General features: G+C 73.2%; 433 protein-coding genes and 16 pseudogenes (1 of these 449 only partly in view). 185 read left to right on the forward strand and 264 right to left on the reverse strand.

Annotation, left to right across the window (positions count from 1 at the left end):
* The 7 genes and pseudogenes from ACIA79_RS02570 to pssA all read left to right on the forward strand — a co-directional run.
* Window positions 1–252, forward strand: a pseudogene (locus ACIA79_RS02570) (crotonyl-CoA carboxylase/reductase); the annotation flags it as partial.
* A gap of 9 nt (window positions 253–261) precedes the next feature.
* Window positions 262–2,274: a protein meaA gene (locus ACIA79_RS02575; protein WP_399426280.1), complete on the forward strand. Its 2,013-nt coding sequence runs from the start codon at window positions 262–264 to the stop codon at window positions 2,272–2,274.
* Complete coding sequence (locus ACIA79_RS02580; protein ID WP_399426282.1) at window positions 2,271–3,236, forward strand: HpcH/HpaI aldolase/citrate lyase family protein; 966 nt, start codon at window positions 2,271–2,273, stop codon at window positions 3,234–3,236. Before ACIA79_RS02575 ends, ACIA79_RS02580 begins: the two co-directional genes overlap by 4 nt.
* A 5-nt stretch (window positions 3,237–3,241) precedes the next feature.
* The gene (locus ACIA79_RS02585; RefSeq protein WP_399426283.1) at window positions 3,242–3,766 is read left to right on the forward strand and encodes a MaoC family dehydratase; all 525 of its coding nucleotides are present in this window, start codon (window positions 3,242–3,244) and stop codon (window positions 3,764–3,766) included.
* Window positions 3,767–3,768: 2 nt separating this feature from the next.
* Window positions 3,769–4,974: an acyl-CoA dehydrogenase family protein gene (locus tag ACIA79_RS02590; RefSeq protein WP_031073920.1), complete on the forward strand. Its 1,206-nt coding sequence runs from the start codon at window positions 3,769–3,771 to the stop codon at window positions 4,972–4,974.
* Between the two features lie 168 nt (window positions 4,975–5,142).
* Window positions 5,143–5,799 carry a phosphatidylserine decarboxylase gene (locus ACIA79_RS02595; protein ID WP_031073919.1) on the forward strand — a complete coding sequence of 219 codons (657 nt, stop codon included), beginning with the start codon at window positions 5,143–5,145 and terminating at the stop codon, window positions 5,797–5,799.
* A complete protein-coding gene (pssA, locus tag ACIA79_RS02600; protein WP_399426285.1) occupies window positions 5,792–6,649 on the forward strand; it encodes a CDP-diacylglycerol--serine O-phosphatidyltransferase in 858 nt (285 codons plus the stop codon). The genes ACIA79_RS02595 and pssA overlap by 8 nt, the downstream gene beginning before the upstream one ends.
* An 83-nt stretch (window positions 6,650–6,732) precedes the next feature.
* Here pssA and ACIA79_RS02605 read toward each other — a convergent pair whose 3' ends face one another.
* The 6 genes from ACIA79_RS02605 to ACIA79_RS02630 are packed head-to-tail and all read right to left on the reverse strand — an operon-like array spanning window position 6,733 to window position 12,196.
* Entirely contained in the window at window positions 6,733–7,338 is a 606-nt protein-coding gene (locus tag ACIA79_RS02605; RefSeq protein ID WP_399426287.1) for a GNAT family N-acetyltransferase, read from the reverse strand.
* A gap of 54 nt (window positions 7,339–7,392) precedes the next feature.
* Window positions 7,393–8,661: an ABC transporter substrate-binding protein gene (locus ACIA79_RS02610; protein WP_399426288.1), complete on the reverse strand. Its 1,269-nt coding sequence runs from the start codon at window positions 8,659–8,661 to the stop codon at window positions 7,393–7,395.
* Window positions 8,658–9,743, reverse strand: a complete 1,086-nt coding sequence (locus ACIA79_RS02615; RefSeq protein ID WP_399426290.1) for a branched-chain amino acid ABC transporter permease — start codon at window positions 9,741–9,743, stop codon at window positions 8,658–8,660. The genes ACIA79_RS02610 and ACIA79_RS02615 overlap by 4 nt, the downstream gene beginning before the upstream one ends.
* On the reverse strand, window positions 9,736–10,626 hold the full coding sequence (locus ACIA79_RS02620; RefSeq protein WP_399426291.1) for a branched-chain amino acid ABC transporter permease: 891 nt from the start codon (window positions 10,624–10,626) through the stop codon (window positions 9,736–9,738). The genes ACIA79_RS02615 and ACIA79_RS02620 overlap by 8 nt, the downstream gene beginning before the upstream one ends.
* Window positions 10,623–11,390 (reverse strand): ABC transporter ATP-binding protein, encoded by a 768-nt coding sequence (locus ACIA79_RS02625; RefSeq protein ID WP_399426293.1) that lies wholly within the window; start codon window positions 11,388–11,390, stop codon window positions 10,623–10,625. The genes ACIA79_RS02620 and ACIA79_RS02625 overlap by 4 nt, the downstream gene beginning before the upstream one ends.
* Window positions 11,387–12,196, reverse strand: coding sequence for an ABC transporter ATP-binding protein (locus tag ACIA79_RS02630; protein WP_399426295.1), 810 nt, complete (start codon window positions 12,194–12,196; stop codon window positions 11,387–11,389). Before ACIA79_RS02630 ends, ACIA79_RS02625 begins: the two co-directional genes overlap by 4 nt.
* Window positions 12,197–12,378: 182 nt before the next feature.
* Between ACIA79_RS02630 and ACIA79_RS02635 the strand changes: the two genes are divergently transcribed.
* Window positions 12,379–13,566 (forward strand): helix-turn-helix domain-containing protein, encoded by a 1,188-nt coding sequence (locus tag ACIA79_RS02635; RefSeq protein ID WP_399426297.1) that lies wholly within the window; start codon window positions 12,379–12,381, stop codon window positions 13,564–13,566.
* A 342-nt stretch (window positions 13,567–13,908) separates the two neighbouring features.
* On the opposite strand, the gene ACIA79_RS02640 is transcribed toward ACIA79_RS02635, so the two are convergent.
* On the reverse strand, window positions 13,909–15,063 hold the full coding sequence (locus ACIA79_RS02640) for a glycerate kinase (protein ID WP_399426299.1): 1,155 nt from the start codon (window positions 15,061–15,063) through the stop codon (window positions 13,909–13,911).
* A 151-nt stretch (window positions 15,064–15,214) separates the two neighbouring features.
* Here ACIA79_RS02640 and ACIA79_RS02645 point away from each other — a divergent pair, with 151 nt between their 5' ends.
* Together ACIA79_RS02645 and ACIA79_RS02650 are read left to right on the forward strand one after the other, a co-directional pair.
* A complete protein-coding gene (locus tag ACIA79_RS02645; protein ID WP_399426301.1) occupies window positions 15,215–16,291 on the forward strand; it encodes an ADP-ribosylglycohydrolase family protein in 1,077 nt (358 codons plus the stop codon).
* Window positions 16,292–16,300: 9 nt separating this feature from the next.
* Window positions 16,301–16,789 carry an NUDIX domain-containing protein gene (locus ACIA79_RS02650; RefSeq protein ID WP_399426302.1) on the forward strand — a complete coding sequence of 163 codons (489 nt, stop codon included), beginning with the start codon at window positions 16,301–16,303 and terminating at the stop codon, window positions 16,787–16,789.
* Between the two features lie 33 nt (window positions 16,790–16,822).
* On the opposite strand, the gene ACIA79_RS02655 is transcribed toward ACIA79_RS02650, so the two are convergent.
* A complete protein-coding gene (locus ACIA79_RS02655) occupies window positions 16,823–17,023 on the reverse strand; it encodes a type II toxin-antitoxin system VapB family antitoxin (RefSeq protein ID WP_399426303.1) in 201 nt (66 codons plus the stop codon).
* A 90-nt stretch (window positions 17,024–17,113) separates the two neighbouring features.
* Between ACIA79_RS02655 and ACIA79_RS02660 the strand changes: the two genes are divergently transcribed.
* Window positions 17,114–17,833 carry an SIR2 family NAD-dependent protein deacylase gene (locus ACIA79_RS02660; RefSeq protein ID WP_399426304.1) on the forward strand — a complete coding sequence of 240 codons (720 nt, stop codon included), beginning with the start codon at window positions 17,114–17,116 and terminating at the stop codon, window positions 17,831–17,833.
* A gap of 182 nt (window positions 17,834–18,015) precedes the next feature.
* Here the strand turns inward: ACIA79_RS02660 and ACIA79_RS02665 are convergent.
* From ACIA79_RS02665 to ACIA79_RS02675, 3 genes and pseudogenes are all read right to left on the reverse strand, one after another.
* Window positions 18,016–18,498: pseudogene (locus ACIA79_RS02665) on the reverse strand (methylated-DNA--[protein]-cysteine S-methyltransferase); the annotation flags it as partial.
* A gap of 11 nt (window positions 18,499–18,509) precedes the next feature.
* Entirely contained in the window at window positions 18,510–19,985 is a 1,476-nt protein-coding gene (locus ACIA79_RS02670) for an AlkA N-terminal domain-containing protein (RefSeq protein ID WP_399426306.1), read from the reverse strand.
* A 103-nt stretch (window positions 19,986–20,088) separates the two neighbouring features.
* Window positions 20,089–20,601, reverse strand: coding sequence for a hypothetical protein (locus tag ACIA79_RS02675; protein ID WP_399426307.1), 513 nt, complete (start codon window positions 20,599–20,601; stop codon window positions 20,089–20,091).
* A gap of 308 nt (window positions 20,602–20,909) precedes the next feature.
* Between ACIA79_RS02675 and ACIA79_RS02680 the strand changes: the two genes are divergently transcribed.
* Complete coding sequence (locus ACIA79_RS02680; RefSeq protein ID WP_399426309.1) at window positions 20,910–22,061, forward strand: hypothetical protein; 1,152 nt, start codon at window positions 20,910–20,912, stop codon at window positions 22,059–22,061.
* Window positions 22,062–22,131: 70 nt separating this feature from the next.
* On the opposite strand, the gene ACIA79_RS02685 is transcribed toward ACIA79_RS02680, so the two are convergent.
* Window positions 22,132–22,590, reverse strand: a complete 459-nt coding sequence (locus ACIA79_RS02685) for a hypothetical protein (protein ID WP_399426310.1) — start codon at window positions 22,588–22,590, stop codon at window positions 22,132–22,134.
* 160 nt (window positions 22,591–22,750) lie between these two features.
* The gene (locus tag ACIA79_RS02690) at window positions 22,751–23,482 is read right to left on the reverse strand and encodes a DUF2470 domain-containing protein (RefSeq protein WP_399426311.1); all 732 of its coding nucleotides are present in this window, start codon (window positions 23,480–23,482) and stop codon (window positions 22,751–22,753) included.
* 377 nt (window positions 23,483–23,859) lie between these two features.
* Here ACIA79_RS02690 and ACIA79_RS02695 point away from each other — a divergent pair, with 377 nt between their 5' ends.
* The 3 genes from ACIA79_RS02695 to ACIA79_RS02705 all read left to right on the forward strand — a co-directional run bounded on the left by ACIA79_RS02695 (window position 23,860) and on the right by ACIA79_RS02705 (window position 27,807).
* The gene (locus ACIA79_RS02695; protein WP_399426313.1) at window positions 23,860–24,669 is read left to right on the forward strand and encodes an ABC transporter ATP-binding protein; all 810 of its coding nucleotides are present in this window, start codon (window positions 23,860–23,862) and stop codon (window positions 24,667–24,669) included.
* Between the two features lie 61 nt (window positions 24,670–24,730).
* Window positions 24,731–25,729, forward strand: a complete 999-nt coding sequence (locus ACIA79_RS02700) for an ABC transporter substrate-binding protein (RefSeq protein WP_399426314.1) — start codon at window positions 24,731–24,733, stop codon at window positions 25,727–25,729.
* Window positions 25,729–27,807 carry an iron ABC transporter permease gene (locus tag ACIA79_RS02705; RefSeq protein ID WP_399426315.1) on the forward strand — a complete coding sequence of 693 codons (2,079 nt, stop codon included), beginning with the start codon at window positions 25,729–25,731 and terminating at the stop codon, window positions 27,805–27,807. The genes ACIA79_RS02700 and ACIA79_RS02705 overlap by 1 nt, the downstream gene beginning before the upstream one ends.
* A 138-nt stretch (window positions 27,808–27,945) precedes the next feature.
* Here the strand turns inward: ACIA79_RS02705 and ACIA79_RS02710 are convergent, their stop codons facing one another.
* Window positions 27,946–29,415, reverse strand: coding sequence for an MFS transporter (locus tag ACIA79_RS02710; RefSeq protein ID WP_399426316.1), 1,470 nt, complete (start codon window positions 29,413–29,415; stop codon window positions 27,946–27,948).
* A 257-nt stretch (window positions 29,416–29,672) separates the two neighbouring features.
* Between ACIA79_RS02710 and ACIA79_RS02715 the strand changes: the two genes are divergently transcribed.
* The 5 genes from ACIA79_RS02715 to ACIA79_RS02735 are packed head-to-tail and all read left to right on the forward strand — an operon-like array spanning window position 29,673 to window position 36,748.
* The gene (locus ACIA79_RS02715) at window positions 29,673–31,511 is read left to right on the forward strand and encodes an IucA/IucC family protein (protein ID WP_399426317.1); all 1,839 of its coding nucleotides are present in this window, start codon (window positions 29,673–29,675) and stop codon (window positions 31,509–31,511) included.
* Complete coding sequence (locus tag ACIA79_RS02720; protein WP_399426318.1) at window positions 31,508–33,064, forward strand: pyridoxal phosphate-dependent decarboxylase family protein; 1,557 nt, start codon at window positions 31,508–31,510, stop codon at window positions 33,062–33,064. Before ACIA79_RS02715 ends, ACIA79_RS02720 begins: the two co-directional genes overlap by 4 nt.
* Window positions 33,061–34,854, forward strand: a complete 1,794-nt coding sequence (locus tag ACIA79_RS02725; protein ID WP_399426319.1) for an IucA/IucC family protein — start codon at window positions 33,061–33,063, stop codon at window positions 34,852–34,854. Before ACIA79_RS02720 ends, ACIA79_RS02725 begins: the two co-directional genes overlap by 4 nt.
* Window positions 34,851–35,432, forward strand: coding sequence for a GNAT family N-acetyltransferase (locus tag ACIA79_RS02730; RefSeq protein WP_399426320.1), 582 nt, complete (start codon window positions 34,851–34,853; stop codon window positions 35,430–35,432). Before ACIA79_RS02725 ends, ACIA79_RS02730 begins: the two co-directional genes overlap by 4 nt.
* The gene (locus ACIA79_RS02735) at window positions 35,429–36,748 is read left to right on the forward strand and encodes a lysine N(6)-hydroxylase/L-ornithine N(5)-oxygenase family protein (protein WP_399426321.1); all 1,320 of its coding nucleotides are present in this window, start codon (window positions 35,429–35,431) and stop codon (window positions 36,746–36,748) included. Before ACIA79_RS02730 ends, ACIA79_RS02735 begins: the two co-directional genes overlap by 4 nt.
* A 193-nt stretch (window positions 36,749–36,941) precedes the next feature.
* Here ACIA79_RS02735 and ACIA79_RS02740 read toward each other — a convergent pair whose 3' ends face one another.
* Entirely contained in the window at window positions 36,942–38,363 is a 1,422-nt protein-coding gene (locus ACIA79_RS02740; protein ID WP_399426322.1) for a phytoene desaturase family protein, read from the reverse strand.
* 82 nt (window positions 38,364–38,445) lie between these two features.
* Window positions 38,446–39,282, reverse strand: coding sequence for an inositol monophosphatase family protein (locus ACIA79_RS02745; RefSeq protein ID WP_399426323.1), 837 nt, complete (start codon window positions 39,280–39,282; stop codon window positions 38,446–38,448).
* A gap of 212 nt (window positions 39,283–39,494) precedes the next feature.
* Here ACIA79_RS02745 and ACIA79_RS02750 point away from each other — a divergent pair, with 212 nt between their 5' ends.
* The 11 genes and pseudogenes from ACIA79_RS02750 (at window position 39,495) to ACIA79_RS02800 (ending at window position 45,248) form a co-directional block, all read left to right on the forward strand.
* Window positions 39,495–40,550, forward strand: a complete 1,056-nt coding sequence (locus ACIA79_RS02750) for a lipoyl protein ligase domain-containing protein (RefSeq protein WP_399426324.1) — start codon at window positions 39,495–39,497, stop codon at window positions 40,548–40,550.
* A gap of 103 nt (window positions 40,551–40,653) precedes the next feature.
* Window positions 40,654–41,088 (forward strand): DUF317 domain-containing protein, encoded by a 435-nt coding sequence (locus tag ACIA79_RS02755; protein WP_399426325.1) that lies wholly within the window; start codon window positions 40,654–40,656, stop codon window positions 41,086–41,088.
* A gap of 315 nt (window positions 41,089–41,403) precedes the next feature.
* Window positions 41,404–41,952: pseudogene (locus tag ACIA79_RS02760) on the forward strand (hypothetical protein); the annotation flags it as partial.
* Window positions 41,953–42,215: 263 nt separating this feature from the next.
* Complete coding sequence (locus tag ACIA79_RS02765) at window positions 42,216–42,485, forward strand: hypothetical protein (RefSeq protein ID WP_399426326.1); 270 nt, start codon at window positions 42,216–42,218, stop codon at window positions 42,483–42,485.
* A 271-nt stretch (window positions 42,486–42,756) separates the two neighbouring features.
* On the forward strand, window positions 42,757–43,134 hold the full coding sequence (locus ACIA79_RS02770; RefSeq protein WP_399426327.1) for an STAS domain-containing protein: 378 nt from the start codon (window positions 42,757–42,759) through the stop codon (window positions 43,132–43,134).
* A 202-nt stretch (window positions 43,135–43,336) separates the two neighbouring features.
* On the forward strand, window positions 43,337–43,741 hold the full coding sequence (locus ACIA79_RS02775; protein ID WP_399426328.1) for an ATP-binding protein: 405 nt from the start codon (window positions 43,337–43,339) through the stop codon (window positions 43,739–43,741).
* Window positions 43,742–44,032: 291 nt separating this feature from the next.
* Window positions 44,033–44,269: a helix-turn-helix domain-containing protein gene (locus tag ACIA79_RS02780; RefSeq protein ID WP_399426329.1), complete on the forward strand. Its 237-nt coding sequence runs from the start codon at window positions 44,033–44,035 to the stop codon at window positions 44,267–44,269.
* A 57-nt stretch (window positions 44,270–44,326) separates the two neighbouring features.
* Complete coding sequence (locus tag ACIA79_RS02785; protein WP_399426737.1) at window positions 44,327–44,461, forward strand: hypothetical protein; 135 nt, start codon at window positions 44,327–44,329, stop codon at window positions 44,459–44,461.
* Window positions 44,418–44,558, forward strand: a pseudogene (locus tag ACIA79_RS02790) (phage holin family protein); the annotation flags it as partial. The gene ACIA79_RS02785 and the pseudogene ACIA79_RS02790, both read left to right, overlap by 44 nt.
* Complete coding sequence (locus ACIA79_RS02795; RefSeq protein WP_399426330.1) at window positions 44,555–44,950, forward strand: DUF3618 domain-containing protein; 396 nt, start codon at window positions 44,555–44,557, stop codon at window positions 44,948–44,950. The pseudogene ACIA79_RS02790 and the gene ACIA79_RS02795, both read left to right, overlap by 4 nt.
* Window positions 44,926–45,248: pseudogene (locus ACIA79_RS02800) on the forward strand (DUF4235 domain-containing protein). The gene ACIA79_RS02795 and the pseudogene ACIA79_RS02800 overlap by 25 nt, the downstream one beginning before the upstream one ends.
* A 376-nt stretch (window positions 45,249–45,624) precedes the next feature.
* On the opposite strand, the gene ACIA79_RS02805 reads toward ACIA79_RS02800, so the two are convergent.
* Entirely contained in the window at window positions 45,625–46,005 is a 381-nt protein-coding gene (locus ACIA79_RS02805) for a hypothetical protein (RefSeq protein WP_399426331.1), read from the reverse strand.
* 31 nt (window positions 46,006–46,036) lie between these two features.
* On the opposite strand from ACIA79_RS02805, the pseudogene ACIA79_RS02810 reads away from it, so the two are divergent.
* Window positions 46,037–46,180: pseudogene (locus tag ACIA79_RS02810) on the forward strand (DUF2382 domain-containing protein); the annotation flags it as partial.
* A gap of 191 nt (window positions 46,181–46,371) precedes the next feature.
* Window positions 46,372–47,349, forward strand: a complete 978-nt coding sequence (locus ACIA79_RS02815; protein WP_399426332.1) for a magnesium and cobalt transport protein CorA — start codon at window positions 46,372–46,374, stop codon at window positions 47,347–47,349.
* A gap of 40 nt (window positions 47,350–47,389) precedes the next feature.
* Here the strand turns inward: ACIA79_RS02815 and ACIA79_RS02820 are convergent, their stop codons facing one another.
* The 4 genes and pseudogenes from ACIA79_RS02820 to ACIA79_RS02835 all read right to left on the reverse strand — a co-directional run.
* Complete coding sequence (locus ACIA79_RS02820) at window positions 47,390–47,788, reverse strand: MscL family protein (protein ID WP_399426333.1); 399 nt, start codon at window positions 47,786–47,788, stop codon at window positions 47,390–47,392.
* 1,597 nt (window positions 47,789–49,385) lie between these two features.
* Entirely contained in the window at window positions 49,386–50,096 is a 711-nt protein-coding gene (locus tag ACIA79_RS02825; protein ID WP_399426334.1) for an alpha/beta fold hydrolase, read from the reverse strand.
* Window positions 50,093–50,518: a DUF1295 domain-containing protein gene (locus tag ACIA79_RS02830; protein ID WP_399426335.1), complete on the reverse strand. Its 426-nt coding sequence runs from the start codon at window positions 50,516–50,518 to the stop codon at window positions 50,093–50,095. Before ACIA79_RS02830 ends, ACIA79_RS02825 begins: the two co-directional genes overlap by 4 nt.
* Window positions 50,519–50,568: 50 nt before the next feature.
* Window positions 50,569–50,670 (reverse strand): annotated as a pseudogene (locus tag ACIA79_RS02835) (fasciclin domain-containing protein); the annotation flags it as partial.
* A 182-nt stretch (window positions 50,671–50,852) separates the two neighbouring features.
* On the opposite strand from ACIA79_RS02835, the gene ACIA79_RS02840 reads away from it, so the two are divergent.
* Window positions 50,853–51,494, forward strand: coding sequence for a carbonic anhydrase (locus tag ACIA79_RS02840; protein WP_399426336.1), 642 nt, complete (start codon window positions 50,853–50,855; stop codon window positions 51,492–51,494).
* A gap of 111 nt (window positions 51,495–51,605) precedes the next feature.
* Here the strand turns inward: ACIA79_RS02840 and ACIA79_RS02845 are convergent.
* The 6 genes and pseudogenes from ACIA79_RS02845 to ACIA79_RS02870 form a co-directional block, all read right to left on the reverse strand.
* Window positions 51,606–51,758, reverse strand: a pseudogene (locus ACIA79_RS02845) (molybdopterin-binding oxidoreductase); the annotation flags it as partial.
* A gap of 236 nt (window positions 51,759–51,994) precedes the next feature.
* A complete protein-coding gene (locus ACIA79_RS02850) occupies window positions 51,995–52,996 on the reverse strand; it encodes a TIGR03842 family LLM class F420-dependent oxidoreductase (protein ID WP_399426337.1) in 1,002 nt (333 codons plus the stop codon).
* 208 nt (window positions 52,997–53,204) lie between these two features.
* The gene (gene hydA, locus ACIA79_RS02855; RefSeq protein WP_399426338.1) at window positions 53,205–54,617 is read right to left on the reverse strand and encodes a dihydropyrimidinase; all 1,413 of its coding nucleotides are present in this window, start codon (window positions 54,615–54,617) and stop codon (window positions 53,205–53,207) included.
* 70 nt (window positions 54,618–54,687) lie between these two features.
* The gene (locus tag ACIA79_RS02860; protein ID WP_399426339.1) at window positions 54,688–55,968 is read right to left on the reverse strand and encodes an aspartate aminotransferase family protein; all 1,281 of its coding nucleotides are present in this window, start codon (window positions 55,966–55,968) and stop codon (window positions 54,688–54,690) included.
* Complete coding sequence (locus ACIA79_RS02865; protein WP_399426340.1) at window positions 55,968–56,810, reverse strand: nitrilase-related carbon-nitrogen hydrolase; 843 nt, start codon at window positions 56,808–56,810, stop codon at window positions 55,968–55,970. The genes ACIA79_RS02860 and ACIA79_RS02865 overlap by 1 nt, the downstream gene beginning before the upstream one ends.
* 181 nt (window positions 56,811–56,991) lie before the next feature.
* Window positions 56,992–58,461, reverse strand: coding sequence for a hypothetical protein (locus tag ACIA79_RS02870; protein ID WP_399426341.1), 1,470 nt, complete (start codon window positions 58,459–58,461; stop codon window positions 56,992–56,994).
* Between the two features lie 232 nt (window positions 58,462–58,693).
* Between ACIA79_RS02870 and ACIA79_RS02875 the strand changes: the two genes are divergently transcribed.
* Window positions 58,694–59,251, forward strand: coding sequence for a hypothetical protein (locus ACIA79_RS02875; protein WP_399426342.1), 558 nt, complete (start codon window positions 58,694–58,696; stop codon window positions 59,249–59,251).
* A gap of 239 nt (window positions 59,252–59,490) precedes the next feature.
* Here the strand turns inward: ACIA79_RS02875 and ACIA79_RS02880 are convergent, their stop codons facing one another.
* Window positions 59,491–60,297: a hypothetical protein gene (locus ACIA79_RS02880; RefSeq protein ID WP_399426343.1), complete on the reverse strand. Its 807-nt coding sequence runs from the start codon at window positions 60,295–60,297 to the stop codon at window positions 59,491–59,493.
* A gap of 222 nt (window positions 60,298–60,519) precedes the next feature.
* Here ACIA79_RS02880 and ACIA79_RS02885 point away from each other — a divergent pair, with 222 nt between their 5' ends.
* Window positions 60,520–61,740, forward strand: a complete 1,221-nt coding sequence (locus ACIA79_RS02885) for a cytochrome P450 (RefSeq protein ID WP_399426344.1) — start codon at window positions 60,520–60,522, stop codon at window positions 61,738–61,740.
* A gap of 22 nt (window positions 61,741–61,762) precedes the next feature.
* On the opposite strand, the gene ggt is transcribed toward ACIA79_RS02885, so the two are convergent.
* Window positions 61,763–63,583 carry a gamma-glutamyltransferase gene (gene ggt, locus ACIA79_RS02890; protein WP_399426345.1) on the reverse strand — a complete coding sequence of 607 codons (1,821 nt, stop codon included), beginning with the start codon at window positions 63,581–63,583 and terminating at the stop codon, window positions 61,763–61,765.
* Window positions 63,584–63,679: 96 nt separating this feature from the next.
* Between ggt and ACIA79_RS02895 the strand changes: the two are divergent.
* Window positions 63,680–64,033 (forward strand): annotated as a pseudogene (locus ACIA79_RS02895) (hypothetical protein); the annotation flags it as partial.
* Window positions 64,034–64,139: 106 nt separating this feature from the next.
* Here ACIA79_RS02895 and ACIA79_RS02900 read toward each other — a convergent pair.
* Together ACIA79_RS02900 and ACIA79_RS02905 are read right to left on the reverse strand one after the other, a co-directional pair.
* A pseudogene (locus tag ACIA79_RS02900) lies at window positions 64,140–65,942 on the reverse strand (recombinase family protein); the annotation flags it as partial.
* A gap of 296 nt (window positions 65,943–66,238) precedes the next feature.
* On the reverse strand, window positions 66,239–66,532 hold the full coding sequence (locus ACIA79_RS02905; protein WP_399426346.1) for a hypothetical protein: 294 nt from the start codon (window positions 66,530–66,532) through the stop codon (window positions 66,239–66,241).
* A gap of 598 nt (window positions 66,533–67,130) precedes the next feature.
* Here ACIA79_RS02905 and ACIA79_RS02910 point away from each other — a divergent pair.
* Together ACIA79_RS02910 and ACIA79_RS02915 are read left to right on the forward strand one after the other, a co-directional pair.
* Window positions 67,131–68,333, forward strand: a complete 1,203-nt coding sequence (locus ACIA79_RS02910) for an Ig-like domain-containing protein (RefSeq protein ID WP_399426347.1) — start codon at window positions 67,131–67,133, stop codon at window positions 68,331–68,333.
* A gap of 148 nt (window positions 68,334–68,481) precedes the next feature.
* On the forward strand, window positions 68,482–70,083 hold the full coding sequence (locus tag ACIA79_RS02915; protein WP_399426348.1) for an alpha/beta fold hydrolase: 1,602 nt from the start codon (window positions 68,482–68,484) through the stop codon (window positions 70,081–70,083).
* A gap of 45 nt (window positions 70,084–70,128) precedes the next feature.
* Here ACIA79_RS02915 and ACIA79_RS02920 read toward each other — a convergent pair whose 3' ends face one another.
* From ACIA79_RS02920 to ACIA79_RS02990, 15 genes are all read right to left on the reverse strand, one after another.
* A complete protein-coding gene (locus ACIA79_RS02920; protein ID WP_399426349.1) occupies window positions 70,129–71,004 on the reverse strand; it encodes an amino acid ABC transporter permease in 876 nt (291 codons plus the stop codon).
* Window positions 71,001–71,645, reverse strand: a complete 645-nt coding sequence (locus ACIA79_RS02925) for an amino acid ABC transporter permease (RefSeq protein WP_399426350.1) — start codon at window positions 71,643–71,645, stop codon at window positions 71,001–71,003. The genes ACIA79_RS02920 and ACIA79_RS02925 overlap by 4 nt, the downstream gene beginning before the upstream one ends.
* 11 nt (window positions 71,646–71,656) lie before the next feature.
* A complete protein-coding gene (locus ACIA79_RS02930; protein WP_399426738.1) occupies window positions 71,657–72,568 on the reverse strand; it encodes a glutamate ABC transporter substrate-binding protein in 912 nt (303 codons plus the stop codon).
* Window positions 72,569–72,588: 20 nt separating this feature from the next.
* Window positions 72,589–73,332, reverse strand: a complete 744-nt coding sequence (locus ACIA79_RS02935) for an amino acid ABC transporter ATP-binding protein (protein WP_399426351.1) — start codon at window positions 73,330–73,332, stop codon at window positions 72,589–72,591.
* Window positions 73,333–73,467: 135 nt separating this feature from the next.
* On the reverse strand, window positions 73,468–73,911 hold the full coding sequence (locus ACIA79_RS02940; protein WP_399426352.1) for a DUF6278 family protein: 444 nt from the start codon (window positions 73,909–73,911) through the stop codon (window positions 73,468–73,470).
* Window positions 73,912–73,980: 69 nt separating this feature from the next.
* Window positions 73,981–74,760 carry an exodeoxyribonuclease III gene (locus ACIA79_RS02945; protein ID WP_399426354.1) on the reverse strand — a complete coding sequence of 260 codons (780 nt, stop codon included), beginning with the start codon at window positions 74,758–74,760 and terminating at the stop codon, window positions 73,981–73,983.
* A 42-nt stretch (window positions 74,761–74,802) separates the two neighbouring features.
* Window positions 74,803–75,435, reverse strand: a complete 633-nt coding sequence (locus ACIA79_RS02950) for an MBL fold metallo-hydrolase (RefSeq protein WP_399426355.1) — start codon at window positions 75,433–75,435, stop codon at window positions 74,803–74,805.
* A 53-nt stretch (window positions 75,436–75,488) separates the two neighbouring features.
* Window positions 75,489–76,976, reverse strand: a complete 1,488-nt coding sequence (pcaC, locus tag ACIA79_RS02955; RefSeq protein WP_399426739.1) for a 4-carboxymuconolactone decarboxylase — start codon at window positions 76,974–76,976, stop codon at window positions 75,489–75,491.
* Between the two features lie 90 nt (window positions 76,977–77,066).
* A complete protein-coding gene (locus ACIA79_RS02960) occupies window positions 77,067–77,669 on the reverse strand; it encodes a hypothetical protein (protein WP_399426356.1) in 603 nt (200 codons plus the stop codon).
* Window positions 77,666–78,877 (reverse strand): ROK family glucokinase, encoded by a 1,212-nt coding sequence (locus ACIA79_RS02965; RefSeq protein ID WP_399426357.1) that lies wholly within the window; start codon window positions 78,875–78,877, stop codon window positions 77,666–77,668. The genes ACIA79_RS02960 and ACIA79_RS02965 overlap by 4 nt, the downstream gene beginning before the upstream one ends.
* A 159-nt stretch (window positions 78,878–79,036) precedes the next feature.
* On the reverse strand, window positions 79,037–79,861 hold the full coding sequence (locus ACIA79_RS02970; protein ID WP_399426358.1) for an ATP-binding cassette domain-containing protein: 825 nt from the start codon (window positions 79,859–79,861) through the stop codon (window positions 79,037–79,039).
* Window positions 79,858–80,919, reverse strand: coding sequence for an ABC transporter permease (locus ACIA79_RS02975; RefSeq protein ID WP_399426359.1), 1,062 nt, complete (start codon window positions 80,917–80,919; stop codon window positions 79,858–79,860). The genes ACIA79_RS02970 and ACIA79_RS02975 overlap by 4 nt, the downstream gene beginning before the upstream one ends.
* A complete protein-coding gene (locus ACIA79_RS02980; RefSeq protein WP_399426360.1) occupies window positions 80,916–81,941 on the reverse strand; it encodes a sugar ABC transporter substrate-binding protein in 1,026 nt (341 codons plus the stop codon). Before ACIA79_RS02980 ends, ACIA79_RS02975 begins: the two co-directional genes overlap by 4 nt.
* A gap of 104 nt (window positions 81,942–82,045) precedes the next feature.
* A complete protein-coding gene (locus ACIA79_RS02985) occupies window positions 82,046–82,216 on the reverse strand; it encodes a hypothetical protein (protein ID WP_399426361.1) in 171 nt (56 codons plus the stop codon).
* A 136-nt stretch (window positions 82,217–82,352) separates the two neighbouring features.
* Window positions 82,353–83,072, reverse strand: a complete 720-nt coding sequence (locus ACIA79_RS02990) for a GntR family transcriptional regulator (protein ID WP_399426740.1) — start codon at window positions 83,070–83,072, stop codon at window positions 82,353–82,355.
* Between the two features lie 185 nt (window positions 83,073–83,257).
* Between ACIA79_RS02990 and ACIA79_RS02995 the strand changes: the two genes are divergently transcribed.
* The gene (locus ACIA79_RS02995; protein WP_399426362.1) at window positions 83,258–84,265 is read left to right on the forward strand and encodes a Gfo/Idh/MocA family oxidoreductase; all 1,008 of its coding nucleotides are present in this window, start codon (window positions 83,258–83,260) and stop codon (window positions 84,263–84,265) included.
* 39 nt (window positions 84,266–84,304) lie between these two features.
* Here ACIA79_RS02995 and ACIA79_RS03000 read toward each other — a convergent pair whose 3' ends face one another.
* Entirely contained in the window at window positions 84,305–85,771 is a 1,467-nt protein-coding gene (locus ACIA79_RS03000) for a membrane-associated oxidoreductase (RefSeq protein WP_399426363.1), read from the reverse strand.
* Window positions 85,772–85,825: 54 nt separating this feature from the next.
* On the opposite strand from ACIA79_RS03000, the gene ACIA79_RS03005 reads away from it, so the two are divergent.
* Window positions 85,826–86,206 carry a hypothetical protein gene (locus ACIA79_RS03005; protein WP_399426364.1) on the forward strand — a complete coding sequence of 127 codons (381 nt, stop codon included), beginning with the start codon at window positions 85,826–85,828 and terminating at the stop codon, window positions 86,204–86,206.
* Window positions 86,207–86,385: 179 nt separating this feature from the next.
* On the opposite strand, the gene ACIA79_RS03010 is transcribed toward ACIA79_RS03005, so the two are convergent.
* From ACIA79_RS03010 to ACIA79_RS03020, 3 genes and pseudogenes are all read right to left on the reverse strand, one after another.
* On the reverse strand, window positions 86,386–87,567 hold the full coding sequence (locus tag ACIA79_RS03010; RefSeq protein WP_399426366.1) for a cytochrome P450: 1,182 nt from the start codon (window positions 87,565–87,567) through the stop codon (window positions 86,386–86,388).
* A 203-nt stretch (window positions 87,568–87,770) separates the two neighbouring features.
* Window positions 87,771–88,368: pseudogene (locus ACIA79_RS03015) on the reverse strand (response regulator); the annotation flags it as partial.
* Window positions 88,296–88,619: a hypothetical protein gene (locus ACIA79_RS03020; protein WP_399426367.1), complete on the reverse strand. Its 324-nt coding sequence runs from the start codon at window positions 88,617–88,619 to the stop codon at window positions 88,296–88,298. The pseudogene ACIA79_RS03015 and the gene ACIA79_RS03020, both read right to left, overlap by 73 nt.
* Before the next feature lie 146 nt (window positions 88,620–88,765).
* On the opposite strand from ACIA79_RS03020, the gene ACIA79_RS03025 reads away from it, so the two are divergent.
* A complete protein-coding gene (locus ACIA79_RS03025) occupies window positions 88,766–88,993 on the forward strand; it encodes a hypothetical protein (protein WP_399426368.1) in 228 nt (75 codons plus the stop codon).
* Between the two features lie 4 nt (window positions 88,994–88,997).
* Here ACIA79_RS03025 and ACIA79_RS03030 read toward each other — a convergent pair whose 3' ends face one another.
* Together ACIA79_RS03030 and ACIA79_RS03035 are read right to left on the reverse strand one after the other, a co-directional pair.
* Complete coding sequence (locus tag ACIA79_RS03030) at window positions 88,998–89,915, reverse strand: DMT family transporter (RefSeq protein WP_399426369.1); 918 nt, start codon at window positions 89,913–89,915, stop codon at window positions 88,998–89,000.
* Window positions 89,916–89,999: 84 nt separating this feature from the next.
* Window positions 90,000–90,620 (reverse strand): dihydrofolate reductase family protein, encoded by a 621-nt coding sequence (locus ACIA79_RS03035; RefSeq protein WP_399426370.1) that lies wholly within the window; start codon window positions 90,618–90,620, stop codon window positions 90,000–90,002.
* A gap of 186 nt (window positions 90,621–90,806) precedes the next feature.
* Between ACIA79_RS03035 and ACIA79_RS03040 the strand changes: the two genes are divergently transcribed.
* The gene (locus tag ACIA79_RS03040; RefSeq protein WP_399426371.1) at window positions 90,807–91,541 is read left to right on the forward strand and encodes an SDR family oxidoreductase; all 735 of its coding nucleotides are present in this window, start codon (window positions 90,807–90,809) and stop codon (window positions 91,539–91,541) included.
* A gap of 217 nt (window positions 91,542–91,758) precedes the next feature.
* Here ACIA79_RS03040 and alc read toward each other — a convergent pair whose 3' ends face one another.
* Both alc and allB read right to left on the reverse strand, forming a co-directional pair.
* Window positions 91,759–92,871, reverse strand: a complete 1,113-nt coding sequence (gene alc, locus ACIA79_RS03045) for an allantoicase (protein ID WP_399426741.1) — start codon at window positions 92,869–92,871, stop codon at window positions 91,759–91,761.
* Window positions 92,872–92,876: 5 nt separating this feature from the next.
* Window positions 92,877–94,229, reverse strand: a complete 1,353-nt coding sequence (gene allB / locus ACIA79_RS03050) for an allantoinase AllB (protein ID WP_399426372.1) — start codon at window positions 94,227–94,229, stop codon at window positions 92,877–92,879.
* 357 nt (window positions 94,230–94,586) lie between these two features.
* On the opposite strand from allB, the gene ACIA79_RS03055 reads away from it, so the two are divergent.
* The gene (locus ACIA79_RS03055) at window positions 94,587–95,396 is read left to right on the forward strand and encodes an IclR family transcriptional regulator (RefSeq protein ID WP_399426373.1); all 810 of its coding nucleotides are present in this window, start codon (window positions 94,587–94,589) and stop codon (window positions 95,394–95,396) included.
* Between the two features lie 138 nt (window positions 95,397–95,534).
* Here ACIA79_RS03055 and ACIA79_RS03060 read toward each other — a convergent pair whose 3' ends face one another.
* Window positions 95,535–96,218 (reverse strand): ABC transporter ATP-binding protein, encoded by a 684-nt coding sequence (locus ACIA79_RS03060; RefSeq protein WP_399426374.1) that lies wholly within the window; start codon window positions 96,216–96,218, stop codon window positions 95,535–95,537.
* Window positions 96,215–97,291, reverse strand: a complete 1,077-nt coding sequence (locus tag ACIA79_RS03065) for an ABC transporter permease (RefSeq protein ID WP_399426375.1) — start codon at window positions 97,289–97,291, stop codon at window positions 96,215–96,217. The genes ACIA79_RS03060 and ACIA79_RS03065 overlap by 4 nt, the downstream gene beginning before the upstream one ends.
* 112 nt (window positions 97,292–97,403) lie before the next feature.
* On the opposite strand from ACIA79_RS03065, the gene ACIA79_RS03070 reads away from it, so the two are divergent.
* Window positions 97,404–98,582 (forward strand): sensor histidine kinase, encoded by a 1,179-nt coding sequence (locus tag ACIA79_RS03070; protein WP_399426376.1) that lies wholly within the window; start codon window positions 97,404–97,406, stop codon window positions 98,580–98,582.
* Entirely contained in the window at window positions 98,579–99,199 is a 621-nt protein-coding gene (locus ACIA79_RS03075; protein ID WP_399426377.1) for a response regulator, read from the forward strand. The genes ACIA79_RS03070 and ACIA79_RS03075 overlap by 4 nt, the downstream gene beginning before the upstream one ends.
* A gap of 67 nt (window positions 99,200–99,266) precedes the next feature.
* On the opposite strand, the gene ACIA79_RS03080 is transcribed toward ACIA79_RS03075, so the two are convergent.
* Entirely contained in the window at window positions 99,267–99,596 is a 330-nt protein-coding gene (locus ACIA79_RS03080; protein ID WP_399426378.1) for a DUF5955 family protein, read from the reverse strand.
* Between the two features lie 127 nt (window positions 99,597–99,723).
* Window positions 99,724–101,586 carry a serine/threonine-protein kinase gene (locus ACIA79_RS03085; protein ID WP_399426379.1) on the reverse strand — a complete coding sequence of 621 codons (1,863 nt, stop codon included), beginning with the start codon at window positions 101,584–101,586 and terminating at the stop codon, window positions 99,724–99,726.
* Window positions 101,587–101,680: 94 nt separating this feature from the next.
* Between ACIA79_RS03085 and ACIA79_RS03090 the strand changes: the two genes are divergently transcribed.
* Both ACIA79_RS03090 and aceB read left to right on the forward strand, forming a co-directional pair.
* Window positions 101,681–102,298, forward strand: coding sequence for an NTP transferase domain-containing protein (locus ACIA79_RS03090; RefSeq protein WP_399426380.1), 618 nt, complete (start codon window positions 101,681–101,683; stop codon window positions 102,296–102,298).
* A gap of 242 nt (window positions 102,299–102,540) precedes the next feature.
* Window positions 102,541–104,172 carry a malate synthase A gene (gene aceB, locus ACIA79_RS03095; RefSeq protein WP_399426381.1) on the forward strand — a complete coding sequence of 544 codons (1,632 nt, stop codon included), beginning with the start codon at window positions 102,541–102,543 and terminating at the stop codon, window positions 104,170–104,172.
* A gap of 58 nt (window positions 104,173–104,230) precedes the next feature.
* Here the strand turns inward: aceB and ACIA79_RS03100 are convergent, their stop codons facing one another.
* Both ACIA79_RS03100 and ACIA79_RS03105 read right to left on the reverse strand, forming a co-directional pair.
* A complete protein-coding gene (locus ACIA79_RS03100; RefSeq protein WP_399426382.1) occupies window positions 104,231–105,199 on the reverse strand; it encodes a fibronectin type III domain-containing protein in 969 nt (322 codons plus the stop codon).
* Between the two features lie 65 nt (window positions 105,200–105,264).
* The gene (locus ACIA79_RS03105) at window positions 105,265–106,053 is read right to left on the reverse strand and encodes a hypothetical protein (protein ID WP_399426383.1); all 789 of its coding nucleotides are present in this window, start codon (window positions 106,051–106,053) and stop codon (window positions 105,265–105,267) included.
* A gap of 237 nt (window positions 106,054–106,290) precedes the next feature.
* Between ACIA79_RS03105 and ACIA79_RS03110 the strand changes: the two genes are divergently transcribed.
* Together ACIA79_RS03110 and ACIA79_RS03115 are read left to right on the forward strand one after the other, a co-directional pair.
* Window positions 106,291–107,589, forward strand: a complete 1,299-nt coding sequence (locus ACIA79_RS03110; protein ID WP_399426384.1) for a flavin-dependent oxidoreductase — start codon at window positions 106,291–106,293, stop codon at window positions 107,587–107,589.
* Entirely contained in the window at window positions 107,562–108,533 is a 972-nt protein-coding gene (locus ACIA79_RS03115) for a hypothetical protein (protein WP_399426385.1), read from the forward strand. Before ACIA79_RS03110 ends, ACIA79_RS03115 begins: the two co-directional genes overlap by 28 nt.
* 115 nt (window positions 108,534–108,648) lie before the next feature.
* Here ACIA79_RS03115 and ACIA79_RS03120 read toward each other — a convergent pair whose 3' ends face one another.
* Entirely contained in the window at window positions 108,649–110,874 is a 2,226-nt protein-coding gene (locus ACIA79_RS03120; RefSeq protein ID WP_399426386.1) for a hypothetical protein, read from the reverse strand.
* 192 nt (window positions 110,875–111,066) lie between these two features.
* On the opposite strand from ACIA79_RS03120, the gene ACIA79_RS03125 reads away from it, so the two are divergent.
* The 3 genes from ACIA79_RS03125 to ACIA79_RS03135 all read left to right on the forward strand — a co-directional run bounded on the left by ACIA79_RS03125 (window position 111,067) and on the right by ACIA79_RS03135 (window position 113,397).
* Window positions 111,067–111,711 carry a hypothetical protein gene (locus ACIA79_RS03125; protein WP_399426387.1) on the forward strand — a complete coding sequence of 215 codons (645 nt, stop codon included), beginning with the start codon at window positions 111,067–111,069 and terminating at the stop codon, window positions 111,709–111,711.
* 480 nt (window positions 111,712–112,191) lie between these two features.
* A complete protein-coding gene (locus ACIA79_RS03130; RefSeq protein ID WP_399426388.1) occupies window positions 112,192–112,770 on the forward strand; it encodes a TIGR03086 family metal-binding protein in 579 nt (192 codons plus the stop codon).
* A gap of 39 nt (window positions 112,771–112,809) precedes the next feature.
* Window positions 112,810–113,397 (forward strand): 3'-5' exoribonuclease domain-containing protein, encoded by a 588-nt coding sequence (locus tag ACIA79_RS03135; RefSeq protein WP_399426389.1) that lies wholly within the window; start codon window positions 112,810–112,812, stop codon window positions 113,395–113,397.
* Window positions 113,398–113,535: 138 nt separating this feature from the next.
* On the opposite strand, the gene ACIA79_RS03140 is transcribed toward ACIA79_RS03135, so the two are convergent.
* From ACIA79_RS03140 to uraD, 6 genes are all read right to left on the reverse strand, one after another.
* Window positions 113,536–115,005, reverse strand: coding sequence for a nucleobase:cation symporter-2 family protein (locus ACIA79_RS03140; protein ID WP_399426390.1), 1,470 nt, complete (start codon window positions 115,003–115,005; stop codon window positions 113,536–113,538).
* 313 nt (window positions 115,006–115,318) lie between these two features.
* A complete protein-coding gene (locus ACIA79_RS03145; protein WP_399426391.1) occupies window positions 115,319–116,707 on the reverse strand; it encodes an 8-oxoguanine deaminase in 1,389 nt (462 codons plus the stop codon).
* 72 nt (window positions 116,708–116,779) lie between these two features.
* Complete coding sequence (locus ACIA79_RS03150; protein ID WP_399426392.1) at window positions 116,780–118,180, reverse strand: nucleobase:cation symporter-2 family protein; 1,401 nt, start codon at window positions 118,178–118,180, stop codon at window positions 116,780–116,782.
* Between the two features lie 72 nt (window positions 118,181–118,252).
* Window positions 118,253–119,176, reverse strand: a complete 924-nt coding sequence (gene pucL / locus ACIA79_RS03155; RefSeq protein ID WP_399426393.1) for a factor-independent urate hydroxylase — start codon at window positions 119,174–119,176, stop codon at window positions 118,253–118,255.
* A 7-nt stretch (window positions 119,177–119,183) separates the two neighbouring features.
* Window positions 119,184–119,582: a hydroxyisourate hydrolase gene (gene uraH / locus ACIA79_RS03160; protein ID WP_399426394.1), complete on the reverse strand. Its 399-nt coding sequence runs from the start codon at window positions 119,580–119,582 to the stop codon at window positions 119,184–119,186.
* Window positions 119,579–120,127, reverse strand: a complete 549-nt coding sequence (gene uraD, locus ACIA79_RS03165) for a 2-oxo-4-hydroxy-4-carboxy-5-ureidoimidazoline decarboxylase (protein WP_399426395.1) — start codon at window positions 120,125–120,127, stop codon at window positions 119,579–119,581. The genes uraH and uraD overlap by 4 nt, the downstream gene beginning before the upstream one ends.
* Window positions 120,128–120,897: 770 nt before the next feature.
* On the opposite strand from uraD, the gene ACIA79_RS03170 reads away from it, so the two are divergent.
* A complete protein-coding gene (locus tag ACIA79_RS03170) occupies window positions 120,898–121,140 on the forward strand; it encodes a helix-turn-helix domain-containing protein (RefSeq protein ID WP_399426396.1) in 243 nt (80 codons plus the stop codon).
* A gap of 36 nt (window positions 121,141–121,176) precedes the next feature.
* On the opposite strand, the gene ACIA79_RS03175 is transcribed toward ACIA79_RS03170, so the two are convergent.
* On the reverse strand, window positions 121,177–121,392 hold the full coding sequence (locus tag ACIA79_RS03175; RefSeq protein ID WP_399426397.1) for a hypothetical protein: 216 nt from the start codon (window positions 121,390–121,392) through the stop codon (window positions 121,177–121,179).
* 152 nt (window positions 121,393–121,544) lie between these two features.
* Between ACIA79_RS03175 and ACIA79_RS03180 the strand changes: the two genes are divergently transcribed.
* From ACIA79_RS03180 to ACIA79_RS03195, 4 genes are all read left to right on the forward strand, one after another.
* On the forward strand, window positions 121,545–121,781 hold the full coding sequence (locus tag ACIA79_RS03180; protein WP_399426398.1) for a GntR family transcriptional regulator: 237 nt from the start codon (window positions 121,545–121,547) through the stop codon (window positions 121,779–121,781).
* A gap of 36 nt (window positions 121,782–121,817) precedes the next feature.
* Window positions 121,818–121,979: a hypothetical protein gene (locus ACIA79_RS03185; protein ID WP_399426399.1), complete on the forward strand. Its 162-nt coding sequence runs from the start codon at window positions 121,818–121,820 to the stop codon at window positions 121,977–121,979.
* Window positions 121,980–121,988: 9 nt separating this feature from the next.
* A complete protein-coding gene (locus tag ACIA79_RS03190) occupies window positions 121,989–122,189 on the forward strand; it encodes a hypothetical protein (protein ID WP_399426400.1) in 201 nt (66 codons plus the stop codon).
* A gap of 133 nt (window positions 122,190–122,322) precedes the next feature.
* On the forward strand, window positions 122,323–122,640 hold the full coding sequence (locus tag ACIA79_RS03195; RefSeq protein WP_399426401.1) for a hypothetical protein: 318 nt from the start codon (window positions 122,323–122,325) through the stop codon (window positions 122,638–122,640).
* A 24-nt stretch (window positions 122,641–122,664) separates the two neighbouring features.
* On the opposite strand, the gene ACIA79_RS03200 is transcribed toward ACIA79_RS03195, so the two are convergent.
* The 3 genes from ACIA79_RS03200 to ACIA79_RS03210 all read right to left on the reverse strand — a co-directional run bounded on the left by ACIA79_RS03200 (window position 122,665) and on the right by ACIA79_RS03210 (window position 124,622).
* Window positions 122,665–123,573: a Ku protein gene (locus ACIA79_RS03200; protein WP_399426402.1), complete on the reverse strand. Its 909-nt coding sequence runs from the start codon at window positions 123,571–123,573 to the stop codon at window positions 122,665–122,667.
* Between the two features lie 185 nt (window positions 123,574–123,758).
* Window positions 123,759–124,274 (reverse strand): hypothetical protein, encoded by a 516-nt coding sequence (locus tag ACIA79_RS03205; RefSeq protein ID WP_399426403.1) that lies wholly within the window; start codon window positions 124,272–124,274, stop codon window positions 123,759–123,761.
* Window positions 124,275–124,448: 174 nt separating this feature from the next.
* The gene (locus tag ACIA79_RS03210) at window positions 124,449–124,622 is read right to left on the reverse strand and encodes a hypothetical protein (protein WP_399426404.1); all 174 of its coding nucleotides are present in this window, start codon (window positions 124,620–124,622) and stop codon (window positions 124,449–124,451) included.
* Between the two features lie 457 nt (window positions 124,623–125,079).
* Between ACIA79_RS03210 and ACIA79_RS03215 the strand changes: the two genes are divergently transcribed.
* Genes ACIA79_RS03215 through ACIA79_RS03225 form a run of 3 tightly spaced genes read left to right on the forward strand, consistent with a single transcriptional unit; the run spans window position 125,080 to window position 126,822 of the window.
* On the forward strand, window positions 125,080–125,247 hold the full coding sequence (locus ACIA79_RS03215; protein ID WP_399426405.1) for a hypothetical protein: 168 nt from the start codon (window positions 125,080–125,082) through the stop codon (window positions 125,245–125,247).
* Window positions 125,248–125,281: 34 nt separating this feature from the next.
* Window positions 125,282–125,731, forward strand: coding sequence for a hypothetical protein (locus ACIA79_RS03220; protein ID WP_399426406.1), 450 nt, complete (start codon window positions 125,282–125,284; stop codon window positions 125,729–125,731).
* Window positions 125,728–126,822 (forward strand): tyrosine-type recombinase/integrase, encoded by a 1,095-nt coding sequence (locus ACIA79_RS03225; RefSeq protein ID WP_399426407.1) that lies wholly within the window; start codon window positions 125,728–125,730, stop codon window positions 126,820–126,822. Before ACIA79_RS03220 ends, ACIA79_RS03225 begins: the two co-directional genes overlap by 4 nt.
* A gap of 86 nt (window positions 126,823–126,908) precedes the next feature.
* Here the strand turns inward: ACIA79_RS03225 and ACIA79_RS03230 are convergent, their stop codons facing one another.
* The 30 genes from ACIA79_RS03230 to ACIA79_RS03375 form a co-directional block, all read right to left on the reverse strand.
* Window positions 126,909–127,253: a hypothetical protein gene (locus ACIA79_RS03230; RefSeq protein ID WP_399426408.1), complete on the reverse strand. Its 345-nt coding sequence runs from the start codon at window positions 127,251–127,253 to the stop codon at window positions 126,909–126,911.
* Window position 127,254: 1 nt separating this feature from the next.
* A complete protein-coding gene (locus tag ACIA79_RS03235) occupies window positions 127,255–127,422 on the reverse strand; it encodes a hypothetical protein (RefSeq protein WP_399426409.1) in 168 nt (55 codons plus the stop codon).
* Window positions 127,423–127,634: 212 nt separating this feature from the next.
* On the reverse strand, window positions 127,635–128,078 hold the full coding sequence (locus ACIA79_RS03240) for a hypothetical protein (RefSeq protein WP_399426410.1): 444 nt from the start codon (window positions 128,076–128,078) through the stop codon (window positions 127,635–127,637).
* Window positions 128,078–128,428 carry a hypothetical protein gene (locus tag ACIA79_RS03245; RefSeq protein WP_399426411.1) on the reverse strand — a complete coding sequence of 117 codons (351 nt, stop codon included), beginning with the start codon at window positions 128,426–128,428 and terminating at the stop codon, window positions 128,078–128,080. Before ACIA79_RS03245 ends, ACIA79_RS03240 begins: the two co-directional genes overlap by 1 nt.
* 22 nt (window positions 128,429–128,450) lie before the next feature.
* Complete coding sequence (locus ACIA79_RS03250; RefSeq protein ID WP_399426412.1) at window positions 128,451–129,422, reverse strand: N-acetylmuramoyl-L-alanine amidase; 972 nt, start codon at window positions 129,420–129,422, stop codon at window positions 128,451–128,453.
* 65 nt (window positions 129,423–129,487) lie between these two features.
* On the reverse strand, window positions 129,488–129,979 hold the full coding sequence (locus tag ACIA79_RS03255) for a hypothetical protein (RefSeq protein WP_399426413.1): 492 nt from the start codon (window positions 129,977–129,979) through the stop codon (window positions 129,488–129,490).
* Window positions 129,976–130,389 carry a hypothetical protein gene (locus tag ACIA79_RS03260; protein ID WP_399426414.1) on the reverse strand — a complete coding sequence of 138 codons (414 nt, stop codon included), beginning with the start codon at window positions 130,387–130,389 and terminating at the stop codon, window positions 129,976–129,978. Before ACIA79_RS03260 ends, ACIA79_RS03255 begins: the two co-directional genes overlap by 4 nt.
* Before the next feature lie 9 nt (window positions 130,390–130,398).
* On the reverse strand, window positions 130,399–132,711 hold the full coding sequence (locus tag ACIA79_RS03265; RefSeq protein WP_399426415.1) for a carbohydrate binding domain-containing protein: 2,313 nt from the start codon (window positions 132,709–132,711) through the stop codon (window positions 130,399–130,401).
* Complete coding sequence (locus ACIA79_RS03270; protein WP_399426416.1) at window positions 132,711–136,298, reverse strand: hypothetical protein; 3,588 nt, start codon at window positions 136,296–136,298, stop codon at window positions 132,711–132,713. The genes ACIA79_RS03265 and ACIA79_RS03270 overlap by 1 nt, the downstream gene beginning before the upstream one ends.
* A gap of 76 nt (window positions 136,299–136,374) precedes the next feature.
* Window positions 136,375–136,929 carry a hypothetical protein gene (locus ACIA79_RS03275; RefSeq protein WP_399426418.1) on the reverse strand — a complete coding sequence of 185 codons (555 nt, stop codon included), beginning with the start codon at window positions 136,927–136,929 and terminating at the stop codon, window positions 136,375–136,377.
* 9 nt (window positions 136,930–136,938) lie between these two features.
* On the reverse strand, window positions 136,939–137,451 hold the full coding sequence (locus tag ACIA79_RS03280) for a hypothetical protein (RefSeq protein ID WP_399426419.1): 513 nt from the start codon (window positions 137,449–137,451) through the stop codon (window positions 136,939–136,941).
* Between the two features lie 9 nt (window positions 137,452–137,460).
* Window positions 137,461–138,447 carry a phage tail tube protein gene (locus tag ACIA79_RS03285; RefSeq protein ID WP_399426420.1) on the reverse strand — a complete coding sequence of 329 codons (987 nt, stop codon included), beginning with the start codon at window positions 138,445–138,447 and terminating at the stop codon, window positions 137,461–137,463.
* A 3-nt stretch (window positions 138,448–138,450) separates the two neighbouring features.
* Window positions 138,451–138,807, reverse strand: coding sequence for a hypothetical protein (locus tag ACIA79_RS03290; protein ID WP_399426421.1), 357 nt, complete (start codon window positions 138,805–138,807; stop codon window positions 138,451–138,453).
* A 27-nt stretch (window positions 138,808–138,834) separates the two neighbouring features.
* Window positions 138,835–139,302, reverse strand: coding sequence for a hypothetical protein (locus ACIA79_RS03295; protein ID WP_399426422.1), 468 nt, complete (start codon window positions 139,300–139,302; stop codon window positions 138,835–138,837).
* Entirely contained in the window at window positions 139,302–140,120 is an 819-nt protein-coding gene (locus tag ACIA79_RS03300) for a hypothetical protein (RefSeq protein ID WP_399426423.1), read from the reverse strand. The genes ACIA79_RS03295 and ACIA79_RS03300 overlap by 1 nt, the downstream gene beginning before the upstream one ends.
* Window position 140,121: 1 nt before the next feature.
* On the reverse strand, window positions 140,122–140,769 hold the full coding sequence (locus ACIA79_RS03305; RefSeq protein ID WP_399426424.1) for a hypothetical protein: 648 nt from the start codon (window positions 140,767–140,769) through the stop codon (window positions 140,122–140,124).
* A gap of 2 nt (window positions 140,770–140,771) precedes the next feature.
* Entirely contained in the window at window positions 140,772–140,987 is a 216-nt protein-coding gene (locus ACIA79_RS03310; protein ID WP_399426425.1) for a hypothetical protein, read from the reverse strand.
* On the reverse strand, window positions 140,987–141,385 hold the full coding sequence (locus tag ACIA79_RS03315) for a hypothetical protein (RefSeq protein ID WP_399426426.1): 399 nt from the start codon (window positions 141,383–141,385) through the stop codon (window positions 140,987–140,989). The genes ACIA79_RS03310 and ACIA79_RS03315 overlap by 1 nt, the downstream gene beginning before the upstream one ends.
* 25 nt (window positions 141,386–141,410) lie before the next feature.
* The gene (locus ACIA79_RS03320) at window positions 141,411–142,679 is read right to left on the reverse strand and encodes a phage major capsid protein (RefSeq protein ID WP_399426427.1); all 1,269 of its coding nucleotides are present in this window, start codon (window positions 142,677–142,679) and stop codon (window positions 141,411–141,413) included.
* A gap of 68 nt (window positions 142,680–142,747) precedes the next feature.
* On the reverse strand, window positions 142,748–143,500 hold the full coding sequence (locus ACIA79_RS03325) for an HK97 family phage prohead protease (RefSeq protein ID WP_399426428.1): 753 nt from the start codon (window positions 143,498–143,500) through the stop codon (window positions 142,748–142,750).
* Complete coding sequence (locus ACIA79_RS03330) at window positions 143,490–144,737, reverse strand: phage portal protein (RefSeq protein WP_399426429.1); 1,248 nt, start codon at window positions 144,735–144,737, stop codon at window positions 143,490–143,492. The genes ACIA79_RS03325 and ACIA79_RS03330 overlap by 11 nt, the downstream gene beginning before the upstream one ends.
* Window positions 144,734–144,901, reverse strand: coding sequence for a hypothetical protein (locus ACIA79_RS03335; RefSeq protein ID WP_399426430.1), 168 nt, complete (start codon window positions 144,899–144,901; stop codon window positions 144,734–144,736). Before ACIA79_RS03335 ends, ACIA79_RS03330 begins: the two co-directional genes overlap by 4 nt.
* Window positions 144,892–146,478, reverse strand: a complete 1,587-nt coding sequence (locus ACIA79_RS03340) for a terminase (protein ID WP_399426431.1) — start codon at window positions 146,476–146,478, stop codon at window positions 144,892–144,894. Before ACIA79_RS03340 ends, ACIA79_RS03335 begins: the two co-directional genes overlap by 10 nt.
* Window positions 146,414–146,695 (reverse strand): hypothetical protein, encoded by a 282-nt coding sequence (locus tag ACIA79_RS03345; protein ID WP_399426432.1) that lies wholly within the window; start codon window positions 146,693–146,695, stop codon window positions 146,414–146,416. Before ACIA79_RS03345 ends, ACIA79_RS03340 begins: the two co-directional genes overlap by 65 nt.
* Window positions 146,696–146,931: 236 nt before the next feature.
* On the reverse strand, window positions 146,932–147,372 hold the full coding sequence (locus ACIA79_RS03350) for an AAA family ATPase (RefSeq protein WP_399426433.1): 441 nt from the start codon (window positions 147,370–147,372) through the stop codon (window positions 146,932–146,934).
* 6 nt (window positions 147,373–147,378) lie between these two features.
* Entirely contained in the window at window positions 147,379–147,582 is a 204-nt protein-coding gene (locus ACIA79_RS03355) for a hypothetical protein (RefSeq protein WP_399426434.1), read from the reverse strand.
* A gap of 2 nt (window positions 147,583–147,584) precedes the next feature.
* Window positions 147,585–147,884: an HNH endonuclease gene (locus ACIA79_RS03360; protein ID WP_399426435.1), complete on the reverse strand. Its 300-nt coding sequence runs from the start codon at window positions 147,882–147,884 to the stop codon at window positions 147,585–147,587.
* 10 nt (window positions 147,885–147,894) lie between these two features.
* Window positions 147,895–148,308 (reverse strand): hypothetical protein, encoded by a 414-nt coding sequence (locus ACIA79_RS03365; RefSeq protein ID WP_399426436.1) that lies wholly within the window; start codon window positions 148,306–148,308, stop codon window positions 147,895–147,897.
* A gap of 172 nt (window positions 148,309–148,480) precedes the next feature.
* Complete coding sequence (locus ACIA79_RS03370) at window positions 148,481–148,900, reverse strand: hypothetical protein (protein ID WP_399426437.1); 420 nt, start codon at window positions 148,898–148,900, stop codon at window positions 148,481–148,483.
* A 110-nt stretch (window positions 148,901–149,010) separates the two neighbouring features.
* Window positions 149,011–149,655, reverse strand: coding sequence for a GIY-YIG nuclease family protein (locus ACIA79_RS03375; protein ID WP_399426438.1), 645 nt, complete (start codon window positions 149,653–149,655; stop codon window positions 149,011–149,013).
* Between the two features lie 75 nt (window positions 149,656–149,730).
* Here ACIA79_RS03375 and ACIA79_RS03380 point away from each other — a divergent pair, with 75 nt between their 5' ends.
* The gene (locus ACIA79_RS03380) at window positions 149,731–149,907 is read left to right on the forward strand and encodes a hypothetical protein (RefSeq protein WP_399426439.1); all 177 of its coding nucleotides are present in this window, start codon (window positions 149,731–149,733) and stop codon (window positions 149,905–149,907) included.
* A gap of 54 nt (window positions 149,908–149,961) precedes the next feature.
* On the opposite strand, the gene ACIA79_RS03385 is transcribed toward ACIA79_RS03380, so the two are convergent.
* The 12 genes from ACIA79_RS03385 to ACIA79_RS03440 all read right to left on the reverse strand — a co-directional run bounded on the left by ACIA79_RS03385 (window position 149,962) and on the right by ACIA79_RS03440 (window position 157,257).
* Window positions 149,962–150,213: a hypothetical protein gene (locus ACIA79_RS03385; protein ID WP_399426440.1), complete on the reverse strand. Its 252-nt coding sequence runs from the start codon at window positions 150,211–150,213 to the stop codon at window positions 149,962–149,964.
* Between the two features lie 10 nt (window positions 150,214–150,223).
* Window positions 150,224–150,682, reverse strand: a complete 459-nt coding sequence (locus tag ACIA79_RS03390; RefSeq protein WP_399426441.1) for a hypothetical protein — start codon at window positions 150,680–150,682, stop codon at window positions 150,224–150,226.
* 13 nt (window positions 150,683–150,695) lie between these two features.
* A complete protein-coding gene (locus ACIA79_RS03395; RefSeq protein ID WP_399426442.1) occupies window positions 150,696–152,696 on the reverse strand; it encodes a hypothetical protein in 2,001 nt (666 codons plus the stop codon).
* Between the two features lie 79 nt (window positions 152,697–152,775).
* On the reverse strand, window positions 152,776–153,582 hold the full coding sequence (locus tag ACIA79_RS03400; RefSeq protein ID WP_399426443.1) for a hypothetical protein: 807 nt from the start codon (window positions 153,580–153,582) through the stop codon (window positions 152,776–152,778).
* Window position 153,583: 1 nt separating this feature from the next.
* Window positions 153,584–154,051, reverse strand: coding sequence for a hypothetical protein (locus ACIA79_RS03405; RefSeq protein ID WP_399426444.1), 468 nt, complete (start codon window positions 154,049–154,051; stop codon window positions 153,584–153,586).
* 131 nt (window positions 154,052–154,182) lie between these two features.
* Window positions 154,183–154,416: a hypothetical protein gene (locus ACIA79_RS03410; RefSeq protein WP_399426445.1), complete on the reverse strand. Its 234-nt coding sequence runs from the start codon at window positions 154,414–154,416 to the stop codon at window positions 154,183–154,185.
* Between the two features lie 189 nt (window positions 154,417–154,605).
* Window positions 154,606–155,700, reverse strand: a complete 1,095-nt coding sequence (locus ACIA79_RS03415; RefSeq protein ID WP_399426446.1) for a hypothetical protein — start codon at window positions 155,698–155,700, stop codon at window positions 154,606–154,608.
* A gap of 29 nt (window positions 155,701–155,729) precedes the next feature.
* Window positions 155,730–155,969: a hypothetical protein gene (locus tag ACIA79_RS03420; protein WP_399426447.1), complete on the reverse strand. Its 240-nt coding sequence runs from the start codon at window positions 155,967–155,969 to the stop codon at window positions 155,730–155,732.
* A 41-nt stretch (window positions 155,970–156,010) separates the two neighbouring features.
* On the reverse strand, window positions 156,011–156,259 hold the full coding sequence (locus tag ACIA79_RS03425; protein ID WP_399426448.1) for a hypothetical protein: 249 nt from the start codon (window positions 156,257–156,259) through the stop codon (window positions 156,011–156,013).
* Window positions 156,260–156,354: 95 nt separating this feature from the next.
* Window positions 156,355–156,477 (reverse strand): hypothetical protein, encoded by a 123-nt coding sequence (locus tag ACIA79_RS03430; protein WP_399426449.1) that lies wholly within the window; start codon window positions 156,475–156,477, stop codon window positions 156,355–156,357.
* 157 nt (window positions 156,478–156,634) lie between these two features.
* A complete protein-coding gene (locus tag ACIA79_RS03435) occupies window positions 156,635–156,976 on the reverse strand; it encodes a DUF6907 domain-containing protein (protein ID WP_399426450.1) in 342 nt (113 codons plus the stop codon).
* Between the two features lie 38 nt (window positions 156,977–157,014).
* Complete coding sequence (locus ACIA79_RS03440) at window positions 157,015–157,257, reverse strand: helix-turn-helix domain-containing protein (RefSeq protein ID WP_399426451.1); 243 nt, start codon at window positions 157,255–157,257, stop codon at window positions 157,015–157,017.
* A gap of 252 nt (window positions 157,258–157,509) precedes the next feature.
* Between ACIA79_RS03440 and ACIA79_RS03445 the strand changes: the two genes are divergently transcribed.
* A complete protein-coding gene (locus ACIA79_RS03445) occupies window positions 157,510–158,289 on the forward strand; it encodes a GntR family transcriptional regulator (RefSeq protein WP_399426452.1) in 780 nt (259 codons plus the stop codon).
* A gap of 87 nt (window positions 158,290–158,376) precedes the next feature.
* Here the strand turns inward: ACIA79_RS03445 and ACIA79_RS03450 are convergent, their stop codons facing one another.
* The 30 genes from ACIA79_RS03450 to ACIA79_RS03595 all read right to left on the reverse strand — a co-directional run bounded on the left by ACIA79_RS03450 (window position 158,377) and on the right by ACIA79_RS03595 (window position 172,555).
* Window positions 158,377–159,012: an HNH endonuclease signature motif containing protein gene (locus ACIA79_RS03450; RefSeq protein ID WP_399426453.1), complete on the reverse strand. Its 636-nt coding sequence runs from the start codon at window positions 159,010–159,012 to the stop codon at window positions 158,377–158,379.
* Window positions 159,013–159,017: 5 nt separating this feature from the next.
* Window positions 159,018–159,701: a hypothetical protein gene (locus ACIA79_RS03455; protein WP_399426454.1), complete on the reverse strand. Its 684-nt coding sequence runs from the start codon at window positions 159,699–159,701 to the stop codon at window positions 159,018–159,020.
* Window positions 159,702–159,820: 119 nt separating this feature from the next.
* Window positions 159,821–160,048 (reverse strand): helix-turn-helix domain-containing protein, encoded by a 228-nt coding sequence (locus tag ACIA79_RS03460; RefSeq protein ID WP_399426455.1) that lies wholly within the window; start codon window positions 160,046–160,048, stop codon window positions 159,821–159,823.
* Complete coding sequence (locus ACIA79_RS03465; RefSeq protein WP_399426456.1) at window positions 160,045–160,698, reverse strand: hypothetical protein; 654 nt, start codon at window positions 160,696–160,698, stop codon at window positions 160,045–160,047. Before ACIA79_RS03465 ends, ACIA79_RS03460 begins: the two co-directional genes overlap by 4 nt.
* Window positions 160,695–160,910 carry a hypothetical protein gene (locus ACIA79_RS03470; RefSeq protein WP_399426457.1) on the reverse strand — a complete coding sequence of 72 codons (216 nt, stop codon included), beginning with the start codon at window positions 160,908–160,910 and terminating at the stop codon, window positions 160,695–160,697. Before ACIA79_RS03470 ends, ACIA79_RS03465 begins: the two co-directional genes overlap by 4 nt.
* Window positions 160,907–161,200 (reverse strand): hypothetical protein, encoded by a 294-nt coding sequence (locus ACIA79_RS03475; RefSeq protein WP_399426458.1) that lies wholly within the window; start codon window positions 161,198–161,200, stop codon window positions 160,907–160,909. The genes ACIA79_RS03470 and ACIA79_RS03475 overlap by 4 nt, the downstream gene beginning before the upstream one ends.
* On the reverse strand, window positions 161,197–161,412 hold the full coding sequence (locus ACIA79_RS03480) for a hypothetical protein (protein WP_399426459.1): 216 nt from the start codon (window positions 161,410–161,412) through the stop codon (window positions 161,197–161,199). The genes ACIA79_RS03475 and ACIA79_RS03480 overlap by 4 nt, the downstream gene beginning before the upstream one ends.
* Window positions 161,409–161,630 (reverse strand): hypothetical protein, encoded by a 222-nt coding sequence (locus ACIA79_RS03485; protein WP_399426460.1) that lies wholly within the window; start codon window positions 161,628–161,630, stop codon window positions 161,409–161,411. The genes ACIA79_RS03480 and ACIA79_RS03485 overlap by 4 nt, the downstream gene beginning before the upstream one ends.
* 84 nt (window positions 161,631–161,714) lie before the next feature.
* A complete protein-coding gene (locus ACIA79_RS03490) occupies window positions 161,715–162,284 on the reverse strand; it encodes a hypothetical protein (RefSeq protein WP_399426461.1) in 570 nt (189 codons plus the stop codon).
* A gap of 108 nt (window positions 162,285–162,392) precedes the next feature.
* Window positions 162,393–162,848 carry a hypothetical protein gene (locus tag ACIA79_RS03495; protein ID WP_399426462.1) on the reverse strand — a complete coding sequence of 152 codons (456 nt, stop codon included), beginning with the start codon at window positions 162,846–162,848 and terminating at the stop codon, window positions 162,393–162,395.
* Window positions 162,845–163,132 carry a hypothetical protein gene (locus tag ACIA79_RS03500; RefSeq protein ID WP_399426463.1) on the reverse strand — a complete coding sequence of 96 codons (288 nt, stop codon included), beginning with the start codon at window positions 163,130–163,132 and terminating at the stop codon, window positions 162,845–162,847. The genes ACIA79_RS03495 and ACIA79_RS03500 overlap by 4 nt, the downstream gene beginning before the upstream one ends.
* Window positions 163,129–164,466: an AAA family ATPase gene (locus ACIA79_RS03505; RefSeq protein WP_399426464.1), complete on the reverse strand. Its 1,338-nt coding sequence runs from the start codon at window positions 164,464–164,466 to the stop codon at window positions 163,129–163,131. The genes ACIA79_RS03500 and ACIA79_RS03505 overlap by 4 nt, the downstream gene beginning before the upstream one ends.
* Complete coding sequence (locus ACIA79_RS03510) at window positions 164,467–165,285, reverse strand: hypothetical protein (protein ID WP_399426465.1); 819 nt, start codon at window positions 165,283–165,285, stop codon at window positions 164,467–164,469.
* A 79-nt stretch (window positions 165,286–165,364) separates the two neighbouring features.
* A complete protein-coding gene (locus tag ACIA79_RS03515; RefSeq protein ID WP_399426466.1) occupies window positions 165,365–166,186 on the reverse strand; it encodes a multiprotein-bridging factor 1 family protein in 822 nt (273 codons plus the stop codon).
* Complete coding sequence (locus tag ACIA79_RS03520; RefSeq protein WP_399426467.1) at window positions 166,183–166,392, reverse strand: hypothetical protein; 210 nt, start codon at window positions 166,390–166,392, stop codon at window positions 166,183–166,185. Before ACIA79_RS03520 ends, ACIA79_RS03515 begins: the two co-directional genes overlap by 4 nt.
* Complete coding sequence (locus ACIA79_RS03525) at window positions 166,389–166,757, reverse strand: hypothetical protein (RefSeq protein ID WP_399426468.1); 369 nt, start codon at window positions 166,755–166,757, stop codon at window positions 166,389–166,391. Before ACIA79_RS03525 ends, ACIA79_RS03520 begins: the two co-directional genes overlap by 4 nt.
* A 73-nt stretch (window positions 166,758–166,830) precedes the next feature.
* Window positions 166,831–167,640, reverse strand: coding sequence for a recombinase RecT (locus ACIA79_RS03530; protein WP_399426469.1), 810 nt, complete (start codon window positions 167,638–167,640; stop codon window positions 166,831–166,833).
* The gene (locus tag ACIA79_RS03535; protein ID WP_399426470.1) at window positions 167,637–167,915 is read right to left on the reverse strand and encodes a hypothetical protein; all 279 of its coding nucleotides are present in this window, start codon (window positions 167,913–167,915) and stop codon (window positions 167,637–167,639) included. The genes ACIA79_RS03530 and ACIA79_RS03535 overlap by 4 nt, the downstream gene beginning before the upstream one ends.
* On the reverse strand, window positions 167,915–168,817 hold the full coding sequence (locus ACIA79_RS03540) for a YqaJ viral recombinase family protein (protein WP_399426471.1): 903 nt from the start codon (window positions 168,815–168,817) through the stop codon (window positions 167,915–167,917). Before ACIA79_RS03540 ends, ACIA79_RS03535 begins: the two co-directional genes overlap by 1 nt.
* The gene (locus tag ACIA79_RS03545) at window positions 168,814–169,068 is read right to left on the reverse strand and encodes a hypothetical protein (RefSeq protein WP_399426472.1); all 255 of its coding nucleotides are present in this window, start codon (window positions 169,066–169,068) and stop codon (window positions 168,814–168,816) included. The genes ACIA79_RS03540 and ACIA79_RS03545 overlap by 4 nt, the downstream gene beginning before the upstream one ends.
* A gap of 75 nt (window positions 169,069–169,143) precedes the next feature.
* Entirely contained in the window at window positions 169,144–169,503 is a 360-nt protein-coding gene (locus tag ACIA79_RS03550) for a hypothetical protein (RefSeq protein WP_399426473.1), read from the reverse strand.
* Between the two features lie 64 nt (window positions 169,504–169,567).
* A complete protein-coding gene (locus ACIA79_RS03555; RefSeq protein WP_399426474.1) occupies window positions 169,568–169,723 on the reverse strand; it encodes a hypothetical protein in 156 nt (51 codons plus the stop codon).
* Window positions 169,716–169,973: a hypothetical protein gene (locus ACIA79_RS03560; RefSeq protein WP_399426475.1), complete on the reverse strand. Its 258-nt coding sequence runs from the start codon at window positions 169,971–169,973 to the stop codon at window positions 169,716–169,718. Before ACIA79_RS03560 ends, ACIA79_RS03555 begins: the two co-directional genes overlap by 8 nt.
* A 94-nt stretch (window positions 169,974–170,067) precedes the next feature.
* Complete coding sequence (locus ACIA79_RS03565; protein WP_399426476.1) at window positions 170,068–170,271, reverse strand: hypothetical protein; 204 nt, start codon at window positions 170,269–170,271, stop codon at window positions 170,068–170,070.
* Window positions 170,268–171,050 carry a hypothetical protein gene (locus ACIA79_RS03570; protein WP_399426477.1) on the reverse strand — a complete coding sequence of 261 codons (783 nt, stop codon included), beginning with the start codon at window positions 171,048–171,050 and terminating at the stop codon, window positions 170,268–170,270. The genes ACIA79_RS03565 and ACIA79_RS03570 overlap by 4 nt, the downstream gene beginning before the upstream one ends.
* Window positions 171,047–171,313 (reverse strand): hypothetical protein, encoded by a 267-nt coding sequence (locus ACIA79_RS03575; RefSeq protein ID WP_399426478.1) that lies wholly within the window; start codon window positions 171,311–171,313, stop codon window positions 171,047–171,049. The genes ACIA79_RS03570 and ACIA79_RS03575 overlap by 4 nt, the downstream gene beginning before the upstream one ends.
* A complete protein-coding gene (locus tag ACIA79_RS03580; protein WP_399426479.1) occupies window positions 171,310–171,615 on the reverse strand; it encodes a hypothetical protein in 306 nt (101 codons plus the stop codon). Before ACIA79_RS03580 ends, ACIA79_RS03575 begins: the two co-directional genes overlap by 4 nt.
* Window positions 171,612–171,821: a hypothetical protein gene (locus tag ACIA79_RS03585; protein WP_399426742.1), complete on the reverse strand. Its 210-nt coding sequence runs from the start codon at window positions 171,819–171,821 to the stop codon at window positions 171,612–171,614. Before ACIA79_RS03585 ends, ACIA79_RS03580 begins: the two co-directional genes overlap by 4 nt.
* Before the next feature lie 179 nt (window positions 171,822–172,000).
* Window positions 172,001–172,243 carry a hypothetical protein gene (locus tag ACIA79_RS03590; protein ID WP_399426480.1) on the reverse strand — a complete coding sequence of 81 codons (243 nt, stop codon included), beginning with the start codon at window positions 172,241–172,243 and terminating at the stop codon, window positions 172,001–172,003.
* Between the two features lie 63 nt (window positions 172,244–172,306).
* The gene (locus tag ACIA79_RS03595; RefSeq protein WP_399426481.1) at window positions 172,307–172,555 is read right to left on the reverse strand and encodes a helix-turn-helix domain-containing protein; all 249 of its coding nucleotides are present in this window, start codon (window positions 172,553–172,555) and stop codon (window positions 172,307–172,309) included.
* A 240-nt stretch (window positions 172,556–172,795) separates the two neighbouring features.
* On the opposite strand from ACIA79_RS03595, the gene ACIA79_RS03600 reads away from it, so the two are divergent.
* Together ACIA79_RS03600 and ACIA79_RS03605 are read left to right on the forward strand one after the other, a co-directional pair.
* Window positions 172,796–173,143 (forward strand): helix-turn-helix domain-containing protein, encoded by a 348-nt coding sequence (locus ACIA79_RS03600; RefSeq protein WP_399426482.1) that lies wholly within the window; start codon window positions 172,796–172,798, stop codon window positions 173,141–173,143.
* A gap of 644 nt (window positions 173,144–173,787) precedes the next feature.
* The gene (locus ACIA79_RS03605) at window positions 173,788–174,810 is read left to right on the forward strand and encodes a tyrosine-type recombinase/integrase (RefSeq protein WP_399426483.1); all 1,023 of its coding nucleotides are present in this window, start codon (window positions 173,788–173,790) and stop codon (window positions 174,808–174,810) included.
* A 147-nt stretch (window positions 174,811–174,957) separates the two neighbouring features.
* Here ACIA79_RS03605 and ACIA79_RS03610 read toward each other — a convergent pair whose 3' ends face one another.
* Window positions 174,958–175,326, reverse strand: coding sequence for a helix-turn-helix domain-containing protein (locus tag ACIA79_RS03610; protein ID WP_399426484.1), 369 nt, complete (start codon window positions 175,324–175,326; stop codon window positions 174,958–174,960).
* Window positions 175,323–175,610, reverse strand: coding sequence for a hypothetical protein (locus ACIA79_RS03615; RefSeq protein ID WP_399426485.1), 288 nt, complete (start codon window positions 175,608–175,610; stop codon window positions 175,323–175,325). Before ACIA79_RS03615 ends, ACIA79_RS03610 begins: the two co-directional genes overlap by 4 nt.
* A 120-nt stretch (window positions 175,611–175,730) precedes the next feature.
* Between ACIA79_RS03615 and ACIA79_RS03620 the strand changes: the two genes are divergently transcribed.
* From ACIA79_RS03620 to ACIA79_RS03695, 16 genes are all read left to right on the forward strand, one after another.
* Window positions 175,731–176,846, forward strand: a complete 1,116-nt coding sequence (locus tag ACIA79_RS03620) for a lytic transglycosylase domain-containing protein (RefSeq protein WP_399426486.1) — start codon at window positions 175,731–175,733, stop codon at window positions 176,844–176,846.
* Between the two features lie 54 nt (window positions 176,847–176,900).
* Window positions 176,901–177,971: a sigma-70 family RNA polymerase sigma factor gene (locus ACIA79_RS03625; RefSeq protein ID WP_399426487.1), complete on the forward strand. Its 1,071-nt coding sequence runs from the start codon at window positions 176,901–176,903 to the stop codon at window positions 177,969–177,971.
* Between the two features lie 170 nt (window positions 177,972–178,141).
* Window positions 178,142–179,140, forward strand: coding sequence for an ABC transporter ATP-binding protein (locus ACIA79_RS03630; RefSeq protein ID WP_399426488.1), 999 nt, complete (start codon window positions 178,142–178,144; stop codon window positions 179,138–179,140).
* On the forward strand, window positions 179,137–179,907 hold the full coding sequence (locus ACIA79_RS03635; protein WP_399426489.1) for an MlaE family ABC transporter permease: 771 nt from the start codon (window positions 179,137–179,139) through the stop codon (window positions 179,905–179,907). Before ACIA79_RS03630 ends, ACIA79_RS03635 begins: the two co-directional genes overlap by 4 nt.
* A 6-nt stretch (window positions 179,908–179,913) precedes the next feature.
* On the forward strand, window positions 179,914–180,717 hold the full coding sequence (locus ACIA79_RS03640; protein ID WP_399426490.1) for an MlaE family ABC transporter permease: 804 nt from the start codon (window positions 179,914–179,916) through the stop codon (window positions 180,715–180,717).
* Between the two features lie 6 nt (window positions 180,718–180,723).
* Entirely contained in the window at window positions 180,724–181,968 is a 1,245-nt protein-coding gene (locus ACIA79_RS03645; RefSeq protein WP_399426491.1) for an MCE family protein, read from the forward strand.
* A complete protein-coding gene (locus ACIA79_RS03650) occupies window positions 181,965–183,002 on the forward strand; it encodes an MCE family protein (protein WP_399426492.1) in 1,038 nt (345 codons plus the stop codon). The genes ACIA79_RS03645 and ACIA79_RS03650 overlap by 4 nt, the downstream gene beginning before the upstream one ends.
* 26 nt (window positions 183,003–183,028) lie before the next feature.
* Window positions 183,029–184,009, forward strand: coding sequence for an MCE family protein (locus ACIA79_RS03655; RefSeq protein WP_399426493.1), 981 nt, complete (start codon window positions 183,029–183,031; stop codon window positions 184,007–184,009).
* Complete coding sequence (locus tag ACIA79_RS03660) at window positions 184,006–185,160, forward strand: MCE family protein (RefSeq protein WP_399426494.1); 1,155 nt, start codon at window positions 184,006–184,008, stop codon at window positions 185,158–185,160. Before ACIA79_RS03655 ends, ACIA79_RS03660 begins: the two co-directional genes overlap by 4 nt.
* Window positions 185,157–186,452 (forward strand): MCE family protein, encoded by a 1,296-nt coding sequence (locus ACIA79_RS03665; protein ID WP_399426495.1) that lies wholly within the window; start codon window positions 185,157–185,159, stop codon window positions 186,450–186,452. Before ACIA79_RS03660 ends, ACIA79_RS03665 begins: the two co-directional genes overlap by 4 nt.
* Complete coding sequence (locus tag ACIA79_RS03670) at window positions 186,449–187,732, forward strand: MCE family protein (protein ID WP_399426496.1); 1,284 nt, start codon at window positions 186,449–186,451, stop codon at window positions 187,730–187,732. The genes ACIA79_RS03665 and ACIA79_RS03670 overlap by 4 nt, the downstream gene beginning before the upstream one ends.
* On the forward strand, window positions 187,729–188,259 hold the full coding sequence (locus tag ACIA79_RS03675; RefSeq protein ID WP_399426497.1) for a hypothetical protein: 531 nt from the start codon (window positions 187,729–187,731) through the stop codon (window positions 188,257–188,259). Before ACIA79_RS03670 ends, ACIA79_RS03675 begins: the two co-directional genes overlap by 4 nt.
* 13 nt (window positions 188,260–188,272) lie before the next feature.
* The gene (locus tag ACIA79_RS03680; protein WP_399426498.1) at window positions 188,273–189,094 is read left to right on the forward strand and encodes a hypothetical protein; all 822 of its coding nucleotides are present in this window, start codon (window positions 188,273–188,275) and stop codon (window positions 189,092–189,094) included.
* A gap of 171 nt (window positions 189,095–189,265) precedes the next feature.
* Complete coding sequence (locus tag ACIA79_RS03685; protein WP_399426499.1) at window positions 189,266–190,105, forward strand: TIM barrel protein; 840 nt, start codon at window positions 189,266–189,268, stop codon at window positions 190,103–190,105.
* Between the two features lie 37 nt (window positions 190,106–190,142).
* Window positions 190,143–191,060 (forward strand): 2-hydroxy-3-oxopropionate reductase, encoded by a 918-nt coding sequence (locus ACIA79_RS03690; RefSeq protein WP_399426500.1) that lies wholly within the window; start codon window positions 190,143–190,145, stop codon window positions 191,058–191,060.
* Window positions 191,061–191,303: 243 nt separating this feature from the next.
* Window positions 191,304–192,761 carry a catalase gene (locus tag ACIA79_RS03695; protein ID WP_399426501.1) on the forward strand — a complete coding sequence of 486 codons (1,458 nt, stop codon included), beginning with the start codon at window positions 191,304–191,306 and terminating at the stop codon, window positions 192,759–192,761.
* Window positions 192,762–193,138: 377 nt separating this feature from the next.
* On the opposite strand, the gene ACIA79_RS03700 is transcribed toward ACIA79_RS03695, so the two are convergent.
* The 3 genes from ACIA79_RS03700 to bla all read right to left on the reverse strand — a co-directional run bounded on the left by ACIA79_RS03700 (window position 193,139) and on the right by bla (window position 195,199).
* Entirely contained in the window at window positions 193,139–193,786 is a 648-nt protein-coding gene (locus ACIA79_RS03700) for a class I SAM-dependent DNA methyltransferase (protein WP_399426502.1), read from the reverse strand.
* A 231-nt stretch (window positions 193,787–194,017) separates the two neighbouring features.
* Window positions 194,018–194,182: a hypothetical protein gene (locus ACIA79_RS03705; RefSeq protein ID WP_399426503.1), complete on the reverse strand. Its 165-nt coding sequence runs from the start codon at window positions 194,180–194,182 to the stop codon at window positions 194,018–194,020.
* A 75-nt stretch (window positions 194,183–194,257) separates the two neighbouring features.
* Window positions 194,258–195,199 carry a class A beta-lactamase gene (bla, locus tag ACIA79_RS03710; protein WP_399426504.1) on the reverse strand — a complete coding sequence of 314 codons (942 nt, stop codon included), beginning with the start codon at window positions 195,197–195,199 and terminating at the stop codon, window positions 194,258–194,260.
* A gap of 144 nt (window positions 195,200–195,343) precedes the next feature.
* On the opposite strand from bla, the gene ACIA79_RS03715 reads away from it, so the two are divergent.
* The 3 genes from ACIA79_RS03715 (at window position 195,344) to ACIA79_RS03725 (ending at window position 198,250) form a co-directional block, all read left to right on the forward strand.
* A complete protein-coding gene (locus ACIA79_RS03715) occupies window positions 195,344–196,318 on the forward strand; it encodes a LysR family transcriptional regulator (RefSeq protein ID WP_399426505.1) in 975 nt (324 codons plus the stop codon).
* Window positions 196,315–197,217 (forward strand): serine hydrolase, encoded by a 903-nt coding sequence (locus ACIA79_RS03720; protein WP_399426506.1) that lies wholly within the window; start codon window positions 196,315–196,317, stop codon window positions 197,215–197,217. Before ACIA79_RS03715 ends, ACIA79_RS03720 begins: the two co-directional genes overlap by 4 nt.
* Window positions 197,218–197,314: 97 nt before the next feature.
* Window positions 197,315–198,250, forward strand: coding sequence for an N-acetylmuramoyl-L-alanine amidase (locus ACIA79_RS03725; protein ID WP_399426507.1), 936 nt, complete (start codon window positions 197,315–197,317; stop codon window positions 198,248–198,250).
* Window positions 198,251–198,444: 194 nt separating this feature from the next.
* On the opposite strand, the gene gcl is transcribed toward ACIA79_RS03725, so the two are convergent.
* Window positions 198,445–200,229: a glyoxylate carboligase gene (gene gcl / locus ACIA79_RS03730; protein ID WP_399426508.1), complete on the reverse strand. Its 1,785-nt coding sequence runs from the start codon at window positions 200,227–200,229 to the stop codon at window positions 198,445–198,447.
* 247 nt (window positions 200,230–200,476) lie between these two features.
* Here gcl and ACIA79_RS03735 point away from each other — a divergent pair, with 247 nt between their 5' ends.
* Window positions 200,477–201,256: a hypothetical protein gene (locus ACIA79_RS03735; RefSeq protein ID WP_399426509.1), complete on the forward strand. Its 780-nt coding sequence runs from the start codon at window positions 200,477–200,479 to the stop codon at window positions 201,254–201,256.
* A gap of 83 nt (window positions 201,257–201,339) precedes the next feature.
* Here ACIA79_RS03735 and ACIA79_RS03740 read toward each other — a convergent pair whose 3' ends face one another.
* The 3 genes from ACIA79_RS03740 to ACIA79_RS03750 all read right to left on the reverse strand — a co-directional run bounded on the left by ACIA79_RS03740 (window position 201,340) and on the right by ACIA79_RS03750 (window position 206,040).
* Window positions 201,340–202,941: an AMP-binding protein gene (locus ACIA79_RS03740; RefSeq protein ID WP_399426510.1), complete on the reverse strand. Its 1,602-nt coding sequence runs from the start codon at window positions 202,939–202,941 to the stop codon at window positions 201,340–201,342.
* Window positions 202,938–204,623 (reverse strand): AMP-binding protein, encoded by a 1,686-nt coding sequence (locus tag ACIA79_RS03745; protein ID WP_399426511.1) that lies wholly within the window; start codon window positions 204,621–204,623, stop codon window positions 202,938–202,940. The genes ACIA79_RS03740 and ACIA79_RS03745 overlap by 4 nt, the downstream gene beginning before the upstream one ends.
* A 304-nt stretch (window positions 204,624–204,927) precedes the next feature.
* Window positions 204,928–206,040, reverse strand: coding sequence for a winged helix DNA-binding domain-containing protein (locus ACIA79_RS03750; protein WP_399426512.1), 1,113 nt, complete (start codon window positions 206,038–206,040; stop codon window positions 204,928–204,930).
* A gap of 131 nt (window positions 206,041–206,171) precedes the next feature.
* Here ACIA79_RS03750 and ACIA79_RS03755 point away from each other — a divergent pair, with 131 nt between their 5' ends.
* Window positions 206,172–207,290 carry a magnesium and cobalt transport protein CorA gene (locus tag ACIA79_RS03755; protein ID WP_399426743.1) on the forward strand — a complete coding sequence of 373 codons (1,119 nt, stop codon included), beginning with the start codon at window positions 206,172–206,174 and terminating at the stop codon, window positions 207,288–207,290.
* 75 nt (window positions 207,291–207,365) lie between these two features.
* On the opposite strand, the gene ACIA79_RS03760 is transcribed toward ACIA79_RS03755, so the two are convergent.
* The 5 genes from ACIA79_RS03760 to ACIA79_RS03780 form a co-directional block, all read right to left on the reverse strand.
* Window positions 207,366–209,264 (reverse strand): ABC transporter ATP-binding protein, encoded by a 1,899-nt coding sequence (locus ACIA79_RS03760; RefSeq protein WP_399426513.1) that lies wholly within the window; start codon window positions 209,262–209,264, stop codon window positions 207,366–207,368.
* 6 nt (window positions 209,265–209,270) lie between these two features.
* Window positions 209,271–209,687 carry a lasso peptide biosynthesis B2 protein gene (locus tag ACIA79_RS03765; protein ID WP_399426514.1) on the reverse strand — a complete coding sequence of 139 codons (417 nt, stop codon included), beginning with the start codon at window positions 209,685–209,687 and terminating at the stop codon, window positions 209,271–209,273.
* Window positions 209,688–209,827: 140 nt separating this feature from the next.
* Entirely contained in the window at window positions 209,828–210,085 is a 258-nt protein-coding gene (locus ACIA79_RS03770; RefSeq protein WP_399426515.1) for a lasso peptide biosynthesis PqqD family chaperone, read from the reverse strand.
* A complete protein-coding gene (locus tag ACIA79_RS03775; RefSeq protein ID WP_399426516.1) occupies window positions 210,082–211,953 on the reverse strand; it encodes an asparagine synthase-related protein in 1,872 nt (623 codons plus the stop codon). Before ACIA79_RS03775 ends, ACIA79_RS03770 begins: the two co-directional genes overlap by 4 nt.
* A 148-nt stretch (window positions 211,954–212,101) precedes the next feature.
* The gene (locus ACIA79_RS03780; RefSeq protein WP_165995458.1) at window positions 212,102–212,209 is read right to left on the reverse strand and encodes a keywimysin-related RiPP; all 108 of its coding nucleotides are present in this window, start codon (window positions 212,207–212,209) and stop codon (window positions 212,102–212,104) included.
* 1,148 nt (window positions 212,210–213,357) lie between these two features.
* On the opposite strand from ACIA79_RS03780, the gene ACIA79_RS03785 reads away from it, so the two are divergent.
* Both ACIA79_RS03785 and ACIA79_RS03790 read left to right on the forward strand, forming a co-directional pair.
* Entirely contained in the window at window positions 213,358–215,358 is a 2,001-nt protein-coding gene (locus ACIA79_RS03785; RefSeq protein WP_399426517.1) for an ABC transporter ATP-binding protein, read from the forward strand.
* Complete coding sequence (locus ACIA79_RS03790) at window positions 215,355–215,684, forward strand: hypothetical protein (RefSeq protein ID WP_399426518.1); 330 nt, start codon at window positions 215,355–215,357, stop codon at window positions 215,682–215,684. Before ACIA79_RS03785 ends, ACIA79_RS03790 begins: the two co-directional genes overlap by 4 nt.
* 389 nt (window positions 215,685–216,073) lie before the next feature.
* Here ACIA79_RS03790 and ACIA79_RS03795 read toward each other — a convergent pair whose 3' ends face one another.
* From ACIA79_RS03795 to ACIA79_RS03810, 4 genes are all read right to left on the reverse strand, one after another.
* Window positions 216,074–216,919: an RNA polymerase sigma factor SigF gene (locus tag ACIA79_RS03795; protein WP_399426519.1), complete on the reverse strand. Its 846-nt coding sequence runs from the start codon at window positions 216,917–216,919 to the stop codon at window positions 216,074–216,076.
* A gap of 229 nt (window positions 216,920–217,148) precedes the next feature.
* Window positions 217,149–218,366 (reverse strand): cation:proton antiporter, encoded by a 1,218-nt coding sequence (locus ACIA79_RS03800; protein ID WP_399426520.1) that lies wholly within the window; start codon window positions 218,364–218,366, stop codon window positions 217,149–217,151.
* Window positions 218,367–218,372: 6 nt separating this feature from the next.
* The gene (locus ACIA79_RS03805; RefSeq protein WP_399426521.1) at window positions 218,373–218,858 is read right to left on the reverse strand and encodes a cation:proton antiporter regulatory subunit; all 486 of its coding nucleotides are present in this window, start codon (window positions 218,856–218,858) and stop codon (window positions 218,373–218,375) included.
* A gap of 192 nt (window positions 218,859–219,050) precedes the next feature.
* Complete coding sequence (locus tag ACIA79_RS03810) at window positions 219,051–219,197, reverse strand: hypothetical protein (protein ID WP_399426522.1); 147 nt, start codon at window positions 219,195–219,197, stop codon at window positions 219,051–219,053.
* A gap of 285 nt (window positions 219,198–219,482) precedes the next feature.
* Between ACIA79_RS03810 and ACIA79_RS03815 the strand changes: the two genes are divergently transcribed.
* The 4 genes from ACIA79_RS03815 to ACIA79_RS03830 all read left to right on the forward strand — a co-directional run bounded on the left by ACIA79_RS03815 (window position 219,483) and on the right by ACIA79_RS03830 (window position 223,828).
* Window positions 219,483–220,010: a DUF1648 domain-containing protein gene (locus tag ACIA79_RS03815; RefSeq protein ID WP_399426523.1), complete on the forward strand. Its 528-nt coding sequence runs from the start codon at window positions 219,483–219,485 to the stop codon at window positions 220,008–220,010.
* A 260-nt stretch (window positions 220,011–220,270) separates the two neighbouring features.
* Window positions 220,271–220,663, forward strand: a complete 393-nt coding sequence (locus ACIA79_RS03820) for a molybdopterin-binding protein (RefSeq protein WP_399426524.1) — start codon at window positions 220,271–220,273, stop codon at window positions 220,661–220,663.
* Between the two features lie 103 nt (window positions 220,664–220,766).
* Window positions 220,767–221,573, forward strand: coding sequence for a molybdate ABC transporter substrate-binding protein (gene modA / locus ACIA79_RS03825; RefSeq protein WP_399426525.1), 807 nt, complete (start codon window positions 220,767–220,769; stop codon window positions 221,571–221,573).
* A 314-nt stretch (window positions 221,574–221,887) separates the two neighbouring features.
* Window positions 221,888–223,828, forward strand: coding sequence for an ABC transporter permease (locus ACIA79_RS03830; protein WP_399426526.1), 1,941 nt, complete (start codon window positions 221,888–221,890; stop codon window positions 223,826–223,828).
* 113 nt (window positions 223,829–223,941) lie between these two features.
* On the opposite strand, the gene ACIA79_RS03835 is transcribed toward ACIA79_RS03830, so the two are convergent.
* Together ACIA79_RS03835 and ctaD (ACIA79_RS03840) are read right to left on the reverse strand one after the other, a co-directional pair.
* The gene (locus tag ACIA79_RS03835; RefSeq protein ID WP_399426527.1) at window positions 223,942–224,307 is read right to left on the reverse strand and encodes a hypothetical protein; all 366 of its coding nucleotides are present in this window, start codon (window positions 224,305–224,307) and stop codon (window positions 223,942–223,944) included.
* Window positions 224,304–226,028 carry a cytochrome c oxidase subunit I gene (ctaD, locus tag ACIA79_RS03840; protein WP_399426528.1) on the reverse strand — a complete coding sequence of 575 codons (1,725 nt, stop codon included), beginning with the start codon at window positions 226,026–226,028 and terminating at the stop codon, window positions 224,304–224,306. Before ctaD (ACIA79_RS03840) ends, ACIA79_RS03835 begins: the two co-directional genes overlap by 4 nt.
* A gap of 267 nt (window positions 226,029–226,295) precedes the next feature.
* On the opposite strand from ctaD (ACIA79_RS03840), the gene ACIA79_RS03845 reads away from it, so the two are divergent.
* Together ACIA79_RS03845 and ACIA79_RS03850 are read left to right on the forward strand one after the other, a co-directional pair.
* Complete coding sequence (locus ACIA79_RS03845; RefSeq protein ID WP_399426529.1) at window positions 226,296–227,495, forward strand: hypothetical protein; 1,200 nt, start codon at window positions 226,296–226,298, stop codon at window positions 227,493–227,495.
* A 10-nt stretch (window positions 227,496–227,505) separates the two neighbouring features.
* The gene (locus tag ACIA79_RS03850) at window positions 227,506–228,099 is read left to right on the forward strand and encodes a hemerythrin domain-containing protein (protein WP_399426530.1); all 594 of its coding nucleotides are present in this window, start codon (window positions 227,506–227,508) and stop codon (window positions 228,097–228,099) included.
* A gap of 87 nt (window positions 228,100–228,186) precedes the next feature.
* On the opposite strand, the gene ACIA79_RS03855 is transcribed toward ACIA79_RS03850, so the two are convergent.
* From ACIA79_RS03855 to ACIA79_RS03870, 4 genes are all read right to left on the reverse strand, one after another.
* Window positions 228,187–228,705, reverse strand: coding sequence for a hypothetical protein (locus tag ACIA79_RS03855; RefSeq protein WP_399426531.1), 519 nt, complete (start codon window positions 228,703–228,705; stop codon window positions 228,187–228,189).
* Window positions 228,706–228,744: 39 nt separating this feature from the next.
* Window positions 228,745–229,698 (reverse strand): Rieske 2Fe-2S domain-containing protein, encoded by a 954-nt coding sequence (locus ACIA79_RS03860; protein ID WP_399426532.1) that lies wholly within the window; start codon window positions 229,696–229,698, stop codon window positions 228,745–228,747.
* 55 nt (window positions 229,699–229,753) lie between these two features.
* On the reverse strand, window positions 229,754–230,434 hold the full coding sequence (locus ACIA79_RS03865) for a hemerythrin domain-containing protein (RefSeq protein ID WP_399426533.1): 681 nt from the start codon (window positions 230,432–230,434) through the stop codon (window positions 229,754–229,756).
* A 304-nt stretch (window positions 230,435–230,738) separates the two neighbouring features.
* Entirely contained in the window at window positions 230,739–231,155 is a 417-nt protein-coding gene (locus ACIA79_RS03870) for a CBS domain-containing protein (RefSeq protein ID WP_399426534.1), read from the reverse strand.
* Window positions 231,156–231,605: 450 nt separating this feature from the next.
* Between ACIA79_RS03870 and ACIA79_RS03875 the strand changes: the two genes are divergently transcribed.
* Entirely contained in the window at window positions 231,606–232,859 is a 1,254-nt protein-coding gene (locus ACIA79_RS03875) for a serine hydrolase domain-containing protein (protein WP_399426535.1), read from the forward strand.
* 193 nt (window positions 232,860–233,052) lie between these two features.
* Window positions 233,053–233,601: a phosphatase PAP2 family protein gene (locus ACIA79_RS03880; protein ID WP_399426536.1), complete on the forward strand. Its 549-nt coding sequence runs from the start codon at window positions 233,053–233,055 to the stop codon at window positions 233,599–233,601.
* 205 nt (window positions 233,602–233,806) lie between these two features.
* On the opposite strand, the gene ACIA79_RS03885 is transcribed toward ACIA79_RS03880, so the two are convergent.
* From ACIA79_RS03885 to ACIA79_RS03895, 3 genes are read right to left on the reverse strand one after another with little or no spacing between them, the layout of a single operon-like run.
* The gene (locus tag ACIA79_RS03885; RefSeq protein WP_399426537.1) at window positions 233,807–234,145 is read right to left on the reverse strand and encodes a nuclear transport factor 2 family protein; all 339 of its coding nucleotides are present in this window, start codon (window positions 234,143–234,145) and stop codon (window positions 233,807–233,809) included.
* 16 nt (window positions 234,146–234,161) lie between these two features.
* Complete coding sequence (locus tag ACIA79_RS03890) at window positions 234,162–234,491, reverse strand: hypothetical protein (RefSeq protein ID WP_399426538.1); 330 nt, start codon at window positions 234,489–234,491, stop codon at window positions 234,162–234,164.
* A complete protein-coding gene (locus ACIA79_RS03895; protein WP_399426539.1) occupies window positions 234,488–234,886 on the reverse strand; it encodes a hypothetical protein in 399 nt (132 codons plus the stop codon). Before ACIA79_RS03895 ends, ACIA79_RS03890 begins: the two co-directional genes overlap by 4 nt.
* A 620-nt stretch (window positions 234,887–235,506) precedes the next feature.
* Here ACIA79_RS03895 and ACIA79_RS03900 point away from each other — a divergent pair.
* The 13 genes from ACIA79_RS03900 (at window position 235,507) to ACIA79_RS03960 (ending at window position 249,822) form a co-directional block, all read left to right on the forward strand.
* Complete coding sequence (locus tag ACIA79_RS03900) at window positions 235,507–235,767, forward strand: GlsB/YeaQ/YmgE family stress response membrane protein (protein WP_399426540.1); 261 nt, start codon at window positions 235,507–235,509, stop codon at window positions 235,765–235,767.
* A gap of 188 nt (window positions 235,768–235,955) precedes the next feature.
* A complete protein-coding gene (locus ACIA79_RS03905) occupies window positions 235,956–236,855 on the forward strand; it encodes a TauD/TfdA family dioxygenase (RefSeq protein ID WP_399426541.1) in 900 nt (299 codons plus the stop codon).
* Window positions 236,852–238,003, forward strand: a complete 1,152-nt coding sequence (locus ACIA79_RS03910) for a glycerate kinase (RefSeq protein ID WP_399426542.1) — start codon at window positions 236,852–236,854, stop codon at window positions 238,001–238,003. Before ACIA79_RS03905 ends, ACIA79_RS03910 begins: the two co-directional genes overlap by 4 nt.
* 91 nt (window positions 238,004–238,094) lie before the next feature.
* Window positions 238,095–239,210, forward strand: coding sequence for an Ldh family oxidoreductase (locus ACIA79_RS03915; RefSeq protein ID WP_399426543.1), 1,116 nt, complete (start codon window positions 238,095–238,097; stop codon window positions 239,208–239,210).
* On the forward strand, window positions 239,207–240,400 hold the full coding sequence (locus ACIA79_RS03920) for a pyridoxal phosphate-dependent aminotransferase (protein WP_399426544.1): 1,194 nt from the start codon (window positions 239,207–239,209) through the stop codon (window positions 240,398–240,400). Before ACIA79_RS03915 ends, ACIA79_RS03920 begins: the two co-directional genes overlap by 4 nt.
* Window positions 240,401–240,410: 10 nt before the next feature.
* Window positions 240,411–241,301, forward strand: a complete 891-nt coding sequence (locus tag ACIA79_RS03925; protein ID WP_399426545.1) for an isocitrate lyase/phosphoenolpyruvate mutase family protein — start codon at window positions 240,411–240,413, stop codon at window positions 241,299–241,301.
* A complete protein-coding gene (locus ACIA79_RS03930; protein ID WP_399426546.1) occupies window positions 241,298–242,446 on the forward strand; it encodes a thiamine pyrophosphate-dependent enzyme in 1,149 nt (382 codons plus the stop codon). Before ACIA79_RS03925 ends, ACIA79_RS03930 begins: the two co-directional genes overlap by 4 nt.
* On the forward strand, window positions 242,443–243,633 hold the full coding sequence (locus tag ACIA79_RS03935; RefSeq protein WP_399426547.1) for a phosphonoacetaldehyde reductase: 1,191 nt from the start codon (window positions 242,443–242,445) through the stop codon (window positions 243,631–243,633). Before ACIA79_RS03930 ends, ACIA79_RS03935 begins: the two co-directional genes overlap by 4 nt.
* Window positions 243,615–245,711: an aminotransferase class V-fold PLP-dependent enzyme gene (locus tag ACIA79_RS03940; RefSeq protein WP_399426548.1), complete on the forward strand. Its 2,097-nt coding sequence runs from the start codon at window positions 243,615–243,617 to the stop codon at window positions 245,709–245,711. The genes ACIA79_RS03935 and ACIA79_RS03940 overlap by 19 nt, the downstream gene beginning before the upstream one ends.
* A gap of 40 nt (window positions 245,712–245,751) precedes the next feature.
* Complete coding sequence (dhpI, locus tag ACIA79_RS03945; protein ID WP_399426549.1) at window positions 245,752–246,408, forward strand: phosphonate O-methyltransferase DhpI; 657 nt, start codon at window positions 245,752–245,754, stop codon at window positions 246,406–246,408.
* Between the two features lie 55 nt (window positions 246,409–246,463).
* A complete protein-coding gene (locus tag ACIA79_RS03950) occupies window positions 246,464–247,156 on the forward strand; it encodes an aspartyl/asparaginyl beta-hydroxylase domain-containing protein (protein ID WP_399426550.1) in 693 nt (230 codons plus the stop codon).
* Between the two features lie 73 nt (window positions 247,157–247,229).
* Window positions 247,230–248,498 (forward strand): GNAT family N-acetyltransferase, encoded by a 1,269-nt coding sequence (locus ACIA79_RS03955; protein WP_399426551.1) that lies wholly within the window; start codon window positions 247,230–247,232, stop codon window positions 248,496–248,498.
* Between the two features lie 55 nt (window positions 248,499–248,553).
* Entirely contained in the window at window positions 248,554–249,822 is a 1,269-nt protein-coding gene (locus ACIA79_RS03960; protein ID WP_399426552.1) for an MFS transporter, read from the forward strand.
* Here ACIA79_RS03960 and ACIA79_RS03965 read toward each other — a convergent pair.
* Window positions 249,758–251,269 carry a sodium:solute symporter gene (locus tag ACIA79_RS03965; protein WP_399426553.1) on the reverse strand — a complete coding sequence of 504 codons (1,512 nt, stop codon included), beginning with the start codon at window positions 251,267–251,269 and terminating at the stop codon, window positions 249,758–249,760. The genes ACIA79_RS03960 and ACIA79_RS03965 overlap by 65 nt on opposite strands.
* Window positions 251,270–251,431: 162 nt before the next feature.
* Here ACIA79_RS03965 and ACIA79_RS03970 point away from each other — a divergent pair, with 162 nt between their 5' ends.
* The 5 genes from ACIA79_RS03970 to ACIA79_RS03990 all read left to right on the forward strand — a co-directional run bounded on the left by ACIA79_RS03970 (window position 251,432) and on the right by ACIA79_RS03990 (window position 255,503).
* Window positions 251,432–251,671 (forward strand): DUF3311 domain-containing protein, encoded by a 240-nt coding sequence (locus ACIA79_RS03970; protein ID WP_399426554.1) that lies wholly within the window; start codon window positions 251,432–251,434, stop codon window positions 251,669–251,671.
* Between the two features lie 112 nt (window positions 251,672–251,783).
* Window positions 251,784–253,346 (forward strand): sodium:solute symporter, encoded by a 1,563-nt coding sequence (locus tag ACIA79_RS03975; protein WP_399426555.1) that lies wholly within the window; start codon window positions 251,784–251,786, stop codon window positions 253,344–253,346.
* A complete protein-coding gene (locus ACIA79_RS03980) occupies window positions 253,343–253,966 on the forward strand; it encodes an RNA polymerase sigma factor (RefSeq protein WP_399426556.1) in 624 nt (207 codons plus the stop codon). The genes ACIA79_RS03975 and ACIA79_RS03980 overlap by 4 nt, the downstream gene beginning before the upstream one ends.
* On the forward strand, window positions 253,963–254,268 hold the full coding sequence (locus tag ACIA79_RS03985; RefSeq protein ID WP_399426557.1) for a hypothetical protein: 306 nt from the start codon (window positions 253,963–253,965) through the stop codon (window positions 254,266–254,268). Before ACIA79_RS03980 ends, ACIA79_RS03985 begins: the two co-directional genes overlap by 4 nt.
* Window positions 254,269–254,483: 215 nt before the next feature.
* Window positions 254,484–255,503, forward strand: a complete 1,020-nt coding sequence (locus ACIA79_RS03990; protein ID WP_399426558.1) for a LacI family DNA-binding transcriptional regulator — start codon at window positions 254,484–254,486, stop codon at window positions 255,501–255,503.
* A gap of 46 nt (window positions 255,504–255,549) precedes the next feature.
* On the opposite strand, the gene ACIA79_RS03995 is transcribed toward ACIA79_RS03990, so the two are convergent.
* Both ACIA79_RS03995 and ACIA79_RS04000 read right to left on the reverse strand, forming a co-directional pair.
* The gene (locus ACIA79_RS03995; protein ID WP_399426559.1) at window positions 255,550–256,539 is read right to left on the reverse strand and encodes an acetylxylan esterase; all 990 of its coding nucleotides are present in this window, start codon (window positions 256,537–256,539) and stop codon (window positions 255,550–255,552) included.
* Between the two features lie 154 nt (window positions 256,540–256,693).
* Complete coding sequence (locus tag ACIA79_RS04000) at window positions 256,694–258,322, reverse strand: cellulase family glycosylhydrolase (RefSeq protein ID WP_399426560.1); 1,629 nt, start codon at window positions 258,320–258,322, stop codon at window positions 256,694–256,696.
* A gap of 957 nt (window positions 258,323–259,279) precedes the next feature.
* On the opposite strand from ACIA79_RS04000, the gene ACIA79_RS04005 reads away from it, so the two are divergent.
* Both ACIA79_RS04005 and ACIA79_RS04010 read left to right on the forward strand, forming a co-directional pair.
* Window positions 259,280–259,975 (forward strand): phosphodiesterase, encoded by a 696-nt coding sequence (locus ACIA79_RS04005; protein ID WP_399426561.1) that lies wholly within the window; start codon window positions 259,280–259,282, stop codon window positions 259,973–259,975.
* Window positions 259,976–260,082: 107 nt separating this feature from the next.
* On the forward strand, window positions 260,083–260,598 hold the full coding sequence (locus tag ACIA79_RS04010; RefSeq protein WP_399426562.1) for a DUF1360 domain-containing protein: 516 nt from the start codon (window positions 260,083–260,085) through the stop codon (window positions 260,596–260,598).
* Window positions 260,599–260,794: 196 nt separating this feature from the next.
* On the opposite strand, the pseudogene ACIA79_RS04015 reads toward ACIA79_RS04010, so the two are convergent.
* The 4 genes and pseudogenes from ACIA79_RS04015 to ACIA79_RS04030 form a co-directional block, all read right to left on the reverse strand.
* Window positions 260,795–262,383, reverse strand: a pseudogene (locus tag ACIA79_RS04015) (MFS transporter).
* 376 nt (window positions 262,384–262,759) lie between these two features.
* Window positions 262,760–263,239, reverse strand: a complete 480-nt coding sequence (locus tag ACIA79_RS04020) for a MarR family winged helix-turn-helix transcriptional regulator (RefSeq protein ID WP_399426563.1) — start codon at window positions 263,237–263,239, stop codon at window positions 262,760–262,762.
* Between the two features lie 120 nt (window positions 263,240–263,359).
* A complete protein-coding gene (locus ACIA79_RS04025) occupies window positions 263,360–264,538 on the reverse strand; it encodes an aromatic amino acid transaminase (protein ID WP_399426564.1) in 1,179 nt (392 codons plus the stop codon).
* Window positions 264,531–265,583 (reverse strand): DMT family transporter, encoded by a 1,053-nt coding sequence (locus ACIA79_RS04030; protein WP_399426565.1) that lies wholly within the window; start codon window positions 265,581–265,583, stop codon window positions 264,531–264,533. Before ACIA79_RS04030 ends, ACIA79_RS04025 begins: the two co-directional genes overlap by 8 nt.
* Window positions 265,584–265,724: 141 nt before the next feature.
* Here ACIA79_RS04030 and ACIA79_RS04035 point away from each other — a divergent pair, with 141 nt between their 5' ends.
* On the forward strand, window positions 265,725–266,186 hold the full coding sequence (locus tag ACIA79_RS04035) for an Lrp/AsnC family transcriptional regulator (RefSeq protein ID WP_399426566.1): 462 nt from the start codon (window positions 265,725–265,727) through the stop codon (window positions 266,184–266,186).
* Window positions 266,187–266,281: 95 nt separating this feature from the next.
* Complete coding sequence (locus tag ACIA79_RS04040) at window positions 266,282–267,388, forward strand: hypothetical protein (protein ID WP_399426567.1); 1,107 nt, start codon at window positions 266,282–266,284, stop codon at window positions 267,386–267,388.
* Between the two features lie 219 nt (window positions 267,389–267,607).
* Here the strand turns inward: ACIA79_RS04040 and ACIA79_RS04045 are convergent, their stop codons facing one another.
* Window positions 267,608–268,060, reverse strand: coding sequence for a YbhB/YbcL family Raf kinase inhibitor-like protein (locus ACIA79_RS04045; protein WP_399426568.1), 453 nt, complete (start codon window positions 268,058–268,060; stop codon window positions 267,608–267,610).
* A gap of 60 nt (window positions 268,061–268,120) precedes the next feature.
* Window positions 268,121–269,578, reverse strand: a complete 1,458-nt coding sequence (locus tag ACIA79_RS04050) for a cytochrome P450 (protein WP_399426569.1) — start codon at window positions 269,576–269,578, stop codon at window positions 268,121–268,123.
* A gap of 166 nt (window positions 269,579–269,744) precedes the next feature.
* Here ACIA79_RS04050 and ACIA79_RS04055 point away from each other — a divergent pair, with 166 nt between their 5' ends.
* Entirely contained in the window at window positions 269,745–270,764 is a 1,020-nt protein-coding gene (locus tag ACIA79_RS04055) for a LysR family transcriptional regulator (protein WP_399426570.1), read from the forward strand.
* A gap of 76 nt (window positions 270,765–270,840) precedes the next feature.
* Window positions 270,841–272,205 (forward strand): carbohydrate-binding protein, encoded by a 1,365-nt coding sequence (locus ACIA79_RS04060; RefSeq protein WP_399426571.1) that lies wholly within the window; start codon window positions 270,841–270,843, stop codon window positions 272,203–272,205.
* A gap of 37 nt (window positions 272,206–272,242) precedes the next feature.
* On the opposite strand, the gene ACIA79_RS04065 is transcribed toward ACIA79_RS04060, so the two are convergent.
* Window positions 272,243–273,124, reverse strand: coding sequence for a glutathione S-transferase C-terminal domain-containing protein (locus tag ACIA79_RS04065; protein WP_399426572.1), 882 nt, complete (start codon window positions 273,122–273,124; stop codon window positions 272,243–272,245).
* A gap of 125 nt (window positions 273,125–273,249) precedes the next feature.
* Here ACIA79_RS04065 and ACIA79_RS04070 point away from each other — a divergent pair, with 125 nt between their 5' ends.
* From ACIA79_RS04070 to ACIA79_RS04080, 3 genes are all read left to right on the forward strand, one after another.
* Window positions 273,250–273,450, forward strand: coding sequence for a hypothetical protein (locus ACIA79_RS04070; protein ID WP_399426573.1), 201 nt, complete (start codon window positions 273,250–273,252; stop codon window positions 273,448–273,450).
* 381 nt (window positions 273,451–273,831) lie between these two features.
* Entirely contained in the window at window positions 273,832–274,425 is a 594-nt protein-coding gene (locus tag ACIA79_RS04075; RefSeq protein WP_399426574.1) for a hypothetical protein, read from the forward strand.
* Entirely contained in the window at window positions 274,422–275,444 is a 1,023-nt protein-coding gene (locus tag ACIA79_RS04080; protein WP_399426575.1) for a nucleotidyl transferase AbiEii/AbiGii toxin family protein, read from the forward strand. Before ACIA79_RS04075 ends, ACIA79_RS04080 begins: the two co-directional genes overlap by 4 nt.
* A 65-nt stretch (window positions 275,445–275,509) precedes the next feature.
* Here the strand turns inward: ACIA79_RS04080 and ACIA79_RS04085 are convergent, their stop codons facing one another.
* Complete coding sequence (locus tag ACIA79_RS04085) at window positions 275,510–276,874, reverse strand: tannase/feruloyl esterase family alpha/beta hydrolase (protein WP_399426576.1); 1,365 nt, start codon at window positions 276,872–276,874, stop codon at window positions 275,510–275,512.
* A gap of 184 nt (window positions 276,875–277,058) precedes the next feature.
* Between ACIA79_RS04085 and ACIA79_RS04090 the strand changes: the two genes are divergently transcribed.
* Both ACIA79_RS04090 and ACIA79_RS04095 read left to right on the forward strand, forming a co-directional pair.
* Entirely contained in the window at window positions 277,059–277,835 is a 777-nt protein-coding gene (locus ACIA79_RS04090; RefSeq protein WP_399426577.1) for an HAD family hydrolase, read from the forward strand.
* Window positions 277,832–280,228, forward strand: coding sequence for a glycoside hydrolase family 65 protein (locus ACIA79_RS04095; protein ID WP_399426578.1), 2,397 nt, complete (start codon window positions 277,832–277,834; stop codon window positions 280,226–280,228). Before ACIA79_RS04090 ends, ACIA79_RS04095 begins: the two co-directional genes overlap by 4 nt.
* Before the next feature lie 112 nt (window positions 280,229–280,340).
* Here the strand turns inward: ACIA79_RS04095 and ACIA79_RS04100 are convergent, their stop codons facing one another.
* Entirely contained in the window at window positions 280,341–280,829 is a 489-nt protein-coding gene (locus ACIA79_RS04100) for an anthrone oxygenase family protein (protein ID WP_399426579.1), read from the reverse strand.
* 5 nt (window positions 280,830–280,834) lie between these two features.
* Window positions 280,835–281,248 carry a nuclear transport factor 2 family protein gene (locus ACIA79_RS04105; RefSeq protein WP_399426580.1) on the reverse strand — a complete coding sequence of 138 codons (414 nt, stop codon included), beginning with the start codon at window positions 281,246–281,248 and terminating at the stop codon, window positions 280,835–280,837.
* Between the two features lie 104 nt (window positions 281,249–281,352).
* Here ACIA79_RS04105 and ACIA79_RS04110 point away from each other — a divergent pair, with 104 nt between their 5' ends.
* Window positions 281,353–281,949, forward strand: a complete 597-nt coding sequence (locus ACIA79_RS04110) for a TetR/AcrR family transcriptional regulator (RefSeq protein WP_399426744.1) — start codon at window positions 281,353–281,355, stop codon at window positions 281,947–281,949.
* 90 nt (window positions 281,950–282,039) lie between these two features.
* Here the strand turns inward: ACIA79_RS04110 and ACIA79_RS04115 are convergent, their stop codons facing one another.
* The 3 genes from ACIA79_RS04115 to ACIA79_RS04125 all read right to left on the reverse strand — a co-directional run bounded on the left by ACIA79_RS04115 (window position 282,040) and on the right by ACIA79_RS04125 (window position 285,201).
* Window positions 282,040–282,765 (reverse strand): helix-turn-helix domain-containing protein, encoded by a 726-nt coding sequence (locus ACIA79_RS04115; RefSeq protein WP_399426581.1) that lies wholly within the window; start codon window positions 282,763–282,765, stop codon window positions 282,040–282,042.
* Between the two features lie 72 nt (window positions 282,766–282,837).
* A complete protein-coding gene (gene ctaD, locus ACIA79_RS04120; RefSeq protein ID WP_399426582.1) occupies window positions 282,838–284,541 on the reverse strand; it encodes a cytochrome c oxidase subunit I in 1,704 nt (567 codons plus the stop codon).
* A gap of 63 nt (window positions 284,542–284,604) precedes the next feature.
* Entirely contained in the window at window positions 284,605–285,201 is a 597-nt protein-coding gene (locus ACIA79_RS04125; RefSeq protein WP_399426583.1) for a sigma-70 family RNA polymerase sigma factor, read from the reverse strand.
* A gap of 294 nt (window positions 285,202–285,495) precedes the next feature.
* Between ACIA79_RS04125 and ACIA79_RS04130 the strand changes: the two genes are divergently transcribed.
* Complete coding sequence (locus ACIA79_RS04130; protein ID WP_399426584.1) at window positions 285,496–286,095, forward strand: hypothetical protein; 600 nt, start codon at window positions 285,496–285,498, stop codon at window positions 286,093–286,095.
* Here ACIA79_RS04130 and ACIA79_RS04135 read toward each other — a convergent pair.
* Together ACIA79_RS04135 and ACIA79_RS04140 are read right to left on the reverse strand one after the other, a co-directional pair.
* Window positions 286,070–287,443 (reverse strand): cryptochrome/photolyase family protein, encoded by a 1,374-nt coding sequence (locus ACIA79_RS04135; protein WP_399426585.1) that lies wholly within the window; start codon window positions 287,441–287,443, stop codon window positions 286,070–286,072. The genes ACIA79_RS04130 and ACIA79_RS04135 overlap by 26 nt on opposite strands.
* Complete coding sequence (locus tag ACIA79_RS04140) at window positions 287,440–288,993, reverse strand: SDR family oxidoreductase (RefSeq protein WP_399426586.1); 1,554 nt, start codon at window positions 288,991–288,993, stop codon at window positions 287,440–287,442. The genes ACIA79_RS04135 and ACIA79_RS04140 overlap by 4 nt, the downstream gene beginning before the upstream one ends.
* Before the next feature lie 167 nt (window positions 288,994–289,160).
* Between ACIA79_RS04140 and ACIA79_RS04145 the strand changes: the two genes are divergently transcribed.
* The 4 genes from ACIA79_RS04145 (at window position 289,161) to ACIA79_RS04160 (ending at window position 294,871) form a co-directional block, all read left to right on the forward strand.
* Complete coding sequence (locus ACIA79_RS04145; protein ID WP_399426587.1) at window positions 289,161–291,233, forward strand: MMPL family transporter; 2,073 nt, start codon at window positions 289,161–289,163, stop codon at window positions 291,231–291,233.
* 191 nt (window positions 291,234–291,424) lie between these two features.
* Window positions 291,425–292,933, forward strand: coding sequence for a phytoene desaturase family protein (gene crtI / locus ACIA79_RS04150; protein ID WP_399426588.1), 1,509 nt, complete (start codon window positions 291,425–291,427; stop codon window positions 292,931–292,933).
* Window positions 292,920–293,876, forward strand: coding sequence for a phytoene/squalene synthase family protein (locus ACIA79_RS04155; RefSeq protein ID WP_399426589.1), 957 nt, complete (start codon window positions 292,920–292,922; stop codon window positions 293,874–293,876). The genes crtI and ACIA79_RS04155 overlap by 14 nt, the downstream gene beginning before the upstream one ends.
* Window positions 293,873–294,871, forward strand: a complete 999-nt coding sequence (locus tag ACIA79_RS04160) for a DUF5914 domain-containing protein (RefSeq protein ID WP_399426590.1) — start codon at window positions 293,873–293,875, stop codon at window positions 294,869–294,871. The genes ACIA79_RS04155 and ACIA79_RS04160 overlap by 4 nt, the downstream gene beginning before the upstream one ends.
* Before the next feature lie 39 nt (window positions 294,872–294,910).
* Here ACIA79_RS04160 and ACIA79_RS04165 read toward each other — a convergent pair whose 3' ends face one another.
* The 7 genes from ACIA79_RS04165 to ACIA79_RS04195 all read right to left on the reverse strand — a co-directional run bounded on the left by ACIA79_RS04165 (window position 294,911) and on the right by ACIA79_RS04195 (window position 301,844).
* A complete protein-coding gene (locus ACIA79_RS04165; RefSeq protein WP_399426591.1) occupies window positions 294,911–296,542 on the reverse strand; it encodes an FAD-dependent oxidoreductase in 1,632 nt (543 codons plus the stop codon).
* Window positions 296,539–297,753, reverse strand: coding sequence for a lycopene cyclase family protein (locus ACIA79_RS04170; RefSeq protein ID WP_399426745.1), 1,215 nt, complete (start codon window positions 297,751–297,753; stop codon window positions 296,539–296,541). The genes ACIA79_RS04165 and ACIA79_RS04170 overlap by 4 nt, the downstream gene beginning before the upstream one ends.
* Window positions 297,754–298,000: 247 nt before the next feature.
* A complete protein-coding gene (locus ACIA79_RS04175; RefSeq protein ID WP_399426592.1) occupies window positions 298,001–298,918 on the reverse strand; it encodes a glutaminase in 918 nt (305 codons plus the stop codon).
* Window positions 298,919–299,016: 98 nt separating this feature from the next.
* Window positions 299,017–299,472, reverse strand: a complete 456-nt coding sequence (locus tag ACIA79_RS04180; protein ID WP_399426593.1) for a hypothetical protein — start codon at window positions 299,470–299,472, stop codon at window positions 299,017–299,019.
* 91 nt (window positions 299,473–299,563) lie between these two features.
* Window positions 299,564–300,574, reverse strand: a complete 1,011-nt coding sequence (locus ACIA79_RS04185; RefSeq protein ID WP_399426594.1) for a helix-turn-helix domain-containing protein — start codon at window positions 300,572–300,574, stop codon at window positions 299,564–299,566.
* A gap of 170 nt (window positions 300,575–300,744) precedes the next feature.
* The gene (locus ACIA79_RS04190; protein ID WP_399426595.1) at window positions 300,745–301,149 is read right to left on the reverse strand and encodes a hypothetical protein; all 405 of its coding nucleotides are present in this window, start codon (window positions 301,147–301,149) and stop codon (window positions 300,745–300,747) included.
* Between the two features lie 233 nt (window positions 301,150–301,382).
* Window positions 301,383–301,844 (reverse strand): hypothetical protein, encoded by a 462-nt coding sequence (locus ACIA79_RS04195; protein WP_399426596.1) that lies wholly within the window; start codon window positions 301,842–301,844, stop codon window positions 301,383–301,385.
* Window positions 301,845–302,127: 283 nt separating this feature from the next.
* On the opposite strand from ACIA79_RS04195, the gene ACIA79_RS04200 reads away from it, so the two are divergent.
* From ACIA79_RS04200 to ACIA79_RS04210, 3 genes and pseudogenes are all read left to right on the forward strand, one after another.
* Complete coding sequence (locus ACIA79_RS04200; protein WP_399426597.1) at window positions 302,128–303,093, forward strand: LysR family transcriptional regulator; 966 nt, start codon at window positions 302,128–302,130, stop codon at window positions 303,091–303,093.
* 38 nt (window positions 303,094–303,131) lie between these two features.
* Window positions 303,132–303,682 (forward strand): annotated as a pseudogene (locus tag ACIA79_RS04205) (DinB family protein); the annotation flags it as partial.
* A 217-nt stretch (window positions 303,683–303,899) separates the two neighbouring features.
* Entirely contained in the window at window positions 303,900–306,131 is a 2,232-nt protein-coding gene (locus ACIA79_RS04210) for a helix-turn-helix domain-containing protein (RefSeq protein WP_399426598.1), read from the forward strand.
* A 747-nt stretch (window positions 306,132–306,878) separates the two neighbouring features.
* Here ACIA79_RS04210 and ACIA79_RS04215 read toward each other — a convergent pair.
* The 11 genes from ACIA79_RS04215 to ACIA79_RS04265 all read right to left on the reverse strand — a co-directional run bounded on the left by ACIA79_RS04215 (window position 306,879) and on the right by ACIA79_RS04265 (window position 319,664).
* Window positions 306,879–309,032, reverse strand: coding sequence for a xanthine dehydrogenase family protein molybdopterin-binding subunit (locus ACIA79_RS04215; protein ID WP_399426599.1), 2,154 nt, complete (start codon window positions 309,030–309,032; stop codon window positions 306,879–306,881).
* A complete protein-coding gene (locus tag ACIA79_RS04220) occupies window positions 309,032–310,063 on the reverse strand; it encodes an FAD binding domain-containing protein (RefSeq protein ID WP_399426600.1) in 1,032 nt (343 codons plus the stop codon). Before ACIA79_RS04220 ends, ACIA79_RS04215 begins: the two co-directional genes overlap by 1 nt.
* Before the next feature lie 34 nt (window positions 310,064–310,097).
* Window positions 310,098–310,679, reverse strand: a complete 582-nt coding sequence (locus ACIA79_RS04225; protein ID WP_399426601.1) for a 2Fe-2S iron-sulfur cluster-binding protein — start codon at window positions 310,677–310,679, stop codon at window positions 310,098–310,100.
* Window positions 310,679–311,164 carry a DUF5709 domain-containing protein gene (locus tag ACIA79_RS04230; RefSeq protein WP_399426602.1) on the reverse strand — a complete coding sequence of 162 codons (486 nt, stop codon included), beginning with the start codon at window positions 311,162–311,164 and terminating at the stop codon, window positions 310,679–310,681. The genes ACIA79_RS04225 and ACIA79_RS04230 overlap by 1 nt, the downstream gene beginning before the upstream one ends.
* Window positions 311,165–311,293: 129 nt before the next feature.
* A complete protein-coding gene (locus ACIA79_RS04235) occupies window positions 311,294–311,464 on the reverse strand; it encodes a hypothetical protein (protein ID WP_399426603.1) in 171 nt (56 codons plus the stop codon).
* A gap of 104 nt (window positions 311,465–311,568) precedes the next feature.
* The gene (locus ACIA79_RS04240; protein WP_399426604.1) at window positions 311,569–312,669 is read right to left on the reverse strand and encodes a glutamate--cysteine ligase; all 1,101 of its coding nucleotides are present in this window, start codon (window positions 312,667–312,669) and stop codon (window positions 311,569–311,571) included.
* A 195-nt stretch (window positions 312,670–312,864) separates the two neighbouring features.
* Window positions 312,865–314,001, reverse strand: coding sequence for an XdhC family protein (locus tag ACIA79_RS04245; RefSeq protein ID WP_399426605.1), 1,137 nt, complete (start codon window positions 313,999–314,001; stop codon window positions 312,865–312,867).
* A gap of 42 nt (window positions 314,002–314,043) precedes the next feature.
* Window positions 314,044–315,486: an NCS2 family permease gene (locus ACIA79_RS04250; protein WP_399426606.1), complete on the reverse strand. Its 1,443-nt coding sequence runs from the start codon at window positions 315,484–315,486 to the stop codon at window positions 314,044–314,046.
* A gap of 256 nt (window positions 315,487–315,742) precedes the next feature.
* Complete coding sequence (gene pucD, locus ACIA79_RS04255; RefSeq protein WP_399426607.1) at window positions 315,743–318,151, reverse strand: xanthine dehydrogenase subunit D; 2,409 nt, start codon at window positions 318,149–318,151, stop codon at window positions 315,743–315,745.
* Window positions 318,151–318,771 carry a (2Fe-2S)-binding protein gene (locus tag ACIA79_RS04260; protein ID WP_399426608.1) on the reverse strand — a complete coding sequence of 207 codons (621 nt, stop codon included), beginning with the start codon at window positions 318,769–318,771 and terminating at the stop codon, window positions 318,151–318,153. The genes pucD and ACIA79_RS04260 overlap by 1 nt, the downstream gene beginning before the upstream one ends.
* 2 nt (window positions 318,772–318,773) lie before the next feature.
* Entirely contained in the window at window positions 318,774–319,664 is an 891-nt protein-coding gene (locus tag ACIA79_RS04265; protein WP_399426609.1) for an FAD binding domain-containing protein, read from the reverse strand.
* A gap of 341 nt (window positions 319,665–320,005) precedes the next feature.
* Between ACIA79_RS04265 and ACIA79_RS04270 the strand changes: the two genes are divergently transcribed.
* Both ACIA79_RS04270 and ACIA79_RS04275 read left to right on the forward strand, forming a co-directional pair.
* Complete coding sequence (locus ACIA79_RS04270) at window positions 320,006–321,727, forward strand: PucR family transcriptional regulator (protein WP_399426610.1); 1,722 nt, start codon at window positions 320,006–320,008, stop codon at window positions 321,725–321,727.
* A 43-nt stretch (window positions 321,728–321,770) separates the two neighbouring features.
* Window positions 321,771–322,601 (forward strand): pentapeptide repeat-containing protein, encoded by an 831-nt coding sequence (locus tag ACIA79_RS04275; protein ID WP_399426611.1) that lies wholly within the window; start codon window positions 321,771–321,773, stop codon window positions 322,599–322,601.
* On the opposite strand, the gene ACIA79_RS04280 is transcribed toward ACIA79_RS04275, so the two are convergent.
* The 16 genes and pseudogenes from ACIA79_RS04280 to ACIA79_RS04355 form a co-directional block, all read right to left on the reverse strand.
* Window positions 322,573–324,450, reverse strand: coding sequence for an ABC transporter ATP-binding protein (locus ACIA79_RS04280; protein WP_399426612.1), 1,878 nt, complete (start codon window positions 324,448–324,450; stop codon window positions 322,573–322,575). The two genes, ACIA79_RS04275 and ACIA79_RS04280, sit on opposite strands and share 29 nt — an antisense overlap.
* Window positions 324,451–324,578: 128 nt before the next feature.
* Window positions 324,579–325,022, reverse strand: a complete 444-nt coding sequence (locus ACIA79_RS04285) for a lasso peptide biosynthesis B2 protein (RefSeq protein WP_399426613.1) — start codon at window positions 325,020–325,022, stop codon at window positions 324,579–324,581.
* A complete protein-coding gene (locus ACIA79_RS04290; RefSeq protein ID WP_399426614.1) occupies window positions 325,019–325,273 on the reverse strand; it encodes a lasso peptide biosynthesis PqqD family chaperone in 255 nt (84 codons plus the stop codon). The genes ACIA79_RS04285 and ACIA79_RS04290 overlap by 4 nt, the downstream gene beginning before the upstream one ends.
* Before the next feature lie 35 nt (window positions 325,274–325,308).
* Window positions 325,309–327,129 (reverse strand): annotated as a pseudogene (locus ACIA79_RS04295) (lasso peptide isopeptide bond-forming cyclase); the annotation flags it as partial.
* A 25-nt stretch (window positions 327,130–327,154) separates the two neighbouring features.
* Window positions 327,155–327,265: a keywimysin-related RiPP gene (locus ACIA79_RS04300; protein ID WP_399426615.1), complete on the reverse strand. Its 111-nt coding sequence runs from the start codon at window positions 327,263–327,265 to the stop codon at window positions 327,155–327,157.
* 328 nt (window positions 327,266–327,593) lie between these two features.
* Window positions 327,594–329,360, reverse strand: a complete 1,767-nt coding sequence (locus ACIA79_RS04305; RefSeq protein ID WP_399426616.1) for an ABC transporter ATP-binding protein — start codon at window positions 329,358–329,360, stop codon at window positions 327,594–327,596.
* Window positions 329,357–331,087, reverse strand: coding sequence for an ABC transporter ATP-binding protein/permease (locus tag ACIA79_RS04310; RefSeq protein WP_399426617.1), 1,731 nt, complete (start codon window positions 331,085–331,087; stop codon window positions 329,357–329,359). Before ACIA79_RS04310 ends, ACIA79_RS04305 begins: the two co-directional genes overlap by 4 nt.
* Entirely contained in the window at window positions 331,084–332,235 is a 1,152-nt protein-coding gene (locus tag ACIA79_RS04315) for a hypothetical protein (RefSeq protein ID WP_399426618.1), read from the reverse strand. The genes ACIA79_RS04310 and ACIA79_RS04315 overlap by 4 nt, the downstream gene beginning before the upstream one ends.
* Window positions 332,236–332,239: 4 nt before the next feature.
* A complete protein-coding gene (locus ACIA79_RS04320) occupies window positions 332,240–333,595 on the reverse strand; it encodes a YcaO-like family protein (protein ID WP_399426619.1) in 1,356 nt (451 codons plus the stop codon).
* Entirely contained in the window at window positions 333,592–334,983 is a 1,392-nt protein-coding gene (locus tag ACIA79_RS04325) for a CocE/NonD family hydrolase (RefSeq protein ID WP_399426620.1), read from the reverse strand. The genes ACIA79_RS04320 and ACIA79_RS04325 overlap by 4 nt, the downstream gene beginning before the upstream one ends.
* Complete coding sequence (locus ACIA79_RS04330; protein ID WP_399426621.1) at window positions 334,980–335,768, reverse strand: hypothetical protein; 789 nt, start codon at window positions 335,766–335,768, stop codon at window positions 334,980–334,982. The genes ACIA79_RS04325 and ACIA79_RS04330 overlap by 4 nt, the downstream gene beginning before the upstream one ends.
* A gap of 95 nt (window positions 335,769–335,863) precedes the next feature.
* Window positions 335,864–335,992, reverse strand: coding sequence for a streptamidine family RiPP (amiA, locus tag ACIA79_RS04335; RefSeq protein WP_267882580.1), 129 nt, complete (start codon window positions 335,990–335,992; stop codon window positions 335,864–335,866).
* 61 nt (window positions 335,993–336,053) lie between these two features.
* Window positions 336,054–336,909 (reverse strand): annotated as a pseudogene (locus ACIA79_RS04340) (ABC transporter ATP-binding protein).
* Window positions 336,906–337,925: a FecCD family ABC transporter permease gene (locus ACIA79_RS04345; protein ID WP_399426622.1), complete on the reverse strand. Its 1,020-nt coding sequence runs from the start codon at window positions 337,923–337,925 to the stop codon at window positions 336,906–336,908. Before ACIA79_RS04345 ends, ACIA79_RS04340 begins: the two are co-directional and overlap by 4 nt.
* On the reverse strand, window positions 337,922–338,857 hold the full coding sequence (locus ACIA79_RS04350; RefSeq protein WP_399426746.1) for a FecCD family ABC transporter permease: 936 nt from the start codon (window positions 338,855–338,857) through the stop codon (window positions 337,922–337,924). The genes ACIA79_RS04345 and ACIA79_RS04350 overlap by 4 nt, the downstream gene beginning before the upstream one ends.
* Window positions 338,858–338,928: 71 nt before the next feature.
* Window positions 338,929–339,906, reverse strand: coding sequence for an ABC transporter substrate-binding protein (locus tag ACIA79_RS04355; protein ID WP_399426623.1), 978 nt, complete (start codon window positions 339,904–339,906; stop codon window positions 338,929–338,931).
* Between the two features lie 143 nt (window positions 339,907–340,049).
* Here ACIA79_RS04355 and ACIA79_RS04360 point away from each other — a divergent pair, with 143 nt between their 5' ends.
* From ACIA79_RS04360 to ACIA79_RS04370, 3 genes are all read left to right on the forward strand, one after another.
* The gene (locus tag ACIA79_RS04360; RefSeq protein WP_399426624.1) at window positions 340,050–341,372 is read left to right on the forward strand and encodes a hypothetical protein; all 1,323 of its coding nucleotides are present in this window, start codon (window positions 340,050–340,052) and stop codon (window positions 341,370–341,372) included.
* Window positions 341,373–341,496: 124 nt separating this feature from the next.
* The gene (locus tag ACIA79_RS04365) at window positions 341,497–342,258 is read left to right on the forward strand and encodes a hypothetical protein (RefSeq protein ID WP_399426625.1); all 762 of its coding nucleotides are present in this window, start codon (window positions 341,497–341,499) and stop codon (window positions 342,256–342,258) included.
* Window positions 342,259–342,528: 270 nt separating this feature from the next.
* Window positions 342,529–342,930: an antibiotic biosynthesis monooxygenase family protein gene (locus tag ACIA79_RS04370; protein ID WP_399426626.1), complete on the forward strand. Its 402-nt coding sequence runs from the start codon at window positions 342,529–342,531 to the stop codon at window positions 342,928–342,930.
* Here ACIA79_RS04370 and ACIA79_RS04375 read toward each other — a convergent pair.
* On the reverse strand, window positions 342,875–345,340 hold the full coding sequence (locus ACIA79_RS04375; RefSeq protein WP_399426627.1) for a tetratricopeptide repeat protein: 2,466 nt from the start codon (window positions 345,338–345,340) through the stop codon (window positions 342,875–342,877). The genes ACIA79_RS04370 and ACIA79_RS04375 overlap by 56 nt on opposite strands.
* A gap of 21 nt (window positions 345,341–345,361) precedes the next feature.
* Here ACIA79_RS04375 and ACIA79_RS04380 point away from each other — a divergent pair, with 21 nt between their 5' ends.
* Window positions 345,362–345,541, forward strand: coding sequence for a hypothetical protein (locus tag ACIA79_RS04380; protein ID WP_399426628.1), 180 nt, complete (start codon window positions 345,362–345,364; stop codon window positions 345,539–345,541).
* A gap of 90 nt (window positions 345,542–345,631) precedes the next feature.
* Here ACIA79_RS04380 and ACIA79_RS04385 read toward each other — a convergent pair whose 3' ends face one another.
* The 3 genes from ACIA79_RS04385 to ACIA79_RS04395 form a co-directional block, all read right to left on the reverse strand.
* The gene (locus tag ACIA79_RS04385; RefSeq protein WP_399426629.1) at window positions 345,632–346,846 is read right to left on the reverse strand and encodes a hypothetical protein; all 1,215 of its coding nucleotides are present in this window, start codon (window positions 346,844–346,846) and stop codon (window positions 345,632–345,634) included.
* Window positions 346,847–346,930: 84 nt separating this feature from the next.
* Window positions 346,931–348,061 (reverse strand): WD40 repeat domain-containing protein, encoded by a 1,131-nt coding sequence (locus tag ACIA79_RS04390; protein ID WP_399426630.1) that lies wholly within the window; start codon window positions 348,059–348,061, stop codon window positions 346,931–346,933.
* Complete coding sequence (locus ACIA79_RS04395) at window positions 348,058–348,801, reverse strand: GntR family transcriptional regulator (protein WP_399426631.1); 744 nt, start codon at window positions 348,799–348,801, stop codon at window positions 348,058–348,060. The genes ACIA79_RS04390 and ACIA79_RS04395 overlap by 4 nt, the downstream gene beginning before the upstream one ends.
* A gap of 150 nt (window positions 348,802–348,951) precedes the next feature.
* Between ACIA79_RS04395 and ACIA79_RS04400 the strand changes: the two genes are divergently transcribed.
* The gene (locus tag ACIA79_RS04400; RefSeq protein WP_399426632.1) at window positions 348,952–349,803 is read left to right on the forward strand and encodes a (2Fe-2S)-binding protein; all 852 of its coding nucleotides are present in this window, start codon (window positions 348,952–348,954) and stop codon (window positions 349,801–349,803) included.
* A gap of 202 nt (window positions 349,804–350,005) precedes the next feature.
* Window positions 350,006–351,115 carry a DUF2637 domain-containing protein gene (locus tag ACIA79_RS04405; RefSeq protein WP_399426633.1) on the forward strand — a complete coding sequence of 370 codons (1,110 nt, stop codon included), beginning with the start codon at window positions 350,006–350,008 and terminating at the stop codon, window positions 351,113–351,115.
* Window positions 351,116–351,250: 135 nt separating this feature from the next.
* Here the strand turns inward: ACIA79_RS04405 and ACIA79_RS04410 are convergent, their stop codons facing one another.
* The 3 genes from ACIA79_RS04410 to ACIA79_RS04420 form a co-directional block, all read right to left on the reverse strand.
* Complete coding sequence (locus tag ACIA79_RS04410; RefSeq protein WP_399426634.1) at window positions 351,251–351,658, reverse strand: ATP-binding protein; 408 nt, start codon at window positions 351,656–351,658, stop codon at window positions 351,251–351,253.
* Between the two features lie 332 nt (window positions 351,659–351,990).
* Complete coding sequence (locus ACIA79_RS04415) at window positions 351,991–353,739, reverse strand: pyruvate dehydrogenase (protein ID WP_399426635.1); 1,749 nt, start codon at window positions 353,737–353,739, stop codon at window positions 351,991–351,993.
* A gap of 37 nt (window positions 353,740–353,776) precedes the next feature.
* Window positions 353,777–355,192 (reverse strand): protein phosphatase 2C domain-containing protein, encoded by a 1,416-nt coding sequence (locus ACIA79_RS04420; RefSeq protein WP_399426636.1) that lies wholly within the window; start codon window positions 355,190–355,192, stop codon window positions 353,777–353,779.
* 397 nt (window positions 355,193–355,589) lie between these two features.
* Here ACIA79_RS04420 and ACIA79_RS04425 point away from each other — a divergent pair, with 397 nt between their 5' ends.
* Both ACIA79_RS04425 and ACIA79_RS04430 read left to right on the forward strand, forming a co-directional pair.
* Window positions 355,590–356,576 (forward strand): helix-turn-helix domain-containing protein, encoded by a 987-nt coding sequence (locus ACIA79_RS04425; protein WP_399426747.1) that lies wholly within the window; start codon window positions 355,590–355,592, stop codon window positions 356,574–356,576.
* A 65-nt stretch (window positions 356,577–356,641) separates the two neighbouring features.
* The gene (locus tag ACIA79_RS04430) at window positions 356,642–357,124 is read left to right on the forward strand and encodes a DUF456 domain-containing protein (RefSeq protein WP_399426637.1); all 483 of its coding nucleotides are present in this window, start codon (window positions 356,642–356,644) and stop codon (window positions 357,122–357,124) included.
* Window positions 357,125–357,259: 135 nt separating this feature from the next.
* Here the strand turns inward: ACIA79_RS04430 and ACIA79_RS04435 are convergent, their stop codons facing one another.
* Window positions 357,260–358,591 (reverse strand): DNA-3-methyladenine glycosylase 2 family protein, encoded by a 1,332-nt coding sequence (locus tag ACIA79_RS04435; RefSeq protein ID WP_399426638.1) that lies wholly within the window; start codon window positions 358,589–358,591, stop codon window positions 357,260–357,262.
* Between the two features lie 86 nt (window positions 358,592–358,677).
* Window positions 358,678–359,808, reverse strand: a complete 1,131-nt coding sequence (rsgA, locus tag ACIA79_RS04440) for a ribosome small subunit-dependent GTPase A (RefSeq protein WP_399426639.1) — start codon at window positions 359,806–359,808, stop codon at window positions 358,678–358,680.
* A gap of 326 nt (window positions 359,809–360,134) precedes the next feature.
* Here rsgA and ACIA79_RS04445 point away from each other — a divergent pair, with 326 nt between their 5' ends.
* Genes ACIA79_RS04445 through ACIA79_RS04460 form a run of 4 tightly spaced genes read left to right on the forward strand, consistent with a single transcriptional unit; the run spans window position 360,135 to window position 367,979 of the window.
* Window positions 360,135–360,542 (forward strand): CU044_2847 family protein, encoded by a 408-nt coding sequence (locus tag ACIA79_RS04445; protein WP_399426640.1) that lies wholly within the window; start codon window positions 360,135–360,137, stop codon window positions 360,540–360,542.
* 25 nt (window positions 360,543–360,567) lie between these two features.
* Window positions 360,568–362,580: a trypsin-like peptidase domain-containing protein gene (locus ACIA79_RS04450; protein WP_399426641.1), complete on the forward strand. Its 2,013-nt coding sequence runs from the start codon at window positions 360,568–360,570 to the stop codon at window positions 362,578–362,580.
* Window positions 362,580–363,611 carry an AAA family ATPase gene (locus tag ACIA79_RS04455; RefSeq protein WP_399426748.1) on the forward strand — a complete coding sequence of 344 codons (1,032 nt, stop codon included), beginning with the start codon at window positions 362,580–362,582 and terminating at the stop codon, window positions 363,609–363,611. Before ACIA79_RS04450 ends, ACIA79_RS04455 begins: the two co-directional genes overlap by 1 nt.
* 6 nt (window positions 363,612–363,617) lie before the next feature.
* Complete coding sequence (locus tag ACIA79_RS04460; RefSeq protein ID WP_399426642.1) at window positions 363,618–367,979, forward strand: SAV_2336 N-terminal domain-related protein; 4,362 nt, start codon at window positions 363,618–363,620, stop codon at window positions 367,977–367,979.
* On the opposite strand, the gene ACIA79_RS04465 is transcribed toward ACIA79_RS04460, so the two are convergent.
* The 6 genes from ACIA79_RS04465 to ACIA79_RS04490 all read right to left on the reverse strand — a co-directional run bounded on the left by ACIA79_RS04465 (window position 367,954) and on the right by ACIA79_RS04490 (window position 373,468).
* The gene (locus ACIA79_RS04465) at window positions 367,954–369,201 is read right to left on the reverse strand and encodes a cation:proton antiporter (RefSeq protein WP_399426643.1); all 1,248 of its coding nucleotides are present in this window, start codon (window positions 369,199–369,201) and stop codon (window positions 367,954–367,956) included. The two genes, ACIA79_RS04460 and ACIA79_RS04465, sit on opposite strands and share 26 nt — an antisense overlap.
* 1 nt (window position 369,202) lies before the next feature.
* Window positions 369,203–369,403, reverse strand: coding sequence for a cation:proton antiporter regulatory subunit (locus ACIA79_RS04470; protein WP_399426644.1), 201 nt, complete (start codon window positions 369,401–369,403; stop codon window positions 369,203–369,205).
* 55 nt (window positions 369,404–369,458) lie between these two features.
* Window positions 369,459–370,022 (reverse strand): DM13 domain-containing protein, encoded by a 564-nt coding sequence (locus ACIA79_RS04475; protein WP_399426645.1) that lies wholly within the window; start codon window positions 370,020–370,022, stop codon window positions 369,459–369,461.
* A 102-nt stretch (window positions 370,023–370,124) separates the two neighbouring features.
* A complete protein-coding gene (locus tag ACIA79_RS04480; protein ID WP_399426646.1) occupies window positions 370,125–371,246 on the reverse strand; it encodes a sensor histidine kinase in 1,122 nt (373 codons plus the stop codon).
* A complete protein-coding gene (locus ACIA79_RS04485) occupies window positions 371,239–371,925 on the reverse strand; it encodes a response regulator transcription factor (RefSeq protein WP_399426647.1) in 687 nt (228 codons plus the stop codon). The genes ACIA79_RS04480 and ACIA79_RS04485 overlap by 8 nt, the downstream gene beginning before the upstream one ends.
* A gap of 382 nt (window positions 371,926–372,307) precedes the next feature.
* A complete protein-coding gene (locus ACIA79_RS04490; RefSeq protein ID WP_399426648.1) occupies window positions 372,308–373,468 on the reverse strand; it encodes a YihY/virulence factor BrkB family protein in 1,161 nt (386 codons plus the stop codon).
* A 17-nt stretch (window positions 373,469–373,485) separates the two neighbouring features.
* On the opposite strand from ACIA79_RS04490, the gene ACIA79_RS04495 reads away from it, so the two are divergent.
* Window positions 373,486–375,123 carry an acyl-CoA dehydrogenase family protein gene (locus ACIA79_RS04495; RefSeq protein ID WP_399426649.1) on the forward strand — a complete coding sequence of 546 codons (1,638 nt, stop codon included), beginning with the start codon at window positions 373,486–373,488 and terminating at the stop codon, window positions 375,121–375,123.
* 319 nt (window positions 375,124–375,442) lie between these two features.
* Window positions 375,443–376,738 (forward strand): GAF domain-containing protein, encoded by a 1,296-nt coding sequence (locus ACIA79_RS04500; protein ID WP_399426749.1) that lies wholly within the window; start codon window positions 375,443–375,445, stop codon window positions 376,736–376,738.
* A 31-nt stretch (window positions 376,739–376,769) separates the two neighbouring features.
* On the opposite strand, the gene ACIA79_RS04505 is transcribed toward ACIA79_RS04500, so the two are convergent.
* Complete coding sequence (locus tag ACIA79_RS04505; protein WP_399426650.1) at window positions 376,770–377,816, reverse strand: M4 family metallopeptidase; 1,047 nt, start codon at window positions 377,814–377,816, stop codon at window positions 376,770–376,772.
* 346 nt (window positions 377,817–378,162) lie between these two features.
* On the opposite strand from ACIA79_RS04505, the gene ACIA79_RS04510 reads away from it, so the two are divergent.
* From ACIA79_RS04510 to ACIA79_RS04575, 14 genes are all read left to right on the forward strand, one after another.
* Window positions 378,163–382,116 (forward strand): ATP-binding protein, encoded by a 3,954-nt coding sequence (locus ACIA79_RS04510; RefSeq protein WP_399426651.1) that lies wholly within the window; start codon window positions 378,163–378,165, stop codon window positions 382,114–382,116.
* A gap of 43 nt (window positions 382,117–382,159) precedes the next feature.
* The gene (locus ACIA79_RS04515) at window positions 382,160–382,726 is read left to right on the forward strand and encodes a GNAT family N-acetyltransferase (protein WP_399426652.1); all 567 of its coding nucleotides are present in this window, start codon (window positions 382,160–382,162) and stop codon (window positions 382,724–382,726) included.
* A 120-nt stretch (window positions 382,727–382,846) separates the two neighbouring features.
* Entirely contained in the window at window positions 382,847–382,930 is an 84-nt protein-coding gene (locus tag ACIA79_RS04520; protein ID WP_355954497.1) for a putative leader peptide, read from the forward strand.
* 126 nt (window positions 382,931–383,056) lie between these two features.
* Window positions 383,057–384,754 carry a nitrite/sulfite reductase gene (locus tag ACIA79_RS04525; protein WP_399426653.1) on the forward strand — a complete coding sequence of 566 codons (1,698 nt, stop codon included), beginning with the start codon at window positions 383,057–383,059 and terminating at the stop codon, window positions 384,752–384,754.
* Window positions 384,751–384,930 (forward strand): hypothetical protein, encoded by a 180-nt coding sequence (locus tag ACIA79_RS04530; RefSeq protein ID WP_399426654.1) that lies wholly within the window; start codon window positions 384,751–384,753, stop codon window positions 384,928–384,930. Before ACIA79_RS04525 ends, ACIA79_RS04530 begins: the two co-directional genes overlap by 4 nt.
* Window positions 384,927–385,628, forward strand: a complete 702-nt coding sequence (locus ACIA79_RS04535; RefSeq protein ID WP_399426655.1) for a phosphoadenylyl-sulfate reductase — start codon at window positions 384,927–384,929, stop codon at window positions 385,626–385,628. Before ACIA79_RS04530 ends, ACIA79_RS04535 begins: the two co-directional genes overlap by 4 nt.
* Window positions 385,610–386,194 carry an adenylyl-sulfate kinase gene (gene cysC, locus ACIA79_RS04540; RefSeq protein WP_399426656.1) on the forward strand — a complete coding sequence of 195 codons (585 nt, stop codon included), beginning with the start codon at window positions 385,610–385,612 and terminating at the stop codon, window positions 386,192–386,194. The genes ACIA79_RS04535 and cysC overlap by 19 nt, the downstream gene beginning before the upstream one ends.
* Window positions 386,191–387,129: a sulfate adenylyltransferase subunit CysD gene (cysD, locus tag ACIA79_RS04545; RefSeq protein WP_399426657.1), complete on the forward strand. Its 939-nt coding sequence runs from the start codon at window positions 386,191–386,193 to the stop codon at window positions 387,127–387,129. The genes cysC and cysD overlap by 4 nt, the downstream gene beginning before the upstream one ends.
* 2 nt (window positions 387,130–387,131) lie before the next feature.
* Entirely contained in the window at window positions 387,132–388,463 is a 1,332-nt protein-coding gene (locus ACIA79_RS04550) for a sulfate adenylyltransferase subunit 1 (RefSeq protein WP_399426658.1), read from the forward strand.
* Window positions 388,464–388,692: 229 nt separating this feature from the next.
* Complete coding sequence (locus ACIA79_RS04555; protein ID WP_399426659.1) at window positions 388,693–389,802, forward strand: aliphatic sulfonate ABC transporter substrate-binding protein; 1,110 nt, start codon at window positions 388,693–388,695, stop codon at window positions 389,800–389,802.
* Between the two features lie 47 nt (window positions 389,803–389,849).
* Entirely contained in the window at window positions 389,850–390,641 is a 792-nt protein-coding gene (locus tag ACIA79_RS04560) for an ABC transporter ATP-binding protein (RefSeq protein WP_399426660.1), read from the forward strand.
* The gene (locus ACIA79_RS04565; RefSeq protein WP_399426661.1) at window positions 390,628–391,518 is read left to right on the forward strand and encodes an ABC transporter permease; all 891 of its coding nucleotides are present in this window, start codon (window positions 390,628–390,630) and stop codon (window positions 391,516–391,518) included. The genes ACIA79_RS04560 and ACIA79_RS04565 overlap by 14 nt, the downstream gene beginning before the upstream one ends.
* Window positions 391,519–391,526: 8 nt before the next feature.
* Window positions 391,527–392,357, forward strand: coding sequence for a sirohydrochlorin chelatase (locus tag ACIA79_RS04570; RefSeq protein WP_399426662.1), 831 nt, complete (start codon window positions 391,527–391,529; stop codon window positions 392,355–392,357).
* Between the two features lie 86 nt (window positions 392,358–392,443).
* Window positions 392,444–393,298, forward strand: coding sequence for an aldo/keto reductase (locus ACIA79_RS04575; protein ID WP_399426663.1), 855 nt, complete (start codon window positions 392,444–392,446; stop codon window positions 393,296–393,298).
* Window positions 393,299–393,372: 74 nt separating this feature from the next.
* On the opposite strand, the gene ACIA79_RS04580 is transcribed toward ACIA79_RS04575, so the two are convergent.
* The 3 genes from ACIA79_RS04580 to ACIA79_RS04590 form a co-directional block, all read right to left on the reverse strand.
* Window positions 393,373–393,933, reverse strand: coding sequence for a DUF1697 domain-containing protein (locus ACIA79_RS04580; RefSeq protein ID WP_399426664.1), 561 nt, complete (start codon window positions 393,931–393,933; stop codon window positions 393,373–393,375).
* A gap of 73 nt (window positions 393,934–394,006) precedes the next feature.
* Complete coding sequence (locus ACIA79_RS04585; RefSeq protein ID WP_399426665.1) at window positions 394,007–395,200, reverse strand: S8 family peptidase; 1,194 nt, start codon at window positions 395,198–395,200, stop codon at window positions 394,007–394,009.
* A gap of 187 nt (window positions 395,201–395,387) precedes the next feature.
* Entirely contained in the window at window positions 395,388–396,287 is a 900-nt protein-coding gene (locus ACIA79_RS04590) for a LysR family transcriptional regulator (RefSeq protein WP_399426666.1), read from the reverse strand.
* Between the two features lie 205 nt (window positions 396,288–396,492).
* Here ACIA79_RS04590 and ACIA79_RS04595 point away from each other — a divergent pair, with 205 nt between their 5' ends.
* Entirely contained in the window at window positions 396,493–397,197 is a 705-nt protein-coding gene (locus tag ACIA79_RS04595; RefSeq protein WP_399426667.1) for a type 1 glutamine amidotransferase domain-containing protein, read from the forward strand.
* Here ACIA79_RS04595 and mgt read toward each other — a convergent pair.
* The 4 genes and pseudogenes from mgt to ACIA79_RS04615 all read right to left on the reverse strand — a co-directional run bounded on the left by mgt (window position 397,181) and on the right by ACIA79_RS04615 (window position 401,566).
* Window positions 397,181–398,427: pseudogene (gene mgt / locus ACIA79_RS04600) on the reverse strand (macrolide-inactivating glycosyltransferase). The gene ACIA79_RS04595 and the pseudogene mgt sit on opposite strands and share 17 nt — an antisense overlap.
* Before the next feature lie 18 nt (window positions 398,428–398,445).
* A complete protein-coding gene (locus ACIA79_RS04605; protein WP_399426668.1) occupies window positions 398,446–399,762 on the reverse strand; it encodes an ABC transporter substrate-binding protein in 1,317 nt (438 codons plus the stop codon).
* On the reverse strand, window positions 399,762–400,616 hold the full coding sequence (locus ACIA79_RS04610; RefSeq protein WP_399426669.1) for a carbohydrate ABC transporter permease: 855 nt from the start codon (window positions 400,614–400,616) through the stop codon (window positions 399,762–399,764). The genes ACIA79_RS04605 and ACIA79_RS04610 overlap by 1 nt, the downstream gene beginning before the upstream one ends.
* Window positions 400,613–401,566: a carbohydrate ABC transporter permease gene (locus ACIA79_RS04615; protein WP_399426670.1), complete on the reverse strand. Its 954-nt coding sequence runs from the start codon at window positions 401,564–401,566 to the stop codon at window positions 400,613–400,615. Before ACIA79_RS04615 ends, ACIA79_RS04610 begins: the two co-directional genes overlap by 4 nt.
* Before the next feature lie 134 nt (window positions 401,567–401,700).
* Here ACIA79_RS04615 and ACIA79_RS04620 point away from each other — a divergent pair, with 134 nt between their 5' ends.
* Both ACIA79_RS04620 and ACIA79_RS04625 read left to right on the forward strand, forming a co-directional pair.
* Window positions 401,701–402,561, forward strand: a complete 861-nt coding sequence (locus ACIA79_RS04620) for a phosphotransferase enzyme family protein (protein WP_399426671.1) — start codon at window positions 401,701–401,703, stop codon at window positions 402,559–402,561.
* Between the two features lie 41 nt (window positions 402,562–402,602).
* Window positions 402,603–403,436, forward strand: a complete 834-nt coding sequence (locus ACIA79_RS04625) for an alpha/beta fold hydrolase (protein WP_399426672.1) — start codon at window positions 402,603–402,605, stop codon at window positions 403,434–403,436.
* 162 nt (window positions 403,437–403,598) lie between these two features.
* On the opposite strand, the gene ACIA79_RS04630 is transcribed toward ACIA79_RS04625, so the two are convergent.
* Both ACIA79_RS04630 and ACIA79_RS04635 read right to left on the reverse strand, forming a co-directional pair.
* The gene (locus ACIA79_RS04630; protein ID WP_399426673.1) at window positions 403,599–404,333 is read right to left on the reverse strand and encodes a 3'-5' exonuclease; all 735 of its coding nucleotides are present in this window, start codon (window positions 404,331–404,333) and stop codon (window positions 403,599–403,601) included.
* Between the two features lie 110 nt (window positions 404,334–404,443).
* Complete coding sequence (locus tag ACIA79_RS04635) at window positions 404,444–405,685, reverse strand: SAV2148 family HEPN domain-containing protein (protein WP_399426674.1); 1,242 nt, start codon at window positions 405,683–405,685, stop codon at window positions 404,444–404,446.
* A gap of 411 nt (window positions 405,686–406,096) precedes the next feature.
* On the opposite strand from ACIA79_RS04635, the gene glgX reads away from it, so the two are divergent.
* Both glgX and treY read left to right on the forward strand, forming a co-directional pair.
* Window positions 406,097–408,217 carry a glycogen debranching protein GlgX gene (gene glgX, locus ACIA79_RS04640; protein WP_399426675.1) on the forward strand — a complete coding sequence of 707 codons (2,121 nt, stop codon included), beginning with the start codon at window positions 406,097–406,099 and terminating at the stop codon, window positions 408,215–408,217.
* A gap of 181 nt (window positions 408,218–408,398) precedes the next feature.
* The gene (treY, locus tag ACIA79_RS04645; protein ID WP_399426676.1) at window positions 408,399–410,744 is read left to right on the forward strand and encodes a malto-oligosyltrehalose synthase; all 2,346 of its coding nucleotides are present in this window, start codon (window positions 408,399–408,401) and stop codon (window positions 410,742–410,744) included.
* Here treY and ACIA79_RS04650 read toward each other — a convergent pair.
* Window positions 410,733–411,290 (reverse strand): DUF1707 and FHA domain-containing protein, encoded by a 558-nt coding sequence (locus tag ACIA79_RS04650; protein ID WP_399426677.1) that lies wholly within the window; start codon window positions 411,288–411,290, stop codon window positions 410,733–410,735. The two genes, treY and ACIA79_RS04650, sit on opposite strands and share 12 nt — an antisense overlap.
* Before the next feature lie 224 nt (window positions 411,291–411,514).
* Between ACIA79_RS04650 and treZ the strand changes: the two genes are divergently transcribed.
* The gene (gene treZ / locus ACIA79_RS04655; protein ID WP_399426678.1) at window positions 411,515–413,269 is read left to right on the forward strand and encodes a malto-oligosyltrehalose trehalohydrolase; all 1,755 of its coding nucleotides are present in this window, start codon (window positions 411,515–411,517) and stop codon (window positions 413,267–413,269) included.
* A 193-nt stretch (window positions 413,270–413,462) separates the two neighbouring features.
* Here treZ and ACIA79_RS04660 read toward each other — a convergent pair whose 3' ends face one another.
* From ACIA79_RS04660 to ACIA79_RS04675, 4 genes are all read right to left on the reverse strand, one after another.
* The gene (locus tag ACIA79_RS04660; protein WP_399426679.1) at window positions 413,463–413,951 is read right to left on the reverse strand and encodes a DUF4265 domain-containing protein; all 489 of its coding nucleotides are present in this window, start codon (window positions 413,949–413,951) and stop codon (window positions 413,463–413,465) included.
* 57 nt (window positions 413,952–414,008) lie between these two features.
* On the reverse strand, window positions 414,009–415,097 hold the full coding sequence (locus ACIA79_RS04665) for a hypothetical protein (protein WP_399426680.1): 1,089 nt from the start codon (window positions 415,095–415,097) through the stop codon (window positions 414,009–414,011).
* A 279-nt stretch (window positions 415,098–415,376) separates the two neighbouring features.
* Window positions 415,377–416,537, reverse strand: a complete 1,161-nt coding sequence (locus tag ACIA79_RS04670; RefSeq protein ID WP_399426681.1) for a M24 family metallopeptidase — start codon at window positions 416,535–416,537, stop codon at window positions 415,377–415,379.
* A 155-nt stretch (window positions 416,538–416,692) separates the two neighbouring features.
* Complete coding sequence (locus ACIA79_RS04675; protein WP_399426682.1) at window positions 416,693–417,325, reverse strand: nucleoside/nucleotide kinase family protein; 633 nt, start codon at window positions 417,323–417,325, stop codon at window positions 416,693–416,695.
* Window positions 417,326–417,382: 57 nt separating this feature from the next.
* Here ACIA79_RS04675 and ACIA79_RS04680 point away from each other — a divergent pair, with 57 nt between their 5' ends.
* Window positions 417,383–417,772, forward strand: a complete 390-nt coding sequence (locus tag ACIA79_RS04680; protein ID WP_399426683.1) for a VOC family protein — start codon at window positions 417,383–417,385, stop codon at window positions 417,770–417,772.
* A gap of 163 nt (window positions 417,773–417,935) precedes the next feature.
* On the opposite strand, the gene msrB is transcribed toward ACIA79_RS04680, so the two are convergent.
* The 4 genes from msrB to ACIA79_RS04700 form a co-directional block, all read right to left on the reverse strand.
* Complete coding sequence (gene msrB / locus ACIA79_RS04685; protein WP_399426684.1) at window positions 417,936–418,349, reverse strand: peptide-methionine (R)-S-oxide reductase MsrB; 414 nt, start codon at window positions 418,347–418,349, stop codon at window positions 417,936–417,938.
* Window positions 418,350–418,358: 9 nt separating this feature from the next.
* Window positions 418,359–419,750, reverse strand: a complete 1,392-nt coding sequence (gene murC, locus ACIA79_RS04690) for a UDP-N-acetylmuramate--L-alanine ligase (RefSeq protein WP_399426685.1) — start codon at window positions 419,748–419,750, stop codon at window positions 418,359–418,361.
* 44 nt (window positions 419,751–419,794) lie between these two features.
* Window positions 419,795–420,280, reverse strand: a complete 486-nt coding sequence (locus tag ACIA79_RS04695) for an indole-3-glycerol phosphate synthase (RefSeq protein WP_399426686.1) — start codon at window positions 420,278–420,280, stop codon at window positions 419,795–419,797.
* A gap of 130 nt (window positions 420,281–420,410) precedes the next feature.
* Entirely contained in the window at window positions 420,411–421,214 is an 804-nt protein-coding gene (locus tag ACIA79_RS04700; protein WP_399426687.1) for a pyrimidine reductase family protein, read from the reverse strand.
* 60 nt (window positions 421,215–421,274) lie between these two features.
* On the opposite strand from ACIA79_RS04700, the gene zapE reads away from it, so the two are divergent.
* The 4 genes from zapE (at window position 421,275) to ACIA79_RS04720 (ending at window position 425,464) form a co-directional block, all read left to right on the forward strand.
* Complete coding sequence (zapE, locus tag ACIA79_RS04705; protein WP_399426750.1) at window positions 421,275–422,333, forward strand: cell division protein ZapE; 1,059 nt, start codon at window positions 421,275–421,277, stop codon at window positions 422,331–422,333.
* 51 nt (window positions 422,334–422,384) lie between these two features.
* On the forward strand, window positions 422,385–422,810 hold the full coding sequence (locus tag ACIA79_RS04710) for an OsmC family protein (protein WP_399426688.1): 426 nt from the start codon (window positions 422,385–422,387) through the stop codon (window positions 422,808–422,810).
* A 176-nt stretch (window positions 422,811–422,986) separates the two neighbouring features.
* Complete coding sequence (locus ACIA79_RS04715) at window positions 422,987–424,345, forward strand: alkaline phosphatase PhoX (protein ID WP_399426689.1); 1,359 nt, start codon at window positions 422,987–422,989, stop codon at window positions 424,343–424,345.
* A gap of 240 nt (window positions 424,346–424,585) precedes the next feature.
* Window positions 424,586–425,464 carry a polysaccharide deacetylase family protein gene (locus ACIA79_RS04720; RefSeq protein WP_399426751.1) on the forward strand — a complete coding sequence of 293 codons (879 nt, stop codon included), beginning with the start codon at window positions 424,586–424,588 and terminating at the stop codon, window positions 425,462–425,464.
* Here ACIA79_RS04720 and ACIA79_RS04725 read toward each other — a convergent pair.
* The 4 genes from ACIA79_RS04725 to ACIA79_RS04740 are packed head-to-tail and all read right to left on the reverse strand — an operon-like array spanning window position 425,461 to window position 427,926.
* Window positions 425,461–425,652, reverse strand: a complete 192-nt coding sequence (locus ACIA79_RS04725) for a hypothetical protein (RefSeq protein WP_399426690.1) — start codon at window positions 425,650–425,652, stop codon at window positions 425,461–425,463. The genes ACIA79_RS04720 and ACIA79_RS04725 overlap by 4 nt on opposite strands.
* Window positions 425,653–425,666: 14 nt before the next feature.
* Entirely contained in the window at window positions 425,667–426,335 is a 669-nt protein-coding gene (locus ACIA79_RS04730) for an ABC transporter (RefSeq protein WP_399426691.1), read from the reverse strand.
* Window positions 426,332–427,237 (reverse strand): ATP-binding cassette domain-containing protein, encoded by a 906-nt coding sequence (locus tag ACIA79_RS04735; RefSeq protein ID WP_399426692.1) that lies wholly within the window; start codon window positions 427,235–427,237, stop codon window positions 426,332–426,334. The genes ACIA79_RS04730 and ACIA79_RS04735 overlap by 4 nt, the downstream gene beginning before the upstream one ends.
* A gap of 11 nt (window positions 427,238–427,248) precedes the next feature.
* A complete protein-coding gene (locus ACIA79_RS04740) occupies window positions 427,249–427,926 on the reverse strand; it encodes an AIM24 family protein (protein ID WP_399426693.1) in 678 nt (225 codons plus the stop codon).
* Between ACIA79_RS04740 and ACIA79_RS04745 the strand changes: the two genes are divergently transcribed.
* The 4 genes from ACIA79_RS04745 to ACIA79_RS04760 all read left to right on the forward strand — a co-directional run bounded on the left by ACIA79_RS04745 (window position 427,895) and on the right by ACIA79_RS04760 (window position 432,003).
* The gene (locus tag ACIA79_RS04745) at window positions 427,895–428,665 is read left to right on the forward strand and encodes a peptidyl-tRNA hydrolase (RefSeq protein ID WP_399426694.1); all 771 of its coding nucleotides are present in this window, start codon (window positions 427,895–427,897) and stop codon (window positions 428,663–428,665) included. The two genes, ACIA79_RS04740 and ACIA79_RS04745, sit on opposite strands and share 32 nt — an antisense overlap.
* Before the next feature lie 65 nt (window positions 428,666–428,730).
* Complete coding sequence (locus ACIA79_RS04750; RefSeq protein ID WP_199819778.1) at window positions 428,731–429,492, forward strand: DUF4142 domain-containing protein; 762 nt, start codon at window positions 428,731–428,733, stop codon at window positions 429,490–429,492.
* Between the two features lie 107 nt (window positions 429,493–429,599).
* A complete protein-coding gene (locus tag ACIA79_RS04755; RefSeq protein WP_399426695.1) occupies window positions 429,600–430,997 on the forward strand; it encodes a DUF692 domain-containing protein in 1,398 nt (465 codons plus the stop codon).
* Window positions 430,998–431,001: 4 nt separating this feature from the next.
* Window positions 431,002–432,003 carry a TIGR04222 domain-containing membrane protein gene (locus ACIA79_RS04760; protein ID WP_399426696.1) on the forward strand — a complete coding sequence of 334 codons (1,002 nt, stop codon included), beginning with the start codon at window positions 431,002–431,004 and terminating at the stop codon, window positions 432,001–432,003.
* A 110-nt stretch (window positions 432,004–432,113) separates the two neighbouring features.
* Here the strand turns inward: ACIA79_RS04760 and ACIA79_RS04765 are convergent, their stop codons facing one another.
* Window positions 432,114–432,581 carry an ATP-binding protein gene (locus ACIA79_RS04765; protein ID WP_399426697.1) on the reverse strand — a complete coding sequence of 156 codons (468 nt, stop codon included), beginning with the start codon at window positions 432,579–432,581 and terminating at the stop codon, window positions 432,114–432,116.
* A gap of 172 nt (window positions 432,582–432,753) precedes the next feature.
* Between ACIA79_RS04765 and ACIA79_RS04770 the strand changes: the two genes are divergently transcribed.
* From ACIA79_RS04770 to ACIA79_RS04780, 3 genes are all read left to right on the forward strand, one after another.
* Window positions 432,754–433,521, forward strand: coding sequence for an IclR family transcriptional regulator (locus ACIA79_RS04770; protein WP_399426698.1), 768 nt, complete (start codon window positions 432,754–432,756; stop codon window positions 433,519–433,521).
* 46 nt (window positions 433,522–433,567) lie between these two features.
* On the forward strand, window positions 433,568–435,088 hold the full coding sequence (glpK, locus tag ACIA79_RS04775; protein WP_399426699.1) for a glycerol kinase GlpK: 1,521 nt from the start codon (window positions 433,568–433,570) through the stop codon (window positions 435,086–435,088).
* 206 nt (window positions 435,089–435,294) lie between these two features.
* Complete coding sequence (locus ACIA79_RS04780; RefSeq protein WP_399426700.1) at window positions 435,295–436,884, forward strand: alpha/beta hydrolase; 1,590 nt, start codon at window positions 435,295–435,297, stop codon at window positions 436,882–436,884.
* A 27-nt stretch (window positions 436,885–436,911) separates the two neighbouring features.
* Here ACIA79_RS04780 and hemQ read toward each other — a convergent pair whose 3' ends face one another.
* Together hemQ and hemG are read right to left on the reverse strand one after the other, a co-directional pair.
* A complete protein-coding gene (gene hemQ / locus ACIA79_RS04785; protein ID WP_399426701.1) occupies window positions 436,912–437,625 on the reverse strand; it encodes a hydrogen peroxide-dependent heme synthase in 714 nt (237 codons plus the stop codon).
* 4 nt (window positions 437,626–437,629) lie between these two features.
* On the reverse strand, window positions 437,630–439,072 hold the full coding sequence (gene hemG, locus ACIA79_RS04790) for a protoporphyrinogen oxidase (protein ID WP_399426702.1): 1,443 nt from the start codon (window positions 439,070–439,072) through the stop codon (window positions 437,630–437,632).
* A gap of 125 nt (window positions 439,073–439,197) precedes the next feature.
* Between hemG and ACIA79_RS04795 the strand changes: the two genes are divergently transcribed.
* Both ACIA79_RS04795 and ACIA79_RS04800 read left to right on the forward strand, forming a co-directional pair.
* Window positions 439,198–440,103, forward strand: coding sequence for a DUF4349 domain-containing protein (locus ACIA79_RS04795; protein WP_399426703.1), 906 nt, complete (start codon window positions 439,198–439,200; stop codon window positions 440,101–440,103).
* 9 nt (window positions 440,104–440,112) lie between these two features.
* Window positions 440,113–441,498: an FAD-dependent oxidoreductase gene (locus ACIA79_RS04800; RefSeq protein WP_399426704.1), complete on the forward strand. Its 1,386-nt coding sequence runs from the start codon at window positions 440,113–440,115 to the stop codon at window positions 441,496–441,498.
* A 193-nt stretch (window positions 441,499–441,691) separates the two neighbouring features.
* On the opposite strand, the gene hemE is transcribed toward ACIA79_RS04800, so the two are convergent.
* A complete protein-coding gene (gene hemE / locus ACIA79_RS04805) occupies window positions 441,692–442,765 on the reverse strand; it encodes a uroporphyrinogen decarboxylase (RefSeq protein WP_399426705.1) in 1,074 nt (357 codons plus the stop codon).
* Between the two features lie 91 nt (window positions 442,766–442,856).
* Between hemE and ACIA79_RS04810 the strand changes: the two genes are divergently transcribed.
* Window positions 442,857–443,448 carry the 5' portion of a DUF3000 domain-containing protein gene (locus ACIA79_RS04810; protein ID WP_399426706.1) on the forward strand. It continues 65 nt past the right edge of the window, so the window shows 592 of its 657 coding nt (coding positions 1–592); it begins with the start codon at window positions 442,857–442,859; the stop codon falls past the right edge of the window.

A 443,448-nucleotide genomic window follows, 5' to 3' on the forward strand; every position in this document is an offset into this window, starting at 1 on the left:
GGCTCCCACTTCGCCAACTACCGCGAGGCATGGGAAGCCAACCGCCTCATCGCCAAGGGCAAGATCCACCCCACCCTGTCGAAGGTGTACTCCCTTAAGGACACCGGCCAGGCCGCCTACGACGTGCACCGCAACCTCCACCAGGGCAAGGTCGGCGTCCTGTGCCTCGCCCCCGAAGAGGGCCTCGGCGTCCGCGACCAGGAGAAGCGCGCGCAGCACATCGACGCCATCAACCGCTTCCGGAACATCTGAGGTCCCCAGATGACAGAGCGTCGCAAGGACCGGCCGTGGCTGATGCGGACGTACGCCGGCCACTCCACGGCCGAGGCGTCCAACGAGCTGTACCGGCGCAACCTCGCCAAGGGCCAGACCGGCCTGTCGGTCGCGTTCGACCTGCCGACGCAGACCGGATACGACCCCGACCACATCCTCGCCCGCGGCGAGGTGGGCCGGGTCGGGGTCCCCGTCTCGCACCTCGGTGACATGCGCAGGCTGTTCCAGGACATCCCCCTGGAGCAGATGAACACCTCCATGACCATCAACGCCACCGCCATGTGGCTGCTGGCGCTCTACCAGGTGGTCGCCGAGGAGCAGGGCGCGGACATCACCAGGCTCCAGGGGACGACGCAGAACGACATCGTCAAGGAGTACCTGTCGCGCGGGACGCACGTCTTCCCGCCGGGTCCCTCCCTGCGCCTGACCACCGACATGATCACCTACACGGTGAACCACATCCCGAAGTGGAACCCGATCAACATCTGCAGCTACCACCTGCAGGAGGCGGGGGCCACGCCGGTCCAGGAGATCTCGTACGCCATGTCGACGGCGATCGCCGTCCTCGACGCGGTGTTCGCCTCCGGACAGGTGCCCGAGGAGCGCAAGGGCGAGGTCGTCGCCCGTATCTCCTTCTTCGTGAACGCGGGTGTCCGCTTCGTCGAGGAGATGTGCAAGATGCGCGCCTTCGGCCGCATCTGGGACAGGATCACGCGTGAGCGGTACGGGATCGAGGACCCCAAGCAGCGCCGCTTCCGCTACGGCGTGCAGGTCAACTCGCTCGGCCTGACCGAGGCGCAGCCGGAGAACAACGTCCAGCGGATCGTCCTCGAGATGCTGGCCGTGACGCTGTCGAAGGACGCCCGCGCGCGTGCCGTCCAGCTGCCGGCCTGGAACGAGGCGCTGGGCCTCCCCCGGCCGTGGGACCAGCAGTGGTCCCTGCGCATCCAGCAGGTGCTCGCGCACGAGAGCGACCTGCTGGAGTACGACGACATCTTCGCCGGCTCGCACGTCATCGAGGCCAAGGTCGAGGACCTCGTCGAGCAGTGCCTCGCCGAGATCCGGCGGATCGAGGAGATGGGCGGCGCGATGGCCGCCGTCGAATCCGGCTACCTCAAGTCGCAGCTGGTCTCCTCGCACGCCGAGCGGCGCGCCCGGATCGAGGCGGGCGAGGAGAAGATCGTCGGCGTCAACTGCTTCGAGTCGACCGAGCCCAACCCGCTCACCGCGGACCTGGACACCGCGATCATGACGGTGGACCCGGCGAACGAGGCGCGGGTGGTCGCGAAGCTCCACGAATGGCGGGACAACCGCGACGAGGGCCGCGCCCAGGAGGCGCTGGCCCGGCTGAAGGCGACCGCGGCCGGGGACGAGAACCTCTTCCCGGCGACCCTGGAGTGCGCCCGCGCGGGCGTCACCACCGGCGAGTGGGCCTGGGCGCTGCGGGACGTCTTCGGCGAGTTCCGCGCGCCGACGGGCGTGTCGTCCGCCCCGGTGGCGATCACCGCCGAGGAGGGCACTCCGCTCGCCGCGGTCCGCGAGAAGGTGGCGCGCACGGCGTCCGAGCTGGGCGCGGGGCGGCTGCGGCTGCTGGTGGGCAAGCCGGGTCTGGACGGGCACTCCAACGGCGCCGAGCAGATCGCGGTCCGCGCGCGTGACGCCGGCTTCGAGGTGGTCTACCAGGGCATCCGGCTCACGCCCGAGCAGATCGTGGACGCCGCGCTCGCCGAGGACGTGCACTGCGTGGGCCTGTCCATCCTGTCCGGCTCGCACGCCGAGCTGGTCCCCGACGTGCTGTCCCGGCTCCGCGAGGCCGGTGCGTCGGACATTCCGGTCATCGTCGGAGGGATCATCCCGAACGCCGATGCCACCGAACTGAAGCGGGCGGGCGTCGCCGCCGTCTTCACTCCGAAGGACTTCGGTATTACGGAGATCATCGGCCGTATCGTCGACGAGATCCGGAAAGCGAACAAGCTCGACCCCCTGGAGGTCCCCGCATGACCACCCCCGTGAACCGTCTCCGCCCGCGCCGCTCGTGCCTGGCGGTCCCCGGCTCGAACCCGCGCTTCCTGGAGAAGGCCCAGGGCCTGCCGGCCGACCAGGTCTTCCTGGACCTGGAGGACGCGTGCGCGCCGCTCGCGAAGCCGGAGGCGCGGCACACCATCGTCAAGTTCCTCAACGAGGGCGACTGGACGGGCAAGACCAGGGTCGTGCGGGTCAACGACTGGACCACCAAGTGGACGTACCGCGACGTGGTCACGGTCGTCGAGGGCGCGGGCCCGAACCTCGACTGCATCATGCTGCCGAAGGTGCAGAACGCCGAGCAGGTCGTGGCGCTGGACCTGCTGCTGACCCAGATCGAGAAGACGATGGGCTTCGAGGTCGGCCGGATCGGCATCGAGGCCCAGATCGAGAACGCCCAGGGCCTCAACAACGTCAACGCGATCGCGCAGGCCTCACCGCGCATCGAGACGATCATCTTCGGCCCGGCGGACTTCATGGCGTCCATCAACATGAAGTCGCTGGTCGTCGGCGAGCAGCCGCCCGGCTACCCGGCCGACGCGTACCACTACATCCTGATGAAGATCCTCATGGCGGCCCGCGCCAACGACCTGCAGGCCATCGACGGTCCGTACCTGCAGATCAAGAACGTGGACGGCTTCCGCGAGGTGGCCGGCCGCGCCGCGGCGCTCGGCTTCGACGGCAAGTGGGTGCTGCACCCGGGTCAGGTCGACGCGGCCAACGAGGTGTTCTCGCCCTCGCAGGAGGACTTCGACCACGCCGAGCTGATCCTGGACGCGTACGAGTACTACACGTCCGAGGCGGGCGGCAAGAAGGGCTCCGCGATGCTCGGCGACGAGATGATCGACGAGGCCAGCCGCAAGATGGCGCTCGTCATCTCCGGCAAGGGACGCGCCGCCGGCATGACCCGCACCTCGACGTTCGAAGCCCCGGAGGCCTGAGCACCATGCAGTTCGGTCGCACCTACGAAGATTTCGAAGTCGGCGCCGTGTACAAGCACTGGCCCGGCAAGACGGTCACCGAGTACGACGACCACCTCTTCTGCCTGCTGACGATGAACCACCACCCGCTCCACATGGACACCAACTATGCGGAGAAGACGACGGACTTCGGGAAGAACGTCGTCGTCGGCAACTACATCTACTCCCTCCTGCTGGGCATGTCCGTGCCGGACGTCTCCGGCAAGGCCATCGCCAACCTGGAGATCGAGTCGCTGCGGCACGTGGCGCCGACCTTCCACGGCGACACCATCTACGGCGAGACGACCGTCCTCGACAAGTTCCCGTCCAGGTCCAAGAGCGACCGCGGGATCGTCTACGTCGAGACCAAGGGCTACAAGCAGGACGGCACCCTCGTGTGCGTGTTCCGCCGCAAGGTGATGGTCCCCACGGAGACGTACATCAAGGAGCGCGGCGGCGAGCAGCCCGGCCGCCCGGAGCTGAACGCCCCTTCGGAAAAGACGGAGAAGTAGTCATGGCCCGACTCGCGCAGACCCACGGTCTGACCGACGTCCAGCAGGAGATCCTCTCCACCGTCCGCGACTTCGTGGACAAGGAGATCATCCCGGTCGCGACCCAGCTGGAGCACCGCGACGAGTACCCGCAGGACATCGTCGACGGGCTGAAGGAGCTGGGTGTCTTCGGGCTGATGATCCCGGAGGAGTACGGGGGTCTGGGCGAGTCCCTGCTCACGTACGCGCTGTGCGTGGAGGAGATCGCGCGCGGCTGGATGTCCGTCTCGGGCATCATCAACACCCACTTCATCGTCGCGTACATGCTCAAGCAGCACGGCACGCAGGAGCAGAAGGACACCTTCCTCCCCCGGATGGCGGCCGGCGAGGTGCGGGGTGCGTTCTCGATGTCCGAGCCGGCGCTCGGCTCGGATGTGTCGGCGATCACGTCGAAGGCGGTCAAGGACGGCGACGAGTACGTCCTGAACGGCCAGAAGATGTGGCTCACGAACGGCGGCACGTCAACGCTCGTCGCCGTTCTCGTCCGAAGTGACGAAGGACACCCGGAGGGCACCGCCCCCCACAAGTCGATGACGACCTTCCTGGTGGAGAAGGAGCCCGGCTTCGGAGAGGTCCGGCCCGGCCTGACCATCCCCGGGAAGATCGACAAGATGGGCTACAAGGGGGTCGACACCACCGAGCTCATCATGGACGGACTGCGCATTCCGGCCAATCGGGTGCTCGGCGGGGTCACCGGCCGAGGGTTTTACCAAATGATGGACGGTGTAGAGGTCGGCCGGGTGAATGTGGCGGCCCGTGGCTGCGGCGTCGCACAGCGTGCATTCGAGCTCGGTGTCTCGTATGCCCAGCAGCGTCACACTTTCGGCAAGCCGATCGCGCAGCACCAGGCGATCCAGTTCAAGCTGGCCGAGATGGCTACCAAGGTCGAGGCCGCTCATGCCATGATGGTCAACGCAGCTCGCAAAAAGGACTCCGGGGAGCGAAACGACCTGGAAGCAGGGATGGCGAAGTACCTCGCCTCCGAATACTGCAAAGAGGTCGTGGAGGATGCCTTCCGTATCCATGGTGGCTACGGGTTCTCGAAGGAGTACGAAATCGAGCGTCTCTACCGAGAGGCTCCGATGCTGCTCATCGGTGAAGGTACCGCCGAGATCCAGAAAATGATCATTGGGCGTCGGTTGCTGGAGGAGTACCGGTTCCAGGGGTGATTGTCGCTTTTCGGTCGGTTCGGCCGCGAAGAAGATCACACCCTGTCATCGTCTTCCGGCCGCCGACTCGGCTTCTGGCTTGCCCAGTTGCGGCCCGCAACCGATAGCATCGCCGAAAAGCCGCCGTCCCCCGCATCCGCGCGGCATCATCCGCTACGAAGGTCATCCATGCCCCACAGCCAAACCTCTGCACCTCGCGACAGCCTCCTCGGCGTACGCATCGCTCGCGGAGCGTCGCCGTGGCTTCTGCCGACCGTCGCCACCGCCGCACTCAGTCTTGCCCGTGCGCGCCGTTCCAAGCGCGCCGCGGCCATCGCTGTGCCCACCACCGCCCTGGCGGCGGGCATGCTGTGGTTCTTCCGCGACCCCGAGCGCGAGATCGCTCAGGGCAGGGTCATCTCGCCCGCCGACGGGGTGGTGCAGAGCATCATGCCGTGGAAGGACGGGCGGACGCGGGTCGCCATCTTCATGAGCCCGCTGAACGTCCACGTCAACCGCGCCCCCCTCGCGGGCACGGTGACGTCGGTGGAGCACGTGCCGGGCGGGTTCGTGCCGGCGTTCAACAAGGAGAGCGAGAACAACGAGCGCGTTGTCTGGCACTTCGACACCGAGCTCGGCGACATCGAGATGGTGCAGATCGCGGGGGCGGTCGCCCGGCGCATCGTGCCGTACATCCCCCAGGGGACCAAGGTCGAGCAGGGCGAGCGCATCGGTCTGATCCGCTTCGGATCGCGCGTTGACATCTACCTTCCGGAAGGTGTCGACGTCGCTGTCGAGGTCGGTCAGACCACGACCGCGGGGGTGACTCGAATTGACCGTGATTGATCCTGACACACGGGCCGACTGGGCAGCGGAGGCGGACGGCGCCGACGAGGCCGAGGAGATGCCGCTCTCGCTGCGGCTCTCGATAGCGGACACGCTCACGCTGGGCAACGCCACGTGCGGCTTCATGGCGGTGTACTTCACCACCACCGGCATCCTGATCCCGCACCTGACGGGCAGCGACGAGACCGGCATGGCGCGGCACTCCGCCGCGACCGCCGTGATCCTGATGCTGTGCGCGGCGGTCTTCGACCTCTTCGACGGGCTCGTCGCGCGCAAGCTGCGCAGCTCGCCGATGGGCGCCGAGCTCGACAACCTGTCGGACCTGATCAGCTTCGGTCTGGCCCCGGCGTACTTCGTCCTGGTGTACGGGATGGTGACGCACGACGCGCACCAGCGGGTGTCCGCGGTGGCGGCCATCGTGGTGCTGCTGGCGGTGGTGCTGCGGCTTGCGAGATTCAGCTGCGTGACCATGAAGGACGGCATGTTCCAGGGCATGCCGTCCCCGTTCGGAGCGCTGACGGTCGTCTCGATCGTGCTGCTGGAGCTGCCGTTCATCCCGACCCTGCTCGCGATCATCGGGACGGCGTGGCTGATGGTCAGCCGGGTGGAGTACCCCAAGCCGCGAGGTGTCCTCGCGGTGGCGATGCTCAGCTGGATCGTCGGCGCGATGGGCCTGCTGGCGGCGTGGGCGTTCGAAGCCCCTGGCGGCCAGTTGCTGCTCCAGACCGGCTGCGCGCTGCAGGTGGTGCTGGGCGCCGTGATCCCCCTCTTCGCGACGGCCCGGCGCGTGAACACCTTCCGCGACAACCGGCGGGTCAGCCGCGAGGCGCGGGCGGCGCAGCTGCCGTAGCCTCGCAGGGACGACAAGAAGGGCCCGGGTGCTTCCCCAGCACCCGGGCCCTTCCGCTGTGCCCGCACCCGGCCGGGCGCGCCTCAGACCCGGTCGAGGGCCTCGCGGTCCAGGGCCTCGCCGTCCAGGGCCTTGTAGTAGTACGTCGTGGGGTGGGGAGCGCCGTCCGGGGTGAGCGCGTAGCCCGGGATGGAGCCGGCGCGGGTCCAGCCCGCCCTGCGGTAGAGGGTCTCCGCCCCGCTGCCGGACTCCGTGTCCAGCACCAGCAGCGTGCGGCCCTCCCCGGCCGCGGCCCGCTCGGCCGCCGCGAGCAGCCGCCGGCCGAGCCCGCGGCCGCGGGCGTCGCGGTGCACCAGCAGCTTGGAGATCTCCCCCCGGTGGGGCTGGTTCGGCATGCCCGCCCGGACGAGGCTGATCACGCCCGTGACGGCGCCGTCGGGCCCGTACGAGGCCCATACCGTGCGGACGCCCCGCTCGGCCTCCTCGGCGGCCTCCTGCCACCAGGAGGCCGCTTCGGCGTGGCCGAGCGGGGCGAGGAATCCGACGGAGGCGCCGCTGTCGACGGCGTCCACGAGCAGGGCGGCGAGTCCGCCGGCGGCCTGGGCCCGGATCCGTGCCGGGGTCAGGCACTCGATCCGGTGGGCCGTCACCGTGTCGTCCCGGATGTCGTCCTTGGTGTCTTCGCTCATGACCCGAGCTTGGCACGGGGGTGTTTCGGCGCGGTGACACGGCCGGCCGCGGCGTCAGGAGCCCGGCGTGAAGCCCTCCGCCGCTTCCGAGACCTGCGGTGCGCGGACGACCCGGGCGCCGCCGGGGACGGACTTGTCGGGCTGGATCACGACGCTGCGGCGCGACGAGGGCGCCTGCGGGTCGGAGAAGTCGTGCGTCACGCCGAAGCCCGCGTCGTGGGCCTTCAGCGTCAGCAGGGCCTTGCCGACGCCTGCCCGGGTCAGGTCCTCCGCCTCGCACGCCTTCTTCAGGGCCTCGCCGAAGACCTGGGCGGCCGACCAGCCCGCGACGATGCCGTTGTCCAGGCTGTCCCCGGGATAGGCGGCGCGGTAGTCCGCGGCGAGCTTCCGGGCGGCCGGGGCGTCCGCGCCGATCGGGAGGGTCGGCGTGGCCACGTAGTACATCTTCTCCAGCGCCGGCCCGGCCTGGGTGGCCAGCAGCTGCGGGGCGTAGGCCGAGTTGTTGCCGATGACCGGCACGGTCAGCCTCACCGCGGCCGCGACCCCGACGAGCGAGGCCGCCTGGCGCGGGCCGGCGCTGAGCACGACGGCCTTGACGCCGGCCTGCTTCAGGGCGGCCACCTGGGCCGACATGTCGTTGTCGGTCGGCTTGATCTTCTGCTCGACGACCGTGAGCCCGGCCCTGCCTGCCGCGTACTTCGAGCCTGCCAGCGCGTTCTCGCCGTAGTCGCCCTCGAAGTAGACGTGGCCGATCCTGTCGCCCTTCTTCAGGCCCTTCTCCTTCAGGAGGAAGTCGACCGCGTTGATCGTCTCGATGTCGTACGTGGAGCCGATCACCCGGATGGACGGGCTGCCGAGCAGCGACGCCGACCACGCCTGCGGCAGGACCAGCCCCTTGTCCCGGCCGTCGACCCGCTGCTTGACCGCGGCGACGAAGGGCGAGCCGATGAACTGCGGGAAGCCCAGCACCTTCGGCTCCAGCTCGGTGTATCCGGCGAGCGCCTTCTGCGGGTCGTAGCCGTGGTCGCGGACCGTGAGCTCGACGGTGCGCCCGCAGACCCCTCCGGCCGCGTTGAGCTGCTCGACGTACAGCTGCTGGGCCTGGGTGACGCTCTTGCCGAGCGTGGCGTACACCCCGGTCATGTCGGTCAGGACGCCCAGCCGGATCACCTTGTCGTCGACGCCCCGGCCGGTCTTCACGCCGTCGGCGCCCCGGCCGGCGCCGTCGCCGTCCTTGGCCTTGGAGCTGCAGCCCGCGGCCGCCGTCAGGGCGACGAGCGCGGTGAGGGCCGCGGCGAGCCGCCGGTGTCTGCGTGTGGTCATCGTTCCTCCGCTGGGGTGCGTACGGGGCGCCGGGCGGCCAGGCGGACCAGGCCTCCGGGCAGGAAGAGCACCACCGCGACGACGGCGGCGCCGTAGAGGTAGCGCGACGCCTCGCCCGGGGCGATCCCGCCCCCGCCGGGGGCGGAGACGAGGGGCAGCGCGTCGCTGTACCGGTTGAGGATCTGCGGCAGGAGGGAGACGAAGACGCCGCCCACCACCGCGCCCGCCACCGAGCCCAGCCCGCCGATGACGATCATGGCGAGGTACTCGAGGGAGAGCAGCATGCCGAAGTACTCCGGCACGGTCCGCTGGAACACCAGCGCGAGCAGGACGCCGGCGAGCCCGGCGTACATCGAGGAGAGCACGAACGCGGCGGCGCGGTAGCGGGCCACCGGGATGCCCAGCACCCCGGCCGCGATGCGGTGGTCCCGGACGGCGTTCAGGGCGCGGCCCGGCCGGCCGCGCAGCACGCCCCGGGCGAAGAGCGCGGAGGCGACGAGCAGGACCAGGCCCAGGTACCAGAGCTTCTCGGCCGCGCCGAAGGGCACCTGGGCGACCAGCAGCTCGCGGTCGTCGAAGGTGAGCCCGAAGAGGCTGAGCGGCGGGACGGCGCGGCCGTTGAAGCCGCCCGTCAGGTCGTGGGCGTTGAAGAGCACGTGCTGGCCGATGAAGATCAGCGCGAGCGTGGCGATGCCGAGGTACGCGCCGTTCAGCCGCCCGGCGATGGGGCTGAACAGACCGCCCGCCGCGCCCGCGAGCGCCACCGCGCCCACGGCGGCGAGCCAGCCGGGCATGCCGAGGCCGGTCAGCCCGTCGCTGCCGTCCCCGGCGAAGGCGCAGTAGCCGTACGCGCCGACGGCGAGGAAGAAGGCGTGGCCCATGGAGAGCTGGCCGGCGGCGCCGGTGAGCAGGTTGATGCCGATGGCGCCGATGGCGGCGGCCATCGCGAACAGCCCCGCCTGGAGCCAGAACCGCTCCAGGTAGAAGGGCAGCGCGAGGAGCAGGACCGCGGCGGCGGCGACCGCGTACGTACGGGGACGGGCCAGGGCCGCGGGGAGGGCCCGGGACGCGGTGTCAGACACGGGCGAGCTCCTTCGTGCCGAGGAGTCCCGCGGGGCGGATCAGCAGGACCGCGACCATGAGCAGGTAGGGCGCGAGGTCGCCGATGCCGCGGCCGAGGAAGGTGAGGTCGCTCTGGTAGCCGGTGGCGAGGGACTCGGTGATGCCGACGAGCAGCCCGCCGACGAGCGCGCCGGTGGTGGAGTCGAGGCCGCCGAGGATGGCGGCGGGGAAGGCCTTGAGCGCGGCGAGGGAGGTGGAGCGTTCCAGGCCGGGGGTCGGGAAGACGGTCAGGAAGAGGGCGGCGACCGCGGCGAGGCCGCCGGCGACGGCCCAGGCTCCGAGGGAGACCCGCCCGAGCCGTACGCCCATCAGCGCCGCGGTGGAGGGGCTCTCGGCGGCGGCCCGCATGGCGACGCCCCAGGCGGTGAACCGGAAGGCGAGCAGGAACGCCGTGATGAGCAGGGCGGCGGCGGCCAGCGCGGCGATCCGGGTCTGCGCGACGGTCACCGGGCCGAGGCTCACCACCGCGTCGCCCCACGGGTCGCCGAGGGCGAGCACGTCCGTGCCGATGCGGCGCGTCAGCTCGGTGGTCAGCAGGATGTCCACGCCGATCGTGACGATGGCCAGGACGCTGTGGTCCGCGCCGCGGTGGCGGCGCATCACCAGGAACTCGACGGCGGCGCCCACGAGCGCGGCTCCCGCGATGCCCGCCGCCAGGGCGGGCCAGAAGCCGATGTCGTCGTGGAGGACGGCGGTGACGTACCCGCCGGCGAGCAGCAGCGACGCGTGGGCGAAGTTGACGACCTCGGTGGCGCGGAAGATCACGACGAAGCCGAGGGCGATGAGGGCGTAGACGGAGCCGAGGGACACTCCGTTGAGGAGCAGTTCGGCGAAGGTGGTCACTCGGCGGTCTCCTGTCCGAGGTAGGCGCGGACGACGGCCGGGTCGTTCTGTACGTCGGCGGGTGCGCCGCCGGCGATACGGCGGCCGAAGTCGAGGACGGTCACGGAGTCGGCGAGCCGCATCACCATGCTCATGTCGTGCTCGACGAGGACGATGGAGATGCCGAGGCTGTCGCGGACGCCCGCGATGACGGCGGCGGTGCGGCGGCGTTCGCCGGCGGTCATGCCGGCGACGGGTTCGTCCAGCAGCAGCAGGCGCGGCTCCATGCACAGGGCACGGGCCAGTTCGGCGAGCTTCTGCTGGCCGTACGGGAGGGAGGCGGCCGGCTGGTCCAGCTTGCCGGCGAGGCCCACGAAGTCGGCGATCTCGCGGACGCGGGCCCGGTGGCGGGCCTCCTCGCGGGCGGCGGAGGGCAGCCGCAGCCCGGTGGCGAGGAAACCGGCGCGGGTCAGGCGGTGGCGGCCCAGCATCAGCGCGTCGGCCACGGTGGCGTGGGGCGGCAGCGCCAGGTTCTGGAAGATGCGGGCGATGCCCAGGGCCGCGATGCGGTGCGGGGGCAGCCCGGTCAGTTCGTGGTCGCCGAAGCGGACGCTGCCGGAGGTGGCGCGGTAGACGCCGGACAGCACGTTGAAGGTCGTGGACTTGCCGGCGCCGTTCGGGCCGATCACCGCGTGGACGGTGCCGGGCTGCACGGTGAAGCCGACGCCGTCGAGGGCGGTGAGCCCGGCGAAGCGGACGGTCAGGTCGCTGACGTCGAGGATCATGCCTCTGCCTCCCAGCGGGCCAGCACCGGTCCGCCGGCGGGAACCGCGTCCCCGGCGGCCTGCTCGTCCACGACGCCCAGGTAGCGCCGGCGCACCTCGTCGGACGCGGCCAGCTCGGCGGCGGGGCCCTCGATGGTGACCTCGCCGACCTCGAGCACGTACGCGTGGGTCGCCAGGCGCAGCGCCAGGGCGGCGTTCTGCTCCACCAGGAGGACGGAGGTGCCCTGGGCGTGGATCTCCTTCACGGTGTCGGCGATCCGGGCGGCCATCAGCGGGGCGAGCCCGAGGGACGGTTCGTCCAGCAGGAGCAGGCGCGGGGAGGCCATCAGGGCGCGGGCGACGGCGAGCATCTGCTGCTCGCCGCCCGACAGCAGGCCGGCGCGCTGGCGGGCGCGTTCGGCCAGGACCGGGAACAGCTCGTGCACCCGGCGCAGCGCGGCGGCCCTGCCGGCCCTGCCCCCGGCACGGGCCCCGAGGGCTCCGGCGCGGAGGTTGTCCTCGACGGTCATGCGGGCGAAGACCTGGCGGCCTTCCGGTACGTGGCAGAGCCCGGCCGCGACGACCCGGTCGGGCGGCAGGGTGTCCAGCGGGCGGCCGCCGAAGGCGACGGTGCCGGCGGTGGCGGCGCCGCCGTGGAAGGCGAGCGTGCGCGACAGGGCGCGCAGCAGTGTGGACTTGCCTGCGCCGTTGCCGCCGAGGACCGCGACGACCGCGCCGTCCGGTACGTCGAGCGAGACGTCGCGCAGGGCCCGTACCTTGCCGTACCCGGCTGTCAGACCCCGCACCCGCAGGGCGGCAGCGCTCATCGGTTCTCCCTCGTCGGTGTGTTCGATGGCGCACACCCCAGCACCGCGGCGGGACCTCCGTCCACGTTCCCGGCGCGAATCGCTGCGCGTGCCCAGCGGGCGCCGCGGCCGGTTGTGCACGCGCACAACCCTGCGTGTCAGGGGCATGCCGTACCTGTCGGCGGGGTGGCATCCTCCGGTCCATGGGAGCCCGCAGACCGCGAACAGGGGACGACTGGAAACTGCTCGCCGAGGCGTGCCTGGCACTGCTGGAGCGGCTGCCGGAGCTGGTGGACGAGCACGTGCGGGAGCTGCACGAGCACTCCCCCGCCTACGGGCGTGTCATCGGCTACGACCAGCACTGGCAGGAGGCGCGCGAGGCCATGCGGATCGGCATCGAGATGATCTCGGCGCCGCGCGCCTCACCGCGCCGGGACCTGGAGCACGCCGAGTGGCTCGGCCGCCGGCGCGCCGAGCAGGGCCTGCCGCTGGAGCTCGTCGTGCACGCGTACCGGCTGGCCGGGCACCTCGTGTGGGACGCGCTGCTGGAGGACGCCGGTGCCGACGCGCGGCGGCTGGCCGTGCTGATGCAGGCCGCGACGATGGTGTGGTCCGCGGTGGACGCCCAGGCCGACACGGCCTCGGAGGCGTACCGGGTGACGGAGCTGGAGCTGCGGCGCCGCACCGACGAGCAGCTGCAGGCGCTGCTCGACGCGCTGCTCGACGGCGGCCGGTCGCCCGAGGTCGCGGCACGCGCGGCGGCGGGCCTGGATCTGCCGGAACGGGGACGGTACGCGGTGGTGATGCTGCGCGGCGAGCGGCGCGACGTGGCCCACCGCCGGCTGGCGGGCGCCGGCCTGCGGTTCATCTGGCGGATGCGCACCGACTGCGAGATCGGTGTGGTCTGCCTGGACGAGGACGCGGGCCTCGACGCGCTGGCGGAGCTCATGGAGGGGCGCTGCCCCGGCCCCGGCGGCATCAGCCCCGTGGTCGTCGGGCTGACGGAGCTGGGCCGGGCGCGGCGCCTGGCGGCGCTGGCCCTGCGCACCTGCCCGGCCGACACGCCCGGGATCGTCCGGCTCGACCGCCGGATGCCGGGCGCCCTGGTCGCGGGACAGCCCGACCTCGCCTCCCTCCTGGTCTCCGAGGTCCTGGGCGCCCTGCTGGACCTCGATCCGGCCGACCGCGCGGTGCTCCTGGAGACGCTGGACGTCTGGCTCGACTGCGAGGGCTCGGCGGGCCGCGCAGCGAGCAGGCTCTACTGCCACCGGAACACGGTCTTCAACCGCCTGCGCCGCCTGGAGCAGCTCACGTCCCGGTCGCTGTCCCGGCCTCGGGACCTGACGGAGATGACCCTGGCGCTGGACGCGTTCCGCCTGACGACGGGCTGAGGGGGGTGGGAGCGGTGGGGGGCTTGCGCCCCGGGGGCGGCGGGGCTTGCGCCCGGTGGGGCGGGGCGGGGGCCGGGAGCTTGGGTGGGGGTGCCCGGACTCTCGTTCACCGCGCTTCGCGCGAGTTCAGTCGTCTTACGTCCGGGCACCCCCACGCTCCCGCCCCCGTCCCCCTCGCGTGCAGGGGCGCATCCACCGCGAGTGCTCCGTCGGCATGCGGGCGGGCGGCGGAAGGCATGGGGCCCAGGGCCGCCGCACGCGCGCACCGGTCGGCCCGCGGAGAGGCGCAGAAACCGGGGGCGCCGCCCCGGGCCGGGGGCGGCACCTGCCCTGCGCGGGCGGCTACGTCAGGAAGTCGCGTGCGATGTTCGCCGCCTGGCGTTCCAGCAGCGGGCCCGCCTCGGCGATGCACTTCGCCGTGTCCGGCTCCAGGTCCGTCAGCGGGTAGGCGCGGCGGATGCCGGCCCTGCCCAGGGCCTCGGGCCGCAGGGCGAGGCGGCCGCAGACGGCCACGACCTCGATGCCGGCCGCGCGGGCGGCCGCCGCGACACCCGCGGGGGCCTTGCCGTGCAGGGTCTGCTCGTCCAGGGAGCCCTCGCCGGTGATGACGAGGGTCGCGCGGTCCAGCGCCGGGCCGAAGCCGAGCACGTCCAGCATCACCTCGATACCGGGGCGGAAGCCCGCGCCCAGGGCGACCAGCGCCCCGTACCCGATGCCTCCTGCCGCGCCCGCGCCCGGCGAGGCGGCGAGCTCGGTGGCGCGGGGACCGATCGCGTCGGCGAGGACGGACGCGAAGTGCCCGAGGGCTGCGTCCAGCTCGGCCACGTCGTCGGGCGAGGCGCCTTTCTGCGGCCCGTACACCGCCGGCGCGCCCTTCGGGCCGGTCAGCGGGTTGTCGACGTCGCTGGCGAGGACCAGGTCGACGTCCGAGAAGCGGGCGTCGAGGCCCGACAGGTCGGCGGTCGCCAGGTCCCGCAGACCGCCGCCGCCCGGGCCGACGGGCTTGCCGTCCGCGTCGAGGAAGCGCGCGCCGAGCGCGGCGAGCATCCCGGCGCCGCCGTCGGTGGTGGCGCTGCCGCCCACGCCGAAGACGATGCTGCGCGCCCCCGCGTCCAGCGCGGCGCGCAGCAGCTCGCCGGAGCCGTAGGTGGTGGACGTCAGCGGGGCGAAGACGCCCTCGGGCAGCAGCTGGAGGCCGGACGCCTCCGCCATCTCCACGACCGCCGTGCCGTCGCGCAGCGCGTACGCCGCGGTCACCGGCTCGCCGAGCGGCCCGGTCACCCGTACCTCACGCCGTTCGAACCCGGCAGCCACCGCGGCCGCCACCGTGCCGTCGCCGCCGTCGGCCACCGGCAGGGTCTCGACCTGGAGACCGGGGACGACGTGCCGGAGCCCGGCCGTCACCCGCTCCGCGACCTGCACGGCCGTGAGCGAACCCTTGAACTTGTCAGCCGCGACGAGCACGCGCGCGGCCTCAGTTACTGCTCCGTCCGTCACCCTTGCATCCCTTGCTATCGAACAGGCAGTCGCGCCGCCGCCGACCCTATCCGCACGGTCGGACGGTGTGCCACCCCTGTCCGGCGTACGGACCCGCTGGTCAGGCCGGTTCCGGGTCGCGGGCGCGGGCCCCCCGTGTGACGCTGCCCCCATGACGTGGGCCTCCGGCCCCGCGGAGCCGACCCTGGCCGACCGGGTCCTGGGCGGCTGGTCGGGGCGCATCGCCGGCAACATGCTGGGCAAACCCGTCGAGCGTGGCGACTACTGGACACGCGACCGGATCGACCGGTACCTGCGTGCCACGGGGGCCCTGCCCCTGGCCGACTACCTGCCGGAGCCGCCGCCCGGCGCGCCCGGTTTCGAGCTGCGCCCGGAGTGGCCGCAGTGCGTGCGCGGCCGGATCAGCGGGAGCTGCCGCGACGACGACGTCGACTACGCGATCCTCGGCCTGCACCTGCTGGAGACGCACGGATTCGGCTTCACCACCGAGCAGGTGGGCACGCTGTGGCTGCTGCGCCTGCCCTACCTGCAGACTTTCACGGCCGAGCGGGCCGCCTACCGCAATCTCGCGGCGGGTCTGAAACCGCCGCTGACGGCCACGTACGACAATCCGCACCAGGAGTGGATCGGCGCTCTCATCCGCGCGGACGTCTTCGGCTGGACCTCCCCCGGCGATCCGCGCCGGGCCGCGGCGCTGGCCCGCAGGGACGCGGTGCTGTCGCACACGGGCAACGGCGTGTACGGCGCGATGTGGGCGGCCGCGCTGATCGCCGCCGCGTTCACCGCGCACGGGGTCCGCGACGCGATCGAGGCGGCGCTGGTCCGCATCCCGGCGAGCAGCCGCCTGGCCCGTACGGTGCGTCACGCCGTCGCGCTGCACGAGGCGGGCGTGAGCTGGTCCGGCGCGCTCGCCGAGCTGGAGCGGGAGACGTCCGGGCTGCACTGGATCCACGTCGTGCCGAACGCCGCCGTGATCACGGCGGGCCTGCTGTACGGGGAGGGCGACTTCACCCGCACGATCACCTTGACCGTGCGGGGCGGCCTGGACACGGACTCCAACGGCGCCACGGCGGGTTCGGTCGCGGGCGTGCTCTGCGGCGCCTCCCGCATCCCCCGCCGGTGGACCGACCCGCTGGAGGACCGGGTGCGCAGCGCGGTGTTCGGCTTCGACGGCGTGCGCATCGGGGAGCTGGCGGAGCGCACGGTGCGGCTGGCGGGCGTTGGCTAGGGTGATCGCGTGAGCACCGACTACGTGACGTACATCGCCGGACTCCCCCGCGTACTGGCCGGAGCCGCCGCGATCTTCCGGGACGGTGAGGGGCGCGTGCTGCTGGTCGAGCCGAACTACCGGGACGGCTGGGCGCTGCCCGGCGGGACCGTCGAGTCGGACGAGGGCGAGACCCCGCGGCAGGCCGCCCGGCGGGAGACGCTGGAGGAGATCGGGCTCGATGTGGAGGTGGGCCGGCTCCTCGCGGTGGACTGGGTGCCGGGTCCCGGGCGGCCGCCGATCGTGGCGTACGTGTACGACGGCGGAGTCCTGACCGGTGAGCAGTTCCGGGCGATCCGGCTCCAGGAGGAGGAGCTGATCTCCTGGAAGCTCGTGGAGCCCGAGGAGCTCCCCGCCCACCTGCTGGGCTCGCTCGGGGCGCGGGTGCGGGCGGCGCTGGACGTGCTGACGAGCGGCGGCGGCGCGGTGGAGCTGGAGAACGGGCACCCGCCGCGCTGATCCCCGGCCCCGCCCCCGGGCGCCGGGCGCCGGTCAGCCCTGGTTGTCCTGCGGTCCGCTTTCGACGGTCCGGGGCTGCTCGTCGCGCGAGGTGACCCGCGCCTCGGTGCGGTGGCCGCGCGCGATGTAGTCGCGCACGACCAGCTCGACGGCGTCCTGGGGGCTGCCGACGCCCGCCAACACCATGACTTCCACGACGAGTTCGGCATCGAGCGTGACGGTGACCCTGGCCATGGGGTGACCGTACCGCACGTCCCCCGCGCGGGCGCCGCCGGCCGCGAAACCTGTTCGCGGGGGCGGACCGGTGCTGCCTAGGCTCGGCATATGACTCTCGTCGCGATCCTCAGCGGTGCCGGTATCTCCACGGACTCCGGCATCAGTGACTACCGGGGGCCCAACGGGCTGTGGCGGCGCGATCCGGAGGCCGAGAAGCTCGTCACGTACGCGTACTACATGGCGGACCCGGAGATCCGGCGCCGCTCGTGGCTGATGCGGCGCGACAGCGAGGCACTGCGCGCCGAGCCGAACACCGCGCACCGGGCCGTCGCCGAGCTGGAGCGCACGCCCGGGTTCGCCGTGCGGGTGATCACGCAGAACGTCGACGGGCTGCACCAGCTCGCCGGGATGCCGGCCCGCAAGGTGCTCGAACTGCACGGCACCGCACGGGCGGTGGTGTGCACCGGGTGTCACGCGCGGTCCTCGATGGCGGAGGCGCTGGCCCGGGTGGAGGCGGGTGAGGAGGATCCGGCGTGCACGGCGTGCGGCGGGATCCTGAAGGCGGCGACGGTGATGTTCGGGGAACGGCTGGACCCGGTGGTGCTCGGGGAGGCGATGGGGATCGCCAAGGCCGCGGAGGTCTTCATCGCGGTGGGCTCGACGCTCCAGGTCCAGCCGGCCGCCTCGCTGGCCGGGATCGCGGCGGAGCACGGGGCGCGGCTGATCATCGTGAACGCCGAGCCGACGCCGTACGACGAGCTGGCCGACGAGGTGGTGCGCGAGCCGATCGGGACGGCTCTGCCGGCCCTGCTCAAGCGGCTCGCGTAGCGACGTCAGAAGAGAGCGCCGCTCTCGAAAGCACTGCTCACCGGCGGGCTGCTCGTGGTGTGAGCGGTGCTCGCGGAAGCGCCGCTCATGGTGTGAGCGGTGCTCGCGGGAGCGCCGCTCACGGGAGCGCCGCTCGCGGAGAAAGCACCGCTCACGGAAGCACCGCTCGCGGAGAAAGCACCGCTCACGGAAGCACCGCTCTCGAAGGTGAGCAGCCGCTGCTTACGGTCGAGGCCGCCGCCGTAGCCGGTGAGACTGCCGCTCGCGCCGATGACGCGGTGGCAGGGGACGATGATGCCGATGGGGTTCTTCCCGTTGGCGAGGCCGACGGCGCGGGAGGCCCCGGGTCTGCCCAGCGCCTCGGCCAGTTCGCCGTAGGTGCGGGTCTCGCCGTACGGGATCGTCCGCAGCAACTGCCAGACGCCGCGCTGGAAGGGCGTGCCGGCGAGGTGCAGCGGGAGGTCGAACTCGGTGAGCTCACCCGCGAAGTAGGCGTCGAGCTGGCGGACGACCTCGCCGAAGGGCCGCGGGTCCGGATGGCCGAAGGTCTCCTCGGCGGGACGGTGGCGCTGTTCGGTCATGTACAACCCGCTGAGCACCCCGTCGGTGGCGACGAGCGTGAGCGGGCCGTAGGGGCTGTCCGTGACGGTGTGCTGTCGGCGCATCGGTCGCTTCCTCACGAGGGCAGGTGATTGATGGGGTGGGTGTCGGTCGCCCAGAGGTACTGGACGGCGTACGCGCGCCAGGGCCGCCAGGCGGCGGCGCGGGCGGTCAGCGCGGCGGGCGTCGACGGCAGTCCCAGCCCCTGCGCGGCGCGGCGGATGCCGAGGTCGGTGGGGAGGAAGGCGTCGGGGTCCCCGAGGGCACGCATGGCGATCACCTCGACCGTCCAGGGGCCGAAGCCGGGCAGCCGCGCGAGCCCTGCGCGGGCCTCGTCCCAGTCGCTGTCCAGGCCGAGCCGCAGCGAGCCGTCGGCGAGGGCGGCGACCAGCGTGGTCAGGGTGGTGCGGCGGCTGCGGGGCAGCGCGAGGGCCTCCGGGTCGAGGGCGGCGAGCGCGTCGGGTGCCGGGAAGAGGTGGGTCAGACCGCCCTCGGGGTCGTCGACCGGCGTGCCGTGCGCGGCGACGAGACGCCCGGCGTGGGTGCGGGCGGCCGCGGTGGACACCTGCTGCCCGAGTACCGCGCGCACGGCGAACTCCGCCGCGTCCACGGTGCGCGGCACCCGGCGGCCCGGCGCCTTGTCCACGAGGGGCGCGAGGAGCTCGTCGCCGCGCAGCCGGTCGTCGATGGCGACGGGGTCGGCGTCCAGGTCGAGCAGCCGGCGGCAGCGGCTGATGGCGAGGGTGAGGTCGCGCGGGTCGGTCAGGGACAGGCGGCAGGCGATGTGGTCGGAGCGGGGCGCGAGCGCGGCGATGCCGTGACCGTGCGGGAGGGAGAGGGTGCGCCGGTAGGCGCCGTCACGCCACTCCTCGACGCCGGGGACGGCGGTGGCGGCCAGGTGCCCGAAGAGGTTGTCGGGGTTGAGCGGCGCCCGGTACGGCAGCCGCAGGGCGATGACGCCGGGGGTCTGCGGGAGCCGTGCCGTGCTGCGGGCGGCGCGGGCGCGCAGCTCGCCCGGGGCGAGGGCGAAGACCTCGCGGACGGTGTCGTTGAAGGTGCGGACCGAGGCGAAACCGGCGGCGAACGCGACGTCCGCCATGGGCAGTCCGGTCGTCTCGATGAGCAGGCGCGCGGTCTGGGCCCGCTGGGCGCGGGCCAGCGCGAGCGGGCCCGCGCCCAGCTCGGCGAGCAGCTGGCGCTCCACCTGCCGGGTGGAGTAGCCGAGGCGGGCCGCGAGGCCGGGCACGCCCTCGCGGTCCACGACCCCGTCCTGGATGAGGCGCATGGCCCGGGCGACCGTGTCGGCGCGGGCGTTCCACTCGGGCGAGCCGGGGCTGGTGTCCGGGCGGCACCGCTTGCAGGCGCGGAAGCCGGCCTGCTGGCAGGCGGCCGCGCTCGGGTAGAAGGTCATGTTCTCGGCCTTCGGCGGCACCACCGGGCAGCTGGGACGGCAGTAGATCCGGGTGGTGAGGACGGCGGTGAAGAACCAGCCGTCGAACCGGGCGTCCTTGGACTGGACGGCCCGTACGCAGCGCTCGGTGTCGGTGTGCATGGTCTCCAGCATTCCGGACCGGCACCACGCCGGGCTGGCGAGAATACGACATCATCCTCGCGCTGCCTGCGGACTGTGTCGGCTCAGGCGGTCCGAGCGCCGTTCAGGCCCGGCGGAGGGCGTCTGCCATGCGGCGAAGCCGCCGGTGGTTCCGCACGCCGTACCACGTGAGCCAGACCAGGAAGGTGCCGAAGAGGAGACCGTAGCCGATCATCGCCCGCGGGCCGGACGTGGCGGCGATGAGGGCGTAGAGGGTTCCCAGCATCATGCAGAGGAAGGCGAGGGCCGCCCACCGGTGGCGGGTGTTGTGCAGTCGGCGGGCCACCAGCTTCGCCATCGCCTCCCGCTCCCCCGGGTCCGCGGGCACGTCACCCCGGCGCAGTCGGTGGTCCAGGCTCGCCACCGTCGCGTCCGATCCGCCGACCGCCCGCCGTTCCCCGCGCCGGCGTGCCGCGAGGACGGCCGCCCCGCCGAGCGACATGACGGTGATGCGCACCAGCACCTCGCCCCATGACCTCGCCGGGTCGATCAGCAGGATCACGGCGGTGGCGGCGAGCACCGCGAGCGCGACCTGGAGCCATAAGTGCCGGGTGAGCCACCTGTTGACGCTGTGCATGCTGCAACTCCTCCTGTCGGGGCGGTAGGTGGACAGAGGTCCGTCTTCCCGCCGCTGCGGCCGGCATGACGCGGTCACCGCGGGCGTGCGGACCGCCACGCCCCCCTGCGGCGGTCACAGCGGGCGTTCGGACCGGCACGCACCGTGCGGCGGCACGGTGCGCGACCGGGTGTGCACGCGGGTGGACGAGGCGCAGGTGGGGCGGGGCGCCCGGCCGACGAGGGGGCCCGTGGGCGCCGTACGGCCGTACGAAACGCCTCGTATCGGCATAACCTGGTGGTACTCGTACTCCCGCGCCTGGGGGAATCATGGAACTCGGCTTCTTGAAACCGCTCTTCGACCGGCCAGGCCCATGGGCTTCTCTGTACATCGACACCTCGCGCTCGACGGAGGACGCGGCGAAGGTCCAGGAGCTGCGCGACCGCTCCGCCGCGTCGCAGCTCATCGAGGCGGGCGCCGACGCCTACACCGTCAGGGCGGTGATGGAGCGGCTCGCCCGCGAGCCCGTCTCCGGTTCGCCGCCGGGCCGGGCCCTTTTCGCCACGGGCGCCGAGGTGGTCCTCGACGTCCCCCTCGCCGAGGCCCCGCCCGCGATCGAGGCGACCTGGTCGATCCTGCCGCACGTCGCGCCGCTGGCCGATCTGCGGGGGGACCGGCCGCGCTGTCTGGTGGCCTACGTCGACCGGACGGGCGCCGACTTCGAGCTGCGCGACGGGCACCGCCGCGAGTCCCTCGGCCAGGCGCGCGGCAGGGAGTGGCAGGGGCGCGGGCACCGCAGCCTCCCCGAGGACCGCTACGAGTGGCACTACCGGAACAAGGTCGAGAACAGCGTGAACGAGACGGCCGACGCCATCGTCGGCGAGCTCGCCCGGGCGTGGCCCGGGAGCGGCGCCGAGCTGCTGGTGCTGGCCGGCGACGCCCGTGAGCGCAGGGCCGTGCACCACCGGCTGCCCGAGCGCATCCGGGCCGTCACCGTCGAGGCGGAGAACGGCAGCAGGTCCCCCGGCGCCTCGAAGCGGCTGTTGGACCAGCAGATCGCGCGGGCCTGCGAGCAGTTCGCGCGCGACCGCCTCCACAGCGCCCTCGACCGCTTCCGCGTCGGACGCGGCAGGCCCGGCGAGCACCGTGAGGCCGCCGCGCTCGACACCGGCCCCGGGCAGGCTGCCGAGGGGATGCCGGCGGTCGTGGACGCCGTGCGCAAGCACCAGGTGGCCACCCTGCTGCTGTGCCTGGACGCGTCGGACGCGCGGCGCGAGGTGTGGATCGGTCCGGGCGTCGACGAGGTCGGCGTGCAGCGCGGCCATGTACAGGCCATGGGGGTCGCCAAGCCGCAGCTGGCGCGCGCCGACGACGCCCTGCTGCGGTCCGCCGCCGCGGCCGACTGCGAGGTGCTCCTGGTCCCGGACGGTACGCCGGGTCCGGCGGGCGGGCTGGGTGCGGTGCTGCGCTGGAGCGTGTGAACCGGGACGGGCCGCCCTGCGGAGGGGCGGGCGCACGGCAGGACGTGCCGGGCTGACGGAGGAACGGGCGCTACGGGACCGGCCGGTCCTGGCCCGCGGCGCCGCCGGCCGTACCCGTGCGCCGGACCAGCCGGTAGCTCATCGCCCGGAACGGCGCGCGTCTGCGTTCCCTGAGGCGGGCGCGGGCGCGCAGGCCGACCCCCTGCGCCTCGACCATCAGGTCGGCGAACGCGCGGTCCCGCCTTCTGCGTTTGTAGACGGTCTCCTTCGAGACGCCGGCCCGGCCGGCCGCGTCGGCGACGGTGTCGCCCCGGCGCAGCGCCGCGAGGAACGCCTCGGTGCGGGCGGGTGTCCAGCCGGTGCGGGCCTGCGGCGTCCGGGTGGCGGGGGACTCGGGCGCCGGCGGGCGTGCGGCGGGCCCGGGTCCTGACCTTGCTCCGATTCCTGGGCCGGGTCCGGGTCCGGGGCCGGGTCCGGGTCCGGGTAAGCCGGGGCCGGTGCGGGCGTCCGGGGTGTACGTCGGTGGCATACGGCGGTTCCTTCTCAGGCGAGGCGGGGCGGGGCGCCACTCCCCGCCGGGCGGCGGGGCGGTGGGGGCGGCGTGTACAGGGCCGCGGCCCGCGGCGCCGCCCGGATGATCGCGGCGACCAGGTCCCGTGCGGGCGGCGGTCCGGACGGCGGCTGCCGGGTCATGAGCGGCCGAGGAGCCGGCGGCGGTGCCCGCAGGTGCGCGTCGCGGCGAGCAACTCCTGGATGCGGTCGCCGGCTTGGGCGGCGTCGTGTGCCGGGGCGCGGAAGGCCAGCCGGACGTCGCGGTGGCCGCGGGCCTGTTCGAGCCGCAGGACGAGCCCGTGGCGGTCCAGGGCGAGCGGCCGCACGCGGAGGACGCCCTGGAGGTGCCGCGGGTCGACGAGGCGGGTCAGCCGCGCCATTTCCTGGGGGTGGGCGTCCGCCAGATGGGTGAGCAGCGCGGCTTCCTGCTCGGCCAGGGGGTCCGCCGCGGCCAGCACCATCTCGTCGAGGCCGGCGGCCACGGTGCCGGACGCCGTGGTCAGGGTGGCGCGTGCGGTGTCCAGGCGGAGCGCCACGCGGTCGGCGGCGCCCGGGGGGTGAAGGGGCGTCAGCCATCCCGAGAGCGTGACCCGGGCGCGGACCCGGTCGCGTACGGCGGTGGGCGCGACGTCGGTGAACTCCAGCAGGGCGGCCAGGGCGCCGCGTGGCGCGTACGCGGCCTGCGCCGCCGGCGGGCTGTCGGCCGGCAGGTCGAGCCCGACGTGCCCCCGCTCGTCGACGGTATGCAGGCCGACGAGGTCGTAACGGCGTCCGTCCGTGGTCATGGTCAGCGAATCCGCGCGGGCCAGCACCGAGCGGACCTGTTCGGCGGTGGTCGGTTCGGCCGCGGGAACGGCGGTGGCGCCCATCGAGGACCTCCCTTAGGTTAGGCATACCTAACCTAGAGCAGAGGGGGCCTGGATGACCAGCCCGCCACCCGGACGGTGGACGCGGAGGCCGGACCCGCCGACGGCGCCGCCCGGGTTCGCGTCCCGCACCCGTGCGGACCCGGGTCCGCACGGACACCGACAGACAGGAAAGCACTCGGCCACCCCCTGGACCGTACGAATCCAGCCACAGCCCTCAGGTTTACCCGCAAGGGCAGTTGGGGGTACGCAGGGGGCGCACAGGCGCACACAAGATCTCGACCTGGTCACAAGTCACATCTATCCCGGTCGAACCATTAGGTGTGCCTTACCTAAGTTGTATGGTGGCGCGGTCAGTTCGGCGGCAGGAGGAGTACGTGGTGTCCGAAGGTGATGTCCGTCTGGTGGCGAAGGATCTGGACGTCGGGCACGCGGGACGCCCGGTGCTGAAGCAGGTGGACCTGACCCTCCGGGCGGGCGGCATCACCGTCCTGGTCGGCCCCAACGGCTGTGGCAAGTCGACCCTGTTGCGCACGGTGGCCGGACTTCTGGAGCCGCTCGCCGGCGAGGTGCGCATCGACGACGTGCCCCTGCGCTCGCTCGGGCGGCGCGCGCTGTCCCAGCGTCTGGCCTTCCTCCCCCAGTCGTCGCAGGCGCCGGCCGGGGTGACCGTGCGGGAACTCGTGCGGCACGGCCGGTACGCCCATCGCGGCGCCCTCTCCCGGCACACCGCCGAGGACACGGAGGCCATCGACTGGGCGCTGGAGGTCACCGACGCGGCGCCGCTGGTCGACCGCCGGCTCGACGAGCTGTCGGGCGGGGAGCGCCAACGCGCCTGGCTGGCCATGGTGCTGGCGCAGCGCGCGGGTGTGCTGCTGCTCGACGAGCCCACCACCTACCTCGACATGCGCCACCAGTTCGAGGTGCTCGACGTGGTGCGGCGGCTGGCCCGTGAGCACGGCATCGCCTGCGGCGTGGTGCTGCACGACCTGATGCAGGCGGCGGCGTACGCCGACCACGTCGTGGTGGTGGCCGACGGCGGGATCGCCGCCTCCGGCACACCCGACGACGTCATCGCCCCCGAGGTCATCGACCGGGCGTTCGGCCTGCGCGTCCACGTCGTGCGCGATCCGGCGACGGGATACCTCGCCTGCTTCCCCCAGCGGTCGGAAGCCCCCAGCGCGTCCTGACCCCGAACCCGCCCCCCACGACGGTTCGCCCGCATCACCAGTACACAAGGAGAGATTCACCATGCAGAGAATGCTGCGCGCCCTCGCGACGGGCGGTACCGCTGTGGCCCTCATGCTCACCGCCGCCGGCTGCGGGTCCGGAACCGTCGGGGACAGCACCACGGACGGCAAGACCGGCGGGGGCAAGGCCGCGAGCGGAAAGATCACCGTCGACACGGCGCAGGGCAAGGTCACCCTGGACAAGCCGGCGACCAAGGTCGTGACGCTGGAGTGGACGTACGCCGAGGAGCTCGTCGCGCTCGGCGTCACCCCCACGGGCAACGCCGACAACAAGGGCTACGGCACGTGGATCACGGCCGAGGGCGCGGACCTGCCCGCCAAGGTCACCGACGTCGGTGACCGCAACGAGCCGAGCCTGGAGAAGATCCGGGCGCTGCAGCCGGACCTCATCGTGATCGACAACGACCGGTCGAAGGCCAACCTCAAGCAGCTCCAGGCCATCGCGCCCGTGCTGTCCTTCACGTACACCACCAAGCCCCAGCTCGCGACGATGAAGAAGAACTTCACCGAGCTGGCGAAGGCGGTGGGCAAGGAGGACAAGGCCGGTGAGGTGACGCAGCAGATCGACGCCAAGGCCGCCGACCTCAAGGCCCGGCTGGACAAGGCCGGCAAGGGCGGTCTGAAGTACGCGCTGGCGCAGGGCTTCACCGCGAACGGCGCCGCGTCGATCCGGATGCTCACCGACGACGCCATCGCGCCCCAGGTGCTCGGCCTGGCCGGGCTGAAGAACGGCTGGAAGGGCCAGTCCGACACGTGGGGCATGACCACGGTCGGCGTCGAGGGCCTGACCAAGGTGGAGAAGGACGCCACCTTCCTGTACGTCGCCGCCGACAACGACAACCCGTTCACCGGGGACCTCGCGGGCAACGCGGTGTGGAAGGGCCTGGACTTCGTGAAGAACGACAAGGCGCTGGCGCTCGACCCCGGCACCTGGCTGTTCGGCGGCCCGCTGTCGGCGATGCACCTCCTCGACGAGACCGGCAAGGCCCTGAAGGTCTGATGGCCTCGGAAGGACTGACGGCCCCCACGGCCCGTCCGCTCGGCCGCCGCCCACGAGCTGTGCTCGTGGGCGGCGCCCTGTCCGCCGTCCTGTGCGTGGTCGCCGTGGTGCACCTCGGTCTCGGAGCGTCCGGGGTGGGGATCGGCGACATCGTGGACCTGCTCCTCGGCCACGGTGATCCGCGCACCGGGGACGTCCTGGTCGGCAGCCGGCTGCCGCGCACCCTCACCGGCCTGGTGGTCGGCGTCGCGCTCGGCGTCTCCGGTGTGCTCGTGCAGGGAGCCACCCGCAACCCGCTGGCGGCGCCCGACACCCTCGGCGTGAATGCCGGGGCGTACTTCGCCGTCGTGCTGGTGGCCTTCACCGGCATCAGCCTCGGCCCGGTCCCCGCCGGTGGCGCGGCGTTCCTCGGCGGACTCCTCGCGGTCGCCGTGGTGTACGTGCTCAGCAGCGGCGGGGTGATGACGCCCGGGCGGGTGCTGCTCGCCGGGGCGACCGTCGCCCTGGCCGCCACCGCAGCGGCCGAGTTCCTGCAGATGCTCGACGTGCAGGCGACCCGCGGGCTGTTCTTCTGGGGCAACGGCACCCTGATGCAGTCCGGTCTGGAACGGCCGCTCGTCCTCGGCGCGGTCGTCGCCGCCGGTGCGCTGCTCGCCCCGTTCCTGTCCCGGCCGCTGGACCTGCTGGCGCTCGGGGACGAGACGGCCGAGGCGATGGGCGTACGCGTCGAACGAGTCCGGCCCGCGGCCTTCCTCCTCGCGGTGCTGCTCTCCGCGTCCGCCGTCTCCCTCGCCGGGCCGATCGGCTTCGTCGGCCTGATCGCCCCCGTGGTCGTACGGCAGCTGGGCCTGCGCAAGCACGCGGTGCTCATCCCCATGGCCGCGCTGCTGGCCGCGGCGCTGGTCCTCGGCGCGGACGCGGCCGCCCAGCTGATCGTCAAGCCGTCCGCCACCCAGCCCGCGGAGATCCCGGTGGGTGTGGTCACGGCGCTGATCGGCGGGCCGGTGTTCATGGCGCTGGCGCGCCGGGTCAGCACCGGCGACGCCGACACCGGCGCGGCCGTCGTGGTCTCCGACCGGCGCCGGGCCCCGGGTTACGCGGTCGCGCTCGGCGGCGGACTGCTGGCCCTGGCCGTCGCGATCGTGGTCTCGCTGCGCGTGGGCGACGTGGAGGTCACCTGGGGCCAGCTGGGTGCGGCGGTGTTCGGCTCCGCGGAGCAGATCACCGAAGCGGTGGTGTCCTACCGGCTGCCGCGCATCCTGGTGGCCGCCCTGGCCGGGGCATGCCTGGCGGTCGCGGGGGTGGCGGTGCAGGCGGTGGTGCGCAACCCGCTGGCCGAACCGGGGCTCGTCGGCGTGACCGGCGGGGCGTCCCTCGGCGCGATGACGGTCATCCTCGTCGTCCCTTCGGCGCCGCTGGTGGCCCTGCCGGCCGCGGCGGGCGTCGGGGGCGTGCTGATGCTCGCGCTCGTGGTGCTCGTGGCCCGGGGGACGCGCGGCGGCGGCCGCAGCGGCCTGGATCCGACCCGGGTGGTGCTGGTCGGCCTGGGCGCGGCCGCCACGTCGATGGCCCTGGTGAACATCATGGTGGTCGGCGCGCAGATGAACATCTCGGCCGCGCTCAGCTGGCTCGCCGGCAGTACGTACGCCCGGGACTTCTCCGCGCTCGGGTGGCTCGCGCTGCCGGCGGTCGTCGCGGTGCTGCTGGTCATCGCGGCGCGCCCCGTGAACCTGCTCGCCCTCGGCGAGGAGCTGCCGCGCTCCCTGGGCCTGGAGCTGGGCCGTGCCCGGCTGCTGGTCCTCGGTGCGGGCGCGGTGCTCGCGGCGGGCACCGCCGCGGCGGTCGGCGCGGTGGGCTTCGTCGGGCTGGTCGCTCCGCACCTGGCGCGCCGTGTCGTCGGCAACAGCACGGCCCGGATGGTGCCCATGGCCGCGGTGCTGGGGGCGGTGCTGGTGGTGTCCTCGGACGCCCTGGGCCGGTGGCTGCTGGCGCCGACCGAGATCCCGGTGGGCATCGTCACCGCCCTGGTCGGCGCGCCCTACCTGGTGTGGCTGCTGCGCCGGACGCGGGAGCTCTGACCCGGTCGGCACCCCGGCCCACCACCCGGAGCACCACGCGAAACCGCCCGGGGCCCGTACGACCGGGCCCCGGGCGGTTTCGCGTCCGGGCCGTGCGACGAGGCGGTGTCGGCGCGCTGCGGGAAGCCGGACGTACGGTCAGGAGGTCGCCATACGGGAGGACCGGGGGCGCTCCGGGGTGTCCCCGAGGCCCCGCGGCCCGGCCCTGAGGGTGCGGGCGGCCACCACGCCGAGCAGGCAGACGAGGGCGGAGGCCAGGCAGACCGCGGTGAAGGCCCCGGCGAAGGCGGAGCGGGCGAGCGGCTGGAGCGCGGGGTCGAGCAGCTCGAAGCGCCCGGTCTCGACGGCCTCCCGCAGCGACGTTGCGCCGTCCGGGCCGGTGCCGGCGGGGCCGCCGGCCAGGCCGTCGCCGAGGCGGGCGGAGAACACCGCTCCGAAGGCGGCGACCCCGGTCGCCGTGCCGAGCGGGTAGCAGGCGTTGGTCAGTCCGGACGCCATGCCGGCCCGGTCCGCGGGCGCGGCGCCCACCGCGACGCCCATGAGAGGCGGGAAGATGACGGCCCCTCCGATGCCGAGGAGGACCAGTCCGGTGACCGTGGCGGCCTGGCCGCCGCCCGCCCCGGCGACGGCCAGGCCGATCAGGCCCGCCCCCTGGGCCGCGAAACCGCCGGCGACCAGGACGTCCGGGGAGAACACCTTCTGCAGCCGGGCGACGAAGAGCCCCGCCACCAGCAGACTGCCCGTCAGCGGTAGGAGGTGCAACCCCACCTCCAGCGGTGAGTACGCATGGGCGGTCTGCAGCCACAGCGTGACGAAGGCGAGCACCCCGAGGCTGGAGAGCCGGGCGAGGAAGCCCAGCACCGCGGCACCGGAGAACGCCCTGATGCGCAGCAGCGTCATGTCGATCAGGCCGTCGCCGCGGCGCTGGCTGGCCACCAGGGCCAGGGCCAGGACGACCGCGACGGCCGCGGAGAGCAGCACGTCCGGGGCCGTCCAGCCCGCTTCGGGACCGGTGACCAGCGGATAGTGCAGCGCCAGGAGGGTGCCGACGCCCAGGACGGCTCCCAGGGGATCGAGGGCACGCCGCGGCTCGGCGGGGGTGTCCGATTCCGGCATGCGGGCGAGCGCGCCGGCCACGACCAGGATCCCGATGGGCACGTTGACCAGGAAGATCCACCGCCAGCCGAGCGCCTGGACGAACAGGCCGCCGACGACGGGGCCGAGCGCCCCGGCGGCGGAGGCGATGGCCGCGAACGCGGCTATGGCGGCCTGGCGCCGGGCGCCCTGGTAGGCGGCCGCGAGCAGGGCGAGCGTCGGTGCGAACACCATGGCGCCGCCGAGCCCCTGGGCGGCGCGGGCGGCGATGAGCGTGCCGATGTCGGGTGCGAGGCCGCATCCGGCCGAGGCGACGGTGAACAGTGCCATTCCGGCCATGAAGACCGCCCTGCGGCCCACGCGGTCGGAGAGCGCGCCCGCGGTCAGCAGCAGCGCCCCGAAGGCCAGCGAGTAGGCGGAAACGGTCCACTGGACCTTGCCGAGGCCGCTCTCCAGATCCCGGGCGATACCGGAGAGCGCGACGTTCACCACGGTCACGTCGAGCGTCATCATCACTCCGCCGGCGCTGACGAGGGCGAAGGTCCATCGGGGCGTACGACGGCACGAAGGCACCGCTGAGCACCTCCACATCGGGGGTCCGGGACGAAAAGCGCACACCCGGCAGTGCAACTGGTGGTTCATCAATTGCCTTGTGCGGCTGGGTGGCTGAAAGTTGACCTTGTCTCTAAGGTAAGCCTAACCTAATCTAACTCCGCCCGAACGTCCAGGCGTTCGAGCGCACTGATCCGGACAGACATCGGAGCTGCCTGATGCCCCATCCCGCCGACCATCCCGTGCCCGCTCTGCCCGACGTGGCCCCAGCCGCCTGGCGCGAGGCCAACCGCCGGCTCCTCGCCAAAGCCATCGGTGAATGGTGCTTCGAGGACATGCTGAAAGCGGTCGAGACCGGCGACGGCGGCTACCGCGTCGACCTCGACAGCGGCACCACCTACGCGTTCGACGCCACCCCGGGCGCGTTCGGCTGGCTGCGCGTCGACCCCGACTCCCTCACCCGCACCGCCACGAGCATGCTCGGCAACTCGATCGCCCAACCCGCCTGGGACGCACAGCAGTTCCTCATGGAGGCGGCCTCGACGATCGGCAGCGACCCGTCCACCGTCGCCACTTACTTCACCGAGCTCTCCGCGACCCTGGCCGTCGACGCCGCGCGCATCACGCACGGCGGGGAGACCGTGGCCGAACTGCGGGGCCTCGGCCACACGGACCTCGAGTGCCGCATGACCGGGCACAACCTCCTGGTCGCCAACAAGGGCCGGATCGGCTTCTCGGCCACCGACGTACGCCGGTACGCCCCCGAGTCGGCGCAGCCGCTGAGACTGCGCTGGGTCGCCGTCCACCGCGGCCTCGCCGAGTTCCGCGGCACCTCGGACCTCTCCGAGGACGGCATCCTCGCCGCCGAGCTGGACGAGGTGACCCGCGCCCGCTTCACCGCCGTCCTGGAGGAGGCCGGGGTCGACCCGGCCGGGTACGTGTGGATGCCCGTCCACCCCTGGCAGTGGGACCACGCCGTCCAGATCCTGCACGCCGCCGACGTGGCGCAGCGGCGCATCATCCCGCTCGGCGAGAGCCCCGACGCGTACCTGCCGGGCCAGTCCATCCGCACCATGGCCAACGTCACCACCCCCGAGCGCCATGACGTCAAGCTGCCGCTGAAGATCCTCAACACCCTCGTCTGGCGCGGCATACCGCCGCACTGCACCATGGGCGCCCCCGTGGTGACGCAGTGGCTGCGGGGGCTGGTGGAGCGCGACCCGTTCCTGACCGGGGAGTGCCGGACCGTGTTCCTCGGGGAGGTCGCCTCGGTGACCGTGCGCCACCCCTACCTGTCCACCCTGGACGAAGCGCCGTACCAGCACCTGGAGACGCTGGGCTGCATCTGGCGCGAGTCGGTGACGGCACGCAAGGACCCCGACGAGCGGGTGCGCACCTTCGCGTCGCTCCTGCACGTCGACAACGCCGGTGACGCGTTCGTCGCCGAGCTCGTCCGCGCCTCGGGACTCGATCCGCAGGAATGGCTGCGGCGCCTGTTCGGCACGCTGCTCGTGCCGATCCTGCACGTGCTCTACCGGTACGGCGTCACCTTCAACCCGCACGGGCAGAACACGCTGATCGGGTACGACGGGAACGACGTACCGGTCCGCCTGTACCTGAAGGACTTCGTCGACGACGTGTGCGTCTCCTTCACCGACGTGCCGGAGCGCGGCCCCGAGCCGGACGGGCACGACCACGTGCTGCCCCGCAAGCACCCCTCGATCATCAAGCAGCACGTCATGGACCAGGTCTTCGTCGGGCACTTCCGCTATCTCGCGCCTCTGTGCGCCGAGCAGCTCGGCGTACCGGAGACGACGTTCTGGCGCCTGGTCCGGCAGACGATCCTCGACTTCCAGCAGGACTTCCGGAAGCGGTTCCCCGAGCTGGCCGGACGGTTCGCCGAGTACGACCTGCTGACCCCCGAGATCCCCCGGTACGGCCTGAACCGCGACCGGATCGTGGTCACGCGGTACACCGACCGCGCCCTGCGCCACGCGCTGTACCCGAACGGCACGCACCCCAACCCGCTGGCCGAGGACCGAGGAGACAGGGCGTGACACCGCTGACCGAGACGCGACCCCTGCTGTCCCCCTTCCCGCCGTCGCTCCTCGCCGGTTCCCGCGACGGGCTCGCCGAGGTCCTCGCCTCGCTCACCGAGGCCATCGGCGCCGCGTCGGCCGCGCGCCGCCCGGACGGCCCGCTGCCGGCGGGCACCCCGGCCGAGGTGCTCGCCGCCGCCACCCGCGCACTGGGCCCGGCCGAGCTGCCGGCCGAGGGGATCGGCGCCGAGGCGGCGCTCCAGCTCCTGGCCACCGTGCTGGTGGAGCACGGCATCGACCTGTCCCACCCCCGGGCCGCCGCCCACCTGCAGCCTCCGTCGCTGGCCGTCGCGGTCGCCGCGGACACCCTGGCGAGCGCCGGCAACGCCTCGCTGGACACCTACGACTCCGGCCCCTCGGCCATCGCCGTCGAGCGCTGGCTCATCGGCGTACTGATCCGGCTGGCCGGGCTCGGGGAGCGCGCCGACGGCGTCCTCACGCCCGGCGGTTCGCTGTCGAACCTGATGGGCCTGCTGCTCGCGAGGGACGCCGCCGCGCTGCGGCGCGGCATCGACGCCCGTGAACAGGGCGTGGGGGCCCTGCCCGGACCGGTCGTGTTCTGCTCGGAACTCGCCCACTTCTCCACCCACCGGGCGTGCGCCGCCCTCGGGCTCGGCGAGGCCGCCGTGCACCCCGTCCCGGTCGACGCGCGCCGGCGCATGCGGCCGGACGCCCTGGCCGCCGCCCTCGACGCGCTCGGTCCCGACCGGACGCCGGTCGCGGTGGTCGCGACCGCCGGCACGACGGACTTCGGCTCCATCGACCCGCTCCCGGAGATCGCCGAGATCGCCGCCGGGCACGGCATGTGGCTCCACGTCGACGCGGCGTACGGCTTCGGCGCCCTGTTCTCGCGGCGGCTGGCCGGCCGGCTGGCGGGCCTGGAGCTCGCCGACTCCATCACGCTCGACCTGCACAAGACCGGCTGGCAGCCCGCCGCCACCAGTGTGCTGCTGGTCTCCGACACCACCGCGTTCACCGCGCTCGACCGCGAGGTGGCGTACCTCAACCCGACCGACGACTCCGAGGCCGGTTACGACGGCCTGCTCGGCCGCAGCCTCCAGACCACGCGCCGCCCCGACGCGGTCAAGGCCGCCGCGACCCTCCTGACGTACGGCAGGACCGGCATGGGCCGCATGATCGACGTCTGCCACGACCTGGCCCGCCACGCGGAACGGCGGATCAGTGACGAACCCGAGCTGGAGCTGGTCTCCCCGGCCGAGCTCACCACCGTCGTGTTCCGCTACCGCGGCGCCGGCGCGTACCGCACGGCCGACCCGGCCGCGGCCGACGAGCTCAACGGCGCCCTGCGCCGGCGCCTGCTGGAATCCGGCAGCGCGCTCATCGGGCGCACGGAGGCGGCGACGGACGGCCCGGGCTCGCCCAAGCGCGTGTGCCTGAAGTTCACCCTGCTCAACCCCACCGCCACCACCGACGACATCGACGGTCTCGTGGACACGGTCCTCGACGCCGGCCGCACCTGCGCACGACTGATCGAGGAGGGCGCCGCATGACCGTCACCACCACGGCGGCAACCACCACGTCCACGACCGAGGACCCGCTGCACACGCTCGACGCGCGCGGCGCCGCCGAACACGCCCACATCGAGGCCCTGCTGCGGTGCTGGCTGCGCGAGACGGGCACGCCCGTCGCCCCCGGCCCGCTGCGCGTCGACCTGCCGACCGCGGGGCTGGCCCTCGTCACCGAGGTCACGCACTGCTCCCCCACCGGCTGGCACCGCTTCGCGCCGGCCCGCCTGGAAGGCCCCGGAGGTCCGCTCGGCCCGGTCGCCGACCCGGTGACCGCGGTGGCGCTGCTGTCCACCGAGGCGGCGGTCCGCGGCGGCAGCCGCCCCGGCGGCGTCCCGGCCGGGGAGGTCGCCGACCTGGTGGAGCGCACCGCCGAGTCCGTACGCCGGGTCGCCGCGTTCATCTCCGACCGGCGCGCCCATCCGCAGCCGCCGCCCGGCGTGGACGGGTTCCTCGACGCCGAACAGGCGCTGCTGCTGGGGCACTTGAACCACCCGGCCCCCAAGAGCCGCGACGGCCTGTCGGACCACGAGACGGCCGCGTACTCCCCCGAGCTGCGCGGCTCCTTCCGGCTGCACTGGTTCGCCGCCGACGAGTCGGTCGTCTCCCACGACGCCGTCGCGTCCGCCCCCTCCCTCGCGGGCCGCGACACCGTGGCCCTCCTCGCCGACCTGGCCGAGCGCCGCCTGCACGACGGCCGGGTGCTGGTCCCCGCCCACCCCTGGCAGGCCCGGGACCTGCTGCACCGGCCCCGCGTCAAGGCGCTCGTCGCCTCCGGCGCGCTGGAGCCGCTCGGCGAGCTGGGCCCCGAGTGGTGGCCCACCTCCAGCGTGCGCACCGTGTACCGGCCGGACGCCGAGGTGATGCTGAAGCTGTCCCTCGGACTGCGGCTGACCAACTCCCGCCGCGAGTCCACCCGTACGGAACTGCGGCGCGGCCTGGAGATCAACCGGCTCCTCGACGCCGGGTACGCCGACAGCACCTTCCGGGCCCACCCCGGCTTCGCCATCACCCGCGACCCCGCCTGGCTCGCCGTCGACGAGCCGGGCCGCCCGCAGGGCCCGGACGTCACCGGCCTCGACGTGGCCGTGCGCGAGGTGCCGGACGGCATCGCCGACCTGCGCTGCCTGGTGGGGCTGGTGGCCCCGCGCCCCGGCCTCGGCCGCAGCGCGCTCGGCGACACCGTGGCCGCCCTCGGCCCGGGCGCGGCCGAGGAGTGGACGGCCGACTACGCCGACAAGGTGCTGGTGCCCATGCTGCACCTGTACGCCGCGACCGGGATCGGTCTGGAGGCGCACCAGCAGAACACCCTGGTGCGGCTGGACGCGCGGGGCCGCGTCACCGGCTCCACCTTCCGCGACAACCAGGGCTACTACCTGGCCGCGTCGTACCTGCCCGGTCTGCTGGAGCGCCTCGGTGCCGACTCCTCCACCCTCGCGGTGGTCGACGACGCCCTCGTCGACGACCGGCTGTCCTACTACCTGCTGCGCAACCAGGCGCTGTCGGTGATCGGCTGCCTGGCCGTCGACGGCCTGGCCGACGAGCGGGACCTGCTCGCCGTCCTCGCCGAACGGCTGCGGGCGGCGCTGCCCGCGCTCGCCGGGGCGGGTCCGCACGGCGACCGGCTGGCGCGCCGCTGGCTGGAGGCGGACACCCTGCCGTGCAAGGGCAACCTGCTGACCCGGCTGCACGGCATCGACGAGGTCCTCGCGCCCCTCGACGCCCAGTCCGTCTACCTCGACGCCCCCAACCCCTTCCAGGAGGCCTCCGTATGATCTCGGCACAGCCGGCCGCCACCGTCCCTGGCCCGCCGCTGCCCTTACTGCACGCCCCCTGGTCGGCCCGGGTCGCGCGGGCCGAAGGCGCCGACCTGGACCTGGTGCACGGCTGGATGCAGTCGCCGCACATCGACGCCTTCTGGCACCAGGCGTGGCCGCGGGAGCGCTGGTACGAGGAGATCGCCGGACACCTCGCGGGCGACGCGATCCTGCCCGTCCTGATCGACCTGGACGGGACGCCGCTGGCGTACATCGAGGTGTACCGGGTGATCCGGGACCGGCTCGCCGGGCACTACGCGGAGCTCCCCCACGACCTGGGCGTGCACATCGCCATCGGGGACGCCGGCCGCACCGGACGGGGACTGGGCCGGACGCTGCTGCGCGCCCTCGCCGAGGGCCTGCTGGCGGCCGACCCGGCGTGCACCCGGGTCGTCGCCGAGCCCGACGTGACCAACGCGCCCTCGCTCAGGGCGTTCGAGGCGGCGGGCTTCCGGCCCGCCGGCAAGGTGGCTTTCCCCGACAAGACCGCTGCCCTGCTCGTCCACCCGCGTACGGAGGAGGACATGCCCCGATGACCGGGAACGGCACCACCGAACACGACGTGGTGGCCATCGGCTGCGGCCCGTTCAACCTGGGCCTGGCCGCCCTGGCCTCGACCGTCGACGACATCGACCTCGTCGTCCTGGAGGAGCAGCCGGAGCTGACCTGGCATCGCGGGATGATGTTCGGTGACGCGTCGATGCAGGTGAACTTCCTCGCCGACCTCGTCACGCTCGTCGCGCCGAGCCACCCCCTGTCGTTCCTCGCCTACCTGCACGACATGGACCGGCTCTACACGTTCACCGTGCGCGAGAACTTCTTCCCGTCGCGGCGCGAGTACGAGGACTACCTGCGCTGGGCGGCGGCGAGGCTGCCGTCGGTGCGCTTCTCGCACCGGGTCGAGGAGGTCCACTGGGACGCGGAGGCCGAGCGCTTCACCGTGCACGCCGTACGGGGCGACGGCACCGCGCTGCGGCTGCGGGCCCGGAACGTCGTCCTGGGCATCGGCACCGCGCCGTACGTGCCGGACGCACTGGCGGACCTGCCGCCCTCGATGCTGCTGCACACCTCGGACTACCTGTACCGGGCGGACGACGTGGCGGCCGCGGGCAAGGTCACGGTCGTCGGCTCGGGCCAGTCCGGGGCCGAGGTGACGGTGGACCTGCTGCAGCGCAACCTGGAGGGCGGCCCGGCGGTGAGCTGGCTGACGCGCACCGCGTCGTTCGCGCCGCTCGACTACACCAAGATGAACCTGGAGCTGACGACCCCGGCGTACATGCGGTACTTCCACTCGCTGCCGCAGGAGGCGCGCGACCGGCTCGTCGGCGAGCAGTGGCAGTTCTACAAGGGCATCTCCACCGACACCCTGGAAGCGGTGCACGAGCTGCTCTACCGGCGCCAGCTGGAGGACGGACTGGCCGATGTGGAGCTGCGTTTCGGGATCACCGTCGAGGCGGCCGCGGCCGATCCGGCGGGGCGGGCCGTGCTGACCTGCCGGCACCGCGACACCGGCCAGGTCTTCGAGCACACCACCGATCTGGTCGTGGCCGCCACCGGGTACCGCAACCGCACGCCCGCGTTCCTGAAACCGGTCGACGACCTGCTCCTGCGGGACGGCCGGGGCCGGCCGCGGGTGCGGCTGGACCACTCGGTGGAGCTCACCGAGGGGGTCACCGGCCGGGTGTTCGTGGCCAATGCCGAGGTCCACTCGCACGGCGTCTCCGCGCCGAACCTGGACATCGGCGCCGTACGCAACGCCACGATCCTCAACACGATCACGGGCCGCGAGACGTACCGCCTGCCGAAGCGCTCCGCGTTCACGAGCTTCGACGCCCCGGGACGCACCGCGTAGCACCGCCATGCGCCGGACGCGCTGCCCGCACCGCCCCGCCGGCGGTACGGGCGGCGCGTCCGGTGCGTTCATCCCCGCTCGGGCGGATCGCCGGGGAGTTCCCGCACGGCGGCAAGCACCGGCCGCAGGGAGCCGGTGGGGTGGGACGCCCCGCACGGCCCGCGGGTCATGCCGCCGCGGCCCCGGGCGCCCCTCAGCGCCCCGCCCCGCGCAGGTGGCGCCAGACCGCCTTGGCCGCGTTGTGGCCGGACATGCCGTGCACGCCGGGGCCGGGCGGCGTGGCCGACGAGCAGAGGAACACCGCAGGGTGCGGGGTGCTGTAGGGGAAGAGGGACAGGCGCGGGCGCAGCAGGAGCTGGAGCCCGCTGGCGGCGCCGCAGGCGATGTCGCCGCCGACGTAGTTGGCGTTGCGGGCGGCCATCTCGGGCGGGCCGGCGGTGGCGCGGGCGATGACGAGGTCGCGGAAGCCGGGGGCGAAGCGCTCGATCTGGCGCTCGATCGCCTCGGTGAGGTCGCCCTGCCAGGCGTGCGGGACGTGGCCGTAGGCCCAGAAGACGTGTTTGCCCTCGGGCGCGCGGGAGGGGTCGACGAGGCTCGGCTGGGCCGTGATGAGGAACGGGGTGCGGGGCGCCGTACCGCTCGACGCCTGGCGCAGGGCGGTGCCGATCTCGCGGGTGCTCGGGCCGACCTGTACGGTGCCGGCGCGGCGGGCCGCCGGCGCGGTCCAGGGCACGGGGCCGTCGAGCGCGTAATCGATCTTGAAGACGGCGGCGCCGTAACGGTAGCCGTCGTAGAACCGGCCGAAGCCGGCGATCCGGGCCAGCGCCGTCGGGGAGGTGTCGAAGACGTAGGCGCGCGCCGGGGGCAGGTCGTCGAGGCGCTTGACCTCGTACCCGGTGTGGACCGTGCCGCCGAGGTCGCGTACGTACGCGGCGAGGGCGTCCGGGATGGCCTGGGAGCCGCCGCGCGGCAGCGGCCAGCCGCCGGCGTGCGCGGCGAGCGCGAAGACCAGCCCGATCGCGCCGGTGGCCAGGCCGCCGAGGGGCGCGATGACGTGCGCCACCAGCCCGGCGAACAGCGCCCGGGCCCGGTCGTCGCGGAAGCGGCGCATGAGCCAGGTGGAGGGCGGCAGGCCGTCGATGCCGAAGCGCGCGAGGGTCAGGGGGTCGCGCGGGAGGGCGGTCAGCGGCAGCGACATGAAGTCCCGGGCGAGGCTGTCCCACTTGCCGAGGTACGGCTCGACGAGCCGCCGGTACGCGCCCGCGTCCCGGGGCCCGAAGGAGGCGGCGGTCTCGGAGACGGAGCGGGAGAGCACCGCGGCCGTTCCGTCGTCGAAGGGGTGGGCCATGGGCAGCTCGGCGTGCAGCCACTCCAGGCCGTACCGCTCGAGCGGCATGGCCTTGAAGGCCGGTGAGCCGACGCCCAGGGGGTGCACGGCGGAGCAGGGGTCGTGCCGGAAACCGGGCAGCGTGAGCTCCTCGGTCCTGGCGCCCCCGCCAATCGTGTCGAGGGCTTCGAACACGGCGACGGAGAAACCGCGCCGGGCGAGCTCGGCGGCGGCGGTCAGTCCGTTCGGCCCCGCACCCACGACGACGGCATCGAGCATCGACGGCACCTTCGGACTCCTTCGTCAGCCGATGGCAGGGGGATCAAGGATATGCGGCACGGGTGCTCCCCCGGGCCCGGGGGCCGGAGCGCTACTGGGCGGTGAGCAGGGCGCGGACCCGGGCGGCCGTGGTGTCGTCGCGGGCCGCCGTGAAGGGCAGCGTGTTGCCCCCGGTGACGCGGAACGGCTCGCCGGACAGCGTTAGATGGGTGCCGCCTGCCTCCTCGACCAGGACCAGGCCCGCCGCGTGGTCCCAGGCGTACTCCCAGGTGAAGACGAGCGCGTCGGTGGCGCCCCGGGCCACGTCCAGGTAGGCCAGTCCCGCCGACCCGCACGGCGTGGCGCGCACGCCGCCGTCGGTGGCCAGGCCGGCCAGGGCGGCCTTCTGACCGGCGGTGGTGTAGTCGGGGTGGGACGTGGCGACCTCCAGGACCGTGCCGGGGGCGGGCGAGCCGGCCCGCAGGGGCGTGCCGTTCAGCCGGGCGCCGTGGCCGCGCACCGCGACGGCCATCTCCTCCGGCACCGGGGCGTAGGTCCACCCCGCCAGCACCTCGCCCCGCCGGGCGAGCGCGACGAGGGAGCAGAAGCCGGCCTCCCCGCGCACGAACTGCCGTGTCCCGTCCACGGGATCGACGATCCACACCGGCGCGTCGCCGTGCAGCGCCTCGTACACCGCCGGGTCGGCGTGAACCGCCTCCTCGCCGACCACCACGGAACCGGGCAGCAGCCGGGTCAGCGCAGCGGTGAGGTGGGCCTCGGCGGCCCGGTCGGCGACGGTCACCAGATCGTGCGGGCCGTTCTTCTCGACGATCTCGTGCGCGGCGAGCCGGCGGTGGCGCGGCACGATCTCGACGGCGGCCGCTGCGCGCACCGCCGCCTCGACCTCGCTGGACAGGGACCCGGAACCGTCGAGGAGTTCATCGATCATGGGTCCATCCCATCACGGACCTCTGACATCGAGGCGCCGGGGCGGCGTCCCGTCCGTCACCCTCCCGTCATGCCGGCGCCACCCGGGCGGGTTCCCGGAGGGTTGCCGGGAGCGTCGGGCGGGCGGGGGCGCAGGGACCGGCCGTACGCTGGTCGGCGGCCCTCCGGGGCCGGGACGGCGGAGCGGTACGGCGGACACGGGAGTCGCGGAACGTGCACGGTGAATACAAGGTCCCCGGCGGCAAGCTGATCGTGGTCGACCTCGACGCGGAGGACGGCGTCCTGCGCCGGGTGCGGGTCGCCGGGGACTTCTTCCTGGAGCCGGACGACGCGCTCGAAGCCATCGACCGGGCCCTGGAGGGCGCGCCCGCCGACACCGACGCGTCGGGGCTCGCCGCGCGGATCGACGCCGCCCTGCCGCCCGGCACGCAGTTGTTCGGGCTGACCACCGAGGGCATCGGGGTGGCCGTGCGGCGCGCCCTGGCGCACGCGACGGACTGGACGGACTACGCCTGGCAGCTCGTCCACGACGGGCCGCAGCCGCCGGAGCTGCACATGGCCCTGGACGAGGTGCTGACCGCGGAGGTCGCGGCCGGCCGGCGCCCGCCGACGCTGCGGGTGTGGGAGTGGGGCGCGCCCGCTGTGGTGATCGGCAGCTTCCAGTCGCTGCGCAACGAGGTGGACGCGGGGGCGGCCGAACGGCACGGCATCACGGTGGTGCGCCGGATCAGCGGCGGGGGCGCGATGTTCATCGAGCCGGGAAACACCATCACGTACTCGCTGTCCGTCCCCGAAGCGCTAGTCAAGGGCCTGTCGTTCACGGACAGTTACGCGTACCTGGACGACTGGGTGCTCGGCGCGCTCGGGGACATGGGGATCAAGGCCTGGTACCAGCCGCTGAACGACATCGCCACGGAGGCGGGCAAGATCGCCGGTGCTGCGCAGAAGCGCGTCGTCGGCGGGGACGGCGCGGTGCTGCACCACGTGACGATGGCGTACGACATCGATGCGGAGAAGATGACGGAGGTGCTGCGCATCGGCCGGGAGAAGCTCTCGGACAAGGGCACGACGAGCGCCAAGAAGCGGGTGGATCCGCTGCGGCGGCAGACGGGCCTGCCGCGCGCCACGGTCATCGAGAGGATGATCGGCTCCTTCCGCGAGCGGTACGGGCTGGCCGAGGGCGGCGTCACGGACGACGAGATGGCCCGTGCGCGGGAACTGGCCCGGACGAAGTTCTCCTCGGCGCAGTGGACGGCCCGGGTGCCGTGACCACGGAGCGCCTGCCGGGGCACGGAGTGCCGCGTGTCAGGCGGCGGACGGCCGGCTGCCGCGCCGTGCCGCGCCGTGCCGCGCCGTGCCGCGCCCGCAGAATATGACCGGCGAGCGGGGCGGGGTCCGGTTCGACGCTTTCGCCGCCCAGCATCCGAACCAGTCCCTCGCCACCTGGACCGTCTGGGCCGGCCCGGGTTCGGACCGTCCCGCATGGGCCCTCACCGCGTCCCCGCACGTTCCGAGTTCGCTGCTGGCCGACCTCTCCGGGACCCTCGCCACGGGATCGGCACCCGCCAGGCCACCGCCGCGCCGGCCGCACGCAACGCGCACCCAGGGACCACACCACCACCCATCTCACCGGCAGCGGCCAGCCGCGCGAGCAGCCACACTCTCTGACGTCCGGCTGGCCGGCGGCCATCGACCGAGAGTCCACGGTGCACGCCCGCTCCAGTTGGACGGTCGGCTTCAGCATGCTGCCTCGATGGACGATGAGGAGGAGCCACTGGCGGACCGGGCGCGGCGAAGGGCAAGCTGAGAGCTGTCCCGCTCGGCTCCGGGCGCGCCCCCGTCGTCCATAGACCACGTACAGCGGCTGACCGTGCTGGAGAGGATCCGGCGGTGTGCTGGTGATTTTCAACATGACGCCGGCGATGGCACGCACCGGCACCTTGCCGCTTGGCGCGCACGCTGACATGTGTGGCTTCCGCTCGTGGCGCAGGGGGGCTCAGCGCTGGCGGCTCTCCGGCTGTCGCCCGTGTGCGCGTCCTGCCTGGCCGGTGCCGTGAATCGCACCGACGCTGGTCCGAGTGGCCCCTGAAATCGCGGGGCTTTGAGTCGTGGAAGGGTTCAGATGTCGCAACGCAACACGGTCCTGCGCAGTCTGCACGATATCGGTCTGGCCGCTTGGTTCGGTGGTTCCCTGATGGGAGCCATCGGTGTGAACGGGGCCGCGAGGAAAACGGCCGGCGATGAGATGTTCGCCTCGCGTATCGCCAGCGCCGGCTGGGCGGCCTGGACCCCCGTCAACGCAGCAGCGATCGGTGTCCACCTCATCGGCGGAGCCGGACTGCTGGGGGCGAACAGCGCACGGGTGGCCCACCAGCGCGGGGTGGGTGCCTCCACCGTGGCCAAGGCGGTGCTCACCGCTGCGGCGCTGGGTGTCACCGCCTACAGCCGTGTGGTGGGCAAGAAAGTGGACCTCGCCTCCTCCCTGGACCCCGAGGACGCCGAAACAGCGGCCGATCATCCGATCACGCTGGAACAGGCGCAGCGCCAGCTCTCCCTGCTGCAGTGGGCGGTGCCCGCGCTGACCGCCGGCGTGCTGGTTCTCAACGCCCTGCACGGAGAGCAGCAGCGCCCCGAGCAGCAGCGGCTCGGGGCGCTGCGCAGGGCAGCCTCGCCTCTCGTCGTGGCCGGCGGCACCGGTCTCGCCGCGGTCCGCCGGGCCCGTGAGCAGGGCATGCCGGGACGGCACCGCGAAACCCATGCTCGAGGCAGGGTTACCGGGGCAAGCATGCACCGGCCAGCCACCCGAGTCGGCGCCGTTCACGCCCGGTCGAGCAGTTAGCCGTGCTCGCCCGGCGTCGGCGCAAGAGCAGCCTCTCTCCAAGGCCCGCGGAACTGAGATCAGCCCCAGCCCCCTCACCCGACAAGGAAAGCCTCATGGCCAAGGTCACGCAGCCGGTCACGGACGACAGCATCAAGGTGCGCCAGCTCAGCCACTATCAGTTCACCTGGGTCGCCGGCGGGCCCGGAGCCCCGGGCACGATCACCTTGCAACTGGTACTCGACCAGGGCGCGTGGGAAGAAGTGCTCACGGTCAACGCCGACGACGCGGACGTTCTCCAGGATCTGCTCACCAACACGGAAACGGTCCACTACGACATCAGTCGTCGCACCCTGATGTTCGGTGTCACCCCTGTAGGCAGCTGAAACCCCGGCCACCGCCGCAACCGCCAGCCCCGCCCTCTCCAGAAAAAGGGGGCGGGGCTGGCGACGTCATGCAGGCCCCCTCCGATCCCGGCGCGGCCATGACCGAGGGCGAGCCGGAGCGCGTGGTCGAGGAAGCCGTCCATGTCGATGACACTGCTCACCCCGCTGTGCTGACATGACAGGAACCGAGCTGGGGAAGATCTGGGCGGCGGTCTCGTATGGTGGCTGCCGCCAGGGTCGGTACCGAAGGCCAAGGAAGTGGAGGGTGCCGGTGAACAGGCTGGTCATCACACCGGCGGTGGTCGAGCGGGACGCGGTACTGGCATTGGCCGGTGAACTCGACATGGGCACCGAGGAGCTGCTGGCTGAGGCGGTCGAGGAGCTGATCGACGCGGGTTACCGGCGAGTCGTGCTGGACTGCGCGGATGTGGCGTTCTGCGATTCGCGCGGATTCAACGCACTGCTGGCAGCCCTGCAGGCCACACAGGACGCCGGGGGCGCGCTGGCGCTCGCCGCGGTCTCGGAACGGCTGCAGTCCCTGCTGGGCCTGGTCGGCGGAGAGATGATCTTCAATATCGCCCCTACCGTGGAACAGGCACGGCTCCTGCTTGCCGAATCCGCCATCAACAGCGATGCCGAGTCCGCCTAGCCTGCCCCACCCAGCGGTTTCACCCAGCCACACGCAGGCGGCGGCTGGACCTGTCGGCGGGCCCCGGGGACGGCCAAACGGGCCGCACTGACCATCTCCATCCCTGATCCGGCTCGGCCTCTGATATCGGGGCCTTTTTCCTGGGCAGGCGTATCAGAAGCACCACGAACCACCGGTCGCCTGCCTCGGGGGGATGACGTTGATGACCGTAAGCGTGCAGCGCTGCGTCGACTTGCATGAAGCCCCGGACGCTCCCGCCCGGGCCCGCCGGGTCGCCACCGGTTTCCTGACCGAAGCCGAACGGGTGTACGGAGGCCCGGCCAGCCCCGCCGTCACCGACGCAGTGCTGCTGGTGACCAGCGAACTGGTCACCAACGCCGTTCGGCACGCCCCAGGGCCCTGCACGCTGCGCCTGACCCTGCACGACGAGAGCGTGCTGGTCGAAGTCAGCGACACCAGTGCCAGCCCCCCGCGGCCCCGCGCTCCCGACATCACCGGGGCGCGGGGCGGGTGGGGCTGGACACTGATCGCCAGGGTGGCCAACGAGGTACGCGTCATTCCCGGGCCCGGCGGCGGGAAGACCGTGCTCGCCCGACTTCCCTGGTGATCCAGGCCACCCGGCGAGAGGAGGTCCGCGTTCGGACCGTTGGTGGTGGCATGCCCGCCATCTGCGTGCGCAGGCGCGCCCTCGTGTCTCGGAAAGACGATGGCGGCTCTCCCGGCGTCTGTCCCATGGTCGGGAGCGAGGTGGACGGGTACCTGGTGGCGGCCGAACTGCTGCGGGCTACCGCTGAGGCGGTTACCGGTTTGCGCGTACAGTCCGCCGCCATTGCCGGCCATGCTCCTGCAATAGAGCTGCCCGACGTATGACGGCGGTAGGCCGGGGCAGGCGAGCTGTATGGCCGACCTTGGAGAACTCCTGCAAGTAACCATGCGCCGCCGCCACCTGACCGCTCAGGCGCTAGCAGAGCGCACCGGTATTCGCACCCCACGCATCAGGGCATTTGTGCAAGACGGCGCCCAGGGGCCGGTTCCTCCCACCGAGGAGGAACTCGCCGAGATCGCCGCAGCCTTGAGGCTGCCGCTGGCGGATGTCCTTGACGCCACCCGCACTCCGGCCGGGACGATGGCCTGACACCCGCGCCCACTGGCTACCACTTCGTGGTGATCGCGACGAGGACAGGTCATCGCCATCAGCGAGCACCACGAAAGCAACCGCGCCTGCCTGAACGGCATCGGCTCGGCCGAACGCAACGCCGACGCCCCGGTCCGCGACGTCACCGGCGGCGAGGGCAGCCCTTCGTATGGTCCTGGCCCTGCTAGGTAGGAAGCAGGTCGCCCAGGCCGCCCCGCCCGCGCCCGAGCAGGCGATCGACAGTGTCAAGGCCGACGTGGCCAAGATCAAGGAGAAAGCGCACCGATGAGCGACAAGCCGCAGCCCCCTGACGAGCCCCCTACGCCCGAGGAACTGCGTGCGAAGGCCGAGGCCACGCGCGAGCAGCTCGGGCAGCCGGTGGAGGCTCTGGCCGGCAAAGCGGATGTGAAAGCACAGGTTCAGCACAAGACGACTGAGGTGAAGGCGCAGGTGCAGCAGAAGGCAGAGCAGGTCAGGGACACCGCCCGGACCAAGGAACAAATCACTCAGGCCGCGGCCGCAGTGGCGGGCAAGTTCCAGGAGAAGACTCCCGAAGCGGTCACCGAGAAGGCGAGCCAGGTCACGCAGGCCGCGCGCCGGCGTCGCGGCCCGTTGATGGCGGTGGCCGCCCTCGTGCTGCTGGCTCTGGTCAAGAAGTGCCGCAACAGGGGTCGCCGGTAAAGTCGTCCAAGATCGCCTACAAGCCCGTAGGTCCGGCCTCGGGGCCGCCAGCGGCATGATCGCCGGAGCGGCGTTCAAGCTGGCATGGAAGGTGCTCGGGCACGACGATGACGCCCCCGAGGCCACCGAGGCCACCGATGCCACCGAGGCCACCGATGCCACCGATCAGGACCGCACCTGGCAGGAAGTCCTGCTCGCCGCAGCCGTCCAAGGCGCGATCTTCGCTGCCGTCAAAGCCGCCGTCGACCGGGGCGGCGCGGCAACCATGCACCGCCTGACCGGCACCTGGCCCGGCTGACACACACCGACCGGCTGCGGACCGGAGGAAGGGACAGTGGCCGACCGTGCACTGCACGCCCTCACTGCGGTGGTTCTGACCGCCACGGTCCTGGCCGCGCGATGGTGGACAGTGTCTCGCCACCGCCGGCGGTACGGGAATCCCAGCGCCGTCAGGGCACCCTGGCGGCGCACCGCCCTCCTCACCGATCCGGGGGCGACCGGCCGGCAGAGCTTGACGCCTCCATGCTCGATCCCACCGCCGACCAAGCTCCGCGCGGGAGACCGACGGACAGCTCGACCGGTACTGGAAACAGCCTCAGCCGCTCTACGTCCGGCACGAGGACGAGCCAGGAGCCAGCCAGGGCTGATGCCCCTCGCCCTCGGGCGCCCACGGGTTAAGGCCGCCACCAGAACACGGCTTCCCGGGGAGGGGCCGCGATGTTGCAGGCGCTGCCGGATGCGGGGGCCACCCCCCGGTGCCAATCTGGTGTATAGGACTGAAGCAATTGCCAGGAGGTGCCGTCATGGGCGTAGAAGGCATGAGGCAGCGGGCCAAAGACATGGCCGAGAAGTTGCGGCAGCAAAAGAGCCAAGGTGAGCAGAGCAGCAAGACGCGACACCGGGCCCAGGGCCGTAACAAGCTCCTCGAGGAGCAGATGAAGAAGATCCAGGAACGGCGACACCGGCACCGGTGAGCCGAGTGGCCGGCCCTGGGAGGGCCGACCCGAATGCGCCAGGCGAAGATCGCCGCCGAGGGCAACAAGATCGGCTGCCAAGCACGAGGTCACCCTCCACGAAGAGAAGCCCGCCGTCGAGACCGAGGCCGTACCGGTCGAACGCGTCCGTCTCACGCCGGAGGAGCGTACCGAGGAGGAGACCGTTACCGGTGAGGTCCGCAAGGAGAAGATCGAGGCCAAAGGCGTCGACGATGGTGATGACCGCCGACGCTGATCACACCCTGACACCTGCGCGCCCCCGCAGCGCGTAGGCGACACTGCGCCCGCCCGGCCGGCCCCTGAAGCCCCTGGCGGGTGCGGGGGCGTTTTCAGCGGCACCCACCTTGGTGGCACCAGGAATCCGAGCCGGTGCTCCTCGGTCAGGTGAGGGGCATGGATCGGGGCGCGGTGCGTAGGTGTAAAGGCATGGAGTGTGTGATCTACCGAAGTGACGGCAGTCCGCAGGCACCTGATGGGGTGGAGGGCAGCGTTAGCGCATTGAAGCGGTTGCGGGACGCGCCGGAGGGTACGTTCGGGTGGATCCGCCTGGCTGATCCTTCGGCACAGGAGGTTGAGGCGCTGGCCGGTGAGCTGGGTCTGCACCCCTTGGCGGTCGAAGACGCCGTCCAGGCGCATCAGCGGCCCAAGCGCGAGCGCTACGGCGATGTGCTTTCCGTCGCGCTGAAGACGTTGTGGTACGTGGAGGAAACCTCGCAGGTGGAGTCGGGCGAGATCATGATCTTCCTCGGCCCGAATTTCGTCCTTACTGTCTGCCACGGACAGGCGGACCCCGCGGCCGAAGCCGTCCGCCGGCTCGACCGCGACCCGGCTATGCTGGCGCTGGGACCGGTGGCGGTGCTGCACGCGGTCTTGGACGTGACCGTCGACGCCTATACCGCCATCGCCGAGGAAGTGCGCGGTGATCTGACCGGCCTGGAGCGCCGAGTGTTCTCCCCGGTGCGCGAGGACGTGATCGAAGAGGTGTACTCCCTCAAGCGAGAGGTCCTGGGATTCCGCGACGCTGTGCAGCCCCTGGTGCCGGTGGTGCAGGACTTCGCCGGTCCGCGCTCCGGCTGGCCGGAGGAGGCCCTTCCGTACTTTCGCGACGTCGCCGACCACGTGCACCGCGCCGATACCGAGGCCCGGTCCTTGGACGAGTTGCTCAACTCCGTACTGGACGCCCACCTGGCCCGGGTGGGGACCTGGCAGAACGACGACATGCGCACCATCTCCGCCTGGGCCGCCATCTTCGCCCTGCCCACTCTCATCGCCGGCGTCTACGGCATGAATTTCGCCCACATGCCGGAACTGGAATGGACCTACGGCTACCCCCTGGCCGTTGCCGTGATGGTCAGCGCGTGCACCCTCCTCCACCGGGTCTTCCGCCGCAACGGGTGGCTATGACGCCGCGCCTTGAGACGCCGTTGTCACTCACCGGCCCTGGTTACCGCTTCCTGGGCGGGCAGGGTTGGCAGCGGGCTGGTGCAAGCCGCGCATCGGCGTGCCTGGGTGGGTACGGGGCTGAGGATTGGGGGCATTCGCGTTTGGGTGCCTGGACGTCATGGTTGGGTGCGAAGCGCTCGTGCAGCTTGTTCACCGGCAGCACCACGAGAAAGCAGAGCGCGGCGGCGACGAGGATGAAGCTGATCGTGGCGTTGATGAACGCGCCGTAGGGGAATTCGGTCTTGCCGGCGGAGAAGGTCTTACGGCTGAGATCGCCGATTTCGCCATCGCCGCCTGCGAACGCGAAGAGGGTTACCCCAGGGACCTGGACCCCCTGTCGGCCCAGGAGTTGAAACCGTGCTCCTATCAGGGTGATGAGCGCGACCCACGCTCCAGGCATGGACGCCGGCAGTGCTGCCGAACGCCGCCGCTTGCGCGGTCCCCAGCGCCATGACCCCCGGATACTGCGCCGAGTCCCACAACGACCGGTAGACCGTCGACTGCAACGCCAGCAACGCCAGCAACGCGGCGAACGTGGCGAAAGCCGTGACCGTCGACGGCAGCAGCCACGCCGGCACCCACCAAGCGGCTGCAGCGGCAGTGGCCCCCTTCACTTGAAGCAGCAGCCCGTCCCGCTCCTCACCAGCCCCTCGCACCGCCCGGCCCGCAAACTGCCGCCGGGCCTCTGGTACCCAGCCCGCTGTAACGGAACGGTTCGTCGAGAATCACGTGGGTGATTACGCCCTCGGCACACGGGCCGCATGTTTGGTACGTCACCCGCTCGACCCCTTGCGGATGTGCACCAGCAGCAGACAATCCTCACCCGCCCCCCCGGCGGGAGATGGCAGCAGCAGATGTCGCGATAGGCCATGAGCCGGCGACGCCACCTGCCCCAGCGCCGTCCAGAGCGCCGGTGCCGTCCCCCAGCCCGCCGTGGTGAGGCGCTGACCCGCGGAGCAGGCAACCGTCCGTGCACGGCGGTCATGGCACACGTCTGAATTCCTGCATGCACTCGCGCGTGCCCCGATATCGCTGCCTCAAAGCAGCCACCGCGCATACCGGGCCAGCAGCCCAGCAACGGCACAGGGTGCCCACCTGCGGTACGGCTCAGAACGGTGTGATCACTCCTGCCGCGGGTAGCCGGGCGCACATGTTCAAACACCGCCGTGTACGGGTTACGTGCGTCCTGCTGATCAGCTGGATAACGCTGGCTGCCGTGGAACGGTGGGCAGAGCAGTCACCCTGGCCGACAGCGACGATGAATGGCTTGTTGTGGTCATGCGTGGTGGCGGGTACCTGGTGGTTTGCCGAGATCACGCAGTGGCGGCCGCCGTCGGCCGCCACCGCACGCGAAACGGGCACGTCCGCTCCGAGCAGTGAACCGAAAGAGACGGCGGTACCCGCACATTCGTCCCTCTCACCTGCCGAGAGCTCCGAGGCGACCATGGATCGATAGCACCTGCCGGCGCCCCAGCAAGAATCAAGCCGGAGTGGTGATGGAAGTTGCCCTGTTCTCCGGTGTGCCCCTGACACGGCAAGCATGCTGCGAAAAGCTCCCGTATGCGATGCGATGCCATGCCGGTGACCGTCAGTCACCCGCTCGCCGGACGCCGAGCCGCTTGTCGGCATCGTTCACTGAAAGTGACATCAGCGAAGCTGTACCGCACATCGCCTGGCCATCCGCACGACACCGACCACCGCCCATCCGGTCCGGATCGTCAGCGGCTACGCCCTACCAGTCAGCCCGAAGCCACTATTGAGCCCTTCCTCCCACAGCATTTTACGGACGTCCTGCAGGAGCTGTTTCACGGTCTCGGACGTCTCCATGGCAATTCCAATCACCGCTCGGGCGCCGTGGTGCCGTCACGAGGCGAACACTCCGACCTGCCACGAGATGAGTACTCTGGAGCACCACGTGCAGGTCTTCATTGACGTGAAGGGGAATTGGCGCGGTGGCTCTTCACGGGTGGAGCCGCATCGCGCGGCTCACTCAAGCCCTACTCATGGTTGGACAACGCCCTGCAGAACTCGGCGGGCGGGGCCGAGTAGCCGAGAATGGCCGCTGTCGCGGCAGCGGCGAGCCTGTGCCAAGTGGGAGCGGCGCGCAACATGGCGTGGCCTCCTTGGGCCATGGCAATGCCGCCGGCCCGCGCTCCGGCGCCGCGGGCTCGGCGGACGAATTCCCAGGATGCCCCGGCCTGGGTGACGCGGTCGTGTTCGTCATGCAGGACGACGACGGTGCGGCCTGCGAGGTGGGTGACCGGTTCACCCGGCGGACACCAGGGGGCGAGAGCCACGACGCCCTTCACCTGCGGCTCGTCGGCGGCGCACAGCGCTGCTCGGCCGCCCATGGAGTGACCTACGAGGACCACGGGCAGCGGCCCGGCCAGGGAGCGGAGTTCGCGTAGCGCGTGGCGTGCGTCGCGGGCGGCGTCGCCGCGCGGACCGTTCCAGCCGCGGTGGCGGTAGCGGACCTCGGCCACCAGCACCGGGTGGGGCCGGGTCTCGCGGAGGATCGCCGTGGCGAAGGGGCGCATACGCAGCGACGGCAGGTTGAGCCGGGGCGGTGGCGTCACGGCGTCCGCGCGTCCGCCGTGCAGCAGGAGGACGGCGGCCTGCGGGGCGGCAGGCACGTGCCGCAAAGCCAGGTGTGTGGTGGTGCCGCTGGCCGAGAGGGCTCCGCTGCCGCGCGAGGGTTCGTGGGTCAACGGGCACCTCTCGGGGGCATGGGGAAGAAGCCGCTGGTACGGGCGGCGCATCCGGGGCGCCGGACCATGTGGGCCGCCAGGAGCCGTTTCCCGCTCCCTTTGGTCAGGAGCGGCGACATGACGACGGGCGAGATGAGGGACATCGCGGCAGTCTGCCAACTGGCGGACGCAATGAGGAAGAGACCCCACCGGGCGAGGAAGTCGCCGAAGTAGTTGGGATGCCGGGTCCAGGCCCACAGACCCCTGTCCATGATGCGGTCCTGGTCGGCCGGGGCGGTTTCATAGCGTGCGAGCTGGTAGTCACCCACGGCCTCGAAGAACAGGCCGAGCGCCCACACCCCGACTCCGGCGGACAGCAAGGGCCCGGGCGGCTCGGGGATGTACTGGGCGGCTTGCACGGGCAGGGATACGAGCCACACCATGGTCGCGCGGTGCCGGGCCCCTGCCGTGTCGTGTGGTGTCACATCTTCGTGCCCTTCTCCAGCGTCTCGAAGGTGCCGCTCTCCAGCTGCTCGGGCATGAGTTTCTGGCCCACGTCGTGGTACGTGAGCATCTTCGTCAGCGTCGCCTTGTCAGGCCCACCGCCGCGCGACCTGAATGAACCCGGCTCGGGATCGGCGCGTCCCGGGAGCGGGCCGTGCCCGGCGCTTCTTCGCAGCCGTGCTGGTGTACACCCCTCACGTCCTCAGGGCGATCCGCACGGTGCCGAGCGCCCCACTACAGGGGTTGGCGGGACCGAGGCCGTAATCTGCCGCCATGACCCAAGCCCAGACAATGACGCCCCGTGAAGCCTTCGAGCTGCTCCTGGCCGGCAACAAGCGGTTCGTTGCCGGTTCGCCGGAGCACCCCAACCAGGACGCCGCCCGGCGGTCCGAAACCGCGTCGGCCCAGTACCCGTTCGCCGTGATGTTCGGCTGCTCCGACTCCCGGCTGGCCGCCGAGATCGTCTTCGACCGCGGTCTCGGAGACCTCTTCGTCGTACGGACCGCCGGTCACGTGGTGGGCTCCGAAGTGCTGGGCAGCATCGAATACGCGGTCAGCGTGCTCGGCAGTCCCTTGGTCGTGGTTCTCGGCCATGACGCCTGCGGTGCCGTCGCGGCCACCCGCGCCGCCGTCGAGAACGGCACGACCGTCGGCGGTTACGTGCGGGACGTGATCGAAAAGGTGGCACCGAGCGTGCTGGCCGCCCGCGCCGCCGGCTGCAGCAAGGACGCGGACTTCATCACCGGGCACATCCGGCACACCGTCGATCTCCTCCTGGACCGCTCCCGGGCCTTGGCCGAAGCCGTCGAGGGCGGCAGGGTCGCGGTCGTCGGTCTGTCCTACCGGCTCGCCGACGGCACAGCCCACCTGGTCACCGCCCACGGCCTCGACCCGGAAACCGCTCCCGTCTCCTGACCCACGGGCCGCCGGCCCCTCGGCGGACCGGCCCTCCGGGGCCGGTCCCTGGGGGCCTGGCTCGTGTGTCAACGGGTCCGAGCACACCGTTCGAGGGCAGCGTGGTCGGTGGCTGCCGAGCGTCATGCCGTCGACGGACCGCGAGACCAACCGATCTGCCCGCCCTCCCTGTGACGGCGGCTGGACCCCGGCTTCTGTGAGCAACTCGCCCAGGGGTACGCCGATCCACCGCGCAGTGCCGACATAGGGTCCGCCGACCTCGTTCACGGCGAGATGCTCGGCATACAGGAGCGGGCGCGGGCAAAACCTCGCCCGCTCCTGGCGGGGCCTCGCCGCCACGGCCGTCGATCCGCGGAAACGGGCCTCTTCCTCACGCGAGCACGTCGGAGAGGCGTGGACCTGGAAAACCGCAAGACCGGCCGCCCGGTCCATGTAGGGCCACCAGCACGTACGCACGGCGCACGCTTCTCTTGATACGCCCCTCCACCCACGCGGTGATGTCAGCCGGTGAGTGCCGGGATGATCTCGGAGCCGTACGCGTCGATCGTCGCCTCCTTCGCGTCGTGCATGTCGTAGACGGCGAACTGGTCGACGCCCAGGGCCTTGAGCGCCTTCAGTTTGGCGATGTGGGCGGCGGGCGGGCCCAGCAGGCAGAAGCGGTCGACGATGTCGTCCGGGACGAAGTCCGTGGAGGGGCTTCCGGCGCGGCCGTGGTGGCCGTAGTCGTAGCCCTGCCGGGCCTTGATGTACGCGGTGAGGGCCTCGGGCACCAGGTCCGAGTGCTCGCCGTAGCGGCTCACCAGGTCGGCGACGTGGTTGCCGACCATCCCGCCGAACCAGCGGCACTGGTCGCGCGCGTGCGCCAGGTCGTCGCCGACGTACGCGGGCGCGGCGACGCAGATGGTGATCGAGGACGGGTCGCGGCCGGCCTCCTCGGCGGCCCTGCGCACCGCCGCGACCATCCACTCCGTCAGGTAGGGGTCGGCGAGCTGGAGGATGAAGCCGTCGGCCTTCTGCCCGGCGAGGGCGAGGGCCTTCGGGCCGTACGCCGCCATCCACACGGGCAGTTTGCCGTTCCTGATCCACGGGATGCGGATCGGCCGGCCGTCGACGAGTGCCTCGCGCCCCTCCGCCAGGTCGCGGATGACGTCGATCGCCTCGCCCACCCGGGCCAGGGTGTTGGGTTTGCGGCCGGCGACGCGCATGGCGGAGTCGCCGCGGCCGATGCCGCACACGGTGCGGTTGCCGAACATGTCGTTGAGGGTGGCGAAGGTGGAGGCGGTGACCTCCCAGGTACGGGTGCCCGGGTTGGTGACCATGGGCCCGACGGTCAGGGTGCTGGTGTGTTCGAGGATCTGGCTGTAGATGACGAAGGGCTCCTGCCAGAGCACGGCGGAGTCGAAGGTCCAGCCGTAGCGGAAGCCGTTGCGCTCCGCGCGCCGCATCAGCCCGACGACCGCCGAGGCGGGCGGGTCGGTCTGCAGGACGAGTCCGAAGTCCACGGGGTGGCCTCCCAGGGGGTGTCTGGTCGATCAGGCTGGATCGGTGAGCGGCGTTCGGGTGCCGTGCATCGCAAGGCGGAGGAGGGAGTCGACGCGGTGGGTACACCTCCCGTGCCCGAAGGGCAACGGGGGCCGTCGGCGACCGACGACAACGCGGCGAGGTGCGGTGCCGGGCGTCGCGAGCCCGGCGTGAGCGGCACGACACCCCCTAGTTCAGGTACTGGCAGGTGGAGCGTGGCGTGTAGAGGCCGTGTCCGGCGCGGCCGGTGAAGGTGCGGCGGTCGATGACGACCTCGCCGCGCGAGAGGACGGTCTCCACCTGGCCGGTGACGGTCCTGCCCTCGTACGCGGAGTAGTCGACGTTCATGTGGTGCGTGGTGGCCGAGATGGTCTGCTCGGTGTGGGGGTCGTAGATGACGACGTCGGCGTCGGCGCCGGGGGCGATGGTGCCCTTCTTGGGATAGAGGCCGAACATCCGGGCGGGCGCGGCGCAGGCGATGTCGATCCAGCGGCGGCGGCCGATGTGGCCGTCGACGACGCCCTGGTGGAGCAGGTCCATGCGGTTCTCCACGCCCGGCAGCCCGTTGGGGATCCGGGAGAAGTCGCCGCGTCCGAGCTCCTTCTGGCCGGTGAAGCAGAAGGGGCAGTGGTCGGTGGAGACGACCTGGAGGTCGTCGGTGCGCAGGCCGCGCCAGAGCGCCGCCTGGTGCTCGCGCGGCCTCAGCGGTGTGCTGCACACGTACTTGGCGCCCTCGAAACCGGGCTCGGCGAGGTTGTCGGTGGACAGGAAGAGGTACTGGGGGCAGGTCTCGCCGAAGACGGCGAGGCCCTTGTCGCGCGCGGCGGCGAGTTCCGCGACGGCCTCCTCGGCCGACACGTGCACGACGTAGAGCGGCGCGCCCGCGACGCGGGCGAGCTGGATGGCGCGGTGGGTGGCTTCCGCCTCCAGCAGCACCTTGCGGACCTCGCCGTGGTGGCGGGGGTCGGTCTCGCCGCGGGCGAGGGCCTGTTCGACGAGGACGTCGATGGCGATGCCGTTCTCGGCGTGCATCATGATCAGCCCGCCGTTGACCGAGGCGCGCTGCATGGCGCGCAGGATCCTGCCGTCGTCGCTGTAGAAGACGCCGGGGTAGGCCATGAAGAGCTTGAAGGAGGTGACGCCCTCCTCTACCAGCAGGTCCATCTCCTTGAGGGAGCGGTCGTTCACATCGGAGACGATCATGTGGAAGCCGTAGTCCACGGCGCACTTGCCGTCGGCCTTGGCGTGCCAGGCATCCAGCCCCTCGCGCAGCGAGTGGCCCACCGTCTGGACGGCGAAGTCGACGATGGTGGTGGTACCGCCCCAGGCGGCGGCGCGGGTACCGCTCTCGAAGTCGTCGGAGGAGAAGGTCCCCCCGAAGGGGAAGTCCATGTGGGTGTGGCCGTCGACGCCGCCCGGGATGACGTACTTGCCGGTCGCGTCGATCGTCCGGTCGGCGCCCGCGGCCCAGGAGGCGGCGACGGCCGAGCCGTGGGCGGCGAGGGCGGCGATGCGGCCGTCCTCGATCAGGACGTCGGCGTGGGTCTCGTCGGCGGCGGTGATGACGAGGCCGTTACGGATGAGGGTACGGGTGGTGCTCATGGTGCGGCCCCCTTCGGCCGGCTGGACGGCGGGAGTGGCAGGACAGCAGGAAGGCGGGACGGCGGTACCGCTAGAGCGAGCGCAGGGCCTGTTCGAGGATGGCGGCGCCCTCCTCGGCCTCGGCGACCGTGAGGGACAGCGGCGGGGCGATGCGCAGCGCGGTGGTGCGGTGACCGCCGCCCTTGCCGATCAGCAGGCCGCCGTCCCGGGCCGCCTCCAGTGCGGCCGTGGCCGCGTCCGGGTTCGGCTCGTCGGTGCCCGGCTTCACCAGCTCGACGCCGATCATCAGTCCGCGGCCGCGGACCTCGCGGACGAGGTCGCTGCCCGCCGCTGCGGCGCGCAGCCGCTCGATGAGCAATCCGCCGACCCGGCGGGCGTTGCCCTGCAGGTCGTGTTCCAGGAGGTACGAGAGGTTCGCGAGGCCGGCCGCCATGGTGACGGGCGAGCCGCCGAACGTCGAGATGGAGTTGGCGTTCAGGCAGTTCATGATCTCGGCGCGGGCCACGACCCCGCCGATGGACATGCCGTTGCCGATCCCCTTGGCGAAGGTGAGGATGTCCGGGGGGCCGCTCGCACCGTGCGCCTGCCAGCCCCAGAAGTGCTCGCCGGTGCGGCCCCACCCGGTCTGCACCTCGTCGGCGATCCACAGGATGCCGTGCCGGTCCAGGACCCGGCGGAACGCCGCGTACAGCCCGTCGGGCGGGCAGGTGAACCCGCCGACGCCCTGGATCGGTTCGGCGATCAGCGCGGCGACGTCGGCGGTGTGCCCGAGCAGGTCCTCCAGGTCCGCGACGCACGCCTCGATGAACGCGGCGTCGCCGAGGTGCGCGTACGGGCCGCGGGTGCGCACGCCGCCGTGCACGTACAGCGTCTGCAGCGGGGAGAGGTTGGTCGGCGACCAGGCGCGGTTGCCGGTGACGGACACCGTGGAGAAGGAGCGGCCGTGGTAGCTGTTGCGCATCGCCACGATCTGGTTGGTGCGGCGGTACGTGGTGGCCAGGAGCAGCGCCGTGTCGTTGGCCTCCGTGCCGGAGGTCGTGAAGAAGACGCGGGCGTCCGGGATGCCGGAGAGGCGGGCGATGCGTTCGGCGAGCTCCACCATCGGGCGGTTGAGGTAGAGCGTGGACGAGTGGAGGAGCCGTCCGGCCTGCTCGGTGACCGCCTTGGTGACCTCGGGCAGCGCGTGGGCGGTCATGGTGGTGAGGATGCCGCCGAAGAAGTCGAGGTAGCGCCTGCCGTTGGCGTCCCAGACGTGGCGGCCCTCGCCGTGGGTGATTTCGAGGGGGTCCCGGTAATAGAGGGCGACCCAGTCGGGGATGACGGCCCGGTGGCGCGCGTACAGGTCGCTCATCACGGTTTCACCAGCCCGTCGTACGCGTCGGGCCGGCGGTCGCGGTAGAACGCCCACGTCTGCCGTACGTCGTCGATCAGGCGGAAGTCGAGGTCGCGGACGACGAGCTCCTCCTCCTTGTCGGAGGCGACGTCACCGACGAACTGGCCGCGCGGGTCGACGAAGTAGCTGCTGCCGTAGAAGTCGTTGTCGCCGTACTCCTCCTGGCCGACGCGGTTGATGGCGGCGACGTAGTACAGGTTGGCGACGGCCGCCGCGGGCTGCTCCAGCTGCCAGAGGTGGGAGGACAGACCGCGGTGGGTGGCGGAGGGGTTGTAGACCAGCTGCGCGCCGTTCAGGCCGAGTTGGCGCCAGCCCTCGGGGAAGTGCCGGTCGTAGCAGATGTAGACGCCGACGCGGCCGACGGCGGTGTCGAACACGGGCCAGCCGAGGTTGCCGGGCCGGAAGTAGTACTTCTCCCAGAAGCCCCTGACCTGGGGGATGTGGTGCTTGCGGTACTTGCCGAGGTACGAGCCGTCGGCGTCGACGACCGCGGCGGTGTTGTAGTAGAAGCCGGGGCTCTCGATCTCGAAGACGGGGACGACGATCACCATGCCGGTCTCGCGGGCGAGGTCCTGCATCCGGCGGACGGTCGGCCCGTCCGGGACGGGCTCGGCCCAGCGGTGGTGCTCCGGGTCCTGGACCTGGCAGAAGTACGGAGCGTTGAACACCTCTTGGAAACCGATGACCTTGGCGCCCTGCCGGGCCGCCTCGCGGGCGTGCTCCTCATGCTTGGCGATCATGGATTCGGTGTCGCCGGTCCAGGTGGCCTGGACCAGGGCGGCGCGCACGACGTGGGACATGAGCTGCTCCTTCGGCACGGCGTCAGAGAGCCTCTACGCACGTAGACGCGGTGCGTAGACAGTGAACGTAAGCCTCGTCACATCCCGGAGCAAGACCGCCGCCGTGAACCGGCGGAGTCGATCACGTTTCGTACCCGAGTGGTCGACACCCGGCAATTTTCGCGCGCGGGCGCGAACAGCCTCAGGCCAGCCCCGCCACGCGCAGCGCATGCACGAGGTCGCCCCGGCCGTGTTCAGCGCGCTCCCGCGCAGGCACCGCGCGGTGGGCCTCGAGGAGCCGGGGCACCAGGACGTGCGGGGCGTACGCGGCGAGGCGGGCGGCGTCCTCCGCGGTGCGCGAGCGGACGAAGGCGTCCAGCAGGGCCCGGACATGCCCCTCCCGGCCGGCCTCGTCGAGCGCCAGCACCGCGGCGGCCGTCTCCCCGAGGGGCCGCGCCACGCCCTGGCGCAGCAGGTGCCGGGCGTCCTGGTCGAGGCCGGCCGCGCCGAGCTCGCCGGCCACGGCCGCGAGGTGCTCGGGCGGCAGGGACGCGGCCTCCCACAGCAAGGTGGCCCAGTCGGGCGCGAGCCCGGCGTCGCGCAGCCCGGCGGCGAGCAGCGGGAGCCGGGCGGCGGGCCCGGCTGCCGCCTCGCAGAGCAGGGCGTGCGCCTCGCCACCGCGGCCCCGGGCGCGCAGGGCGACGAGCGCGGCCACGGCCTCCTGTGCGGCGCGCCGGTCCTCCGCGGTGGGCCCGGCGGGAGGGGGCGGTGCCTCCTCGGCGGCCGGGGCGCCCCCGAACCGGGCACCTCGCGGTACCGCGCCGGCGACGGGCAGCTCGGGCACCGTGAGCGCCTCATGGCCCGCGTCCGCCGCGCCGGCCGCCGGCCCCGGCTCGTCGCCGTCCGGTTCCGGCTCCTCGATCCAGGCGTACCGCGCGCCCCGGGGCCGCTTCCTCGGCACGCCACCGGCACCGCCGCGCCGGCTCCAGGGCCACCGGCCGCCGTCGGAGGCTCCGTCGCCGCGCGGGGCCTCGGAGGCGGGAGCGGGCACGGGGGCGGACGGTGGCGCGGGGACGGAAGCGGCAGCGGGCACGGGTACCGGTGGTGGTGCGACGACGGGTGGCGGGCCGGGCGAAGGGGCGGGCGGCGGGGTCCGTACCGGGACGGGCGGCAGGGCGGCCAGCCGGGCGCGGAGTTCGTCGATGCGGGCGGAGGCGCGGGCGTGGTCGTCGTGGAGCCACCCCAGGTCGCGGGCGAGGCGGTCGGCCTCGTCGGAGCCCTCCGCCGCTGCGGACAGCAGGCCGGCCAGTTCCTCACCGCGTCCCGCGGCGTACGCCTGCTCGCGCCGCATCCGCTCCAGCCGCGCGTGCAGCGCCGCGCGGGCGCCCGGGCGGCCGTCGTGGGCCGCGACCGCCGCGGCGTACAGGTCCCGGGCGCGGGCCGCCTCCGCCTGCGCGACCCGGTCGCCGTACGCGGTGGCGAGGTCCTGGAGCAGCGCTTCCACCACATCCCAGGGCGGGATCTCCGCACCGTCGAGACACGCCCGCATGCCGGCGGGGTCGCGGCGGCAGAAGACGCCGTACCAGCCGCCCCGGGGGTCGAGCCGCTCCACCAGCACGCCCAGCCAGTCCCTGAACAGCGCGATACCGGACGGATGTTGATGCAGCGTCATGCAACGCCCCTGCCCCCACTGCCGACGGAAGTCTCCGGTCCGCAGGCATTCGACCCCAGTCGTGTTACGTCCGGGCTACGGGAGCTTTTCGTGCGCACGCGACCTGCCGCCCGCGCTGCTGGACCGGACCGACCGGGACGGGTCCGCCACCCCGCGCCGCCGCGTCCAGCCGGCCGTGGCGGACTGACGCCACCACGGGTGGCGGCCCGCGGCGGGCGGGTAGGCCCTCGTCATGTCACGCCCCTGCCGCGTTCCGCCCGGTCATGACCCGGAGGTCATCAGGACCGTGTACGCCGTCGGCCGCGACCTCGGCGTGTCCGGCAAGGTGATGCTCGCCGGCTTCGAAGCCGGGTGGGTCGAGTCGCACATGAACAACCTCGACTGCGGCGACAAGGACTCGCTCGGGGTGTTCCAGCAGCGGCCGAGCCAGGGCTGGGGCACACCCGAGCAGATCATGGACGTGTCGTACGCCGCCGGGCGGTTCCTCCACCGGGCCGTCCAGGTGGAGCGCCGGTGCCCGGACCTCACCCCCGGCCGGACCGCCCAGGAGGTCCAGCGCTCGGCCCACCCCGAGCGGTACGACGAGGCGGAGGCGAAGGCGCGCGAACTGCTGGAGGAGGCCCGGCGGTCGGCCGACCCGGCGGACGCGGCGGGCACGGCCTGCCCTGCGGACGCGGCGGACGCGACGGACGCGACGGACGCCCGGGCGGCCGGCGGACCGGCAGCAGGCTCCGGCACCGGGGCGGCCGGCGGACCGGCACTCGGCGGGGCGGCGCGGGACACCGTCTGAGGCCGCGGTGAGCCGGCCGGGCACGGCACGGACAGCGCGCCGAGCCTCGTCCAAGCCTCGTCCACGTGCGGCGTTCACGGCGCGGCGGCCGGGGAGGGACGGCCGCACGGGGACACGGTCGCGCAGGGATGCCCGCGGGCGGAACGGCCGAGGGCCGGGTACGAGCGGCTGCTCGTACCCGGCCCTCCTGCACGGTCCCTCACGGGACGGACCCACGCGGGCGGTGCCGCGTCAGCGGGTCACGGGCAGCTGGCGATGGTGCTGCGGGCGCGGTCCGGCGCGGCGTGCTCGACCTTGCACTCGTCGACGTCCAGGCCGCCGTCCACGACACCCCAGCCCGGACCGGCCGACAGCACCGAGTTCTCGGTGCCGCGGATGGTGTCGACGCCGGGACCGCCCTGGATGGTGCCGCCCGCCTCGGGGCCCACGGCCTTGGCCTCGATGAGGTCGTTCTCCGAACCGCCGAGGACCCGGCCGCCGAAGTCGATGGTGCCGCTGGTGATGTGGTCCGTGCCGTCGTTGCCGAAGACCTGGCCGCCACCGCGGGCGTAGTCGCCGGGGGCGCCGTGGACGCTGCCGACGGTGAGGCGGTCGTTGCCCATGTCGCCGTAGACGGTGGCGCCGTGGTCGGCCGTGCCGCGGACGGTGGCGACGATGATGGTGTCGTCGCCGCTGTTGCCGCGGATGGTCGAGGAGCCGTGGCGCGGCATCAGGTGGCTGGTCTGGATGGTGTCGTCGCCGTCGCCGCCGAGGATCTGCGAGTCGAGGATCAGACCCTTCACGCGGATGTTGTCGTTGCCGCCGCCGCCGAAGATGATGACGTTCTCGACGTCGTTCTCGCACTCGATCTTGTCGTCGCGGCGCGTGCCGGTAACCCGCTCACCGGGGTCCACCGCCACGCCGTTGACGGTGCACTGGTGGCTGGGGAGCGCGCTGCGCGCGGAGTCCTCGGCGTGGGCGGGGACCGTCGTCAGGGTCGTGGCGATGACCGAGGCGGCGAACGCACCGCGGACGGCGATGCGGGTCTTTCGGGAAGTTCTGGGCATCCTGGATCTCCTGTGGCTGTCGTGCCGACGAGCCGTCCTTGCCCGCCCGGGCCGCCCGCTCCACGGTCAATGGGCACACTGTCACCCATTCATACGGTCAAGTGTGTTTATTTTCCCTTTCGTCCATCCGGGGGTAGCTGACCCGGCACGGCGTCGGACGGCGGGCAGGTCGGGAACAGATGCCCGTGGCCTGAACGGACCCATCGGAAAGCGAGCACCGGGATGACGGACACGACCACGGCGCAGACCCCGCCCGCGCGGTTCTGGGCGATCGACGACCTACCGGGCCTGCAGTTCGACCCGCTGCTCGACGAACTGCTGCGCGACGAGCCCGTGGCGCGCGTCCGGCTCCCGTACGGCGAGGGCGAGGCGTGGCTCGTGACGCGGTACGAGGACGTCCGGGCGATCACCTCGGACCCGCGGCTCAGCCGCCGGGCACTGGCGGAACGTACCGCGCGGGTGACCGGGATGACCGCACATCAGATCGCCTCCCACGCCGGCTTCAACTACGTCGACCCGCCGGAGCACTCGCGGCTGCGCAAGGTGGTCGCCAGGGCGTTCACCGTGCAGGGGATGAAGCGGCTGCGCCCGCTGGCGCAGCAGACCGCCGACCGCCTGCTGGACGAGGTGGAGCGGCACGGCCCGCCCGCCGACCTGATGGCGATGCTCCACGGGCCGATGCCGCTGTCGGTGGTCAGCGACCTGCTGGGCGTACCGGAGGAGGACCGGCACCGGCTGGCCGGCTGGCCGGATCTGATCATGTCGTCCGGGCCGGGCCCGGAGCGCAGCCGGCAGGTGAAGGCCGAGCTCACCGCGTACATCACCGAGCTGCTGGAGCGGCGGCGGCGCGAACCCCGCGAGGACCTGGCGACCGTGCTCGCCGAGGCCCTGGACAACGGCGAGCTCAACCAGGAGGAGGCGGTGTCCGTCACCACCGCCATCCAGGTCAGCGGCGCCCACGCGGTACGCAACAACAGCGCCAACATGGTGTACGCCCTGCTCACCCACCCCCAGCACCTGGCCCGGCTCCGTGCGGAGCCGGAGCTGCTGCCGCAGGCCGTCGACGAGCTGCTGCGGTTCATCCCGCACCGCAACGGGGTGGGGCTGCCCCGCGTCGCCATGGAGGACATCGAGATCGGCGGAGTGACGATCCGCGCGGGCGAGGTCGTCTACGCCTCGTACCTCGCGGCCAACCGGGACCCGGGGGTGTTCAAGGACCCGGAGGTGCTCGACTTCGACCGGGCGGACGCGCCGCACATGGCCTTCGGGTACGGCTCGCACCACTGCATGGGCGCGCAGATGACCCGGATGGAGTCGGAGGTCATGCTCTCCAGCCTGCTGAAGCGGTTCCCCGCCCTCCGGCTCGCGGTGGAGCCGGAGGACATGGTGTGGCAGAGCAAGGGGCTGATCCGCGGACCGCAGACCCTGCCGGTCGCCTGGTGAGGGACGCCCCGGCGGGCCGGGCTCAGCCCGCCGGGCGCACCACCATCGCGGAGCCGCCACCGCGGCGGGTCTTCTCCGCGGCGGCGAGCCAGCGGCCGTCGGGCAGCCGCTGGACGCCGGTGGCCGCGCCGATCTCCGGGTTCTCGCGGAAGCGGTGGCCCAGGGCTTCGAGAGCGGTGCGCAGGCCGCTGCCGTACAGCGCCGGTTCGAGTTCCGTCGTGGTCTGGTTGCGCTGGCTGGCGCGGGGCGCGGCGATGGCTTCGACCAGCGGCAGCTTGCGGTCCACCACCCCGGTCAGGGTCTGCAGGACCGTGGTGACGATGGTGGCGCCGCCCGGCGAGCCGAGCGCCAGGACCGGGCGGTCGTGGCGGTCGAGGACGATCGTGGGGGACATCGACGAGCGGGGCCGCTTGCCGGGGCCGGGCAGGTTCGGGTCGTGCACCGCCGGGTTCGCCGGGGCGAAGGAGAAGTCGGTCAGCTCGTTGTTGAGCAGGAAGCCCCGCCCGGGCACGGTGATCCCGCTGCCGCCGGTCGACTCGATCGTGAGGGTGTAGGCGACGACGTTGCCCCATTTGTCGGACGTCGTCAGGTGGGTGGTGTTCTCGCCCTCGTACGTCGTGGGGGCGGCCGCCGCGCCGGCCGCGCACGGCGCCGGGTGACGGGGGTCGCCGGGCGCGAGCGGGCTGGTCAGCACGGCGTCGTCGCGGATGAGGCACGCGCGCGCGTCGGCGAACCGCTGCGACAGCAGGCCCTTGACCGGTACGTCCTCGAAGGCCGGGTCGCCGACCCAGCGCCCGCGGTCGGCGAAGGCGACGCGGCTCGCCTCGATGAACCGGTGCAGGTAGCGCTCCTGCGACGTGCGCGCCGGTGAGAGGTCGGTGCGCTCCAGGATGTTCAGGGCCTCGCCCACGGTGGTGCCGCCCGACGAGGAGGGCGCCATGCCGTAGACGTCCAGGCCGCGGTACGCGACCTTCGTGGGCTTGCGCCACACCGTCTCGTACGCCGCCAGGTCACGCATCTTCAGGTCACCGGCCCGGACGGTCCGGGTGGCGCCGTCGCGCACCGGGGGGTCCTGGACCGTACGGACGATGTCGCGGGCGACCTCGCCCCGGTAGAGCACCTTGGTGCCGTGGCGGCGCAGTTTGCCGTACGTCCGGGCCAGGTCGGGGTTCTTGAACACCGAGCCGACCTCGGGGAGCCGGCCGCCCGGCAGGAAGAGCTGCGCGGAGGCGGGGAAGTCGCGGAACCGGGCCTCGTTGGCGGCGGTCTGCGCGCGGAAGGTGGCGTCGACGGTGAAGCCGTCGCGGGCCAGCCGTTCGGCGGGTGCCAGCAGCTCCGGGAGGGACTTGGTGCCCCAGGCGTCGAGGGCGGCTTCCCAGGTGGCGGGGGTGCCCGGGGTGCCGACGCTCAGGCCGCTGGTCATGCCCTCCTCGAACGGCAGGGGTGTGCCGTCGTCGTCGAGGAACAGGGACGCGTCGGCGGAGCGCGGCGCGGTCTCGCGACCGTCGATGGTGCGGACGGTGCGGGTCCTGGCGTCGTAGTGGACGAAGTAGCCGCCCCCGCCGATGCCCGCCGAGTACGGTTCGGTGACGCCGAGCGCCGCGGCGGTGGCCACGGCCGCGTCCACCGCGTTGCCGCCGCGCCGCAGCACCTCGATGCCGGCGGCAGACGCGTCGGGGTCGACGCTGGCGACGGCTCCGCCGTACCCGACGGCGACCGGGGACTTGGCCGGTGCGGCGGGAGGGGCGGTGGCGGGGGCGGCGGGTGGCGCCGCGGCGCCCACCGAGAGAACCGTCGCGGCGACGGCGGCGAGCGAGGTGTTCCGTACTGTGGAGCGACGCATCCGTACCTCCAGTCAACGACCGTCCGGCGAGCCTAACTTCAGGGCGGACCCCTTGCCAGGACCCCCGGGGACACGGTGGCGCTACCATGCGCGCCCATGTATGAAGACCTGCTCAACATCGCGCTCGGCGTGATAGCCACCGGGGTCAGCGCCGCGCTCGGCTGGCTGGCCCGCACGGCCCTGTGGCGCCGCAGGCTCCGCCGTCAGCAGGCCTTCTTCGGACTGCCGGGGAACGCGGAGTGCCTGCTGGTCGTGAACCGCGAGGCGGGCTCCGAGGGCGCGGTGCACCGCTTCGACGTGTTCGCGCTGCTCGAACTGGCGGCGCTCATCAAGGACTGCGGCGCGCACGCGCGGATCGTGCAGCACGACGTGGCGCATCAGGGCTTCGGCGAGCGTACGGAGTTCTGCCTGGGGGGCCCGTACTCCAACCGGCGCAGTCTTCGTTACCTAGCTTGGACTCAATAGCCAGCGGCTTAAGGCTGACCTCCACGCGGATGGGGTCCGGCCTCCAGGCCGGCTGCCCAGGCGCATCCCTCAGCAAGTCCATCATCTGGCTCCAGACGCCCCTCTTGAGCCAGCGGTTCGCGGTCGTCTGGAGGGTGTCCGGCTTGCCGTACTCGGCGGGCAGGTCCCTGTACTTCAGACCCGTACGAGCCTTGTGAAGAAGAGCTTCCACCACCATTCGCCGGTCGTACTTAGCGTCAGATCGGCGGGGCTGCACCAAATGTGCAATGCGCTCCCCGCGCTCATCGGTGAGCGTGGGCACGAGTCGTCCATTCTCGTGAAACCACGCGGTCACCATGCAAGGCACTCCAAATCGGCGTTCGCCGGAGTCCACCACTTTGGCGATCAATCCAGCAGCCTGAAAAAGCTCATCCCTTTCCGCTGCCGTCATGTCTCCCATGCTGGCTCGGGCCGCCTCGGCCAGCCGCTCGAAATCGCGCGCCCTCTCCCCCGCTTTCGCCGCGTCGCGCTGCCAGGCGAGCGCCTCACGGCGCAGCTTCTCCAGGTCTTCCAGCTCTTGGTTCAAGGGCTTCAGCGTGCGCTCCACGGAGGCTTCAGCCTCCTCCTCGGACAACCCCTGCTTAATGGCCTGCCTCGCAGCCACGGCCATTGTCACGTTGAGGGTTTGGCGCTGCTCGGCGATCTGCTGGTCAAGGGCGGCAATGCGACCGACGTAATCGACGTGCTCCGACGTGGCTTCCTTCACCCAGTCCTGCGCCATGGCCTTCATCTGCTCGGCGTCACCGAGCGTGCGGCGCACGTCCTTCCAGACCTGCTTGTCAACAACATCCACGTCCAGCGGAGGGCAGTCGCATGTCCCGCCAGCACCCGCGTACTCCTCTTCCCGCCTCTTGCAGCGGTAGACGTACGAACCGGGGTGCTGATTGTGGCCCCGATACGTGCTGCCGCACGGGCTGACGAGCCGGCCACCGGAGAGCAGATAAACCCGGCTCCCCTTGGGAGCGGTCCTGGGCTCTTCCGCCGCAGCGGCTTTGAGTTCCGCAACCTCCTCGGGTGTGAAGATGGGCGGCAACGGGATGATGACCTGTTCGCCGTACGTCAGCGTGCCGTCCGCGTTGCGGGCAGCTCGCATTCCCCGCCAGACGATGCGGTTGTTCAGCACCGCATCACCAAGCAGGCGGCATCGAATGTTCTTCTTCGTCCAGGGCTTGCCGGTCTTGGTGAAGAGGTTCTCGCTGTTGAGCAACAGCGCAACAGCCGACCAGCTTCGGTATCCGAGGTAGAGATCCCGTCCTCGCCGAAGCGTCTTCGATTCGGAAGCGGACACGCTGAAACGCCCGTCGACAACCTCCCAGCCGAAGGGCACAGCGCCGCCGACGTAGCCCCCCTCCGTTGCCTTCTCCTGGATGCCGCCCTGGGTGCGCCCGCGGATCAGCTCGCGCTCCTCCTCGGCGAAGTCCGCGTCCTTCCGCATCTGCGACCGGCCAGCGGGCGTCGAGTTGTCGTAGTCCTTCTTGACGACGGCGACGTACACGCCAAGGTCTTCCAGCTCCCAGACCCAGCGCCAGAAAGCCCGGCCGGTGCGGCCGATGACGCGACCCTCGTTGACAACCACCATGTCGAACGGCCGCGGAGACTTCTGCGCGTCGGCCATCAGCCGCTTGAGGTCCGGTCGGTCACGCGCCTCCAGGCTTCCGCTCAGCCCTTCATCAGCGTACGTGTCAACGTGCGCCCAACCCTTGCGCTGGATGTAGCGGGCCGTGGCCTTGCCGGTGTACGCAATGCCGTAGCCGTCGACCTGCTCCTCGGTAGACACCCGCAGGTAGTCCACCGCCCGCAGTGTCGTAACCCGCCGGTCCGCCACGTTGATGGCGGACATGAGAGTCTTGGTCATGTCAGTCCTTCCGCGACTGGCAATAGACCCCGGTCAGCGCGCCCACGCTGCCGGGGTCACTCATATCTGGCGGCAATCCTAGGACGTGCCACTGTCGGCTCGGGGCCGAAAGAGGATCTCCAGCACCCGCCGATACGCGACGGGGTCCGGCTCCTCATCGCGCCACGTGAAACTCACCTGTATTTCCGGATCACTCTCCCCCGCGAAGTGCTCCCGGAGCCACTGGCTCGCCTTTTCTCCGTGCGGTGCTGCTCCGTCCTGCATGATCCCTCCGTCCCGCCCCGCAAGGGCAGGATCTATGCCGCCGTGCGGCAGCTGTGGGTCTGCGCCCCGGGGTCGTGCTTGGGGCACGGGTGCTGTACCGCCTGGCCGCACCAGCGGCAGGCGGGAATGGCCTTCAGGCCACACAGGCAGACGGGGACGATGAGGTCCCACAGGGAGCCCCACTCGTCTTCGGTGTCGTGGCCGATGTCGGAAGCGATGTCCACCACGATCCGGCTGGCGATGGCCAGGAGCCGTGAAGCCGCGGTGTCCTGGTCGTTGTCGGTGGAGAACGTCGGGGTGGGGACACGCATGTTCACCAAGGCCATCAGCAGAATGCGGGTCTTGTGGCTGCCACGGATCCCGGCGACCATCGACGCCGAGGCCCGCCGGAAGAGGATGTTCTGTGCTGCCCAGCATGCGAAAGCGGGGGCAACGGCTCTTTGCCGGTAACCCCCGCGCTACGGAGCGGCTGAGCGTCTGCACTCGAGACCCACACAAGACCCGCGGGGGCCTGCTGCCGCTCCCGGAAGTCGCCCCATCAGCTGTCAGGCCGCCTGATGTCCTCCGGCCGTGCGGGCGCCAGCGCCCGCAGGATCTCCTCTGCGCGTGCAGTCTGCTCGGAGGTGGGCACGGGCCGGAAGCGGCCCGTGGGGTCCGCGCCAGGGCGCGTGTACGACCTTGAACGCGATGCCATGTTTCACCCCCATGGTTTCGCCAGGCAGCCGGAGCCGTGCCCGGCACACTCGGCGCGGCCTGTGCCGGCTGCGAGTACTGCGGCGCCGGAGGCGCCGGCGGAGCGCGCGGCGGTGTAGTCCGCCGGCTCGGTATCTCCGGCCGGGCCGGGAATTCTCCGTTTTGAGGCAACCCGGCGCCCGCGATCCCCCTCTCACTCGGGGACGAAAGATCGCATCGGAGGATTTCCCGTTGAGCCTGCCCCGCCGCACCCGCCCGCGCAGCCCCTTCCGTACCGCCGCCCTGGCCGGCACGGCGGTTCTCGCCGCGGCCGCCCTCACCGCCTGCTCGGGCGGTCCGGGGGCCGCGGGCGCCGACGAGGAGGACGGCCGCGGCGCGAAGCCCGCGACGCGGATCTCGGTGAACCTGTCCGGCAAGCAGGCCGCGGCGGGCGAGCCGGTCCGGGTCACCCTGGCCGAGGGCACCCTGAAGCAGGTGACGGTGACCGGTTCCGACGGCGCGACGCTCGCCGGCGCGGTCTCGGCGGACGGGCGGACCTGGACCTCGGCGCGCAAGGCGGCCCCGGGCACGAGCTACACGGTCGAGGCCCGGGACGACCAGGGCGGTACCGCGCGGGCGGACTTCGCGACCGCCGCCCCCGGCAAGGTCAACAAGCTCACGCTGGCCCCCGGCAAGAACACCACCGTCGGCATCGGCCAGCCGCTGTCGATCGTGTTCGACCACCCGGTGAAGAACAAGGCCGAGGTGGAGAAGCACCTGAAGGTGACGACGTCGAACAGCACGACCGGCTCCTGGGGGTGGATGCAGGACTGGTCGGGCAAGGACCGGGTGGACTGGCGCCCCGAGAAGTACTGGCAGTCCGGCACCAAGGTCACGCTCAAGGCCGAGCTGAACGGCATCGACAGCGGCGAGGCGGGCGGCTGGTTCGTCCGCGACTACACGACGGGGTTCACGGTCGGCAGGAACCAGCTCGTCAAGGTGGACCTGGACACCCACCGCCTGAAGCTGCTGCGCGACGGCGCGGTCGTGAAGGACGTCCCGGTGTCGGGCGGCACGCCGGGCGGCGACAAGGCGTCGTGGCGCGGCAGGACCGTGCTGATGTCGAAGGAGGGCACCATCAACATGCGTTCCGAGACGGTGGGTCTCGGTGACGCGTACGACAAGATGGTGGACTACTCGATGCGGCTGACCTGGTCGGGGATGTACGCGCACGCCGCGCCCTGGAACGCCCGGTACATGGGCAGCGCCAACCGGAGTTCGGGCTGCATCGGCATGACCGACGCCGACGCCAAGTGGGTCTACGAGCAGGTGCAGGTGGGCGACCCGTTCGAGGTCGAGGGGGCCGACACCAAGGGCACGCAGGCGCTGAACAACGGCTACGGCGACTGGAACGTGTCCTGGGCGGACTGGCAGGCGAAGAGCGCCCTGCGCTGACCCGTCCGTCACTCCTGTCCCACCCGTTGCGGCCGCGGTCGCTGACACGACGTCCAATAATCGTTACCGCCGCGTAACTTACCGATGGGTTACCTGCGGTAAGGCATCCGTGCTTTCCTTCGGTTCACCTTTCAAGTGTTGATCAGCGATGGGGGATCGAACCGTGGGAAAGCCGCGCACCGCCCTGCGTACGACGACGACCGGCGCCGTCTCGGCCGCACTGCTGGCCGGGACGGCCCTGGCGGCCGCCCCCGCGGCGGCGGCCGCACCCGCCGCGACCGCGGCGCCGCCCGGTATACGGTTCGTCGACATCGCCGGGGACGGCGGCACGGTCCTCAAGGCCAACGTGGTCACGCCCGCGGGCGCCGAGGAGGGCCGGCGCTACCCGGTGATCGTGCTGCCCACCAGCTGGGCCATGCCCCAGGCCGAATACCTGGCCCAGGCGAAGAAGCTCGCCGACGCCGGCTACGTGGTGGTCAGCTACAACTCGCGGGGCTTCTGGCAGTCCGGGGGGCACATCGAGGTGGCGGGCCCGCCGGACGTCGCCGACGCCTCCAAGGTCATCGACTGGGCGCTGGCCCACACCCCCGCCGACCCGGAGCGCGTCGGCATGGCGGGCGTCAGCTACGGCGCCGGCATCAGCCTGCTGGCCGCCGGGCACGACAAGCGGATCAAGGCCGTGGTGGCCATGAGCGGCTGGGCCGACCTGATCGAGTCGATCTACAGCGGCCGTACGCAGCACCTCCAGGCCGCCGCACTGCTCGGCGGCGCAGGCCGGCTCACCGGCCGCCCGAGCGCCGAACTCCAGCGGACCCTCGAGGACTTCCTCGCCTCGGACCTCTCCAAGGAGCAGGAGATGATGGCCTGGGGGGCTAAGCGCTCCCCCGCCGCACACCTTGACCGCATCAACGCCAACGGCGCCGCGGTGATGCTGGGCAACGCCTGGGGCGACACCATCTTCCCGCCCAACCAGTACGCCTCCTTCTACGAGAAGCTCAAGGGCCCCAAGCGCCTGGAGTTCCGCCCCGGCGACCACGCCACCGCCGAGGCCACCGGTCTGCTCGGGCTGCCCAACGACACCTGGACCAACGCCCACCGCTGGTTCGACCACCACCTCAAGGGCGCCGACAACGGCATCGACCGCGAGCAGCCGGTCCAGCTGAAGTCCCGTACCACCGGCGGCTACGAGGGCTACCCGGACTGGAGGTCGGTCGGCGCGGCCGAGCGCAGGATCGCCCTGCCGGACAGCCGCAAGGTGTACGCGAACGTCGACTCGGGCGCCAACGGCGGCATCGTGATGCTCTCCAACACCCTCGACCAGTTCCTGAAACTGCCCCCGATGGCGTCCGTCCCGCTCCTCCCCCGCTCCTTCGCCGCCGTCTGGCAGTCGGAGCGGTACGCCTCCGCCCGGCACGTCCGCGGGACGGCGAAGCTGCACACCACCGTCACCAGCACGAAGCCGAGCGGCACCCTCGTCGCGTACCTCTACGACGTGGGCCCGCTCGGCCTCGGCAAGCTGGTCAGCCACGCGCCGTACACCTTCCACGACAAGGCACCCGGACAGCCCTTCGCCGTGGACCTGGAGCTGTTCTCCACCGCCTACGACGTCCCGGCCGGCCACCGCCTCGCCCTGGTCGTCGACACCGTCGACCCGCTCTACATCGAGCACAACCCGTCCGGCGCGCGGCTGACCTTCTCCTCGCCGTCGTCCGACCCGTCGTACGTGTCGGTACCGCTGCGCGAGGAGTGATCTCCGGCCGCTGCCGGGCGGGCATGGCCCTGCGTGCACTGCTCCCTAGGGCTTGGGGGCCGTTGGAGGGCCCCCGCCCGGCAGCAGCGTCCCTGGTTCGGCCGGCGCGACCTGCAGGCCCCCGGTCCTGGGACTGCGCCGCTCTTTCCTGGCCACCCAGGTGGCGAACCAGGACAGGAGCATGCACATCCCGATGTAGATCGGAGAGATCACCAGTACCACCGGGATGAACGGCAGATCGTAGTCGAGGTTCGACGCGATCAGCTTGCCCGCGTGGAGGAACTCCTCGTACGTGACGAGGAAGCCGAGCGAGGTGTCCTTGAGGGCGACCACCAGCTGGCTGATGATCGCGGGGAGCATGGCGCGCACGCCCTGAGGCACCAGGACGTGGCGCATGACCTGCGTCTTGCGCATGCCCAGCGAGTAGGCGGCCTCCCGCTGCCCGCGCTCGACGGAGCCGACCCCCGCGCGGAAGACCTCGGCGAGCACGGAGCCGTTGTAGAGGGTCAGTCCGGCGACCAGCGCGGGCAGCGGCTGCACCTGGAGCGCCACGAAGATGAAGAAGATCATCACCAGCACGGGCATGGCGCGGAAGAACTCGACCACCAGGGTGGCGGCCCAGCGCAGGACCCGGTGCTCGGACAGCCGCCCGAGGGCGAGGACCGCGCCGAGCGCGAGGGAGAGGACGGCCGCGAGCGCGAACGCCTTGAGCGTGTTGCCGAGGCCACGCAGCAGCAGCTCCTGGATCCCCTCGTACGCGAAGGGGTTCCACTTGGCGTAGGTGAACTGCCCGGTGTCGAACAGGAGGTACAGCACCCAGCCGGCGAGGACCGCGATCACGGCGGTCGCGAGGAGGCCGTAGGTCAGGTGCCGTCTGCGGGCCCGGGGGCCGGGGATGTCGTACAGGGCGGTGGTCGTCATCGGGCGACTCCCCGGCGCCGCTCCAGCCCGTGGAAGAGCAGGCTGATGGTGAGGGTGATGATCAGGTATCCGAGGGCGATCCAGATGAAGGTCCAGATGATGCTGTAGCCCAGTTCGTTGAGGGTCCGGTAGGTGCCGAGGAGCTCGGTGACGCTGAACGCGCCGGCGATCGCGGAGTTCTTGGCGAGGGCGATCAGGGTGGAGCCGACGGGCGGGATGACGGAGCGGAAGGCCTGCGGCAGCACGATGCTGCCCAGGGTCTGGCCGAAGGTCATGCCCAGGCTGCGGGCCGCCTCGCCCTGCCCGGCCGGCACGGTGTTGATGCCGGAGCGCAGCGCCTCGCAGATGAAGGCGGAGGTGTAGCAGCCGAGCGCGAGGACCGCGAAGACCTGGAAGGGCAGGACCAGGCCGAAGCGCGGCAGACCCAGCAGAACGGCGAAGAACAGCAGGGTGAGAGGGGTGTTGCGCAGGACGGTCACCCACACCGTGCCGAAGGCGCGCAGCGCGCGGACGGGTGCCACGCGGAACGACGCCATGAGGAAGCCGAGCACCAGGGCGAGCAGCGAGGAGTAGACGGTCAGCTCGACGGTGCCGAGGAAGCCCTCGCCGTAGACCGACCAGTTGTCTGTCAGGACGTCCATGAAGCGCCTCCTCAGGTCGCCGGGTAGCGGTCGATGGGGGGTGGCTCAGGAGCCGGTACGCCCGACAGGCCGAGCGTGGCGTCGTACGCCTTCTTCCAGTTGCCGTTCTTCTCGTTGGCCTCCAGGGCGTCGTCGAGGGCGAAGCGCAGGACGTTGTCGGAGCGCGGTACGCCGATGCCGTACGGCTCCTGCGAGAAGGGCTCGCCGACCACCCGGAGCTCGTCGGGCACCTTCGCCGCGAAGCCCAGGAGGATGGTGTCGTCGGTGGTGACGGCGTCGACCTGGTAGGTCAGCAGGTTGTCCACGCAGACCGCGTAGGTGTCGTACGCGACCAGTTCGGCCCCGGGGTACTCGGCGGCGATGCGCTGGTAGGGGGTGGAGCCGGCGGCGGAGCAGACGCGCTTGCCGGCCAGGTCCTGCGGGCCCTTGATGTCGTCCTCGTCGGTGCGGACCAGGAGCGACTGACCGGCCAGGTAGTAGGGGCCCGCGAAGCCGACGAGCTTCTTGCGGTTGTCGTTGATGGTGTAGGTGCCGACGTAGTAGTCGACCTGGCCGTTCTGCAGGGCCGTCTCGCGGTTGGCGGACGCGATGGTCCGGAACTCGATGCCGGCCGGGTCGAAGCCGAGGTACGCGGCGGTCATCCGGGCGATCTCGATGTCGAAGCCGAAGTACCGGCCGGTGGCCGGCTCCTTCTCCCCCAGGTAGGGCTGGTCCTCCTTGGCACCGACGATCAGCCGGCCGCGGCGCTGGGCGCGGTTCCAGGTCGGGGAGCCGGGCAGCCGGAAGTCCTTCGCCACCCGGTAGACGGGAAGGGCACCGGGCTGCGGGCCCTTGACGGGCGGGCTGCCGTCCTTGCCGCAGGCGGTGCCCGCGACGGCGAGCAGCGCCAGCGCGCAGGCCGTGAGGGCTCGTCGGGTACGCATCATCGGTCCGCACGCCCCTGTCAGTGCTTGAGGATCTTGGAGAGGAAGTCCCTGGCGCGCTCGCTGCGCGGGCTGGTGAAGAACTTCTCGGGTGTGCGGTCCTCGACGATCCGGCCGTCGGACATGAAGACGACGCGGTTGGCGGCGGAGCGGGCGAAGCCCATCTCGTGGGTGACGACGACCATGGTCATGCCGTCGCGGGCGAGCTGCTGCATGACCTCCAGCACCTCATTGATCATTTCGGGGTCGAGCGCGGAGGTCGGCTCGTCGAAGAGCATCACCTTGGGGTCCATGGCGAGGGCGCGGGCGATGGCCACCCGCTGCTGCTGGCCACCGGAGAGCTGCGCCGGGTACTTGTCGGCGTGGGCGGCCAGGCCGACGCGGTCCAGCAGCTCCCGGGAGCGCCGGTCGGCCTCCTCCCTGCCGCGCTTGCGGACCTTCATCGGGGCGAGGGAGAGGTTGTCCAGCGCGGTCCGGTGGGCGAAGAGGTTGAACGACTGGAAGACCATGCCGACATCGGCGCGCAGGCGGGCCAGGGCCTTGCCCTCCGCGGGGAGTTCCGCACCGTCGACCGTGATCGTCCCCGACTCGATGGTCTCCAGCCGGTTGATGGTCCGGCAGAGGGTGGACTTGCCCGAGCCGGACGGGCCGATGACGACCACCACCTCGCCGCGGCCGACGGCGAGATCGATGTCCTGCAGGACGTGCAGCTGCCCGTAGTACTTGTTGACGTTCCGTAGTTCGATCAACGGATCGACGGCCATACGCTGCCCTGCCCCATGCTCGCTGTGTCGAGGTCAGCGCAAACTATCCATCCCCAAAAGGGACTTATTACCGTCGACACGCATAAAGGAGGCATAAGCCGTATTTACCGAAATCAGGGTGCGCCAGGGGATGTCCTAGCCCTCTGCGGCTTCCGCGTAGACCTGGGAGAGCTCGGGGGAACCGCTCATCGCCCAGTCCAGACCGGCCTCCACGACGTGCAGCTCCCGGCCGGAGGCGAGCCGGACGACGGGGTGGCCGCCCGGCGTCAGGTACCACGACGCGCCCGGCACCGTCCGTACGATGACCGTACCGAGGTACAGGCCCGCGTCATTGCCGAGCCAGGGCAGTTCCTCCGGGTCGTCGCGCCAGCGCGGCGGAAGCTGGTCGATGGCCTCCAACGAGCGCGGGGTGTCGTCGAGCCGCACCCCGAACTCCTGGACCCTGGCGCGCAGCAGGTCGCACTCGGCGAGCATGTCCGCCACGCCCTCCGGGTCGCTCCCGCTCTCCCCGCCGACGGCGGTACGGGCCCGCTCGTCGGCGTTGCGCTTGCGCCAGGCGTCCAGGAAGGGGATGTTCATACCGCCCAGCGTGGCACCGAACCGCCGGGCGCACTACAGGGCGCGCGAGAACGGCCGCCCCGCCGCCTGCTAGACGTCGAGGTCGACGACGACCGGCGCGTGGTCGGACGCGCCCTTGCCCTTGCGCTCCTCGCGGTCGACGTAGCTGTCCTTGACCGCGTCGGCGAACGGCTTGTTGCCGTACACCAGGTCGATCCGCATCCCGCGGTTCTTCGGGAAGCAGAGCTGGCGGTAGTCCCAGTACGTGAAGGGGTGGTCGTACTTGAGGGGGCGCGGGACCACATCGCTGAGGCCGGTCTCCCGCAGGCCGGCGAGCGCGGCGCGCTCGGGCGCGGTGACGTGTGTGGAGCCCTCGAACGCCGCGGCGTCGAAGACGTCGTCGTCCGTCGGCGCGATGTTGTAGTCGCCGAGGACCGCGAAGGGGCGCGGGCCCGCCGCGTCCTCGGCGACCGCCGCCTGCAGCGCCTCCAGCCAGCGCAGCTTGTACGCGTAGTGGTCGTGGGCGACCTCGCGGCCGTTGGGCACGTACACCGACCAGACGCGGACCGGGCCGCAGGTGCCGGAGATCGCCCGGGGCTCGGCCACGCCCTCGTACTCCGGTCCGCCGGGCAGGCCGTGGACGACATCCTCCAGGCCCACCCTCGAGACCAGGGCCACGCCGTTCCACCGGCCGGTGGCGTGCACCGACGATGCGTAGCCGAGCTCGCGCAGCTCGTCGGTGGGGAACTGCTCCGCGGTGCACTTGGTCTCCTGGATGCACAGCACGTCCGTGCCGCTGCTCTCCAGCCAGGCCAGCAGCCGCGGCAGCCGGGCGGTGATCGAATTGACGTTCCAGGTGGCGATGCGCATGTCCGCAAGCCTAACCGGGGGGTGTGACAGCCGGCGGGGTCGTCACAGGTCGGTGGCGTCGCCCGGGGCCAGCCGGCCGTGCACCGTACCGCCGAGGGCGCCGATCTGGCGGTCGTAGATCGGCCGGGCCAGATCGGTGAGGAGCGCGTCGTGGATGTCGATGGCGCGCTGCGGTGCCACCTCGCGGACGTAGTCGATGACCTCGGAGATCTTGTTCCAGGGCGCCATGACGGGGAGCATCAGCGTCTCGACCGGCCGGCCGGGCAGGGTGAGGGCGTCGCCGGGGTGGAAGACGGAGTCCTCGACCAGGAAGCCGATGTTGGTGATCCGCGGGATGTCCGGATGGATCACGGCGTGCAGTTCGCCGTGGACCTCGACGTCGAAGCCGGCCGCGGTGAAGGTGTCGCCGTGGCCGACGGTGTGGACGCGGCCGGGGAAGGCTGCCGAGATCTGCTCCGCCACACTGCGCAGGGTCCAGATCCCGGCACCGGGGTTCGCCTCCAGGGCCGCCCGCAGGCGGTCCTCGTCGAAGTGGTCGGGGTGTTCGTGGGTGACGAGGATGGCGTCGGCGCCCAGGGCGGCGTCGTGCTCGCTGAAACCGCCCGGGTCGATGACGAGGGTCTGTCCGTCCTTCTCCAGCCGGACGCAGGCGTGGGACTTCTTGGTCAGTTTCATGGGGGCATCCTCCCTCCTGGGCGCGGGTCCGCGCCGCCACGACGTGGCACCTCTCACGCCTCGGGCGGCGTGGTCTCCTCGCGGATCACCTGCTGGGCCACCCTGAAGGCGGAGTTGGCCGCCGGGACGCCGCAGTAGACGGCGGTCTGGAGGAGCACCTCCATGATCTCCGCGGGCGACAGCCCGTTGCGCAGGGCGGCGCGCGTGTGGAAGGCGAGCTCCTCCCGGTGGCCGCCGGCGACCAGCGCGGTGAGGGTGACGACGCTGCGGGTGCGGCGGTCGAGGCCCTCCCGGGTCCACACCTCACCCCAGGCGTAGCGGGTGATCAGCTCCTGGAAGTCGCGGGTGAAGTCGTCGGCCTCGGCCGTGGCCCGGTCCACGTGCGCGTCGCCGAGCACCGCGCGGCGCACCTTCATCCCGGCGTCGTACGGGTCGGGCCGTCCGGCCGGCGCGGCCGCTTCCGGCACGGCCGGCTGCGCCACCGGCCCGGCCATGGCGGCCGGGGCCGGCGCGGGTGCGGGTACGGCGGCCGCGGCCGGAACGGGCGCGGACGGCGCGACCGGGCCCGGGTGCGGGGCGGGCGCGGCGTGGTGCGCAACGGCCGCGTGGGGTGCGTGCGGCGGTACGGCGTGCGCGGCGGGAGCGGCGATCGCCGGCATGACGGGCGGCGCCGCGAGGGCGGCCAGGCCGGCCGTCGAGTCCGGCGCGGCCTGCCACGAGGTCGAGAAGTGGCGGACGAGCAGGTCGGTGACGGCGGCGGGCTGCTCGACGGGCGCCAGGTGCGAGGCGCCGGGCACCACCGCGAGGCGGGCGTCCGGGATGCCCGCGACCAGCGTGCGCGCCTCGGCGGGCCCGGTGACGCGGTCCTCCGAGCCGACCAGGACGAGGGTGGGGACACCGACGCGGCCGAGCTCGGCCCGTACGTCGAAGGCGGCGAGCGCCTCGCAGGCGGCGACGTAGCAGCCCGGATCGGTGGTGCGCACCATCTGCACGGCCCAGTCGACGATGGCGGGCTGGGCGGCGGCGAACCCGGGGGTGAACCAGCGCTCGGGCGCGGTGCGGGCCATCGGGTCGAGGCCGTTGGTGCGGACGATCACGCCGCGCCGGCGGAACTCGTCGGCGGTGCCGAACCGGGGCGAGGAGGCGACCAGGGCGAGGGAGGCGAGGCGGTGCGGGGCGCGCAGGGCGAGGTCGGTGCCGATGGCGCCGCCGATGGAGCAGCCCGCGTAGCCGAAGCGGTGGACGCCGAGCCGGTCGAGGGTGGCGAGCAGCCGGTCGGCGAGGTCCCCGACGGCGGCCGCGGGGTCGGCGGGGGCGCCGCCGTGGCCGGGCAGGTCGAAGCGGAGGACCCGCCACTGCCGGGTGAGCTCGGGTATCTGCCGGTCCCACATGTGCCAGGTGGTGCCGAGCGAGGGGCCCAGGATGAGGACGGGTGCGTCGTCGGGGCCGTCGAACCGGTACTGGAGCGTCTTCGGCGCGCCGTCCGGGTCGGGCGCCGGGTGCTCCGGCACGAGGGCCCCGGGCGTCAGGGGCGCCGGCATCGGGTGTCCCGGCGTCAGGGGCGGCTGCGGCGTCGGCGTCTGGGTGTCACTCACTCGCTCCAGGGTAGTCAGCGCCGGGCCGCGCGCCGGTCACGGGGTCGCGGTGGAGACGACGAACACGCGCGGGGTGGCCGGATCGGTGAGGTCGACGGTGATGTCGCGGGTGGGGCGCGGCTCGGGCTGCCGGTGGGTGGTGCCCGCCCAGTCGTGCGCCTCGGGCCACGTCCAGCCGGCCGTACGGGCGTCCCGCTCGCTGATCGTGATCTCGCCGGGCTCCAGCCGGGACCGGCTGCTGCCGATGTCGTGCAGGAAGTCGTCGAGCCCGGAGGCGTCCGTCGTGAACTGCACGTACAGCCGGCTCGACTTCCAGTTGCTGGTCTCGAAGTACGCGACGCCGGTGGACTTCGCCGGGATCGGCACCTCGAAGACGCGGCGCTTCATCTTCGACGGCCACGCCTCCTTCAGACCGGTGGCGGAGGACTCCGCCTGCTTGTCGCGGCCGCTGTCCCGGCTCTGCTCGGCGGAGATGACCAGGTATCCGGCCGGGATGCCGATGAGCAGCGCGATGACGACCGCGGTGAACCAGCGGCGGTGGATCATGTGCCGCCGGTCCTCGCCGGAGCCGGGTCCGGAGCCGGGCCCGGGTGCGGGCGCGGGCATCGGAGGGGGCGTGGGCTGGTGGAGCACGGTCATGACTGCGGTTCCTGGGGGGTGCGGGGGGTGCGGCCGCTGCCGCCGACGCGGATGGCCAGGGCGTACCGCTCGTAGCGCTCGTAGCGTTCGAGCCGCCGGCGGTTGGCGCGGCGGAAGCGGCGCGCGACGAGCCGGGCGAGGTCGGCGGCGCCGACCATGCCCGCCTCGGGGCCGAGCTGGGCCTTGGCGATCCGGGCCTCGGGGCGGTATCCGCGGCCGGTGAGGTGGCGGCGGAAGGCGTCCCGGGCGGGGCCGATGAGCAGGTCGTCGGCGGCGCTGACACCGCCGCCGACGACGAAGCACGAGGGGTCGAGCGCGGCGGCCAGGTTGGCGATGCCGACGCCGAGCCACTGGCCGATGTCCTGGAAGAGCTCCACGCACATGGCGTCGCCCTCGCGGGCGAGCTCGGTGATGAGCGGTCCGGTGATGTCGGGGATGGAGCCCTTCACCCGGTCGATGATGTTGTACGCGACCGGCGAGTCCGCGGCGGCGAGTTCGCGTGCCTCGCGGACCAGGGCGTTGCCGGAGCTGTACTGCTCCCAGCAGCCGCGGTTGCCGCAGGGGCAGCGGTGGCCGCCGGGCACCACCTGCATGTGCCCGAACTCGCCGGCGACGCCGTACTTGCCGCGCTTGACGCGGCCCTCCTCCAGGATCGCGCCGCCGATGCCGGTCCCGAGCGTGATCATGACGAGGTGGTCCTCGCCCCGTCCCGCTCCGAAGCGCCACTCGGCCCAGGCGGCGGTGTTGGCGTCGTTGTCGACCATGACGGGGACGGCGAGGCGGGCCTGGAGGGCGTCGCGCAGGGGCTCGTTGCGCCAGGCGAGGTGGGGCGCGAAGAGGACGCGGCTGCGGTCGGCGTCGACCCAGCCGGCCGCCCCGATGCCGACGGCGTGCACGTCGTGCCGGTCGGAGAGGTCCAGGACCAGCTCGGCGATGGTGTCCTCGACGACCTTGGGGCTCTTGGACTTGTCCGGCGTCTCGGTCTTGATCTTCTCCAGGACGTTGCCGTCGGCGTCGACGACGCCCGCCATCACCTTCGTACCGCCGATGTCGATGCCGACGGTCGGGACGCGGGGGGCGGTCAGGTGGGAGCGCCGCTCGCGGGCGGAGACGGTACGCAGCACGGTGGCGCGGGCGGAGCCGCTCGGGGTCCCCCCTGCCCGGGCTCCGAGAGCTCGGGGAAGGGCGAGGTCGCGGTACGTGCTCACGGTGTCCTGTCGTCCCTGAGGGGGTGGGGGGCCGGGCGGTGCGTGGGGGGCTCTCCCGGCGGCGGACGGCGCCCGCCGCCCTCGATTCTGCCAGGGCGGCGGGAGGGGCGGCGGTGCGGCGTGGCCGCCCGGCGGCCACGCGGGCCGGGCCCCGCCGTCTCAGGGCCGGCCCGGCGGGGCGGCGTCCCCGGCGGCGCGCGGCGGGGCCTGGGGGGAGCGCGCCAGCTCGTGGCGCAGGTCCTCCAGCTCGCTGCCGCCCGCCATCTGGCGGGTGAGCTCGTCCAGGGTGACGGAGTCCCTGGTGTGGCTGCCGGCCATCACTCCCCGCTTGAGCAGGACGAACCTGTCGCCCACCAGGTACGCGTGGTGGGGGTTGTGCGTGATGAGGACCACGCCGAGTCCGGCGTCGCGCGCGGCCGCCACGTACTTGAGGACGACCCCGGACTGCTTGACGCCGAGCGCCGCGGTCGGCTCGTCCAGGACGAGGACCTTGGCGCCGAAGTACACCGCGCGGGCGATGGCGACGCACTGGCGTTCGCCGCCCGACAGGGTGCCGATGGGCTGGTCCACGTCGCGCAGGTCGATCCCCATGCGCAGCAGCTCGGAGCGGGTGGTGGCGCGCATGAGGCCGACGTCGAGGCGTTTGAAGGGGCCGGCGCCCTTGGTGGGCTCGGAGCCGAGGAAGAAGTTCCGCCAGACCGGCATGAGCGGGACGACGGCCAGGTCCTGGTAGACGGTGGCGATGCCACGGTCCAGCGCCTCCCGCGGGGAGGCGAGGGTGGTGTCCTCGCCGTCGATGCGCAGGGTGCCGCCGTCGTGGGTGTGCAGCCCGGCGATGATCTTGATGAGGGTGGACTTGCCGGCGCCGTTGTCGCCCAGGACGCAGGAGATCCGGCCCGCGTGGACCTCCAGGGAGACGCCCTCCAGGGCGCGGACGTTGCCGTAGTACTTGCTGACGTTGTCGAGCTCCACCAGTGCCGTCACTTGGTCGCCTCCGCACGCTTGCGGACCCAGGCGTTGAGCAGGGTCGCGAGGAGGAGCATCGCCCCGAGGAAGAACTTGAACCAGTCCGGGTTCCACTCGGCGTACACGATGCCCTTGCTGGTCATGCCGAAGATGAACGCGCCGACCGCCGAGCCGATGGCCGAGCCGTACCCGCCGGTGATCAGGCATCCGCCGATCACCGCGGCGATGATGTAGATCAACTCGTTGCCGACGCCCTCGCCGGACTGGACGACGTCGAACGAGAAGAGGAGGTGCTGTCCGGACACCCAGGCGCAGAAGGCCACGCCCATGTAGAGGCCGATCCTGGTGGTGCGGACCGGGACGCCCACCGCGCGGGCGGCGGCGGCGCCGCCGCCCACGGCGAAGATCCAGTTGCCGAAGCGGGTGCGCAGCAGGATCCAGGTGGCGAGGGCGACGAGGGCGAACCACCACAGGATGGTGACCTTGAGGTCGACACCGCCGATGGTGAGCTGGGAGGCGAACAGGGCGCGGGCGGAGGAGAAGCCCTCCATGTCGGCGATGGTCTTGGTGGAGACGGTGCCGCTGATCAGTTTGGTCAGGCCGAGGTTGAGGCCGGTGAGCATCAGGAACGTGCCGAGCGTGATGATGAAGCTGGGCAGTTCGGTACGGGTGAGCAGGACGCCGTTGAAGACGCCGATGGCGAGGGTCACCAGGAGGGACACGAGGACGCCGACCCAGACGTTCGCGGTCATCTGGTAGCTGACCATCGAGGAGACCAGCGCGGAGCTGGTCACCAGCACGCCGGCCGACAGGTCGAACTCGCCGCCGATCATCAGCAGCGCGACGGGGACCGCCATGATGCCGATGGTGGAGGCCGCGTACAGGACCGTGCCGAAGCTGGCGGCGCGCAGGAAGCTGTCGGCCACGACGGCGAAGAAGAGGAAGACGGCGGCGGCGCCGACGACCGAGCCGAGCTCTGGGCGGCCGAGCAGCCGGCGCAGCGGCGAGGTGCGCAGCAGCCGCTCGTCGCCGGGGGTGTCGTCCCTGCCCGGTACGGGTGGTGCGGTCGCCGTCATCGGGTTCCCCGCTCCGTGTAGTCCGCGAGGCGTGCGGCATCCTGCCGCGTGATGATCTGCGGGCCGGTGAGGACGGGCCGGCCGCCGCCGAGCACGTCGGCGTTGTAGCGGTAGAGCCACAGCAGGTCGACGGCCTCGTAGCCCTGGAGGTAGGGCTGCTGGTCGACGGCGAAGCCGAGGTCGCCGGCGGTCAGTCCGGCGGCGACCTTGGCGTTGAGGTCGAAGGTGTCGACCTCGGCGTCGGATCCGGCGCTCTTCCTGGCCTGGACGGCGGCGTCCGCGAAGGGCGCGCCGAGGGTCACGACGGCGTCGAGGGACGGGTCGGACTGGAGCTTGGCCTCGATGGACGCCTGGACGTCGGGCATGTTGGTGCCGTCCACGTAGAGGTTCTGCAGGTCGCCGCCGAAGGTCTTCCTCACTCCGGCGCAGCGCTGCTCGTGGCCGACGTTGCCCTGCTCGTGCAGGACGCACAGGGCCTTCTTGCGGCCGCGCCGGTCGAGCTCGTCGCCGACGGCTTCGCCCGCGATGGTCTCGTCCTGCCCGATGTGGGCGAGGGCGCCGACGGCCCGGGACTGCTCGGAGCCCGAGTTGACGGTGATGACGGGGATGCCGGCCTTGACGGCCCGGGCGACGGACGCCTTCATGGCGTCGGGCTTGGCGAGGGTGACGATCAGGCCGTCGACCTTCTTGTCGACGTACGAGTCGACGAGCTGGGCCTGCTGCTGCCCCTCGTCGCTGTGGGCGTAGAGGAAGTTGATGTTGTCCTTGACGGCGGCCTGCTTGGCGCCGTTCTGGACGATGTCCCAGAAGGTGTCGCCGTCGCCGGAGTGGGTGACCATGGCGATGGTCCACTTCGGGGTGTTCACCGCCGCCCGCCCCTGGGCCGCGGCCGCCTTGCGGGCGTCCTCGGCGCGCTTGCCCCCGGTGGCGCTGCACCCCACGAGGGCTCCCGCGAGGGAGGCTCCGAGCACCGTCACCAGTACCGCGCGCAGTGCGCGTACCCCTGTCCGAACCCTTGCCACGACGCCGCGCCCCTCTTGGTGTGCTTGTTCCGTCCGATGCGGCCGGGGGGCATATCGGCCCATCCCGACCGGCCAAGTATCGGTCATGGCCTGGTGGGGCCCGCTCATCGGGTACCGCGGGCGGTCGGTTCCTCCAGCGCGGGCACGTCCTTCCCCGCGACCAGGGCGGGGCCGCTGAGGACGGGCCTGCCGCCGGAGCCGCCGCGTGCGGCGGGGGTGACGGTGAGGGCGGCCGCGGCCGGCAGGGCCGCTGGCGCCGTGCGGGTGGTACGCATCGTGGTCGTCCGCCTTTGCTCCCGCGCCGCCCGGTTGCGGCTGGGTGCGTTTCTACGGCGGCGACGCGGAACCGTCAAGGTTTTGTCCGGACATTCTTACGCGATGACGTACGCAAGGGTGCCGCGGCCGGGCTCCTCAGGGCCGGACGAGGAGCTGGAACTCGAAGGCGTAGCGGGACGCCCGGTAGACGTGCGAGCCGAACTCCACGGGCCGGCCGGTGTCGTCGAAGGTGGTGCGCTCCATCGTCAGCAGCGGCGCGCCCGCCTCCTCGCCCAGCAGCCCGGCCTCCGCGTCCGTCGCCGCGCGCGCCCCGACCGACTGGCGGGCGCTGTGCAGGGTGATGCCCGCGCCGCGCATCATCCGGTACAGCCCGGTCTCCTCCAGCGGCGCGCCGTCGAGGTCCAGCAGCCCGGCGGGCAGGTGGTTGCGCAGCCGCGCCATGGGCTCGTCGTGCGCGTACCGCAGCCGCTCCAGGAAGCGGACGTCACTGCCCTCCGGTACGCCGAGGGCGGCGGCCACCTCGGCGGTGGCGGGTTCGACGCGGTTCGCCAGGACGACGGTGGCGGGGCGCTGGCCGGCCGCCTCGAGGTCGTCGTACAGGCTGCTGAGCTCCAGCGGGCGCTTGACCTGGCTGTGCACCACCTGGGTGCCGACGCCGCGGCGGCGCACGAGCAGGCCCTTGTCGACCAGGGCCTGGATGGCCTGGCGGACGGTGGGACGCGACAGGCCGAGCCGACCGGCCAGGTCGATCTCGTTGCCGAGCAGGCTGCCCGGGGTGAGGGTGCCGCGCTCGACGGCCGCCTCCAGCTGCTGCGAGAGCTGGAACCAGAGCGGCACCGGGCTGGTGCGGTCCACGCTCAGCGGCAACCGCACGACCGGAGCGGTCTCCTCGCGGCCGCGGCCGCGCGCGTCTGGGGCATCTCGGGTCTGCTTGGGCACGGCTCGAGCGTATCCGCAGGGCATGTTGACGGGAAGTTGTGAAGTCCGATTGTCCTGACAAATGCTTGACACGGCGCGGACCCGGCACCACCTTGGGGGCCATGCGCATCGGACTCATCGGAACGGGACGTATCGGCGCCTTCCACGCCGGAGTGCTCAGCCGCCACCCGGAGGTCGGAGCACTCCTGGTCGCCGACACCGACCCGGCACGTGCGGCGCGGGTCGCCGAACTCACCGGCGCCACGGTCGCCCCCACCGTCGACGACGTCTTCGCCTGGGGCGTCGACGCCGTCGTGATCGCCTCGGCCACCTCCGCCCACGCCGACCTCATCGCCCGCGCCGCCCGCGCCGGCCTGCCCACCTTCTGCGAGAAGCCCATCGCCCTGGACCTGCCCGGCACGCTCGGCGCGCTGCGCGCGGTCGAGGCCGCCGGCACCCCGCTCCAGCTCGGTTTCATGCGCCGGTTCGACGCCGGCTACACCGCCGCCCGGGAGGCCGTGCGCACCGGGCGCCTCGGCCGGCTGCACACCGTACGGGCCATCACCTCCGACCCGGCGCCGCCACCCGCCGCGTACCTGCCGCTCTCGGGGGGGCTGTACCGGGACTGCCTGGTCCACGACTTCGACATCCTGCGCTGGGTCACCGGGCGCGAGGTGGCCGAGGTGTACGCGACCGGTTCCGACACCGGCCCCGCGGTCTTCCGCGAGGCGGGTGACGTCCACACGGCGGCCGCCCTGCTCACCCTGGACGACGGGACGCTCGCCACCGCCACCGCCACCCGCTGCAACGGCGCGGGGTACGACGTCCGCATGGAGCTGGCCGGCGAGTGCGACCAGATCGCGGTGGGCCTCGACGACCGCACCCCCCTCACCTCCACCGAACCGTTCGGCCCTCCCCCGGCCGAGAAGCCGTGGCCGGGCTTCCTGGAGCGGTTCGCCCCGGCGTACGAGGCCGAGCTCGACGCCTTCGTGCACCTCGCGCGCGGCGAGCTGGCCAACCCCTGCGACGGGCACGAGGCCCTGCGGGCGCTGCGCGTCGCCGAGGCGTGCGAGCTGTCGCGCCGGGAGCGCCGCCCGGTGCGGCTGGAGGAGATCCCGTCCGGCCTCTGAGAGGGCGCTCCGCGAGGTTCTCGGGAGTGCCGGAGCGGGTCATTGGCGGCTGACCATACGGGTCACGCCCGCGACGACCGTCGTCGCCAGGATCCAGCCGGTGATGATCAGGGCGTACGACAGCCATTGGTGCCAGCCGTCAGGGGCGAACGATGCCTCCTGACCGAAGTTGATGACCGGCAGGAGCAGGTCGAGGGTGTAGAACACGGAGTTGAAGTCAGGGGCCTCGCCCGCCTTGATGGGGCGTGGGTGGTCCAGGCCGTACGCTATCGATCCGATGGTCATGAGGGACAGCAGCCAGACGGCCGCACGCAACGGGCGGAAGCCGTAGCCCACAGTGGCGTCCTGGACGTACCCCCACAGCCGTCCGTACCAAGTGAGCGTGGCGCGTCGGCGGCGCTGCTTGGCGAGCTGGACGAGCCGGGCCGCGTCGTCGTCACCGACGTGGCGGTAGGCGGCCGTCAACTGCTCGTAGCCGTACGGCTCGTACCGCTCACCGTCCCGCTCCAGCATCGGAAGGCGGCGCTCGGCGGGCTCGTGCGGGGTGAGTACGGTGTACGTGAGGTTGCTGAGATACACCTGGTCCGGCAGCATCTCCGGTTCAAGGGTCAGGATCTCTATTTGAGAACGCCGGAGATTCAAGGCGCCCTCGATGCGATCACCGCTGCGCAGCCAGAGTTCACCGATGGCACAACTGCTCGCCCGCAGTGCCGTGTCGCCCGGATGCGAGAGGCGGGCGTGGAGCAGGTCGAGACGGCCCGATATGCGCGATCCGCGGAGCTCGACCCGCCCCCGCGCTCGAACGCACCGCGCCCGTACGTGAGCTCCCACGTTGAGGTTCTGCGCGTCCAGCGCGGTGCCACCGGGCTTGCTGAACTCGGCGTCCTGAACGTTGATCCGCCCGGCGACGGAGGCGCCGGTGAGCCGTACCTGACCGTGCGCGCGCATCTGTGGCGCCCACAAGTCGCCCCCGATCGCGGCCTGGTTGAGCTGCAGCACCGGCTCGGAGTCGTCCGGCGCCGTGAACTCCGCCCGCTCCATGAACAGCGCCCCGGAGATCTGCGCCCCACCGAGCCGCACCGGCCCCCGCATACGGCAGTCCGTCATGCGCAGCACGCCCTCGACCCGCAAGGTCGCCGAGGTCATGCCCGGCAGAACGGACTTGCTCAGATCGAGCTGGCGCAGCTGGGCGCCGTACAGGTCGGGAACACCGTCGAATCGGCAGTGGCTCAGCCGGATGGCGGCGTCGATCGTGGCGTACTTCAGGTCCAGTACGCCGGTGATCCGCGCTCCCGTGATCTTGAGCGCGGCGATCTCCCCCTCTTCCTGCGGAGCCTTGAGCAGCAGCGCCCGCAGCACACTCGCCCGTACGGTCCCCTCGGCGCCCCAGGTGTTGCCGAGCGCCGGATCCTCGTTCCCGGCGGCGCGGAAGTCCACGGACTCGCCTCGCGGAAATGCCTGCCATATGCGTACCTCGGCCGGCGTCAGATCGTTGATCTCACTCACTCCGGGACTCTGACGTGCTGCATTCGGGCTGTCAACTGCCGTACGGAGCACGCCATGCTGTCCGGCGTCCTGCCGCTCGGCTCCGGCCGAGCCTGGCCCCCACCTCATCGGCTGCGAGCCATTGACTCCCAGGTCTGCGGGCGGCGAGGCGGGGCGAGCAGTCGGCGGCAGGACGAAGACACCGGGCTCGGATTCGGCGAGGATGCCTCGGCTGACCAGGCGTTTCGGCTTGGCCCGGATACCTTCGGCGTGACGGGGCTCCGTCCCGGTGCCCAGCGCCTGGCAGACGTCCTTCGCGCGGAGCGCGCCGTCGGCCTTCTCGAAAGCGGCCAGGATCTCGTGGTGTCCTGGCGGGAGCGGCTCGGGCGGCGGGAGACCGTTCTCGGCGGCCAGTTCCAGGACGGTCTCGCGGATGATCCGCCTTCCAGGCGGTGATGACCGGCCGGAACGGCTCCCAGGCTTCGTCCGACGGGTCTCTCGGAGTACGGAGGACGCTCATCCACGCCCACCAGCACACCGCAGCGGCGGCGAACCGCAAGCCCTGGAAGCGGACAACCTGCTTTCAAGCACTACGAAAAACGACTCAAACCTCGCAGAAGATCCTCTGAGCGCCGCTACCACCTGACGGGGAGCCGGCGCACCCCGCGCATGAGGAGGCCGGGCAGCCAGTCGAGCGGCCCGGCGGACGGGTCGAGCGCGAGGGACGGGAAGCGCTCCAGCAGGGCACCGACCGCGATCCGGCCCTCCAGCCGCGCCAGCGGGGCGCCCAGGCAGTAGTGGATGCCGTGTCCGAACGCCAGGTGCCCGCCGGTGTCCCGGCGGATGTCGAAGCGGTCGGGCGCGGCGAACCGGGCGGGGTCGCGGTCGCCCGCCGCGATGCCGACGAGGACCGCGGCTCCCCGCGGCACGACCGTGCCGCCGAGCTCCACCGGCTCCAGGGCGAACCGCGCCGTACCCGTCTCCACCGGGCCGTCGTAGCGGAGCATCTCCTCCACCGCACCGTCCAGCAGCCCGGGGTCGGCGCGCAGCGCGGCGAGCTGGTCCGGGTGGGACAGCAGCGCCCGCATGCCGTTGGAGACGAGGTTGACCGTGGTCTCGTGCCCGGCGATCAGCAACAGGTAGGCCATGGCGCGCAGTTCGGCGGCGGAGAGCCGGTCGCCGTCCTCCGCGCGGGTGCGCACCAGCGCCGAGAGCAGGTCGTCGCCGGGGCCCGCGCGGCGCTTGTCCTCGATGAGGTCGTCGAGGTACGCGGCCAGGGCGTGGACCGCCGCGCGTTCGGGGTCCGCGCCGGTCGGGGCGACGATCTCGGTGGACCAGGCCCGGAAGCGGTCGCGGTCGGCGGTGGGCACGCCCAGCAGTTCGCAGATGACGGTGATGGGCAGCGGGAAGGCGAGGGCCGCCACCAGGTCCGCGCTGCGCTCCGGTCCGTCCATGGCGTCGATGAGCTCGCGGGTGATCCGCTCGATGCGCGGACGCAGGGCGGCCACGCGCCGGCCGGTGAACTCACGGGCGACGAGCGTGCGCAGCCGGGTGTGGTCGGGCGGGTCCACGACGAGCAGGTACGGCCCGACGATCTGCTCGTCGAGCATGGTGAACCCGGCGGTGGCGGGCGACTTGGACAGGCGGGGGTCGGCGAGCGCGGCCCGCGCCTCCGCGTGGCCGACCACGAGCCAGACGTCGTTGCCGAGCCGCGTGCGCACGTGGTGGACGGGGCCGCGGGCGCGGAGCTCGGCGTAGTACGGATACGGGTCGGCGACGAAGTCCTCGCCGTACGCGCCCAGATCTACGGTGACCATTGGCCCACCCTAGGCGGTGTCCCGCCGATCGGGCAGGATCGGTGAGCGGCGTCCGGTGCATGGGGTCTCCCCGGGCCCGTCGGGGCCGGGGGAGGCATCGCACGGCCGAGGCGGGAGTCGACGGGGAGCGCCGGCGACCGACGACAACGCGGCGAGGTGCGGTGCCGGGCGTCGCGAGCCCGGCATGACCGGCGAGTCACCCCCTAGACGCCGTCCTCGGCATCGAGCAGCCCAGCGTCGTGGACCAGGAGGGCGATCTGCACCCGGTTGTTGAGGCCGAGCCTGGCCAGGAGGCGCGAGACGTACGTCTTGACGGTCGGCACGCTCATGTGGAGCGTGGCGGCGATCTCCGCGTTGGACAGGCCGCGGCCGACGTGGACGGCGACCTCCCGCTCACGGTCGGCGAGTCCCGCGAGGCGGGCGGCGGCCGCGGCCCGGCGGGCGGGGTCCGGCGGGCGGGGTCCGGGCCGCCCGCGACGCGGTCATCAGCCGGCGGGTGACGGCCGGTGAGAGGACCGGGTCGCCGGCCGCGACGCGGCGTACCGAGGCGACGATCCCGGCGGGCGGGGTGTCCTTCAGGAGGAAGCCCGCGGCGCCCGCCCGCAGGGCGCGCACCACTTGTTCGTCGGCGTGGAAGGTCGTCAGGACGACGACCTCGGGGGCGCCGGGCCGCGAGCGGAGCTGCGCGGTGGCGGTCAGGCCGTCGACGTGCGGCATGCGGATGTCCATCAGGACGAGGTCCGGGGCGAGCCGGGCGACGAGGCCGGGCACCTCGGCACCGTCGGCGGCCTCGCCGACGACAGGGCGAGGCACGCGGCGGCGCCGGCCACCTGGTCGGCGAGGACGGCGGGGCCGGGGCCGTTGTAGGCGCGGCTCGCCTCGGCGGCGAGGATTCCGAAGAAGGCGGCGAGGACGAAGGCGACGGTGTCGACGATCCAGTCGCGTACGGTCCGCCGGGGCCGGGGCCCCTCCGGACCGTCCCCGCGGGTGACCGGACCGGCCGTGCCGGCCAGGTCGGAGGGCAGCAGCCAGGGGTACTCCGCACGCGTCATGGGGACGACGCTAGAGGGGTGGCGGCGGTGCCGTGACCGCCGGGCGCGGTCGCGATACCGAAGTCGCACGGCCCGGGACTTCCGTATGAGCGCGGTGTCCGGAGGGCGGACGCGGCTCGCCGCCGGCGGCGCCGACGATCGGGGGCATGAAGAGGATCCTCGAGTTCACCGGCACCCTGCTGCTGGTCTTCGGCGTCTGCGGGGTGCTCCGGGAGCTGACCGGATGGTTCAGCCTCATGGGCCTGACGCGGTACGTGACGGAGTACTTCTCCTTCCTGCACGGCCGCGAGTTGTTCGCCGACACCGTGATCGCGGTGGTCGGCTTCGCGCTGCTGATGATCGCGGACGGACAGCGGCGGGCGGCCGGGCGGTGACGCCTCACCGGGGGTCCGCCGCGCTCCTGCCCCACCAGGTGCCGGCGAGCACCAGCGCGGCCCCCGCGAGGCTCGCCGCCGCCAGGTGCTCGTGCCCGATCGCGATGCCGGCCGCCGCCGCCCACAGCGGCTCGGTGCCGAGCAGCAGGCTGACCCGGGAGGGCGAGGTGCGGCGTACGGCCCACATCTGCACGAAGAAGGCGAACAGCGTGCAGAAGACGGCGAGGAAGAGCAGCCCGGCCCATTCCCGGGCGCCGAAGCCCACGGCCACCGTCCACGGCGACGGACCGGTGCCGGGTACGGCCGCCAGCACGGCGAACACCATGACGGAGCCGCCGAGCTGGACCGTGGTCAGCGACAGCGGGTCGGCGCCCCGTACGGACGTCAGGCGCGCCATGGCGAGGACGTGGACGGTACGGGCGACGGCGGCGAGCAGCATCAGCACGTCGCCCGTCGACGGGGCGGTGAACCCGCCGCCCTGCGTCAGCAGGACCACGCCCGCCACCGACAGCCCGGCGGCGGCCAGGAAGGCCGCGGGCGGACGGGTCCGCGTCAGCGCGGCCTCGGCGAGCGGGGTGAGGATCATCGTGAGGCTGATGATGAGCCCCGCATTGGTGGCGGACGTGTGGACGACCCCGTACGTCTCCAGCAGGAAGACGCCGCTCAGGATCGCGCCCAGCAGGCCCGCCCCGCGCCACTGGGCCGCCGTCAGGGCGCGCAGCCTGTGCCACCCGGCGGCGACCAGGGCCGGCACGACGACGGCGAAGCGCAGCACCAGGACCGCGATGACGGTGTGCGTGGTGGTGATGCCCTTGGCGGCGAGGTAGCTGGCGCCCCAGACGGCCGCCACGAGCAGGAGGGGCAGGTCGGTGAGCCAGGCCCGCCGGACGGGCAGGGGCGCGGACGCGGTGAGTGAGGACATGGCGGGCCGGGCCTCCGACGGTGGGTGCGGTGTGGAGACGCCGGCGGCTCGCACGCGGAACGATCACCGTACCCGCGCGCCCCGTCACTGGTCGAGGGCGAAGGTGCCGAACTCCGCGGGGCCGGTGGGCCGGTAGGTCAGGATGCTGATGCCGGTGGAGGTGGTGCGGTGTGCGGTGAGCTCGAACGCCGTGGGCCGCCCGCCGTCGGGGAAGAGCCGGCGGCCCTGGCCGAGGAAGACGGGGTGGACGAGGACGTTGAGCTCGTCCACCAGTCCCTGCGCGATCAGGCTCTGCGCGAGGCGGGCGCTGCCGTGGACCTGGATCTCGCGGCCGGGCCGCTGCTTGAGGCGGGCCACCTCGCCCGCCAGGTCCCCGCCGAGCACCGTGGAGTTGTGCCAGTCGGCCTTCTCCAGGGTGGTGGAGACGACGTACTTGGGCAGGGTGTTGAGGCGGCCGGCGATGGGGTCGTTCTCGTCGGTGACCCGGGGCCAGTACGAAGCGAAGATCTCGTACGTCCGCCGGCCGAGCAGGAAACCGTCCGCGCGGTCGAACACCTCGTTCATGAAGGTGCCGAACTCCTCGTCAGCGAACGGGACGCTCCAGCCGCCGTACTCGAAACCGTCGCTGCGGTCCTCGTCGGGGCCTCCGGGGGCCTGCATGACGCCGTCGAGGGTCACGAAGGAGGTGAGGGTGAGCGTGGCCATGGTCGGTGCCCTTCTGGGGAAGCGGTGGGTCTTCATCGTGTGTCACCAGCTCCGACCGTGCCCGCGGACGGAACTCATCGGTGAGCGGGTGCCGATTGCGGCGTCCGTTTCCCGCCAGCGCGGCCGCCGCCCGCTCCGGTGTGATGAACCCGCAACCACGTGAGGCGACACCATGCGGAGGATTTGATGAACGGCAGGACAGCTCTGGTCACCGGCGGCAGCCGCGGCATCGGGGCGGCGATCGCGCTGCGGCTCGCCCAGGAGGGCGCCGATGTGGCGATCACGTACGTCCGGGACGAGGACGGGGCCCGCGAGGTCGTGCGGAAGATCGAGGCGGCCGGCCGCCGGGGGCTCGCGCTGCGCGCGGACGCGGCGGACGCGCAGGAGCAGGCCGGCGCGGTCGGGCGCGCCGCACAGGCGCTGGGCGGGCGGCTGGACGTCCTGGTCAACAACGCCGGTGTCGGCGTGATCGGCCCGCTGGAGAGCCTGTCGCCGGCCGACGTGGACCGGGTGCTCGCGGTGAACGTGCGGGGCGTGTTCCTGGCGTCGCAGGCGGCGGCCGGGATCATGGGCCGCGGCGGGCGGATCGTCACCATCGGCAGCTGCATGACGCAGCGGGTGCCGGGCCCCGGCGGGACGCTCTACACGATGAGCAAGTCGGCGCTGGCCGGCCTGACCAGGGCGCTGGCCCGGGAGCTGGGCGGCCGCGGCATCACGGCGAACATCGTCCACCCGGGCCCCGTCGACACCGACATGAACCCGGCGGACGGCCCGTACGCGGACGGGCAACGCGCGCACACGGCCCTGGGCCGCTTCGGCGTGCCCGACGAGGTGGCGTCGATGGTGGCGTACCTGGCGGGGGACGCGGCGGCGTACGTGACGGGCGCGGAGTTCGCGGTGGACGGCGGCCACGCGGCGTGAGCCGTACGGCCGGCGGGCGCGGGCGGAGCGCGGGGGCGCACCGGTGCTGTCCTTCCGGTGCGCCCCTCGCATACGGGCGGGTGTCGTGCCGCCCGGGTCGTCGCCCCGGGGTCTTCGGTTCGGATCAGGCCGCGTCACGAGCCGGGCAGGATCCGAACGGGAGGCCCTGGGGGTGTCCTGCCGGTCACTGGTCCGGCCTGATCGACAGGACGCCCCCCTAGCCGAGCTCCTCGTGGCGCGCGGCGAGGGACCGGGCGCCGGCGTCCGTCAGGCCGCCGAACAGCCGCAGGCGGGAGATACCGCCGTCGGGGTAGATGTCGATGCGGACGTGGGTGCCCACGACCGGCTCCGGCAGGACGAAGCGGTGGTTGGTGTCCGGCTGGAGGCGGGTGCGCGGCAGGAACTCCGCCCACTCGCCGGCCTCCCCGTCGCGGACGGAGAGGGCGGCCCAGCCGGCGCTGTTCCCCTTGAGGCAGGCGGTGTCGATCTCGACCGCGCGGATCGCGGACTGCTCGACGAGCCGGTAGCGGATCCAGTCGTTGCCCCTGTCGCGGCGGCGGCGGGTCTCCCAGCCGTCGTCCATCTTGCGGGAGCGGCCCGGCTGGATGGTGTTGGTGGCCGGCGAGTAGAAGCGGTCGGAGGCGTCCTCGACGCGGCCGCCGTTCTCCAGCGCCACGACGTCGAAGGTGCCCAGTGCGCCGAGCCACTGCGGGTCCGGGGCGACCTCGCCGTACACGCGCAGGCGGGCGATGCCGCCGTCCGGGTGCTGGTTGACGCGCAGGTGCGTGAAGCGCTGCTCGGCGTCGACGGCGAAACCGTTGGCGGCGTGGCCGCCGATGGCGGTGCGCGGGACGAGGGTCGTCCACTTCACGTCGGGGGCGAGCAGGTCGTCGGGCGACGGGGAGCCGGGCAGCGAGGTGGCCTCGACGGAGACGGCCTGCGGGTAATTGCCGCGGAAGTGGGCGGTGTCGACGACGACGCCGCGTACGACACCGGGCGCGCCGAGCCGTACCAGCGCCCAGTCGTGGTCGTCGGCCGTCGGGTGCGGCTCGCCGGCCGAGGCACCGCGGCGGCGGCGCGTCTCCCAGCCGTCCATGATCTTGCCCTTGTGGCCGAAGTGCTCGGGGTCGAACTCGGCGGGCTCCAGCTTGAGCATGTTCTCGCGCTCGGCGAAGAACTCGTCGTTCGCGGCGATGACGCCCGCGCCGAGCCGCCGGTCGGCGAGGTCGACGAGGCCGGTGAAGGGGAAGTCGGCGGTGCGGTAGTCGGCGTAGGGGTCGCCGCCGCCGTACGGGCTGGCGTCTCCGGTGAAGGTCGGTATGCCGGTCACGATGTTCACTTGGTCCTTTCGAGCAGCCGGCCGGTCGGCTCGGCCGGGGTCCCGTTGTCCGCGATGCGTACGCCGCGCAGCCAGGTCGACTTCACGACGCCGTGCAGGGTCCTGCCCGCGTACGCCGTGACCCGGTTGCGGTGATGCAGTTCCGCGGGGTCGACGGTGAAGGTCTCGTCGGGCGCGAGGACGGCGAAGTCCGCGTCGCGCCCGGCTTCGATGGCGCCCTTGCGGTCGAGGCCCGCGAGCCGCGCCGGGGCGGTGGACATCCAGCGGGCGACGTCCTCCAGGGTGCGGCCGCGGCGGCGGGCCTCGGTCCAGACGGCGGGCAGGCCCAGCTGGAGGGAGGAGATGCCGCCCCAGGCGGTCGCGAAGTCGGGGGTCTTGAGGTCGGCGGTGGAGGGCGAGTGGTCGGAGACGATGCAGTCGATCGTCCCGTCCGCGAGCCCGTCCCACAGGGCGTCCTGGTTGCTCGCCTCGCGGATGGGCGGGCAGCACTTGAACTCGGTGGCGCCGTCGGGGATCTCCTCGGCCGTGAGGGTGAGGAAGTGCGGGCAGGTCTCGACGGTGACCCGCACGCCGTCCCGGCGGGCGGCGGCGATCAGCGGCAGGGCGTCGCTGGAGGACAGGTGCAGGACGTGCACGCGGGCGCCCAGCCGCCGGGCCTGGTCGATCAGGGTGGCGATGGCGGTGTTCTCGGCGTCCCGGGGGCGGGAGGCGAGGAAGTCGGCGTACCGGGCGCCGCCCTTCTGCGGGGCGGCGTCCAGGTGGTGCGGGTCCTCGGCGTGGACGATCATCAGGCCGCCGAAGCCGGCTATCTCGGCGAGGGAGGCGGCGAGCTGGTCCTGGTCGAGCTGCGGGAACTCGTCCACGCCGGACGGCGACAGGAAGCACTTGAAGCCGAAGACGCCCGCGTCGTGCAGCGGGCGCAGGTCCTTGACGTTGTCGGGCAGCGCGCCGCCCCAGAAGCCGACGTCGATGTGGGCCTTGGAGCGGGCCACGTCCTGCTTGGTGCGCAGGTTGCCGACCGTGGTGGTGGGCGGCAGGGAGTTGAGCGGCATGTCGATCAGGGTGGTGATGCCGCCGGCCGCGGCCGCGCGGGTGGCGGTCCAGAAGCCCTCCCACTCGGTGCGGCCCGGGTCGTTCACATGGACGTGGGTGTCGACGAGGCCGGGCAGGACGACGTGGTCCCCGACGTCCTCCAGCCGGGCGCCGGCGGGCACCTCGGCGTCGTACGGCAGCACCGCCGCGATCCTGCCGTCGGCGACGGCGACCGATGCGGCGCGTGTGCCCTCGGGGGTGATGACGCGCGTCGAGCGCAGTACCAGGTTCACGTCCACGTTCCCGTCGTTCTCCATCCACATCCTCCGACGCCGGCGGGGTCCACCATGGAGGGAGTCCACCGTCGACAAGATTTCAACGAACTGTTGAAGCTTTTGAAGTCTTCACTCCGGACCGGGCCTCGTCAAGACCGGCCGACCACCTCCCGGCCGGCACGCCCGCGACTTGGATGTTTCCATGAAGTGGAAAGATAATTCCACAACAAGGAACGTAGCTACCCACAGAGGGAGGTCCCGCCGAGCAGCTCACCGGCTTCGCGAACACCCGGACAAACACGCCCTGACCGGCAAAGACGCCCCAGCGCGGGCGATGTGCCCGGCGCGAGGGCCCGGTAGGCTGCTGACTTGCCCATCCGCCCCGAAAGGACCGTTGACGTGCCGACGTCCAGCGCCAGCACCACCGACGCCGCCAAGCCCGCCCCCGCGACCGGCGGTGTCCAGTCCCTCGAGCGTGCCTTCGACCTTCTGGAGCGGATGGCCGATGCCGGGGGCGAGGTCGGGCTGAGCGAGCTCTCCTCCAGCAGCGGGCTGCCCCTGCCCACCATCCACCGCCTGATGCGGACGCTGGTCGCCTGCGGCTACGTACGCCAGCAGCCCAACCGGCGTTACGCACTCGGCCCCCGGCTGATCCGCCTCGGCGAGTCCGCCTCCCGGCTGCTCGGCACCTGGGCCCGCCCGTACCTCGCCCGCCTGGTCGAGGAGACCGGCGAGACCGCGAACATGGCGCTGCTCGACGGGGACGAGATCGTCTACGTGGCGCAGGTGCCCTCCAAGCACTCGATGCGCATGTTCACCGAGGTCGGCCGGCGCGTGCTGCCGCACTCCACCGGCGTGGGCAAGGCGCTCCTCGCGCACACCCCGCCGGAGGAGGTCCGCGCACTGCTCGCCCGTACCGGCATGCCGGCCGCCACCGAGAAGACCATCACGACACCGGACGGCTTCCTGGACGCCCTGGAGCAGGTGCGCAGCGCGGGGTACGCGGTCGACGACAGCGAGCAGGAGATCGGGGTGCGGTGCATCGCGGTCTCGGTGCCCGACTCCCCCACCGCCGCGGCCATCTCCATCTCCGGCCCGGCGGGCCGGGTGACGGAGGCGGCCACGGACAAGATCGTCCCGGTCCTGCAGGAGGTCGCGCAGGAACTGTCGACGGCGCTGGCGAACACGGCGGCCAACGGGCAGGCTTGAACCGGCCAGGGTGGGTCCCCCGGCCGTGACCGGCACGGCTGGACCGGCCGGCCGGGGGCAGCGCCCGCCCCCTGTCCGGCAGGATGACCGGCCGTGGTCAGCCCCCGGCCGTGACCGGCAGGACTGAACCTGCCGTGGTCAGTGCCCGGCCGGGACGGTCCGCTCGGACAGCCGGCCGTCGCGTACGGTCACCGTCCGGCCGGCCCGCTCCAGATGGGCGCGGTCGTGGGTCACCAGCACCGTGGCGGTGCCGCGCTGCCGGGTCAGTGCCAGCAGCAGGTCCATCGCGGCGGCGCCCCGCTCGTGGTCGAGCGCGCTGGTCGGCTCGTCGACCAGCAGGACGTCCGGGTCGTTCATCAGCGCCCGGGCGATGTTCACCCGCTGCCGCTGCCCCCCGGAGAGCTGGTGCGGGCGCCGCCCGGCCAGGTCCGCGAGACCGACCGCGTCGAGAAGCTCCAGCGCCCGTGCCCCGGCGGCCCGGCGGCCGGAGAGGTGGGCCATCACCCGGAGCTGCTCGGCGGCCGTCAGCGACGGCAGCAGGTTCGGCTGCTGGAACACCATCCCGATCCGCTCCCGCCGCAGCGCGGCCTTCCCGGCCCGGTTCAGCGCGCCGGTGTCCGTCCCGGCGACCACCACCCGCCCCCGGTCCGGCGTCACCAGCGTGGCAGCCACCGCCAGCAGGCTGGACTTGCCGGAGCCGGACGGGCCGACGACCGCGGTGAGGGTGCCCGGCGGCACGATGAGGGAGACGGAGTCGAGCGCGGTGAGCCGCCCGTCGCCGTCGGGGTAGGTCAGGGTCACGTCGTCCAGGACAAGGCTCATCGGGCGCTCCCGAGCGCGGTCAGCGGATCGACGGCGGTGATCCGCCGTACGGACAGGGCGGCGCCGAGCACGCCGAGGAGGACCATCACGGCGGCCGGGCCGAGGACGGTGGCCGGTTCCAGGACGAAGGGCACGTCGCCCCGGCCCACCAGCTCGCCGATGCCGGCGGCGAGGCCGGTCCCGAGCAGCGTCCCGCCGCCCAGCAGGAGCGCCGCCTGCCCGAGCGCGTCCTTGAGGAGGTACGGGGTGGAGGCGCCGAGCGCCTTCAGCACCGCCACGTCCGCGCTGCGCTGGATCGTCCACACCGTGAAGAACGCCCCGGTGACGAGCGCCGAGACGGCGAACAGGAAACCGCGCATGAGCTGGAGCGAGCCGTTCTCGGCGCGGTACGACCCGATCGCGGCGAGTGCCTCGTCGACATCGAGGGTCCGCGTACCGGCGGCCCTGTCCCCCGCCGCGACGTCGATGCCCTGCCCGCGCAGCGCGACGACGGTGGCGCCGGTCCGCCCGAGGGCGTGCCAGTCGTCCAGGGACGTCCACACCACCGGGGTGTGGCTGTACGAGGCGTCGCCCGCGACCGCGGCGACCACGAGCTCCACGGGCCCGAGCCGCACCCGGTCGCCGACCCCCGCCTCCAGCTCCCGCGCGGCCGGCCGCGACAGGACCGCCCTGCCCGCGCCGAGCTCCCCGCTCCGCGGGGCCATCCCGGCGCCGGGCTCGGTGCCGAAGGCGGAGACCGCCGCCGTACGGGCGCCGCGCCCCTCCCCGGCGGCCGCGTTCAGCGTGCTGATGCCGACCGGCTCGGCGGCGGTGACGCCCGGCCGGCCCGCCCAGGTCCGCCAGGCGGCCTGCGGCACGGCCGAGTCGGCGAAGGACACCGACCGGCCGGAGGGCGGGGCGGCGAAGGCCAGCCGGTCGGCCGGCAGGGCGGTGACCGCCGAGACGTTCTCCCGCGCGAGCCCGGCCGTCAGCCCGGACAACAACCCCACCAGCAGCGTGATGAGCACGAGCACCGTGCCCATCAGCGCGAAGCGCCCCTTGGCGAACCTCAGATCTCTCCATGCCACGAACATGGGCACCAGCCTGCTGACCCGGCACCCGGTGCGGCATCGCGCCGGGGACGGGCAGGGCATCGAACTTTCGGTTGAGGCCGGACGGATCGCCTCCGCCTACCCTGGACGGGTCATGGATCCCCGTTCCCGCACGCCCGTCCTGCGGGCGCTGCGCCTCTGCCTGCACGTCCTGGTGGCGGGGCTGCTGGCGCTCGCCGCCCTCCGCTCCCCGGGCGACCCCGTCGTCGTCACGACGGCGGCGGTGGCCGCCGCCGTGTACGCGGCGGGCCCGCTGCTGCGCGCCGTCCGCACCTCCCAGGCCGCGGCCGCCGCCTGGCTCGGCACCCTGTGCGCGGCCTGGCTGGCGCTGCTCACCCTGACCCCCGACGCGCTGTGGGTGGCGTTCCCGCTGTACTTCCTGCACCTGCACCTGCTGCCGGTGCGCTGGTCCCTGCCCGCCGTCGCCGCCACCGCCGGCGCGGCGATCCTGTCGTACGTGCGGCACGGTGCCGCCCTCAGCCCGGGGGCGTTCATCGGGCCGCTGCTGGGCGCGGCCGTCGCCGTGGCGACCGTCCTCGGCTACCAGGCGCTGTACCGGGAGAGCGAGCGGCGCAGACGGCTGATCGAGGAGCTGGTCGCGACCCGGGCGGAGCTGGCCGCCGCCGAGCGGCACGCCGGGACGCTCGCGGAACGGGAGCGGCTCGCCCGGGAGATCCACGACACCCTCGCGCAGGGCCTGTCGTCCATCCAGCTGCTGCTGCGGGCCGCCGAGCGCGCCCTGCCGGAGGGCTCGCCGGCCGCCGGGCACATCGAGCGGGCGCTGGGCGCGGCGCAGGACAACCTGGCGGAGGCGCGGCGCTTCGTCCGGGCGCTGGCGCCGGCCGACCTGGAGCGCGGCTCGCTGGCCGGTGCGCTGGCGCGGCTGTGCGAGCGTCCGGCCGGGCCCGGCCCCGGGCCGCGCGTGCGGTTCACGGTGAGCGGTACTCCGGTGGAGCTGCCGACGCCGTACGAGGTGGCACTGCTGCGGATCGCCCAGTCGGCGCTGGCGAACACGGTGCGGCACGCCGGTGCCCGGCGGGCGGAGATCACGCTGACGTTCATGGACGCGTCGGTCGCCCTGGACGTGGTGGACGACGGCAAGGGCTTCGATCCGGGCGCCTGCGCCCCCGCCGAGGGCGGCGGTTTCGGGCTCCGGGCGATGCGCTCGCGGGCCCGGTCGCTGGGCGGGACGTTCACCGTCGAGTCCTCGCCCGGCCAGGGCACGGCCGTCGCCGTCGCCCTCCCCCTGCGGACAGGAGTTCCTCTCGCATGACGATCCGACTGCTGGTCGCCGACGACCACCCCGTGGTCCGGGCCGGGCTGCGCGCCGTCCTCGACACGGAGCCGGACTTCGCGGTGGTCGCGGAGGCCGCCACCGCCGAGCGCGCCGTGGAGCTCGCGCCGGACGTGGACGTGGTCCTCATGGACCTCCAGTTCGGCCCCGGGATGCACGGCGCGGAGGCGACCGCGGCGATCACCGGGCGCGAGGGCGCGCCCCGGGTGCTGGTGCTGACGACGTACGACACGGACGCCGACATCCTGGCGGCGGTCGAGGCGGGCGCCGGCGGCTATCTGCTGAAGGACGCGCCCCCGGAGGAGCTGGCCGCGGCGGTCCGCACGGCGGCGGCGGGCCGCTCGGCCCTCGCCCCGGCCGTCGCGCACCGCCTGATGGACCGGATGCGCACCCCCGCGCAGGCGCTGACCAAGCGGGAGCTGGAGGTGCTCCAGCTGGTCGGCGACGGCCTGTCGAACCAGCAGATCAGCAAGCGGCTCTTCCTGAGCCAGGCGACCGTGAAGTCGCATCTGGTGCACGTCTTCGCCAAGCTGGGCGTCGACTCCCGCACGGCGGCGGTGGCAGCGGCGACGGCCCGCCGCCTGATCCGCCGCTAGGCCCTGTCGTCACATTCCCGTCGTCGCCCGAAGGGCGGAGGGGCAGACGGAAATGTGACGACAGGGCCTAGGCCGGTTCCTCGCCGGCGCGGGGCGGCTCGCCGAAGAGCTCCACGGCGTGGCGCACGCCTGCAAGGGCGGTGGCGAGCGCGCTCACCGACCCGATCGCGCCGGCGATCAGCAGCAGTGAGCGGCGCAGGCGGCGTACCTCGGGCTCGCCGCCGACCGCCATCGCGGCGAGCGCGGCCAGTTCGTCCTCGGCGATGCCGCGGTCGAGGAACTCCGCCGGGTGGGCGGCCAGTTCCCGTCGGAGCCTGGACACGGCCGTGCGCAGCTCGATGACTCTCGGGTCCTCGCTGCTGCCGGTCACAGGCCTCTGCCCCACGCTTCGCAACACAGCACTCCCCCTTGCACGCACGCCGCCGTGCGGTCTCGCAGCCCGCCGCGGCGCTGGTCGGATGCCGGGGGGCTGCGGACAGATTAACGGCCTGCGCGGCGTCGCGCGCCACACGGGGGGAGGTACATCAGCTCGTCTGTTCGACGTCCAGGGCGCCACGCCAGACCGTCAGGTCCAGGGTGATGTAGTCACTGGGGTCGGACTCGGGCGGGAAGCCCTGGACGGTGAGGAGGGCGACGTCGCCGGCCCCCGTCTGGAGGCAGAGCCGGGAGCCCTTGGAGAGCTTGCTCTTGGAGATGTAGGTGGTGAACCGCGTCTCGGTCGTGCAGGTCTCCAGGGTGGGCTCCTGGCCGCTGCGCAGCAGGACGAGCCGGCCGCCGTCGTTCGTCGACAGGCCCGCGCCGAAGTCGAGGTCGTAGCCGGTGCTGTCGTCCTTGGGCTTGACCGGGTCGTCGGAGAGGGCGAGCTCGTAGCCGTAGGGCAGGTCGATACCGGTGTAGTCGACGGGGTCGGGGGCCTTGGTGGGCTTGGCCGGCGCGGACGGCTTCGGGGAGTCCCCGCCCTGCGGGTCCTCCACCGGGGTGCCCCCGCCGGCGCCCTCGCCGTCGGCCTCGCTCCCGCCGCTGCTGCCCTGGTCCTTCTTCGCGTCCTGCTCCTGCGCCCGGGTGGTGCCCTTGCCGTCGTCCTTGAGCAGGTACCAGGCGGTGGCGCCGCCCGCGACGGCGAAGGCGAGGGCCGCGGCGAGCGCGACCAGGACGGTCCGGGTGCGCTTCCGCGCGGCCGGCGCGGGCGCCTGGGCGGCGGTCGGCGCGTACGGCCCGGCGACCGGGTGCGCGTACGGGTGGTGCCCGCCCGGCCCCTGCGGCTGAGCCTGCACCGGCGGCGGGGTGTGGCCCTGCGCGGGCGGCGGGGTGTGGCTGTACGGAGCCTGGGCGGGGGCCTGACCGTGCGCGGCCTGGACGGGCGGGCCGAAGCCCTGCGGAGGCGCCGACGGGGTCGCGGGTGCGGTCGGCGGGTGCGCCGGGGCGCCCGCAGGGGGCGCCGAGGGCGGCGGGGGCGTGGTGGCGGCCGCCGGGGCCGGGGCCGCCGCCCGCGTGGTGATGTCCGCGGCGACCGCGCCGGGCAGCCACTCCTCGGGGCGGCGCAGGGCCGTCTGGTCGTTGGCGGCCTGACACAGGGCCAGGATGTCGGCGACGGACGGGCGGGCGTCGGGGTCCTTCGTCAGGCAGCGCGTCACGAGTTCCCGGAGCCGCTCGGGCAGGCCGGACAGGTCCGGCTCCTCGTGCACGATCCGGTACAGCACGCCGTGGGAGGTGCCCTCGCCGAACGCGGGGCTGCCCATCGCGGCGTAGGCGGCGACCTGGCCCAGCGCGAAGATGTCGGTGGCCGCCGTGACCTTGCGGCCCGCCGCCTGTTCCGGCGACATGAAGGACGGGGTGCCGATGGTGACACCGCTGCCGGTGAGCGAGGTGGCATCGGCGGCGCGCGCGATGCCGAAGTCGATGACGCGCGGCCCGTCCGCGGCGAGCAGGACGTTCGCGGGCTTGAGGTCACGGTGCACGATGCCCGCGGCGTGGATGACCTGTAGCGCCTCGGCGATCCCGGCGACCAGCAGCAGGATGGTGTCGACGGGCAGCGAGCCGTGCGTCTGCACCGCGTCCGCGAGCGAGGGGCCCGGGACGTACGCCGTGGCGAGCCAGGGCTGGCGCGCGTCGGTGTCGGCGTCGATCACCGGGGCGGTGTAGAGCCCTTGGACGCGCTGCGCGGCCTGCACCTCCTGCGCGAAGCGGCGCCGGAACTCGGCGTCCTCGGCGAAGTCGGGCCGGATCACCTTGATGGCGACGGGCCTGCCGCCCGGGGTGTACGAGAGGTACACCTTGCCCATGCCGCCGGCTCCGAGCCGAGCGGCCAGCCGGTAACCGGCCACGGAACGAGGATCGTCGTCCTCAAGCGGCTGGAAGACCGTTCCCCCACGCGGGCCACCACTCATCAATCCATGTCTCCTGAACAGGAATTCGCACTGCACACGTCAATGCCGGAAAGCCGCACCCTATCCAAGCCGGGGCATGAGGTATGCACTCCCCATGGCAGAAACCACGCGTACGAGTCCGGAAGAGCCTTTGATCGCGGGTCTGCTGCTCGCGGCGGGCGGCGGGCGGCGGCTCGGTGGCCGCCCCAAGGCACTGCTGGAACACCGCGGGCGCCCGCTGGTGGAGCACGCGGTGCGGGTGCTGCGCGAGGGGGGCTGTCCGGTGGTGCACGTCGTCCTGGGCGCCGCCGCGGAGGTCGTACGGGAGCGGGCGTCGCTGCCGGGCTGCGTCCTGGTGGACAACCCCGGCTGGGAGCAGGGCATGGGCTCGTCGCTGCGGGCGGGGCTGGCGTCGCTGGCCGGGTCGGGCGCGGACGCGGTGGTCGTGTCGCTGGTGGACCAGCCGGGGATCGGTGCGGAGGCGGTGGCGCGGGTGGTGGGCGCTTACCGCTCGCGGGAGTCGCTGGTGGCGGCCTCGTACGACGGGAAGCGGGGGCATCCGGTGCTCTTCGGGGCGGACCGGTGGGCGGGCGTGATGGCGAGTGCCGAGGGTGACCGCGGGGCACGTGCCTATCTGAAGGCGCACGAGGCGGCCGTCGCTCTCGTGGCGTGCGGCGACGTGGCGGAGCCGTACGACATCGACACGGAAGCGGATCTCGCGCGCCTGGAGTGAAACGCGGCGTGCACGAGGTGGCACTCAGCGCCACGTTGTGTCGACCCGGAGAATCTCGACATCAACAGACCGTTGAACTTCCACCATAAGGAAACTAGTATCCACTGCTCAGAAGCACCCGACCGTCAGAAGGCGCCTGTGACCGTATCCCGGCTCCCACGGCACTCAGTGCCGCGCGCGGATGCCCGGCGGCCACTGCACGGCACCGCGTCCAAGCCACCCGCTGAAGGAAGTGACAGCTCATGTCCGCACCAGCGCCGTCTCCGCTGGCCATCGTCGAAGCCGAGCCCCTGCCCCGGCAGGACGAGGTCCTGACCGACGCGGCCCTGGCCTTCGTGGCCGAGCTGCACCGGCGGTTCACGCCGCGGCGTGACGAGCTCCTCGCCCGGCGGGCGGAGCGCCGCGCCGAGATCGCCCGCACCAGCACCCTGGACTTCCTCCCGGAGACCGCACAGCTCCGTGAGGACGACAGCTGGAAGGTCGCGCCGGCCCCGGCCGCGCTGAACGACCGCCGGGTCGAGATCACCGGTCCGACCGACCGCAAGATGACCATCAACGCCCTGAACTCGGGCGCCAGGGTCTGGCTCGCCGACTTCGAGGACGCCTCCGCCCCCACCTGGGAGAACGTGGTCCTCGGCCAGCTCAACCTGATCGACGCGTACGAGCGCAGGATCGACTTCACCGACCCCCGCACGGGCAAGTCGTACGCCCTCAGGCCCGCCGAGGAGCTGGCGACGGTCGTCATGCGTCCCCGCGGCTGGCACCTGGAGGAGCGCCACCTGCGCTTCGACGGCCGCCCGGTGCCCGGCGCGCTGGTCGACTTCGGCCTGTACTTCTTCCACAACGCCCGGCGCCTCCTCGACCTGGGCAAGGGGCCGTACTTCTACCTGCCGAAGACGGAGTCGCACCTGGAGGCCCGCCTCTGGAACGACATCTTCGTCTTCGCGCAGGACTACGTCGGCATCCCGCAGGGCACTGTTCGCGCGACCGTCCTGATCGAGACGATCACGGCCGCGTACGAGATGGAGGAGATCCTCTACGAGCTGCGCGACCACGCTTCGGGCCTGAACGCCGGCCGCTGGGACTACCTCTTCTCCATCGTCAAGAACTTCCGCGACGGCGGAGCCAAGTTCGTCCTCCCGGACCGCAACGCGGTGACCATGACCGCGCCCTTCATGCGTGCGTACACCGAACTCCTCGTCCGCACCTGCCACAAGAGGGGTGCGCACGCGATCGGCGGCATGGCGGCCTTCATCCCGTCCCGCAAGGACCCCGAGGTCAACAGGGTCGCCTTCGAGAAGGTCAAGGCGGACAAGGACCGCGAGGCGAACGACGGCTTCGACGGCTCCTGGGTCGCCCACCCCGACCTGGTGCCCATCGCGATGGCCTCGTTCGACGCGGTGCTGGGCGACAGGCCGCACCAGAAGGACCGTCTGCGCGAGGACGTCTCGGTGGCGCCGGGCGACCTGATCGCCATCGACTCGCTCGACGCGAAGCCGACGTACGAGGGCCTGCGCAACGCCGTCCAGGTCGGCATCCGCTACATCGAGGCGTGGCTGCGCGGCCTCGGCGCCGTCGCCATCTTCAACCTGATGGAGGACGCGGCGACGGCCGAGATCTCCCGCTCGCAGATCTGGCAGTGGATCAACGCCGGTGTCGTCCTCGAGCGCGACGGCGCACCGGTGACGGCCACCCCCGGGCTCGCCCGTGAGGTCGCGGCCGAGGAACTCGCCGCGATCCGGGCGGAGATCGGCGAGGAGGCCTTCGCCTCCGGCCGGTGGGAGCAGGCCCACGACCTGCTGCTGAAGGTCGCGCTCGACGAGGACTACGCGGACTTCCTCACCCTCCCCGCGTACGAGCAGCTCGTCGGCTGACACCGGCACCCCGCACGACTCCGCCCCCCGGCGCACCGCGCCGGGGGGCGGAGCCCGTTCAGCGGACGACGACCGTGCGCTGCGCGGAGAAGTCGCCCCACGTGCCGTCCGGGAGCCTGGCGCGGAGCTTGACGCTGTAGCGGGTGCCGGGCGGATCCGTGACGGTGAAGGTGTACGTGGCCGTCCCGGCGGGCGGTGCGCCGCCCCAGACGATGGTCGTGGCGAACTTCCCGTCCAGGTACAGCTGGTGCTCCCGGACCGGTGCGGCGCCGCCGGTCTCCGGCGGGGTCCAGGTCAGCCGGATGCCGCCCTTCAGGGCGGTGGCCGCCAGGCCGGTCGGCGCGGTCACGGGCCCGGCGCCCGGCGCGGGCGCGGTGGTGAGGTCCACGGCGTTGCTGTCGGGCGAGGAGTTCTCCGCCGCGTCGCGCGCCCGGACCGTGAAGGTGTAGACCGTGCCGGGGCGCAAGCCGGTGAGGCGGGCGGTGTGCTCGGTGCCGGGAACACTGTGGATGCGGGAGTCCTCCTGGTGGACGTCGTACGCCGTGACCGCCCGGTCGTCCGTGGCGGCCTTCCAGCGCAGGGTGGCCGCGCGGCTGCCGTCGGCGGTCACGCGCAGGGCGGTGGGGCGGCCCGGGGCGGTGCGGTCGTCCGGCGTGGGCGCGGGGGTGGTCACGGGGGGCGCGGCGCCGGGCGCCGAGAGGTTCCCCGCGGCGTCGCGGGCGCGGACCGTGAAGCGGTACGCGGTCGAGGGCGTGAGCCGGTCGATGTCGGTCATGGTCCTGGCGGCGGGCAGGCTCCTGACCTTCCGGCCGCCCTCGAAGATGTCGTACCCGGTGACCTCCGCGTCGTCGGAGGAGGGCTGCCACATCACGTGCACGGAGGTGGCGCTGCCGGCCTGCGCCGTCACCCCGGTGGGCGCCGAGGGGGGCTCGGTGTCCTGGTCGGCGGCCGCCGTGCAGGCGCCCAGCAGGAGGGCGGCCGCACAGACGGCGACCGGGGCGGCGGCGAGGTGAGGGGGGCGTCGCACGGTCGTGCCTCCAGGTCCGTCCGGAGTATTGGTCCAGACCTATATGGCACAGGTGCGGCTGGGCATCAAGACCCCGGCAGCGCCGCCTTCTCGGCGTGTGCGGTTCCGAGGGGCGTGACCCGCGTGAAGATGGTCGAGGCGGAGTTGGCCCGCAGCGCGGCGTAGGCCCGTTCGACCTCCTCGGTACGTACGGGCCGGGCATCGGCGACCTCGGTCAGGTCGCCGGCGCACTGGAGCTCCCACCGCGGGAAGCGGCGGCGTACGCGAGCGGCCCGCGCGCTGGGCGCGAAGTACAGCATGGTGGTGTTCTCGTGGGGATTGTGCGCCGAACCCTCGTACACCATCTCCCCGACCGTCTCCAGCCGGTCGGCCAGGGCCGCGAGGGCGTCGGGCCGCGGCCGGTCCAGGAAGAGGCCGACGTGGTTCTCGAAGCCGTGGGCGCGCTCCTCGTCCGCGACGTCCGGGCGGTACCCCGGACTGTTGCGCGGAAAGAGGAATATTTCGACCTGGGGCGCCGGATTCCGCGTCGCCTGCAGACGCGTCACGAGTATTCGGGCGTCGGCCGGCAGACCGTGGCGCTCGACGAGCCGGCGCTTCACCAGAACACTCGGAATTGTTTCCGCCGCCTGCCAGCCATTTTCGCGGAAGTGCTCCATGGCCGATTCCTCGGAAGCGGGGAACAGCAGCGTCGCACAGTGCCCTATAATGCACTGGCTCTTGATTTCCCGTTTCAGCGCGCCGGGCATCCAGGGCGGGAGGAGGGTCTCCACGGAGCTCCTGGACGCATGGTGTGCGTAGTCAACAGCATGCTGGAGGCGCTGGATGTCGCACGCGTCGAATGCCACGTGATTCATGTCGCAGCCTTTCTGTTGCCGACTCTCAATTACAAGCACGTAACCCGTTAGGCGGCACTCGGGTGTGGTCCGTTCGGGTGAACGTCACCGAATCGACGACACTGCTCCGACGCCGGTCGCGGCCTGCGTTTGTGTCTTTTCGGATCCGGCTGCATTTTTGTCGAGGGACGTCTCGGAAGGCTGTTGAAAATGACGCCAAATATGACGCCATACAGCGGAAAAAATGCCCCTCGGATTTTGATCGCGGGAGCCGGCATCGGCGGACTGACGACCGCGCTCAGCCTCCATGCCGCGGGCCTGGACGACATCGTGGTCATGGAGTCCTGTCCACGGCTGCGGGCCGTCGGCGCGGGCATCAACCTCCAGCCCGCCGCCGTACGGGAGCTGACCGAGCTGGGCATGGGCGACGACCTCGCCGCACACGCCGTGGCCACCGCCCGGCTGGAGTACCACCACCGGTACGGCGGGCTGATCTGGTCGGAGCCGCGCGGCCGGGCCGCCGGCTACCGCTGGCCGCAGTACTCGGTGCACCGCGCCCGCCTCCAGGAGGTGCTGCTGCGGGAGGTCACGCGGCGCCTGGGCCCCGGCACGGTCCGCACGGGACGGCGCATCACCGGGTACGAGCAGGACCGGCCCGGGAGCGGGCCGCGGCGCGTGCGGGCGTACACGGCCGGCGATCCGGCCCCGTACACCTGCGACCTGCTCATCGGCGCGGACGGCATCAACTCGGCCGTACGGTCCGTGATGCACCCGGGCGAGGGGCCGCCGCTCTGGAACGGCATCTGCATGTGGCGGGGGGTGAGCCACGCGCCGCCGTTCCTGGACGGGCGCACGATGGTGATCATCGGCTGCAACTCCCGCGTGAAGGCCGTGGTCTACCCCGTCTCCCCGCCGGACGCGTCCGGCCGCTGCACGCTGAACTGGGTCGTGGAGACCCGTACCGGGACGGACGGCACCCCGGTCCCGCCCGCCGACTGGGACGCCGCGGTGGCCGCGGGCGCCGTCCTGCCGCACCTGGCGGGCTGGCGGGTGCCCTTCCTGGACCTGCACGGGACGGTCACGGCCGCGCCGCGCGTGCTGCGGTACCCGATGGTCGACCGCGATCCGCTGCCGAGCTGGGTCGACGGCCGCGTCGTCCTCCTCGGTGACGCCGCCCATCCGCTCTACCCGACCGGGTCCAACGGGGCGTCGCAGGCCATCGTCGACGCCCGCGTCCTTGCGTACCTGCTGGCCTGCCACGACGACCTGGACGAGGCGCTGTCGCGGTACGACGGGACGCGGCGGCCGGAGACGGCGGTGCTCCTGGACGCGCACCGGCGGCTGGAACCGGACCCGTTGCTCCATCAGGTGGAGTTGCTTGCCCCGGACGGCTTCTCCGACATTCGCGACGTCCTGCCCGATCACAAGCTGGCGGACATCAGGTCCTGCACGCGGAAGGTCACCGGCGTGGACGCGGCAGGGCTCAACGCACGCTCCTCCTGGAGCGTCCCGGCACGAACGGCTCCCGCATGCGCCTGGTCCACTCCCTCGGGCTGACGTCGGCCGCCCTGCTGCTGCTCACGCTTCTCCCGGCGACGGGGACGGCCACGCGCCCGGGCACCGGCCCCGGCGCCTCCCCGGGGACGTGGACGGAGGCGGGGACGGGTCCCGGCAGGGCGGCCGCCGCGAGGTCCGGCACGGGATCCGACACGGGCCCGGTGGCGCGCGGTCCCTCGTACGGTCCGGCGGCGCGGCTCGGGAACGGAAGAATCCGCGTCTTCACGGATCACGCGGACGGGCGGCCGCGCTCCCTGGGCGTCGTCCTCACCGCGTCCGCCCTCACCGGCCTGCCCACCGCGCCGACGGACGGCGAGCACTGCCTGGACGCGGACGGCGACGGACGCGTCCACCCGTCGCACGAGTGCGTCGGCGGCCACGGCCTGGAGCTGCCCCTGCCGGACGGAGCCCGCTCCGGGCTGCCCTTCCACTGGGTGCTGTTCAACTGGAACCCCGAGGGCCACCGACCCCACGGGCGGTACGACGTACCCCACTTCGACGTGCACTTCTACCTCGTGCCGCGCGAGACCCGCGACCGCATCCGCATCGGCCGCTGCGCCCTGCTCATCGACTGCGCCCAGCTGCCCGCGGCCGCCGCCCCTGTCCCCGCCGCGCACCTGCCGGCCGGCTACCCGGCCTCCAGCCCGGAGACCTCGGAGGGCGCCATGGGCGAACACCTCGACAGCCGCCCCCCGACCGCGGGCGCCCTCGCCGGGCACACCTTCATCTACGGCGCCTACGCGGGCGACATCGTCTTCATGGAGCCGATGCTCACCAAGACGTTCCTGGAGCACCACCGCACCACTCCCCCGCACCGCACCTGTGCCCCGGTCCCTCAGCCCCGCAGCTGGCGCACGCCGGGCTGGTACCCGACCCGTTACTGCATGGCCTACCGGCCGGACCACGACGACTACACGGTCACGCTGACGGACTTCCGGCGCTGACGGACCCCGGTCGCCCGGATGTCGGGCGCGCGCCTCGGGCGCGACGGGCCTCAGACTCGACGGGACCTCAGGCTCGACGGACCTCAGGCTCGACGGGCCTCGGACGCGACGGCCCTCAGGCGCCGGCGCGAGGCGAACCGCCGGTGGTCCTCACCGCACGGGCGGCCAGCTGGGCGATACGGCTGTCGGGGTGGCGGGCGCGCAGGTCACCGAGGATGCCGTGGGCCTCGGGGCCGGTGGCGGCGAGGGCTTCGAGGAGGGCGGCCGCGCCGCCGGGCCAGGTGGCGGCGGCACGGTCGAAGGCGTCGGTGAGGGAGGTGGGTGCCGGCTCGTCGTCGCGGTGGTCGGCCAGGGCGGCGACGAAGGCGCGCATGTCCTCGCTCCAGTGCGCGTGCAGCTCGTCGAGGATCAGGAACGCGCGGGCGCTCAGGGGCACCGCGTCCGGCGGGGCCTCCTCGCCGCGGTCGTCCAGGAGGCGCCGGGCGTGGGCGCCGACGACCGGGTCGGTGAGGGCGGCGCGGACCGGGGCGGTCGGGATCTCGGCGAGGGCGAGCCGCGAGAAGAGCGCGGCAGTGGGGTGCCCGGCCGCGGCGACGGCGGCGAGCAGCTCGCTCCAGGCCGCGTCGGTGCCGCCGCGGTGGGCGGTCCACGAGGTGAGCGCCGCGACCGCGACGGCAGGGGGCCAGATCTCCGCGGCCTCGATCAGCTGGTCGGCACTCCAGGCCAGAACCGCCGCCCGGTCGGGCGCGGCGACATGGGCGACGGTCAGGACGTGGCGGACGACCGCCTCGCCGAGCGGAGTGAGGCCGTAGGCGTCGCCGGCACGGAAGACGCATCCGGTGGCGGCCAGGCGGTCCACCACCGCGGCCAGGGCCTGGGCGTGGCCGTCCAGCGCCTCCCGGTCCGTTTCGCCGAGGCCCGGGAGGCCCAGGAGGGACGACAGCTCCTGCGGTGACGGGGTCGCGTAAGCGGCCCGCGCGGTGTCGGGGACGAGCACCGGGGCGTCCTCCAGGTCCGGGGAGAGCGTCCAGCCGGTGACGTCGGCCGCCTTGCGCGCGACGGAATCGGGGGTGCCGCCGCGTTCGTAGAGCGCGTACAGGACGTGAGCCGCGTCGAGTGCGTACTCGTCCTCGCTCTCCTCCTCGCTCTCGCTCTCGTCCTCGTCCCCGTTCTCTTCCCCTTCCGCGTCTGCGTCCGCGTCCGCGTCCGCGTCACGGTCCACCCGGCGGCGGTCCTCGTCGGGGGCCGCGTCGCGGGTGCTGTCGGCGGGAGCGGTGTCCGCCGCGACGCGCTCCACCGTGGCGGCGAGGATGTCGGCGGCCAGTTCGGTGAGCTGCTGCGGGGTGCCCTCCGTCCACACGGAGGTGGCGGAGCCGGGGAAGCCGCACCGCTCGGCGAGTTCGCGCAGCTCGCCGTCGGCGCCCGCGGCGAGGGCGGCGGGCAGCGGCGCGGCGTGCAGCAGGCCCCGGATGTCCTCGGGGGCGGGCAGCGCCGGTGGCGGGGGCAGCGGCACGGCCGAGTCGCCGTAGTAGTCCAGGTGCTCGTCGAGGAACCGGTCCGCGAGGGCGATGTGCGGCAGGGCCTCGGGCCCCGGCGCGAGGTCGGCGTGCGGGCCGTCGAACGCCTCGCCGAGACCATCGGCCGTCCAGCGGTCGGACAGCTCGGTGGCGAGCCGTTCCAGTTCGTCGGGGGCGGCCGTGAGGAGGGGCTGTCCGGGCAGCAGCGGACCGGCCGGCGAGGAGCGTTCGGCGTCGGCGGTGGAGGCGTTGAGGAGGGCTTCGGTGAGGAGGGCCCGAGCGGCGAAGGTGCGGGCGGCCACGTCGGCGCGCGTCACCGCCGCCGGGAGGGCGCGCCGTTCGCCGGGCGGCGTGGCCGCGTGGGCGGCCAGCCACGTGCGGACGGCCCCGGGGTCGCCCGGGTCGACGCCGTCCGCGTGGAGCAGCGAGGCGTACCAGCGCGGCCAGGTCAGATTGTGCGGGTCGCTCATGGCCCGCTCGAACTCCGGCAGGGCCTCTCGCACGGCGTCGAGCAGGCGCGCGTGGCGCTTGGCGTTCAGGCGGTTGGCCGCGCGGACCCGGTCGGCCAGGGCGCTGACCACGCGGGGCACCGCGGCGAGCCCGTCCGGGGTCGCCGGGAGCAGCACGGGCAGGTCCTCGTGGAGCACCTGCCGCACGAGCTGCGGCGTCGGCTCGGGCACGCCGGAGCGGCGGTCGGCGCCACGGATGGCCAGCAGCGTGAGGACGGCGTCGGCCGGGCGTAGAGGCAGGGTGACGCCCTGCTCCGTCTCCGCCCAGCTGAGGAAGTCGTCACGTCCGGTGTTCAGGGCAGTGGTACGGGTCACTCCGGGAGCGTATGGGGGCCCGGCGGGCCGGAGCCGCGTGCCACGAGTTCTTGGCACGAATGGGCGATGGAGGCGGTGCGAGCGAGGGTGCGGCGGGGCCTGCCCGGCCCGTACCGGCGATTGTCAGTGGCGTGCGCTTCACTGGGAACATCACTCTCCGTGACGATGGGTGGGGGAATCGTGTCGGACCGAATGACGTACGTGACGCATGACGGGCTGCGGCAGCGCGGCTGGACGGACGTGATGGTGCGGGAGCTGCTGGGCGAGCCGGACGTGCAGGGCCGCGACCCGCGCCGCTGGACGCCTGCGCCGGTGCGGCTGTACCTGCTGGCGCGGGTGGAGGCGGTCGAACGGACGCCGGAGTTCGCCGCGTACGCGGCCGCGGGCGGGCGCGGCGCGGCGGCCGCGCGGGCGGCCGCGGAGAAGCGGCACCGGGCGGTCCTCGCGGCGATCCTCGCCGAGCCGATCCGCGTGCCGATGCTCCCGCGGGCCGAGCTGGAGCTGCGGGCGGCGCGCCATCGGCGCCCGGGCGGCGGAGGCCCGCCACCCGGCGCACAGGCCGCCCCTTCGGAAGCCGCGCCCCGTGGGGCGTCAGGGGCGTCCGGCGCGGGACCTGTGCGGCGGGCGCCGGGGCCTGCCGGGGCGCTGGTGCGGTGGCAGGTGGACTACTTGCGCCAGGCGCTGGCGCGGTACGACGCACTGCTGGACGGGCTGTTCGCGGCGACCGGGCGGTCCGAGGCGGAGCGGCTGCTGCGGCGGCGCGTATACGAGGCGATCGCGCAGGCCTACCCGTGGCTGGCGGAGGAGTGCCGGCGGCGGATCGGACGCGCGGAGTGATGGTGGAGGGGGGGTGAGTGTCGGTGGAGGGGTGAGTGTCGGTGGAGGGAGCGACAGGGAAGGGGGTGACGGTGGGAGACGGTCTCGATCCGGGAGATGGCGGCGAGGAGTGGCGCCGAACGGGTCGGCAGCGGGCCGGTGGGCCGGCGCTCCAGCCGATGGGCGGGCGCTCGGGCCGGCGCGGCCGACGGGCCGATGGGCACGACGGGCCGGCGCTCGGGCCGACACGGCCGATGGGCCGGCGCGGCCGCCGGCTTACGGTCCACGGAGCCGCCACGAGTTCCGGTGTCGCGATGAGGTGCGGAGCCGCCGCCACGAGTTCCGGTGTCGCGATCGGTTCCGAGGACGCGACGAGTTCCGGTGCCGCAATCGGTTCCGGCGGCGCGACGAGTTCCGGTGCCGCGATCGGTTCCGGCGGCGCGATGAGTTCCGGTGCCCGCGCCGGTCTGCTCTCACATGGACCCACACACGGAGAAGACCATGCTCGATCTCGGACCCGCGACCCGGCGGGTGGCCGCGCTGCTGGACGGCGTCGGGGACGACCTCCTCGACGCGCCGACGCCCTGCCCCGACTACGCCGTACGGCACCTGCTGGGCCACCTCTCGGGGCTCGCGCTCGCCTTCCGGGACGCCGCGAGGAAGGACTTCGGGCCGACCACCGACACCGACCCGGGCACCGCGCTGCCGGACCTGGAGCAGGACTGGCGCACCGTTCTGCCCCGCCGGCTCGGCGACCTGGCCGCCGCCTGGCGGGCGCCCGGGGCCTGGGAGGGCACCACCCGGGCGGGCGGCGTGACGCTGCCGGGCGAGGTGGCGGGGCTGGTGGCGCTGAACGAAGTGCTGATCCACGGCTGGGACCTGGCCCGTGCGACCGGCCAGGAGTACGCGGCGGACGAGACCTCGCTCCGGGCGTCGTACGCCATGCTCGCGCCCACCGCCGGCAGCCCGCAGGACAGGGGCCCGTTCGGCCCACCGGTCCCGGTGCCGGACGAGGCACCGCTGCTGGACCGGGTGATCGGGCTGAGCGGACGGCGGCCCGACTGGCGGCCCGGAAACTGAGAGGCGCGGGCGCCGGGCGGTGTGCCATGCTCCCTGGCCATGGCCCGACCCCTTCGCCCCAGCCTGTACATCTCCGTCGACATCGAGGCCGACGGGCCGATCCCGGGGCCGTACTCGATGCTCAGCATCGGCGCCGCGGTGGCGGGGCGTCAGGACGCAGGCGGGTACACCGCGGCGGACCCGGAAGCGCACACCTTCTACCGCGAACTGCGGCCGATCAGCGACGCCTTCGTACCGGAGGCGCTGGCCGTCAGCGGTCTCGACCGGGGCCGGCTGGCGGTGGAGGGCGGTGAACCGGCCGCGGTGATGGGCGAGTTCGCGGCATGGGTGCGCGAGGTCGGCCGCGGCGCGCAACCGGTGATGTGCGGCTACCCCGCCTCGTACGACTGGACGTTCCTGTACTGGTACCTGATGCGGTTCACGGGCGCGAGCCCGTTCGGCCACTCGGGATGCATGGACATGAAGACGCTGTACGCGACGAAGGCTCGGCTGCCGCTGCGGGCCGTCGCCAAGGGCACGATGCCGCGCGAGCTGCTGTCGCGACGGCGGCACACGCACCACGCCCTGGACGACGCGATCGAGCAGGCGGAGCTGTTCAGCAACCTGATGGCGTGGCCGGGGGTGTGAGGCCGGGCGGAGCGCGGGCGCTCGCGGCCGGGCTCCGCGGCGCAGGGGCTGCCGCAGGGCCTGCCGTGGGGTGCGAGCGCGCCGGCGGCGCGGGCGGCACGAGGGGGCGTGCCGTACGCGCCGCCGGGCGGCGGGGTGTCAGTGCACCGGGGCCGTCGTCGGGGTGGCGCGGGTTCCGGAGATCTCCTCGCCCGGTTCCATCGGCGCGGTGACCTCGTCGTCGTCACGGTGCCGGCCCAGGTGGTTGAAGACCAGGTTCAGCAGGACGGCGGCGACGCAGCCGGTGGAGATGCCGGAGTCGAGGATGATCTTCGCGGTCTCCGGGAAGGCGTGGTAGAACTCCGGCGCCGTGATCGGGATGATGCCGACGGCCAGGGAGACGGCCACGATCAGGACGTTGTTGTCCTTCTCCAGGCCGGCCTTGACCAGTGTCTGGATGCCGCTCGCGGCGACCGAGCCGAACAGCACCACACCGGCACCGCCCAGCACCGGGCGGGGGACGACCGAGATGAGCGAGGCGGCGACCGGGGACAGGCCCATCAGCAGCAGGAAGCCGCCACCGGCCGCGACGACGAAGCGGCTGCGGATGCGGGTCATCGCCACCAGGCCGATGTTCTGGGCGAAGGCGCTGCACATGAAGCCGTTGAACAGGGGGCTGATCGCCGAGCCGAGCGTGTCGGCGCGCAGGCCGGCGGCGATGGTTTTCTCGTCGGCGGGCTTCTCGACGATCTCGCCCAGCGCCAGCATGTCGGCGGTCGACTCGGTCATCGACACGAGCATCACCACGCACATGGAGACGATCGCGGCGAGGGCGAACTGCGGGGCGCCGAAGTGGAAGGGGGTGGGGAAGCCGACGATGTCGGCCTCGGTGACGGGGCTGAAGTCGGTGACGCCGAAGGGTATGGCGATGAGCGTGCCCAGCACGAGGCCGATGAGCACGGCTATCTGCTTGACGAAGCCGTGGGTGAACCGGCGCAGTACCAGCACCAGGGCGAGGGTGATCGCCGCGAGGGTGAGGTAGGTGGTCGAACCGTAGTCGTCCGCCCGTGGGTCGGGGCCCTGGGCCCAGCCGAAGGCGACCGGGAGCAGGGAGACGCCTATCAGGGTGATCACGGTGCCGGTGACGACCGGCGGGAAGAAGCGGACGAGCTTGCTGAAGAAGGGCGCGGCGATGAAGCCGAGCAGTCCGGCGACGATGATCGCGCCGAAGATGACGGGCAGCGCGTCCGCCTTGTCGTCGGTGGTGTCGACGATCGCGAGCATCGGCGCCACACCGGCGAAGGTGACGCCGTTGACGAAGGGCAGCCGGGCGCCGATCTTCCATACGCCGAGCGTCTGCAGGAAGGTGGCGAGGCCGGCGGTGAAGAGGCTGGCGCCGGTGAGGAAGGTGAGTTCGGTGCCGGAGAGCCCGACGGCCGCTCCGACGATCAGGGGCGGGGCCACCACTCCCGCGTACATGGCGGCCACGTGCTGCAGGCCGCTGGTGAACATCTTCAGGGGCGGGAGCGTCTCGTCGACCGGATGCTTCCGGTCGCCGGCTCCCTCCGGGTCGGTGTCATCCGTGTCGGTGACAGCTGCTTCGTTGCGAAACCTGGGCTTTGCGGCCACGGGGGGTTCCTCCGGTCGGTTACACATCGCGGTGACGTGGATTTCAGGGAGGTGGTGCGGTGTTGCAGGTGGTGCGCCCGGAAGCGTGTCGTGTGGGGGATGCCGACACGGATCACCGTTCCGGGGGGTGCGGTACCTCATTGCGGTGCGCACCCCCCGGCCCGGCTGCCGTGAACCCCGCTCGGGTCCACGGCGACCGGCCGAGGGCCGTCCCCCTCGGCCGGACTTCGTGGATCGCCCCGCCCGGCCGCGGCGCGGCCGGCGGGCGATGCCCGCCCGGGGTCAGGCGCCCGGGCGGTGATGTGCCAGGGCGTCAGCCCTGTGCGGCGATGCGGGCGAGGCGCTGGGCCTCGTCCCGGGTGGAGCGCGCGATGGCGTCCTCGTCGACCGTCAGCAGTCGGCTGTTCTCGACGATCTGCCGGCCGTTGACGAACGACGCGGTGACCGGGGCCGCCGCGCCGAAGACGAGGGCCGTGACCGGGTCGGCGATGGAGGCGTGCGCGAGGGTGTCCAGCTTCCACAGCACGAGGTCGGCGAGCTTGCCGGCCTCCAGGGAGCCGATCTGCGAGGCCCGGCCGAGGACCTGGGCGCCGCCGTACGTACCGAGGCGCAGCGCCTGGCGGGCGTTGAGGGCGGCCTCGCGGTGCACGGTGTTGAGGCGGTTGATGAGCAGGGCGTTGCGCAGCTCGGTGTGGAGCTCGCCGGACTCGTTGGAGGCGGTGCCGTCGACGCCGAGGCCGACCGGGACGCCGGCCTTGAGCATGTCGGGTACGCGGGCGATGCCGGCGGCGAGGCGGGCGTTGGACGAGGGGCAGTGGGCCACACCGGTCCGCGTGCGGGCGAACGCCTCGATGTCGGAGTCGTTCATGTGGACGCAGTGCGCCATCCACACGTCCTCGCCGAGCCAGCCGGTGGACTCGAAGTACTCGGTGGGGCCCATGCCGAACAGTTCCTTGCAGAACTGCTCCTCCTCGACGGTCTCCGAGCCGTGGGTGTGCAGGCGCACCCCGAGCCGGCGGGCCAGCTCGGCGCCCTGCTTGAGCAGTTCGGTGGAGACGGAGAAGGGGGAGCACGGCGCGACCGCGACCTGGGTCATGGCGTCGAAGGAGGCGTCGTGGTGCTTCTTGACGGTCTCCTCGGTGGCGGCGAGGGCGCCTTCGAGGGTCTCGACGGCGAAGTCCGGCGGCAGGCCGCCGTCCTTCTCGCTGCGGTCCATGGAGCCCCGGGCGAGGGTGAAGCGGACGCCCATCTCGGACGCGGCCTTGATGATGGCACCGGACAGGTCGCCGGAGCCCCGCGGGTAGACGTAGTGGTGGTCCATGGCGGTGGTGACGCCGCCGCGGGCCATCATGGCGAGGGAGCCCTGGGCCGCCGTGTACCCCATCTGCTCGTCGATGCGCGCCCATGTCGGGTAGAGGGCGACGAGCCAGTTGAAGAGGTTGTGGTCGGTGGCGAGACCGCGGGTGATCCACTGGTAGAAGTGGTGGTGCGTGTTGATCAGACCCGGGGTGACGAGGTGGCCGGTGGCGTCGATGCGCCGCACCACGTTCTCCAGGCCCTCGGGGGCCTTGCCCGCCCCGATCGACTCGATCCTGTTGTCCGCGATGACGAGGTGACCCGAGGCGTACTCGGTGTCGTTGGCGTCGACGGTCGCGATCGCGCAGTTCTCGATCACGATGCGCTGGGCTGCCGAAGGTGCCATGGTGCTTCCTTCTCGTTCTGGTGGCTGGGGGTCCCCCTGGGCGGGGGCCCGGGGGGAGGGCACGGCAGGACCCTAGGAGGATTTGAGTGCCGGGACCGTGTGACGGCTCCGGGTGCCGAGATGGTGGAAGAACAGGTTGAGCAGGACGGCGACGAGCGCGCCCGCGCTGATTCCGGAGCCGAGCACGGTCTGCGCCCAGGCGGGGAATCCGGCGTAGAAGGTGGGTGCGGCGAGCGGGATGATGCCCGCTCCGAGCGCGACGGCCACCAGGATGATGTTGGAGCTGTCGTCGAGCCCGGCCTCGGACAGGGTACGGATGCCGCTGACCGCGATCGAGCCGAACAGGACGATACCGGCGCCGCCGAGGACGGGCATCGGGACGAGCGAGACGACCGCGCCGAGCACGGGAAGGACCCCGAGCACGAGGAGCGCGCCGCCGGCGGCAGCGACGACGTAGCGGCTGCGGACCCGGGTCAGGGAGACGACGCCGACGTTCTGGGCGAAGGCCGAGGTGGGGAACCCGCCGAAGACGGGGCCGACGAGGGTGGCGATGCCGTCCGTGCGCAGGCCGCGGGTGAGCGTCCTGCCGTCGGTGCGGCGCTCGCAGATCTCGCCGAGGGCGAGCATGCCGGCGCTGGACTCGGTCATCAGCACCAGCATCACGATGCACAGGGAGAGGATCGCGGCGGGCTGGAACTCGGGGGCGCCGAAGGCGAAGGGTGAGGGCAGCGCGGCGACGGGCGCCTCGCGCAGGGCGGTGAAGTCGGCCATCCCGAAGGGGATGGCGGCGAGGGTGCCGATGAACAGGCCCAGCAGGAGGGCGATCTGCTTGACGAAGCCGCGGCCGAAGCGCTGGAAGATCAGGATCACGACGAGCGTGAAGGCGGCGAGCGCGAGGTACTTGGCGGCGCCGAAGTCGGCGGCGTGTGGGTCGCCGCCCTGGGCCCAGCCGACCGGTACGGGCATCAGGGTCACCCCGATGAGGGTGATGACGACGCCGGTGACCAGCGGAGGGAAGAAGCGGAGCAGCCGGCCGAAGAAGGGGCCGACGGCGAGGCAGAACACGCCGGCGATCATGACTGCGCCGTAGATGGCGGGCAGTTGGCGGCCGGGGGCGCTGGTCTCGGCGATGGCGAGCATCGGCGCGATACCGGCGGAGGAGGCGGCGTTGACGAACGGCAGCCGGTTGCCGGCGAAGTTCGTGACGCCGATGGTCTGCAGGATGGTGGCGAGGCCCGCGATGAGCAGACTCGCCGCGATCAGCCGGGTCATCCCGGCGGCGTCCAGGCCGACGGCCTGCCCGATGATGAGCGGCGGGGTGACGACGCCCGCGTACATGGCGGCGACGTGCTGCAGCGCGGCGGGCACGAGCCGCGAGAAGGGGAGCTTTTCGTCCACCGGGTGACAGGTGGTCTTCTCCGGTGGGGTGGAACACGGGCCTTCCGGTGCCGGCCCCATTGCAGGCTGTGCCATGTGGTGGTCCCTCCGGTCCGGTGCCGCCCCGCCCGGCTGCGGGCGGTGGGCGGGGCGGTCATCGGCCTGGCGTCAGAGGTTGGTCATGTCGACCGGGATCTTCGGCTCCACACCGTCCCGGAGGATGGTGGCCTCGATGAGGCCGTACGGGCGGTCCGCCGCGAAGTAGACCTCGTTGTCGTTCTTGAGCCCGAACGGCTCGAGGTCGACCAGGAAGTGGTGCTTGTTCGGCAGGGAGAAGCGCACCTCGTCGATCTCCGACCGGTTGTTGATGATGCGCGCGCCCATCTGGTAGAGCGTCTGCTGCAGCGACAGCGAGTACGTCTCGGCGAAGGCCTGGAGCATGTGCTTCTTGACCTGCTCGTAGGACTTCTCCCAGTTGGGCATCCGCTGCTCGTCGTCGGTCCAGTTGAACCGCCAGCGGCCGGAGACCTGGGTGGCCAGGATGCGGTCGTACGCTTCCTTGAGGGTCGTGTACTTGTCCTTGACGTAGCCCCAGAACTCCGAGTTGGTGGAGTTCATGACGACCAGGTCCTTCAGGCCGGATATGACCTGCCAGTTCTCACCGTCGTAGGTGATCTCCGAGACGCGGGTCTCCTGGCCCTTGCGGACGAAGGAGTGCTTGACCTCGTCCGCGCCGATGAACTTGGAGTTGGCGTCGGAGGTCTCGATGCGCTCCCAGGCGTACTCCTCGATGCGGATGCGCGCCCGGTGGATCGGCTCCTGCGACGTCACGAAGTGACGGGCGAGGTGGATGCCGAACTGCTCGGCGGACTCGATGCCGTACTCCTTGGCGAACGCGTACACCGTGTTCTTGGTGGTGTCGGTCGGCAGGACGTTGGCGTTCGAACCGGAGTAGTGCACCTCGTCCATGTCGCCGGAGAGGGCGACCGAGACGTTCAGGTCCTTGATGTGGTGGGTGTCGCCGTCCCGCGTGATCTTGACGACGCGGTTCTCTGCTTTGCCGTACTGGTTCTGGCCGAGAATCGTGGGCATGTGTCTGCTAGCTCCCTCGGTAAACGGAGTAGCCGAACGGGTTGAGCAGCAGCGGTACGTGGTAGTGCTCGCCCGGTACGACGGCGAACGTGATCGCCACCTCCGGGAAGAACGCGCCGCTGTCCCTTACGCGGGGGGCGTCCTGCTGCGCCTCGGCTTGCTGGTTGTCGAACTTCGCGAAGTACGCCTCGGTCTCGAAGTCGAGACGTACGTGGGTGGTGCCCTCCGGCAGGGCCGGCAGGTCCTTGCAGCGCCCGTCCGCATCGGTCTTCGATCCGCCGAGCGCCACCCACTCCGCGTCGCCGCCCGCGCGGGCGGCGAGGGAGACGGCGACGCCCTCGGCGGGGCGTCCGATGCTGGTGTCCAGGATGTGTGTGGACACCGAGGCGGTGGTTTCCGTGCTCATGCGGCGCTCTCTTCCTCGACGAGGCGGGTCAGGCGGATGCGGTTGATCTTGCCCAGTTCGGTGCGGACGATCTCCCGCTCCTCCTCGGGCGAGTGGGCGATCCGCTCGCGGACCGCGTCGCGCATCTGCTCGCCGGTCCTGCCGGTGGCGCAGATCAGGAAGACGTGTCCGAACTTCTCCTGGTAGACCAGGTTCAGTTCGAGCATCTCCGCCTTGAGCGCCTCGGAGGCACCGGCCATCCCGCTCTGCTCCCGGGAGGAGGTGGGGTCACCGGGCTTCGGGCGGCCGATCGGCGGGTGCCCGGCCATCGCCTCGGCCAGGTCCTCCGCGGTCAGCTCGGCCATGGCGGCGTCACTGGCGAGGAGGAGGGCTTCGGTGGTGGCGTACGGGCGCTGGGCCAGCAGCGTGCTGCCCCAGGCCGTGCTGGCGCACACCTCGTGCAGGGCGGCGAGCGCGTCGCTGTCCGCGGAGGTGTTGAACCGGGTGAGGCCCGCGGGGGCTTCGGGGGACCGCTCCTCCGAAAGGCGCTGTGAACTCGACGTCACGGGAGCCTCCGTGGCTGTTTTTCGCTGTGCTTTGACGGGCTGCGGATAGCTAACGCCCTCCGTCGACGCCCCGTCAACACTTTGTTGAAACTTCGGTGACACAAAGGCCGCCATCCCGGCATATGGACGGCGGCCCTCCACGCAGAGTGCCCAGTCACTGACCCTTCGCGGCGTTCTCCCTGTTCAAGTAGCTGCTCTCACACCCTTCAGCCACTCCCTCGCATGTGGATACATGCAGGTACTGGCCGCCCCAGGTCCATCCACGCCTCCTCAGAGTGCCTCCCAAGAAGTCCAGAAGTCCACATCCCGTCCACATTGAGGGTCTCCAGCACTCAGCCAGCGAGCGGGGCACTCACTCACCCGTTCGAGTGAGGTGACGGCAAACCCTTTCCCCCTGCATCGATACGTGCGTAGGATCCAGTCCATCTGGGGAGGGCGCGCATACACGCGATCCCTGAGGCACCCCCCACGCGTAGACCGGTGGGGAAGATGGTCGGCGGGACTCCGGTCCCGCTGGTGGAGCCTCGACTCCACTGGAACGCCCCCCGCCGAGTCTGTCGGCGGGGGGCGTCTTATTGCCGAGACTAGACCGTCCCACCCCGATGCCGGGGTGGGACGGAGACGCCTTGGCGAGATCTTGGCGTCGACGGCCGGTCAGTGGAGGCACCCACACGACCAGCCGCCAGCATCGTGTACCCAGACATCGATGATCCAAAAATGCCTATCGCCATAGGCTGCATCATGATCGCCCGGGGTCGACTGTTTGTCGAGTGCCAGGAGTACCCCGCCCGCCCGACCCGCCATGGATCATCGAAGAGCGGCGGCGCCTCGGCGTCCGTGTCCGCGAGGCGAGGGAACGCGCGAACCTCACCCAGGAGGCCCTGGAGGAACAGGCTGGCGTGAAGCGCCTGACGCTCCAGCGCATCGAGTCCGGCGCAACCGACGCACGCATTAGCTGGCTCATTCGCATCGCCCGCGCCATCGACATCCCCGTGACTGATCTTCTTAGGTAAGCCGCCTGCCGGGTCCGCCGTCCCGGCAGGCGGAGCTCAGGGGCAGCAGCGGCCGGCGTACACGGGAGTGTCGAGCACGTGCGCGCCGTCGCGGCCGCGGGAGATACCGACGAGCCGGGCGCCGGTCGGGATGGCGGCGCCGCACCACACGCAGTTCCATCCGGCGTACTGCCCGACGGTGAGTTCCTCGACGTCGGGGATCTGTCGCACGCCCTCTGCCGCGGTCGCGGCGGGCTCGGTAGCCTCGCTCATGCCGTCAGCCCTCCAGCTGGTGGCCACGCCCCCGGGCCGGTGCCGCCGGTCGCGGGGGTCTTCTGCTGGCCCGAGACTACGGCAGGCGTGCTATGGCGTGCTAGGTATGCCATGTCTCGCGTAGTGCGGTATGCCGTGCCTAGCGTGGCTAGGTGATCGAGTTTGCCCCTGACCAGCCGCGATGGCGGCAGGTTGCCCAGGTGATCCGGGAACGGATCGAGGACGGCACCTACCCGCCGCGCACCCGCATTCCGAGCGTCCTGCAGCTGCAGGCGGAGTTCGGGATCGCCGCGGCGACCGGGCAGAAGGTGCACCGTGCGCTGCGCGAGGAGAACCTCATCTACACCGAGCCGGGGCTCGGGTCGTTCGTCTCCCCGTCGGCCGACTAGCCGCCGTTGTCAGACCTGTCGCCTACCCTGGACGGCATGGGTGGGGACCTGAGCGCCGAGGCGATCAACCAGGAGATCCGGGAGCTGTGGGCGCGCGCCGGGGGCCGCCTGTCGCCGGAGCAGCGGATGGAGTACACGCGGCTTGTCGTGGCGTGGGCCGCGGCGTCGGGGCAGGGCGAGGTCGCCGAGGCGGCATAGGATCCGCCCGTGGCAATCGAACTAACCCCCGACCTGATCCAGCTTGAAGAGCGCGCCTGGGCTGAGCAGCAGGCCGGCGCACTGACCGTCGAGACCGCGCTCGCCGTACAGCAGGCGATCACCGCCCACGCCGAGGCGACCGGAGAGAACCGGTACGAAGTCGAGCGGGAGCTGAAGCGGCACGTCCGGCACCCCGAGCCCGCAGCCTGACACGTCTCCGCCCCGGTGCATCACGCCGGGGCGGGTCCGTGCAGCAGCGCCTGCCAGAAGGCGCGGATAGATAGGTCGAGTGTACGAGCGGGCACCGACAACGGCAGGGATGGCGGCGCGTAGGGTCGAGAGGGTGAGCAGCGAGATTCCGGTTCCGCAGGAGGAGCCTCCGTGGAGCGGGGGGCCGTGGCCGCGCGTGACGTCCTGGGTGCCCGGGCACCGGCCCGCGCTGCGGGTGTGGACCGGGAGGCGCTGGCTGTATGCCGAGGTGCAGGCCCGTCACGACTACCCGGCTCCGGACGGCCGGGTCGTCTACCTCGTGCTGATGCCGGTCCGGGACGATGCCCACTCGGTGCGCGCCTATCGGTGGCCGCAGCCCGGTCTGCGGGTTGCCCACGGGCCGCGGGAGCCGTCGGAGCAGCCCAGCCACATCGACTCGGCCACGGCCTGACCCGGCCGCGGTACGAGGCGCCGACTAGGACGCCTTCTTCTTCCGCGGCGTCGTCTTCTTCGCCGTGGTCTTCTTGGCGGCCGTCTTCTTTGCCGGCGTCTTCTTCGGGGCGGGCATCTCGTGCACGGTGGCGTGCTCCCCGGTCTCGCCGCGGGACGCGCGGGCCTGCTCGACGGACGCGTTGAGGGCGGCCATCAGGTCGACCAGCTGCCCCTCGGGTTCCGGCGCGGCGCCGCCTACGGGCTGCGGCTGGCGGTGCTCGGCTTTCGCGTGGATGAGCTCCTGGAGGGCCTCGCGGTACTCGTCCCGGAACTCGGCGAGGTCGTCGGTGGTCATGGCGTCGATCAGCGCGACGGCGCCGTCGACCTCGCTGTCTCCGATCTCCACCGCGGGCGGGGCGACGGCGGAGGAGTCGCGGATTTCGTCCGGCCAGCGCATGGCGTGCAGGGCGATGACGTCGCCGTCGAGGACCTGCAGCAACCCCAGCCTTTCCCTGTTGTGCCACGCGAACTTCGCGATGGCCACCCGGGCGGAGCGCTTGAGCGCCTCCCGCAGCAGCTTGTACGGCTTCGCCGCGACCTGCCCGTCGGCGGCCAGGTAGTAGGAGTCGCCGATCCGGATAGGGTCGATCGAGGAGGCCGGCACGAACGCGACGATCTCGATCGCCTTGGCCGTGGGCAGCGGCATCGAGTCGAGCTCGGCGTCCGTGACCGGCACGACCGTGTCCTTGGAGAGCTCGTAACCGCGGCCGATCTCGTGCTGCTCGAGCACCTTGCCGTCGAGGTCGCAGACCTTCTGGTAGCGGATCCGGCCGCCGTCCTTCTCGTGCACCTGGTGGAACGAAATGTTGTGCGATTCAGTCGCGCTCAGGACCTTGATCGGGATCGTGACCAGGCCAAACGAGATCGCGCCGCTCCATACCGGCCGGGGCATCGTGCACCTCCAGGCTGCCCCCCTGGGGTGGATACCCAGACTATGAGGACCGGCACGGATGTGGCATCTCCACCGCATCCTCGCGGTCGGCGATCCGGCACCGAGACGGGCGCCTCCGGGAAAGCGAAGCACGCGGGGTACACGCCGGTGCCGGCGTGTACCCCGCGTGCGGGATCGTGCGGGTATCAGCAGGCGTAGGTGGTGCCGTCGGCGGCGGTGTTCCAGTTGCAGGCGGTGATGCTGCCGGTGGCGGTGTTGTTGTCCAGGCTGCCCGGCTTCTTCAGCCGCAGGTCCGGGTTCTTAGCGGTGCTGGTGTTCAGTAGGACGTGGCGACCGTAGCCGCGGTAGATGTGGTGCGCGCCGCTGCTGTCGCGGTAATGGCGGCCGCTGCCGGTGTGCACGTAGGCCTTCGCGCCAGCCGGCAGGCTGTACGACGGCAGCGCGCGGCCGTAAGTGTTGGTGGTGATGTCGGGGATGTAGCCGCCGGTGTTGACGGCCCGGCTGGTGACGTTCTTGATGACGAAGTACTCGCCGTTGAGGTTCCGCTGCGCGCCGTTGAGAGTGTCGGGTCCGGCGGCGTTGGGCCTCACGTGCGTGAGCATCAGCGCGCCGGTGGTGGAGGCGGCCTGGCTGGGCGTGGCCAGGGCCACCACGGCGAGGGCAGCAGTAGCGAGTGCGGCAGTGCGTGCGGTGCGGTTCACCAAGGGCCTTCCGAAAAAGGGGGGGGCGGCATCCAGACGGTGGCGATCATCCCACCCAGACAGGGCTGCAGATGCCGGAATCGGCAAGAACGACCACGGGCTGGAGCACATCCGCACGCGCGCCAAGCCTCCCGTGGGGAGCCGGGAGGCGGCGCGGCGTAGCGGCGCGGAGGGTCAGTCGCCCACGGTCCCCTGCGACCAGTCCTCCATCAGCGCCTTCAGCTTCGGGTGCCTGTCGAAGTACTCCTGGTCGGTCAGCTCCACCTCCTCGTCGGTGTCCCGGACGACGGTGCGGACCCAATTGCCGTCCGGCATGGTCAGGGTGCGGGGTCGGTAGGCGTTGTCCATGAGACCTCCAAACTCGGTGGGCGCATGTGCCTGCCCTCCCGGGGGGAGGTCGGGAGGGACGGCGCGGCCCCGCCTGCGCGGTCGACGCAGGCAGGGCCGATGCGAGCTACCCGACGGGGGTTCGAGTGCCGCACCAGCAGAATGCACCTGAACCAGCCATGGCGGTAGATGTGCGGCTGGAATATGTCGGTGGTGCACAGGGGCTGACATGAAGCACGCGTTCCGCCTAACGTGATCAGGCGGCCGCCGATTCGTTCGCAGCGGCCCGAAAGGGCGTGGGTGTGCACCCACTCTCGGTGGCCGCACCTACTTCAGGGAGGCGACATGCGCCGCGACAGCGTCTGGGGCTGACCCCACACGACAACGCCCCCACGGCCGGCTGGCAACGGGGGCGTTCGTGCGTCGCCTGGTTGGCGGAAGCCGTGTGACCGACGTCGGCTCCTCATGTTGGGTGTGCATGAACTACACCGAAACAGAAGACCGGGCCGCCAAGGACGCGGGCGTCATCGTTCTCTATCTCGACGCCACGGAGGCACGACTTACCCTTCGCGCCTTGGACGAGGCCGAGGGCCTCGCAGCAGCGCGCGCTCGGCTCGACAAGCTCATCAGGGGGCAGGGCGAGTAGCGCATAACGTTCCCTTATGCGCTAGAATTTGAGCATGATTCAGGCGCCCGGAGGCACCCCCGACAAGGAGCTCCGCACCGACCGCAGCCCCGAGACGGTCGAGTTCCTGTACGGCATCGACAGCAGCGTCGCCGACGACGACCGGTTCTACGAACCGCCGCACGTCGTGAAGTTCCGGATCACGAAGAAGACGCCGAAGCGGATCTACTACATCCCCGGGAACTTGGGGCGCCCAGTGCAGCGGTTCGTGGACCGCGTCGCGCTGGAACGGGACGGTAAAGTCCGGCGACGTTCGGCTGGCTGGTGGGAGCCCGACGCGACGGTCTACCTCAACCCGCCCGTCGTGGAGCAGGCAAAGCAGCCGGACCTCGCCGAGTTGAAGGCGGCCATGGCGGCTGCGCATCCTGACCGAGGCGGAAACGATGCCGAGTTCATCGCGGCTCGTGAGCGGTACCAGCGAGCCCGGACGGACAAGGCCGCGTGACCAACCAGCATCTCGCCACCCAAGCCGGGCAGTCGATCGCGCTGCCCGGCTCGGACCTATTCGAGGAGGTCCGCCGCAAGCTCATCGACGACCTTGGTGTGGTCCAGGTCGGCCGCCGTGGGCAGGAGCGCATTTACCGGCCCCGTGCCGAGCTTCTCGCCGAAGCTGTCACCACCGAGACGTTCGTGATGATGATGGACTGGTTGTCCTCCACCCGTCGCGGCTCGGTGAACACGAAGCGGACCTACGCCGACGACATCCGCCGTATCTGGGCCGCCTACGCTCAAGAACTCGGGCATGAGCGGTTCGCCCTCGGCTGCTTCAACGCCGACCACATCCGCGCATGGCGTATCCGGATGGAAGCTCAGGGCGCCTCACCGAAGTCGATCGGCCGCTACCTCAACGCTCTGTCCTCCCTGCACGTCTACGCCGCAGAGAAGATGGACCTGCCGAAGAACCCCGTCACCCAGGACGACCGGCCCAAGTTCGACAAGGGCAACACGTCCACGAGTACGCCGGTGCTGGAGCTGGATGAAGTCCAGGCTGTGGCCGCGCAGGCGGAGAACGAGTTCGACCTGCTCATCGTGATGCTGCTCTACACGCTGGCCGGCCGCGTCTCCGAGATGTGCGCCGCCGACCTGGACGCCCGCGTGGAACGCGGGCGTCGCTCATACATCGACCTCACTCGCAAGGAAGCGAAGGAGCGGCTGTTGCCTCTACCGCTCTCTGTCGCCGAGCTGCTCGACGCCCACACCGAAGGCCGCGAGGACGGGCCCCTGCTGTTGGACTCCAAGGGGCGTCGGCTCGACCGGCACGACGTCGCACGGCTGCTCGCCCGCCTCGGCCGCAGAGCGAAGGTGCTGCCCGGCCGGAAGCTCACACCTCATGTCCTCAGGGCCAGCCGCATCACGCACATGCTTGACGCCGAGGTCCCTCTCGCCGAGGTCCAGGCATTCGCCGATCACGACAACCCTGCCACCACGGTCGGCTACTGGAACCGGCGGAACAAGGGTCAGCGGAACGCCGCCCACGTGGACGCTGCGGAGGCTGTGTTCGCCGACATCACCCCAAGGTTCCGGCAGGACGCCTGACCTGGGGTATGGCATGTTATCGAGAGCTGTGACACCCAATCAGGGGACAGCAAAGCCCCTCCCGCCCGGAGGCGAGAGGGGCTTCTTCACTTCGGATTGCCGGTCGGGTTGCCGGGCTTCCCGCGCTTTATCCAGCGTGTGACGGTCTCGACGGTCGCCGGATCGAGCTTGGCGAGCCGGGTGACGGCGGTCGCGTCGTCCGCGGTCTTCACGACGCCCGAGTCGACGAGCGCCGCATCGAGCATCATGATGTGCGCCGTCTCCTGTGCCGGCTGGGTCGGCGTCTCCGGATCCGGAGGCGGCTCGACGGGTGGCGGCGGCGGGGGCGGTTCGGGGGGTGGCTCCTGCCAGCCCAGGTCGACCTGCGTCTCCAGGTCCGCAGCACCACGATCCGGGCGCCGCTGCACAGGCCGCTCAGCAGGAATCTCCATGTCAGACTCCAGTTCGGTTGTACTCCTCCACCAGCGGGTGCGGGTCCGGGGGCTTGCCAACCGGGTCACGGGCCCACCGGTAGAGCTCGTCCACCGTCCAGGAGAACGCGCGCAGGAGCGTCTCCATCCGTGAGACGCGGCCGCGGAGCCGGCAGTTCTCTTCGTCCACCCGATTCACGCTCGCCTGCAGTACTGCTAGGTCGGCCGCCTGCCGCGCAGGGGCGGCGGCTGCTTGTGCCGCGGCTTCCGTGGCTGCGGCCGTGGCGCGTGTCGCCTCTGCTGTGACCTGCGCGGCTCGCACGGTGGCACGGGCAACGAACCAGCCTCCGCCGCCCAGCACGGTCCCCGCCGCGGTCACGACCGCCGCCCATTCGCCCACGTTCATCCGCCCTCAGCTTTCCGGGCACGCCGCGGGGCTGGGGGGACCGAGTACTCGGGCACCGTTGCGGCCCAACAGATGACCCCCACATGTGAGGTCAGGTACCAGACCGCGACGAAGCCGCCGCGGGAGTAGTCGCCGCTGATGACGGCGGCGAGATAGGCGATAGCCCACACTGACGGCGGAATCAGTGCGGCCACGAAGCCGAACCAGTCGCGGCCCACGCGCAGGAACGCGGAGCCGAAGGTGACGAGTCCGGCGGTGATCCACAGCCATGACCACAGGCGGATGTCGCACACGCTGGTCAGGAGCCCTAGCCCGTCGGTGGGGGGCGGGTCGACGAGGAAGGAGATGCCCCAGCAGGACTTGCCCGTGCCTGCGATGGCGAGGAAGACGCCGCGACGGCCCAGGTGCTTGTACAGCCGCCGGGCCGCACGGCACCCCACTACACGCCCCGGACCGGCGCCGACGGGGTGGTCGGCGACACCTGAGCTCGGGTGAGGAGGGTCAGGCCAGCGAGGACCACCGTGTTGATGGCGCCGACGGTTTCCTGGGAGACGTCGTAGCCGAAGGTGGCGACGAGCACGGCTCCGGCGGCGACGATCGCGGTGAAGGCCTGCGGGGCGATGGGGCGGGTCATGGCGGCTGCGATGCCGCCGAGAACCGCGGTGACGAAGCCGACGATGCCGCCAGCCATCTCTGCGGTCAGGCCGGTGATGCCCAGGCTGACGATGAGGCCCAGGACGGCCGCGAGGGTGTTGATGACGACGACCGGTTCTCTGCCGAAGATCTTCATGGTGCTCCGTTCTTGTGGTGGGTCAGGCCGCCCAGCGGAGGCAGCGGATCAGGCGGTGCTCGACCTTGGCGGGCTTGTCGGCTCGGAGTTCGAGCTTGAGCTGGACGCCGTCGGCGAGCCGGCCGGGCCGGGTGAGGGTGACGTGGAGGGTGCCGTCGGGGCCGATGACGCCGCCGTCCATGGGCAGGTCGTGGGAGGCGCGGCCGGTCGCCACGGTCAGGTCGTGGAAGCGGCCCTCGACGCGGGTGCCGGGCTCGCCGGTGACAGTGACATAGGCGGTCGCGCTGTACGTGCACGGGCCCTGCAGAAGCGCGGTGTCGTCGGCCATGCGGAGCAGGGTCCACACGGACTGCGGGAGCTCCGGCCCGCTGGGCTCGATCTCGGTGACTACCTCGGGCACGGGGTCCTCCTCTGCGGGAGCGGGCTGGGGTACGGGGGGTGCGCTGGGCACGGTGACCGGGGTGCCGCCGGTCGCACGCCGGACGATCTCCGGGAACACAACGTCCTTGAACTGCCGCACGCGGGCGTCACCCGGGCAAGCGGTGCCGCCGGTAGACCACGCGGGGTGCAGCCTGTGGTAGCCGAAGCCGGGGTCGTCGTGGCTGCGGCAGATCCGCAGCGGGATGTCGTGCCGCTGGTGCAGCCACACCCCGAGCCGGATCAGGGCCTCGAGCTGGGCGTCGGTCCACGGGTCGGTGTGCTCGAGGTTCGACGCAGTCTCGATGGACACGGCGCCGGTCCCGTCCGGGCGCCGGTTCGCCAGGTAGTTGGCGTCGGCGCGGGTCTCGGTGCCGATGTACTGGCCGAGGTCGCCTTGGTACCCGAGGCCGAAATGGGAGTCCAGATTGGTGGACTGGGCCCAGTACTCGTACATGCGGCGCGCGGTCCACGGGGCGGCGATGCTGTGCAGGATGAACTGCGTCGGCCGGATCGCGGGCTGCGTGTCCGACTCGGGCTGCAACTCCATCCGGGTCGCAGCGGGATACCAGGCCATGAGGGCTCCAGGAATACGAGAGCCCCGGGCCGGGACGGCGCGGGGCGGGCGGTGGACGGAGTTGCTCAGGTGGTCTCGTAGGTGAACGTCATGTGCAGCTGGCCGGTGTTGGCCCAGGTGACGGGCACGGTGGAGGTGGCCTGCGACAGGTTCGAGACGGCGGAGCTCGCGGGGAAGAACGGCAGCACGCTGGTGCCGCTCGGGCTGATGACGACGTTGCCGGCGTACCGCTGGGACTGGAACGCGTGCGCGGACCCGACCCGGGTGCCGGTCGCGGCGGAGGTGAACGGCGCGGTGAACGCCCACACGCCGCTGCCGTAGGTGGTGGTCGATCCCATCGTGACGCTGATGTGCACCCAGCACGTCCGGCCGTACCGCATGTACCTGCCGCTCAACGTCCCGTTGCCGATGGCCGGGTTGGTTGTGGCCGCGGTCCACGTCGGGGTGTACGAGGTCCAGGCCGCGAGCATCGTGTTGAACTGGTCGCGGATCTCCTGGTTCATGATGGCGGCGGTCACCGTCTCGCCGACCGCCCAGGTCCGCGGGGTGAACGTCACGGCGTACCCTCACCGACTACCGGCGCGTCGGGGTTCATCGGGTCGGCCGGGTGCCACCAGTTGCGGTACTTCGGCATCTGCGACATGAGGCTGGCCTCGACCGCGGCGACGTCCTCGGGGTAGATGACGGTGGCCATGCCCCACCCGCACTCGGTGCAGCCGGCGCGCTGGTCGACCGGGGACGACACCTGCGCCGAGCCGCACACGCAGTCGACCAGCCAGCGGTTCTGGTTGATCCGCGCGTAGTACACGGTGTCGACCACCTCGGCGGGCGGCTCAACCGTGCGGCCCATCCGAGAGCTGTACCACTTGAACACCAGCTCGGCGCCCGGCACGTCCTTCCACGCGTCGCGGGGCATGGACAGCGGCGGGGTGTAGAACGTCTCGGCTCTGACCACGGCGATCGGCATGAGGGTCTCCTAGTAGGCGAGTCGGGTGGTGGAGTCGAGCACGGAGTACACGGGGTCCCCGAGGATCCACACGGAGTCGGTGGTGGTGCGCGAGGTGTGGAACTGCAGCCGGTGCTGGGCGTGGCCGATCTGCTCGGTGTAGCCCTCGACCGTGAGCGTCGCCGAGGACGACAGAGCCTCGGCCGGCATGCCGGTCACGGAGAACACCGAGCTGATGTCGGCGTTGAGAATGTCGGCGTAGGTGCTCATCGAATACGCCTCAACGGCGACCTCGCGTACCTCGGGCTGCGGGTCGGCGTACCGGGAGATGATCCAGTTCGCCGCGTCGAGCACCGAGTTGTCCGACGTCTTGAGCAGGTTCAGGTCCTGCTGGTAGATCCCGTAGGCAGCGCGGCTGCTGTCGTTGAGGACGCGCTGCGTGGCGCCGCCCGGACGCGACGCGACGATCGTGTTCGTGAGCTTCTGGTCGTCGTCGCGGACCTCGACGCTGTCGGTCTCCAGGTCGGCGTAGGCGATCGAGAACGCCTCGCTGAGCGGGTCGGGGTTGTAGCGGACGTCGCGCCCCTGGTACGCCAGCCCGAACGAGGAGCGCTCAGCCAGCAGCTTCGCGCCCTCGGTCTGCTCGACCTCCTTCATCCGGGCCAGCGCGCCCTGCCCGCCCGGGCCCTGCCCGGCGACCGGGTCGTGGGCCGTGCCGGTCACGGTCACCGAGGTCACCGAGGCGTAGGAGGCGAGGCGCTGGATCCGCTCGTCCGCGGTCTCCCCGTCGTGGGCCGTGGTGCCGGAGGTGTAGTGCAGCGCGAGGTCCGCGCCGAGCGACGCGGTCGGGTCGGTGTACAGGGCGACGTGGCCGATGCTGCCGGACCACAGCCGCCCGCCCTTGAAGCCCCCGACATGCAAGGTCCGCAGCCGGTACTGCAGCTCGACGGTGCCGACGGCGACCAGGGCCCCGTCGACCCATACGTCTTGGGCCTGCTCGTCGTACACGATGTGGTGCAGCGCCCCGTCAGCGAGGTTGCTGCTCGTCGTGCCGACGATGGTAACGGGCGCGTTCGTGCGGGTGCACTCGATCTGAAGGACCCCCGACGCGGTGAGGCTGAAGATGATCTGGTTGTCCTCGTCCGTAGACGTCACGGCGAAGATGACCCGGCTGACCGTCGTGGTGGAGAACCAGGCTTCGAAGTGGTTCCACTGGGTGGAGGAGCGTGCCTCGTAGGTCGCGCCGAGGTCCGCCACCAGGTACTTGCCCGCGGACGCGGACACCGGGGTGAAGAGGGGGATCTGTTCGCCGGTCGCTGCGGGCCCGTCCGCTGCGGCGAAGGCGAGCGTGCCGCCGGCCCCGGCCTGGGTGATGGCGAGTGACCCGGCCGTGATGCCGGACAGGTCGCCGGCGCTGGTCGAGTCGGACGGCTCGGTCAGCGGGTAGTACGCCGCGGGCTCGTCGAGCAGCACTTCCTCGGTGAGGCAGGACCGCAGCGCCGGCAACCTGTTCAACCGCTTGAACAGGTCGGTGCACGTGATCGTCGCGCTGCTGTACAACCCCGACCACTTCGTGGGCCAGTCGTTGACCATGCCCCAGAACCTGTGGTGGTCCCGGGCGCCGGTGCCGTCGTAGGCGGTGGCGCTGCTCGCTTCCTCGACCTGGCACGCGTCGACCCACACCTGGTCGCCGACGGCCGGTGTGCCGATTGCGCCGATCCGCACCTGGTGGGTGGTGGACGTCGCGGTCCAGGAGACGCTCAGCCGCTCGAACCCGTCGAAGGTGGTGTTCTGGTTGCCGGTGGTCACGTCGGCCACGGTCAGCCGGACCGGTGCGTCCCCGGAGGGTACCCACACGTAGGCGGAGAACGTGTACCGGCGGCCGATCTGGAAGCCGCTGATCTTCGGGCTGGTCATGGTCTGGCCGGAGACGGCGCCCCAGGTGATGAGCATCGCCTGGGTGCCGTCCTGGACGTGGGTCGCCGAGGTGGTGCGGGTCGGTGTGCCGGAGCTGGTCCAGTCGCTCACCCCGGTGGCGAACCCCGGATCCTGCAGCAGGTTCTTCGCCGTGGTGATGACCCGCACCCTGAGCGGGGTGTTCTTCTTGATGTTCGGGTAGTACGGGCTGCTCGACAGCCCCGGGGTGAAGCGGCCGCCGGTGTTGTCCAGGGTCAGGCTGCACGTGCCGGGCTGGATGTCCGACAGCTCGTCCGACGCGCCGCGGGTGATACTGATTTTGGCGCTCTGAATGTCGACATATTGAGTGATGTCGGTCCACGTGATCGACGCGGCCGGGGTGGACACCGTGGACCCGAACCCTGCCTCCACCACCAGCCGCGTCATCAGCCCACCCCCAGCGTCACGTTCACGCCCTGCGTTCTCTTCAGGTTGAGCAGCACCTTCTGTACCTCCCGGCCCACGGCGACCGGGTCCAGGGCGCCGTGGATGTCGATGGACACGCGCACCGGCTGAGCAGCGGCGACCGTCGCCACCCGGCCCGGCGAGACCCGGCCGAGGCGTGGCGCCATCCGCGACGCCACCGCGGCGGCGGTCCGGTCCAGCGCGGGCAGGCCCTCGGCCATGCCGACGGCCAGCCCCTGGGTGGAGTACCGGCCCAGCTCCGCCATGACGCGGCTCGGGCTCTTGATGCCGAGGGCCTTCTTGATCGCACGCTGCATGCTCTTGGCGAGGTCGAGCATGGCTTTCTCGATGGCCGCGCGCTGGGACATCAGCCCGTCGAGATACCCGCGGCCGGCCTGCTTGCCGGTGTCGTACATCGCGTCGGCTCCGGCGCGGCCCATGGCTTGGGTCGCGTCGTCGAGCTGGCCTTGCAGGCTGTTGACCTGGCGCAGGGCCGAGGTGCCGGCGCCGGCCAGCGCGCTGGCGTAGGCGTAGCCGGACTCCGGGCCCATGTTCAGGATCTGCTGCAGCAGCCCCTTGTTCAGCCCCCGCTTGGCGAGGATCTGGATGTAGCGGGTGAACTGCTGGATCCTGGCGAGCTTCTGGCCGAGGCCGCTGGTGATCCCGCCGAGTGTCACGTCCTCGTCGGACATGCCGAGGTTGGACAGGCCGGCGGACTGCCGTGCCGAGGTGATGAGCCCGGTCGCGAACTCACCCGCCTGCTTGATCTTCGCGGTGATCGCGTCGCGCTGGGCGGCCAGGCCCTGGAGCTTGGCGTTCGTCCGGTTCACGCTGGCGATCAGCCGGTCGTCCAGCGTGGTGCGCTGCCCTCGGAACGCGGCCGCGATGTCCTTGGCCAGATCCTTCGCCGTGGCGGAGATCTGCGCCCGCGTCCCGGTCAGGCCCGTGATCAGACCCGCGCCGATGTCCTTGGCGATGGCCTGCATCTTCTTCGACGGGGAGGCGATCTCCAGTTCAGCCCGCACGCCGGACGACACCGCGGCCGCCATCACGCGGGCCGCGAGGTCGACCTGGCCCGCCGAGCCCCTCAGCCCCGCCGCCAGGCCAGCGCCCGCGGCCGCTCCGGCGCCGGACATCCCGCCGCCGAGCCCCGCGCCGAGACGGCCCTCGTTCAGGGCGTCCATGAACCGCTCGCCGTACCGGCGGACGGAAGCCGCGCGGATGACGTACTCGCCGTTCGAGAGGAGCGCCGGGATCGAGTCGGACGTGGAGGTGCCCGGCCCGCGCACCGGCCCGCCGGGCGCCCGGCGGACGATGCCGCCCTGCGCGCGGGTCGCCACACCGTTAACGATCTTCGTTCGGTTGGCCGACGAGTAGACGGTGTTGATGTAGGTGGTGGCTGTCTTGCCGTCCACCGACGCGAGCTTCGCCTGCGCGATGCGGATCTTCGTTTCCAGGTCGGAGATCTCTGCACGGACGCGGGCCTTGTTGGAGTCGGGCACCGTCTTCAGCCGGCCCTTGGCGTCGGCGAGCTTCGCCTTCAGGTCGGTCAGGTCGCCCCGCAGCATCGCCGTCTTGTTCGGCGTGGCCAGGATCTGGGCGGCGAGCTTGCGCGCCGCCTGCTCGTCGAGCCCCATCAGCTGGGCGGTCTTGATGAGCTGGGTGTGTCCGCGCTGATGGATCCCGTTGACGGTCTCCCACGACGCGCCGTTCTCCCGGGCCGACTCGGCGGCCTTCATGGTGGCCGAGGCGAGGTCGTCCAGGGCCTGACTGTTGGCCCGCCCCTTCTCGGTGTTGATGTCGAGGGTGCGGCCGTTGGCCTGGACCGCTGCGGCGGCCGCGTCGATGGCCGCCTCCATGCCGCGCATCCCGCCGCGCGCCATGAGGTTCGCATTGTTCAGCGCGTGGAGGCTGTCGCGCAGGCCATCGGTGCTGAGCTTCTGCGCGTCCAGCTTGGCCTTAACCGCGGCGGCCTGCTGCCCGAAAAGCCCCTGGGACTCGGCGACCAGGCGGGCTTCGAACGCCACGTCGGCGAGGGCCTGCTTGTAGGCGCTGAGCTGCCCGCGCAGCTCCGTCTTGCCGAGCTCTCCCAAGCCGGCCGCGGCCTGCTTGAAAGCGGCCTCGGCGAGCTGGGGGTTGCCGTTGCGGACCAGCTGGGCCAGCGCCTCGTCGAGGGCGCCGACCTGTTCCTTGGCGATCTTGAACGGGGTGGAGTCCATGCCGATGAGCTGGCCGAGCCACTGCACCGACGCCTCGTAGTTCGAGGGCCGGGACAGGGTACGGAGGGACTTCTCCAGCTCGCCGAGGTCGGAGCCCAACATCCGGGCCGCCTCGCCGCCGAGCTTGCCCGTGCGGCCGAACTGCGCGACCGACGAGGTCATCTTGTCCATGTCGGCCGGCGCCTGCCGCCCGATCGACATCAGCTCGGACAGGGTGATCAGGAGCAGGCCGATACCCGTGCCGGCGACCGCGAGGCGGGCGCTGCGGGACAGCGCGCCGAACGAAGCGCCGAGCGCGGCCATGCGGCCGGTTGCCCCGGCCGCTGCGGTATGCATCGCCATGACCGACGCACCGAACCCGACCACCGCCGCGCGTGCCGCGGCCAGGCCGATCGCGGCGAGGCGGACCGCCTTGATGGCGATGGCGAGCTGCAGCAGCGTCGCGATCGCCTCCGGCGGCACGGCGGACACGATGGACGCGAGCACGTTGACCGCCTGGAGCATGCCGACGCCGACCTCGGACCCGGCCTCCAACAGGTTGCCGAGTGCCTGGCCGATGTGCCCCAGCGTGTCCCCGACGAGCGGGCCCTGCTGCCTGGCGTAGTCCATGAAGCGACGCAGCCCGCCGCCGACCTCGCCGGTGTCGGCGCGGCGCAGGAAGCTGACCAGCCCGTCGTTCGCGCGCTGCAGGCTCCGGTCGGTGAAAGCTGACACCTTGTCCATGAACCGGTCGAAACCGGGGGTGCTGACCGCGCCGCCCGCGAGGGTGATCGTGCGGTCCAGCTCGCGGCCGAACGAGCGGGCCATCGGCGTCAGCTTCGGCAGCACCGCGCCGAAGACGGCGAAGGACTTGGTGATCGGGGTCATGGTGTCCGCGGCCGAGGCGGCGGACCACTCCTTGTACTCCTCCTTGAAGACGGACAGGGCGGCGGCGGCCTCGCGGGTCGGCTGCGGCAGCTTGGACGCCTGCCGCGCGTAGGCGGCCTGTGCCTTGACCGCCTCCTGCGACCGGGCTCCGCTCTCGGCCACGGCGTCCTGGTACTTCTTCTCGGCCTCCGAGACCTCGCCGAGCGCGGCGATCTGCGGGCCGAGCGCGGCTGTGTAGGCGATGGCGCCGGCCGCCACCGCAGCGGTGCCCGCAGCGATCGGTGCGAGCGAGGCCGCGACAGGGATGGCCGCCGGGGCCAGGGACATCAGCGAGCTGCGCAGCTGCTCGACGGCCGTGCCGCCGTCGCGGGCCGCGGCCGACAGGCGGCGGGAGAGCCGGTCGGCGGAGTCTCCCGCCCGGTCCAGCGCGGGGGAGAGCTCGTCCCGTCCGGTCACGGTGAAGCTCATGCGGGAGTCCGCCACGATCAGGCACCTCCTTCCGAGTGCTGCGCGAGGTGCTCGTCGATCCAGGCGGTGTAGACGTCGAAGTCGTCGACGGTCAGCTGGTCGAGCTGAGGAGCAGGGATGTGGAGGAGGTGAGCGAAGAGACCGAGGTACTGCTGTCGGGCTCGGTCGATGTCGGGGTCGGGCTCGAAGACTCGGCCGCTTCCTGCTGCGGGGCCGGGCCGGCCTCTTTTCCCTTGGCCTCCTCGATCAGCTCGGCCAGCACCTCGCGGGCCCGGTCCGGGTCGGCGGCTTGCTGGACCATGCGTTCCGCGACCGCGGCGAACTCTTCATCCGTGATCTCGGGTTCCTGCGCCCGGATGGTCAGCGCCCCTTCGAGCCAGGCCCGGATCTCCTTGTCGTCCATGCGCGCGACCATGTCCTCGACGCCCGGGTCGAACTCACCCCAGCGGAGCGCCGGCTGGGTGCGCTTCTTCAGGACCCACACAACGCCGCGCATCGCGTCCAGGTCTTCCTGCTCCAGGCCGGTCTTGATCTCTCCCCACTTCTTGTCGATGGTGCGGGAGACGATCGAAGCCTCCGAGACGAGCAGCGTGCGGGCGTCGTAGTGCTCGGGCTCGCCGCCCTGCGGGGTGTAGATCACGATCATGAGTTGCTCCTAGGTGAGTCGATTGCGCACGTCGTCCAGGACGCGCGCCACCTCGGCGGTCATACGGGGGGTGTGGGATCGGACGGTCTTCTCCCACCACATCGGGGTCGTCCACTGGTTCGCCCAGCGGCGCCGGTTACCGAACACGGGGTGCCGGATCCGGCCGTCCGAGCTGTTCATCGTTCCGGGCATGTCGCGCAGGTCGGCCGGCAGGGAGGCCCGGTCGATCCACACACGCGCGCCGGGGCTGCCGGTCGTCCGCACCGAGATGCGGACGGCGCCTGCGATCGTGGCGCGCAGCGGGCGCGTGGTCGGCGACGGGCCACCGCGCTTCCCTGGCTTGCGGGGCTCCGCCCTGATGGGCAGGGAGCGGATGGTGTCCCGCATGTCGTTGCGCAGCGGCTCGGCCGCCCGGCGGATACGGCGCTGCATCGAACTGCGGATGTTCTCGTGGCCGGCCGCGCGCAGCCTGCGCTGCAGCTCCAGCAGCTGGCCGGTGCCGAGGATCTGCACGCTGCGCACGGCGTCACCTCACAGGGTGCTGTCGGTCGACATGTACTCGATGGCCACGGCGTTCGTGCCGTCGTACAGCGCCGTGAAGGAGAACGTGGGCCTCACGACGTCGAAGCCCTCGACGGTCGGCGGGGCGTCGTCGATCCGGATCGCGGGCAGCTTGATGCGGAACGTCTCGTAGTGCGTGGCCGCGATGAGCGGGCCGACCCACTCGATGACGCAGGACGTCGCGCCGTCGGAGGTGTGCAGGTCGTCCACGGTGGTGGCGACGTAGTCCATCTCCAGCGACCCGGTGATCTTGACCAAGTCGTTGCTGATGGGCTCCTTCTTGGTGCCGGACTGCCCGGCGTAGAACCGGTCGGTCGCCTGCGGCCGCTCGATCTTCACGGACACCTTGCGCACGCCGTCCAGCGCGGTCTCCGCGCCGTAGGTCCCGGTCTTCACGGCGAGCTGCCCGAAGTGGAACGGGGCCATGCTGGAGTACGACGCGGCCGCGAGGGTCTGCCCCTCGTCCACCGACTTGGCGTCGATCTCCCACGACGAGGTGAGCATCTCGCCCACGCCGCAGGAGAACTCGGCCCCGACGATCTTGCAGCCGACGAAGCTTTTGTCCGTGACCGTCCCGGTGGTGAGCGGCACGCCCTTCTGGATGGTCAGGCTCTTGCCCCAGGTGTCGGCCAGGGTGTGGGTCTGGAGATACGCCGTGGTCGCAGCCTGCTGCACCGGGGTGACGGTCGTCCCCATGAGGCTCTGGAGGAGTACGCCCATGCCCTTGTTGGTGACCTCCATCTCCAGGGTGCCGCCACCCTCGGTCTGGGTGACCACGCGCCGCGACGACAGCGCCATCAGCCGCCCCGCGGCGATGCCGCTGGACTGGGCCGTCGTCTTCTTCAGGACGAGCGACTCCTTGGTGAACTCGATGAACTTCGTCGGCGCGACGAACGTTCCGTAGCTGCTCTCGGCAGCGATGCCGATCTGTGCTCCGAGACCGGATCCGATCGCCATGGATCAGCCCTCCCTCTGCGGCCGGGCCGCGCTGGTCTTCTTCACCGGGTTCCTGGGTGCCGGGTCGACGGCCGGGACGGGTTCCACCGGCGCGGCCGCGGTCTCTGTCTTGGGCTGCGGCTCGACGGCCTCGGCCTGGGCGACCGGCTGTACCGCCTCGGTGGGCGGCTCGGCCGGCGCCGGGGGCTCCGGCTCCTCCCAGTCCTCGGGTTCCTCCACGCCCTCCCACAGGGTGGTCTGGCAGACGTAGCCGCCGTACCGGTGGTCCGGCACCTCGACGACCTCGTCCGGCTCTACAGCGCGGCCCCCGAGCTCCGGCACGATGACCTGCTCGGGACCGAGAAAGCGCACTCGCGCCATCGCTCACTCCTTGGTAGGTGGGGGTGTTCAGATGCGGGCGCGGCCCGCGACGGCCCAGGCGATACCCGCTCTGGTGCCCTCGTTGGTGAACTGCTGGCGCAGCGCGCCGGCGGTGAACTCCGACCACAGCACCGTGCCCTCAAGGGTGGGCGCGGTCGGTGCGGCGTCGGTCGCGCGCAGGATGGTCTCGAGCGTGGCGAGCAGTTCGAACGCCCGGAGCCGGCGGGGCCTGATGTCGGCGTCGCCGGTCCAGGACTCCAGCCAGCCGAGGATGACGAACTCCTCGTCGCGGCGGCGGGCACCTGCGTAGGCGAAGCGCTGCTGCAGCTGGGCGGCGTCGTCGCTCTCGGGCTGCCACCCGACGGAGATGAAGTCGGCGGCCGCCATGTCAACGGCCGGGGGGCCGTCGAGGACTTGGACGCCGGCGAGTTCCGGCGCCGCCTGCAGCAGGGCGAGCAGCGCGTCGATCGCTGCGGGTACGGCGGAGGTGGCCATCACGCCACCGCCGGGGGGAGCTGGTGGGCGCTGAGCAGCTGCATCGCCCGGTTGGGGATGGCGTAGCCCAGGCCCGGGATGGGCTCGTTGACGTCGAAATCATCGAGGCCGCGCTGCGGCCGGCCCGGTCCCTGCTGGGTCCGCCACAGGTGTTGCAGGATGATTTTCGCGGCTGCGCGGATGGCGGGCGGTACGACCCTGCGGCCGGCGGTGTAGGTGATGCGCAGCGGCCCGGACAGCGTGGCGCCGTCGAGACGCTGCACGACACCGCTGGCGGAGTCCAGGGCGAGGTCGGCGGCGAGGTAGGAGGTGCCGCCGGTCAGGATCCCGGCGAGCATGGTGACCTCCAGGACCGGGGTCTGGCGCAGCACGAGGGCGCTGGCCCGGGTGAAGTGGTGATCCTCGGTGACGGAGCGCACGATGACCGGGCCGACGAAGAACTCGACGGCCTCGGTCGTGGTGGCGATCCATTCGCGGACCTCGTCGTCCTGCGTGGTCGTGGTCAGGTTCAGGTGGCGCTTGGCCTCGGCCAGGGAGAACAGGGCGGTCGACGCGGCGGCGCTGACGTCGAACACGTCGGTGTACGCGCCGGCGTTGACGCCCGTGGCCAGCCAGCGCACCGTGTGCCGCCCTGCCTGGGTGGTGGTGTAGTCGTAGGTGTAGGTGCCGGTCGACGCGGGGGTGACCGGCGAGACGGTGACGGTGGTGCTGTCGGGCAGGGTGATGGCCAGGGTCATGCTGCCCGCGTTGGCGAGCGCGCCTGCGCCGTCCCGCACGGTCGTGCCGAGCGGCACCACGGCGCCGAGGTCGTAGGGCATGTCAGCCTCCGCTCAGCGTCGGGCCGGTACGGGTAAACGGCCCGGGCCCGGCCGTCGTCCTCAACGAGGGCGTGACCGTCCCGGGCCGGGTGATGTTGAGGGAACCGAACTCTGCATGGTCCGGCGTCCCGGCGTCACGGTGCGCCTCCAGCAGCAGCGACAGGTCCGGCTGCGCGGTCCACACGGGCGCGGCCGCGGTACGCAGCACGCTCCACGTGACGCCGTCCGGGGACGCCTCCCAGTACAGGAGCCCGGCGTCCTCCCGCAGCCGCAGCCACGCGTGCGCCACCGGATCGTAGGCGGGGAACACCGCGCCGGGATCGGCGTAGCCGACGCGCAGATACACGCCCAGCGCGCCCTGCGCCCGGTCCACGAGGAACCCCGCGTCAGTGCCGCCCGTACCGCTGAGCACGAGGATTGAGCAGGCCGCGGTCGTCGCGCCGCCCGGGGCCGGCGGCCATACGCGTAGCGAGATCTGCGACCAGGTGAGGGTGTACGCCGACGCCGACCGGTACGCCGCGTACCCCGTGGTGCACGGCACGCGGGCCCGGCCGCCGGCCTCCATGGGGTCGCCGTAGGACTGCGGCCAGAGCACCGGGTCCACCACACCGTCGTCGAAGTTGTCGCGCAGCATGCCGAACCCGGGCATGGCTACTCCTTGCTGGGCTGCCTGCGGCGGGCGCGGGTGGTCCGCTCCGGGGTGGCTCGGTTCGCCTCCGGTGTCTCGCGGGTTTCTCCACGGACCATTTCGGCGCGTACACCGTCGGCCCACATGGCAGCCTGCGGGCCGGGCAGGTCGACCTCCTGCCCGGCCTCCCAGGCGAACCCGTCGCCCGCCACCGAGACGAGCATCCGGATTCGCGCCATCAGTCCCCCAGTCCCTGGTGCCGCTCGTTGACTTCGCGCTCGGCCTGCGCTTCGGCCGTCTTCACGGCCTCGTCCTGGGCGTCCTTGAGGGCCTTGATCTCGGCATCCGGCTCGGAGGAACCGGTGCCGTCCTCGGCTGCCTCGGACGTCACTCCGCGGGCGGCGATGTCCACCGCGGACGCGGCCTGCTCGGCGAGCTGCTGCTTGGCCGCGGCGATGGCCACGTCCTTGTCGCCGATGAACTCGGGCCGGATCTGGTCCATCGACCCGTCGGCGCGTCGGGACGCCATGACGATGCGGTCGTGGTCGCCACGCTCGGCGGCCCTGGCGGTGGGCTTGTCCTGCAGCACGCCCGTCTCCGAGAGGGAGGTGCTGTCCTTCTTCGGCGTGGTCGCCATGATGCTGCTCCTTCAGAGCTCGGGATCAGGAGGCGGCGTTGCGGTAGGCGCGGATCGCGGCCGTGTCCTGCGGAGTGCCGTCCGCCCGGGCGAAGGCCAGGAACCCGAGCTGCAGGTAGTCGGCGTACCGCTCCGACAGGCGCAGCGTCTGGATGTCCTGGACGTCGCGGATGAGGTAGCCGGCGAAGAAGTCGCCGAACAGGATGGACTTGGCGCTCGCGGCCATGGCGGGCATGTCCTGGTTGACGATGTAGGAGTAGCCCAGCACGCGGTCCGGGACGCCGGCCTGCACCGACGGCTCCCACAGCGGGCGCTGCTGCGAGTCCTTCAGCTTGCGGACGGCGCCCAGGGTGGAGTCCGCCATCATGAACTGCACGCGGCCGGAGTTGCGGTAGGCCGGGTCGACGGAGTGCACCAGGTCGACGAGGTCGTCATAGGTGACGGAAGTGGTCTGGCCGCTGGCGCCGGTCTTGCCGACGGTGGCGTTGGTCTGCACACCTTCCGGCTGGGCGGTGCCGGTGCCGGTGGTGAAGTGCGCGTTCTGGATGCGGCCGATGCGCTCACCGAGCTTGCGGGCGAGCCACGTCTCGAAGTCCAGCACCGAGTCCTGCAGCAGCTGCAGCGAGACGCGCACCAGCTTCGAGGTGTACATGTACGCGCCGATGTCCTGCTGCCCGAGCGTGACGTCCTGCTCCGTGACCTGGGTGTTCTCGGAGAGGATCGCGCCGACGTTCGCGGTGTCGTCGTTCGTCGGCCACGGCAGCGTCGCACCGGTGGCCGTGGTGATGACCTCGGACACCTGGCGCATGGCGCCGTAGAACTTCATCGTCTCGATCATCTTGGCGCGGAAGTCGGCCGGCACCAGGTAGCCTCCGGCCGCGCCGGTCGCCACACCCTGGGCACGCAGTTCCTTGCCGTCGACCCAGCCGGAACGCAGAGTGCGGCGCTCCTCGCTGGTCAGATCCTGGCTGCCGTCACGCAGCCACGTCCGCCACGCGTCGGCGTAGGCCTTGACGCCGTCCTCGCCGCCATGACGCTTCCGGGCCTCCTCCGCCTCCTCGGTGTCGGCCGAGGCTGCGACGACCTGCCTGTAGTCGACCGAGGCCAGGCGGGCATGCCGCTCCTCGGTCTCGATGGTCTTGGAAAGCTGCTCGACGTCGGCGAGCGCGGCTTCCCACGCGGCATGGTCCTCCGCGGACAGCATGCCGCTTTCGTCTGCGCGGGCCTGGAACTCCTGCGCCTTGTCCCAGGCGCTGGCCCGCTCGTCGATCAGGCTCTGAAGCCGATTGGGCATGTGTGCCTCCAGCACAACGAGCCCCGACGCCAGGCTGGCGGGGGCTGGGGGTAGGGGTGTGAGAGCGGCTACCGCGCCAGGCGGTAGCGGGCGGCGAGCGCCTTCATGCGCATCGCCTGACGGCCCCCAGTGGTCTCTCCCGGCTGGGTCACGTCGGTGCTGCGAGTGGTCTCAGCCGGCTCGCGGCGGAAGTCGAGAAGTTCGGGCCGATAGGCGGCCCGGCGATCGAAGGCGGCTGCGTCGCCGCGGGCCGCCAGGGCGACACCGACGGAGCGCAAGCCCGCGTCGGTGTCCTCGTAGGCGGGGAACGTCACGGCGGACACCTCGTAGAGCTGGACCTCGCGGATGATGCGCAGCTCCGCTTCCGCCTCAGCCGTGTCGCCGTCGACTGTGGTCTCGACGCTCACGGTTTCCCAGTCGTCCTTGACGACCCGAAAGCCGAAGCTCATGCCGGTGATGTTCCGGTTGCGCAGGTTCACCACCAGGTCGCGGACGTAGGACAGTTCGCTGTCGAGGTCGGCGTCGACCGCCAGGCCCACGGCATCCTGCGCCAGCCGCAATGTGCCGGCGGACACCCGGGAGACGACCATGCGAGTGTCGTGGTCGATGAGGAACCGCGCGTCACCCTCACTGATGGTCTTGGTGAACGCGCCCGGCGCGATCTCCTCGTAGAATCCCCAGGTCAGAGGGTTACCGATGGCGGTTCGTGAGTTGAACACCGCAGCATGCCCGGTGAAACCGGGCCTCGTCTCCTCGTCTCCGGCGCGCACCTCGAGCCCGGCCGTGGCCAGGGTGAGGTCGCGTCGCTCCTCAGTCCTCATCGTCCTGCCCTTCCGTAGCCGGGGGTGGGTCGTTGTCCAGCGGGTCGGAGCCCAGCGGCGCCATGTACGTGGGCTGCAGATACGCGTCGCCCTCCTCGCCCGGAATGGGCGGCATGTCTTCAAGGGCCCTGATGTCGTTCGCGGAGAACGCGCCGATGTCGCGCATCGCCCGGTAGAACGTCGCCCTCGCCGAGCTGTCGCCCCGGAGCAGGCCCTGTACGGCGTACTTGGCGTACTCGTCGTCGGGTAGGAGCTCCTTGGTGACGCGCTGCTCCAGCGGCGCCAGCCACGTCGGGGCCAGGTCGAAGGTCACCCAGCCCTGCGCCTGCTGCTCCAGGCCGGTGCCCCAGCTGGTCGACTTCTCCGTCGACATCAGCAGGAAAGGGGGCACGCCGAACATGCGGGCGATCTCGATGACCTGGAACTGCCTGCTCTCCAGGAACTGGGCATCGGTGTTGGGCATGGCGATCGGCTTGTACGAGGCGCCGGAGTCCAGCACCGCGGTGCGCTGCGCGTTCGCGAGACCCGCAGAGGCGGCATCCCAGCGGGCCCGCAGCTGCTCTGCCTGGTCCCTGTTCAGCTTCTGCTCGGTCTGCAGGACGCCGCCCAACAGGTTGCCGCGGCCGAACAGGGAGCCGGCCGACTTCTCCGCGGCCTGCGCCAGGCCGATGCCCCCGGCGGCCATACGCACCGGTGAGACGCCCTGCAGCCCGTCGTAGCCGAGGCCGGGCAGGTGCAGGATCTCCCGGGACGTCAGATCGTGCTGGACGCCCCAGTCGTCAGTGATGGTGAACAGCTTCCTCGGTGGATCCGTCTCCGACGGTCGGGCCAGCTTCACCGTCACCCGACTTGGGGTCACCGGCCACAGCTCGACGATCTCTCCGCCACGGTTGCGGACCTTCTGCACGTACCCGTTGCCCCACAGCACCCGCGCAGCGCCGACCAGGCGCCACAGCTCCAGCGACGTGAGCTCCGGGTGCGGGTTCTTCAGCAGCCGGTTCTCGGTGCGGTCGCGCGTTCCGTCACGGTAGGTGTGCAGCGGCAGCGCCGCCGACACTCCGGCGATCAGCGCCACGCACCGCCACACCGCCGGCATGCGCAGAGCCGATGTCTCCGACACCGACACCCCGGCGTCCGTCTCAGGGCCGCCCAGCCAGTTCAGCAGAGACGTACTGGTCAGAGGCACGGCCGGGTTCTCGGGGCTGGCCCGCTTCTCGAACATCCCGAACAGGCTCATCGCCGTGCCCCTCTCCGCCGGCTGGCCTGCGTGCGCTCGAGGACGATGACGCCCATGACGCCAGCAGCGACGCATGCGGCTGGTACGGACCACAGGGCGACACCGGCGACGACGAGAGCCACACAGGCCAGCTCCAGGACGAAGAGGAGGGCGTCTACAGCCACAGGTTCGGCGCCCCTTCCGGTTCGATGTGCGCCCGCTCGGAGTGGCCCCACAGGGCGAGCGTGGAGGCCACCAGCGGGCTGATGTCGACGCTGACGCCCCGCCGGGCCCACGCCCATCCGTCGCCCACGGGCCTCTTGTCCGCGCCCGCCAGAGCCGTCGCCATAGGCGGCTGGTCCACGTGCGTCAGGCGCTGCTCTGCGACCGCGTCGTAGAACTGCCCGGCGGCCGCGGCGACGTCCCTGGTCTTCGGGATGAGCAGCAGCTCGTCGATCTCCTCGTCCGTCAGCCCGCCGATGTCCTCGTCCGGGTCGCCCTCCTTGAGGGCCTTGCGGATGTCGGGGATCAGCGACCCTGCCGGGCCGCCGGCGTCGATGACCAGCGCGCACGGACGCCACTTGTCGACCAGCTTGACGATCCGTTTGGAGACCCAGCCCGTACCCGGGTGGTGGTCGACCACGTCCACGATGCGTACCTCGCCGAACGTCCCCGCCCCGCTGATCGCACTGTGTGACCGCTCAGGGGTCGTGTCGACGGCCAGCGCCACCGGGCCGTCGTCGATGCCCGCCTGACAGTCTGCGACCGCCCTCCACGCGTCCTCACTGATGACCCTCCACGTGTCCTCGCCCGTGCTCGGGTACGTGCCCACACCGAGCCGCTCCCGGGCGTAGCCCTCGGCCCCGACGGTCAGCCGCTCCTTGGCGGTGTGCTCCATCGTCAGCCGGTAGCCGATCGCCGGGTTGGCCTTGAGCACCGATTCCGGGGCGTCGATCTCGTCGTGGAGGGTGCAGTCGCGGCTGCACTCGTCCACGTGCGGGTCGATCGACCACTCCATGTAGGCCATCGACGGGTCGGGCGTGCCCGTCTCCACAGCGGCCAGCGCACGCTGCCGCAGCCGGCCCAGCTGTACCGACGGGGCGCCGATCCCCGCCGACCCGAAGTACCAGATCTGCGGATTGGGGACCGCGGCCATGGTGAACGACAAGGCCTCCATCGCCTCGTCGCCCAGGATCATCGCCTCGTCCATGATGTTGCAGTCACCCGTCATACCGCGTCCAGAGCCCTTGGAGCGGGCGATGAACCGCAGGCGGGCGCCAGACTTGAGCTCGATACACTCCTCGCCGCCCTTGCGGCGCACGGTCTTGACCTGCGGCCGCAGGTCGTCGCTGCTCATCAGCAGCTGCTCGATGCGGCGCATGGCCTCCATGGCCGTCTTCAGCTCGTGCGCCGAGTGCAGGATCAGCCGCTCGCCCAGCAGGAACAGGCCCGCCAGCTCACGGGCCTCGATGATGCCGCCCTTTCCGTTCTGCCGGGGGACGCTGGTGCACACTTCGAACGCCGCCCACTTGCCGTCAGCGCGCTCGCCCAGACCCTGGTCCAGGACGAACTGCTGCCACGGGTCCAGCCTCAGACCCGCCACCTCAGCCAGCTCGACCGCCTCCTGGCCCGCGCTGGACAGCGCGGTGCCCGGGACGGTCAGGATCCGGGGCCGCTGGCTGCCGTACAGGCGGCCGTCATCGGTCTCCGGCAGCCTGCTCGCGTCCGGCGAGACGCTCCTTTCGGCGACGCTGGAGCTCATCGACCGCACCCCCCTTCCCGGACGACCCGGACAGCGCCCGCAGCCGGGCGAGCAGCGCGGACAGTTCGCGGGCCACGACGGCCTTTGACGTCGGAGCGTCACCGGCTGGGATCTCGTCGAGCTCTCGGGCGAGGCTCAGCGCGATGGCCGCCATGCCCGGAGCGGTGCTGGTCACGCCGAGATTGTCAAGCTCTTCCTGCACGTCGTCGCTGATCACGACCCCACCCCCGTCACACTGCGTCACGTCACTCAGTGTGACGGCCGCTAATGTCGTCGTTTGTCAAACCGGGTCAAGATCGTCTGTGTGGAGCCCGGGGGGAAATCCCGGCGACAAGGGCGTTTGGGTCGCCCGTCCTCCGGCTGAAGACTGAACCCACTCTCCCCCTCGCGCGCCGGTCAGGCGCTCGCGGCGAGGGGTCCGGCCGGCCACGCGGTAGCGCTGTGTACCGGGTGTCACCACTCCCGGGCAGACTGCCGGGTGACGGGTCGTGAGCCGCCCTTGCGGTACTCGCGGTACCAGCGGGTGACCACGGCCTCCATCTCGGGCTGCCGCATCATCTCGACCCGCTGGCGAACGATCGCTTCGCCTGGATCGACGACCACGATGCGCGCGCCAAGCCGCTTGTACTTGGCTCGTGCCTTGGGGCTCGGCATGGTGTGGATGAGGTACACGTCGGTGGTGTCCAGGTGCCGCTCGGCCTCGTGGATGGCGGCCTGCCGTGCGCGGTGCACGATGCGGAGCAGCACTGGGTGATGCCGGTGGTGGTCAGCGCCCGGGCCGGCCATGGCCAGAGCCATCAGGTCCAGGTCGATGACCACGTCGCTGGGCTTGGCATGCGACCGGATGTAGCTGCTCTTGCCCGCGGCCGGCGGTCCGGTGACGACGATGAGCACGGTGCGTCACCCGCTGCTCAGGTCTACCGCGTAACGCACACCCGCGCCGTCACTCAGCGTCTGCAGCGCCAGCGTGATGCCGTCGATCTCAACCTGGTCGGTGCCATAGGCGCAATGCGTGACGCCCGTCTGCTCTGTCATCTCGCCCATGCGATCCAGAGCGTCGGCAAGGCGGCGGAGCATCGTTGCGTCAGCCACACGGTTGCCCATGGTCACCACCTCCGGGCAGAGCGCCGTGCCTGGGGACTGAGGGTGCTGCGGTTACCGCGGGCGCTGTTGCACCGGCGGTGCGCGGACCGTGCGTTGGCCGGATCGAGGAGGTCACCGCCGCGACTGAGGGGCACGAGGTGGTCCAGGGTGAACGCCCAGGGATGTCGGCCTGCCGCAGGGCCGGTGATGTCGTAGCGGATCTGTTCGCCGCATAGCCAGCACGGCAGGCCGAGGGAGCGCTGACGGATGCACAGGTCGCGGTAGCGGCGCCCGTTGCGGGGGTTGCCAGCCACGGGCGCCACCCCCTGCGCGTCAATACCCGCCGGACTGTCGGAGATCCTGTGTGACCTGTTCCCGGAGCTCGGGGCAGTGCGACTGCACGCCAAGCACTACAAGCTCCTGAGCCTCTTGCTTCTTCGTGCCCCAGTCCATGCCAATCGGGTAGAGGTTGGCCCCTGACAGGCTGAGCAGGTGCTCGACGCTGTGCCCCTTCTTCAGTTCCGAGCACCACTGCGGCGGGTAGCTCACGAGCTCTTCGTCCGTAGGACCCTTATCGGCCCAGCTCTCGAACGTCTCGGCATGCACGGCTGCAAGGAACCGTTCATCAGGGCTCACTGTGGGCGTGGGGCTGGGGCTCGGCTTGGCTTTGGCGTCTCCGCCGCCGGAGCAGCCGCCCAGGCTTGCTGCCAGTAGGCACGCGGCGAGGATACTGCTGGTGGTTCGCATGATTCCCCCAGGGCTCAACATGATGAGAGGGGCACATCATGCTGGCTACTGACCTCTAGCGGAGCCCGTTCCGCCATTTCGTAATCCAGATTCGTGTAAGGCCCGCTCCGGCTCGGTGAGGGACCGGAGCGGGTGTCCTGCCGTCCGGCGGGGGCCCGGGACGACAGGACGGCTACGCGGCGCGGCAGGAAGCTTCGGCGTGCTGGCGAACAACGTAGGCGATCTCGCGCTGGGCGGAGCATTCGAAGCAGGCGACCGGCCGACCAGGTGTCGGGGCATGATGGTCGCTCAGGATCTTCAGGTGGCGACAGGCGAGCCGAACGAGAAGAGCTTCATCGTCGGCGATGTCCTGCGTAGCGACGGTACGCAGGCCCACATTGCGCCGTGCACCCTTCCGCGTCCGTTGCTCTGCCCGAGCTAGGTCAGCAAAGCGGTAGAGGTTGTGGCCGTTAGCAGTACGGCCGACCTTCTCGATGCCGTATCTGCGAATCCACGAGTAGACCGTGGGCCTCTCAACCCCGGCGTGCTCTGCCGCGTCGGTGACGGTGATGGCGTCGGTCCCGTCATCCAGCTTGACGATCTCGACTGCCACGGCGCACCTCCGGAACGACAAAGACCCCAGCCGAAGCGTGGGGTCTCTCAGGGCACACGTGTGCCGTTCACCCGCAGTATGAGTGCATAACGATCAGAAAGCAAGCAGCCTCAGAGGACCAGCGCCGGCACTCCGTGCTGGGCGCGTATCCCGTTGATGTAGTCGACGAGCGGGCCCTCCAGCCGGAACCACTCTCGCTCGTGACGCAGCTCGGCGAACTGCAGGTGAATCTCTCGCTCCCGCTTCCAGTAGCCAGGCTCCGTCGCGAGCACGACGAGGTCAGGCAGATTGAAGCTCTTCATCCGGCCGATGAGGTCAATGGTCGTGCCGATCTTGACGAGGTTGCCGCTGCGGATGAAGTAGACGATGGGGTTCTTGTCGGCTCGGATATATCGGTTGTCGACCTTCTTGTAGCCGGCCTCTTCTACTTCCTTGGCGAGGGCTGCGCGAATGCCGTTAACGACTCGATCGCTGATCTCCCTGCGGATCTCCTCGGGCGCGCCGAGCCGCCAGAAGTGGTACTCCTTGAGGCCGCTGCTCTCGTAGTGCGACTCGCATAGCGGGAACGGTTCGCTGTGGGACACGACGATGCGGCACGGCTCGCCGCGGTGGGTGCCGACGCACTGCCCCTTCGGTGAGGCGTGCACTGCTATCCGTATCCGCATGCCGCAGCCGCATCGATAGGCGCCGCGGCCGGCTCGGCCGTCGGGGGTCATGGTGCGTCCGCAGCTGCAGGAGACTGTGTAGAGCGCCATTCTGAGATTCTCCCTCCGGGTACTGACAACGGCGTTTGTCAGCGGCTTGGTTGGGTGGTCGGCCACACTGCTGCTATGGCGACGGTGTTCAGCGTGCAGGCGGATACGCGTGAGGAGTGCGAGCGGGAGCTGGCCCGGCTGTGCGAGGCGTTCGGGTTGCGGCCGGCGCTGCTGCCGCGGCGGTCGATCGGTACGGAGCGCTGGATGGCGCGGGCTGCGGTGGTGGAGCGGGAGCCTGAGCCGCTCGTATGATCAGCGGTGCACCCCCGGCCACTTCGTCTGGCCGGGGGCGTTCTGCTGTCCGGGTCAGGCGGGCACTGGGGTGACGCAGCGGCCGCACAGGTCTCCGATGCCTTCAGTGAGGCTCATGTACAGGTGGTTGCCGCAGAAGTAGCCACCGCACCCGTGCTCGTCGCCGCCGGGCGTCTCCCCGCAGAGGTGCGCGAGACCGCGGTCGATCTGCTCTTCGCAGCTGGCCTCCTCGCAGACGGTCTCGACGCTGTAGCCAGCCTGGATCTTCTCGCCGTTGCGGTAGATCTCGTAGGACGCGTATCCCATGACGGTCTCCTTAGAGGTTGTTGGTGGTCTTACCCCACAGCCGGGTCTGGCTGTGGACGGTCTGCTGGTGGACAGGCCCGGTGTAGTGGTGGTGGTGCTCAGGCGGGGCTGCAGCCGTGGCGGCCTTCACCAGCCGGGCGAGGGCGTAGATCGGGATGGCGACGGCGACGGGTGTGGCAGCGATGAGGCCGATGACGGTGGGGTCGGCGTGGCTAGATGCCCACAGGACGGCGCTGGCGGCGCCGCCGGTGGCGAGAGTGAGGACGCTGCCGGAGAGCATCAAGGCGCTGGCGTCGGTGGCCTTCTGGCTCATCGGGGGCCGGCCGGGCTGCGGCACGGGCGGAGCACTCCCGACGTCGGGGAGCGGGCTGTCGTCGCGGTAGGAGGTGGGTGTCGAGAGCTCGTCCAGGGCGGCGAGGATCTGCTCGGCTTGCTGGCGGGCTGCGAGGCGGTCGGCTTCGGTGGTCATGCTCGTCTCCTGTTCAGGCGGCTTCGGAAAGTTCCGTGGGGTCGGTGGGGGTGTCTGCGTGATCGGGGTGGGCCCAGATGCCGCGGCCGACGTCAACGGCGCGGCCCTCTCGCTTGAGCCGGGTGAGGGCGTTCTTGACGGCGCTGACGGTGAGGCGGGTTTCCTGGGCGATGACGTTGCGGCCGACGGGTCGGGCACGCTGCAGGAGGAACGCGGCGACCTTGTCGTCGCTGCCTGCTGGGGCTTCGGCTGCGATGGCTGCCGTAGCGGCCGCGATCGGGTCTGTGAGGCCCGCGGAGGCGGTGGGGGTGGCTTCTGCGGGCAGGGTGACGGTCTCGCCCCGCAGGCGCGCCGCGAGACGCTCCAGGCGCTCGCTGTACGCCTTGCCAGCGACGGCTGCCGCGGAGGCTTCCAGGGTCGGCGTGGTGCCGGTGGTGGCCCAGTGGGCGGGGTCACGGTCGAAGTGGGCACGGAACTGGGCTTGCCGGTTGTCGGGGCCCTTGATGTAGCCGAGGCCGGCGGTGGATGTGCCGTCGGGCCAGTACATGGGCAGCTGACTCGGGTTGACCTCCCATCCGGGCAAGCCGATGGAGTCGGTGAGCGCGGACGCGGTGCGGAACATGACCGTGTTGCCGGACTGCAGCTGCTCGCGGATGTCGGTGGACTCCGGTCCGGCGCCGAACATGTTGGCCTTGGGGCCTTGGAAGACGAGGCGGAGCTTGATGCCGCACTTGCGGGCCATCAGAACGATCTCCAGGACGAGGGCCACAGCGCCCGGCAGTGCGAGAACGCGGTGCGCCTCATCGATGGTCACGGAGATCAGCGGGTCGGGGTCGCCGACGACGAAGTGGTCCCGGCCGCGAAGGGTGCGGCCCTTGTGGTCGGTCCACTCCATGAGGGAGTAGCGGCCGGACCGCTCGTACATGACGTTGCGGATGGCGTAGAGCTGGGCCAGCCCGCCCTGGGCGGTGTCCTCGTACCAGTCGACGGCCTCCCGCCAGCGGGGCAGGGACTGCCCGCCCTGCGGGTCGCAGACGATCGACACGATCCCGTTGTGGCGTTCGGTGCCCAGCAGCATGTCGAGGAAGCGGGACTTGCCGCCATCGGTGGCGCCGTAGACGACCGTGTGGACCGGGCCGGACGGCTTCCAGAATGCGTACCGGGCGGGCTTGCCGTCATAGAAGATGCCGACTTCGGCCTGCCCTGTGGCCGTGTTGAGGATCTGCGGGCCAGGGTAGGTGGTGCCGTCCTGCAGGGGGTTGCGGTTGAAGACGGCGATGATCGCGCGGCGTGCGGACTGCCCGACAGCCTTCTCAACCTGCACCATCTCTTCGGGCAGGTCGAGGGCGCCGGCGATGTCGCCGGTGGCGGCTACCGCCTTTCGCCAGGTGCCGCTGCTCAGGACGATGACGGCGGTCCAGCCGTAGTCGGTGGTGATGACGTCGACCAGCTTGGAGCCGGGCAGTGGGCCGTCAGAGCGGGCGACCTTGTCCTGCCAGTCCTGCAGCTGCTGGCTGAGCGCGGGGGCAGGTGCGGCGGTCCGCTTGCCGCGGCGCCACCAGTACACGCCGTGTCCCAGACCCCAGGCGACCAGCAGGGCCGGGTAGGGGCTGTGGCCGAGCTGCAGACCGCCGGTGGCGGCCATGGCAGTAACGAGGCCGCCTCCGGTGGTGACTGCGGAGGCTGCGGCGATGAAGTCTGCACGACGCGGGAGCCGCTTACGGAGGCGCTTCTTGCCGATGCGGGCGTCCCAGCGGCCCCAGGCGATGGTGGTGACGGCTCCAGCCGCGGTCGCGGCGACCGCGGTCTTCCATCCGTCGGCGGGCACGGCGAGGACGCTGCCGGCGATGGCCTGGGTGGCGGTGGCGTAGAGGGGGGCCATGCCGCGGCGGGTGCGGTAGGCGGCACGCAGCGCGCGCCGGGCGGCCTTAGTGCTGCTGCGGGAGGAGCCGCGCTTGCCGGTCACCGCGCGGTCGTCTGCGGTGGTCTTCTTGACGGTGATGGTCTTCGGCATGGCGGCTGCTACTCCCGTGGTCTTGTCGGCGAGGGGGCGGGCTGGGCGGCCCCGGCTCTTGGCCGGGGCCGCGTTCGGGTTACAGGTCGGCGGTGTACGCCTGCTTGGAGGCCATGCGGCCGCCGGTGGCGGCGACGGCTTCCTGGATGCCGCCGTGCCGGCTGTGGATGTTCTTCGAGGACTGGGCGGCGATGGCCGCGTTGTCGACGGCCGCCTGCTGCATGGCCTGGGCGGCGGCGAGCGCGGCGGCGTACTGGTCACGCAGGGCGGCGAGCTCCTGCAGGGTGCCGCCGTCGTCGCCGAACTCCAGAGCACCCGCCTGCTCGATGGCGGCTTCGATGGCGGCGAGCTGCTCGGCGGCCCGCTGGGCGATCGCGCCGGCTTCTTCGGCGGTGACGCCTGCCTCGGAAGCGAAGCGGGCGACAGCAGCCTTGAGGGTGTTGACGCCGGTGATCTCGGGGATGGTGGCGAGAGTCATGGATGCTCCTTGGGTGTCGGGTTCGGTCTCGGGGTTCTTGAGGAGGACGAGCTTGGGGCTTGCGGGCGCGGGGCCGCCGGGCTTCTCCGCCTCGGCGGGCGCCGGCTCGGGCTGGGGCTGCACGGGGGCTTCGGTGGCGGGCTTGATGCCGCGGACCTTGGCGGTGGCGCGCTTCTTCGCCTTGGGCCACTCGCGCTTGAACCCCTGCACGAAGCCCTTGATGAAGGTTCCTGTGGCGGTCAGGCCGGTGGCGGCCCACGCGGCGAGCTTGGCGCCGGTGCGGCGGCCCTTCTTCTTCGACGCTTTGGCGATGCGCTTCTTGTGCTTCGCCGACACGTCGCCGACGGCCTTGTCGATGGCGCAGGCGCAGGCGTAGGCGATCGCCAGCAGGAGGATGAGGCCGAGCATGTCAGCCTCCCATCAGCCACATGACGAGCGATCCGACCTGGGTGGCGATGAACCCGAGCGCGCTGGCGGCGCCTTCACCGAGCGATCCGGGGATCATGACGGCCAGCGGCGGGGCGATGGCGGCGAGGAGCAGGGTGCGGGTCTTCACTCCGGTCATGAAGTCGCTGATGAGCCACAGGAGCGCGGCCAGGGCGAGCGCGAACATGATGCCGAAGCCGGTCCACTGGCCGGCCAGCCCGTCGATGAACCCGTCGACGGCGGTGGTGACCCGGTTGAGGAGCTGGCCGACCGGGGTGGAGACGAGACCGATGGACGCGGTGAGAACGAGCAGTACCTGAATCTGCGGGCTCTTGATCTTTGCGGAGAGCCGGTTGATCCACGGGAGCCGGTCGGCGACGTACAGCACGCCGGCCGCTCCGAGGCAGGTTCCGCCGGTGGCGGCGGAGATCCCTGCGTCGATGATGGGCATTTCGGGGTACCCCCTTGCGGATACGGAGAGTTAGTGGTTTCCTCGCGCGCGCGTGCACGCGAGCGGGCGCGTTGGGGAGCTTCGGCTCGGCTCGGACGGCTTGAGCCGAGCCGTTGAGCCATTACGGACGGTTAGGTTTCGGTGAGGCTCTGGCGGAGCTGGTCGAGAAGCTGCGTGGCCCGCTGGGCCGCGTCTCCCTGCCGGGACTCGGGCAGCTGGGCGATCGCCGAGCGGAGCTGATCCATGGCGACCGCCAGGACCGCGTGCGGTCCTTTCGTCTCGGCCTCTCGGCGCCGGTCGCCCAGGAACTGGGCGGCCCGTGCTTGTCGCAGGGCCTTACGGGACGGGCGGCTGGCGGTCGCCACGGTGCTTGCCTCCTGTTCGCTCGGGGATCCGCAGGGGTCCGGGTCTGCTTGCCGGGTCTGCGAGCGTTCCGCTCACCGGGTCACTCACCGGGCTTGACCTGCGGCTTTGTGGTTCGGACTGCTTCCGGCAGTCTCAGCGAGGTCCAGAACCCGGGGGTGCTGGGCCTCACTGGCGGTGCCGGACTGGCCCTAATTGGCCGGGACGCTGGCCTCGCGGGTCTCGATCTCGCCCCAGATGCGGCGCACGCGGTGCTCACCGCCGATGAAGCCGGCGGCGCGGAACTCCTTCTGCGCCTGCCGGTAGGAGCGGGGCGGCTCCATGGCGTAGCGCAGCCACCGCAGGACGACTTCGAGCTGCTCGTCGGTGAGCGTCACGCCCGGCTTGGGTGTCGCGACGCCCGCGACATCGGCGAGATCTCGAAGCGTCATGGCACCCTCGACGGGGGCCTGCTCGACGCCCTCTTCGCTGTCCGTTTCGTCCACGGTCACGGGGGGTGGTGTCACGGCCTCGATTTCCGCCTTGGCCTGTGTGACACCCGTGACGCCGCGGCCCGTCACGGGTGTGACGGCGCCGGCCGTGACGGCGGGGCGTGACACGGTCAGCGCCAGGTCTCGCTCGGCGAACGCGAGGGCCGCCACACCGTGATCCTTCTCTGACTTCTGCAGCCGCTTCTCGGCCTCGGAGCGGGCCTTGTTGATTTCCGCCTGCGCCCGGGTAAGGACGTCAGCGCGGGCGATCTGCCGCTCCATCTCCGCAAGGTGCCCGGCCGTCTCGGTGAGCACATCCGTGGTGGCCTCCGAACGCAGATGCCGGGCACCGGCCGCCGCGAGGGCACGGGCATTACGGTCGGCCGCCGACTGCTCGGCGATCTCGGCCGCAGTCTCAGCATCGGCCAGCACGTTGCCGGCGAACAGGCGCAGCCCCATGAACAGCGCCGCAGCGACCGGGACGAAAGCGAACACCTGGGCGTGCCCCAAGATGAGAAGCGTCGCTGTCGACGTGCCGACCGCCACGCCCGACAGGCCCAGCATCACCGCCATCCCGACGGTAGAACGCTGCCGGATCGCCACCTCGGACATGCGCAGCGCGCCAATCCACAGGGCGTCGTACACGAGGGCGATCGACCAGGCGGCGACCGCGCCTGCCTTCCCCTCGATCCCGATGATGTGCCCGAGCTGCCCGCCGACGGTCACGGCGACCAGCAACAGAGCGGCCAGGGTCAGCAGCTTCTCGACGACGACGAACACGTCCAGCCGGGGCGCCCGCAGGCCGGTGAGCTTCATGGTTCCTCCTTCAGGCGTGCTCGCGCCCATCAGGCGGCGGCGTGGGTGGAGAGGGCGTAGAGCTGCTCGGTGAGGCTGAGCGATCCGGGGTGCCGGGCGTCGATCCGCTCGGCCCGCTCGACAACCTCCCGCATCGCTGCGGTGTCGCCGGACAGGGCGGCGGACAGGTAGTCGGCGATGGCGCCGGCGTGAATCGAAGCGAGGGCGTCCTCGATGGTCGTGGAACGGCGGCGGGCCGCCAGGTCGACGACGGGGGCGAACTTGGGCATGACGGTGCTCCTTCGGGTGGTCAGTCCGGGTTGGGGTGGGGTCAGGCGGTCGGGGCGGCGGGGTGGGGCGTAGCGCTGAGCTCGTTCGGCGCCAGGTCCAGGAACAGGACCGTGAAGTTGCCGTACAGCTCCTTCAGGTGCTGCATGATCGTGTTGACGGTCGACATCCGGGTGTGGACACCGGGGACGGCCGGAACCGTGGCGCTGGTGGTGATCTGCCTGCCGCTGTCGGTGAGGATCGTGGCGAGCCAGTAGTACGTCACGCTGTCGGGCTGGGTGGTCTGAGACATGGCTGTGCCTTCCGTTGGTCAAGCGGATGAGATGGAGAGAAGGGCCGCCCCCGGCTTGGCGGGGGATGGACACCGGGGGCGGCGGTATGGGGGTGCTAGCGCTGCGCCTGCTGGGCAGCGGCCTGGCGTGCGGCTTCAGCGGCAGCGGCGGCCTCGGCGGCGCGACGCATCGCTTCCTGCGCGGCGACGTCAGCGTCGGTCAGCTCGGACGGCGACATCGTCACCACCCCCGCTGCGAGATCGCGCGGCGGCGGGCAGGCGTACCGGCCGGCGGGAGCGGCGGGTACACGACCGGCTCGACAACCAGGGCGCCTGAGCCGCGCTTGATACCGGCCGCGACCAGACGGCGAGACGAAGACGGGGTGCGCTCAGTCATCACGCCACCGCCTTGCTGGCGACGGCGGCCAGCTCGCGCACCTTGGCGGCGAACGCCTCCAGGTCGTCGGCGAACCGAATCGCCTCCGTCGGCGACAGGTCGAAGACTTCCGACCCGTCATCGAAAGCGACGACCGTCTGCGGCTTGGACCGCGGGGCGAACGAGTCGAGCCCCAGGCGGGCGTGGCCGAGGAGCCGCAGCGACGGCTCGCCACCGGGCACGACCAGGTCGGTGAACGCTCCGCAGTGCTGTACGTCCTCCAGGTGCCGCTCGTTGACCGCGACGTGGTCCTCTGTGCACCACGCTGGGCACTCGATCAGGATCCGCCGACCGTTGATCAAGGCAGGCACCATACGGGCGGTGAGGCAGTTGGGCGTGGTCATGACGCCACCGCCAGGTCGCTCGCGGGGATGCCGCGGTCGGCCACGTACTGCTCGAAGGCGGCACGGCTGATGCGGATGGTGCCGCGCCCAGAGCCGACCCGGTACGCCGCGATGTCGCCTTGGCGGATGGCGAGGTAGACGGTTTGGACGTTGATGCCGAGCGCGGCGGCGACGTCCTTCACCTTGAGAGGTCGGGCGGGAGCGGATTCACCCACCCTCGCGGTAAGGTTGTGGTGCATCGGTTTCCTCCAAGATTCGCGATGCGCGGCCCTTCCGGGCGCGGTGTTGGTAGCACCGCGATCACCCCGGTAGGGCCTTACTCGTTGCAGCACCAGAGAGCCTGCAGGCTCTGCGAACGCTGCGAACAAGGAAGACGTTATAACGACTAGGACCACCGCGCAAGGGAGTCGACGGGTAACGCGCCGTAGCTTTCCTAGACCGCAGGTCAGGAGAGTGGTCTACTGGTCCCATCAAGTAGTCAACGAAGGGGAATGATGGCTCCGCGGCACGGGAAGAACGCCTACGAACAGGTCGCTAGCGACCTGCGCGCGCAGATCACTGATGGGGTGCTGCAGGCCGGCGACCAGATCCCGTCCGAAGCCGAGCTGATGACTCACTATGGGGTGTCGCGCATCGTCGTCCGCATGGCGGTCGACGTTCTGCAGAACGAAGGGCTAGTCACCAAGAAGCAAGGGACCGGAACCTTCGTCCGCGCGCAGACTCCCCCGACCCGGCGCATCGCTGGCGATCTCTACGGCACGCGCCCGAAGGGCTCACCCGTCCAGGCTGCCGCCTCCCGCGCAGGCCAGCAGGCCGAGTGGGACTACAGCAGCAGGGCAACAGCGGCAACGAGGGCCGTTGCCGAACGCCTCGGCATCGAGCCTGGTGACGACGTCATGCGCACGACCTACACATTCTTCGCGGACGGAAAGCCGATCAAGCTATCCACGTCTTACGAACCGCTTGCGCTGACTCGGGGCACACCCATCGAGCATCCAGAAGGCGGTCCTGTAACCGGCGTCGTGCCTCGGTTCGACTACATCGGTGTTCACGTCACCCACGTCACCGAAGACGTCGTGGCGCGCGCTGCGCGCCCGCACGAGGTTGACCAGCTGGAAGTAGCTCCTGGCGTGCCCGTGTTCGTCATCACACGCACCTACTACGTCGAGGAGCGGCCAGTGGAGACATGCGACATCGTCGTGGCCGCTGACCGTTACGCACTCTCGTACACCATTCCGCTACCGCCCTACGTGGAAGAGTCCACCGGCTAACAACCCGCATGCAGCGACACTGCCGCACTGACCCCAGGCACGCGAAAAGCGCCCCGCGCCGGTCTCACCGGGCGGGGCGCTTGGACGCTAATTCGACGATGACCGCCTCTGTCTGATCTTCTCCCGATACTTCGCCGCGTGGATGGGTTCGCACGCTTTGCAGGATCTCTGACCCCGCCTGTTGACACGCGTGTTGTCGGCGTCGTATTCGTGACCACGCGGACAGTGCGTGCGGGCCTTTTGGGGCGCCCCAGGGAATCCCCGCCTCGTGTTCTCTCGCAGAGTCACCGGCTCAAGGTGGTCTGGATTCACGCAACTACGGACACGGCACAGATGATCCAGACAAAGGTCGCCCGGTATCTCACCCTTCAGAAGTTGATAGGCCACACGATGCGCAAGTCGCACGTTGCCGTCTACCGAGATCTGTCCGTACCCCGCTGCAGTGAGATGTGCAGTCCAAAGCCAGCAGCTCTCAGTCTTCTTTACCCTTCCCCAGAATCGCTCTTCAAGCGTGGGAGGGGTGGGCACATGTGTCGGGCTTCCGTACTTAGCCCACCGGTGATAGTGCGCTTTGCACCACCCTCTAGCACCAGTTGCTGGCTTGCCGCAGATGCTGCAGTTACCCTTAGCCATATCGACTCCCATCCAGTCGGCCACCCCGGACACGGTGACCGCGGGTCCGGGGAACCCATTTTCCCAAATTCGGCCAACCGTTTCTGGCATTTCCTCTACGCCGCAGACCTTCTCGATGCATCGTCGTTGAGCTCATTGTCGGTCCAGCATCCGCCGCATTCGCTGCACCGGTTGTACAGATCGTGGTCGGTCTTCGTGAGGCAGAGGCTGGAGCATCGCGGGCAGGGCCGGCTGATCGGCCTGGTGCGTTCCTTCACGCGGGCGATGCCGTGGATGAACATGGCCATGGACTTCAGTTCGGCGTGCATCTCGCCGGCCCAGCCCTGGGTGGCGGCCCACGAGGTTCGGCGGACCAGCCATGCGGCGAGCGCCGCCTCGGTCCACGCCGCCGGGCGCTTGAAGTCTCGGGAGTGACGGCGCGGGTGCTCCTCGAGGATGACGCGGCACCAGTCGCCGAGGACACCAATCAGGGGGCGCCGGCCTTCCTGGTCGCCGTTCGGGTCTCGGATGTCGAGGGTGGCGGCGGGGCCGAGGAAGTTCAGGACCTCCTCGCGTGGCGGGATGGGCGCGGATGTGTTCTTGCAGGTGACGCGGCCTGCACTGCCGGTGCGTTCGCGCTGCATGGACCCTTCGCGGAGGACGATGAGGGCGGCGGGGATCTGGTTCAGCCAATGCCTGATCTGGTTGACGCAGGGCTGGCAGATTTGCAATCCGGCTTCGATCTCCCACTGTCGGAGCGGAACGGGGTCCTTGTGCTCGGTGATGCAGTGCTCGGTCACGGCGTTCTCCGATCGGGCGGTGCGGGCGTGCGGTCAGGCGGAGGGCTGGGCGTGGGTGTGGGGTCGGAAGCGGCCGTTGCAGTACGGGCACCAGGTGCGGCCGTCGTCGGGCTGGTCGGTCACTGCTGTTCCTTGGGTTTGGTGACGTAGGCGAGATCGATGTCGAGCCAGGCGATGAGGGTCACGAGGGCGTCGGCGTCCGGCCGGTGACCGTCGGCAAGGCGACTGAAGGTGCTACGGGACAAGCCGAGTTCGGCTGCGACGTCACGCCACGAACGGCCTGCCTGGGTCCGCTTGTAGTCCAGGTGGGCGTATAGCTCAGGTACGTCGAGTTGATAGGCGCTCACGGCTGCTCCTGCGGGTTGGGGGTGGCGGTCGGCTGGGGTCCGGGACAGATCCACGGGTAGGGCGGCGGTACGTCTGCTGCGCGGCATGCGGGGCAGTCCTCGGCGTTCGCCCTGCCGCCGATGTGGACCGGCGGTTCGACGGGCGGCTCGGGCGCCTCGAGGGCGGCGAGGACGTGGCGGCGGACGTCGTCGGGGCAGACGTGGTCGTGGCTGGGGTGAGGCTCGTCGCACAGGTCGTCGAGGGCTGCGCGCACGCGCTCGACGGCGGCTTCGGCGTGGTCGGCGCGGGTGGCCTCGCTCGTGGCTTCGGCCTGGGCCTGGAGGAGGGCTTCCCTCGTCCAGTCGAGGTCGGCCCGGAGTTGCTCCACCTCGGTGCCGAGGACGCGCAGTGCGGCGTCGGCGTGGGCGTACCAGGCGGCGCGGGCGTGGTCCCATTCGGTGCCTTCGGCGAGGAACGCTTTGGAGCCGGCGCGCCCGGCAAGCGCCTCGGCGATCTGGTCCCGGAGGGTGTCGCGGCTCTCAGCGCCCGTCTGCGGCCCGTTCGGCCCCCCGGGTCGCCGATCTGTGCCCGCGATGGGGGGTTCGGGGCTCTGAGGGGCCTTCAGGGGCGTTCCTGGGGCCTGTTCGGTGGGGTGGGAATCTCCGGTCACGACTCGCCTCCAGGTTCTGTCATGGTTTGGGGTGCTTCGAGGCCGAGTTGGACGGCGGCCAGGTGCACGGCGTCGGCGATGGACAGTTCGCCGTCGCTGGCGGCACGGATCGCGAGGGCCCGGACGTGGATGTCGTCGGCGAGCTCCTGCTGCTCCGGCGTGAGGACCGGCCGCCCCCGCCGGTTGCGCTTGGACTTGGGCCAGTCGGTCATGCGGCGGGCTCCTTCGGCTGGACGGGTTCGGCGAGGACTTGGGCGAGGACCCACACGGGCACGGTCTTGGCTCCTCGGGTGCGGGCGGCGGCGATGATGCGGGCGAGTGCGGCGATCTGCTTGCCGTGCTGGGTGCGCAGGTCTCGCCTGTAGGGGCGGCGCGGGCCGCGGGCCAGGTGTCGCAGCCCCTCCCGGAGCCGTGCAGCCTCGGCAGGGCTCAGGCGCCCGTCCTCGGCCCTGTCGGCGAGGTTGAGTAGCTGGGCGAGGGTTGGAGCGTCACGACGGCTCACAGCGTCTCCAGGACGTCGTCGACGGGGCGGTGGTCGGGTATGTGGCGGCGGGCGTAGCTGCGGCCGTGGTCGACGGGGATGGTGCGGTCCTCGGCGGTCGGCCCGTGGAGGTCGAGGAAGGCCCGTTCGTCGGCGTCTGCTGCGGCGAGTTGCCGGTCGAGCTCGGCGTCGTCGGGCCAGTCGCACGGGCCGGCATCCCACGGAGCGGTCATGGCTGGGGCTCCGTGACGACGTCGACGAGGCGGTCGGCGGGGAAGGCGTGACGGACGCCTTGCTCGTGGTCGATGATCCAGATCCAGTCGCGCTTCCGGCGAGCCTCCGCGGCCGCCCGGATGACCGCGTCCGGATCGGCAAGCCGCGTACACGACACGGTCCTCACGGACGTGTCGGTGGCCACGTAGGTGTATGTGACGCGCATGAGGACGTTCACGGTCTTCTCCTTGGTGTGCTTGGCTTGGGGTGGCGGCCCGCCCCGACTGGACCTCGGGACGGGCCGTCGTGCGTCACGGGGTGGTCAGGCGGCGGCGTCGCGGATCGGGTGGTCCAGTTGGGCAGTGGTGGGGTACTCCCAAAGCCACAGAGACTTCGCCCCCCTGGCCGGGTGTTCCGCGTCTCGGCGGGTGCTCCAGGTGCCGCCTCCGCTGGAGCCGGCCGTCTCGGTGATGCGGGTCCAGCCGTCGAAGCGGTAGATGTTGCCGGGGTGCCGGGCGTTGTCGGAGTAGGCGACCGCTGCCACGGCGGGCCAGTACGGCCAGGCAGGTGCCCCGATCTCGCGCCACAGGCGCAGCATCACGCGGGTTGCCCACCTGCTGTCGGGTCGGGTGCAGAGGCGGGCCAGCTCGACTACCTGGCCGCGGCCATATCCGGCAACGGTGCTACTGACGGTCGAGGCGCTGACAGCGATGGAGATGGGTTCGCCTGCAACGTCGAGTCGCCATGCCTGGGCGCCGAAGGGGCGGGTGTTGATTCCGAGGTAGTGGCCCCAGTCGGCGAGGACTGCGTTTGCGGCATCGAGTTCGGTCTCGAAGAGGCCGACGGCTGGGGCGGTTATGGCGGCGAGGTCCAACTGCATGGCAGCGACCATCAGAGTCTCCTTGGGCGGGTCTTGGCGGCGGTCAGGCGGCGGGGTTGCGGAGGGCGGGGTAGGCGGGGGTGTGGCGGCTGACGGTCCACTGGTGGCCGCAGCGGCAGGTCATGCGGCGAGGTGCCGGTGTTCGTCGGGTAGGTCGGCGTCGCAGTAGAACCCGATGGAGAGGTGCAGGCCGTGGTCCACCACGACCCTCCACACAGCGATCGCGGTGCAGGCGGGGCGGCCGTCCTGCTGCCGCTGGTGGTTGGTGGTGCACGCTTCGGGCATCGGAGAGTCGCCCATCGTCCAGCCGTCCTCGCAGTGGAAGACGCGGACCGTCGGGCCCTCATCGGGGTCGTCTTCTTCGATCTCGTCGGCCGTGGACTCGCAGCCGTCGTGGATGTAGAACGGGTCGCCGGCCTTGATGCCGCAGGCGCAGCACTGGAGGAAGTCGCCGGACTCGTGGGTCTCGGGGTCGAACCAGCTGCCGAAGTGCAAGCTTTCGGTAGCGCCGCAGTCCTCGCACACGATCGGACCGGTGTAGCCATGGTTGCGGGCGATGTCGGTGGTGGTGGTCACGGGTTCTCCTTGCTGAGGTACTTGCGGGCTCGGGCGATGGCGGCCTGCTCGTGAATGCGGGCAGTCACGTGCTTGTCGAAGATCGGCGAGTTGGCGGCCGGCTCGGGCGGTATGGCGCGACCGGGCACGATCTGCCAGCCGCACGTCCAGACGTGCCGGCAGTTCGGGCAGCGGTAGCCGGCGATGATCCCGTCGGCGCCGTCGCGAAGTGCGGACTCCGGGAAGACGTCGTAGGTAGGGCAGCTCTCGCAGGCGTCGGCGTAGAGGGGGTTGTGATCGGTCACCAGATCGCTCCTGTCGGCGAGTAGCCCGTGAACTGGTCGGCATCGATGGGCTTGTAGGAGATCCACGGCCACTTCTCGCCCTGCTTGATGAAGTGCGGCCAGTCGCGTTCGTCGCGCATGCCGCGCCAGGGGACGACGCGCCGGCCGCGGGCGCCTTCGGTGTTCTGGGCGGACTTCTCGTCCTCGACGGGGCGGAGACCGAATCCGAACTCGGGCCAGCGCATCCACAGGCTGGAGCCGAGCGGCCGGAGGGATCGGGGGCCGAGGCCGTTGCCGTGGGGGGCGTGGGCCTCCATGAGGACGGCACACCCGGCGGTGGCGCGGGCGTCGTCGATGACGACGGACACCTTGCGGGCGAGCTCTTCGTCGTTCGGGTTGCCGGCGTGGAGGCGGTAGACGGGGCCGATGATCAGCACGTCGGGGTTGATCCTCTCGACGCGCCGCATCATCCAGGCCCGGTCTTTGGAGCGGGTGAGGTCGAGACCCTGGGGGCGGCACTCGATGTGGAACATGCCGCGGCGAACGGACTGCTCGAGACCGTCGGCGGCAGCCAGCAAGGGCCGGAACTTGCGGCGGCTGGAGGCGGCGCTGTTCTCGCAGTCGAGAGTGAGGACGCGGACCGGATCGATGAGCTCCCAGGTCTTGAACGGGTGGATACCAGCGGCGAGGGTGACGGACATCTGCCGCAGCAGCGTGCTCTTGCCGCCGCCTTCAGAGGCGGTGAGGATCAGCCGGTCCTGCCGCTCGAGGAGACCGGGCACGACCCAGTCGTAGGTGTCTTCGTGCTGGACGAAGTCGAGGATGTCTTCGACGGGCAGGTCGTTGCCGGTCTGTCCGCGGTCGCGGATGTCGCGGGCGGCAGCGATGGTGCGCTCCAGCAGCTCGCCGGTGGGGCCGTTCATGCCGTAGGCGTCCTGGAGACCGGCGGCGTGGTGCTTGATAAGTTCGCGGCGGCGAGCGTGCCCTTGGATGATTTCGACGTAGTCGAGCGCATGGTCGGGGTGGGAGATCGGCATGGTGCGTGACGTGATCTCGAACAGGTACGTAGCGCCACCGGCCCGCTGAAGGTCTCCCCTCTCGCTGAGGAACTTGCCGAGGGTGATGGGGTCGATGGTCTGCCCGAGGGCGTACATCTCGGTGATGCCGTTGAGGATCGTCTCGTGGGCGGGCTTGTACATGTCGGCCGGGTCGAGGTTGGTGACGACGGCCTTGCATACGTCGCGGTCGAAGAAGCAGGCGCGCAGGGCGCTCATCTCGGCGACGAGGTCGTGGGGCGGGGTTCGCTCGAAGAGGCCGGGTTCGTAGTCGGCGGGCGGTTCGAGGTCGATGGTCATTTAGAAGATTCCTCGCTCTTCGGGTGTCTGGCCTACGGCGCGGAGGTGGGGGCGCGCGAGGTGATGCGGGGTGCCATCGGCCGGCTTTGGCGGCAGTTCGCCCCAGCCGCGCATGAAGTAGCGGGCGGAGTCGATCTGCGGGTTGCGGGCGACAGCGCGGGTGGCGTGGTCGACCATCGCGGGGATGCCGCACTTGGTGATGAGCGCGATGACGGGGAACCAGCCGTCGCCCTTGAAGGGCCAGCGGACGCGGATTCTGGACTGGCTGAGTGCGTCGACGAGCGGGCGGGCGACGTCAGGGATGCCGTATTCGTCGGCTCCGTCCGGCCGCTTCGGCGCCTCTTCTTGCTTGAGGGGAGAAGGGGAGAAGGAAGAGGGGGTAGCCCCGGCTCCTTCAGAGTGAGCCCCGGCTCCTTCTGAAGAAGCCCCGGCTACCCCTTCGGGGGGTTGAGGGGTAGCCCCTGCTCCCCCATGGGGTAGCCCCTGCTCCTCCTCAGGGGTAGCTGTAGCTACCCCTTCGAAGTCGGGGATCCGGAACGTCATCCGTCTCCCCGGCACTGCGTAGAGAGTCCGGCCGTCCTTCCCCTTGCCGATCGGGACACGAAGTTCCCAGCCGGCCAGAGCCAAGCGCTTGAGGGCATTACGGACGACGTCGGTGTCCTTGGCGGCGGTCCAGCGGACCAGTTCCTCAAGAGTCACCGCGCTCTCCCGGGTGACGTCGCTGGCGTCGTCTGCGATCTCCAGGGCGACCGCACGCTGAAGACCGGCGATGCCCGGACCGAGCGCCTCGCGCAGTTGGCGGCGGAGCTTGTAGCCCATCGGGATCTCTTCTCTCAGGAGCAGGGTCAGGCGGGGCGGCGTTGCTAGCGGGGTGTGGCGCGGGGCCGGCGGCGGGCGGTCACGCGGCGGCCGCCGGCCTTCGGTTGCGGTCCTTGGAGATCAGGTCGCGGATGTACTTCTCGCTGCCGCCCATCTGCCGGGCGATCGACGCCTCCGACTCCCCGAGCGCCAGGAGGTGCCGCACTTCGGGAAGGCGAAGTGAGTCGCGGCCGTTTGCGGCCATCGGGCGGTACGGCTCGTCGACGTCCGGCTTCGCGGAGGGGTCGTCGATCGTGTCTGCGGTCCAGGCGAACGGCCCGTGCCAGTCGCGCTTGGTGGCGCGGGTGCGGTTGGCGAGGAACTTGCCTGGGGTCCAGCGGAGCCGCTTGTACAGGGCGTCCATGGCGTGGGCGGTTGATGCGAGCACTAGGCCGCTGTCGCGGTGGAGGATCAGGCTGAGGGAGTCGGCGTGCAGTCCAAGCTCGGCGGCCATGTCGACGACTCGGTGCCCGATGCGATAGAGGGCTCGGCCGCGGCGGATGGTGCCGGTCGCGTCGAAGTAGGCACGGCCGGGTACATCGGTGGGCTCGGCGGGGAGGGTGCGGATCGCGGCCGCGCTGTCAGGGTTGAGACGCTTGGCGTGTCCGCTGAGGAGGTCGACGATGGTGGTCTCGCTGATGCCGGCTTGCTCGGCGATTTGACGGCGGCTCCAGCCGAGGTCGGCGTAGCGGCGGACTCGGTCGGCGTAGGGCCCGGCGTCGACTCGTTTCGGCCCGGTGCGGTAGCGGGTGACGCGGTACTGCTTGCAGTAGGCGGCATTGGCGGCGGCACATTCGGGGCGGCGGCAGCCGGCGATGTAGCAGCGGCGCTCTCCATGCTGGGGAGGGGGCTTGCGGGTCACTGTCCGGTCTCCTTCCGGGTCTGGGCGGGGATGCGGGCGATGTGCTGGCAGGTCTGCAGGGCGTCGGTGTCGGTGCCGGGCTGGTTGTCGGGTGCGGCGGGGATGCGTTCGGTCTCGGGCCGGTGGGGGCGGAGGGCGCTCACGTAGATCGCGACTGTGAGCCAGACCCCGACACCCCAGGCGAACGCGCCGAGGAGGGGAATCACGCGGCTGTCTCCCGCCTGGCGGCTTGCCGCTGCTCGGCTATGACGAGGCCCTTGACGCTCATGCGCCAGACGGAGATGCGGTGGCCGTGGGTGGAGGCGAGGGTGGAGGGGACGACCCGGCCGGTGTGCTCGATGACGCCGGCGGTGCGGAGGCTGTTGATGACGGCGCCGAGGAAGCCGTGCGCCAGCGGGGGCAGCACGTCGCGCAGGTCGTTCGCGGACCATTCGTCGTGGCGGGTGCCGAAGTGGAAGACGGCCTGCTCGACGAGGAAGCGGTCCCATTCGGACTGGTCGGCGAGGTCTTCGAGCAGCAGGTCCTTCTCGGCCGCGGCGAGACGCTCGGCCGGGGTGAGGGAGCGGGTCATGACGGTGTCCTCTCGCTGTGGGACTGTGGAGGGGTGGGCCGCCCGCGATTCCCGCGCGGGCGGCCGGGTTCTGCTAGTCGACGAGCTCGCCCTCGATCGGGTCGTCGTAGTCGCCGTCGGTGGAGCCGGGCGACGGGGCGGGGATGGTGGCCAGCTGCTCAGGGGCTTCGGCGGCGACTTCCTTCGCGGCACGCAGCTGCTCGCGCATGTACTCGGCCGACGTCGGCACCCACTTCGTGAGCCGGTGGGCGGCCGTCTTCATCCACATCGCTTCCTCGTCCGTGTTCCACGGGGACCAGGACTTGTCGGCACTGTCGGACTTGGCCCTCGCCTTGGCGATGTGGCCCTTGTTGAGGACGACGACCTTGGAGGTGGCCCCGTCCTTCATGACGGCGTAGGCGTAGGCGAGGCGGAGCTCGCCGCGGTCTTCGAGGTCCCAGTCGATGTCGTGCTGGGGCCGCTCGTCGACGCCGGGCTTGTACGTGAACGTGTCTCGGGTGCGGACGACTTCGACGATGACGGAGGACACGGCGCCGGCCCGGTACATGAGCTCAATCTCGCCCTGGTAGCCGCGGACGCCGGTGACCTCGGTGCACCGCTTGCTCTTGTTCCAGCGGGGGACGAGGTAGTACTGCTCGGTGCCGGGTTCGAGGCCGAGCCGGGCGGCGTCCATGAGGACGGCGAGGAACTGGCCGACGTCGTTCTGTGCGGCTTCCATGAGCTTGGGGTCGCGGCGGAGCATGCCTTGGGTGGTGCGGACCCAGGCGCCGACGCGGGCCTGGAGGTGGCTGGGCATGACGAGGGCGAAGCTGTCGCGGTACTGCTCGATGACGGCGCCGGGCGAGGTGTCGCGGGTCGCTATGACGTTGCCGATCTGGCTCATCGGTTCTCCTGGGGCTGTGCGGTGGAGTAGGTGACGCGGGCGGTGCGGGTGCGGAGGACGCGGTTAACGGTTTCGCTGACGGCCTTGCGGAGCTCTTCGATGAGTTCCTGTCGGACGTCGTCGGTGAGGTTGTCTCCGGTGGCGACGTGTACGGCTGCCTCCCAGTCGCCGGTGACCGACTGGAATCCGAAGGAGGGCCCGACGAGAAGGTCGGCGGCGTCGATGGCGGCCTCCCACTCGCGGATGGTCGCGGGCCGCAGGTGGTGGTTGGCCATCAGCTGGTGCTCCTGTAGGGCTGGAGGGCGAGGGTGGTGCCGTCGGGGTTGACGGTTCGGTAGGCGATGCGGCGGCCTTCGCAGACGGCGCGGTAGCCGTCGCCGATCCAGTCGAGGACTTCGCCGCGGACCTTGGTGAGCTCGGTCGCGGCCTGCTGGTGCGCTGCGTAGGCGTCGTCCCAGCGGATGACGAGGCCGAAGGGGATCTCGACGTCGCGGTCTTCGCGGCCGGCGGGCTGGACGCGGATGGTCTGGTAGGTGGCGTCGGCCCCGTCGATGTCGGGCCGGTTGCCCTGGCGGACGTCGTCGAGGAACCGCTCGGCAGCGTCGCGGAGGATCTTCGCGTCGCTTGGGTCGTACTCGATGACGTACTCGCGGTAGTCCCACCCGCCGATGAGGACGGCGACGTGGCACACCTGCAGGCCGAGGGTGTCGAGCTGCCACTGGACCTGGCACCGGTAGTAGACGGGGATCTCGTCGCTGCCGGACGGGCCCCAGTCGTCGCCGAACGGCGACGTCTTCACCTCCAGCAGCTCGACGACCTTGCCGCGACTCGTGTAGGCGAGACGGTCCGGGGTGGCTCGCTGCCAGTCCCGGTCGGCGTGCCGCCAGGTGCCGGCGGCCTCGATGCCGTAGCCGTCGTGTCCGTCGAGCCACTTCTGGGCGACGGCCTCTTCGAGGCGGTTGCCCCACTCCATGGCAGGCGACGGCTCGAACGGCGGGGTGGGCAGGCCGGCCTTCTTGTGCCACAGGCTGAAGCGCGACTGCCACGGTGAGAGGCCGACGACGGCGGCGATCTCGGTGGCGGTGATGCACAGCCCGCCGCGGGCCTGCTCCCACTCCGGCGTCCCGGGCGTGTAGCTGCCCAGCAACACACCGGTCGGGGTCTCGACGGTCGTCACGCGGCCACCTCGCCGCGGGCGATGGTCTTCAGCTGGTCGATCCCGTCGTCGTGGTACTTGGCGAGGCGGACGGCGGCGACAAGCTCCGGGTAGACCTCGACGAGCTGCGAGGCGTTCACGAGGTCCGCGCACTCGATCGCGCAGATGAGATGGCGCCTGAAACGACCAGGCTGCGCGCCGCCGTCGTGGCCGAACATGAACAGCACATGCCGGGCGGTTTCGGTGGTGATGGTGGGCTCGGTGGTGTCCATGTGCCCTCCTCAAGGGTGTGGTGGGTGGGGCCCTCGGCGGTGTGGCGGGTGTCGAGGGCCTGGGTGGGGTGGGTGTCAGGCGGCGGCTTGGGGGTCTTTGGAGCTGACGAAGATGCCGGGTGTCTCGTAGGTGATGCGCTCGTACAGATCGGTGATGTCGAGGCTGGTGTCGGCGCGGAGCTCGTCGGCGGATCGGGTCCAGTCGGTGAAGTCGGCGATGGTCTGCGCGATGAACTCGGCGTCGTGCTCGTCCTGGCAGGCAGCGATGAGGAGGCCGGAGTGGTGGGCGACCCGCCAGTGGTCGTGGCCTAGCCCGGAGCAGTGGGCGACGTCCGGGATCTCGTAGACGAGGAGGCCAGGCACGGGCTCGGTGGCGTCGACGGTGTACCGCTGGCTGACGTCGCGAACCGGGACGGTGTGCTGGATGACGCGCATGGTTCTCTCCAGGAGGTGGTGCGCCGGGTCGGGGGCCGGTGCCATCCGCCGGCCCGGCGAGCTGTTAGGTGTGCCGGACGGGGCCGGCGACGGGCGCGTCCCAGAGGGGCCGGACGTTGATCGGCTGGGTGGCCTGGTCGGCGCCGTGGCTGGTGTCGCGCACCGCGGGCGGCACGTCGACCGCCTCCCGGCTGGCGAGCTGGGCGAGGCGGTCAGCCACGGTGCACCTCACCGTCGCCGAAGTCGCAACCGCCGGTGTGCGCAGCCGCCTTGATGCACTGGCGACCGTGGGCCGACTCGGCGATGTCGCACCGCTCGACGAGGACCATGCCGCGCGGGATGCCCGCGTCACGGGTCGCTGCGGCGAGGGCGAGCGTCGCGTGGACCTGCGCCTCAGCGACGCTCCGGTCAGTGCGGTACTCGTCCCGCAAGAGGCGCTCGGCCTTGCGGTAGTGCTCGGGTCCGGTCATCGGGTTCCCCCAGTGGGTTTCGAGAGGTGGCGCCCCAGTGCGAGGAGCGCGATGGATGCGGCGGCTGCGGCGGCGACGGCCGTCCAGGCGGCGGTCACCGCGGGTCCCCGTACAGGTCGTCGGGGATGTCGACGAAGCCGGCCAGTATCGACGCGACGGTGTCGGGGTCGGTGATCCAGGCGGGCACGCGGCGCGGGGCCAGGTCCAGGGCGCGGAGCAGTAGGTCCCCGACCGGGGCCGGTATGACCGGCAGCTCCGACAGCAACTCCGACACCACCGTGTCCGTGCGGGGCGTCATGAGACGGCCGCCTTGGTAGTCGGAGTGGCGAGCTGCTGCAGGCCGTAGCGACGGACCTTGTCGTACCGGCGGATGCCCGCGACGACCGCGTGGCAGGCCCACAGGAACCACCAGTCGTAGTCGCGGAGGTCCCACTCGGAGACGTCGTCGAAGTTGAAGCCAGCGACGCGATCAATGCTGACCTTGTGCTGGGTCCCGTTCTCCTTGCGGTGCTGGTCCCGCCAGCGAGCCGCTTCCCACGTAGCGCCGACCTGAGGGCCGCTCTTGCCGCACGTGCACTTCGGCATGTACTTGGCGCCGTACTCGAACTCGTACAGGACGCGTCGCGCCTCGTCCTCGGTCTCCAGGTACTCGCTGCCCAGTACGTCCTCGTGGACGGCCTTGCCGATACCGCGCGGCGCCCAGCCCTCACGGATGCCTTCGACGACGCGCTCCTTGACGAGTCGCTCGACGATCTCCCGGTCGTACTTGGTGACGCTGTCGCGGTCGCTGGCCAGCTTCTCCGACCAGTACTGCGGGTTGATGTCGATGGAGCCGTCACGCCGGAGGCCGGTGCGGAAGAACTGGAGCATGTCGTCCATGCGGCGGAAGACGTAGCTCTCACCGTCGCCGGAGAACACGAGCTGACCCGGGGTGGTGATGATCTCGAACCAGTAGAAGCCGTGGCCGGGGGTCCTGAAGAGCAGGTGCCGGTACAGCCCTTCGTCGTGGAGGACGGTCATCTGGTGGCCGGCGGTCTCCCGCTCGAAGCGGGCGGCGATCTCCGGGTAGTCGGTCATGTCGTACCTCCGGCGGTCTCGTTGCGGGCGGCGGATCGGGTGGCCTTGCACTCGTCGATCCGGTGGGCTAGCCACGCGTCCCACTCCGGATCGCCGGACTCGGTCGACACGGGCGCGTCGGGGTGGGTGACGAGGTACACGTCGAGGGCGTAGGCGATCCGGTCGGACGGCGAGTGCGAGTGAGCCCTCGCGTCACGCAGCAGCGCCTCCGCGGCCACCCGCTCGGCCGGCACGTCCAGGCGGGAAAGGTCGGCGGCAGTCATCGCGCACCGCCCTTCGGCTCGTCCCCGGCGGTGCTGCCCTGCGAGGCGGCCATGGCGAGGTCGCGGATCCGGAGCTCCGCCGAGTAGAGCCCAGCGGCGTGCCTGTGGTCCGGCTCCTGCCGCTGCATCTCCCGAAGCTCATCGGCGGCGTTAGCCAGCGCCTCGGCGCGGGCGGCGCGGCGTCCCGCCTCGAAGCCCTGCTGCTGTGCCTCACCGAGCGCGTGGGAGAGGACCTCCCTCGCCTGCCGCTCGCCATAGCCGACGTTGATCAGAGCCTGGATTACGCTCTCGCGGGCGCTCATGCCGCCACCGCCTTTACGATCAGGCCCGGGTTGTGGGCGGCGAGCGTCTTGTTCGCGCGGTGCAGCTCGGAGAGGGCCTGCTCGCGGTCGGCCTGGTCCTCGTGCCGCAGCAGCGCCGCACCGACCGGGGCGTGGAAGCGAGCCGCGTCCGACGCCGCGAACTCCGCGTCGGCCACCGTCTGCATGACGGCCATGGGCAGGCACATCGCGGTCCGGGTGGCGACAGCGTCCGGCACCGGCACGGGCACCAGGGACGGGATCAGGGAATGGGATACTCGGGACACTGGGTCCTCTTCTCTCTCGCAGTCTGGTTGCGTGTAGAGGGGTGGATCTAGGAGGGCCGTCTGCCGGTGTGTGAGAGCCCGGCGGCGGCCCGCACAGCCGACTAAGCGGCGATGGGGGTGGCTGGCTCCGCTTCAGCGGGGATGCCGAGGTACTTGGCCGTGCGGCCAACGTGGTAGCGGATGGTGCGACGACTGCTGCCTGCTGGAGCGAGATTGACGACGCACTGCTCGACGAACTGCGGGTCGTTTTCCAGGCGGTCGCGCACCCAGAAGTCGCTGACCTTGAGCCACTCCTTCAGCTCCGCCTTGGTGATCAGCGGTGTGGGGGTGATGCGCTGGTCCACGACGCCTCCTTTCAGTGAATGTGGAAATAGATCCGATGGATGTGGAACGCGCAGGCATGAGAATCACGCCGTAGCGTCAGTGAAGAGCTTGTCGATGGGCTCCTCGAGCGCCCGGGCGACCAGATCGCATGACCGGTCTTCGAACCGGTCACGCCCGCTGGGCCCGGTGGAGACCATGTGGCCGATGGTGCTGGGCTTTATGCCGTAGCCGGCCGGGTCGGCTTGCTTGGTCTTCTCGGCGAGGCGCTCGATGGACAGACCGGCCGTCGCCATCGCGTCGCGAATGGGCTGACCGTTGTCCCGTCTGTGCATGTGGGTGCCCCCTTTGGTGGCCGAGAGGTAGCGCCGCGTGACCGAATGTGGAAGCCTGGTCGGCGGCTTGTTTCCACATTCAACGCTCAATGTGGATAGATGTCAAGGGATGCGAGACGTGACTAGGGGGCTTTGCCAGGGATTCTGCATATGCCGGACGTCCACATGCGGAAATCAAAGCAGGTCAGGTGTGGTGCAGCGACTTGTGGGGAATGTGGATGATGACCCATGCTTCTACATGTGGATGACCTGGCTGCCCTCATCGAGCGCGTGATGGACGAGAAGGATTGGACGCTGTCCACCCTCGCCCGCCGCTCCGGCATCTCCACATCCACCCTGCACTCATGGAAGAGCGGCGAACGCGGGACGGGCAGCCGAGGACCGAGTCCGGCCCTCTTGCGCAAGTTCGCCGACGGCGCCGGCCTGCCGGTAGCGACAGTCTTCGAAGCCGCCGGACGCCACGTCCCCGCCGCCATGGACGACGAGTCCGAACGCCGCTTTCTGCACATGCTCCGCGCGTTGGACGAGTCTGACCGGTCTGTGCTTGAGGCGACGATGCAGGCGATGATTGAGCGTCAACGCTCCTGAAAATATGGGTAGGTAGGGCAACCCTAACCACCTTCACATTGCAGCCACCAATCTCGCTGGCATCCTTCACGCGCGGTAGTTGACCGATGTAACGTCGAGATTCCGCCGTACCTCCACCTGCGGCCGGTCCGTTCGTCAGCCGTGTCTTCATGGGGGCTCCATGTGCGCAACTGTCGTTGCGGGGGACATCGATCCGGCGGCACCTGTCTGGGACCGAGACCAGGTGTCCATCGTCATAGCGCGAAACCTCGACTACTTCCAGGCCCTTCAGCAGATCAGAGCCCTACTCGCCTTCCTCGGCGCCCCGCAAGACGGGCCCGGTGCTTCATGCTGGTGCGGGGACCACGTGGTGATCCCCGCAGGGATATGCAGCATCCCCACACAGCGAACCACCCTTCAGTGCCAGGAGGTTCATCGTGCCGGCTAAGGCCAGAAACAACCCGCGCCAGGTCCGGGTCAAGACCTGTGGATGCAAGCACTGCACAGCTAAGTACCGGCCAGGAGAGGAGCCCACCCGGAAAGACTGCACCGGGGGCTGGCAGGCCCGGTACAGAGATCCAGCCGGCAGGCAGCGGGCGAAGACGTTCACCGGCCAAGGGGCCCGCCGCAAGGCGGAAGCGTTTCTAGACAAGGTGAGAGACCAGGTGCGCAGCGGTAGCTTCGTCGACCTGGACCGGGGCCAGCTGACACTTGCCCAGTGGCAGCCTCAGTGGTGGGCGACACTGCGCATTGGCGACAACACCCGGGAGACGGCGACCAGCGTGTGGACGCGCCACGTGCAGCCGCATTTTGGGGACTGGCCGCTCGTCGCGATCGGACACCTGGACGTCGAAGCCTGGGTTGCGCAGCTCGCCTCCAAGGTCGGGCCAGCGACCGTCGAGAAGGCATTCCAGATGCTCGACCGGATGATGGGGGCGGCAGTGAGGGACCGCCGCATCATGCACAACCCGTGCGACGGGGTACGGCTACCGAAGGGCCGGCCGAGGCATCCGGACGACCTGATGCCGCCGACCTACGACCAGCTTGCGGCGATCCGGGAGCAGATGCCGTCGCACTTCCACGCGATGCTCGTCGTAGCCGAGGAGACGGGGCTGCGCTGGGGCGAGCTGGTCGGACTGCGGCGCTGCAACGTTGACCTGGAGGGTGCCGCACTGCAGGTGCGGGAGACGGTCATCCAGGTGCGCGGTGTCCCTCAACGGAAGGCGTACCCGAAGTCGCTCGCCGGGAGCCGGACGGTACCCCTGTCGGCGAGGGCGGTACACGCCCTGAAGACGCACCTGGAGCAGCATCCGGCGTCGGCTGCCCGAACGGCTCCGACGAGCGGCATGCACGCTGAGGAACTTGTCTTCCGCGGCCGCCGTGGCGGGGTGCTGGGGCGGAGCAATTTCTGGCGGCTATGGGTGCCTGCGGCGGAGGCAGCGGGCGTTGCTCGCCGGACGAAGAATCCGGTGACGGGGCGGCTTGAGTGCTGGCCACACTTCCACGACATCCGGCACGCCTTCGCGTCCCGGCTGCACAGCCTGGGCGTTCCGGAGGCAGACGCTCAGAAAATCTTGGGGCATGAGCGCGGCGCGAAAGTCACCTGGCTATACACGCATGCAAGCGCGAACTCCGTGAGTAGCGTGCGTGCGGCGCTGGACGGCGGCGGCCTGCGGGTGGTCTCGTAGTGGAGTCCGCGTGGAGTCCACAACACGTCCACGCGTCCACATGACCCCACATCGCTTCACATCAAGAACCCGCAGCACCAGAACCCGCCCTGACCTGCGGGTTTCCATCTCGCAGGGCTTTCACCTCGGTGGATATAGGGTCCTTAATCAGGCACCCTTCTCCCTGTTCAAGTAGTTGTAGACGGTGAAGCGGCTGACACCCAGCGCGCTCGCCACCGTCTCCACGCCATGGCGCACCGAGAAGGCCCCACGCGCCTCCAGGGTACGCACGACGGACTGCTTCACCTTGCGGTCCAGCTGGGACAGCGGCATTCCATGGCGCCGCTCCATGGCGGCCAGGATGCGCTCCAGGGAGTCGGCGAGCTGCGGAAGCCGTACGGCGAGGACGTCCTCGCCCTCCCAGGCGAGCACGACATCGTCGGCCCCGGCCTCCTCGGGCCGCAGGATCTCCGCGCCCATCGCGTCCACCAGCGGTTTCACCGCGGTGACCAGGGGGTGGTCTCCCGGCTCGGTCACTTGTCGTCCTCCCCGGCCCCCGGGACTGCCCCGGACTCGGTCTCGCCGATTACGTTGACCTGCAGCGATACCCGAGTGGCACCCGCGCCCAGAGCCCGGCGGAGCAGTGCGCCGACCGCGGTGAGCACCGCGTCCGCGCCGCCTTCGGCGGTGTTGCCGAACGGCCCCACGTCCACGGCGTCGAGATCGGCCGCCTCGATGACCTCACGGGCCACCACCGCGTGCTCCGGGGCCTCCTCCAGATCGAAGGGCTCTGTCGTGAACTCCACTCTCAGTCGCTGCATGCCCCCACGGTATGCAATCGCGGCGACCGCGTGCGACGGACGGGGGCTACTGGCCCGTAGAGGAGGTGACAGGACGGTCGCACGGGTCGACAGGGAGGGGCGCACACCATGAAATACGCCGTGAAAGCAGCGCACAGGGGCAAGGCGGTCCGGGGAACGGTGGCCGCCGCGGCGGCGATGGCGGCGCTGACCGCGTCGCAGGCGCCGGGGGCCTCGGCGTCGGCCTCGGCCCCGGCGGCCCGGGAGGAGGCCCCGGCCGCGTCCGGGGCGAGCGTCTCCGGCGATGCTCCGTACCACACGGAGCTGCCACCGCTGCGGACACCGGGCGCGAACGCGACGGAGAAGGGACGCGCATCGGCCCGGCGGGGCGCGGCCGCGGCGACGGGCGGCGGCACGCTGCCGGCCACCGTGTTCGCGGCCTACCGGAAGGCGGAGGAGAGGCTGGCGGACAGCACGCCCGCCTGCGGCCTGCGCTGGCAGCTGCTGGCGGCGATCGGCCAGGTGGAGTCGGGGCACGCCCGCGGCGGCCGGGTGGGCGCGGACGGCACGACCCTGACACCCATCCTCGGACCGCGCCTGGACGGCAACGGGTTCGCGCTGATCAGGGACACGGACGGCGGCGCGTACGACGGGGACGTGGTGTACGACAGGGCCGTGGGGCCCATGCAGTTCATCCCCTCGACCTGGGCGGTCTGGGGCGCCGATGCCAACGGGGACGGCGTCGCCCATCCCGGCAACGTCCACGACGCGGCGCTGTCGGCGGGGCGTTACCTGTGTGCGGACGGACGAAACCTCTCCGACCCGTACGACCTGGAGCGGGCGATCCTCGGGTACAACCGCTCGTCCGCCTACCTGCGTACGGTCCGGGCCTGGTTCGCGTACTTCCTGGGGGGCCACCGGGTGGTTCCGGATCCGGCGGCGGCAGCGGTGCGGCCGGAAGCCTCGCTGTCGAAGGCGCCGGCCCGCCCGGCCGGTCGGGGCGACGACGGGCGCGGCGCCCCACCCTCCCCCGCGCCGTCGCGCAAGCCCGCGCCCGCCCCCGCGCCTTCCTCGTCGTCGGCCCCGCCCTCGTCACCCTCTCCCTCGGCACCGGCCTCGCCGGCTCGTCCCGGCGCACCTTCGGAACCCGTCCTTCCGGTTCCGGATGTCGAGGTCGTCCTGCCTGGTGGGCCCGTCGGCAACGGTACGGACTCGATGGCCGCCACCTCCTCCACAACTCCGGATACCGAGCGGTAATGTCGCGCTCCCCGCGGGCGTCAGGGGCCGGCGGGTGAGCGCGAAGGGGCCCTCATGGCTACGGACATGCATGCACGGTCGGACGATGACCGGTGGCAGCGGGCGTGGAGCCACCGCGAGCACCTGCTCAGGGTGGCCCGCCGCAGGTCCATGAGCCCGGAGGACGCCGAGGACGCCGTTCACGAGGCGATGCTGCGGGCCGCCGAGCAGCCTCACCTCGACGACGAGCGCCTCGGCGCCTGGCTGACGACGGTGACCATGCGGCTGTGCGTCGACCGCCACCGGCAGGTCCGCCGCGAGGCCGACCCCGGCCGGGCCGCCGCACTGCTCCCGCCGGGCCCGGCCCCGGTCGACGAGCTGGTGTGCGACCGGGCCGAGGCGAAGTGGCTGGCCCGGCGCAGCGGCGAGCTGCCCGCCCGGCAGGCCGAAGCGCTGTGGCTCAAGTCGGAGGACCTGGACGTCGGACAGGTCGCGCACAAGATGGGCCTGAGCTACCGCACGGTCGAGTCCCTGCTGGCCCGGGCCCGGCGTACGCTGCGCAACTCGCTGGCCGCCACGCTGGCCCTGCTGCTGTGGCTGTGTGGGCGCGGCCGCCCGCGCGGAGCGGGCAACGCCCACGTGGTGGCCGCGGCCTCGACGGCGGCGACGCTGGCCGTGGCCGGCTTCGTGGCGCCGTACGCCCACGACTGGTCACAGGGCGGGCCCTCGCCCTCGCCGGTCACGTCCGGGGTGACCGGCGTGCACACCGCCGACGGAGCCCGCCCGCCGCTGTCCTCCACGACCGCCTCGGCGACCTCGGAGCGGCGCCCCGGGCCGGACACGCAGAGCGGTGCCCCGTCGTCGCCCCCGCTGCTCCCGAAGCCGGCGATCCCCTCCCTCCCGGCGCTGCCGGAGGTGCCGGCGGTACCCGAGGTGCCCGAGGTTCCGGGCATGCCGGGCGTACCGGACGTGCCGGAGGTCGCCGTCCCCTCCGTACCGTCCCTGCCGTCGGGGAACGTCACCACACTGGACACGCCCTCCGCGCCCGCCGCGCCACCGGTGCCCGTGGCGGAGCCGCCGGCGCTTCCGGTGGACGTACCGGATCCGTGGGACACCTCCGTCGGCCTGCCCGCCGGCGGTCGATGACCTGGGGCGGCTCCCCCGCGCTCTCGAAGGTCACCGCCCGGTCACTCCCCGACGTCCGGTCACCGCGGATTCCCGCCCCGTAGAAAAATTTCCGACTCGTCGCGACGGACGGGCCGCCCCTCCCCGTAGAGCAGGTGTCGGAGCTGCTCCACGGCTGAAGGGTGAACCGGATGGGTGTCGAGATCTGCGTGGAAGGACTGACGAAGTCCTTCGGCCACCAGGTCATCTGGCAGGACGTCTCACTGACGCTGCCCGCCGGGGAGATCTCGGTCATGCTCGGCCCCTCGGGCACGGGCAAGTCCGTGTTCCTCAAGACGCTCGTCGGGCTGCTGAAGCCCGAACGGGGGTCGATCGTGATCGCGGGCCAGGACATCACCACGCTCCGCGAGCACGACCTGTACGAGGTGCGGAAGCTCTTCGGCGTCCTCTTCCAGGACGGCGCGCTGTTCGGGTCGATGAACCTGTACGACAACATCGCCTTCCCGCTGCGGGAGCACACCCGCAAACCGGAGAGCGAGGTCCGGCGGATCGTCCTCGAGAAGATGGACATGGTCGGGCTGATCGGCGCCGAGGAGAAGCTGCCCGGCGAGATATCCGGCGGTATGCGCAAGCGGGCCGGTCTGGCCCGGGCGCTGGTCCTCGATCCGGAGATCATCCTCTTCGACGAACCGGACTCGGGACTCGACCCGGTGCGGGTGGCGTACCTGAACCAGCTGATCGTCGACCTCAACGCCCAGATCGACGCGACCTTCCTGATCGTCACGCACGACATCGCCTCCGCCCGCCAGGTCCCGGACAACATCGGGCTGTTGTTCCGCCGCGAGCTGGTGATGTTCGGGCCCCGCGAAAAGCTGCTGACCAGCGACGAACCGGTCGTACGGCAGTTCTTGGGCGGCCGGATGCAGGGGCCGATCGGCATGGCGGAGGAGAAGGACGCCGCGCAGGTCGCGCAGGAGCTGGCCGAGATCGACGACGACGCCGCGGAGACGCTGATGACGCCCCGGCTGCTGCCCACCTCCGGCGTCGAACGCCCGCCCCGCTGGGAAGCGATCGCCCGCCGAGAGCAGCAGCGGGAGCAGGAGCGGCAGGAACAGCGGGAGCAACAGCGGCAGCCGGAGCGCCGGCAGGAGCGGCAGCAGAAGGACGAGCAGGGGGCGACCGCCCAGTGAGCCTCTCCCCCATCGGCGCCCTGCGGCAGTCCGGCAGCCTCTTCGCGATGGCCCTGGACGTGCTGCGCACGCTCCCCCGGCGGCCTTTCCAGGTGCGGGAGTTCATCCAGCAGGCCTGGTTCATCGCGAGCGTGACCATCCTGCCGACCGCCCTGGTCTCCATCCCGTTCGGCGCGGTCATCGCCCTCCAGATCGGCAGCCTCACCCGCCAGCTCGGCGCCCAGTCGTTCTCGGGCGCCGCCTCCGTGCTCGCCGTGCTGCGCGAGGCGTCTCCGATCGTCACCGCGCTGCTGATCGCGGGGGCGGGCGGCACGGCGATCTGCGCCGATCTCGGGGCGCGCAAGATCCGCGAGGAGATCGACGCGATGCAGGTGCTGGGCATCGACCCGATCCACCGGTTGGTGGTCCCCAGAGTCCTGGCGTCGATGCTGGTGGCGGTCCTCCTCAACGGTCTCGTCTCGGTCGTCGGCGTGGCCGGCGGCTACTTCTTCAACGTCGTGCTCCAGAACGGCACGCCCGGCGCGTACCTCGCCTCCTTCACCTCCCTCGCGCAGATCTCCGACCTGTGGGCGGCCGAGTTCAAGGCCCTGGTCTTCGGCGCGATCTCGGCGATCGTCGCCTCGTACAAGGGGCTGACGGCGAAGGGCGGCCCGAAAGGCGTCGGCGACGCCGTGAACCAGTCCGTGGTGATCACCTTCATGTTGCTGTTCGTGACGAACTTCGTACTGACCGCCGTGTACTTCCAAGTCGTTCCGCAGAGGGGGTGAGGACGTATGGCCCTGTTGCAACGCCTGGAGGAGCTGGGCGCCCAACTCGTCTTCTACGGCCGCTCACTGGCGTGGACCGGGCGCACCCTGCGCCGCTACAAGAAGGAGGTCCTCAGGCTGCTGGCCGAGGTGAGCTTCGGCCGGGGCGCGCTCGCGGTGGTCGGCGGCACGGTCGGCGTCATCGCCTTCCTGTCCTTCTTCACCGGCACGGAGGTGGGACTCCAGGGGTACGCGGCGCTCAACCAGCTCGGCACGTCGAACTTCGTGGCGTTCCTCTCCGCGTACTTCAACACCCGGGAGATCGCCCCGCTGGTGGCCGGGCTCGCGCTGTCGGCGACCGTCGGCGCCGGATTCACCGCCCAGTTGGGCGCGATGCGGATCAGTGAGGAGACGGACGCGCTGGAGGTGATGGGCGTCCCGTCCCTCCCGTTCCTCGTCACGACGCGGATGATCGCCGGTTTCGTGGCGGTCATCCCGCTGTACGTGGTCGGGCTGCTGTCCTCGTACTTCGCCGCCCGAACCATCACCACCGGCTACTACGGCCAGTCGGCGGGCACGTACGACCACTACTTCCAGCAGTACCTGCCTCCGGTGGACGTCCTGTGGTCCTTCGGCAAGGTGATCGTCTTCGCCGTCGTGATCATCCTGGTGCACTGCTACTACGGCTACTACGCGAGCGGCGGCCCCGCCGGTGTCGGTGTCGCGGTGGGCCGGGGTGTGCGGACGTCCATCGTCGCCATCAACGTCCTGGACTTCTTCCTCAGCCTGGCGATCTGGGGCGCCAGCACGACCGTACGGATTGCGGGGTAGGGGCCGATGAGCACGCCTGTGAAACTACGGCTGTACGGGATCGTCTTCCTCGTCGCCCTCGCCCTGCTGCTGTCACTGTCCGTCGCCGTCTACCAGCAGGTGTTCACCTCCGTCGTACGGATCACGCTGGAGGCGGGCACGCTCGGCAACCAGCTGGAACCCCGGGCCGACGTGAAGCTGCGCGGGTTGCTGGTCGGCGAGGTGCGCGAGGTGCGGGCGGACGGCGAGAAGGCCACCCTCGACATCGCACTGAAGCCGGAGCACGTCCCGCGCATCCCGGCCGATGTGCAGGCGCGGCTGCTGCCCAAGACGCTGTTCGGCGAGAAGTACGTCGACCTCGTCGCCCCTCCCGGCTCGACGACGCGCCCCATCCGCGCCGGTGACGTCATCAGCCAGGACCGCACCGCGGTCGGCATGGAGGTGCAGCAGCTGATGAACGACCTGCTGCCGCTGCTGCGGACGGTGAAGCCGGCCGAGCTCAACGCCACGCTCTCCGCGTTCGCCACCGCCCTGGAGGGACGGGGCGACCGGATCGGCGACAACCTCGTGCGCGTCGAGGACTATCTGAGCCGGCTGAACCCGCACATGCCGTCCATCAAGGAGAACATCTCGCGGTTCGCCGATGTGGCCGAGGTGTACGGGGACGCCGCGCCCGATCTGATGAAGATCCTGCGCAACACCGTCACCACCAGCCGCACCATCGTCGAGAAGCAGGACCAGCTGGCCGCCCTGTTCACCTCCACGGCGACCATGTCCCGCACCGCTGACGGCTTCCTCGACGACAACGGCGAACGGCTCATCACCCTGGGCCGCGTCTCCCGCCCCACGCTGGCGCTGTTCGCCCGGTACGCGCCGGAGTACCCGTGCCTGCTCAAGGGCCTGGTGCGGCAGGAGGAGGCGGCGGAAGAGACCTTCAGAGGCGGAAAAATGCGCATCACCCTGGAAATCGTCCGTCCCCGCCCGGGTTACGAGCCGGGCGAGGAGCCGCGCTACGCGGATCGCTCCGGCCCGAACTGCAGAGGGCTCCCCGGCCCCGGTGTCCCGGCCGGCCACACCAAGCTCGACGACGGTACGCGTGACGTGACGGCCGGCGGGGCGACCGCACACCAGTCGTCCGCCACGGCGGCCGAGCAGCGGGCCGTGGGTTCGCTCGTCGCGCCCGTCATGGGCGTACCGGCCGACGAGGTGCCGGCGGTGGCGACGCTGCTGTTCGGTCCGATGGCCCGGGGGACGGCGGTGAGCGTCGCATGAGCCGTACGAAGAGCGCACGCAGCACCGCGGCACCGCTGATCAAGTTCGGTCTCTTCGCGGTGGTGACGGTCCTCGCGACCACGCTGCTGGCGGCCACCATCGTGAGCATCTCGTTCACGCCGGAACACACCTACAAGGCCGTCTTCAGCGATGTGACGAGCCTGGAGGAGGGTGACGACATCCGGGTGGCGGGCGTGCGGGTCGGTGAGGTGGAGGAGATCGCCATCAAGGACCGGACGCTGGCGGAGGTCACCTTCACGGTGACCGAGGACCGGCCACTGCTCGCCGGCACCGGTGCGGTCATCCGGTACCGCAGCCTGGTCGGGCAGCGGTACATCGCGCTGACGGAAGGAGCGGGCGACGGCACCCGGCTGCCGCCCGGCGGGACGATCCCGTTGTCGCGCACCCAGCCGGCCCTCGATCTGAACGCGCTGCTGAACGGCTTCAAGCCGCTGTTCGCGGCGCTCAGCCCCAAGGACGTCAACCAGCTCGCCACCGAGATCGTCAAGACCCTCCAGGGCGAGGGCGGCACGGTCAACAGCCTCCTCGCGCACACCGCGTCCCTGACCACCACGCTCGCCGACCGGGACCGGCTGATCGGTTCGGTCATCGACAACCTCAACACCGTGCTGGCGACGCTCGACCAGCGGGGCGCCCGCTTCTCGGGGCTGATCGAGCAGCTCCAGCGGGTGATCTCGGGACTGTCGGCGGACCGCAAGCCCATCGGGGAGTCGCTGGTGAGCATCAACGACCTGACGGAGGCCACCTCCGGCCTCCTGGAGGACGCCCGGCCGCCGCTGAAGGCCGACATCGCCGAACTGACCGAGCTGACCGGAACCCTGAACGAGAACGAGAAGACCGTGGAGGGCGTGCTGAAGCGGCTGCCGAACAAGCTCGACAAACTGACGAGGACCGCCTCGTACGGCTCCTGGTTCAACTTCTACCTCTGCGACTTCGACGGCCGGATCGTGCTGCCGAAGACCGAGGAAGTCATCACCCCCGAGCTCCACGTCGCCCGGGCGAGGTGCGCATGAAACGGCCCCGTACGAAACGGCCCCGCATGATCCCGTTCCGCGACCGGAACCCGGTGACCATCGGCGCGGCCGGTCTGACCGCACTCGCGCTGCTGACCGTCGCCGCGTTCAACGCCGACAGCCTGCCGCTGATCGGTGACGGCGACACCTACAGCGCGGCCTTCTCCGAGGCGGGCGGGCTCAAACCGGGTGACGAGGTGCGGATCGCCGGGGTGAAGGTCGGCAAGGTCGACGAGGTGGACCTGGACGGGGACCACGTCAAGGTGGTCTTCCGGGTGAAGGGCGATCCCGCGTTCGGTACGAGGACGGGTGCGGCGATCCGCATCAAGACCATCCTGGGCGCCAAGTACCTGGCCCTGGAGCCGAAAGGGCCGGGGCAGCTGGAGCCGGGCAGTGAGATACCGCTGCAGCGGACGACACCCGCGTACGACGTCGTGACGGCCTTCAGCGACCTGACCACCACGACCGAGCAGGTCGACACCGAGCGGCTGGCGACAGCGCTGAACACCATCTCGACGACGTTCGAGGACTCCCCCGCCGAGGTGCGGGCCTCGATCCAGGGCCTGTCGAGGATCTCCCGCACGGTCGCCTCCCGCGACCAGGCGCTGCGGGAACTCCTCGCCCACGCCAGGGGAGTCAGCGGGGTGCTCGCCGAGCGGTCGGGCGAGTTCCGGGCGCTGGTCAAGGACGGCGACAAGCTGTTCACCGAGATCGCGAACCGGCGGGCGGCGATCCACGCGCTGCTCAAGAGCTCGGCGGCGCTGGGCATCCAGCTGTCCGGCCTGGTCAAGGACAACAGCACGGAGATCGGTCCGGCGCTCAAGGGCCTGAACCAGGTGGTGGCGATGCTCGAACGCAACCAGGCGAGCCTCGACCGCTCGATCAAGCTGATGGCCCCGTACGTCCGGGTCTTCACCAACACCCTCGGCAACGGCCGCTGGTTCGACAGCTACATCCAGAACATGGTCGCCGCCCCGGTGGTCCCGCGCACGGGAGGTACGTCATGAAGGGCATGAAGGGCATCACCGCCGTGAAGGCGCGTCGGCTGATCGCCGCCGCCGTCGCCCTCGCGGTCGTCGCCACGGGCGCCGTGGTGCTGTGGCCCGAGCCGGAGCCCGTCCGCGTCACCGCCTACTTCCCGCGCACGGTCGGCATCTACCCGGGCTCCGACGTGCGGGTGCTGGGCGTACGCATCGGTGAGGTCACGGAGATCACCCCGCAGGGGAAACGGGTGCGGGTGACGCTGGAGTACGACTCCGGGCGCAAGGTCCCCGCGGACGCCAAGGCCGCCATCATCAACTCGTCGGTCGTCAGCGACCGATACGTGCAGCTGCTGCCGGTGTACAAGGGCGGCGCGCGGCTGCGCGACGGCGACGTCATCCCGGAGGAGAGGACGGCCGTGCCGGTCGAGCTGGACCGGGTCTTCGACAGCCTGCACACCACGTCGGAGGCGCTCGGCCCGCGCGGTGCCAACAAGGACGGCTCGCTGTCCCGGCTGCTGGGGGTGAGCGCGGACAACCTCGAAGGGCAGGGGGAGAACCTGCACCGGACGGTGGAGGACCTGTCCCTGGCGGTGACGACGCTGTCCGACGGGCGGCAGGACCTGTTCGGGACGGTCCGCAACCTCCAGGTGTTCACCGCGGCGCTGGCCGCCGACGACAAGAGCGTCCGGGGTTTCAACGACAGCCTGGCGAAGGTGGCCGACCAGCTCGCCGGGGAGCGCAAGGACCTGGCGGCCGCGCTGCGGCACCTGGGTGTGGCGCTGGCGGACGTGTCCGAGTTCGTACGGAACAACAAGAAGTCCCTGTCGTCGAACGTGGAGGGGCTCGCCGAGGTCACCAAGGTGCTGGTGACCCAGCGCGCCGCGCTGGCGGAGGTGCTGGAGGTGGCACCGACCGGGCTGTCGAACCTGCAGAACGCCTACAACCCGTCCTCCGGGACCCTCGACACCCGCAACAACCCCGACCACCCGCAGGATCCGGCCTCGTTGCTGTGCTCGCTGCTCAGCACGACGGGCGAGGCGAAGGCGGCGGACTGCAAGGAGCTGAAGAAGCTGTTCGCCTCCCTTCCCGAGCTCGGGCCGGTCCCGGCGGCACCTGCCGCCGGGACCGGCCCGGTCGACCGGACGCTGGGCGGAATCCTGGAGGAGGACGCATGAGGGGCCTCCGTGTGACCGCGGTGGTGTGGTCGGCGGCCGGTTCTCTGCTGCTGACGGGCTGCTCGGGCAGCGGCTTCGACGGGCTGTACGACGTCGGGCTGCCGGGCGGCGCGGCCGCCGACGGCGACGCGTACCGGGTGACGGTCGAGTTCCGTGACGTCCTGGACCTGGTGCCGCAGTCGGCGGTGAAGGTGAACAACGTGACCGTGGGCGCGGTCGAGAAGGTGGAGCTCGACGGCTGGCACGCGCGGGTGCGGCTGCGGATCGCCGACTCGGTGAAGCTGCCGGGCAACGCGGTCGCCGAGTTGCGGCAGACCAGCATGCTCGGTGAGAAGTACGTGGCGCTGTCGGCGCCCGTGGACGCGGCGCCGGCCGGGCGGCTGAAGGACGGGGCGCGTATCCCGCTGTCCCGCAGCGGCCGCAACCCGGAGATCGAGGAGGTGCTGTCCGCGCTGTCCGCGCTGCTCAACGGCGGCGGGGTCGCCCAGCTGAAGACGATCACCACGGAGCTCAACAAGGCCCTGGAGGGCCGGGAGAACCGGGTCAGGTCGCTGCTGGGCGAACTGGACACCTTCATCGGCGGGCTGGACTCGCAGCGCACGGAGATCGTCCGCGCCCTGAACGGCATCGACCGGCTCTCCAAGCGGCTGGCGGCGGAGAAGAAGACGATCACGTCCGCCCTCGACACCGTACCGCCGGCGCTGAAGGTGCTGGCGGACCAGCGGCGCAAGCTGACGGCGATGCTGACGTCCCTGTCGACGCTGAGCACGACCGGTACGAAGGTGATCAACGCGTCACGTGCCGACGTGGTCGCAAATCTGCGCGCCCTGCGGCCGATCCTGGAGCAGCTGAACAAGGCGGGCGACGATCTGCCGAACGCGCTGGAGCTGCTGACGACGTATCCGTTCCCGCGCAACGTGGTCGGCGCGATCAAGGGCGACTACGTCAACCTCAGGATCACCGCCGACCTGGATCTGGCGAGCATCTACGGCAACCTCCGCGACGAGCCCGCGAAGCCCGGGGCACCTGATGTACCCGGTCTGCCGGAGAGGCCGGGGCTGCCGGAGGTGCCGGAGGTTCCCGTACCGCAGGTCCCGGACGTACCGGGCGTACCGGGCGTACCGGAGCCGGCTCCGCTGCCGACGGCGCCTTCCCGGCCCGCGGACGACGGCGGTCCGCTCTGCCCGCCGGTGTGCACGGTGGCACACACGTCCGCCGGGGACCAGGACGGTTTCCCGTCCGGTACCGATCCCGCCCTCGCGGAGCTGATGCTGAAGGGGATGCTGCTGTGATCACCCGTACGGTCAAGGCCCAGCTCCTCGCCTTCGCCACCGTGACCGCCGTGGGCGTGTCGTACGTCGGAGCCGAGTACACGGGGCTGGCCGACGCCCTGTTCGACCGCGGTTACACCGTGGAAGCCGACTTCGCCGACTCCGGGGGCATCTTCAAGGGCGCCGAGGTCACCTATCGCGGAGTGCCGGTGGGCCGGGTCGGCGAGCTGCGCCTGACGGACGGCGACGGGGTGAGAGTGGTCCTGGATATCGAGGACGGGACGCGCATCCCGGCGGACACGCTGGCGGTGGTGGCGAACCGGTCGGCGGTCGGCGAGCAGTACGTCGACCTCCAGCCGCGCGGAGTGGGCGGCCCCTATCTGCGGGACGGCTCGGCGATCGCCCGCCGCGACACGCGTGTGCCGCTGCCCGCGACGGATCTGATCGTCAGCCTGGACCGGTTGGTGAATTCCGTCGGAAAGGACGACCTCCGGATCACGGTGGACGAGCTGGGCAAGGCGTTCGCGGGCACCGGCCCGGAGCTGAGCAGGCTGGTGGACTCGGGAAACCTGCTCGTCGAGTCGGCGTCCGACTCGCTCCCGCAGACCGTGTCGCTGATCGAGGATTCTCGGACGGTCCTCAAGACGCAGGCCGACAAGGGCTCGGCGATCACGTCCTTCTCGCGCGACCTGGCGGCGCTCACCGCCGAGCTGAAGTCCAGCGACGGCGACATCCGGCGGCTGATCGGCGCCGGGGCGCCCGCCGCGCAGGAGGTGAACTCGCTCCTGACGACGACCAGGCCCCACCTGCCCGTCCTGCTCGGCAATCTGATCAGCGGGGGCCAGATCACGGTGGCCCGGCTGCCCGGGGTGGAGCAGGCCCTGGTCACCTTCCCCGTGGTGGTGGCGGGCAGCTACACCGTCATCCCCGGTGACGGCACCACCCACTTCGGGATGGTCGCCGGCCAGGACGACCCGCCGCCGTGCCGGCAGGGATACGGGACGCAGCGCCGCGACCCGGCGGACACCTCCGACCGGCCGGCCGACACCGGCGCGCGCTGCACGGCCCCGCGCGGCGCCGCGACCTCCGTACGCGGCGCCCAGAACGCCCCCGGGCCTTCGGGGGGCTCCCGTGCGGGCCGGGGCGCCGACCCGGCCGCGTACATCACCCCGTACGACCCGGAAACCGGCATGGCGGCCGGGCCGGACGGAACTCCCGTCGAGATCGGCTCGACGGGCGGCGAACAGAGTGTGTTCGGAAAGGACTCGTGGCAATGGCTGCTCGTCGGACCGATGGCATGACAGGCCTGCCGTTCTCCCGCGCGACACGGCGACTGAGGGAGGCCGCCCGGCGCGGCAGGGCGCTGCCCGCGGCGCTGGCGGTGGCGACCGCCGCGGTGACGGTCCTCTCCGGGTGGCTGAGCCTGCAGGTGTACGACCAGCGGGCCGAGGAGCAACGGCGACAGGACATCCTGGCCGCCGCCCGGCAGTCGGCGCTCAACTTCACCTCGCTCGACTACCGGCATTACGACAGGGACAGCGCGAACGTGCTGAAGGGCGCCACCGGGGACTTCAAGGAACAGTTCGCGGCACAGACCGCGGAGCTGACGAAGCTGGTGGCCGCGAACAAGTCCGTGTCGGAGGGCCAGGTGCTGGAGGCGGGCATCACGCGCGCCGACGAGCGCACCGCTCGCGTCCTGGTGGTCGCCGACAGCAGGGTCACCAACACCGCCGCCCCGCAGGGGCAGGCGCGTACGTACCGGCTCCAGCTCGATCTCGTGCACGAGGGCGGGCGCTGGCTGACGTCCGACGTCGAGTTCGTCGGCTGAAAGGACACACGTGATGGCGAACACGAGCCTTCGGGGCCGGGGCGGCACGGGCTCCCCCGCCCGCCGCTCCCTGTCCGCGGCCGCCCGGGCGGCGGCCAAGCGCGCCGAGCGCGCCGGAGAGCCCGCGGAGGGTGTGGTGGCGGGCCGCACCCTCCGCCCGGAAGACCCCCCGCCCGGGGCCGAGGCGCCCGAACCGGACGGGGAGTCCCCGGACCGGGAGGGGCCGGATCAGCCGGACGGGGACCTGGACAGGAACGCGGACCGGGAGGGGCCGGACGGGGAGACGGACCCGGGTGGCGACGCGTCGCCCGCCCGCGCCGGCGGCTCCGGGCGGCGGCGTGGCCTGGTGTGCGCCGTGCTGGCGCTGCTGATCGTCCTGGGGCTGGTCGCGGCGGCCGTGCTGGCGCTGGAGTACCGGGAGGGGCGCGCGGCCGAGCGGGCGCGCGCCGGGGCGGCCGAGGCGGCGCGGAAGGCCGCGCCCGTCGTCCTGTCGTACGACCACCGGCATCTGGACCGGGACTTCGCGGCGGCCCGGGCGCACCTCACCGGCTCGTTCCGTGACGAGTACCGGAGGACGACCACGAGCGTGGTGGCGCCGACCGCCCGGAAGTACCGGGGCGTGGTGCGGGCGACGGTGGTGGCGCCGCCGGGCGGCGGTGAGCCGGCCGTGTCGGTGGTATCGGCGTCGCCGGACCGGGCGGTCGTGCTGCTGTTCGTCAACCAGGTCACGACGAGCACCCAGGTTTCGGGGCCTCGCGTCGACCTGAACCGGGTGCGGATGACCCTCGCGCGCACCTCCGGCGGCTGGAAGGTGAGCGCCGTGGACGCGTTGTAGCTGGTTGTGGCGGTGCACAAGCCGTCGAGGCGCTTTTCGGGCCATCGCCCGGAAGGCGCCTTTTTTGTCGGCCGTTTTGCGGGCCGCTCTTGACAGCCCTCCCCCACGGCAGGCAATCTTCCGTTAAGCAGAAACGAACTTCCGCAATACGGAAGGAGCGCCGAACCCCTCATGGGATACACGGACCAGCGCTTCGATGTGAACCTGTCGATCCTCTTCACGGAACTCCCGCTCCTGGAGCGCCCCGCGGCCGCCGCCGCGGCGGGCTTCACCGCGGTCGAGCTGTGGTGGCCCTGGATCGAGACGCCCACGCCCGACCAGAGCGAGCTCGACGCCCTGAAGAAGGCGCTGGACGATGCCGGCACCCGGCTGGTGGGCCTGAACTTCTACGCCGGCGCCCTCCCGGGCCCGGACCGCGGCGCCCTCTCCGTACCGGGTGAGGAGTCGGACCGCTTCCGCGCCAACATCGACGTGGCCGCGGACTTCGCCGCCTCGGTCGGCTGCACGGCGCTCAACGCGCTGTACGGCAACCGCGTCGAGGGCGTGGACCCGGCCGTCCAGGACGAGCTCGCCCTGGAGAACCTGGTCATCGCGGCCCGCGCCGCCGACCGGTTCGGCGCGAAGCTCCTGATCGAGACGCTGAACAAGCCGGAGTCGCCGCTCTACCCGCTGGTGAGCGCACCGGCCGCGATCGAGGTCGTGGACAAGGTGAACGCGGCGACCGGCCTCGGCAACGCCGCCTTCCTCCTCGACATCTACCACCTGTCGATGAACGGCGAGGACGTCGCCCAGGTCATCGAGGCGTATGCCGCGAAGACCGGCCACGTCCAGATCGCCGACAACCCCGGCCGCGGCGCGCCCGGCACCGGCTCCCTGCCGCTGGAGGAGCTGCTCGACCAGCTCGCCAAGGCCGGCTACGACGGCTGGGTCGGCCTGGAGTACAAGGCCGGCGACCGCCCGAGCGCCGAGTCGTTCGACTGGCTCCCCGCCGAGGCCCGCGCCGCCCGCTGACTTCCTTCCGCACCACCAGTTCTCGAGAGGCACCCTCATGAGCAATCCCGCCGCTTCCTCCCAGCCCACCCGCCCGGCGATCGCGTGGATCGGCCTCGGCATCATGGGCTCCCCCATGTCCGAGAACCTGATCAAGGCCGGCTACAGCGTCACCGGGTTCACCCTGGAGCAGGACAAGCTGGACCGCCTGGCCGCGGCCGGCGGCACCGCCGCCTCCTCGATCGCCGAGGCCGTCAAGGACGCCGACGTGGTCATCACGATGGTGCCCGCCTCCCCGCAGGTCGAGGCCATCGCGTACGGCCCCGACGGCATCCTGGAGAACGCCAGGTCCGGCGCCCTGCTGATCGACATGTCGTCGATCACCCCGCAGACCTCCGTCGACCTGGCCAAGGCCGCCGCGGAGAAGGGCATCCGCGTCCTGGACGCCCCCGTCTCCGGCGGTGAGGCCGGCGCCATCGAGGCCGTACTGTCGATCATGGTCGGTGGCGAGCAGGCCGACTTCGAGACGGCCAAGCCGATCCTGGAGGCCCTCGGCAAGACGATCGTGCTGTGCGGCCCGCACGGCTCCGGCCAGACGGTGAAGGCCGCCAACCAGCTCATCGTGGCGGTCAACATCCAGGCGTGCGCCGAGGCCGTGGTCTTCCTGGAGAAGTCGGGGGTGGACCTCAACGCGGCCCTGGACGTCCTCAACGGCGGTCTGGCCGGCTCCACGGTGCTGACCCGCAAGAAGGACAACTTCCTGAACCGCGACTTCAAGCCGGGCTTCCGGATCGACCTGCACCACAAGGACATGGGCATCGTCACCGACGCCGCCCGCAACGTCGGCGCGGCCCTTCCCGTCGGCGCCGTGGTCGCCCAGCTGGTCGCCTCCCTGCGCGCCCAGGGTGACGGCGGCCTGGACCACTCGGCCCTGCTGCGTGCCGTCGAGCGCCTCTCCGGCCGGCAGGTCGCCTGACCGGGCGGGCCCCGGCGGCTCGCCCCGAGGGCCCGACGGCACGCGTGAGGTCCTGACCCCTCCGCGTCCCCGACGGCCCTCCCCCTGCATCCGGGCCGCGGCTGCGCCGACACCTGTCCTGTCGCGCCCAGGCGCAGCCGCGGCCCGGATTCACCACCTACATTTCAACAAACTGTTGACGTTTGAATCGGAGCGAACCTACGCTCCTGACACCGCTCAGCAGCTCCCGCACGGAAGGTCACCATGTCGAAGCGCGTGCTTACGACCGAGTCCGGCGCCCCCGTCGCCGACAACCAGAACTCCGCCACCGCCGGCGTCGGTGGCCCGCTCCTCCTCCAGGACCAGCACCTGCTGGAGAAGCTCGCCCGCTTCAACCGGGAGCGCATCCCGGAGCGCGTGGTGCACGCCCGCGGTTCCGGCGCGTACGGCTACTTCGAGGTGACCGACGACGTCACCGCGTACACCAAGGCGGACTTCCTCTCCGAGACCGGCAAGCGCACCGACCTGTTCATCCGCTTCTCGACCGTCGCCGACTCGCTGGGCGGTGCCGACGCGGTCCGCGACCCGCGCGGCTTCGCGGTGAAGTTCTACACCGAAGAGGGCAACTACGACCTCGTCGGCAACAACACCCCGGTGTTCTTCATCAAGGACCCGATCAAGTTCCCCGACTTCATCCACTCGCAGAAGCGCGACCCGTTCACGGGCAAGCAGGAGCCGGACAACGTCTGGGACTTCTGGGCGCACGCCCCCGAGGCGACGCACCAGATCACCTGGCTCATGGGCGACCGCGGCATACCGGCCTCGTACCGCCACATGAACGGCTACGGCTCGCACACCTACCAGTGGACGAACGCCCAGGGCGAGGCCTTCTTCGTCAAGTACCACTTCAAGACGAACCAGGGCATCCGCTGCCTGTCGTCCGAGCAGGCCGCCGAGGTGGTCGGCAAGGACGCCAACTCGCACCAGACCGACCTGCTCCAGGCCATCGAGCGCGGGGTGAACCCCTCGTGGACCCTGTACGTGCAGATCATGCCGGCGGCCGAGGCGGCGGACTACCGCTTCAACCCGTTCGACCTCACCAAGGTGTGGCCGCACGCCGACTACCCGCTGCAGCGGGTCGGCCGGATGGTGCTGGACCGCAACCCGGACAACGTCTTCGCCGAGGTCGAGCAGGCCGCGTTCTCGCCGAACAACTTCGTCCCCGGCATCGGCCCGTCCCCGGACAAGATGCTCCAGGGCCGCCTCTTCGCCTACGCGGACGCCCACCGCTACCGCCTCGGCGTCAACCACACCCAGCTGCCCGTCAACGCCCCGAAGGCGACCGTGGCGGACAACTACGGCCGCGACGGCCTCATGGCCACCCGCAACGGCTCGCGCCACGACAAGAACTACGAGCCCAACTCGTACTCCGGTCCGGCCCAGACCGACACGCCGCTCTCGGCCCCGCTGGCCGTCCACGGCCACACCGGCACGCACGCCGCGCCGCTGCACACCAAGGACGACGACTTCTTCCAGGCCGGTGAGCTCTACCGCCTGATGTCGGAGGAGGAGAAGCAGCGCCTCGTGGCGAACATCGCCGGCGGCCTGTCGCAGGTCTCCCGCGAGGACGTCATCGAGAAGAACCTCGCCCACTTCCACGCCGCGGACCCGGACTACGGCAAGCGCGTCGAGGAGGCGGTCCGCGCCCTGCGCGAGGACTGACACCCGCAAGACGGCGTACGGCACCTGACGGGAGGTCTGCTGCCGTGCGCGGTCCGGACCACCGGCCCGGATGAGGGGTGGTCGGTGGTACGGACAGGTCGTGGACCGTGGCGGCGCGCGAGCCAGTGCGGTGGTAGGGAAGCGCCGTCCCCCTTCTTGACCTGAAGGGAGGGCGGACGGCACCCCCGTCGCCGCCGCCACGGTCCCGGCACCTCCCCCTGGAATCCGTCCGGCGGCGCGAACGTCCTGTCGCGCCAGCCTCGCACCGTCGGACGGTCACCAACGTCACCGCACCCACGAAGAACCAGGGCGCGGAGCCGGGGTTTACGGTCCCCCGGCTCCGCGCCCTTCCTCATGCCCTCACGGTCGCCCCCGGACTACGCCTTGCACGCGAGCAGCTGGACCTCCTGGAACTGCCGCCGGTCCGTGGGGGCCGGCTCGGTCACCAGGCGGGCCGACTCCACCAATCCGTGCTCGCGCAGGAGCGCGGCGAGGCGGTCGGGGAACCAGCGGTAGGCCGTCACCACCGCGTGGTCGTAGGGCTGCGTCGCGTATTGGGGGCCGTCGGTGGCGGGGAACTCGATCAGAAGGTGCCCGCCGGGAGCCAGGACCCGGGCGATCTCGGCCGCGACGGCGGGCAGCTCCTCCGGCGGGGTGTGAATCACGGACCACCGCGAGAGCACCCCGCCCAGCGCGCCGTCCCCGATGTCCAGCGCGGCCATCGAGCCGACCTCGAACCGCAGTCCGGGATGGGCTTCGCGGGCGAGCTCGACCATCACCGGGGAGGCGTCGACGCCGAAGGCGTCCAGGCCCAGCCCGTGGAGGTGGGCCGTGACGTGGCCCGGTCCGCAGCCGAGGTCCGCGACCCTTCCGTCGCCGTTCGCCCGCACCAGCTCCGCGAAGGCACTCAGGAGCGCGCGCTCCAAGGGGCGGTCGCGCAGTGAGTCGTGGAACTGCTGCGCGTAGGTGGCTGCGATGGCGTCGTACGCCACGCGGGTGGCGTGCACGGTGTCGAGTTCGGTCACCCGGAGACCGTAACGGCAGGAGAGGCCCTGCGCTCAGGAGACGTACGAACTGCGTGCGACCGAACAACCGTTGCAACCGTCCGCGGGCAGCGCTCGTCCTCCCCCGCGCCTCGCACAACGCTCCGCGCGGGGCCGGTCGCACGGCCGCGCCCCGCACCCGCAGGGGCGCGTGAGCCGACCGCACGGCCGCAATCCGCACTCGCGGCTGCGGCCGCGCCACCGTGCCCGCGCTCAGTGGTGGGACGGGTCCACGATCACGTCCAGGACCTCGCGCACCACGCGGTACGTCGCCGCGGTGCCTTCGTCCGTCTTGCGTTCCTCCTGCTGCCGCGCCCAGTCCCGGGCGAGCCGGATCCTGCGGAGCAGTTCGTCCGAGTCCACAACACCATCCGTCATGCACTCCGGGTACCCGGAATTCGCGAGAACCGGCCTCCTCGAACGGACGAATCGTGAGCCGGAGCGCGCGCACCGTCACGGCAGGGCGCCGGCCACCACCGACGCGGCCTGCGCGATCAGCCGGTTGTCGTGCTCGGCGTCCTTCTCACCGCGGTTCGACATGATCGCCATGACGATGGGGGCGCCGTCGGGAGGCCACACCACGGCGATGTCGTTCCGCGCGCCGTACGAGCCGCCCGTCCCGGTCTTGTCGCCGACGACCCAGCCCTTCGGCACCCCGGCGCGGATCAGCTCGTCCCCGGTGACGTTGGTCTTCAGCCACCGCGTCAGCCGGGCGCGTTCCGCGGGCCCCAGGACGTCGCCGAGCACGAAGGCACGCAGGTCCCCCGCCAGGGCCCGCGGGGTGGACGTGTCACGCGTGTCCCCCGGCGTCCACCGGCCCAGCTCGGGCTCACGGCGCTCCATCCGGGTCACGTCGTCACCGAGGCCCTCGAGGACGGCGTCCAGGCCCTTCGGCCCGCCCAGCCGGTCCAGGAGCAGGTTGGCCGCGGTGTTGTCGCTGAAGCGGACGGCGGCTTCGCAGAGCGCGTCCAGCGTCATTCCGGTCCCCACGTGCTTCTCGGTCACCGGGGACGGCTCGACCAGCTCGTCCCGGGAGTAGGTGACCCTCTCGCCCATCCCGTCCACGGTGTACTTCCGCAGCACCGCACCGGCGGCGAGCGCCTTGAACGTGGACGCGTACGGGAAGCGCAGGCCGTCGTTGTGGGCCACCTCGCGCCCGGTGCCGGTGTCGACGGCGTAGACGCCGAGCCGGGCACCGAACTTCCGCTCCAGTGCCTTGAGTTCACGGATGTACGGCTCCGTCCGCGCGGCCGCGCCCGGGCGCGTCGCCGTCGGGGACGCCTGGGACGCGGTCGGCGCGGCCGGGACGTCACCCCGGCCGCAGGCCGCGAGCGGGACGAGGGTCAGGGCGACGAGGGCGCCGGCGAAGACCCGCCGGACACGGGTGCGTTGCATGGTCCAAACCTCCGGTTCCCCCCTGTACCCAGCAGGTACGGGGGCAGGGGATCGTCAGTGCGGTGCCACCTTCGCCCGCGTGCTGCCATGCGGTCCAATACGGTTCCGCGCGGTTCCATGCGGAATTGGCATAGGGTCGGGGTCGTGGATCTCGTGGGGGCGTGCCGGGCGTTCGTCAGCGTCGGCGAACGGGGCAGTTTCACCGTGGGGGCCGCCGCCGCGCGGATGTCCCAGCCGGTGGCCAGCCGCCGCGTGGCCGCCCTGGAGGAACGCTTCGGCGAGCAGCTCTTCGAGCGCACGTCGCGCCGGGCCGTCCTCACCCCCTTCGGACGGGACATGCTTCCGGTGGCCCGTCAGCTCGTGCAGGCGGCCGACGTGCTGCTGCACGAGGCGGAGGCCGCCCGGCGCAAGCCCTGGCGGCTGGCCGTGCCCGGCATCTGCTCCACCGCCGGGCTCGCCCGGCTGGTCGCCGAGGCGCGCGGGCTCGGTGTGACCCTCGACCTCCGCGTCGCCGACCCCGCGCGGCGCACGGAGTTCGTCCAGGCGCAGCAGGTGCGGGCCGCCCTGCTCGCGGTGCCGGTGGACGAGGCGCGGTGGTCGGTGCCGCTGGGGGTCGCCGCGGCCCGGGACCCCGGGGTGAAGCGCGTCTACCTGGAGACGCTGCGGGTGGGACGGGCGTCGTCCGGCCCGGCCCGCCGCCTGTGGCTCCAGCCGGAGGACGACGTGCCGCACGTCCGGGACCCGCTGACGCGGCTGCGTGACGCGCTCGGCCTGCGGCCCGCACAGCTCGTGGTCGCGTCGGATCTGACCACGGCGACCGCGGAGGTACTGTCCTCCCGCGACCTGCTCGTGTGCTCCACCGCCCAGGCCGAGGAGCTCGGCCTGCACTGGCGGCCCCTGGGCGAGGCCACCCTCCACCGCGGATTCGCCCTCGTGGCCGCGGCGGACGGCAACGCGCAGCGCCTCGAGGCGCGTCTGGGTGACGCCATCGCGCGCTGCCTGGGAACGGTCACGGCCGCGGACGCGGGGGCGCGTACAGGGAGTTCACCCGCACGGGGTGGCGTCCCGCCGGCCGCGGCCGGTCTTCCGGGGAGCGGCGCGGAAGGCGGCGGAGCGTGACCACCGAGGCGCTGCTGCGCGATGTGCGCCGGGAGCTGCATGACGGCGGCCTGCGGGGCTGCCTGCTCGTACGGGATCTGCACACGGGCGAGGAACTGGGGATCGAGCCGGATATCCAGCTCCCGGCCGCGTCGCTGGTCAAGGTCCCGCTCGCGCTGGCGACGGCGGAGCGCATCCGGCGGGGCGAACTCGACGGGGCGACGGTGCTCGATGTGGAACCGGGGCGGATCACCACGCCCGGGCCCACCGGGCTGAGCCGGTTCCGCCACCCCGCCCGGATCGCCATCGACGACCTGCTCTACCTGAGCACCTGCGTGAGCGACGGCACGGCCGCCGACGCCCTCTTCGGCGTGACACCGCCGGCCCGGGTCGCGGCCGTCCTGCAGGAGTCGGGGCTCCGCGGGATGACCGTCCGGCACGGCATGCGGGAGCTGTCCGACACCCCCGTGGAACGCTTCGACGCCGACCAGGCCCACCTGGCCCACGCCCTGGCGATCGACGCCGGCACCAGCGGCCGCGGCCACCGCGTCCCCCAGCTCGACACCACACGCGCCAGCACCGGCAGCGCACGCGCCTGGGTGGAACTGCTGCGGGCGCTGTGGACCCCCTCGGCGATCCACCCGGAGGTGGCCGGACGGGTGCGCGACCTCATGGCGCACAACATGCTGCGCCACCGGTTGGCGCCGGACTTCAGCTCGGACGCCACCACCTGGTCGTCCAAGACCGGCACCCTCCTCAACCTCCGCCACGAGATCGGTGTCGTCGAGCACTCCGACGGCCGGGCCTTCGCCGTCGCCGTCCTCACCGAGTCGCTCGTCCCGGCCGCCCAACAGCCCGGCGCCGAGGCCCTCATGGCCGCGTGCGCACGCAGGCTGCACGACCACCTTCGGCAGCTCTAGCGCGGGTGACGGCTACGCACAGTGGGTAAAACACCACTGAGCATCACTCACCGTGCACCTGTCCGGTGCCCGCTCCCGTAGGGAAGGGGGCCGCCCCATGGCGTGGTATCCCGCCGCCACCCGTATGGAGTTACAGCCCGAGTCGGACGCCCAGCCGGCGATCCGGCCCACCCAGTTCATCCTCCACAGCATCGCCGCCCCGTGGACCGCACGCCGCATGTACGAGTACTGGCGCGACTCAACCGATTTGGAGAGCCATTTCGGGCTGGGGTACCAAGGTGACCTCGCCCAGTACATCGGCACCGAGACCCGCGCCGACGCCAACTACCAGGCGAACCGGCGGCCCGACGGGACCGGTGCCGTGTCCGTCGAGACCGCGTCGAACCTCCAGCACACCGACCCGTGGACGGACAAGCAGGTCGAGCAGCTGATCCGGCTCGGGGTGTGGCTGCACCAGCGCCACGGCATCCCGCTGCGGATCTGCCGCACCGCTTCGGACCCCGGCTACGGATACCACCGGCTGCACAGCGCCTGGGCCGTGTCCGGCACGGCCTGCCCCGGCGACGCGCGCGTGCGCCAGTTCAAGAACGTCGTCTTCCCCGGGATCGTCGCCCGGGCGAACGGCGAGCTCCCGCCACCGTCAGAGGAGGATCCCATGCCGAGCGTCATCACCGAGTCCGAGGCCGGCGGTCCGGCCCTGGAGGCGGGGAAGTACGAGCTGCTGCGGATGGCCGACGACACGGCGCTGCTGCAGGGACCGTGCACGTACACCGTCACCGCGTACGTCACGGTCCGCGGGCGGACCGGCACGCGCGTCACCGTGCGCTTCCACGACCTGCCGCTGGCCACCCGCAGGCCGTCGCTCGACCTGCCGATCGACTGCGGCGTGATCGGCGCGGACGGCCTGCTCCACGTCGCCGCGACCCGCAACGGCGTGCTGGCCTCCAACGAACAACTGAAGGTCGAGATACGGGCGGACGACACCGCCCGCGTGGAGCGGCGCGTCCTGCGCGCGCTGCGCTGGCCCGCCTGACCACCGTCCCCCGGCCCGGCCGGGCGACCGGCACCGCACGCCGGCGGCCCGACCCGCGACCCCCCACCGGCGGCCCTCCGGCATCCCCGGACCGGCCGGGCGACCGGCCCCATGGTCCCCGCGCGACGCGGGACGGCCCCCGCCCCGGTGATCCCGGGGCGGGGGCCGTCGTCCCGCGGGGCCGCGCGGGCGGGTCAGACCAGCGGGCGGATGGCGGTCGGGGCGTGGCCCGGCTCGGTGGCGATCTCCTCGAACTCGGTGACGTCGCTCATGTCGACGGTCCTGCTCATGGAGATGTTGGTGATGCGCTCCAGGATGGCCTCGACGACCACCGGCACGCTGTGCTCGGCGGCGAGCCTCTTGGCCTGCTCGAACGCGGCGCCCAGCTCCTCGGGGTCGGTGACCCGGATGGCCTTGACGCCCAGTCCCTCGGCGACCTTGATGTGGTCGACGCCGTAGACACCGAGCTCGGGCGTGTTGATGTTCTCGAACTCCAGGTTCACCTGGAAGTTGATGTCGAGTCCGATCTGTGCCTGGCGGATCAGGCCCAGGTAGGCGTTGTTCACCAGGACGTGGACGTAGGGGACCTTGTGCTGGGCGGCGACCGCCAGCTCCTCGATCATGAACTGGAAGTCGTAGTCGCCGGAGAGGGCGACGATCGGGGTCTCCCGGTCCGCGGTGGCGGCGCCGATGGCGGCCGGGATGGTCCAGCCGAGCGGGCCGGCCTGGCCGCAGTTGATCCAGTGGCGCGGCCTGTAGACGTGCAGGAACTGCGCGGCGGCGATCTGCGAGAGGCCGATGGTGGTGACGTAGCGCGTCTCCGGGCCGAAGGCCTTGTTCATCTCCTCGTACACGCGCTGCGGCTTCATCGGAATGTTCTCGAAGTGCGTGCGGCGCTGCAGGGTGGCCTTGCGCTCCTGGGCGGAGGCGGCCCACGCGCTGAAGTCGGGCAGCCTGCCCTCGGCCTTGAGCTCCCGGGCCACCTCGATGAAGAGCTCCAGCGCGGCCTTGGCGTCGGAGGCGATGCCGTAGTCCGGGGCGAAGATCTTGCCGATCTGGGTGGGCTCGATGTCGACGTGGACGAACGTCCGGCCCTGGGTGTAGGCGTCGAGGTTGTAGCCGGTGTGGCGGTTGGCCCAGCGGTTGCCGATGCCGAGGACGAAGTCCGACTCCAGGAAGGTCGCGTTGCCGTAGCGGTGCGAGGTCTGGACGCCGACCATGCCGGCGCTCAGCTCGTGGTCGTCGGAGATGGTGCCCCAGCCCATCAGGGTGGAGATGACCGGGACGCCGGTCAGCTCGGCGAACTCGACGAGCAGGTCGGAGGCGTCGGCGTTGATGATGCCGCCGCCGGCGACGATCAGCGGGCGCTCGGACTCCAGCAGGAACCGGATGGCCTTCTCGGCCTGGGCGCGGGTGGCCTGCGGCTTGTAGACCGGGAGCGGCTCGTACGTCTCCGGGTCGAATTCGATCTCGGTCTGCTGGACGTCGATCGGCAGGTCGATGAGGACCGGGCCGGGACGGCCGGAGCGCATCAGGTGGAACGCCTGCTGGAAGACGCCCGGCACCTGCGCGGCCTCCAGGACGGTGGTCGCGGCCTTGGTGACCGGCCCCGCGATCGAGGCGATGTCGACGGCCTGGAAGTCCTCCTTGTGGAGCTTCGAGACCGGCGCCTGGCCGGTGATGCAGAGGATCGGGATCGAGTCCGCGATGGCGGAGTACAGGCCGGTGATCATGTCGGTGCCGGCGGGGCCGGACGTGCCGATGCAGACACCGATGTTGCCGGCCTTGGCCCGGGTGTACCCCTCGGCCATGTGGGACGCGCCCTCGACGTGGCGGGCGAGCGTGTGGCTGATGCCACCGCCCTCCTTGAGCGCCTTGTAGAAGGGGTTGATGGCCGCGCCCGGGACCCCGAACGCGTTGGTGATGCCCTCACGCTTGAGGATCTCAACTGCCGCTCGGGCGGCGGTCATACGAGGCATGGAGTGCTCCTGCTTCGGCCTGGCGGATCGGGCTCTGTCGCGCCACCTGAGAGCTTCGATTCCGTAATGCGGAAGTGTACTTCTGGTATACGGAAGCAATGTAGGTTGCCGACGCAACGGCCGTCAAGGGTCGACGGCACCGGGCCAGCGGCCCGGAGGGGACCTGTTCCGCCACGGAGTGGCCGAAGACCTCCCCAAGGGGGGCACGCTTGGTGGACGATGGACGACGGAAACGAAGGGGGCCGTCGTGGGAGAGAACGTGCCGGTACGCTGCCCGGCCTGTCGGCGAGCGCACGCGTATGCGCCACCCGTCTACCCGTGCGCCTGCGGCGCCCCGGTGGCCCCGCCCCTGCTGAAGGGCGCTCCGGCCGAGCCGATCACCCACCGGACCTGGACCGACGAATGGGTCACGGTCCGCTGCGGGGCCTGCGGGCGCCAGGGCCAGTGGCCGCAGCCCGAGCTCGGCTGCCCCTGCGGCACGGTCCTGCGCATCCCGGTACGGCCGGTGACCTCCGCGGTACCGCCCTCCGGTGGCGCGGCCGGAGCCGCGTCCGGGCCGGCCGCCGCCACGACCGCGACCACCGGGGTCTCGACGGCGCCCGCCCCGGCGCACATCCCGCTGCCGCGGACGGCGGCCGCCCCTCGCCCCTCCTTCAACCCGGTCACCATCCGCACGGCACGGGACGCGGTGACCGCGGCGGCGCTCTACCTGCGCTGGCTCGGTTTCCGCGACGTCGTCCAGCCCGACGAGCGCCCGGCGTCGTCCGGTATCGACCTGCGGGGGCCGGGCCTGGTCGCCCAGGTCGATCCGACGACCAGGCCCGTGTCCCTGCGCGCGATCGAGCTGCTGTGGCTCAACGGCCTCGCGGCCTCGGCGGTGAGCGTCCACTTCTCCCTGGCGGGGTACGAGGAGGCGGCCCGCGCACGCGCCGAGGACCTGCGGCTGCCGCTGTTCGTCATGGACCTCACCGGCACGCCGCAGCCCGTCAACAGCTCGGCGGACGAACTCGTCGTGCGCGGCGCCTGAGCCGGGGCACGCCCGCATCCGCGCACCCGGGCACCCGGGCCCGCCGCACGCCCTGGCACCCGGGCCCGCCGCCTATCGCGACCTCACCCCGACGCGTACCGCTCGCGCAGCTCCACCTTCCGGACCTTTCCGCTGACCGTCATCGGGAAGGCGTCCAGGACCGCGATGCGCCGCGGGATCTTGTAGTGCGCGAGGCGCTCGCGGCAGTACGCGGTCACGTCGTCGAGCGTCGGCGGATCGGCCGGGTCGCGCGGGATCACGCACGCCAGGATCTCCTCCCCGTACCGCTCGTCCGGCACGCCCACCACCTGCACGTCGGCGATCTTGGGGTGGCTGTACAGGAACTCCTCGATCTCACGCGGGTAGACGTTCTCACCGCCCCGGATGATCATGTCCTTGATGCGGCCGGCGATCCGGACGTAGCCGTCGTCCCCCATCACCGCCAGGTCGCCCGTGTGCATCCAGCGCCCCGCGTCGATCGCCTCCGCCGTCTTCTCCGGTTCGTCCCAGTAGCCGAGCATCACTCCGTAGCCGCGGGTGCAGAGCTCGCCCGCCTCGCCGCGCGGCAGGGTCACACCGCTGACCGGATCGACCACCTTGACCTCGACGTGCGGCATGACCCGGCCGACCGTCCCCGTACGGCGCTCCAGGTCGTCGTCGCGCCGTGTCTGCGTGGAGACCGGCGAGGTCTCGGTCATGCCGTAGCAGATCGACACCTCCGCCATGTGCATCTCCGCGACGACCCGCTTCATCACCTCCACCGGGCACGGCGACCCGGCCATGATCCCGGTGCGCAGCGAGGAGAGGTCGTACGCGGCGAAGTCGGGCAGGTTCAGCTCGGCGATGAACATCGTGGGCACGCCGTACAGCGAGGTGCAGCGTTCCTGCTGGACGGCGCGCAGGGTGGCGGCCGCCTCGAAGGACGGGGCCGGGATGACGATCGTGGCGCCGTGCGTGGTGGCGGCCAGGTTGCCCATGACCATGCCGAAGCAGTGGTAGAAGGGCACGGGGACGCAGATCCGGTCCTGTTCGGTGTAGCCGAGCAACTCCCCCACGAAGTAGCCGTTGTTGAGGATGTTGTGGTGGGTGAGCGTGGCGCCCTTGGGGAAGCCGGTGGTGCCGGAGGTGTACTGGATGTTGACCGGGTCGTCGCAGGACAGCTCCCGTTCCCGGGCGGCGAGTTCCTCCTCCGGCGCGGTGCGGGCCAGCAGCGCGTCCCAGGACGCGTCGCCGATGTGGTGCACCGACCGCAGCGCCGGGCAGTCGGCGCGCACCTGTTCCACCAGGGCCCGGTAGTCACTGCCCTTGTGGGCGAGTGAGGCGATCAGCAGCGAGATCCCGGCCTGCCGGAGGACGTAGGCGACCTCGTGCGCCCGGTACGCCGGGTTGATGTTCACCATGACGGCGCCGATCCGGGCCGTGGCGTACTGCACCAGCACCCACTCGGGGCAGTTCACCGCCCAGATGCCGACCCGGTCACCCTTGCCGACCCCGGCCGCCAGCAGCCCGCGCGCCAGCTCCCCCACCGCCGCGTCGAACGCCGCGTACGTCCAGCGCCGCCCCGACGGCACGTCGACGAGTGCCTCGCGATCGGGGTGGCGCGCGACCGTCCGCGCCAGGTTCGCCCCGATCGTGTCGCCGAGCAGCGGGGTGCCGCTCGTCCCGTGTGCGTAGGAGAGGCTCATGCGAGGTCCCCCTCGGCGTACTCGGCGGTCGAGCCCGCCGCCGTGCGCTCGCGCAGCTCGATCCGGCGGATCTTCCCGGACACCGTCTTCGGCAGCTCGGCGAACTCGATGCGGCGGATGCGCTTGTACGGTGCGAGGACGGCGCGCGAGTGCGCGAAGAGCAGCTTCGCCGTTTCCGGGCCCGGCTCCCATCCGGCGGCCAGGACGACGTAGGCCTTGGGCACGGCCAGCCGCACCGGGTCGGGGGCCGGGACGACCGCGGCCTCCGCGACCGCCTCGTGCTCCAGCAGCGCGCTCTCCAGCTCGAACGGCGAGATCTTGTAGTCCGACGCCTTGAACACCTCGTCCCGCCGGCCCGTGTAGGTGAGGTATCCGTCCTCGTCGCGCGAGGCGATGTCACCGGTGCGGTAGTAGCCGTCCGCCATGGCCTCGGCCGTACGCTCCGGATCGCCGTGGTAGCCGGTCATCACCCCGACGGGCGACGCGGACAGGTCCAGCGCGATCTCGCCCTCCTGCGCGCCCGGCCGGCCGGTCACCGGGTCCAGCAGCTCGACGCGGAAACCGGGGCTCGGCCGCCCCATGGAGCCGGCCTTCAGCAGCTGGCCCGGGCTGTTGGAGACCTGGACGGCGGTCTCGGTCTGGCCGAAGCCGTCGCGGATCGTCACCCCCCACACGCGCCGTACCGTCTCGATGACCTCGGGGTTGAGCGGTTCGCCGGCCGCCACGGCCTCCCTGGGCGGGGTGCGCAGGGCGCCGAGGTCCGCCTGGATGAGCATCCGCCACACCGTGGGCGGGGCGCAGAAGCTGGTGACGCCGTGCCGGTCCATCTCGGCCATCAGGCGGGCGGCGTCGAAGCGGGTGTAGTTGTGGATGAAGACGGTCGCCTCCGCGTTCCAGGGCGCGAAGAGGTTGGACCAGGCGTGCTTGGCCCAGCCGGGCGAGGAGATGTTCAGGTGCACGTCACCGGGCTTCAGCCCGATCCAGTACATCGTCGCCAAGTGGCCGATGGGGTACGAGGCGTGGTTGTGCTCGACGAGCTTGGGGCGAGCGGTGGTGCCCGAGGTGAAGTACAGCATCAGGGTGTCGTCGGCACGCGTGTCCCCGCTGGGCACGAACGGCGCGCAGGCGCCGTAGGCGTCCTCGTAGGCGATCCAGTCCGGTACGCGTCCGCCGACGGCGATCGGCGTCCAGTCGCCGGGGACGTCCGCGAACTTGCCGGTGTCCTCGGCCCGTACGATCACATGGCGGGCCCGGCCGCGTTCGACGCGGTCGGCGAGGTCGGCGGGCCCCAGCAGGGGTGTCGCGGGGATGACGACGGCCCGGAGCTTCATCGCGGCGAGCGCCGTCTCCCACAGCTCGACCTGGTTGCCGAGCATGACGAGGATCCGGTCGCCGGGCCTCACCCCGAGCCCGCGCAGCCAGTTCGCCACCCGGTCGGAGCGCTCCGACATCGCCGCGAAGGACACGCGGGTATCGGTGCCGTCCTCCTCGACGATGTGCAGCGCGGTGCTGTCGTTGCCGGCGGCGATGACGTCGAACCAGTCCAGCGCCCAGTTGAACCGCTCCGGCCGGGGCCAGGTGAACCCTTTGTACGCGGTCTCCCAGTCCTCCCGGTGCCGCAGCAGGAAGTCCCGCGCCGCGCGGAACTCCCCGGTCGCCTTCGTCGCCCTGCCCTGGGCCATGTGGCCTCCTCCGTGGTGATGCCGTGGTGTGACGCCTCCTCACTACCCGGTGGGCGGGGCGGTGACCATGCCGAGGACGAACCGTTTCCCCATACCGTGGCGGCCGGACCCGTACGGCGGCGGGACCCTCTAGGCCCTGTCGTCACATTCCCGTCTGCCCCGCGACGCCATGCACGCACTCTCGCCGCACCGGGCCCAGACCCGAGTACATCCAGTACGAGGGTCAGGGCCCGGTACACCGAGAGCACGCACCTGACGCCACAGGGCCGCCCTTCGGGCGACGACGGGAATGTGACGACAGGACCTAGGGGGCGAACGTGCCGAACCGGATGTCGTGCGCCTGCGCGGCGGTGGGCGTCACCGGCGTGCGCCCGGCCTCCTCCGCGACGGCGGCGCGCTGCTCGCGCGTCAGGGGGGCGAAGGGCTGCACGGTGAGCACCCCCGCTCCGCCCTTGGTCTCCTCCGGTCGCCACACACCGGCGAGGAAGCCGTCGACGAGGAAGGTTCGGTACGCCTGGTTCCCCTTCCAGGTGCGGTCCTTGTACCGCGCCGGCACGACACGCGTGCGGTCGGCGTGCGAGAGCAGCAGGTTGTCGAACTCGGGAAGGAAGCGCGGCGGGGCGGGGGTGTCCGGGTCGGGCCGGGGCGCGTCGGGCAGGTCGAACAGCTCGGTGCCGGATTCGTCCCGGAAGGTCAGCAGGCGGGGCCGCAGCCGTTCGAACGCCCCGCGCAGCCGGGTCAGCCCCGACCAGGTCTGCATGTCCTTGACGGAGGCGGGCCCGAACGCCGCGAGGTAGCGCAGCACGGTCGCGTCGGCCGTCGCCGGGGGCTCCGCCTCCCGCCCGAGCCATGCCTCGGCGGTGGTGAGGGCCACCTGGCCGCTGCGGTCCCACAGCCCGCGCGGGGTGACCTGGACGAGCGGCAGCAGACAGCGGGCTGCGACCGTCAGGGCGAGCGGGTCGGCGTGCGGCCACCGCTCCAGCAGCGCGTCGCGGATCTCCTTGGGCGTACGGGGCCGCTCCTCCACCAGGGCGCGCGTCAGGGCGGCGAGCCGCTCCAGGTCGACGCCGGTGAGACCCTTGCGGAACAGCTTCACCTCGCGCTCGCGGGCGGGCTGGACGAGGGGCCGCAGCCGCAGCACGTCGTCGGCGGTGTGCGTGTGGATGGTGGACCGTACGGTGACGATCCGGGCCACCGCGCGGGACTCCATGAGCCCGGAGAGCTCCTCGGGGCGGAAGCCGTCGAGCCGGGCGGCCAGCGCGTAGTACGGCGGGCGGGTGTTCTGCGCCTGGAGCCCGACGAGGTGCTCGACGGCGTGTTCCGCGGACATCGGGGTACGCCGGAGCAGGAGCTGTCGTGCGAGGGTGGCACGGTTCAGGGCGCGGGGGGAGAGCACCGGGCTCGTCGTGTGGGCCATGCTCCGCACGCTACGCCGCCTTGCGGACAGCTTCTGTCCGCAAGGCGGGAGAACGTCCGGCCAGGCCGGAACAAACCCGGGCATATATCCTGCGTACTGCCCGGAGGCAAGGAGGTGAGACCGAGGTGACCCTGCCCTCGAAGAAGTACAGCCGCCGCCGGCGCCCGGCCGCGCCCGCGCCGCCCGTGCCGGCGGTGCCGGACGCGCCGCCCGGGTCCGACGGGGGGCGGGGCAGCGTCGTCCAGGCCTCCGTCTACCGCGGCGGCCACAAGGTGGCCTCCCCCGGCACCCTCGCCGAGACGTTCCACCGGTTGCGCGACGAGCCGGAGGGCATGGCGTGGATCGGGCTGCACCGCCCGTCGGAGTCGGAGCTGCTGTCGCTGGCGGCCGAGTTCGACCTGCACGAGCTCGCCGTCGAGGACGCGATGGAGGCCCACCAGCGGCCCAAGCTGGAGCGGTACGGCGACACGCTCTTCGTCGTGCTGCGGGCCGCGCGCTACCTCGACGCCCCGGAGGAGGTCGACTTCGGCGAGCTGCACATCTTCATCGGCGCCGACTTCCTGATCACGGTGCGCCACGGCGCGGCGCCGGACCTGTCCACCGTGCGCCGCCGGATGGAGGAGACCCCGGAGCTGCTGGCCCTGGGCCCGGAGGCGGTGCTGTACGCGATCCTCGACGCGGTCGTCGACGGGTACGCCCCGGTGGTGGAGGGTGTCCAGAACGACATCGACGAGATCGAGACCGAGGTCTTCCGCGGCGACCCGGCGGTATCGCGCCGCATCTACGAACTCTCCCGCGAAATGGTGGAGTTCCAGCGCGCCACGCGTCCGCTGGTGGGCATGCTGCACTCCCTGATGGCCGGCTTCGCCAAGTACGGCACCGACGAGGAACTGCAGCGCCGCCTCCGCGACGTCGCGGACCACGTGACCCACACGAGCGAGCGCGTGGACGGCTTCCGCCAGGCCCTGACGGAGATCCTCACGGTCAACGCGACCCTGGTCACCCAGCAGCAGAACGCGGAGATGCGGGCCCTGGCGGAGGCGGGCTTCGAGCAGAACGAGGAGATCAAGAAGATCTCGTCGTGGGCTGCCATTCTGTTTGCACCCACCCTCGTGGGAACGATCTACGGCATGAACTTCGACCACATGCCAGAGCTGCACTGGGTGTACGGCTATCCGTTCGCCATCCTGCTGATGGCGGTGGTGTGTTCGAGCCTGTACGTGGTCTTCAAGAAGCGGGACTGGCTGTAGAAGTCGGGCCGGACGCGCCACTGGGGCTCTGCGTCCAGGCGACGATCGCCGGGGGCGACCTGCCGCACCGCACCGTCAAGCGAGGTGTTGCGCGGCTGCCAGGCGACGGTAGAGGACGTCGGTCGCGAGCAACTGCGCGTGGGTGCCGGCGGCCCGTACCCGCCCGGATTCCAGCAGCAGGATCTGGTCGGCCGTGGTCACCGTCGACAGCCGGTGGGCGATCACCAGAATCGTGGTGGTGCGGCTGATGTCCGCGAGGGTCTCCTGCAGCGCGGCTTCGTTGGCGGCGTCGAGCTGGGAGGTGGCCTCGTCCAGCAGCAGAAGTCCCGGGCGGCGCAGGAGGGCGCGGGCGATGGCCACTCTCTGCCGTTCGCCACCGGACAGCGTGCTGCCGCGGTGGCCGATGGGTGTGTCGAGTCCGTCGGGCAGGCGCGCCACGAGGGAGTCCAGGCGGGTGCGGCGCAGGACGTCGCGCACCCGCGCCGCATCGGCATCGGGAGCGCTGAGGAGGAGGTTGTCCCGCAGGGTGCCGGACAGGATCGGTGAGTCCTGCTCGACGTACCCGATGAGGGCGCGCAGCCGGGACAGCGGGAGACGCGCGATGTCCTCGCCGTCGAGGAGGATGCGGCCACGGTCTGGTTGGCAGAAGCGTTCGAGCAGGGAGAAGACGGTGGTCTTGCCCGCTCCGGACGGGCCGACCAGGGCCGTGGTGGTCTTCGGCGGCACGGTGAACGTCACGTCCTCGTGCACGGACGGGGTCTCGGGGCCGTAGGAGAAGCGCACACCCTCGAAGACGACGCCGACCGGCCGGTGGGGCTCCGGCGTGGTGGCCGGGTTTTGAGGCGGACCGGCCGGCTCGGTCTCCATGGAGTGGACCTCGCCGATACGCGCGGCGGCCGCCGATCCGGCCTGCACCAGACCGACCGCCTCGACCAGTTGTCCCACGCGGGGGGCGAGGGCGAAGACGTAGAGGAGGAAAGCGACGAGGGTCGACACGGTGATGGCCCCGGTCGCCACGCGCGCTCCGCCCACGCCCAGTACGACGAGGAAGGACAGTTGGACGGCGACGGTGGAGGTGGTGGCCGACAGGGCCTGCCACCGGGCGGCCCGGGTGCCGGCCCGACGGGCGTCCTCGGCCGCCTGGTGCAGACCGGCCGTCTCCCGGCCCTCGGCACCGGACGCCTTGATGGTGCGCAGGGCGCCCAGCGTGCGTTCGAGCAGGGAGCCCATGCGGCCGACCGCCTCCTGGGCCTCACGGGCTGCCCGGGCGATGTGAGGGACGGCCGCGGCGACGGTCGCGCCGATCAGCGCGATGGTGACCAGCGTGATGCTCAGGAGCACCGGATCCAGCAGCGCCATGAGGGCCAGCGTCGCCACCACGACCAGCAGGCCGCTGCCCGCCGAGGCGATCGAGCGGGTGGCGACCTGGCGCAGCACCGTGGTGTCGGACGTCACCCGGGAGATCAGCTCACCCGGCTCGGTGCGGTTGAGCTCGGGCAGACGCAGGCGCAGGAGGCGCTCCGACAGGCGCCGGCGCGCTGTGCAGGCGACCGACTCGGCGGTGCGCTCCAGCACGTACTGGCCCAGTGCGGCGGTCGCGGCGCCGGCGACGACCAGGGCACTGAGCAGGACCAGTGCGCCGACCGCGGGGCGCCCGCGGTCCAGGGCGTCCACCATCTGCTTGGCCACCAGCGGCTGGGCGAGCGCCAGCAGGCTTCCCACCAGGGACAGCGCGCTGCCCAGGAGGATGCCGGGGCGGTGCGGTCGCAGGTGGGTGAGGACGAGCCAGGGTCGCGTCCGCTCGTCGCGTACGGCTGTCCCGGGGCGTGCGCCGCCTGCCGCCGGGGATCCGCTCGGCCCGGGCTCCGGCGGTACGGAGAGCTCCTCCCCGGCCGGCGACTGTGTGCGGCGGTCCGTCCGCCCGGGCGCGGGCGGTCGCAGGGGAGGCTCCGCGAAGTGCGGGGAGGGGGCCACCTGCGTTCAGTCCACCGTGAAGAACCGCTGGAAGTAGTCGGCCGGGGCTCCTTCGCCGACGAGAACCCCCTCGGCCTCCACCCAGGCGTGCGCCGCGAACGGCGGCTGGGTGCGCACGCCGACGCACCAGGTCGGCCACTGACCGCGCAGGCGGCACAGCAGCACGGTGGCCAGCGACCGGGCAAGGCAGCCCTGTTGCCCTCCGGCGGCCAGGCTGACGGCCAGGACTGTCTCGCGGGCACGGGCGGCCTCGGCGAGCGTCGCCGGCCGGGCGCCCTTGCGCAGCCCCCGCAGTACGTCGCGGATACCGGCCGGGGACCGGCGTGCGAGGACATGGGCGCAGACGACGACCAGCCGGGTCACCAGCCGCCGGCCGAGCGGAACCGACCGGGGGTCGTACGGGACGACTTGCGAGGTGGACACTGCTCTCCCCTTCGGACACGACGACGCATGCGGGCCGGACACGATGACGGACACGGGGCGGAAGCCGGGCCGGGCGGCTCTCGCGAGAACGCCCGGCGGTGCCTGACGGCGACGAGGCGCGTGCCGGGACGCGCCAGGACTCACCCCGTCAGCAGCCGGGCGTCGCGCAGCTCCTGCAGTATGCGGGCGATGTCCTCCTCGACCTGCTCGGCGCTCACGTCGTACTGGCCGGTGAGCGCGGTCACCGCCTGGTCGGTGGTGGTGCCGTCGAGCAGGGCGCGGACGATGACGGCGGCAGTGGGGTTCAGGGTGTAGTACTCGCCGCTGCTCTGGTCGAGCAGGGCCATCCCGTACTCGGTGTCGGCCGTCACCACGCCGGGGCGCAGGGTCATCGTCATGCGGGGATGCCTCCTGTGTCGGTTCGGGGCCGGCCCCTTCGGCCGGCGGAATTCTCCCGGGAACGCAGCCAGACCTCGCAGCCGACGGTGGCGTGCAGCAGCGCGCTCTCCAGGTCGGCGGCGAGCGGCCGGCGGCACCATGCGCGGACGGCCTCCACATCGATGAGTCCCAGGCCGTGCAGACGGGCGTCGTTCCACAGGGCGAGCAATGAGGAGCGGTGCCTGCGCAGCCCGGTTTCCTCCTCGAAGGCCGCGTGGGCCTTGGTGGTCCGCCGGCGGCTGGCGTCGGGTACGACGCCCCGCATGGCCTCCTCGATCAGCGGCTTGTACCGCCAGGGGGTCACACGCTCCTGGGGGCGGACCGCGAGCGCCGCCTCGACCAGCAGGTCGTCGTAGTAGGGGGAGGCGAAGGTGATGCCCAGGGGCTCGGACATCTGCTGTACGTGCCGGGCGAAGCGGGCGAGGGTGCGCATCGTGGCCAGCTCGCGGTGCACACCGTGTCCGCTGCCGAGCGGCTCCGCCTCCGGGGCCTGCGTACGGATGAGGTCCCGCACGGCCTCGACGGCCCGGCCGGTGGCCCAGGGGGGCAGCCGTGGCGGGGTGCCCCACTCGAAGAGGGGTACCGACATGGGCGGTTGGGGCAGCGTGAGGTCGTGGGCCACCTGCTCCAGCCAGGCCCCGTAGGAGCGGCCGTCGAGCAACTGCCGCAGGGCCGTCCGGCGGGACCACCGGTGCCTCGTGACGAAGCCGCGGGTGTGCCGCCAGCCCGTACGGGGATGCCGGCGCAGCAGGCCGTGCACATGGGCGCTGGCGCCGCTGAAGAGTTCGTCCCCGCCCATCCCGCTCAAGTGCAACGAGGAGCCACGCTCCGCGGCCCGTTCGATGATGTACATGCGCCGGTGTCGGTTGACGGAGTACAACGACGGGGTGTCGAGCGCGTCGTCGAGTTCGTGCACGCTGTCGAAGGTCAGAGGTACGGCGGTCGCGGGCACCACGTGGTGTTCCAGCGAGTCGAGCGCCTCCGCCGTGCGCTGCGCGTAGGTGACGTCGTCGCCGAGGACATCGTGGACGGCGGCCGTGTAGGCGACGATCTTCGCTCCTTGGCGGGCCGCGGTGCAGACCACCGCGGTGGAGTCGACCCCGCCCAGGTCGGCGGTGACCGGTCCGCCGCCCGCGAGGCGTACGGCGACCGCGTCGGCCAGCCTGTCGCGGACCAGCCGGGCGCCCTCGGCCAGCGACAGCTCGGCCGGTGGCGGCGCCCAGCGCCGACTCATGCGGGCGTGCCCGTCGCGGTCGAGTGTCAGGCGGTGGTCGCCGGGCACCACGTCGACGCCGCGCCACACCGTCTGTGCCGTCAGGGGGTGCAGGATCCCGGGGCTGAGCAGGTGGACGGCCAGCCGGCCCTCGTCCAGCTCCGCGTCGACCAGGTCGGCCAGGACGTCGGCACGGTCGGCCACGACGCACGCGCCGTCCGCGGCGCGGGCTGACGCCACGAAGAGGCTGCGTACGCCGGTGACGGTGCCGAGGGCCAGGGTCTCGCCGTCGAAGCTGGCGAGCAGATGGTGACTGCCGGGCCAGGTACGGGCGAGCCGCTCGGCCGCTCCGGGGGATCCGGCGCCGGCGGCGCGCGCCGCCTCCCGCTCGGTCACCGCGTGCTGCCCCAGCACACACAACCGGGTCCGTCCGCAGACCGCCGTCGTCACGCTGTCCTCCGGCCAGCACCCCAACAGCCAGGGCCGGCCCGAGGCATGCCTGATCTCCCGTACCGCACGCGAGCGAACCGGTGCGGCCAGGGCCGCGACGGCGTCGGTGTCCGGAAGGGCCAGGAACCAACTCGCCCCCGTGGGCAGTGACGTACCGGTCGCCATGCACAGGCCTCTCTTGGTCGATGCGGTTCCAGCAGCGGTACGGGGGACGAGCGCGGGCGGCGCGGTACGCCGCCCACGCTCCGGACCCGACGTGCCCCAGGACGTACCGTCGGTGCTCAGGTCGCCCGGGGGCGATGGGCAGGCCGGATCACAGCAGGCTGTGGCCGCCCAGCAGGTCGGGGCTGCCCTGGCCGGCCAGTCCGGTGACCTTCTGGAAATCGCCGACCTTGGTGAGAGTGGGACGCTCGTAGGCCATCGTCATACCCTTTCGTCGTGGGATGAACAGGACTGGTGCCGTTTTCGTACGTGAGCCGGCGGCCCGACCCGATCGAGCGGGGCGCCGCCGACGCAGTGCACAAAGCTAGGTGCGTGCATTTCCTCGGGCAACAGCGCACACAGGCCATTCAGCAAGGCGCTTCCGCTGCATTCCGTGCGTGATTCACCTGCGTTTTGCATAAGTGGCCCGAGCAGTCGGTCATAGTCCCGCGCAGTCGGGGTATGAGCGATGCCGCTTTCGGTGGGCGCGCGCGTTTCGAGACACCTGCGGCGGGCCACGGCGGCGCGGTTTCCGACCGTCTCCCTGGGCCTGACGTGCGGTGACGGACCGTTGGGTCGCGCCTGGACGAAGCCAGATCCGGCCAACCCGTCCGCCGCCGTCCTGGAATGCGTACTTGCGTGTGTCCGGCTCACTACAGCCTCATTCACGCCGGCAGCGCCACCAGGTGGACAATCCCCGGCGATGCACATTGCGAGCGATTCCCCAAGGGCGGATGCAACGCGCTGGGGAAATCCGGGCAGACTGCAGCGCCGCCGATAAAGACGCGACCCACAAAATCTCACCTCCACGCCGGAATGCCCCCGGCACCCCCGAGCGCTCACTGCGCGGCGTAGCGGCGGAACGGGTGGCACAGCGCGCGCCGTGCCACCCGTTCGCGGATGTGGAGAGAGTGCGCCGGCCCCCCTTCCTGCCCCTTGAGGGCCACGGGAACGGCGTCGCCGGCTCGTACAGGGCTGTCCCGGGCCCGGGCACCGAAAACCCAGGCGTCACAGGCGTATCCACCGTCGGCGTGTCGGCCACCGGTGCATCGGCGGTCGACCGGGCCGAACAAGGGTCCGTGGGTCCTACACGCGACGTCGAGCGCTCCGTCTCGGGGTTCCGGCATCGTCTCAAACACGCGTGTTCGATATCGCGGTCCATGTCGTTGACCTCGGTGTCGTCGAGCAGGGCACACGGGTCAGGGATGGAGGACCGCAATTGAGCACAGCGGGCACATGCGAGTTCCCACAGGACGGCACAGCCTTTCCTCCGCCGCCGGCGAAGAGCCGGTACACGGAGGAACACCTCCTCAGCCCCCTCGCCGGAGCGGCGCGCCGCTCGGCACGACCGGACACGAGGTGGGCGGCATGAACGAGTCAACCGATGCGGCATCCCACAACCTGCCCGGACCGCGGTCCGCCTCGCTGCCCCTGCCGCCGACGACCGTGCCGGCGGGGCCGGAGGACGGCGACATGACCGACGCGATGGAAGAGGCGTACTGGTCCGTCCACGATGGAGCCGCCGCCAGCGCCACGGTGCGCCAGGTGCTCGCCCGTCTGCCCAGGATCACCGCCCTGATCGGGCGGCTCGCCTGGCAGGCGGACCGCGCGTCCACCCTCACGGCCGTCGCCTGCCAACTGACCTCGGCCGCCATGGCGGCCTTCGGGCTGATCGCCTCGGTCGGAGTGCTCCAGCACCTGTTCGCCCAGGGGCCCACGCCCGATCGCGTACGCGCCGCCATCCCCCAGATCCTGCTCGTCGCCGGCTTCCTCTCCGCCCGGGCCTTGCTGGAGGCCGCCGTCTCGGTGGCCCAGGCACGCGTCACGCCCAAGATCCGCACCGCGCTCGAGTGCGAGTTCCTGAGCCTCACCGCGCACGTACGGCTGGAGGCCGTCGAGGACGCCGACTGGCACGACGAGGTGCACCGTGCCAACGACCGCGGGCTGTTCTACGCCCGGATGATCGTGGGGCAGGTCGTCTCCCTGGCCTCCGCGGCCCTCGGCCTCATCGGCACCGCCGGCGTCCTGAGCGTCCTCCACCCCGCCCTGCTCCCGCTGTTGTTGCTGTCCGTCCTGCCGGTGGGGGCGGCCGCCGTGCACAGCGCGCGTGCCCGCTTCCACTCCTTCAAGCGATGGAACGCGCTGCAACGCCGCGTTCGCGTGTTCTCCTGGCTGCTGCTCGACGTGGACGCGGCCGCGGAGCTGCGCTCCGACACGGCCCAAGGCGCCCTGCTGGACGAGCACCGCCGCCTGACCGCCAAGATCGCCGATGAGGACACCCGCCTGGGCGTGAACGCGGCCCTGATCAACCTCGCCGGCCGGGCGGTGGGCGGAGTCGGTACCGGCATCACCTACACCGCGCTGGCCGCCATGCTGATCGCAGGGTGGCTTCCCCTGGCCGCGGGGGCCGGCGCAGTCCTGGCCATCCAGTCCGGACGTGCCTCCCTGACCCAGCTCATCGAGTTCGCCCACCTCGTCTACGAGCACGCCCTGTGGGTCGACGACCTCCTCGCCGTCCAGGAGCGCAGTCGCCGTCTCCTGCCCCGTACGGCCGATGTGCGGGCGCCGGAGAAGGTGAAGGAGATCACCGTCCAGGACGTCCACTTCACCTACCCCGGCAAGGACACCCCGGCGCTCGACGGCGTCTCCTTCACCCTCCGCGCCGGGGAGACGGTGGCGTTCGTCGGCCTCAACGGATCGGGGAAGTCGACCTGCGCCAAGGTGCTGGCCGGCCTGTACGAACCGCAGAAGGGCAGCGTGAGCTGGGACGGCGTCGACGTACGGCAGATGGACGCCAAGTCGGTGCACCGGCAGGTCGCCTGTGTCCTGCAGGACCCGGTGCGGTTCCCCTTCAGCGCCCTGTCGAACATCACCGCCGGAACCGGCACGCTCACCGAGGCCGACCCCCGGCGAGCCATGACCGCCGCACGGGCCGCAGGAGCCGACGGGGTCATCGCCGCACTTCCCGCTCAGTGGAAGACGCTGCTGTCCAAACGGTTCAAGGGCGGGCAACAACTCTCCGGCGGACAGTGGGCGAAGATCGCCGTCGCCCGGGGCCTGTACAAGGCGGCGCCGCTGCTGCTCCTGGACGAGCCGACGGCGAGCATGGACCCGCCGTCCGAGCACGCCGTGTACGAGGCTGTTCTGCGCGGCCGGCTGCGCACCGACCAGATCACGGTGCTGATCTCCCACCGGCTCGCCAGCGTCGTCGACTGCGACCGCATCCTCGTCTTCGACAGCGGCCGCATCGTGGAATCCGGGTCCCACGACGAGCTCATGGCCACGGGCGGCGACTACGCCGCCATGTTCACCCTGCAGGCCAGCGGCTACCGGCCCAGCGCCGCCACGGCAGAGGAGGCGGGCCGGTGAACCCCTCCGCCACCACTCCCCCGCTCACCGGGCCCGGTGGCCCCTCGTCCACGTCGTTGTGGCGGCACCGCGACTTCCGGCGGTACCTCACCAGCCGGACCGCCGGCGTGGCCGGCATCTCGATCAGCTCGATGGCCATTCCGGTGCTCGCCGTACTCGAGCTCGACGCCACCCCCGGCCAGGTGGCCCGGCGGGCGTTCCGGGGGCGGCTGCCGCCCGCACTGCCCGCTCCGCACGCCGGTGGTGGTCCCGGGCCGGCGCTCCAAGCGACGGCAGAACACCCCGGACGCCGGCCCTGGTTGGCCGACTCGGCGCCCAGCGGGTGACCAGCCGCTGCTGTGCCCTGTCCTGGACGCCGACCGACGCCGCCCTCCCGCACCGACACCACAGCGGTCGAAAGCGCCGACCCACCGGTCATGCTCTGACCGGGGCCGGGCGGTGGGCACCGACAAGGCGGGGCGAATCCCTGGGCGGTCCCCCGGGCGGCGCTTCGGATCTCACAGCCTTGGGCCACACCGGTGGCAGTCCTGCTGAGCGGTCGCGATCAGCTCCCTGCGGCCCTGCCTCCGCAACAGGCCGCCCCGACCGCGACCGTGCCGTACATGGCACCGGTCCACGCGCCGTCCGCTGTCACCGCACAGCCGGAGCCGAGCCGAGGGACCGTGGCGTGACGACTTGCTGTGTCCGCGTCCGGGCCGGCTGCGTCTGTGGTGGGTCAGCGGGTGGTGAGCATGCCGTCCCGGAGGTGGGAGAGGGTGCGGGACAGCAGGCGGGATACGTGCATCTGGGAGACGCCGAGGCGTTCACCGATCTGGCTCTGGGTGAGTTCGTCGACGAAACGCATGTGGAGGATCTGGCGGTCACGCTCGTCGAGCGCGGCGATCATCGGAGCCAGTGCGTGGAAGTCCTCGACGAGCTCGAGGGCGTGGTCGTCGGTGCCGATGAAGTCGGCCATGGCCATCTCGCCGTCCTCGCTCCCGCTGATCGTGGCGTCCAGCGAGGCCGAGGTGTAGCCGTTCGAGGCCAGCCTGGCCTCCACGACCTCTTCCTCCGACAAGCTCATCAGCTCCGACAGTTCCTTGACGGTCGGCGTCCTGCCGAGACGGCTGCGCAGTTCCTCCGTGGCGCGGGCAAGCTGGACGCGGGCCTCCTGCAAGCGGCGGGGGACGTGGACGGCCCAGCTTGTATCGCGGAAGAACCTCTTGATCTCACCGACGATGTAGGGGATGGCGAAGGACGTGAACTCCACTTCCCGCGACAGCTCGAACCGGTCGATCGCCTTGATCAGGCCGATCATGCCGACCTGGACGATGTCCTCCATCTCCTCCGGTCCACGGCTGCGGAACCGGCCGGCCGCGTAGCGGACCAGGGACATGTTCATCTCGATCAGCGTGGAGCGGGTGCGGCTGTATTCGGGCGTGCCCTCCTCCAGCACCGCAAGCTGGTCGAAGAACAGCCGGGACAGCTCACGGGCGTCCTTCGGCGCCACCTTGGAAGGGTCGGCGATCTCCGGCAGGATCGCGGTCTCCGTGTCGGTGCCGGCCGCAGTCATTGTCGCCATGATGCTTCCCTCCCCATCCGTCCCCCGTACGTCGCCGGCCCGGTGCCGGGCCGACCACCAGCCCCTACCCCCGCATCTGCGTGCCATGCCCGCAGAAAGGGCGGACGCTGCGCCCTGTTGCGCGCTCCGCCCCCGCACGGGCCGGCCCATGGCCTCCGACGGACCCGGGCCGGATGGCAACCGCGGTGCCGGCGGGCCCGGGCCCCGGCGGTGGCGCGCGCGGTGCGCGTCAGGTGGTCGTGTGGACGGCGTCGGCCCTCTCGGCCTCGGGGGCCATGGCGGGCGCCGGGGCGGCGGGGCGCCGGATGAGGCGGCGGGCCAGGGGCTCGGTCCAGCGGGCGGCGAGCGGGCCGATGATCACGAGCAGCAGCACGTACGCGGTCGCCAGGGGGCCGATGCGGGGCTCGACGCCCACGGCGAGACCGGCGATGACGATGGAGAACTCCCCGCGCGCGACCAGGGTGCCTCCCGCGCGCCAGCGGCCGCGGGTGCCGATGCCGGCGCGGCGCGCCGCGTACCAGCCGGTGGCGATCTTCGTCAGCGCGGTGGCGACGGCGAGGAGCAGCGCGGGCACGAGCACGGGCGGGATGTCCGCGGGGTCGGTGGACAGACCGAAGAAGACGAAGAAGACGGCGGCGAACAGGTCCCGCAGCGGGGTGAGGAGGTTGCTGGCGCCCTCGGCGACCTCACCGGACAGCGCGATGCCGACGAGGAACGCGCCGACGGCGGCCGAGACCTGGAGTTCCTGCGCGATGCCGGCGACCAGGAGGGTCAGGCCGAGGACGACCAGGAGCAGCATCTCGGCGTTGTCGGAGGAGACGGCCTTGCTGATGAGGCGGCCGTGGCGGAGGGCGACGTACAGCACGGCACCGACGGTGCCCAGGGAGATCAGGAGGGTGACGCTGCCGCCGGCCAGGCTCACACCGGCCAGCATGGCGGTGAGGATCGGCAGGTAGACCGCCATGGCGAGGTCCTCGATGACGAGGATGCCGAGGATGACGGGGGTCTCGCGGTTGCCGAGCCGGCCGAGGTCGCCGAGCACCTTGGCGATGACGCCGGAGGACGAGATCCAGGTGACACCGGCGAGCGCGACCGCCGCTACCGGGCCCCAGCCGAGGATCAGGGCGGCGACGGCGCCCGGCGCGGCGTTGAGGACGAAGTCGACGGCGCCGGAGGGGTACTGCGTCTTGAGGTTGGTGACGAGTTCGGAGGCGCTGTACTCCAGGCCGAGGAGCAGGAGCAGGAGGATGACGCCTATCTCGGCGCCGGTGGCGATGAACTCCTCACTGGCCTGGAGGGGGATGATGCCGCCGTGGCCGAAGGCCAGGCCGGCGAGCAGGTAGAGGGGTATGGGCGAGAAGCCGACCCGGCCGGCGAGGCGTCCCAGGATCCCCAGGCCCAGGATGACGGTCCCGAGTTCTATGAGCATGGCGGTCGTGTCGTGCACGGGCGTCTATCCTCCGGTGATCAGTTCGGCGACGGCGTCGACGCCTTCTCGGGTACCGACGACGACGAGGGTGTCGCCGATCGCGAAGCGGAAGTCGGGAGCGGGTGAGGGGACGGCCGCGGTACGGCGCAGCACGGCGACGATGGAGGCGCCGGTGCGGCTGCGGGCCTGGGTCGAGCCGAGGGTGCGTCCCGCGTACGGGGAGCGCTTGGTGACCTCGATGTTCTCCGTGACCAGGTCGATCTCCATGTGCTGGTGCAGATGGGCGACCGGGTCGGGGATCAGCAGCTTGCCCAGGGCCGTCGACTCGTGCGGCTCCAGGGCGGCGGATTCCCGGCAGTTGTCGTCGTCCTCCGGGTCGTGGAAGGCGAGGATCCGCCGCCCGTCCTGGTGGACGACCACCGAGAGGTGACGGCCGGCTTCGGTCTCCAGGTCGTACCGGGTGCCGACGCCGGGCAGGACGGTTTTATGGGTGTGAGCCGTGGGCTCCATGGCTGCTCCAGAAAGAACGCGGGTGCGGGTGGGCCGGGTTCGGGTCGATCGCTCGGGTACGGCCGGTCGTGGCGCGTGCACGAGTGCCCTGTCAGCAGGCGATTCTGCATCACGCGTCACGGCCTGCGGTGGCCGCCGGGCGCGAGGGCCGGCCGCGCACGGCGCAGTGGCTCTGCCGCCGCGGGCCGGGTGTCAGATGCGGATGCTGATGCCGCTGGTATCCGGCACGCTGTCGCGAGCGGCGTTGTCGATACGCGCCGAGCGGGAGGCGGAGGGCGCGGGCGGACGGGAGGCCGTCCCGGTGACGGTCGGGTTCACGTCGCGGATGCTGCGAGCCATGTCACGCCTCCCCTCACTTCGCCTCTCACTTCGTCCCTCACCTCGACGGATGGCAGCCGGTTCCCGGCAAAGGAATGAGCGTCCACGCGTTCAAGGGAGCGTAATGGCTCGGTAAAGGATTGTACCGCAGGAGAAATACCGAAAAGCGCCCTCCAGTAGAGCAAAGAGCTGGATAACGGACGACAGGAGACGGCACCCCGGGTGCGATACGCCGCACGTCGGCGGCCTTCTCCGCCGGCCTCGAACCACCTCGGCAATCGCACGCCGACGATGGACGATCGCCCCATGGTGTTTCGCCGTCCTCTTCTGCCGTGGTTTCTTCTCAATGCCGTATTACTCGCCGTCCTGGCGATCCGGGGCACCCTCCGGTACCCGCATCTGCCCGACCGGATACCTGAGCGCATCGGCCTCGACGGCGTGGACGCCTGGACCGGCCGGTCGATCGGCAGCGCGTTCGCGCTGGTGTTCCTGTACGCCGGGGTGACCGTGCTGATCACCGTGTGCGCGGAGATGACGCTGCGGGTGACACCGCGCGACGAGCTGCACGGGGAGGCGGTGCCGTCCGCCGCCGGGCGAGCGCCGTCCTCGCTGGTGGTCCGGCCCGCCGGCCTTGGCGCGGCCCGCCGGATCGCCCGGGCCGTGCTGGTGCTCGACGCGTGCATCGGCATCTCCCCCCTCTTCGGCTGCGGAGTGCTGTGGCGCTCCACGCCCGAGGCGGAGGTGCCGGTATGGCTGTTCGCCGCCCTGGTGCTGCCGCCCCTCGCCGGCACCGTGCTGACGGTGGCGGCGGCCGCGACCGGGCGGAAGCGCTGAGCCGGGACCGGGAGCGGGACCGGGAGCGCTGGGTCGGGAGCGCGGGCGGAAGCGCTGAGCCGGGGACGGGGCACGGTGTCCGCGCCGGGGGCGCCGGGGCTGAGGCCGGGGGCCGGGGGTGCGAGCCGGGCGAGGGCAAACGGGCACGGCTCGCGTCAATGAGAGCTTTCTCCGACGCCATGAACGCGGGGTTGGCATCTGCGACGGAGAAGCGGGCGCAGCGTTGCAGATGCCAGCCTGATCGCTCTAACGTGGCGCTTATGCAGTCCTACACCATCGGACAGGCGGCGCGTCTGCTCGGCGTCAGTCCCGACACCGCGCGCCGCTGGGCGGACGCCGGCCGGGTCGCGACCCATCGCGACGAGACCGGTCGCCGCCTCATCGACGGCCGGGACCTCGCCGCCTTCTCCGTCGAGGTCGCCCAGGGCGGCGCCGAGGACGACACCTCGTACACCACGGCCCGCAACGCCTTCCCCGGCATCGTCACCGCCGTCAAGCTCGGCGACGTGGCGGCCCAGGTCGAGATCCAGGCGGGACCGCATCGGATCGTCTCGCTCCTGACCCGGGAGGCCGTGGAGGAACTGGGCCTCGAAGTCGGCATGCAGGCCACCGCCCGCGTGAAGTCGACCAACGTGCACATCGACCGCAGCTGAACCGGGCCGCGCGCCGCCGAGCGGCGTCGCCCGTCACCGTCGCGGCTCATCACCCTTCCGCCCGGACGGCACCAGCCGACCTGTCCCCGAGGAGCACCACCTCATGGCCCTGCCGTTCACCGGACGCCGCGCCGCCGCCGCGGCGCTGACGGCCGCCCTCATCGTTCCGCTCACCGCCTGCGGCAATGACGGCTCCCCGGAAGCGGGCGGCAGCGGGAAGGCGACCGGGCCCGCCGGTACGACCCCGGCCCGGCTGACCGTGCTGGCGGCCGCCTCCCTGACCGACGTCTTCAAGGCAGCCGGCGCGGCGTACGAGAAGGCGAACCCGGGCACGAGGATCACCTTCTCCTTCGCCGGGTCGCAGGAACTGGTGGCCCAGGTCAAGCAGGGAGCCCCCGCGGACGCCCTGGTCACCGCCGACACCAGGAGCATGGACAGCGTCCGGGCGGACACCGGCACCCCGGCCGTCATCGCCAGGAACCGCCTCGTCATCGCCACCGTCGAGGGCAACCCCCACAGGATCGACGAGCTGAAGGACCTCGGCGACCCGATGCTCAAGGTCGTCCTGGCCGCGCCCGAGGTGCCGGCCGGCAAGTACAGCAGGAAGATCCTCGACGCCCAGCGGATCACCGTGCGGCCGGTCTCCCAGGAACCCAGCGTCCGGGCCGTGCTGAGCAAGGTCGAGCTGGGCGAGGCCGACGCCGGACTCGTCTACAGGACCGACGCCGACAGCGCGCCCGGCAAGGTCGACGCGGTCGACATCCCCGACGCGCAGAACGCCATCGCGCGGTACCCGGCCGCCACACTGAAGCAGTCCCGGAACGCCGGGGCCGCCGCCGCGTTCGTGGCCTGGCTGTCCTCGCCCGGGGCGCAGAAGATCCTGCGGGACGCCGGCTTCCAGAAGCCGTGACCCGCGGGGCCGGACCCGCGACCGGACCCACGCGACCGGACCCTCGGTCGGACCCACGCGACCGGCCGTGACGGGCTGCCCCTTCCGGGTGGCGGCCCCTGCCGGGTCGGGCGGTCCCTGCCCAGGGGCGGTCCCTCCCGGGGGCGGCCTCTGCCGGGTCGGACAACCCCTTCCGGGGCCCTTCCCGGGTGGCGGCCCTGCCGGTCGGGCGGCCCGTTCCGGGGGCAGCTCCCTGGGTCGGGGTCGTACCGGGGGCCCGTTCCCGGGGCGGCACCCCGTCCCCCCTTCACCGCTCCACGCCCGAGGAACCCCAGATGAAGCTCACCCGCAACCGCGAGCCGGGCCCCCGCACCCCCGTCGCGCTGGCCCTCCCCGCGTTGCTGGCCGTCGCGTTCCTGCTGCTGCCGCTGCTCGGCATCCTGGTCCGCACGTCCTGGAGCGAGCTCGCCGGCCACCTCACCACTCCGGGGACCGTCGAGGCCCTCCGGCTCTCGCTCGTGGTGTCGTTCTGGGCGCTCGGCCTGTCCCTGGCGCTCGGCGTGCCGCTGGCGTGGCTGCTGGCCCGGGTGCGCTTCCCCGGCAAGGCGTTCGTGCGCTCCCTCGTACTGCTGCCGATGGTGCTGCCGCCGACGGTCGGCGGCGTGGCGCTGCTGCTCGGGTTCGGGCGCCGGGGGCTGCTGGGCCCGTGGCTGGAGGACACCTTCGGCCTCACCCTGCCGTTCCACACCTCCGGCGCCGTCCTCGCCGCGACGTTCGTCGCCATGCCGTTCCTCGTCATCAGCCTGGAAGGCGCGCTGGGCGGGCTGCATCCCCGTTACGAGGAGACGGCCGCCTCCCTCGGGGCCTCGCCGGTACGGGTGTTCCTGACAGTCACGATGCCGATGGTGGCGCCCGGGCTCATCGCGGGGGCCGCGCTCACCTGGGCGCGGGCGCTGGGCGAGTTCGGCGCCACGATCACCTTCGCCGGCAACCTGCCCGGCACCACCCAGACCCTGCCGCTCCAGGTGTACCTGCTGCTCCAGGAGCAGCCGGAGGCGGCGACGTCGGTCTCCCTGCTGCTGCTCGCCATCGCCATGCTGGTGCTCATCGCCCTGCGCGGCCGCTGGAACGGGGCGCCTCCCGCCCACTCCCCCGGCCCCGGCGCACGGGCGGACGAAGCCGACCCGGACGCGGCCCCCGGCACGGCCCCCGCCCCGGCCGCGCCCGCCGCTCCCGCGGACCGCTGGTCCCTGCACGCCGACGTGACCGGCTTCGACCAACTGGTCCTGGACGCCGGGCCGGGCACCACCATCGCCGTCGTCGGCCCCAACGGCGCCGGCAAGACGACCCTCCTTCGGGCGCTGCTCGGCCTCACACCCCGCGCCCACGCCGCACTCCGGCTCGGGGACACCGACGTCACCGCCCTGCCCCCGCACCGCCGCGGCGTCGCCTGGGTGCCCCAGGACGGCGCGCTCTTCCCGCGCATGAGCGCCCTGGCCAACACGGCGTACGGGCTGCGCGCCCAGCACGTGCCCCGGGCCGAGGCCCGCCGCGCCGCCCAGGAGTGGCTGGACCGCCTCGGTGTCGGGCACCTCGCCCACCGCAGGCCCGCGCAGCTCTCCGGCGGCCAGGCGCAGCGCGTCGCGCTCGCCCGCGCACTGGCCGCGCGCCCGCGGCTCCTGCTGCTCGACGAACCCCTCGCCGCGCTCGACCAGACCACTCGCGCCCGGGTACGCCACACTCTGCGCACCCACCTCGACGGCTTCGGCGGCGTCTGCCTGATCGTCACGCACGATCCCGTGGAGGCGGTCGCGCTCGCCGACCGGGTCCTGGTCCTGCACGAGGGACGCGCCCTGCAGGACGCACCGCCCGCCGAGGTCTCCCGGCACCCGCGCTCGCCCTGGGTGGCGCGCATGCTCGGCCGCAACGCCTGGCCCGGCACCACGACCGCCGAAGGCGTCCGCCTCACCGGTGGCGGCACACTGACCGTCGCCGAACCGCTCCCCGCGGGTGCCGGCGTCCTCGCGATCTTCGCGCCCGAAGCCGTCGCCCTCCACCGCGACAAGCCGTCCGGAAGCCCGCGGAACGTGTGGGCCGGCACCGTACGGGAGATCACCGGCGCCGGAAGCCGGCTGCGTGTCCTCATCACCTGCGCGCAGGTGCCGGACCTCGTCGCCGAGATCACCCCGGAAGCCGCCGCCGAACTCGGCCTCGGCGAGGGCACGCCCGTCTGGACGAGCGTCAAGGCCACCGAGACGACCCTGGTGGCCCTCTGAAGGAGCGCCCCGGCGCCACGCGGGCGATCCGTACCCGCCCGGCCTAGCCGCCGAGGGCGGGCGGCCGGCGGGACGGCGGGGCCGGCCGCGGGGCGGCGCGCGGCCGCCGCGTCTCACCGGCCGAGGAGAGCGGTGAGCACGGTGCCCGCGCACACCGAGACGGAGGTGAGGAGCGCGCCCGCGCTCAGGCAGAGGAGGCGCCGGCGGAGGGTGACGTAGCGCGCGGTGTACTCGCCGCGGAGTTCCTCGCAGCGGGCGGCGATGGCCCGCAGCAGCTTTTTGGACAGTTCGATGCGGTCCTGCGCGTACAGGCGGACGACTTCCTCCCGCTGGGCGGTGGTCAGCCACGGCATGCGGTCGGCGAACGCCTCCCCCTCGATCCCGGCCGTACGCAGCTCCGCCTGGCAGAGCAGGTATCCCTCGATCTCGTTGACGGCCGCGGCCGTCTCCCGGGTGATCGAGGGCCGCGCCTGCCTCACGCCTCCTCCTCGCCCCGCAGCGGGGCCACGCCCTTGCCGGGTTCGACGACATCCCTGCGGCCGTGGCTGACCGCGCTGTCGAAGGCGCTGATGGCCGGGTGGTGCAGGTCGAACGCCGGGGATTCGGAGCGGATCCTCGGCAGGGTGAGGAAGTTGTGCCGCGGCGGCGGGCAGGAGGTGGCCCACTCCAGGGAGCGCCCGTATCCCCAGGGATCGTCGACGTCGATCCGCTTGCCGACCTTGGCGGTCTTCCAGACGTTGTAGAGGAACGGCAGCGTGGAGAGGCCCAGCACGAACGAGCCGATCGACGACAGCATGTTCAGGCCGGTGAACCCGTCGGCGGCGAGGTAGTCGGCGTACCGGCGCGGCATGCCCTCCGCGCCGAGCCAGTGCTGGACGAGGAACGTCAGGTGGAAGCCCACGAACAGCGTCCAGAAATGGATCTTCCCGAGGCGTTCGTCGAGCATGGTCCCGGTCATCTTGGGCCACCAGAAATGGAAGCCGGCGAACATCGCGAACACCACGGTGCCGAAGACGACGTAGTGGAAGTGGGCGACGACGAAATACGTGTCGGTGACGTGCCAGTCCAGGGGCGGTGAGCCGAGGATGACACCGGTGAGGCCGCCGAAGAGGAACGTCACCAGGAATCCGATGGACCACAGCATGGGCGTCTCGAAACTGAGCGCCCCCTTCCACAGGGTGCCGATCCAGTTGAAGAACTTCACCCCGGTCGGCACCGCGATGAGGAACGTCATGAAGGAGAAGAACGGCAGCAGCACTGCACCGGTCGCGAACATGTGGTGCGCCCATACGGTCACCGACAGGCCGGTGATGGCGATGGTGGCGCCCACCAGGCCGATGTAGCCGAACAGCGGCTTGCGGGAGAAGACCGGGAGGATTTCGGTCACCACGCCGAAGAAGGGCAGCGCCAGGATGTAGACCTCGGGGTGGCCGAAGAACCAGAACAGGTGCTGCCAGAGAATGGCCCCGCCGTTCTCCGGGTTGAAGATGTTCGCCCCGAACCGGCGGTCGGCCTCCAGCGCGAAGAGGGCGGCGGCCAGCACGGGGAACGCCAGCAGCACCAGGACCGAGGTGAGCAGGACGTTCCAGGTGAAGATGGGCATGCGGAACATGGTCATGCCCGGGGCGCGCATGCAGATGATCGTGGTCATGAAATTGACGGCGCCGAGGATGGTGCCGAAGCCCGAGAGGGCGAGCCCCATGATCCACATGTCGCCGCCCACGTACGGGGTGCGTTCGCCGCCGCTGAGCGGCGTGTAGGCCGTCCAGCCGAAGTCGGCGGTGCCCTCCGGGGTCAGCAGCCCCGCGACGACGATGAGGCCGCCGAAGAGGAACAGCCAGTACGAGAACATGTTCAGCCGCGGGAACGCCACGTCCGGGGAGCCGATCTGCAACGGCATGATGGCGTTGGCGAAACCGGCGAAGGTGGGCGTCGCGAACAGCAGCAGCATGATCGTGCCGTGCAGGGTGAACGTCTGGTTGTACTGCTCGTTCGAGATGAGCTGGATTCCGGGCCGGGCGAGTTCCGCACGGAGCATCAGGGCGAGCAGTCCGCCGAAGAGGAAGAAGGCGAACGACGTGATCAGGTAGAGGTGCCCGATCTTCTTGTGGTCCGTCGTGGTCAGCCAGTCGACGGCAATGCGTCCCAGGCCTCGTCCTTTCACCGGGACGATCGTGGTCGGCTCGGTGGTGGTGGCCATATGGAACCCCAGGGGCGCGACGGGAAAGCGGACGTGCGCGACTGCGTGTTCCGTCGCGACGGATAAACGTTATGTGTGCGGCGAGGGAAAGGACACCGCCGCGTCCGGGAAGTGCTCCGAACGGCCGCCCGCCATCGGAGTGACGGGGAGCGGGGTCGCGCAGCGTGTGCCGACCGAATGGCTAGGAATGAACAGGCCCCCGTCTTTGCGCTGTTCCCTGCGCGCCTTCCGGGGTACTCAGTCGTGACCCCGATCAAGGAGGCATGGATGACGTTCAATCCGCTGGAGCAGCGGGGCATTCCGCTGGACCGCCAGATCAGGAACTGGCGCGAGCTGAACGTGGACCCGATCGACCCCGACCGCTGCGACCCGTACACCCGCTGCCGGATCATCACCATGAACGGCATCGAGGTCGAGGCGATCCTCTTCAGCCACCAGCTGGCCCGCAACACCGTCGATCCGGAGGTGAAGCGGCAGCTGGCCCAGACGCGTTACATCGAGGCCCAGCAGCAGAAGGTGGTGAACTGGCTGCTGCCCGGCGTGTCGTCCGTCCTGGAGACGACGATCGCCTACGAGCAGGTCGCGGTGGACCTCACCGCGTGGGTGGCCCGGATGGAGCCGGACCCGTACCTGAAGCAGGCGTACCAGTTCGGTGTGCTGGAGGACTTCGACCACCTGTACCGGTACGCGAACCTGTACGAGATGATCGAGCACCGCAAGGCCGAGTCGATCGTCGACAACCTGAACGAGGTCATGCCGGGCCGGCCGACGAAGTACCACCACCGCCACCCGTTCGACAACGTCCGCGACCCGTACGACCGCGAGGCCACGAACCCGCTGTCGAAGCTGCACGCCCTGACGATCATGTCGGCCGAGCAGCAGACGATGAACTTCTACATGAACACCGGCCCCACCTACATGGAGCCCATCGCCCGGCAGCTCTACCAGGAGATCGGGCTGATCGAGGAGGAGCACGTCACGCACTACGAGTCGCTGGTCGACCCGGGCGAGACGTGGTGGGAGCAGCTCGTCAACCACGAGTACAACGAGTGCTACCTGTACTACTCCTTCATGGAGCAGGAGAGCGACCCCAAGGTGAAGGCCGTCTGGGAGCTGCACCTGAACATGGAGCTGGAGCACCTGCACCAGGCCTGCGACCTGATGCGGCGCTACGACGGCCGCGAGCCGGAGTCGGTGCTGGCGCCCGAGCTGCCGAACGTGCTGACGTTCGAGCCGAACAAGGGGTACCTGCGTGAGCTGCTCGCCACGCAGATGGACCTCACCACCCTCGGTGCCGGGTACGTGCGCGAGGCGCACGAGCGCTTCGAGCAGCTGCAGGCGCAGATCCACGGCGGTGAGGAACCGCCGAGCGAGCGGGTCATGGCGCAGCACGGCGAGATGTTCGGGCGCGAGTACCGCGTCGAGACGGAGGGCGAGCACCCCGACCCCGCCATGCGGGAGAAGTAGGAGAGCCGACGTGTCGCAGGTGGAAACCCCCCAGGCCGGGGACGACCGGGCCACGGACGACGACGTGGTGGCTCTGCTGATGCGCCAGCACGGGGACATCCGCAACCTCTTCGACGAGGTCGAGGGCAGCGAGGGCGACGAGCGGCGGGAGGCCTTCCGCCGGCTGGTGCGGCTCCTCGCGGTGCACGAGACGGCCGAGGAGGAGGTGGTGCACCCCTTCGCGCGCCGCGGCTTCCCGGGCGGCGAGCAGGTCGTCGAGGACCGGCTCGCCGAGGAGCGGGCCGCGAAGGAGACGCTGGCCGAGCTCGACGGCATGGACACCGACAGCCCGGACTTCCTCCCGCGGCTGATGAAGCTGCGCTCCGAGGTCCAGGAGCACGCGCGGGCGGAGGAGCGCTACGAGTTCACCCACATCCGCCGCAGCACCGACGCGGCGAAACTCGCGTCCATGGCGCGGGGCGTCAAGGCCGCGGAGGCGATGGCACCGACCCGGCCGCACCCGGGCGTGGAGTCGGCCGCGGCCAATGTCGCGCTCGGTCCGCTCGCCGCGTTGATGGACCGTACGAAGGACGCGGTGCGCAAGGCCATGGGCAAGGACGGCTGAGCCAGGGGCTTACGGGGGGCCCGGCAGCTGCCGGGGCCCCCGTAAGCCCGAGGGCTCCGGAGGCCCCGGGGGCCCGCCGTACGCGGCTCAGTGCCTGCGGTGCCGTCCCGAGGGGGCCTCGCCGGCCCGCGCGGCGCGGAACAGCAGCAGCGAAACGACCGACAGGACGATCAGGACGCTGCCCGCCGCCACGTCGAACACATGGGCCCCGTCGGCGAACACCACGGTGTCGCGGAGCCCCAGCAACCAGGGGGACGCGACGAGCCAGGCGCCGGCCGCCAGCACCGTCAGGTCCGACCACGGACCCAGGTGCCACTTGAACCGGGCCATCGCCACGAACAGGACGATCATGCCCACGCCCAGCTCGTTGCGGTGGGCGTCCTTGGCGGTGGTGGGTTCGCCGGTGACCCACGGCGCCACGAAGAGGGCGATCGCGGTGAGCAGCATCAGCAGGCTGATGAGCTGGTCCCGCTGCCCTTCGCGCAGGATCTGCCGCGGATCGGGCGCCACGGCGTCGTGCACCTCGTCCCGGCGTCCTTCCCGCAGGATCCGCGCCGTTCCGTGCGCCACGGGGTCATGCGACCCCTGCACCACTCTGCCGGCCATGCCGATCAACTCCTTTCCGCTCCGTGATGCGCCGGACCGTCACGCCGCGTCACTCCCGGCGTCCGTGCCGGCCGACCCGCGCAGCCGTACCTCCAGGCGGCCGTCGACGATCCGGGTGTCGAACGCCGGCTGCGGCGCGGTGGCGGGGCCGCGGACGTTCCAGCCGTCGGCCAGCCGGAACACACTCCCGTGCCAGGGGCACCGCACGCAGCCGTCGAGAATCTCGCCCTCCGACAGCGGTCCCGCCATGTGGCTGCACCGGTCGGCCAGGACGTGCACGGCGCCGCCCGCCTCGCGCACCACCATGACCGCGACCTCGCCGACGTGGCGCCGTACGGCCCTGCCCACCGGCAGGTCGGCGATGTCGCCGACCGGGTGCCAGCCGGGCTCGACCCAGTGCGGCACCTCCTCGGCATGGTTCGCTCCGGCGGCCTGGCGGTAGGCGAGGTGGCCGCCCAGCGCGCCGCCGATGCCGACCGCCGTCAGCCCGGCCAAACCCAGGGCCTTGCCCCGCCACACGCGGCCGCGGCGCCGCGCCAGGTACGAGGCGGTGTAGAGGGCGACGGCGGTGACGTTGCCGGCCGCGTGCACCAGTCCGACGCGCTGCTGCTCCTTCGGCAGCTCGGCCCAGTCGGTCCAGCCGGCCACCGCCGCCGGCCCGGCCGTCGCCAGGCCGGCCCCGATCAGCACCTGGGCGGCCCTGCGGTGGCCGGGCAGCGCGTCGAGCACGGCCGCCGAGAGCCAGGTGCCGATGGGCAGCTGCACCATGAGCGGGTGCACCGGATGCCCCAGCCAGCGTCCGTGGAGCACGTCGCGCGCGGACCCCAGAGGTGCCGCTCGGACCGCCGCACGGACCGCGCCGATCAGCGCGTCCGCTCCGGACCACCGTTCCAGCCGGTCCACGCCCCGCAGGACGCGTCCGGGCCCGTCCGCCGACGGCAGGAGCCGCCGCACGGCCGTCGTCGTGGGATAACGCTTGAATGACCGATCCATGCCGCAGCGAGTAGCCCCTCAGGCCCGGCGGAAACGGCCTGCCGCCGCACCGGCGTCAGCGGCGTGCCCGCAGCGCCCGGGCGAGCGGCCACGCGACGGACAGGCAGGCGGCCGCCGCCACGGCGAGGGTCCGGCCGCTCGGCGCCCGTGTGCCCGCCGGGAGCAGGTCGCGGGCCCGGTCGACGGCGGAGAGGGGGACGCCCAGGACGGCGTTGCCCGGCGGCCGCCGCGGTACCACCGGGTGCGGGTGCGTCGGCGCCGTACGCCGTACGGTCTCCCAGGCCGACCCCAGCCTGCGCAGGCCGGTCCTGTCGAGGGACTCCTGCAGCCGGGGCAGGAGGAGGTCCTCCTCGTCGCGGATGTCCTGCCGGATCAGCGCGAACGCCCGGGCGGCGAGTTCGTCGTGGCGCGGGTCCCCCGGGCCGGTGCGCTCCATCTCGGTGACCAGGTCGTTGATCTGCTGGTGCTCGTTCTCGACCCGGGCGGTCAGCTCCTCGCCGTCCGGTGCCAGCCGCCGCAGGGCGGGCCACAGCACGGTCTCCTCGGCGAAGGCGTGGGTGAAGGTGAGCTGGACGATGTCCTTGAGGACCCGCTGCCGCTCCTCGTCCGGGCCGTCGCCCGACTCGTACCGCTCCATGAGCCGCTCCAGTTCGGCGTGGTCGCGGCGCTGACGGGCCAGGATGCTCGCCGTGCCGCCGAGCTCTTCCGTGCTCTGTTCCGCGATCGAACGGGTCATGGCCGGTCTCTCCTTGTTCAGCGTGGTGCGGGCCGCCTCACCCGGGCGGTTACCCCGCGCGGGCGCCTTCAGCCACCGTCTCCACCCGCCCGGCCCAGCGGGCACAGCCGGGCGCGCGCCGCCCCGGCACGGCCAGGCCCCGGCCGGTGGGAACCGGCCGGGGCCTTGGCGGCGAAGGGGCGCGGCGGTGTCGAAAGGGAGAACGCGCGGAGGTTCCGAGGAACGAGGAACCGAGCACGATCGACCGTCGACACCGACAACAGGCGCCCCGGAGCCGAACCGAGCCGCGGTGTGCGGTCGCGCGTCAGTCCGTGGACAGGGCCTGGACGAGGTCGCCCACCTTCGGGTCCGGCAGGGCGCGGGCGACATCGGCCTGCGCCACCATGCCGACGAGGTCGTGGCCGTCGATGACGGGCAGGCGGCGCACCTTGTGGTCGGTCATCGTGCGCAGGATCTCCTCCGCGTCGTCGTCCGCGCCGATTGTGACGGCCTCGCCCTGGGCGAGGTCACCGGCCTTGCACTCGGCCGGGTCCTTGCCGGCGCCGAGAACCTTCACCACGATGTCGCGGTCGGTGAGCATCCCCTTGAGCTTGTTGTCGGTACCGCAGATGGGCAGCGCGCCGACGCCGAGCCGGGTCATCTTCTTCGCGGCTTCCAGGACGGTCTCCTCCGCACCGATGCACTCGGCGCCCTCGGTCATGATCTCTCGTGCCGTGGTCATCGTGTGACGTCTTCCCTTCCGTGAGCCTGGTCCCGGCAGCGACGGGCGTCCGTCGTCGCTGCCGGGCACTGATGGAGCTCGTGTGCCCCCGGCTCACTTCGGCTAACGCACCTTTCGGCAAGGTACGTCCAGCCGTCCGGTCGTCACCCTCGCGCAGCGCCCGCGCCGGCGGGAACAGGTGTGAAGGCGTGCGCCGGGGGCAGCAGATGCCCGTGGCCCCGCCGTGGTTCCCCCGTCACGGCGGGGCCTCGGCGTGTGCGGGCGGGTGCGGTGCGGGGGCGCAGGGCGGCGACGGACGGGCGCGCGCCGGTCCGCCCGTGTCGGGAACCGACCAACGCCGTTGGGACTCACGGTCCATGAGTTCGGGTCACGGCGCGCCACGGCCGAGCCCGGGAGGCCCACGTCGTACACGGCCCCTGTGCCGCACCGATCGAATCCCGAGGAACCAACGTGCCCCTGTCGCCGCACCGACGCCTGGCCGTGAGTGCCGTTCTCGTCGCCGCACTCGCCACCGCTGTCGCCCCCGCCCCCGGCGCGTACGCGGCCCCCGCCGCGGCGCCCGCTCCCGCCGCCCATCCCACGGTGCCCGCCCCCGACATGGACGGGGTGGTGGCCGCGCTCGACGCCGCCATGGCCAACGGCGCGCCGGGCGCGATGGCCCGCTACACCGGGCCCGCCGGCGTGCGGACGAGAACCGTGGGGGTCCGTGACCGTGTCTCGGGCGACGCCATGGACATCGGCGCGCGCTTCCGGATGGGCAGCGTGAGCAAGACCTTCTCCACCGTGGTGCTGCTCCAACTGGTGCAGGAGGGGCGGCTGGAGCTCGACGCACCGGTGAACCGCCACCTGCCGGGGCTGCTGCCCGACGACCGGATCACCGTGCGCCACCTGCTCACGCACCGCAGTGGGCTCGCGGACTACACGGGGGCGATGTTCGAGCGGACCGTGCCCGGCTTCGAAGCCGTACGGAACCGGGTGTTCAGCTACCAGGAGCTCGTGGACCTGTCGCTGGCCGAGCCCCGCACCACCGAGCCCGGCGTCGCGTACACGTACTCGAACACCAACTTCGTGGTGGCCGGCATGCTCATCGAGAAGCTTACGGGCAAGCCGGTCGCCGAGGAGTACGAGCGGCGCATCATCAAGCCGCTGCGGCTGCGGAAGACCTCGTACGTGCACCCCGGCACCCGCATCGAGGGGCTGCACGTGCGCGGCTACCTGCACCCGGACGAGAGCGGCGCGCCGCTCGTGGACTCCACGGAGCAGACCGTGTCCTGGGCGCAGTCGGCCGGGGCCGTCATCTCCGGCCCGGCGGACCTGAACACCTTCATGACCGCCCTGATGCGGGGCCGTCTGCTGTCGCCGGGGATGCTGGACGCCATGACGACGGTGACGCCGACGGACACCACCGGCACCCGGTTCTACGGGCTCGGTCTGCGCCGTTACGACCTGTCCTGCGGCGCCCAGGTCTTCGGGCACACCGGCACGGTCCAGGGCTTCTACACCTACGCCTTCGCCACCCGGGACGGCCGGCGCAGCCTCTCCGCGATGGCGAACACCTCGAACCGGAGCCCCGCCAACACGGCGCTCGGCGACACGCTGGAGGCGGCGTTCTGCGGCAAGAAGCCGGCCCCGGCGGCACGCTCGTCCGTGACGCGCACGGTGCCGGTGTTGCCGGCGGAGGCGGACCTGCCCGAGCGCCACTGAGCGGCGGCCGGGCGGCATGAACCCGCGTGAAGCCCCGCACGGGCCTCACGCGAGGGTCACGCCCTGGTGGCGGAGCTGCTGTGAAGGGCCTGCGCGCCCATCCGCGGCACACCCGCTCCGGCGCCGCGGCACCCCGGGGGCCGTCGGCGCACTTCCGGGTGTGTGCGCGGCGCCGGGCGGGAAGCCGCCGGTCATGGGTGATCTGGTGGGGTGGAAGGTAGCGGACCGGTGGCTGACGCGCCGCGTGGCCGGCTGGGAGTCGCCGCTGGTGCGCCGGTTCCTGCCGAAGCTGGAGTCCGCCGCCGAGCACACCAAGCTGTGGTGGTGCGCGGCGGCCGCCATGGCAGCGACGGGCGGCGTCCGCGGGAGGACGGCCGCGGTCGCCGGGCTGGCGGGCATGGGGATGGCGGAGCTGCTGTCCAACGCGGTGTGCAAGCAGCTGTACGACCGCCGCCGTCCGCCGGAGGGCCTCATCCCCCACGACGACGTGCACCCGCGGCCGGACAGTTCCTCCTTCCCCTCCGGGCACACGGCCGCGGCCGTCGGCTTCACCGTGGCCGCGGCGGGGGCATGGCCGTGGGCGGCCGCGGTCTGTGCGGTGCCGGCCGCGCTGGTGGCCGTGGAGCGGGTGCACTCGGGTGCGCACTACCCGAGCGATGTCGCCGCCGGTGCCGTCATCGGGCTGGCGACGGGGCTGCTGGTGCGGCGCTCCCCCGGGCTGCTGGTGCGCCACCTGCCGTGAGCGCGGCACACGGCCGGGGAGCGCCCGCACAGCAGCGCCGTCCGGGCGCAGGCGGCGTCCGGTGCCCGCGACGGCGAGGCGGACCGCTGCGTGCGGAGTCGTGGCTCGTGGACGGCCCGGCAACGGCCCCGGCCCCGGGCCGCCCGCGCGGACGGCGGGCGGCCCGGGGCCGGGAGGGCGGACGGTACACCGCGCGGGCCGCGGGTCAGACGGCGAACCAGACCTTCTCGATGCGCTCCGGGCCGACCTCGTAGAGGGCGACGGCGGCGCGCTCCTCGTCACCCATGAAACCGGTGACGCGCTCCTGGTCGATCACCAGCCGGCCGTGGACGACGCGCGAGACCAGCTCCGCGTGCAGGTCGGGGCTGGCCGCGAAGAGGGCGGCGTAGCGCTCGCGGAACGCCGGGCCCGAGCGGTCGGCGAGGACCTCTCCCGAGGGGAAGGCCAGCACCGGCACGTCCTCGGCGTAGAAGCCGAGGAAGCGCCGCAGGTCCCGGGCGTTGTAGGCCGCAAGCTGACCGTCGACGATCTCCTCCGGGGACATCGGGGTACTCCTTTCCTCATCCGGCAGGCACGGTCGTGCGGCCGGTGCGTGTACGGATGACGAACAGCGAGCACGCCAGCGCGATGCCGCCCGTGACATGGAGCAGGTCGAGCAGCAGCAGACCGGACTCCGACTCCAGCAGGAGTCCGACGAACTGCTCCCCGAGGCCGAACACCACGCCGAGACAGAAGATCATGCTGGCCCGGACCTGGCCAATACGGTCGGCCGGTGCGGGATCGAGGATCCGGGCGTTGGTGAAGTGGATCCAGTAGGCGTTGACGAAGGTCAGCACGACGTAGAGGGCCATGTGCACGGCGAACGCCGTGCGGCCCGCCGCCGCGCTCACCGTGCCGCAGGCCGTGAGGACGCCGGCGAAGACCAGCGCCCAGCGCCGCGCCCGGGCCGGGTCGCGCAGCAGTTGGACGCGCCGAAGACGGCGGGCGGGGCCGGCAGGAAGACCACCACGTCGTCGCGGTCGGTGGTACGGGCGGCGAGCAGCGCCAGTACGGCGGCGGCGACGGTGCGGCGCAGCAGGGCGTCGCCGGAGGTGATGCGGTCCAGGGCGGCGGTGGTGGAGCCGTCGAGGGCCGCTCCGGTCACCCGGTGGCCGCCGGCGCCGGGGCGCAGGTGGTCGCGGATGACCTGGACCGGTTCGGTCCAGGCCTGTCGGCGGGTGTCCCAGTACTCCTGTTGCGCGGGGTGGGCGAGGAGGGCTTGTCGGGCCTGCAGTGCACTGGTCATTCCGGTCCTTCAGAAGGTGAAATCGGCGTGGGTGGAGGTCACCGGGGTCTGGGACGCCACGTGTCCGGACAGAGGGGTGCGCGTGGAGACGTCGAGGTCGTCGATCAGCTCGGCCACGCGGTGGAGCAGGTACTGCGCCGAGGAGGCGGTGAACAGGGCGGTGCTGTACTCGAGTTCCGCCGGGCCGCCGGTACGCCTGGAGGTTCAGGTCGAACCGGCACGAGCCGCGGTGCAGGAGGTGTACGTCGACCGTCACGCCGTCGCGGGTGAAGGTGTGGAAGTCGATGTTCTGCAGTGCGAAGAAGGCCGCCCGAGCTGCTGGGGGCCCAGCCGCCCTGGTCCCGGCCCCGACGGGCAGCACAGTGGCCGGAATTGTGTCGGGAGGGGTCACACCGTCGCGGCGCACGCCGGGAGGGGTCACCGTGACGGCCGGCCCCCGCGGCTCCGGGGAAGCGGCACACCGGCGCCGCGACGGCACCGGGCGCCGGCGTGGCGGAGCGCTGCGCACGGGCGCTCAGCGGGCGGGATACGGAAACAACGTGAAGGCGGATGCTTACGGCCGCGTCCGGCGGGCACGCGGAGGGCAGCGAAGGTCACGGCAGTGAACGGAAGGAGTCCTCGTGTCGTTTCTGTGGGCCATCATTGCGGGTCTCATCATCGGCCTGCTGGCCAAGCTCGTCCTCCCCGGGCGTCAGCCCATCCCCATCTGGCTGACGGTCCTGCTGGGTATCGTCGGCGCTGTCGCCGGCAATGCGCTCGCCAGTGCGTTCGGTGTGCGCGACACCGGTGGTATCGACTGGATCCGCCACGTGTTCCAGATCGGCATCGCCGCCGTCCTCATCGCCTTCGTCACCCCCCTGTGGGCCCGACGGCACGCCTGACACCTCCTCCGGCCCCGCAGCCCCGCCGGTCCCCCGGGACCGGCGGGGCTGCCGCATGTCACGCCCCGGCGACGTCCCGGGAAAATTGAGGGAAACCCGCGGTCAACCGAATCGGGTACCCGCACAACTCTCCTACAGCCACGGGCCGTCCGGCCCGCGGCATCCGCGCAGGAAGCAGGGGGGCGCCAGTGACAGACGGCGGGCACCAGACCACTCCGGGGCAGACGCTGACCGACGGGTTCGACGCGGTACGTGTGGCCGTGGCGGGACCGCTCCGTGACCATCTGACGAGCGCCGGCGAGAGCACCGCCGACGCCGGTGCCGCGCGGGCCGAACTGGCCGCCCTGGTGGGCGAGTACCTGGACGACGGGCCCGGTGTCCTGGTGCTCACGGGGCTGCCCTCCGACCGGGAGGGCGGTGAGCGGGCCGTGCTGCGGGCCACACGGCTGCTGGGGGAACCGCTGCCGCAGAACCGGGAGGGCACCCTGGTCCGCGAGGTGAGGGACCGCGGCATGAGCATCAGCCAGCGCGGCCGCACCCGCTACTCGGACTCCCGCTTCGGCGGGGACCTGCACACGGACGGCGCGGAGGCACCGCTGCCGGCGCCGGACGTGTTCACCCTCTTCTGCGTACGCCAGTCCGTGCGCGGCGGCGCCCTGCAGTGCCTGCACGTACGGGAGGTGGAGCGGGCGCTCGACCCGGAGGTGCTCGCCGTCCTGCGGGCCCCGTTCCGGTTCGACCGCCGCGGCGACCAGGAGCCCGGGCAGGACCCCACGACGGCCAAGCCCGTGCTCTTCAGCCAGCGGGGGCGCCCGGCCATCACGTACCTCCGCAGCTACATCGAGCACGGCCACGACCACCCGGGGGTGCCCGCACTGACCACCGATCAGCGCGCGGCGCTGGACGCGCTCGACGCGCTGATCGCCTCCAGCCCCGCCGTCCTGACCGGCAAGCTGCGGGAGGGGGAGCTCGCCCTGTTCGACAACCTCTCGCTGCTGCACGGCCGGACCGAGTTCCAGGACGAGCCCGACCACACGCGCCTGCTCCTGCGCACCTGGGTGCGGCGCCACCCCGACGAGCAGTCGTGAACCGCGGCCCGGCACCCGCCGCGGAGATCGTGGTGGCGCCCAACTGCATGCGCGGTTACGCCTCGGCCGCCGAGGTGGCGGCCGCGCTGATCACCGGCGTCCGCCGGGTGCGCCCGCGGGTGCGGGCGGTGGCGCGGCCCCTCGCCGACGGGGGCGACGGCACCCTCGACGCCCTGTACGCCGCGTGCGGCGGCGTCCGCCACCCGGTGGAGGCCGTCGATGTGCTCGGCCGGACGCGGAAGGCGCACTGGCTGGCGCTGGACCCGCGCACGGCCGCGGTCGAGACGGCCGGCGTCTGCGGGCTGGGGGCCCTGCGTCCCCGGGAACTGCGGCCGCTGCGGGCCACGTCGGCCGGGGCGGGCCAGGCCGTCGCCGCCGCGGTCGAGGCCGGGGCCACCACGGTGCTGGTCGGCCTGGGCGGCACCGCCGTGGTCGACGGGGGCGCCGGGGCGCTGGCCGCGCTCGGCGCACGGTTCCTGGACCGCGACGGGCACGAGGTGGAACCCGTACCGGAGCGCCTCCCCGACGCGGTGCGCGTGGACCTGAGTGCCGCGCGGCGGCTGCTGGAGGGGGTGACCGTGCGGCTGCTGGCCGACGTGCGCACACCGCTGTCGGGCAACCTGGACTCCTTCGGCGCCCAGAAGGGCGTCACCGCCGAGAACCGCCCGGCCGCGGTCCGGGCCCTGCAGCACCTGACCTCGCTGCTGGGACAGGCGGGAGACCTCACGGCGGCGGACCGCTTCCGCACGCCCTGGTTCGGCGCGGGCGGCGGCATCGGGTTCGGACTCTCCGCGGTGGCGGCCACCACGGCGGAGAGCGGCACGGAAGCACTGCTGGACATCACCGACCCGGGCGGCAGCATCGGCACGGCGGCCCTGGTCATCACGGCGGAGGGCGCCATCGACCCGGGCACCTGGCAGGGCAAACTGCCGGGCACCATCGCCCGGTTGCGCCGGGACCGGGGGCTGCCGACCGCCATGGTCGCCGCACGCGCCGAGGCGGGCGCCGCCACGGCGGACCCACTGGTCACCGTCCATCTGGCCGCCGACCCGCCGCTGGACGCCCCGCTGGTGGGGCCCGCCCTCCACGAGGGACTGGCACGGGCCGCGGCCGCGGCCTGCCGCACCTGGGCGGTCGCCGCCGCCTGACGGCCGAGCACCACGAAGAGCGGCGGGGATCCCTGCCCACCGCTCGCGCAACGACACGTCCGGACAACAGACGTAAGGATGCTGGAGCCCTATGTACGCCAGTGACGGCACCGACCGCGCATCCGTGGTCGGCAGGAAGCCACTGACCGATTTCGTCATCGAGGCGCTGACGTCCGTCGGCGCCGGTGAGGCCGACGCGGCACTCACCGCCGAGGTGCTGGTGGCCGCCGACCTCGCCGGGGTCGACAGCCACGGCGTCGCCCGCCTCCGCCGCTATGTGGAGGGCCTGCGCAACGGCACCATCAACGGCCGCGCCCGGCCCCGCGTCGAGCGGGAGCACGGCGGTGTCAGCGTCGTCGACGCCGGGAACGGGCTGGGCCAGCCCGCCCTGTGCTTCGCCGTCGACCTGGCCGTCGAGCGCGCCCGGGAACACGGCGTGGCGGCGGTGGCGGTGCGCCGCTCCAACCACATCGGCATCGCCGGCTGGTACACGGAACGCGCCGCGCGGTCCGGCACCTTCGCCATGGTGACCACCAACGCCACACCGCAGGTCGCCCCGACGGGCGCCGCGGAGCCCATGTTCGGCACCGACCCCGTCAGTTACGCCGTCCCCACCGCGGGCGAGCCCCTGTGCTACGACGCGGCGACGAGCATCGTCCCGCGCGGCAAGCTGGAGCGGCTGGACCGCGAGGGCAAGCCGATGCTGCCGGGCTGGGCGGTGGGCCCCGACGGCGCCACCTCCACCGACATCCCGCGGGTCGTGGCGGGGCTCAAGGCCAGGGAGGGCTACGCCCTGCTGCCGGTCGGCGGGCTCGGCGAGGAGTACGGCGGCCACAAGGGGTCCGGCATCGGCCTCCTCGCCGAACTGCTCTGCGGACCGCTCACCGGAGCGAGCTGGAGCAAGCACACCTACGGCCCCCAGGGGGCGGACCTCGGCCAGTTCGTGCTGTGCCTGGACCTCGCCGCGCTGGGCGACGCCGGCCGGATCACCCGGGACGTCGACGCCATGGCCGCGGAGATCCGCGCCGCCCGGCGCGCCGACGAGGACGTGCCGGTACGGCTGCCCGGCGAGCGCCGCCACCGGTGCGCGGAGGAACGCTCGGCGCGCGGCATCCCGCTGCTGCCCCCGGTCGTGCGGGACCTGGGGAAGATCGCGGAGCTGACCGGGATCAAGCCGCTCGGCGCACGGGACGGGCAGGACGCGTGACCGGCTTTGCGCGCGGCTCCTCGCCCGCCCCTTCCCTCGCCGTCCGGGAGGACACCGGACCGCCCGTCATCGACCTGTCGTCCGGTCAGATCCTGGAGCCCCTGCCGGAGGCGGCGCGGGCGGCGATCCGCCGCGCGACGGAGTCGCCCGAGGCGTCCGGGTACGCGCCCGGTCCCGGCCGGGCGGATCTGCGCACGGCCGTGGCGGACCACTACGCGCGCCGGACGGGCGCGGCGACCGACCCGGACCACGTCACCGTCACCGCCGGTGCCCGGCACGGGCTGTTCGCGGCCGTCGCCGCGGCGGCGGCCGGGCGCGAGGTCCTCGTGCCCGCCCCGCACTGGAGCCACTACCCGACGGTGATCCGGCAGGCCGGGGCGGTGCCCGTCACCGTGCCCGGCGACCCGCTGCACGGGCTGCTCGTCGACCCGGCGCGCCTCGACGCGGCGTGGACGCCGCGCACCGGGGCCGTACTGGTCAACAGCCCGGTCAACCCGTCGGGGGCCTGCTACGACGAGGGGCGGCTGCGGGAGCTGCGCGCCTGGGCCGCGGCACGGAACGTCCGGCTGATCGTCGACGACATCTACTGGGCGTACGGGTCGCACATCGACACCCGGCTGCTGCCCGGCCCGCACGAGGTCGTCGTGGGCGGTGCGTCGAAGGTGTACGCCCTGGCCGGGCTGCGCATCGGCTGGGTGTGGGCCGAACCGGCGCTCGGGGCGGCCGTGCGGGAGATCGTGGAGCACACCACGGGGCCCGTGTCGGGGCCGGCCCAGGCCGCCGCGGCGGCGGTCCTCGCGTACGAGAACGGCACGGGCGGCACCGGTGCCGCCGTCGCCGGGGCCGGGGTCGCCCGGCGGGCCGACCGGCTGGCCCGGCAGCGCGCCGAGGCGGTCGAGGCGATGGCCGCCGTCCCGTACCTGCGGCCGGTTCCGCCGGCCGGCGGGATCTATCTCTGCCTCGACGCCTCCGAGGCCCTGGGGCTCCGGCTGCTCGGCGCCGGGGACGACCAGGAGTTGTGCCGGGCCCTGCGCAGCGGGGCGGGGGTCGGTCTGCGCGCGGGCTCCACCTTCGGCATGCCGGGGTTCCTGCGGCTGTGCGTCGCCGAAAGCCATGAGGTTCTGTTGACCGCCGCCCACCGCCTGACCACGTGTCTGACGGCTGCGGCGCGCGAGGTCACCCATCACTGAGGGGATACCAATGACCATTGCTTCGTACGGACCATCCACCCTGCCCGGCTCACGTGCCGCCACGCTGCGGGACGCCTTCGCGAACGGCCGGCTGGTCCGGGTGGCCGGCGCGCACGACGGGCTGTCGGCCCGCCTGGCGGAGGAGGCCGGCTTCGACTCCGTGTGGGCGTCGGGGCTGGAGATCTCCGCTGCCCACGGGCTGCCGGACGTGAGTCTCCTCGGCATGGCCGAGTACCTGTCCGCCGCCGTCACCATGCAGCGCTCGGTGTCGGTCCCGGTCGTCGCCGACTGCGACACGGGCTTCGGCGGCGTCCTCAACGCCGCCTACACGATGATGCGGTACGAGGAGGCGGGCGTCGCCGGGGTCTGCATCGAGGACAAGATCTTCCCCAAGCGCAACAGTTTCGTGAACTCCGGCCAGAAGCTGCTGGACGTCGACGAGTTCGGCCGGAAGCTGGAGGCGGCCAAACGCGCCCAGGTGTCCTCGGACACCGTGCTGATCGCCCGGACCGAGGCGTTCATCTGCGGGCTGGGCCTGCAGGAGGCGCTGACGCGCTGCCACCACTACGTCGACGCGGGGGCCGACGCCGTCCTCGTCCACTCCAAGGCGGTGGACTCCGGCGAGGTCGTCTCCTTCATGAAGGAGTGGAATCACCGGGCGCCGGTCGTGGTGGTCCCCACGACCTACGCGGACTTCTCCGCCGCCGAGGCGCAGGAGGCGGGGATCTCCATGGTCATCTACGCCAACCAGGGCATGCGGGCGGCCATCACCGCCATCCGCAGCACCTGGGCCACGGTCCTCGCCGAGGGCTCGACCGCGCCGGTGGAGCCGCGCATCGCGTCCGTCAAGGACATCTTCGCCATCTCCGGCATGGACCAGTGGCTGGACCTCGACCGATGAGCGACCGGATCACCGCGGAGGAGTTCGTCGCGGCGCTGCGCGTCCACGGGGTGCAGCGGGTGACGGGTGTGCCGTGCGGCCACCTCGCCGGGCCGTGGGCGCTGTTCGACGGTGCCGGGGACCTGACGCCCGCCGCCTCGGAGGGCGCCGCCCTCGCGCTGGCGGCCGGCTGGGAGCTGGCGGGCCGCACCTCGGTCGTGCTGTGCCAGAACTCCGGTTTCGGCAACCTCGTCAACCCGCTCACCTCGCTCCTGCTCCCCTACCGGGTGCCGGTCCTCGTCGTCATGACCATGCGCGGCTGGCCCGACCCGGCGGAGGACGAGCCGCAGCACGCCGCCATGGGCACCTCCACCGTCGCGCTGCTGGAGACACTCGACGTGCCCCACGCCGTGCTGTGGCCGGGGAAGCTGGAGGAGGCACTGGGGCAGGCCGCCGACGCACGGGCGGCGGGCAGGCCGTTCTTCCTGCTGGTGCCCCGGGGCGCCATCGGCAAGGCCGCGGGCGCGTACCCCGCCGGGGCGCCGGCCGACGACCGGCTCACCCGGCCGCGGGCCGTGGCCGCCCTCATGGCGGAGCTGACCGACGAGCTGATGGTGACCACCACCGGCTACCTGTCCCGCCAGGCGCACCACGAGCGGGACCGCCCGGACACCTTCTACATGCAGGGCTCCATGGGGCACGCCAGTGCCGTAGGGCTCGGGCTGGCCACGGCCCGCCCGGAGCGGCGCACGGTCGTCCTGGACGGCGACGGCGCGTTCCTCATGCACCTGGGGAGCGGCTCCACCATCGGCTCCTCCGGCGCCCGCAACCTCACCCATGTCGTCGTGGACAACGGCTGCTACGAGTCCACCGGCTGCCAGCCGACGACCTCGGGCGGTCTGGACTGGGCCTCGCTGGGCACGGGACTGGGCTACCGCACGGTCCTCACCTGCGACTCCACCGGGGACCTCACCGGAAGCCTGCGCGCGGCGCTGACCGCGGAGGGGCCCGTGCTCCTCGCGCTCACCGTCGTGCCGACGCCCGGCGAGGTGCACCCCCGGGCGACCGCGTCCCTCGGCCCGGAGCTCATCGCCGGCCGTTTCCGGGAGGCGGCCGCGGCGGATGCCGGCGGCGGCGGTGCCCCCGAGCCGGGGGAGCTGCCATGAGCCCGCCCCTGGCGCGCGGCTCCGGTCCCCGGCGCGACACGGTCCTGCTGACGGGGCGGGGCAGCTTCGGCCGGGTACCCGGGCTGAGCGAGGGCCGCCGGGTGCTGGTCGTCGCCAGCAGCCGGGCCCTGCTGCGGGCGCCGGTGGCGGCGTGGCTGCCGCCGGACGCGGTGACCTTCACCGCGTTCCACCCCAACCCCACGGTGGCGCAGGGGGTCGAGGCGGCCCGGCTGCGCCGGGCGTCCGGCGCCGACCTGGTGGTGGGCATCGGCGGCGGTTCGGCCCTGGACGTGGCCAAGGCCGCCCGGGTCCTGCCGGGCGACGCCGGGGCGGCCGACGAGGTGATCGCGGGCCGCAGGCCGGTGCCGGAGGGGGTGCCGGAGCTGCTGCTCGTCCCCACCACGGCGGGCACCGGCAGCGAGGTGACGCAGTTCGCGACGCTCTACCGGGGGCACCGCAAGGTCTCCCTGGACACCCCGGCGGCCCGTGCCGACGTCGCCGTCGTGGACCCGGAGCTGACCGAGACGTGCCCGGCGGACCTCACGTGGACGTGCGCCTTCGACACGCTGGCGCACGCCGTCGAGTCGCTGTGGTCGGTCCGGTCCACCACGGAGTCCCGCGAGCACGCCGTGGCGGCGCTGCGCTCGTCGCTGCCGGTGCTGCGGTGCGCCGGGGACCTGCCGTCCCCGGCCGAACGCGACGCCCTGAGCCGGGCCGCCACCCTGGCCGGGCAGGCCATCGACCTCACGCGCACCACCGCCGCGCACGCGCTGTCGTACCCGCTCACCGCGCACCTGGGCATCCCGCACGGGCTGGCCTGCGCGCTCAACCTGGCCTGGCTCGCTCCGCTGGTGGAGGCGGCCGGGCCGGAGCGGGTGACCGACCCGCGCGGTCACGCGGCGGTGCGGGAGGCGGTCGGCACGCTGCGGGAGCTGTTCGGGGCGGACGAGCAGGGCACGGACCTGGCCGGGGCGCTGCGGGCCCTGCTCGCCCGGCGCGCCTCCTTCCCGTACGCCGGCGCGCCGGACGCCCCGTACGACCTGCTCGTGGCGGAGGGGCTGTCCTCCGACCGGATGTCCGGGATGCCCGTGCGTCTGGAGCGCCACGAGGCGCGGGCGGGGCTGGAGACCGTCCTCGGCGCGGGCACCGAGCGAAAGCGAGGCACGACATGCGCAACTACAGGGTGACGGGGCCGGTCGAGGTGCCGGACGGCACGCTCGCCGCCATGACGACCCGGATGATCAGCCACCGTTCCGACGGCTTCCGCGACCTGTTCGGCGGCATCGCGCCGCGGCTGGGGGCGCTGTTCGGCACCGCCGGCACCGTGCTGCCCCTGACGTGCTCCGGGACGGGCGGCCTGGAAGCGGTCGCCGCGTCCCTGCTGCGGCCCGGGGACCGTGTCCTGTCGGTCCAGCTGGGCTACTTCGGCGAGCGGTTCGCCGAGATCGCGGAGCACCACGGTGCCGTGGTGGACGTGCTGGCCGCACCGTGGGGGCAGGTGGTGGACACCGCCCTCATCACCGAGCGCCTGGCCGCGGGGTACGACGCCGTCCTGCTCACCCACAACGAGACCTCCACCGGTGTGGTGGCGCCGCTGCGCGCGTGGGCTCAGGCGATCCGGGCGGTCAGCGACTGCCTGATCCTCGTGGACGTGGTCAGCAGCCTGGCCGCCGTCGAGATCGGTTTCGACGAGCTCGGGCTCGACGCGGCGGTGGGGGTGACGCAGAAGGCCCTGGCCTGTCCGCCCGGGCTGTCCCTCGTCGCCGTCTCGGAGCGGGCGCTGGCCCGGGCGGCCGAACCGGGCGAGGGGTCCTACTACTTGAGCCTCGCCCGCGCGGCCGAGCACGCCCGGGCCGGCACCACGACGTACACACCGGCCCTGTCGGTGCTGTACGCCCTCGACACGGCGCTCGCCGCGATCGAGAAGGAGGGCGTCGAGGCGGTGTGGGAGCGCCATGCCCGCACGGCGCGGCGGTGCCGCGACGCCCTGCGCGCCCGGGGGCTGGCCGTCGTCCCCGACGAGGCGCACAGCTCCCCCACGGTGACCGCCGTACGACTGCCGGACGGGGGCGCGGTGCGGGTGCGCGAGGCGCTGGCCGCCGAGCACGACACCTGGGTGTCCTCCGGACGCGGCCCCTGGAAGGACGAGGTGCTGCGCATCGGGCACATGGGGCCCGTCGAACCGGCCGCCGTCGACGCCTGCGCCGCCGCCATCGCGGCCTGCCTGGACGGTGCGGCCGGCAGCCCCGCGGCCGTGGCGCCGCCCGCGCCCGGGGCGGTGCTCGACGTGCGCGGGACCGCCGGTGCCGACGGTCTGGCGCCGGACTGGGACGGGCTGGTGGCGCGGCTGGACGCGCCGGTGTTCCACACCCGGGCGTTCCTGCGGGCCTACGAGCACCACCCCGTCCAGCGGATCAGCGAGCCGCGCTACCTGGAGGTGCGCCGCGACGGCGAACTGGTCGCCGCCGCGCCCACCTACCTGCAGGGCGATCCGCTCGGCCTGCTCGGGATGGCCGACGGCGAGCAGGCCCTGCTGTCGCCGATGTGGCACTCCCCGGACTCGCGGCTGCTGGCGGCCGACGAGGACGCCCTGGACGCGCTGACGCGTGCGTTCGCCGCCCGGGCCGCCGAACTGCACGCCCCGCAGTGGGGGTTCGCCAACCTGGGCACCGACCATCCGCTGGTGCGGACGCTGGAGCGGAAGGGGTTCCGGCCCCGGGAGCTGGTGCCCCGCTGGACACTGCACCGGTCCGACGCACCGGACGGCGAGGCCTACCTCGCCGGGATGCGCCGGTCGGTACGGCGCGACTACCAGCGCCAGTTGCGCAGGTACCGCGAGCAGGGGCACGCCCGGGTGCACCGGGCGGACCACGAGGGCCTGGTGCCGCTGCTGGAGCTGATCGCCGCCAGCGCCACCCGGACCGGCTCGCCCAAGTACTACGACCCGCTGAAGCTGGCGGCGTTCCTGCGGGAACTCGACGAGCCGGTACGGGTCGTCGAGGTGCGCGAGAACGACGGCGAGCCGCTCGCCGTGGCCGTCTGCTTCCTGGAGGAGAAACGCCTGCAGGCGTGGGCCGGAGGGTATGTGCGCGGCCGCGCCGACCTGCGGTTCAGCCCGTACTACGCCCTGTGGTGGGAGATCGTCGAGCTCATGTGGTCGGCGGGCACCGAGTCGATCGAGTGCGGCCGGCTCAACGAATCCTTCAAGGAGAAGATGCTCCTCCGCCCGCAGAACCTCGTGGCGATGCTCGGCCCTTCGCTCTGATCCGCACCACCGTATTCCCAGCAATCGAGGAAGAGGACCCATGACCACTTCGCACGGTCTGATCGAGAGCCAGCTGTCCTACTACCGGGCCCGGGCCTCCGAGTACGACGCGACCTTCGTGCCGTACATGGACTCCGCGGCGCCCGCCGCGCTGGAGCGGCTGCGCGCCGGGAACATCCGGGGCGAGGTGCTGGAGCTGGCCAGCGGCACCGGTTACTGGACGCGCCACCTGTCCGGCCTGGCCGACCGGGTCACCGCCCTGGACGGGTCCGCCGAGATGATCGCCGAGGCCGGCCGGCACGGGCTGGACAACGTCGAGTTCCGGCAGCAGGACCTCTTCGACTGGACCCCCGACCGGCAGTGGGACGCGGTGTTCTTCGCCCACTGGCTGGCCCATGTGCCCGACGACCGGTTCGAGGCCTTCTGGGAGAGCGTGCGCAGCGCCGTGGCGCCGGGCGGCGTCGTGGAGTTCGTCGACGTCACCGACCACGAGCGGCGGCTGGAGCAGCAGGACGACTCCGAGCCCGAGGTCGCCGTCCGCCGCACCCTCCAGGACGGGCGCAGCTTCCGCATCGTGAAGGTCTTCCGCAGCCCGGCCGAGCTGACGGAGCGGCTGACCGCCCTCGGCTGGTCCTGCTCCGTCGACGAGGTCCACCCCGGCTTCCTGTACGCCACGTGCCGCCCCGGACCGCGGTGAGCCCCCGGCCCGCCCCGCTGCCCGGTCTGTCCGCCCCATCGAAGGAGACGCAGTCGTGAACGGTTCCCTCAGCATCAACCAGCCGGGGGTGCGCAAGGCGATCAACCGGTACTTCCTGAAGGCCAGCGGTGGCCGCAACCGGTTCCGGATCATGTCGCCGTACGCGCTCTTCCCCGAGTCCCGGAAGCTGGACTACCAGTTCGACCAGATCAAGGCCGAGGTCACCAAGCTCATCGAGACGCGGGACGTGCGTCCGTACGGCGACATCGACCCGCTGCGCGCGGCGGAGGTGTCCACCGACTGGCGGCTGTACTACGCGTACATGCTCGGCGAGACGAACCCGGCCGCCTACCGGGACTGCCCCACCTTCGTGGACTTCGCCGAGCGGACCCCGCGGGTGGTCAACGCGATCATCGCGATCCTGGAGCCCGGGGTGACGCTGAAGGCGCACGAGGGTCCGTACGCGGGCATCCTGCGCTACCACCTGCCGCTGACGGTGCCGGAGAACAACCCGCCCCGGCTGCGCGTGGACCAGGAGATGCACACGTGGCAGGAGGGCCAGGGCATCCTCATCGATGACACCTTCGAGCACGAGGTGTACAACGAGAGCGACGGGCGCCGCGTCATGCTGATCATCGACATCCGCCGGCCCATGGGCCTCGTCCCGGACGTGGTCAACCGGCTCAGCCTGCGCGCGAAGCGCAAGTGGTCCGCCCAGTTCATCAAGGAATCGGGCGGCGACATCTGATGGTGGCCGGAGCGGTCGCCGCGCCCGGGACGCCGGGACGGCGGCCGCACCGGCCGCCGCCGGGAGGATCGGGGTGACAGAAGGGATGCCGGTGTCGGAGGTACGGATCCTGAGCAGCGTGGACGAGGTCGGGCCCGCCGCCTGGGAGGAGCTGACCAAGGCGGCGGACGTCGACTCCAGCCACGGCTTCCTGCGGTTCCGGGAGTACGTGGAACCGGGCCGCGGCGTGCTGTTCACGCTCGGGCCGCCCGAGCGGCCGCGCGGAGCGCTGCGGGGTGTGGTCGCCGTACCGGGGTCCGGTCTGACCAGCGATCCGTGGAAGTTCGTCGGTTCGCAGGCCGTGCTGCGGCTGGACGCCGGTACGGACGAGGCCGAGGCCGCCTCGCTCCGCCGCGCCCAGCGCGACCTGGTCCGCGCCGCCGCGGACCCGGCGGGGCGGGCGGGGGACGACGACGGGGAACCGCTGTGGCAGGCGCTCACACGGGGGTTGGGCGCCTGCCTCGTCGTCCGGGAGTTCGACCGCAGCGAGCTGCTGTGCCATCCGGAGGCGGACGCGGCGGAGGCGCGGAGCGTGGCCGCCCGGCTGGTGCGTGCCGCGCAGACGTCGGCGGCGGAGCACGGCGCGGGCGCCGTGGCCTTCCCGTTCGTCAGTCCCCGCGACACCCTGCTGCGCTCCGTCCTCACCGAGGCCGGGTTCCGGGGCGGGGCGATGACGGGCGCGTCGTGGGTGGAGACCGGCGGGTACGGCTCCTACGAGGAGTTCCTGGCCGCGCTGCCGAGCCGGCGCCGCCGCCGCTACCGCCTGGAGGAGCAGCGGCTCCTGGAGGCACCGGACCTCACGACGGCCGAGGTGGACCCGGTGCGCAACGCGGCGCGGATCGCCGAGCTGGAGGCGCGGACGCTGGTCAAGCACGGGGGGCTGGCGGACGCCGAGGCGATCCGGCGGGCGCGGATCGAGCTCGCGGACCGGCTGCCGGACGACGCGGTGGTCATCCCCGCCGTGATCCGGGACGGCCGGATCGTCGCGTGCGCGCTGCACCTGCGGGGGCCGCGGAGCGTGGTCTTCATGACCTACGGCTGCGACTACGACGTCGAGGAGCGGGGCCCGGCGTACCCGTGGGCCGCCTTCTACCATCCCATCAGGACGGCGATCGCCCACGGCGCCTCGTCGGTGCGGCTCGGCCTGGAGGGGTTCGAGGCGAAGACCCGCCGGGGGGCGGTGGTGGAGGCGCGGGAGCTGTGGGTGTGGACGCCGGACGCCGCGGCGCTGGCACGGCTGGGGGACCTGCTGGAGCTCGTGGGAGAGCGGAACACCTTGTACCTGGGCCGGTTCTCGCAGTGACCGGCACCGTCCACCACCGGCCGCGGCCGGACGAACAGGGAGCAGTGCGGCTGTCATGACCGCCGGAGAAACCGCCGAGGAGATCCAGGACCCGGCCGCCGAGGACGGGGGCGGGCCGGACCGGTTGCTGCTGTCGGCGCTGGCCGTCGGCGCCTTCGCCATCGGTACGGACAGCCTCGTCATCAGCGGGCTGCTGAACCGGATCGCCTCCGATCTGAGCGTCTCCCCGGCGACGACGGGCCAGTTGATCAGTGTCTTCGCGCTGGTCTACGCCGTCGGGGCACCGGTCCTGGCCACGGTCACGGCCGGGTTCGACCGCAGGCGGCTGCTGCTGGTGGCCCTGACGGTGTTCATCGCCGCGAACGTGCTGGGGGCCGTGGCCCCGAACTACCCGGTGCTGCTGGCGTCCCGGGTGCTGGCGGCCGTGGGGGCGGGGCTCTACCTGCCCTGCGCCATGGTGATCACGGTGAGCGTCACGCCGCAGCGCTGGCGGGGCCGGGGGCTCGCCATGGTCGCGGGCGGGATGTCCGCGGCCACCGCGCTGGGCGTGCCGCTCGGCACCCTGATCGGTGCCGTCGGCGACTGGCGGGCCACCCTGGTGCTGGTGGCGGTGCTGGCCACGGTCGCGGTGGCGGTGCTGGCGAAGGCCGTGCCGCGGGTGGCGGCTCCGGCGGCGGTGACCCTGGGGCAGCGGCTGCGGTCGGCCGCGCACCCGCAGGTGCTCATCGCCCTGCTGGCGAACGCCCTGGCGTGCGCGGGCGAGTTCACCGTCATGGTGTACGTGGCTCCGCTCGCCGAGGACGTCACCGGCGTGGGGGCGGCCGGGGTGAGCGCCTTCCTGCTGGTGTCGGGTCTCGCCGCGCTCGCCGGCAGCGCGGTCGGGGGGCGGGCAGCGGACCGGTTCGGCGGCCGGCGCGCCTACAACGGGGCCGTCGCCGTGCTGTTCGGCGGGCTGGCCGCCCTGGTGCTGCTCACCCTGGCGGACGGGCGCGGGTCCTGGGTCACCGCGGGGGTCTTCGCGCTGCTGCTGTGCGTCGTCAGCGTCGCGTCGTGGGCGCTGCCCCCGGCGCAGAACCACGCGATCGCCGGACTGGACATCCCCGAGCCGACCGTCGCCCTGTCGCTGAACGGCTCCTCGTCCTACCTGGGCCTGGCGATGGGCGGCGTGCTGGGCGGTCTGGCCCTGGAGCACGGTTCGAGCACGACGCTCACCGCCGCGGGCGCGGCCGTCGAACTGTCCGCTCTGGCGCTGCTGCTGACTACGGCCGTGGTGACGGCGAAGCGGCGCCGGGCCACCGCTCCCGGGCCTCGGCCAGGAAAGTGAGGAACAGGGCGATGACGAGGTTGAGCAGCAGGGCGACCAGTCCCACGTAGACGCCCGCCGAGCCGGGGATGCCGAGCGGTACGACGGCGGAGAAGCCGCCGCGTACCACCAGGGCGGTACCGAGGAGCATCCCCGCGCTCCAGCCGGCCAGCAGCGCGGCGGGGCGCAGGCGCGCCGTGTACAGGCCGACGGCGACGGCGGGGAAGATCTGGAGGATCCAGACGCCGCCGAGCAGCTGGAGGTTGATGGCGTCCTGGTCGCGCAGCCCGAAGACGAAGACGACCGCGCCGAGCTTGGCGGTGAGCGACACCGTCCGCGCGATCCGCACCTGCCGTTTGGGGGTGGCCGTGGGGTGGACGTATTCGACGTAGACGTTGCGGACGAACGAGGTGGCGGCCGCGATCGACATCACGGCGGCCGGGACGAGCGCGCCGACCGTGATGGCCCCGAACACCAGCCCCACCAGCGGGCCGGGCATCAGCAGGGCCGTCAGCATCGGAACGGCCGCCTCGGCGCCGTTCTCGGGGGTGTCCACGCCCATGGCGATGGCGGCGATGCCGAGCAGGCCGAAGAGCGCCAGGACCACCGTCCACAGGGGCAGGGCGATGCTGACCCGGCGCAGGACGGCCGCGTCGGAGGCGGCGAACGCCGCGGTGAGGACGTGCGGGTACATCAGCAGGGCGAGCGCCGAGCCGATCGCGAGCGTGACGAAGGCGGGCTGCTGCCCCGGGGTGAGGACCAGGGAGGCGTTGGCCGTCGAGTCCGACAGCCGGGTGGCGGCCGCGGCGAAGACGCCCTCGGGGCCGTTCAGCCGGTCCAGTACCAGCCAGCAGACGGCCACCGCCGAGCCGAAGACGGCGACGCCCTTGAGCGCGGAGATGACGGCGGGGGCGCGCAGCCCGTGCCGGTAGGTGGCGATGGCCAGCCCGGCGAAGATGGCGATCATCACGCAGTCACCCGCCGCCGCCCGGGACGGCACGCCCGCCGCGTCCAGCACCGCGCGTATGCCGAGGAGTTGCAGCGCCAGGTACGGCATGGTGGCGAGGATGCCGGTCAGCGCGACCACGAGGGCCAGCGGGGCCGAGTCGTACCGCCGGCGGACGAAGTCGGCGGCGGTAACGTGCCCGTGCTCCCGCGCCATCGCCCACATCCGGGGCAGCAGGACGAACGCCAGGGGGCAGACGATGATCGTGTACGGCAGGGCGAAGAAGGCCGGTGCGCCGTTGCCGTACACCAGGCCGGGCACGGCGGTGAAGGTGTACGAGGTGAAGATGCTGCCGCCCAGCAGCAGCCAGGTCCAGCCGGTGCCCAGGCTCCGGTCCGCCAGCGCCCACCCGCCGAGCGACGGCAGGTCGCTGCTGGGGTGCAGCCGGCGCGCCGTGACCGCGAGCAGCGAGGAACCGCCGATGACGGCCATGAGCGTCGCGGCCATCGGGCCTACTGTCATCGTCGCTGCCTCTGGTGGTGTGGGGGTCCCTTGCCTGACTGACGAGGTGTGCGAGAGCGCCGGCCGGGTTGGGGGGGGGACGGTAGGGTCTTGCGGTGCTGTCAACCGGCGCACGGGCAACGGCAACTCTTACACAAACCAACAGGATTGAGGAGAGTCCGGGTGGAACAGCTCGGGGACGTACCGCGCCGTCGGCCGTGGTCATGGCGCAGAGGCGTCGCCGCCGTCATCCTGCTCGCGCCCGTCGTGGCACTGTCATGGGTTCCGTGGTACGCCCAGGACCGGCCACGGCTGGCCGGAGTGCCGTTCTTCTACTGGTACCAGCTCGCGTGGATCCCCGGGTGCGCCTTCGCCATGCTCGCCGCGCACCTGCTCACCCGGGCCCGGCCGCGGCGCCGGTGACGTCCGCCGGCCGTTTCCCCGGTTTTCCGTCCCCGTCCTGTCCTCTGGTTGATACCTTCACGCAACCCGTAAGCAACAGGGGGTTGGGTCGACGACCGGGGGGCGGGCGGGGATGCGTGAAGAGGCGCTGCTCGCGGCCTTCCTCTCGGTCGTCGGCGCGACGTCCTTATGGGCGGTGTCGGCGCGGCGGTTCCACGCCCGCGACACCCTCCCCTCGCTGGAGGGCTGGGCCCTCGCCGACCGCTCCCTGGGCACGCTGTGGACCTGGCTGCTGCTGGGCGGCACGGTGTTCACCGCCTACACCTTCGCCGCCGTACCGGGTCTGGTGTACGGCGACGGGGCCTCCGGCTTCTTCGCCCTGCCGTACACGGTGATCGTCTGGCCGCTGGCCTTCGTCCTGCTGCCCCGGCTGTGGGCGATGGCCCGCGCCCACGGCCACATCACGGTGGCCGACGTCGTCCGGGGCCGCTACGGCTCGCCGTCCCTGGCGCTCGCGGTGGCCCTGACCGGGATCCTGGCCACGCTGCCCTATCTGGCGCTGCAACTGGTGGGACTGCGCGCGGTGCTGACGGTGAGCGGGCTCTATCCCCGCGGCCCCGCGGGTGATCTGGCGCTGATCGCGCTGTTCGCGGTGCCGGCCCTGGCGTCGTACCGCTACGGGCTGCGGTCCCCCACCGTCATCTCGGCCTTGAAGGGCGTCCTGGTCTTCTGCTCCGCGTTCGCCGTCATGGCGCTCGTCCTGGGGCGGCTGGGCGGTCCCGGCCCGATGTTCGACGCCGCGGCGCTGCACCTCGCGGAGCGGGCGGCGCCGGACGCCGCGCTGGTGCCGGGCCCGCGCCAGCAGGGCGCGTACGCCACGCTGGCCCTCGGCTCGGCGCTGGCCCTGCTGATGTACCCGCACGTCCTCACCGCCGGTTTCGCCGCGTCGAGCGCGGGCACCCTGCGCCGGGCGTCGGTCGCGCTGCCGGCCTGGACCGCTGTGCTCGCGCTGTTCGGGCTGCTGGGCGTCGCGGCCCTGGCGGCCGGCATCCACACGCCGCCCGGCCGCGCCGAGGAGGCCGTACCGCTGCTGGTCGGCTCGTTCCTGCCGGCGCTCCTGGCAGGGCTGGTGCTGGGGGCGCTCGCCGTGGGGGCGCTGGTCCCGGCCGCCGTGATGTCGATCGCCGCCGCGTCCCTGTTCGTGCGCAACGTCTACGTCGAGTACGTGCAGCCGACCGCCACGCCGAAGCGGCAGGTGCGGATCGCGCGCGTGGTGTCGCTCGTGGTGAAGGTCGCCGCGGTGGCCTTCGCCGTCGGCCTGCGCGACCAGGACGCCATCAACCTTCAACTGCTCGGAGGAGTCTGGATCCTTCAGGTCTTCCCCGCCGTCGCCGGCGGACTGCTGACGCGGCGGCTGCACGAACGCGCCCTGCTGGCCGGATGGGGCACGGGGATGGTCGCCGGCACCACCCTGGTCGTGGGCCACGGGTTCTCCTCCGTGGTGCCCCTCCCCTTCGGCGGCCGGGAGCTGGAGGTCTACACCGGCCTCGCCGCCTTCCTGCTCAATGTCGCGGTCGCCGTGGTCCTCACCACGGTGTTCGACCGCCTCGGTCCACCCCGCGGTGCCGCAACCACCGCCCTGCCGCAACGCCCGGCCGCCGGGCGCCGCACGACGAGAGGAACGAGCAGCCCATGAAGCGGACCCGCCAGGACGTCATCTCCTCGTTGCCGTCGACCGCCACCCGGAGGGCGCTCGGAGAAGGCGATGCGCCCGGGGCCGCCCAGGCGCCCCTGGTCGACCTGGCCGAACTGGAGCGGGAGGCCGGACTGTCCCGGCTGTTCGACCTCCACTACGCCTCGATGCTGCGTCTCGCCACCCTGCTCGGTGCCGACGACCCGGAGAACATCGTGGCCGAGGCGTACTACCAGATCTACCGAAAATGGCGTAAGTTGCGGGATTCCAGCTCCGCGGAGGCATACCTGCGCTCCGTCGTGTGCAATCTCACCCGCATGCGGATCCGCCACCTCCAGGTCGTCCGGAAGCACGTGGAGACACCGGACGCGTCCGTCGTCCCCACCGATGCCTCGGCGGCCTCCGCGGAGGCGTCCGCCCTGCTCCGTGACGACCAGCGCGTGCTCGTGGCCGCCCTGCGCAAACTGCCGACGCGGCAGCGCGAGGCGCTCGTCCTGCGGCACTGGCTCGGGCTGAAGGAGTCGGAGATCGCGGAGGCGATGGGTATATCGTGCGGTTCTGTCAAGACGCATACCGCACGCGGAATTGCCGCCCTCACCCAGGCGATGGAGGCCCGACGATGAGCGATTCCCCCTCGCCGACCTCTGCCGCCGACACCGAGCGACAGCTCCGCGAGGCCCTCGCGGCACTGGCCGACGACGTCCACCCCGCACCGAGCGCCTACCGCGCGGCACGCGGCGACTGGCTGCGCCGGGAGCGCCGCCGCCGCGTGGTCCTCGCCGCGCTGATCACCGTGCTGTTCACCCTGGTGACCCTGGTGGGCCTGTGGGTGCTGAACCAGGTCCCCTCCCGGCCCGGCGTCATCTTCGACGACGCCCCGCGCACCGGGCAGCACCAGCCGGCGAACCGCGGCGGGGCCCCGTAGCCCTCCGGGCCCCACCCCGACGCCGCACCGCCGGCAGGAGCACACGGCACCACCCCGGACCCGCGACCGCACCGGTGAACCGGGAGCGTCCCGCCCGCCGGTCCGCGGGACGACGGGACCACCGCGCCGGCCTCACCACGACGGCACGACGGGCGCGGGCGCCGGACGGTAGGGTCACGGCGTCCGAGGAACCGCACACAGCCCGGGGGTGACGCGTGAAGCGGCCGACCATCGCGGACATCGCCCGCCACGCCGGCGTCTCCAAGGTGGCCGTCTCCTACGCCCTCAACGACCGCCCCGGAGTGTCCGACGCGACCCGCACCTCGATCAAGGCGATCGCGGAGGAGCTCGGCTGGCGTCCCAACAGTGCCGCACGGGCCCTCAACGGCGCCCGCGCCCAAGCGGTCGGCCTCGTGGTGCGCCGGCCCCCCTCCACGCTCGGCGTGGAGCCCTTCTTCATGGAGCTCGTCAGCGGCATCGAGAGCGTCCTCTCCGCGCAGTCCTACGCGCTGATGCTGCAGATGGCCGACTCCCACGAGCAGGAGCTGGAGGTCTACCGCCGCTGGTGGGGGGAGCGCCGGGTGGACGGCGTGTTCCTGGTCGACCTGCACTCCGACGACGCCCGCGTCCCCGCGGTCGAAGCCCTCGGCCTGCCCGTCGTCGCCATCGCACCGCCCGGGACCTCGGGAAGCCTGCCGGCCGTCTGGTCCGACGACGGCGAGAGCGTACGGGAGGCGGTGCGCTACCTCGCCGCGCTGGGCCACCGCCGCATCGCCCGGGTGGCGGGACCCGCGGAGCTCGCGCACACCGCCGTCCGCGACCTCGCGCTGCGGGAGGCGTGCGCGGAGGCCGGGCTGCCCGAGCCGGAGACCGTCCACACCGACTACACCGGTGAGGAGGGGGCCCGCGCCACCCGTCACCTGCTCATCGCGGCGCGGCGCCCCACCGCGATGGTCTTCGACAACGACATCATGGCGGTGGCGGCGCTGTCCGTCGCCCAGGAACTCGGCCTGGACATCCCCGCCGACCTGTCGCTCGTCGCCTGGGACGAGTCGCCCCTCACCCAGGTCGTCCGGCCGCCCCTGTCCGCCGTGGCACGGGACATCCCCGCTTACGGGGCGACCGCCGCCCGGTCGCTGCTGGCGCTCATCGCGGGGGAGGGCGTCGGCGACGTCCGGGGGGCGCCCGGGAGGCTCGTACCGCGGGGCAGCACCCGCCCGCCGCGCACGGCGTGACCACTCCCCCGGGCGGGACGCGGTCCGTCGCCGGGCACACCCCTCGTCATGGGGTCCATCGCCGGGCAGGGGCGAGGCCGCGCCCGCGCAGCCAGCGCAGTTGCACGACGGCGTTGGCTCCCTTGCCCCCCGCGTGGTCCGCGAAGGGCCATTCGGTGATCTGCTTGTCGCCCGCGTACTGCTGGAAGGCCGCGTGGACGGTGGACGGCGGGCAGACCGGGTCCATCAGGCCGGCGCTGAAGAGGGCGGGGGCCGTGGCCCGGCGGGCGAAGTGGACGCCGTCGAAGTGGCCGAGGGTGGCGAAAACCCGGTCGGGGGCGTCCGGGGTGTGGTGGCGCAGGTAGTCGACGAGCTCGGTGTACGGCCCTTCGGTCGCCGTCGCGGCCCCGCGCCGGATGTGGCACAGGAAGGGAACGTCCGGGAGGGCCGCCGCGATCCGGTCGCCCGCCAGGCCCGCGACCGCGAGGGCGAGCCCGCCGCCCTGGCTGGCGCCCTGGACGGTGATGCGGTCGGGGTCGACGTGCGGCAGGGTGCGTGCCGCGTCCACCGCGCGGACGCAGTCGGCGACGAGCCGCCGGAAGTAGTGGTCGCGCGGGTCCTGGATGCCCCTGGTCATGAAGCCGTGCACCCACTGGGTCCCGGCGTCCGGGTGCGGGTCCGGTGTGTCGTGGCCCTGGCCCCGGCTGTCGACGACGAGGTGCGCGTAACCGGCCGACGCGTACAGCAGGTGGTCGGTGGGCAGTCCGCGCCCGCCGGTGTATCCGATGTACGTGATCACCGCCGGCAGGGGCCCCTCGGCCTCCGAGGGGACGAGGAGCCAGGCGGCGACGGGCTGGCCGCCCCAGCCGGGGAACCGTACGTCGTAGGCGTCGAGGGTGGCCAGGGGAGAGCCCGGGACGGGGTGGAGGCTCGGTGAGCCGCCCGCCTCCCGGGAGAGCCGCAGGGTCTCGTGCCAGAAGGCGTCGAAGTCCTCGGGTTCCGTGGGCGGTTCGTCACGGGCGGCGGGATGGCCGGGGGGCAGGTCGGTGTACGGCATGGTGCCGGCTCCTCGGTGTGCGGGCCGGCCGCGCGGGATCGGGGAGGCGCGGCCGGCGGGTGGTGGCGGTGCGCCGGCGGCCTCCCGCCGGCCGGTGTGGCCGCGGGGAGGCCGCCGGTGCCCCCCGGACGCGGTGGCCGGGGCGCGGAACGGCTCAGTTCCTGGTGCAGGGGGAGCCGTTGAGGCTGAAGGCGGCGGGCACGCCGTTGCCTCCCGTGGAGGAGGCGCTCAGGCCGAAGCCGACCGTTCCGCCGGCCGGGATGGTCGCGGTCCAGGACTCGTGGGTGGCCCGCACCTGGTTGCCCTGCTGGGTGACCTTGGCGTTCCAGGCGGAGGTCACCGTCTGCCCGCCGGGGAAGGCGAAGTCGAGCTGCCAGCCCCTGATGTCCTGGCTGCCGGTGTTGTGGAGGGTGACGTGGGCGTTGAATCCGGTGCCCCAGTCCTCCAGGCGGTAGGCGACGGCACAGCTTCCGGCGGCCGGACCGCCGGCGGTGGTGACGGCGACGGTGGCCGAGCGGGGGGAACGGTTGCCGGCGGCGTCGCGGGCGTAGACGGCGAAGGTGTACGCGGTGGCGGGGGTCAGTCCGGTGAGCGTGGTGCCGGTGGCCGTGGCGGTGGTGACGGGTGTCTCGCCGCTGCCGTCGACGCGGACGACGTCGTAGGCGGTGACCGCGGTGTCGTCGGTGGACGCGGGCCAGGTCAGCCGGGCGCCGGTGGAGGTGACGTCCGAGGCGGTGGGCGCGCCGGGGGCGGTGGGCGGCCGGGTGTCGCCGCCGCTCCCGGTGCCGTAGACGCTCGCTTCGCGGGATGTCTGCCGGATGCCGTCGGGGCCGTTGAAGATGCGCTGCCCCCACGGGGTCAGCCGGCCGGCGTCGAAGCCCGTGGCCATGTCGAGGTACTCGACACCGCCTCCGTTGCCGCTCCAGGACCAGCCCAGGTATCCGAGGTCCAGCCGGCGGGCGGTGGCCATGATGGCGTCCTCGTCGGGGTTGCCGTCCGAGTGCGCGTCGCCGAACTCGCCCACGACGAGGGGGAGCCGGCGGGAGGCGAAGCGGTTCAGGTAGTCCTCCACCTCGGCGGCGGTGTCGTAGACGCCGTACATGTGGACGGAGAAGACGGTGTTGCGCCGCGGGTCGGCGGCGAAGACGGCGGGGGCGTTGTCCCTCATCGTGAAGGACCAGTCCTGGCCCCAGTTGGGGGCGTCGACCATGAGGGTGTGCTCGAAGCCGGCGGCGCGCATGCGGGTGATGGCGTTCCTGGTGTCGGCGGTCCAGGCGGTGTGCCCGGTGTTGCCGTGCGGCTCGTTGCCGAGGTTCAGCAGGACGTACTTCTCCTGGCCCTTGAGCGCGCTCTGCACGTCGATCCAGTAGTCGACCGCCTTGTCCAGCGACACCGCGCCGGACTGCTCCCCGTATCCGGTGGTGTCGTGCGCCTCCAGGACGCAGACGAGTCTGCTCGCCTTGCACCGGGCGACGACGTGCGCGACGTCCGCGGTGCCGTTCTTGGTCCACCGGTCGCCCGTGCTGAGCACGACGCGTACGGAGTTGGCTCCCAGCGCCTTGATGTCGGCCAGTGCCCGGTCGGTCGTGGCGGTGTACCAGGTGTGCGCGTGGTTCACGCCCCGGAGGACGAAGTCGTTGCCGTTCGCGTCGAGGAGCCGGCCGTCCTCGACGTGGAAGCCGGCGGCGGACGGGACCGCCGCGTGGGCGGCGGAGGGTGCGGTGAGGACGGTGGCGGCGACGGCCAGCAGCGCTCCCGCCGCGGTGACCCGTTTTCTGCTCATGTGGTGCTCCCGACTCGGTCGCGCGCACGCCGCGGCCGCGAGGTCCGGGGCGTACGGCTTTCCTGACATGGAGGGTGCGGTGCTGCCGGCCCGGCCGCGCTCCGCCCCGACCGCCTCCGGGGGTGGTCCGCGGCGGTCCGCCGGGCGTGTCGGTGCACGGGGCGGACGGGCCGTGGGTCCCCGCTGTTCGGTGACGTTCCGCGGCTCCCACCGAACAGCGGGAGGAAATGTGCGCCGGACCGGCCGGGCGGAGGAGACCCGACGCGGTTTTCCCATGGGATTGACGGGCGTGCCCGGCGACCGGAAATGAGGCTAGGGGTATGCGGGGGCCGAAACAATAGCCGGGACAGAACCGGTTAAGTTTAGTCGTCCGTTTCGTTCCCGGAGCGCTTCGGAGGGCGGAGAGGCGGTGGCTTTCCGCGGAGCCGTGGACCGGGGTGGCGCACCGTCACCGGGCCACGGGGGCACCGATTCCCGGGCGGGCGCACCGGTCGTGTCCGTACCGCCGGTGCCGCGTGGTCCGCTGACCACGCCCTCCCCCTTTCACGGTCGGCGGACCTGAATGCACCGGGCGATGCGCCTGCTGTGACAACGCTGTTCAGTGAACTGGTTCAGTTACCTCCTGCTTTTGCACAGCAGTACTCCCCCGCGGAATCCCGACGTTCGTTCAAGCGCGCCACGTGCCTCCCCCGGGGCGGTCGGCGAGGGCGGGCGGGCCGGTTCCCCGGGCGGGGGCGGGCGGTCGCGCGGCGGCCCGGCGCGCACGGCCGTGCATCGGGGCGCGTTCCGGTGTGCATGTCCTCGCCGGAACGGGGCACCAGAGGTCGTGACGCAGGTCCGCCCGGTTGTCCCCCCGGCCGGCGGAACCGGCGACGGCCCCGCCACCTTCCCTGTCCCGGTGGCGGGGCCGAGCCGTTTCCGTGGGTGGATCCGTTCCGGCCGGGTACCCGGGGCGACATGATGTCGACGTCCACGCCCCACAGGCTCGCCCGTACGGCCTCCCGGTACGTGGCCCGCCGCCGGCGCGCGCCGGCGCTGCACCCGGACGGCGTGAACTGCTCCGCCGTCCTGACCGTGACCGGCTCGGCCCACCGCGCGTGGGGCGTGCCGCTGCTGGACGAGCCCGGCACGTACCGGGTGACGGCCCGCTGGTCGCGGGCGCTCGGGCTGCCGGAGAGCCTCCCGGACGGCTTCGGCCTGGCCCTCAGGGTGGAGGACGCGGCGGGTCCCGGACGGCCGTGGGACCTGCTGCTCACCACCAGCGGCAGCGGGCGGCTGCTCCGCCACGTGCCCCTCCCCCGGCGCCGCCCGCTGGCGGGCCCGTACGGGACGCTGACCGCGTACCGGGTGGGGCGGCGGACCTGCTGGCTGGCGGCCCTGCCGCGGGCCCCGCACCGTGCCGTGCGAGGAGGGCTGCACGCCCTGCAGGAGCACCTGCTCGACACCGAAATCGTCCTCGACCTCTGCGTCGCCGCACGCGGACAGCACTGGCGCCCGGTCGCCGCGCTGACCGTGGCACCCCTGCTGCCCTGGACGGGGACGTCCATCGGCTACGACCCCTACCGGTGCAGCCTCCCCGGGCTGCGCCCGACCGCGCGGCTGCGCTCGCTGCGGGAGGGGGCGTACGGCGGATCCCGCGACGGGCGCGGCTGACCTCACCGCCGCAGCCGTCCGCTTCCGGTCGACCGGGGCCCCGGGAGCACAGAGGCCGGCGCGGCAGGACGTGCCAGTGAGCGGCCCCGATACCGAAGGTGGCAAGCATGGTGGAACTGCTGCGACGCATCCGCAGGGACTACTCCGGCGGGGAGGACCGGCCGCTGGGCGGCTACGTGGCGGCACTGACGGCGTTCGGTGCGTACGCGTCGGCGTGGGCGGCGGCCGTCCGGCTGACCGGCTCCGCGCTTCCGGAGCGCCCCCGGCCGGGGGACATCGCGCTCACGTCCGTGGCGACGTTCCGGCTGAGCCGGTTGCTGACGAAGAGCGCGGTCACCAGTCCGATGCGCGCGGCGTTCACGACGTACCAGGGGCCGCAAGGGCCGGCCGAACTGAGCGAGTCCCCGCGGGAGGACGGCCACGAGGCGGCGGGCGAGCTGCTGACGTGCCCCTTCTGCATGAGCGTCTGGGTGGCGACCGCGTTCACCGCAGGGCAGGCCCTGTGGCCGCGGGGCACCCGCGCCGTGATGGCCGCCCTGGCGGCGACGGCGGGTGCGGACGTGCTCCAGCTGTCGTACAGCATGCTGACGGACAGGGCCACGGGCGGGGGCGGGAAGGACTGAGGCGCGGACGCGGCGCGCCCCGCCGGACGACCGGTGCCGGTGCCGGTGCCGTGCCGGCCGCGCGTGGCCCGGCACCGGTGCCGGCGGCGCGCGGTGCCGTGCCGCCGGCGCGCGGACCGGCACTGGCACCGGCTGGCCGGCCGTCCCCGGGCGGGGTCGGCCGGTGCCGTTGGTGGAGGCCGGGAACGGGCGGCGGTCAGCCGGAGCGACGGCGGAGGCCGAGTGCGGCGACCACCGCGCCCGCCGCGGTGAGCGCGGCGGTGACCAGGACGGCGGTGTGCACGCCGTTAATGAAGGCCTGGCCGCTGCCTTCGACGACCGCGGCCCTCAGCCCGGCGGGCATGCCGTCGGAGACCGGCGCGATGCCCATCGCCACCGCGTCCTCGGCCTCGCCGAGCCCGGCGGCCACCGGCGCGGGAACGCCCGCACCGGTCAGTTCGCCGGTCAGGCCGGATCCGACCCGGCTGCTGATGAGGGAGATCAGGACCGACGTGCCCAGCGCCCCGCCGATCTGGAGGGAGGTGGCCTGGAGGCCGCCCGCCACGCCGCCGTCCTCGACCGGCGCGTTCCCGACGATCGCGTCGGAGGAGGCGGCCATCACCATGCCGACGCCCAGGCCGAGCGCGACGAACGGCGGCCACATCGCGGCGTAGGAGGAGTCGGCGCTCCAGGTGTACAGCCCGAGGGAGGCGCCGGACTGCAGAAGCATGCCCAGCGGCATGGTGAACCGCGCGCCGAAGCGCTCGGTCAGCGCGGCGCCCAGCGGCGCGGCGACGACGGAGGCGAGGCTCAGCGGCAGCGTGCGCACGCCCGCTTCGACGGGGGTGAAGCCGCGGACGTTCTGCAGGTAGATCATGACGAAGAAGATCACGCCGAGCAGGACGAAGAAGTTGAGCGCCGTCACGGCCGTGCCGATGGTCAGCGCCGGGTTGCGGAACAGCCGCATGGGCAGCAGCGGATGCGCCACGCGCGTCTCGTGGCGGCCGAAGAGCAGCAGGAGCACGAGGCCCGCGGCGATGGCGCCGAGCGTGCCGCCCGACGTCCAGCCCCATGTCTCGCCCTTGACGACGCCGAGGACGACGGCGAGCAGACCGGCCGCGAGCAGGACCACGCCGGAGAGGTCGAACTTCTCACCCGCCGCGGCGGTGTTCCGGCTCTGCGGGAGCACGAACGCGCTGAAGGCCAGGGCGGCGGCACCGATGGGGGCGTTGATCCAGAAGACCGACTCCCAGTCGACGTGCTCGACGAGCAGGCCGCCGACGATGGGGCCGAGCGCGGTGGACACGGACGACACCATGGCCCAGATGCCCACCGCCATGCCGAACTTCCCGGGCGGGAAGACCGCGCGCAGCAGCGCGAGCGTGTTGGGCATCAGCAGGGCGCCGAAGAGGCCCTGCAGGGCCCGGAAGGCGATGACGCCCTCGATGGACCCGCACAGGCCGATGGCGACGGAGGCGAGGGTGAAGCCGGCGACGCCGACGAGGTAGTACGTACGGCGGCCGAAGCGGTCACCGAGTTTGCCGCCGAGGATCAGCGCCGCGGCGAGGGCCAGCAGGTAGGAGTTGGTGACCCACTGCAGGTCGGCGGTCGAGGCGCCCAGTCCCGGCCGATCTCGGGGTTGGCGATGGAGACGACGGAGCCGTCGAGGCCGACCATGAACAGGCCGAAGGCGACGGCGATCAGGGTGAGCCACGGGTTGGCCCGCCGGCCGCGCGGCACCCGGTGGTCCGGTGCCGGTGTGCGGGTGGCGGGCGGGGGGCTGTGGTCCACGGAAGGGGAGGGCATGGGTGAACGTGTCCTTGTCGGGGCGGACGGGAAGGGCCGCGGCGCGGCGGACCGCTGCGGCGGGTGACGGGGCGAGCGACGGGTGACGGGGGCGAGCGGCGGTTCGGGGCGCGGGGGCCGCAGTCCTGGCGGCGGGCCGCCGCGCCGGACCTGCCGGCGCACGGGCGTGCCCATCCCGAGTGGGCCGGGGACGGGCCGCGCGCGTGCGGGGCGCCAGGCGGGGAGGTACGGCGGGTACGTCAGCGCGCGGAGGCACGGCCCGGTGCGGGAAACCGCGGGCGGGTCGGGGTGGTCCGGAGGGCTGCCGGCCGCACTCCACGGCGCGGCGGCCCCGCCCGGCCGGGTGTGCGCGCCGGGGCGTACGGGGAAGGGCGGGTCAGTGCGTCGCCGGGTGGAGCCGCCGCGTCAGTGACTGGAGGGCGCCGAGGGCCGAGCCCAGTGCGTCGCGCTCCCCGTCGGTGAGGGACTCCAGTGCCTCGCCGACGTATCCGGCCTTGAGGTCGCCCACCTCGGCGAGGCGGCTCCTCGCCGTGTCCGTCGGGTGCAGGTGCGCGACCCGCTTGTCGCGGGCGTCCCGCCGGCGCTCCAGGAGGCCCTGTTCGGTGAGGGCGGAGACCAGGGCACTGACGTTGTTGGGCTTCATCAGGAGCGCGTCGGCGCACTCCCGTACCGTGACGCCCTCGCGGTCCGCGACGAGCCGCAGCAGCGCGAGCTGCGCCTCGGGGAGGCGGGGGTACGGGAGGTCGCGGGCGACGCGGCGGTCGAGGGCCCGGCTCAGCGCGGGCAGGCAGACGGCGAGCACGGCGGCCGTGCGATCGGTGTCCGTGTCCTGCGGGGACGCGCCGGGGGTGGGCATGCCCGCCACCATAGGTATGAATCCTTACCTATGTCAACATACTCATTTCCCGCGCCCTCGCCGCGCTGCGCCGCGAGGCGCTCCCTTCAGCTCCCCCGGCTCAGCGCGGCGCGGATCGGCTCAGCTCACGGCGGCGCACGTCGGCTGTTCCAGCACCGCCGCGATGCCCTGGGCGAGGCAGGGGATGCGGTGGGCCGGGATGCCGGCGATGTTGATGCGCCCCGAGTCGGTGCCGTAGATGGCGAACCGCCGGCGCAGCGCGTGCATCCCGTCGGCCGACAGCGGCAGCGTCGAGAACATGCCCTTCTGCCGCGCGAGGGAGCTCGCCTGCGCCCCGTGGCCCATCGAGTCGAGCTGGGCGACCAGGTCGGCGCGGTTGGCCTGGATCCGGGCCCGCATGTCGTCGAGTTCGGCCCGCCAGGCGGCCCGCAGCCCGTCGTCCTCCAGGATGGCGGTGACGACGGCGGCGCCGTGCTCCGGCGGCATGGAGTACAGCGTGCGGGCGGCGTTCTGCAGGGCGGTCTCGACGTTGCGCAGGGCGGTGCGGGAGGGGCCGAGGACCACGGCGCAGCCCGTGCGGTCGCTGTAGAGGCCGAAGTTTTTGGAGCAGCTGACGGCGATCAGCATCTCGGGGACGCGGTCCGCCAGCATCCGCGTGGCCCACAGGTCCGCCTCCAGCCCGTCACCGAGGCCGTGGTACGCCAGGTCGACGAACGGCACCCAGCCGTCGCGTACGGCCAGCCCGGCCAGCGCCTCCCACTCGTCGCGGGTCGGGTCGACCCCGGTGGGGTTGTGGCAGCAGCCCTGGAGCAGGACCACGTCGTCCCGGCGGGCGTCCGGCAGATCGCGCAGCGGGTCGCTCCAGTCGTAGGTCCGTACCGTCAGGCCCGCCGCCTCCAGGATGGGCCGGTGGTTGACGTAGGCGGGGTCGCTGATCCACACCGTGGTGCCGGGCCGGGTCCGGCGGATCAGATCGGCCAGCAGGCGCAGCGCTCCGGTGCCCGCGACGGTCTGGACGGCGGTGGCGCGGCCGGCCGGACCGCCGGTGCCCAGGACCGTGGAGACCATGGCGCGGTTGAAGGCGGTGTTGCCGGACAGGCCCCGGTACTCCTTGGAGGCGGAACGTTCCGCCAGGCGTATCTCGGCCTCGCGGACGGCGGCCATCACGGGGGTGACACCCGTGTGGTCGCGGTAGACACCGAGGACCAGGTCGAGCCGCTCGGGACGCTCGTCGGCGGCGAAGGCGGCGGCCAGGTCCCACAGCGGGTCGGCGGGCGGGGCGGGCAGGAGCTCAAGCACGGGTGGGAACCTCGGGTCGGGGGCGTCGGTTGGCGAGCGCGACGCCGGCGGTGATCAGCGGTACGCCGACGAGTACGGGCAGGGTGGGCGACTCGTCGAGCAGAGGGACGGCGAGCAGGACGACGGCGACGGGGCTGAGGCTGCCGACGACGGAACTGCGTTCCGGGCCGAGCCTGCGGATGGCGAACGCGTAGAGCAGACCGGCGCACAGTCCGACCCCGAGCCCCTGGACCACCAGGAACAGCACGATGTCGCCGCCCGCGGCGTGTGCGATCCCGGTGGGGAGCACTCCGGTCAGGACCAGCAGCGCGATCACGGCGAGCGAGGGCAGGCACAGCAGACCGATCGACCCGACCGGGTCGAGGTCCACCTCGCGCAGACCCACGGTGTAGAGCGCCCACAGCCCGCTGGCGACCAGCAGGGTGCCCGCTCCGGCCAGCACCTCCGTGTCCACCGGGACGAGGTACCGCCAGACCAGGGCGACCACGCCGACGGCGATCAGGCCGAGCCCGGCGGCCTGCGTGCCGCGGGGCAGGCCACGCCCGCCCGCGACCATGAGCGCGGAGACGAAGAGCGGCACCATGCCGGGGACGATGGACCCGACGAACGCCGCGGAGGTGAGGGAGCCGCCGTGCATCGCCGCGAGGAAGAACGGCACACCGGCCCCGCAGACGATCTTCAGGGCGGGCCCCGGGCGCACCGCGGCCAGTCGCCGCCTGCGCCGCCACAGCGCGGGCGCCAGCACCACGAGCGGCACGCCGAACCGCAGCAAGGCGGCGTCGGCGGGCAGCAGGGTGGAGGCGCTCAGGGCCCGGGCGCTCAGCGCGAACCCGGCCCAGATGGCCACGGTGAGCAGGAGTGCCGCCAGCCCCACGCCCTGCGGTGACAGCCGGGCGAACCGCGGCCCGGCCGCCCCCGCCGCCCGGGAGGCACCCTCTCCGGGTACGGACGCGTCCGCGCCGGCCGCCGGGGCGGGAGCCGCCGGCGGGGCGGCAGCCGCCGCAGCGGCGGGGACCGGCGTCGCGGTCCTCGTGTTCGTCGCCACCAACGTGTGCCCTCCAGCCTCGACTCCGACTCAGCAGTGAGCAACATTAGGTCGGAGCCGAGGGCAGGCGATTGCTACTTCCACCCCCTGGCACCTACCTTCGGGGCAGAATCTGCCAAGCCGCCGAGAAAGGACATCGTCATGGACGCTGTCGACCTGCACATCGTCCGGGAGCTCCAGGCGGACGGGCGGCTGTCCAACCAGGACCTCGCCGACCGGGTCCGGCTCTCCCCCTCCCCCTGCCTGCGGCGCGTACGCCGCCTGGAGGACTCCGGACTGATCCGCGGGTACACGGCGATGGTCGACCAGGTGGCCTTCGGGCTCCCGATCACCGTCTTCGTACGCGTCCGGCTGGAGCGGCACACCGCCGAGGCCGTCAACGCCTTCGAGGAGCACGTCGGGCTCATCGAGCACATCCAGGACTGCTACCTGATGGCGGGCAGCAGCGACTACCTGCTGCGGGTCGTCATCGAGAGCCTGGAGGCGTACGAGGTGCTCGTGCGCACCCGCATCCACGCCATCCCCGGCATCGCGTCGATCGAGTCGAGCTTCGCCTTCGGCAGCGTCAAGCAGTCCCGGGTCTACCCGCGCCCCGCCTCCTGACGCCCCTGCCGCGCCTCCGGGCCGCTCCGGGCCGCCCCGGAGGCGCGCATCATCGGAGGTGGGGGCGGAACCACCGGGAGTGGTGAGGAGTGGCCATGAGGCTGTCGTTCCTGGAACCCCTCTACGCGGAGCGGGGCCCGTTCACCTCCGTGTACCTGGACACGTCGCGGGACACCGACGACGCCGAGCGGGCGATCGCCCAGCGGTGGCACCGGCTGCGCGAGCAACTGGCGCGGCAGGGCGCGGACCGGGCGTCCATCGCCGCCGCGGAGGAGGTGGTGGGCGCGGACGCGGACGTGCCCGGCGTGCACGGCCAGGCCATCTTCACCGCGCACGGGACGGTCGTCCTGGACGACGAGCTGCCGGCGCCGCCCGCGCACGACGTCGCGCGGTACGGCACGCTGCCGGACGCCATGCCGCTGGTGGCGCAGCACCTTCCGGAGATCCCCTACCTGGCCGTGGTGGTCCACTACCGCGGACTGCCCACCGCCGACGCCTCGGGCACGGTCGCGGTGGCGGCCGAGGCCGGGAGGTGGCCCGTGTCCCGGGTCACGCCGGGCGAGCGGCTGCTGCGGCGGGTGCCGGTGTCCGGGTGGCACGGCGCCGCGGCGCGACTGGGGCACGAGCTGGACCGGTGGGCGCGGCGCACGGGCGCGGACGCGGTGGTGCTGGGCGGTGACGAGTGGGCGGGCAACGTCCTGCTCCGCCGGTTGCCGCGGGCGCTGCGCGAGCGGGTCGTACGGGTCGGCGGGCCGGCCCCCGCCGCCGCCGGCCGCGCGCTGCTGGAGCCGCAGGTCGCCGGCGTGCTGCGCGGGCGCATGGCCGCGCACGACCGCGCGCTCGTGGAGACCTTCCTGGCCCGGCGGGCGCGCGGCGCCGGTACGGCCGAGGGCCTGGCGGCCGGGGTCGCGGCACTGCAGCGCGGCCAGGTCACGGCGCTGCTGCTGCACCCGCCCCGGCCGTGGCAGCCGGCGGAACCGCTGTGGACCGGTCCCGGGCCGGCGCAGCTCGCGCTGACCGAGGAGGAGCTGGTCTCCTTCGGGGTGCGGGCGCCGCGCCGGGAACGGGCCGACGAGGCCCTGGTGCGGGCGGTGGCGGGCACCGGTGCCGAGCTGGTCGTCGTCCCCGCGGACGAGGTGCCGCTGCGCGACGGGGTGGGGGCGCTGCTGCGCTACACCGACGCCGCGACGCCGGGCCCGTGACGGGCCGTCCGGCGGGGCGTGCGTGCCGGCGGTGCGACCCGGGAGGTGCCCATCAGGGCACCGGGGCCTGCGTCCCGTGGCAGGCTCCGCGTGCCGGCGGTGCGCCGGGAGCGGGGGCCGGGCGGGTCAGCGCTGGTAGGTGCCGAACAGGGCGCCGGGACCTGTGTCCGGCGGCGGCTCCGTGTGCCGGCGGTGCGCCGGGAGCGGGGGCCGGGCGGGTCAGCGCTGGTAGGTGCCCATCAGGGCGCCGCTCGCCAGTTCGCGGCCGGCCAGGGCCCGGTGCACGGTGTCGGCGGTCGGCCGGCCGGTGAGCGGCAGGGGCTGGGAGACGGCCCACAGGCGGAAGAAGTAGCGGTGGCGGCCGTGGCCCGGCGGCGGCAGCGGGCCGCCCCAGCCGGTGCGGCCGAAGCCGTTGGGCCACTCGGTGCCGCCGGGCGGGGTCCGCCCTTCCTCCGCACCGTCGCTCGCCGGGTCGATGCCGGTGACGAGCCAGTGGAGGAAGGCGCCGTCCGGGGCGTCCGGGTCCTCGCAGGCGAGGACCAGCTCCGCCGTGCCGTCCGGTGGAGATGACCAGGTCAGGGGCGGGGAGATGTCCTCCCCCTCCCCGGTGTAGCGGCGGGGGATCGCCTGGTGGTCGCCGAACGCCGCACTGCTGAGCTCGATACCGGTCATGGGCGCGGCTGTACCCGCAACCGCGCCCCGGCTACCGGTCCGGGCCGGGCAACTACCCGATCAGCGGCGGCGCAGGATGCAGCGCGCCGGGCCCGCCGCACGCAGCGTGATGGCGGCCTGGACCGGCACCGTCCCGTCGACGGCGGTGAGCTCGTACTCCTGGAGGATCATCGCGAGCGCCAGAACCGACTCCAGCATCGAGAAGTGCTGGCCGATGCAGGCGCGCGGGCCGCCGCCGAACGGGAACCAGGCGTAGCGGGGCCGGTCCTTCTCGGCCTCGGGGGTGAAGCGCTCGGGGTCGAAGCGCTCGGGGTCGTCCCAGTAGCGGGGGTGACGGTGGGTCACCCAGGGCGCGACGATCACATCGGCACCGGCCGGGACGGTGTGGCCCCCGACGACGGTGGCGGCGACGGCACGTCGGCCGATGACCGGTGCCGCCGGGTACAGGCGCATGGCCTCCTTGAGGACCATCGTCAGGTACGGCAGCGCGTCGAGGTCCGCGGCGGTGGGGGTGCGCCCGTCCAGGACGCGGGCGGCCTCGGCCCGGGCCCGCTCCTGCTGCTCGGGGTGGCGCGCCAGCAGGTGCAGCGCGAAGGCGAGCGAGGTCGCGGTGGTCTCGTGCCCGGCGAGCAGGAAGACCAGCACCTGGTCGCGGATCTCCGCCGCGTCGAGGGTGCCGTCCTCGGCGCTGCCGGCCTGGGCGAGCAGGGTCAGCAGGTCCTCGCCGGTCGCGGCGGCACCCTGCGCGCGCCGCTCCTCGACGATGCGGTCGCACACCGCGTACAGCTCGCGCGACGCGGCGGCGGCACGGCGGTTGGCGCGCGTGGGCCAGTCTCGCGGGACGTTGAGGGGGGAGTAGCCGCGCCGCAGGACGTACTCGCCGATGACGGGGAAGCAGCGCTCCACCACGTCGACGGCGGCCTCGACGTCCACGCCGAACAGGATGCGGGCGACGGCGCGCAGGGTGAGCCGCGTCATCTCGTCGACGACGTCGACGACACGGGTGTCCGCGTCGGGCGCGGCGGCGGCCGCCCGGCCGCCTCCGGGAGCGCTTCCGGCACCCGCGCCGGCACCGGCACCCGCTCCCGCCGTGCCGGAACCGGCTCCCGCATGCCACCGGCTCGTCAGGGCCGCGACCTCGGTGGTCACCGCCTGCGCGTAGCCGTCGACGCGCCGCCGGGTGAACAGCGGCTGCACGAGCCGCCGCTGCCTCAGGTAGTCGTCGTCCTGGCTGGTCAGCAGGCCGTTGCCGAAGGACTCCCGGACCTCCTGGTAGAAGGCGTTGTCCTTGCGGAAGTTGGCCGATTCCGTCGCCAGGACCTGCTGGGCGCCCTCCGCCGAGAACACCCCGTACAGCTCGAACCGCAGCCCCGGCGGACCGGCCGTGAGCCGGACGACGTCGCCGTGCTCGCGCAGGGACCGGACGTAGGTGGCCAGCGAGTCGTTGCGGAGGTCCAGCATGGAGCCGAGCAGCGGCAGACCTGCCGGGCCGGGAACGCGCGTCTCGGTGATCGCCATCAGCTCTCCCTGGGGGCGGGTGGACAAGCAGGGCCGGTAGGTACCGGCGTCCGCGATTCTGCCCAACCGGCACGGGCGCACGCGGGCCCGCGGCCGGATTCCGCCCGCGGAATTGGTCCGGACCTGCTTATTGCCGATGGCGGCGGACGGCGGCCAAGCTGCCGTCATGGACCTGGAGTTGCGGCACCTGAGGACGATCCGCGCCATCGCCGACGCGGGCAGTCTCACCAAGGCGGCCACCGAGCTCGGGCTCGCCCAGCCGGCGCTCAGCGCGCAGCTGCGCCGGATCGAGCGCTCGCTCGGCGGCGCGCTGTTCGAGCGCGGGCGTGGCGGGGTGCGCGCCACGGCGCTCGGCGAGCTGGTCCTGGACCGGGCCCGGGTCGTGCTGCCCGCGGTGGGCGAACTCCAGCGGGAGGCCGTGCGGTTCGCCCGGGCCGCGGGCGCCGGCGGGCCCTGGGGTGCCGGCCGGCCCGCGTTCCGGCTGGGCGGGACCCACGGGCCGCTGCTGGGCGGTCTGGTGGACCGGCTGGCCGCCGCCGAGCCGGGCGCGCCGGTGACCACCCGGACCTCCTGGTCCGAGCGCGAGCTCGCCGCAGCGGCCGCCGAGGGGCGGCTGGACTACGCCCTCGTCGGTGCCTGCGGCGAGAGCGCGCCGCCCGATCCCGCGGCGGGGCGACTGGCGTGGACGGAGGTGGCGCGCGACCCGGTGTTCGTGATGCTCGCGGCCGGCCATCCGCTCGCGGCACGCGCCGAGATCGAGCTGGCCGAACTCGCGGCGGAGGCGTGGACCGACGTGCCGGGCGACGGCTGCTTCGGTGACTGCTTCGCCGCCGCCTGCCTCCGGGCGGGCTTCACCCCGGCCTGCGTGTACGAGGCGGACACCGCGTCCTGCGTCCATCTGGTGCAGGTGGGGCGGGCGGTGGGGCTGTGCCGGGCCACGTTCCCCGCCACGCCCGGCATGGTCACCCGCCCGCTGACCGGTACCCCGCTGGTGTGGCGGCACCTGCTCGGCTGGCACCCCGAGGCGCCGGCGGCGGCCCGGTCCCCCGCGGTGGTCGCCCACGCCCGGGCGGCCCACCGGGAGGCGGCGGCGCGCAGCCCCAGCTACACGCGCTGGCTGGCGGCGCGGCGTACCGCGCCCGCCGCCCGGGACGCGATCCATAACGCGATGGAGAGGGTCAACTGACATCTGCTGCACGGGGACCCACCCTCCCTACGGTTTCGGCACACCTCCACCGAACCGACCGGAAGGGTACTCCCCCATGTCGCACAGGAACGCCGCAGTGGCGTGTACCGCCGCCGCGGCCGCCGCGGGCGCACTGCTCCTGGCCCCGTCGCAGGCCGCCGCGGGGCCCGCCGTGGGCCCCGCCGCCGTCGGAGCGGCCGGCACCCTCGCCACCTCCGCCGCCCCTCCGGGGCTGCTGTCCGCCATGCAGCGCGACCTCGGCATCAGCCCGGCGCAGGCCAGGCAGCGGCTGGTCAACGAGGCCGAGGCCGGCGCGGCGGCGGCCCGGCTCCGGCAGCGGCTGGCGGGCGCGTACGCCGGTGCCTGGGTGGACGGGCCCGACTCCGCCGCCCTGACGGTGGCGACCACGCGGGCCGCCGACGCCGGCGCGATCGCCGCGGCCGGCGCGCGGGCCCGGGTCGTACCGCACACCCTGGCCGAGCTCGACCGCACCAAGGCGGCCCTGGACCGCGCCGCGGCCCGCAACTCCCCCACCGACGCCCCGGTCTGGTACGTCGACGTCCGCACCAACACCGTGGTGATACGGGCGGTCGAGGCGTCGGCGGCCGAGTCGCTGCTCCGCGCGAGCGGCGCGGAGCGGTCGCGGGTGCGGATCGTCCACGCCCCCGAACGGCCGCGCGCCCTGTACGACCTGCGGGGCGGCGACGCGTACTACATGGGTGGCGGGGGGCGGTGCTCGGTCGGTTTCCCGGTCACCCGGGGCACCCAGCAGGGCTTCGCCACCGCCGGCCACTGCGGCCGCGCGGGGACGTCCACGAGCGGCTACAACCAGGTGGCGCAGGGCAGCTTCCAGGCGTCCTCGTTCCCGGGCCGCGACATGGCGTGGGTGGCGACCGGCTCCGGCTGGACGGCGACCCCGTACGTCAAGGGCGCCGGCGGCGTGAACGTCCAGGTGACCGGATCGGTGCAGCAGCCGGTCGGCGCCTCGATCTGCCGGTCCGGCTCGACGACGGGCTGGCACTGCGGCACCATCCAGCAGCACAACACGAGCGTCACCTACCCCGAGGGCACCATCACCGGCGTGACCCGCACGACCGTGTGCGCCGAGCCGGGGGACTCGGGCGGCTCGTACATCTCGGGCAGCCAGGCGCAGGGGGTCACCTCCGGCGGGTCGGGCGACTGCCGCAGCGGCGGCACGACGTTCCACCAGCCGATCAACCCGCTGCTCCAGGCGTACGGGCTGACGCTGAAGACCACGACGGGCCCCGAGGACCCGGGCGACCCGGGCGACCCGCCCGGCGGGACGTGGACGGTGGGCACCGTGTACACGGCCGGGGACCAGGTGACGTACGGCGGCGCGGTCTACCGCTGCCTCCAGGGCCACCAGGCGCAGCCGGGCTGGGAGCCGCCGAACGTCCCGGCGCTCTGGCAGCGGGCCTGACGCGCGGCAGCGGTCCGGCCGGCCCCCGCGGTACGCGCTACGCGGGTGTGTTCAGCGTGGTCGTCGCCGGGCGCGACGGCGGCCGCGGGGGCCGGACGGGCCACTGCACGATGGGCATGGCGGCGCCGGCCGCCTCCCGCCCCCGGCAGCGGGCGTGGTGGCGGGCGGCGATGCCGGCGACGTCGAGGTGCGCGCCGAAGGCCGGGTGCGCGGCGAGGCGCCGGGCGTACGACCACAGGGACGGGTGGGCGGCGATCCGGTGCACCGCGTCGGCGTCCAGGTGCCAGCGGTGCACGGTGTCCAGGTACAGCAGCGTGACCCACACCCGGACGTCGGCGAGGGTCGGCGTGTCACCGCCGAGGACGTACTCCTGGCCGGCGAGCCGCCGTTCCAGCGCGTCCAGTGCCCCGAGGAGGGTGTTGAGCGGCGCCCGGTGGGCGGCGTCGCCGTCGAGGCCGAGCTCTCCGGCGTGCTGGGCTGCTTCGTGGACGCCGAGCTCGCACAGCACCGCGACGGCCCGGCTCTCCGCGCGGGCGGCCGGCGGGTGCAGCGCGTCGCCGCGGTCGCCGGCGAACCGCAGCACCAGGTCCTCCAGGATGTCCGGCGCGTGGGCGCTGACGATCCGGCCGGTCCAGCCGTCACTGAGGACGGGGGCGGCGGCCGGCCCGGTGAACCGGTGCGCGGCGGCTTCGTAGAGCGGGCGCAGGGCGGCGTAGCCGCCGTCCGGCGTGTCGGGGAGCGCGGGCAGGACGGTGAGCGGGAGCGCGTCGCCGAGGCCCAGCAGGCCGTGGGTGACGGCGACGAGCAGACAGCCGGGGTCGGACGGCGACAGGAGGAGCCGGTAGCGGCGGGGTGCGGCGTAGTGGCCGCTGCGGGTGTCGGGCCGCCGGTGCGCCCACCGGTGGCCCGACGTGGGCACGGAAGCGCGTCATCATCCCGGCCGCGGTGGTCCTCTTCCTCACCGGTGTGGGGATCGGCGGCTCGGGGGACGGAAGCACGACGACTGCCGGAAGCGCCGAGCCGGCCCCCGCGGTGACCCGGACCGTGACGGTGACCGTGTCGCCCGCCGCCACCCCGGATGCGGCGACGCCGGATGCCGCTGCGCCGGCGACCGAGGCGGCAGCCCCGGCGCGGGCTCAGGCCCCCGCGCCGACCGAGGCCGAGCGGGCGACGGTGCCCGACTTCGCGGGCATGGTGCTGCAGACCGCTCAGGACACCGCCCAGGCCGAGGGCTTCTTCCTCTGACGTCGCACGACAGCACGGGCGCCGGGCGGATGCAGGTGCTCGACCGGAATTGGAAGGTCTGCTCGCAGAGCAGGGCCGCGGGCACCAGCGTCCCGACCACCACGACGCTCGACTTCGGCGCCGTGAAGCTCGAGGAGAGCTGCCCGTAGGAGGGCCGGGAACCCCTCGCCCCGCCGGGCAGGAGAGGCTCCCGCGGGTGCCCCGGCCGGAGGCCCGCCCTGGCCCGGGGGCCCGCGTCCCGGCCGGGTCCGGCCGCGCGGTGCGAGGGTCCCTCCGCGAACCGGCCCTCGGGGAGGCGCACTTCGGGTGACGGGCTGTCCGGGCGCCTTCTCCCGGGAACCCGGATGCGGGCCGGACGCCGCGTCCGGCAGGATCGCTCCCATGTCCCCGTACGAAACGCACGTGACGGTGCGCTGCCCGGAGCCGGACGAGCTGGTCCGGCTGGAGGAGTGGGCTGCCGCCCGGGCGCTGAAGGTGACGCACATCGTGCTGGCGCGCGGCCGGATGGTGTCGCAGCCGATGCTGACGGTGCCGGACCGCATCAGCCACGAGACCCTGGTGCCGCGGCTCCGGGCGGACGGCTTCCACCCGGTCCGCGTCAAGGTGGAGACGGTCCCGTGGACGTCGGACCGGCCGGGTCCGGGCGGCGGCTACTTCGAGCATCACCTGCGCCTGTCGCTCGACTCCGGTTTCGACCGGGCGCGTCTGGAGGCCGTCGTGGTTCCGCACGGCGCGCACCTGTCCTGGAACGCCCGGCGCGTGTCCGCGGACGGCAGCCGCCACGAGCGGTTCGTGACCCAGCGGTACCGCGGCCCCGGCGGGGCGGCATCCGCGGGACGCGCGTGCGACGCGCTGGCCGCGGACCTCGCCGCCGCGGGTTTCCGGATCCTCTCGGAGGAGCGGGAGTTCGTGCTGTACGACAGCGACCTGTCGGTGGACGACGGGTGGCTCGACCCGGAGGGGGTGGCCTCGTGAGCGGCACATGGCGGCAGTTCGACTGGCGGAGCACCGAGATACCGCGGGAACCCCTGGACGAGCGGACCCGGGCGCTGCGGGAGCTGCCCAGGACCCTGCGGCCGGTGATGGGGGACGACGTGCGGCAGCGGGCGGTGTTCGACCCGTCCCTGAAGCACTTCCAGCGGGCCTACCGGGCCGGCGACCCGGTCTTCGACTCCCCGGAGCGGACCGCCGCGTGGGTCCGGGCCCGGCGGGCGGCGCTCGACGCCGTCCTGACGGCGGTGTCGGACTCCCCATGGGTGGACTCGCTGGTGCTGCGGGGCAGCGTGCTCCTCGCCGACCGGTTCGGCGCGGCGGCCCGGGAGCCGGGCGATCTCGACTTCGTGGTGATCCCCGTGTCCTGGCGGATGGAGGACGGCCGGACCGCCCGGATGCTGGAGGGCATCGCGGCGGCTGCGGACGGCCGGGCCGGGATCAAGGCCTCCGGCATGGTCGCGGAGGACATCTGGACGTACGACCGCGTGCCGGGGCGGCGGATGATGCTGCCGTGGTCGGTGCCGGGGCTGCCGGAGGGGCAGGTGCAGCTGGACTTCGTGTTCAACGAGCGTCTGCCCGCCGAGCCGGAACCGGTGGAACTCGCCTGCGGCGCCGTGGTCCTGGCGGCCACACCCGAGTTGTCGCTCGCCTGGAAACTGCTGTGGCTCATCAGTGACGCGCATCCGCAGGGCAAGGACCTGTACGACGCCGTCCTGCTGGCCGAGCGGTACCCGTTGCCCCTGGAGCTGCTCGACGAGGTGTTCCGGCTGGCCGGGGAGTGGCCGCTGCCGAACAGGAAGGTGGAGCTCCAGGACTTCGCGAACCTGGCCACGGATGCGTACCCCGGCACCGAGTGGGTCCACTTCGAGGCGGAGTACCCGCACCTCGCCGCGCCCGGTGAAGGAGCGTACGTCGAACGGCTGGTGGAGGCGCTGCGGCCGGCCTTCGAGGGACGCGGCCGGGCGGAGTCCGGCGGCCCGTGCCGGGCTCCCGCCGGCTGACCCGGGCGCCCCGGCCCCCACGTCCCGGAAGGAGCGGGGAAGCGCGGCCGGCCGCGGCGGCCGGCTCACCTCAGCGGGCAGTCGGCCAGGAGCGTGGCCGGGTCCGCGGCCGGGTCCCTGAGGACCGTCCGGGACGCGGGCGGGCGCAGGCCGCGGTGCAGCCAGTCCTCCAGGGCCGTGAACGCGGTGCGGTGGCACGGCACGAGCGGGCGCAGCCGGTCCGGGAAGGCGTCCACCAGGCCGTCGGTGTGCGTGCCGCTCTCGATGCGGTAGTACCGGTGCAGTCCGCCGCGCCCGGCGTCACGGACCATGCGGGCGTACACGTCGGAGTCCCGGCCGATCGGCAGCAGCACGTCGAGCGTGCCGTGCAGGGTGAGCAGCGGCTTGCCGATGCGTCCGGTCAGCGCGATCCGCTCCACGGCGCGGTGGACCTCCGGGGGCCGGGCCGCCCAGTCGTAGTCGGCGTCCGCCCCGGTGTGGCCGGGGTCGAACTCCTCGCGGTGGAGGCGCTGGGTGAGGGCCCAGTAGTACGTGTGGTGGTACGGCCACAGGAACTCCGAGCCGGCCGGGTAGCCGGCGGCGTGCATCGCGTCGCGCGCCGCCCCGGCCGCCGGCCCGCCCGCGGCGTACACGGGGTAGTGGCGCAGCGCGGGGGGCAGGAAGGTGAAGAGGTTCGGGCCGTCGGCCCGCCACAGGACGCCTTCCCAGTCCACGCCGCCGTCGTACAGCTCCGGGTGGTTCTCCAGCTGCCAGCGCACGAGGTAGCCGCCGTTGGAGATGCCGGTCGCCAGGGTGCGGGCGGGCGGGCGGTGGTAGTGCCGGGCGACGACGGCGCGGGCGGCCCGGGTGAGCTGGGTCAGGCGTGCGTTCCACTCGGCGACGGCGTCGCCGGGGGCGCGGCCGTCACCGGGGAAGGCGGCGGAGGTGTTGCCCTTGTCGGTGGCGGCGAAGGCGTAGCCGCGGGCCAGGACCCAGTCGGCGATGGCGCGGTCGTTGGCGTACTGCTCGCGGTTGCCGGGCGTGCCGGAGACGACCAGGCCGCCGTTCCAGCGGTCGGGCAGCCGGATGACGAACTGGGAGTCGTGCCGCCAGCCGTGGTTGGTGTTGGTGGTGGACGTGTCGGGGAACCAGCCGTCGATCTGGACGCCGGGTACGCCGCGGGGGACGGGCAGGTCCCTGGGGGTGAGCCCGGCCCAGTCCGCCGGGTCGGTGTGGCCCGAGCCCACGGTGCCGGCGGTGGTCAGCTCGTCCAGGCAGGCCGTCTCCTGGTGGCCGGCGCCGGGAACCTTGAGGGACGCGGCTGCCGCGCACCGGCCGCGCGGGACGTCGGATGCGGCCGGTGGCGCCGGAGCGGCGCCGAGGGTCAGGGCCGCCAGGGTGACCGCCGTGAGGGCGGCGTACCGTCTGGTGGCTCGCGTGGGCGGGAACATCAGCACCTCCGGGTTCGATGCGCGCGACGACCGGAGGCTAGGCGCGTACGACGGCCGTGGACATGGCCGCACACGCCATGGCGGGGGCACCGGGAACGTGGGGCGCCACCATGACGGGTACGGCGGGCATTCCTGGGGACTCGCATCTCCCGGGACACGCACGAGCGCAGCCGAAGGAGGTGCCATGACCGTACGGGCACCCGCACTGCGGGCGGTGCGCGCCGTGGTCCTCGACACCGACGGGGTCGTCACCGACTCGGCCGCGGTGCACGCGGCGGCCTGGAAGGAGGCCTTCGACGCGTTCCTGGCCGCCGGGCCGCCGGGCGATCCCGCGCAGCGCCGCCCCTTCGACCCCGGTGCGGACTACCTGCGGTACGTGGACGGCCGGTCGCGCCTGGACGGGGCGGCGTCGTTCCTCGCCTCGCGGGGGCTGCGCGTGCCGCGGGAGGAGGTGGAGCGGGTGGCCGCCGAGAAGGAGCGGCTGTTCACACGGCGGCTGCGGGAGGAGGGCGTGGCCGCCTACCCGGGCACGGTGCGGCTGCTGCGGGTCCTGCGCCGGGACGGGGTGCCGTCGGCGGCCGCCTCCGCGTCCCGGCACGCGCGGGAGGTGCTCGCCTCCGCGGGGGTGCTGGAGCTGTTCGGCACGGTGGTCGACGGCGTCGAGGCGGCCCGGCTGCGGCTGCCCGGCAAGCCGGACCCGGCGCTGTTCCTGGAGGCGGCCCGCCGCCTCGGGGTGCCCCCCGGCCGGTGCGCGGTCGTGGAGGACGCGCTGCCGGGGGTCGAGGCGGGGCGGCGCGGCGGCTTCGGCCTGGTGGTGGGCGTGGACCGGACGGCGGGCCCGGGAACGGGCGAGGCGCTGCGGCGCGCGGGCGCCGGTCTCGTCGTACGGGACCTCGCGGAGCTGCTGACCGGGGCCCCGACGGGCGGCGACGCGGGGGCGGAGCGGGGTGCACTCCCGTGACGGAGACCGACTGGACCTGGGTGTACGAGGGGTACGCCCCGGAGCGGGAGAGCCTGCGGGAGTCCTTGTGCACCCTCGGCAACGGCTACTTCGCCACCCGGGGCGCGGCGAGCGAGTGCGCCGCGGACGGCGTCCACTACCCGGGTACGTACGTGGCCGGCTGCTACAACCGGCTGACCTCCACCGTCGCGGGCCGCCGGGTCGAGAACGAGGACCTGGTGAACCTGCCGAACTGGCTGGTGCTGCGCTACCGGGTGAACGGCGGGGGACGGCCCGGCCCGTGGCTGGTCCCGGGCGGCCGGAGCATGGCCGGGCACCGCCAGATCCTCGACCTGCGGCAGGGCACGCTGGAGCGGGTCACCCGGTACGAGGACGACCAGGGGCGCCGGCTGGCCGTGCGCCAGCACCGGCTGGTGCACATGGCGGACCCGCACCTGGCGGCGCTGCGGACGGTCTTCACCGCGGAGAACTGGTCGGGGACGCTGGAGGTGGAGGCCGCCCTCGACGGGTCCGTGGAGAACACGGGCGTGGCCCGGTACCGGCAGCTGGCCACCCGCCACCTCATCCACGTCCACACGGGCGACGCGGCCGCGGACACGGTGTGGCTGCGCTGCCGCACCAGCACGTCCGACATCCGCATCGGCATGGCGTCGCGCACCACCGCGCCGGCCGACGGCGTCTCCCACCACCCGGGACGGCGGACCGTGCAGCGCTTCCGGCTGGAGCTGGAGCAGGGGCGCGCCGCCGTCGTGGACAAGACGGTCGCCCTGCACACCTCGCACGACCCGGCGATCAGCGACCCGCTGCACGCGGCGGTGGACCGGGTGCGGCGCGCGGGCCCGTTCGAGACGCTGCTGTCGTCCCACCGGGCGGCCTGGCAGCAGCTGTGGCGGCGGGCCGAGCTGGAGGTGGCCGACGAGGCGGGGCGGATCCTGCGGCTGCACCTGTTCCACGTGCTGCAGACGCTGTCGCCGCACACCGCCGACCTGGACGTCGGGGTCCCGGCGCGCGGGCTGCACGGCGAGGCGTACCGGGGGCACATCTTCTGGGACGAGCTGTTCGTCCTGCCGTATCTGAACCTGCACTTCCCGGAGGTGTCGCGGGCGTTGCTGACCTACCGCCACCGGCGGCTGGAGCGGGCCCGCTTCGCCGCCGTGGACGAGGGGTGCACGGGGGCGATGTACCCGTGGCAGAGCGGCAGCGACGGCCGCGAGGAGGCGCAGCGGCTGCACCTCAATCCCCGCTCCGGGCGCTGGGTGCCGGACCATTCGCACCTCCAGCACCACGTCGGCTCGGCGATCGCGTACAACGTCTGGCAGTACTGCGAGGCGAGCGGGGACAGCGAGTTCCTGCACACCAAGGGCGCGGAGATGCTGCTCCAGATCGCCCGCTTCTACGCGTGCCGCGCCACCCACGACCCGGCGCTGGGCCGCTACCGCATCCGGGGGGTCGTCGGCCCGGACGAGTACCACGACGCCTACCCGGGGGCGGCCGAGCCGGGCCTGGACGACAACGCGTACACCAATGTCACGGCCGCCTGGGTGCTGGGCCGCACGCTGGACCTGCTGCGCTCGCTGCCCGAGCCGCGGCGCCAGGAGCTGGTGGAGCGCACCGGGCTGCACCACACGGAGCTGGAGCTGTGGGAGGACGTGTCGCGGATGCTGCACGTGCCGTTCCACGACGGGGTGATCAGCCAGTTCGAGGGGTTCGGCGAGCTGGCGGAGTTCGACTGGGAGGGGCACCGCCGCCGGTTCGGGGACATCCGGCGGCTGGACCGGATCCTGGAGGCGGAGGGCGACAGCGTCAACCGCTACAAGGCGTCCAAGCAGGCGGACGTGCTGATGCTGGGCTACCTGTTCTCACCGGCCGAGCTGCGCGCCCTGTTCAGCCGCCTCGGCTACGTCCTGGACGAGGAGACGTGGCGCCGCACCGTCGACTACTACCTGCACCGCACCAGTCACGGCTCGACGCTCAGCGGCCTGGTGCACGGCTGGGTGCTGGCGCGGGTGCGGCGGTCGGAGGCGTGGCGGTTCTGCCGGGAGGCGCTGGAGGGCGACATCGCCGACGTCCAGGGCGGGACGACGGGCGAGGGCATCCACCTGGGCGCGATGGCGGGCACCCTGGACCTCGTCCAGCGCGGTCTGACCGGCCTGGAGACCCGCGGCGGTGCGCTGCGGCTGGATCCGGTGCCGCTGCCGGAGCTGTCCGAGTTCTGCTTCACGCTGCGCTACCGCGGCCACTGGGGCGTACGGCTGCGGGTGGCGCCCGGCGGCATGCACATCGCGGTCCCGGGCTCGGGCCGGGACCCGATCGACGTCGAGCTGCCGGGGCGGGCGGTGCTGATCGAACCGGGCGAGGAGCGTGAGCTGCCGCTGCCGGCGGTGGAGTACTGAAGGGTGTTGCGGAAGCCTGGGAGAGGTGACGCAGCACCTCTCCGCGCCGCCGCCCCTCCCTCGGGTGATCGCCATGTCCTGGTGGATCAGGTACATGGTCCCCAGCGCCTCGCTACGGGCGGCGGCCATCCGTCGACCGGCCGGCATCGACACCGCGCAGGGAGAGAAGGATCAGCAGTGCGAAGGCTGCGAATGCGGCACCTGTGCGTGCGTAGTTGAACGCCTCCCAGCGGGCCAGGATCTCCGCGTGATCGGCGGGTGCCGAGGTGGCCGCCCACTGCTTGATGCGGCCGTTGATGGGGACGTTGCCGAGACGGGTGATCAGGAAGGAGGCCAGGGCAAGGAGCCCGGCCCCTCCGGCCAGCCACCGTGAGGCGCCCCGCGTCATGACGGTGAGCGCGAGGGCGCTGAGCGCCGACACGCCCATGGCGCCTTGCATGGTGATGCCGTTCATCTGCATCAACTGGGTGTGGAAGGCCAGCCTCATGGTGAGCGGTACGGCGTTGAAGGTGGGGACGAGGTTGGCCGCTCCGTAGCCGAATGCGCCGGCGAGGGCACCGGTGGACAACAGGGCGAGGCCATGGACGAGCCGGACGCGCATGCGGATCACTCCGCCGTCCCGGGTTCGGTGGGGGCGACGGCTCGCGTGAGCTGCTCAGCTCGTCGCAACAGGCCGTCGGGGGTGAACTCCGCGAACATGTGGACCCGTGTGGAAACCGCCCCGCCCTTGCGCATCCGGGCGTGCACCGTGAAGCGGGTGGCGATTCTGCTTCCGTCCGTGAACGCCTCGTGCACCTCGAACCGGAACTCGCGCAGGTTCTTCCGCACCGGGCGGAGGTGGGCGGCGAGGCGGTCCCAGTCGAGTGCTACGCCGTCGGCGACTTGAACGACGTCACGGGTGCAGTACCTGGACATCAGGTCGGAGGCGTCTTCCGAGCCATGGACCACGGCGTTGGTGAAGGTCGTGAAGAAGTCGGCGACGAACTGCTCGGGAGGCTTCGTGTGGAGGGGGTTCACCATGCTCCTGCCATGCGTGCGGGACTATGCCCCCGCAACGATCTCTTACGTAGCTGTAAGATATGGCGAGGGGTTCATATCTGACAAGGATGTAAGAGTTGACTGTTGTGGAGACCCCGGGCGACTCACCACGGGTCCGGCCCCGCCGTCGCGCCGACGCCGAGCGCAGCAGGGCCGCAGTACTGGACGCCGCGGTCAGGCTGCTGGCCGAGCGGCCCGACGCCGGTATGGCTGCCATCGCCGCCGCGGCCGACGTCACCCGCCAGACCGTGTACGCGCACTTCGGGACCCGTGAGGCGCTGCTGGACGCTGTCGCCGACCGGATCACGGACCAGGCCATGGCCGCGATGGACGAGGCGGAGGAGAAGAGCGGTTCAGCCCTGGACGCGCTGCTGCGGCTGCAGGACATCGGCTGGCGGCTGTTCGAGCACAACCCGGTGCTCCTCCAGCTCGGAAGCACCCGCGCCGGCGGCGACTCCCATGCGGCCCGGCACGAGCCCGTCGCAGCCCGGCTCGCCCGGCTGATCGAGAAGGGCCAGGCGTCGGGCGAGGTCGACCCCGCGCCGCCGGCCACCTGGCTGGCGGCCGCGGTCGCCGCGCTCGCCCACGCGGCAGGCGACGAGGTCGGGGCGGACCGCATGTCGGTGGACGAGGCGGCGACATTGCTACGGACCGCCACACTCGCCCTCCTGAGGTCCGGCTGAGGAATTCGGCACCTTCGAGCGTGTGGCTGAAGCCTGCGAGAGGGGCTGCGAGAGGTGGCGCGGCACCTCGCACACGAGACTGCGGGCGGGTCAGAGGCGGTGGACCCGCTCCCGGGCGGGGGTGTCGTGGGGGGCGTACTCCGCCTCGACCCTGCGGCCGGTGACCCGGCTCGGTGTGACGGCCGTCCAGTGCGCGTTCTCCCCGTCCGCCCACGGGGTGCGGTACGCCTGGCGGTCGAGGCGCCGTACGGCCTCCGGGTCGGTGACCGGGTGCGGCTCGCCGACCACGAGGACGGTCCAGCCGCGGCCCATCACGTCGTCCATGTGGTCGACCTCGAACGCCACCTCCCTGCCCCGGCCCGTGGGGGCGAGGGCGTCGGGCGGGGCCCGGAACACCACGTCACCGCCGTCGACGACATAGGTGACCGGGACGATCGCCGGGTGGTCGTGGCTCGTCACGGCGACCCGTCCGACACCGTGCGTACCGAGGAGCGCACTGCACTCGTCGAGGCCCAGCTCCACCATGTGCGGACGGCCTGCGGGGGCCCCGGCACCGGGCGGCAGGTCGACCGTGCCGCCCTCCAGCTCGATGACGCTGGTCTCCAGGGCGTCGGCGAGTCTCAGGAGGAAGCCGATGCCGGGGGTGGCGGGCTGTTCCTCCAGGTACTGGATGTAGCCGGGTGCGGAGCCCGAGCGGAGGGCGACCTCTTCGCGGGTGAGGCCGAGCTGCCGGCGGCGGGCTGCCACACGGCGGCCGATGTCCCCGCAGCAGTGGCCGTGGTCTCCTGGGCCGTGCAGGAGCGGTCGGTCGGACATGAGGCACCGTCCCCTCGGTCGAAGGGCACCATCTCCCCACGGTAGCCACCGCCGCGCGCGGGCGCACGCCTGCTACTGCTCGCCCGCGCCCGGTTCCACGACGTCACGGCGGCGGCCGGGCGTCTGGGCCTTCTCCAGCTCGGCGATCTCGGGGTGGTGCAGGTCGAAGGCGGGCGATTCGGAGCGGATCCTCGGCAGGGTGGTGAAGTTGTGGCGGGGCGGCGGGCAGGAGGTCGCCCACTCCAGGGACCGCCCGTACCCCCACGGGTCGTCGGTGGTGACCGGAGTCCCGTGCCGCGCGGTCCTCCACACGTTGTAGAGGAACGGCAGGGTCGACAGGCCCAGCAGGAACGAGCCGGCCGACGACAGCATGTTGAGGGCCGTGAACCCGTCGGCGGCGAGGTAGTCGGCGTACCGGCGCGGCATGCCCTCCGCGCCGAGCCAGTGCTGGACGAGGAACGTCAGGTGGAAGCCCGTGAACAGCGTCCAGAAGTGGATCTTGCCGAGGCGTTCGTCCAGCATCCGTCCCGTCATCTTGGGCCACCAGAAGTGGAAGCCGGAGAACATCGCGAAGACGATGGTGCCGAAGAGCACGTAGTGGAAGTGGCCGACGACGAAGTAGCTGTCGGTGACGTGGAAGTCCATCGGCGGCGAGGCGAGGACCACCCCGGTCAGCCCGCCGAACAGGAAGGTGACGAGGAAGCCGGTGGCCCACAGCATCGGGGTCTCGAAGCTGAGGGAGCCCCTCCAGGTGGTGCCGATCCAGTTGAAGAACTTCACCCCGGTCGGCACGGCGATGAGGAAGCTCAGCAGGGAGAAGAAGGGCAGGAGGACCGCGCCGGTGGCGAACATGTGGTGCGCCCACACCACCACCGACAGCCCGGTGATGGCGATGGTGGCGCCGATCAGCCCGATGTAGCCGAAGAGCGGTTTGCGGGAGAAGACCGGCAGCACCTCGGTGACGACCCCGAAGAAGGGCAGCGCCAGGATGTAGACCTCGGGGTGGCCGAAGAACCAGAACAGGTGCTGCCACAGCAGCGCTCCCCCGCTCTCGGGGGCGAAGATGTGCGAGCCGAAGGTCCGGTCCGACTCCAGGCACAGCAGGGCGGCGGCGAGCACCGGGAAGGCCAGCAGCACCAGGACGGAGGTCAGCAGCACGTTCCAGGTGAAGACCGGCATGCGGAACATGGTCATGCCGGGGGCGCGCATCCCGACGATGGTGGTGACGAAGTTGACCGCGCCGAGGATGGTCCCGAAGCCGGACAGCGCAAGCCCCATGATCCACAGGTCCGCGCCGATCTGCGTGGTGTGCTCCTGCCGGTTCAGCGGCGCGTAGGCCGTCCAGCCGAAGTCGGCGGCGCCGTCGCTGGTGAACAGCGAGCCGACGACCATGAGGCCGCCGAAGAGGAACAGCCAGTACGAGAGCATGTTGAGCCGCGGGAACGCGACGTCCGGGGAGCCGATCTGCAGCGGCATGACGGCGTTGGCGAAGCCGGCGAAGGTGGGGGTGGCGAAGAGCAGCAGCATCACGGTCCCGTGGAGCGTGAACGCCTGGTTGTACTGCTCGTTCGAGATCAGCTGCAGGCCCGGGCGGGCGAGTTCGGCGCGCAGCAGCAGGGCCAGCGCCCCGGCGAAGAGGAAGAAGCCGAACGAGGTGACCAGATAGAGGTGCCCGATCCTCTTGTGGTCCGTCGTGGTCAGCCAGCCCACCACGGCACGGCCCCGCCGGCGCCAGGAGACCGGTGCCGGGGCGACGGGCTCGGTCGATGTCACCATGGGCCGCAACGCTACGCAGTGGACCGCGGCGCGAGCGGGTTTGCGCTCGCCCGGACGCGTGGATCACTCGTATTGGGCAGCGTCGGGCGGCGCGAGGCGGTGGCGCAGCCGGCGCAGCCCCCGGCGGGCGTGGCTCTTGACCGTTCCGAGGGGCAGGCCGGTGCGGCGGGCGATCTGGGACTGGCTGAGGTCGTCGTAGAACGCCATGCGCAGGACCAGGCGCTGGGCCTCCGGGAGCAGGGCCATCTCCCGGCCCACGCACAGCCGGTCCAGCACGGCCTCCGGCGGGGGCGCGGCGGGCAGCGCCGTGGGCCGTTCGCGCTCCATGCGGGCGGACAGCTCGGCCCGGCGGGTGCGGGCGGCGAGCGCGTCGGCGATCTTGCGGCGGGTGATGCCGACGAGCCAGGCGGAGAGCGGGCCGCGCTCCGGCCGGTAGCCCGCGCGGCCGCGCCAGACGGCGAGGAACACCTGCTGGGTGACGTCCTCCGCCTCGGCGACGTCTCCGAGGGCCCGCAGGGCGAGACCGTGGACGAGGGCGCCCCAGCGCGCGTACGCGGCGGTCATGGCGTGCTCGTCGCCGCGGACGAGCCGGGCGGCGAGGTCCTCGTCCGCCGGCCCGCGCCGGGGGGCGGGGGTGGCAACGGCTGCTCGGTCCGTCATGGTGGCTGCTCCTTGCACCGGTGCGGCGGCCGGGCGCCCCGGGTGCGCCGCGGTGGAGCCACCGTGCGGACAGGAAGATCACTGGGGCAACTCGCAACGCTTGTGCATCGGATAATCGACCCGTGAGCGATCCCGTGGGGCCCGGTATGACGACCGGAGCCGTGGCACGCCTGCTCGGCGTGTCGCCGGTCACCCTGCGGTCGTCGGACCGGAGGTACGGCACAGGCCCGGCGGAGCGCCGGACCGGCGGGCACCCGCCGGTGGCGGCCGGCCGACATCGCGGTGCTGCGGGAGATGTGCCGGCTGACGGGGGCGGGGCTCGCCCCCGCGGAGTCGGCCCGCGCGGCGCGCGCCCGGTACGGGCCTGCGACCCGTCCGTCGCCGGAAGCCGGGCACGCCGGGTCCGGGTCCGCCGTCCTGCCGCCGCCCGGAGCCGAGGCCGCCGAGGAAGCCGGGGACGCCCCGTACCGGTCCGCCGCCCCTCCCCCGCCGGGACCCGGCGGGACGGCGACCGCCGGCGGTCCGGTCCGCACGGCCGTCCTCCCCGCGCAGGCGGGCGCCGGGCGCACCGCGGCGCGGGCGGGCGCACGGCAGGGCGGTCCCGGGGGCGGCCTGGGGCTCGGCGAGGTGCGGCGGGAGTGCCGGGGGCCGGCGCGGGCCGTGGTGGTGCTGCGGTCGCAGTCGCGTGCGACGGCCGGCGCGCCGCTGGCGCGGGACCTCGCCGCCACCGGCTGGGGCGTGCGCGGGGCCCGGACCGCTCCGGCGGTGCTGACGGCGGGCCCCGGGTGGGCGGGTCCGCGGCCGGCGGGGACGCTCCGGCCGCTGTCGCTGCGGGAGGCGCTGACGGTGCTGGCCGGTGTCCGCGGGGTCAGTCCCTGGCCCGGGCCCGTCTGAACCGGGCGAGGGCGTCGGCGAGGTCCACGACCGGGTCGGGGTAGTCGAGGCGGGCGCGTTCCCCGGCCGGCAGCCGCCACGGTTCGTGCACGGCCGCGCCCGGCACTCCGGCGAGTTCGGGCACCCAGCGGCGCACGTAGGAACCGTCGGGGTCGTGGCGCCGGCCCTGGGCGACCGGGTTGAGGACCCGGTGGGGGCGCGAGTCCGTGCCCGTGCCGGCCACCCACTGCCAGTTGAGCTGGTTGTTGGGGATGTCGCCGTCGACCAGCAGCTCCAGGAAGTGGCGGGCGCCGATGCGCCAGTCGACGTAGAGCGTCTTGGTGAGGAAGCTGGCGGTCACGAGCCGGCCCCGGTTGTGCATCCAGCCCTCGTGGGCCAGTTGCCGCATGGCGGCGTCCACGAGGGGGTAGCCGGTCCGGCCCTGCCGCCACGCCTCGATCTCGCCCGCCGCCGTCCGCTCGGTGCGCCAGTGGTCGTGGCGGGTGCGGTAGTCGCGCACGGCGACGGCCGGGCGGGCGGCGAGCACCTGCCGGTGGAAGTCGCGCCAGCACAGCTGCCGTACGAACGCCTCGGCGCCCGGCCCTCCCGTGCCGCGGGCCCGGTGCACCGCCTCGGTGGCCGAGACGGTGCCGAAGTGCAGGTGCGGCGAGAGCCGGGAGGTGACGTCGCCGGCGAGGTCGTCCTGGCGTTCGCCGTAGGCGGCGGCGCCGTCGCGCAGCCACGCCGTGAGCCGCCCGCGCCCCTCCGTCTCGCCGCCCGCCGCCAGCCCGGGGGACGTGCCGCTCACCGCGGCCCGGTCGGGCACCGGCTCGGAGAGGACCGTGTCCGGCACCGGCACCCGGCGCGGGGCGGCGAGCGGTTCGCGCAGCCGCTCACCCGTCCAGCGCCGGTGGTACGGCGTGAACACCGCGAAGTGGCCGGAGCCGGCGGGGGTGAGCCGGCCGGGCGGTACGGCCGTGACCACGGCCTCGTGGACGTACAGCCGGCGGCCCTCCGCCTCCAGCGCCGCGCGGAGGCGGTCCTCCCGGCGGTGGGCGTAGCGGGTGTACTCGGCGGCCGTGTGGACCTCGTCGGCACCGGCCTGCGCGGCGACCGCGCATGTCTGCTCCACCACGTCCCCGGAGCGCACCACCAGCCGGCCGCCCCGCCGCCGCAGGTTCGCGTCGAGGTCGCGCAGGCAGTCGGCGAGAAAGGCGCGCCGGTTGGGGACGGCGAAGCCGGCCGCCTCGATGCCGGTGTCGAGGACGAACAGCGGGACCACGTCCCGGCCGCCGGCGAGGGCGGCCCGCAGCGGCGGGTGGTCGTGCACCCGCAGGTCGGAGGTGAACAGCACGACGGACACGCTCATGACGCCGCTCCCGCGCGGTGCCTGCCCGGGCGGCGGCGGGCGGCGCGCCCGCGGCCGTGCTGCTCGCCCTCGGCGGCGCGGGTGATGTTGCGGGCCATGCCGCCGAAGACGGCGGCGTGGAACGGCGACACGCTCCACCAGTAGGCGTGGCCCAGCAGGCCGTGCGGGTGGAACAGGGCGCGCTGGCGGTAGCGGCTGCGGCCCTCGCCGTCCCTCTCGGCGCGCATCTCCAGCCAGGCGAGGCCCGGCAGCCTCATCTCGGCGCGCAGCCGCAGCAGCCGGCCGGGCTCGACCTCCTCGACGCGCCAGAAGTCGAGGGAGTCGCCCACCCTGAGCCGCGCCGCGTCGCGGCGGCCGCGGCGCAGCCCCACGCCCCCGGTGAGGCGGTCGAGCCAGCCGCGCACCGCCCAGGCGAGGGGGAAGGAGTACCAGCCGTTCTCGCCGCCGATGCCCTCGATGACCCGCCACAGGGCCTCCGGCGAGGCGTCGACGGGCCGTTCGCGGAGGTCGGTGTAGAGGCTGCCGCCCGCCCAGTCGGGGTCGGTCGGCAGGGGGTCGCTGGGGGCGCCCGGCACGGAGGCGGAGGACCAGCGGGTGGTCACCTGGGCCTCGCGGACCCGGCGCAGGGCGAGGGCGAGTGCCCGGTCGCAGCCCATGGGGTGGCCGGGCGGATCGGGGACGTACCCGGCGATGTCGTGCTCCCGGCAGACGACCTCGTGGCGCAGCGACTCGGCGAGCGGCCGGGCGATGGCGGGCGGTACGGGGGTGACCAGGCCGACCCAGTAGCTCGACAGAGTGGGCGTGAGGACGGGCACCGGCAGGATCAGCCGCCGGGGCAGCCCGGCGACGGCCGCGTACCGGCGCATCAGGTCGCGGTAGGTGAGCACGTCGGGGCCGCCGATGTCGAAGGTCCGGTTGACGTCGGCGGGCAGGCCCGCGCTGCCGGTGAGGTAGCGCAGGACGTCGCGCACGGCGATGGGCTGGATCCGGGTGTGCACCCAGCTGGGCGTGACCATCACGGGGAGCCGCTCGGTGAGGTAGCGCAGCATCTCGAAGGAGGCGGAGCCGGAGCCGAGGACGACGGCGGCGCGCAGCACCGCGGTGGGCACCCCGGAGCCGAGCAGGATCCTGCCGACCTCGGCGCGGGAGCGCAGGTGCGGGGAGAGCCGGTCCTCGGGCACGCCGGCGGGGGTGAGGCCGCCGAGGTAGACGATGCGGCGGACGCCGGCGTCGCGGGCCGAGCGGCCGAAGACCCGGGCGGCCCGCCGGTCGGTCTCCTCGAAGCCGCGTCCGGTGCCCAGGGCGTGCACCAGGTAGTAGGCGACGTCCACGTCGCGCAGGGCGGCGCGTACGGACTCCTCGTCGGTGACGTCCCCGCGGACGATGTCCACCCGGTCGGCCCAGGGGTGGTCGCGGAGCTTGTCCGGTGAGCGGGCCAGGCAGCGGACGCCGTACCCGGCCGCCAGCAGCTCGGGCACCAGACGGCCGCCGATGTAGCCGGTCGCGCCGGTGACGAGGCACAGCGCGGTGCGGTCGGGCGGTGGGTTCATGGGACTCCCTGCCGGATGGTGGTGCGTCTTCCACGGTCCCCCTTTCCCGTTCCTTCCGCCCGGCGGGCCCGGCCGGATGCGCGGGCCGTCCGGCGGTCCGGGTGCATCCGTCCGCCGGGACGCGGCACAAGTACCCGTACGAGAACCGTCCCCGGCGAAGGAGTCCGATGCCTCCCACCGGCAGGCCCCTCAGATGGCTGCTGCCCGTCGTCCTGATCCTGGTGTGGCTGGCCGTCGGCGGCGGCCTCGGACCGTACGCGGGGAAGCTCGCCGAGGTCTCCAGCAACGACCAGGCCGCGTTCCTGCCGCGCAGCGCCGAGTCCACCCGTGTCCTCGACGCCGGGCGCGCCTTCGCGGCGCGGGACTCGGTGCCGGTCGTCGTCGTGTGGACGGTGGCGGGGGGCGGGGCCGCGGCGCGGCAGGGTGCGGCGAGCGGGGCGCTGGCCTCGCTCGCGGGCGCGCCCGGCGTGGTGGGCGCGCCGTCGCCGGCGCTCCCCTCCGAGGACGGGCAGGCCCTCCAAGGGGTGGTGCAGCTGCGGTCCGGCCTGGGTGACGCGCTGCCCCGGACGCTGGACCGGGTGCGGGGTGCGGCGGAGGAGGTGCCGGGGACGCGGGTGCGTCTGGCGGGTCCGGCCGCGACGCAGGCGGACCTGTCCGGCGCCTTCGCGGGCATCGACGGCGTGCTGCTGGGCGTGGCGCTGGTCGCGGTGCTGCTGATCCTGCTGCTGGTCTACCGCAGCGTGCTGCTGCCACTGGTGATCATCGTCGGGTCGGTGTTCGCCCTGGGCCTGGCCTGCGGGGTGGTGTACGCGCTGGCGGAGCGGGACGTCGTCCGGGTGGACGGGCAGGTGCAGGGCATCCTCTTCATCCTGGTGATCGGCGCGGCGACGGACTACGCGCTGCTGCTGACGGCCCGTTTCCGCGAGGAGCTCGCCGGAGGGCGGGACCGGTTCACGGCGGTGCGGGCGGCGGTGCGCCGGTCGGCCGGACCGGTCACGGCCAGCGCGGCCACGGTCGCGCTCGGGCTGCTGGCGCTGCTGCTGAGCGATCTGACGAACAACCGGGCGCTGGGCCCGGTCGGCGCGATCGGCATCGTGTGCGCGCTGCTGAGCGCGCTGACGTTCCTGCCCGCCGTGCTGGTGCTGCTGGGGCGCGCCGCCTACTGGCCGGCCGGGCCGGACCGGACCGGGCATCCCATGTGGTCCCGGCTGGCGGCGCTGGTCGACCGGGCCCCGCGGCGGGTGTGGGCGGTGACGCTGGCGGCGCTGCTGGCGTGTGCGGCGTTCGCGCCGACGCTGAGCGCGCGGGGCGTGCCGCTCGACGAGGTGTTCGTCGACGACGCGCCGTCGGTGACGGCGCAGGCCGCGCTGGCCGAGCACTTCCCCGGCGGGTCGGGGAACCCGGCCGTCGTCATCGCCCGCGCCGACCGCGCGGCGCAGGTGGTCCGGGCCGCGGAGGACACCGGCGGTGTCGCGTCGGCCGCGCCGGTGACGGCGTCGGGGCGTCCGGGCGGCGGGCCGCCGCGGGTGGTGGACGGGCGGGTGCGGATCGACGTGACGCTGGAGGACACCGCCGACAGCACCGCCGCGGAGGAGACCGTCGTCCGGCTGCGCGGGGCGGTGCACGCGGTGCCCGGCGCCGAGGCCCTGGTGGGCGGCTACACCGCGCAGCGGTACGACACGCAGCGGACCGCCGAGCGGGACCGCGCGCTGATCATCCCCGTCGTGCTGGCGATCATCCTGCTGATCCTGGTGGGGCTGCTGCGCTCGCTGCTCGTGCCGGTGCTGCTCATCGTGACGGTGGCGCTGAACTTCCTGGCCACGCTGGGGGTGGCGGCGCTGGTGTTCGAGCGTGCCCTCGGGTTCGGCGGCACGGACGCGTCCGTGCCGCTGTACGGGTTCGTGTTCCTGGTGGCGCTCGGGGTGGACTACAACATCTTCCTCATGTCGCGGGTGCGGGAGGAGGCGCTGCTCCACGGGACGCGGGCTGGGGTGCTGCGCGGGCTGACGGCCACCGGCGGGGTCATCACCTCGGCGGGGGTGGTGCTCGCCGCCACGTTCGCCGCCCTGGCCGTGATCCCGCTGGCCTTCCTGCTCCAGATCGCGTTCATCGTCGCGTTCGGCGTGCTCCTGGACACGCTCGTGGTCCGGTCGCTGCTCGTCCCGGCCCTGGTGCGCGACATCGGCCCCGCCGCCTGGTGGCCCGGGGCGCTGGCCCGGCGCCCGGAGCCGCGGCCGTGACGGATGCCCCGGACGGCAGCGCCCGGGCGGCGCGACGCCCCGCCCGGTGATCGACTGCGGGGTACGGCTGCCGCGGGGCCGCGTCGCGCGGCAGCCGTGCCGCCCCGCCGGAACGGCCACGGGTGCATCCGCGGGACACGCCGGCGCGGAAGGGCGAAGGACCGTGCCGTCGATGCGTGAGGGGTTGCCGGATGAGGACCGTACCGGGGCGTACGGACCACGTGGTGGTCGTCGGGGCGGGGCTGGCCGGGCTGTCGGCGGCCCTGCACCTGCTGGGCGCGGGGCGCCGCGTCACGGTGGTGGAGCGGCACGCGGTGCCGGGCGGGCGGGCCGGGCTGGAGTCCCGCGGCGGCTACCGCATGGACACCGGCCCGACCGTGCTCACCATGCCGGACCTGGTCGAGGAGGCGTTCGCGGCCGTGGGCGCCTCACTGCGCGACCGGCTGGAGCTGGTGCCCCTGCACCCGGCGTACCGGGCGCGGTTCGCCGACGGCGCGGCGCTGGACGTGCACACGGGCGCCGAGGCGATGGCCGCCGAGGTGGAGCGGTTCGCGGGGCCGCGGGAGGCGCACGGCTACCGGCGGCTGCGCCGCTGGCTGGAGCAGCTGTACCGGGCCCAGATGCGCCGGTTCATCGACGTGAACTTCGACTCGCCGCTGCAACTGCTCGGGGCGGACCTGGCGCGGCTGGCGGCGCTGGGCGGCTTCGGGCGGCTGGAGGGGCAGGTGGGGCGCTTCCTGTCGGACGAGCGGCTGCGGCGGGTGTTCTCCTTCCAGGCCCTGTACGCCGGGGTGCCGCCGGCCCGTGCGCTCGCCGCGTACGCCGTGATCGCGTACATGGACACGGTCGCCGGGGTGTGGTTCCCGCGGGGCGGTGTGCACGCGCTGCCCCGGGCGATGGCGGACGCGGCCGCGGGCGCCGGCGCGCAGGTGCGGTACGGGGAGGCGGTGACGCGGCTGGAGCGGGCCGGGGACCGGATCACCGCCGTCGTCACCGACCGCGGCCGGGTGCCGTGCGACGCGGTGGTCCTCACGCCCGACCTGCCCGAGGCGTACCGGCTGCTGGGCCGCCGTCCGCGCCGGCCCCTGCGGCTGCGCCACTCCCCCTCGGCGGTCGTCCTCCACCTGGGCACCGACCGCACCTGGCCGGGGCTTGGCCACCACACCCTGTCGTTCGGGTCGGCGTGGGCGGAGACGTTCCAAGAGGTCACCCGGACGGGCCGGCTGATGTCGGACCCCTCCCTGCTCATCACGCGGCCCACCGCCACCGACCCGTCGCTGGCGCCGCCCGGCCGGCACCTGCACTACGTCCTCGCGCCCTGCCCCAACACCGACATCGGGCCCGGGCCGCGGGAGTGGCGCACGCTGGGGCCGCGCTACCGCACCGCGCTCCTCACCGAGCTGGAGCGGCGCGGCATGCCCGGCCTGGGCGCCGCGGTGCAGGAGGAGCTGCTGGTCACACCGGCAGACTGGACGGCGTGGGGACACGCGGCCGGTACACCGTTCTCCGCGGCGCACACCTTCGCGCAGACCGGCCCCTTCCGGCCGCGGAACCTGGTACGGGGCAGCGACAACGCGGTGCTCGCCGGCTGCGGGACCACGCCGGGCGTGGGCGTGCCGACGGTGCTGCTCTCCGGGAAGCTCGCGGCCGCCCGGATCACCGGCGTCCGGCCGCGGCGGAGGTCGTATGACGGAGCGTGAACTGGACGCGGCGGGCATCACCGACCCCGCGCTGCGCCTCGCGTACACCCGGTCCCGCCGGCTCAACGCGCGGCACGGCAGGACGTACTTCCTGGCCACCCGCCTGCTGCCGCCCGCGCGGCGCCCGGCGGTGCACGCGCTCTACGGCTTCGCCCGGTGCGCCGACGACATCGTCGACGACCTGGGGAACGCGGCGACCACCGGCGAGCGGGCCGCCGCCCTGCGGGCCCTGGAAACCCGGCTGGACGCCGCGCTGGCCGGGACACCGGTCCGCGAGCCGGTGGTGCGGGCGCTCGCGCACACGGCGGCGGAGTTCGCCATCCCACCGGTGCTGTTCACGGACTTCCTGGCGTCGATGCGGTCGGACCTGGAGGTCACCGAGTACGCGACGTACGACGAGCTGCGCGCCTACATGCACGGCTCGGCCGCCGTCATCGGACTGCAGATGCTGCCGGTGCTCGGCACCGTCGTGCCCCGCGAGGAGGCGGCGCCGCACGCCGCCGCGCTCGGTGTGGCGTTCCAGCTGACCAACTTCGTGCGGGACGTCGGCGAGGACCTGGACCGGGGCAGGGTGTACCTCCCGGCCGACCTGCTGGCGGCGCACGGCGCGCACCGGGAGCTGCTGCTGTGGAGCCGCCGCACCGGGCGCCGCGACCGCCGGATCGTCTCGGCGCTGGCGGCCGCGGCCGCGCTCACCCGTGAGGTGTACCGGGAGGCGGCGCCGGGGCTGGCGATGCTGGACCCGGTGTCCCGGCCGTGCATCAGGGCGGCGTTCATGCTGTACGGGGAGATCCTCGACGCGGTCCGCCGCGACGGCTGGTCCTCCGTGCACCGGCGGGCGGCGGTCTCCCGGCGGCGGCGGGCTGTGGTGGCCACCGGAGGGGTGGCGCGGGTCATGGCCGCCCGGCTCGCGGCGGCCGCGCGGAAGGAGGAGGCGGTATGAACACGCGGCGGCCCCGTGGGGGCCGGTTCCCGCTCGCGCTGCGCCGGGCGGCCGTCGCCTGGGAGCGGCAGCGGCCGACCTGGCGGGAGGCGCGCCCGGCGCTGATCGCCGGGGCGCTGAAGCGGGCGCAGGCCCGGCCGTCCGGCAACTGGTACGTCCTGGGCGCCGCGCGCGACCTGGCGCCGGACCGGCCGCTGGGGGCGACGGTGGCGGGGGTGGAGGTCGTCGCCTGGCGCGGCGCGGACGGCGGGGTGCACGCGGGCCCCGGGGCCTGCCCGCACCTGGGAGCCCCGCTGGGGAAGGCCCGGGTGCGGTGCGGCACGCTCGTCTGCCACTGGCACGGACTGGCCCTGAACGGCGGCCCGTTCGCCGGGTGGGAGCCCTTCCCGGCGTACGACGACGGGGTGCTGGTGTGGGTGCGGCTGGACCGGTCCGGCGGCGAGGAGCCGACGGAGCGGCCGTCGGTGCCGGTGCGCCCGGACCCGGCCCGGTCGGTCGCGGCGGTCTGGTCGGGCGTGGGGCGGTGCGAACCGGAGGACGTCGTCGCCAACCGCCTCGACCCGTGGCACGGCGCCTGGTTCCACCCGTACTCCTTCGTCGACCTGACGGTGCTGGAGACGGGCGAGGAGGAGGACCGCCTCCTCGTCGACGTGTCCTTCCGGCTCGCCGGCCGGGTGGTGGTGCCGGTCCGGGCGCGGTTCAGCGCACCGGGGCCGAGGACCGTCGTGATGGAGATCGAGGACGGGGAGGGGCGTGGCTCCGTCGTCGAGACGCACGCCACGCCCCTGGGCGCCGACGGGGCCGGGCGTCCCCGCACCGCCGTGGTGGAGGCCGTGATCGCCACCTCCGGCCGGCCGGGCTTCGCGGTGGCCCGGGCGGGCGCTGCCCTGGTGCGGCCGCTGATGCGGGCGGCGGCGGGGCGGCTGTGGCGCGACGACCTGGCGTACGCGGAGAGGCGGTGGGAGCTGCGCTCGGCGGGCCGGTTCCCGGGCTGAACGCGGGAACACGGGCCTCCGGGGCGCGCCTCGGGGGCGTCAGCCGGCCGCCAGGCGGGCGAGGGCCCGCAGGGGCGCCGACCTGCCCCGGTCCGGCACGGTCCACAGGACCTGTCCGCGCACGCCCCACCGCTCCAGCAGGGCGTTGGCGGCGAGGAATCCGGTCGTGGCGGCCCGTTCCATCAGCGCCACCGGCAGGCCGGTGCGGACCAGGTCGCCCGCCACCATCACGGCCGGGTCCGGGGTGCGCACGGTGGGGCGGTCGTCGTAGCCGCCCACCGGGAAGTGGGGGCAGTCGGCGCGCCACTCGTGGCGCTCGTCGAGGACGCGGGCGTCTTTCAGCTCCGGGTACAGGGACCGCAGCCGGGCCAGCAGGAGCTCCTGGAAGGTTGGCCGGTGGAGGCCCGCGGCGGTGGCGTAGGCGTGCAGTTCCACGACGCTGCCGCCGGTGCGGGCGGCCCACCGGGCGGCCTCGCCCTCCCACCGGTTCAGGACGCTGACGTTGTCCAGGCCGCCGTAGCCGCTGGTGGCGAGGAAGCCGGGGCGCGTGCGGTCGGCGGGGCGGTCGAGCCAGTAGCGGGAGACGAGGAAGGGCGGGGCCGTGCGCAGCCGGCGGATCCGGGTGCGCCAGTCACGGTCGCCCAGCCGGGGCGAGGCGGCGACGAGGCGCCGCAGCCCGGCCGTGTCGAGCGCCAGGACCACGGCGTCGTACCGCTCCGCCGCGCCGCCCGCCGTGACGGTGCAGCCGCCCTCCGGGCCGGGTTCCACGGAGTCGACCGCACGGCCTTCGAGGAGGGTGGCGCCGTGCCCGGCGAGGTAGTCGCCCAGGGGCTCCCACAACGCCTGGGGGAACGGCTCGTCGGGCACGTCGAAGAGCAGCCCTTCGCCGGAGCCGAGGAAGTAGATGTGGAACATCAGCGCCAGCTCGGCCGCGGACAGGGTCCGCGGATGGACGAAGAAGCTGCGCGAGAACACCTCGAAGGCGAGGTGGCGGGCCGCTTCGGGGAACCGGATCCGGTCCAGCAGTTCGGCGGCGCTCAGCCCGTCGAGCCGCCGGTACACCTCCGGTACGCGGACGTCGAAGAGGGGCAGCGCCGCCCGCGGGTTCATGGCGGCCAGGTCGGCCGCCCGGAAGGAGGGGCTGCGGGCGGCGAACGCGAGGGCGTTCCAGGGCGGGGTGCGCGGGATGCGGGCGAAGCCGTCGCGCAGGCCGGTGCTGTGCCACAGGGGGTAGTCGGGCAGCGCGCGGAGCCGGGCGAGCCCGGGGTCGGCGCGGCGCAGCAGGCCCCGCAGGTTGTAGTACTGGCGGAAGAAGGCGTGGAAGCCGCGGCTCATGGTGGCCGTGGAGCCGTCCGAGAGGGTCACGGGCCGGCCGGCGAGCCGGCCGCCGAGCTGCGGCTCGCGTTCGTACAGGGTGACGCTTACGCCGCGTTCGGCCAGCGCGGTCGCGGCGGCGAGGCCGGCGATGCCGCCGCCGACGACCGCCGTGCGGGGCGGCTCGCCCGTGACGCGCGGCCGGCCGGGCCGCGGCAGGAGGATCCGGGCGCGGCGGTCCCGGCCCCGCCGCGGTGCGGGCGCCGGGCGGGGACCGGGCGCGGCGGCCGGCCCGTCGTCCCGGGCGTGGGCCGGTGCGTGCGGGCGGGCCGGCGCGTCGTCGTACGGCGGGGTCATGGGCGGTTCCCTTCTCGGCGGTGGGCGCGGACGGGGCGCCGGGGCAGGGCGGGGAGTTCGGCGGCGGTGCGGAGCATCGGCAGCACCGGGGTGCGCAGCCCGATGCCGAAGTCCTCCAGGAGGCGGGTGTCCCCGTCCAGGAAGCGCAGCAGGCGGTCGGCGGGCACGGTGCGGAACAGGCCGGTGAAGAAGGACGGCCCGTCGAGCCGCCCGGTGTCGAGGGCGCGGAGCACCACGGCGTCCATGGCGCGGGCCCGGCCGGTGTGCGCGGCGGGGGGCACGGGGACGCGGCCCTCGCGCAGGGCGGCGGCGACGGCCCGGGTCTGGCGCTGCACACCGGCGAACGTGTAGCCGGTGGAGGGCCGGGTCGCGCCGCCCGCGGCTCCGATGCGGAACACCGCGCGCCCGGTGCGGCGCCGGTGGCGCCCGTCGGTCATCGGGATCGCCCCCTGTTCGGTGCCGGTCACCTCGAACCGGCCGAGGCCGAGCACCCGGTGGGTGTAGTGGCGCAGGAGGCGGTCGTACCCGGCGGGGTGGAGGGGCGCCGCGGAGAACTCGGTGTACTCGACCAGCGCGCGATCCGCGGCGAGCGGCAGGACATAGCCGAAGGCGAGGCCGTGGCGGGGCTGCGGTACCCGGAAGTCCATGAGTTCCGCGGTCGAGGGGTCGAACACCGGCCGCCCGGTGTGGACGAACCAGCCGCGGAAGTGCTGGAGGAGCGCCGTGCGGGCCGGCGGCGGACACGGCGGCGGGCGGGAGTCGAAGACCCACCGGGCCCGTACGCGCAGGCGCCGGCCGTCGGGCGTGACGCCGAGCACCTCGGCGCCCGCGGGCCGGTCGCGGACGGCGCGGACGGTCGCCTCGACGCAGGTGACGGCCGTGCCGAGGCGGGCGCGGACGGCCTGTTCGAAGGTGTCCGAGCTCAGCATCTTGTACCGCAGGGGGCTCGGACTGACGGTGATGCTCCCGCCGTCCGGGCCGCGTACCCGCAGCCGGTCCCAGGACCGGACCAGCAGGTCGTCCCAGTCGCCGCCGGGTTCCTCCCAGAAGCACCAGGTGCGCCCGGGGGGCCGGAGAGGTCCGGCGGGGGCGTCGACGAGGACGACTCCCCCGCCGGGCGGGTGACCGCCGGGCCCCGGAGCGCACAGGCGGTGGGCGAGGCTGAGCCCCGCCGCGCCGGCTCCGACGACGGCGACCTCGGTGTCGAGCACCAGCCGGGCGTCTCCTCCGGCGTGTGTCCCGGGCACGCCTGCCTCCTCCCGCTCCGTGGTCCTTCCCCACCATTCGGCGCGGGTGCGGCGGTCGGATGCGCGACGGGCCGTGCGCCACCCGCACCGGTGACGCGGCGCACGGGCGTCGGGGAGTCCGGCCGTGCGGGCACGGCCCGTGCCGCGCCCGGCCGCATGAGGCGCTCCGCCGCCGTCCCGGTCCGCGACGGCCGGTACCCGGCCGGAAGGGTCAGAACACCGACAGCCCGGTCAGGGTGGTGAAGCGGTCCAGGGCCGCCACGCCCGCGACCGAGTTCCCCCGCCGGTCCAGGCCCGGGCTCCACACGCACAGGGTGCACCGGCCGGGCACGACCGCGATGATCCCGCCGCCGACGCCGCTCTTGCCGGGCAGCCCGACGCGGTAGGCGAAGTCCCCGGCCGCGTCGTACGTGCCGCAGGTCAGCATGACCGCGTTGACGCGCTTGGCCTCGCTGCGGCTGAGGAACGTCGAGCCGTCGGCCCGTGTGCCGTGCCGGGCGAGGAACCCGGCGGCGAGCGCGAGGTCGGCGCAGGACGCCTCGACCGAGCACTGGCGGACGTACTGGTCGAGCAGGCGGGGGACGGGGTTGGTGATGTTGCCGTACGAGGCCATGAAGTGCGCGAGGGCGGCGTTGCGGTCGCCGTGCGCGGTCTCGGACGCGGCGACCCGCTCGTCGAAGGTGAGGTCCGGGTTGCCGCTCTCGGCGCGCAGGAAGTCCAGCAGGCTGCCGGAGGCGTCACCGGTCAGGGCCTGGAGGCGGTCGGTCACGACGAGCGCGCCCGCGTTGATGAACGGATTGCGCGGGATGCCGTTCTCGTACTCCAGCTGCACCAGCGAGTTGAACGGGTTGCCGGACGGCTCCCGGCCGACCCGCTCCCACAGCGCCTCGCCGTCCATGGACAGCACCAGGGCGAGGGTGAAGACCTTGGTGATCGACTGCGTCGAGAAGGGCTGCCGCCAGTCCCCGGCCCCGTACACCGTGCCGTCGGGCTCGGCGACGGCGATGCCGAAGCGGTGCGGGTCGGCCTCGGCGAGGGCGGGGATGTAGTCGGCGGGACGGCCGCGGCCGGGCGTGGCGGCGATCTCGGCGGCGATGCGGTCCAGGACGGACTGGAAGGAGCGTGACACGGCGCCCCACCTTACGGGGCCGTCGTGGGGGCCGTCGTGGGGGCCGGGGCCCTCGCGGCGAGGCGATCCGCGAGGGCCCCGGCGCCGGTCCCCGGTGGTCAGCAGTACTTCGTCACCGAAGGCGCGGGGGCGATCTTGGTCGATCCGTTGACGGTGAGGTGGACCGAGTTCGCGTAGGTGATGTTGCAGGGAACGGTCACCGTCGGGCCGAAGCAGCCGCGCTGGAAGCCGGGGTTCAGGACGGAGTCCGCGCAGGTGACGTTGGAGCCGAACTGCGAAGAGGTCCACCCGCCGATGTTGACCGCCTTGGGGCCCTGGTTGTTGACCACGAGAACCACCTGCGCGTCACCGAACTGGTTGGCCACGACACAGCCCTGGAACTTCACACCGGGGTACGTGGCGTGCGGGATGGTGTCCTCGCAGCGCCAGTTGGCGTTCGGGCTGACCGCCTGCCAGTTGACGGTCGCGGCGTTCGCCGGCGCGGCGGCTGCCGCCAGGGCGGTCATCGCCGCGAGTCCGGCCCCTGCACCTCGAATGATCCGACGCACGTTCATTTCCCCTCCGGAGTGTCGGCACCGCGGCGCGTGCGCCGCGGCATCGAAGGAACGGTCCTGCCGTCCCTGTGGTCGCGTTGCGCTGGTGAATCTAGGCCCGTGGGGAGGGCGCGGCTGTGCGTGGCGTGCACGGTTCCTGTGCACCGCGTGCCAGGGCCGCCGCGCGGTGTTCGGTGGGTGCCATGCCGTAGGTCTCGCGGAACGCCCTGCTGAACGCGGTGGCGCTGGCGAAGCCCCAGCGCGCCGCGACCACCTGGACGGGCAGGCCGCTCGACTCCCGGCACGCCAGCTCGGCGTGGGCCCGCTCCAGGCGCCCGCGGCGGATGCGGGCCGCCACGCTCATCGGCTGGTCGCGGAAGAGGGAGTGCAGAGCGCGCAGGGAGATGCCGTGCCGGTCGGCGACGACCCGGGGGGTCAGGTCCGGGTCACCGAGGTTGTTGTCGATGAAGCAGATGATCCGCCGCCGCATCTCCCGCGCGCGGGCCTCGGCCGGCGCCTCGCCCGGGTCGCCGAGCTGCTGCGCCAGGCAGGTGGCGGCCAGGTCGAGGGCGACGGAGCCCATCGCGCGCAGCTCCTCCGGGCGGCAGTGCCGGGCCTGGCCGAGAAGTGTCCTCACGAAGCCGGCGAAGACCGCGGCCGAGCCCCGGTCCGCCCGTATGCCCCGGGCGAGGAGGCGGTCCAGCCGGTCCGGCCGCAGCGGCAGGGCCGGCCGGGGGATCTGCAGCACGACCGCCTCGACCGGACCGCCGTCCGCGGCCGTCGTCTCGTTCTCCATGGGGCGGGAGGAGTCCGTCAGGACCAGGCCGCCCGAGACCTCCGACTCGCGGCTCCGCTGGGAGACCCTGAACACCCCCCGGGTGATCAGGGCCAGCTGGAACTGCTCGGGATCGCCCCGCCGGACGTGGGCCGGGGTGCGGCGCGACACCACCGGCGAGAAGACGAAGGCGGACAGGCGCGGGCCGCCGAGGTCCAGGTCCGTGATCCCCGCACGGAAGTCGGCCGTGTGGCGGGTGCTGAGGGCGACCGGCATCAGACTGCTGGACACCGTCTCGCAGAACCACGCGAACCTCTCCCCGGGCGGCACCCCGGGACCCGGTGCCATCACTCCGTACCCTTCCCCTCCCGCTGTCGGCACGTCAGGGGCTTTCCTCGTCATGGCACTCGCTTCCGTACGCGTGCTCCTCGTCGTGCGTCGCCCCGGCGGCAGGCAGCACCCCGCCGGGCGGACGGTGACCTGACGGCCCGCCGGCGCGGCGGGTGACCGCCCGTGACTCAACAGCTGTGGGTGTACGAGCGGGACGTCACCGAGGAGCCCCATCCGTCGACACTCCACGTGCTGTGGGCGGTGATGGTGAAGGGCTTGCAGCCCACGTACACGCTCGGGCCCAGACAGCCCCGCTGGAAACCGGGGTTGAGGGTGCTGGGCCGGCAGTGGTGGGCGTTCTCGTAGTAGATCTGGTTCGACTGGATGAACGAACCGAAGTCGATCGCCCGTCCCGAGTTGTTGGAGATGACCGAGACGGCCTGCGCGTAGCCGCTGGAGCTGGCGATGATGCAGGTCTGGCCGACGACGCCCGCGGGGGCCTTGTGCAGGGGGGTGGTGGTGCCGCAGTGCCAGTTGGCGTTGGGCTTGATCTCCTGCCAGTAGTCCGAGGCGTAGGCAGGCTGAGAGCCCATGAGCGTCATGGCCGCGAGCGCAGCGGTCGCCGCTCCCACGCGGCGCAGGCCGCGCAGGGGACGAGTCGTGACTGCGCTCCGTGAGAGTTTCCGCATCAGGACCTCCGAGGTCTCATACAGGGTCGAGGCGCCGGAGAAACCGGCTGGGGCGATCCGCCCGCACGTCCGCGGACGGCGTCGCGGGGAGGCGACCCACGGCGGTCGGTCGCGGTGGATCACCCGGGGAAGGCTGCTCAGCCGTGCCAGGAGTCGACGCTGAGATTGGCCTCTTCGTCACCGTTCATGTACAGCTGGGAGGTCGCCGCGATGTCACGGGTCCCGGGGAAGGTCTGGTTGAAGCAGCCACGGGTGAAGCCGGGGTTGAGCGTCGAATGCGTGCAGATGGCGCTCCAGGAGCCCTCGTAGACGCCCCCGGTGTTCTCCGTCTGCAGGACACCGCGGATGTCGGCGGCCTTGGTGCCGCTGTTCTGCACCACCAGGACGGCCTGTGCGTCGTTGTTCGCGTTGCGCACGATGCAGGTCTTGAACTTGATGTTGAAGGACAGCCGGTGCGACTTGTACGGCGAACAGCTCCAGTTGGAGTTGGTGTCCACCGGCTGCCAGTACGGAGGGGCTGCCGCGGCAGACCCGGCGTTGACCAGGCCGGCACCGACCAGGGTCGCGCTTGCTGCGAGCACGCCCAGCATCTTCTTCATGGACTCTTCCTTCGCGGGTGCGGGTGGAACGACGGGGAGACGCGGCCGGGCCGGACGACCGGTGCCGGAGGATGCGCACCGAGGGGCCGGGGTGTGGCGGGGCGCACGGGTGGGAGACCGAGCCGCGGTGGGCGCGGAATCATCCCGTCACCGGGCACGGCCCTGATCCCGAGCCTGCGTCATCGCAGGTCAGCGCCGTCCGGCGGCGTCAGGCCGGGACCCACCTTCCTCTAGGCTGGCGGGCCGAACAACACCGGTTTCCGCATGGCACTCATAAGCGGGAATGATCAATCGGGGGGACGCCGTGGAGCTGCGGGACATCGAGATCTTTCTGACCCTTGCGGAGGAGCTGCACTTCGGCCGGACCGCGGAGCGGCTGCACCTGTCCCAGGCACGTGTCAGCCAGTCGATCCGGCAGCAGGAGCGCCGCTTGGGCGGTGCCCTGTTCGACCGCAGCACCCGGACCGTCACGCTGACGCTGCTGGGGCAGCGCCTGCGCGACGATCTGGAGCCCGGATTCGGACAGATACGAGCGGCGGTGGAGCGGGCGGCCGCGGCCGCCCGTGGCTGCTGCGGGACCGTACGGCTCGGGGCGATGGGAGCCCTGCCGTCCGAGCTGGGCCCGCTCGTGGAGGCGTTCGAGGCGCGGCACCCGGACTGCCGGGTGGAGTTCGTGGAGTTCCACTTCAGCGACCCGTTCGCGAAGCTCCGCGGCGGGCTGGTGGATCTGCAGCTGATGTGGCTCCCCGTGCCGGAGGACCGGGTGACCTGCGGGCCGGTGGTGCTGACCGAGGGCCGGGTCCTGGCCGTCGCCGAGGACTCACCGCTGGCGGCGCGCAGCTCCGTGTCCATGGAGGACCTGGCCGGCCGGACCGTCCTCGACCCCGGTGAGGACGTGCCGCAGGACTGGTTCCGGGCCATGTGCCCGGACCGCACTCCCGGCGGGCGACCGGTCCACCGAGGGCCGCGGGCGCGGACCTTCCACGAAATCCTCGCCCTGGTCGCCGCCGGGCGCATCGTCTGCCCCCTCAACGGCCATGTCCCCCGGTACTACAGCTATCCGGGGGTGACGCTGCTGCCCATCGACGACGCCCCGCTCACCGAGTGGGCGCTGGTGCTGCCCGACTCCGCCCCCGCACCGCACGTCCAGGCCCTCGTCGACACCGCCCGCGACCTCGGCGCCCGCCGGATCGCCGACCACGCCGCCCCCGGGGTCCGGTCCGGCCCGGCCGGGGACGGCTCCCGGTAGCGAGCGGGACCGGGGCAGTTGAGGGTGCTCGGCGGTCAATCGAGTCGACGCCCTTTCCGCGCCGCGGGAAACTCCTCGCGACGACTCGACGAACCGACACGCCTCCCGCCTGGGACGAGCGTACGCAGCTGGCCACCTTCCTGGACCACGCCCGTGACACCGCGCGGGCCAAATGTGAGGGCGTATCCGCCGAAGACGCCCGCAAGGCCCGCTCCCGAGTTCACCGCTGATGATGTTGTGCGGGCTGACCAGCCATCTGCGGTGGGTCGAGTACTACTGGTTCGAAGTGATGTTTCCGGGCGAGGAGCTCGCGGGACCGCTCGCCGGGACGACCGACGACGATCCGGGCCCCGAGATGCGGACGGCAGTCGACATCCCGCTGCCGCAGGTCCTCGCCGAGTACGAGGAGCAGAGCGCCCGCTACCGTCGCCTGGTGTCCGAGCACGACCTGAACTCGACGGCCAAGCGCTCCATCAGCGACGGTCGCCACGTCGACCTCCGGTGGGTCCTCCTCCACCTCGTCGAGGAAACGTCCCACCACAACGGCCGCCTCGATGTCGTGCGTGAGCTCGTCGACGGGCGGACCGGCGCCTGGAAAAACGCCTTTCCGATCACCACATCGTCGGTCCCGGACCGCACGGGTGTGGCATCGGCCCGGTGGCCGGAAGTCAACGGCTCCAGCCGGCCCTGTGGGAGAGGACTCCAGCAGAACCTTTTACCTGCAAAAGTGACGTCGTGCATACTTTTGCACGTGAGGTGCGGCGTTCCGGCTGGGCCGCACCTTACTGACCAGGGGGCGTCGGGGCGTGGACAGCGGTACACCGGGCAGCGGTGGCTTCAGCGCGCTTCTGCGGAGTCTGCGGACGGGTGCCGGGCTGAGCCAGGAGGAGTTGGCGCACGCTGCGGGGGTGAGCGTGCGGGCGCTGTCGTACATGGAGCGCGGCCACTCCCGGGGGCCGCAGCGCCGCACCGTGCAGGCGTTGGCCTTGGCCCTGGGGCTGGATGAGGCCGGTGCCCGGGAGTTGGAGCACGCCGCGAGCCTGGGCCGTCCCCGTCGTACCCGCCGGACCCCCGCGCCGGACGCCCCGCCCCCTGCCGCCGTATCGGATGCCGTCGCGCCGACTGGTGCGCCCGATCTGTTGCCGCGCGCGCCGCGCAGCTTCCACGGGCGGGCGGCAGAGCTTGTCGCACTGTCCGGGGCCGCCGCGGGCGAGGCGCCGGTGTGTCTGGTCGTCGGGCCCGCCGGGGTGGGGAAGACGGCTCTCGTGCTGCACTGGGCTCACCAGGAACGTGCCCGGTTTCCCGGTGGGCGGCTCTACGCCGATCTGCGCGGCTTCGGCGACACGGGCGAGCCTTCCCTCATGGAGGTGCTGCGTGAGTTTCTGCAGGCGCTCGGTGTGCCGCACGGCCGGATACCGGAGTCGGTGATCGGCGCGGCCGGGCTGTTCCGGTCGCTCACCGCCGATCGCCGGCTCCTCGTGGTACTCGACAACGCCCGGGACTCCGAGCAGGTCAGGCCGCTCCTTCCAGGCGGTCTCCGTTGCGTCACCGTCGTCACCAGCAGACATCGGCTGCCGGGGCTGATCGTCACCGACGCGGCCCGGCCCGTGGCGGTGGGCGTGCTCGGGCCGGAGGACGGTGCGTCGCTCCTGGCCGGGGTGCTCGGCGCGGAACGGGTACGCGCGGAGCCGGTGGCCGCGCGGCGGCTGGCCGAGCTGTGCGGCGGGCTGCCCCTGGCGCTGCGGGTGGCGGCTGCCCGGTTGGCGCAGCACCCCGGCTGGTCGCTCAGCGCGATGGCCGCCGAGCTGTCCGACGCATCGCGTCGGCTGAGTCTGCTGGATGTGGAGGACACCGGCGTACGGGCGGCGCTGCGCGTGACGCTGCAACAGCTCCCGCCGGACGCCTCCCGCCTGTTCGCCCATCTCGGCCGCCATCCCGGTACGCACGTCGACCGGTATGCGGCGGCGGCCCTGGCGGATACGGACCCGGCAGCCGCCGAGGCGTGCATGGAGCGGCTGGCCGTCGCGCACCTCGTCACGGAGACGGTGCCCGGCCGATGGACGCTGCACGATCTCGTGCGGCTCTATGCACAGAGCCTGGACGTCGGGCCCCATGCGCTCAAGCGTGCGCTCGACCACTACATGGCCACCGGCCTCGCGGCCGTCGCGGTGGCCGAGCCCGGCAACGACGAGTGCTTCCCGCTGCCGGCGGACTTTCTGCCGCCCTCCGCCGTACGGGAGTTCGGCGATCGGTCCGCCGCCGTGTCCTGGTATGCGGCCGAGAGGGACGACCTCACGCTGGCAGTGGCCGCGGCGCACGCCGCCGGGCTGCACGGCAGGACCTGGCGGATCGCTCTGACCTTGTGGCCGCTGATCGTGTGGCGCGTGCGGGACGGCTGGGTCCCGCTCCTGGAGACCGCGCTCATGGCGGCCCGGGCCGACGCCGATCGGCACGGCGAGTCACGGGTGCTGAACGTGCTCGGCTGGGTGCTGATCGAGGAAGGGCGCATCGCGGAGGCGCTGACTCACTTGAGGGCCGCCTCCGCGCTCGCCTCCCGGGCAGGTGACACGCTGGCCGAGGCGAACGCCCGGATCGTCCTGGCCGTGGCGCAAGCGGCGCTCGGCGGCCTGGACGAGGCCGCGGAGGGATGTGAGCGAGCGGTGGAGCTGGCGCGCGAGGCCGGCGACCGGACCATCGAGAGACTGGCCATGCAGCACCTCGCCCGCCATTGGGCCGACGCCGGGAAATGGCGCCAGGCCCTCGACGCAGCGACCGAGGCTCTGGCCTTCGACGATCGACCGGGCACGACCGACGTGCCTCGGATACTGCTCCTCATGGTGAGGGGAGAAGCACTGCTGGGGCTCGGGGACAAGGCCGAGGGCATCGGGCAACTGGACTTGGCGGCCCGGGAGGCGGAGCTGTTCGGCTACGACGACGGCGCGGTACGGGCGCTCGGCGCACTGCTGCGGGCATCGGCCGATGAGGGGCTCCAAGCACGCTACGAAGCGGCAGTCGCGCGACTCACGACGCGGGCGTGAGGTGTGCGACGCCGCGCGTGCTTGTCCATCGGGCTGCGTGGCCTCCTGCCCCCTGGCGGACCCGAGCCGAAGTGAGACGTACAGGCATGGTCGGCTTGGTCCCGTCCCGTCGGAGATCCGCGGCCAGCGGTCGGGCGAGGCGGAGTTGGGGAATGCGTGACGGCCAGGAGCCAGGTTCAGCGGTCGTCGTGTCCCACCGTGTCGGAGGCCGCGGTGAGACGGGGTCGGGCCGGGTAGCGAGCCGGGCGAAGAGGGGACCCCTGGGCTCAGCCGTCCACGATCAGCCGGGATCACTCACATGACGAAGCACTGCTAGGCGCCTAGGCCCAGGAGGGCGACTTGCAGGGGCAAGGCAGGCTGTGCCGGGAGGGTCGGGGGTTCTTCCCCGCGACCCGTGTGCGTGGCCGGGACGGGAGCCAGGATTTTGATGCCGTCAGCGGCCCATTGGGCATCCGTCGGCGGGAGCGACAGCGTGATGCGCCGGCCGTCGGCCAGCGTGCTCTCGATCGTGTTCGAGTCGTTCGCCTGCATGGCAGCTCATTTCCGTCGTCCGTCCTTGTCATGCAGGACGGTTGTTCGTGGTGACGAGTTCCCGCTTCGGCTGCAAAGCCATGCCGGGCTCGCAACGCCCGGCATGGCACCTCGCTGCGCTGTCGTCGGTCGCCGACGCTCGCGTCGGCTCCCTCCTCCGCCCTGCGGTCGTCACGCACCGGACGTTGCCGGCCCCCGCCCCGCGGGCGGACGGCGCTATTTCGCGGACACTCCCTGGAGCAGCAGGGGCAGCACCCGGTCGGGGGTCAGCGGCAGTTCGCGGAAGCGGACGCCCGTGGCGTGGTGGACGGCGTTGCCGATGGCGGCGGCCGTGCCCACGATGCCGATCTCGCCGATGCCCTTGCTGCCCATGGGGTTGAGGTGGGTGTCCTCCTCCTCGATCCAGTGGGCCTCGATGTCCGGCACGTCGGCGTGGGCCGGCACGTGGTAGGAGGCCAGGTCGCGCTCGGCGAAGTCCCCGAAGGCCGGGTCCACGGCGGAGTGCTCGGTCAGCGCCATGCCGAGCCCCATGGTCATGCCGCCGATGAACTGCGACCGGGCGGTGCGCGGGTTGAGGATGCGTCCGGCGGCGTACACCCCGAGCAGGCGCGTCACCCGCACCTCGCCGGTGGCCGTGTCGACCCGCACCTCGGCGAAGTGGGCGCCGAAGGCGTGCCGGGCGAACGGCGGGGTGTTCCCGGCCTCCTCGGTGGTGTCGGCGGAGGCGGACAGTCCGCCGGCGGGCAGCGGGCCCTCGTGGTCCGTGAGCCGCCGTGCCAGGCGCGTGCACGCCTCGTGGACGGCCCAGCCCCAGGAGGCGGTGCCCGAGGAGCCGCCGGCGAGCGGTGCGCGCGGCCGCCGGGTGGAGCCGATGCCGATGCGTACGGAGTCGAGGGGGACGCCGAGCGCGTCGGCGGCGATCTGGGCGAGCACGGTGCGGGCGCCGGTGCCGATGTCGGTGGCGTTGACGGCGACGGCGCAGCTCCCGTCGGGCAGGGCGGTGGCCGTGGCGGTGGACGGCGAGATCAGCACCGGGTACGTGGCGGCCGCGACCCCGGTGCCGGTGAGGACCTGCCCCTTGGATCCGGGGCGGCGGGCGGCGGGGCGCGGGTCCCGGTCGTGCCAGCCGAAGCGCCGGGCGCCCTCGCGCAGGCACTCGACGAGGTGGCGGCTGGAGAAGGGCAGGCCGCTGTCCGGTTCGGTGGCGGGCTCGTTGCGTATGCGCAGCTCGACCGGGTCCGTGCCGAGGGTGCCGGCGAGCTCGTCCATGGCCGACTCCAGCGCGTACATGCCGGACGCCTCACCGGGTGCCCGCATCCAGGAGGGGCTCGGCACGTCGAGGCGGACGACCCGGTGGTCGGAGAGGCTGTGCGGCGAGGCGTACATGACGCGGCTGGGGATCCCGGCCTGTTCGACGAACTCCTTGATCCGGGACGTCTGGGTGGTGACCTCGTGGGCGACGACGGTGAGGGTGCCGTCGCGTTCGGCGGCGAGCCGGACGCGCTGGATGGTGGGGGCGCGGTGGCCGACGACGGTCGCCAGGTCCTTGCGGGGCAGCGCCAGCTTCACCGGGCGGCCGGTGTGGCGGGCGGCCATGGCGGCGAGGACGACGTGCGGCCGGGGCGTGCCCTTGGCGCCGAAGCCGCCGCCGACGTGCTCGGAGACCACGGTGACCCGGTCCTCGGGGAGCCGGAACATGTGGGCGAGGACGGAGCGGACCGGGCCGGCGCCCTGGCTGGAGTCGTAGACGGTGAGGTGGTCGGCGCCGGCGGTGCCGTCCCAGCGGGCGTAGGCGGCGTGCGGCTCCATGGGGTGGTTGTGCAGCGGCGGGATCCGGTAGGTGACGTCGACCCCGACCGGGGCGGCGGCGAAGGCCTCGTCGACGTCGCCGCGCTCGCGGCGGGCGGGGAAGCCGCCGTTGGCCTCGTCCGGCGTGTAGGCGGCCGGGTGGTCCTGGGTGAGGGTCACGTCGTGCGGCTCGGTCGCGTAGCCGACGCGGACGGCGGCCGCGGTGGCCCGCGCCGCCTCCAGGGTCTCGGCGACGGCGAGGGCGACGTACCAGCCGCGGTGCGGTACGGCGTCGTCCTGGAGGACGGCGAGGACGGGGTCGTCGGGTGCGGCGAGCCGCGGTGCCGTCCAGGGCGTGAGCACGGCGAGGGCGCCGGGGGTGGCGAGGGCGTCCCCGGTGTCGACGGCGGTGACCCGGCCGCGGGTGATGGTGGCGGGGACGGGCCAGGCGTAGGCGCAGTCGGGCGGGGTGTGGGCGAGTTCGGTGGCGTACCGGGCGGTGCCGGTGACCTTGTCGCGGCCTTCGAGGCGCTCGGCGGGGGCGCCGAGCGCGGGCGCGGCGGCGGTCGCGGTGGGGCGCATCACGGCTCCAGGTCGGGTCGGCGGTCGGCGGACGGGGCCTCTGCGGCCTGTCCGGCGAGCTCGGCGAGGACACGGCGGGCGAGGTTGCGGGCGAGCGGCACCTTGAAGGCGTTGTCCCGCAGGGGCTGCGCCTGGCCGAGCTCCGCGTCGACCGCGCGGGCGATGTTCGCGGCGTTCGGCGGGTGGCCGAGCAGGGCGGTCTCGGCGAGGCGCGCGCGCCAGGGCCGGTGGGCGAGGCCCCCGAAGGCGAGCCCGACGTGGCGTACCGCCCCGTGGTCGTCCAGACCGAGGACGGCGGCGACGGAGGCGAGCGCGAAGGCGTAGGAGGCGCGGTCGCGGGCCTTGCGGTAGGCGGAGGGCAGGCCGGCCGTCGAGGCCGGGAGGACGACGGCGGTGATGAGCTCGCCGGGGAGCAGGACGGTGTCCTGCTCGGGGTGGTCGCCGGGCAGCCGGTGGAAGGCGGCGGCCGGGACGGTGCGGCCGCCGTCGGGGCCGTGCAGTTCGACGGTCGCGTCGAGGGCGGCGAGGGCGACGGCCATGTCGGAGGGGTGGGTGGCGATGCAGTGCGCCGAGTGACCGAGGACGGCGTGGTCGCGGTGGTGGCCCTCGCGGGCGCCGCAGCCGGTGCCGGGCTCGCGCTTGTTGCAGGGCTTGGAGGTGTCCTGGAAGTAGGGGCACCGGGTGCGCTGGAGCAGGTTGCCGCCGGTGGTGGCGATGTTGCGCAGCTGCCCGGACGCCCCGGCGAGCAGTGCCTGCGACAGGGCGGGGTGGCGGGCCCGTACCAGCGGGTGGGCGGCCAGGTCGCTGTTGCGCACCGTGGCCCCGACGCGCAGCCCGCCGTCGGGGAGCTCCTCGACGGTGTCGAGCGGGAGCCGGCTGACGTCCACGAGCGTGTCGGGCGTCTCGACCCCGTGTTTCATCAGGTCGACGAGGTTGGTCCCGCCGGCGAGGTAGCGGGCGCCGGGGCGGCCGGCGTGGGCGGCGGTCGCCTCGTCGATGCTGGCGGCGCGTACGTACGCGTAGGGCTTCACCGGATCACGCCTCCTCGGCGGGTCACGTCCTGCGTCACCGCGCGCGCGACACGTCCTCGACGGCGGCGACGATGTTGGGGTACGCGCCGCAGCGGCACAGGTTGCCGCTCAGCCGCTCGCGGATCTCGTCCGGCGTCAGCCGCACGGGGCCCTGCGCGGGAGGTGCGGCGGGGTCGGTCGCGTACGAGGGGTGCCCGGCCGCGGCCTCGTCGAGGACGCCGGCGGCCGAGCAGAGCTGGCCGGGGGTGCAGTAGCCGCACTGGAAGGCGTCCCGGTCCAGGAAGGCCCGCTGGAGCGGGTGCAGCGCGTCGCCGTCGTCGGGGTCGCCGGCCAGCCCCTCCACGGTGGTGATGCCGGCGCCGTCCTGGGCGACGGCGAGCAGCAGGCAGCCGTTGGCGCGCCGGCCGTCGACGAGGACGGTGCACGCCCCGCACTGGCCGTGGTCGCAGCCCTTCTTGGCGCCGGTCAGGCCGAGGCGCTCGCGCAGCACGTCGAGGAGCGTGGCGCGGTGGTCGACGGCGAGGGTGTGCGGGGTGCCGTTGACCGTGAGCGTGATGCGCGAGTGGGTGGGGGCGGGCGGGTGCCCGTGGGGTGCCGCCGGCTGCTCGGCGCCCATCAGAGGGCCTCGTCGCCCTCGTCGGGGACGGTGTGCATGGCGGCTTCCTCGGCGGAGGCCGCGGCGCCGGCGATGCCGACGTCGAAGGCGACGGCGTCCTTCTCGCTGTCCTCGTGGGCGCCTTCGTCGGGCGCGACGAGGCGTCCGGAGCGGTCGCGGCCGACCTGGTCGTCGAGGGGCTCGCCGTCCCCGCCGGGCAGGTCGCCGATGCCGTTGGAGAGGTTGTCCGGGTCCTCGGTCTCCAGCGCGGGGTCGGGCATCTCCTCGCTGAGCCGCTGGTCGAGGCTTTCGCGCTCGTTCTGCTCGCGGGCCGTGGTGCCGGTGTGGTCGACGGCCAGCGGACGCTCGGGCGGGGACCAGCCCTCGTCGTACGGATCGGCCTCGCGGTCGGACAGGGTGTCCTCGGGGTCGAGGATGCCCGTGTCCTCCCGGTCCTCGGCGACGGGCTGGTAGACCTCGTCACCCATCGAGTTCTCGGTTCCCATGGCGTGGCTCCCGTGTGCGTCTCGTCCGGCCGGTGTGCCGTGCTGTACGCCTGATCGCGTATCCAGCCTGGATCAAGTCACACATCCCGGCATTGCGGGACGCCGGTCCCTGCGTGCCGTCCCGGGACGTCAGGAGACCTCCGGGTCCCATCCGGAGCGGGCGGTGTCCCAGCGCAGCATCCGGTCCGCCTGCCGGTGCGTGAGGTCGGCGAGCTTTCTCGCCTCGTTGAGGACGTCTCCGTGCTCCTCGACGAGCTGGTCGTATATCGGGGAGCCGGAACCGGCGGGGCGCGTGCTCATCTGCGGGTCTCCTCGGACGGGGACGGTCGGCGCGCCGGGACGGCGCCCGGCCCGGGCCGCCTGCCCCCTCGGCCGCCGATCATGCGCGGGCGCGGAGTGATGTGTCACGCACCCCACTGGGTGCGGCGCACGCACTCGGCGACGACGCCGCGCAGGCTCCCGGTGCGGTGCAGCAGCCGGCGCTGGACGCGGGCGCCGTTGCCGTGGCTGAGGAGCTCGGCGATGCCCTTGCGGGCGTAGGGGAGGTCGCCGTTCTCCTCCAGGGCGTCCTCGACGTGCGACAGGAGCGTGTACACGGCCCGCTCCGCGGGGACGGGCCGCATGGTCACGGGGTGCAGCAGTTCGCCGTCGAGGCCGGAGCGGCTGGCCCGCCATGAGGCGGCGCGCAGCAGGCCGATGGCGTGCCGTGCGGGGGGTGTCCCCTCGCGCCACTCGCGGGCGGCGGTGTCGACCAGGCCGCGGGTGAGGGTGGCGATCAGGACGGTGGTGGACGCCTCCAGGCAGACGTCGGCGGCCCGGACCTCGACGGTCGGGTACCTGCGCGACAGCCGGGCGTCGAAGTACACCATGCCTTCGTCCTGGAGCACGCCGGTGCCGATGAGCTCCCCGACGAGCTGGTGGTAGTGGTCGGCGGAGCCGAAGAGCTCGACCGGGCCGGTCGACGGCCACCGGCCCCAGACGCGGTTGCGGTAACTGCTGTAGCCGCTGTCGTGACCTTGCCAGAAGGGCGAGTTGGCGCTGAGCGCGAGCAGCACGGACAGCCAGGGCCGGATGCGGTCCAGGACGGCCACGCCCTCCTCGCCGGACTCCACCGACACGTGGACGTGACAGCCGCAGGTGAGCTGCTCCTGGGCGGTGAGGCCGTAGTGCTCCTGGATCCAGCGGTAGCGCTTGCCCTCGCTGAAGGCGGGGCCGGCGGGCAGCGGCGAGGTGGCGAGCGCCACGACGGCGCCACCGGCGCCGGCCGCGTGCCTGGCCGCCTCCGCGCGCCAGCGCTCGATCTCGGCGCCCAGCTCGCCCATGCCGGACTGCGGGTGCGTGGCGAACTCCAGCTGCTGTCCCTGGAGCTCCTTCTGGAAGGCGTGTCCGCGGCCGTCGCGGCTCTCCCTGGCGGCGCGGGCCAGCACGGCCGTGGACAGGGCGCGGGGCTCTCCGCTCCGCGGATCCACCAGCAGGAGTTCCTCTTCCACTCCGACAGTGCGCAACGGAAACCACCTTCCATCGCATCCGGCGGGACCGCGCGGGGCGTCCATCATCCCTGCCGGTGCGGGCGGCGCGCCGCCCCTCACCGGGATCTGGCGAGTTCCCGGTCGCATCCGGCTTGAACCCGGACGCGCGGCCCACCGCCCGCCGGTGCGTGCCGCGGCGGGGCCGACGGGCGCCTGCGGCCGGGCGGGCGGTCAGGCGACGGAGCCGATGCGGCCGGCCGGGGCGTCCGGGCCGTCGTGGTGGATGGGGGTGTGGGCCCCGGTGAGGGAGACGCCGCTGCCGCCGCGCCGGTCGGCGACGATCTCCGCGGCGATCGACAGGGCCGTCTCCTCCGGCGTACGGGCGCCGAGGTCGAGGCCGATCGGGGAGTGCAGGCGGGCGAGCTCCAGTTCGGTGACGCCGACGTCGCGCAGCCGCTTGTTGCGGTCCTCGTGGGTGCGGCGGGAGCCCATCGCGCCGACGTACGCGACGGGAAGCTTCAGGGCCCGTTCGAGCAGCGGCACGTCGAACTTGGCGTCGTGGGTGAGGACGCACAGCACGGTGCGGCCGTCCACGCGGGTTCGCGCGAGGTACTCGTGGGGCCATTCGACGACGACCTCGTCCGCCTCGGGGAAGCGGGCGGGGGTCGCGAAGACGGGGCGGGCGTCGCAGACGGTGACGTGGTAGCCGAGGAACTTGCCGGCCCGTACCAGCGCGGCGGCGAAGTCGATGGCACCGAAGACGATCATGCGGGGGGCGGGGACGCTGCACTCGACCAGCAGGGTCAGCGGCTGCCCGCAGCGCGAGCCGTCCTCGCCGATGGCGACCGTGCCGGTGCGTCCGGCGTCGAGCAGGGCGCGGGCCTCGGCCGCCGCCGTGCGGTCCAGGGCGGGGTGGCCGCCGAGGCTGCCTTCGTACGCTCCGCCGGGGTGGACCAGGAGGGCGTTGCCGAGCAGGCCGGCGGGCCCCTCGACGATCCTGGCGAGGGCCGCCGCCTCCCCTCCGGCGGCGGCCCGCAGGGCGGCGGGGCAGACCCCGCCGCGGACCGGGGTGACGAGGATGTCGATGATGCCGCCGCAGGTCAGACCGACCGCGAAGGCGTCCTCGTCGCTGTATCCGAAGCGCTCCAGGACGGGTTGGCCGTCCTGGAGCGCCTGCCGGCACAGGTCGTAGACGGCGCCCTCCACACATCCGCCGGAGACCGAGCCGATCACGGTGCCCTCGCTGTCGACGGCGAGCGCGGCGCCCGGCTGCCGGGGTGCGCTGCCGCCGACCGCCACCACGGTGGCGACGGCGAAGTCGCGTCCCTGCTCGACCCACCGGGTGAGTTCCTCGGCGATGTCCAGCATGTCGGCCTCCTTCGAGAAGCTTCAGGTGTGGAAGGGCCCGCGTCAGTGACCGGTACCCGTGGCGAAGTAGAAGATGAACACCGCCGACAGCACCCACATCAGGACGCTGGGCTCGCGCCACTTGCCCTGTGCGGCCTTGATGGCGCAGAACGCGATGACACCGGCGCCGACACCCGTGGTGATGGTGTACGTGAACGGCATCAGCACGACCGTGAGGAACACCGGGACGGCGACGGACCAGTCGGTCCAGTCCACGTGCCGGGCGTTCTGCAGCATCATCGCGCCGATCACGACCAGGGCGGCGGAGGCGACCTGGCCGGGAACCAGCTGGGTGAGCGGGGTGAAGAACAGACACGCGGCGAAGAAGAGGCCGGTGACCGAGGCCGCCAGGCCCGTACGGGCCCCCTCGCCGACGCCGGTCGCGGATTCGATGAAGACGGTCTGGCCGGAGGCGCCGGTGCCGCCGCCGATGACCCCGCCCGCGCCGTCGATGAACAGCGCCTTGCTGAGGCCCGGCATGCGGCCCTGGGAGTCGGCGAGCTTGGCCTCCTGGCCGACGGCGATGATCGTCGCCATGGCGTCGAAGAAACCGGCCAGCACCAGGGTGAAGACGATCATGCTGACGGTGGCGTACCCGAGCTTCTCCCAGCCGCCGAAGTCGACCTGGCCGAGGAGCGAGAAGTCCGGCATGGAGACCGGGCTGCCGTGCAGGACCGGCGCCTTGCCGCCCCACTCGTCCTCGCCGATGAGGCCGGTCGCGGTGGCGACGACGGAGATGACGGTGCCGACCACGATGCCGAGGAGGATGGCCCCGGGGACCCGGCGGGCCTGGAGCATGAAGATCAGCAGGAGGGTGAAGGCGAACAGCGCGACCGGCCAGCCGGTCAGGGAGCCGCCGACCCCGAGGGTGACGGGGCCGCCGCCCTCGCCCTTGCCGACGAAGCCGGCGTTGACGAAGCCGATCATCGCGATGAACAGGCCGATGCCCATCGTGATGCCGTGCTTCAGCGCCAGCGGGATGGCGTTCATGATGACCTCGCGGACACCGGTGACCACCAGCAGGCAGATCACCGCGCCGTAGATCACGCACATGCCCATGGCCTGCGGCCAGGTCATTTCCGGGGCGACCTGGGTGGAGATGACGCCCGCGACACTCAGGCCCGCCGCCAGGGCGAGCGGAACCTTGCCGATGAATCCCATCGCCAGAGTGGTGACCGCTGCTGCCAGGGCGGTCGCGGTGATCAGCGCGGGCTGGCTCAGCTTGTCGCCGAGCGAGTCCTCACCGCCGAGCAGCAGGGGGTTGAGCAGGAGGATGTAGGCCATCGCCATGAAGGTGGTGATGCCGCCGCGCACCTCACGCGCGACCGTGGATCCTCTGTGGGTTATGTGAAAGTACCGGTCGAGCCAAGACCGTCCGGCGGGGACGCGGGACCCGGGTCCCGCGTCTTCGGCGACGGTCTTCGGCTCCACTGACGACTGGGTCATGGTGCCTACTCCCAAGGTTCAAAGGGGCACCCGCGTGCACTGCGGCACAAGATGCGGGATTTGGGATGGTGCGTTGGCTGCACGACCCGGGGGACGGCCCGAGACGAACGGGGTTGCTGCGGGGGTGGTTCGGTGACGCGGTGTGGGGGCGGGGATGTGGGGGTGTGCGTGGGGGAACCGCGAGCGGTGCGGTTGCTCCGGGCGGTGCGGGCGCGGAAGTGTGACGTTCCTGTGAGGCGCGCACCGCCCGGAGGGCTCAGAGGGTGCCGGTGAGGTGCTCGGGGCGTACCGGCGTCTTGTTCAGCTCCAGGCCCGTCGCGTTCCGGATCGCCGCGAGGACGGCCGGGGTGGACGACAGGGTCGGGGCCTCCCCGATGCCGCGCAGACCGTAGGGCGCGTGGTCGTCGGCGAGTTCGAGCACGTCGACCGGGATGGTCGGGGTGTCGAGGATGGTGGGGATCAGGTAGTCGGTGAAGGAGGGGTTGCGCACCTTCGCCGTCTTCGGGTCGACGATGATCTCCTCCATGACCGCCACGCCGAGGCCCTGGGTGGTGCCGCCCTGGATCTGGCCGATGACGGACAGCGGGTTGAGGGCCTTGCCGACGTCCTGGGCGCAGGCCAGTTCGATGACCTTGACCAGGCCCAGCTCGGTGTCGACCTCCACCACCGCGCGGTGCGCGGCGAAGGAGTACTGGACGTGGCCGTTGCCCTGTCCGGTCCGCAGGTCGAACGCCTCGGTCGGGCGGTGGCGCCATTCGGCCTCGATCTCGACGGTCTCGCCCTCCAGCACGTCCACGAGGTCGGCGAGGATCTCGCCGCCGTCGGTGACGACCTTGCCGCCCTCGAGCAGCAGCTCGGCGGTGGCCCAGGCGGGGTGGTACGTGCCGAACTTGCGGCGGCCGAGCTCCAGGACCTTCTCCCGGACGAGCTCGCAGGAGTTCTTCACCGCGCCGCCGGTGACGTACGTCTGGCGGGAGGCGGAGGTGGAGCCGGCCGAGCCGACCTGCGTGTCCGCCGGGTGGATGGTCACCTGGGTGACGCCCAGCTCGGTGCGGGCGATCTGGGCGTGGACGGTGATGCCGCCCTGGCCGACCTCCGCCATCGCGGTGTGGACGGTGGCGACCGCCTCACCGTTGATGACCTCCATGCGCACCTTGGCGGTGGAGTAGTCGTCGAAGCCCTCGGAGAAGCCGACGTTCTTGATGCCGACGGCGTAGCCGACGCCGCGGACGACGCCCTCGCCGTGCGTGGTGTTGGACAGTCCGCCGGGCAGTGCGCGGACGTCGGCGCCCTCGGTGGTCTCCCACTGGCGCTCCGGCGGCAGCGGACGCGCCTTGACGCGGCGCAGCAGCTCGGCGACCGGGGCGGGCGAGTCGACCGGCTGGCCGGTCGGCATCAGGGTGCCCTGCTCCATGGCGTTGAGCTGCCGGAACTCCACCGGGTCCATGCCCAGCTTCGCCGCGAGCTTGTCCATCTGGGCCTCGTACGCGAAGCACGCCTGGACCGCGCCGAAGCCGCGCATGGCGCCGCAGGGCGGGTTGTTGGTGTAGAGCGCGACGGCCTCGATGTCGACGTTGTCGATGACGTACGGGCCGGCGGCGAGCGAGGAGGCGTTGCCGACGACGGCCGGGGAGGCGGAGGCGTAGGCGCCGCCGTCCAGCACGATCCGGCACTTCATGTGCGTGATCCTGCCGTCCTTGGTGGCGCCGTGCTCGTACCAGAGCTTCGCCGGGTGGCGGTGCACATGGCCGAAGAAGGACTCGAACCGGTTGTAGACGATCTTGACCGGCTTGCCGGTGCGCAGCGCCAGCAGGCAGGCGTGGATCTGCATCGACAGGTCCTCGCGGCCGCCGAAGGCACCGCCGACGCCGGAGAGCGTCATGCGGACCTTCTCCTCGGGCAGGCCGAGCACCGGGGCGATCTGGCGGAGGTCGGAGTGCAGCCACTGGGTGGCGACGTACAGGTCGACGCCGCCGTCCTCGGCGGGCACGGCGAGGCCGGACTCGGGGCCGAGGAAGGCCTGGTCCTGCATGCCGAAGACGTACTCGCCGGAGACGATGACGTCGGCCTTCTTCGCGGCCTCGTCGGCGTTGCCGCGGATGATCGGCTGGCGGTGCACGATGTTCGGGTGCGGTACGTGACCGGCGTGGTGGTCGTCGCGGCCCGGGTGGAGCAGCGGCGCGCCGGGGGCGGTCGCGGAGGCCTCGTCGGTGACGACGGGCAGCTCCCTGTACTCGACCTTGATCTTGGCGGCGGCGCGGCGGGCGGTCTCGGGGTGGTCGGCGGCGACCAGGGCGACGGGCTCGCCGTGGTGGCGTACCCGGCCGTGGGCGAGGACCGGGGTGTCCTGGATCTCCAGGCCGTAGTTCTTCACCTCGGTGGGCAGGTCCTCGTAGGTGAGGACGGCGTGGACGCCGGCCTGGGCGAGGGCCTCGGAGGTGTCGATGGAGACGATCTCGGCGTGCGCGACGGTGGAGCGCAGGATCTGGCCCCACAGCATGTCCTCGTGCCACATGTCCGAGGAGTAGGCGAACTCGCCGGTGACCTTGAGGGTGCCGTCGGGGCGGAGCGTGGACTCGCCGATGCCGCCCTTGGTCCGGGATCCCTGGGTGACCTTGGTGGGGGTGCCCGCCGGGGCGGACGCGACCCGGGTGTGCTGAGCCATCAGACTGCCTCTCCCTGACGCGCGGCCGCCAGGCGGACCGCGTCGAGGATCTTCTCGTAACCGGTGCAGCGGCAGAGGTTTCCGGAGAGCGCCTCGCGGATGTCCTCGTCGGTCGGGGACGGGTTGCGCTCGAGCATCTCGTCGGCGGCGACCAGGAGGCCGGGGGTGCAGAAGCCGCACTGCACGGCGCCGGCGTCGATGAACGCCTGCTGGATCGGGGAGAGCTCGGCGCCCTCGCCGGTCCGGGAGTCGCTGATCCCGTCGGCCGGGCGGGCGGACCAGCCCTGCGCGTCCTGGAGGGAGGTGCCGGGCTTGCCGTCGGAGGAGCCGCAGGCGCCGGTGCCGCACGCGCCGCCGTGCTCGGCACGCTGCCGGGCGTAGTCGGCGAGGCCCTCGACGGTGACGACCTCGCGGCCCTCGACCTGGCCGGCGGCGACGAGGCAGGAGCAGACCGGGACGCCGTCCAGGCGGACCGTGCAGGAGCCGCACTCGCCCTGCTCGCAGGCGTTCTTGGAGCCGGGCAGGCCCAGGCGCTCACGCAGGACGTACAGGAGGGACTCGCCCTCCCAGACGTCGTCGGCTTCCTGCGGACGTCCGTTGACCGTGAAATTGACGCGCATGGTTATGCAGCTCCTTCAAGGGTGCGGCCGGTGCCGCGGTACTGCTCCCAGGTCCAGCCGAGCGTGCGGCGGGCCATGATGCCGACCGCGTGACGGCGGTACTTGGCGGTGCCTCGTACGTCGTCGATCGGGTTGCAGGAGGCGGAGGCGAGCTCCGCGAACTGCTTGGCGATCGAGGGAGTGATGATCTTGCCGCTGTCCCAGAAGCCGCCCTCCTCCAGCGCGGCGTTCAGGAACTCCTCGGCCGCCTTCGCCCGTACGGGGGTCGGGGCGGCGGAGCCGATGCCGGTGCGGACGGTCCGGGTCTCCGGGTGGAGGGCCAGGCCGAACGCGCAGACCGCGATGACCATGGCGTTACGGGTACCCACCTTGGAGTACTGCTGCGGGCCGTCCGCCTTCTTGATGTGGACGGTCTTGATGAGTTCGTCCGCGGCGAGCGCGTTGCGCTTCACGCCGGTGTAGAACTCGTCGATCGGGATGAAGCGGGAGCCGCGCACCGACTCCACCTCCACCTCGGCACCGGCGGCCAGCAGGGCCGGGTGGGCGTCACCGGCCGGGGAGGCGGTGCCCAGGTTGCCGCCGACGCCACCGCGGTTGCGGATCTGGGGCGAGGCGACGGTGTGGGACGCCAGCGCCAGGCCCGGGAGCTCCGCCCGCAGGTTCTCCATGATCCGCGTGTACGGCACCGAAGCGCCGAGCCGTACGTTCTCCTCGCCGACCTCGAACTCGTTCAGGAGTTCGATGCGGTTGAGGTCGAGCAGGTACTCGGGACGCCGGTGGTCGAAGTTGATCTCGACCATGACGTCGGTGCCACCCGCGATGGGCACGGCCGTCGGGTGCTCGGCCTTGGCGGCGAGCGCCTCCTCCCAGCTTGCGGGGCGAAGGAAGTCCATGAGTGGCTCTCTTCTACGTGATCCGGTGGTACGTGATCCGAGTGATCGACGTGGTCCGTGATCTGCGTGATCGTTCGTTCGCTGGGGCACGGGGGACGGCCGGGCCCACGTTCTCGTCTTCATGTTCACGTGCTGTTGACGCGTCGTGGGCCAAGTACACCCAGCGGTGCTCCACCCGGTGCAGTCACCGAAAACATGAAGGAGTTGGCTGGTCGCCCTCCTCGTCTTGTAGATTCGAACGAAAGGCGAGGATCAGTAACCTCTCCGTTTCCCCCCGGAAACGGTGGCCACGGGTCACCGGCCCTAACCAGACACCCACGAGGAAGATCGGCGGCGACGAGATGCGGCTGCGCGCACTGCTGGAGACCGACGCGCTGGGGCTGCGGCTGCTCGGCGGCGAGGACGAGCTCGACCGCACGGTCCGCGGCGTGATGACGACGGACCTACGGGACCCCAGCCGGTACCTGTCCGGCGGCGAGCTGGTGCTCACCGGCCTGGCCTGGCGGCGGGACTCGGCCGATTCCGAGCCCTTCGTGCGGATCCTCGCCTCGGCCGGGGTGGCGGGCCTGGCGGCCGGCGAGGCGGAGCTGGGCGCCATCCCGGACGACTTGGTCCAGGCTTGTTTGCGCCACCGGCTCCCCTTGTTCGCAGTGAACGAATCCGTTGCGTTCGCAACGATTACTGAGCATGTCGTTCGACAGGTGTCGGGCGAGCGGGCCGGCGACCTCGCGGCTGTTGTGGATCGCCACAGAAGGCTCATGACCTCCGGCCCCGCGGGCGGCGGCCCCGAGGTCGTCCTGGACCTCCTCGGCTCCGACCTGGACCTCCGTGCCTGGGTGCTCTCGCCGACCGGACGGCAGATCGCCGGCGCGGGCGCCCCGCTGCCCGCCGAGGTCGCCGCCACCCTGGCGGGTGAACACCTCGCCGCGACCCGCACCGGCCGGCGCGGCCCGCACCGCGCGCAGGTGCGCCACACGACGTACTCGCTCTTCCCGATCCGTAACACCGGGCGCGGCGCCGCACCGGCCGCGCGGGACGTGCGCGAGACCGTCCTGTCGGACTGGCTGCTGGCCGTGGAGGCCGACGCCGGCGACTGGCCGGCCGCCCGCCTCGATCTGCTGCAGGGCGTCACCCAGCTGATCGCCGTCGAGCGCGACCGGCGGGACGCCGCGCGCACCGTGCGGCGGCGGCTCGCCCAGGAGGTCCTGGAGCTGGTCCAGACGGGCGCCGCGCCCGCCGAGATCGCGGCGCGCCTGCGGGTGGCCGCGCCGGTGCTGCTGCCCGGGCTCGGGACGGCGCCGCACTGGCAGGTCGTGGTGGCGCGCGTCGACTGGGACGAGGAGGGCGCCGCGGGCAAGGGCCCGGGGGCCGAGCCCGGGCAGGTCGCCCAGTCGCTGCTGGAGGAGATCCTCGTCGACCCGGCGGCCTCCGGCCCCGACCCGGCCGACCGGATCGCGGTCGCCCACACCGGGGACGAGGCGATCGCCCTGGTGCCGCTGCCGGTGGTGCCGGGCGCGGACGGCGCCGCCGACGAGGAGGGCGAGGGGACGCCGGACACCGGCGGTCCGGGGCTGCACGCCGACGTGCTGCTCGCCACCGTGCGGGAGCCGCTGTCGGCCGGACTCGCGGACGACGGGCGCCTGACGCTGGGCGTGAGCGCCGCCGTGCACTCGGCCGAGGGGCTGCGCGGCGCGCTGGAGGAGGCGCGCCACGCCCGGCGCGTGGCGGCGGCGCGGCCGGGCCGGGTGTGCGCGGCGGGCCACCACGAACTGGCCTCGCACGTCCTGCTGCTGCCGTTCGTGCCGGACGACGTGCGGCGCGCGTTCACCGCCCGGCTGCTGGACCCGCTGCGGGACTACGACCGGCGCCACCGCGCGGAGCTCATCCCTACCCTGGAGGCGTTCCTGGACTCCGACGGTTCGTGGACGCGGTGCGCCACCCGGCTGCACCTGCACGTGAACACCCTGCGCTACCGGGTGGGCCGCATCGAGCAGCTGACGGGGCGTGACCTGTCCCGCCTGGAGGACAAGCTCGACTTCTTCCTCGCCCTCCGCATGTCCTGATTCTTTGTCACTTCGACCGATCGAAAGCGATACCCCACACGTGATGTCCGGACAAGAGGACGCCCCGGGAGCCCTGCGCGGCGACTGCGCCAACTGCTTCGGCCTGTGCTGCGTGGCGCTGCCCTTCGCCGCCTCGGCGGACTTCGCCGTCGACAAGCCCGCCGGCACGCCCTGCCCGAACCTGGCCGCCGACTTCCGCTGCGGCATCCACACACGGCTGCGGGACCGGGGCTTCACCGGCTGCACGGTGTACGACTGCTTCGGAGCGGGGCAGAAGGTCTCCCAGGTCACCTTCGGCGGCCGGGACTGGCGCCGGAACCCGGGCACCGCGCGGCCCATGTTCGCCGCCTTCCGCGTCGTACGGCAGCTGCACGAGCTGCTCGCGTACCTCACGGAGGCGCTGGCCCTGGAGCCGGCGCGGCCCCTGCACGGGGAGCTGCGCCGCGTCCTGGCGGAGACCGAGGAACTGACGCTCCTCTCCCCCGGCGAACTGGACGCCCTGGACCTGGACGCCCGCCGCCGGGTCGTCGGCGACCTGCTGCAGCGGGCGGGCGAGCTGGCGCGCGCGGGCATCCCGGGCGCGACGGGCCGGAAGAAGAACCGCCGCGGCGCCGACCTCATGGGCGCCCGCCTCACCGGCGCCGACCTGCGCGGCGCGTCCCTGCGCGGCGCCTACCTCATCGCGGCCGATCTGACCGGCGCCGATCTGCGCCGGGCCGACCTCCTCGGCGCGGACCTGCGCGACGCGCAACTCGCGGGCGCCGACCTCACCGGTGCCCTGTTCCTCACGCAGCCGCAGCTCGACGCGGCGCGGGGCGACGCCCGCACGACGGTCCCCGCCCGGCTCACCCGGCCGGCGCACTGGGCGTCCTAGCGGTGGTGCCCGGCGCGCCCCCGTCCGCCGTCCGCAGCATCTGGGCCGCCGCGAGGCGGCGGTAGGCGGGGCTGCTCGCCAGCAGCTCCTCGTGGTCCCCGCAGGCCACCGCGCGGCCCTCGTCCAGCACGACGATCCGGTCGGCGTGCTGGACCGTGGAGAGCCGGTGCGCGATCACGAGCAGCGCGCACTCCCGCGCCACGTCGCGCATGACGGTGGTCAGCGCTGCCTCGTTCAGGGCGTCCAGGTGCGACGTGGGTTCGTCGAGCAGCAGCAGCGACGGCCGGGCCAGCAGGGCGCGGGCCAGCGCGATCCGCTGGCGCTCGCCGCCCGACAGGGTGCCGCCGCGGTCGCCGAGCATCCCGGACAGGCCGCCGGGCAGCCGCCGTACGACGTCCTCCAGACGGGCCAGTTCGACCACGCGCCGCACCTCGGCGTCGGAGGCGTCGGGCACCGCGTAGGTGATGTTGTCGCGCAGCGTGCCGTGGACGACGTGCGCGTCCTGGTCGACGACGGCGATCCGGGCGCGGCACTCGGCGCGGGTCAGCTCGCCGGCGGGCCGCCCGTCGAACAGCAGCGTTCCGGCGTCGGGTTCGTAGAACCGGGCGGTCAGCGCGAAGACGGTGCTCTTGCCCGCGCCGGACCGGCCCACCAGGGCGACCTGCCGGCGGTGCGGGACGGTGAGGGTGACACCGCGCAGCACCGGCCGGCCGGGGTCGTACCCGAACCGGACGTCCCGCAGGGCGAGGACCGGCGCTCGCGGCTCCTCCGCCGCCGGCAGCGGCGGTGTGCGCGGTGCCGCCGTGCACCGGGGCGCCGCGGCCGGTTCCGCCGGCTCGGCGGGCAGGGCCATCGCCTCGGCGATGCGCTGGTGGGCGCCCATCCCCCGCTGGATGAGCCCGATCGCCCGGAACACCGACGCGAGCGGGAGCGCCAGGTACGACGCGTACAGCAGGAACGCGACGAGGTCGCCGAGCGAGTGGGAGCTGGCGTTCACCCGCAGGCCGCCGATGACCAGGACGACGAGGAAGGAGCCCTGCACGGCGAGTTCGACGGCCGGGCTCATCACGGACGCCAGCTTCGCGGTCCGTACGCCCGCGTCGTACGCGGTGTCCACCCGCTCGCCGATGCGCCGTGCCTCGCGCTCCTCGGCCCGGTGCACGCGCACCATCGGCAGGGCGCCGAGCGCCCGCTCCAGGTCCGCGGCGATCGCGCCGACCGCGTTCTGCATGCGCGTCGAGGCGGCGCGGATGCCCCGCAGCAGCGAGGCGACGACCGCGGAGGCGAGGGCCACCGTCACCGCGACGAGCAGGAGCAGCAGGGGGTCCAGCCACAGCATCAGCACGACCGCCCCGGCGGCCACCAGCGCCCCGGTCACCACGTCGACCAGGGCCTGCGAGACGACCTCGCGCAGCAGGGTGGTGTCCGCGGTCACCCGGGCGATCAGGTCCCCGCCGCGGTGGCGGTCGTACTCGCGCATCTCCAGCCGCAGCAGCCGTGCCACCAGGCCGTGGCGCAGCTGCCGTACGACGCCCTCGCCCATCCGCTCCAGGACGAACCGGCCCACCGCGCCGGTCACCGCTTCCGCCAGGAACAGCACCCCCAGCAGCGACAGCGGCACCCAGAAGGCCGGTCCGCCGCGCCCGCCGGCGTCCACGACCAGCCGGGCGACGAGCGGCTGGGCGAGGCCCAGCGCCGAGCCGGCCAGCGTGAGGGCCGCGGCGAGCGCCATGGACACCCGGTGTCCGGCGGTGAGCCGGTACAGGGTGACGACCGCGGCCCGGGTGGACCCCTCCACGCCCGGCTCCACGGGGCCCGCCGCCGGTCCGGCGGCGCCGTCGGCGGGCACGTCGGGGGCCCCCTCCGCCTCCCGGGCGCGCTCCGTTTCGGGGGCGCCTGCCGCCTGCCGGGTGCGCTCGGCCTCCGGGGCGCCTGCCGCGGGCGCCGGCGACCGCGTGCCCCTCCGCCCGGCGCCGGTCACCGGCGCGGCGGGCGGCTCGGCTCCGCCGGCCCGACCACGAGCAGCCGTACGAAGTAGTCGTCGGGCATGGCCTCGCCCACGGGGCGTCCTTCCGCCTCGATCCAGGCGTGGGCGTTGAAGGGAGGGACGGCACTCGGGCCCGTGCACCAGGTGGCCCAGGTGCCCGACAGCCGGCACAGCAGCGCGGCGCCCAGGGAGCGGGGCAGGCAGCCGCGCGGCCCGGCGCAGCGCAGGCTCACCGCGCACAGGGCGTCGCGGGCGGCCCGGGCCTGCGCGGCGGTGGCGGGCGGGGCGCCGCGCCGGACGCGCTCCAGGACCGCGCGGATGCGGTGCGGCGGCAGCGCCGACAGCAGGAGGGCGGGGCCCAGGACCAGCCGGGCGGCCAGCCGGCGGATGAAGGGCACACCGGTGGGGATGTCCAGGGCGCTCGGTGTGGTCATGCGGCCAGCCCCGAGGTGCGCAGGTCCGCCACGAGGGCGGCGACGTCCTCCTCGGCCCGGGCCCGGTCGATGTCGTACTCCCCGACCAGCGCGTCGGCGGCGGCCGCTTCGTCGCCGCCCGCCATCAGGACGCGGACGATCAGGGTCCCGGCGGGGTTGAGCTCCCAGTACTCCCCGCTGCGCTGGTCCAGGAGGACGGTGCCGTATCCGGTTTCGGCGGTGGAGACGTCGGCGCCGAAGCGCAGTGCCATGGTGAGTTCCCTTCGGTTGCGCAGGCCGCCCGGAGCGCGAGGCCGCGGAGCCATACCTCGCAGGCGATCGTCGAGTAGAGGATGGCGTCGCCGAGCCCGGGCGTGGCCGGCCGCTGGGCGAGGCGGCGCAGTGCCTCGCCGTCCACCAGGCCGAGCCGTTCGAGGTGCGAGTCCTGCCACAGCGCCTGCAGGTCGGCGCGGTGCTCGCGCAGCCCGTCGGCGGCGTCCATCGCGGCGGCGGCCTTGTCGGTGCGGCGCAGGCAGCCGTCGGGGACGATCCCGCGCATGGCGGCGGTCAGGAGCGGCTTGTACGCCCAGGGGGTGACCCGCTCGTCGGGGCGGACCGCGAGGCAGGCCTCGATGACGCGGTCGTCGAGGAACGGCGAGGCCATCGGGACGCCCGCCCGGGACGCCATCCGGTCCCACTGCCGGATGATCCGCGTGCAGGAGCGGATCTGGTCCAGGTCGATGTGCAGGCCGCGGTCCGGGTGGTGCGGGGCCGCACGGCCGACGGCCTCGCGCAGGGCCTGCCGCGCCAGGCGGGCCGCCTCGGGCGTCACCCAGTCGAAGAGGCGTGGTGGTACGCCCCAGCCGAGACCGGTGCTCACCGAGTCGGGCAGCGGGTCCGACAGCCGGCGGCTCGCGTCGCCGAGCCAGGCCGGGTAGGTACGGGAGTCGGCCAGGGCGCGCAGGGTGCCGCCGAGCGGCCACTGCCACAGGGCCCGGAAGCCGCGCAGCTGCCGCAGCGCGAACAGCGGCCGCCGGCGCGCGAGTCCGTGGTAGTAGGCCTCGGAGCACCAGGCGACGTGGTCGCCGCCGATGCCGGTCAGGTGGACCCGGCTGCCCCGCTCGGCCATGGCGGGCAGGTGGTGCAGGACCCGCGCGCGGTCCATGACGCCGATGGTGGGTTCGTCGAGCAGGTCGTCGATGGAGAGCAGGTCGGTGTAGACGAGGGGTGAGGCGTGGGCGTCCCACACCAGGTGCTCGACGTCGGGCAGGAATCCGGCGGCCTGCTTGGCCCAGTGCAGGTCGCTGTCGGCGGGGTCGCGTCCGGGCCAGGTGTTCGCGACCACCCGGGCGGGTGAGCGGTCGGCGAGGAAGCAGATGGTGGTGGAGTCGAGGCCGCCGGACAGGTCGCAACTGACCACGCCGCCCTGCCCGGTGCGGGCTTCCACGGCTTCGGTGAGGGCCTCCCGGACCCGTGGTGCGCCGGCCGCGAGCGTCCGGGTCGGTTGCGGGGGCGTCCACCAGCGGGAGTGGCGTACGGTGCGCCCGTCCGGGGCGACGACGAGGGCGTCCTGCGGGGACACGGCGGTGACGCCGCGCCACATCGGTTCCTCGCCGAGCGGATGGGGGACCGGCCAGAGCAGCCGGACGGCGACCTGTTCCACGTCGGGGTCGCGGCCCAGCGCCGCGGCGAGCACGTCGGCGCGGGTGGCGGCCACGTGCACGCCGTCGATCCGGGCGTGGAAGACCAGCCGCAGGCCGGACGCGGTGCCTTGCACCCGCAGCCGCCCGTCGAGCGCGGCCATCAGGTGGAAGCTGCCGGGGAGCGTACGGGCCAGGGCGTCCAGTTGCGCGATGTCCCGCAGCCGGGCGGCGTGCCGGCGCAGTCCGTCCGCGTCGAGGGGGCAGCAGCCGATGACGGCGAGGGCCGCGGAGCCGGCCCGGGCGGTGACCATCTCGTCGTCGTGCCAGTGGCCGACGAGCCAGGGGCGTCCCGAGGGGTGCGGCAGCGTGCGTGTACCGGGGCGGGCGAAGAACCGGGCCACGGCGGCCGCGGTGTCATGGTCGGGAAGGACCACGACATGCGCGTCGCCGGGGCCCGGGCCCGCACTTTCGTGCGTTTCGGTCATGAGGCCGAAGGTTCGCCGTCGACCGTCAGTTCTTGCTCAGGATGAAACGGTCGTTGCCCCGGAACTGCAGGAAACCGGTCTTCTTGCGGAACGGGCCCCGTCGGACGAGCGTCGGCGCTTCGTAGGCCTTCTTCATGACGGCTCCTTCTGATCGGTTCACCACCCGCCCCGCAATGGCGGGTGGCCTGGCATCGAAGGTAGCCGCAGGTCAGGGACGTTCCGCAAGGGTCATCTGTTTCTCGTATTGTGCGAATTATTGAGAGAACCTGGCGCGTTGCGGGGTGGCGCGCTGCCTGGCGGAGGCAGGCGTTCCGCTCGGCGAAAACAGGCACACTCGACGGGGAAACGTTTCTACATGCAGCTTCCGAGCGGAGGAACCGATCCGTCAGGGGGAGCGCGTTACTCGGCAAAGGGTGGCCGCCCGCGCACGGAATTCCTTCCGCGCGCCCCGGAAATGTACTCAGTCACCGTGTGAGCACCCGGGCGAAAGCTCCCTCCGCGGCCGCCAGTTCCTCCCACGTGCCGGTCTGCGCGATCCGGCCGTCCTCCAGGACCGCGATCCGGTCCGCCCTGCGCACCGTCGCCGGGCGGTGGGCGATCACCACCGTCGTACGGCCCCGCGACGCGGCCGCCAGCGCCGCCGACAGCTCGGCGTCCCCCGCCGTGTCCAGGTGGGCCGTCGTCTCGTCGAGGACCAGGATCCGCGGATCCGTCAGGAGCGCGCGGGCCAGGGCGACCCGGGAGCGCTGGCCGCCCGACAGGGTCGCGCCGCGCTCCCCCACCACCGTGTCGTAGCCGTCCGGCAGCGCCTCGGCGATCCGGTCGACGCCGCAGACACGGGCGGCGTCGCGCAGTTCCTCGTCGGTCGCGTCCGGGCGGCCCAGGCGCAGGTTGTCGGCGAGCGTGCCGTGGAAGAGCGGCGTGTCCTGGCCGACGACCGCGACGGTGCGGCGCAGCTCCTCCTCCGCCAGGTCGCGCACGTCGACGGGAGTGCCGTACGCCCCGACCAGTTCGACCGCGCCCTGCACCGGGTCCCAGAAGCGGGCCAGCAGGTGCGCGCACGTCGACTTGCCGGAGCCCGAGGCGCCCACCAGGGCGAGCGTCTCACCGGCGCGGACCGTCAGGTCCAGGCCGTCGAGCACCGGCGCGCCGCCGTAGTCGAAGCGCACGCCCCGCATCCGCACGCCCAGCGGCCCGGCCGGTGCCGGACGGGGCGAGGCGGGCGCGGGCGCGCCCGCCCGGGCCCGGATCGCCGCGCCGACGCGCGACGCGGCCGCGCGCAGTCCGCCCGCCTGGCCCAGCGCCGCGGCCGCGTCCGCGACCGGCGCGAGGACACCGAGCGCCAGGGCCATCGCGGCGGGCGTCCACACGCCGCCGGACGTGGTGGCGGCCGCGGCGACCGCCACCACCCCCACGACCGCCGCCACCACGAACAGGTCGCGCACCGCCGCCGCGCCCGCCTCCCAGGCGTGCTCGGCCCGTTGCGCCTCGCCCAGCCGCTCGCCGTGCTCCCGCAGCCGGGCGCGGCGCCGCTCCAGCGCTCCGGACGCCAGCAGTTCCCGCAGTCCGTCGACGGTCTCGACCGCCTCGGCCGACAGCTCTGCGGCGGCCCGGCGCGTACGGGCGCCGCGCACCGCCCGCCCCCGGCCGTCCAGCAGCGGCGCGAGGAGCAGCAGTCCGGCGGCGAGGACCACGGGGACCGTCAGCCAGGGGTCGACCACCGCCAGGACCGCCGTACCGCCGGCGAGGACGACGGCCGAGGCGAGGAGTTGCGCGACCGCGTGGGCGTAGAAGAACTCCAGGGCCTCCACGTCCGCCAGCGCCGCCGCCGCGAGGTCGCCGCTGCGGCGCCCGGCGATACGGGCGGGCGCGCTGCGGGCCAGCCCGTCGAAGACCCGTACCCGCAGCTCGGCCAGCACGCGGTAGGCCAGGTCGTGCGACAGGTCCATCTCCCGCCACGTCGCCAGCGAGCGCAGCAGGACGAGGGCGACGAGCGCCGTGACGGTGGCGGTGCCCGGGGCGGTCTCCGACAGGACCGCGGTGCCGACGGTGTGGGCGGCGAGCGTCACCAGCGCGACCAGCGCGGCCTGGTCGGCGAGGGCCGCCGCGAAGGTCCGTGCGGTCATGGCCCGGTGGGCGCCGAGCACCGGCAGCAGGGCGCGCAGGGCACCGCGCTCCGGGCCGGCGTCCGCGTGGCCGGGCGACGGGGTGGTGTCCGGGGGGGTGGTCATGCTGCCTCCTCGTGGGGGTGCCCGGCGGCGACCAGCCGCGCGTACAGGGCGCTGCGGGCGAGCAGGCCCGTGTGCGTGCCGGCGGCCTCGACCCGGCCGTCGTCCAGGACCACGATCCGGTCGGCTTCCCGTACCGAGGCCAGGCGGTGGGCGACGACCAGGCAGGTGCGGCCGCGGGCGGCCCGGAGCAGTTCGCGGCCGATGCGGGCCTCGCGCCGCTCGTCGACCGCGCTCGTCGCCTCGTCCAGGACGAGGACGGGCGCGTCCGCGAGGAGCGCGCGGGCGAGGGCGAGGCGCTGGCGCTGCCCGCCGGAGAGGGTGGCGCCGCGCTCGCCGACCTCGGTGGCGTAGCCGTCGGGCAGCCGCAGGATCTCGTCGTGGACGCCGGCGGCGCGCGCGGCGGCGTGCAGTTCCTCGTCGGTCGCCCCGGGGCGGGCGAGACGGAGGTTGTCGGCGACGGGGGCGTGGAAGAGGTACGTCTCCTGGGACACGACCGCGATGCCGCGCCGCAGGGCGGCGAGGGCGAAGCGGCCGTGGTCCGTGCCGTCGAGGGTGATGCGCCCGCCGTCCGGGTCCCACTGGCGCAGCAGGAGAGCGAGGAGGGTCGACTTGCCGGCGCCGGACGGGCCGACGACGGCGGTCGTACGGCCCGCCGCGGCGGTGAACGTCACCCCGCGCAGGGCGGGCCGGGCCGCGCCCGGATAGGTGAAGTGCACGTCCTCGAAGCGGATCTCCGGGGAGCGGGCCGGCATCGGCGCGGTGCCGTCGTCGCGTACCGCGGACCGTGCCGTGCGCAGGGCGGCGATGCCGTCGGCGGCCGAGACGCCGAGGTAGCCCGCGTGCCACTCGCGCGACAGGTCGCGGACCGGGCGGAAGCACTCCGACGCCAGCATCAGGAGCAGGTAGGTGCCGGTCGCCGCGGTCCGGCCGGACGCCGCCGACGCGCACGCGACCAGCGCGGCGGCGACCGTGCCGCCCTGGACGGCGAGGTCGGTGATGCCGGTGTCGACGAGCGACACGCGCAGCTTGGCGACGGTGGCGCGGTGCAGGGCCGCCGAACGCGCCTCCAGGCGGGCACGGGTGCGCGCGACCGCCCCGGCGGCCCGCAGCGCCGGCATGCCCTGGAGCGCCTCCAGGTAGTCGGCCGCGAGTGCCTCGTACGAGCCCCAGTGCTCCTGGCCGCGCCGGGCCAGCAGCGCGTCCCACCAGCGGGGGGCGAGGAGCGCCAGCAGGAGTGCGGGGGCGAGGGCGAGCAGGGCGCGGGGCTCGACGAGGGCGACGGCCGCGAGGAGGAGCGGCGGCAGCGCACAGGTGATCAGCAACTGCGGGAGGTAGCGGGAGACGTAGGCGTCCACACCCTCGACGCCGTCGACGAGCGTGGCACGGACCGCTCCGGCGCGGCTGTCCGCGGAGCGGGCCGGCCCGAGGGCGCCGAGGCGTTCGAGCAGCGTGTCGCGCAGGCCGGTCCGGACCCGCGCCCCGGCGCGGACGGCGAGCGCGCGCTGACGCCGGCTCAGTACGGCGCGGACGGCGACGGCCGCGAGGACGCCGGCCAGCAGGGCCGGCAGCCCGGAGGTGTCGCCGCGGGCGGTGCGGGCCAGCGCGAGGGCGAGGAGCACGGCCTGCGCGAGGTGCGTGACGGCCACGGCACCGAGCAGAGCGGTGGCTCCGAGGAGGGGGCGGCGCGCGGCCCTGGCAGCGCGCAGCAGCTCCGGGTGGAGCATCATGGCCGGTCGGTCCCTTCTGTGCGGGGGGTGGCGCGGGTACGGAGGCCCAGTGCGAGGGCGTGGACGGGGTGCGGCGGACCGCCGGGGCCGTGCTGCCAGGAGCCGACGGGCCGCGAGGCCAGCCCGAGTCCGGTGGCGACGGCCTGCGCCAGGCCCACCGCGTACCCGGCGCGCACATGGGCGTGGCGGATCAGGGCGGGCGGTGCGTCATCGGGGCAGCCGTGCGCGAGCAGCAGGGCGCCCGCGTCCGCCAGCCAGCCCTGTCCGGCGGCCCGGGCCGCGAGCGGCGCGAGGGCGGCGGGGGTGGTCAGCACCTCCCAGGGCAGTGGTGCCGTCCGGCGTGCCGCCGCCAGGACCGTGTGCAGGGCGGCCGGTCGCGGTGTGCCGCGCAGCGGCGGCTCGCCGCTGCGGCGGGCGCGCAGCACGGCGTCGGTCACGGCGGGTGCCGCGGTCGGCCGCCAGGCGGTGGCGGTGCCGGGCAGGGCGCCGAGGAGCCGCCAGGCTTCGACGAGGACGTCCGGCGGCCGGTGGGGCGTGGGGGCGGGCGGCGGTGCCGGGGCGTACGCCGACCAGCGTTCCAGCACGTCGGGCGGACCGGGTGTCAGGCGTACGGCGGCGAGGGCGTGTTCGGGTTCGGCGCCGCGCCAGTCGGCCGGGAGGCCCGCGGCCGCGGCGAGGAGCGCGGGCTCGGCGTCCGGGCACCACTCCGGCGCCCCCGCGAGGGCGAGCGCCGCGGCCGCGTGGCCGGTGTCGAGGAGCAGCAGCGGCCAGGCCCGGTGGCCGTAGTGCGACACGGTGCGCCGTGCCGTGACGGTCAGGACGGCGACCGCTCCCGGCGGGGCGCCGGCGGGCGCGGCGGCGCGCAGGCGCAGGCGGTGGCGCACGGGGTCGTAGGCGTACCGGCCGGGCGGCAGCGGGTGGTCCGGGCCGAGGAGCAGGTGGGCGTTGACCGGGTGGAGGGCGCCCGCGGACGCGGCGGGGCGCAGCCGGCCGCCGGCGAGGGACAGCCGCAGGAGCCGGTCCAGGCGCGGCGGGACGGGCCGGGGCTCGCCGGGCCACGGCGTGACCTGGTGGCCCGCCGGGATGTCCGGGCCGGGGGCCCGGGGCGAGCGGGCGCGGGCGAGCGCGGTGGGGAGCGGGGTCGTCATGGGGTCACATGTGGGGCGGGGGCGCGAGCGTGAAGTCCCCGGGGAGCACGGGGGCTTCGGTGCGCCAGCGCCGGTCGAGGGCCGCCTGGGCGAAGCGGGGGCAGCCGAGGTAGGCGAAGGCCGCCGGCTGGTTGGGGATCAGTCCGGAGACGAGGACGCGGGCCACGCGCAGCGGGGTCTCGGCGATGTCCTCGGTGGTGAGGTCGACGGTGACGACGCGGTGGCCGGCGCGGGCGAGGCGGTCGTGGAGCGCGGTGCGGGTGGTGGGCGCGAGGTCGGTGACGGGCACCACGCCCAGGGCCGGTTCGGTGAAGCGGCGGGCATAGGGCGCCATGCGGGGGTCGAGCCACACCTGGACGTGGGCTCCGAGGTCGCGGACGGCGGCGAAGTCCTCGCCGCAGTCGTCGAGGTAGCGCCGGTCGGGCCGGTGGTCGAGGTAGAGGCCGCGCGCCAGCATCCCGGCCTCGACGGCCTGGAAGACCCAGCCGTCGGCGTCGACGGCTCCCTGGGTGAAGACCCAGGTGTGGACCGCTTCGAGGACCGCCTTGCGGGCGGCCTCGGCCGGGTCGTAGCGGCAGGCGAAGCCGGCGGCGTGGATGTCCCGGACCGGGTCGTGGACGAGCGCGGCCGTGCAGGGGGCGAACTCGGAGGGCATCTCGACGATCCACACGTCGAGGGAGGTGCCGGCGAGGTCGTCGAGGAGGCCGGGCACGCTCGCGGGGTCGATGCCGCGGGTGGGGCCGTCGAGGTGCCACCACAGTTCGAGGGCGTCGCGTTCGACGATCTCCAGCAGGGCGCGTTCGACGGCGTCGTCCAGGCCCTGGCCGGTGGCGATGCCCGCGTAGTTGAGGTGGTGGGTGCGCGGGAGGGAGCGGTGTGCGCCCTGGCGCCAGTTGAGGTGGGTGAGGGCGACGGGTGCCCAGCACTCCTCGCCGTTCTCCGTGCCGCGTGCCCACAGGGCGGGCGTGTCCGGGGTGAGGGGCCGGTAGGGGAAGCCGGGGCGGGCGTACTGCCAGGGGGCGTAGGCGGGCAGGTCACCCGGGCCGTACAGGCGCGCGCCCTCGGCGGTGAGTTCGGCGGCGGTGGCGCGGCGCGGTGCGCCGGGGTGTCCGGGCGGGGGCACGCGGTTGCCGCAGTAGCGTTCGACGGCCTCGGCGATGGCGGCGGTCCGGGCGCCGGCCGGGTCGCCGAAGGTGGTGCCGAGGGAGACCCGGTCGGCGGGCCAGGCGCCGAACCGGCGGGCGTCGGAGACGTCGGCGGTCATCGCGGTGTAGCGGGGCGGGGCGCCGGCCGGGTGCGGTACGGCTTCGACGCCGCGTATCAGCCCGCAGACCGGGTCCACGAGGGCTTCGAGGTTCACGTCTGTATCTCCTGTACGGGGTCGAGGGGGCGGACGCCCCGGACGACGGGGAGGCGCAGCGCGCTGCTCCGCATGCGCACGGTGCGGCGCGAGGGCAGCAGGCGGGTGGCGGTCACCGGGTCCTCGCCGGTGTGCGGGTTGCGGGCGTGCGCCGGGAAGTGGTGGCCCGCGACCTCGACGCGCAGCCGCGTCCCGGCGGCCAGGCGCCGGGCGAGGTGTCCGAGCGGGACGGTGAAGGGGCCGGGGGTTGTGCGGCGCACGATGCCGGTGGCGAGCGGATCGGCGCGGCCCGCGGGGTCGAGGGCGACGAGCCGGACGGCCCAGTCGGCGCTGGGCGTGTCGGCGACCGCGTCCAGGCGCGCCTCGGCCGGGCCCAGGAGGTCCAGCGGGCGCGGGAGCGGGGGTGTGAGCAGCAGGCAGCGGTCGGGGACACCGTGTGCGGGGACGTCGAGGGTGTCGGAGCGGACCGGGCTCTCGGGGTCGGCGACGAAGTCGGCGCCGCGCAGCGGGCGGGGGCCGGTGGGCGCGCCGAAGGGGTACGGGGTGAGTCCGGGGTCCGCCAGGCGGCACCAGTGGTCGCTGCCGCCGAGGGCGACCGCGGAGGCGCGGCCGGTGAGCCGGCCGGCGAGTGCGGCGCGGGCCCAGCCGGTGTGGAGGGCGCCGAGGTTCAGCCGGTGGGCCGGGCGGGCCTCGGGCGCCGGTTCGGCGGTGAGGCGGTGGCCCCAGGGGCCGAGCAGCAGCCGGGCCGGGCCGGGCCAGTGCCGCCAGAGCCGGACGGTGTCCGCGGCGAACGGGTCGCGGGTGCCGCCCACGGCGAGCAGGGGCACGTCCGCGGCCGGTACGGGCCGGCGGGCGGCGCGCCAGAGGGCCGGCCAGGCCGGGGAGTCGAGGATGCCGAGGATGGGGAGGTGGTCCAGCCGCCGGGCCCGGGCGGGCGGGGGGCCGCCGTGCTCCGACCACCATCCGGCGCGGGCCAGGAGGCGCTCCGGCCCGGTCGTCTCGCGGGCGGTCTCGGCGAGCCCGAGGGCGGGTACGGCGGCGATGACCGCGTCGGCGCCGGGTGTCACGAGGGCGCAGTACGCGGCGTAGGAGGCGCCGGAGGCGACGACCGTGCCGTCGCTCCAGGGCTGCTCGCGGATCCAGCGGAGGGTGGTTTCGCCGTCCTTCGCCTCGTGGTCGCCGTACGGGTCCCAGCCGCCGTCCGAGGCGTGCCGGCCGCGGACGTCCTGGGCGAGGGCGGCGAAGCCGCGGGCCGCCCAGCCGCGCAGTTCGGCGCGGTGGTGGCGGCGGTCGTACGGGGTGCGGACGAGGACGGCGGGGTGCGGTCCCGGCGCGGGCGGCAGGCACACGTCGGTCGCCAGGCCGTCGATGCGGACGGTGCGGGTCATCGGGGTGCGTCCAGCGGCGCGACGTCCGGCACCGGCAGCACGGGGTGCTCGGTGAGGGTGAGGTCGCGCAGGTCGATGCGGCGCAGCCGGCGCCGCACGGCGAGGGGCGCGCCGCCGGCCCAGGCGATGAGGTCGCCGGTGAGCAGCGCGGCGGTGAGCGCGGCGGAGGCCTCGGTGTGGGCGGGGCCGTCGTCGGGGGTGGCCGGACCGGCCCAGTAGGCGGCGAGTTCGCGGTGGGCGGGGGTGGCGGCCAGGCGCCGGAGCCGCACGTGTGCGGAGGTGACGTCGCCGGGGGCGCAGGCGAGGGGCTCCAGCCAGGCGTGGGCGCCCTCGCGGTGGCAGCGCAGCCAGGCGGTGCCGTGGGCGGGCAGGGTGTCGGCCCGGTCCCAGATCCCCTGGGGCGCGGGCCCGTCCAGGCACCACACGACGGCGGTGTGCGCGTCCGGCGTGCCGGGGAGGTCGTGGCGCACGGTGGCTCCCGCGTCGCGGACGCACCGGGTGAGCGGCCCTGTCAGCCCGGCGTCGCCGAGCACGACCACGGTGCGTCCGCCGAGCGGGGCGGGCGCCGGTGTGCGCGTGGTGTAGCCCGCCTCCTCGAAGGCCCGTGCCAGAGCGGCGAGTTCCGGACCCGCCGGTCCCCCGCCGGTGAGGTGCGCGAGGAGCGCGGCCTCGTCCACCGTTCCGGTGTGCACCTGGAGGAACGTTCCGTCGGGCGTGCGGACGGCGAGGCCCCGGTCAGGGACGGTGACGAGGACGACGCCGGGGGCGAGCCGCACGGTGGCCACGGGATTCCTCCAGGGGGAAAGGGGGTGGGGGGACGGGGCGGGCCCGCCCGGAAAGGCGATCCGGGCGGGCCCCAGGCACGGGTGGGACGCGGGGCCTACTTGTCCGCGTCGGCCTCGACGGCGTCGTCGAAGGGGTTCTCGACGAGCGCGTTGGAGTGGGTCGCCGACAGGTGGGCCAGCTGACCCTGCTCGGCGATCGGCGTGAACACCTTGTTCTGCTCCATGGATTGAGCCTCCGTTCAGTACGGGTGACCGCGCCGCCGGACCGGCGACGCACCACCGACACTAATGAATATGATTTTCATTTCGCAAGCCCCTCGGCGGACGGGAGAGGGTGATCCGGGTAACACACCGGCCATCCGCCCTGCGGATCGCGGCCCACCCGGCCCGCGACACCCAGGACGCCGGCGAGGAGTCCGGGCGTGACCACCTCGGCCGGCGGGCCGTCCGCCGCGACACGGCCGCCGCGCAGCGCCACGATCCGGTCCGCGAACCGCGCCGCGTGCCCCAGGTCGTGCAGCACCATCACGACGGTCAGCCCGCGCTCCTCGCGCAGCCGCACCACCGTCTGCATGACCTCCAGTTGGTGGCGCAGGTCGAGATACGTGGTGGGCTCGTCCAGCAGCAGGACGCGGGTGTCCTGGGCGAGCGCCATGGCCAGCCGCACCCGCTGGCGCTCACCGCCCGACAGGGCGTCCACCGGCCGGTCGGCCCACCCCGCGACCCCCACGTCCGCCATCGCCCGGGCGCACACCGCGTCGTCGCCGTCGCGCAGCATGCCGAGCGGCCCGCGGGCCGCGTACCGCCCCTGCCGCACCAGCTGGCGGACGGTCATTCCCGGGACAGGTGGGGCTTGCTGGTGCAGCAGGGCCACCCGCCGCGCGGCCGCGCGGCGGCCGAGCCGGGCCAGGTCGTGGCCGTCCAGCAGCACCCGCCCGGAGGCCGGCCGGAGCAGTCCGGCGCACAGCCGCAGCAGGGTGCTCTTGCCGCAGCCGTTGAGGCCCACCAGGGCCACGAGTTCGCCGGGCGTGATGTCCAGGTCGACCCCGGACAGCACCTCCCGGTCCGGGTAGCCGAAGCGGACCCCGTCGACGCGCACCGTCCCCGTCGCCGTGGCCGCGGTGTCCTGAGCAACGCTCATCCCTGCTCCTCGTTCAGCGTGCGGCGGCGCGCCACCATCAGCAGCAGCACCGCGCCCACGCAGGTCGTCAGCGCCCCGGCGGGGACGCTCAGCCGGTCCATGTCCACCGCGCGCGCCACCAGTTGCGAGAGCCACTGGGCCGCGGCGTCCGCGCCGCCCACCACCGCCGCCCCGAGCAACGCGGCCCCGGGCAGCGCGGCCCGCAGGTCCGCGCCGAAGAGCGCGAACGCCAGATGGGGCACGAGCAGCCCGACGAAGCCGAGCGCGCCGACGGCCGAGACCGCTCCCGCGGTCAGCGCCACCGCGCACACCAGCGCGGCCGCGCGCGCCCGGCCGGTGTCCAGCCCGGCCGCCGACGCCTGTTCGTCACCGCAGCGCAGCAGGGTCAGGGGGGCGGCCAGCGCGCAGGCCGCCAGGGCCCAGACGGCCGCCCAGGGCCACAGCAGGTGCCAGTGCTCCCATACGCGGCCCTCGGTGGAGCCGACCAGCCACTGCACGACGCTGCCGAGTTCGCCGGGGGCGACCAGCAGCACCATGGCGGTCAGCCCGGAAAGCACCGCGGAGACGAGCACACCGTGCACGGCCGTCTGCGCCGGGTCGCCCTTCCCGCGCCCCGCGAGCAGCCACAGCAGGCCCGCGCCGGCGAACCCGCCCAGGCACGCCGCGGTCACCACGGCGGCCGGGGACTCCCAGCCGGCGAGACCGAGGCCGCTCGCGGTGACCGCGCCGAGCACGGCACCGGGCGTGACGCCGGTGACCTCGGGCCCGGCGAGCGGGTTGCGCAGCGCCGACTGCAGGACCGTGCCCGCGAGCCCCAGCGAGGCGCCCGCGGCCAGCGCCACCAGGGTGCGCGGCAGCCGCAGCCGGAGGACGACGTGCCGGGCCATGGGGTCGCCGCCACCCCCGAGCACCTCCCAGACACCGGAGGCGGATACGGCGCGCCCGGCGACCAGACCGGCGGCCGCGACGAGGAGGACCAGCAGGAGGAGGGCGGCCGCGCGCCGTGCGTGCGTCACCGGCGGCCCGCCTTCAGCAGGGCGACACCGGCCGGGACGCCCAGCAGCGCCGTCCAGGCGCCGACCGGCGTCTCGACCGGGGCGAGCGCGAGCCGCGCCGGCTGGTCCGCGCAGGCCACGACCAGCGCGCCCCACACCGCCGCCCAGGGCAGCAGCCGCACCGCGTCCGCGCCGGGCCGCAACCGCCGTGCCAGGTGCGGCGCGAGGAAGCCGACCCAGGCGACCGGCCCGCACACGGCGACGACCGGCGCGATGAGCAGCACCGAGATGGCGAGGGCGGCGAGCCGCGCCCGCCGCACCCGTACGCCGAGGGCCCGCGCGTCGTCGTCGCCGAGCCGCAGCACGCTCAGCACCGGCGCGCACAGGACCAGCGCCGGCACGGCGACGACGAGCCACGGCCCCAGTCCCGTCACGTCGTCCCAGGTGCGGGCGGAGAGGCTGCCGAGCAGGTAGCGGTAGATGAGCTGGAGGTCGAGCTGGTCGGCCAGCACCATCAGCACGAGCAGCGCGGCCTGGAGGGCGGCGGCAACGGCCGCGCCGGTCAGCAGCACGGCGGAGGGGCTGCGCCCGAACCCGGCGGCGAGCAGCGTCAGGACGCCACCGGCCGCCGCGCCGCCGAGGGCGAGCAGCGGCTGCACGGCGAGCGGCACGGACAGGGCCAGGACCAGCGGGGCGGCGACCCCGAGCGCGGCGCCGCTGGAGACGCCGAGCAGTTCGGGGACGGCGAGCGGGTTGCGCAGGGCCTCCTGCAGGACGAGTCCCGCGGCGCCCAGGCAGGCGCCGGCGACGAGCCCCAGCAGGAGCCGGGGCAATCGCAGTTCGGTCACGACGACCCCGGCGAGACCGTCCCCGCCGAGCGCGGAGGCGAGCGCGGCGGGCGGCACGTAGGGCGTCCCGAGGCACAGCGCGCAACCGGTGACCGCCAGCAGGATCAGGGCGGCCGCGAGGACCCGGCGCAGGGGCGGGGACCCGGCGGCGGTCGCGGTCGGGTACACGGGGGCGGTCACGCGAGTGCGGCCGTGGCCTCGTCGAGGACGATGCCGAGCGACCGGGTGCCGCGGCCCTTGGCCCACACCTCGGAGTCGACCTCGTGGACGTCGCCGTTCTTCACGGCCGGGATGCGGGACCAGAGCGGGTTCGCGGCGAGCTTGTCGGAGAGCTTGCCGTCGGACGGGCCGCCGAAGGAGAGCGTCTCGACGAACATCACTTCGACGTCGGCGGCGAGGATCTCCTCCATGCTGTACGTGCCCTCGACGCCGCGGCTCTTCCACGGGTAGTGCGCGATCTTCGGGAACAGTCCCGCGACGACGTCGTTGCCGGGCGTCGCGACGCCGAAGTTCTCGTCGCTGCCGAAGATGATCAGCGCGGTCCTGTCGCTCCGGGCGTTCTCGGCCTTCGCGAGCTTCGTGCGGAACGCCTTCTCGGCGGCCTCGCCCTGCCGGGTGCGTCCGGTGAGGGCGGCGAGGTCGCGCAGGTAGCCGACGCTGTCCTCCCAGCTGTCCGGCTGGACCGGCCAGAAGACCGTGGCGCCCTTGAGCGCCGGCGCGAGCTTGCCGTGGGTGTCCTCCAGTCCGATCACCAGGTCCGGCTCGTACGAGAGGATCGCCTCGGCCTCCGGGGCGAGGAAGCCGCCCGGCACGACCGGGATCCTCGCCGCCTTTGCCTTGCCCAGGAAGGCGGGGTGGGCGAGCAGCCGGGAGTTGGTGGCGGCGGGCTCCATGCCGAGTTCGGCGAGCATGTCGTCGCAGAGCGCGACGAGGCAGACGACGCGCCGCGGGGCGGCCTTCGTGGTGACGGTGACGCCCTTGGCGTCGGTGACGGACCGGGCGGCTCTGATGGGCTCGACCTTCACGTCGGTCCTGGGCCCGGCCTTGCCCTCCTCCCCGGCGGTGTCTGCGGTGGATCCGCAGCCGGCGAGCAGCGTGCCCATGACGGCCGCGGCGACCCAGCGGCGCACGGTTCCCAGCATCCTGCGTGACATAGGGCTCTCGGTTCTCCGTCTCGGTGCCGGGGCGGGGGTGGGAGTGCGGCGGAGGCTCCCCGGCCGTCCCCCGCCCCACGAGTGCCACATGATAATCATTATCAGTAAAGTCTCCGTCCGCCCACCCCCTCGGGAGAACCGCCGTGCCGCTCGCGCCCCGTCTGCTGGTAGCCGACCAAGTCGCCGGATCGATACGGGTCCTGGACCTGCCGGACGGCCGGGTGGTCGGTGTCGTGGAGCACCGGCACCTCGCCGAGCACGCCGGTTTCCTCGCCCTCCCCGGCGGCCGGTGGGCCTTCGTCGACGACCTCGCCGGCGAGCTCGTCGTCCTCGACCCGTACGGCCCGGACGCCGGCCGCCCGCTGGTCGCGGCGACGGCTCCGGTGGCCGTACCGGCCGAGCACCTGGCCGCCGACCCGTCGGGGCGGCACCTCGCGGTGACGACGGGCTGCGGCCGCAACGAGGAGCCCTGGTCCGACCTGCTCACGGTGGTGGACCTGGCCGCTGGCCCCCGGTCGGTCCGCGTCCGCACGCGCACCGGCGAGCCTGGGGTGACGGTGCTCGGCGCCGCGAACACCCGCCGGGCGGGCGGGACGGCGGCCGGGCCGGACGGGCCCCCGGCGCCGGGGACGCACCGGCCCGCCGGCCCGGGCTCCCCGCACGGGGATACGGCTCCGGACGACCCGCTCGTCGTCCTGAGGCACCGCGAGCCCGGCGCGCTCGCGGCGTACCGGTTCGGCGACCTGCTGGCCGCCGCGCCCGCGTGCCCGCCCGCGGCGCCCGCGTACGAGGCCGGGCTGCCCGACCACGACGGCCACGGCGACGCCCACGACCCGGTCACCGGGCGGGTGTTCGCCGCCGCCGGCTCCGGGGTGCACCGCGTCCGGCGCGACGGCGACCGGCTCGTGACGGAGGATCCGCTGCCCTGGGCGGGGCCGGGGCGCGGGTACTACCTGCGGCTCGATCCGGTGCGCCGGACGCTGTGGTCCTGCGTGCGCGGCGGGCCGGCCGACCCCGGCCGCTGGCCGGAGTGGTCCAACGACGCCTGGTTCCACTCCCTCGGCACCGGCCGCACCGGCCGCGTCCCGCTCGGCCCCGGGCTGGTCTTCCGGCTCGCGGTCGCCGCGCACCACGTCGCGTACGCGCGCGTGCACCCGGACGGCGACGAGCTGGTCCTGCTGGACCCGGACGTACCCCGGGTCGCCGCGCGGCGGCCGCTGCCGCCCATGGACGGCGCGCCGAAGCCCGGCGGCACCCCCTGGGACGGGGTGCAGCGGCGGGCGATCGCCGCGTCACCGGGCGCCTCCCTCGTCGCCGTCACCCGGGGCGGCCACGGGGAGGTTCACCTTTTCGACGGAACCCGGCCGCTCGCCCGCCTCACCGTGCCGACGCCCCTCGACGACGGCGGTCACCTTGCCCTGACGGCTCCGGAGGACGGCGCGTGGGCGGATCCGGTGGGGCGTTGATCCCCGGCCGTTTGTGAATCCTTTCACCTGGGCCCTTGGCCGGGCATGCCCATCCGTGCTGAGATGCGTCCGGACCCAACAGCTCGATGGCGCGCTCGGGGAGGGCAATGTGGCGCATACCGCCATGTCTGGTTCCGGAACGACCGCAAGCGACGATCCACTCCAGACCGCGGTATGGCGGCTGCGCTCCCGCGGCTGCTGGACCGACGCGGCCGCCCTCCTCGTACCCGGCGCGCACGACCCGGCCGTGGCGCTCCAGCGCGCGTCCCTGCTGATCGAGCGGTGCCTCTACACGGAGCAGGGCTGGGCCGAGGCGGAGGACGCGCTGCGCGCGGCCGAGGCGCTCGCCCAGGACGACGAGGAGCGCGGCGCGGCCGCCTGCGAACGCGGTTACCTCGCCTACGCGTCGACGCTGCTGGGCGTCCGGGACCGGGCCGACGAGGCCCGCGCGGCGCTCGGCCGCGCCGCGGCGCTCATCGGCCCGGCCGCACCGGGCCGCCCGCTGCTGGATTTCCGGCGCGGGCTGATCGCCCAGAACCTCGCCGACTCCCCGCAGGCAGCCCGCGCCGCGTACCGCCGCGCCCATGCGGGCGCCGCCGCCCAGGACGACCGGCTGCTGCTCTCCTTCACCTGGCGCCACCTGGCCGGACTGGCCCTGCACGACGGGGACGTGGCGGAGGCGCGGCACGGCTTCGCCGAGTCGCTGCGGCTGCGCGAGGAGCTCGGCTACCTGGTGGGTACGGCTCCGGCGCTGGCGGCCCTCGCGGACGCCGAGCCGGAGCCGGACGCGGCACGGCTGCGGGAGGAAGCGCGCCGGCTGTTCCGGCTGATGGGCGGCGTACCGACCTGGCTGGCGGCGCAGTTGGCGGCGCAGCGGGCCGCCTGAGCACGGGCCGCGTCGGCCCGCACCGTCACCGACGGTCCGTCACCCGGAACCGATGTCCGGGTGACGGACTGTCAAGAGACGTCTCCGCAAGGCTCGTTCGGCCGGGCGCCCGCCGCCTACCGGTCGCACCGCAGCTCCTGCCGGGCTTACGGGGCGACGAGGGCGCAGGGTAAAGAGTCGGATCCCTTTCACCGGCTCCCCTGGACGCGGGGCCACCGGCCACGGAGGGTGAAGGGCGTTCCCACCCGCCCTCCGTACCTGGGGAGAAGCATGTCCACGTCCTTGGTCCCGGCCCACCGCCCCCCGTACTACGCCGTGATCTTCACCTCCCGCCGCACCGAAGGCGACAACGGCTACGCCGGGACGGCCGCCCGCATGGGACGCCTCGCCGCACAGCAGCCGGGGTACCTCGGTCACGAGTCCGTCCGCGGCGCGGACGGGCGCGGCATCACCGTCGCGTACTTCACCGACGAGGCGGCCGTCGCCGCCTGGCGCGAGAACGCCGAGCACGCGGCCGCGCGCGCGTACGGCCGTGAGCACTGGTACGAGGAGTACGTGGTGCACGTGGCCAGGGTGGAGCGTGCGTACGGCTCCGGCCCGGACGGTGGAGGCCGCGTCACGGGTGGTGCGGCTCGCGGGCGAGGCGCCGGCGCGTCAGTTCCGCGGACGTGAGGTAGGTGGCGACGAGGCCCGGCTCCTCGCGGGCGAGGTCCAGCGCGAGGGCCTGTGCGATGTCCTCCTGGGCCGGCCCGTGCTCCACCCGCGCCAGGAGCCGGATGGTGGCGCGTGCGTAGAAGGCGAAGGCGAGGTACGGCTTCTGGCCCGCGCCGCGGGCCAGGGCGACGGCCTCCGACCCGGTGGGCAGCGCTTCGTCGTACCGTGCGGCCTCGGCGAGGCGCAGTCCGTGGTCGGCCAGCGCCCAGGCCAGCAGGGGCTCGTGGGCCGCCGGGCCGTCGGGGGCCTCCTCGGCCAGGCGGCGGCCGAGGGCGACCGCTTCCGCGGTGGTCTCCAGCGCGCCGGGACGCCGTGGCTCGTCCGCCGCCGGGTAGTGGCCCGCGGACGCGAGCGCCCAGGCCAGGGCGGGCCGCTGCGCCGCGTCGGCGGCGGCCAGGGCGCGGCCCAGATCGGTGGCCCGGTCCAGGAGCGCCCGTCCCTCCGCGGGCTGTCGCCGTTCGACGAGGTACGCGCCCAGGACGCAGAGCGCCCGCTGGAGCACGGGCGGGTGCGCGGGCTCGGTGCGGACCAGGTCCTCGGCCACCGCGACGGCCCGCCGCAGTGCGGCATCCGCCGTCCCCGGGCCGGCGCCCTGCCGCAGGACGCCGAGGAGGGGCAGCAGCGCGCCCAGCAGGGCCTGTCCGACCGGGGTGCCCTCCAGCGGCCCGTCCAGCAGGGTGACGGCCTCGTCCACGAGGGGCAGCGCCTCCCTGCGGCGGTCGGCCGTCACCAGCGCCTCACCCGCGGAACCCAGCAGCACGACGAACGCGGCGGAGGCGTCCGCCAGCCGGCGCCGGATGTCGAGGGCCTCCCGCGCGGCCCGGAGGGCTTCGGCGTACCGTCCGTTCGCCCGCAGGCAGTTCGCGTACGTGCCGAGGCTCCGGGCGTGACCGGTCCGGAAGGCGTCCGGACGTTCCTCGGCCAGGGCCCGGTAGCGCCGTACGGACTCCCGGCTCGATTCCAGCGCCGGCCCGGGCTCGCCGCACTCCTGCTGCCAGATGGCGAGGTTGCTGAGGCCGTCGGCCAGCTCCGCCCGCTGCGCGGGGGTGGCGTCGCTCCGGCTGCCGACGAGCTCGCGCCGGATGCGGCCGGTCTCCCGCACGGCCGTCAGGGCCCGTTCGGGGCGGCCAAGTTCGCCCTCGGCGGCGGCGACGGCGTTGAGGGCGTGCGCCGGCTCGGAGCGGTACACCGGGGTGGCGGACCCGTCGGTGGACCCGGCGACGAGCTCGCGGTAGCGGGCGACGGCCTCGTAGGCGGGTTCCATCGCGTCGGCCCGCCGGCCGACGGAGCCGAGGGCGATCGACAGGTTGTGCAGGGACGCGGCCAGGTGCGGCAGCAGCGCGGGGGCGTCCGCCCGCGCCGACGGCCGCAGCCTGCGGACGGCCTCCTCCGCCACCTCGTACGCCTCCTGCCGGCGCCCCATGCCGAGGAGCCGGGCGCACAGTTTGCGCAGCAGCAGGGCGAGCTCCGGCGGACACGTCCCGTCCCGGTCCGCACGGGCGCGGTGGATGCCGGTCAGCCGCCGGGTGAGGTGCAGCGCCCAGGGCGCGAGGTTGTGGCTGGAGACGGGGAGGCGCTCCAGCAGCGCCATCAGGTGCGCGGGATCCGTGCGGGGGTCGTCCGCGATCCGGTACAACGCCGGCACCAGCGGCTCCGGCCGCTCGACGCGGGTGGCGACGTCGACGGCGGCGGGCCCGAGCAGCTCCGGGTGACGGGTGCACAGGCCGGTGAGCTCGGCGTCGAGGCGCCCGTGGTGCGCGGGGTGTCCGGCGGCCCGGGTGTGCAGGTCCAGCAGCCGGGTGGCCTGGGCCCCGGACGCCCCGGCCAGCAGGCGGTCGGCGAGGCGGGGGTCCGTGCGCAGCCGGCTGCCGAGGAAGTACTCGGCCAGGCGGTCCGGCCGCAGGGAGCCCCAGACCTGGGACGGGCCCGGCGGCGGGTAGAGGGCCCCGATCCAGTCGCGGACGGCCCAGCGGACGTCCGTGGTCTGGCCGTTCAGCACCGGCACCCGCTCCAGCAGGGCGTCGGCCTCCTCCTCGGCGGCGGCCCCGCACAGGAACGCGGCGGCCAGGACGGTCTCGATGCCCCTGCGCTTCTTCAGGCCCAAATCGGCCTCGACGGCGATCCAGTGGCGGCGCTCGTAGTCGAGCAGCCGTTCCTCGATGGGGCGGGCGCCGGCCGCGCCGCCGCCCGGTCGGTGGGCCGCGTCCAGCAGGTCGACGAGCGCGGTCATGTGCAGGGTGAGCGCCACCTCCATGTCCGGCGGCCGGGTCCGGTACGCGAAGGAGCGCGTCACGCGCGCGGCCAGGGCGGTCCAGTCGTGATGGTCCTGCCCGGGCACCCGCGGCAGGGCGCGGGCCAGGCCGTCCACGGCCTCGCGGTACGCCTCGGGGTGGCATCCGGGGTCCGGCTGGAGCGCAGCGGCGTGGCGGGAGCGTCGTACAGCTCCTCCAGCCCGGTGGCGGCGGGCAGGTCGTACCACCAGTCGCCGTCGGTGCGGGCCAGCAGCAGCACCTTGAACCGCACGGTGGCGGGGGCGGCGGCCGCCGTCCGCAGGAGGACGGGCAGTTGACCGCACGGTAGCGCCCCCGCGCGCCCGGCGTGCCCCGTACGGACGGATTCGCGGAGGGATCGCGTGCGCGCGGGCCCGGCGTGCCGGCCGTCAGCTCCCGGCCGTCGCCGTGATGTCGTCCGGGGCCCTGCCCTCGGCGCCCGTGCAGCTCAGGGCGAGGTTCCTGCCCTCCGCGGCGATCCGCTCCAGGGCGTCGGAGAGGCAGCTGCGCAGGGCCTGCTGGCCGTAGAAGTTGGGGTGCAGGGACTCGGCCTGCTCGGCGGGCGGGAGCGGGCTCCGGGAGCGTTCGAAGTAGCGGGCCCACTGGGCGTCGCGGGCGTCGGGGAGGTGGACGTGGCCGCCGGGGGTGAGTTCGGCCTGCCGGGCGCTCGTGCGGCAGACCTCGTGGCCGGTGTTGATCTGCCGTACGTCGAGGAAGGAGACCTGCTGGGCGGCGGCGGCCTTCCTCAGGGCGTCGGACAGCGCCGGGTACACCTGTGTGTCGAGCCAGGCCAGGTCGCGGTTGTAGAAGGGGCAGCCGTACGTGCCCCAGCGGGTCCAGCTGCCCTCCTCCCCGGCCGTCGTGGCCGCGTCCCCGGGCGCGAGGGCGGCGGGGTAGGACTGCAGGACGATCCGGGCGGACGAACCGGCGGCGGCCAGCGCCCTCTTGACCTCGGCGACGGTGTCGGCGGCCTCCTTCTGCGCGTTCCGGACGGCCGCGAGCGCGGGCCCGGTGATCGCCGGGTTCACGGAGCAGTACGCGTCGGACTTCCAGGACTCGGCGCACTTGCGCGCGGTCTCCGGCAGGGTGGAGCCGCCGATGGAGACGACGACGTGACCGACCTCGGTGTCCGGCAGCGCGAGGAGCGCTTCGAGCTGCTCGATCTGGGTCCGCTCGCTGCGGTACGGCTCGCTCAGCAGGTTCCGGGCCTGCGCGCCGGAGCAGGCCAGGTTGACCGGGTGGTCGATGTCGCCGTGGGGGCTGGGGGCGCCCTTCGCGCCGTGGATCTCGGCCGTGTCCGACCGGTGGCAGTCCGATGCGCTCGGGGCGTAGACGGAGTCGAGGGGGAGGTTGTCGGCCTGGGTGCGGTCGGTGGCGGCGCGCAGGGCGGCCGGGACGCCGCCCTTCGACCAGTCGCCCTCCGCGTTGCCCTTCCAGCGGGCCGCCTCCCCGGCGATGAAGCCGTCGCCGAGGGACACGGCGTACACGGCGTCGTCCGTGGCGCGCTCCGGTGCCGGGGCCAGCGCCGTGAGGGTCATGACGGACACGGGCAGCACGGCCAGGGCGCGGAGCCCGGCGGTGCGGCGGCGGAGCGGCGGAGTCATGGGGGCGGCGTCCCTTCGGCCGGGGTCGGGTCCACTGGATCCTGACCCTCACGGGTGCCCTCCGCGGGGCCCGGGGAAGCCGGGTCACCCGCACGAGCGCTCCGGCCGGGTGCGTCCGGCGTAAGCGAGGTGCAGCAGCGTCTCGTCGAGCCCGAGGACGAGCGTGCCGTCGTCGGTCACGGCGACGGCGCGGATCCGCGGCCCGGGGCGGAAGGCCGCGACCTCGCCGGTGTCGAGGCGGTGCAGTTCGGCCAGGCCGTCCGCCCAGGCGACGGCCAGGAGGCGGCCCGTCGCGTGCAGCGCGGTCACCGGGTGCGGGCGCCGCGCCACCGGTGTCCGCCCGGGGGCGCGGCCGGGCCGCCAGGCGCGTACGGTGCCGTCGGTGCCGCCGCTGTACGCGGAGCCGGGCGCGGGCGCCGTCAGGGCGGTGACCCGGCCGGAGTGCAGCGCCGCCTGGTGCACCCCGCGGAGGCTGAAGGCGTGGACGGTGCCCATGCGGTCGCCGGTCAGCACGGTGTCCCCGGCGGCCGCGAGGGCGGTGGCGGGGTGGCTGTCGAGGGTGGCCGCCACGGCGGCCGTCAGCCGGGTGCCGGGGCCGCCCCGGGGGTGCAGGCGCCCCCGTTCGTCGAGGACCAGCCGGGTGCCGTCCGGGAGGCAGGCGAGCGCCGTGATGCGCTCGGCCGGGCCGGCGGCGACCGCCCGGCGGCCGCCGGGCGTGGTGGTCAGGGCGGTGCACCGCCGGCGGGACGACCCGACGAGGTTCCAGGCCGCTGCGGCGGCCCGCTCCGCGAGCGCCGTTCGCAGCCGGGGGTCGGCGGTCCCGTCGAGTGCGGCGAGGAGGACCAGGGCGCGGTCCGCGGGGTCCTGGTCGCGCACGAGGGACTGGCCGGCGCGCAGCCAGGCGGCGCGCAGGCCGCCGCGGGGGTCGGGGTCGGACTCGTACGCCTCGGTGACGCCGAGGGGGTCGGCGGCGCAGACGGCGGCCGGGTCGCCGAGGTCGACGGGGGCCGCGGGCGGGCGGGCGGGGGGATGTTCGGTGACGACGTCGACGTGGCCGAGGGCCCGCAGGCTCCGGGCGAGGTCGTCGTCCGGGGCCAGGGGTATCCGCAGCGTGCCGGGCGGACCGGCCAGCACGGCCGACAGCAGCTCGCCGGGCGTCCCGGCGACCACGCCCAGACGGTTGGCGACCTGCCAGACGGCGGCGTACCGGCTCATCCGGCGCTGGTGAAGTGCTCGCGCACCAGCGACTGTACGACCGGCAGGTCCCGGGCGATCAGCGCGTCCAGCAGCGCGCCGTGTTCCGCCGCGTCCGCGATCAGGTCGGCGCGGCGGGTGGGGGGCCGGCCGGTGAGCGGCCACTGGGAGCGGCGGTGCAGGTCGTCGGCGAGGGCGACGAGCTGTTCGTTGCCCGCCAGCAGGAGGACCGCGCGGTGGAAGGCGCGGTCGGACTCGGCGTAGTGGGCGAGGTCCCCGCGGGCGGCGGCGGTCGCGGTGGCCTCGGCGAGCGGCCGCAGCTCGGTCCAGCGGGCGGCCGGGACGGTACGGGCCAGCCGCAGCATGACCGGCACCTCGATGAGGGCGCGGACCTCGGCGAGCTCGGCGAGCTCCCGGGGGCTGCGCGAGATGACGCGGAAGCCGCGGTTGGGCACGACCTCGACGGCGCCTTCGAGGGCGAGCTGCTGCATCGCCTCGCGCACGGGCGTGGCGGAGACCCCGAAGCGCATCCCGAGGGCGGGCGCCGAGTACACCTCGCCGGGGACGAGCTCACCGCCGACCAGGGCGGTGCGCAGGGCGTCGAGGACCTGTCCGCGCACGGAGTGCCGCTGCACGAGCCGCGGGGCGGCGGGCGCGGAGGGCTCGCTGTGGGTGTGTTCGCCCCGCGCCTGTTCGGGGACGCGGACGGCGGGATGCGGCTGTGACGGCGCGGCCGCCCCGCTCGCTCTGCCCTGCTCCACTCGGGTCCTCCTGGTGCCTGGTACCGGAGCCCCGCCCGCGGCGGCAGGGGCCCTTGTGCACCATAAACGCACGGAGACCCAGTTCCCATACGCATCAGATCGGGTAAGGTAAGGCTAACCTGCCAACGATCGTGATTCGGTGGTCCCTGCATGACCGTGCCCGCCCTGCTCCCGACGCTCGCGTCACCGGTCGCGGACGCCTATGCGCGCCTCGCCGAGGTCTTCCCCGGGCTGCGGGTGCACGAGCCGGCGGAGGGCGAGGCGGCGCCGCGCGGCGCGGGCTGGGTCGGCGCGGACGAGCTGGCGGCCGGCGGGCCGGCCCTGGACGCCTTCCTCGCCTGGGACGACGCCCAGGTGCTGCGGGACTACGGGCAGCGGGCCCGCCCCGACGTCGTGGCCAGCTTCGGTCTCCACCGGTACGCGTGGCCCGCCTGCCTGCTGTTCACGGTCCCGTGGTTCCTCCACCGGCGGGTGCCCCGGCTGCCGGTCGCCGACGTGGCCTTCCAGCGGACGCTCGGCCGCATGACGGTACGGGTGCGCGCGTTCGCGTGCCTGCCCGGCGACCCGGCCGCCGCGCTGCCCGGCGCCCGCGTCGTACCGGACGAGGAGGCGCTGCGCGCCGAGGTGCGGGCGGCCGTCGCCGAGCACCTGGAGCCGGTGCTGGACGGCTTCGGCCCGCGCATGCGGCGCGGGAAGCGCGCCCTGTGGGGCATGGCGACGGACGAGGTCGTCGAGGGCCTCTGGTACCTCGGGCACCTGCTCGGCGAGGAGCCGCGCGCGATGGCGGAGCTGGAGCGGCTGTTCCCGGGCACGACGGCGGCCAAGCCGTACGTCGGCACGGCCGGCTTCCGCGCACTGACCGGGCCGGGCGGCGAGTCGCTGGCCACCCGCGACCGGGCGAGCTGCTGCCTCTTCTACACCCTGCGTCCCGAGGACACCTGCGTCACCTGTCCGCGTACCTGCGACGCCGACCGCGTACGCAAGTTGAGCGCATCCGCGTGACGTCCACGCCACCCGCACGAGTGACCTGAATCGAACACAACTCGGCGCGTCCCCACGGCAGTTCGAGCAGATCGCACCTATTCGTATGCCCTGCGGGCCCGATGGCGGCCTCTTGCCGCGAAACCCCCGTGAGGCGCTGCGGCCTTCGGCCAATATGGGCGGCCGAACGCCCTACCGCGAGCGATGATGCAAGGGACACCGCATGAGACTGACCGACATATCGCTGGACTGGCTGCTTCCGGGTGGCGTGATGCTGGTGGGGATCGTGGCGGCGGTGGCGGTGCTCACCCGCGGCAGGCGCGCCGGCGAGAAGCCCGCGGCCGACGACTCCTGGGAGCGCAGCGAGGAGCGCCGCCGCCGCAAGGAAGCGGTCTACGGCACCGCCTCCTACCTGCTGCTCTTCTGCTGCGCGGCGGTCGCCGCCGCGCTCTCCTTCCACGGCCTGGTCGGCTTCGGCCGGCAGAACCTCAGCCTGTCCGGCGGCTGGGAGTACCTGGTGCCGTTCGGTCTCGACGGCGCCGCCATGTTCTGCTCGGTCCTCGCCGTGCGCGAAGCCAGCCACGGTGACGCGGCCCTCGGCTCACGCCTCCTGGTCTGGACGTTCGCCGGGGCGGCCGCCTGGTTCAACTGGGTGCACGCCCCCCGGGGCGCCGGGCACGCGGGCGCCCCCCACTTCTTCGCGGGCATGTCGCTGTCGGCGGCCGTGCTGTTCGACCGGGCGCTGAAGCAGACCCGCCGGGCCGCGCTGCGCGAGCAGGGCCTGGTGCCCCGGCCGCTGCCGCAGATCCGGATCGTACGGTGGCTGAGGGCGCCCCGGGAGACGTTCGGCGCCTGGTCGCTGATGCTCCTCGAAGGCGTGCGGACGCTGGACGAGGCGGTCGACGAGGTGCGGGAGGACCGGCGGCAGAAGCAGCAGCACCGGCTGCAGCGGCGCGAGCAGGCCAAGCTGGAGCGGGCCCGGCTGAAGGCGTTCAACCGGCAGCACCGGGCCTGGGGGCGCGGTGGCCGCCAGGTCGGCGTGCAGGCCATGAACCCCGCCTCCGGCATGTCCGGTTCCGTGTCGGCGCCGGTGACCGGGTCCGTCCCGGGTTCCGCGTCGGCCGCCGTCGGCTCGTCCGTCGGCGCGTCCGTCGCGGAGCCCGCCATACCGGAATCGGGACACCTGCCGTTCCGGCACCGGCCCTCCCTCCAGGCCGTGAAGGGGACTGAGTCCCGCACCGTCGACCTGACCGCGGAGGACGACACCCAGACGCTGCCCCGGCTCGACTCCCTGGAGGAGAAGCTCAAGAACCTGGAGCAGCAGTTCGGCTGACGTCCGAACCGCCGCTCGCCCCCGCTTCCCCGCTCCCCCGACCCCTCGCTCGCCCGCTCGCCCGCTCCCCCGGCGCTCCGGCGTTCCCGCGTTCCGGCCGGGGCGTGCCCGGTCGGGCCGTGCCCCGTCAGGTGGTCAGGCGGACACCTCGAACCAGACCGTCTTGCCCACCCCGTGGCCCTGCACGCCCCACGCGTCGGCGAGGGCCTGCACCAGGAACAGCCCCCTGCCGTGCGTACTGTCGTCCTGGACCGGTACGTACGGCAGGGGCGGTACTCCGTCGAAGTCCCGCACCTCCACCCGTAACCCGGTCCGCGCGGCGACCGTGGCCGTGACGACCGCGCCGTGGTCGGTGTGAATCAGCGCGTTGGTCACCAACTCGCTCGTGAGGAGCTCCGCCACGTCGGCGGAGCCCGGTCCGCAGCCCGAGTGCCGCAGCACCTCGCGCAGACCGTGCCTCACCTCCCGGACGGCCGTCAGGTCGTCACCGCGTACGTGCTTGCGCCACCGCGTCGGTCGCGCCGCTGCCTGACGCCCACTCATAGCCCCCACCCGCACGTCGCCGGCCCTTTCCCTCGAACTGGTTCACGGGATGCATGCCCCCGCCCCCCTGCGGTCACGCCTTGCACCGCCCCGTCAGGGGGGCGGTCAGGGGGGCGCACCGGAGTAGTCCCTGAGCGTGCGGGGGGGCACCGGGTGTCAGGGGGGTCGCGGCGCACGGCGGCGGCACCCGGCGGGGCAGCGCCCCGGACGGGCGCTGGTCCAGTTCATCCGCCCCGCGCGGTACGCGGAGCGCGCGCCGCTCCCGTGAGCGCCTGCCATGCGCCCGGTGGGCCGGTTCCGGTCCCCGGGTGCGCGGCGGGTCCGCCGGACGATCAGGGGCGGGGGATGTTGCGGAGGTTGGAACGGGCCATCTGGAGCATCCGTCCCACTCCCCCGTCCAGCACGATCTTGCTGGCGGAGAGCGCGAAGCCCGTCACCATCTCCGCCTTGATCTTCGGCGGGATGGACAGCGCGTTGGGGTCGGTGACCACGTCGACGAGTGCCGGCCCCTTGTGCGCGAACGCCTCCTTGAGCGCGCCCGCCAGGTGCTTGGGCTTCTCCACCCGCACGCCGTACGCGCCGGCGGCCCGGGCGACGGCCGCGAAGTCGGGGTTGTGGTTGGCGGTGCCGTAGGAGGGCAGTCCGGCGACCAGCATCTCCAGTTCGACCATGCCGAGGGAGGAGTTGTTGAAGAGCACCACCTTCACCGGCAGGTCGTGCTGGATCAGGGTGAGGAAGTCACCCATCAGCATGGTGAAGCCGCCGTCGCCCGACACGGAGACGACCTGGCGCCTGCGGTCGATGAGCTGGGCGCCGATGGCCTGGGGCAGGGCGTTGGCCATGGAGCCGTGGCTGAACGACCCGATGATGCGGCGCCGCCCGTTGGGCGTGAGGTAGCGGGCCGCCCACACGTTGCACATGCCCGTGTCGACGGTGAAGACGGCGTCGTCGGCGGCGAGCTCGTCGAGGACGGAGGCGACGTACTCCGGATGGAGGGGGGTGTGCTTCTCCACCTTCCGGGTGTACGCCTTGACGACCCCTTCCAGGGCCTCCGCGTGCTTCTTCAGCATCCTGTCGAGGAACGCCCGGCTCTTCTTGGGGCGCACGCGCGGGACGAGGCAGCGCAGTGTCTCGCGCACGTCGCCCCAGACGGCGAGGTCCAGCTGGGAGCGCCGGCCGAGGTGCTCGGGCCGGACGTCGACCTGGGCGATCCTGACCTTGCCCCCGTCCGGCAGGAAGGCGTTGTACGGGAAGTCCGTGCCGAGCAGGAGCAGCAGGTCGCACTCGTGGGTGGCCTCGTAGGCGGCGCCGTACCCCAGAAGGCCGCTCATGCCCACGTCGTAGGGGTTGTCGTACTGGATCCACTCCTTGCCGCGCAGCGCGTGCCCGATGGGTGCCTTGATCCGCTCGGCGAACTGCATGACCTCGGCGTGCGCGCCCTGGGTGCCGCTGCCGCAGAACAGGGTCACCTTCTCGGCGTCGTCGACGAGCCGTACGAGGGCGTCGATCTCGGTGTCACCGGGGCGGACGGTGGGCCGAGCGGTGACCAGCGCGTGCTCGGTCGGCTTGTCGGGGGCGGGCTGCGAGGCGATGTCGCCGGGGAGGGCGACGACGCTGACACCGCCGCGGCCGACGGCGTGCTGGACGGCCGTCTGGAGCACCCGGGGCATCTGGGCCGGGTGGGAGATCAGCTCGCAGTAGTGGCTGCACTCGCGGAACAGCCGGTCGGGGTGCGTCTCCTGGAAGTAGCTCAGTCCGATCTCGCTGGAGGGGATGTGCGAGGCGAGCGCGAGGACCGGGGCCATGGAGCGGTGAGCGTCGTACAGGCCGTTGATGAGGTGCAGGTTCCCGGGGCCGCAGGAGCCGGCGCAGGCGGCGAGCCGGCCGGTGAGCTGTGCCTCGGCGCCGGCCGCGAACGCCGCGGTCTCCTCGTGCCGCACGTGCACCCAGTCGATGCCGCGGGTGCGGCGGACGGCGTCGACGACGGGGTTCAGGCTGTCGCCGACGACGCCGTACAGACGCTGGACGCCGGCGCGGACGAGGATGTCGACGAACTGCTCCGCCACGTTCTGTTTGGCCATGCTCCATCCATCTCACGGCCGGCGGCTTCGCGCCTCCTCACGCCTCCCAGACGGCGACCGCCGTACGGTCGTCGGCGTAGCCCTTCACCCGCACCTGCGTGTCGGCGAGGAACTGCGCGAGCCCCGGCGGCTCGCCGCCCGCCCAGCGCCCGGCGAGCTCCTTCGCGAGCACGGGCTCGCCGCGCAGCGGCTCGGCGAGCCCGGGGCCGGTGAGCAGGAGCGTGTCACCGGGGCGGGCGACGGAGGCACGGAAGCGGAAGGGCTCGGCGGGCGGCGGTACGGGCGGTTCGATGTACGGTGCCGCGGGTGTGGCGACGCCCAGGTCCATGGTGAGCCGGTCGCCCTCCGCCGTCTCGGCCGGGGGCGAGCCGTATCCGACGACGGCCTCGCCGGCGACGGCGGCCGGCTCGGGCGGCGGCGGCTCGATGTCCTGCCAGACGCCGTCGCGCAGCCGGAACAGGCCGCCGGCGCCCACGCCGAAGAACACGCGGGTGCGGCAGGCCGGGTCGGCGGTCAGCAGCAGGCAGCGCAGGCCGGCGCCGTACTCCTCCGGTGCGACGCCGAGTTCGGCGGCGCGGGCGCGCAGTTTGCCGTAGGCCCGGTCGGTGAGACGGTGCAGCCCGGATTTGAGGTGCCCGCGGCGGCCGGCCCGGATGTCCTCCGCGAGGCGGGCGTGGCTGCGGCCGACGGCGTCGCCGATCCAGCGGCAGGCGTCGGCGGCGGCGAGGTGCGCGCCCTCGGCCGTGCGGGCGCCGGTCGCGACTGCGACGAGCACGAGCGCGGTGTCACCGCCGCCGAACCGCGCGGTGAGCAGCGCGTCCCGGCGCGGCTCGCCCCGGTAGCGGGCGGAGTCGCCCCGGACCGACGCGGCGCGCAGGGTGTACGTCCCGTACCGGGCGCCGTCGAGGACGGTGTCGGCGACGAGTTCGCTTAGCTTCCCGGCGCGGGCGGGCGGCAGGGCGGTGGGCTCGGGGTCGTAGGTGGGCGGTCCGTCCCCGACGTAGGCGGAGCGGGGGCGGGGAAGGCCGGATGACGCTGTGTCAGGGAACGCGGGCGTACCGGGCGGTGTCGTGGGCGGGGGCGGCACGGCCGGGCGCGGCGGCGCGGGGCGGGCGGCCGGGGCGCGGGACGGCGGCGGCCCCGCGGGGAAGGTCCGGGGGCCCGGGGGGCCGGCCGGGGGCTGCCAAGGCGCGCGGTCCTGGTGGGCGCGGTCCTGGTGGGCGCGGTCCCGCGCCGCGTCCCACGCGCCGGGCGCCGCTTGCGGTGTCGTAACGGTCCCCGCGCCGGCCGCTCCCCCGTCCGCCGGGGCGGACACCGTGCCGGACGCCGAGTCGAAGCGGTCGTCCAGGGTGTCGCCGCTCGCGGTCGGGGCCGTGTCCGGTGCCCGGTCGTCGTACAGCTTGTCCCACCAGTCGTCCTCGCCGGTGGTGGGCCTCTCCCCCTGTGGGCTCATGCCCTTCATTGTCCACCGCGGGAGGTGCGCGAAAACGGGCATCCGCAAAAAGGGGTCCGCCGGGCGGCCCCACCCCCCACGGGAAGGCCGCCCGGCGGACCGGCGTGATCGACGCACGTCGTACGCGCGGATCACGGTCCGGGAAAGGAGAGTTGCCGAGGTGAGGGTGGCGGGCGGGTGACGCGCGCGGCTGCCGGCGCCGGGCCGGCCGCCGGCCCGCCGGTGGGCGGGCAGGCCTCGGGGCGGACGGTGCCGCCACGGCGTGGGCTGGGCGCCGCTGTGGGCTTGCGGTGGCGACACCTTGGCAGAGTGACGGGCGGTACGGGGATGATGAGCGCGGCGGATGTACGCCGTGGCCGGTTCCCGCCACGGCTGCGGCGACGAGGGGGCTTCAGGGGTGTTGGCGGCAATAGGGCTGGACGAACGGCAGGAGGCGGCCTACCGGGCGCTGGTCGCGCTCGGCGCGGCCGACGTGGCGGACCTCGCGCACCGGCTCCAGGCGCCGGAGGCGGACACCGAACGGGCGCTGCGGCGGCTGGAGTCGCAGGGGCTGGCCGCCCGGTCGTCCTCCCGCGCGGGGCGGTGGGTGGCGGCGCCGCCCGCGGTGGCGCTGGGTGCGCTGCTGACGCAGCAGCGGCACGAGCTGGAGCAGGCGGAGCTGGCGGCGGCGGCGCTGGCGCAGCAGTACCGGGCGGAGGCGGCCGAGCCGGCGGTCCACGACCTGGTCGAGGCGGTGACGGGCGCGAGCGCGGTGGCGCACCGGTTCCGCCAGCTCCAGCTGGGCGCGGCGCGGGAGGTGTGCGCGCTCGTGACGGGGCGGCCGGTGGCGGTGACCGGCCCGGAGAACGACGCGGAGGAGCGCGCCGCCGGCCGGGGGGTGGCCTACCGCGTGGTCGTGGAGCGGGAGGTGCTGGAGCAGCCGGACGGGATCAGTGAGCTGACGGCGGCGCTCGGCCGGGGTGAACAGGTCCGGGTGGTGGACCGGGTCCCGACGAAGCTCCTGGTCGCGGACGGGACGCTGGCGATGGTGGCGCTGGTGGGCGGCCGGGGTGCGGAACCCGCCGCGCTGGTGGCGCACGCGAGCGGGCTGCTGGAGGCGCTGACGGGGCTCTTCGACGCGGTGTGGCGCGAGGCGGTGCCGCTGCGGCTGGGAACGGGCGGCCGGGTGGCGCAGGGGCCGGCGGCCGGCCCGGACGCCACGGACCTGGAGATCCTCTCGCTGCTCCTGGCGGGGCTGACGGACGCGAGCGTCGCCAAGCAGCTCGACCTGGGACTGCGGACGGTCCAGCGCCGGGTGAAGGGCCTGATGGAGACGGCGGGCGTGACCACCCGGCTGCAACTGGGCTGGCACGCCTACGAACGCGGCTGGGTGTCCCGCACGTAGCCGCCGCCCCTCGTGGGCGGGGGGCCCGACCTGCGGGGAGGGGGCCGGTCCGGCACGCTGGACGCGTGGGTGTGTGGCAGCTGCTGATGGTCGGGCTGGTGATGCTGCTCGGCCTGCTCGGCGTGCTGATCCCCGGGGTGCCCGGGTCATGGCTGATGTGGGCCGCGGTGGCCTGGTGGGCGCTGCAGGACACCTCCGCCCTCGCGTGGTGGCTGCTCGTCGGTTCGACGTTGCTGCTCCTGCTGACCCAGGGTGTCGTCTGGCACCTGCCCCCGCGCCGGCTGCGCGGGGTGGGCGTCACCCGGCGCATGGTGGCGTACGCGGGGGTGGGCGCGCTGCTCGGGTTCGTCCTGGTGCCGGTGGCCGGCGCGGTGCCGGGGTACGTCGGGGGGATCTACCTCGCGGAGCGTTTCCGGCTCGGGGGGCACGGGCCGGCCATGACGTCGACCAGGACGGTCATGCGCGAGATCGGCACGAGCGTGCTCGTGGAGCTGTTCTCCTGCCTGGTGATCGTGGCGGCGTGGCTGGGCGCCGTCCTCGGCGCCTGAGGAGCCGGCGTGGCTGGGCGCCGTCTCCCGAGCATGACGGGCCGGAGCGGCCGGGCGCCGTCCTCCGCGCCCGAGGGGCGGCCTGCGGACCGGGAGGGGCGGGGCAGCGGCGGGAGCCGCGAGCTCCGGGGCGGCTCAGACCATGCCCAGGTAGCGGCCCGCGTACGAGCGCCAGGGGCGCCACGCGGGGCGGTCGGCGCGCTCGTCGGGTGCCACGTCCGGGTCCCCGAGGGCCCGCATCCGGATCAGTGCGGCGTCCCGGGCGGTGACCCCGGGCAGGGCGCGCAGCGCCCGCTCGGTCTCGTCGCGGTCGGCGCCCGGGTCGAGGCGCACCCGCCCGTCGGCCAGGGCGGCGGCGAGCGGCCCCGCCACGGGGTGGCCCAGCAGGTCCCGCGGCTCGGGGAACAGGTGGGTGAGGCTGCCGCAGGGTACCGGCAGCGCCGTGCCGTACGCGGCGGTCAGCCGCCGCGCCTCCGCCCGGCCGACGAGCGTCCGTACCGCGTACTCCTCCGGTGCGGCGGCGCCCGGCGACCGCAGACCGGGGCGGGCGGCCACGAGCGGTGCGAGACCGGGGTCGGCGCCGAGGCGCTCGGCGACCGCGTACGGGTCGGCGTCCAGATCGAACAGCCGGCGCAGCCGCTGTACGGCGGTAGTGAGGTCGCGCAGGTCGGTGAGGTGGATCCGGGCCTCCAGCCACGGGCCGGACGACCGCTCGTCGACGGCGGCGATCGCGGAGCCGTGGGGCAGCCGCAGCGTCCGCCGGTAGGTGCGCGCGCCGGGGGCGCCGACGACCTCCTCGACCCGGTCGACCGCTTCGGCGGCGAGCAGGTCGAACACCTCGCGCGCGGCGTACGGCCCCCGGTGGGCGAGCCGCAGCGGGATCCCGCCGGTTCCGCGCGCCGCACGGCCGCGCGACTCGGCACGCAGCCCGCTCGGCGTACGGGCGTAGATCTGCCGGATGGTGTCGTTGAACTGCCGCACGCTGGCGAAACCCGACGCGAACGCGATCTCGGTGACGGGCAGCGCGGTGGTCTGGAGCAGGACGCGGGCGGTGTGGGCCCGCTGCGCGCGGGCGAGCGCTACGGGCCCGGCGCCCAGCTCGGCGTTGAGCTGGCGCTGCACCTGCCGGGCGCTGTAGCCGAGCCGCCCCGCGAGCCCGGGCACGCCCTCGCGGTCCACCACCCCGTCGCCGATCATGCGCATGGCGCGGCCGACGACATCGGCGCGGACGTTCCAGGCGGCGGACCCGGGCACGGCGTCGGGCCGGCACCGCCGGCAGGCCCGGTAGCCGTGGCGCTGGGCGGCGGCCGCGGTGGGGAAGAAGGTGACGTTCTCCCGCTTGGGCGTGACGGCCGGGCAGCTGGGCCGGCAGTAGATGCCGGTGGTGGCCACGGCGAAGAAGAACGCGCCGTCGAAGCGCGCGTCGCGGCTGGCCACCGCCTCGTACCTGCTGTCCTCGTCCGTCACGCCCCCAGTTTCACCGGCCCGCCCGGACCCGCGCTGGCGGTTTTCGGACACCGTACTGCCGGCGGGTCCGGGGCGGGCGGGCCGGGTCAGCGCCGGTGGCCCCGCTTGGCCTCCAGGGCCGCACGGCCCGCGGCGTTGATGCGCTTCCAGTCCTTGAGCATCTCGGCGCGCAGCCGGGCGTCCGTCTTGGCGACGATCCGCCGGTTCTCGCGGAGCAGCTTGCGGTAGCTGTCCAGCCGGCGCTCGGGCAGCGAGCCGTCCTCGATGGCGGCGAGGACGGCGCAGCCGGGCTCCGACTCGTGGGCGCAGTCATGGAAGCGGCAGCCCTCGGCCAGGTCCTCGATCTCCGAGAAGACCTGCCCGACGCCGGTGCCGGCGTCCCACAGGCCGACGCCCCGCAGCCCGGGGGTGTCGATGAGCACGCCGCCGCCCGGCAGGGCCAGCAGGTTACGGGTCGTGGTGGTGTGCCGTCCCTTGCCGTCCACGTCCCGCGTGGCCTGGACCGCCATCACGTCCTCGCCGAGCAGGGCGTTGGCGAGGGTGGACTTGCCCGCGCCGGAGACGCCGAGCAGCACGCTGGTGCCGCCCGCCACGACGGCGGCGAGCACGTCGACGCCCTCTCCGGTGGCGGAGCTGACGGGCAGGACCTGCACGCCCGGTGCCGTGGTCTCGACGTCCCGCACGAGGTACGACAGGCCGTCCGGGTCGGGCACCAGGTCGGCCTTGGTGAGCACCACGAGGGGCTGGGCGCCGGACTCCCAGGCGAGGGCGAGGAACCGTTCGATCCGCCCGAGGTCCAGCTCGACGGCGAGCGAGACCGCGATGACGGCGTGATCGACGTTGGCCGCGAGGATCTGGCCCTCGGACCGGCTGGAGGAGGTGGAGCGGACGAACGCGGTGCGGCGCGGCAGGCAGGCGCGGACGTACCGGGGGTTGCCGTTGGTCTCGACGGCGGCCCAGTCGCCGGTGCAGATGACCCGCAGGGGGTCGTGCGGCGTCACGAACGCGGTGTCCGCGCGGACGAGGCCGTCCGCGGTGATCACGTCGCACTGGCCGCGGTCGACCCGTACCACGCGCCCGGGGACGAGGCCCTCGGCGGCGTACGGGGCGAACTCCGCTTCCCACGCCGTGTCCCAGCCGTAGGGGGCGAGCGGGTGCGGTGCGGAGAGACCGGTGGAGAGGTGAGCGGAGAACGAGAAGGAGTACGAGGAGGACAAGGGGGGACCCTTCGAAGGCAAGGGTGGCCCCGGCGCCACGCGCCCCGGTCACGGGTGCGCGCGTCGGTGATGAGGTGTCAGCCGGTGGCCACGGGAGTGGGAGTGAAGTGCTTCCGGATCAGGGCAGCGCCCAGCGCAGTGACAGCCATCGGTCACACCTCCCGCAGTGGTCCTCCGTGCGCCTGCCGCACGAACGCCCCCACCGTAGGGGACCACCTCCCGGGCACGCCAATGTTTTTTCTCAGGTACCCGCGATCACTCCACGGCGGCCGTGACCGGCTCCTAGCATGGGACGCGGAGCGTGCGGGGAGAGCTGAGGGGGACTCATGTCGCAGCCGGTGCAACTGGAGATGCCGGACGGGCAGGTCGTCTGGGCGACGGTCGCCGAGGAGGGCGGGCCGAGCGACTCGGGCATCGGCGAGCGGCTGGTGGAGCGGCTGGAGGGGTTCCACCAGTCGCTGCGGGCGGTGGCGGACAACGCGCGCGCCGCCCTGGCGTCGGCCCGGCCGGACGAGGTGAGCATCGAGTTCGGGCTGGAGCTGGCGGCGGGCAAGGACGGCGTCGTGGCGGCGGTGGCCGGCGGCAGCGGGAAGGCGGCGTTCAAGGTGACGCTGAAGTGGAACGGTCCGGCCGCGGTGTCCGCGCCGCCCGCCCCGCAGGGGCCGCCCGCCGTCCCGCCCCAGCCGTCCGCGCCGGCGTCGCCCTCGGCCCCGTCCCCCGCGCCCCAGGACTGAGGAGCAGGACCGCATCACGACCCGCATGCACCGGCCCGCCCCGATGTCGCTGCTCCAGGAGCTCCTGGAGAGCTGCCGCGTCCGTGTCGAAGGCGTCACGAGAGGCGCGGGCTTCTTCGTCGCGCCCGGTCACGTGGTGTCCTGCGCGCATGTCGCGGGGGCGCAGCCCGGTACGCGCGTGCCCGTCGAGTGGCGGGGCGTCCGGTACGAGGGGGTCGTGCGCGCGGCATCCGCGCCGCCGGCCCGGCCCGGGCGGGGCCTGTGGCCGTATCCGGACCTGGCGGTGGTGGAGGTGCCCGATGCGCCGGCGGGCCATCCGTGCGCCTGGCTGCAAGGGCTGCTGCCCCCGGCGGGCACGCCGCTGACCGCGGCGGGCTTCTCGGACACGTACGAACCGGGCGTGCCCGCCGCGCGCACGGCCGAACTGCGCCGGGGCGGGAGCACGTTCCTGCACGGCGGCCGGATGATGGAGCTGGCCGGTGCGGAGGTGAACGAGGGCCTGTCCGGCGGGCCGGTGCTCAGCCACGCGTCGGGCGGCGTGTGCGGGGTCGTCAAGGCCACCCGCCTCAAGGGCACCGACATGGGCGGGCTCGCCACTCCGGTGAGCGCGCTGCGGCTGCTGGACCCGGAGGTGTACCGGGCCGTGGTGCGGGGGCACGACCGGTTCCACGGCGAGGACGGCCGCTGGCCGGTGGCGGCCGACCTCGTCCGCGCGTACGACCCGTACACCCCCTACGGCCCTGCGCACGGCCGCCCCTGCGGCTCTGTGCACGGCCCGGTCCCGGACGGCGGCGCGGCGCTCAGCGGCGACGAGCACCGCCAGCTGCTCGCGCTGCTGTCCTCCTTGCCGGTCCTCCCGGCGGGCGAGCACCGTGCCGCGTTCCTCGCGGCGGCGGCCACCGGGGCGGCACCGCAGGAGGACTACCCGCTGCTGGACCACCGGGACGTGTTCACGGACCTGGCCGCCCAGATGCCGCCGGAGGACGGCCGGCTGCCCTACGAGCTGGCCTACGCCGCCGATCTCGCGGCACGGGGCCACGGCGGTCGCGACGCCGTGCAGCGGCTGCGGGACCGGGTGCTGATCGTCGGCGGGCGGCTCGGCCTCGGTGACCAGGCGCAGCGGCGGCTGACCGGCGGGCCCGCCGGGACGGAGCGGCCGTCGATCATCGGGCGGGTGCGGCACTCCCTGCGGGACCGGCGGCGGTACCACGTGGCGGTGTGGCGCTACCGGTCCCCCGAGGACATCGTGCCGGGGGCGGCGGAGTCGGAGGCGCTGCCCCTTCAGGCGGCCCTGGAGCTCCTGGCGGAGCTGCTGCCGGAGCAGATCGAGATCATGGGCGGGGTGACCCGCCCGGGCCTGGTCGAGCTGATCCTGCCGGAGGAGGCGCTGGACGAGGGCTTCCCGGACTGGCTGCTGTGGCCGGAGTACCCGTGGTTCGCGCTGGGGCGCAAGCAGCACGTGGTGGTGCGTCCGCTGGAACGGCACGAGGCGCCGGCGCTGCACGCCGCGTGGGAGAGCCGGTGGGAGCACCTGGCGGGCAGGAGCATCGGCGAGGCGCTGGTGTGCGTGTGCGGCCGTGACGGGCAGAACCAGGCGGCGCTGGGCGCGTCGTTCGACGGGGATCCCGCGCTGGCCGCCGTGGCGCTGGCCGGGTCTCCGCGGTCGGGGCCGGTCGCGGACGCCTACCGGGTCGCCGTCGCCTCCGGTGTGCCGATGATGGCCTGGCAGCGGGGTGCGGCGGCCTGCGCGCGCGGGCAGGACGGCCCGGGCGGCGGCACGTGCGGGGTGCCGGGGCGGCACGCCTGCCCCGGTGAGCGGTTCCTCGCGCAGGCGCGGGCGGCGCTGGCCGGGACGGCACGGGACGAGCTGCCGGAGAAAGTGTGCTCGCTGCGCAACGAGGCGGTTGCGGCGGCGGGCGCAGAGGAGGACCACATCGGCGGGCGGATCGTGCTGCTCTGGGACGACCCGCGGCGACAGATCCCCCGACTGCCCTTGGCCCCGGCCGAGGCCGGGGAAGGACCGACAGGACGTACATGATGAGCGAGTGGCGGATCTACCAAGGCGTGAGCGAGCCGCACGACGGCATCGGCCGGCTGCCCGCTCCGCCTCCGTGGCGGGACTTCGGCCGGGACGCCGAACCGACGCCGTTCGACCGCGACGCGGAGGCCGGCGCCGGACGCCGGCTGCCGCACGCCGCCGCGTACCGGGCGGACGAGCGGACGGTCGACGCGGTCAACACCGCCCTGTACCTGCGGCGTCCGCTGCTGGTCACGGGCGACCCCGGCACCGGCAAGTCGACGCTCGCCCACGCGGTGGCGCGCGAACTGCGGCTGGGCCCGGTGCTGCGCTGGCCCGTCAACAGCAAGACGGGGCTGCGCGACGGGCTGTACCGGTACGACTCGCTCGGCCGGCTGGAGGAGGCGGGGGTGGCCCGCGAGACGGGCGAGCCGGCGCCCCTCGCCGACCTCGGCCGGTTCGTCCGGCTGGGACCGCTGGGCACGGCACTGGCGCCGTACGCGCTGCCGCGGGTGCTGCTGATCGACGAGATCGACAAGAGCGACATCGACCTGCCGAACGACCTCCTGGACGTGTTCGAGGAGGGCATGTTCGAGATCCCCGAGCTGTCGCGGGTGGCCGACGCGCAACCGGTGGTACGGGTGCGGCCGGCCGACGACGGCCAGCCGGTGACGGTGCACGGCGGCACGGTCCGCTGCCGGACCTTCCCGTTCGTCATCCTGACCAGCAACGGGGAGCGCGAGTTCCCGCCCGCGTTCCTGCGCCGCTGCGTGCGGCTGCACCTGCCGGCCGTCGGCGACGAACAGCGGCTGCGCGCCATCGTGCGCGCCCATCTGGCGTCGGCGGCGGACGACGCGGACGAGGTCATCGGGCGGTTCCTGGCGCACGCGGCGGCCGGTGAACTGGCCACCGACCAGCTCCTCAACGCCGTGTACCTGGTGAGCCGCACGAGCGGGGAGGGCGCCCCGGACCTCGACCGGCTGGCCAAGCTGGTGTTCCAGCACCTCGATGTGACGGTGCCGGCCCCGCCCGTGCCGCCGGCCGGGGCGTGACCGGCGGTGATCGAGCGGCTCGGCGCCCTGCTCGGCGCCCTGGACCCCGAAGGCGCCCCGCCGCACCCGCGGGAGGTCGCCGAACTGGTCTGGCTGGCGCGGAACCTGCCGGCTCCGCCCGGCGCGGGGCGCGGCGGCGGGGAACCGGGCCCGGCCGGCGTACCGGAGGGGCCCCGGGAGCCGGCGGCGGACCCGTCGCGACCGCTGCCGGAACCGTCCGCCGGGGGGACCGCGCCCCGCGCCCGCGGCCCGGTGGCGGCGGACCCGGGGACGCGGCTGTACCTGCCGCACGCACAGGTGGCGCCGGCCGCTGAGGTGGCCGCCGCTCCGGTGACCGCCGTACCGGTGCGGCTCACCGGTCCGGCCGTGCTGCCGCGCTCACGTGAACTGGCCCGGGCGCTACGGCCGTTGAAGCGGCACTTCCCGTCGAGGGTCCGCACGGTGCTCGACGAGGACGCCACGGCGGAGCGGGCGGCGGAGCGGCGCCACTGGCTGCCGGTGCTGGCTCCTGCGGCGGACCGCTGGTTCGACGTCACGCTGGTCGTGGACGCGTACGCGGAGGGCGCGGCGTTCTGGGCGCCGCTCGGGCGGGCTCTGGGCGACCTGCTGCGCCGGACGGGCGCGTTCCGTGACGTCCGGACGTACGCCCTGCGGCCCGGTGCCGACGGGCGGCCCGGGCTGGCGCCGGCCGCCCTGTCCGCCCCCTCCCCGCTGCGCGCCCCCGCCACGGCCGTGGACCCGACCGGACGGACCGTCACGCTCGTGCTGACGGACGGTGTGGCGCCGCAGTGGCGGTCGCCGGCGCTGCGCGCCGCGCTGCGGGGGTGGGCGGCGGCGGGCCCCGCGGCGGTCGTCCAGCCGCTGCCCGAGCACCTCTGGGAACGCACGGCGCTGCCCCCGGTACCGGTCCGCTTCCACGGCACACGCAGCAGCGTGCCCGGCGCCCGGCTGGGTCACGTCCCGTACGGCCTCGGGGCACGGGCACCGGAGCCGGGGGACGTGGCCGTACCGGTGCTGGGTGCGACGCCCGAGTGGCTGGGGCCGTGGGCGGCGGCGGTGGCGGGGGCCGGCTGCTTCGACGGCGCGGCGGTGCTGCTGCCCGCCGCCGGGGCGCCGGAGTCCTTCGGCCCGCGGCCGCAGCGCGCGGCCGGTTTCGAGGACTTCCGCGCGACGGCGCAGCCGCGTGTCTTCCGCCTGGCGGCCTGTCTGGCGGCGGCGCCGCTGAACCTGCCGGTGATGCGGATGGTGCAGTCCACGATGTTCCCGGACAGCCCGCTGTCCGACCTCGCGGAGATCGTCTTCAGCGGCCTGCTGCGCCGGCTGCCCGGCGGGGGCGACGGCCTGGACGCGGCGTACGAGTTCGCCCCGGGCGTCCGGGAGAGGCTGCTGAGCACACTGCGGCGGGACGAGGCCGACGAGGTGATCGCGGCGGTCTCGGCGTACGCCGACGGGCAGGCCCCCGGGGCGGGTCCGCGCTTCACCGCGGCGGCGCCCGCGCCGGCCGGTCCGCTCGCCCTGCCGGCGGGGGCCCGGCACTGGGCGGAGGTGCGGGATCTGGTGCGCCGCCGGCAGGGGCGGCCGCCGGCGGCGCCGCAGTCCGCGGGGCGGCTGTTCCTGATCACGCTGGGCGCGGAGCGGCCGGTGGGCCGGCACCGCGCGGTGAGCGTGCGCAGCGTCGGCGACATGGCCGGTGTGCTCATCGACTCGGGCTACGTCCACGTCCTGCCGCACCTGGCCTTCCGCACCGACGCCGAGGAGGTGCTGCGGGAGATCGACGGGTGGGCGGCCGAGGCGCGGCCCGGCCCGGCGGACGTCGTGGTGGTGTACGGCAGCCACACCGACGCCTCCGCCGGACGGTACCTGCTGCTCACGCAGACCGGTCCGGGGGTGGCGCCGGAGCGGCTGCTCGATGTGCTGGCGGGCCGCGGGCTGGGGCACGCGGTGTTCCTGCTGGACGTGGGGTCCGGGCCGAAGCCGCCGGGTGTGCCGCTGCCGCAGCGCGCCGCGCCGCTGCCCGGGGGGACCCGGCTGTCCGTGATGGCGGCTGCCACGCGCCCGGGACCGGGCGGAGGGACCGCCCTGGCCGAAGCCGTGGCGCAGGTGCTCGGGAGGACGACGGCCGACGAGCGCCGGCCCTTCCTGGACACCGTGGAGGTGCTGGGCGGCATCGCCCGCGCCTACGAGGGCTTCGCCGGGGCGGACGGTGCCGCGCCGCCGCCGGCCCGGTGGGCGAGCCACGGCGGCCCGGCCCCCGCCTTCCCGAACCCCCTGCACACACCCGCGCTGGCCGCCCTGGCGTCCTGGCTGCGGAGCGACCGGCACGACGGCCGCATCCGCGTGGTGACCGGCGCCCCCGGCTCGGGGAAGAGCGCGGTGCTGCGCCGGCTGGCGCGGTTGTTCCCCTCGTCGCACCACCTGCCGGCGTCGAGCGTCTTCCCGCCGTCGCTGCGCCACATGGTGAGCCGCAGGGAGCCCACCACCCTGCTCATCGACGACCTGGACGAGATCCGTGAGGTCGAACGCATCCACGACCTGGTCCAGCCGACCGCGGCGCTCCCCCACGTCCGGCTCGTCGTGGCCATGCGCCCGGAGGCGCTGCCGCTCCTCGGCCCGCACGTGGAGGTGATCGACCTCGGCGAGGAGGCGTACCGGGCCGCGCCCGAGAACTTCGTACGGGCCTTGCTGGACGGCGTCCCGTCCGCCGGCGCGGTGAGCGCGTCCGTCGTCGACTGGGCGGGCGGGTCGGTCGCCATCGCCCGTGCGCTGGCCGCCGCGGTGAGGGACGGGAGGCTCTCCGCCGGTTCGCCGGAGGACTACTGGCACCTCGTGGCCGATGCCGCCGCGGACGCGCGGCTCGCCCGTTTCGGGAGCGAGCGCGGCGAAGTGGAGCGTCTACTGCTGCCGCTCGCCCACGCCGTGCCGGGGGACGCTCCGCTGCCGTCGGAGGTGTGGACGGCGCTGGCGGACGCCCTCGCGGGGGGCGGCGGGCGGCGGGACACCGGCTGGGTGCTGGAGGCGGCGGCCGATCTGTTCGCACCGGGCACGTACCGGCTCTGCCGCGCCGTGGCGCACCATCTGCGCGCGGGGGACGACCCCGCCTCGGTGCACGGCCTGCTCACGGAGGCGCTGCTGGAGCTCGTCCCGCGCGCGGTCGACGGCGGCCGGCGGAACTGGCAGGCGGCGCCCGCCTACGTCCGCAGGCACCTGGCCACGCACGCGGCGGCGGCCGGGGTGGTCGACGCCCTGCTGGAGGACACCGAGTTCGTCGTCCGGGCGGAGCCGGACGGGCTGCTGCGCGCGCTCGGCTCGGTCACGACGCAGCACGGCCGCCGGCTGGCCGAGGTGTACACGGCCGCGGCGCCGGCCCTCGGCCCCTTGGGGCCCCTGGAGCGCAGGGGGGTCCTCGCGGTCGAGGCCGCGAGCCGCCGCCACTTCCGCCGGCTCACCGGTTCGTTCGCGCGGCCGCTGCCGTGGCGTCCGCTGTCGGCGGGGGTGGCGGGCGTCCGGGTCGTGGACGTCTTCGCGACACCGCTCACTCCGGTGCCGACCCTGTTCGTCGGCTGTGCCGACGGAACGGTCCTGATCAGGCAGCTGCCGGGCGGCACACGGGACCACGAGCTGACCGGGCACGCAGGGCCGGTGCGTGCCCTGGACTGCGTCATGATGGACGGCCGCCCGCACGTGGTCACCGGCGGGGACGACGGGACGGTCCGGGTCGCGGATCTGACCACGGGAGCGCTGCGCTCGGTGTACCGGGCGTACGAGTCGCCGCGGGCGCCCGTGCGGGCGGTGGCGTGCGCGGTGGTCGACGGCCGCCCGTGCGCCGTGATCGCCACCGCCGGTGCGGTCACCGTGGTGGAGGTGGCTCACAAGGCCGGCCGCCCCCTGCTGCCTCCCGTGCCGGGGAACGTCACCTCACTGCTGTGCACGTCCGTGTCCGGGCGTCCCGCCGCGGTGCTGGGCTCCGGGGAGTCCCTCGGCGTGTGGGACTTCGCCGGTGACCCGCGGCGTGTCTGCTCGGGGCCTGTGACCGCCCTGGCCGGTGCGGTCCTCCACGGCCGGCCGCTCGTCCTGCACGGACACGGCACCCAGGTCGTGTACGGCTGGAACCCGGAAACCGGCGCGCACCGGGAGGTCTTCCGCGGGGACGGCGCCGTCACGGCCCTCGCCACGACCGTCGTCGACGGCCGGCCGTACGCCGTGACCGCGGAGCGACCCGGGTCGGTGGTCGTCCGGGACCTGTCGAGCGGTCACCGGGAAACCATCGTGCTGCCGCGGCCCGCCCGCTCGCTGACCGCGGCGGGGCGGTTCGTCGCCGTGGCGTCGGACGACACCGCCGTGTTCATCGAGCTTCGGCCGGTCCGCTGACCTCCACGCCCTCCGCGGTGATCTCCTCGTGCCCGGCCGGCGGGTCCGCCCGCGGCTTCGGCCGGCGGAGTACGCGGCCGCGTACCCGGCCCAGGACGGGCTCGGTCCAGCGGGCGGTGAGGGGGCCGAGGACGACGAGCATCAGGACGTACGCCGTGGCGAGCGGGCCGATGCGGGGTTCGGTGCCGATCGCGAGGCCCGCGATGACGATGGAGAACTCCCCGCGGGCCACGAGCGCGCCGCCGGCCCGCAGGCGCCCGCGCGGGCCGATGCCGGCGCGGCGGGCGGCGTACCAGCCGGTGAGGATCTTGGTGGCGGCGGTGGCGAGGGCGAGGAGCAGCGCGGGCAGCAGGACCGGCGGGATGGCGGCCGGGGCGGTGGACAGGCCGAAGAAGACGAAGAACACCGCGGCGAACAGGTCGCGCAGCGGTGTGAGGAGCTTGCGCGCGCCCTCGGCGACCTCGCCCGACAGGGCGATGCCGACGAGGAACGCGCCGACGGCCGCGGAGACCTGGAGTTCCTGGGCGATGCCCGCGACGAGCACGGTCAGACCGAGGACGACGAGGAGCAGCATCTCGGGGTTGTCCGAGGAGACCGCGCGGCTGATCAGCCGGCCGTGGCGGAGGGCGACGTACAGGACCAGGCCGACCGTGCCGAGGGCGATGAGCAGGGTGATGCTGCCGCCCGCGAGGCCGACGCCGGCGAGCAGGGCGGTGAGGAGCGGGAGGTAGAGCGCCATCGCCAGGTCCTCGATGACGAGGACGCCGAGGATGGCGGGGGTCTCCCGGTTGCCGAGGCGGCCGAGGTCGGTGAGGACCTTGGCGACGACGCCGGAGGAGGAGATCCAGGTGACGCCGGCGAGGGCGACGGCGGCGACGGGGCCCCAGCCGAGGAGGAGGGCGGCGACGGCGCCGGGGGTGGCGTTGAGGACGAAGTCGACGGCGCCCGACGGGGATTGCGTCCTGAGGCTGGTGACGAGGTCGCCGGCGCTGTATTCGAGGCCGAGGAGCAGCAGGAGCAGGATGACGCCGATCTCGGCGCCGACGGCGACGAAGTCCTCGCTGGCCTTCAGCGGGAGGAGGCCGCCGTGGCCGAAGGCGAGGCCGGCGAGGAGGTAGAGGGGTATCGGTGAGAGGCCGACGCGGCCGGCTGCCCGGCCGATGAGTCCGAGGCCGAGGATGACCGCCCCGAGTTCGATGAGGAGCGCGGTGGTGTCGTGCATGTCATCCTCCGGCGACGATCGCGGCGAGGGCCTCCACGCCGTCGCGGGTGCCCGCGGCGACGGGGGTGTCCCCGGTGGCGAGCCGGACGTCGGGGCCGGGTGACGGGTGGACGCCGGTGCGGCGCAGCACGGCGGCGACGGACGCGCCGGTGCGGTCGCACTGCGTGCCGACGCCGGGCAGCGGGGTGCGGCGCGTACCCATGGTTCGCCCTCCGGTGCAGCACCTACGGCCGAAAAGGATGTTTTTTACCGTAACATCATGCTTCCTTCAGTGCGGCGGCGCCGAAGGAGACGTCGAAGCGGTCGCACCAGATGCTGACGCTGCGGTAGGTGTTCAGGTCGATGCCGGCGGGCAGCCGGTAGTTCTGGTCGCCCTTGTTGCCCTTGAGGTCCCCCAGGCTGATGTACGCGCCGTCGTCGAAGACGTGCCAGCCGGCCTTCCCCTCGCGTACGGGGGCGTCGGAGAGCCAGACCTTCAGGTCGGGGCCGTCGCTCGTGTCCAGGCCCTCCAGCCGCAGGACCCGCGAGCCGTCGTCGAGTTCCAGCACCCGCACGGTGCCGGAGGTGCTGTGCTCATGGCTGATCAGGGAGCCGGTGGCGACCGTCCGCGGGGCGGCCGGCTCGGCGGGCGCCGTGGGGCCGTCCGTGGGACCCGTGGTCGGGGTGACGGTCACCGCCCGGGGCACGGACTCGCTGACCGTCGCGTTCGTCCACAGCTTCCACGGCTGGAACCAGTAGAGACCGAAGCCCAGCGCCACCAGCGCCACGGCCAGGGCCCCGATCACCACCGGGCTGCTCGACAGGCGTCGTACGCGGCTCACCGCTGCCTCCTCGTGTCCGTTCGCGGTTCGTGATCCCATTCAACGCCGGACACGCGCGGCACGGGCGGCCGCGCCGGTGACGAAAGTCTTACGCCGCCGGGCTCAGGCGCCGGGCGCGGCCGGCAGCACCACCTCGAAGCGGCAGCCGCCCCGGACGTTGCGCACCTCCGCCCGGCCCGCGTGCGCCTCGACGATGCCGCGCACGATGGCCAGGCCCAGCCCGGCGCCGGCCGGCGGGGTACGCGCCGCGGTGCCGCGCCAGCCGGTGTCGAAGACCCGGGGCAGCTCGTCCTCGGGGATCCCGCCGCAGCCGTCGGTCACCGAGAGGACCACCCCGTCGGCGCGACGCTCGGCCGCGACCGCGACCGTGCCGTCGGCCGGTGTCCGCCGGATCGCGTTGACCAGCAGGTTCGACAGCACCCGGGTCATCTCGCGGCCGTCCACCTCGACCGGCACGGCGTCGACACGGTCGCCGACGAGCCGCACACCGTGTTCCCGGGCGAGCGGGTCGGCGCCCGCGAGCGCCTCGCCGACCAGGTCGTACGCGGACATCCGGGCGGGGGTCAGGGCGAGGGTGCCCGCGTGGAGGCGGGAGAGGTCGAAGAGGTCGCCCACCATGGTGTCGAGCCGGTCGACCTCGGTGCGGATCTGCCGGAGGTAGCGGGGCGGATCCGGGGCGACGCCGTCCTCCAGTGCCTCGGACATGGCTCGCAGCCCGGCGAGCGGGGTGCGCAGGTCGTGCGACATCCAGGCGACGAGCTCGCGCCGCGACGCCTCGAGCGCGGCCTCGCGCTCCCGGGAGGCGGCCAGTTTCGCGCTGGTGGCGGCCAGCTCCCTGCTGAGCCCGGCCAGCTCGGCGGTGGCCGCGCCACCGGGTGCGGCGAAGGTGCCGACGTCGCCGAAGGACCGCGCGGCGAGGGCCAGTTCACGGCTCCGGGCGACGACCCAGCGGCCGAGCACCAGCGCGGTGGCGAGCGAGACGACCGCGGCCATGGCGACGACCGTGGTGACGACGGAGAAGTCGTGCGGCCGGAGGTACATCGCCTTGCAGACGGTGAGGGTGCCCGCCAGCATCGCGGTCACCGTGACGGCCGCGACGACCGTCAGCGAGACCACGAGCGACGTGTGACGCAGGGCGCGCAGCACCAGGGCGCCGAGGAGCCCGGCGGCGGACGCCCCGGCGAAGGCGTACGCCGCGATGAGCAGCAGGTCCCCGTCAGGCATCCGTGCCCCCCGCGTCGAAGCGGTACCCCACGCCCCAGACCGTCCGGATCAGCCGGGGATCGGCCGGGTCGTCCTCGATCTTCGCCCGCAGCCGGCGGACGTGGACGGTCACGGTCGACAGGTCGCCGAACTCCCAGCCCCACACCTCGCGCAGCAGCGCCTCCCTGCCGAGCGCCCGGCCCGGGTGCCGGAGGAAGTGGCTGAGCAGGTCGAATTCGCGCTGGGTCAGCGACAGGTCGCGGCCCTCCCTGGTGGCCCGCCGGGCGGCCGGGTCCAGGGCGATGCCCGCGATACCGGAGGGTGCGGCGGGCGGCGGGGCGGTGCCGCGGCGCAGGACGGACTCGACGCGCAGGACCAGCTCGCGCGGGCTGAAGGGCTTGGTGACGTAGTCGTCGGCGCCGACTTCGAGGCCCAGGACGCGGTCCTCCTCGTCACCCCGCGCCGTGAGCATGATGACCGGCACCGGGCCCCGCTCGCGCAGGGCGCGGCACACCTCCAGGCCGTCCATGCCGGGGAGCATGAGGTCCAGGACGACCAGGTCGGGCCGCTGCGCCGTCGCGCTGCGCAGCGCCTCCGGACCGCCGGCCGCACGGGCGACGGCGAAACCGGCCCGTTCCAGGTAGCCGGTGACGACTTCCGCGACGGTCGGGTCGTCGTCGACCACAAGGATCTTCCGCATGCCGTCAGTGTGCCGCACGGCCCTGCACCGCCCCCGGCCTGCCGGCGGTACCGCGGCGGCCGGGGCCGCCGGTGTCCGGTCCGTACAAGACCGGCCGCGGCGGGGGTGCCTGGGGCGGTATCTCCAGCGAGCGCAAGTGCAGCGCGCGGGCGCCCAGCCCCACGGCGGCGGCCGTGGCACCGACCGGCTGCCCGGCCTCCAGCCCCGCCACCACGGCTCGCAGCAGCGGATCCAGGGCCGGTGCGGCCGGCGGCGCGGCGCGGGGCCAGCTCCTCCAGGGCGGCCGCCGGGTCGGGCGCCCGCGACACCGGCTCGGCGAGCTGCCGCACCCGGCGGGCGGGCCACAGTGCGTCGAGGCCGGCCGCGGGCAGGGGACGCCCGGTCAGGCCGGGCGGTCCCGGTCCTTCTCCCGTTCCCGCTCCCGCTCCTTCTCCTTCGGCGTGTGCAGCCGCGCCACCACGTCGTCCGGCGGCAGGAACCGCGACCACCGCTCGGGGAACTCCGAGGGCATGTCCGGATCCTCGTCGTCCAGTTCCTCCACGGCCGCCTTGGCGCGGGCCACCAGCGCGGCCGCCTCCGCCGCCCGGGCGCGCTCGGTCTCGGCGCGGGCGGCGGCCGTGGTCACCGAGGGCCACACGTGGTCGATCGCGGCGTTCACGGCGGCGCCGACGAGCACCGCGAAGGCGGAGATGCCGATCCACAGCAGGACCGCGATCGGGGCGGCCAGCGAGCCGTAGATCGTCGGGCCCTCGACCGTACTGGTCAGGTAGATGCGCAGCAGGAAGCTGCCGAGGACCCACATCCCGAGGGCCACCAGCGCGCCCGGGACGTCCTCGATCCAGGGCGAGCGGACCGGGACGGACACGTGGTACAGCGTGGTGAGGAAGGCGACGGACAGCAGGATGACCACGGGCCAGTACAGGACCGAGACGACCTCGGTGCCCCAGGGGATCAGTTCGACCACCCGGTCGGGGCCGACGACGGCCAGCGGCAGGACCACCGCGCCGATCAGCAGCGCCACGATGTAGAGGAGGAAGGCCAGCAGCCGGGTGGCGACGATGCCGCGGTGGCCGTCGAGGCCGTACATGACCGTGATCGTGTCGATGAAGACGTTCACGGCCCGGGACCCCGACCACAGCGCGATGGCGAAGCCGATCGAGATGACGTCCGGGCGGCCGCCCTTGGTGACGTCCTCCAGCAGGGGCTTGGCGATGTCGTTGACGCCCCGGTCGGACAGGACCGTGCCGACGGCCGCGAGGATGTTCTTCTCGATGGAGGCGACGGTGGTGGTGTCGGTCCAGTCGTCGATGTAGCCGAGGAGCCCGAGCAGGCCCAGCATCAGGGGCGGCAGCGACAGCAGGGTGAAGAACGCCGCTTCGGCCGCGAGGCCGAGGATGCGGTACTCGATGCACGAATTGACGGTGTCCTTCAGGAGGAGCCACGCCATCTTCCGCTTCGAGACGTTGCGGTAAAGGGCCCGGGCCCGGTGAAGTCTGCCCGGTGACCGCGGGTGCCACTGGGGTGTTTCCTTTGCTGCCTGCACCTCCTTACCGTATCCGCATGGCAGCCACCACCCACACAGTGACCAACCAGCCTCCGCCCCTGGTCGGGTACGACGTCTTCGCCGCCGATCATGCGCTGGCCGAGGCCGTGGAGCGTCATGTTCCGCTCGAACTCCTCGACGAGGTCCGCGGGGAGCTGTCCAAGCTCGGCACCTCCGCCGGCTCCGCCCAGGCGCAGGAATGGGGGTTCCTCGCCAACGAGAACCCGCCGAAGCTGCGCACCCACGACCGGTACGGCCACCGGATCGACCACGTCGACTTCCATCCCGCCTGGCACCGGCTGCTCGGCCACGCCGTGACGAACGGGCTCACCGACGCGTGGGGCCGGCCCAGCGGCCATGTGCGGCGCGCCGCCGGGTTCCTCGTGTGGACGCAGACGGAGGCCGGTCACGGCTGCCCGCTGTCCATGACGCACGCCGCGGTGCCCGCTCTGCGCGTCGACCCGGAGCTGGCGGCCGTGTGGGAGCCGAAGCTGACCTCGCAGGTGTACGAGGGCGAGGAGCTGCGGCCCGCCGCCGAGAAGAACGGCGTGCTCTTCGGGATGGGCATGACGGAGAAGCAGGGCGGCAGCGACGTACGGGCCAACACGACGACCGCGGCCCCGCTGGCGACGGACGGCGAGTACGTCCTGACGGGCCACAAATGGTTCTGCTCGGCGCCGATGAGCGACGCCTTCCTGGTGCTGGCGCACGCTCCCGGGGGGCTGACGTGCTTCCTCGTCCCGCGCGTCCTGGAGGACGGCACGCGCAACGTGTTCCGTATCCAGCGGCTGAAGGACAAGCTCGGCAACAGGTCGAACGCGTCGAGCGAGGTCGAGTTCGACGGGACGTGGGCGCGCCGGGTCGGTGAGGAGGGGCGCGGGGTGCGCACCATCATCGAGATGGTGGCGGCGACCCGGCTGGACTGCGTGATCGGGTCGGCGGCGCTGATGCGGCAGGCCGTGGCGCAGGCGGTGCACCACGCCGCGTACCGCAGCGCGTTCGGCGGCGTGCTCGTCGACAAGCCGCTCATGCGCAACGTACTGGCCGATCTGGCGCTGGAGTCGGAGGCGGCGACGACGCTGGGCATGCGGCTGGCCGCCGCCTACGACGCGGACACCGAGCAGGAGCGGGCCTTCCTGCGGCTGGCGGTGCCGGCGGCCAAGTACTGGGTCACCAAGCGGTGCACGCCGACGACGGCGGAGGCGCTGGAGTGCCTGGGCGGCAACGGCTACGTCGAGGAGTCGGGGATGCCGCGGCTGCTGCGCGAGGCGCCGCTGAACTCGATCTGGGAGGGCTCGGGCAACGTCCAGGCGCTGGACGTGCTGCGGGCGCTGCAGCGGGAGCCGCAGGCCCTGAACGCCTTCCTGGAGGAGGTGGGCACGGCCCGGGGCGCCGACCACCGGCTGGACGCGGCGATCAAGGACCTGCTGGCCGAACTGGCGGACCTGGAGGGTATCGAGGCACGGGCGCGGCGGCTGGTGGAGCGCATGGCGCTGGTGCTCCAGGGCTCCCTGCTGGTGCGGTGGGCACCGCCCGCGGTGGCGGACGCGTTCTGCGCGTCGCGGCTGGGCGGTGACTGGGGTACGGCGTTCGGCACGCTGCCGCACAGCCTGGACCTGGCGACGGTGGTGCACCGCGCGCGGGCGGTGGTCTGACCCGGCGCCCCGGAGGGGAACCGGGCCCGGAAAAAACAGAGCGCGGGCCGTGTGTCCGACGGCCCGCGCCCGGGGAGAGTGGGGTGGTGCTGCGCCGACACGGCACCAACCCATCGCCGTACCGTACGACCGTCGCCGGTGTCCGGTACGACGCCACTTTCGTACAGGCGCGCGGCCGTTCGCGAGAGTTGCAAGGGGTTGCAGCGTCATGGGAAGAATCGGCGCATGCCCGCGGTGAGGGGAGGATGGGGTGGTGACACACACCGGCCACCGTGTGCGGGGCAGCGGGGAGGGACGGGCGCGCAGGGCGACCGTCGACATGGCGCGGCTCGCCGCCATGGACGCGCGGGACGCGGCGCTGCTGCTCAAGGGCGTGCGGGAGGCGACGCTGAAGGGCGGCCGCCCGCCGCTGGTGCCGCGCACCGAGATCCGCGAGTCGTGGCAGCGGATGCTGCGCAAGGGGCTGGATCCGGACCGGGATCACCGTTCGCTGCTGCTGTCGCCGGCGGAGCTGGAACGCCGCCGCAGCACCTCGCCGCTGGCGGAGCTGTTGCCGTTGCTGCGGGAGGGGCTGGTGTCCGCTGGAGGGGCGGGCTCCGATGCGGTGCAGCACATCATGGTGGTGGCGGACGCGGACGGCCGGGTGCTGTGGCGGGAGGGCAGCGCGGCGGTGCTGCGCAAGGCGGACGGGCACGGGTTCGAGCCGGGCGCCGACTGGACGGAGGAGACCGTCGGGACGAACGGCATCGGCACGCCGCTGGTGACGCGGCGCCCGACGCAGGTGCATTCGGCGGAGCACTTCGTCGCGACCCACCACTCGTGGACGTGCGCGGGTGCGCCGATCGTCGATCCGAGGGACGGCCGGCTGCTCGGGGCGGTGGATGTGAGCGGGCCGCTGGCGACGATGCACCCGGCGACGCTGATGCTGGTGAGCTCGGTGGCGCGGCTGGCCGAGGCGGAGTTGCGCAACCGGCACTTCGCGGCGCTGGAGCGGCTGCGTTCGGTGGCGGCGCCGGTCCTGTGCCGGGTGGGCGGCCGGGCGCTGGCGGTGGACGCGCACGGCTGGCCGGCGGCGGTCGTGGGCATGGCGCCGGTGGGCCGGGTGGCGCTCCCCGGCGGCTTCGGTGCGGGCCGGGTGCTGGTGCCGTCGCTGGGCCGGTGCGCCGTGGAGCCCCTGCCGGGCGGCTGGCTGCTGCGGCTGGAGGAGGAGGGCCACGAGGTGGCGGCGCCGTCACCGAGCCGGGTGGTACTGGACGTCAGCCGGCCGCGCCGCTGGTCGCTGGAGGTGGTGGGCGGGGCGGGCGGCTGGACGCAGGAGCTGAGCCCGCGGCACGCGGAGCTGCTGTACGTACTGGCCCGGCACCGCGGCGGCCGCACCGCGGCGGAGCTGGCGGCGGACGTCTTCGGGGACCGTACGCGCACGGTGACGGTGCGGGCGGAGATGTCGCGGGTGCGGCGGACCCTGGGCGGTGTGCTGGCGCACCGCCCGTACCGCTTCCGTGAGGAGGTGGAGGTGGTCGTGCGCCACCCGGACGACCCGGGCGACCTGCTGCCGCACTCGACGGCTCCGGCGGTGGTGGCGGCCCGGGACGCCGGGGACGGCGTCCCGGGCTGAGCGGGAGCGGCCGCCACCACCGCCCGCGGGGTCACACGCCCGGGATCCCGCGGGCCTGGAAGGCTGCGCGGACGGTGCCGGCGGCGTTCCTGCCGTACATCCTCTCGGCCGTGGCGACGGTGGTGCGGGCCGCGTCGGTGAAGCCGGTGTCGGGGGCGAAGCCGAACTGGGCGTTGATGATGATCCGGTCTGCCGTGCGCGCGCCGAGGGCGGCGCGGATGTCGTGCAGGGCGCGGGACCAGATCTGCCCGTCGGCGTGGACCTGGCCGACCTTGTCGGCGTAGGTCTTGTCGCTGTCGATGCGGCGCAGGCAGTGCGGTGCGGTGCTCGTGTAGGCGACGGCGTCCCAGTCCGCGACACAGGCGAGGTCGGCGCGGCGCGGCCAGCCGTACGTGGCGACGGCGTGCTCGCCGACGGTGACGGCGAGGTAGTCGCCGAACGCCTCGCCGATGGCGCCGGCTTCGGCGGAGGAGCCGAAGCCGGGCACCTGGGCGTGGTGCACGGCGTGGCCGTACTCGTGGAGGATGACTTCGGCGTCCTCGGCGTCGTCCACGCCGCCCTTGCCGAACCGGATCTCGGCCTTCTTGTCGGTGAAGTACGAGTTGTCGGCGCCCCATTGGTTGATCCGCACGGGCTGGACCCGGTCGTTGACGCCGGGCAGCTCGGTGCCGAAGCCGAGTCCCTGGAGGTACTCCTGTGCCTCGTTGACCCAGAAGTACGCCATGACCTGCTCGAACCGGTCGTCGTGGCGGCCGTACGTGCCGGCGTCGGCGGCCTTCGCCGAGGCCCCGGTGTCGGACCGCACGGCGACCCAGCGCCCGGAGAGGCCGCCGCTGCCGTCGAGGCCCCGCAGCGGGGCGGTGGCGTAGGCGGATGCGGGAACCGGATCGGCCGTCCCCTTGCCGTCCTTGGCGTCGGTGAGGTGCTGATCGCCGGTGGACTGGACGGGGTTGACCATGAAGAGGCGGGCCTGCGGCGCGGTGTCGGCCGAGGCGGGGCCGGTCAGCGTGGTGAAGGCGGTGAGGGCCGCGGTGGCGGTGGCCACTGCGAACAGGCCGCGGGATGTGCGGCGGGCCATGGACATCCTCCTGCTGCTGGGGGTGCGCGGGTGACGTGACTGAGCGGTGCGTGATGTTGCCGTACCGGTGGGTTTTTGGCCATAGCCTTGCGCGAATGCGGCCCTTCGCGGGGGCGGCCCTTCGCGGGGCGGCGGGAGTCCGGTGAGGTCGTCCGTCCCTGGCGGGATCCGGCACGGGGCGCCCGGTGGTGGGCCACAGTGGGTGGGCGTGAGGATCCGGGTGAACAGCCTGACCGGCCTTCCGCCGCACCGCGCCCGCCTGCTCCCCCGCCGGCCCGGCACCACCGGCCGAGGCGGCTTCTAAGCTGTACGCCGCACGGCGTTGGGGGCGGGGAGGCGCGGCGGGATGCAGGAACCGGGAAGCCGGAACGTGGTGGGCGACAGCACCGTGGGGGGCTCCGTCGTCCAGGCGCAGCACATCGGGCAGGTGACCATCCACCAGACCTCCGCGGCGGGCGTCCCGTACGCACGCGTCCCGGCGCGCGCGGACGACCCGTGGGTGTCGGCGGTGCGTGGCTCGGCCGTCTGGAAGCACGTGCCGGACAGCCGGGACGCCGGCCAGCACCGTGAGGCCGCCGCGGCGGTGGCCGGTGAGCTGGCCCGGCTGCGCGACGCGGCCGGGGCGCGACTGGCCGGTGACCCCTGGCAGGACCCGCACAGCGCCCTGCGTTTCGCCGAGCGGGTGGAGTGGCTGCTGGGCGAGGAGCCGGGGCTGGACCTCCACCCGGCGGAGGCGGCGCTGTTCGTGCTGGTCCCCCTGGTGTCGCGGGTGCACGACCTGCGGACGGCGGCTGACCGGCTGGACGTCGAGCCGTGGCGGCTGGACGGGCCGGTGGACGCGCCCGGGCGGGCGTCGTTCGAGGCGTACGCCGACGGTCACCGGCTGCTGGTGCAGCGGGCGCTGCTGCGCCCGGGGGCGGAGGCGCCGATCGGCTGGTGGCTGTTCCACCGGTGGCTGGTACGGCACGAGAGCCATGCGCACGAGGACACGGTGCGGGAGCTGCTGGACGCGCTCGGCGAACCGGCCGCCCCGCTGCGCCGGGTCCTGACGGCCCGGCGGGTGAGCCGGCTGCTGCATGCGCTGCGCCGCGGCCCCGACGTGTGCAACCCGGAGTTCCTGGACGCCCTGCCGCCGGAGGAGTCGGTGGGCGTCCAGCGGGTGCGGGACCAGCGGCTCGCCCTGCTGTGCGCGCTGGGGTACGCCCTGACCGCGGAGATGACGACGCTGCCGGACATCGTGGCCGAGCACCTGGGCATTCCGCACCCGGTCGACCTGGCCGGGCTGCGCACGACGCTGGAGGAGTCGTCGTGGGGCGGCGCGGGGGACCTGCCGGTGCTGCGGGCGGAGTGCGCGCACGAGGCGGTCGTGGAGGGCCTGCGGGCGGCCGCCGTCCGCATGGACGAGGTGTTGCACGCGGTGACCCGTACGGTGCGGGAACGCGTCACGCAGCCGATGCCGCGCCTGCCGGTGCGGCTGTCGGCCGACGGGGTGGTGCCGGCGGACGGCACGTTCACCGGATGGGCGAGCTTCCGCCTCGACGAACGGCGGGTGCGGGAGCTGCTGATGGGGGTCCAGCTGTACAAGGACCCGGACCTGGCGGTCCGGGAGCTGTACCAGAACGCGCTGGACGCCTGCCGTTACCGGCGGGCCAGGACGGAGTACCTGGACCGGACGCACACGGGCGCGACGTACGCGTACGAGGGCTCCATCGTCTTCGAGCAGGGCGTGGACGAGGACGGCCGGGCGTACGTGGAATGCCGGGACGACGGCATCGGGATGGGCGAGGCGGAGCTGCGGGGGGTGTTCTCCCACGCGGGCGCCCGCTTCGCCGAGCAGCCGGAGTTCCGCGAGGAGCGGGCGGGGTGGGCCCGTCTGGACCCGCCGGTCGGCTTCCACCCGAACAGCCGGTTCGGCATCGGGGTGCTCAGCTACTTCATGCTGGCCGACGAGATCCGGGTGACCACCTGCCGGCTGGGCCGCGACGGGCGCCCGGGGCCGCTGCTGGAAGCGTCGGTCTTCGGCCCCGGACACCTGTTCCGCATCGTGGAACGGGGCCGGGAGGGGCGGGAGGCGGGCACGGCCGTCCGGCTGTACCTGCGGGACGCGCGGGACGCCTGGTCCTGCCCGGAGGTGCTGACCCGGCTGCTGGGCATCGCCGAGTTCCCGACGGTGGCGCGGCACGGTGAGGAGGTCGCGCGGTGGGAGCCGGGGGTGCTGCGCGGCCGTGAGAAGCCCCCGGGTGAGCAGTTCGGCCTCGACGCCCACGGTGCGTCGGCGCCCTGGCCCGATGCCCCGCCGGGCGCCCGGGTCGTCTGGTGCGCATCCGGGGGCGGCCTGCTCGTCGACGGGCTGGTGGTCCAGCCGGCCGTGCGCGGCGGGGTCCTGTCGGCCACGGCGTCCGGCCTGGTGGGCGCGGTGGTGAACCTGTCGGGGCCGCTCTCCCCCGAGCGGTTGTCGGCGGACCGCTCCCAGGTCCTGGACGATCTGCGCGGGACGGTGCGGGAGCTGCTGGCCGGCGCGCTGGACGCGCTGGTGACGCAGCCGCTGCTGGACTTCTCGTGGCTGTGCTCCGTGGCGGGCGGCAGCCCGCCCCTGGCCGACCTGGTCACGGAGCGCTGCGTCGCCCGGAAGCACCGGCTGACGCGGGACGCGGCGCGGGAGCGCCGGCTCCGGGCGGAGAGGACCCGCCGCACCTTCCCCATGGAGCACACGGGCTGCCTGCCGGCCGACATCCCCCTCGTGCACCCGCATCTGCTGCACACGTTCGAGCGCGGGATCGAGGTGCTGCGGGACTTCTCCGCGGACGTCCCCGCCCACATCCTGCTGTGGCGGCTGCTGGCGCACCGGCCTCATCCGGTCCTGCACCAGCTCGCCGCGATCTGCCCGGAACTCGACGCCCTCGGCCCGGTGCTGCCCGCTCTGCCGTCGGACCAGCACCTCCTGGCGCTGCAGCTGGATGCGAGCTGGTACGGCCCCGCGGACCGGGTGGCGAAGCTGTTCTCCGCCGCCGAAGCGCTGGGGCGGACGCCGCGCGAGGTGGCGGAGCGGGCCGCCACGCTGGGGCTGCACGACTTCCCGGCGGCGCTCTTCCCCGATGCGGCGGTGCAGGCGGGCGGCCCCACGGCGGGGACCGTCGCCGGCATCGTCCGCGGCACGCGGTCCGGCCCTGAGCCCTCCGTCGCCCTGCTGGTGAGGATGGCCGGTCCGGCGGCACCGACGACGGTGGACGAGGCCGCGGCCGCGCTCGCGGAGGGTGGCGTCGAGGTGCCGGAAACCATGCTGGCGATGGCCCGTGCGGTGGCCGGGGACCAGCAGCTGACGGCATACCTGCGCGACTCGAAGAAGGTCCCGTGGTTCGCTCCCGGGGCTGAGGTCCATCCCGGACAGCTGGTGCAGACGGCCCTGGAGCTGGACCTGGAGGTACCGGACCTGTGCGCACGCCTGGTGTCGTGCGGGCTGAGCGCCGACGCGTCCGGGCTTCCCGTCCTTCCGGCGCCGGAGGTGGTGTCCCTCCTGGAGGACGACCCGGAGGCGCCCGGGTGGCGGTGGCTGTCCCGGACGGAAGCCGTCCCGCCCCTGCACGTGCTGCGTGCCTCCGAGATGCTGGGCCTGACGACCGGGGAGGCCATGAGGTGGTACGAGAACCTCGGCTTCGTCCCGCCGTCCCCGTTCCCGGCGGAGGCGGAGCCGGGCGACCCGGACGTCCTCGGTCAGTACGTCGACGAGACGGGCATGGGGTACGCCCCCTTGCGCGCGGGACATCCCGTCCCGTACGTGCACATCCTGATGGCCGTCCCGGTCTGCGGGATGACACTGGAGGCGATCTCCGCCCGGCTGCGCGCGTACGGCATCCGCATGCCTCCCCTCGACTGTGCGGAACCCACCGGGCTGGACGGCGAACTGTTCGCGGAGGACGGTCCCCTCGACTGGCAGGGCGTCCACACCGACGAGCCCATGCCCTTCGCCCACATCCTGGCCGCCGCCCGCCGCCTGCTGATCCAGCCGCGGGAGATCGTCGGCCGACTGGCCGCCTACGGCATCCCGTCGTCGTGCCCCGACGTGCCCGAGGGGCTGGCCTACGACCGGGCGCTGTGGCTGCTGGAGACGGGCGAGGAGGACCTCCCGCTGTCGGCCGAGTCCTCGGTCGGCCTCACCGAGCTGATCGCCCTGGCCCGCCGCATGGGCGAGCCCGTCGCCCGCGTCCGCGACTGGCTGGTGCAGCTCGGCATTCCCGTCACCGACCCCGCGGAAGCGATCCGCGCCGCCCTCCCCCGCGTCCCCCTCCTCCACGCGGGATGACGCCGCTGGCCGAAACCCGACCCCTCATGCTTCCCTGGCACCCATGAGCATCGCCGTCACCACCTGGTCCCTCGAACAGACGTCGCCCGACGACCTGCGGCCGGCCGCCGAGCCGTCCGGGGACGTGCGGATCGTGCGGGCCGAGGTGCCGTCCGCGGAGTTCAGCCGGTTCCTCTATACGGCGGTGGGCGGCGACATCCGGTGGACGGACCGGCTCGGGCTGACGTACGCCCAGTGGCAGGAGATCGTCGAGCGGCCCGGCGCCGAGATCTGGGTGGCGTACGAGAAGGGGACGCCGGCCGGGTACGTGGAGCTGGACCCGCAGGACGACGGGACCGTGGAGATCGTCTACTTCGGGCTGCTGCCGGCGTTCCGGGGCCGGCGCATCGGCGGACACCTGCTGTCGTACGGGACCGCCCGCGCCTGGGACCTCGCGGAGCGCTGGCCGGACCGCGTGCCGACGAAGCGGGTGTGGGTGCACACCTGCTCGCTGGACGGCGAGCACGCCATGGACAACTATCTGCGGCGGGGCTTCCGCCTCTTCGACACGAAGGTCACCGAGGAGCCGGACACCCCGGCCCCGGGTCCGTGGCCGGGCGCGTACGCCTGACGGACGGTCCGGCGTCCGATATGAGTGACGCATGACACATCAGTCCATCATGCGAGACATCCATGTCCGCATTTTGGACAAAGGTGGACTGGGTCCAAACTCCCATGCCAGGCTTCCGCCATGTCTCGAGCTGGAATTGCCTTGGTGAGTCGGCGGCACGTCGACCTCGGCCGCATGTCCAGCGCGATCTGTCCGGTGGGCTGAGCGCCTCGGCACCACCGCGATCCCCGCACTTCCGCACCTCACTGCGCACCGCCGCGCCACTCTCTGTCCTGCGCGCGAGTGTGCAGGTCAGAGCCGCCCTCCTGCAGTCCCGAAGGACGTATCGTCATGGCCTCCACCCCGGAAACGCCCGCCTCCGCCACGCCCCGCCGCAAGCCGGGGCGGCACCGTGGCGAGGGTCAGTGGGCGCGTGGCCACTTCACGCCCCTCAATGGCAACGAGCAGTTCAAGAAGGACGACGACGGTCTCAATGTGCGGACACGCATTGAGACGATCTACTCCAAGGCCGGCTTCGACTCGATCGACCCCAACGACCTGCGCGGCCGGATGCGCTGGTGGGGCCTCTACACCCAGCGCAAGCCCGGGATCGACGGCGGCAAGACCGCGATCCTGGAGCCGGAGGAGCTGGACGACGAGTACTTCATGCTGCGCGTCCGCATCGACGGCGGCCGGCTGACCACGCGGCAGCTGCGCGTCATCGGGGAGATCTCGCAGGAGTTCGCGCGGGGCACCGCGGACATCACCGACCGGCAGAACATCCAGTACCACTGGATCCGGATCGAGGACGTGCCCGAGATCTGGAACCGCCTCGAAGAGGTCGGCCTGTCCACGACCGAGGCGTGCGGCGACACCCCGCGCGTCATCCTCGGCTCGCCGGTCGCCGGTATCGCCGAGGACGAGATCATCGACGGCACGCCCGCCCTGGAGGAGATCCACCGCCGCGTCGTGGGCAACAAGGCGTTCTCCAACCTGCCCCGCAAGTTCAAGTCCGCGATCTCCGGCTCGCCGCTGCTGGACGTGGCCCACGAGATCAACGACATCTCCTTCGTCGGCGTGCACCACCCCGAGCACGGGCCCGGCTTCGACCTGTGGGTCGGCGGCGGCCTGTCCACCAACCCCAAGATCGGGGTGCGCCTCGGCGCCTGGGTCCCGCTCGACGAGGTCCCGGACGTGTACGAGGGCGTCATCTCGATCTTCCGCGACTACGGCTACCGCCGGCTGCGCAACCGCGCCCGTCTGAAGTTCCTGGTCGCCGACTGGGGCGCCGAGCGGTTCCGCCAGGTACTGGAGGACGAGTACCTGCGGCGCAAGCTGGTCGACGGCCCGGCGCCGGAGCAGCCGGTGCAGCAGTGGCGCGACCACGTCGGTGTGCACCGGCAGCAGGACGGCCGGTTCTACGTCGGCTTCGCACCGCGCGTCGGCCGGGTCGACGGCGCCACGCTCACCAAGATCGCCGACGTGGCCCAGGCGCACGGCTCGGGCCGGCTGCGCACCACCGCCGAGCAGAAGATGATCGTCCTCGACGTCGAGGAGCCGCAGGTCGAGTCGCTGGTCGCCGCCCTGGAGGCGCTCGACCTCCAGGTCAGGCCGTCCCCGTTCCGGCGGGGCACGATGGCCTGCACCGGCATCGAGTTCTGCAAGCTGGCCATCGTCGAGACCAAGGCGCGCGGCGCCTCGCTCATCGACGAGCTGGAGCGCCGCATCCCCGACTTCGACGAGCCGATCACCATCAACCTCAACGGCTGCCCCAACGCCTGCGCCCGTATCCAGGTGGCGGACATCGGTCTCAAGGGCCAGCTCGTCCTCGACGACGAGGGCAACCAGGTCGAGGGCTACCAGGTGCACCTCGGCGGCGCCCTCGGTCTGGAGGCGGGCTTCGGCCGCAAGGTGCGCGGCCTGAAGGTCACCGCGGCCGAGCTGCCCGACTACATCGAGCGGGTCCTCAAGCGCTTCCAGGCGGAGCGCGAGGAGGGCGAGCGCTTCGCCGCCTGGGCGGCGCGTGCGAGCGAAGAGGCCCTGTCATGAGCGAGCGCGCGGCACCGTTCTACTGCCCCTACTGCGGGGACGAGGACCTGCGGCCGAGCGAGACGGGCCACGGCGCCTGGGAATGCGCGGCCTGCAACCGGGGCTTCCAGCTGAAGTTCCTCGGGCTGCTGACCCGCGGTCTGCAACCCAACGACGGTGGAGGGGAAGCGATATGACGGAGACGGGGACCAGGGAAGACCTCAGGGCGCTGGCCGAGCGGGCGGGCCGCGACCTGGAGGAGGCATCACCCCTGGAGATCCTGGAGTGGGCCGCCGACACCTTCGGCAAGCGCTTCTGCGTCACCTCCTCCATGGAGGACGCGGTCGTCGCCCACCTCGCCTCCCGCGTGTTCCCGGGCGTCGACGTCGTCTTCCTCGACACCGGCTACCACTTCCCGGAGACCATCGGCACCCGTGACGCCGTCGACGCCGTGATGGACGTCAACGTCATCACCCTGACTCCCCGCCGGACGGTGGCGGAGCAGGACGCCGAATACGGACCCAAGCTGCACGACCGCGACCCGGACCTGTGCTGCGCGCTGCGCAAGGTCAAGCCCCTCGAAGAGGGGCTGACGGCGTACGACGCGTGGGCGACCGGGCTGCGCCGGGACGAGTCCCCCACCCGGGCGAACACCCCGGTCGTCGGCTGGGACGAGAAGCGCCGGAAGGTCAAGGTCTCACCGATCGCCCGCTGGACGCAGGACGACGTGGACGCGTACGTCGCCGAACACGGCGTCCTGACGAACCCCCTGCTCATGGACGGGTACGCCTCCGTCGGCTGCGCTCCCTGCACCCGCCGGGTGCTGGAGGGCGAGGACGCCCGCGCCGGCCGCTGGGCGGGCCGCGCCAAGACCGAATGCGGGCTGCACGGCTGATGACGACCACTCAGGAACCACAGGAGAAGGACGTGACTGGGGCCACCATCTGGCTCACCGGGCTGCCGAGCGCCGGCAAGACCACGATCGCCCACGAGCTCGCGGGCCGGCTGCGCGCCGGCGGGCACCGTGTGGAGGTGCTGGACGGCGACGAGATCCGCGAGTTCCTCTCGGCGGGTCTCGGCTTCAGCCGCGAGGACCGGCACACCAACGTGCAGCGGATCGGCTTCGTGGCCGAACTGCTCGCGTCGCACGGCGTGAAGGTCCTGGTGCCGGTCATCGCCCCGTACGCCGACAGCCGCGAGGCGGTGCGGGGGCGCCACCGGCAGGCGGGCACCGCCTACGTCGAGGTGCACGTGGCCACGCCCGTCGAGGTGTGCTCGGTCCGCGACGTGAAGGGCCTGTACGCCAAGCAGGCGGCGGGCGAGATCAGCGGGCTGACCGGCGTCGACGACCCCTACGAGGAGCCGGAGTCGCCGGACCTGCGCATCGAGTCCCAGAACCAGACCGTGCAGGAGTCCGCGGCCGCGGTCCATGCGCTGCTGACCGAGAGGGGGCTGGCATGACGACCAGCGCCATCGTGCTCGACGAGGGCACCGACAACCCGTACGCACTGAGTCACCTGGACGCGCTCGAGTCCGAGGCGGTGCACATCTTCCGCGAGGTGGCGGGCGAGTTCGAGCGGCCGGTGATCCTCTTCTCCGGCGGCAAGGACTCCATCGTCATGCTGCACCTGGCCCTGAAGGCGTTCGCCCCGGCGGCGGTCCCCTTCTCGCTGCTGCACGTGGACACCGGGCACAACTTCCCCGAGGTGCTGGAGTACCGCGACCGCACGGTCGAGAAGCACGGCCTGCGGCTCCATGTGGCGTCCGTGCAGGACTACATCGACCGCGGCGTCCTCAAGGAGCGCCCGGACGGCACCCGCAACCCGCTGCAGACCGTGCCGCTGACCGAGGCGATCCAGCAGCACCGGTTCGACGCGGTCTTCGGCGGCGGGCGGCGCGACGAGGAGAAGGCGCGCGCCAAGGAGCGGGTGTTCTCGCTGCGCGACGAGTTCTCGCAGTGGGACCCGCGCCGGCAGCGCCCGGAGCTGTGGCAGCTCTACAACGGCCGCCACGCGCCCGGCGAGCACGTCCGGGTCTTCCCGCTGTCCAACTGGACCGAGCTCGACGTGTGGCAGTACATCGCCCGCGAGGGGATCGAACTGCCGGAGATCTACTTCGCGCACGAGCGCGAGGTGTTCCTGCGGAACGGCATGTGGCTGACGGCCGGCGAGTGGGGCGGCCCGAAGGACACCGAGATCGCCGAGAAGCGGCTCGTGCGCTACCGGACGGTGGGCGACATGTCCTGCACCGGCGCGGTGGACTCCGACGCCACCACGCTGGACGCCGTCATCGCCGAGATCGCCGCCTCCCGGCTCACCGAGCGGGGCGCGACGCGCGCCGACGACAAGCTGTCCGAGGCCGCGATGGAAGACCGCAAGCGCGAAGGGTACTTCTAACCATGACCAGCACCACCGAGCAGCTCAGCGCCACCACGCTGCTGCGCTTCGCGACCGCGGGCTCCGTCGACGACGGCAAGTCCACCCTCGTCGGGCGGCTGCTGCACGACTCCAAGTCGGTGCTGGCCGACCAGCTGGAGGCCGTCGAGCACGCCTCCCGGTCCCGCGGCCAGGAGGCTCCCGACCTCGCCCTGCTGACCGACGGTCTGCGGGCCGAGCGCGAGCAGGGCATCACCATCGACGTGGCCTACCGCTACTTCGCCACGCCCCGGCGCCGGTTCATCCTGGCCGACACGCCCGGGCACGTGCAGTACACCCGGAACATGGTCACCGGCGCCTCCACCGCCGAGCTGACGGTCGTCCTGGTCGACGCCCGCAACGGCGTGGTCGAGCAGACCCGCCGGCACGCGGCGATCGCGGCCCTGCTGCGCGTGCCGCACGTCGTCCTGGCCGTCAACAAGATGGACCTGGTCGGCTACGAGGAGCCCGTCTTCGCGAAGATCGCCGAGGAGTTCACGGCGTACGCGAGCGAGCTGGGCGTCCCGGAGATCACCGCGATCCCGATCTCCGCGCTCGCCGGCGACAACGTGGTGGAGCCGTCCGGCAACATGGGCTGGTACGGCGGCCCCACCGTGCTGGAGCACCTGGAGACCGTGCCGGTCAGCCATGACCTGACGGGCTGCCACGCGCGCTTCCCCGTGCAGTACGTGATCCGTCCGCAGACCGCCGAGCACCCCGACTACCGGGGCTACGCCGGGCAGATCGCGGCCGGGACGTTCCGCGTCGGCGAGCAGGTCGCCGTCCTGCCGTCCGGCCGTACGTCCACGATCACCGGGATCGACCTGCTGGGCGAGCCGGTGGACGTGGCCTGGACGCCGCAGTCGGTGACGCTGCTGCTCGCCGACGACATCGACATCTCGCGCGGCGACCTGATCGTGCCGAGCGGCGACGCGCCCGCCACCACGCAGGACATCGAGGCCACGGTCTGCCACGTCGCCGACCAGCCGCTGGTGGTGGGCCAGCGGGTGCTGCTGAAGCACACCACCCGCACGGTCAAGGCGATCGTCAAGGAGATCCCGTCGAAGCTGACGCTGGACGACCTGTCCCAGCACCCGGCTCCCGGGCAGCTCGTCGCCAACGACATCGGCCGGGTCCGGGTGCGCACCGCCGAGCCGCTGGCGATGGACGCGTACGCCGACTCCCGCCGCACCGGGTCCTTCCTGCTGATCGACCCCGCCGACGGCACCACCCTCGCGGCCGGGATGGCCGGCGAGTCCTTCGCCACCGCCCGGGCCGCCGCGCCCGAGACGGACGACGAGGGCTGGGACTTCTGACGTGACGCCGACCGATGTCTACGCGACCTTCGCGAAGGAGGGCGGCCGGGTCGGCAGCGGCGCCCTCGGCGCGGGGACCGGGGGTGTCGCGCGATGTGCCCGATGACGCCGCGCCCGCTCCCGTGCCATCCGTACCGACGAAGACATACAGACGCCGACGACCCGGCCACGCCCCTGACGACGATCAGGAGGCCGTGAGCTCCGGGCCCGACGAGAGGAACGCCCTCCCGTGCCTGCCACTTCCCGCGCCACCGCCCTGCGCCGCGGCCTCGCCGCGGCCGTCGCGCTCCCCCTGCTGGCCGGGGCGCTCGCCTCCTGCGGCTACGGCTCCAAGGCTCCCCGGGAGACGCGGGTGGAGGCCAAGGGCGAGAAGCTCTCGGCAGCCGAGGTGCGGCTCGGGTACTTCCCGAACCTGACCCACGCCACGGCGCTGGTGGGACACCAGGAGGGCATCTTCCAGAAGGAGCTGGGCGGTACCCAGCTGAAGGTCTCCACCTTCAACGCCGGGCCGTCGGAGATCGAGGCGCTCAACGCCGACTCCCTCGACATCGGATTCATCGGCCCCTCCCCCGCCATCAACGGCTACGTCAAGTCCAAGGGCAGCAACCTGCGGATCGTCGGCGGTGCGGCCTCCGGCGGGGTGAAGCTGGTCGTCAACCCGGCGAAGATCAAGACCCTGGCGGACGTCAAGGGCAAGCGGATCGCCACCCCGCAGCACGGCAACACCCAGGACGTCGCCTTCCTCGACTGGGCCGCCGCGCAGGGCTGGAAGGTCGACGCGCAGAGCGGCAAGGGCGACGTCTCCGTGGTCCGCACCGACAACAAGGTCGCCCCCGACGCCTACAGGTCGGGTTCGATCGACGGCGCGTGGGTGCCCGAGCCGACCGCGTCCAAGCTGGTGAGCGAGGGCGCGAAGGTGCTGCTGGACGAGGCGTCGCTGTGGCCCGGCGGGAAGTTCGTGATCACGAACATCATCGTGTCGCAGAGGTTCCTCACGGCGCACCCGGACGTGGTCGAGGCGGTGCTGCGCGGCTCCGTGAAGACCAACGCCTGGATCAACGCCAACCCCGGCAGGGCGAAGGCGTCCGCCAACGCCCGGCTGAAGGCGCTCACCGGCAAGGCGCTGGGCGACGAGGTGATCGACCCGGCGTGGCCGTCCATCCGGTTCACCGACGACCCGCTGGCCGCCACGCTGCAGGCGCAGGCGGACCACGCCGTGCGGGCGGGCCTGCTGGAGAAGCCCGACCTCAAGGGCATCTACGACCTCACGCCGCTCAACAAGGTCCTCAAGGCCGAGGGCAGGCCCGCGGTCACCGACGCCGGTCTCGGCGCCGAGTGACCGGCCGGGCTCCCATCCATCCGCATCGCTCCCAGGAGGTGACGACCATGGCCACCACGTTCGCCAAGGCCGAGGACCGTGCGGCGGTGTCGACGCACGCCGCCCGTCTCGAGCACGTCTCAAAGTCCTTCACCACCCCGGCCGGGCAGCAGCTCGTCCTCGACGACATCTCGCTCGATGTCGCGCCGGGCGAGTTCGTCACCCTCCTGGGCGCGTCGGGCTGCGGCAAGTCGACGCTGCTCAACCTGGTCGCCGGGCTCGACCGGCCGTCCGCGGGGTCGATCGACACCCCGGGCGGGCGGCCCGCCCTGATGTTCCAGGAGCACGCGCTGTTCCCGTGGCTGACGGCGGGCAAGAACATCGAACTGGCGCTGCGGCTGCGCGGTGTCGCCAAGAACGAGCGGCGCGAGGAGGCGGAGCGGCTGCTGGAGCTGGTCCGGCTCAAGGGCTCGTACGGCAAGCGGGTGCACGAGCTGTCCGGCGGCATGCGGCAGCGCGTGGCGCTGGCCCGGGCACTCGCCCAGGACAGCGACCTGCTGCTGATGGACGAGCCGTTCGCGGCGCTGGACGCCATCACCCGCGATGTGCTGCACGACGAGCTGACCCGCATCTGGCGGGAGACGCGCCTGTCGGTCCTCTTCGTCACGCACAACGTGCGCGAGGCCGTGCGGCTGGCCGAGCGCGTGGTCCTGCTGTCGTCCCGTCCGGGGCGGATCGCCCGGCAGTGGGACATCGGCATCCCGCAGCCGCGCCGTATCGAGGACGCCGCGGTCGCGGAGCTGTCCGTCGAGATCACCGAAGAACTGCGTGGGGAGATCCGCCGTCATGGCCAGCACTGATACGACGACCACGGCGAAGTCCGACGATCTGGCCGGTCTGGAGGCGGGTCTCGACGCGCTCGACGCCGTGCAGGTGGCGCGCACCCCGGTGCGCGACGTCCTGCTGAAGAAGGTCCTGCCCCCGCTGGTGGCCGTCGCGCTGGTGCTGGTGGTGTGGCAGCTCCTGGTGTGGGCGAAGGTCACCGACGAGTACAAGCTCCCGGCGCCGTCCGCGGTGTGGGACAGCCTGACCACCATGTGGCTGGAAGGCACGCTCTTCGACGTGCTGTGGACGAGCGTGTCGCGGGCGCTGCTCGGCTTCCTGATGGCCCTGGCCATCGGCACGCCGCTGGGGCTGCTGGTGGCCCGGGTGAAGGTCGTGCGGGCGGCGATCGGCCCCATCCTGTCCGGTCTGCAGTCGCTGCCGTCGGTCGCCTGGGTGGCGCCCGCGGTGCTCTGGATCGGCCTCGACGACTCGATGATGTACGCGGTGATCCTGCTGGGTGCCGTCCCGTCGATCGCCAACGGCCTGGTGGCCGGCGTCGACCAGGTTCCGCCGCTGTTCCTGCGGGCCGGGCGCACGCTCGGCGCGAGCGGGCTGCGGGGCGCCCGGCACATCGTGATGCCGGCCGCGCTGCCCGGCTACCTGGCCGGACTGAAGCAGGGCTGGGCGTTCTCGTGGCGGTCGCTGATGGCCGCCGAGATCATCGCCTCGTCGCCGGACCTGGGGCTGGGTCTCGGCCAGTTGCTGGAGAACGGCCGCAACAACATCGACATGCCGGGCATCTTCCTGGCGATCATCCTGATCCTGGTCGTCGGCATCGCCATCGACCTGCTGATCTTCAGCCCGCTGGAGCGGACGGTGCTGCGCCGCCGAGGTCTGCTGGTGAAGGGCTGAGCCGCACCATGAACCGTCCTGCCCTCCCGTCGCCCGCCACCGCCCTTGCAAGGAAGCGCCGCGCGGCCGCCCTCCCGTCGCCCGCCACCGCCCTTCCGGGGAAGCGCCGCACGCCCGCCCTTGTGGTCATCGCCCACGGCAGCCGCGATCCGCGGCACGCCGCGACCGTCCACGCCCTGGTGGGCGCGGCGGCCGCGCTGCGGCCGGGGCTGCGGGTGGAGACGGCGTTCCTGGACTTCAACGTCCCGGCGGTGCCGGCGGTCCTGGAGCGGCTGGCGGCGGAGGGGGTCCGCGACGTGGTCGCCCTCCCCCTGCTGCTGACCCGCGCCTTCCACGCCAAGGCCGACATCCCGGCCGTGCTGCGGCAGGCTCCTCCGTCGCTGCGCGTCCGTCAGGCGGACGTGCTCGGACCGTCGCCGCTGCTGCTCGCGGCGGTGGAGCGGCGGCTGTACGAGGCGGGCCTGGCGCCCGCCGACAAGAGCTCGACCGGGGTCGTCCTGGCCTCGGCGGGCTCCACCGACCCGGAGGCGATCGCAGTGATCGCTGAAACGGCGCGGGAGCTGCGGCGCACAGGTTGGTGCGCCGTGCGGCCTGCGTTCGCCTCCGCACCCCTCCCCCGGACCGCCGACGCGGTACGGGCGCTGCGCGCCGGCGGGGCCGCCCGCGTGGCGGTCGCCCCGTACGTCATCGCGCCGGGCCGCCTGCCGGACCGGATCGCCGAGGGCGCCGCCGGGGCGGACGTCCTCGCCGGCGTGCTGGGGCCGTCCCCGGAGCTGGCGCGGCTGCTGCTGGAACGGTACGACGGGGCGCGGTCCGGCGCCCGGGCGGCCGCGGCGTAGGGAGTGTCCGCGAAGGAGCGTCTCGGGACTTCGCGGGCACGACTCGGGGCCTCGCGCGTTCGGGGCGCGCCGGTAGAGTCGGGCCCATGACCACGGACACCTTCGTGCTCGGCGGCGACCTGACGGTACGCCGGCTGGGCTTCGGTACGGCGCAGTTGACCGGGCCCGGCTACTGGGGGCCGCGCGGTGCGCGGGCGGACGCGGTGGCGGTGCTGCGGCGCGCGGTGGAGCGGGGCGTCACGCTCGTCGACACGGCCGACAACTACGGCCCCGACCTCGCCGAGGAGCTGGTGGCCGAGGCGCTGCACCCGTACCCGGAGGGTCTGGTGGTGGCGACCAAGGGCGGGGTGGTGCGCACGAGCGACAGTGCGTGGCACATCGCGGGGCGGCCCGAGCAGTTGCGCGCGATGTGCGAGGCCAGCCTGCGCCGGCTGCGGACCGGGACGATCGACCTCTACCAGCTGCACCGGCTGGACCCCGAGGTCCCGGTGGCCGACCAGCTCGGCACGCTGATGGAGCTGCGGCGGGAGGGGAAGATCCGGCACATCGGCCTGGACACGGTGTCCGTGGCCCAGCTGGAGCAGGCGCTGGCGCTGGCGCCGGTGGTTTCGGTGCAGAACCGCTTCAACCTGCTCGACCGGGAGTCGGAGGACGTGCTGAAGGCATGCGAGGCGCACGGGCTGGCGTTCCTGCCCTGGTTCCCGCTGGCGAACGGGGCGCTGACCGGTTCCGCGGCGGCGGAGCTGGACGCGGTCGCCGCGCGGCACGGGGCGACCCGGGGGCAGATCGCGCTGGCGTGGCTGCTGCACCGCTCGCCGGTGCTGCTGCCCACGCCGGGGACCGGCTCCCTGGCGCATCTGGAGGAGAACCTGGACGCCGCCTCCGTACGCCTGGACGCGGACGACCTCGCCCGGCTGGAGGGGCTCAGCGGTCCGCGCTGAACGGCGTGCCCTGGTGGAAGGGGAGCAGCCGGCCGGCTTCCGCCGCGACGGCCGCCACCGTTGCGGGAGTGTGGTCAGTCACGCGTCATCTCCACCAGTTTGACGACGGTGTTCCAGTTGCGGGTGGTGCCGACGACACCCTTGTTCAGGGCCGGGCGGGCCAGGGCCTCGGCGAGCTTGGAGCGGCCCAGCCCCTCGGGCGCGTACAGGTACAGGGCCCGGTCGCCGAGGCTGAACTCCTCGGGGAGGAAGGCCTCCCGGTCGAGCGAGGCGTAGCGCTCGGGGCCGACGGGCCCGGAGAAGAAGGTGACGTGGAGCTGTTTGCCCTGAAGCTCCGCGGCGGGGAAGGGACAGGCGTCGGCGACGGCGCTCAGGTACGGTCCGCTGCGGACCAGACAGTCGACGCGGAAGCCGAAGTGCTTCTCGATCGCCTGCTCCAGCTCGGCGCCGAGCGCCTGCTCGTCCGCGGGCGCCGTGCCGGCCGCGGCGGTGAAGACGGCGTTGCCGCTCTGGAGGTAGGTCCGGGCGTCGCCGTACCCCAGTTCCGCGAGCAGTGCGCGCAGCTGAGCCATCGGGACCTGTCTGCGGCCGCCGACGTTGATGCCGCGCAGCAGCGCGGCGTACCTGTTCGTCATGGTCACACCATAGGGCGGCCGCCGCACCCCGTGGGGGAGGGCACGGCGGCCGCCGGTCAGGAGGACGGGACCGCTACTCGACGATCTTCAGCAGCTTGTTGGCCGTGCCCTGGCTGGGGTTGGTGATCTTCCCTGCCGTGGCACCGTCGGTCAGTGCCTCGGCGACCTGCTCCGGGGTGGCGTCCTTGTGGCCCGCCAGGTAGACGGCGGCGGCGCCGACGACATGGGGCGTCGCCATGGACGTACCGGAGATGGTCTTGGTGCCCCCGTCGCTGTCGTTCCACGTCGAGGTGATGTCGGAGCCGGGCGCGTAGAGGTCCACCGCCGCACCGAAGTTGGAGAAGTCCGACTGCTGGTCGACCTTGGTGGACGAGGCCACGGTGATGGCCTCCTGGACGCGGGCCGGGGAGCCCTGGCCGGCGTCCTGGGACTCGTTGCCGGCGGCGACGCCGAAGGTGACGCCGGCGGCGATCGCCTTGCGGACGGCTTCGTCCAGGGCCTCGTCGGCGCCGCCGCCGAGGCTCATGTTGGCGACGGAGGGCCCCTGGTGGTTCTTGGTGACCCAGTCGATGCCCGCGACGACCTGCTCGGTGGTGCCCGAGCCGTTGTCGTCGAGGACGCGCACGGCGACGATCTTCGCCTTCTTGGCCACGCCGTGCGCGGCGCCGGCGATGGTGCCGGCGACGTGGGTGCCGTGGCCGTTGCCGTCGGTGGCATCGTTGTCGTTGTCGACGGCGTCGAAGCCGGAGACGGCGCGGCCCTCGAAGTCCTTGTGCGTGATGCGTACGCCGGTGTCGATGACGTACGCGGTGACGCCCTCACCCCCGGAGTCGGGGTAGGTGTAGGAGCTGTCGCCGGCCGTGTCGGCCTGGTCCACGCGGTCGAGACCCCAGGACGGCGGGTTCGCCTGCGTGGCGCTGATGGTGAACTTCTTGTTCTGCACGACCTTGGCGACGGCCGGGTCGGCGGCCAGGCGCTTGGCCTCCGTCCGGGAAAGCCCGCTCGCCGAGAAGCCGTTGACGGCCGAGGTGTAGCTGCGCTCGAGTTCGCCGCCGTACTGCTCGGCGAGCCGGGCCTTGTCCGCCTTCTCGTCCAGCAGGACGATGTAGCTCCCGGCGACGGCACCTTCGGCACCCAGGCCGTGAACGGTGCCTTCCGCGGGCGCGGGGGCCGCACCGGCGTGAGCGGGGCTGAGGACGGTCACGGTGGCGACCGCGGCTATGGCTGCTGCGAGCTGAAGTCCGCGGGCGCGCTGGTGAGTTGTCATGAAGAGGGATCTCCTCGTCATCTTTTGTGGGGGGATCGGCCTCCGGACGGAAGATCTCCGGGGCCTGGTCCGAAACCCTTGCCGATTGACGCGCCTGGATCAAGACCTTCATACGCCTGTGACTTACTCAACAAGTCTTCGTAATACGAAATCGGCGGCAACCGGCCCAAGTCGGCCGGGCGTTGGGTCACCAGGTGCGGCCCGCTTCGAGGAGCCGGGCGCGCACCCGGTCCACATGCGGGTTGTCGGAGGCGCCGGGCCGCTGGACGAGGTAACCGGTGTTGATGGGCGGGTCGTCCGGCTCGTGGAGGGCGACGAGGGTGCCGTCGGCGAGCTCGTCCTGGCACAGGTAGCGGGGCAGCACCGTGAAGCCGGCCCCGGCGACGACCGCGGCCAGCACGCCGCGCAGGTCGGGCACGGTCACGGCGGCCCGGCGCGTGAGGCGCCTGCCGAAGACGTGGCGCCAGTAGCGGCGGGCGATGGGCAGGTCCTCGGCGTACGTGACCAGGGGCGCGGCGTGCAGCGCGGCGGGACCTTCGGCCGCCATGCGGGGGCGGAGGCGCTCGGCCCAGGAGGGCGCGGCCACCAGGACGAACTCCTCGTCCGTCAGCGGCACGGCCACCAGCGTGCGGCCGCGCGGACGGTGGGTGGAGACGACCAGGTCGTGGCGGCCGGCCCGGAGCTCGTCGAGGAGCGGGTCGGTCAGTCCGGTGGCCACGCGCAGCTGCACCCCGCCGGCGACGAGCGGGGCCAGGGCCGGCAGGGCGCGGGTGCACAGCAGCTCGGCGGGCCCGGCGAGGTGGACGGGTGCGGCGCGGCTCTCGTCGGGGACGCCGGGCCCGGTGGCGGCGGCGAGCGCGTCGAGGGGGGCCGCGACGCGGGCGGCGAGCTCGTCGGCGACCGGGGTCGGGCGGACGCCCCGCGGCAGCCGCTCGAACAGCTCGCGTCCCGTCTGGCGCTCCAGGGTGCGGATCTGGGTCGTCACCGTGGGCTGGGAGAGCCCGAGCAACTGGGCGGCCGCGGTGAAGGAGCCGGAGCGGTGGACGGCGAGGAAGGTGCGCAGCAGGTTGAGGTCCGGCTGCGCCACGGGGGCTGGGCCATCGGAATGCCTATGGGTCACGCGCCGGAGTCTACGGCTGCCCTATGCATCGGCACGACGGCCGATCCATGCGTTTTCCGATGGCTGCCATTGGCTTTTCCATTGGATCCCTATGGCGGATCGTCCTACCGTCGAATGCGTAACGACACCAGCGACCGGGCCCGGCGGGGGCCCGCTCCCCCGGAGGAATACCATGTCGAAGATCCTTTTCGTGATGACGGGCGCCGACCACTGGACGCTCGCGGACGGCACCCGGCACCCGACCGGCTTCTGGGCCGAGGAGGCCGTCGCCCCGTACGAGGCGTTCAAGGCCGCGGGCCACGACATCGTGGTCGCCACGCCCGGCGGGGTCGCCCCGCACGCGGACGCGGCCAGCCTGACCGCCGAGGCCAACGGCGGCCGGGAGAACGCCGACCGGATCGCCGGGGCCCTCGCCGCCATGGACGAGCTGCGCAGCCCGGTCGCCCTGGAGGACGTCTCCCTCGACGACTACGCGGCCGTCTTCTACCCCGGCGGTCACGGCCCGATGGAGGACCTCGCCGTCGACGCCGGTTCGGGCCGGCTGCTGACGCTCGCCCTGCGTTCCGGCATGCCGCTCGGGGTGGTCTGCCACGGTCCGGCCGCCCTGCTCGCCGCGGTCGCGGAGGACGGCTCGAACGTGTTCGCCGGGTACCGGCTGACGGGCTTCACCAACGCCGAGGAGACCCAGGCCGGGCTCGCCGGCAAGGCGCCGTGGCTGCTGCAGGACCGGCTCGTCGCGGCGGGCGCGGACTTCCGGGAGGGCGAGCCGTGGGCCCCGCACGTGGTGGTCGACCGGAACCTGGTCACCGGGCAGAACCCGGCTTCCTCCGCGCCCGTCGCCACGGAACTGCTCGCGCTGATCAAGCAGTCGGCCTGACGGGCCCGAGCTCCGCCTCGATGAGGTCCGCCGCGCGCCGGGTCCCGCCCTCGGCGGCCATCCGCAGCCGCAGCTCCGCCGACCTCCGGGCCACCTCGGGGTCGGCGGTCAGCTCCAGGACGGCCGTGCGCAGGGTGCCGGCGGTGGCCTCCTCCATGGTCAGCTGCCGCGCGACACCGAGAGACACCAGCATCCCGGCGTTGCCGAACTGGTCGACCGCCTGCGGCACGGCGACCATCGGCGTCCCCGTCGCGAGGCCCTCCTGGCAGCCGCCCGCGCCCGCGTGCGTGATGAAGGCGTCGGCCTCGCGCAGGATCGCCAACTGGGGTACCCAGTCGTGGACTTCGATGTTCCCGGGCACGTCGCCGAGCTCGGCGGGGTCGACGTGCTTGCCGATCTGGAGAACGACGTGCCACCCGGGCAGGTCCCCGAAGGCCTTGACGCACTCGCGGTAGAAGCCGGGCTGCTTGGTGAAGGTGGAGCCGAGCGAGACGAGCAGCACCTTCCCGGCGCCGGGCGGACGCCGCCACTCCCCCTGCTCGGCCCGGTCGCCCTGGCAGGCGCCGACGAAGGTGTACACGGACTTGTCCACCCGGTCGGCGTTCGGCTGGAGCGCCTCGGGGATCAGCACGACCGCCTTGCGCGGCCGGGCGATCAGCCGGTCGGGGTGGGTGTCGATGCCGTTCTCCGCGAGCCACGCCTCGAAGCGCGCGTAGTACGCCCTGCCGCGCTCCGACGCCTTGAGGTCCGCGTACGCCGGGTCGAGCACCTCCTCCTCGTACCCCTCCCAGGGCACCAGGTTCGGCCAGAGGGACACGGCGGGGACGCCCCACCGGTGGGCGAGGACGGGCGCCGGGTAGGCGGTGATGTCGTGCAGGACGAGGTCGGGTTCGTCGCCCTCGAACGCCGCCGCGAGCTGGGGCAGCACGTGGATGGCGTCGTTCAGGAACGGCTCGATGTTGTCGATCAGCTCCGTTCCCCACGCCTCCGGGTCGTCGTCCGTCGGCAGGGTCGAGGTGTAGATCACCGGTTCCGCGCCGGTGGCGGCGACCTTGTCGGCGAAGGAGGCGGGAATCGCGTAACGGACGCGGTGCCCGCGGGCGACGAGCTCCCGGATGACGTCGAGGCTCGGGTTCACGTGCCCGTGGGCGGCGATGGAGAACATGGCGAGACGGGCACGGTCTGCTGTGGTCATGAACCGAGCCTAACGAGACGAGACGTCTCGTGCAATGAATATTCCGCCGGTCGTCAGCGCTGGTAGCGGGCGAGCACCAGGTTCCCGTCCTCGACCAGCCGCTCCTCCAGCTCGCCGACGTCGATGGCACCGCTGTAGTACTCCTGGAACGCCGGTGTGGCGACCTTGTCCTTCCACTCGGGGTAGCCCCGCACGGACTGCGCCGGAGCGGGGCGCAGGTGCCGGGCCAGCGCCACGCCGGTCGCCCAGCCGTGTGCGGACGTGCGGAGCGACGGATCGACGAGCGCCCGCTTCCCGGTCGGCAGCATCCAGTCGCCGCGGGCGAGGCGGACCATGTTCCGCGGCTGCAGCAGGAAGTCGAGGAACCGTGCGGCCTCCTTCTTGTACGGGCTAGCCTCGGCGATCGAGAGGGTCTGCGGGCTGACCCCCTGGGCCAGGCCGCCCTCACCCGCGGGGGCGGGCAGCACCGTCCACCGGAAGCCCTCGGGGGCCTGCTGCACGATCTGCTGGCGGTACGAGAAGCCGAGCGGGACCATCGCGTACCGGCCGCCGAAGAGACCGGGCAGCGTGTCGGAGCCGCCCATGCCGAGGGTGGAGCGGGACGCGGTGCCGTCGGTGCCGATCTGCTCCCGGACGGTGCGGGGCACGACGGCGTCGCCCTCGGTGAACCGGACGCGGACCGTGCCGTCGGCCGCCCGGTGGAAGAGGCGGCCGCCCGCCGACAGCCCGAGGTTGAGCGAGACGGAGACGGGTTCCTTCAGCGGCCAGGCGACGGCGTGGCCCCCCTTCCCCATCACGGCCTGCACCCGGCGCGCGGCGTGCCGGAACTCCGGCCACGTCCACGGTTTCGCCGGGGTCGGGATCCGGACCCCGGACTTCTCCAGCACCTTCGTGTCGGCGATGACGACGCGCGGCTCCTGGAGGAACGGCACGCCGTACACGCCGTCCCCGAAGGTGGTGGTCCGCCAGCTGTGCCCGGGGATGTCGGCCTTCAGCCGGGCGGACAGCAGTCCCCGCAGATCGGCGAGGTGGCCCCCGTGGGCGAAGTCGGCGAGGTCGTCGGAGGCGTCGTGGATGATGTCGGGCGCCTCGCCGCCCTCGAAGGAGGTGAGGAGCTGGTCGTGGACGCTGTCCCAGCTGCCCTGGACGTACTGGACCTGGATGTCGGGGTGGGCGGCGTTCCACTCCGCGACGAGCTCCTTGTTGGCGTCGACGGACTCCTTCTGCCAGGCCAGCGACTGGAAGCGCAGGACGGTCCGGCCGTCCCGCCGCCCGTCCCCGTCCCCGGAGCAACCGGTGCCGGAGAGCAGCAGGACGAAGGCGGTGGCCGCGGCGGCGAGACGGGCGGCGGTGCGGCGGGCGGCGCGCATCAGGACTTCACCGCCCCGGCGAGCATGCCGCCCGTGATCCGCCTCTGGACGAGCGCGAAGACGACCAGCGACGGAAGCGTGGCGAGGAACGCGGCCGCGGCGAGCGGACCGAGGTCCGCGACGCCCTCCGCGCCCAGGAAGTGGGTCAGGACGACCGGCAACGTCTGCTTCTCCGGGGTCTTGAGCAGGACGAGCGCGAAGAAGAACTCGTTCCACGCGGTGATGAAGGCGAAGAGCGCGGTAGCGGCGATGCCGGGTGCGAGCAGCGGCGCGGTGACCGACACGAGCGTACGGAGCCGGCCCGCGCCGTCGACCGCCGCGGCCTCCTCCAGCTCGGCCGGGACGGAACGTACGTACCCCGTGAGCAGCCACAGCGCGAACGGCAGCGACCACACGACGTACACCATCACCAGCCCCGGCAGCGTGTTGATCAGGTGCAGGTTCTTCAGGACCAGGAACAGCGGGATGATCACCAGGACGAACGGGAACGCCTGACTGACCACGACCCATCCGCCCACGGCGGCGGACAGCCTTCCCCGCTGCCGCGCCGTCACATAGGCCATGGGGGTCGCGACGACGACGGCGATCAGTGCCGCACTCGCCGCCGCGGCCAGGCTGTTGGCCGCGGCGCCGAGCAGCGGCTGTTCGTCGAAGGCCTGGCGGAAGTTGGCGAGGGTGGGCTCGTCGGGGATCCAGCCGGGGTGCAGGGAGGCGAGCTCCCGGGCGGGCTTGAAGGCGGTGGAGACCAGCCAGAGGAACGGGAAGGCCAGGAAGACCAGGTACCCGAGGAGCGCGAGGTACTGGCCGGCCCGGGCCGGCCCGCGGGCGCGCGGCCCGGTGCGGACACCGCTCACCGGTCCTCGCCTCCCCTCAGCCGTCCCACCAGGTACAGGGCGAGGAGCACGGAGATCACCGCGACCATCACACAGCCCATCGCCGCCGCGTAACCGAACTGGCCGTACCGGAAGGCCTCCTCGTACGCGAAGAGCATCGGCAGCCGGGTGCGCCCGCCGGGCCCGCCGCTGGTCAGCACGTACACCAGGGCGAAGGCATTGAAGTTCCAGATGAAGTTGAGCGCCGTGACGGCGAGGGCGACGGGCTTGAGCGCGCGCCAGGTGACGGTACGGAACCGGCGCCACGCGCCCGCGCCGTCCAGGGCCGCGGCCTCGTGCAGCTCCTGCGGGGTGTTCTGCAGGCCGGCCAGCAGCGCCACGGTGGTCTGCGGCATGCCCGCCCAGACGCCGACGACGATCACCGCAGGCAGCGCGGTGGCGAGTCCGGTGAGCCAGGCGTGCCCGCCGCCGAGGCCCAGGCCGCGCAGGGTCTCGTTGAGGACGCCGGCGTCGGGGTGGTAGACGAGCCGCCACATGATGCCGACGACCACCTCGGGCATGGCCCAGGGGATGATGGCCAGGGCCCGCGCCGCCCAGCGGAAACGGAGGTTCTGGTTCAGCAGGAGCGCCAGGCCCAGCGCCAGAACGAACTGCGGGACGGTGACGCCGACCGCCCAGAGCAGGCCGATGCGGAACGACTCCCAGAACAGCGTGTCCTGCGCCAGGTCCCGGAAGTTGAGCGCGCCGATCCACTGGGTGGGCCTGGTGCGCCCCGACTGGGCGTCCGTGAAGGCCAGCGCGATGCCGTACAGCAGCGGGCCGACGCTGAGCACCAGGATGGGCAGCAGGGCGGGCAGCACGAGGAACCACGCCCCGTGGTCCACCGGCCGCCACCCGGGCCGCCGCTCCGGCCGGCCCGGAGGTCCGCCGGTCTTCCCGCCGGGCCCCCGCACTGCGGTCGCCGATGTCAAGGAATCGCCCCCTTTGTCAAGGTGAGCCGGCCTGGCGTCATCGTCCTGACGGGTCGTCGGTTCGTCAAGCAGCCGTGCGCGGATGCGAGACTTGGCCGGACCGGCTGACGGACGGGTGTGTGCGGAGGGACGCGATGGACGAGGCGCGGGCGCGGGAGGTCCTGGCCGCGGCCGGGGTGGAGCGGGTGCGCTCCGGGGCGGCCCTGCTGGCCCTCGGCGAGAACGCGGTCTTCGCCGCCGGCGACCTGGTGGTCAAGGTCGGCCGCAGCGCGGAGCTGCTGGAGCGCGCCGAGCGGGAGGTGGCCGTCGCCTCCTGGCTGGAGGAGTCCGGCATCCCGGCCGTCCGGGCGGCCGAGCCCAAGCCGCGGCTGGTGGACGGCCACCCGGTGACCGTCTGGCACCGGCTGCCCGCCGCCGTGCGCCCGGCCGAGCCGCGTGACCTGGCCCCGCTGCTGCGCCGTGTCCACGCACTGCCCGAGCCGTCCTTCGCGCTGCCGCGCCGGGAGCTGCTGGGCGGTGTGGAGCGCTGGCTGCGCCTCGCGGGCGACGCGATCGACCCGGCGGACGCGGCGTTCCTGCGGGAGCGGCGCGACGGTTTCGCCGCGGCGGCCGCCGCGCTCACCCCGCATCTGACGCCGGGCCCCCTCCACGGGGACGCGCTGCCCCGCAACGTCCACATCGGCCCGGACGGGCCCGTCCTGGTCGACCTGGAGACGTTCTCCTCGGACCTGCGGGAGCACGATCTGGTGGTGCTGGCGCTCTCCCGGGACCGGTACGGGCTCGACCCGGCGGCGCACGACGCGTTCACCGCGGCGTACGGATGGGACGTGCGCGACTGGGAGGGCTGCGCCGTGCTGCGGGGCGCCCGCGAGACCGCGAGCTGCGCGTGGGTGGCGCAGCACGCCCCCGCGAACCCGAAGGCGCTCGCCGAGTTCCGCCGCCGGGTGGCCTCGCTGCGCGACGGCGATCCCACCGTGCGCTGGTACCCGTTCTGACACCATGGAGCCCGGCTCCCGTCCGCTTGAGGAGGATCGCGATGCGCGTGGACACCGGTGACGTGACGCTGGAGGTGCAGGACAGCGGGACCGGCGGTGAGACCGTCCTGCTGGTGCACGGCTTCCCCGACACCCATGCGCTCTGGCGCCACCAGGTGGCGGCGCTGAACGCCGCCGGCTACCGCACCATCGCCCCCGACCTGCGCGGGTTCGGCGGTTCCGACCGCCCGGCGGACGCCACGGCGTACGCCCCGGACCGCTCCGTGGCCGACCTGCTGGCGCTGCTCGACCGGCTGGGGGTCGAGCGCGCCCACCTGGTGGGGCACGACTGGGGGTCCGCCGTCGTGCAGGGCATGGCGATGGCCGCGCCCGAGCGGGTGGCCGGCCTGTCCCTGCTGTCGGTGGGGCACCTGGGCGGGCTGCTGTCGGCCGGCTGGGAGCAGCGCGAGCGCTCCTGGTACGTGCTGCTGTTCCAGCTCGCGGGGCTCGCCGAGGAGTGGCTGTCCCGGGACGACTTCGCGAACCTGCGCGGGATGCTCGGGGAACACCCCGACGCCGAGGAGGCCGTGGAGCGGATGCGGCAACCGGGCGCGCTGACCGCCGCCCTGGCGGTGTACCGCGCGGGCCTGACGCCCGAGGTGCTCTTCGGCCCTCCGCTCCCGCTGCCGCCGCTGCCGGGTCCGGTCCTGGGCGTGTGGAGCTCGGGCGACCGGTTCCTCACCGAGCAGTCGATGACCGGCACGGAGAAGCACGTCGACGGTGACTGGCGCTACGAGCGGGTGGAGAACGCCGGCCACTGGTTCCCGCTGGACGCCCCCGAGCGGGTGAACGGGCTGCTGCTCGACTTCCTCGCCGAGTGCCGGGCGTCGGCATAGCCCGTAAGCCGCGAGCCGGAACCGGAAGCGGGTGCGGGGCCGGCGCCGGTACCGGGCGGGACGAGACCGGGCGAGGGACGGGCGGGGCACGGCTCCCGGCGGGCACCCGGGCGCCCCGGGCACGCGAGGTGCGCTTGCCGCCCAGAGGTCACCGACGCGGCGTCAGCCGACTGCCGGAGTCACCGCGGGCGTCAGCTCGCGCAGGGGCCAGGCCGGGTCTATCACCGCGTCCGGGGTGCCCTTGCGGCGCAGGAAGCTCTGGAAGTCGGCGGCCCACTGCGCGTACCACCCGATCTGCCGCTCGTGCAGCTCGCCCGCGGTCAGCGCGCCGACCGAGGCGTGCCGCTCGGCTATGGCACGGGCCACCTGGACCGCGGCCAGCGCGTCGGCGGCCGCCTGGTGCGCGCCGTCGAGCACGACGCCGTACTCGCCGCACACCGCCTCCAGGTTCCGCTTGCCCCGCCGGTAGCGGTCGACGGCCCGGTCGATCGTGTACGGGTCGACGACCGGCCCGATCGCCGTGCCGCCCAGCCGCTCGCTCAGACCCGGCAGCCCGTGGCGCCGCAACTCCGCCGTGAGCAGCGTCAGGTCGAAGGCGGCGTTGTAGGCGACCACCGGCACGCCGCGCTCCCAGTACCCGACGAGGGTGGCGGCGAGCTCGTCGGCGACCTCCCGGGCGGGGCGGCCCTCGGCCGCGGCGCGCTCGCTGCTGATGCCGTGGATCGCCGATGCCTGCGCGGGGATGAGGATGCCCGGATCGGCCAGCCACTCGCGGCGCACCACCGTCTCCCCGCCCCGGACCTCGATGACCGCGGCCGTCACGATGCGCGCTTCGAGCGGCTCCGTGCCCGTCGTCTCCAGGTCGAAGCCGACCAGCGTCTCCCCGTGCCAGCCCATGCTGAACCTCCTTGTGGTGCGGTGGTGCGCCCCCGTTCGGTGCACTCCCCCGTTGGCTCTTCACCTTCGCACGCACCACTGACAATCGGTCCGGCCCGCCGGGACGGCGCTCACGAGACCGGCCGGGAGTCGGCCCACACCGACTCGAACTCCTCGCGGTAGGTCTCGAACAGCCCGTGGTCGGGCTCGGGTCCCGCGGTGACGAGCGGCCGTCTGCCGCCGCGCAGCACCAGCACCGGTACCTCCATCCCGCGGGCCCGGCGCAGATAGCTCTGGACGACGGCCACCCCGTCCGGTCCGTCACCGTCCACCAGGTAGGCGGTGAAGCGGGGGGTCTCGTCGAAGACCTGGATCTCGAAGGCGCCGGGGTCGCGCAGCCGGGAGCGCACGCGTCGCATGTGGAGGATGTTCATCTCCACCGAGCGGCTCAATTCGCCCTTTTTGATCCCCAGTTCCCTTTCGCGCCGTTTCACGGCGCTACTGGCCGGATTGAGGAAGAGCAGCCGTATCCGGCAGCCGGACTCGGCGAGCCGCACCAGCCGCCGCCCGGAGAAGTTCTGCACCAGCAGGTTCAGGCCTATGCCGATCGCGTCGAGGCGCCGCGCCCCGCCGAAGAGGTCCTCGGCGGGCAGCTGCCGCTGCAGCCGCACCCGGTCGGGGTGGACGGAGACCACGTCCGCGTACCGGTCCCCGACGAGGTCCTCCACGGCGTCGACCGGCAGCCGGTGCGCGGAGGGCGCGCCCGAGCCTCCCCCCAGGATCTCCAGCAGCCGGGCGGAGGCCCGTTCGGACTGGTCGAGCACGGTGCGCGACAGGGCGCGGTTGCGGGAGACCACGTTGCGGGTGACCTCCAGCTCGTCCAGGGCCAGCTCCACCTCGCGCCGGTCGTCGAAGTATGGCTCGAAGCAGGGCCAGTGCTGGACCATCAGCTCGCGCAGCTGGGGCAGGGTGAGGAAGCTGAGCACATTGTCGTCGGCGGGGTCCAGGAGGTAGCCCTTGCGCCGCGACACCTCCCGTACCGCGACGGCCCGCTGCACCCACTCCTGCCCGGCGGGGCCGGCCGCGGCCACCACCCAGTCCTCGCCGTGGACCGGCTCGTAGATGGGCCGCAGCACGGCGGCCACCACGGCACGCAGCCGCTGTTCGACCAGATTCAGCCAGATGTACGCACGCCCGGCCCGCTGGGCGCGGGTGCGCACCTCGCTCCAGGCCTCCGCGTCCCAGTCCAGCTCCGCACCGATCTCCATCGGCCGGGCGAGTGAGACCGCGCCGGGCGGGACATCAGCGGGGTCAGTGGAGTCCCCCTCGTGACCTGAGTCACCTGGGGGCAGCTCCAGCCCTCCCGAGCTCACCCGCGCACCGCCTTCAGTCCTCCGGACACCCGTCTCCAACGATCAAGGAAGGGTACTCCGGGAGCGGGAGGCGGTGCAGCCGGATGCACAGGCTCCTTCGCCAACGAGCCTGATCCGCCGGGCCGTTCCCGGGGCCGGGACGAGGCGGAGTGAGCGGATTCACCATGGTTGCGCCCCTGCCGCGGGGCCGTCCGGCCCCGGGCGCTGCTTGCCGGAGCCCCGCCGGCCGGCCGCCGGCACCCGGGCGACGCGCCGGAACGCGAGGTTGACCCGGGCAACCGGACGGGGGGCCGAGGATGGCCGAGGTGGCCGGACACGGACACCTCAGTCCTAGGAGGACGCTCCACTTTCGTGGAGGATCTGGCTCGAACAGCTCCCAGAACCCGGATCAGAAGTGGAAGAGTCTTATCTATGCAGGTCTGGCCGGGACAGGCGTATCCGCTCGGCGCCACGTACGACGGCGCCGGGACCAACTTCGCGGTCTTCTCCGAGGCCGCCGACCGGGTCGAGTTGTGCCTCCTGCACGACGACGGCTCAGAAACCGCGGTGGAACTGCGCGAGACCGACGCGTTCGTACGGCACGCGTACCTGCCCGGCGTGATGCCGGGGCAGCGGTACGGGTTCCGGGTCCACGGACCGTACGCGCCGGAGCACGGGCAGCGCTGCAACTCCGCGAAACTGCTCCTCGACCCGTACGCGCGGGCGGTCGCCGGCGCCGTCGACTGGGGGGAGGCGGTGTACGGCTACCACTTCGGCAGACCGGACTCCCGCAACGACCTCGACTCGGCGCCGCACATGATGGCCTCCGTCGTGGTCAACCCGTACTTCGACTGGGGGGACGACCGCCCGCCCCGTACGGACTACCACCGCACGGTGATCTACGAGGCGCACGTCAAGGGCCTGACGATGCTCCATCCGGCTCTGCCGGACGAGCTGCGCGGGACGTACGCGGGCCTCGCCCACCCCGCGGTGATCGAGCACCTGACCGAACTGGGGGTGACGGCGCTCGAATTGATGCCGGTCCACCAGTTCGTCAACGACCACCGGCTGGTGGACGCGGGCCTGGCGAACTACTGGGGCTACAACACCATCGGCTTCTTCGCCCCCCACAACGCGTACGCGTCCTGGGGCGACCGGGGCCAGCAGGTGCTGGAGTTCAAGTCGGCGGTGCGCGCGCTGCACCAGGCGGGCATCGAGGTCATCCTCGACGTGGTCTACAACCACACAGCCGAGGGCAACCACCTGGGCCCGACGCTCTCCTTCCGGGGCCTGGACAACGCCTCGTACTACCGCCTCGCCGACAATCCCCGGTACTACATGGACACCACCGGCACCGGGAACTCGCTGCTCATGCGGTCGCCGCACGTGCTGCAACTGATCATGGATTCGCTGCGGTACTGGGTGACGGAGATGCGCGTCGACGGTTTCCGCTTCGACCTGGCGGCGACCCTCGCCCGCCAGTTCCACGAGGTGGACCGGCTGTCGTCGTTCTTCGACCTGGTGCAGCAGGACCCGGTGGTCAGCCAGGTCAAGCTGATCGCGGAGCCGTGGGACGTCGGCGAGGGCGGCTACCAGGTGGGCAACTTCCCGCCCCTGTGGACCGAGTGGAACGGCAAGTACCGGGACACGGTGCGCGACCTGTGGCGGGGCGAACCGCGCACGCTCGCCGAGTTCGCGTCGCGGCTGACCGGCTCGTCGGACCTGTACCAGGACGACGGGCGCCGCCCGCTCGCCTCGGTCAACTTCGTGACCTGCCACGACGGCTTCACGCTGCGTGACCTGGTCTCGTACAACGACAAGCACAACGAGGCGAACGGCGAGGGCAACCGCGACGGCGAGAGCCACAACCGCTCGTGGAACTGCGGCACGGAGGGCGACACCGACGACGAAGGCGTGCGCGAGCTGCGGATGCGGCAGATGCGCAACTTCATCGCCACGCTGATGCTGTCGCAGGGCGTGCCGATGCTGAGCCACGGCGACGAGTTCGGGCGCACCCAGGGCGGCAACAACAACGCGTACTGCCAGGACAACGAGATCGCCTGGGTGCACTGGCCGGACCAGGACGCGGACGAGGCCAGGTCGCTGCTGGAGTTCACCCGTTCGATGGTGTGGCTGCGGCGGGACCACCCGGTCTTCCGGCGGCGCCGCTTCTTCCACGGACGGCCGGTGGAGGGCACGCACGACGAGCTCTCCGACATCTCGTGGTTCACCCCCGAGGGGGACGAGATGGGCGTGCGGGACTGGCAGGCGGCGCACGCGAAGGCCCTGTCGGTGTTCCTGAACGGCAGCGCGATCTCCGAGCCGGGACCGCGCGGGGAGCGCATCGCGGACGACTCGTTCCTGCTGATGTTCAACGCCAGCGCCGAGGATCTGGAGTTCGTCGTTCCGGTGAACCACGGTCGCCAGTGGCAGGTGGTGGTCGACACGGCCGTCCCGGAGGGCATCGAGCCCGGGCAGGGCGCCAAGGTGGCGGCCGGCGACCGGCTCACGCTGATCGGCCGCAGCCTGACGGTCCTGCGCCGTCCCGGTTAGACGGGAGGCGGCACGGAGGCGGGGGGGGGGGGGGGGGGGGGGGGGGGGGGGGGGGGGCGCGCCCCCCCCCCCCCCCTGCCGCTGCCCCCCTGTCGAACACCATACGAACGCCACGTGGCGTCGGACGTACATCGCATGAAGTGATGACACAGAAGCCCCCCAAGCGGGTACGTACGTTCGCATGACGCCCAACTCGACCTATCGGCTCCAGATCCAGCCGGACTTCCCCTTCCAGGCGGCCGGGGAAGCGGTGCCGTACCTCGCCTCGCTCGGGGTGTCGCACCTCCACCTGTCACCCGTCCTGGAAGCGGTCCCCGGCTCGACGCACGGGTACGACGTCACCGACCACAGCCGGGTGCGGGAGGAGCTGGGCGGTGAGGACGGGCTGCGGGCCCTCGCCCGCACCGCCCGCGCCCACGGCCTCGGCCTGGTGGTGGACCTGGTGCCCAACCACATGGCCGCCGCGCCCCGCCACAACCGGGCGCTGTGGGAGGTGCTGCGGGAGGGCCCGGCGTCCCCGTACGCCCGCTGGTTCGACATCGACTGGACGACGGGCGGCGGCAAGGTGCTGCTGCCGGTCCTGGGCGGGCGGATCGGTGACGAACTGGCCCGGATGCGCGTCGAGGACGGCGCGCTGCACTACGGGGAACAGCGGTTCCCGCTGCGTCCCGGTACGGAGGGCCTGGCGCTGCCGGAGCTGCTGGACGCCCAGTGGTACCGGCTCGGCTGGTGGCGGCTGGCGCGCACGGAGCTCAACTACCGGCGGTTCTTCACCATCTCGGACCTCATCGGGGTGCGGGTGGAGGACCCGGAGGTCTTCGCCGCCACCCACGCCAAGATCCTGGAGCTGGTGCGGGACGGGGTGGTCGAGGGGCTGCGGATCGACCACCCGGACGGCCTCGCGGACCCGGAGGGCTATCTGCGGGAGCTGGCGGAGGCGACCGGCGGGGCGTGCTGGACGGTCGTCGAGAAGATCCTCACCGGTGACGAGCGGCTGCCCGCGTCCTGGCCGGTGGCGGGCACCACGGGGTACGACGCGCTGTACCGGGTGGACGGGCTCTTCGTCGACCCGGCCGGCGCGGCGGAGATGGCGGACCTGTACCGGCGGTTCGCGAACCCGTCCGGCGACCGCGGCGGCCACTGGGAGCCGACCGCGCGCCGCGCCGCCTACAAGGTGGTGACGCACGCGCTCGCCGCGGAGGTGGCCTTCCTGACCCGGACGGCCGGCCGGATCTGCGCCGCCGACCCGGCGCTGCGCGACCACGCCCCCTGGGCCCTGCGCGCGGCGGTCCGGGAGCTGCTGATCCGGGTGCCGGTCTACCGGCCGTACGGGACCGGGGCCGAGGACGTGCTGAGCGCGGAGGCGGCCCGCGAGGCCAGGGAGACCTTCACGGTCCCGGAGGAGGCCGACGCGGTGGACGTCGTGCGCGACCTGGCGCTGGGGCGGCTCGGGGACGGGCCGGACCACCGGGCCTTCCGCACCCGGTTCGCGCAGACGTCGTCCGCGCTGCGGGCCAAGTCCGTCGAGGACACGGCCTTCTACCGGTACACGCCCCTGGTGTCGGCGAACGAGGTGGGCGGCGAGCCGGGCATGCCTGCCGTGGGGCCGGACGACTTCCACGCGTACTGCGCCCGCCTCGCCCGCGACTGGCCGGCCACCGGCACGGTGCTGTCCACGCACGACACCAAGCGCAGCGCGGACGTGCGGGCGCGGATCGCGGTGCTGTCCCAGTGCCCGCAGCGGTGGGCGAAGCTCCTCGACGACGTGGCCGGGAGGACGGCGGTGCCCGCACCGGACGGGCAGCTGGCATGGGTGGGGTGGCAGACGGGGTTCGGCCTGGGTCGGGCCGAACCGCGGCGTCTGGGGCAGGCCCTGCTCAAGTCCGTGCGGGAGGCGGGGCTGCACACCGGCTGGACGGAGCCCGACCCGGCCTACGAGCAGGCCGTCGCGGACTTCACGGCCGCGGGCCCCGCCGGTCCGCCGCAGTACACGGTGGACCTGCTGGCGCGCGAACTGGACCCGCACGCCCGGGCCAATGTGCTGGGCGCGGCGCTGGTCCACCTGACCATGCCGGGCGTGCCCGACGTCTACCAGGGCTCCGAGCGGGAGTACCGGGCGCTGGTCGACCCGGACAACCGCGATCCGTTCCAGGAGGGGCCGCCCGACGAGAAGACGGCGCTCACGCGCGCGGCGCTGGGACTGCGGCGCCGTCGCCCGGAGGTGTTCGGCACCTCGGGGACGTACGAGCCGCTGACCGTGTCGGGCCCGGCGGCGGGGCACTGCGTGGCGTTCTGCCGCTCCGGGGAGGTGGTCACCGCGGTGACCCGGCTGTCGCTGCGGCTGGCGGAGGGCGGCGGCTGGGCCGGCACGACGCTGCGGCTGCCGCCGGGGCGCTGGTACGACGCCCTGGACGACTCGTCCGGCGCGGAGTTCGGCGGGGCCGTGGAGCTGGAGGAGCTGTTCGCCGCGCGGCCGGTGGCGCTGCTGACGCGGGAACGGCCGGACCGGCCGGGGTCAGCGGGCTGAGCGCGCGGTGAGGCGGAACCCCATCTGCCCGAACGTCACCAGGTCGCCGTCCTGGACGACGACCGTGCCGGTGACGCGACGGCCGTTGACGGTGGTGCCGTTGGTGGAGCCGAGGTCCCGCAGCACCCACAGGCCGCCCTGGAGCCGCAGTTCGGCGTGCGTGCGGGAGACCGTCCCGTGGCTGAGCCGCAGCCCGCTGGCCGGGTCGCGGCCTATGCGCAGCGGGGTGGGGCCGGGCTCGGGGAGCAGCAGCTTCGGCAGCCGCTCCGCCCGCCACGCCCGCCCCAGCCGCGCGGTGAAGCGGGACATCCGCTCGACGGCGCCGAACACCCGCTCGGCCCACCGGCCGTCGGAGCGCAGGTCGGCGGTGGCGGCGGCCAGTTCGTCGGTACGGCGGGCGGTCAGGACCAGTTCCATGCGGCGCAGGAACGTGTCGTGCGAGAGCCTGCCCTGCGCGGCGCCCTCGCGGAGCATCCCCAGCGCACGGTCCCGTTCGGCGTCGGTCGGCCGGGCGGGGTACGTGTGGAACTCGAAGGACGACGTCACAGGGGCGATTGTCGGCCCGGGCGGCCCGGGGTGTCCAGACAGGGGCCCGTTGTCGGACCCCGTTGGTACGGTCTTGGGACGTGCGGGGCCGGGGGCTCGGTGTCCGGCGCGCGCAGGGGTGTGCCGGCCGCGACGCGACGGGAGCGTTCGGCCAAGTGTCGTGCTTCCCGTTCTGGATCTTGCCAGGATGGGAGTACCGGGGGACGACGACGAGGGGATCGCCAGTGCTGTTCGACGTATGGGCGCCTGAGGCGGAGGAACGGGTCGAGCTCCATGTGGAGGGTGCCCGGCACCCCATGGCGCGCGATGCGCAGCGGGAAGGCTGGTGGACCGCCGAGGCCGAGGCGGGTCCGGGCGCGCGGTACGGGTTCGCGCTGGACGGCGGGCCGGTGCTGCCCGATCCGCGGTCGCGCCGCCAGCCGGACGGCCCCGACGGGCGCAGCGCCGTGGTGGACCTCGGCGCGTACGCCTGGCGGCATCCGTCGCCGTCGCGCGGGCTGCGCGGCGCCGTGCTGTACGAGCTGCACGTCGGCACGTACACCCGCGAGGGCACCCTGGACGCGGCGGCCGGACGGCTGGACCACCTCGCCGGTCTGGGCGTCACCCATGTGGAGCTGATGCCGCTCTGCCCCTTCCCCGGCCGTCACGGCTGGGGGTACGAGGGGGTGTCGCTGTGGGCGGTGCACGAGCCGTACGGCGGGCCGGAGGCGCTGCAGCGCTTCGTCGACACGGCGCACGGCCTCGGCCTCGGCGTGGTGCTGGACGTGGTCCACAACCACCTGGGTCCGTCGGGCAATCACCTGCCGGCCTTCGGTCCGTACTTCACCGACACGCACCACACCCCGTGGGGGGCCGCGGTGAACCTCGACGCGCCCGGCTCGGACGAGGTCCGCGCGTACCTGCTGGGCAGCGCCCTGGGCTGGCTGCGCGACTTTTGGATCGACGGCCTGCGGCTGGACGCGGTGCACGCGCTCGCCGACACGCGGGCGCTGCCGTTCCTGGAGGAGCTGTCGGCCGCCGTCGACGAGCTCGCCGCCGAGCAGGGCCGGGAGCTGTTCCTGATCGCGGAGTCGGACCTGTGCGATCCGCGGACGACGACACCGCGGGAGGAGGGCGGCCTCGGTCTGCACGCCCAGTGGAACGACGACTTCCACCACGCCCTGCACACCGCGCTCACGGGTGAGTCCCAGGGCTACTACGCGGACTTCGCGCGGGCCCCGCTGGCCGCGCTCGCCAAGACGGTCCAGCACGTCTTCTTCCACGACGGCACGTACTCGTCCTTCCGGGGCCGTACGCACGGCCGGCCGGTCGACCGTGAGCGGACGCCGGCCCACCGCTTCCTGGGTTACGCCCAGAGCCACGACCAGATCGGCAACCGCGCCACCGGCGACCGGCTGTCGGCCTCCTGCTCCCCCGGCCTGCTGGCGTGCGCGGCGGCGGTGGTCCTGACCGGGCCGTCGACGCCGATGCTGTTCATGGGCGAGGAGTGGGGCGCGGGCACGCCCTGGCAGTTCTTCACCGACCACACGGACCCGGAGCTCGCCGAAGCCGTACGGCGCGGCCGGCGGCGGGAGTTCGCGGCGCACGGGTGGGCGGAGGAGGACATCCCCGATCCGCAGGACCCGGCGACGCGGGACCGCTCCTGCCTGGACTGGTCGGAGCCCGAGCGCGAACCGCACGCGCGGCTGCTGGCCTGGCACCGCGAGCTGATCGCGCTGCGCGCCGCCCAGCCCGATCTGACCGACCCGGACCTGGCGGCGATCCGGGTGTCCTTCGACGAGTCGTCGCGTCTGCTGGCGTACCGGCGGGGCGACCTGCGGGTGGTGGTCAACTTCGCTAAGGAGCCGGCGGAGGTGCCGCTGGGTGCCCCGGCGCGGGTGCTGGCGGCGTGGGAGCCGGTCGAGGACCCGGACGGCGAGGGCGTGCTGCGGCTGCCGCCGGAGTCCTGCGTGGTCCTGACGGACGCCGCGGACCGGTGAGCGCGGCCCGGCCGTGGTGATCCGCGCACCGTGCCCGAACGCTGCGTGCACCGCCAAACCGGCTCCGGGCACTCCACCCGCTACGGCGTCGGGCGAGCCCTGGCGACGCCCGCGAGTCCTGGCGGCCGACGAGTGACGTGCCCGGCCGGTCGACCACGTGGCCGGCGCCAAGCCCCGGCGAACCGGACGGAGCTCAGGCGTTCCACCACTCGTCGGTGCCGCATCCGACCTCGTAGTGCCACCATCCCTCCGCCCGCCCCTGCGCCAGGAGCTTCTTGATCCCGGCGAAGTCCGTGCCTGCCGGCACGGTGAAGGCCACCATGGGGAAATCGTCGCTGAAGACCTCGCCTCCGAGCCCGAACGGCGCAAAGCGTCGATGGACTGCCTGGGGGCTTCTCCCGAGGGGACCGGCGGGCACGGGCACGACGCGGATCGTGCAGTTGCCGGAGGAACCGACCTGCCCAACGGCCCAGCGGAGCCCGTCGGAGTCGGTCCGGTACCGCACCACGTCACCCTCGGCCACCCCGTTCTGAAGGAAGGGGGCGTTCTCGATCCGGGCCGTGCCGTCTCCCAGATCGGTCGCCCACAGACCCTCGGTGTCCTGCGGGAACCACCCCTCGCGAGGCACGAACCGGAACCAGACCTTGATCTTCTCCACCACGCTCTGCATGCCCGCAATCATCCGCCGACCGGCACTGCCGACCCGCCCGGGGCCTGAGGGCAGGTGTTGAACACCGGGCTAGGAGCGGGTGGCGGTCGCGCAGTCGTCGCCCGCGGCCGTGCCGTCGCTCGTGTCGATCGGCTCGCTGCGGTCGTACGGATCGACCCGGTGAGCCTCGTCGGCGGGCTGTTCGCCGGCCGTGCCGAAGGGCGGCACGAAGTAGCCGGTCGGGGCGGAGCAGCCGCCGTTGGTCATGTCGAGCGCGTAGGACACGAGGGACATCGTGCCCGGTTCGGTGATGACCTCGGCCGGGTCGTCCCAGCTCATCACCACCTCGCGCCGCACGATCGTACGGACGACCTCGGCGTCCCGCCCGCCGTCGTCCGCCGGGGTGACCGGGTACACGAAGGTGACGTCCGCCGTCACCTCGACCGCCCCCCGCTTCCCCTCCCGGTACGTGAGCCGACCGCGCGTCTTGACCACGTCGCCGACCAGTCGGGCCTGCTCCGGCCGGAAGCGGCTGAACAGCAGCAGCGGGTCGGTCTCCGGAGCGGGCGCTGCCGACGACAGGGCGGTACGGAGATACTCCTGGACGTCCTTCTGGTGCGGGTTCAGCAGCGCGATCGCCTTCGTGGGCCGCTCGCCGCGCAGCACGCGGGAGTCGAGCCCCGCGGCCACCAGGAAGTCCCGGCTCTGCCGCAGTGCATGCTCGACCTGGGCGGCGTTCATCCAGCCGGTCGCCTTGGCCGGCGGCACCGTGATCCCGGCCGTTCCGTCGGCCCAGCGGGCGGCGGGCGACCCCCGGAAGGGTTCGGCGAGGGTGGGGCGCAGATCCGCCTCGGCGCCGGGCGCCTCCCGCGGGCCTTCCGTCTCGGCGGCGAGCGGCGCCCCGTCCTGCGCGCCGTCGTCGCCACCGAACCAGCCGACGACCTGCTGGGGGAAGAGGCTGACGACCAGGAGAGCCACCGCCGCCACGAGCCCGGTCACGTACCAGCCTGTCCTGCGCCGGGGCCGGGCCGGTGCATACGTACGCCAGCCTTCCGGTTGCCCGGAGCGCTCCCGCAGCCGTCGCTCCACCTCTCGGGCGCGCGCCGACGGCTCCACGGGCGCCTGGGCTGCACCCGTCACCGATTCACGGAGGAACCGCTCCCACTCCTCCTCGGACACGGACGACCCGTCCTGCCCCCCAGCTCCGCTCACACCGCACCCCCGTCATCGCTCGACCACCCGCCGGCTCGACCGTCCGATCGGTCGACTGCGCACCGGGCGATCGGGAGCCGCCCTGCATGATCGCATGAGCAAGCCCCGGCCTGCCGGGGTGGCGGGTGGCCGCCCGCGTCGTGCTGTTGGCCGCTCCTGCGGAGAAGTGGGCCCGGCGCGTGGGGAGCGGGTCACCGCCGCGAAGAGACCGGCCGTGGTGCTGAACGGCGGTGGCGGCACCGTGCGTTAGTCGACCAGGGCGAGCTCGCGCGGGGTGGTGTTGAGGCGGCGGACGCCGTCCCCGGTGACCGTGACGATGTCCTCGATGCGCACGCCGAAGCGGCCCGGGAGGTAGATCCCGGGCTCGACGGAGAAGCACATGCCGGGCACAAGCGGCTGCTCCTCCCCCTCGATCATGTACGGGGGCTCGTGCGTGGTGACGCCGATGCCGTGGCCGGTGCGGTGGATGAAGTACTCGCCGTACCCGGCGTCGGCGATCACCGCACGGGCTGCCCGGTCCACCTCCTGGCAGGTGGCGCCCGGCCGGACCGCGGCGACACCGGCGCGCTGCGCCTCGCGCACGACGTCGTGGACGCGGCGCTCCTCGGCCGTGGGCTCGCCGACGTGGACGGTACGGGTGGTGTCGGAGCCGTACCCGTGCTTCAGGCCGCCGAAGTCGAGGACGACCATGTCGCCGTGGACGATGGTGCGGTCGCCCGCCTCGTGGTGCGGGTCGGCGCCGTTGGGGCCCGAGCCGACGACGGTGAAGTCCACCTGGGAGTGCCCGAAGCCCAGCAGCAGCGCGGACAGGTCCGCGGCGATGTCGGTCTCCTTGCGCCCGGCGAAGCGCACCCGGAGGATCTCGCGGTACGCGGCGTCGGCGGCCGCGCCGGCCGCGGCCAGGCGCTCCAGCTCACGCGCGTCCTTGACGGCGCGCAGCATGGGCAGCGCCTCGGTGAGCGCGGTGTACGCGCTGTCCGGCAGTTGCCGCTGCAGCCCGAGCAGGTGCATGGCCCAGGCGTTGTCGCTCACACCGAAGCGGCCCCGGGCGTCGAGGAGCGGGGCGGTGACGGCGTACGGGTCGGTGCCGTCGGTCCAGTCCCTCAGGGTGAGCGCGGGGGCCCCGGCGGACCGCGCGGCGTCGGGCGCCTCCAGCGCCGGCACGACGAGCACCGGGTCGCGGCCTGGCGCGAGGACGAGGAGCGTGAGCCGCTCGGTCTCGGCGGTGACGCGGTACCCGGTGAAGTACACCAGGTCAGGCCCGGGCGCGACGAGCAGCCCCGCGAGTCCGGCCTCGGCCGCCGCATCGGCGGCGCGGGCCATACGGGCGCGGTAGTCGCCGGCGGTGAAGGGCGCGGGCGCGGTGGCCGTCGCGGGGGTGCCGGATGCCGCCGGTGTGCTGGACATGCGGTGCTGCCTCCTCGGCTCCTCGACCCGCTCATCCTCCGCGCCGGACGCGCCGCCGCGCAACCGCGCGATCGCGGGCGGCCACGGCCCCCGGAGCGCCGGCCCGCGCCCGGGACACGGAGCGCACCGGCCCCAGGCAGGGCGGGCGCGCGCGGTCAGGGCATCCGGACGACCAGGTCCGCGCGGTCGCGTCCGGGGGCGACGAGGCGGGCGTTGGCCTCGTCCGACCCGTGCACCCACCGCTCGGCGTGCTCGCGGTCCTTGCCGAACCGGACGTGACGGTCGATCAGGCGGTGGAGGCGCCGGCGGTCGTCGAGTTCGAGGAACCACACCTCGTCCAGGAGCGGGGCGACGCGGGCCCAGGGGCCCTCGCCGTCGTCGTACAGCAGGTAGTTGCCCTCGGTGATGACGAGCGGGACGTCCGGGGCGACCGGAATGCTGCCGGCGACGGGCTCCTCCAGCGTGCGGTCGAACGCGGGCGCCCAGACGGTCGTGCCCGGTTCGGGGGTGCGCAGCCGGGTGAGGAGGGCCGTGTAACCGGCGGCGTCGAAGGTGTCGGGCGCGCCCTTGCGGTCGGCGCGGCCGAGGCGGCGCAGTACGGCCCCGGCGAGGTGGAAGCCGTCCATGGGGACGAGGACGGCGAGCCCGCGCAGGTCCTCGGCCAGGCGCTCCGCGAGGGTGGACTTGCCCGCGCCGGGGGCGCCGGCGATGCCGAGGATGCGGCGGCCGCCGGGCACGGCGAGGCGGCGGGCGCGGGCGGTGAGCCGGTCGAGCTGCTGCGGGTCCATGGACGGCATTGTTCCCCGGTCGTGGACGCCCGATCGTCATACGTATAACGTGGCGCCATGCCGTACATCGCCCTGATCACCCTGGTCGTCCGTGACTACGACGACGCCATCGCCTTCTACACCGGCGCGCTCGGTTTCGAGCTGGTGGAGGACAGTCCGCGGGAGGACGGCGGCCGCTGGGTCGTCGTCCGGCCGCGGGGCGCCGGCGCCGGTACGGCGCTGCTGCTGGCCCGCGCCGCCGACGGGCGGCAGGAGGCGAGCGTGGGCGCCCAGACCGGCGGGCGCGTCGGCTTCTTCCTCCACACCGGGGACTTCGCGGGCGACCACGCGCGGATGCGGGCGGCGGGCGTCCGCTTCCTGGAGGAGCCGCGCCACGAGCCGTACGGCACGGTCGCGGTCTTCGAGGATCTGTACGGCAACCGCTGGGACCTGCTGCAGCCCGCGTGAGGGCCACGGGGCCGGCCGGGTGCCGGCCCCCGCCCGGGCCCTGTCGCCCGGATCAGGCCGGCGCGCAGGGGCCGGAAGGCCCAGGTCGTGTCGATCAGGCCGGATCGGTGAGCGGTGTTCGGTGCCGAACGTCGCGAGCCCGGCGTGACCGGCCTGACACGACCTAGCCCTGGCCGCCGGCCGGCTCCAGCCGCAGCGAGACGGAGTTGATGCAGTACCGCTGGTCCGTCGGGGTCGGGTACCCCTCGCCCTCGAAGACGTGGCCGAGGTGCGAGCCGCAGCGGGCGCAGCGCACCTCGGTGCGGACCATGCCGTACGACCGGTCCTCGATCAGTTCGACGGCGTCGCTGTCCTTCGGGTCGTAGAAGGACGGCCAGCCGCAGTGCGACGCGAACTTGGTCCCGGAGGTGAACAGTTCGGCGCCGCAGGCCCGGCAGGAGTAGACACCCTCGGTCGTGGTGTCGGTGTACTCACCGGTGAAGGCGGGCTCGGTGCCGGCCTCGCGCAGGACGCGGTACTCCTCGGGGGACAGCTCCGCCCGCCACTGCTCGTCCGGCTTCTCGACGTCGTACGGCATGGGGTCTCCTCAGTTCGCCAGGCGGGCGAGGATCTCCGGTCCGAGGTCCGTGACGTCGCCCGCGCCCATCGTGAGAACGAGATCGCCGGGCCCGGCCATTCCCGCGACGACCCCGGCGACGGCGTCCTTGTCGGAGACCGGGGTGACGTCGGCGCCCGCCGCCCGGGCGGCGTCGGTGATCAGGGCGCTGGTGACGCCGGGGATCGGGTCCTCGCGGGCCGGGTAGATGTCCAGCACCACGGAGGCGTCCGCCAGGGCGAGCGCCCGGCCCATCTCGGTGCCGAGCTCCTGGGTCCGGGAGAAGAGGTGCGGCTGGAAGACGACCAGCAGGCGGGCGGAACCGGCGGCGGAGCGCATCGCCTCCAGATCGGCGGTCATCTCCGTGGGGTGGTGCGCGTAGGAGTCGATGACCTGTACGCCGGCGGCCTCGCCCTTGAGCTGGAGGCGGCGGCCCACCCCGGTGTACGCGGTGAGGGCCTGGGCCAGCGCGGCGGGGTCGATGCCGGTGCGGGCGCCGGCGGCGAGCGCCGCGGCGGCGTTGTGCGCGTAGTGGCGGCCGGGCACCGAGACGGTGAAGGTGTGCTCGACGCCGTCGAGGACGACGCTCACCTCGCTCGTCATGCCCTTGGGCGTGATCCGGCGGATCCACACGTCGGACGTCTCCGCCTCGCCGACGGTGACCACGCGCAGGCCGGGACGGCCCGAGACGCGGCCCGCGAGCTCGCGGGCGCCCGCGTGCTCGCCGACGACCAGCGTGCCGCCGGGCCGGATCCTGGCGACGAAGGCCTCGAAGGACTCGTGGATCTCGTCCAGGGAGGCGTAGTTCGCGTGGTGGTCCAGCTCGACGTTGAGGACGATCGCGACCTCGGGGTCGTACTTCTGGAAGCTGCGGTCGCTCTCGTCGGCCTCGGCGACGAAGAGGTCGCCCTCGCCGTGGCGGGCGTTGCTGCCCGGCCCGGCCAGGTCTCCGCCGATGGCGTACGACGGGTCGAGTCCGAGCTCGGTGAGGGCGACGGCGAGCATCGACGTGGTGGTGGTCTTGCCGTGCGTGCCGGCCACGGCGATGGAGCGCAGGCCGGTCATGAGCGCGGCCAGCGCGTCGGAGCGGTGGACCACGGGGATGGACAGCTCGGTGGCGCGGGCCAGCTCGGGGTTGTCGGCGCGGATGGCGCTGGAGACCACGACGCAGCTGGTGTCGTCGGCGAGGTGCGCGGCGGCGTGCCCGATGTGGACGGTGGCGCCGAGCGCACGCAGGGCGGCGGCGGTCTCCGAGTCGCGCGCGTCGCTGCCGACGACCTCGGCGCCCCGCTGGGCGAGGATCTTCGCGATGCCCGACATACCGGCGCCGCCGATGCCGATGAAGTGCGGCCGTTCCATGGCAGCAGGGATGGCGGGTGCCATGCGTGTGTCTCCCCGGGGTGTGACGTACGTGAGCGGCCCCAAGCCTATGCGGTCCCGGACTCGTCGTTGTGCGCGAAGAGCTTGAGCACCGGTACGCCGACCTTGTGGCGGGCCCGGGAGGCCCAGTCGCGGTGGAAGAACTCCTCCACGTAGTGGGGGGCCGTGAGCACGATGACCTCGTCCGCCCCGGCCTCCTCCACCACGGCCCTCAGCTTGTCCAGCGGGTGGTCCTCGACGACCTGGCCCACCGCCTGGCAACCGGCGTCGCGCAGGGCCTGGAGCGAGTGCTCCAGCGCGGCCCGGGCGGGCGGTCTCGCCGCCCTCCCCTCCGGTTCCTCGCCTTCGTGGACGGCCTCCTTGATCTCGCCGATGGCGACGTCGTCGATGGCGCGCAGCAGGACGACGGACTGGTCGCCGCGGGGCTGCATGAGCACGATGAACGAGATCTCCTCGTCCCCGTGGAGGGTCGTGACGAATTCCACGTCGACCCGGGACAGGGGCTTCTCGATCATGAGAACGCTTGTGAACACCTCAGGAGCCCTTCTGCGGAAACCATCCTTCCCCGTGCCCGCACGGGGACTGCGAGATAAGTCTGCCCAGCCGGCGTGAAGCGGAACGACTTATTCCGCCTATTGCCCGGGCCGGTCGTGCCCGGGCGGGTCAGGCCCTGCGGTACCGGGTGAAGAGGAACCCGTCCTCCTCCAGGATCGACGCGAGCGCGTACCGCTCCGGCACCGCGAGGGACGGCCCGCCCGCGATCCGCTGGGCGCCCCCCGCCGTGAGCAGCGGCGAGACCGTCAGGCACAGCTCGTCGAGCACCCCGGCCGCCACCAGCTGCCCGAGCAGCCGCGGCCCGCCCTCGGTCAGCTGGCGGGTCAGCCCGCGCGCGGCCAGTGCCCGCACGGCCCGGGCCGGCTCCACGCCCGGCCCGTCGCCCGCGACGACCACCTCGGCGCCCGCCCGCTCGGCCTCGCGCACCCGCTCCGGCGGCGCTGCGGCGCCGGTGAGCAGCAGCGTCGGCACCAGCGGCTCGGTGAACAGCGGCAGCGAGAAGTCCAGGTCCAGGGAGGCGCTGACCACCGCGATGGCGGGCGCGGGGCCCTGTCCGGCCGCCTGCCGGCGCGCCGCGAAGGCCTCCCGCGCGCGGGCCGGGCGGTAGCCCTCCATCCGTACCGTCTCGGCGCCGACGACCACGACGTCGGCCAGCGCCCGCAGGGTGCCGAAGATCCGCATGTCGGTCGCGGACGAGATGGGCTCGGAGCGCCCGTCGTGCTGGGCGGCCCCGTCCAGGGAGGACACCATGTTGGCGCGCAGCCAGGACCCGGCCGCCCCGGCCCCGGCCGCGGGATCCGCGCCGGGGGACGGCTCCGGGTACGCGTAGGCCTCGGCCAGCTCGTCGAGGGACCACTCGCGGGGCCCGGCTGCCGCGGATGTCTGGTCGGTCACAGGGAACAGGCGTCGCATGCCGAGCAGTCTGACACGGCGCTTACAGTGGGAAACGTGTCCACCACTGCCCCCCGCGCCATGACGACCGAAGCGGTCCCGCTGTCCCTGTGCGCCCGTGAACCCCACGTCCCCGCCGAGCGGCTGGTCGCCGAGATGGTGCCGCCGCCGCGCTTCGACGCGGTGCGCTTCGACACGTACATCCCCGACCCGAACCAGCCCAGCCAGACCGAGGCGGTCAAGGTGCTGAGCACGTTCGCGTCCGGGCTCGGCGGTGCGCACGCGACCGGCTCCGGGCGGCGCCGCTGGTTCGCGAAGAAGCCGGCCGCCCCCGCCGGGCCGCGCGGGGTGTACCTGGACGGCGGGTACGGCGTGGGCAAGACGCACCTGCTCGCGTCGCTGTGGCACGCCACGCCCGCCGAGCCGGCGCTCAAGGCGTTCGGCACGTTCGTCGAGCTGACCAACCTGGTCGGCGCGCTGGGCTTCCAGCAGACCGTCGCCACGCTGAGCGGCCACCGGCTGCTGTGCATCGACGAGTTCGAGCTGGACGACCCGGGCGACACGGTGCTCGTGTCCACCCTGCTGGGCAAGCTGGTCGACGCGGGCGTCGCCCTGGCGGCCACCTCCAACACGCTGCCGGGCAAGCTCGGCGAGGGCCGGTTCGCCGCCGCGGACTTCCTGCGCGAGATCCAGGGCCTGTCCGCCCACTTCCGCCCGCTGCGCATCGACGGGGAGGACTACCGTCACCGCGGGCTGCCCGAGGCCCCGCCGCCGTACGCCGTCGAGCAGGTGACCAGGGCGGCGCACGCCACGCCCGGCGCGTCGCTGGACGCGTTCCCCGACCTGCTGGAGCACCTCGCCCGGGTGCACCCCAGCCGGTACGGCGCCCTGACCGACGGCCTGGCCGCGGTCTGCCTGACCGGTGTGGAGCCGGTGCCCGACCAGTCGACCGCGCTGCGGCTGGTGGTCCTCGCCGACCGGCTGTACGACCGCGAGGTGCCGGTGCTCGCCTCCGGACTGCCGTTCGACAAGCTGTTCAGTGACGAGATGCTGAACGGCGGGTACCGGAAGAAGTACTTCCGGGCGATCTCACGGCTCACGGCGCTGGCGCGCGACGCCAAGGGGCTGGTCGACCAGTAGGTTGGGGTGCCGTACCCATCCGGGTCGTACACCGTCCGAAGGGAATGCGGCATGGCCACCACGCGTCACGCGCACACCGTCTGGGAAGGCAATCTCACCGAGGGCACGGGCACCGTGTCCCTCGACTCGTCCGGCATCGGCCGGTACCCGGTCTCGTGGCCGGCGCGCTCCGAGGAGCCGAACGGCATGACGAGCCCGGAGGAGCTCATCGCGGCCGCCCATTCCAGCTGCTTCTCGATGTTCCTCTCCGGCTCCCTGACCAAGGCCGGGAACCCGCCCGCGCGGCTGAACACCCAGGCCGACGTGACCTTCCAGCCCGGCAAGGGCATCACCGGCATCCACCTCACGGTGGAGGGCGAGGTGCCGGGCCTGGACGAGGCCGGCTTCGTCAAGGCGGCCGAGGACGCCAAGGCGGGCTGCCCGGTGAGCCAGGCGCTCACGGGCACGGAGATCACCCTCACCGCCCGGCTCGCCTGATCCGTCGGATCCCTCGTGGCCCGGCGGCCACATGAGGCGACGTGGCCCGCACCGTCCGCACGGTTCACCTGCCACCACACCGCGTGATACACACATGCGGGTCACGTCACATCTCCTGTCTCCTGTCCTCCCCATGCCCTCCGGGCCGGGACCCCCAGCAGGAAGCGAGTTGCCTCATGTCCGCGACACGTCGTCAGCTCCTGGCCCGTACCGGCGCCTCCGTCGCCGGTATCGCCTTCACCGGGGCGCTGTCCGAACTCTTCACCGGCACGGCCGCCGCCCGCGGGCACGCCGGCCACGGCCCTCTCGTGCCCGACCCCGCCGGCCTGCTCGACCTGCCCGAGGGCTTCCGCTACAAGGTCCTCTCCCGGGAGGGGCTGCGGCTCCGCTCCGACGAGGGGGAGGTCCCGAGCAATCACGACGGCATGGGCGCCTTCCGGGGGCGGCGCGGCCGCGTCCTCCTCGTACGGAACCACGAGAACCGCCCCTCCGCCCGCATAGGGGTCCCGGCCGTCCAGGGCCTCACCTACGACCCGGCCGGCAAGGGCGGCTGCACGGTGCTGGAGCTGGACGGGCGCAACGACGTCCTGGGCGAGCGGGTGGGCGTCGCCGGAACCGCCGTCAACTGCGCGGGCGGGCCCACCCCGTGGAACACCTGGCTCACCTGCGAGGAGACCGAGGACAGAGCCGGCACCAACGGCTACACCAAGGACCACGGCTACGTCTTCGAGGTCGACCCCGTCGATCCGCGCCGCACCGGGGCCGTACCGCTGACCGCGATGGGCCGCTTCCAGCACGAGGCGGTCGCCGTCGATCCGCGCACCGGGATCGTGTACGAGACCGAGGACGCCTTCCAGCGGCCGTTCGGACTGTTCTACCGCTTCCTGCCCGAGAAGCCGCTCGGCGGCACCGGTTCGCTGCGGGCGGGCGGGGCGCTGGAGGCGATGCGGGTGCCGGGCGTGGCGGACCTCTCCGCCGTGCAGGAGACCGGCGCGGTCTTCGAGGGCGTCGAGTGGGTGCCCGTACCGGACCCGCAGGCCCGGCAGACCCCCATCCGGCTCCAGGACTTCGGGCCGAAGGGCATCACGCACGCCCAGAAGCTGGAGGGCTGTTACTGGAACGGCCGGTCCGTCTACTTCGTGTCCAGCTTCGCGCGCGCCGCCGATGGCTCGGCGGCCGACCACTACGGGCAGGTGTGGCGGTACGAGCCGCTGCGGCGCCGGCTCACGCTCGTCGTGGTGTTCGGGCCGAGCTCCGACATCCAGCTGCCCGGCGAGTCCCCCGACAACATCTGCCTGGCGCCCGGCGGCGGGCTGATGGTGTGCGAGGACGGCAACGGCGCGCAGCACGTGTACGGGCTGACGAGGCACGGCGAGGTGTACCCGGTGGCGCGCAACGCGCAGAACACCGGCACGGAGGACGAGCCGGAGTGGGGCGAGTTCGCGGGCGTCACCTTCTCCCCGGACGGGGCGACGATGTTCGTGAACTGCTACACGCCGGGGACGACCTTCGCGGTGACCGGCCCCTGGCACTGACGGGGTGACTCCGGGCGGCGGGCGGGCGGTTACGGCCCCGCCTCCGCGCGGGGCCGGGGCTCGTGCCGGTGCCGGGGCCGGCTCCGGCGGGCAGTTCCACAGGGGCCCGCTCCCTCGCACGGGTACGCCGCACGGCTACGCCGGACGGACGCGCCCGGTCGCCGTCGCCATATATTCATATAGTTTCGCCATGTGATCATTTCTGTCCCCCCTGCCGTACGGAGACGGGCCGTACGGCAGCTGTCCCTGTTGACCGTCCTCGCCGCCGCACTGACCGGCTGCGGTGGCGGCGGTGAGCGCGGCGGTGCCGGCAGCGCGCAGGTCCGCGGCACGACCACCGTGTCACCGCGCCCCGCGCACCCCTCCCCCGCCTCTCCCTCCGCCGCCCCCGCCCGGAAGCCGCCGACGATGGCGCCCGGGCCCGGCGGCCTCACCCCGGTGTTCACCCGGGGCCCCGCCTCGGCCGGCAAGACCGTCGCCCTCACCTTCGACGCCGACATGACGGCCGACCAGGGGCCGCGGGCGGCGGGCGGCGAGCGGTTCGACAACCCGGCCCTGATCGCCACGCTGAAGCGGCTGGAGGTCGACGCGACGATCTTCATGACCGGCCGCTGGGCCGAGGAGTACCCCGCCCAGGCGAAGGCCATCGGCAGCGATCCGCGGTTCGAGGTCGCCAACCACTCCTACAGCCACCACGCCTTCGCCACGCCCTGCTACGGCCTGCCGGCGCTGGACCGCCCGGCGATGGCGGCCGACGTGCGCCGCGCCTTCGACGCGTTCCGCAGGGCCGGTGTGCGCAACGTCGTGCCCTACTTCCGCTTCCCCGGGGGCTGTTACGACGACGCGGCGCTGCGTGCGCTCGCACCGGCGAGGGTGACGGCCGTGCAGTGGGACGTGGTCAGCGGCGACGCCTTCGCGACCGACGCCGGCGCCGTCGCCGAGGAGGTCCTCTCAGGCGTCAAGCCCGGCTCCCTGGTGGTCCTGCACTGCACCCGCAGCGCGGCCCCGGTCACCGAGGAGGCCGTCCGCACCATCGTCCCGGAGCTGCGCAGGCGGGGCTACCGCTTCGTCAAGGTCTCCGAGCTGATGAGCGGCCGGGACGACGCGGCCCCGCGCTAACCGGAGCAGGCGGTGCGCTCCGCCTCCCGCCACTCGCAGACCGGGCACAGCGTGATGCCCTTCGTCGACTCCGGGTACTCGGTCGGCTCCTGGCACAGGACGCAGGCCGCGTACGGGCCCTCGGCGGCCCTGCGCTCCGGTGCGCCGGCCCCGGAGGCCGGTGTCGCGTCGCAGTACGAATCGTCCATGTGTCCGAGCCTACTCACTCGCGCCGTGCCGTGAGCCGGCAGGCGAGGGCGACCGCCACCGCCGCGAGGGCCACGGCGCCCGCGAGCGCGGTCCAGGGGTGCTCGACGGTGCCGGTGCGGGAGCCCGTGACCAGGGCGGTGACGGCCTGCCGCGCGGGCGAACCGGTGGTGACCAGGGCGAGCAGCGCGGCCACGGCGATCACGGAGACGGACCACGCCCGGGCGCGCACCAGCGGCCGGGTGCCCAGGGCGCCGACGGCCGCGCCGAGCAGGACGCACACCGCCGCGGTGACGAGTCCGGCGAGGGCCGCGGGCAGCCGGGGCACCGGGACCTCGCGGCCGGCGTCCACCGGAGCGCCGAGGGCGGTCACGGCCGCGACGGCCGCGGCTCCCAGGAGACCCGCGCACACCGTGGCGGCGCCGATCGCGGCCAGGTGGACCCGCTCCCGGCCGGCCGCCGCGGCCGTGACGTGCCGCGCGGCCGAGGGCTCCTGGTTCAGGCAGACCCGCACCAGCCAGGCGGTCGCCGGCAGCAGGCCCGCGGCCGTCCAGCCCAGGGCGCCGAGGACGGGCTCGCCGGGGCGTACGCCGATGCCGAGGAACGCCGCGTACAGCAGAACCGGGGGCAGCCAGCGCTGCGAGCGCAGCAGCAGGGCGGTGTGGTAGCGCAGGAGGGCGGTCATCGGGCAGGGCTTCCGGTGCCGGCGGGGGCCGGGGCCACCGCGTGGATGTGCCAGGGCGGGCGGGCCGTCAGCAGCTCCCGCAGGAGCGCGTCGGAGTGCGCGGCGCGCACGGTGAACGTCACGCACGCCACGCCGCCGTCCGTGCCCGCCGCGTGCGCGGGCGCCCCGGGCAGCCCCGTGTCGGGCAGCCGCCCTCCGGACGCCGTCACCCGCACGAACCGCCCGTCGCCGCCCGGGCCCACAGAGCCGGCGCGGTCCTCGGAGCCGGCGAGGTCCGCGAGACCGGTGCGGTCCGCCGGCGGCGGGGCGGCGCGCAGGCGCGACCCGGTCACCGCGTACACCGCGTGGGCCGCGCCCGCGAGGCGGCGGGGGTCGTGGTCGACGAAGACCACCGTCGCGCCCGCCGCGACCCGCTCCCCCACAGCGCGGTCCAGCCCGGCGCGGGCGGCCGTGTCCAGGCCGGTCCACGCCTCGTCCAGGACCAGCAGTCCGGGATCGGCGAGGAGGGCCTGCGCCACGGCGACCTTCTGGCTGCTGCCCTTGGACAGGTCGCGCAGCGGGGTACCGGCGTGCCGCGCGGCGCCGAAGCGGTCCAGCCACTCGGCGGCCCGGGCCTCGGCCTCGGCCCGCCGCAGCCCCTGGACGCGCCCGAGGTGCACGAGGTAGCCGGCGGCCGTGAACGGCAGTGCGGCCGGGAAGCGTTCGGGGACGTAGGCCGTGCGCCGCGGCCGGCCGGTGACGCGGCCCTCGGTCGGGGCGTCGATCCCGGCGATCAGCCGCAGCAGGGTCGACTTGCCGCTGCCGTTGGCGCCCTCGATCCGTACCAGGGTGTGCGGGGGCAGTTCCAGGTCGACGCCGCGCAGTGCCCAGGATCCGCCCGGGCCGCCGTAACGGCGGCCCACTCCTCGGAGGTTCAGCTCTGCGCGCCCTTCTGCGCGGTGAGCTCGCTCGGCCGGACGATCACGAACCCCTCGCCCTGGAGCATCAGCTGCACCGCCTCGCCGGAACCACCGCGGAGCATCGATCCGAGGGACTGCGAGCGGTGCAGCGAGGTGGTGAGGGCGGCGCTCCAGCCGACGACCGCGTCGGTGTCCACGTACACGGGCTGGTGCGGGGTGACGGGAATGACGACGGGGTTGCCCTCGCATATCACGGCGAGCTTGCCGTGCCCGCTGAAGACGCTGTTGAAGAGGCCGCCGCCGGCCATCCCGGCGCCCTTCACGGTCGCGATCTCGTACGTGAGCGTCGCGTCGAAGCACAGGACGTTGCGGCCGTTGACGGTGAGCGCGTCCCCCGGCTCCAGGTCGACGATGAAGCAGTTCTGCGCCTCGTGCGCGAACCACGCCTCGCCCCGGCCGCGCACGGCCATCAGCGGCAGGCCCTCGCCGGTGACGGCCCGTTTGAACATGCCGCCCAGGCCCTGACCCTTGCGCTCGAACCGGAGGTCCCCGCGGAAGGCGATCATCGAGCCCTGACGGGCGTGCATCTCGCCGTCGACGGCGTACTTGACCGACTTGGCGTTCTGCAGCGTCATGCCGGGCACCGTCGCCTGCTGTGCCATGTTCCCGGATGCGAAAAGATCGCTCTTCATACCGGCATCCTGTCCCGGAACGCCCCCTTCCGCCAAGAAGGGTTCCCGTGCGGACTGGCAGACTGTCCCGGTGAGCAGCCTTGACGCCCCCCAGTTCGTCCTTCCCCTCGTCGTACGCGTCGAGCGGGCCGAACCCCCGGCCCGTACCGACGCGCTGGAGACCGCCGCGCGCGCCGTGCTGGTGATGCTCTCCGACGACCGGTCGACCGGTGACGGGGAGTGGGCGCAGGCCGTGCGCGACTGGCAGGACGCCCGGATCCGCAAGGTGGTGCGGCGGGCGCGCGGCGCGGAGTGGCGGCGGGCCGGCGAGCTGCCCGGCATCACGGTCACCGGTGGCACCGCGGAGGTACGGGTCTTCCCGCCCGTGCCGCTGGACGGCTGGCCCAAGGAGCTCGCCAAGCTCCAGGTCTCCGGCACGGAGCTGGAGGACCTGGGCGAGGTCCCCGGCACCCGCCCCGAGCAGGCCCTGCTGTGGCTCAACCCGGACCTGCGCATGTCCACCGGCAAGGAGATGGCGCAGGTCGGGCACGGTGCGCACCTGCTGTGGTGGGCGATGACGGACGGGGACCGCGCGGCCTGGCGGGAGGCCGGCTTCCCGCTCGCCGTGCGCACCGCCGACCCCGGCAAGTGGGCCGGACTCACCGCGAGCGGGCTGCCGGTGGTGCGGGACGCGGGCTTCACGGAGATCGCCCCCGGCTCCTGCACGGTCGTCTCCGACTTTCCCGTACAGGTGAACTGAACGTTCCGGCACCGGTATACGTACCTCCCAGTACTGCCATCAGTTCGGGAGGCACCACCTTGTTGTTGCGACGCATCAACGGCACGGCACTCATCATCGCGGCACTGGTCGCCACGGTAGGCGCACTGGCGTTCCCCGTCTGGTCGTACGCCGACCGCTCCGGCACCGGGCAGGCCAACCTCAACGCGTCGACGGTGGCGACGCAGTGGGGCCCGCTGTCGGCGACGGACCGCGACTTCCTCGTGAAGGTACGGCTGGCGGGCCTGTGGGAGCTGCCGGCCGGCCAGCAGGCGATCGAGCGGGCGCCGAGCCAGGCCATCAAGGACGCGGGCGACCACCTCGTAGTCGGCCACACCGACCTGGACCAGCGGGCCCGCGACGTGGCCGCGAAGCTGGGCGTGGAGCTGCCGAACCAGCCGTCGGAGCAGCAGCAGGGCTGGCTGCGGGAGCTGTCCGCGGCGAGCGGCGAGGAGTACGAGCGGAAGTTCGCCAACCTGCTGCGCAACGCGCACGGCAAGGTCTTCGCGCTCGTCGCGCAGGTGCGGCACACCACCCGCAACACGCTGATACGCCAGCTGGCGACCGACGCCAACCAGACGGTGCTGGACCACATCACGATGCTGGAGCAGACCGGCAAGGTGGACTTCGACGCCATCGCCAACGAAGCGGCGGGGCAGGCGACCGCCAGCCCGTCCGGCCCGCCGGCGCCCAACGGCAACCTGCCGCCCGCGCCGTCGCCCGCCGTGCCGTCCGGCGACCAGCAGTTCACGTCCCGGCCGTCGACGCAGCCCGGCCCGCCGACGGCGATCAACACCAACCGTCCCTGACGTGACCGGCGCGCCCGAACCTCAAATCAACCTCTGAGTCTCCCCCCGGCGGGATTGCCCGCGGTCCGCCGGGGCCATCACCCCTCCACACGACGGAGGAGGGGGACATGGGGGACACGCTGGAACTCGGCATAGGCATCGGCTGGCGTCCGGAGATCGCGGACGCGGTGGAGGGGCTGCCCGGTGTGGACTGGGTGGAGGCGGTCGCGGAGAACCTCTGCGCCGGCCACCTCCCCGACTCCCTGCTGCGGCTGCGCGAGCGGGGCGTCACCGTGGTGCCGCACGGTGTGTCGCTCGGCCTGGGCGGCGCGGACCGCCCGGACGCGGGCCGGCTGGCGGATCTGGCCGCCAAGGCGACGGCGCTCGGCGCGCCGCTGGTCACCGAGCACATCGCCTTCGTCCGGGCCGCGGGCCCGGCGGGGACGCTGGAGGCCGGGCACCTGCTGCCGGTGCAGCGCACCTGGGACGCGCTGGAGGTGCTGTGCGAGAACGTCCGCATCGCGCAGGACGCACTGCCGGTGCCGCTGGCCCTGGAGAACATAGCGGCGCTGGTCTCCTGGCCGGGTGAGGAGCTGACGGAGGGGCAGTTCCTCGCCGAGCTCGTCGCCCGCACCGGGGTGCGGCTGCTGATCGACGTGGCCAACCTGCACACCAACCACGTCAACCGCGGCGAGGACCCGGCGAAGGCGCTGGCCGAGCTCCCGGTCGAGGCCATCGCGTACGTCCACGTGGCGGGCGGTGTGGAGCGGGACGGTGTCTGGCACGACACCCACGCGCACCCCGTGCCCCGCCCGGTCCTCGACATCCTCGCCGACCTGTCGTCCCGCGTCGCGCCGCCGGGCGTCCTGCTGGAGCGGGACGACGACTTCCCCCCGGCACCGGCCCTGGCCGCGGAGCTGACGGCGATCCGGGACACCCTCACGCGGCCGGCACCGGTATGCCGCGGGGCCGTCGGGTCAGCGGTGGCCGCGGTGGCCGCTCCGGTGGCGGTTGCGGCGGGGGCCGCCGGGCCGGCCGGTGCGACAACCGCTGTGCGCGCGGAGGCCGCGCCCGCCGCGCCCGCCGCGGCCGGGCGGGAACCGGTCCGCGCGGACGAGGAGGCGCGGCAGCGGGTGTGGGTGGCGCAGGCCGCGCTGCTCTCCGCGCTCGTCGCCGGAGCTCCCGTGCCCGAGGGGTTCGACCGTGCGCGGATCCGCGTGCAGAGCCGGGCGCTGGCCGCCAAGCGCGCCGGGGTGGCGGCCAGGATCGCGCCGGAGCTCCCGCGGATCCTCGGGACCGGGTACCGCGCCGCGTTCCTGGCGTACGCCCTGGCCCGGCCCCTGCGGGGCGGCTACCGGCGCGACGCGCTGGACTTCGCCGAGCACCTCCTCGTGGCCGGGGAGCCCGCGGATCCGGTCGCGCGACGGAGGCTGACCCGGTGGTGGGAGGAGCGCGCCGGGGAACGGGCGCCCGGCCCGGTGGCACGGCTCGTGCACGCCGTCCGCTCCGCGCTGGGCAGGGGGTGAAGCCGTGAACGTCCTCGCCGTCCTGATCGACCTCGGTGTCGTCGTCTCGTCCGTGGTACTCATCTGCGGGGTCGCCGCGTCCCGGCGCCGCGGCCCGGGCGGGTCCGTCCGCGACAGGACGGAGGCCGCCTTCCTGAACGGCGGCCCCGGTCTCGTCGTGGACACGGCGATCACCGCCCTGCACGCCGACGGGCGCCTCGTCGTCGCCGGACCCGGGATCGTCGGCGTCCCGCGGCCCGTCGCGTACGACGCCGTCGAGCGTGCCGTGATCGCGGAGCACGCCGCCGCCCCGAGCGGCTCCCTGCACGGGCTGCGGCTCGCCGTGATGCGCCACCCGGCCGTGCAGGAGGTCGGCGACGGCCTCGCGGCACGGGGCCTGATCACGCCCGCCGGCGCGGGGCGCAGGTGGCGCCGCTGGGGCGTCGCCCAGGGGATCGTGTGCCTGCTGCTGCTGTTCGCCTCGGTACCGCTGACCGTGGTGGAGATGACGCGGTACGGCGCGGCCGACTGGCCCTTCCCCTTCATCGGCAAGGTCGGCCCGGTCCTCGTGGCCGGCGGGGTCGTCGCCCTCGTGTGCGCGAGCAGCGCGGGGGCCCGGCTGACCCGGGCGGGCCGCGACGCGCTCGCGGCGTACCGGTGGCACCACACCCGTCCCGACGACCCCGCCGAGCTGGTGGCGGTGTGCGGGCTGCGGGCGCTGCCCGACCGGGACCTGTGGGAGCAGCTGACCACCGCGGCCAGGAGGAACCGCGGCGGCACACCGGTGTCCGCCGGTGCGGCACCCGTGGTGTGGTGCGCCGGCGTGGACCCGGGCGGCTCCGGATCCGGCTGCGGCGGCGGCAGCTCCTGCGGGGGCGGGGGCGGGGCCGGCTGCGGAGGCGGCGGCGGTTCCTGCGGCAGCTCGGGCGGGGGGTCGAGCTGCGCGAGCAGCAGCGGCTCCAGCTGCGGGAGCAGCAGCAGTTCCAGCTGCGGTGGCGGATCGAGCTGCGGCAGCAGCAGCTCGTAGTGCGGGAAGGGGGTGAGCCGTGACGGTCGGGTAAGCGGTCTCCCGGATCGGAGAACGTTCCGCACCCGGCACACGGGCGACGCCGACGGCATCCGGGCCCGCAACCGCCATTAAGGACAACGCGGCCACGCCGGGCCGGCGGGGACATCGGCCCAGCGCGTGATGCCCTCGGCGCCGACGCGCACGCCGCAGCGGGCAGCCAGCGCGGTGACGATGTCGGTGCCGCGGCCGTGCTCGTCCGGGTCCGGGGCGCCCCATCCGGCACCGGCGAGGACGGGCCCGGCGTCGGTCACCTCCACGCGCAGGACCCCGTGTCCGTCGACGCGGACCCACGACAACCGCAGCGTCGCCGGCGGCAGGGCGTGGACCAGGGCGTTGGTCAGGAGCTCCGAGACCACCACGAGTGCGTCCATGACGGCGTCGGACGGCAGGCCCCACTCGCCGAGTACGTCGCGGACACGCCGGCGGACGGCGGACACGGCCCCCGGGGCGTGCGGCACGGGGCAGACATGATCGACAGCGTCGGGGCCGGGGCGGTCCACTGCCCCGGGGCCGACGGTGCTGAGCTGGGCGGCCATCTGCGCTCCTTGACGAAACGGTGCCGACGGGTGCCGACGTCACGCACGCTATGAAGTGAGGGGAAACCGGTCAATAAACGACGGTCGGCATTACCGAACGCCAGTCGAGACCAGGAGAAACCACCGCATCATGGCCGATGGCGGACGGGGAAGGCGGATCTAGAATCGCGGTATGGCCGGTCCCGTCCAGTCCATCGAACGGGCGGCGGCGATTCTCCGCCTGCTCGCCGCGGGCCCCCGTCGGCTCGGGCTCGGTGAAGTGGCCGCCTCGCTGGGACTGGCGAAGGGCACGGCCCACGGCATCCTGCGCACCCTCCAGCACGTGGACTTCGTCGAGCAGGACGCGGCGACCGGGAAGTACCAGCTCGGGGCGGCCCTCCTGCACCTCGGCACCAGCTACCTCGATGTGAACGAACTGCGCTCGCGCTCGATCAACTGGGCCGACGCCCTGGCTGCCCGCAGCGGCGAAGCGGTCCGCCTCGGCACCCCGCTGGAAGGCCGGGTGCTCGTCATCCACCACGTCTTCCGGCCGGACGACACCCTCCAGGTCCTGGACGTGGGCGCACTGCTGCCGCTGCACGCCTCATCGCTCGGGAAGGTGCTGCTGGCGTTCGGCACCGCGAACCTCGACGCGGCCGTCGACGCCGGCCTGGAGGCGTACACCCGGCACACGCTGGCCGACGCGGACGCGCTCACCCACGCCCTCGCCGAGATCCGGGAGAACGGCTGGGGTGCCGAAGTACAGGAGATGAGCATGGGGGAAGCCGGCGTCGCCGCGCCCATCAGGGGGCACGGCGGCCTCGCGGTGGGCGCCATCGGTCTGTCCGGCCCGGTCGAGCGGATCTGCGACGTCAGGGGCCGGCCGGAGGTCAAGCTGCTCACCCTGCTCCGTGAGGCAGCCCGGGCGATCTCACGAGACCTGGGAGCCGCCCGCTGGTAAATCCACCGCGCAGCGCTTCTCCACGCATCGGAAGGCGGTCAGGATCATGGTCGAACGGTATGTGATGTCCATCGACCAGGGCACCACCTCCACCCGGTGCATCCTGTTCGACCACCGCGGGCGCTTGGTGTCCGTGGCCCAGCGCGAGCACCAGCAGTTCTTCCCGAAGCCCGGCTGGGTCGAGCACGACGCCCTGGAGATCTGGCGCAATCTCCGGCGCATCGTGCCCGAGGCCCTGTCCGGCGCGGGCGACGGCGTCGCCGCCGAGGCCGTCTCGGCCCTGGGCATCGCCAACCAGCGCGAGACGACCGTCCTGTGGGACCGCCGGACCGGCACCCCGCTGGGCCGGGCGATCGTCTGGCAGGACACCCGCACCGCCCCGCTCGTCGAAGGCCTGCGCAGCGACCCCGGCGACGCGTTCTTCCTGGAACGCTGCGGCCTGGCGCCCTCGACCTACTTCTCCGCCCCCCGCATCCGCTGGCTCTTCGACCACGTGCCCGGTCTGGCGCAGCGGGCCGCGAACGGCGACGTCCTGTTCGGCACGATGGAGTCCTGGCTGATCTGGAACCTCACCGGCGGGACGGCCGGGGGCCGCCACATCACCGACGTGACCAACGCCAGCCGCACGATGCTCATGAACATGGGCACGCTCGACTGGGACGACGAACTGCTGGGGTTCTTCGGGATCCCGCGCGCGGTCCTGCCCGAGATCCGGTCCTCGGCGGAGTGGTACGGCGAGGACCGCTCGGTGCTCCCCGGCAGGCCCATCACGGCCGCGCTCGGCGATCAGCAGGCCGCGCTCTTCGGACAGACCTGCTTCTCCCCGGGCGAGGCGAAGTGCACCTACGGAACCGGCAGTTTCCTGCTGCTCAACACCGGCACCGACGTCGTCCGGTCCCGCAACGGACTGCTCACCACCGTCGCCTACAAGATCGGCGAGCAGCCCGCGGTCTACGCTCTCGAAGGCCCGATCGCCGTCACCGGCGCCCTGGTCCAGTGGTTCCGCGACCGGCTGGAGCTCATCACCAGCGCACCGGGCATCGAGACCCTCGCGCGAACCGTCGAGGACAACGGCGGCTGCTACATCGTCCCGGCGTTCTCGGGTCTCTTCGCACCCCACTGGCGCAGCGACGCACGCGGCGTCATCGTCGGCCTGACCTCGTACATCACCAAGGGGCACCTGGCCAGGGCGGCGCTGGAATCCACCGGCTGGCAGACGAAGGAGGTCGTCGACGCCATGAACGCCGACTCCTCGCTCACCCTGAGGGAGCTGAAGGTCGACGGTGGCATGACGTCCGACAACCTCCTCATGCAGATCCTGGCCGACGTCCTCGACGTGCCGGTGGTGCGGCCCATGGCCGCAGAGACCGTCTCCCTGGGCGCCGCCTACGCCGCCGGGCTGGCCGCCGGCTACTGGGCGGACCTGGAGGTGCTGCGCGGCAACTGGCACCGGGCGGCCCGATGGCTGCCGGACATGGACCCCGCGCGACGGGCGTCGGAGTACGAGAACTGGCAGCGGGCCGTCGAACGGTCCTACGGCTGGATCAGACGGCCGGACGACCCCTGATCCCGCGACGGCGTCTCCCGTGACGGCCGGGCGGCGCCGCCGGGCGGACGGGGCTGCGCGGGCACGGCCGGGGGGACGCCGGGCGGCCAACCCCCGCCACCCGTAAGGGTTGTCGGCGGCGACACCGGGCGAAAGTCCTTCCCCGGCGCCGCCGCACCGCGAAGGATCCCTGTGTTCTGCGCCCGCACGCCGACGAAGGGACCTCGATGAGAGCCGCCACCCGGTACGGACTGGCCGGAGCCGTCGGCTCCCTGGTGCTGTCCGCCCTCGCCGTCGCGCCCGCCGGTGGTCTCGTCCCCACCTCCGCCGCGGCCTCGGGGACCGCCCGCGCCGCCGAGCGCGCGGCCGCCGCCGGCATCGTCTTCGGGCCCTGCCCGGCGGCCGAGGAGCTGCCCTCCTCCGTCGAGTGCGGCACCGTGCGGGTCCCGCTCGACTACGCCCGCCCCGACGGCCGCCGGATCGAACTGACCGTCAGCCGGGCGCGGGCGCTCGGCGAACCGGCCGAACGCCAGGGCGCCCTGGTGTTCAACCCCGGCGGCCCCGGCTCCGGTTCCCTGTGGTTCCCCCGGGCCGCCGCGCTGCCCGAGTGGCAGCGCCTCGCCCGCGCCTACGACCTGGTGGGGTACGCCCCGCGGGGCGTCGGCCGGTCCGCGCCACTCAGCTGCCGGGACCCGGCCGACTTCACCAGGGCGCCGACGCCCGCGCCGGCCGAGCCGTCGGAGGCGTACAAGAAGGAGCGCATCGCCGCCGCGCAGGCGTACGCGCGGGGCTGCGAGCGCCACGCGGGGCCCTCGCTGCGCCACTACTCGTCCCTCAACAACGCCCGTGACCTGGAGGTGCTGCGGGCCGCGCTGGGCGAGGAGAAGCTGACGTACCTGGGTGCGTCGTACGGCACCTACCTGGGGGCGCTGTACGCGACGATGTTCCCCTCGCACGTGCGCCGGATGGTCTTCGACTCGGCGGTCGACCCCTCCCCCGACCGGATCTGGTACCGCAACAACCTGGCCCAGTCGCGCGCCTTCGAGCGGCGCTGGCTGGACTTCCGCACCTGGGTGGCCCGCCACGACGCCACGTACCGCCTGGGAACGGACGCCGCGGCGGTGCTCGGCGCGTACGAGAAGGCCGCCGCCGAGCTGGCGCACCGTCCGGCGGGCGGGAAGGTGGGACCCGGGCAGCTCCAGGCCGCGTTCCTCCAGGCCGGCTACTACGACGACCTGTGGCCGGCGCGGGCGGAGGCGCTCTCGGAGTTCCTGCGGGGCAACCCCGGGCCGCTGGCCGAGCAGGCGGCGCCGCGCGAGGAGGCCGCACGGAAGGCGGAGAACGGCCACGCCGTCTACACGGCGGTGGAGTGCAACGACGCGCCCTGGCCCACCGACTGGCGGGTCTGGGACCGCGACAACACGGCGCTGGCGAAGGAGGCGCCGTTCGAGACGTGGGCCAACGTGTGGCTGAACCTGCCGTGCGCGTACTGGCCCGCCCCGCGGCAGCGGCCGCTCGATGTCCGCGCGGAGCCGGGTGCGCTGCCCCCGACGCTGATCCTGGCGGCCGAGCGGGACGCGGCCACGCCGTACGAGGGAGCGCTGGAGCTCCAGCGCCGGCTGAGCGGCTCGGTGCTGGTCACCGAGCGGGGCGCCGGTACGCACGGGGTCGCGGGCGGGCCCAACACGTGCGTGAACGGCCATCTGGAGGCGTATCTGCTCCAGGGGAGGACACCGGTGCGGCGCGCGTCGTGCGCGCCGCACCCGGAGCCGGACCCGGTGTCGCTGGAGCGGCGGGCACAGCTGCCCGCCGTCTGATCTTCCGGGTCGATCGGGCGGCGGGGCTTACGCGAGCCCCGCCACCAGGTCCGCGACCGACTTGCGGCGGCCGGTGTAGAACGGGACCTCTTCCCGCACATGCCGGCGGGCCTCGGAGCCGCGCAGGTGGCGCATCAGGTCCACGATGCGGTACAGCTCGTCGGCCTCGAAGGCGAGGATCCACTCGTAGTCGCCGAGCGAGAACGAGGCGACCGTGTTGGCGCGCACGTCCGGGAAGCCGCGGGCCATCTTGCCGTGGTCGGCGAGCATGCGCCGCCGCTCCTCGTCGGGCAGCAGGTACCAGTCGTACGAGCGGACGAAGGGGTACACCGAGACGTAGTCGCGCGGCGTCTCGTCGGCGAGGAACGCCGGGATGTGCGACCGGTTGAACTCGGCCGGGCGGTGCAGCGCCATGTTCGACCACACCGGCTCCACGGCGCGGCCCAGCCGGGTGCGGCGGAAGAGGTTGTACGCCTCCTGGAGCGCGTCCGCGGTCTCGGCGTGCCACCAGATCATCAGGTCGGCGTCGGCACGCAGGCCGGAGACGTCGTACGTGCCGCGGACGGTGACGTCCTTGGCGGCGAGCTGGTCGAACAGCTCCTGGACCTCGTCGGCGTAGCCGGTCCGGTCCTCGGGCAGCACGTCGCGCAGCTTGAAGACGGACCACAGGGTGTAGCGGATGACCTCGTTGAGGTCCTTCGCCTTCTTACCGGCGTTCGGGATCTTTTCGGGCGCACTCATAGGGCTATTCTCGCTCGTCGCTCGGGGTGGCCTGCGCCAGGGTCGGCGTGGCGAGGATCTCGTCCGCCGCGCGCCGGGCGCTCGCGATGCAGGCGGGGATGCCGACGCCGTCGTACGCCGCTCCGCAGACGCGCAGGGCGGGCAGCGCCGCGACGGCTTCGCGGACGCGGGCGACCCGGGCGAGGTGTCCGACGGGGTACTGCGGCAGGCCGCCGATCCAGCGGGTGACCGTGGAGGCGACCGGCCGGGCGGTGAGCCCGGTCGCGGCGGCGAGGTCCCGCAGGGAGACGGAGACGAGGTCGGCGTCGTCCCGTTCCAGGTGCTCCTCCTCGCCGTACCGGCCGACGGAGGTGCGCAGCAGGACGAGGTCGCCGGCGTTCTCGTCGGTCCAGCGCCACTTCTGCGAGGAGAAGGTGGAGGCCTTGATGGTGCGGCCGTCGACGGGCGGGACGAGGAAGCCGGAGCCGGCGGGCAGCCCGGCCGTGTCCGTGCGCCGGAACGCGAGGGTGACCAGGGCCATGGAGGCGTACTCGACGGCGGCGAGCTCGGCCGCGGCGGCCGGGGACGCGGTGGCGAGCAGCGTGGCGGCGGACCAGGCCGGGGTGGCCAGGACGACGGCGTCGGCCTCGATGAGGCGCCGGCCGGTCCGCACGTGCCAGCCGGCCGGTCCGCGGGTGAGTTCCTGGACGGGTGCGTCGGTGAGGATCTCGCCGCCGTGGGCGGTGACCGCGTCGGCGACGGCGGCGGGGAGGGTGCCGATGCCGCCGTCGAGACCCATGAAGGCGGGGCCCGTCTGCCCTGGGGTGGTCCGCTGGACCGCGCGGACGGCCTCGGTGAGGGTGCCGTGGGCGCGGGCTGCCTCGAAGAGCTTCGGCACGGCGGCGCGCATCGAGATCCGGTAGGCGTCGCCGGCGTAGACCCCGCCGAGGAGCGGCTCGACGAGCCGGTCGACGACCTCGCGGCCGAGGCGTTCGGCGACGTACGCGCCGACGGCGACGTCCTCCCCGAGGGTCTCGGGACGGGTGGGCGGCAGGTCGCGCTCGTGGGCGATGCGGGCGAGGCCCTCGGCGGAGAGCAGGCCGGCGAGGGCGGCGGCGTCGCCGGGGACGCCCATGACGTGGCCCTTGGGCATGGGCCGCAGGGCGTCGCGGGTCCACACGGACGCGGTGCTGGTGGCGGGGGGCTGGAGGCGGTCGCCGAGACCGACGGCCCGGGCGAGGTCGACCGCCTCGGGACGGCGGGCGAGCATCGACTCGGCGCCGAGGTCGACGGGGGCGCCGGCGAGCTCGCCGGCGTGGAGCTTGCCGCCGAGCCGGCCGGTGGCCTCCAGCAGCGTCACGCGCCGCCCGGCGGTGGCGAGCCGGTGGGCGGCGGCGAGTCCGGCGATGCCGCCGCCGATGACGACGACGTGGCCGCCCCGCGCGCCCTCGAGTGTGTCCGCGTTCATGGCACCACTCTCTCAAATGCCGTTTCGAGTCCTGACCGTGACCGGTTCGGAACCGCACGCGGCAACCGCCACCGGGGCCTCGCACGTCGAAGGGGCACCATTCACCACGCATCCCCGGGGGGACCATGCGTACACGACGACACACCGTCGCGGCGGTACTGCTCACCGCCGCGCTGGCGCTGGCGGGCTGCGGCTCGGCGGACGAGGGCGCGGGCGACGCGAAGGAGGCCGCCGCCGGCCGTGAGGGGCGGGGCGTCGCGGCCGACGGGCCCGCGAACGGCTCGGCCGCCTCGGCCGCGCCGGAGCCGGGCAAGCCGCAGCAGAGGAACCCGGCCCCGCACCAGCACGTCATCCGGACCGCCGAGCTGTCGGTGCAGGTGGCGGACGCGGCGAAGGCGCTGGGCACGGCCCGTAACGCCGCCGCGGCCGCCGGCGGGCACGTCGCCGAGGAGACGACCGAGCGGATCGACGACGACCACGTGACCTCGCGGATCGTGCTGCGCGTGCCGCAGGCCGCGTACGACGCGGTGCTGGGCAGGCTCGCCGGTACCGGGAAGCTGCTGTCGCGGACGGCCGAGTCGAAGGACGTCACCGGCCAGGTGGTCGACGTGGAGAGCCGCATCGCCACGCAGCGGGCGAGCGTCGCGCGGGTGCGGGCGCTGATGGACCGGGCGACGGAGCTCGCCGACGTGGTGACGCTGGAGGGCGAGTTGAGCCGCCGTCAGGCGGACCTGGAGTCGCTGCTGGCGCAGCAGGCGGCGCTGAAGGACCGTACGACCCTGGCCACGATCACCCTGGAGCTGACCGAGACCGAGGACGGGGAGGGGCGGGAGGACGACGACGGCCCGGGCTTCCTCGACGCCCTGTCCGGTGGCTGGAACGCCCTGGTGACGGCGGCTACATGGGTCGGGATCGCCCTGGCGGCGGTGGCGCCGTGGCTCGCCGTGCTCCTGGTGGGGTACGCGGGGTGGCGGTGGCTGGTGCGGCCCAGGCTGCCCCGGCGGACCGGATCGGACACCCCCGCGCCGTAGCGTGTCGGTATGACACGGCAACGATTGGTGATCATCGGCGGTGACGCGGCGGGCATGTCCGCCGCGTCGCAGGCCCGCAGGCTGAAGGGCCCGGACGAGCTGGAGATCGTCGCCTTCGAGCGGGGGAACTTCACGTCGTACTCCGCGTGCGGCATCCCGTACTGGGTCGGCGGCGACGTCGAGGGACCGGACCGGCTCGTGGCGCGCTCGCCCGAGGAGCACCGGGCGCGGGACATCGACGTACGGCTGCGCAGCGAGGTGACCGAACTCGACCTGGACGGGCAGCGGGTGCGCGTGCGGGACCTGGCGTCGGGCGGTACGTCGTGGACGGGGTACGACCGGCTGGTGATCGCGACCGGCGCCCGTCCGGTGCGGCCGCCGCTGCCCGGCATCGACGCCGCGGGCGTGCACGGGGTGCAGACCCTGGACGACGGGCAGGCGCTGCTGGACACGCTGGGCGCGGTGAACGGGACCGCGGGGCGGCGCGCCGTGGTCGTGGGCGCCGGGTACATCGGCGTGGAGATGGCGGAGGCCCTGCTCAACCGTGGCTATGGGGTGACGGTGCTGAACCGGGGCGAGCAGCCGATGTCGACGCTGGACCCGGACATGGGGCGGCTGGTGCACGAGGCGATGGACGGCCTCGGCATCACCACGGTGGGCGGCGCCGAGGTGACCAAGATCCTCACCAGCGGCGACGGCCGGGTGCGGGCGGTGGCGACCGAGGACGCCGAGTACCCGGCGGACGTCGTGGTGCTGGGCATGGGCGTGGAGCCCGAGACGACGCTGGCGCGCGCCGCGGGGCTGCCGGTCGGGGCGTCCGGCGGGCTGCTCACCGATCTGTCGATGCGGGTGCGCGGCCGGGCGGACGTGTGGGCGGGCGGCGACTGCGTGGAGGTCCTGGACCTGGTGTCGGGCCGCGAGCGGCACATCCCGCTGGGCACGCACGCCAACAAGCACGGCCAGGTCATCGGCGCGAACGTGGCCGGCGGGTACGGCACGTTCCCCGGTGTCGTGGGGACGGCGGTGAGCAAGGTGTGCTCGCTGGAGATCGCCCGCACGGGCCTGCGGGAGCGGGACGCCGAAGCGGTCGGGCTGCGGTTCGTGACGGTGACGATCGAGTCGACGAGCCGGGCCGGCTACTACCCCGGCGCGGCGCCGATGACGGTGAAGATGCTGGCCGAGCGCCGCACGGGTCGGCTCCTCGGCGTGCAGATCGTGGGCCGCGAGGGCGCCGCGAAGCGCGTGGACATCGCGGCGGTCGCCCTCACCGCGGGCCTGACGGTGGAGCAGGTCGCGGCCCTCGACCTGGGCTACGCCCCGCCGTTCTCCCCGGTGTGGGATCCCGTCCAGGTGGCGGCCCGCAAAGCGGTGACCGCGGTGCGGGCCGCCGGCTGACGTCAGCGGTACGGGCCGGGCGGCGCACCCCGCGCCGCCCGCCTTCCCCCAGGCCCGCCCACGGGACCGCCCCGATCGGCTCCGTCCCGTCCCGTGCCGTCCCGTGCAGCCACGGGACGGTGCGGCGGAACCCGGGGCGGCCCGGCGGCCGGCGCCCTGCTCCGCCGGCCGCGGCGCAGGGTGAGCCGGCGTGTCAGCGGGCGGTCTGCGTGTGGACGTACTCGACCAGCCGGGTCAGGGCGTCCGGGTCGGTGGTGGGCAGGACGCCGTGGCCGAGGTTGAAGATGTGGCCCTCCAGGCCGGCAGCCGCGTCCAGCACCTCGCGGGTCTTGGTCTCGACCGCCTCGGGGGTGGAGAACAGGACCGCCGGGTCGAGGTTGCCCTGGAGCGCCTTGCCGGGGCCGACGCGGCGGGCCGCCTCGTCCAGCGGGACGCGCCAGTCGACGCCGACGACGTCCGCGCCGGCCTCGCCCATCAGGCCCAGCAGCTCACCGGTGCCGACGCCGAAGTGGATGCGCGGCACGCCGTACCCCTCGACGGCCCGGAACACCTTCGCCGAGGCGGGCATGACCGAGCGGCGGTAGTCGGCGGGGGCCAGCGCGCCGACCCAGGAGTCGAAGAGCTGGACGGCGGAGGCACCGGCCTCGATCTGGACCTTCAGGAAGGCCGCGGTGATCTCGGCGAGCCGGTCCAGCAGGTCGGCCCACAGCTCGGGGTCGCCGTACATGAGGGCCTTGGTGTGCTCGTGGTTGCGCGACGGGCCGCCCTCGACGAGGTAGCTCGCGAGGGTGAAGGGCGCGCCCGCGAAGCCGATCAGCGGGGTGGCGCCGAGCTCGCCGGTGAGCATGCCGATGGCCTCGGTGACGTACGCGACGTCGTCGGGCGTGAGGTCGCGCAGCCGCGCGAGGTCCTCGCGGCGGCGGATCGGCTCGGCGACGACCGGGCCGACGCCCGGCTTGATGTCGAGGTCGATGCCGATGGCCTTGAGGGGGACGACGATGTCGCTGAAGTAGATCGCGGCGTCGACCTTGTGCCGGCGCACCGGCTGCAGGGTGATCTCGGTGACCAGCTCGGGCCGCATGCACGATTCGAGCATGGGGATGCCCTCGCGCACCTTGAGGTACTCCGGCAGTGAGCGTCCCGCCTGGCGCATGAACCAGACCGGCGTGTGCGGCACGGGTTCGCGCCGGCACGCCCTGAGGAAGGCCGACTCTGCGACGGCGGTGGTCTTCGGCTGCTGGCCCATAAGGCGATCGTTGGCACTCACGCCCAGAATCTTCGCATGCGCGGGCAAGCCGCTCGGCCGGTGCGGGTGTCCCTCCCTGCACGAGGGGCTCCTTCCGCCTACTCTTCCCCGCATGGCTGCGGCTCAGGGACAGTTTTCCGATCACCCCGCTCACTCCGAAGGCACCGGGGGCGTCCCGTCCGCCTTCGCGACGGCGGTCGAGGCCCTGCGCTCGGCGCGGCTGCGGCCGGAGGTCGAGGTGGAGCCGACGCGCCCGCCGCAGCGGCTCGCCCCGTACGCGTACGCCGTGGAGGCGGCGGTCGTCGAGGACGAGGAGGACCTGGCGGACGGGCGGCTGGTGCTGCTGCACGAACCGGCGGGCCACGACGCCTGGCAGGGCACCTTCCGGCTGGTGACGCTGGTACGCGCGGAGCTGGAGCCGGAGATGGCCGCGGACCCGCTGCTGCCGGAGGTGTGCTGGTCGTGGCTGACCGGTGCGCTGGAGGCGCGGGGGCTGTCGTACGGGGAGGCGAGCGGCACCGTCACCCGTGCGGGGTCTCACTACTTCGGTGGACTCGCGGAGCGCCGCCCGGCGACGCAGATCGAGATCCGTGCGTCCTGGACGCCGCGCGAGGACCGGCGCGGCGTGCCGGACGCGGCGGCGCACCTGGCGGCCTGGTGCGACCTGCTGTGCCAGGTCGCGGGCCTCCCGCCGACGAGCCCCG

The sequence above is a fragment of the Streptomyces sp. NPDC051310 genome (genome assembly GCF_044455245.1).
Taxonomy (GTDB): Bacteria; Actinomycetota; Actinomycetes; order Streptomycetales; family Streptomycetaceae; genus Streptomyces.

Bases quoted from the DNA above. Each gene is read 5' to 3' on its own strand.
- ACIA79_RS02575 (WP_399426280.1), top strand. From the start codon at position 262: ATGACAGAGCGTCGCAAGGACCGGCCGTGGCTGATGCGGACGTACGCC.
- ACIA79_RS02580 (WP_399426282.1), top strand. From the start codon at position 2,271: ATGACCACCCCCGTGAACCGTCTCCGCCCGCGCCGCTCGTGCCTGGCG.
- ACIA79_RS02585 (WP_399426283.1), top strand. From the start codon at position 3,242: ATGCAGTTCGGTCGCACCTACGAAGATTTCGAAGTCGGCGCCGTGTAC.
- ACIA79_RS02590 (WP_031073920.1), top strand. From the start codon at position 3,769: ATGGCCCGACTCGCGCAGACCCACGGTCTGACCGACGTCCAGCAGGAG.
- ACIA79_RS02595 (WP_031073919.1), top strand. From the start codon at position 5,143: ATGCCCCACAGCCAAACCTCTGCACCTCGCGACAGCCTCCTCGGCGTA.
- ACIA79_RS02605 (WP_399426287.1), bottom strand. From the start codon at position 7,338: ATGAGCGAAGACACCAAGGACGACATCCGGGACGACACGGTGACGGCC.
- ACIA79_RS02610 (WP_399426288.1), bottom strand. From the start codon at position 8,661: ATGACCACACGCAGACACCGGCGGCTCGCCGCGGCCCTCACCGCGCTC.
- ACIA79_RS02625 (WP_399426293.1), bottom strand. From the start codon at position 11,390: ATGATCCTCGACGTCAGCGACCTGACCGTCCGCTTCGCCGGGCTCACC.
- ACIA79_RS02630 (WP_399426295.1), bottom strand. From the start codon at position 12,196: ATGAGCGCTGCCGCCCTGCGGGTGCGGGGTCTGACAGCCGGGTACGGC.
- ACIA79_RS02635 (WP_399426297.1), top strand. From the start codon at position 12,379: ATGGGAGCCCGCAGACCGCGAACAGGGGACGACTGGAAACTGCTCGCC.
- ACIA79_RS02645 (WP_399426301.1), top strand. From the start codon at position 15,215: ATGACGTGGGCCTCCGGCCCCGCGGAGCCGACCCTGGCCGACCGGGTC.
- ACIA79_RS02655 (WP_399426303.1), bottom strand. From the start codon at position 17,023: ATGGCCAGGGTCACCGTCACGCTCGATGCCGAACTCGTCGTGGAAGTC.
- ACIA79_RS02660 (WP_399426304.1), top strand. From the start codon at position 17,114: ATGACTCTCGTCGCGATCCTCAGCGGTGCCGGTATCTCCACGGACTCC.
- ACIA79_RS02670 (WP_399426306.1), bottom strand. From the start codon at position 19,985: ATGCACACCGACACCGAGCGCTGCGTACGGGCCGTCCAGTCCAAGGAC.
- ACIA79_RS02675 (WP_399426307.1), bottom strand. From the start codon at position 20,601: ATGCACAGCGTCAACAGGTGGCTCACCCGGCACTTATGGCTCCAGGTC.
- ACIA79_RS02680 (WP_399426309.1), top strand. From the start codon at position 20,910: ATGGAACTCGGCTTCTTGAAACCGCTCTTCGACCGGCCAGGCCCATGG.
- ACIA79_RS02685 (WP_399426310.1), bottom strand. From the start codon at position 22,590: ATGCCACCGACGTACACCCCGGACGCCCGCACCGGCCCCGGCTTACCC.
- ACIA79_RS02690 (WP_399426311.1), bottom strand. From the start codon at position 23,482: ATGGGCGCCACCGCCGTTCCCGCGGCCGAACCGACCACCGCCGAACAG.
- ACIA79_RS02700 (WP_399426314.1), top strand. From the start codon at position 24,731: ATGCAGAGAATGCTGCGCGCCCTCGCGACGGGCGGTACCGCTGTGGCC.
- ACIA79_RS02705 (WP_399426315.1), top strand. From the start codon at position 25,729: ATGGCCTCGGAAGGACTGACGGCCCCCACGGCCCGTCCGCTCGGCCGC.
- ACIA79_RS02710 (WP_399426316.1), bottom strand. From the start codon at position 29,415: ATGATGACGCTCGACGTGACCGTGGTGAACGTCGCGCTCTCCGGTATC.
- ACIA79_RS02715 (WP_399426317.1), top strand. From the start codon at position 29,673: ATGCCCCATCCCGCCGACCATCCCGTGCCCGCTCTGCCCGACGTGGCC.
- ACIA79_RS02725 (WP_399426319.1), top strand. From the start codon at position 33,061: ATGACCGTCACCACCACGGCGGCAACCACCACGTCCACGACCGAGGAC.
- ACIA79_RS02730 (WP_399426320.1), top strand. From the start codon at position 34,851: ATGATCTCGGCACAGCCGGCCGCCACCGTCCCTGGCCCGCCGCTGCCC.
- ACIA79_RS02735 (WP_399426321.1), top strand. From the start codon at position 35,429: ATGACCGGGAACGGCACCACCGAACACGACGTGGTGGCCATCGGCTGC.
- ACIA79_RS02745 (WP_399426323.1), bottom strand. From the start codon at position 39,282: ATGATCGATGAACTCCTCGACGGTTCCGGGTCCCTGTCCAGCGAGGTC.
- ACIA79_RS02755 (WP_399426325.1), top strand. From the start codon at position 40,654: ATGACCGGCGAGCGGGGCGGGGTCCGGTTCGACGCTTTCGCCGCCCAG.
- ACIA79_RS02765 (WP_399426326.1), top strand. From the start codon at position 42,216: ATGGCCAAGGTCACGCAGCCGGTCACGGACGACAGCATCAAGGTGCGC.
- ACIA79_RS02775 (WP_399426328.1), top strand. From the start codon at position 43,337: ATGACCGTAAGCGTGCAGCGCTGCGTCGACTTGCATGAAGCCCCGGAC.
- ACIA79_RS02780 (WP_399426329.1), top strand. From the start codon at position 44,033: ATGGCCGACCTTGGAGAACTCCTGCAAGTAACCATGCGCCGCCGCCAC.
- ACIA79_RS02795 (WP_399426330.1), top strand. From the start codon at position 44,555: ATGAGCGACAAGCCGCAGCCCCCTGACGAGCCCCCTACGCCCGAGGAA.
- ACIA79_RS02815 (WP_399426332.1), top strand. From the start codon at position 46,372: ATGGAGTGTGTGATCTACCGAAGTGACGGCAGTCCGCAGGCACCTGAT.
- ACIA79_RS02820 (WP_399426333.1), bottom strand. From the start codon at position 47,788: ATGCCTGGAGCGTGGGTCGCGCTCATCACCCTGATAGGAGCACGGTTT.
- ACIA79_RS02830 (WP_399426335.1), bottom strand. From the start codon at position 50,518: ATGGTGTGGCTCGTATCCCTGCCCGTGCAAGCCGCCCAGTACATCCCC.
- ACIA79_RS02840 (WP_399426336.1), top strand. From the start codon at position 50,853: ATGACCCAAGCCCAGACAATGACGCCCCGTGAAGCCTTCGAGCTGCTC.
- hydA (WP_399426338.1), bottom strand. From the start codon at position 54,617: ATGAGCACCACCCGTACCCTCATCCGTAACGGCCTCGTCATCACCGCC.
- ACIA79_RS02860 (WP_399426339.1), bottom strand. From the start codon at position 55,968: ATGAGCGACCTGTACGCGCGCCACCGGGCCGTCATCCCCGACTGGGTC.
- ACIA79_RS02865 (WP_399426340.1), bottom strand. From the start codon at position 56,810: ATGTCCCACGTCGTGCGCGCCGCCCTGGTCCAGGCCACCTGGACCGGC.
- ACIA79_RS02870 (WP_399426341.1), bottom strand. From the start codon at position 58,461: ATGACGCTGCATCAACATCCGTCCGGTATCGCGCTGTTCAGGGACTGG.
- ACIA79_RS02875 (WP_399426342.1), top strand. From the start codon at position 58,694: ATGTCACGCCCCTGCCGCGTTCCGCCCGGTCATGACCCGGAGGTCATC.
- ACIA79_RS02880 (WP_399426343.1), bottom strand. From the start codon at position 60,297: ATGCCCAGAACTTCCCGAAAGACCCGCATCGCCGTCCGCGGTGCGTTC.
- ACIA79_RS02885 (WP_399426344.1), top strand. From the start codon at position 60,520: ATGACGGACACGACCACGGCGCAGACCCCGCCCGCGCGGTTCTGGGCG.
- ggt (WP_399426345.1), bottom strand. From the start codon at position 63,583: ATGCGTCGCTCCACAGTACGGAACACCTCGCTCGCCGCCGTCGCCGCG.
- ACIA79_RS02905 (WP_399426346.1), bottom strand. From the start codon at position 66,532: ATGGCCTTGGTGAACATGCGTGTCCCCACCCCGACGTTCTCCACCGAC.
- ACIA79_RS02915 (WP_399426348.1), top strand. From the start codon at position 68,482: ATGGGGGATCGAACCGTGGGAAAGCCGCGCACCGCCCTGCGTACGACG.
- ACIA79_RS02920 (WP_399426349.1), bottom strand. From the start codon at position 71,004: ATGACGACCACCGCCCTGTACGACATCCCCGGCCCCCGGGCCCGCAGA.
- ACIA79_RS02925 (WP_399426350.1), bottom strand. From the start codon at position 71,645: ATGGACGTCCTGACAGACAACTGGTCGGTCTACGGCGAGGGCTTCCTC.
- ACIA79_RS02930 (WP_399426738.1), bottom strand. From the start codon at position 72,568: ATGCGTACCCGACGAGCCCTCACGGCCTGCGCGCTGGCGCTGCTCGCC.
- ACIA79_RS02935 (WP_399426351.1), bottom strand. From the start codon at position 73,332: ATGGCCGTCGATCCGTTGATCGAACTACGGAACGTCAACAAGTACTAC.
- ACIA79_RS02940 (WP_399426352.1), bottom strand. From the start codon at position 73,911: ATGAACATCCCCTTCCTGGACGCCTGGCGCAAGCGCAACGCCGACGAG.
- ACIA79_RS02945 (WP_399426354.1), bottom strand. From the start codon at position 74,760: ATGCGCATCGCCACCTGGAACGTCAATTCGATCACCGCCCGGCTGCCG.
- ACIA79_RS02950 (WP_399426355.1), bottom strand. From the start codon at position 75,435: ATGAAACTGACCAAGAAGTCCCACGCCTGCGTCCGGCTGGAGAAGGAC.
- pcaC (WP_399426739.1), bottom strand. From the start codon at position 76,976: ATGCCGGCGCCCCTGACGCCCGGGGCCCTCGTGCCGGAGCACCCGGCG.
- ACIA79_RS02960 (WP_399426356.1), bottom strand. From the start codon at position 77,669: ATGACCGTGCTCCACCAGCCCACGCCCCCTCCGATGCCCGCGCCCGCA.
- ACIA79_RS02975 (WP_399426359.1), bottom strand. From the start codon at position 80,919: ATGACGGCGACCGCACCACCCGTACCGGGCAGGGACGACACCCCCGGC.
- ACIA79_RS02985 (WP_399426361.1), bottom strand. From the start codon at position 82,216: ATGCGTACCACCCGCACGGCGCCAGCGGCCCTGCCGGCCGCGGCCGCC.
- ACIA79_RS02995 (WP_399426362.1), top strand. From the start codon at position 83,258: ATGCGCATCGGACTCATCGGAACGGGACGTATCGGCGCCTTCCACGCC.
- ACIA79_RS03005 (WP_399426364.1), top strand. From the start codon at position 85,826: ATGCTGTCCGGCGTCCTGCCGCTCGGCTCCGGCCGAGCCTGGCCCCCA.
- ACIA79_RS03010 (WP_399426366.1), bottom strand. From the start codon at position 87,567: ATGGTCACCGTAGATCTGGGCGCGTACGGCGAGGACTTCGTCGCCGAC.
- ACIA79_RS03020 (WP_399426367.1), bottom strand. From the start codon at position 88,619: ATGACGCGTGCGGAGTACCCCTGGCTGCTGCCCTCCGACCTGGCCGGC.
- ACIA79_RS03025 (WP_399426368.1), top strand. From the start codon at position 88,766: ATGAAGAGGATCCTCGAGTTCACCGGCACCCTGCTGCTGGTCTTCGGC.
- ACIA79_RS03030 (WP_399426369.1), bottom strand. From the start codon at position 89,915: ATGTCCTCACTCACCGCGTCCGCGCCCCTGCCCGTCCGGCGGGCCTGG.
- ACIA79_RS03035 (WP_399426370.1), bottom strand. From the start codon at position 90,620: ATGGCCACGCTCACCCTCACCTCCTTCGTGACCCTCGACGGCGTCATG.
- ACIA79_RS03040 (WP_399426371.1), top strand. From the start codon at position 90,807: ATGAACGGCAGGACAGCTCTGGTCACCGGCGGCAGCCGCGGCATCGGG.
- allB (WP_399426372.1), bottom strand. From the start codon at position 94,229: ATGGAGAACGACGGGAACGTGGACGTGAACCTGGTACTGCGCTCGACG.
- ACIA79_RS03060 (WP_399426374.1), bottom strand. From the start codon at position 96,218: ATGAGCCTTGTCCTGGACGACGTGACCCTGACCTACCCCGACGGCGAC.
- ACIA79_RS03065 (WP_399426375.1), bottom strand. From the start codon at position 97,291: ATGTTCGTGGCATGGAGAGATCTGAGGTTCGCCAAGGGGCGCTTCGCG.
- ACIA79_RS03070 (WP_399426376.1), top strand. From the start codon at position 97,404: ATGGATCCCCGTTCCCGCACGCCCGTCCTGCGGGCGCTGCGCCTCTGC.
- ACIA79_RS03075 (WP_399426377.1), top strand. From the start codon at position 98,579: ATGACGATCCGACTGCTGGTCGCCGACGACCACCCCGTGGTCCGGGCC.
- ACIA79_RS03085 (WP_399426379.1), bottom strand. From the start codon at position 101,586: ATGAGTGGTGGCCCGCGTGGGGGAACGGTCTTCCAGCCGCTTGAGGAC.
- ACIA79_RS03090 (WP_399426380.1), top strand. From the start codon at position 101,681: ATGGCAGAAACCACGCGTACGAGTCCGGAAGAGCCTTTGATCGCGGGT.
- aceB (WP_399426381.1), top strand. From the start codon at position 102,541: ATGTCCGCACCAGCGCCGTCTCCGCTGGCCATCGTCGAAGCCGAGCCC.
- ACIA79_RS03105 (WP_399426383.1), bottom strand. From the start codon at position 106,053: ATGAATCACGTGGCATTCGACGCGTGCGACATCCAGCGCCTCCAGCAT.
- ACIA79_RS03115 (WP_399426385.1), top strand. From the start codon at position 107,562: ATGCGCCTGGTCCACTCCCTCGGGCTGACGTCGGCCGCCCTGCTGCTG.
- ACIA79_RS03125 (WP_399426387.1), top strand. From the start codon at position 111,067: ATGACGTACGTGACGCATGACGGGCTGCGGCAGCGCGGCTGGACGGAC.
- ACIA79_RS03130 (WP_399426388.1), top strand. From the start codon at position 112,192: ATGCTCGATCTCGGACCCGCGACCCGGCGGGTGGCCGCGCTGCTGGAC.
- ACIA79_RS03135 (WP_399426389.1), top strand. From the start codon at position 112,810: ATGGCCCGACCCCTTCGCCCCAGCCTGTACATCTCCGTCGACATCGAG.
- ACIA79_RS03145 (WP_399426391.1), bottom strand. From the start codon at position 116,707: ATGGCACCTTCGGCAGCCCAGCGCATCGTGATCGAGAACTGCGCGATC.
- ACIA79_RS03150 (WP_399426392.1), bottom strand. From the start codon at position 118,180: ATGGCACAGCCTGCAATGGGGCCGGCACCGGAAGGCCCGTGTTCCACC.
- pucL (WP_399426393.1), bottom strand. From the start codon at position 119,176: ATGCCCACGATTCTCGGCCAGAACCAGTACGGCAAAGCAGAGAACCGC.
- uraH (WP_399426394.1), bottom strand. From the start codon at position 119,582: ATGAGCACGGAAACCACCGCCTCGGTGTCCACACACATCCTGGACACC.
- ACIA79_RS03175 (WP_399426397.1), bottom strand. From the start codon at position 121,392: ATGAGCGAGGCTACCGAGCCCGCCGCGACCGCGGCAGAGGGCGTGCGA.
- ACIA79_RS03185 (WP_399426399.1), top strand. From the start codon at position 121,818: ATGGGTGGGGACCTGAGCGCCGAGGCGATCAACCAGGAGATCCGGGAG.
- ACIA79_RS03200 (WP_399426402.1), bottom strand. From the start codon at position 123,573: ATGCCCCGGCCGGTATGGAGCGGCGCGATCTCGTTTGGCCTGGTCACG.
- ACIA79_RS03210 (WP_399426404.1), bottom strand. From the start codon at position 124,622: ATGGACAACGCCTACCGACCCCGCACCCTGACCATGCCGGACGGCAAT.
- ACIA79_RS03215 (WP_399426405.1), top strand. From the start codon at position 125,080: ATGAACTACACCGAAACAGAAGACCGGGCCGCCAAGGACGCGGGCGTC.
- ACIA79_RS03220 (WP_399426406.1), top strand. From the start codon at position 125,282: ATGATTCAGGCGCCCGGAGGCACCCCCGACAAGGAGCTCCGCACCGAC.
- ACIA79_RS03230 (WP_399426408.1), bottom strand. From the start codon at position 127,253: ATGGAGATTCCTGCTGAGCGGCCTGTGCAGCGGCGCCCGGATCGTGGT.
- ACIA79_RS03245 (WP_399426411.1), bottom strand. From the start codon at position 128,428: ATGAAGATCTTCGGCAGAGAACCGGTCGTCGTCATCAACACCCTCGCG.
- ACIA79_RS03250 (WP_399426412.1), bottom strand. From the start codon at position 129,422: ATGGCCTGGTATCCCGCTGCGACCCGGATGGAGTTGCAGCCCGAGTCG.
- ACIA79_RS03260 (WP_399426414.1), bottom strand. From the start codon at position 130,389: ATGCCGATCGCCGTGGTCAGAGCCGAGACGTTCTACACCCCGCCGCTG.
- ACIA79_RS03265 (WP_399426415.1), bottom strand. From the start codon at position 132,711: ATGACGCGGCTGGTGGTGGAGGCAGGGTTCGGGTCCACGGTGTCCACC.
- ACIA79_RS03275 (WP_399426418.1), bottom strand. From the start codon at position 136,929: ATGATCGTGATCTACACCCCGCAGGGCGGCGAGCCCGAGCACTACGAC.
- ACIA79_RS03285 (WP_399426420.1), bottom strand. From the start codon at position 138,447: ATGGCGATCGGATCCGGTCTCGGAGCACAGATCGGCATCGCTGCCGAG.
- ACIA79_RS03290 (WP_399426421.1), bottom strand. From the start codon at position 138,807: ATGGCGCGAGTGCGCTTTCTCGGTCCCGAGCAGGTCATCGTGCCGGAG.
- ACIA79_RS03295 (WP_399426422.1), bottom strand. From the start codon at position 139,302: ATGGCCACCTCCGCCGTACCCGCAGCGATCGACGCGCTGCTCGCCCTG.
- ACIA79_RS03300 (WP_399426423.1), bottom strand. From the start codon at position 140,120: ATGCCCTACGACCTCGGCGCCGTGGTGCCGCTCGGCACGACCGTGCGG.
- ACIA79_RS03305 (WP_399426424.1), bottom strand. From the start codon at position 140,769: ATGCCCGGGTTCGGCATGCTGCGCGACAACTTCGACGACGGTGTGGTG.
- ACIA79_RS03310 (WP_399426425.1), bottom strand. From the start codon at position 140,987: ATGGCGCGAATCCGGATGCTCGTCTCGGTGGCGGGCGACGGGTTCGCC.
- ACIA79_RS03315 (WP_399426426.1), bottom strand. From the start codon at position 141,385: ATGGCGACCACGCCGAAGAAGGACAGCACCTCCCTCTCGGAGACGGGC.
- ACIA79_RS03320 (WP_399426427.1), bottom strand. From the start codon at position 142,679: ATGCCCAATCGGCTTCAGAGCCTGATCGACGAGCGGGCCAGCGCCTGG.
- ACIA79_RS03325 (WP_399426428.1), bottom strand. From the start codon at position 143,500: ATGAGGACTGAGGAGCGACGCGACCTCACCCTGGCCACGGCCGGGCTC.
- ACIA79_RS03330 (WP_399426429.1), bottom strand. From the start codon at position 144,737: ATGAGCCTGTTCGGGATGTTCGAGAAGCGGGCCAGCCCCGAGAACCCG.
- ACIA79_RS03340 (WP_399426431.1), bottom strand. From the start codon at position 146,478: ATGAGCTCCAGCGTCGCCGAAAGGAGCGTCTCGCCGGACGCGAGCAGG.
- ACIA79_RS03355 (WP_399426434.1), bottom strand. From the start codon at position 147,582: ATGGGCAACCGTGTGGCTGACGCAACGATGCTCCGCCGCCTTGCCGAC.
- ACIA79_RS03365 (WP_399426436.1), bottom strand. From the start codon at position 148,308: ATGCGAACCACCAGCAGTATCCTCGCCGCGTGCCTACTGGCAGCAAGC.
- ACIA79_RS03375 (WP_399426438.1), bottom strand. From the start codon at position 149,655: ATGGCGCTCTACACAGTCTCCTGCAGCTGCGGACGCACCATGACCCCC.
- ACIA79_RS03380 (WP_399426439.1), top strand. From the start codon at position 149,731: ATGGCGACGGTGTTCAGCGTGCAGGCGGATACGCGTGAGGAGTGCGAG.
- ACIA79_RS03385 (WP_399426440.1), bottom strand. From the start codon at position 150,213: ATGGGATACGCGTCCTACGAGATCTACCGCAACGGCGAGAAGATCCAG.
- ACIA79_RS03390 (WP_399426441.1), bottom strand. From the start codon at position 150,682: ATGACCACCGAAGCCGACCGCCTCGCAGCCCGCCAGCAAGCCGAGCAG.
- ACIA79_RS03395 (WP_399426442.1), bottom strand. From the start codon at position 152,696: ATGCCGAAGACCATCACCGTCAAGAAGACCACCGCAGACGACCGCGCG.
- ACIA79_RS03400 (WP_399426443.1), bottom strand. From the start codon at position 153,582: ATGCTCGGCCTCATCCTCCTGCTGGCGATCGCCTACGCCTGCGCCTGC.
- ACIA79_RS03405 (WP_399426444.1), bottom strand. From the start codon at position 154,051: ATGCCCATCATCGACGCAGGGATCTCCGCCGCCACCGGCGGAACCTGC.
- ACIA79_RS03415 (WP_399426446.1), bottom strand. From the start codon at position 155,700: ATGAAGCTCACCGGCCTGCGGGCGCCCCGGCTGGACGTGTTCGTCGTC.
- ACIA79_RS03420 (WP_399426447.1), bottom strand. From the start codon at position 155,969: ATGCCCAAGTTCGCCCCCGTCGTCGACCTGGCGGCCCGCCGCCGTTCC.
- ACIA79_RS03425 (WP_399426448.1), bottom strand. From the start codon at position 156,259: ATGTCTCAGACCACCCAGCCCGACAGCGTGACGTACTACTGGCTCGCC.
- ACIA79_RS03430 (WP_399426449.1), bottom strand. From the start codon at position 156,477: ATGTCGCCGTCCGAGCTGACCGACGCTGACGTCGCCGCGCAGGAAGCG.
- ACIA79_RS03440 (WP_399426451.1), bottom strand. From the start codon at position 157,257: ATGCACCACAACCTTACCGCGAGGGTGGGTGAATCCGCTCCCGCCCGA.
- ACIA79_RS03445 (WP_399426452.1), top strand. From the start codon at position 157,510: ATGATGGCTCCGCGGCACGGGAAGAACGCCTACGAACAGGTCGCTAGC.
- ACIA79_RS03450 (WP_399426453.1), bottom strand. From the start codon at position 159,012: ATGCCAGAAACGGTTGGCCGAATTTGGGAAAATGGGTTCCCCGGACCC.
- ACIA79_RS03470 (WP_399426457.1), bottom strand. From the start codon at position 160,910: ATGACCGACTGGCCCAAGTCCAAGCGCAACCGGCGGGGGCGGCCGGTC.
- ACIA79_RS03480 (WP_399426459.1), bottom strand. From the start codon at position 161,412: ATGACCGCTCCGTGGGATGCCGGCCCGTGCGACTGGCCCGACGACGCC.
- ACIA79_RS03490 (WP_399426461.1), bottom strand. From the start codon at position 162,284: ATGGTCGCTGCCATGCAGTTGGACCTCGCCGCCATAACCGCCCCAGCC.
- ACIA79_RS03505 (WP_399426464.1), bottom strand. From the start codon at position 164,466: ATGACCATCGACCTCGAACCGCCCGCCGACTACGAACCCGGCCTCTTC.
- ACIA79_RS03510 (WP_399426465.1), bottom strand. From the start codon at position 165,285: ATGGGCTACAAGCTCCGCCGCCAACTGCGCGAGGCGCTCGGTCCGGGC.
- ACIA79_RS03525 (WP_399426468.1), bottom strand. From the start codon at position 166,757: ATGACCCGCTCCCTCACCCCGGCCGAGCGTCTCGCCGCGGCCGAGAAG.
- ACIA79_RS03530 (WP_399426469.1), bottom strand. From the start codon at position 167,640: ATGAGCCAGATCGGCAACGTCATAGCGACCCGCGACACCTCGCCCGGC.
- ACIA79_RS03535 (WP_399426470.1), bottom strand. From the start codon at position 167,915: ATGGCCAACCACCACCTGCGGCCCGCGACCATCCGCGAGTGGGAGGCC.
- ACIA79_RS03545 (WP_399426472.1), bottom strand. From the start codon at position 169,068: ATGGACACCACCGAGCCCACCATCACCACCGAAACCGCCCGGCATGTG.
- ACIA79_RS03550 (WP_399426473.1), bottom strand. From the start codon at position 169,503: ATGCGCGTCATCCAGCACACCGTCCCGGTTCGCGACGTCAGCCAGCGG.
- ACIA79_RS03560 (WP_399426475.1), bottom strand. From the start codon at position 169,973: ATGACCGGACCCGAGCACTACCGCAAGGCCGAGCGCCTCTTGCGGGAC.
- ACIA79_RS03565 (WP_399426476.1), bottom strand. From the start codon at position 170,271: ATGACGCCCCGCACGGACACGGTGGTGTCGGAGTTGCTGTCGGAGCTG.
- ACIA79_RS03570 (WP_399426477.1), bottom strand. From the start codon at position 171,050: ATGACCGACTACCCGGAGATCGCCGCCCGCTTCGAGCGGGAGACCGCC.
- ACIA79_RS03575 (WP_399426478.1), bottom strand. From the start codon at position 171,313: ATGACTGCCGCCGACCTTTCCCGCCTGGACGTGCCGGCCGAGCGGGTG.
- ACIA79_RS03580 (WP_399426479.1), bottom strand. From the start codon at position 171,615: ATGAGCGCCCGCGAGAGCGTAATCCAGGCTCTGATCAACGTCGGCTAT.
- ACIA79_RS03585 (WP_399426742.1), bottom strand. From the start codon at position 171,821: ATGTGCCTGCCCATGGCCGTCATGCAGACGGTGGCCGACGCGGAGTTC.
- ACIA79_RS03595 (WP_399426481.1), bottom strand. From the start codon at position 172,555: ATGCACAGACGGGACAACGGTCAGCCCATTCGCGACGCGATGGCGACG.
- ACIA79_RS03615 (WP_399426485.1), bottom strand. From the start codon at position 175,610: ATGCAGCGACTGAGAGTGGAGTTCACGACAGAGCCCTTCGATCTGGAG.
- ACIA79_RS03625 (WP_399426487.1), top strand. From the start codon at position 176,901: ATGGCTACGGACATGCATGCACGGTCGGACGATGACCGGTGGCAGCGG.
- ACIA79_RS03630 (WP_399426488.1), top strand. From the start codon at position 178,142: ATGGGTGTCGAGATCTGCGTGGAAGGACTGACGAAGTCCTTCGGCCAC.
- ACIA79_RS03640 (WP_399426490.1), top strand. From the start codon at position 179,914: ATGGCCCTGTTGCAACGCCTGGAGGAGCTGGGCGCCCAACTCGTCTTC.
- ACIA79_RS03645 (WP_399426491.1), top strand. From the start codon at position 180,724: ATGAGCACGCCTGTGAAACTACGGCTGTACGGGATCGTCTTCCTCGTC.
- ACIA79_RS03650 (WP_399426492.1), top strand. From the start codon at position 181,965: ATGAGCCGTACGAAGAGCGCACGCAGCACCGCGGCACCGCTGATCAAG.
- ACIA79_RS03655 (WP_399426493.1), top strand. From the start codon at position 183,029: ATGATCCCGTTCCGCGACCGGAACCCGGTGACCATCGGCGCGGCCGGT.
- ACIA79_RS03660 (WP_399426494.1), top strand. From the start codon at position 184,006: ATGAAGGGCATGAAGGGCATCACCGCCGTGAAGGCGCGTCGGCTGATC.
- ACIA79_RS03665 (WP_399426495.1), top strand. From the start codon at position 185,157: ATGAGGGGCCTCCGTGTGACCGCGGTGGTGTGGTCGGCGGCCGGTTCT.
- ACIA79_RS03675 (WP_399426497.1), top strand. From the start codon at position 187,729: ATGACAGGCCTGCCGTTCTCCCGCGCGACACGGCGACTGAGGGAGGCC.
- ACIA79_RS03680 (WP_399426498.1), top strand. From the start codon at position 188,273: ATGGCGAACACGAGCCTTCGGGGCCGGGGCGGCACGGGCTCCCCCGCC.
- ACIA79_RS03685 (WP_399426499.1), top strand. From the start codon at position 189,266: ATGGGATACACGGACCAGCGCTTCGATGTGAACCTGTCGATCCTCTTC.
- ACIA79_RS03690 (WP_399426500.1), top strand. From the start codon at position 190,143: ATGAGCAATCCCGCCGCTTCCTCCCAGCCCACCCGCCCGGCGATCGCG.
- ACIA79_RS03695 (WP_399426501.1), top strand. From the start codon at position 191,304: ATGTCGAAGCGCGTGCTTACGACCGAGTCCGGCGCCCCCGTCGCCGAC.
- ACIA79_RS03705 (WP_399426503.1), bottom strand. From the start codon at position 194,182: ATGACGGATGGTGTTGTGGACTCGGACGAACTGCTCCGCAGGATCCGG.
- bla (WP_399426504.1), bottom strand. From the start codon at position 195,199: ATGCAACGCACCCGTGTCCGGCGGGTCTTCGCCGGCGCCCTCGTCGCC.
- ACIA79_RS03725 (WP_399426507.1), top strand. From the start codon at position 197,315: ATGGCGTGGTATCCCGCCGCCACCCGTATGGAGTTACAGCCCGAGTCG.
- gcl (WP_399426508.1), bottom strand. From the start codon at position 200,229: ATGCCTCGTATGACCGCCGCCCGAGCGGCAGTTGAGATCCTCAAGCGT.
- ACIA79_RS03740 (WP_399426510.1), bottom strand. From the start codon at position 202,941: ATGAGCCTCTCCTACGCACACGGGACGAGCGGCACCCCGCTGCTCGGC.
- ACIA79_RS03745 (WP_399426511.1), bottom strand. From the start codon at position 204,623: ATGGCCCAGGGCAGGGCGACGAAGGCGACCGGGGAGTTCCGCGCGGCG.
- ACIA79_RS03750 (WP_399426512.1), bottom strand. From the start codon at position 206,040: ATGGCCCACACGACGAGCCCGGTGCTCTCCCCCCGCGCCCTGAACCGT.
- ACIA79_RS03770 (WP_399426515.1), bottom strand. From the start codon at position 210,085: ATGACGATGACCCTGCGCCCCGGCGTGGTGACGGCCGACACCGAGTAC.
- ACIA79_RS03775 (WP_399426516.1), bottom strand. From the start codon at position 211,953: ATGGCGACCGGTACGTCACTGCCCACGGGGGCGAGTTGGTTCCTGGCC.
- ACIA79_RS03780 (WP_165995458.1), bottom strand. From the start codon at position 212,209: ATGGCCTACGAGCGTCCCACTCTCACCAAGGTCGGCGATTTCCAGAAG.
- ACIA79_RS03785 (WP_399426517.1), top strand. From the start codon at position 213,358: ATGAACGAGTCAACCGATGCGGCATCCCACAACCTGCCCGGACCGCGG.
- ACIA79_RS03795 (WP_399426519.1), bottom strand. From the start codon at position 216,919: ATGGCGACAATGACTGCGGCCGGCACCGACACGGAGACCGCGATCCTG.
- ACIA79_RS03805 (WP_399426521.1), bottom strand. From the start codon at position 218,858: ATGGAGCCCACGGCTCACACCCATAAAACCGTCCTGCCCGGCGTCGGC.
- ACIA79_RS03810 (WP_399426522.1), bottom strand. From the start codon at position 219,197: ATGGCTCGCAGCATCCGCGACGTGAACCCGACCGTCACCGGGACGGCC.
- ACIA79_RS03815 (WP_399426523.1), top strand. From the start codon at position 219,483: ATGGTGTTTCGCCGTCCTCTTCTGCCGTGGTTTCTTCTCAATGCCGTA.
- ACIA79_RS03820 (WP_399426524.1), top strand. From the start codon at position 220,271: ATGCAGTCCTACACCATCGGACAGGCGGCGCGTCTGCTCGGCGTCAGT.
- modA (WP_399426525.1), top strand. From the start codon at position 220,767: ATGGCCCTGCCGTTCACCGGACGCCGCGCCGCCGCCGCGGCGCTGACG.
- ACIA79_RS03830 (WP_399426526.1), top strand. From the start codon at position 221,888: ATGAAGCTCACCCGCAACCGCGAGCCGGGCCCCCGCACCCCCGTCGCG.
- ctaD (WP_399426528.1), bottom strand. From the start codon at position 226,028: ATGGCCACCACCACCGAGCCGACCACGATCGTCCCGGTGAAAGGACGA.
- ACIA79_RS03845 (WP_399426529.1), top strand. From the start codon at position 226,296: ATGACGTTCAATCCGCTGGAGCAGCGGGGCATTCCGCTGGACCGCCAG.
- ACIA79_RS03855 (WP_399426531.1), bottom strand. From the start codon at position 228,705: ATGGCCGGCAGAGTGGTGCAGGGGTCGCATGACCCCGTGGCGCACGGA.
- ACIA79_RS03860 (WP_399426532.1), bottom strand. From the start codon at position 229,698: ATGGATCGGTCATTCAAGCGTTATCCCACGACGACGGCCGTGCGGCGG.
- ACIA79_RS03865 (WP_399426533.1), bottom strand. From the start codon at position 230,434: ATGACCCGTTCGATCGCGGAACAGAGCACGGAAGAGCTCGGCGGCACG.
- ACIA79_RS03870 (WP_399426534.1), bottom strand. From the start codon at position 231,155: ATGACCACGGCACGAGAGATCATGACCGAGGGCGCCGAGTGCATCGGT.
- ACIA79_RS03880 (WP_399426536.1), top strand. From the start codon at position 233,053: ATGGGTGATCTGGTGGGGTGGAAGGTAGCGGACCGGTGGCTGACGCGC.
- ACIA79_RS03885 (WP_399426537.1), bottom strand. From the start codon at position 234,145: ATGTCCCCGGAGGAGATCGTCGACGGTCAGCTTGCGGCCTACAACGCC.
- ACIA79_RS03895 (WP_399426539.1), bottom strand. From the start codon at position 234,886: ATGACCAGTGCACTGCAGGCCCGACAAGCCCTCCTCGCCCACCCCGCG.
- ACIA79_RS03915 (WP_399426543.1), top strand. From the start codon at position 238,095: ATGTACGCCAGTGACGGCACCGACCGCGCATCCGTGGTCGGCAGGAAG.
- ACIA79_RS03925 (WP_399426545.1), top strand. From the start codon at position 240,411: ATGACCATTGCTTCGTACGGACCATCCACCCTGCCCGGCTCACGTGCC.
- ACIA79_RS03930 (WP_399426546.1), top strand. From the start codon at position 241,298: ATGAGCGACCGGATCACCGCGGAGGAGTTCGTCGCGGCGCTGCGCGTC.
- ACIA79_RS03935 (WP_399426547.1), top strand. From the start codon at position 242,443: ATGAGCCCGCCCCTGGCGCGCGGCTCCGGTCCCCGGCGCGACACGGTC.
- ACIA79_RS03940 (WP_399426548.1), top strand. From the start codon at position 243,615: ATGCGCAACTACAGGGTGACGGGGCCGGTCGAGGTGCCGGACGGCACG.
- dhpI (WP_399426549.1), top strand. From the start codon at position 245,752: ATGACCACTTCGCACGGTCTGATCGAGAGCCAGCTGTCCTACTACCGG.
- ACIA79_RS03960 (WP_399426552.1), top strand. From the start codon at position 248,554: ATGACCGCCGGAGAAACCGCCGAGGAGATCCAGGACCCGGCCGCCGAG.
- ACIA79_RS03965 (WP_399426553.1), bottom strand. From the start codon at position 251,269: ATGACAGTAGGCCCGATGGCCGCGACGCTCATGGCCGTCATCGGCGGT.
- ACIA79_RS03975 (WP_399426555.1), top strand. From the start codon at position 251,784: ATGCGTGAAGAGGCGCTGCTCGCGGCCTTCCTCTCGGTCGTCGGCGCG.
- ACIA79_RS03980 (WP_399426556.1), top strand. From the start codon at position 253,343: ATGAAGCGGACCCGCCAGGACGTCATCTCCTCGTTGCCGTCGACCGCC.
- ACIA79_RS03985 (WP_399426557.1), top strand. From the start codon at position 253,963: ATGAGCGATTCCCCCTCGCCGACCTCTGCCGCCGACACCGAGCGACAG.
- ACIA79_RS03995 (WP_399426559.1), bottom strand. From the start codon at position 256,539: ATGCCGTACACCGACCTGCCCCCCGGCCATCCCGCCGCCCGTGACGAA.
- ACIA79_RS04000 (WP_399426560.1), bottom strand. From the start codon at position 258,322: ATGAGCAGAAAACGGGTCACCGCGGCGGGAGCGCTGCTGGCCGTCGCC.
- ACIA79_RS04005 (WP_399426561.1), top strand. From the start codon at position 259,280: ATGATGTCGACGTCCACGCCCCACAGGCTCGCCCGTACGGCCTCCCGG.
- ACIA79_RS04010 (WP_399426562.1), top strand. From the start codon at position 260,083: ATGGTGGAACTGCTGCGACGCATCCGCAGGGACTACTCCGGCGGGGAG.
- ACIA79_RS04020 (WP_399426563.1), bottom strand. From the start codon at position 263,239: ATGCCCACCCCCGGCGCGTCCCCGCAGGACACGGACACCGATCGCACG.
- ACIA79_RS04035 (WP_399426566.1), top strand. From the start codon at position 265,725: ATGGACGCTGTCGACCTGCACATCGTCCGGGAGCTCCAGGCGGACGGG.
- ACIA79_RS04040 (WP_399426567.1), top strand. From the start codon at position 266,282: ATGAGGCTGTCGTTCCTGGAACCCCTCTACGCGGAGCGGGGCCCGTTC.
- ACIA79_RS04045 (WP_399426568.1), bottom strand. From the start codon at position 268,060: ATGACCGGTATCGAGCTCAGCAGTGCGGCGTTCGGCGACCACCAGGCG.
- ACIA79_RS04050 (WP_399426569.1), bottom strand. From the start codon at position 269,578: ATGGCGATCACCGAGACGCGCGTTCCCGGCCCGGCAGGTCTGCCGCTG.
- ACIA79_RS04055 (WP_399426570.1), top strand. From the start codon at position 269,745: ATGGACCTGGAGTTGCGGCACCTGAGGACGATCCGCGCCATCGCCGAC.
- ACIA79_RS04060 (WP_399426571.1), top strand. From the start codon at position 270,841: ATGTCGCACAGGAACGCCGCAGTGGCGTGTACCGCCGCCGCGGCCGCC.
- ACIA79_RS04075 (WP_399426574.1), top strand. From the start codon at position 273,832: ATGTCCCCGTACGAAACGCACGTGACGGTGCGCTGCCCGGAGCCGGAC.
- ACIA79_RS04085 (WP_399426576.1), bottom strand. From the start codon at position 276,874: ATGTTCCCGCCCACGCGAGCCACCAGACGGTACGCCGCCCTCACGGCG.
- ACIA79_RS04090 (WP_399426577.1), top strand. From the start codon at position 277,059: ATGACCGTACGGGCACCCGCACTGCGGGCGGTGCGCGCCGTGGTCCTC.
- ACIA79_RS04100 (WP_399426579.1), bottom strand. From the start codon at position 280,829: ATGCGCGTCCGGCTCGTCCATGGCCTCGCCCTGTTGTCCACCGGTGCC.
- ACIA79_RS04105 (WP_399426580.1), bottom strand. From the start codon at position 281,248: ATGGTGAACCCCCTCCACACGAAGCCTCCCGAGCAGTTCGTCGCCGAC.
- ACIA79_RS04115 (WP_399426581.1), bottom strand. From the start codon at position 282,765: ATGTCCGACCGACCGCTCCTGCACGGCCCAGGAGACCACGGCCACTGC.
- ctaD (WP_399426582.1), bottom strand. From the start codon at position 284,541: ATGGTGACATCGACCGAGCCCGTCGCCCCGGCACCGGTCTCCTGGCGC.
- ACIA79_RS04125 (WP_399426583.1), bottom strand. From the start codon at position 285,201: ATGACGGACCGAGCAGCCGTTGCCACCCCCGCCCCCCGGCGCGGGCCG.
- ACIA79_RS04130 (WP_399426584.1), top strand. From the start codon at position 285,496: ATGTGCCGGCTGACGGGGGCGGGGCTCGCCCCCGCGGAGTCGGCCCGC.
- ACIA79_RS04135 (WP_399426585.1), bottom strand. From the start codon at position 287,443: ATGAGCGTGTCCGTCGTGCTGTTCACCTCCGACCTGCGGGTGCACGAC.
- ACIA79_RS04140 (WP_399426586.1), bottom strand. From the start codon at position 288,993: ATGAACCCACCGCCCGACCGCACCGCGCTGTGCCTCGTCACCGGCGCG.
- ACIA79_RS04145 (WP_399426587.1), top strand. From the start codon at position 289,161: ATGCCTCCCACCGGCAGGCCCCTCAGATGGCTGCTGCCCGTCGTCCTG.
- crtI (WP_399426588.1), top strand. From the start codon at position 291,425: ATGAGGACCGTACCGGGGCGTACGGACCACGTGGTGGTCGTCGGGGCG.
- ACIA79_RS04155 (WP_399426589.1), top strand. From the start codon at position 292,920: ATGACGGAGCGTGAACTGGACGCGGCGGGCATCACCGACCCCGCGCTG.
- ACIA79_RS04160 (WP_399426590.1), top strand. From the start codon at position 293,873: ATGAACACGCGGCGGCCCCGTGGGGGCCGGTTCCCGCTCGCGCTGCGC.
- ACIA79_RS04165 (WP_399426591.1), bottom strand. From the start codon at position 296,542: ATGACCCCGCCGTACGACGACGCGCCGGCCCGCCCGCACGCACCGGCC.
- ACIA79_RS04180 (WP_399426593.1), bottom strand. From the start codon at position 299,472: ATGAACGTGCGTCGGATCATTCGAGGTGCAGGGGCCGGACTCGCGGCG.
- ACIA79_RS04185 (WP_399426594.1), bottom strand. From the start codon at position 300,574: ATGGCACCGGGTCCCGGGGTGCCGCCCGGGGAGAGGTTCGCGTGGTTC.
- ACIA79_RS04190 (WP_399426595.1), bottom strand. From the start codon at position 301,149: ATGGGCTCTCAGCCTGCCTACGCCTCGGACTACTGGCAGGAGATCAAG.
- ACIA79_RS04195 (WP_399426596.1), bottom strand. From the start codon at position 301,844: ATGAAGAAGATGCTGGGCGTGCTCGCAGCAAGCGCGACCCTGGTCGGT.
- ACIA79_RS04200 (WP_399426597.1), top strand. From the start codon at position 302,128: ATGATCAATCGGGGGGACGCCGTGGAGCTGCGGGACATCGAGATCTTT.
- ACIA79_RS04215 (WP_399426599.1), bottom strand. From the start codon at position 309,032: ATGCGCCCCACCGCGACCGCCGCCGCGCCCGCGCTCGGCGCCCCCGCC.
- ACIA79_RS04225 (WP_399426601.1), bottom strand. From the start codon at position 310,679: ATGGGCGCCGAGCAGCCGGCGGCACCCCACGGGCACCCGCCCGCCCCC.
- ACIA79_RS04230 (WP_399426602.1), bottom strand. From the start codon at position 311,164: ATGGGAACCGAGAACTCGATGGGTGACGAGGTCTACCAGCCCGTCGCC.
- ACIA79_RS04235 (WP_399426603.1), bottom strand. From the start codon at position 311,464: ATGAGCACGCGCCCCGCCGGTTCCGGCTCCCCGATATACGACCAGCTC.
- ACIA79_RS04245 (WP_399426605.1), bottom strand. From the start codon at position 314,001: ATGCTGGACATCGCCGAGGAACTCACCCGGTGGGTCGAGCAGGGACGC.
- ACIA79_RS04250 (WP_399426606.1), bottom strand. From the start codon at position 315,486: ATGACCCAGTCGTCAGTGGAGCCGAAGACCGTCGCCGAAGACGCGGGA.
- pucD (WP_399426607.1), bottom strand. From the start codon at position 318,151: ATGGCTCAGCACACCCGGGTCGCGTCCGCCCCGGCGGGCACCCCCACC.
- ACIA79_RS04260 (WP_399426608.1), bottom strand. From the start codon at position 318,771: ATGCGCGTCAATTTCACGGTCAACGGACGTCCGCAGGAAGCCGACGAC.
- ACIA79_RS04265 (WP_399426609.1), bottom strand. From the start codon at position 319,664: ATGGACTTCCTTCGCCCCGCAAGCTGGGAGGAGGCGCTCGCCGCCAAG.
- ACIA79_RS04270 (WP_399426610.1), top strand. From the start codon at position 320,006: ATGCGGCTGCGCGCACTGCTGGAGACCGACGCGCTGGGGCTGCGGCTG.
- ACIA79_RS04275 (WP_399426611.1), top strand. From the start codon at position 321,771: ATGTCCGGACAAGAGGACGCCCCGGGAGCCCTGCGCGGCGACTGCGCC.
- ACIA79_RS04285 (WP_399426613.1), bottom strand. From the start codon at position 325,022: ATGACCACACCGAGCGCCCTGGACATCCCCACCGGTGTGCCCTTCATC.
- ACIA79_RS04290 (WP_399426614.1), bottom strand. From the start codon at position 325,273: ATGGCACTGCGCTTCGGCGCCGACGTCTCCACCGCCGAAACCGGATAC.
- ACIA79_RS04300 (WP_399426615.1), bottom strand. From the start codon at position 327,265: ATGAAGAAGGCCTACGAAGCGCCGACGCTCGTCCGACGGGGCCCGTTC.
- ACIA79_RS04305 (WP_399426616.1), bottom strand. From the start codon at position 329,360: ATGACCACCCCCCCGGACACCACCCCGTCGCCCGGCCACGCGGACGCC.
- ACIA79_RS04310 (WP_399426617.1), bottom strand. From the start codon at position 331,087: ATGATGCTCCACCCGGAGCTGCTGCGCGCTGCCAGGGCCGCGCGCCGC.
- ACIA79_RS04315 (WP_399426618.1), bottom strand. From the start codon at position 332,235: ATGACGACCCCGCTCCCCACCGCGCTCGCCCGCGCCCGCTCGCCCCGG.
- ACIA79_RS04325 (WP_399426620.1), bottom strand. From the start codon at position 334,983: ATGACCCGCACCGTCCGCATCGACGGCCTGGCGACCGACGTGTGCCTG.
- amiA (WP_267882580.1), bottom strand. From the start codon at position 335,992: ATGGAGCAGAACAAGGTGTTCACGCCGATCGCCGAGCAGGGTCAGCTG.
- ACIA79_RS04355 (WP_399426623.1), bottom strand. From the start codon at position 339,906: ATGTCACGCAGGATGCTGGGAACCGTGCGCCGCTGGGTCGCCGCGGCC.
- ACIA79_RS04365 (WP_399426625.1), top strand. From the start codon at position 341,497: ATGTCTGGTTCCGGAACGACCGCAAGCGACGATCCACTCCAGACCGCG.
- ACIA79_RS04370 (WP_399426626.1), top strand. From the start codon at position 342,529: ATGTCCACGTCCTTGGTCCCGGCCCACCGCCCCCCGTACTACGCCGTG.
- ACIA79_RS04385 (WP_399426629.1), bottom strand. From the start codon at position 346,846: ATGACTCCGCCGCTCCGCCGCCGCACCGCCGGGCTCCGCGCCCTGGCC.
- ACIA79_RS04390 (WP_399426630.1), bottom strand. From the start codon at position 348,061: ATGAGCCGGTACGCCGCCGTCTGGCAGGTCGCCAACCGTCTGGGCGTG.
- ACIA79_RS04400 (WP_399426632.1), top strand. From the start codon at position 348,952: ATGACCGTGCCCGCCCTGCTCCCGACGCTCGCGTCACCGGTCGCGGAC.
- ACIA79_RS04405 (WP_399426633.1), top strand. From the start codon at position 350,006: ATGAGACTGACCGACATATCGCTGGACTGGCTGCTTCCGGGTGGCGTG.
- ACIA79_RS04410 (WP_399426634.1), bottom strand. From the start codon at position 351,658: ATGAGTGGGCGTCAGGCAGCGGCGCGACCGACGCGGTGGCGCAAGCAC.
- ACIA79_RS04415 (WP_399426635.1), bottom strand. From the start codon at position 353,739: ATGGCCAAACAGAACGTGGCGGAGCAGTTCGTCGACATCCTCGTCCGC.
- ACIA79_RS04420 (WP_399426636.1), bottom strand. From the start codon at position 355,192: ATGAGCCCACAGGGGGAGAGGCCCACCACCGGCGAGGACGACTGGTGG.
- ACIA79_RS04445 (WP_399426640.1), top strand. From the start codon at position 360,135: ATGTCGCAGCCGGTGCAACTGGAGATGCCGGACGGGCAGGTCGTCTGG.
- ACIA79_RS04450 (WP_399426641.1), top strand. From the start codon at position 360,568: ATGCACCGGCCCGCCCCGATGTCGCTGCTCCAGGAGCTCCTGGAGAGC.
- ACIA79_RS04455 (WP_399426748.1), top strand. From the start codon at position 362,580: ATGAGCGAGTGGCGGATCTACCAAGGCGTGAGCGAGCCGCACGACGGC.
- ACIA79_RS04465 (WP_399426643.1), bottom strand. From the start codon at position 369,201: ATGCACGACACCACCGCGCTCCTCATCGAACTCGGGGCGGTCATCCTC.
- ACIA79_RS04470 (WP_399426644.1), bottom strand. From the start codon at position 369,403: ATGGGTACGCGCCGCACCCCGCTGCCCGGCGTCGGCACGCAGTGCGAC.
- ACIA79_RS04480 (WP_399426646.1), bottom strand. From the start codon at position 371,246: ATGCCTGACGGGGACCTGCTGCTCATCGCGGCGTACGCCTTCGCCGGG.
- ACIA79_RS04485 (WP_399426647.1), bottom strand. From the start codon at position 371,925: ATGCGGAAGATCCTTGTGGTCGACGACGACCCGACCGTCGCGGAAGTC.
- ACIA79_RS04495 (WP_399426649.1), top strand. From the start codon at position 373,486: ATGGCAGCCACCACCCACACAGTGACCAACCAGCCTCCGCCCCTGGTC.
- ACIA79_RS04500 (WP_399426749.1), top strand. From the start codon at position 375,443: ATGGCGCGGCTCGCCGCCATGGACGCGCGGGACGCGGCGCTGCTGCTC.
- ACIA79_RS04505 (WP_399426650.1), bottom strand. From the start codon at position 377,816: ATGGCCCGCCGCACATCCCGCGGCCTGTTCGCAGTGGCCACCGCCACC.
- ACIA79_RS04510 (WP_399426651.1), top strand. From the start codon at position 378,163: ATGCAGGAACCGGGAAGCCGGAACGTGGTGGGCGACAGCACCGTGGGG.
- ACIA79_RS04515 (WP_399426652.1), top strand. From the start codon at position 382,160: ATGAGCATCGCCGTCACCACCTGGTCCCTCGAACAGACGTCGCCCGAC.
- ACIA79_RS04520 (WP_355954497.1), top strand. From the start codon at position 382,847: ATGTCTCGAGCTGGAATTGCCTTGGTGAGTCGGCGGCACGTCGACCTC.
- ACIA79_RS04525 (WP_399426653.1), top strand. From the start codon at position 383,057: ATGGCCTCCACCCCGGAAACGCCCGCCTCCGCCACGCCCCGCCGCAAG.
- ACIA79_RS04530 (WP_399426654.1), top strand. From the start codon at position 384,751: ATGAGCGAGCGCGCGGCACCGTTCTACTGCCCCTACTGCGGGGACGAG.
- ACIA79_RS04535 (WP_399426655.1), top strand. From the start codon at position 384,927: ATGACGGAGACGGGGACCAGGGAAGACCTCAGGGCGCTGGCCGAGCGG.
- cysC (WP_399426656.1), top strand. From the start codon at position 385,610: ATGCGGGCTGCACGGCTGATGACGACCACTCAGGAACCACAGGAGAAG.
- cysD (WP_399426657.1), top strand. From the start codon at position 386,191: ATGACGACCAGCGCCATCGTGCTCGACGAGGGCACCGACAACCCGTAC.
- ACIA79_RS04550 (WP_399426658.1), top strand. From the start codon at position 387,132: ATGACCAGCACCACCGAGCAGCTCAGCGCCACCACGCTGCTGCGCTTC.
- ACIA79_RS04560 (WP_399426660.1), top strand. From the start codon at position 389,850: ATGGCCACCACGTTCGCCAAGGCCGAGGACCGTGCGGCGGTGTCGACG.
- ACIA79_RS04565 (WP_399426661.1), top strand. From the start codon at position 390,628: ATGGCCAGCACTGATACGACGACCACGGCGAAGTCCGACGATCTGGCC.
- ACIA79_RS04570 (WP_399426662.1), top strand. From the start codon at position 391,527: ATGAACCGTCCTGCCCTCCCGTCGCCCGCCACCGCCCTTGCAAGGAAG.
- ACIA79_RS04575 (WP_399426663.1), top strand. From the start codon at position 392,444: ATGACCACGGACACCTTCGTGCTCGGCGGCGACCTGACGGTACGCCGG.
- ACIA79_RS04580 (WP_399426664.1), bottom strand. From the start codon at position 393,933: ATGACGAACAGGTACGCCGCGCTGCTGCGCGGCATCAACGTCGGCGGC.
- ACIA79_RS04585 (WP_399426665.1), bottom strand. From the start codon at position 395,200: ATGACAACTCACCAGCGCGCCCGCGGACTTCAGCTCGCAGCAGCCATA.
- ACIA79_RS04595 (WP_399426667.1), top strand. From the start codon at position 396,493: ATGTCGAAGATCCTTTTCGTGATGACGGGCGCCGACCACTGGACGCTC.
- ACIA79_RS04605 (WP_399426668.1), bottom strand. From the start codon at position 399,762: ATGCGCGCCGCCCGCCGCACCGCCGCCCGTCTCGCCGCCGCGGCCACC.
- ACIA79_RS04620 (WP_399426671.1), top strand. From the start codon at position 401,701: ATGGACGAGGCGCGGGCGCGGGAGGTCCTGGCCGCGGCCGGGGTGGAG.
- ACIA79_RS04625 (WP_399426672.1), top strand. From the start codon at position 402,603: ATGCGCGTGGACACCGGTGACGTGACGCTGGAGGTGCAGGACAGCGGG.
- ACIA79_RS04630 (WP_399426673.1), bottom strand. From the start codon at position 404,333: ATGGGCTGGCACGGGGAGACGCTGGTCGGCTTCGACCTGGAGACGACG.
- glgX (WP_399426675.1), top strand. From the start codon at position 406,097: ATGCAGGTCTGGCCGGGACAGGCGTATCCGCTCGGCGCCACGTACGAC.
- treY (WP_399426676.1), top strand. From the start codon at position 408,399: ATGACGCCCAACTCGACCTATCGGCTCCAGATCCAGCCGGACTTCCCC.
- ACIA79_RS04660 (WP_399426679.1), bottom strand. From the start codon at position 413,951: ATGATTGCGGGCATGCAGAGCGTGGTGGAGAAGATCAAGGTCTGGTTC.
- ACIA79_RS04670 (WP_399426681.1), bottom strand. From the start codon at position 416,537: ATGTCCAGCACACCGGCGGCATCCGGCACCCCCGCGACGGCCACCGCG.
- ACIA79_RS04675 (WP_399426682.1), bottom strand. From the start codon at position 417,325: ATGGACCCGCAGCAGCTCGACCGGCTCACCGCCCGCGCCCGCCGCCTC.
- ACIA79_RS04680 (WP_399426683.1), top strand. From the start codon at position 417,383: ATGCCGTACATCGCCCTGATCACCCTGGTCGTCCGTGACTACGACGAC.
- msrB (WP_399426684.1), bottom strand. From the start codon at position 418,349: ATGCCGTACGACGTCGAGAAGCCGGACGAGCAGTGGCGGGCGGAGCTG.
- murC (WP_399426685.1), bottom strand. From the start codon at position 419,750: ATGGCACCCGCCATCCCTGCTGCCATGGAACGGCCGCACTTCATCGGC.
- ACIA79_RS04700 (WP_399426687.1), bottom strand. From the start codon at position 421,214: ATGCGACGCCTGTTCCCTGTGACCGACCAGACATCCGCGGCAGCCGGG.
- zapE (WP_399426750.1), top strand. From the start codon at position 421,275: ATGACGACCGAAGCGGTCCCGCTGTCCCTGTGCGCCCGTGAACCCCAC.
- ACIA79_RS04710 (WP_399426688.1), top strand. From the start codon at position 422,385: ATGGCCACCACGCGTCACGCGCACACCGTCTGGGAAGGCAATCTCACC.
- ACIA79_RS04715 (WP_399426689.1), top strand. From the start codon at position 422,987: ATGTCCGCGACACGTCGTCAGCTCCTGGCCCGTACCGGCGCCTCCGTC.
- ACIA79_RS04725 (WP_399426690.1), bottom strand. From the start codon at position 425,652: ATGGACGATTCGTACTGCGACGCGACACCGGCCTCCGGGGCCGGCGCA.
- ACIA79_RS04730 (WP_399426691.1), bottom strand. From the start codon at position 426,335: ATGACCGCCCTCCTGCGCTACCACACCGCCCTGCTGCTGCGCTCGCAG.
- ACIA79_RS04745 (WP_399426694.1), top strand. From the start codon at position 427,895: ATGTTCCCGGATGCGAAAAGATCGCTCTTCATACCGGCATCCTGTCCC.
- ACIA79_RS04740 (WP_399426693.1), bottom strand. From the start codon at position 427,926: ATGAAGAGCGATCTTTTCGCATCCGGGAACATGGCACAGCAGGCGACG.
- ACIA79_RS04755 (WP_399426695.1), top strand. From the start codon at position 429,600: ATGGGGGACACGCTGGAACTCGGCATAGGCATCGGCTGGCGTCCGGAG.
- ACIA79_RS04765 (WP_399426697.1), bottom strand. From the start codon at position 432,581: ATGGCCGCCCAGCTCAGCACCGTCGGCCCCGGGGCAGTGGACCGCCCC.
- ACIA79_RS04770 (WP_399426698.1), top strand. From the start codon at position 432,754: ATGGCCGGTCCCGTCCAGTCCATCGAACGGGCGGCGGCGATTCTCCGC.
- glpK (WP_399426699.1), top strand. From the start codon at position 433,568: ATGGTCGAACGGTATGTGATGTCCATCGACCAGGGCACCACCTCCACC.
- ACIA79_RS04780 (WP_399426700.1), top strand. From the start codon at position 435,295: ATGAGAGCCGCCACCCGGTACGGACTGGCCGGAGCCGTCGGCTCCCTG.
- hemQ (WP_399426701.1), bottom strand. From the start codon at position 437,625: ATGAGTGCGCCCGAAAAGATCCCGAACGCCGGTAAGAAGGCGAAGGAC.
- hemG (WP_399426702.1), bottom strand. From the start codon at position 439,072: ATGAACGCGGACACACTCGAGGGCGCGCGGGGCGGCCACGTCGTCGTC.
- ACIA79_RS04795 (WP_399426703.1), top strand. From the start codon at position 439,198: ATGCGTACACGACGACACACCGTCGCGGCGGTACTGCTCACCGCCGCG.
- ACIA79_RS04800 (WP_399426704.1), top strand. From the start codon at position 440,113: ATGACACGGCAACGATTGGTGATCATCGGCGGTGACGCGGCGGGCATG.